The sequence below is a fragment of the Streptomyces sp. NPDC107559 genome, from assembly GCF_055657365.1.
This window is the reverse complement of record NZ_JBVKBD010000001.1, coordinates 1022946-1479748: the sequence shown is the minus strand read 5'-3', so window position 1 is coordinate 1479748 and position 456803 is coordinate 1022946. Positions and strand designations below refer to the sequence as shown.

Sequence of the window (456803 nt, the reverse complement as noted above, 5' to 3'; positions counted from 1 at the left end):
AGTCCAGCCGGGTGACGACGCTGGCCGCGCTGGACCCGGCGACGGTGGACATGATGACGGTCGTGACCGTGGGCAACACGGCGACCCGGCGGATCGCGGGGCGGATGGTGACCCCGCGCGGCTACCGCTGGCAACAGGACCCGGGGACGGGCCCGCAGGAGGACCTGCGGACCGTCCCGCACGCGCGGACACAGGAATCGACACAGGAATCGACGCAGGAATCGACGCAGGAAGACCCGCAGCGAGACCCGCAGGAGGATGCCCGGTGAATCGTGTCGTCCATCCCATCGAGCAGGAGTCTTTCCGGCGCCTGCGCGCCCGTCTGGACACCTCGCACTTCCCGCCGCTGTCGCGGGCGGTGGTGGAGCGGGTGATCCACTCCGCCGCCGACCTCGACTACGCCGACGATCTCGTCCTGGACGAGGGCGACCTGGCGAAGGCGCACACCGCGCTGCACGCCGGGGCGCCGGTGGTCGTGGACGTGGAGATGGTGGCCGCGGGGATCACCCGCCGCGAGACCGTCTGCCGGCTGCGGGACGCGCGGTCCGGGCCGGGGCTGACCCGGTCGGCGCACGCGGTCCGGCTGGCGTACGAGGAGGTCGGTCCCGGCGCCCTGTGGGTGATCGGCTGCGCGCCGACCGCCCTGGAGGAGCTGCTGACGCTGGACGCCTCCCCCGCGCTCGTCATCGGGCTCCCCGTCGGTTTCGTCGGGGCGGCCGAGTCGAAGGCCGCGCTGCGCGAGAGCGGGCTGCCCGCCGTGAGCAACGTGTCCGAGAAGGGTGGTTCCGCGGTGGCCGCGGCCGCCCTCAACGCCCTGCTGTACCACCGTGTTTCGCAATCCGAGGAGCAATCGTGACCACCCCGCCGCCCGCCCTGCTCATCGCCGGCCATGGCACCCGGGACGAGGCCGGAGCCGAGGCGTTCCGCGACTTCGTACGGGAGTTGGGGCGCCGCCACCCCGAACTGCCCGTCGCGGGCGGCTTCATCGAGCTGTCCTCGCCGCCGCTGGGCGAGGCGGTGACCGAACTGGTGGAACGGGGGGTGCGCCGGTTCGCCGCGGTGCCGCTGATGCTGGTGTCCGCCGGGCACGCCAAGGGCGACATCCCGGCGGCCCTGTCCCGGGAGAAGGAACGCCACCCCGGGATCTCGTACACCTACGGGCGTCCGCTGGGCCCGCATCCGTCGCTGCTGGACGTGCTGGAGCGGCGCCTGGACGAGGCGCTCGGCGAGGCGGGCCGCACGCCCGCGGACCGGGCCGAGGTGACCGTGCTGCTGGTCGGACGCGGCTCCACCGACCCGGACGCCAACGCCGAGGTGCACAAGGCGGCGCGGCTGCTGTGGGAGGGGCGCGGTTACGCGGGGGTGGAGACGGCGTTCGTGTCGCTGGCCGCGCCGGACGTGCCGAGCGGTCTCGACCGGTGCGTGCGGCTGGGCGCCCGCCGGATCGTGGTGCTGCCGTACTTCCTGTTCACCGGCATCCTGCCGGACCGGGTGCGGCAGCAGACCGCGGACTGGGCGGCCGCGCATCCGGAGACCGAGGTGCGCTCGGCGGACGTGATCGGGCCCGAGCCTGAGCTGCTGGACCTGGTGATGGAGCGGTACGCGGAGGCCGTCAAGGGCGATCTGCGGATGAACTGCGACTCGTGCGTGTACCGCATCGCGCTGCCGGGCTTCGAGGACAAGGTGGGGCTGCCGCAGCAGCCGCACTTCCACCCGGACGACGACGGACACCACGACGGTCACGGGGGCGGTCACCACCACGGGCACCACCAGCACGGGGGGCACACCCACTCCCATGCGCACTGACGACGTTCCCGGGGAGGGCCCCGATCTGCGGCACCACGGTGACGCCGAGGTGCGCGACGACGGTGCGGACCTGGTCGATCTGGCCGTCAACGTACGGTCGGACACGCCCCCGGCGTGGCTGCGGGAGCTGATCGCCGGGTCGCTGGACACGCTGGCCGCCTATCCGGACGGGCGGGCCGCGCGGGCGGCGGTGGCGGCACGGCACGGGCTGCCGGTGGACCGGGTGCTGCTGACGGCCGGCGCGGCGGAGGCGTTCGTCCTGCTGGCGCGGGCGCTGAAGGTGCGCCGGCCGGTGGTCGTGCATCCGCAGTTCACCGAGCCGGAGGCGGCGCTGCGGGACGCCGGGCACACCGTCGACCGGGTGCTGCTGCGCGCCGAGGACGGCTTCCGGCTGACCGGGCGGGCGGTGCCCGAGGACGCGGACCTGGTGGTGATCGGCAATCCGACGAACCCCACCTCGGTGCTGCATCCGGCCGACGCGATCACCGGGCTCGCTCGGCCCGGGCGGACGCTGGTGGTCGACGAGGCGTTCATGGACGCGGTGCCGGGTGAGCGGGAGGCCCTGGCCGGGCGGACGGACGTGCCGGGTCTGGTGGTGCTGCGCAGCCTCACCAAGACATGGGGGCTGGCCGGACTGCGGATCGGGTACGTGCTCGCCGCCCCGGAGACGGTCGCCGCCCTGGAGCGGGCGCAGCCGCTGTGGCCCGTCTCCACGCCCGCGCTCGCCGCGGCCGGGGCGTGCGTGAGCCCGCCGGCCCTGGCGGAGGCGGACCGGGCGGCCCGTCGGATCGCCGCCGACCGGGCTCGTCTGGTCGCGGGACTGGCCCGGTTCGCGGCGGCGGGGGTACGGGTCGTGGAACCGGCCGAGGGACCGTTCCTGCTGGTCCGGATGCCGGCGGCGGATGCCGTACGGCGGCGGTTGCGGACGCTGGGCTTCGCGGTGCGGCGCGGTGACACGTTCCCGGGGCTGGGCGAGGAGTGGATACGGCTCGCGGTACGGGACCGGGAAACGACGGATGCCTTCCTTGGGGCGCTGGAGCGGGCACTGACCCGCTGAGCCGGGAGCCGCTGCGACGGCGCGACCGACGCGGTACGTCACCCGACCCGGCGTGACACGGCCGACGCGGCACGGGGACCGACGCCACGCGTCGGCGCCGACGCCGTACGACACCCGACGCGGCGCGGGAGCCGACGCCACGCGCCGGCGCCGACGCCGTACGACACCCGACCCGGCGTGACGCGGCCGACGCCATGAGGCGGGGCCGACGTGGTGAGGCGGGCGTTTCGCACCCGCCCGGGGCGGGGCGGGGGATTCCTCCCGGCCCCTGCCCCTGCCCCTCACGTCCGCCCCGCCCCCTGCCCCTCCCGTCCCCAGAGGGGGCAGCTCCGGCCCCGTTCCCGAGGGGCCGCCGTTCCGGGGTGGTCGGCCCCGGAACCGGCCGCCGAGGTGGTCAGCCCCGGCGCCGGGACAGCGCCACCGCTCCCCCGCCCGCCACCAGGAGCGCGGCCGCGCCGCCCACCAGGTACGGGGTCACCGAACTCCCGCCGGTCTGCGCCAGGTCGGCCTGCGCGGGCGCACCCTTGGTCGTCACGTCGGAGGTGCCGGGGTCGGCGGGCGCCGAGGGCTTGGCCACCGCAGCGGCCTCGGGGGCCTCGCAGGTCGCCTGCGCGAGACTCAGGGTGCCCTTGACCTCGGCCACGTTCAGCTTCAACGGGTTGATGGACACGGTGAGTTCGAGCGCGGTGGCGGCCGCCGTACGGGAGGTGGTCTCGCGCTTCGACAGGTCCAGGCGCACCTCGCCGACGCCGGGCACCTTGACGTCCGTGGGCCCGCCCGCGGTCAGCGTGGTCCGCTTGCCGAGGACGGTGACCGCGCCCAGGACGTTCGCCGAGGCGACCGGCGCCTTCCCGGCCTCACAGGTCGCCTTCGAGGTGACGCCGTCGACCTCGATGACGGACAGCAGGGGCAGGCCGGGCACATGCAGCCGGGCATGTGCGAGCTCGGTGGAGCCCTCCGCCTTGTCGGCGGCGACGGTGGCCTTCGCCGTCGCCACCTCGGCGCTCAGCACGCTGAACGGCTTTCCGCCGTCGACGCCGTCGAGGCGGGCGCGGAGCGCGGTCCGCTGCGCGTTCGTCCGCTTCGGCGCCTCGACCTCGTTGAGCGAGACCGCGAGGGGGACACCGACGGACTCGTTCAGCAGGGCCACGTCGAGTCCGGTGCGCAGGACGGCGGCGCTCGCGCGGCCCTGACCGGTCGTCGCGTGGGCGGTGTCCGCCGCGACGAGGGCCGCGGGACCGGCGGCCAGGGACGTGGCCGCGGCGACGGCGGCGAGACGGCGTGCGGGCATGCGGAAGTGGTTGCCGTTCAAGGCGTGGGACCCCCAGAAGTGACGTGCTCGGGACCCGGCAAGGATTACGCACCAAGGGTGAACGGGCGGCCATCTTGGGGCACTTCACTCCATCGTGGGATTTCCGTGCACTCTTTCGAATCTTGCGGCACGGGTGTTCCAGCAGGTCACCCCCATGCCTCACGCCATGCGCGCACGGGTCGCCGGGCCGCGCGCACGAGCGGGCGTAACGACCCACCGGCCCGGCCGGTCACGCGTCGTCAACCGAGTGCGTCGTGAGGGGCGCGGGCCCGGGCGGGTCGACGCGGTGGCCGCGGAGGTGTTCAGCCGACGACATGCCCGTTCAGCACGACCCGCAGCGGAGCGGCCAGCACCCGTACGTCCGCCCGCGGGTCCCCCTCGTACACCACCAGGTCCGCCGGCGCCCCCTCCGTGAGGCCGGGGCGGCCCAGCCAGTCGCGCGCCCCCCAGGTGGTGGCCGAGAGCGCCTCGGCCGCGGGGATGCCGGCCGTCACCAGTTCCGCGACCTCCGCGGCCACCAGGCCGTGCGCGAGGCTGCCCCCGGCGTCGGTGCCGACGTACACCGGGACACCGGCGTCGTAGGCGGCGCGCACGGTGTCGTAGCGGCGCTCGTGCAGCCGCCGCATATGGGCCGACCAGCGCGGATACCTGCTCTCGCCGCCCGCGGCGAGTTGCGGGAAGGTCGCGATGTTGACGAGGGTCGGGACGATGGCCACGCCCCGCTCGGCGAACAGCGGGATCGTCTCCTCGGTCAGGCCGGTGGCGTGTTCGACGCAGTCGATACCGGCCTCGACGAGGTCCCGCAGGGAGTCCTCGGCGAAGCAGTGCGCGGTGACGCGGGCGCCCAGCCGGTGGGCCTGCTCGATCGCCGCCTGCACCGCCTCGCGCGGCCAGCAGGCCGACAGGTCGCCGAGGTCGCGGTCGATCCAGTCGCCGACCAGCTTGACCCAGCCGTCGCCGCGCCGGGCCTCCCGGTCGACGTACGCGACCAGTTCGTCCGGCTCGATCTCGTGCGCGTAGCCGCGGATGTAGCGCCGGGTGCGCGCGATGTGCCGGCCGGCCCGGACGATCTTCGGGAGGTCCTCGCGGTCGTCGACCCAGCGGGTGTCGGAGGGCGAGCCCGCGTCCCGGATCAGCAGGGTGCCCGCCTCGCGGTCGGTCAGCGCCTGCTTCTCCGCGACGTCCGCGTCGACCGGGCCGTGCGGGCCGAGGCCCACATGGCAGTGCGCGTCGACGAGGCCGGGCAGCGCCCAGCCCTCGACGGTCCGGATGTCGCGGGCGCCGGCGGGACGGTCGTAGGAGATCCGCCCGCCGACCACCCACAGCTCGTCCCGGACGTCCCCGTCGTCCGGGCCGACGAGTACCCGGCCCTTCACGTGCAGCACCGCGTGATCGCTCATGCCTGGCACCTTAGTGAGCCGCTAGGCGGATCCGCCCACCTGGTCCGAGGTCTCCTCCTCCACCTCGGCCATGGCGGGGTCGAGGAGGCGGGAGAGGAAGTGGCGGGTGCGTGCGTGGCGCGGTCTGCCGATGACGTCGGCCGGGCGGCCCTGCTCGACGATCACCCCGCCGTCCATGAAGACGACGCGGTCGGCGACCTCGCGCGCGAAGGTCATCTCGTGGGTGACGACCATCATCGTCATGCCCTCGTCGGCGAGCATGCGCATGACGGCGAGGACGTCCCCCACCAACTCCGGGTCGAGTGCCGAGGTCGGCTCGTCGAAGAGCATCACCTCGGGCCCCATCGCGAGGGCGCGGGCGATGGCGACGCGCTGCTGCTGGCCGCCGGAGAGGGCGGCCGGATAGGCGCCGGCCTTCTCCGCGAGGCCCACCCGGGCGAGGTTCTCGGCGGCGATCCGGGCCGCCTCCGCCTTGCCCCGGCCGAGCACCCGGCGCTGCGGCAGCGTGAGGTTCTCGGTCACCGACAGATGGGGGAAGAGGTTGAACTGCTGGAAGACCATGCCGATACGGCGGCGTACGGCGTCGATGTCGACGTCGGGGTGCGTGACCTCCGTACCGCCGACGAACACCTGGCCCTTGCTCGGCTCCTCCAGGAGGTTCACACAGCGCAGCAGGGTCGACTTGCCGGAGCCGGACGGGCCGATGACACAGACGACCTCGCCCTGGCCGATCTCCAGATCGATGCCCTTCAGCACCTCGTTGTCGCCGAAGGACTTGTGCAGGTCCTTCACCTGGATCTCGGGTGTGCTCACTTGGCGGCCTCCCCCGACTTCGCTTCGAGACGTCGTACCAGGAAACCGAGCGGGATCGTGACGAGCAGGTAGCACAGGCCCGCGACCAGGATCGGCGTGGAGTTGGCGGTCGTGCTGGCCAGGTCGCGGCCGTACTTGGACAGCTCCCGCTCCTCCAGGGTGACACCGAGGAACAGCACCAGCGAGGAGTCCTTGAAGAGGGTCACGAGTTCGTTGGTGAGCGGCGGGAGGATGATCCGGAACGCCTGCGGGACGATGATCGAGACCATGGCCCGGGCGTGCGAGAAGCCCAGCGAGCGGGCCGCCTCCATCTGCCCCCTGGGCACGGCCTGGATGCCCGCGCGGAACGTCTCGGCCATGTACGCGGCACCCACCAGGCCGAGCGCGAGGGCGACCTTGCCGTACGTCCCGCCCGGGATCTCCGTGCCCGGGAAGGCGAGCGGCACCGCGACGCCCACGAAGATGAAGATCAGCAGGGCGGGCAGACCGCGGAAGACCTCGACGTAGATTCCGGCGAACCAGCGGTAGGGGCCGACCGACGACAGCCGCATCAGGGCGATGACGATGCCCAGCACGAGACCGAGGACGAAGCCGAACGTCGTGTAGAGGACGGTGTTCTTCAGCGCCAGCGTGATGACGTCCGGGAACATCTGCTTGACCAGGTCCCACTGGAAGAACTGGTTCTGCAACCGGCCCCAGTCCGCCGTGGCCGCGAAGACGGCCACGACGGCCACGAAGACGACGTACTGCGCGCCGCGCGAGATCCGGCGCTTCTGGCTCCGGCTCAGTCCGGACCTGCGGGGCTGGAGGGGGGTGTCGGCACCACTCATGAGGCGGACGGGGAGGTGGCGGCCGCGTCGTACGGGCCGATCCACTTCTCGTAGAGCTTCTTGTACGTGCCGTCGGCCTTGGCGTCCGCGATGGCCTTGTTGATGGCGGCGAGGAGCTTGGTGTTGCCCTTCTTCACCGTGAAGCCGTACTGCTCACCGGTGTTGAGGTTGTCGACCACCTGGAAGGCGTCGGCGTTGGCCTTGTCCTTCAGCCAGCCCTGCACGACCGGGTAGTCGATGATGACGGCCTGCACCTGGCCGGTGCGCAGCCCGCTGAGGACCGCGTCGGAGGACTCGAAGGAGATCGGGTCGAAGCCCTGCTTCTTCGCGTAGTCCTCGCCGGTGGTCTGCGCCTGGGCGCCGAGCTTCTTGCCCTTCGCCTTGACGTCGGCGAGCGAGCTGATCCCGCTCTTCTTGTCGACCAGGACGGCCTGGGTGGCGTCGAAGTACGGGTCGGAGAAGTCGACGTTCTTCTTGCGCTCCTCGGTGATCGTCATGCCGGCGGCGGCGAGGTCGCACTGCTCGGAGTTGAGGAAGGCACCCGTCTTGAAGTTCTCGAAGGGCGTGTCGACGATGGCCTGCTTCACGCCGAGGTCATCGGCGACGAGGTCGATCAGCGACACGTCGAAGCCCTGCACCTTGCCGTCGATCTCGGACTGGAAGGGCGGGTACGGCAGATGGGTGCACGTGGTGAGCTGACCGGCCTTGACGAGTTCGACCCCGCCGGCCGCCGTCTTCGGGGCGCCGGAGCCGCTGTCGCCGGAGGAGCATCCGGCCACGAGGACCAGTCCGGCCGTCGCCGCGGTGGCGGCCAGGACGCGGGTCCGGCGTCCGAGAGGGGTGTTCACGGGGTGACCTCCTGAAGGGGTCCGTGGGGGGTATGGGGTGCTGTGAGCGAGCTATGGGTTCCGATTATAAGGAGATGTTTGAGCCTCTCAAACCAATCCGATGGCTACGCGACCGTACAGCCTAAGAAGTCACCGGTCGGCGAGGGGACGACGTCCGCCGGATACCCTCGTCAGCGTCGACCATCCGTGAGCGGTCGGCCACCCGTGAGTGACAGAGAGCGAAGAGAGCACCGCCGTGACCCACCCGTTCCTCGACCTGCCCCCGCTGAGCGCCGCGCGCTTCGCCTCGATCGAGGACCGGGTGGCCCGGCTCCTCGGCACCCGCCAGGACGTCGTGATCATGCAGGGCGAGGCGCTGCTGCCGCTGGAGGGCGCGATCCGCGGGACCGCCGGCCCCGGCACGACGGCGCTGAACGTGATCACCGGCCCGTACGGGCAGACCTTCGGCGACTGGCTGCGCGACTGCGGGGCGAAGGTGATCGACCTGGCCGTGCCCTTCCACACGGCCGTCACCGCCGGCCAGGTGCGGGCGGCCCTCGCCGAGCACCCGGAGATCGACTTCGTGTCGCTGGTGCACGCCGAGGCGGCGACCGGCAACACCAACCCGGTCGCGGAGATCGGCGAAGCGGTACGGGCCCACGGCGCCCTGTTCTACCTGGACGCCGTCGCCTCCGTCGGGGCCGAACCGGTGCTGCCGGACGCCTGGGGCGTCGACCTGTGCGTGATCGGCGCGCAGAAGGCGATGGGCGGTCCGGCCGGCGTGTCGGCGGTGTCGGTGAGCGAGCGGGCCTGGGCCCGGATGGCCGCCAACCCCCGGGCGCCGCGCCGGTCGTACCTGTCGCTGCTCGACTGGAAGCAGCGCTGGGTCGACGGCGGCCGCAAGGCGCTGCTGCACGCACCGGCACAGCTGGAGATGCTCGCGCTGGAGGCGTGCGTGGAGCGGATCGAGGCGGCGGGACTGGACACGGTGATGGCCCGGCACCGAAGCGCCGCGCTGGCCACCCGGGCGGGGGCGGTGGCGCTGGGCGGCGGCCTGGAGCCGTACGTGTACGAGGAGCGGGACGCGGCGCCGGTCGCCACGACGCTGCGGACGACCTCGGGCGTGGTGGCGTCGGAGCTGGTGGCGCGGGCGCTGGCGGCCGAACCCGCGCTGCCGCTGGCCGCGGGCGGGGGCGCGCTGGCGAGGGAGATGATCCGGGTCAACCACTACGGCGCCGACGCGACGGTGGAGGCCGTGCAGGCGAGCCTGGCGGCCCTGGGCGCCGCACTGGCCGGCCAGGGCCTGGACGTGGACCCGCAGGCGGCACGACAGGCCGTGGCGAACGCCTGGGGCCAGAGCCCGTCCGCCTGACAATTCCGAATTCGCGGCCATTTCGAAAATCCCCGGATCCGATCCCTGGATCCGGGGATTTCTACAATTCCGATCCAGAACAGCTCCCCGCATTCTCCTGCCCGCTGATCACGTACCTAAACGCAAAGATTTCGAGCGTATCCGAGCGGGTGTTCCGCGGGGATTCCGTGAAGGTCACACCCGTGTGACACGTTCCACAAGGCGACCGTTTTGCGGCTCTCCTGCCGCCTAAAAGCGCACATTCTGCACACCCTCCGCCTCCTGCGCGCACCCACGCGATAACACGGGACGGGCTCAGGCGTAAGCCCGTCCCGTCATGCATTTTTCAATTTCCATCGGTAAATTCAATTTGCATGACTGCCGCACAAGCAGACCTGCACATCGACCGCCCGTCGGTGTCGGACGGGGCCGCTCTCTGGCGTATCGCCAAGGACTCCGGGACACTCGACCTGAACTCCTCCTACAGCTATCTGCTGTGGTGCCGCGACTTCGCCGGGACGTCGGCGGTGGCCCGCGGACAGGACGGGCGGCCCGTCGGGTTCGTCACCGGGTACGTCCGGCCCGAGCGCCCGCACACCCTGCTCGTGTGGCAGGTGGCGGTCGACCGCGCCCACCGCGGCCGCGGCCTCGCCGCCGCACTGCTCGACGGGCTGACCGCCCGGATCGCCGCCGAGCACCCGCTCACCTGCGTCGAGACCACCATCACACCGGACAACACCGCCTCCGAGCGCCTGTTCACCTCGTACGCCGCCCGGCACGGAGCGGGTGTCACCCGTGAGGTGCTGTTCGCCGCGGGCCACTTCCCCGACGGCCCGCACGCACCCGAAGTCCTGTACCGCATCGGCCCGTTGACCCACCCGTCGCACTGACATCCGTCGCACCGACACCCGTCGTACCGACACCCGTCGCACTGACACCCGTCGCACCGAGGAGCGTTTCGCCGTGACCATCACCCAGCCCGACCTGAGCATCTTCGAGACCCTGGAGTCCGAGGTGCGCAGCTACTGCCGCGGCTGGCCGGTCGTCTTCGACCGCGCGCAGGGCAGCCAGATGTACGACGAGGACGGCCGCCGCTACCTCGACTTCTTCGCCGGCGCCGGATCACTCAACTACGGCCACAACAACCCCGTACTCAAACGGGCGTTGATCGACTATCTGCAGCGCGACGGTGTCACCCACGGGCTCGACATGTCGACCGTCGCCAAGCGGTCGTTCCTGCGGACCTTCCAGGACCTGGTGCTGCGCCCGCGCGACCTGCCGTACAAGGTCATGTTCCCGGGGCCGACCGGCACCAACGCCGTCGAGTCCGCGCTGAAGCTGGCGCGGAAGGTGAAGGGCCGCGAGGCGATCGTGTCGTTCACCAACGCCTTCCACGGGATGTCGCTCGGGTCGCTCGCCGTGACCGGCAACGCGTTCAAGCGGGCGGGCGCCGGCATACCGCTGGTGCACGGCACGCCCATGCCGTTCGACAACTACTTCGACGGCCGGGTGCCGGACTTCCTGTGGTTCGAGCGGCTGCTGGAGGACCAGGGCTCGGGTCTGAACAAGCCCGCCGCCGTGATCGTGGAGACCGTGCAGGGCGAGGGCGGCATCAACGTCGCCCGCCCGGAGTGGCTGCGCGCGCTCGCCGCGCTGTGCGAGCGCCAGGACATGCTGCTGATCGTCGACGACATCCAGATGGGGTGCGGCCGCACGGGGGCCTTCTTCTCCTTCGAGGAGGCCGGGATCACCCCCGACATCGTCACCGTCTCGAAGTCCATCAGCGGCTACGGGATGCCGATGTCGCTGTGCCTGTTCAGGCCCGAACTCGACGTGTGGGAGCCGGGCGAGCACAACGGCACCTTCCGCGGCAACAATCCGGCGTTCGTGACGGCGACGGCCGCGCTGGAGACGTACTGGGCCGACGGGGCCGCCATGGAGAAGCAGACCCGCACCCGCGGCGAACAGGTGGAGCAGGCACTCGTCTCGATCACCGAGGAGAACCTCGCCGACGTCCGCGAGTACCGGGGCCGGGGGCTCGTGTGGGGCCTGGAGTTCCACGACAGGGGCCGCGCCGAGCGGGTCGCCCGGCGGGCCTTCGAACTCGGGCTGCTCATCGAGACGTCCGGCCCGGAGAGCGAGGTGGTGAAACTGCTGCCCGCCCTCACCGTCACACCCGAGGAACTGGACGAGGGCCTGCGCGTCGTGGCCCGCGCCGTCCGGGAAACCGCCTGACAAGGGTCCGGGAAAACCGTCTGACAAGGAGGGACCACCACTCATGATCGTCCGTTCGTTCAAGGACATCGAAGGCACCGACCGGCACGTCAGGGCGAAGTCCGGCACCTGGGAGAGCAAGCGGATCGTCCTCGCCCGGGAACGGGTCGGCTTCTCGGTGCACGAGACCGTCCTGTACGCCGGGACCGAGACGTCGATGTGGTACGCCAACCACATCGAGGCCGTCGTCTGCACCAGGGGCGAGGCCGAGCTGACCGACCACGAGGCCGGCCGGACGTACACGATCACCCCCGGCACCATGTACCTCCTCGACGGCCACGAGCGGCACACGCTGCGCGTCAAGGAGGACTTCCACTGCATCTGCGTGTTCAACCCGCCCGTCACGGGCCGGGAGGACCACGACGAGAACGGCGTGTACCCGCTGCTCACCGAGCCCGAGGAGGTGTGACGCCCATGACCGTGATCACCGATCCGTACCCCAGCCGCGGCACCGGCGAGGTCGTCGTCCCGCGCCAGGACCCGGTCGTCTGGGGCGCCCCGGACACCCCGGGACCGGTCTCGACGGCCGACCTCCAGGCCTATGAACACGACGGCTTCCTCACCGTCGACCGGCTCATCGGCGACGACGAGGTGGCCGTCTGCCGGCAGGAGCTGGAGCGGCTGGTCGCCGATCCGGCCGTCCGCGCCGACCCGCGGTCCGTCAGGGAGCCGAAGTCCCAGGAGATCCGGTCCGTCTTCGAGGTCCACCGGATCAGCGAGGTCTTCGCGCGGCTCGTCCGCGACGAGCGCGTGGTCGGCCGGGCCCGGCAGATCCTCGGCTCGGACGTCTACGTCCACCAGTCCCGTATCAACGTCAAACCGGGGTTCGGGGCCGGCGGCTTCTACTGGCACTCCGACTTCGAGACCTGGCACGCCGAGGACGGTCTGCCGAACATGCGCACTGTGTCCGTCTCGATCGCGCTGACCGAGAACCACGACACCAACGGCGGCCTCATGATCATGCCGGGCTCGCACCGCACGTTCCTCGGCTGCGCGGGGGCCACCCCGCGGGACAACTACAAGAAGTCCCTCCAGATGCAGGACGCGGGCACGCCGTCGGACGAGGCGCTGACCGCGCTGGCGGACCGGCACGGCATCAGGCTGTTCACGGGCCGGGCCGGCTCGGCGACCTGGTTCGACTGCAACTGCATGCACGGGTCCGGCGACAACATCACGCCGTTCCCGCGCAGCAACGTCTTCATCGTGTTCAACAGCGTGGAGAACGCCGCGGTGGAGCCGTTCGCGGCTCCGGTACGACGGCCCGAGTACATCGGGGCCCGGGACTTCACGCCGGTCCGGTGAACCACCCCCTGCCGGGGGTCCGGGGGTCACCCCCCGGGCAACACGGCATCGGGGCCCGGGACTTCACACCGGTCCGGTGAACCACCCCCTGCCGGGGGCCCGGGGGTCGCCCCCGGGCAACACGGCATCGGGGCCCGGGACTTCACGCCGGTCCGGTGATCCCCCGCCCGGCACCGGCCAGGACGTCCAGCAGCCGGTCCACGTCCGCGACGGTGTTGTACAGGTGGAAGGAGGCGCGCAGGTTGCCCGCGCGGTCGGAGACCTCGATGCCCGCACGGCTCAACTCGGGCTGGAGACGGCCCAGTCCGGGCACGGACACGATGGCCGAGCCGGGAGAGGGCAGCGGTTCGCGGCCGAGGGACTCGAGACCCGCGCGGAAGCGGTCGGCGAGGGCGAGGTCGTGGGCGTGCACGGCGTCCACCCCGAGTTCCTCGACGAGGGCGAGCGAGTGGCGCAGTCCCGCGTAGCTGAACAGGGCCGGGCTGACGTCGAACCGGCGAGCGGAGTGGGCGAGTTCGGTGACCGGGCCGTAGCAGCTGTCCCAGGGCTCCTCCCCCGCGACCCAGCCGGCCAGCAGCGGGGTGAGTCCGCCGAAGTCCTCCGGCACGACGAGGAAGGCCGCCCCGTGCGGGCCGAGCAGCCACTTGAAGCAGATGGAGACGGTGTAGTCGAAGTCGTCGGCGGCCATCGGCAGCCAGCCGGCCGCCTGGGACCAGTCGACGCAGGTCCGTGCCCCGTGCGTCCGGGCCGCCTCGCGCACCGCGCTCAGGTCGGCGATCCGCCCGTCGGCGGACTGGGCGGCGCTGACCGCGACGAGCGCGGTGCCCGCACGGACGGACTCGGCGAGCCGCTCCAGCGGCACGGCGCGCACCTTGAGGTCGCCGCGGACATGGAAGGGGTTCACCACGGAGGCGAAGTCGTCCTCGGCGGTGAGCACCTCGGCACCGGCGGGCAGCGAGGCGGCGATCAACGCGGTGTGCGCGGCGACCGAGGGGCCGGCGGCCACCCGGGTGACCGGGACACCGGCCAACCGGGCGAACGCGGCCCGGGACTCCTCCACGTCCCCGTGCAGCGAGGTCAGCGGCCGCCCCTCGGCCCGGACGCGGGCCGCCTCGGACAGGGCGGCCACCGTGCGGGCCGGGAGCAGCCCGTTGCTCGCGGTGTTCAGGAAGGTGTTCTTCGGTTCGAACTCGGCACGGACGACGCTCTCGAAGTTCTTCATGGGACCACTCTGCGGTCCCATGAAGTCACCGTCCATTGCGCGTTCTTGGACGGTTCCGCAAACGAACGCTTATGGATGGGCCCGGAGCTGGGCTTTCGTCACTGCGGCAGCGCGCACCCGTCGGGGCCGCAGGCCTGTGCGCCGTCGGTTGCGGCGTCGCCGCCGACCGGCTTCAGCACCGGGCGCTCGCCCCACGCCTGGGTCAGCGCCTGGGTGAAGACCTCCGCGGGCTGGGCGCCGGAGACGCCGTAGGCGCGGTCCAGGACGAAGAACGGTACGCCGTTCGCACCGAGCTGGGCGGCCTCGCGCGCGTCGGCGCGGACCTCGTCGGCGTAGCGGTCCGGGTCCGCCAGCACCTCGCGGGCCGCGTCGCCGTCCAGTCCGGCCTCGACGGCGAGCTCGGCCAGCCGCTCGTCGCCCTCGGTGTACACGGAGCGCTCCTCGGCGAAGTTGGCCCGGTACAGGATCTGGAGCAGCTCGTCCTGGCGGCCCCGCTCCTTGGCGAAGTGCAGCAGCCGGTGCATGTCGAAGGTGCTGCCGTGGTCGCGGTCCCGGGTGCGGTACGCCAGTCCCTCTGCGGCGGCCTGGGTGCCGAGGTTGTCCTCCCCGGCCTGGGCCTGGGCCTGGCTCATGCCGTACTTCTTGGTGAGCATCGTGAGCACGTCCACGGTGTCGCCCTTGGCGCGCCCGGGGTCCAGCTCGAAGGAGCGGTGCACGACCTCGACCTGGTCACGGTGCGGGAAGGTCGCGAGCGCCTTCTCGAAACGGGCTTTTCCGACATAACACCACGGGCAGGCGATGTCGCTCCAGATCTCGACGCGCATGTCTTCGGCTCTCTCCAGGTCGCACGGGCGCGGAGACTCCCTCCGCCGGATGCGTGAACGTTCAAACAGCCCGCGCTATTCCCGCCCGCCCCGGATCGCCGGATTCCGGGCTCAGCTGCCGTCCCGCAGGTCGTCCGGCCAGGCGGGCCGGAACTCGATGTGGTCGTAGGTGACGACACAGCCCTCCCCTATCGGCGACTGCGACATGAAGCCGACCAGGGCGGCGCCCGTCTCCTTCTCCCCGCCGAGGGTGAACAGCCGGACGAAGGTCCAGCGCTTGCCGTCCCGGGAGGCGTGGAAGGCGAAGGCGCGGCCGGTCCTGCTCACCCGCAGCCAGACCGAACTGCCCTCCACCGTGAAGGAGTTGGCGTCGTCGGAGTGTCCCAGGGTGACCACCGTGCACACGGTGGGCACGTCCGGGGAGTACTCCAGGCAGAGCTTGGCCCAGGCCCGCTCGCCGACGTGGACGTAGAGCACCCCGGCGTCGAAGGCGGCGGCGAAGCCCACCGTGACCCGGGCGATCAGCTGGAAGTCGCCTTCGGGCGCCCCCAGCAGCCGGGGGGCGTCGGTGGCGGGATCGAGCGCCTCGCCGGTGGGCGACACGAACCGGTCCTGCCGGGGTCCGGCCCATCCGCTGAGCATTCCGTCCTCGTAGACCCAGTGCCCGTCGGGGCCGTAGGTGCGCAAGGGGAAAGGGAGTTCGGGGAGTTCGACGTCCATCGGCGGATTCTCTCAGGCGGTCCGGAGAAACCCGAGGGGGTTCCGGGTCCGGGTCGGCAGGCGGCCGGGCGGCCGGGGCCGGACGGGTCCGAGGGGGCGTGCGGTCACCGCGGCCCCCTGGGCCGCCGTCCGGCCGGCCGTGGAAGAGGACTCCGGTTACCGCTCCAGCCGGCCGTCGAAGCGGCGCGGCAGACCCAGCGGGTTGTCGTCCTTCAGCTCCGGGGGCAGCAGGGCCTCCGGCGCGTTCTGGTAGGCGACGGGCCGCAGCCAGCGCTCGATCGCCGTGCCGCCGACCGACGTCGACGTCGAGGTCGTCGCCGGGTACGGGCCCCCGTGGTGCTGGGCCGGTGCCACCGCGACCCCGGTCGGCCAGCCGTTGACCAGGACGCGGCCGGCGAGCGGGGTCAGCTCGGCGAGGATCTCCGCGCCGCGCCCCTCGCCCGCCGCCTCGGCCTCGGACAGCTGGACCGTCGCGGTCAGGTTGCCCGGCAGCCGCGACAGCACCGCGCGCACCTCGGCGTCGTCCTCGTAGCGGGCCACCACGGTGACCGGTCCGAAGCACTCCTCCAGCAGCAGGTCGTATTCGCTCCCGGCGGTCAGCCTGGTCGCCGGTACGGTCAGGAAGCCCGCGCTCACCGTGTGCTCGCCGCCCGCGCCGGGGGTCACCGGGGAGTCCACGTCCGCGAGCTCGGCCCGCTCGGCCACCCCGGCGATGAAGTTGTCGCGCATCCGGTGGTCGAGCAGGACCCCGGCCTCGGTGTCGCTGACGGCGTCCGTGAGGGACTTGACCAGTCCGTCGCCCGCGGCGCCCGCCGGCACCAGCACCAGCCCCGGCTTCACACAGAACTGTCCGACACCGAGCGTCATGGACCCGGCGAGCCCGGTACCGATGGCCTCGGCGCGCTCCACGGCCGCGGCCTCGGTCACCACGACCGGGTTCAGCGATCCGAGCTCGCCGTGGAACGGGATCGGCACCGGCCGCGCGGCCGCCGCGTCGAACAGCGCGCGCCCGCCCCGGACGGAGCCGGTGAAGCCCGCGGCGGACACCAGCGGGTGCCTGATGAGCTCGACACCGGCCTCGAAGCCGTGCACCAGGCCCAGCACACCGTCCGGGATGCCGTGCTCCGCGGCGGCCCTGCGGACCACCTTGGCGACCAGTTCGGACAGCGCCGGGTGGTCGGGGTGGGCCTTGACCACGACCGGGCAGCCCGCGCCCAGCGCGCTCGCGGTGTCGCCGCCCGCGACGGAGAAGGCGAAGGGGAAGTTGGACGCCGAGTAGACGGCGACGACACCCAGCGGCACCTTGTAGCGGCGCAGGTCCGGGATCGGCGGGGTAGCGGTGTCGTCGGGGTGGTTGATGACCACGTCGAGGAAGGCGCCCTCGTCGACGATGTCCGCGAAGGCCCGCAGCTGGAAGCAGGTGCGGGCGAGTTCCCCGGTCAGCCGGACCGGACCGAGCGCGCTCTCGGCGTCGGCGGCCTCGACGAGCTGGTCCCGGGCCGCCTCCAGGTGCGCGGCGGCCGCGCGCAGGAAGGCCGCGCGGACGGTGCGGTCGGCGAGCGCGCCACGCGCGTCGTGCGCGGCGCGGACGGCGGCATCCACCTCCTGGGCCGTGGCCGCCACCGCAACCTGTTCACGCTGCTTCCCGGTTCGGGGGTCGACACTCCAGACTGGTGCTGCTGCCACCGCGGGTCCCTCCACATCGAATGCCGCATGCAATGCCGCAGTACGTACGTCATCCACCAGGGCGTTCGATATACTGAACACCGTCTCTGATGATGAATATGCTGTCGGAGACTATTTCCCGTCGAACGAAGGGGTCAAGGGCGATGTCGGCAGGCGAGACGGGGGGCGGAGCGCAGGTCAAGTCCGCGGTACGGACGGTTGAACTGCTGGAATACTTCGCCGGACGGCCCGGTATGCACTCCCTCGCGTCGGTCCAGGAGGCCGTCGGCTACCCCAAGTCCAGCCTGTACATGCTGCTGCGCACGCTGGTGGAACTGGGCTGGGTGGAGACGGACGCGACGGGCACGCGGTACGGCATCGGGGTGCGCGCGCTGCTCGTCGGCACCTCCTACATCGACGGCGACGAGGTGGTCGCGGCGGCCCGGCCGACCCTGGACCGGCTCTCGGACGACACCACCGAGACCATCCACCTGGCCCGCCTCGACGGCACGAACGTCGTCTACCTCGCCACCCGGCAGTCCCAGCACTACCTGCGCCCCTTCACCCGGGTCGGCCGCCGGCTGCCCGCCCACTCCACCTCCCTGGGCAAGGCGCTGCTGAGCACGTACACGGACGAGCAGGTCCGCAAGCTGCTGCCCGAGTCGCTCCCGGCGCTGACGGAGCACACGATCACCGACCGTGAGAAGCTCATCGAGGAACTGCACCAGGTCCGGGAGCAGGGCTTCGCCGTGGACCGGGAGGAGAACACGCTGGGCCTGCGCTGTTTCGGCGTCGCCATCCCGTACCGCACCCCGGCCCGGGACGCGATCAGCTGCTCGGTGCCGGTGGCCCGGCTCACCCCGGCCCACGAGCAGCTCGTGAAGGACGCCCTGTTCGACGCCCGCGACCGGCTGACGCTCGCCACTCGGAGGCTCTGAAGACGATGGAAGTCGCCCTGCGCAAGGTGCACGACAGTGATCTGGCGGTCTTCTTCCGGCAGATGAACGACCCGGAGTCCCTGCGGATGGCCGCGTTCACGCCTCAGGACCCGGCCGACCGCGACGGCTTCGAGGCGAAGTGGCGGCGGATAAGGGACCGGGAGCTGGTCCGTACGGTGCTGGTCGACGGGGACGTCGTCGGAACCGCCTCGGTGTACGGGGAACCGGGCGAGCGCGAGGTGACGTACTGGGTGGACCGCGCCTACTGGGGGCGCGGGATCGCCACGGCCGCGCTGCGGCTCCTGCTCGCGGAGGTGAGCGAGCGCCCGCTGTACGCGCGGGCGGCGGCGGACAACGAGGGGTCGCTGCGGGTGCTGCGCAAGTGCGGCTTCCGCGAGAGCGCCCGGGCCACCGGTTTCGCCCACGCGCGCGGCGAGGAGATCGCCGAGATCGTGCTGACGCTGCGCGACTGAGGCGGCCGACGTCACGCCGTATGAACATACGATGAGAAAACCGGGCGGATGGGAACGATTTCCCTCCGCCCGTTCGTCTGTCCGGGCGCGATGAACAAGACGATCAGGCGCGCATCGGTCTTCGCGCTGCTCCTCGTGCTGGCCCTGCTGGTCAGGGCGACATGGGTGCAGTTCTACGAGGGCCGGGCACTCGCGGACGACAAGGACAACCGGCGCAACGCGATCACGACGTACGCGGATCCGCTCGGGAACATCGTCGTGGCCGGTGAGGCGATCACCGGCTCGGCACGGACGAAGGACGGAGATCTCCGCTACCGACGCACCTACACGGACGGCGAGCTGTACGCGGCGGTGACCGGCTACGCCTCGCAGAGCTACGCGCCGACCCAGCTGGAGGGCATCTACCAGGACCTCCTCAACGGCACGGACGACCGCCTGCGGACCGCCCTGGACACCGTCACCGACAAGCGCGCGGACCCGGGGAACGTGATCACGACGATCGACCCCGCCGTGCAGAAGGCGGCGTACCGGGCGCTCGGCGGCAACAAGGGCGCGGCCGTCGCGATCGACGCGAAGACCGGCAGGATCCTGGCGGTCGTCTCGACCCCGTCGTACGACCCCTCGTCGCTCACGGACGCCAACACCGCGGGGGCGGCCTGGAAGAAGCTCACCGCCGACGCCGACAAGCCGCTGACCAACCGGGCGCTGCGCCAGCCGCTGCCGCCGGGCTCGACCTTCAAGCTGGTGGTGGCGGCCGCCGCGCTGGAGAACGGGCTGTACACGTCGGTGGACGAGCGCACGGACAGTCCGGACCCGTACACCCTGCCGGGCACCAGCACGGTCCTGAGGAACGAGAACGCCTCGGCGCCGTGCGCGGACGCCACGATCCGGGTCGCGTTGCAGTACTCCTGCAACAACGTCTTCGCGCACATGGCCGTGCAGCTCGGGCAGGACAAGGTGCGGGCCATGGCGGAGAAGTTCGGCTTCGACGACGACAGCCAGGACGTCCCGGTCCGGGCCTACCCCAGCGTGTACCCGTCCGGCATGGACGAGGCGCAGACGGCCCTGTCGGGCATCGGTCAGTTCGACGTCACCGCGACACCGCTGCAGATGGCCATGGTGTCGGCGGCCATCGCCAACGACGGCAAGCTGGTCTCCCCGCACATGGTCGCGCAGATCACCGACGGCGGCGGCGACGTGCTGAAGAACTACGACGACGACGCGGCCGGCACCCAGGTCGTCAGCTCCGCCACCGCGAAGCAGTTGCGGTCGGCGATGCAGACGGTCGTGGAGGAGGGCACCGGCACCAACGCGCTCGTCGACGGGGTGACCGTGGGCGGCAAGACGGGCACGGCCCAGCACGGCGAGAACAACAGCAAGACGCCGTACGCCTGGTTCACCTCGTACGGCACGTCCGACAAGACCGGCGAGGAGGTCGCCGTGGCGGTCGTGGTCGAGCAGTCGGACGCGGCCCGCTCCGAGGTCAGCGGCAACGGGCTGGCCGCGCCGGTGGCCAGGGCGATGATGAAGGCGTCGCTCAATTAGCGGCCGGGCAGGGGGCGGTCCGGCCGGGCCGCCCCCGCCGGTCCTACTTGACCCCGAGGAGCTGCTCCACGGGATCGATCGCGAAGTACACCAGGAACAGCGCCGAGACGGCCCACAGCAGCCAGTTGACCTCCTTGGCCTTGCCGAGCACCGTCTTGATGACGACGTAGGCGAGGAAGCCGGCGCCGATGCCGTCGGTGATGGAGTACGTGAACGGCATCGCGACGATGGTCAGGAACGCCGGGATCGCGATCTCGAACTTGTCCCAGTCGATGTGCTTGACGTGGGTCATCATCAGGAACCCGACCGCGATCAGCGCGGGCGCCGCGGCCTGGAGCGGGACGATGGTCAGCAGCGGGGTGAGGAAGAGCGCGAGACCGAACAGGCCGCCGGTGACCAGGTTGGCGAAGCCGGTACGGGCGCCCTCGCCGACGCCGGCCGCGGACTCGATGTAGGCGGTGTTGGAGGAGGCGGAGCCCAGTCCGCCCGCGACGGCGGCGGCGCCGTCGATGAACAGCACCCGGCCGATGCCCGGGACCTGCCCCTGCTCGTCGAGCAGCCCGGCCTCGGCGCTGATGCCGACGATGGTGCCCATGGCGTCGAAGAAGTCCGACAGGACCAGGGTGAAGACCAGCAGGACCGCGGTGAGCGCACCGGCCTCGGCGAAGCCGCCGAACAGGCTGAAGTGACCGACGAGGCCGAAGTCCGGGCTGTCGACGATCTTGTCCGGCACCTTCGGGGTGGTGAGCCCCCAGCTCTTGATGTCGGCGACGGCGTCGATGACGATCGCGACGACGGTCATGGTCACGATGCTGATGAGGATGGCGCCCTTCACCTTGCGCGCGAGCAGCGCGATGGTGAGCAGCACACCGAGACAGAAGACCAGCACGGGCCAGCCGGTGAGCCGGCCGACGGCGCCCAGCTGCACGGGGACGGTGGTGTTCGCCGCGTCCGGGATGCGGCTGACGAACCCGGCGTCGACGAAGCCGATGAACGCGATGAACAGGCCGATGCCGACGCCGATCGCCTGCTTGAGCTGCTGCGGGATCGCGTTCATGATCGCTTCCCGGAGGCCGGTGAGCACCAGGACGCAGATCAGGAGGCCTTCGAGGACGACGAGGCCCATCGCGTCGTCCCAGCTCATCAGCGGGGCGATCTGGAAGGCGACGACGGCGTTGAGGCCGAGGCCCGCGGCGATGGCGAGCGGGAGGTTGCCGCCGATGCCCATGATGACGGTCATCACGCAGGCCACCAGCGCGGTGGCGGTGACCAGTTGGCCGGTGTCGAGCGTGTGCCCGAACTTGTCCTTGGCGCTGCCGAGGATGATCGGGTTCAGGACGAGGATGTAGGCCATGGTGAAGAACGTGGCGAAGCCGCCGCGTATCTCCCGGCCGATGGTGGAGCCTCTGGCGGATATCTTGAAGAACCCGTCGACCCCACCTGCCGCCGGTGGTACGGCACTTGGCCGGTTGTCGACCTTCTGCGCTTCGGACATGGCGATACTCCTCGTTGCCTGCGTGCTCGGTGCGCGGATGCTGGCTGGATTGTTCCCCTCTCCAAGCACTTTCAGGTTTTCTTCGTGTTACGGAATTCGGTTCGTGTAGTCGCACATCGTCCGAAGTCCCGTACAAGTAAGGCAATTGACCACTGTGCGACCCGGCAGACCCGACCCGAGCAATCGACCCGAACCCGGCGGTCGGAGCGTCCCGGTGACCGCGCCGGTCACTCCTCCGGTTGGCTGACCGGCGCCGTCCGGGCGTGGGGGTCGCGTGACCGCCGACGCCAAACTCTTCGCCGTCCCCCAGGTCATGGAACGCCTCCAACTCAGCCGCACCGCCGTCTACGACCTCCTCCGCACCCGCCACCTCCCCTCCCTCGCCCTCGGTCATCCACGCGGCGCGGGTTGCGGCGAGCCCGCGCCAACGGCGACGGCACCGTCTACCAGCGCAAAGACGGCCGACGGGAAGCCGCCGGATACATCCTCGCCGTCCAGGGCAGCCTCGCCGCCTACCTCGGCTACTGGCTCGACAACGTCGCCGTCCACCACCTCCGCGAGATCACCCACACCCGCTACACCGCCGTCGTGAACCAGTGCCTCGCCCCCGGCCTCGGCAAGAAGAAGCTCGCCAAGCTCACCGCCACTGGCCCTCCACACCGGTCTACGCAAAGGCGAACTCCTCGGCCTGGCCTGGGACGACCTCAGCCTTGACTCGGGCACCCCCACCCTTCAACGCACCCGCAGCCGAGGACTCACCACCCCGCCTACGAAGGCCATCAGCTCGGAGGGGCGCATCGCCCTGCCCGCCGCCTGCGTCACCTCACTGCGCGCCACTGCCAGCGGCAAGCCCAGGAGCGGGAGGCGGCCGGTGCGGCCTGGATCGACAACGGGCACATCTTCGCCCGCCCCGGCGGCCACACCATCGGACCCGCCGCCCTCACGCGGCAGTTCAACGGCATCCTCCACCGGGCCCGCCTCCGCCGCATCCGATTCCACGACCTACGGCACTCCACGCCGACATCAGTCGGACGCCTCCGCTATCCGCCACATGGCAGGCTCCGGGAGGCGCCGGTTCCCGGCTGCCGAGAGCACGACGATCCCGTCGGGGTCGGACAGCAGGTGCTCCAGCAGGTCCGGCGGGCACTGCGCGTTGCGGGCCACTCGTGAGCGCACATTCCGGGAGGTCTCGGCGGCCATGGCGGTCAGGACGCCGATCGGCGTGCCGGGGTTGCCGGCCACCGCGGCACGAACCGTCGCCTCCGGGTCGCCGGCCAGCGCCCGCAGCACCTCCTGTGGAGTTGCACGGTTCGCGGCCACGCAGACTCGTACAGCCGTTCGCGGCGACGGTGCGGCGACCTCCAGTGCCGAGATCGGGCACTTCTCGTTGCGCAGGGCCGCTGCCTCGACCTCGGGATCCCGGTGGGAGGCAAAACGGCCCACTGCGTCCGCCGGAGTCGAGGTGTTCGCGGCCAGCAGCCGCAGGCCTGTGAGCGAGACCGTGTCCTCCAGACATCTCGCCACCGGAAGGGGGAGGTCGCTCACTCCCGCGATGTCATCCGGCTGCGCCGCTGCCAGTTCTCTCAGCAGCGCGAGACGTTCGTCTGGCAACAGGTCCGTTCGCTCTGCGACGGCCAGCCGGACCTGCGGGTCGGGATCGGTCAGCAGCTTCTGGACGCCGTCACGTGGAAGTGCCGGGTTCAAAGCGAGTTGTGCGCGCACCGCGCGGCGGTCGTCGTCGACCGCGGTACGCAGGAGGTGGACCGGGAACGACGGGTTGGCAAGCACTCCAGGTGCCGCATCGGCCGGCCATTGCGGCCGGCCGGCCCCCTGGAAGACATCGGCAAGGAGCTGCGGCGGAAAGTTCGCATGCCGGAACGCCTCTGCGACGAGAAGCGTGTCCCCGGTGTCCGCGATGGCGACCAGCACCGACGGCGGGCAGTTGGGGTTGGCAAGGCTGGTGTGTTCCGCTCGGGCGCCACCCTGCACAAACAGCTCCGCCAGCCGCTCCTGGCCCAGTTCCGCACGGCCCGCCAGCTCGGCCAGGACGTCCTGATAGGGGGAACGCGCCAGCACAAGGAGCAGGGCTCGGGGCGTCGCGGGGTTCCCCGCCAGGCCGAGCTGGCGGAAGAACCCCGACGGAACGCTCATGCAACTCTCTCACTGCTGTATTCGACGTGGACCTTGCACAGGCCGCACGGCACCACCGTGACTACCACGAGAAGTTCGTCTCCGAGAACTCGTTCATGCCGTTCAACAACGGTTTGCAGTAGGCGTCACAGGGATCAAGCGGCACAATTCTTCCGTCCGCATGCACGGTCGCCGACTCGAATCGGGCACCGACGATCGACAATCCCTTCTCCATCGCCTGGTTCAGGCAGTCGATCTCTCCGCACCCACCGTGGTGGAATGTGCCGGCCGCGCTCGGATTGTCGAAAATCTCCGCGACCAGGTCCTCGTGCAAGCCCTCACGCCCGCGGTTGCTGCTGACTCCCTTGAGAATGGTTCCTTCTTCATCGTTCAGCCGCATGATGGTGGCCACCTTCGACTTGTCGCCCGGCCGCATCGTCTTGGCGACGCTCTTGGCGTGCGCCATCAGCTCCGGAGAGCAGTTGTGGACGAGGACCGGCGTGGCGCCTGCCAGCACATAGTACGTGTGCAGCATGCTGACGGTGAGGTTGTGCACCGTGGCGTCCAGCGCCGTCCAGCGCTTGACGGCCGTGATCTGGACCAGCGTGCCGGCGCTGGTGCGCAGCCACTCGCCCGACTTGAGGTCGGTCGCGTCGATCCAGTCGCCGAGCTCGGGGACCCAGAAGGGGTGCTTGTCGGTCGCGGTGACCTCGGCGGTCTTGGAGCCCTTCTTTCCGTCGACGTCGACGGTGACCTTGACCAGATGCTTGACGCCCTTGCCGAGGATCTCGGCGGTGACCGTCTCGGCCGTGGTCTCACCCGTCTCCGGGTCGGTCGCCAGGACCTTGTCGCCGGCCTTGACGTCCTTGATCGCCTTGGCCGTGCCGTCGGCCATCAGGACCTTGGTGTCGGGCGTGAAGCTGTTGGTCGTGCAGGACGGAGCCGACTCCGAATCGGATCCACCGCCCCCGCCCGACTCCTCCTTGCCCGAGCCGTCGCGTGAGCCGCCGGACTTCTCCTCCGCCTTGCCGCCGCCCGAAGAGCCCTTGTGCTGGGCCGCGGTGCGGGCTTCTACCTGGGGTGCATTGCCCCTGGCACCCTTCGAGCCCGTATGGGACTTCTTCTTCACCGCCTCGGCTGCGCGTTTGGCTGCTGCTCGGGCTTTTCGTTTGGCCTCCGCCGCCGCCGCTTCCGCCGCCTTCTTCGCCTTCATCAGCGCGACCTTGGCGGCCTTCGCCGCCTTCAGGCCGATCTCGGCCACGCGCTTGGCCGCCTTGAACGCCTTGACCGCGCTCATGGTGCCCTTGAAGGCGCGCCACATCTTCTTGCCCTTGGAGAAGACCGAGGTCCACGGGATGGCGTCCATCAGGAGGCTGCCGCAGGCCCACAGGTCGCCCTGGGTGAAGCAGCCGACGACGTCGTTCCAGCCGATGAACTCCTTGAACACGGCCCAGCCGGTCGCGAGGATCACGTCGCCGATGGAGCGGCCCAGGGTCTTCTGGTACTCGGCGATCTTCGCGTCCAGCGCCGCGATCGAGGCGTCGAAGCTGGAGGCGGAGGACGTCAGACCCGAGGGGTCCGAGTGCGTCACCGGGTTGTTGTTCGCGTACGAGTAGCCGTTGGCCTGGAGCGGGTCGCTGTCGTCCAGGACCGGGTCCGCCGAGATGAAGCGGCCCGTGCCCGGGTCGTACTCGCGGGCGCCCATATGGGTCAGGCCCGTCTCCACGTCGTCGTCGCCCGTGTGGAACCCGGTGTGCGTGCGCATGGGCATGCTCACCGCACGCTCCTCGCCCCACGGGTCCCTCTTCTGCACCCGGACCTGCATCCCGCCGTCCAGGCGGACCTCCGCCAGCGGGGTGCCGTTGAGGTCGGTCGCCTGGGCGAACAGGTGCTCGCTGACACCGGCCGTGTTGTTGGCGCCCTCGCGGAACCGGGTCACCGACGGGCCGCCGATGCCGGCGTACGTGCGCTCGACGTAACGGACCTTGCCGGCCGTGGTCAGCGAGACCTTGGTGTCGGGAAGGTTCAGGATCGCGCCGGCGCTCGTGCGCTCCAGCAGCCGGTTGCCCATCGCGTCGTAGACGTACGTCGTCTTGGACGCGGGCTTCCATATCTGGCCGGCGACGGTGGAGTTGCAGGTCGCCAGGGTGAGGTCGGTGCCGACCGTCGTCGCCGGGGCCGACAGGCACAGGTTCGTCGAGGTGCTCGTGACGTACTTGACCTGGCCGGTGCTCAGGGTCTGCCAGCGCTGCGCCGCCGCCGCGGCCTTGTCACAGGCCTGGATGACGACGGCCGAACCCGCGGTGGCGCTGCCCGGCTGGAGGCACTGCCCGCCCACGATGAGCTGGCCGATCGTCGCGTCCTCGACCGTGCCGTTGCTGTCGGTGTCGGTGGCCTTGAAACGGAACTGCTGCGACTTGTTGCCGTTGCAGACATAGATCTGGATGGCGGTACCGGCCGTGGCGATGCCGCCCGAGAGGTCCATGCAGAGGTCGCCGACGCCGATCCAGGCGCCGGAGCCGTCGGCGCCGAAGCCGGTGACGGACTCGGCCTTGCCGTCCCAGGTCCAGGTCATGGTCTGGGCCGTGTCGCCGCCGGTGGAGCGGGTCTCCATCGAGCCCGCGGCGTCGTAGGTCTGCGTCGAGCGGGTGGTGACCGCCGCGCCCGCCGCCGTCGTCGACTTCGTGGTGTACGAGGTCAGCGTGTGCGGCTGGTCGTTCTTCGCGGTGTCGCTGGTGCCGTAGGCGTAGTCGGTGACGACGTCGCCCTTGGTGTCGCGCACCCCGGAGGTGAAGGTCGGGTCGGCCTTGTAGGCCGTCTTCCTGGTGCGGTTGCCGAGGGCGTCGTAGTCGTACGACTGCCAGTAACCGTCGCCGTTGGAGGAGACGTTGACCTTGCCGTCGGTGTAGACCGGCTCTGCGGTGGTCTTGCCGGAGGCGGTGCAGGCGCCGCCGCCCGGCGTCGTCCACGCCTCCTTCAGCTGGCCGAGCACGTCGTACTTGAAGCACTGCTGGTCGGTCGCGGTGCCCATCTTGTCCGCGACGGACAGGACGTTGCCCGACGGGTCGTAGGCGTAGGAGCGCTTGCTGACCTCGCTGCCGGGGACGACGGTCGTGTCGGTGGCGCTCTCCCGGACGAGCCTGCTGGTCAGCAGCTCACCGGTGGACTCGTTGAAGGTGTTCTCCTGCCACAGCCGGTGGCCCTGCTCACCGGTGGTGGAGCGGAGCACCTGGCCGTAGGGGGAGTAGGAGGCCTCGGCGGCGTACCAGTTCTTGCCGGAGACCGAGATCGGCAGACCGGCCTTGTTGTAGCGGGTGACGACGTCCTCGGCGTCGAGGCCGCCGGCCGCAGGCGCCGAGTACGTCTCCAACTGGCCGTCGGCGTTGTACTTGTACGTGTACTTGTACTGGGTGGCGAAGCCGTCGGCGGTCAGGCCCGCGGTGGAACCCGGCGGCAGGGCCGTGGTCATGTCCGTGGGCTGGTAGTCGGAGGTGTAGCCGCCGATCGAGGTGGTGTACGCCTTGCCGTCGGTGTAGCGGGTCGCCGAGGCGAGCTGGCCCTTGCCGCCGGTCGCGCCGTCGTACGCGTACGTCTGCGCGAGGGTGGAGGTGGTGGAGCCCTTCGGGGTGACCTTGACCTGCTCGACGCGGTTCAGCCGCTCGTAGGTGTACGAGACGGTCTGGCCGCGGGCGTCGGTCGCCTTGTCGACACGGCCGTAGGCGTCGTAGTCGGTGTGGGCCGCCCCGGCGTCCGGGTCGGTCGTGTCGGTGACCCGGCCCAGCGCGTCGTACTTCCAGGTCCGCGTGTTGCCGACGTCGTCGGTGCTGGTGACCATGTCACCGCGCAGGTCGTAGTCGTACGTCGTGCTGATCGCGCCGGCCTCGGTCAGCGACGCGTCGCTGAAGGTGTCCTGCTGCGTCGTGCGGCCCAGCGCGTCGGTCCACACCCGGGAGGCGGGCGTGCCCTGGGGCTGGCGGATCACCGTGTAGTCGAGGCCGTACTCGTATCGGGTGCGGCGGTCGGTGGTGGGCACCGGCTTGCCGGCGTTGGTGAAGGTCTCACCCGTCTGCGGGTAGGAGCTGTGCACCGGCGTGACCGTGAGCACGCGGCCCAGGCCGTCGTACGTGTAGGAGGTCGCGTTGGGGACCAGCGACTCGGAGGCCGGGACGACCAGTTCGGTGTCCGGGTCGCCCTCCATGTAGTACGCGTTGCGGGTGTAGCGGACCTGGCCGGCGTTGTTGTGGAGCGTGTCGGTGATCAGCCGGCCGCCGTCGACCGCCGGGGTCTGGGTCTGTCGTTCGCGGCCGAGGCCGTCGTAGATGGTCGTGGACTTCTCGTAGCCCGCCTTGTCGCCGTCGACGCCTGCGGTCGGGTTGTCGGAGAGCGACTCCGCCACCACCGACACCGGCTTCTTCGGGTCGATGTTGTACGTGTACTTGACCGTCGGGTCGTCGGTGGCGGACTGGGTGGCGTCCCAGGCGGCGACGGCGCGGCCCAGCGGGTCGTACTCGTAGGACTCGACGCGGTTGTTGGCGTCGGTCGACCTGATGGTGACCCCGCGGCCGGGCTCCAGGACGGTGGTGTCCTTGAAGCCGGTCTCGGCCCCGTCGACGACCTTGCTGCCGGTGATCGTCTCGATCGTGTAGACCTGGCCGCTGTCCGGGAGGTACGCCGTCTTGTTGACCACGCCCGTGGGGTCGGTGACCTTCGTGACGCGGCCCGTGGAGTCGTACTCGGTGCGCGACTCGGGGTTGGTGGTCTCCCAGCCGGTGCCGGCGCCGGTCGGCGCCTCCGTCTTCGTCACCAGGCCCTTGGTGGGCGTGGCGGTGGAGGAGGTCGCGCCGTCGTAGTACATGCGCGAGCCGGTGACCAGCGTGGAACCGGTGGCGCTGGACAGGTCGGTGGAGCAGGTGCTGGTGCCGGTGGTGGTGACGGTCCGGGCGACCAGGCCGACCAGGTAGTTCGTGCCGGACGTGTTGTGCACGTACGAGGTGGCGGTGCACGACTCGTCGCCGGAGACGGCCGTGTCGCCGTAGTCCTTGACCTTCGTCGGCAGGCCGTACGTGGGGTCGTACTCGGTCTCGGAGGTCACCGTGCGCAGGTACGAGCCGTCCGGTCCCTTGACCGAGGCCTTGGAGATGGTCGACGTCCTGCCGAGCGTGACACGCTCGGAGATCACGTCCGGGCCGTCGGTGCGGTTGCGGGTGGCCAGTCGGACCGGGGCGTCGGGGACGTTGACCGTGCGGGCGGTCCAGCCGGTGGCGGTGTCGGCCGACGCGTCGGGATAGGTGAGGGACTCGGCGACCATGCCGGCGTACGCCTTGCGGTCGGTCGCCAGGGTCGCGCCGGTGATGTCGGTCGTCACGACCGAGCGCTTGACGTCGTCGGAGGACTTCTCCGGGGTCTCGTCGGCGACGACGTCGTCGTTCATGCCGCGGAAGTAGCGGGTGACGGACTTGGAGGCGACGGCGCCGTCGGTCGCGTCCGTGGTGCCGGTGGTCGTGGTGACGACCGGGTAGCCGCGGAAGTCGTCCCAGGTGCGCTTCTTGGGGCGGGAGAACTCCGACTGGCTCTTGGCCCACAGCGCGCCGTCGACGGCGTCGCCGTCGGTGGCGTAGTCGTACGTCGTCACGATGTCCTGCGCGTCGGCGAGACGCGGGAACTCGGTGACCTTGCCGATGACGTACTTATGGAACCAGGAGATCCGCTTGTCCTCCAGCTCACCGTCGGCGTGCCAGTACGCCGGGTAGCAGAGGGAGTGGTTCTCGTCGGTCTTCGGCCGGGCGGCACCGGAGAGGCACTTGCCCTCGGGTGCCTTGTAGTCGACGTGCGTGCGGCCGCCGTACTCGGAGACGACGTCCTGGATGCGCAGCCGCGCGAACAGCGGGTCGGTGTCGGAGGAGTCCTTCTTGACCCGGTTGGGCAGCGGGTTCTCGTTGTGGCCGAAGGAGACCGGGTTCAGAGGGCTGGTGGAGCCGTCCACGGCGTAGCCGGTGCGCTTGATGGACTCCAGCCAGAGCGCGGTGTACTCCCCGGTGAGGTTCCACGGGAAGGACTGCTTCAGGCCCCAGGAGTCGACCTTCGACAGCGAGGTCGTGCTCGCCGAGTCGCCTTCGAGGCCGCAGGCGTTGCGCTGGCCGGTCTCGTTGCCGTCGGCGTCCGAGGAGTACTCGGTCAGCGTCACGCCCTGCTCGCGCTGGGTGCAGGCGTCGACGGAGGCGAGGCGCTTGCGGGACCAGAAGGTCGGGGCGTACGTGGAGCACTTCTTGCCGGTCGCGCAGGCCAGGTCGGCGGGGGTGTCCAACCAGGGCCGGGTCCGGTCGGACTGCTTGGAGTCGAAGTTGCTGTTCGAGCACGCCACCTTCAGGGCGGAGTCGTCGAAGCAGCGCTCGGCGGCGTTGAACCTGACCCGGCCGAGCGGCTCGGCGGAGAAGAGGGTGGTGGCGCGCTGGCCGTAGTCGATGTGGGAGAGGTAGCCGCCGCGGTCGTACTCGACCGCCTTGGCCTCCTTCATGTCGCGCGCGTAGGCGTTCTTCTCCTTCTCCCACCACAGCGACATCGCGTTGCCGTTGGTGTCCACGACGTAGTCGAGCTGGAAGCGCCAGCCCTGGTCGCAGAAGGAGTCCTCGAACTTCGTGGCGTGGCAGGGGTCCTCGGAGTGGTTGCCGGCGACCGGCACGTTCAGCACCGACTTGGTCTCGGCCTTGCCGGAGGACCAGCCCGGGAGCCGGTTCAGACCGAAGAAGTACTGGGTGCCGTCGTCGGTGGTGACGCGCCAGAACTCGCCGTTGTCGTCACCGTTGTCGGAGCTGTAGGTGACGTCCGAGACCGGCACGCCCGTCGCGTCGGCGATGACCTTCTTGTAGTCGGCCTCGGTCAGCAGCTCGACGCGCATGTTCTCGCCGCGCGCGCCCTTCCACTCCTTGGTGGTGTCGTCGCGCACCAGCTCGGTGGTGGTGCCGTTCAGGGAGAGGACCGCGTTGGACGAGCCCCAGCACTGGTCGCCGGTGAAGTGCTTGGCGTTGTTGGCGTCGGCGGTGTCGGCGGCGCAGCCCACGAAGGTGCGGGTGATGGCGCCGGGGTTGTAGTCCCAGCCCTCGCCGACCCACGAGACCTGGTTGTTGGTGGACGACGTACGGCCGTCCGAGGTCTGCGAGTTGTAGCTGAGGGTGACGTTGGGCGTCGGGCCGGCCGGGACCTGCGGGGCGGCCATCGTGTAGGAGTAGCTGAAGGCGCCGGAGGAGCCGCCCGCGGTCCAGGAACCCGCCGAGACGATCGGGCTGGCGGCGAAGTCGCCGCCCGCGCCCGCACCGTAGGAGCTGCCCACGAGCAGGCCGCCGCCGGAGGAGCCGGCGATCTGCTGGACGGCGCCTGCCGCGCTCTCGTGCCAGACCGCGGAGTCGACGCGGCCGGCGTCCGTGCTCACCGCGGGGTTCGTGGTGGACTGCGCGGCGACCGAGTGCAGGTCGGCGGTGTCCAGGGTGACGTTGACCAGGGTCTCGGGGACGTCGACGGTGGTGTCGGTGTCGCCCACGACCTCGTCGGAGGCGCCGTCCTCGCCGGTGTCGGCCTCGGAGCCCGAGGAGTCTCCGGCGTCCACCGGCATGGAGACGGTGTGGCCGGTGCGCTCGACCTCGGTGGTCACCGGGACGCCGGTGGAGCACTCCTCCAGGTCGGGGGTGTCGGCGTAGCAGGCCGGCATCAGGGTGAAGGAGAGCCGGTCGAGCCACTGGGCGCTGTAGGTCTCGGCGAGCTTGGTGGCGTCGATGGAGACGACCGCGTCACCGGTGGCGGTGGCGGGGGCGTCGACGGCGAGCAGGAAGCCCTGGGCACCGTTCGCGACGGCGTCGGCCTCGGGCGCGGCGGCGACGCTCCACTGGCCTTCGAGGGCGTCGGCCTCGGCGGGGGTGGCACCGTCGGGTGCGCCGACGCCGATGGACATCGTGCCGTCGGTCGACTTCGCGACCTCGGTCGTCGCGCCCGCGGTCAGGTTGTCGACGGCCTGGGTGCCGGAGGCCTGGGGTACCTCGGCGACCGCGGCGGGCGCGTACGCCCGCTGGGGATCGGTCGCGGCGGAGCCGGAGAGCTCCTCGAGCTTGTCGGTCAGCGTCTCGTCGACCGGGACGGCGTCCGTCTCCTGGAGGTCCGCGAGCTCGACCGCCGTACGGGGGACGTCGGGACCGAACGCGACGGCGTCGGGCAGCAGGGTGACGTTGAGGGCGAGAACCAGCCCGGCGACGACGCCGACCCTTGCTCTGCGGCGGACCAGGCGTTCGCGCGGCGTTCTCGCCAGCGAACCCCTGCCGCACCAGGACAGCACCGTACGCACGGTCAAGTTGACTCTTCCCCCGTGATGAACCGTCACGACGCACACGCGTGACGGCACTTGGTGAACAACGACTAAAGATCGATCACGAAGATAAAGACGTTGTGAAGATCGTCGTCAAGACTCACCGATTCTCTGTTGGGTATGTCACTGGCCAAAGTCAGACAAAGAAGAGCAAAGATTCCCACCGGCGGCCTTTACCGGGTCGTTGCGCGACCGTATCCAACACAGTTGCGATCGAAGAGTGTTGATCTGACCGGGAGGAGCTGTTCATACTCCAACCGCCCGATCCGGCGCGTAGAGCGCTCGCCACGACCTGTCACCAGGCTTTGAGGGCACACCGGAAGAACCATGCCGCCGCGGCGTCCGCCGCAGCGCGGTCCAGCCTGTTGTGGAGAAGGGCCCTTGAGCGACCTCGACACCGCCGTGCAACCAAATCCCCCTGGTGGACGGCGCCTTCGGCGTGCCGTGGCCGCGGCCGCGGCACTGGCCGTGCTGGCCGCCGGTGGCGCGCTGCTCGCGCTGCGGGACGACGGCGACACCGTCTCCGACGCCGGGACCAAGCGGGCCGCGCGGCCGGTCGACGAGGACGAGGCCCAGTCACGCGCGCGCAGGGGCGGCAAGCGGGTCGAAGTCACGGCGCTGGCCGACGAGTTCTCGACCACATACGCAAATCCGGACGGAACCTTTACCTACTCGGTCTCCGTCGCGCCCGTGCGCACGAAGAACGCACAGGGTGAATGGGCGCCGATCGACACCGGCCTGCGCAAGGGCGACAAGGGCTGGCACACCGTCAACAGCCCCTATCCGGTTACCTTCTCGGCCGGAGGACGCGGTGGCGGCGGCGCCCGGAAGGCGTCGGTCCGACGGTCCGGTACTGCCGTCCGGTCGGCGGTGTTCCGCACCGGAGCCGGCGCCGCCGAACAGGTCGACGACGCGGCCGGGGCCTCGTGGACCCCGCTGCTGACGATGACCGCCGAGGGCCACGAGATCGGGTTCGAGTGGCCGGGCGAACTGCCCGAGCCGGTGGTCGAGGACAACCGCGCGCTGTACGAGGACGTCCGGCCCGGCGTGGACCTGATGCTGTCCGCCCGGGACACCGGCTTCACGCACGTCCTGGTCGTCCGTACACCCGAGGCCGCGGAGCGGCTCGCCGCCGACCCTCCGCGCTACCGGGTCACCTCCTCCAGCCTCTCCTTCGTCCTCGACCCCGGCACCGACGTGCTGACGGCCAAGGACGCTTCGGGCAACGAGATCGCCGTCTCCCCCACACCGTTCCTGTGGGACTCCGCCGGGACCCACGACACCGGGGCCGAGGCGACCGGCACCGAGGCCGAGGCCGCGACCGGCAGCAACGAGGACCCCGAGGTCGTCGAGAAGGCGCCCGCGCGCGAGAACCCGGACGACGTGCCGGCCGACGAGGTCCCGAACGAGAACCCGGACGACACCAAGGCAGGCGCCGACCCCGTCGCCTACGACGGCGCCCGGGCGTCCGCCTCCGGCACCCTCGCCCTGCCCGCCGCGAACGGCCCCGGCGAGGGCGCCCACGCCACCACGGCCGCCGCCGAGTTCGGCGACGGCGTGCTGACGATCACTCCGCCGGGCAGCTACCTCGCGGACACCGAGGGCCTGACCTACCCGCTCTTCCTCGACCCCTCCACCACCGGTATCCGCGCCAACTGGACCACGGTCTACAAGCGGTACCCGAGCTCCAGCTTCTACGACGGCGCGAACTACAACGAGGACACCAAGGAGGCCCGCGTCGGCTTCGAGCGGGAGACCTGGGGCACGGCCCGCTCGTTCTTCCGCATGAAGCTGAAGAAGGCCATCACGGGCGCGGACGTCTCCAGCGCCACCCTGAAGGTCCTGGAGACCCACTCCTGGTCGTGCAGCAAGCGCACGGTGCAGCTGTGGGGCACGGGCGACTTCACCTCCAAGACCACCTGGAACCGGCAGCCGTCCTGGAAGCGGAAGATCACGTCCAAGTCCTTCGCCTACGGCTGGAAGTCCAACAGCTCCTGCCCCGACGCGTACGTCAACTTCACCGTCACCTCGCTGCTCCAGGACGCTGCCGACGACGGCGCGACCAGCTTCAACCTGGGCCTGGTGGCCTCCACCTCATCCTCCGCGCCGACCGGTTCCGCCAGCAGCCTGGAGACGGACACCTACTCCTGGAAGAAGTTCAAGGCCGAGGGCGACGGCTCCCCGACGCTGGACGTCACGTACAACCGGAAGCCGAACACGCCGACGTCCGTCACCATGAGCCCCGGCTCCTGCGACACCTCCGACTCCCCGTACATCAAGGTCGGCAAGGCGGACACCATCACCATCAGCGGCAAGGCCACCGACCCGGACAGCGACCTGACCAAGCTGGAGTTCCAGCTCTGGCAGACCGGCAAGTCCGACACCACCACGAAGACCTTGACCAAGGCCGTGGACGACGGTGAGGTCGGCGGGATCTCGATCAAGTCGTACCTGACCACCGGGATCACCTACTCGTGGCGGGTACGGGCCTGGGACGCCAAGGTCAGCAGCGGCTGGGCGCCCACCGGGGGAGACGGCGTGTGCCGCTTCACCTACGACACCAACCTGCCCGACTCCCCCGGCGAGGTCGTCTCCACCGACTTCCCCGGCGACAACGACGGCGACAGCGTGCCCGACGTCTGGTCCGCCAAGCCGTTCGGCAACTCCGGCAACTTCACCTTCGCGGTCGGCTCGCCCTCCGAGACGGACATCGTGAAGTTCGTCTGGTCCTTCAACTCCACCAGCTACGCCGGTTACGCCTGCGCCGGCGGATCACAGGGCACCTCGGGCGGTCTCACCAAGTCCTGCACGACGACCCTCAAGACGGCCACCATCACCGGCATCCAGCCCCCGTCCGCCGGCCCCAACACCCTGTACGTCAAGTCCGTCGACGCGGCGGGCAACATATCCCCGAACCCGCGCAAGTACTTCTTCTACGTCCAGCCGCGCACGACCGCCGACGGCCCGGGCGACCTCACCGGCGACGGCACCGCCGACTTCGGCAATGTGACCGCCGCCGGGAACCTCTGGATCAACTCGATGTCGCAGAACGGCACCTGGTTGTCCGCCACCTTCGGCACCCACAACAAGGGCACCCTGATCAAGGACGGCGCCACCGCCCCGCACATCTGGGACGCCAAGAGCAACTACGCCCTGGTCACCCACAACGGGGACTTCCTCAACGGCGACGGCGTCAGCGACTGGGTGATCCGCACACCCGACGGCCGCCTGTTCGTCTACCCGGGCGACGGTTACGGCGCCATCGACGTCACCAAGCGTGTCGAGGTACGCCTCCCGGCGAACACGCCCGCCCCCTCCACCTTCTCGGAGATCAAGTCGGCGGGCGACATCACCGGGGACGGCCGGCCGGAGCTGTTCGTGGCCGGCGGTGCGCTCGGCAACGAGCTGTGGATCCTCAGCGGCTACAGCGGCGGCACGTTCAGCGCGGCGACCAAGATGACGTCCTCCGCCTGGGGCGCCACGGAGCGGGACTTCGTCGCCATCGCCGACTACAACGGCGACGGCGCGGCCGACATGACGTACCGCACCGCGGCCGGCAACGTCATCCTGCGCAAGGGCATCCTCGACAGCGACGGGGTGGGCACGGTCCTCGCCAGCCTGGGCTCGTCCGCCGCCAGCCTGGACGGCGACGACACCTACGTCTCCGGCACCTGGCTCTACGCCGAGCACCCCCTGGTCTACGGCAGCCCCGACGTCACCGGCGACGGCGTCCCCGACGTCTTCGCCACCAACGCCGCCGGCGACCTCCAGCTCTACCCCGGCACCGCCACCACCCTCGGCACCGCGTCCACCCTCCGCTCGACGAGCTGGGCCACGGTCCAGCGCCTGGGCTGACCCCGCATCGAAGGGGCCCCCTTCCCCGCCCTCACGGGCCGGGAAGGGGGCCCCTTCCGCCGTTCTCGGCGAGCATCGCCCGCTGCGGTGCTAGCTGACGAAGTACGTCGGGTTCGGCAGCTTGTACGTCCGGTCGGCGTAGCCGCCGTCCAGGTCGGAGTACTGGTCGCCGAAGTTGGCGACGATGTCGTACCCGAGGCTCTCGATGTGCTTGCGGGTACCGGACTTGTACTGCACGGTCGTGCAGTTCCAGGTGCCCGGGGTGGCGCAGGCGGCCAGGTAGGCCGGCGGGTTCGCCTTGTCCTTGAGGAACATGTGGCCGGCGTCGAGGTTCACATCGGCGCCGATCTTCTTCAGGTTCGCGACGGCGGCGGTGCGCTGCGCCTCGCTCAGACCCGAGTTGTAGAAGACCTCGACGCCCTTGGCGTGGGCGTAGCGCACGAGCTCCGCGCTGCCGAAGACGCCCGGACGGTCGGCCTTGTTGACGTAGTCCGCCCAAGTGGTGGCGTTGTACGTGTAGTTGTAGCGCTTCTCGTAGTCGAGGCTGAGCAGCAGCGTGTCGTCGATGTCGAAGACGACCGCGGGCTTCGTGCCCTTGTGGTGCGCCGCCTTGCGGGCGGCCCGGTCGATCTGCTTGCGCGCGGCGGCGTCGATCCGCGCGAGGTCCTTGGCGTACGGGCTGTCCGGGGACGCCTGGTACACACCGGCGCTGTCGGTCGTGATGCCGTAGTAGGTGTCGATGTCCTTCACCAGGAGCCCGATGTTGTACGGCTCACGGGTGGAGTTGGCGGTGGACTGGTCGGCCGTGGCGGCGCCGGCGCCGTACAGGCCGGCACCGGCGACGGCACACGCCGCGGCGAGCGCCGCGAGACGAAGTGGCTTATGCATGACACGAGTTCTACGCGCGTCACCCCGGTGGGCGCGAGACCCGTTGCCTGATCGATACCTCCCTCACAGGCAAAAAACGGGTCAAGCGCCCTGGAGTGGACGGCACTTCGTCAGTCCATGGTCGCGCCGATGGTGCTGCTGCCCGTGGTCAGGAACGTCGTCACGGGCAACGCACCGCCGGACTGGCGGGAGTTGTACGTGGTCGTGGCGTCCGTCGACTTGAAGGCGGGGGTGCTGATGCCGCTGTCCCAGTTGTTGCCGGCCGAGACCACCGAGGAGCCCTTGGAGACCGAGCCGCTGCCGTTGCTCACGGCCAGGTTCTTGCCGAGGCGGGCCGCGCTGGTGGCGAAGTAGTAGCCCCAGTTGCCGTTGGCGTAGGCGGTGGTGCGGTTGATGACGATGGCGCCGGTGTTGGAGTTCTCGGTGAAGCCGTTGCCCTTGTTGCCCCAGGCGGCCGAGTTGTTGACGACATGGGCGACCACCTCGCCGTCGCCGCCCAGCTTGTAGCCGTTGCCGTCGCCCGCGAAGGCCGAGTCGGACCAGCGGTTGACGCCGTTGCCGAAGGACCAGGTGTGCTCGACGGTGACGGGCGAGGAGAAGGACCAGAAGTCGATCCCGTCATCCGAGTTGTTGTAGAGGCGGGCGCCGGTGATGAGGTTGCCGGTGCCCGAGCCGAACTTCACGGCGACGCCGTCGGCGTTCTCACCGTGGGTGGCGGCGTCATAGTTGCCGTAGCTGTCCAGGTACTTGACGGTGTTGTTGACCGTGTCGTCGCCGGTGAGGGTGAACCCGGAGTCGCCGCCGTTGATGGTCTTGATGTCGGTCCAGTTGGTGCCGGTGCAGGACTGGCAGACGACCGCGCTGTCCGGGGAGTTCTGGAAGGTGATGTCGGAGACGTTCCAGTAGTCGGCGGTCAGCTTGAAGATCCAGTCCCCGTCCGGGAGCGAGGAACCGTCGATCTTGACGGTCTCCGAGCCGTACGCGGTCAGGGTGACCGGGGAGGAGGAGGTGCCGTTGACCGTGGACTGGAGAGTGGCCGTCGGGTAGTAGGTGCCGCCGCGGACCTGGATGACGGTGCCTGCGCCGGCGTTCTTGATGGCGCTGGTCAGGTCGGTCACGTTGCTGACGACCACGGTGGCGGCCTGGGCCTGGGTGGGGAGGACCGCGAGGCCCGATCCTAAGGCCAGGGCGGCGGTGAGGGTGAGAGCGGTACGACGGGACATGGCGTGCGGGTCCTTTCGTCATGCGGCTGTGTCGGGTGAGGGTGCTGGGGACGTCATGGGCGGTCAGGGGCGGCCGTGGGGCCGCCAGTCGCGCAGATAGGTCCGCGGGGTGTGCTCGGCGGCCTCCCGCGCCGTCAGTTGCGGCCGGTTCTCCGGGACCGTGATCACCGCGCCGGGGCCGGAGTCGGCGTACTCGCGAAAGCGCATGGTCTGCCACGGGTAGGCGTCGCGCATGTTCGTGTACGGGGCCACCGCGTCGATGCCGGGGCCCAGCCAGGTGTCCCGGACCACCAGCGAGGGCCAGGCGGTCGTCTCGTACGACGGCACCCAGGGCCGGGCGAGCTTGTAGGCCGCGTCCTCGGCGGCCGAGGTGACCCGGCAGCGGACGGCGAGGAATCCGTAGGGGTTGGCGCGGGCCGTGGCCGGGGCGAAGACCATGCCCTTCGGGGTGAAGGTCACGTCCCGTCGCAGGGTGTGGAACCGGCAGCGGTCGAAGACGGCGGTCGCCCGGCCGAAGACGAAGTCGACGTCGCCCTCGATGTGGCAGTGGCGGAAGTACTGGCGGTCGAAGGCGTCGAGGGCGGTCGTGTCCGCGAACAGGGTGTCCTGGTGGGCCAGCAGGCGGACGTTCTCGAAGGACGAGCGGTCCCCGGTGACGTAGGCCGCGACCGCCTGGGTGCCGGTGATCTCCGGGTGGTCGGCGCGCAGCCAGTCGTTGGCGAGGGTCAGGTCGCGGACGGTGAGCCCGGGGGCCGCCGAGGTGAAGGTGGCGGATCCGGCCGTGCCGTACGTGCCCGAACCGTCGGGCCGCTGGGTGCCGTTGGCGCGGTCGAGGACGATGACGGTGTCGCGTGGGTCGCCGGTGGCGCCGCGCAGGGTCAGCTCCGCCGCGTCGGCGGGGACGGTGACGGCCTCGCGGTAGGTCCCCGGGTGCACGACGATCGTCCGGCCGGGCCGGTCCACCCGGTCCACGGCCCGCTGCACCGAGTCGCCGGGGCGTACGTGCAGAACCCGGCCGTCGTGGGCCGCGGCCTGGCCGGCGGCCGTCGGGACGAAGGCGCCGGCCAGGCCGGTGAGGAGGGTGCGTCGGCGCATGTCCGTCAGCACTCCTTCCAGGGCGCCCAGTCGCCGAGATGGACCTCGCGGGTCGCCGACTCGGCCTCCTCGTCGCTGAGTTGGGGCCGGTTGTCCGGGACCGTGATCTCGGCGCCGGGACCGGTGTCGCGGTACTCGGCGAACCGCTGGTCCTGCCACGGGTACGTGGCCGACATATTGGCGTACGGCGCGACCGCGTCGATCCCGGCACCGAGGCGGGTGTCGCGGACGGTGAGCATGGGGCGGGCGGTGGGGTCGGAGCCGGGCACCCAGGGCCGGGCCAGCTTGTAGAAGGCGTCCGGGGCCGCACTGCTGACCCGGCTCCGGCTCACCAGATAGCCGCGCGGGTTGGCGACCGCGGTGGACGGCGCGAACACGAAGCCGTAGGGGGCGCCGGCCAGATCGGTACGGTCCAGGGTGCGGAAGTGGCAGTTCTCGTAGACGGCGGTCGCCCGGCCGAAGACGAAGTCGACGTCGCCCTCGACGTAGCAGTCGGCGTAGTACTGGCGGGCGAAGGCCGTCAGGGCGCGGGAGTCGGCGTACAGCGTGTCCTGGTGGCCGAGGAAGCGGCAGTGGTGGAAGGCCGAGCGGTCGCCCTGCACCTTGATCGCGACGGCCTGGGTGCCGGTGATGCCGGGGTGGTCGGCGCGCAGCCAGTCGTTGGCGAAGGTGATCCAGCGGGCGGTGAAGCCGTCGGCCTGCACGGTGGTGGTGGCGGACCCGGTGGTGCCGTAGGTGCCCGAGCCGTCGGGCCTGGGCGTGCCGGCCGCGTTGTCGTACACGATCACGACGTCCCGGGGGTCCCGCGAGGCGCCGATCCAGGTCGTCTCGGTGCGGGTGGCGTCGACGGCGACCGTCTCCCGGTAGGTGCCGGGTGCGATGACCAGGGTCCAGCCGCTGCCGGCCGCGGCGGTCACGGCGGCCTGGACGGTGGTGAAGTCGCCCCGCCCGCCCCGGTCGACGTACAGCGTGGCCGGGGTGGCGCGGTCGGCCGGTGAACCGTAGTGGCCGAAGGGGCGCGGGCGGGCCGCGGCCCGTGCGGGGGCCGGGGCGAGCCCGAGGGCGGCGCCCGCGCCGGCGCCCGCCAGGAGGAAACCCCGGCGGGAGAGAGAAAGGGGGAGGTGCGAGGGCATACGGCTGCTCCTTCGCGGTGCGGCTCGTGCGGGTCGGGTGGTGGGAGGGAGGAGTCGGGTGGTGGGAGGGAGGAGTCGGGTGGTGGGAGGGAGGAGTCGGGTGGTGGAAGGGGTGGGCGGGAGGTGCGGGACGGGGGTGGGGCGCCCCGGCCCGCACCTCGGGCGGGGACGTCAGCGCAGGCGGCCGGCGCCCGCGCCGCAGTCGACGATCCGGGGGACGGCCTTCGCCGGGTCGATCCCGGTGCGCAGCGTGGGCGTCCAGCCGGCGCCGGACTCCAGGGCCTCCGCCGGGATCTCCGCGTTGTGGACGGCGATCAGGTCGGTGAGCGTGCCGTTGACGTAGTTGTCGTCGGCGGTGAGCGGCGACACGGTCCATCTCTTCAGGACCTTCGCCGCGCTGATCCCGTCCGGCAGGGTGAACGCGTTGTGCTCGGCGACGAGTCGGGACTCCTTGCCGATGCCGAAGCTGTAGTTGTAGCCCGCGTCCGCCACGAAGTGGTTGTTGTACGAGTCGACCTGTCCGAAGCGGACCCGGGGCGCGCGCTCCACCAGTCCCGAGAACAGGTTGTGGTGGAAGGTGACCTTCAGATGCCCGCGGTCGCCGACCGCGGTGGACTCGCTGTCGCTGTTGCCGATCAGGATGGTCTTGTCGTGCTCGGTGAAGCGGTTCCAGGAGGCGGTGACGTAGTCCGCGCCCCGGACGACGTCCAGCTCGCCGTCGTGCTGCTGGTAGAGCATCCCGAAGTAGGTCGGGGCCGCGCTGTCGGGGTGGCTGCCGTCGGTGAAGGTGTTGTGGTCCAGCCAGACATGGGTGGAACCGTAGACGACGGCGGTGTCGTACTCGGAGTTCCAGTTGCCGGTGGTGCCGTCGGTGGGGTCCCACTGCGGGAAGCAGTCGATGGGGCTCTCGAAGGCGAGGTTGCGCACGATGACGTTGTCGACGCCCTTGATCTGGAGGCTGGCGCCCTTGAAGCCGGCGTTCTTCCCGATGCCGACGATGGTGGTGTTGGCCGGGATGTTCACCTTGATGGCGGTGTCCTGCGCGGCGGCGGAGGCCCGGCGCAGACCCTCGGGGCTGTCGTCGGGTTCGGCGCTCAGATCGGTGTCCAGGCCCCAGGTCTCCGGCGCGTACTTCGCGAGGTAGGCGTCGAAGTCGTAGCCGGGCGCGGCGAAGGCGTCACAGCCCTCGGCGACGGCGTCGATCGCCCCCTTCACTTTGATGATCTTCGGTGCGCTGCCTCCGTCGGCCAGGGCGGCCTTGAAGCCGGCCCAGGTGGTGACGGTGTGGACGTGCGCGGTGTCCGCGGCGGCGCCGCCGGTGGTGCCGGTGCCGTAGGAGCCCCAGCCGTCGTTCGCGGGGAGCACCTGGCGGGCGGTGTCGTGACGGTTGTCGTGGTTCTCCCGCGCGGCGGCGGTCCCGGTGACGGACAGCACCAGGGCCGTGCAGCCGGCGAGCGCCAGCATTCTTGTGACGCGTCCATGACATATCTGTGTACGCACTGTGCGGGTCTCCTCGGTTACACGGCCGGGGCGTCGGTCGCCTCGGGCCAGGTGATCCAGGACGTGGGGATGTCGTCGTGCAGCCGGACCACGTCACGCGGCGCGAGCACCCGCGTGCGCAGCAGCTCACGCGCGACGAGCCGGGCCACCGCGATCGCGCCCGGCGGATTGAAGTGCGTGTTGTCCTGCTCGGTGTCGGTCCAGTTGAAGTACGTCTTCGTCGCCTCCACCCCGAGCTCCTGCCACAGCGCCAGCGACAGGGCCTCGATGTCGAGCAGCGCCACGCACTCCTCGTCGGCGAGCGCGCGCATCGCCGCCGGATAGTCGCCGTGGGTCGGCACGGCGTTGCCGTCCGCGTCGAACCTGCGCCGCTCCACGGGGGTGGCCAGCACGGGCCGCGCGCCCCGGGCGCGGGCCCCGTCGACGTAGAGCCGCAGGTAGTCCTGGTACGTCGTCCACGGCTCGGTGTAGCGGGCGGGGTCGGTGGTCTTCTCGTCGTTGTGCGCGAACTGGATCAGCAGGATGTCGCCGGGCCGGATCGCGGCGAGGACGACGTCGAGCCGTCCCTCGTCCACGAAGCTCTTCGAACTGCGGCCGTTCACCGCGTGGTTGGCGACAAGCCGGTCGCGGCGGAGGAAGAAGGGAAGTGCCATGCCCCAACCGGTCTCGGGCGCGGCGTCGGCGTACTTCTGGGCGGCGGTGGAGTCGCCCGCGATGTAGAGCGTGCGGGGACGGCCCGCGGCGCGAGCGGTGCCGTTCGCCGCGAGGGCGAGCGGGACGGCGGCGACGGCCGCCGCGGTGACCTGTCTGCGGGTGAGAGACACTGCGGTGCCTTTCGAACAGGGGGCGAGGAGATCCGTCCGAGGTGGTGGGGAACCGCGCGGCCGGCCGTGACCGGCCGGGCGGACCCTCACCACCGGGAACCACCAGAGCGGTCAGTGGTTCTTCTTCCAGTCGGCCTGCGCCGCGTTCAGCTGCTCGGCGAGCGTGTCCAGGAATTGCTTCGCGGTCATCTTCCCGAGCAGCACCTTCTGGAAGTTCGGCTCGTTGTCCGCCTTGGAGATGGTGTTCCAGTCGGGCAGGTAGTACGGCATCTGCACGATCTTCGTGCTGGTTCCGTTCAGCGCCTCGGCGGCGAGCTTCGTCGGCTCGGCGTTCTGGATCCACGCGTCCTTCGCGGCGTCGGTGTTCGCCGGCACCTGCCCGGCCGACTCGTTGTACTTGGAGTTCTCCGCCGCCGAGAGGGCGAACTCGATGAACGTCCAGGCGGCCGCCTTGTTCTTGCTGGACTTGAACAGGCTCAGCCCGTCCACCGGGTTGGAGATCTGCACCCGGGTGCCGTCGTCCGCCGTCGGGTTCGGGATGCCCTTGAACTTGGCCGTGCCCAGAGCCTTCAGATGGTCCTGGTAGGAGCCCAGGTTGTGGCTCAGCATGCCGATCGTGCCGCTGTCCCACTGGGCGACCATCTTGGTGAAGTCGTTGTTGACGTCGGCGGACGGGGTGTCCTTCTTGTACAGCGCGACGTACTTCTCCAGGGCCGCCACGTTCTTCGGGTCGTTGACGGTGGTCCTGTCGCCGTCCCAGAACGAGGTGATGCCGGTCTGGCCGTACACCGCGTCCAGGGCGGGGGCGATGGATCCCTCGCCGCCGCGGATGGTGAACCCGAACTTGTTCTTGCCCTTGTCGGTCAGCTTGTCCGCGGCCGCGTAGAACTTGGACCACGTGGTCGGGGCGTCGAGCCCGGCGGCCGTGAACAGGTCCGTGCGGTACCACAGCGTGCCGTTGTTGGCGGAGGTCGGAACCTGGTACAGCGTGTCCCCGCCCCCGGCCGACTTGCTGACGTCGAGCAGGTTCTGGCTCAGCTTGCCGTTCAGCGGACTCTTCGCCAGACGGCTGTCCAGCGGTTCCAGCGCTCCCTGGACGGCGACCTCGGCGAGCACCGCGGTGCCCACGCCGCCGACGTCGGGCAGGCCGCCGCCCTGGATGGCGGTGTCGTACTTGGACTGGGCGCTCGCGGCGGGAATCCCGACGTAGTTGACCTTGATGTCCGGGTACTTCTTCTCGAAGTCGGCGATGATCTCCTTCCAGATGTCGGTGCGGACACCGCCGTTGTTGTCCCAGAAGGTGATCTCGCCCTTGCCCGAACCCTCGTTGCCCTTGTCGCCCGCCGCGCCGCTGCCGTCGTCACCGCAGGCGGTGGCGGTCAGCGCGAGCACGGAGCCCAGGGCGACGGCCAGGACGGCGCGCCTGCTTCTGCGGATGCTGCTCTTCATGTGATCGGCTCTCTTCTTCCGGATCCCGACGGAGATATGAAGTTGTGGGGGTCGACAGGTGGGGCAAGCGCTTGCTCGACAGGTGCGTCGTCGCGGCTCCCCACCGGCGTACGGACGGACATGTGGACGTGTGGACGGGGTTACAGCGGACCGATCCGGAACCGCGTGAACGTGGCCGCGCCGGCCTGGCCGTGCCCCTGCGGCGCGAGCGCGAACAGGCCCAGCAGCGCACCGCCCCAGCCCCAGGGGGTGGCGGCGAAGACGGGGCCGGACGGACGCGGACCGTCACCGATGTCGTGGAAGAACCGGCAGCGCGCGCCCGCGCCGATCTCTATCCGCAGCCTCGCCCGCCCGTCGGGCGCGAGCCACGGACGGCCGGCGTCACGCTCCCGCTCGGCGACGGGCTCGGCGAACCGGTGCACGAGGTGCACGTCCCGGTCCGCGTCCCGCTGGAGTCCGATCCAGCCGAACGCCTCCCCGAGGACCACGAGCCCGGCCCGCGCGCCCGGTTCCTCGCTGTGCAGCCTCAGCTCCACCTCGACGGCGACCGGCGTGCCCGGCAGCCGCTGGGTGAGGACGTTCGGCAGTTTCCGCAGGTCGAGCGGGGCGGGCGAGCGTACGCAGGTCAGCCGCAGCCCGTCACCGGAGTGCTGGGGGGCCCAGCCGGCCGCGGGAGGGTTGGCCGTCCACGACCACTGGCGGCCGAACCGTCCGCCCGGGAAGTCGTCGTCGGTGGCCGGTGCGGCGGGCGGCTGCGCCGGCAGGGCGGGCCGGCGGTGCTCGGTCACGGGAGCGCCGTGGTCGCCGAGCACCGGCCAGCCGTCGGCTCCCCAGCGCATCGGCTGGAGGTGGACCACCCGGCCGTACGCGCCGCGCTGCTGGAAGTGCAGGAACCAGTCCTCGCCGGCCTGGGTGCGCACCCAGCCACCCTGGTGCGGGCCGTTGACGTCGGTGTCCTTCTGTTCGAGGACGATCCGCTCCTCGTACGGCCCGAAGAAGTCGCGGGACCGGAAGGCACCCTGCCAGCCGGTCTCCACTCCCCCGGCGGGCGCCAGGATCCAGAACCAGCCGTCGTGCCGGTAGAGCTTGGGGCCTTCGAGGGTGAACCAGCCAGGGATCCGGTCGCCGTCGACGATCAGTTTGCCGTCGTCGAGGAGGGAGGTCCCGTCGGGGTGCATACGGTGGCCGGTCAGGCGGTTCTTGACGCCGGAACGGGACCTGGCCCAGGCGTGCACCAGATACGCCTCCCCGGTCTCCTCGTCCCACAGGGGACAGGGGTCGATGAGTCCCTTGCCCTCCTTGAGCAGGTGCGGGCGGGTCCAAGGGCCGCGTATCCCGGGCGCGTTGATCTGGAAGATGCCCTGGTCGGGATCGCCCCAGAAGATCCAGAAGCGGTCGTCGTGGTACCTGAGCGACGGCGCCCACACCCCGCAGTCGGGCCGCGGCGAGGCGAACTCCCGCTCCGGCTCCAGGCGTTCCAGGGCGTGCCCGACCAGGGTCCAGTTGACCAGGTCACGCGAGTGCAGCAGCGGCAGTCCGGGGGCGCGGCCGAAACTGGAGGCGGTGAGATAGAAGTCGTCGCCGACGCGGACCACGTCCGGATCGGACCAGTCGGCGTCCAGGACGGGGTTGCGGTAGGTCTCCTGCGTCACCGGCCGACCGCCTTCCGGACGAGCGCGCCGGCCGTCTCCCGGTCCAGGCGGCCGTCGGCGACCACGGTGACGATCCGGCGTACGGCGGTCCCGCCGGGCTCGATCGTCAGCCGCTCCGCGGCCGCCAGGGACGAACCGACGCCCGGGTACTCGGCGGCCCGGACGAACCAGGGGTCCCGGCGGGTGGCGTCGGTGGCGCCGGCGAAGACCAGCGTCCAGGTGGAGCCGGCCAGCGCGAGCCAGTCGGCGCGGGTGCCGTGGACGGCGTCCTCGCCCTCGGCGTCGGAGGTGAAGACGTCCGGCGCCCGGGACTCCTTGCGGGCCCGCCAGAAGTAGCCGCCGTAGGCCGCGCCGGGGCGGCCGTTGCTGGCGGGGCTGCCGATCGAGAGCGGTTTCGGGGTGACGTTGGTGAGGGCGAAGGTGAGGTCCAGCGCCCAGGCGGACTCGGTGAGTCCGGCCGCCGCGACCGTACGGCGCTCGCGCAGCAGTTCGGCTCCGGCCGCCATCCAGCGCAGTTCCTGCACGAATCCGTCGGGGTCGTGCTGCCGGAAGGCCAGGTGCCGCTGGGCGCCGTGGTTGTCGAGCTCGGTCGGCCCCCGGTCGCGGACGTAGGTGCGCCCGCCCCAGAAGTTGTGCCCCTCGACGTCGGGAACGGCGACACCGACGCCGAGGTGGTGGAGATGGTCGGCGGGGCCGAGCTCGGTGACCGCCGTACCGGCCAGAGTGGTGACGGGGTGCAGATACGGGCGCGGGGAGAGCCGGGCGGGCAGCTCGGGCCGGGTCACGTAACGGCCCACCGGGCGGCCGGCGACGCGCAGCACCGGTGAGTCGTTCGCCGTCGTCGCCGTCATCGCCGTCATCGGGCACTCACCTCATCCGTGCGCGGTGCGTCGGGGGCGTGCGGGTCCTTCGTGGGGCACGCCCAGGGGGCGTCCAGTTCGGAGTAGAGGGCGAGGGTGTCGGCGGCGGCCGCGACCAGTCCCTCGACGCCGGGGACCACCCGGCGGCCCTCGGCGGGGAGCCGCTGCCAGGCGGTGTCGGGCAGCGGGGCCGGATCGGGGGCCAGCCGGATCGCCTCGACGACCTTCATGAACGCGCCGGTCGCGGCCGGCGGCACGAGCAGCGCGGTCCCCTCGGTGAGGTGTCCGACCAGGTTCTCCAGCAGGTCCGTACGGCCGTACTCGTACTCCTGCGGGCCGTGGCCGGCCCGTTGCAGCAGCACCCGGTCCTGCTTGTACCAGAAGGTGATCCGGCCGCGGCTGCCGTGCACGACGACGTACGGTTCGTCGGGCTCGGCGGCGCACAGGGTCGCGGCGACGGTGACCGGGCGGCCCTGCGCGGTGGTGACGCGCACGCACGAGGTGTCGTCGGACTCGATGTCGTTGGCCCGCAGCAGTTCGGTCTCGATGCCGGTGACGTCCTCGGCGCGGTCGGCGCCGCCCAGGGCCAGCGCGGTGGCCACGGCGTGCGCCAGCGGATTGGTGAGGACGCCGTCGACCACGTCGGCGCCGTTCAGCCGCCGCCTGCCCGCCCAGGGCGCCCGCCGGTAGTAGGCCTCGGGACGCGACCAGGCACCGGCGCCGCCGATCCCGGCGACCGTACCGACGGCCCCCTGCGCGACCAGTTCACGGATCGCGGGCAGGGCGTGCGAGCCCAGCGACTGGAAGCCGATCTGGCAGCGGACGCCGGCCTTCGCGACCCCGTCGGCCATCCGGCGGAACTCGGCCTCGGACGGGGCGGGCGGCTTCTCCAGGAGCAGGTGCACCCCCCGTTCGGCGGCCGTCAGCGCGAGGTCGGTGTGGGTCGGGATCGGCGTGCAGATCACGGCGATCCGGGCGCCCGTGGAGTCGAGCAGCGCGCCGAGGTCGCCGGACTGCTCGGGCGCGCCCAGGCCGTCGGGTATCTCGTCCTCGGTCAGCGGCGTCAGCTCGCAGATCCCGGCCAGCCGGACGACTCCCCGGGCCTGGAGCCGGCGGATGTTGCCGAGGTGCCAGCGGCCGTGGCCGCGCGCACCGGCGAGGACGACGGGCACCGGTGCGCCCGCGGTGACGTGACGGCCGCTCATCCCTTCACCGCCCCCGCGCTGAAGCCGGTGATCAGCCACTTCTGGATGAAGGCGAACACGATCACCACCGGCACGGCCGCGATGATGCCGCCGGCCGCCAGGGCGCCCAGGTCGACGCTGTCCGCGCTCATCAGGGTGTTGAGGCCGACCGGGATGGTCTGCTTGCTCTGGTCGGACAGGAACATCAGGGCGAACAGGAAGTGGTTCCAGGCGTGCACGAAGGCGAAGGAGCCGACCGCGATCAACCCGGGCCGCAGCAGCGGCAGTACGACGATCCGGAAGGAGGTGAGCCGGGTGCAGCCGTCGACCCAGGCGGCCTCCTCCAGCGAGTAGGGCACGTTGCGGATGAAGCCGCTGATCAGGATCATCGACAGCGGCAGCTGGAAGACCGTCTCCGCGAGGATCACACTGCCCAGCGAGTTGATCATCCGGAGTTCGGCGAACACCTGGAACAGCGGGACCAGCAGCAGCGCGCCCGGGACGAACTGCGAGCACAGCAGGGCCAGCATGAAGATCCGCTTGATCCTGAAGTCGAAGCGGGCGAGCGCGTAGCCGCCGGCCAGCGCGACGACGGTGGTCAGGACCAGGGTCGCCACGCCGATGAGCACGCTGTTCTGGAAGTAGGTGCCGAAGCTGCGCTCCGTCCAGACCTTCTCGAAGTGGTCGAAGGTCATCGGCCAGGGCACCAGCGAGGTCGATCCGGCCGGGCGCAGCGCGAAGAGCAGGATCCAGTAGAACGGGATCAGGGTGAAGAGCAGATAGACCGAGAGCGGGAGGTATATCTGCCAGCGCGGGGCCTCGTCCCAGGCCCGGCGGTGCTTTGCGGGGCGCGGGGCCCGGGATGCCGGCCGCTCGGGGGCGGGGGCGGCCGCGGTGGCCTCCTTGGTGATCACTTGTCCTCGCCTCCGAACTTGCTCAGCCGCAGGTAGACGACCGAGCAGAAGAGCAGGATCACGAACGCGACCGTGGTCAGCGCGGACGCGTAGCCGAAGTTGTGGGCGTCGACGCTGGTGTTGGCGATGTAGAGCGGGAGCGTCGTGGTCTCGCCGGCCGGGCCGCCGCCGGTGAGGGTGTAGAGCAGGTCGACGTTGTTGAACTCCCAGACCGCGCGCAGCAGCGTGGACAGCACGATCGCGTCCTTCAGGTGCGGCAGCGTGATGTGCCAGAACTGCTTGAGCCGACTCGCTCCGTCGACCTCGGCGGCCTCGTACAGGTCCTTCGAGACGGACTGGAGGTCGGCGAGGATGAGGATCGCGAAGAAGGGGACACCGCGCCACAGGTCGGCGACGACCGCCGCCGGGAAGACCGTGGAGGTGTCCGACAGCCAGCTGGTGCCGTACTCCCCGATGCCCAGGTCGGCGAGGTAACGGGTGATGCCCGTCTGGGAGTTGTAGAGCAGCACCCAGATCGCCGAGGTCAGCACGCCGGAGACGGCCCACGGGGAGAAGACCAGCGCGCGGCCCAGCCCCCGGCCGACGAAGGTCTGGTTGACGATCAGCGCCAGCGCGAGCCCGCACAGCAGTTGCAGTCCGACCTCGACCACGACCCACTTGGCGCTGAAGGTCAGCGTGTCCCAGAACTGCGGGTCGTCGGTGAAGGCGTGGACGAAGTTGTCGAGGCCCGCGTAGCCGTTCCGCCAGGGCTTGGTGGGGTTGTAGTTCTGGAGGCTGTAGTAGAAGACGCTGACGACCGGGTAGGCGATGAAGCCCAGCATCAGCAGCGCCGCCGGGGCGATCAGCAGGTACGGGAGCCTGCGGGGCGTGGCGGAGGCACGGCGCCGCCGGGGTGGCGCGGGCGGTTCCGCCACGACTGCGGCTTGGGCCATGACTGTTCTCCGTTCGCTTGCGGTGGGTCAGATGCGGAGCACTGCGGGTGACAGGAAGCGCTTGCTCAACGGTCGTACGAAGGGCCTGGCGGGCCGCCATCACCCCGCGTACGGGTCGGGCACCTTGCCCGGCCGGGCCAGGAACTCGAAGTCGCAGCCGGTGTCGGCCTGGGTGATCTGCTCGTTGTAGAGCGCGCCGTAGCCGCGCTCGTATCGCACGGGCGGCGGCGTCCAGTCCGCCCTGCGCCGCTTCAGCTCCTCGTCGTCCACATGGAGGTGGAGCGTGCGCGCCTCGACGTCCAGGGTGATCGGGTCGCCGGTGCGGACCAGGGCGAGCGGGCCGCCGACGTACGACTCCGGTGCCACGTGCAGGACGCAGGCGCCGTAGCTCGTCCCGCTCATCCGGGCGTCGGAGATCCGCACCATGTCCCGTACCCCCTGTTTCAGCAGGTGGTCGGGGATCGGCAGCATCCCGTACTCCGGCATGCCGGGACCGCCCTTGGGGCCGGCGTTGCGCAGCACCAGGACGCTGTCGGCGGTGATGCCGAGCTCCGGGTCGTTGATGGTGCGCTGCATCGTCCTGTAGTCGTCGAAGACGACCGCTGGCCCGGTGTGCCGCAGCAGGTGCGGCTCGGCGGCGATGTGCTTGATGACGGCGCCGTCCGGGCAGAGGTTGCCGCGCAGCACCGCGACCCCGCCCTCGCTCGCCACCGGGTTGCCTCGCGGCCGGATGACGTCGTCGTTGTGCACCCGGGCGCCGGAGAGCTGCTCGCGCAGGGTGTCGTACGAGACCGTGGGCCGGTCCAGGTGCAGCAGGTCCGGGATGCGGGAGAGGAAGCCCGGCAGGCCCCCGGCGAAGTGGAAGTCCTCCATCAGGTACTTCCGGCCGCCGGGGCGGACGTCGGCGAGGACGGGGACCGTGCGGGCGATGCGGTCGAAGTCGTCGAGGGTGAGGGTGACTCCGGCCCGGCCCGCCATGGCGATCAGATGGATGACGGCGTTGGTGGAGCCGCCGAGTCCGAGGACGGTGGTGACCGCGTCCTCGAAGGCCTCGCGGGTGAGGATCGCCGAGAGGTTCCGGCCGGCGTGGATCTGTTCGACGATCCGCATGCCGGACGAGGCGGCCATCCGGTCGTGCCCCGAGTCGACGGCGGGAATGCTCGACGCACCCGGGACCGTCACGCCGAGCGCCTCCGCCGCCGCCGTCAGCGTGGACGCCGTCCCCATCGTCATGCAGTGCCCCGGCGAGCGCGCGAGCCCGTTCTCCAGTTCGAGCATCTCGCAGTCGCCGATGAGACCGGCCCGCTTGTCGTCCCAGTACTTCCACATGTCGGTGCCGGAACCGAGGACCTCGTTGCGCCAGTGGCCCGGCAGCATGGGTCCGGCGGGCACGAAGACGGTCGGCAGGTCGACCGAGGCCGCCCCCATCAGCAGGGCGGGCGTGGTCTTGTCGCAGCCGCCCATCAGCACGGCGCCGTCCACCGGGTACGACCGCAGCAGCTCCTCGGTCTCCATCGCGAGCAGGTTGCGGTAGAGCATCGGGGTCGGCTTCTGGAAGGTCTCGCTCAGCGTGGCGACCGGGAACTCCAGCGGGAAGCCGCCCGCCTGCCACACCCCCCGCTTCACCGCCTGGGCGCGCTCCCGCAGATGCACATGGCAGGGGTTGATGTCGGACCAGGTGTTGAGGATCGCGACGACCGGCTTGCCCAGGTGCTCCTCGGGGAGGTAGCCGAGCTGGCGGGTGCGGGCGCGATGACTGAAGGAGCGCAGTCCGTCGGTGCCGTACCACTGGTGGCTCCTGAGCTCCTCCGGACGCTTCACCGGGTGCTCGCCCCCGGGCCTCACAGGGACCACCCGGCCGCGATGGCGGCGACCTCGGCCCGGGCCGGCTCCGGCAGGACCCTGCTGGGCGGGCGGACCTCGCGGCGGCACAGGCCGAGCGAGGCGAGGGCCTCCTTGACGACCGTGACGTTGTCGGCGGAGCCGCCCGCCGCACGCAGTTCCTCGAAGCGGCGGATCTGCTCCCAGACCTTCATGGCTGCCGGGTAGTCGCCGGACCGAAGCGCCTCGATCATGTTCAGCGAGACCGAGGGGGCGACGTTCACCAGCCCGGAGGTGAAGCCGGTGGCTCCGGCCGAGAAGTACGAGGGGGCGTAGGGCTCGGCGAGACCGGCGACCCAGACGAACCGCTCCAGCCCGGCGTCACGGGCGAAGGCGGCGAAGCGGGCGGCGTCCGGGACGGCGTACTTGACGCCGATGACGTTCGGGCAGGCGTCGGCGAGCTCGGCCAGCCGGGCACCGGTCAGCTGCGCGTTGCGGATGTACGGGACCACGCCCAGCTCGGGCACGGCCTCGGCGACGGCACGGTGGTAGTCGACCCAGCCGCGCTGGGCGACGTAGGGGTGGACGGGCTGGTGCACCATCACCATCTGCGCGCCGAGTTCCCGGGCGTGCCGGGCGGAGGCGACGGCGGTGGGGATGTCGTGCCCGACCCCCACGAGGACCGTCGCCCGGCCCCCCGCCTCACTGACCGTCAGCTCCGTGACCAGCCGCCGCTCTTCGGGGGTGAGGGCGTAGAACTCGCCGGTGTTGCCGTTGGGGGTGAGGGTGGTGATCCCGCCGTCGACCAGACGGCGCAGCAGGGCCCGGTGGGCGGCCTGGTCGACGGAACCGTCCTCGGCGAACGGGGTCACCGGGATCGCCACCACGTCGGCCAGCGCCGTCCGCTGGCTCTCGAACGCCACGCCGCTCATGCCTGCCCTTCCTCTGCCACCGCTGCCCCAGTCCTTGCGTCCGGTTCCGTCGCCGCCTCCACCGCCGCCTCCGGGAACGCGCGCCGCACGAAGGAGGCGATGTGGGCGTGCAGGGCGCTCGCCGCACCCTGCGCGTCCCCCGCGAGCGCGAGCCGCAGGATCTCCCGGTGCTCACCGGCCTCCTGCTCCCAGGAGGGCGAGGCGGCCCAGGCGACGGCGGAGACCAGGGCGGCCTGGTCGCGGACCTCGTCGAGCATCCGGCCGAGCAGCGGGTTGCCGCACGGCAGGTAGAGCGCGCGATGGAACTCCCGGTTGGCCAGGGAGCGTTCGGCGGTGTCCGTGGCGCCGTCGGCCCGGGTCAGCGCGTCCCGCGCGGCGTCCAGGGAGGCGCCGCGCCGCACCGCGCGCTTCAGCGCCTCGGGCTCCAGGAGCAGCCGGACGTCGTAGACCTCGCGCGCCATGTCCGCGTCCACCATGCGCACCGTGACGCCCTTGTACTGGTTCATCACGACGAGGCCGGTGCCGGCCAGGGTCTTGAGCGCCTCGCGCACCGGGGTCTTGGACACCCCGAACTGCGCGGCGAGTTCGGTCTCGACCAGGGCCTGACCTGGCGTCAGCTGTCCGGTGAGGATGCGGTGTTTGATCCCCTCCAGCACGAACTGGGTGCGGGAGGGAATCGGCGTGGGCACAGCGGTCATGCGCGCCTCTCGGATCTCACGTATCGGATCCCGCGTATGGGATCTCATGTATCGCGTCTCATATATGACGTACGAAGTACAACGCGTTGAAGGTAGGAGGAGCCCTGTGTTTCGTCAATGCTTCCGGCAAAGGAAGTCGAGGTTGCCGGAACTCACCGTGGGCGTCTCAGAAGGTTCTTGTCTCGCCCTCGCGGGCGGCGGAGGTCCGGCCGCCGAAGACCGCGGCGGCGCGCGCCACGGCCGCCTCCCGGGTGAGCGTGGGTCCCACATGGGTGATCAGGAGTTCCCGCGCGCCCCTCGCGCACCGGGCCGCGTCCTCCGGCGTGAGGTGCACCTGACGTTCGCCTTCGCGATGACGGTCGATGTCGGCCTCGCAGAGGAAGAGGTCCGCGCGGCGGGCGAGTACGGTCAGCGCGTCGCAGGGGCCGCTGTCCCCGGAGTACGCGAGGACACTGCCCTGGCACTCGGCGCGCAACCCGTACGCCTCGGCGTCGTGGACCACCGCGCGCGTGGTGAGGCGCAGGTTCCAGTGCTGTGCGACATGACCGTCGTGCAGGGGCCTGAAGTCGAGGATGCCGCTCAGGAAACGGGTGTCCGGCTGTCCGAAGAAGCCGGCGAGCCGCCGGGCGCAGTCCCGCGGGGCGTACACGGGAATCGGGGCGGGCGGGATGAGCCCGCCGAAGGCGAACGCGTAGACGGCGGACAGCAGATCCGCGCTGTGATCCGCGTGCAGATGGGAGATCCAGATCGCCGTGAGCCGCGCCGGATCGGTGTGCCGCTGCAACTCTGCGAAGGTTCCCGGGCCGGCGTCGACCCAGACCTCGGCGCCGCCGCCGCGCAGCAGATGGCCGGAGCAGGGGTGGCCGGGCTGCGGGTGCGGGGAGGCGGTGCCGAGGACGGTGAGGCTCAGGGGCATGGACGGGAGGGTACGTTTCCGGGCGCCCGAACGCTCCCTTTTCCGCGGTCTGTCACGGCTGTCGGTTTTCGGGGTCCGCCACGGCCGCCGGTCTTCGGGGCCCGTCACGGCTACCGGTCCTCGGGGTCGGCCACGGCTACCGGTCCTCGGGGCCGGCCACGGCTACCGGTCCTCGGGGCCGGCCACGGCTGGCGGTCTTCGGGGCCGGCCACGGCTGGCGGTCTTCGGGGCCGGCCACGGCTACCGGTCCTCGGGGCCGGTCACGGCTTCCAGCCCGGGTCCCGGCCGCTGAGTCCCACCACCCGGTCGAGGAGCGGGGCGCCGTCCGGGACCCGGACGACCGGCCCGAAGGCGCCACCGGCACGCCGCGGGTCCTCGGCCACGGCGAGGAGGAAGTCGTACGACGCCCGGAGCGCGGCCGGGTCGGGCTCGTACTCCTGGCCGGTCGCCCGCGCCAGGTCCCAGCCGTGGACGACCAGTTCGTCGGCGACGACGGCGGCGGCGACCGCGGCGGGCAGGTCCACGCTGCCCGCGCGGGTCATGCCGGTCCAGGCGGCGGGGTCGCGCCAGGCCTCGGCGAGTGCGTCGAGCACCTCGGGCAGTCGCTCGCGCCAGTCGGGGCCGATGTCGGCGGCGGCCGGGTCCGGGGCGGTGTCGGTGGTGGCGCCGAAGTCCTTGCGCGCGGCGTCGCGGAAGGCGACGGACAGGCCGGACAGGTGCCCCAGCATGGCGCGTACGGCGCAGTCCGGGCACGGCGTGCCGTCCGCGAGCTGCTCGTCGCGCACGCCCGCCGCCAGGGCCGCCACGATCCGGGTCTGCGGTCCGAGGTCGAGGGCCGTGACGTCCGCGCCGGTGTCGGTGCCGGTGCCGGTGTCGGTCATGGTTGCTCCTTGGGAGAGTGATGTGCCTGAAGGGGTGGACCGGCGCCGCCTCCGGAACTCATCGCTCTCCCGGGTCCCGTGCCGTCCCTCTCCCAGCTCCCGTACCGTCCCCTCGGCTCAGCGCCCGGTGAGTGCCCGGCGCATCGCCGCCAGGTCCGCGTCCGACGCCAGCCCCGCGTGGTAGAGGCGCAGTTCGGTGGCGCCCAGCTCCCGCGCCCGTGCCGCGTCGGCCGCCAGGGTGTGCGGGCTGCCGCCCATCCCGGAGACCACGGTGAGGTTGGCCGCGACGACCGCCGCCCGCCGCCCCTGCCCGGCGAAGGGCGCGAGCAGGCCGGGGCCGCCCGTGCAGGGCACGACCACGCCGTCCGCGACGGCGAGGATGTGCGCGGGGTCGACGCCCGCGTTCGCGCCGCAGTGGTACGACACCGGGTCCGCGTGCAGCAGCACCTGGAAGCCGTCTGGCGCGGCCGCGCGGACGCCGGCGACCGCGGCCTCCTGGAGCGTGCGGGCGGTGGTGTCGCGCCACGCGCGCGTGGCGTCCGCGTACGTCTCACCGAGCAGCTTCACGACCCCCGCCCAGCCGCCGGCCTCCTCTCCCCGGCCCCGCCACAGCGGCTCCAGGGCGTCGCGCACGGAGGCCGCGAGCGCGTCCGGGTCCAGGTCCCGCTGCTCGTACCCGGCCCGGCAGGCAGGGCAGAAGCACAGGGCCATCAGGTACTGCCCGGCCCCCCCGAGGGCGACCCCGCCGGTCTTGTCGTGGGCGTGCAGATGGGGCAGCCCGTACCAGCCCAGGGACTCCAGCTCGGTGCCGCGCGCCCCCGGGCGTACCGCGGCCTCGGCCGCCAGGTCGACCAGGTACGCGCGCGTGGCGGGCTGCGCGATGCACGGCGCCCACGGGTAGCGATCGCCGTAGGCGTTGACGACCGAGGTGTCCGGGTGTTCGGCGCCCAGACGGGAGCTGTGGGCGAGGACCACCCAGGTGTGCACCTCCAGGCCGGCGTTCGCGAGCGCGTCGGCGGCCTCGCCCCAGGCGTCGCCGGGGGCCCAGTCCCCGGCCGGGCAGGGGCGCAGGGTGCGGTCCGCCCAGCGGTCGCCGAGGGGGTAGAGCACGGCCGCGTGCTCGGCGGTGACGACGCGGTGCCGGGGGTGGCGCGGGGTCAGGGCGCGGGTGGAGTGGTAGGCGGAGGCGAGGGTGACCTGCCGGACGCCGAGCCCGGCGACGCGCGCCGGCGCCGCGGGATCGCCGTTGACGTCCCAGGGGTAGAGGAACGCCGATGCGGTCACCGGTCCTCCTCCAGCAGCGCGTAGCCGCGTTCGATCACCTGGGCGAGCTGCTTGACGTGGTCCTCGGACGGCTCGTGCAGCGGCGGCCGCACCTCCCCCACGTCGAGCCCGCGCAGCCGTACACCGGCCTTGACCAGGGAGACGGCGTAGCCGCGGCCCTGGGCGCGCAGTTCGACGAAGGGGCGGTAGAAGCCGTCCAGGAGGCGGTTCGCCAGGGCGTCGTCGTCCGAGCGCAGCGCACGGTGGAAGGCGAGCGCGATCTCCGGGGCGAAGCAGAAGACGGCGGAGGAGTAGAGGGTGATGCCGAGGGCGCGGTAGGCGAGCTGGGTCTGCTCGGCGGTCGGCAGCCCGTTGAAGTACAGGAAGTCGCCGGGCGCCTCGGTCCGTACGGCGCTCACGATGCGCTGCATCAGGTCCAGGTCGCCGAGGCCGTCCTTGAGGCCGATGATCCCTTCCGTACGGGCCAGCGCGACCACGGTCTCCGGGGTGAACACGGCGTTGTCGCGCTGGTAGACGACGACGGGCAGGTCCGTGGCGGCGGCCAGCTCGCGGTAGTGCCGCAGCAGGCCCTCCTGTCCGGCGACCACCAGGTACGGCGGCATGGCCAGCAGTCCGTCCGCGCCGGCCTCCTGCGCGAGCCGCGCGTAGCGGACGGCCAGGGCGGTGCCGTACCCGGCGCCCGCGACCACCGGCACCCGCCCTTCGACCGCCGCCACGGCTGCCCGTACGCAGTCCGAGAACTCCTCGGGCGTCAGGGCGTGGAACTCGCCGGTGCCGCAGCAGGCGAAGACGGCGGCGGCACCGGCCTCGACCCCGCGGCGCACATGCGCGGCGTAGACGTCGAGGTCGACGGAGCCGTCGGGACCGTAGGGGGTGACGGGGAAGAACAGCGGCCCGCTGGGGACGCCGAGCCGGGCGGCGAGGGGGGCTGGTGTCACGGGCTCTCCCTGGGACAGGCGCTCACGTTTCCGAAGCGCGCTCACGTTTCTGATCCATGTCTACATTTCTGAACACTCGTACCCTAAGGAGCCTCATCAGGGCCGGTCAAGCACGCATCTCCGCAATACAGAAACGAATCCGGCAGGCTCTCGTCACACTTGACGGGATACGTCGACCATCCTTAGCGTGTCCACGAGTGTGAATGCAGTCCACACATGCGGCCACCTGTCCCAGGCGGCGGACCCAAGGAGACCCGAGGATGCCCGCTCCCCGCACCGTTCTGCTCACCGGCGCCGCCGGCGGGCTCGGCACCCTGATGCGCGAGCTGCTGCCGGCCCACGGCCACCCGCTCCGGCTGTTCGACCTGCTCCCCGTCGAGGGCGAGCCGGACGCGATCACCGCGGACCTCGCCGACCGGGAGGCCCTGCGGGAGGCCGTCCGGGGCGTCGACGCGATCATCCACCTCGCGGGCATCTCCCTGGAAGCCCCCTTCGAGAAGATCCTCAGGGCGAACGTCGAGGGGACCTACAACCTGTACGAGGCCGCCCGCGAGGAGGGCGTCGGACGCATCGTCTTCGCGTCCTCCAACCACGCCGTCGGCTTCACCCCCGCACCCCGCGGGGACGATCCGCTGATCCCGGTGGACACCCCGCGCCGCCCGGACACCTTCTACGGCCTGTCCAAGTCCTTCGGCGAGGACCTGGCCCAGCTCTACTGGGACAAGCACGGCCTGGAGACCGTCTCGGTACGCATCGGCTCCTGCTTCCCGGAGCCCACCAGCGTGCGCATGCTGTCGGTCTGGATGAGCCCCGCCGACGGCGCCCGCCTCTTCCACGCGGCCCTGACCGCCGAGCACGTCGGCCACACGGTGGTCTACGGCTCCTCCGCCAACACGCGCCTGTGGTGGGACCTGTCGAGCGCGCGGGCGCTCGGTTACGAGCCGCAGGACGACTCCGAGCCGTACGCCGAGAAACTGATCGCCGAGCAGGGCGAGCTGGACCCGGCGGACATCGCGCAGGCCTGCCTGGGCGGCCACTTCGTCAGCGATCCGCCGATCTGGCCGTACTGACCGGGAAACGCCCTACTCGATTGGCCTTCAGGTAAGGGAACGGTAAAGCGGGTCCGCTCGTTCACCCGGCATGACAGCTATGACGCCTGGCTCGAACATCCCCCTGTCCGCCGCCCGCGTGACGGTGGACGTGGCCGCTCCGGTGCGGCTCGACGTATCGGGCCTGCTGCTCACCGCCGACGGCAAGGTGCGCTCCGACGACGACTTCATCTTCTACAACCAGCCGAGCGGACCCGGCGTGACCTACCGCTCCGGCGGTGGCGCGGCCCCCGACGCGATCACGGTCGACACCTCCGCGGTGCCCCCGGGCATCGAGAAGATCGTCATCACCGCCAGTCCGGACGCCGCGGGCCAGACCTTCCAGGGCATCGAGCCCACGGCCACGATCCGCAACGCCGACGACAACAGCGTCCTGGCCACGTTCACGCCGCCGCAGCTCGGCACCGAGACGGCCCTGGTGGTCGTGGAGGTCTACCTGCGCAACGGCGCCTGGAAGGCACGCGCGGTCGGCCAGGGGTACGCGAACGGGCTGGCCGGCATCGCCACCGACTTCGGCGTGTCGGTCGAGGAGCCCGCCGCGGCCGCCCCGCCCGCCCAGCCGGTCACCCCGCCCGTGCCCGCGCAGCCGGCCGCCCCGCCGCCGCCCGCCGCGCAGCCCTGGGGCGCCCCGCCCGCCCCGCCCGCTCCCCCGGCGCCGCCCGCGGCCCCGCCCGGCACCGGGAAGATCAACCTCGACAAGGGCCGGGTCAGCCTCCAGAAGAACCAGACCGTCTCCCTGGTCAAGAACGGCCGCCCGCTGCTCTCCCAGGTCAAGATGGGCCTCGGCTGGGAACCGGCGTACCGCGGCAAGAACATCGACCTCGACGCCTCGGTCATCGCGTACGGCCCGCAGCGCAACCACATCGACAGCTGCTACTTCGGCAAGCTCTCCATCGTCAACGGCGCCATCAAGCACTCCGGCGACAACCTGACCGGCGAGGGCGGCGGTGACGACGAGGTGATCGTCGTCGACCTCGGCCGTCTGCCGCAGGAGGTCACCGGTCTGGTCTTCACGGTCAACTCGTTCTCCGGCCAGAAGTTCACCGAGGTCGCCAAGGCCTACTGCCGGCTGCTGGACGCCGCCACCGGCGAGGAACTCGTCCGCTTCGACCTCACCAACGCCGAGCCGCAGACGGGCGTGCTGATGGCGAAGCTGATCAAGCAGTTCTCCGGCGAGTGGGAGATGACCGCCATGGGCGACTTCGTCAAGGCACGCACGGTACGGAACATGGTCAAGCCGGCGGCCGAGGCCCTGTAGACGTTCCGGCCCCGCACGGGGCACGCACGGCGGCAAGGGGCTCGGCAGAGGTCGTACGAGCCCCTCCACCGCCCACCCTCCCGGCTACGCCCGCAAGCCCTCCGTCAGCAGGGCGACGTACCGGCGGATGGACTCCCCCTGCCCGTTGGCCAGTTCCGATGCCGTCGCCACGCCGTGGGCCAGCCGCAGCACGTCGATCGGCTCGACGTCCCGCCGCAGCGCCCCCGCCTCCTGCGCGGCCTCGACCAGCCGCGCCGCCGCGCCCTTCATGGAGGTGGCGCACGCGGTCACCGCGGCCACGCTGCCGTCCGTGACGGCCGAGCCCAGCAGGGCCTTCATGCCGCGCACCTGGATCGTGCCGACACACAGCTCGTTCAGCCACTCCACCAGCGCCTCGCCGGGGGGCAGCTCGTCGGCGAGTTCACCGGCCCGCACCGCCAGTGCCTCGATGCGGTCCACGTACGCGGCCTCCAGCAGCGCCTGCCGCGTCGGGAAGTGGCGGTAGAGCGTGCCGGAACCGACGCCGGCCCGCTTGGCGATGTCGTCCAGCGACGCGCGCTCCCCGTGCTCGGCGAAGGCCTCGGCCGCCACCTTCAGCAACCGCTCATAGTTGCGCCGAGCGTCCGCGCGCATGGGTTTGACCTGCGTCATCCCGTCACTCCTTGCAAACCGGGGACTCTCTCCGTATCTTGACGAGCACTAAACGGAGACAGTCCCCGCTTATCTCTGCGGGCAGTCCGTGCTGCCCGCATGGTCCATCACATCACCCGGGGACACCAGACAGGGAGTGCCCCATGTCCACCCCGTCCACCCCTCCCGCACCGTCCGCCCGCCCGGAAGCCGCCGAGGCGTCCGCCTTACCCGGGGGGACCGCCCGAGCAAGCACTGCCCTCCTCGTCATCGTCACCTCCTATCTCATGGTCGGTGTCGACTCCACCGTGGTGAACGTCGCCCTCCCCGACATCCAGCGGGACCTCGGCTTCTCCCCCACCGGCCTGTCCTGGGTGCTCAACGCCTACACCCTCGCCTTCGGCGGCCTGCTGCTGCTCGGCGGGCGGATCGGCGACATCGCGGGACGGCGCCGCACCCTCACCGTGGGCGTCCTGGTCTTCGCCGCCTCCTCGCTGCTGGGCGGTCTCGCCGGCGAGAGCCTCTGGCTGACCGCCGCGCGCACGCTCCAGGGCGTCGGCGCCGCACTGATCGCCCCCAGCACCCTGGCACTGATCACCACCAACTTCCCGGAGGGCCCGCGCCGGCACCACGCCCTGGGTGTCTACTCCTCCATGGCGGGCATCGGCGCCTCCGTGGGTCTGCTGCTCGGCGGCCTGCTCACCTCCTGGGCCTCCTGGCGCTGGGCCCTGGTGATCAACGTGCCGATCGGCATCGGCGTCGCCGTGGCCCTCCCCCGCTTCGTGACAGAGACCCCCCGGCACGCGGGCCGCTTCGACACGGCGGGCGCGCTGACCGGCACGGCCGGGATGTCCGGCCTCGTCTACGCGTTCATCCGGGTCTCCTCGGACGGCTGGAGCGACCCTCGGGCACAGCTCGGCTTCGGCGCGGCGGCGGCCCTGCTGGCCGGCTTCATCCTGATCGAGGCCCGCGCCCCGCAACCGGTCCTGCCGCTGCGGCTGTTCGCGAGCAGGAACCGCTCCGGCGGCTACGCGGGCGTGCTGCTGCTGCCCGCGGGCATGTTCGGCGCCTTCTACTTCCTCACCCTGATCAGCCAGCAGGTCCTCGGCTACAGCCCGCTGCGGGCGGGGTTCGCCTTTCTGCCGATGACCCTGGCGATGTTCACCACCGTGCGCTTCGTGCCCCGGCTGCTGGCCCGCTTCGGCGCCAAGCCGGTCCTGCTCACCGGCATGTCCCTGATCATCGTGGCGGCCGGATGGCTGTGGCGGCTGCACCCCGGTGACGGCTACGCGGCCGGGCTGCTGGGGCCGCTGCTGCTGATCGGCGTGGGCGTCGGCCTGAGTTTCATGCCGCTGAACGTGACGATCCTCGCGGGCGTCGCACCGCACGAGGCGGGCGCCGCCTCCGGGCTGCTCCAGACCTTCCAGTGGCTCGGCGGCACCCTCGGACTGTCCGTCCTGGTCACGGTGTTCGGCACGGCGACCCGGCACACGACCGGCTCGCCCGCCGCCGTCCTCACCGAGGGCGCGGCCGACGCGTTCGGCGCGGGCGCGCTGATCGCACTGACCGCGCTGCTGGTGTCGGCGTTCGTGATCACCGGCGCCCGCCACGAGCGCGGCGCCTAGAAGATCCTTCGGGCGGCGGCTTCCGGCCGGACCCGGCACACGCGGGAACGCGGCCCGTACCGGAGTACGGGCCGCGCCCACGGCTCGGCCCCGAAGGCTGCCGCCCCGAGGCCTCGGACCTCAGCCGGCCTGCGCCCACGGCCAGTCCGCGTCCCGCGCCTTCTCCAGCAGCGGAACCACCCGGAAGGCCGCGTCCGAGAGCCCCCCGAAGGTGTGCCGGTTGCCCTTCCCCGAGGGGCCGTGGCCCGCGCGGTAACCGGCGAGGTTCCACGTGTAGACCGGAACGTGCGCCGGCACCTGCTGGGTCGGGTCGCCGTAGTGGCTGTACGCGGCCTGCTCGTCCGTGACGATGAGGACCCGGTCGTGCTTCTTGTAGTGCGTGCGGACCGCCTCGGTCGTGTTGGTGCCGCCCAGGTCGCCGAACCGTCCGATGACCTTGAGCACGGACTCGCCCGCGCCGAACTCCACCCGCTTGCTGGTGGTGCCGAACTCGACGAGGTCCGCGTCCGCCGCCCGCAGCGCGAGCGCCGTGCCGAAGACCGCCGCCGCGTCGGCCCGGGTGAGCTCGGAACGCTCCGACAGCCGCGAGTAGAACATCGAGCCCGAACGGTCCACGAGGACCAGGGTCCGCCCGGGCAGCGCGGGCACGTTGGCCAGCGAGTGGCCGAGCGCCTGCTCCAGCGGGTACGCCCAGCGCAGCGACGGCGCGTGCTGGTGGGCCGCGAGGTAGCGGAAGGGGAACTGCCGCGAACGCGCGACCTCCGCCGGGTCACTGATCTTCGCGGCGACCCGGGCCGCCACCTCGTCACCGACACCGGCCTCGTCGAAGTTGCGCAGGTTGCGGACGAGCGCCATGACACCCATGGAGGGGATGACGGCCTCCCAGGCCGCCTTGTCCATCGGGCCCTGGAGCCAGCCGGCCAGCGCCTCCCAGGTCATCCCGGCCTCCGCCAGACGCTGCGCCCCCTGCGCTCCGGTCACGACCTTGCGCCGCTTGGCGGGCCGCAGCGCCATCAGGTCGCGGTGGGCGGCGAGCACGGGCAGCGACTTGGGGACGACGGCCGTGTCCGGGTTGTGGCGCCGGTCCAGCGCGTACCGGAACAGGTCGCCCTGCCACGGCTTGCCGGGGTCCGGTGCCGCGTGCACCAGGTTGAGGATGTCGCCGAAGCGGTATCCCTTGGACGCGGTGTCGTACTTCAGCAGCGACTTGCCGCTGTAGAGGCGTCGTACGGCGTCGGCGATCCCGCGCTTGACGGGCTTCGGGACGTTGCGGCCGTACTGCGAGGTCCAGTAGGCGAGCAGCTCGCCGGGCTCGTCCGGGCGCTGGAGCACACCGGCCACGACCTGCCGGTTCGAGGGACCGTCGGCCGCCCCGGCGTCCAGCCGCGCCTTCACGTACTCGGCGGCGCCCACGATCGCGGCGGTACGCATGTTGCCCTCCCCGCGCAACCAGCCGAGCAGGCCGGCCGTCCACTCGGGATCGGTGACGGCGAGTTCGTGCACCAGCCGGGCGAACCGGTCGTCGCGGTCGGCACCGGTCTCGTAGAAGGTCTGCTGGGAGACGAAGTTGGACAGCGCGAGCAGAAAGAGCTCGGAGCGCGCGTCGCGCTCCTGGCCGCGGCCGCCCTGATGGGTGCGCAGCACCCGGCCCGTGGATGTCACCCGCGAGGTGGGCTGCGCCTTCGCGGTACGGATGTTGAATCGCGCCATGGTGAATTCCCCCGAATTCCTGCCCGACTTTCCAGTCGGGTTCCGGAGGGAGGCACGGCAGAAGGAAGGTGTCCGAGGTCGAATTCGACGGCGGCGCTTATCAACTGGCGCGTCTTCCGTTTCCGCCACACCGACCCGAAGTCGATGACGGGATTCGAACCCGCACGAGGCATGCAACCCCACCAGTTCCCGAAGTATCCGCTGTCCGCGCACCGGGCACCCACCTTGAGCCGCGCCTCCCGAGATCAAGTCGGCTGCGGCATGGATTCTTTGAAAGAGAAGTAGCCGCAGCCCGCGCACCGGGAGGTGCATGAAGTTGTGGTGTCCAGAGATCGAAGCCGGCGGAACCGACGTAGGTGCTCTAACCCCTGAGCTACACCGGCCTGTTGTACCGATGGCGGGACTCGAACCCGCGGCCGCCCCATTATGAGTGGAAGTAGGTCCTGCCTTCGCACCTGGACATGCATCACTCTAGGAGGCGTACCGCGGGACGGGCGAGCGAATTAACTAGCCGCGCTTCTGCCGCTTCCAGGGCCCGGTGATGGCCAGCATGATGCCGGGGGTCTGGATGTTGGCGAAGAGCGTCCTGCCGTCGGGCGAGAAGGTGACGCCGGTGAACTCGCTGTATTCGGGCTTCTCCGCCGTGCCGATGTTCAGCTCGTTACGGGCGATGGGGTACGTACGGCCGCTGTCGGTCGCGCCGAACAGGTGCTGGACGCCCTCGCCGTCCTCGGCGATGACGAGACCGCCGTACGGGGAGACGGTGATGTTGTCGGGGCCGTCGAAGGCGCCGTCGACGGACGGGTCGGGGTTGACGCCGAGCAGGACCTTCAGGGTGAGGGTGCGCCGCTTGGGGTCGTAGAACCAGACCGCGCCGTCGTGCTGGACGGGGCTCTCGGTACGGGCGTAGGAGGAGACGATGTACGTGCCGCCGTCGCCCCACCACATGCCTTCGAGCTTGCGGGCGCGGGTGACCTCACCGGCGGCGAACTGCTTGCGCACCGAGACCGTCTTCGCGTCACGGTCGGGCACGTCGACCCAGTCGACGCCGTACACCGTGCCGATCTTGGTGGCGCGGGAGAGGTCGTCGACGAACCTGCCGCCGGAGTCGAAGCACTTGAAGGCCTGGAGGGTGCCCGCGTCGTCGCCGAGGCCGCGCAGCCGGCCGTGACCGTGGCAGTGGTCCTCGGGCGGGGTCCAGCGGTACAGCAGGCCGTTGGGGTTGGACGCGTCCTCGGTGAGGTAGAGGTGGCCGCGCTTGGGGTCGACGACGACGGCCTCGTGGGCGTAGCGGCCGAGCGCCTTGATGGGCTTGGGTGCGCGGTTGGCGCGGCGGTCGGCGGGGTCGACCTCGAAGACGTAGCCGTGGTCCTTGGTGAAACCGTTGGTCCCGGCGCGGTCCTCGGTCTCCTCGCAGGTCAGCCAGGTGCCCCAAGGGGTGTTGCCGCCGGCGCAGTTGGTGGCGGTGCCGGCGATGCCGACCCATTCGGCGACATGGCCGCCGGGGCGGATCTCGACGACCGTGCAGCCGCCGGCCGCCGCCGGGTCGTAGACCAGGCCCTCGGTGAGCGGCACCGGGTGCGGCCAGTTGGCGCGCGGGCCGGCCAGCTCGTGGTTGTTGACCAGCAGGGTCGTACCGCGGGGGCCGTCGAAGGTGGAGGTGCCGTCGTGGTTGGAGGGGGTGAACTCGCCGGACTCCAGCTTGGTGCGGCCGCTGTAGGTGATGACGCGGTACTTGAATCCGGCCGGCAGGGCCAGGAGTCCGTCCGGGTCGGGGATCAGCGGTCCGTAGCCGACGCCGTGGTGCCCGTGCGCCGACTCCTCCCCCACGCTCTCGGTGTCCGTGGACGCGAGGGCGTTCGGCGCGGTGGCCAGCGCGCCGACGCTGCCCGCCAGTGCGACCCCGGCACCGGTGATCGCGGATTTCCTGGCGAAGTCCCTGCGGGTGAGCGACATGGTGTCTCCTGTGACGGTGGATTGCCGTGGAGGGTGGCCGAGCGCGGTGTCGGCGAAACCGTCCCGCTTTCGCCTGAACGGGAGTTGAACACCGGTGGTCCGATGCGGACTCTGTTCCATGAATCCGTACGGACCTCCCCCACAGGAGGCAAAGAAACGCCGTGCGGCCGTCGCCGGCGCGGAAAGCTTCCGCGTCGGCACCGGACTGCCTCGGTCGGCACCGTTGCCGGGCGGCTTCACCCCTGCTGCGAGCGCGCCTTGAACGCCGCCTTCCGGGCTTCCTTGGCCACCTTCTTGTCCGGGTGCAGGCGCCCCATCGCGTCCAGCACGTCCGCCGTGGCCGGGTGGTCCACCCGCCAGGCGGCCGCGAAGAAACCGCTGTGCTGCTCCGCGAGTCCCTCCACGAGGGCCTGGAGCTCCTCGGAGTTGCCCTCGGCCGCCAGCTGTGCGGCGACCGTGTCGATGGTGAGCCAGAAGACCATGGCCTGGGACGGCACGGGCACGTCGGCGACCCCGTGCTCGCTCAGCCACACCCGGGCGAGCCCGCCGAGTTCGGCGTCGTCCAGCACGTCACGCAGCGCCGGTTCGGCCTCCGGGCCGACCAGGGACAGCGCCTGCTGGCAGCGCAGCCGCCGCAGGGGTGCGCCGTCGTCGGTGCCGCGCGCCGCCGCGAGCAACTCGTGCGCGGCGGCGAGAGGTTCGCGCTGCGCGAGCCAGGTCCGGGTCTCGGCGTGCGCCGCCGCCGGGGGGAAGGCGGCCGTGCCGTCGAGCAGCGCGTCCGCGCCCTTGTCGGACAGCTCCCCCACGGCCGGGGCCGCGAAGCCGGCGTCCAGCAGCCGCGCGCGCAGTCCGTAGCAGCCCAGAGGGGTGAGGCGGACCATGCCGTAGCGGGCGACGTCGGTGTCGTCGACCGAGGCCGAGGGCTGCGCGGCCGTGTCGTCGGCGTCCGTCATCAGCGCCTCGTCGACCGGCCGGTAGTCCACCAGCCCCACCGGCTCCAGCAGCCGGAACTGCTCGTCCAGCCGCATCATGGCGTCGGAGACCTGCTCCAGCATGTCGTTGGTGGGCTCGCGCGAGCCGTCGGGCACGATCATCGACGCGGCGAGCGCGGGAAGCGGTACGGGGCCGTCGCCGGGTCCGTCCTCGCTCACCGTGAGCAGGTAGAGATTGCCGAGGACGCCGTCGAGGAACTCGGCCTCCGCCTCGGCGTCCCAGTCCAGCCGGGAGAGGTCGACCTCGCCGCCCTCGTCCATCGCCTCGATCAGTTCGTCCAGGTCGGGGACGCTCGCGTCGGCCAGCACCGCCTCCAGCGCGGCCAGCCACACGTCGAGCACGTCGCGCGGCGAGCCGCCGAACAGCAGGCCCAGCTCCTCGCCCGCGGCCACGGTGCCGGCCTCCTCGTCCACGACCTCGACGAGTCCGGCGTCCACGGCGATCCGCCAGGCCTCGCTCGCCAGGGCGGCCGCGTCGTCACCGGTCAGGCCGAGGACCTCGGCGGCCGCTGGCAGCTGCTCCTCGACGAGTACGCCCCCGGCCTCGACCCGGGTCTCGGGACCGGCCCAGCGGGCGAGCCGCGCGGCCCGCGAGAGCAACGGCGTGGACAGGGCGTCCCGCGCCAGCTCCGCTTCGGGATGCAGCCGCACCGGCGGCAGGGAGGAGCTGGGGCTTGCTGACATGGGCTGGTTCTCCTAGGACGCCTTGGCGGCCGTACGCATCACGGCCGTGGCCGTACGCGTCTCGGTTCGACCACTCAGCCTAGACGGATTTCCACCCATGCCGCCCGGTTCATCTGCCCACCGGTGGCCGCACTTGGCCGAATTCCCGGCAACCGGCTTGGACGGGGAGGGCATTGACGCGCGTAGATACTATGCGGACATCCGCTCACCGCACCAAACACGGGGGCGCGCCCGGAACCCGTACGACCGCGTACGGGCTCCGGGCGCGACCCGGAGCCCCGGGCCGGTCCCGAGCCCCGGGCCGGTCCGGCCGTGGTCCGCGAGGGCTGCCGCTCAGGACCGGGCGAACACCCCGTCGAGCCAGCCCTGCCAGGCGGTCTCGTCCGCCTTGGGGTCGGCACCCGGCGTGAAGTCGTGGACGGAGATGCCGACCGGCGCGCCCCAGTGGTTGCGCCCGAAGAAACGGAACAGGGCGCCGTCCGTGCGCAGCCCCAGGAAGTACGGGTTGCGGTAGTCGACCACGGCGTCCAGCTCCCGCCCGGCCGGCCCCCGGACCGTCACCCGCGCACCCTGCGCCGTGTCGTCGGCGAGGCCGAGGGCCCGCCCCACGGCGTCGAACGCGTCGGCGGCCGTGGACGCGCCGGGCCCGTGGAGCGTCGCGAAGGCGACCGGGCGGCCCGCGAAGTGCGTCAGGTACTCGCGCAGGGTGTGCAGATAGAAGTCGGTGTGCTTGCTCGCGCCGTCGTACTGGTTGTCCCAGTCGTCGGTGAAGATCCCGCTGTGCACGTACCGCACCCAGGCCCGCCGGCCTCCGTCACGCGGCTCGATGGTGTGGTCGAGCTGGTTCAGGCTCTGGGTCGGGAAGCGGACGTCCTCGGTGCGCGAGGTGAGGCGGTGCGGCGGATCCCAGTTCGTGAGCGTGGACCCGAAGGGGCCGATGCCGCTCTCGCCGTCGAACTCCATCGGCCACAGCCAGCCGCCGGTGCCATGCGTGATGGCTTCCCACACCTCCTCCGGCGTGGCGTCGACCTCGAACTCGCGGACGATCTCGAATTCCTTGGACATGACTGGCTCCTGGCTCCTACTGGTCGAGTTCCGGTGGGGCGGCGGACGGCCGGGCGTCGGTCCCGGCGACGGACCGCGGGTCCTTGAGCGTGGGGTGGAGGGCCACCACGATCCGGTGATCACGGCCACCCTCGGCCTCCGGAGCGTCGTACTTGCGGATCAGGGCGCTGACCCCCGCCGTGAGCTCCTCGACGAACGCTGCCCGATCGGCGGCGGACGCGAAGCGCACCTCGCCGTCCAGCGCGTAGGTCGCCAGCCGTTTGCGCGCCCGCGCGGCGCCGGTGATCAGCGAGCCGACGTCGCGGACCAGCCGGGCGCCGAGGGCCAGCAGCCAGCGCGCGGAGAACTGGTCGCGGAAGCGGTCCGGATCCGGCTGCACGGCGGCGAGCGCGAGCGGCGAGATCACGTACGAGGCCGCCGTCGCGCGCATCAGCCGCTCGGTGACGTTGCCCTTGCGGCGTTCGTCGGCCAGCTCCACCAGGCCGTGCCGCTCCAGGGCCTTGAGGTGGTAGTTCACCTTCTGCCTGGGCAGCCCGACCTGGCCGGCCAGCATGGTGGCCGAGGCGGGGCCCGCGGCCAGTTCGGCGAGCAGCCTGGCTCTGATGGGATCCAGGGAGACGGCTGCGGCCTCGGAGTCCTCGATCACGGTGACGTCCAACATGCGTCCAGGCTCTCACCGAACAGTTTTTCTGTCCAGGAGGGTGGATTGTTCGGTGGAGTAGCGTCCCGCGGTCACCCGCCGCGCGAGTGCCGTTGCCGCGAGCGCTGGTGCCGTGACCCCACTGACGTCACCGAGATCACCGAGATCACCGAGATCACCGAGATCACCGAGATCACCGAGATCACCGAGATCACCGAGATCACCGAGATCACTTAAGCCACTGAAGTCGCTGAAGTCACTCGTGCCGTGCGCTCCGCTTTCGCGCGCTCTGCTTCCTTGCGCTCTGCTTCCTTGCGCTCTGCGCGCTCTGCTTTTGTGTGCCCTGTTGCCGTGCCCCCTGCTGTCGTCGGCGCCGTTCCCGCAGTCGTCGCGACACCGCGGCCGTGACGGTCGCGGCCCCCGCCGCGCCGGCGATCAGCACCGGCAGGGGGTGCCGCGGTCCGGCCCGCGCCGCGGTACCCGACGGCACCGGGAGCACATGCTCAGCCGAACGGCCCGCCCGGGTCCCCGTGTCCCGGAGACTGTGCCCCGCGCGCGCGACCGCGTCCCGCGCGCCGCGCCCGGCGCCCGCCACCGCACCGCGCACGCCCTGCCCGGCCTCGACGGCACCGCCGCGCAACTGGACGGTCAGCGCACCGGCCCGGTCCCCGAGGTCGGCGGCACGCGCCCCGGCCCGGCCCCCGACGTCCGCCCTCGCCACCGCCTCCCGCAGGAAGCGCCCGAACCGGCCCCCGGCCCGCCGTGTCCGGCGGCACGGCACGGCGACCCCGTCAGCCCAGGCGTCGACTCCGATTCCGGCTCCGGTCCCGGCCGGGCCTTGCGTCGTCCCGCGCCTCGTCCTGCGCGTAGTCATGGAGGCACCTCTCCCTGTCCTCCCCCGTCTCACTGGCCTCCCCGGCCCGGTCCCCTCGCTCCGGCCCCTTCCCGGGACCACTTCGCCTCGGGTACCCAGGACCGGCGTGACGGCTCGCCCCGGGATCCGGCCCGGTCGCCCCGGACCGGACCGCAGCGCCCCTGCGCCACCCGTGCCACCCGTGCCACCCGTGCCACCCGTGCCACCCCGCCCTACTCCCGTGCCGCTCCGCCGGCCCCTGGCTCGCCCAGCCGGGCCAGCTGGGTCTGGAACCAGTCCAGGCGGGCCTGCAACAGGGCCGCCTCGGCGACGAGTTCGGGCACACCGAGGTCCGCGCGCACCGCGGGTCCGGCGCCGTCGCGCACACCGGGACCGGCCGGGGCGCCGTGGCCCGCCGCAGATGCCGGGCCACCGGACCCCGAGCCGCCCCAGGGGCCGCCGCCGCCCGCCACGACCCGCAGTCCGTCCCCGGCCAGCCGGGCGAACGCCGCCAGCGACAAGGACGTACGGCCGCGCACACAGGCCGCGCAGGCGGGCGCCAGGGCCGACCAGCCTGGCCTGCCCCACCCCGCGTCGGCGAGCGCGGCCGCGGCCGTACCGCAGACGCACGGTCCGACCGTCGCCGCACGCACCCGCTGGCGGGCGTAGCGGAAGCCGCGCTCGAAGCGGATGTAGGCGCCCAGCACGGAGACCTCCAGCAGCACGGCCGCCCGGTGCTCGGCCGTGCACAGCAGCGCCTCCGCCGTCGTACGGTCGTGCACGCAGTGGAAGCCGCAGTCGCAGCGCCGGTGCGGCGCCCGGTGCCGCAGTCCGTAGGCGCAGGACGCGTCGGCCACGACCGCGTACGGCAGCGCGCCGCCGAGCGACACACCGGTGAACCCGGCCCGGGTGCCGTCCTGGGACAGCACCGGGTGGGCGATCTTGAATCCGGTCGGCGCCTCCGTCGGACGTTCCGCCGGAAGCCGCAGCCTCATCGGGCGGCCGGCACCTCTTCGGGCGCGGGCGCGGACACGGGGGTGGCGGAAGCGAGCACGGGGGCGGTGGCGGCGGCTTCCACGTCCACTGCCTCGCGGGGGAGTTCGAGTTCGTCCGGGCGGATCTGCGGCTGCTCCTGCGCGACACCGGTGGCGAGTGCCTTGCCGAGTTTCATGACGCCTCCCATGACAGGGTTCTGTGACCGTCATGGCCATAGTGGCCCATGAAGGCCCGAAGGGGACACAGTGCCTCGCCCGGCCGAGCCGGCCGCGCCCGCCGCCGGGCCCCCGGGTGCAACGGCGAGGTGACGGGACAAGGAGGTCGGCGCCGCTCGGCCCCCTCAATCTCTCAGTGATCCTTACCGATACCTCGCAGAAGAATTAAGTGGATCTACACGATCGCCCTGCCGAGACTGGTCCCATGACGCACACCGGTTCCTCCGCCCCGCCCTTCGGCCGCGCCCTCTGCGCCATGGTCACGCCGTTCACCGAGGCGGGCGCGCTCGACCTCGACGGTGCACAGCGGCTGGCCGGACACCTGATGGCGGAGGGCTGCGACGGGCTCGTCCTGTCCGGCACCACGGGCGAGTCGCCGACCACGACGGACGCCGAGAAGTCGGCGCTGATCAGAGCCGTCCGGGCGGCGGTGGGCGACCGGGTGCCGCTGCTCGCCGGTGTGGGCACCTCCGACACCCGGCACACCGTGGAACTCGCCCGGGCGGCGGAGGAGGCCGGCGCGGACGCGGTGCTGGTGGTCACCCCCTACTACAGCAGGCCCCCGCAGGACGCGGTCGAGGAACACTTCAGGGAGGTGGCGGACGCCGTCGGCCTGCCGGTCGTGCTGTACGACATCCCCGGCCGCACCGGCACCCGTATCGAGCCCGACACGATGATCCGTCTCGCCGAACACCCGCGGATCGTCGCGGTCAAGGACTGCTCGTACGACTTCCTCGGCACCCAGAAGGTGCTGTCCCGCACGGACCTGGCGTACTACGCGGGCTGCGACGAACACAACCTCGCCCTGTACGCGGTGGGAGCCGCCGGATACGTCAGCACGGTCGCGAACGTCGTCCCGCGCCACCTCCGTTCGGTACTGGACGCGTTCGACGCGGGCGACACCGGCGGGGCGGCCCGGCTCCAGCGACAGGCCGTCCCCCTCATCGAGTCGATGATGGCCTCGGGCCTGCCGGGCGCCGTCACCGCCAAGGGGCTCCTGGGCGCCCTCGGCCGGCCCGCCGGCCCGGTCCGCGCACCGCTGCGACCCGCGAGCCGCGCGGCGGTCGACGGCCTGCTGGCGGAGTACGGACGCCTCGTCGCCGACTGACCCGCGAAGGGCCGGGTCCTGGGGGGGTACGAGGTCCGGCCAGGACCGGCCCGGTGGTACGAGTCCGGTCAGGGCCGGTGGTACGAGTCCGGTCAGGGCCGGTCATCGGGTACGGGTTCGAGGTCCGCGCCCGCCGAAAACGTCCGCGCGCCCCTCGCCCCCGCTGTCGTACGGTGACCGGATGAGCCGCCCTCTGCTCTTCCTCGACGTCGACGGCCCGCTCAATCCGTACGCGGCGCAGGCGCAGCGGCGGCCCGCCGGTTACACGACGATCCGTGCCGCCGTACGGCCGGGCAGGCCACTGCGGGTCTGGCTGAACCCGGAGCACGGCGCGGCGCTGCTCGCCCTGCCGTTCGAACTGTGCTGGGCCACGACCTGGATGGACGAGGCGAACCGCTGGATCGCACCGGTCATCGGACTGCCCGCACTGCCGTACGTCGACTTCGGCGCCGGGCTGTTCGCGGAGCGGCCCGACGGGGTGCACTGGAAGACCGAGGCGATCGTGGCGTACGCCGAGGGCCGCCCCTTCGCCTGGGTGGACGACGAGCAGAGCCAGGCCGACGACGCGTACGTGACCGCCCACCATCCCGGCCCCGCCCTGCTGCACCACGTCGACCCGCGGATCGGGCTGCGGGCGGACGACTTCGCGGCGCTGGCCCGCTTCGCGGCCGGACTGCCGGAGTGACGAGAGCGCCCTCCCGCTCCCCGAGGGGGGCGGAAGGGCGCTCGCGCGGGTGCGGTGATCAGTCGTGACTGTGCGGACGGTCACCGGGAGCCGACGTTCAAGACCGCTGACGATGCGCGGTGCTCTTCGCAGACAGCCCACCAGCTCTCACCGCCCTTGTCCTTGACCCGCACACTCCATCGCGCCTTACGCGCGCAAGGAGAACCCCAAGTGCAGCGCTGCATGCGGGACTGGGTGCCGGCAGCATGCAGCTCCGGGCTCCAGTCGATCGGCCCCTCGACGAGTTCCACGACTCAAGTGAAGCGTGTCCTTCCGCCCACCGCAGTCGAACACCAGCTCTCGGCGGAGAGCAACGTGCCTGCCGCCGGTCTGACGAGGGCCTGCGTCTGCTGCGCCAAGCTGTCGAAGGGGGGCCTGACACACGCCGCCGCCGTACTCGGGGATCGCCTCGCCGCGATCGACGACGACGCCGAAGCGCTGAGCTGGTACCTGCATGCCGCGGAGCGAGGCCACTCGGGTTCGATGTTCGCCGCCGCCTGCTGGTACCGCGGTGGCTCGGGAACGGCGCCGGACCCGGTCCAGGTCGTGCGATGGTTCCTGACCATGCTCGACCACGGCAACGGAGACGGGATCCACGGATCCACCCAACTGGTGAAGCGCGGCATGACCGAAGAGCGGATCCGCACCGCCGGCGAACTGGCCGAGCGCTCCGCCGAAGCCGAAACGCTCATCACCATGGCCCGCGAGCGTGGTTGGTGAGCGTCAACCAAGGCCGCTGCTGAGGGCTCAGGCACCGTCGTTACGGTACGGCCGTCCCGGCTTGCTCTGGTCGTCCGAGGTCGCTCAACAGTGGCCGATGACGACCGACGACGACCACCAGGCGCACCAGCCCACCGCTGGGGCCGTGAAGATGAGGCGCCGGGTTACCGGCCGGCCGTTCGCCCGCATCCACGGGAGCTTGTTCTCCACGGGCGGGACGGCTTGATCTGCCCTGGTAGCGCCTCTGTCACTGGGTCGGGCAGAGGGACGTCACGGAGCTTGCCGCCCCCTCGGCGCCGAGGCCGGCCGTGGCACGTCACCCCTCGTCGACGGTCTGCAGCTCGACGGGCCGGTCGGCCACGTCCATCGTCTGCGGCGTGGCCAGCAGCTTGTTCAGCCCAAGGGTCAACTGCACGGCGAACGCGCTCAGTAGGACGGCCAGGGCTATTCGGACCAGGCTGTAGCCGGCGTCGACGTTCGCCGCGGTCTCGAAGTCGTCGGGCGTTTGGAGGTTGGAGCTGGTCACGATCGAGACGAAGATCGCGGCGAAAACCGACAGGAACCACGGGCAAGAAGAAGCGTCCCGACAGCCTGTCCCAGGCAAGTCATCCGCCTGTCCTGCGGGAACACACTGCGGTGCTCACGCACGAGCGCCCTCCCGGGCCGTCCTGGGGCCGTGGAAGGGCGCTCGATGGTGACCGGCGTCGACGGGTGCCGACAGCTCGGCAGCAGGTCGGAGCGGTGATCGGACAGGCGGCCGCAGCTCACGGCCGCCCTTGATCAGTTGTGGCTGTGCAGGACCTCGTTCAGGCCGCCCCATTCCGCGTTGTTCGGGCGGCCCTCGACCGTGCCGGTGACCGAGTTGCGGCGGAAGAGGATGTTGGAGGCGCCGGACAGCTCGCGGGCCTTGACGACCTCGCCGTCGGGCAGCGTGACGCGGGTGCCGGCGGTCAGGTACAGGCCCGCCTCGACCACGCAGTCGTCGCCGAGGGCGATGCCGACACCGGCCTCGGCGCCGACCAGGGAGCGCTCGCCGATGGCGACGCGCTGCTTGCCGCCGCCGGAGAGGGTGCCCATGGTGGAGGCGCCTCCACCGATGTCCGAGCCGTCGCCGACCACGACGCCCTGCGAGATACGGCCCTCGACCATGGAGGTGCCCAGGGTGCCGGCGTTGAAGTTGACGAAGCCCTCGTGCATCACGGTGGTGCCGGCCGCGAGGTGGGCACCGAGGCGGACGCGGTCGGCGTCGGCGATCCGGACGCCGGCCGGGGCCACGTAGTCGGTCATGCGCGGGAACTTGTCCACGCCGAAGACGCCGAGGTGCAGGCCGCGCGCGCGGGCGGCCAGACGTACGGTCTCCAGGGTGTCCACGGCGACCGGGCCGATCGAGGTCCAGGCGACGTTGGCGAGGAAGCCGAAGATGCCGTCCAGGTTCTGCTCGTTCGGCTTGACCAGCCGGTGCGAGAGCAGGTGCAGACGCAGGTAGACGTCGTGCGTGTCGAGCGGCTTGTCGTCGAGCGAGGAGATGACCGTACGGACCGCGACGATCTCCACACCGCGCACCTCGTCCTTGCCGAGGGCGGCGACGCCGTGCTCACCGAGCAACTCGCGGGTGCGCTCGTCGTCGAGCCGCTCGGTGCCGGCGGGGCCCGGTGCGGCGGACAGCTCGGGCGCGGGGAACCAGGTGTCGAGAACGGTGCCGTCGGCGGCGACGGTGGCGAGCCCGGCGGCCACGGCGCCGGTGGTGCGAGGAGCAGTCGTTTCGGTCATGAGGGAAACCTAACCGGCCGGGGGGCCGGGAGGCCAACCAGGCGGGGGCCATCTCAGGTGGCGGGCGACGACGCCCCGGACGGGGTGCGCCGGCCGCCGGTGACCCGGTCCCGCCAGGCTCTTCCCGCCCCCGACCCGGATCGCCGCGCCGGTGATCCGCGGCCGCCCTCGTCCGCTGGGCGCGAGCGCGTGTGACAGCCCCTCCACAGGCGCCCCACAACGTACGTATGACGCGCGTAGACGACACGCGTAGAACACGTTCCGTACATGGGGGCGTAACGCGGGGCCCCTAGAACTCTGCACGACCAGTCGCTCATGTCCGTCGCACCAACTCCGTTCACCCCACTGACAGTTGTAAGGACGCGCATGAACAGAACACTCGCTCTCGGCACCCGTACCCTGGCCGCCGGCCTGCTCGGTTCGGCGGCGCTCGTCGCCCTTCCGGCGAGCGCGCACGCGGCCACGTACACGATCTCCGCGATCCAGGGCTCGACCCGGATCTCCCCCTACAACGGCTCGACGGTCACCACGACCGGCATCGTCACCGCGATCCGCTCCACCGGCTCCTCGCGCGGCTTCTGGATCCAGAGCGCGAGCGGCGACGGCAACGCGGCCACCAGTGACGCGATCTTCGTCTACACGGGGTCCACCACGCCGAGCACCACGGTCGGCAACAGCGTCACGGTCACCGGCAAGGTCTCGGAGTACTACCCGGACTCGTCCTCCGGCAGCCAGTCGCTCACCGAGCTGGGCAGCGCCTCCTGGACCACCAACTCGACGGGGAACACGCTCCCTTCGGCCGTCACGATCAGCGACTCGACGGTCCCGGCGACCTACACGCGCACCAACGGCGGTGGCTCGATCAACTCCTTCACACTCGCCCCGACGACGTACGCCCTGGACTACTACGAGTCCCTGGAGGGCATGCGGGTCTCCGTCGGCTCCGCGCCGGTGGTCGGCCGGACCGACGAGTACAGCGAGCTGTGGGTCAACGTGAAGCCCGCACAGGTGACTTCGGCCCGCGGCGGCTCCCTGTACTCCTCCTACAGCAGCCAGAACTCCGGCCGGGTGCAGATCAGCACCCTGCTGTCGTCGGCGTTCCCGACCGCGACCGTGGGTGACACGCTGTCCGGCGCCACCGGCGTCCTCGACTACATCGCGTACGGCGGCTACACCCTCCAGGCCACCTCGCTCGGCACCCTCACCTCGGGCGGTGTCGCCAAGGAGACGACGACGGCCCAGTCGACGGGCCAGCTGTCGGTGGCGACGTACAACGTGGAGAACCTCGACCCGACCGACGCCGCCTCGAAGTTCACCGCGCTCGCCTCGGGCATCGTGAACAACCTCAAGTCGCCCGACATCGTGGCCCTGGAGGAGGTCCAGGACAACAACGGCGCGACGGACGACGGCACCGTCTCCGCGACCACGACCCTGTCCACCCTGATCTCGGCGATCAGGACGGCGGGCGGCCCGGCCTACTCGTACACCCAGATCAACCCGGCGAACGACACGGACGGCGGGGAGACCGGCGGCAACATCCGCCAGGTGTTCCTTTACAACTCCGCCCGGGTGGGCTTCACTTCGCGCGGCAGCGCCACGGCGACCACCGCCGAGACGGTGACGACGAGCGCCGGGGTCGCGCAGCTCACGTACAACCCGGGCCGGATCGCGCCCACCAACTCCGCCTGGTCGGCCAGCCGCAAGCCGCTGGCGGCGGAGTTCACCTTCGCCGGCGAGAAGTACTTCGTGATCGCCAACCACTTCGTGTCGAAGGGCGGCGACTACTCGCTGCACAGCCAGTACCAGGCGCCGGCCCGGTCCTCCGAGACCCAGCGGAACAGTCAGGGCTCGGTGGTGAACTCCTTCGTGGACTCGGTCCTCGCCGCCCAGTCGGACGCGAACGTGGTCGTGCTCGGCGACCTGAACGACTACCAGTTCTCCACCGCGGTCTCCAACCTGGAGGGCGGGGTGCTGACCGACCTGGTGGACACCCTGCCGGCCGCTCAGCAGTACACCTACGTCTACGACGGCAACTCGCAGGTGCTCGACCACACCCTGGTGAGCTCGTCGATCACGGCGCACGACTACGACATCGTGCACATCAACAGCGAGTTCCCGGACCAGACCAGCGACCACGACCCGCAGGTCGTGCGGATCACCCCCTGACCCCGAGGATCCGGTGGCGGCCCGGCGCCACCGGATCCGGCCGTCCCGGTGACCCGTCGTCGCCGTAACCCATGGAAACCGCTCACTGAAACTGGTGTCCGAACTCCCGTACCTCCACTACTCTTTCACCGCTTCAACCCCCCACCATCACCACGGTCAAAGCCGTCGCCCCGGGCGCCGGCGGAGGAACCACGCATGCCAGAAGACAAGTCCCCGCCCTCCCAGCGCCCCTGGGAGAACGGCTGGGCCCCGGACACCAGCCGGGCTCCGGGAACACGCCGCCTGTGGCTGGCCGGCGCTCTCGCGATATCCACCATCGTCGGCTGTGTCGTCGCGATCACCGTGACCCACGAGGAAACGGACGACGCGTCAGCCAGGACGAAGAGCGCCCTGCCGGGGAGCGAGGCGACGGTGCCGGGCCTGATCTCCTTCGCGACACCGTCCGCCTCCGGCTCCGGGACGCCCGGCGGGACGGGCACCCCGTCGACGACGGCCGGGTCCACGTCCGCGACATCCACGCCCACCGGTCCGGCGGCCGACGGCACGAGCCCCGCGGCCTCCGCGAAGCCGGCCGAGTCCGCCGGTTCCAGCGGTGGTTCGGCCGCCACGCCCGCGCCGTCGACGCCCTGGACGGCCGTCCGCTCGGTCAACTACCCCGACCGCTACTGGCAGATGAGCGGCAGCCTGGTGAAGCTCGATCAGGTCGGCTCGCCCTCGCCCCGCCAGGGCGCCGCCTTCAGGCGGGTCAACGGCCTTGCCGACGCGTCCTGTTACTCCTTCGCCACGGCCGACGGCGGCTATCTGCGCCACCGGGACTTCGTCCTGCGCGCCGAGCCCGACGACGGCTCGTCCCTCTTCCGCAAGGACGCCACCTTCTGCCCGCGCACGTCGTCCGTGGCGTCCGGCGCGGTGATGCTGGAGGCGGTCAACTACCCGGGCCGTTTCCTGCGCCACAAGAACTTCCAGCTACGGCTGGACCCGTACCAGAACAGCGACCTCTACCGCGCCGACGCGACGTTCCGGCTGGTGGCCGGCCTGAGCTGACAGCGGCGACGACAGCGGAGACGCCAGTGGCCCCCGGCCGGAAGGCCGGGGGCCACTGTGCGGGACCAGCGCGGGTCCGCCGCAGATCGGCGGGCGCGGCTCAGACGTTGAAGCCCAGCGCCCTGAGCTGCTCGCGACCGTCGTCGGTGATCTTGTCGGGGCCCCACGGCGGCATCCACACCCAGTTGATGCGCAGCTCGCTCACCAGGCCGTCCGTGGCGGACTTGGCCTGGTCCTCGATCACGTCCGTCAGCGGGCAGGCCGCCGAGGTCAGCGTCATGTCGATCGTCGCGATGTTCGCGTCGTCGATGTGGATGCCGTAGATCAGGCCCAGGTTGACGACGTCGATGCCCAGCTCGGGGTCTACGACGTCGTACAGCGCCTCACGGACTTCCTCTTCCGAGGCGGGCTTCATCTCAACGGTCTCGCTCATGCCGTCTTCCTTTCGGCGTCGGCCCCGCCCAGTACCTGGGCCGTCGCGTCCTTCCACGCCATCCAGCTCAGGAGGGCGCACTTGACCCGGGCCGGGTACTTGGAGACACCGGCGAACGCGACCGCGTCCTCCAGCACCTCCTCCATCACGTCGTCGGGCTCGATACGGCCCTTGGACTGCATCAGCTCCAGGAACGTCTCCTGGATCCGCTGCGCCTCGGCCAGCTCCTTGCCGACGAGGAGGTCGTTCAGCACGGACGCCGAGGCCTGGCTGATCGAGCAGCCCTGCCCCTCGTACGAGACGTCGCTGATCGTCGTGCCGTCGTACTTCACCCGCAGGGTGATCTCGTCACCGCACGTCGGGTTCACGTGGTGCACCTCGGCGTCGCCATCCCTCAGACCACGCCCGTGCGGGTGCTTGTAGTGGTCCAGGATGACTTCCTGGTACATCGAGTCCAGCTTCACGTTGTCAGCACGCCCCTCAGCCGAAGAAGTTCCGTACGTGCTCCAGACCGTCGACCAGAGCGTCGATCTCGGCCGGCGTGGAGTACAGATAGAACGACGCTCGCGTGGTCGCGGGAATTCCGTAGCGCAGGCAGACCGGGCGGGCGCAGTGGTGGCCGACCCGGACCGCGATGCCCTGCTCGTCGAGCACCTGGCCCACGTCGTGGGGGTGGATGTCGCCGAGCGTGAACGAGATCGCCGCGCCGCGGTCCTCGGCCGTCGTCGGGCCGATGATCTTCAGGTCGGGCACCTCGGACAGCCGGCGCACCGCGTACTCGGTGAGCGCGTGCTCGTGCGCGAGGATCTTGTCCATGCCGATGGCCGACAGGTAGTCGACCGCCGCGCCCAGGCCGACCGCCTGGGCGATCGGCGGGGTGCCCGCCTCGAACTTGTGGGGCGCCGGGGCGTACGTCGACGAGTGCATCGACACCGTCTCGATCATCTCGCCGCCGCCGAGGAAGGGGGGCAGGTCCTCCAGGAGCTCCTGGCGTCCCCACAGCACCCCGATGCCCGTCGGAGCGCACATCTTGTGGCCGGTGAAGGCCACGAAGTCGGCCTGGAGGGCCTGTACGTCCAGCGGCATGTGCGGTGCCGCCTGCGAGGCGTCGATGCAGACCAGCGCGCCGACCTCCTGCGCGCGGCGCACTATCGCCTCGACCGGGTTGACCGTGCCCAGGATGTTCGACACCAGCACGAAGGAGACGATCTTCGTCTTCTCGGTGATGATCTCGTCGATGTTGGACAGGTCGAGCCGGCCGTCGTCGGTCAGGCCGAACCACTTCAGCTTCGCGCCGGTGCGCTGCGCCAGCAGCTGCCACGGAACGATGTTGGAGTGGTGCTCCATCTCGGTGATGACGATCTCGGTCTCGTGGTCCACGCGGTAGGGCTCGTCGGCCCAGCCCAGCATGTTCGCCACGAGGTTGAGGGACTCGGAGGCGTTCTTGGTGAAGATCACCTCGTCGCGACTCGGCGCGTTGATGAACTCCGCCACCTTGTCGCGCGCGCCCTCGTACAGCGCCGTGGCCTCCTCGGCGAGCACATGCACACCGCGGTGGACGTTTGCGTTGTAGCGCTCGTAGTACTCGCTCAGGGCGTCCAGCACCTGGCGCGGCTTCTGCGAGGTAGCCGCGTTGTCCAGGTACACAAGCTTCTTGCCGTCGTGGATCAGTCGGTCCAGGACGGGGAAGTCCTTGCGGATCGCCTCGGTGTCGAGGAGGCCCGGCAACTGTGTCACGCGGATACGCCACCCTTCGTGTAGGCCTCGTAGCCCTCGTTCTCCAGCTTGTCGGCGAGCTCGGCGCCGCCGGACTCGACGATGCGGCCGCCGGAGAAGACGTGGACGAAGTCGGGCTTGATGTAGCGCAGGATGCGCGTGTAGTGGGTGATGAGCAGGGTGCCCACCTCGCCGGTCTCGCGGACGCGGTTGACGCCCTCGGAGACGATGCGCAGGGCGTCGACGTCCAGACCGGAGTCGGTCTCGTCGAGGATCGCCATCTTCGGCTTGAGCAGCTCCAGCTGGAGGATCTCGTGGCGCTTCTTCTCACCGCCGGAGAAGCCCTCGTTGACGTTGCGCTCGGCGAAGGAGGGGTCCATGGACAGTCGCTCCATGGTCTCCTTGACCTCCTTCACCCAGGTGCGCAGCTTGGGGGCCTCGCCGCGGATCGCGGTGGCGGAGGTGCGCAGGAAGTTGGAGACCGAGACGCCGGGGACCTCGACCGGGTACTGCATGGCCAGGAACAGGCCGGCGCGGGCGCGCTCGTCGACGGACATCTCCAGGACGTCCTCGCCGTCGAGGGTGACGGTGCCGCCGGTGACCGTGTACTTCGGGTGACCCGCCAGCGAGTAGGCGAGGGTCGACTTGCCGGAGCCGTTGGGGCCCATGATGGCGTGCGTCTCGCCCTGCTTCACGGTGAGGTCGACGCCCTTGAGGATCTCCTTCGTGGCGTTGTCGGCCTCGACGGTGACGTGCAGGTCTCGGATTTCAAGCGTTGCCATGGGTGCCTCAGGACTCCTGGGTGAGGGAGACGAGTACGTCGTCCCCTTCGATCTTTACGGGGTATACGGGGACGGGGCGCGTCGCGGGAAGGCCGGACGGCTTGCCGGTGCGCAGGTCGAAGGCGGAGCCGTGCAGCCAGCACTCGATCTGGCAGTCCTCCACCTCGCCCTCGGAGAGCGAGACGTTCGCGTGCGAGCAGACGTCGTGGATCGCGAACACCTCCCCCTCGGTCTTCACGACCGAGACCGGCGTGCCGTCGAGTTCCACCCGCTTCGGGGTGTCCTCCTCCAGCTCGCTCAGCCCACAGGCGCGCAGGAACGACGTCATCAGACCGACGCCTCCAGCTCCTCGTCGATCTTCACGAGGAGGCGCTCTTCGATGTCGTCGACGCCGATCTGCTGGACCAGTCCGGCGAAGAAGCCACGGACGACCAGACGGCGGGCCTCGTCGGCGGGGATGCCGCGGGCCATCAGGTAGAAGAGCTGCTCGTCGTCGAAGCGGCCGGTGGCGCTGGCGTGCCCGGCGCCGACGATCTCGCCGGTCTCGATCTCCAGGTTCGGCACGGAGTCGACGCGGGCGCCGTCGGTCAGAACCAGGTTGCGGTTCATCTCGTAGGTGTCCGTGCCCTCGGCCTTGGCCTCGATGAGGACGTCGCCGATCCACACCGCGTGCGCGCCCTCGCCCTGGAGCGCGCCCTTGTACATCACGTTGGACTTGCAGTGCGGGGTGTTGTGGTCGACCAGCAGGCGGTGCTCCTGGTGCTGGCCGGCGTCCGTGAAGTACAGGCCGAACAGCTCGGCCTCGCCGCCGGTGCCCGCGTAGGCGACTCGCGGGTGGAGGCGTACGAGGTCGCCGCCGAAGGTGACGACGAACGACTTGAAGGTGGCGTCGCGGCCGATCAGCGCGTTGTGCTGGCCGACGTGCACGGCCGTGTCGTCCCAGTCCTGGACGGAGACGACGGTCAGCTTGGCGCCGTCGCCCAGGACGAAGTCCACGTTGGCGGCGAGCACGGCGTCACCGGTGTGGTCGATGACGACGACGGCCTCGGCGAAGGCGCCGAGCTCGACGACCTGGTGGCCGTAGGCGACACCGCCCTCGCCGTGCACGGCGATCCGGATCGGCTCGGTGAGCACGGTCTCCTTGGGGACGGTGACGACCCCGGCCTTCTCGAACGCCGACCAGGCCTGCGCGGCGACCCGGTCCACCGGGGTGCCCGCCCGGCCGAGCCGGGCGTCGTCACGGCCGACGGTCTCGACGACGACGCCCTCGGGGGCCTGTACGTCCACCTTCACGCCGTCGCCGGTGGCGACCGCGGTGCCGTCGTGCAGCCCGCGCAGGCGCTCCAGCGGGGTGAACCGCCACTCCTCCTCGCGGCCGTGGGGGACGGGGAAGTCCGCCACGTCGAAGGACGGGGGCGCGCTCATGCGGGTGGCGACGGTCGACTCGGCGGCCACCGCGATCTGGCCCGCGGTGGTGGAGCCCACGGGGATGTTCTGAGCCTCAGCCATGGCTGTCGGTCTGCTCGCTTTCTTACGTGAGTGGCTTGACGAACGGCGGGCGGTGCTTAGCCGACCGCGCCTTCCATCTGGAGCTCGATCAGCCGGTTGAGTTCGAGGGCGTACTCCATGGGCAGCTCCTTGGCGATCGGCTCGACGAAGCCGCGCACGATCATCGCCATCGCCTCGAACTCGCTCAGACCGCGGCTCATCAGGTAGAAGAGCTGGTCCTCGGAGACCTTGGAGACGGTCGCCTCGTGGCCCATGGACACGTCGTCCTCGCGCACGTCCACGTAGGGGTACGTGTCGGAGCGGGAGATGGTGTCGACGAGCAGCGCGTCGCACAGCACGTTGGACTTCGAGCCGTGGGCGCCCTCGCCGATCTCGACCAGACCGCGGTAGGAGGTACGGCCGCCGCCGCGCGCCACCGACTTGGAGACGATGTTGGAGGAGGTGTTCGGCGCCATGTGGACCATCTTGGAGCCGGCGTCCTGGTGCTGGCCCTCGCCCGCGAAGGCGATGGACAGGGTCTCGCCCTTGGCGTGCTCGCCCATCAGGTAGACGGCCGGGTACTTCATCGTCACCTTGGAGCCGATGTTGCCGTCGATCCACTCCATGGTCGCGCCCTCGTACGCCACGGCGCGCTTGGTGACCAGGTTGTAGACGTTGTTCGACCAGTTCTGGATGGTCGTGTAGCGGCAGCGGGCGTTCTTCTTGACGATGATCTCGACGACCGCGCTGTGCAGCGAGTCCGACTTGTAGATCGGGGCCGTGCAGCCCTCGACGTAGTGCACGTAGGCACCCTCGTCGACGATGATCAGGGTCCGCTCGAACTGGCCCATGTTCTCCGTGTTGATACGGAAGTAGGCCTGGAGCGGGATCTCCACGTGGACGCCCGGCGGGACGTAGATGAAGGAGCCGCCCGACCACACGGCGGTGTTCAGCGAGGCGAACTTGTTGTCACCGACGGGGATGACGGTGCCGAAGTACTCCTTGAAGAGCTCCGGGTGCTCCTTGAGAGCGGTGTCGGTGTCCAGGAAGATGACGCCCTGCTCCTCCAGGTCCTCGCGGATCTGGTGGTAGACGACCTCGGACTCGTACTGGGCCGCGACACCGGCGACGAGGCGCTGCTTCTCCGCCTCCGGGATGCCGAGCTTGTCGTACGTGTTCTTGATGTCCTCGGGCAGGTCCTCCCAGGACTCCGCCTGCTTCTCGGTGGAGCGCACGAAGTACTTGATGTTGTCGAAGTCGATGCCCGACAGGTCCGATCCCCAGTTCGGCATCGGCTTCTTCTCGAAGAGGCGCAGACCCTTGAGGCGGAGCTTGGTCATCCACTCCGGCTCGCTCTTCTTCGCGGAGATGTCGCGGACGACGTCCTCGTTGATGCCACGCTTGGCAGAGGCGCCGGCCGTGTCGGAGTCGGCCCAGCCGTATTCGTACTTGCCCAGGCCCTCGAGTTCGGGGTGGGCAGTCTCCGTGGGGAGAGTCATGCGGGGTTCCTCCCGGCCGTGCTTGCAGATGCGTTGTGGCTGTGAACTTGCGTCTTGGAAATCTTGGGGATGAACGTCGTGCAGACGCCGTCGCCGTGCGCGATGGTCGCCAGCCGCTGGACGTGGGTGCCGAGCAGCTGGGAGAAGATCTCGGTCTCCACCTCGCACAGTTGCGGGAACTTCTCCGCGACGTGGGCCACCGGGCAGTGGTGCTGGCAGAGCTGCTCGCCCTTTTGCGGGAGGGGCGCACTGCGCGCCGTAGCAGCGTACCCGTCCCTGCTCAGGGCCCTGGCGAGGGCTTCGGTGCGCCCGTCGGGGCCGGCGGCCTCGATCGCCTGGCGGTACGCGGCGGCCTGCTCGGCGAACCTCGCGCGGGCGAAGGCCACGACCGCCTCGTCCCCGCCGAACCGCTCCTGGATCCAGCGCAGGGCGTCCGCGGCCAGCTTGTCGTAGGACTGGTCGAAGGCGTCGCGGCCGCAGTCGGTCAGGGCGAACACCTTGGCGGGACGCCCGCGGGTGCGCGCCCCGTACACCCGCTGCTCGCGCGGCTCCACCACGTCGTCGGCGGCCAGCGCGTCCAGGTGCCGGCGCACCGCCGCCTGGGTGAGCCCGAGCCGTCCGGCCAGCTCGGCGACGGTCGAGGGGCCGTGGTCCAGGATCGACCGCGCGACCCGGTTGCGCGTCGAACGCTCTCCGGTCGCGTGCTCTTCCTGCGGGGGCCCCGTAGGGGTCTCCCCTGCCTCGGGAGCCTCGCCGACGTATTTCACAACACCATTGTTGCGTAATTCGCCGGAGCCAGGCAAGCCGCCCCCTGCCCACCGCGCGGTGCCCTACATCACTTAGGCATACCTAAGCTGACCTGGGAAAACGATCTTTGATCGATCAGACGGCTGGCGCCGGAACCGCTCTTCCGCCAGACTCACCGGCCATGCCGACACCCCCTCCGACCGGCCCTCTCGTCACTCGCGACACGGTCGCCGACGAGGTCCGCGCGCTCGGCGTCCGCCCTGGTGAAACGCTCCTGCTGCACTCCTCCCTCAGCTCCCTCGGCTGGGTCTGCGGAGGTGCCGTCGCGGTCGTCCAGGGCCTTGTCGACGCGCTCGGTCCGCACGGCACCCTGGTGGTCCCCACCCAGTCCGGCGACCTCTCCGACCCCGCGCTGTGGAGCGGTCCCCCGGTGCCCCGGGAGTGGTGGGCGGCGATCCGGGCGTCCATGCCGGTGTACGACCCGCTGCTCACGCCCTCGCGCGGGGTCGGCGTGATCCCGGAGACCGTACGCACCTGGCCGGGCGCCGTCCGCAGCGCGCACCCGCACACCTCCTTCGCCGCGCTCGGCCCGCGCGCGGCCGCCGTCACGGCCGGCCACGCGCCCGACTGCCGCCTCGGCGAGCACAGCCCGCTGGCCCGGCTGGAGGCCCTCGGCGCCCGCGTTCTGCTGCTCGGCACCGGCTACCACACCTGCACCAGCTTCCATCTCGCCGAGTACCGCATCCCGTCCCCGCGGGTGCGGGTGGGACGGCCCGGCCCGGCCGGCTGGGAGGAGATGACCGAGGTGTCGATCACCTCGGACCGGTTCGACGAGCTGGGCCACGACTTCGAGCGCGACCGCCCGGTCGTACGGGGCCGGGTGGGTGCGGCCGACGCCCGGCTGTTCCCGGTGGCGGACGCCGTGGCCTACGCGCAGCGGTGGCTGGCCCTGCACCGGCCCCGCGAGGAGGAGGTTGCGGACCCGCCCGCCTGAGGCGTCCGGCGCGTACCTAGACTCTGGTCCCATGCGAAGTGAGCCTGTCGTCCAGGTCCGGTCCCTGGTGAAGCGGTACGGGACGAAAACCGCGGTGGACGGCCTCGACCTCACGGTCGAAGCGGGCGTCACCGCGGTGCTCGGCCCCAACGGTGCCGGCAAGACGACCACCGTCGAGACCTGCGAGGGCTACCTGAGGCCGGACTCCGGCACGGTGCGCGTCCTGGGCCTCGACCCCGTACGGCAGGCCGCCGAGCTGCGTCCCCGGATCGGGGTGATGCTCCAGTCCGGCGGCGTCTACTCGGGGGCGCGGGCCGACGAGATGCTCCGGCACGTGGCGAAGCTGCACGCGCACCCGCTGGACGTGGACGCGCTCGTCGAACGCCTCGGGCTCGGCAGCTGCGGCCGGACCACCTACCGCCGGCTCTCCGGGGGCCAGCAGCAGCGGCTCGCGCTGGCGATGGCCGTCGTCGGGCGCCCGGAGCTGGTGTTCCTGGACGAGCCGACCGCCGGCCTCGACCCCCAGGCCCGCCGGGCCACCTGGGACCTGGTCCGGGACCTGCGCTCCGACGGCGTCTGCGTGATCCTCACCACCCACCACATGGACGAGGCCGAGCAGCTCGCCGACGATGTCGCGATCATCGACGCGGGCAAGGTCATCGCCCACGGCTCCCCCGAGGAGCTGTGCCGCGGCGGAGCGGAGAACACCCTGCGCTTCTCGGGCCGGCCGGGCCTCGACGTGGCCTCGCTGCTGAAGGCGCTGCCCGCCGACTGCACGGCCGCGGAGCTGACCCCGGGCTCCTACCGGGTGGTCGGCAAGGTCGACCCCCAGCTGCTGGCCACCGTCACCTCCTGGTGCGCGCAGCACGGGGTCATGCCGGACCGGATCTCGGTGGAACGGCATACCCTCGAAGACGTTTTTCTCGAGCTCACGGGCAAGGAGCTGCGGTCATGACGACGACCGTCCCCGGTACGTACACCCCGAAGCCGGGTGCGTCCGGTCTCCCCCGCATGATCGCCGCGCAGGCCGTGCTGGAGACGAAGATGCTGCTGCGCAACGGTGAGCAGCTGCTGCTCACCGTCGTCATCCCGACGCTGCTGCTGGTGCTCTTCAGCTCCGTGGACATCGTGGACACCGGCGCGGGCAAGGCCGTCGACTTCCTCGCGCCCGGCATCCTCGCCCTCGCCGTGATGTCGACGGCGTTCACCGGCCAGGCCATCGCGACCGGCTTCGAGCGACGCTACGGGGTGCTCAAGCGCCTCGCGTCCTCGCCGCTGCCGCGCTGGGGCCTGATGACCGCGAAGACGGCCTCGGTGCTGGTCACCGAGATCCTCCAGGTGCTCCTGGTGACGGTGATCGCACTCGCGCTCGGCTGGTCGCCGCAGGGCAACCCGCTCACCGTCCTGCTGCTGCTGGTGCTGGGCACGGCCGCGTTCTCGGGGCTCGGCCTGCTGATGGCCGGCACCCTGAAGGCCGAGGCCACCCTGGCCGCGGCCAACCTGGTCTTCCTGCTGCTGCTGGTCGGCGGCGGGGTCATCGTCCCGCTGGAGAAGTTCCCGCCGGGCGTGCGGGAGGTGCTCGGGCTGCTGCCGATCTCGGCCCTGTCGGACGGCCTGCGCGAGGTGCTCCGGCACGGGGCCGGGCTGCCCTGGGCCGATCTGGGGATCCTGACCGTGTGGGGGGTCGTGGGGCTGGCGGCCGCCGGACGGTTCTTCCGCTGGGAGTAGCCGGACGGTTCTTCCGCCGGGAGTAGGCCGCGGGTCGCCCGTCCGGCACGGGTGACCGGGCCACGGCGCGGCCCTCGGCCCCACCGGGGCCCGGTCCCGGCCCGGCCCATGGCCGACCCTCGTGAAAGCGTGCACAAGCAGCCGCCTACGATGGACGCGTGCCGAACCTGACCCCCACCGACGCCGTAGCGGCCGCGCGCAACCCGCTCGCCTTCATCGCCGCACGCTGGACCCCGCAACCCCGCACGATCCGCCGGGCCGCCCTGGCCGCGCTCGTCATGTCGGTGGTGATCGTCGTCACCGGCGGCGCCGTGCGCCTCACCGGCTCCGGGCTCGGCTGCCCGACCTGGCCCAAGTGCACCGCGGACTCGCTCACCGCCACCAGCGCGATGGGCTTCCACGGCGCCATCGAGTTCGGCAACCGCATGCTGACGTACGTGCTGTGCGCGGCGGTCGGCTGGGCGATCGTCGCCGCCCGGTCCGAGAAGCCGTACCGGCGCAGCCTGACCCGGCTGGGCTGGGCCCAGTTCTGGGTCGTGATGGGCAACGCGGTCCTCGGCGGTGTGGTGGTCCTCGTCGGCCTCAACCCGTACACGGTGGCGGCCCACTTCCTGCTCTCCTCCGCCCTGATCACGGTCGCCACGGTGATGTGGCAGCGCACCCGGGAAGGCGACGCGGCACCCAAGCCGCTGGTCGGCAAGTCGGTGCAGCAGCTGGTGTGGTTCCTGGTCGCCGCCTCGGTGCTGCTGATCGCCGTGGGCACGGTGGTCACCGGTTCGGGTCCGCACGCGGGCGACTCCAGCGAGGTCGAGCGGATGCCGCTGGACTGGGAGACGGTCAGCAAGCTGCACGCCGTACTGGCCTGGATCGTGGTGACGCTGACGTTCGCCCTGTGGTTCGTCCTGAAGGCGGTGGACGCCCCCAAGGGTCCGCTGGACCGGACGCGGGACCTGTTCCTGGTGCTGCTCGCCCAGGGGGTCATCGGCTACGTCCAGTACTTCACGAACCTGCCCGAGGCGCTGGTCGCGCTGCACATGCTGGGTTCGGGCCTGGTGTGGATCGCCGTACTGCGCGTGCTGCTGTCGCTGCGCGAGCGTCCCGGTACGCCGGAGGCCGGTCTGCCGGACCCGACGGCCGGGGCGACGGTCGCCACGGCCGCGTAGGCCCCGCGCGACAAGGCCGCACGCGCGCGTGAGCCCCGGTCGGGTGGACCACGCGCGCGTGGCTCACCCCGCCAGGCCGTAGACCCGCCGGGCGTTGCCCGCCGCCACCATCCCGGCCACCCGCTGCGCGTCCGCCGCCGACCACGCCCCCTCGGTCACCCAGCCGCCGAGCACCCGGTCGAGGGCCTCGCGGAACAGCCGGGCCCCCACCACGTGCAGCTCCGGCAGCCCCTGGGCCCCGCTGGAGAAGAGGATCTTGCCGAAGGGGGCAAGCTCCAGGATCTCCGCGAGGACGGTCGCGGCGCGCGCCCCGGTGCGCACGAGCGCGGCGCCCGAGTCGGCGTACACATGCGGGAAGACACCGGCGAGGTGGGCGGCGTGCCGGTGGTACGGGTAGCCGTGCAGCAGGACCAGGTCCGTGCCCATGCCCGCGGTCGCCCGTACGAAGTCCGTGAGCAGCACCGGGTCCGTACGGTCGATGCGCGGCCCCGGCGGGCCGAGCCCGGCGTGCAGTTGCAGGGGCAGTCCGGAGGCGACCGCGATCCACAGTGCGTGGCGCAGCAGCACCGGGTCGGTCAGCTCCCCGCCCACCCGGCGTCGGGCCAGCCAGCGGCCGGCCGCGCCGCGCACCTCCCCCGGTCCTGGCGGTTCGGGGGCGAGGGCCAGGCCGTGCCGGACGCCCGCGACCGAGGTGAAGGCGACGGCCTGCGCGGCGGCGCCGTGCACCGCCTCGGCGAGGTTGGCGAGGAAGGCCTCCACGGTGCCCGAGGTGTCGGCGACCTGTTCGGCGAGGAGTTCCAGGCGCACGATCTCGTGCGCGTTCGCGTCCCCGGCGGAGGCCATCTCGGGCGGGCCGGTCAGGTCGCCGGGCAGCCCGGTGTCGACGAGGTACGTCGTGATGCCGCTGCCGCGCAGCAGCCGGCGGCCCGTCTCCGGTACGCCGAGTTCACGACGCCGGGCGAGATAGCGGGCGGGCGGGCAGTGCGGTTCCAGGCCGAGCAGCGGGGGACACCAGCGGCGTACCGCGAATCCGGTCTGGGTGTCGAAGAGGGTGGTGCCCGGCGCGGGCGGGCCCTCGGTACGGGCCAGCTGGGCCTCGAAGGTGCCGAGGCCCAGCTCCGTTCTCAGCACGCCGTGGCAGTACTGGTCCACGAGGGACGGCGTTTCGATCATCCGGGCTCCCCGTGACTGGACCGTGTCCCGGGGCCGCTTCTGCCGCGGCCCCCACGCTCCTAACGGGTGAAACCGGCCTCAGGTGTTGGTCCCGCACACCCCGTGCGAACGTCCGCCGCCCGCGGGCCCGTCCGACGGGTCAGCCGTTGCTCGGGCCGCCGATCTGGATGCCCGCCATGCGCGTCCATTCGTACGGTCCGGTCTTCACCTTCGCGGCGAACTCGCCGTCGAACGCCTCGTGCACCGTGATCCCGGACTTCTCCACGGCCTTCTCCGCGATCGCGCAGGAGGGCGCCACCAGGTCGCCCCAGCCGCCGTCCTCGCCGACGAGCACGATCCTCGCGCCGCGCTCCCCGATGTACGCCACCTGGCCCTCGGCGCCGCCGTGCTCCTTGGAGAAGGCGGTGATCCGCTTGGCGAGCTTGGCCGCGGTGCGCTCGGCCTTCGCGGCCTGCTTGGCGTCGGTGCCCTCGTCAACCTGCTTCGTTTCTGCCATGGCCAGGATGCTACCGACGGGTAGATCAAACGGCGACGGGCGGGGTGCGTGGCCTTGCCCACGCACCCCGCCCGTACGGGGAGCCTTCGGCGTGTCTAGTGGAGGAAGGGATCCACCGCGACCGCCACGAACAGGATCGACACGTAGGTGATCGACCAGTGGAACAGCCGCATCTCCTTGAGCTTGGCGCCCGTCACCTCGGCCTTGGCCCGGTTCTGGAGCCCGTGCGCCTCCCAGAGCCAGAACCCGCCGGCCAGCAGGGCGACCGCGGTGTAGAACCAGCCCGTGTAGCCCAGCGGGGTGAGCAGCAGCGACACGCCGACCATGACCCAGCTGTAGATGACGATCTGCCGCGCCACCACCTTGTTGGAGGCGACGACCGGGAGCATCGGCACGCCCACGCGCGCGTAGTCCTCCCTGACCTTCATGGACAGCGGCCAGTAGTGCGGCGGGGTCCAGAAGAACATGACGAGGAAGAGGATGACCGGCGCCCACGACAGGGAGTCGGTGACGGACGACCACCCGATGAGGACCGGGAGGCAGCCGGCGATGCCGCCCCACACGATGTTCTGCGAGGTGCGCCGCTTGAGGATCATCGTGTAGACGACCACGTAGAAGAGGAGCGCGCCGAGTGACAGCCAGGCCGACAGCCAGTTGACGGTCAGGCCGAACAGCAGGGTCGACACGACCGCGAGGGCGATGCCGAAGGCCAGGCACTCGGCGGGGCTGACCATGCCGGTGACCAGCGGACGCTGCGACGTGCGGTCCATCAGCGCGTCGATGTCCCGATCGATGTACATGTTGAGCGCGTTGGCGCCACCGGCGGAGAGGTACCCGCCGATGCAGGTCAGCAGCACCAGCTTCAGATCGGGTACACCCTGCTGCGCCAGGAACATCACCGGAACGGTGGTGATCAGCAGCAGCTCGATGATCCGGGGCTTGGTCAGCGCCACGAACGCCTTCAGACGGGCCCCGAACGGCCGCTGGCCCCGGCTGCTGCTCGTCCCGAGCTCCCCCACAGCCCTAATGGCGTGGGAGGTGCCCCCACCCGCTGGACGGGATTCGACGGCCGTCACGCACACCCCTGACAGAGACATCCCAGCAAGCCCCGGGATGAACTCCCCGTAAAGGCCCGCGCGTACCACGCCACTGTAGACGTTGCCCAGACCCGGACATTCGCGGGGGTGGGGTCGTGTTGATGCGCCGCTCCTACGTGCGCACACATGTCCGATTGAGCGCGCTCCGGACGAGCGGGAAGTACATCGATTGAGCGTGGTCCGGACGAGCGGGAAGTAGATCGATTGAGCAGTCGGATGAGCGGCTCCGTATTCACTTGCCGAATGCGATTCGGACCAGTCGGGAGGCGGATCCGCGGGAGTCCCGTCAGTCTGGAATGACTCGAAAAAATGCACGTTCTTACGGGGGTAGGCTCGACAACGGCCGGTGGGCGCCTCGTCCGCCGGCAGCCGGTGGGCACGTGCCCAGAGCACCGGTAATTCGACATGTGGAGAGGAGCCCTGACCCAGGGTGAGCACCAAGCCGACCACCACAGACCTCGAGTGGACCGAGTTGGACCAGCGGGCCGTCGACACCGCCCGAGTCCTGGCCGCCGATGCCGTACAGAAGGTCGGAAACGGCCATCCGGGTACGGCGATGAGCCTGGCGCCCGCTGCTTACACCCTCTTCCAGAAGGTGATGCGGCATGACCCCGCCGACCCCGACTGGGTCGGACGCGACCGCTTCGTGCTGTCCGCGGGCCACTCGTCCCTGACCCTCTACACGCAGCTCTACCTGGCCGGTTTCGGTCTGGAGCTGGATGATCTGAAGTCCTTCCGCACCTGGGGCTCGAAGACCCCCGGTCACCCCGAGTACGGGCACACCAAGGGTGTGGAGACGACGACCGGCCCGCTGGGCCAGGGTGTCGCCAACGCGGTGGGCATGGCGATGGCCGCCCGCTACGAGCGCGGTCTGTTCGACCCGGAGACCCCGCAGGGCGACTCCCCGTTCGACCACTTCGTCTACTGCATCGCCGGTGACGGCTGCCTCCAGGAGGGCATCTCCGCGGAGGCGTCCTCGCTCGCCGGCCACCAGAAGCTCGGCAACCTGGTCCTGCTGTGGGACGACAACCACATCTCGATCGAGGGCGACACGGAGACGGCCGTCTCCGAGGACACCGTCAAGCGCTACGAGGCCTACGGCTGGCACGTGCAGCGCGTGGCGCCGAAGCCGGACGGCGACCTGGACCCGCACGCCCTCTACGACGCGATCGAGGCGGCGAAGCAGGTCACCGACCGGCCGTCGTTCATCGCGATGCGCTCGATCATCGCCTGGCCGGCCCCGAACGCCCAGAACACCGAGGCCGCGCACGGCTCGGCGCTCGGCGCGGAGGAGGTCGCGGCCACCAAGCGCGTCCTGGGCTTCGACCCCGAGCAGTCCTTCGAGGTCTCCGAGGCGGTCATCGACCACACCCGTGGTGCGCTGGAGCGCGGCCGTCAGGCGCGGGCCGAGTGGGAGAAGTCCTTCCAGGAGTGGCGCAACGGCAACGCGGAGCGCGCGGCCGAGTTCGACCGCATCGCCGCGGGCGAGCTGCCCACCGGCTGGGAGGAGAAGATCCCGGTCTTCGAGCCCGGCAAGGGTGTCGCCACCCGGGCCGCCTCCGGCAAGATCCTCCAGGCGCTCGGCCCGGTGATCCCCGAGCTGTGGGGCGGCTCCGCCGACCTGGCCGGCTCGAACAACACCACCATCGACAAGGACAGCTCCTTCCTCCCGGCGGACAACCCGCTGCCGGAGGCCGACCCGTACGGCCGAACGATCCACTTCGGCATCCGCGAGCACTCCATGGCCGCGGAGATGAACGGCATCGCGCTGCACGGCAACACGCGCATCTACGGCGGCACCTTCCTGGTGTTCTCCGACTACATGCGCAACGCCGTACGCCTGTCGGCCCTGATGCACCTGCCGGTGACGTACGTGTGGACGCACGACTCCATCGGCCTCGGCGAGGACGGTCCCACCCACCAGCCGGTCGAGCACCTCGCCTCGCTGCGCGCCATCCCGGGCCTGAACGTGGTCCGCCCGGCCGACGCCAACGAGACCGCCGTCGCCTGGCGCGAGATCCTGCGCCGCTACACCAAGGTGTTCGGCAAGGGTGCCCCGCACGGACTGGCGCTGACCCGTCAGGGTGTGCCGACCTACGAGCCCGACGACAACTCGGCCAAGGGCGGCTACGTGTTGTTCGAGGCGGAAGGCGGCGAGCCGGAGGTCGTCCTGATCGCCACCGGTTCCGAGGTGCACATCGCCGTCGAGGCGCGCGAGCGGCTCCAGGCCGAGGGTGTGCCGACGCGAGTCGTGTCCATGCCTTGCGTGGAGTGGTTCGAGGAGCAGGACCAGGGGTACCGGGACAGCGTCCTGCCGCCGTCGGTCAAGGCGCGTGTCGCGGTGGAGGCCGGCATCGGTCTGACCTGGCACAAGTACGTCGGAGACGCCGGCCGAATCGTCTCCCTGGAGCACTTCGGGGCCTCCGCCGACGGCGCGGTCCTCTTCAACGAGTTCGGCTTCACCGCCGAGAACGTGGCCGCGAAGGCGCAGGAATCCCTCGCCGCCGCCCGGAACTGACGCCCGTACACGACACGTAGGAGATGCAATTTCCATGACAGACGCACTGAAGCGCCTCTCCGATGAGGGCGTCGCGATCTGGCTGGACGACCTGTCGCGCAAGCGGATCACGTCCGGCAACCTCGCCGAGCTGATCGACCAGCAGCACGTCGTCGGCGTCACCACCAACCCGTCGATCTTCCAGAAGGCGATCAGCAGCGGTGACGGTTACGAGCAGCAGCTCGCCGACCTCGCCGCCCGCAAGGTCACCGTCGAAGAGGCCATCCGCATGATCACGACGGCGGACGTCCGCGACGCCGCCGACATCCTGCGCCCGGTCTTCGACGCCACCGGGGGCCAGGACGGCCGGGTCTCCATCGAGGTCGACCCGCGCCTGGCGCACAACACCACGGCGACCATCGCCGAGGCCAAGCAGCTCGCCTGGCTCGTGGACCGCCCCAACACGCTCATCAAGATCCCGGCCACCAAGGCGGGTCTGCCTGCGATCACCGAGGTCATCGGCCTCGGTATCAGCGTCAACGTCACGCTGATCTTCTCGCTGGAGCGTTACCGCGCGGTCATGGACGCCTACCTCTCCGGCCTGGAGAAGGCCAAGGAGCGCGGCCTGGACCTGTCGAAGATCCAGTCGGTGGCGTCCTTCTTCGTCTCCCGCGTGGACACGGAGATCGACAAGCGGATCGACGCCCTGGGCACCGACGAGGCCAAGGCCGCCCGCGGCAAGGCGGGCGTCGCCAACGCCCGGCTCGCCTACCAGGCGTACGAGGAGGTCTTCTCCTCCGAGCGCTGGCTGGCCCTCGACAAGGCGCAGGCGCACAAGCAGCGTCCGCTGTGGGCCTCCACCGGTGTGAAGGACCCGGCGTACAAGGACACGCTGTACGTCGTCGACCTGGTGGCGCCGAACACGGTGAACACCATGCCGGAGGCCACCCTGGAGGCCACCGAGGACCACGGCGTGATCAGCGGCAACACGATCGTCGGCACGTACGAGCAGGCCCGCGCGGAACTCGACGCGGTCGAGAAGCTCGGCATCTCGTACGACGACGTGGTCCAGCTGCTGGAGGACGAGGGCGTCGACAAGTTCGAGACGTCCTGGAACGACCTGCTCAAGTCGACCGAGGCGGAGCTTCAGCGCCTCGCCCCCTCGGAGGGCTGAAACGTTGTCAAGCAGCAACCCGCTGCGTGACCCCGCCGACCGACGGCTCCCGCGTATCGCGGGGCCGTCGGGCCTGGTCATCTTCGGCGTCACCGGCGACCTGTCGCGCAAGAAGCTGATGCCCGCCGTCTACGACCTCGCCAACCGCGGACTGCTGCCGCCGGGCTTCTCGCTCGTCGGCTTCGCCCGCCGCGAGTGGCAGCACGAGGACTTCGCCGCCGAGGTCCACGACGCCGTCAAGGAGCACGCCCGTACGCCGTTCCGTGAGGAGGTCTGGCAGCAGCTCATCCAGGGGATGCGCTTCGTCCAGGGCACCTTCGACGACGACGACGCCTTCGAGCGGCTGCGCGGGACCATCGAGGAGCTCGACAAGGCACAGGGGACGGGCGGCAACTTCGCCTTCTACCTCTCCGTGCCGCCGCGTTCCTTCCCGGTGGTCATCCAGCAGCTCAAGAAGCACGGCCTCGCCGACCAGGCGCGCGGCTCGTGGCGGCGCGCGGTCATCGAGAAGCCCTTCGGCCACGACCTGAAGTCGGCCGAGGAGCTCAACAAGGTCGTGCACGAGGTCTTCGCCCCGGACCAGGTCTTCCGTATCGACCACTACCTGGGCAAGGAGACCGTCCAGAACATCCTGGCGCTGCGCTTCGCCAACACGATGTTCGAGCCGATCTGGAACCGGTCCTTCGTGGACCATGTGCAGATCACCATGGCCGAGGACATCGGCATCGGCGGCCGGGCCGGCTACTACGACGGCATCGGCGCCGCCCGTGACGTCATCCAGAACCACCTGCTCCAGCTGATGGCGCTGACCGCCATGGAGGAGCCCGCCTCCTTCGACGCGGACGCGCTGGCCGCGGAGAAGACCAAGGTGCTCGGCGCCGTACGGCTGCCGAAGGACCTCGGCAAGGACACCGTGCGCGGCCAGTACTCGGAAGGCTGGCAGGGCGGCGAGAAGGTCATCGGCTACCTCCAGGAAGACGGCATCGACGCGAAGTCGAAGACCGACACCTATGCCGCGATCAAGGTGGGCGTCGACAACCGCCGCTGGGCGGGCGTGCCGTTCTACCTGAGGGCGGGCAAGCGCCTGGGCCGCCGGGTCACGGAGATCGCGGTCGTCTTCCAGCGGGCCCCGCACTCCCCCTTCGACACGACGGCCACCGAGGAGCTGGGCCAGAACGCGATCGTCATCCGCGTCCAGCCCGACGAGGGCGTCACCGTCCGCTTCGGCTCCAAGGTGCCGGGCACGTCGATGGAGATCCGGGACGTGTCCATGGACTTCGCCTACGGCGAGTCGTTCACGGAGTCCAGCCCGGAGGCGTACGAGCGGCTCATCCTGGACGTGCTGCTCGGCGACTCCAACCTCTTCCCGCGCACCGAGGAGGTCGAGCTGTCCTGGAAGATCCTCGACCCGATCGAGGAGTACTGGGACGAGCACGGCAAGCCGGCCCAGTACCCGGCCGGCACCTGGGGTCCCGTCGAGGCGGACGAGATGCTGGAGCGAGACGGACGGAGCTGGCGCCGGCCATGAAGATAGACCTGACGGACACCACGGCTAGCAAGATCAACAAGGGGCTCGTCAAGGGCCGCCGCGCCATCGGCACCCCTGCCGTGGGCATGGTGCTCACCCTCGTCATCGTCACCGACGAGGAGAACGCCTACGACGCCCTGAAGGCGGCGAACGACGCCTCGCGCGAGCACCCCTCGCGCACCCTCGTGGTCATCAGGCGTGTCTCCCGCTCGCCCCGCGACCGCACGAAGTCCCGCCTCGACGCCGAGGTGCGGGTGGGTGCGGACGCGGGCACCGGCGAGACGGTCGTCCTGCGGCTGTACGGCGAGGTCGCCGACCACGCCCAGTCGGTGGTGCTGCCGCTGCTGCTGCCCGACGCCCCCGTGGTGGTCTGGTGGCCGGTCGACGCGCCCCTGGACCCGGCGAACGACCCGCTGGGCGCCCTCGCCCAGCGCCGGGTCACCGACACCTACGCCGCCGAGCAGCCGGTACGGGAGCTGTCCGCCCGCGCCGACACCTACGCGCCCGGCGACACGGACCTGTCGTGGACGCGCATCACGCCCTGGCGTTCGATGCTCGCCGCGGCCCTGGACCAGGTCGTCTGCGAGGTCAAGGGCGTCGAGGTGGAGGGCGAGGAGTTCAACCCGAGCTGCGAGCTGCTCGCCATGTGGCTCGCGGACCGGCTGGACGTCCCCGTCAGGCGCTCCCTGTCGTCCGGCCCCGGCCTGACGGCGGTCCGCCTGGACACCGACCACGGCTCGATCGCCCTCGACCGCGCGGACGGCACCGTCGCCACGCTGTCGATCGAGGGGCAGCCGGACCGTGCGGTGGCGCTCAAGCGGCGGGACACCGCCGAGCTGATCGCGGAGGAGCTGCGCCGGCTCGACCCGGACGACACCTACGCCTCGGCGCTGCGGTTCGGGGTGGACCGGCTGCACGCGCAGTCCGCGGCCCCGCGCGAGCAGGCACCGCAGGAGCACACGGCGGCGCCCGGCGAGCCCGCCGTGGCCACCAAGGACAGGCCTGCCGGGAAGGCTCCGGTCCCGGCCCCGCCCCCGGGGAAGAAGGCGGCGAAGTGAACACCCCGCAGCTGGTCGTGCACCACGACAAGGAACTGATGGCCCAGGCCGCCGCGGCCCGGCTCATCACGAAGATCGTGGACGCGCAGGCCTCCCGGGGTGCGGCGTCCGTGGTCCTGACGGGCGGCCGCAACGGCAACGGGCTGCTGGCCGCGCTGGCCGCCCAGCCGGCCCGGGACGCCATCGACTGGAGCCGCCTCGACCTGTGGTGGGGCGACGAGCGGTTCCTGCCCGAGGGCGACCCCGAGCGCAATGTCACGCAGGCCCGCGAGGCCCTGCTGGACTCCGTACCGCTGGACCCGAAGCGCGTGCACGCCATGCCCGCCTCGGACGGTCCGCACGGTGCGGACGCGGACGCCGCCGCGGAGGCCTACGCGCAGGAGCTGGCCCGTGCGGCCGGTCCCGAGAACCACGGCGCGGTGCCGACCTTCGACGTGCTGATGCTGGGCGTCGGCCCGGACACCCATGTGGCCTCGCTCTTCCCGGAGCTGCCCGCGGTCCGGGAGACCGAGCGCACGGTCGTCGGCGTCCACGGCGCGCCCAAGCCCCCGCCGACCCGCACCACCCTCACCCTCCCGGCGATCCGGGCGGCCCGTGAGGTGTGGCTGCTGGCGGCCGGCGAGGACAAGGCGAACGCCGCGGCGATCGCCCTGTCGGGCGCGGGCGAGATCCAGGCCCCGGCGGCCGGGGCGTACGGAAGGCAGCGCACCCTGTGGCTGCTGGACTCGGCGGCGGCCGCCCAGCTGCCGCGCTCGCTGTACCCGCCCGCGTCGCCCTGACGGCACAGCAGGCACTTCTCGGAACCCGTACGGTCAACGGCCGTACGGGTTCCGGCCGTTGCGGGGCTGCCGCGGGGGCGAGGGCGGGGGGTACGCGTTGCCCGGAGGGTAGGGGCTGCCCTGGCCGTACGGGTTCCCTGCCGGATACGGGCTTCCCGGAGGATACGGACTCCCTTGGCCGTAGGGGTTTCCCTGGCCGTAGGGGTTCCCTTGGCCGTACGGATTCCCCTGGGGCGGTACGTACGTCTGCCGCGGCGGCGGCAGCGTCGCGGGGTGTGCGCCGAGCCGGATGCCGTAGCGCCGCTTGAGACGGCCCAGCTCCAGCAGGGAGACGGCCGTGACCGTGACCGGGGCGCCCAGGATGAAGACCACGCCCAGTCGCAGACCGAGGCCGTGCAGATCGCCGGTGACGAGGTCCGGTACGGCCATCAGCCAGGTCGTCACCGTGGCCAGCAGCGGCGGCAGGGCGCGGTGCACCGCCGCGGTGCCGAAGAAGTTCGCCGTGATCCGCAGCGCGCCCGCGCCCACGAACCCGACCATCCACAGTGCCAGGAGGCCGATCGGGATGATCGCGAAACTGCCGCTCATCGCGCTCGCGCCCTGCAACAGCAGCACCGTCGCGACCACCGAGCCGACGAAGAGCAGCAGCAGCTTGAGCGCGTTCACCAGGAACGGGCGCAACTGGCGTACCGTGCCGCCGCGACGCCAGACGTAGAGCATCACACCGACCGTCACCGGCGTCACGAACAGCAGCACCGCGGCCGCGATCAGCGTGTTCTCCATCATCTCCGTGAGGGCCAGGCCGCCTTCGACGAAGGTGTAGACACCGATGGCCGCGACCGCGCCCGCGACCACCCGCACGCGCTTGAGCCGCTCCACGGTCGCATCCAGCGACTCCGGGATCCACGCGGGATGCAACAGCACCCGGGCGACCTTGTGGGGCTTCAGGAAGGAGCCGCCCCGCAGCCTTCCGCCCGTCCAACTCCCTCTGGCACCAGCCACCTTGCACTCCCCCGAGCCACGGCCGTGATGATCGCCGGGGAGTCTACGGGAAGCGGGCGGCCGCGCGCCGCCCGCTTCCCGCAGCGGTGGTCACTTCCGGTCGCGCAGCCCCCGGTACGCGGTGACGAGGGTCTGGGTGGAGGTGTCGAGGCCGGGGACCTCGGCGCCCTCGGTCAGGGCCGGTTCGATCCGCTTGGCGAGGACCTTGCCGAGCTCGACGCCCCACTGGTCGAAGGAGTCGATGTTCCACACCGCGCCCTGGACGAACACCTTGTGCTCGTAGAGGGCGACGAGCTGGCCGAGGACCGAGGGGGTCAGCTCGCGCGCCAGGATCGTGGTGGTGGGGTGGTTGCCGTGGAACGTCTTGTGCGCGACCAGTTCCTCGGGGACACCCTCCGCGCGGACCTCCTCCGGCGTCTTGCCGAAGGCCAGCGCCTGGGTCTGGGCGAAGAAGTTGGCCATCAACAGGTCGTGCTGGGCCTTGAGTTTGTCGCTCAGTTCACCGACCGGCTCGGCGAAGCCGATGAAGTCGGCCGGGATGAGCTTGGTGCCCTGGTGGATCAACTGGTAGTAGGCGTGCTGCCCGTTGGTGCCGGGGGTGCCCCAGACCACCGGCCCGGTCTGCCAGTCCACCGGGTTGCCCTCGCGGTCCACCGACTTGCCGTTGGACTCCATGTCCAGCTGCTGGAGGTAGGCGGTGAACTTGGAGAGGTAGTGCGAGTAGGGCAGCACCGCGTGCGACTGGGCGTCGTGGAAGTTGCCGTACCAGATGCCCAGCAGGCCCAGCAGCAGCGGGGCGTTGGCCTCGGCGGGGGCGGTGCGGAAGTGCTCGTCGACCAGGTGGAAGCCGTCGAGCATCTCGCGGAAGCGGTCCGGTCCGATGGCGATCATCAGGGAGAGACCGATCGCCGAGTCGTACGAGTAGCGGCCGCCGACCCAGTCCCAGAACTCGAACATGTTGGCCGTGTCGATGCCGAACTCGGTGACCTTCCCGGCGTTCGTGGACAGGGCCACGAAGTGCCTGGCGACCGCCTTCTCCTCGCCGCCCAGCCCCTTCAGCAGCCAGTCGCGGGCCGAGGTGGCGTTGGTGATGGTCTCGATCGTGGTGAACGTCTTCGACGCGACGATGAACAGCGTCTCCGCCGGGTCGAGGTCGCGCACGGCCTCGTGCAGGTCGGCGCCGTCCACGTTGGACACGAAACGGACGGTCAGCGCGCGGTCGGTGAAGGCGCGCAGCACCTCGTACGCCATCGCCGGGCCGAGGTCGGAGCCGCCGATGCCGATGTTCACGACGTTCTTGATGCGCCGGCCGGTGTGGCCGGTCCACTCGCCCGAGCGGATCCGGTCGGCGAAGGCGGCCATCCGGTCGAGGACGGCGTGCACACCGGGCACCACGTTCTCGCCGTCGACCTCGACCACCGCGTCCCGGGGAGCGCGCAGCGCGGTGTGCAGGACCGCCCGGTCCTCGGTGGTGTTGATCTTCTCGCCGCGGAACATCGCGTCCCGCAGCCCGAACACGTCGGTGGCGGCGGCCAGCTCGCGCAGCAGCCGCAGCGTCTCGTCGGTGACGAGGTGCTTGGAGTAGTCGATGTACAGGTCACCGACCTGGAGCGTGTAGCCGCTGCCCCGGCCGGGGTCACCGGCGAACAGATCCCGCAGACCGGTGTCGGCGAGCTCCTCGCGGTGCTTGGCCAGAGCGGTCCACTCGGGCGTCTGATTGAGCCTGGAACGGCCGTCTGCGTTCATATCCGACTTCAGCCTTCTTTCCTGCCTGTCCCGCTGCGTACCTTGCCCCGCTGCCGCATCCAACCTAATTGATCAGTTGAGCGGCGGCGCAACTACAGGTACGTCCGGCTGACGTGTTGGTGTCAGCACGGTGCGGGAACGGAAGAAGGCCAGGCGGAGAAGACATCGGGTCCGGCCGGACACCTTGCGATGTCCGACCGAACCCGGTCGTCAGATCTCGCCCCGCAGCTTGGCGAGCGCCTCGGCGAGGATCGCCTCGCCGTCCGCGTCGCTGCGCCGCTCCCGCACATACGCCAGATGCGTCTTGTAGGGCTCGGTGCGCGGCGGGTCCGGGGGGTTGTCCCGGTCCTGGCCGGCCGGGAAGCCGCAGCGCGGGCAGTCCCAGTTGTCGGGCACCTGTGCGTCACTGGCGAAGCTGGGCTGCGTCTCGTGCCCGTTGGAGCACCAGAAGGAGATGCGCAGCCGCGGCGCTGACTCGCCGCGTTCGGCCTCGCCCATCGGCCCCGCCCCGACCCGGCTTCCTCGGATCGCGTTGCCACTTGCCACGGTGTAACTCCCTGCGTGATGGTGCCGCGAAGCGAGTCGGCGTTTCGCCTCACTGCGAGCGCCTCAGTCTACGTAAGGCCCAACGCGCGTCCAGTGATTGGAGTTACCGCCCCCACACCCAGACGCAAGCCCCATGATAGGCCGCGCTCAGCGGCGCGTACCGAACATGGGGCGTTACGCACGAAACGCGCTCGCGCGCACTCCGTCGATCAGCTGTTGCCCTTCATCAGGATGCCGAGCACGATGATGCACGCGAACCACAGCACACCGATCACGATGGTGATGCGGTCGAGGTTGCGCTCGGCGACCGAGGAGCCGCCGACGGACGACTGCATGCCGCCACCGAACATGTCGGAGAGGCCGCCGCCCTTCCCCTTGTGCATCAGCACCAGAAGCATCATCAGCAGGCTGAAGACGATCAGGGCGATCGAGAACCCCAAAACCACGGCTGGACCAACTTCCTCGGAACTGGATTGACGACGGGGGCCGGACTCGTGAAGGAGTCCCGGCCCCCGCAAGGGTACGACGGATCGCCGCTAGCGCCTACTCACCGGCCGATCCACCGGCGACCCGGGGCGCCCGGTTCACCGGTCGTGGCCGGTTCACTGGTCGCGGAAGCGGACGATCTTGACGAACTCGTCCACGTCCAGCGAGGCACCGCCGACCAGGGCACCGTCGATGTCGGCCTGCGCCATGATCTCGGCGACGTTGCCCGACTTCACGGAGCCGCCGTACTGGATGCGGACCTTGTCGGCCAGTTCCTGCGAGTACAGCTCGGCGAGCTTGCCGCGGATGGCCGCGCAGACCTCCTGCGCGTCCTGCGCACCGCAGACCTTGCCGGTGCCGATGGCCCAGACCGGCTCGTAGGCGATCACGACGGACTCGGCCTGCTCGGCCGGGAGGTCCTTCAGACCGCCCTCGACCTGCGCGAGGGTGTGGGTGACGTGGTTGCCCGCCTCGCGGACGTCGAGCTCCTCGCCGACGCACAGGATGGGGGTCAGGCCGTGCTTGTAGGCGGCCTTGACCTTGGCGTTCACGATCTCGTCGGTCTCATGGTGGTACTGGCGGCGCTCGGAGTGACCGATGGCCACGTACGTGCACTTCAGCTTGGCCAGCATCGAGCCGGAGATCTCGCCGGTGTAGGCGCCGGAGTCGTGCGCCGAGAGGTCCTGGGCACCGTACTTGATCTTGAGCTTGTCGCCGTCGACCAGCGTCTGCACCGAGCGCAGGTCGGTGAACGGCGGCAGGACGGTGACCTCGACGGCGTCGTAGTCCTTGTCGGCGAGGGCGAAGGCGAGCTTCTGGACGTGGGCGATGGCCTCGAGGTGGTTGAGGTTCATCTTCCAGTTGCCCGCCATCAGCGGCGTGCGAGTGGTCATACGGGGTCAGTCCTCCAGTGCGGCGAGGCCGGGGAGCGTCTTGCCCTCGAGGTATTCGAGGGAGGCGCCACCACCGGTCGAGATGTGGCCGAATGCGTTCTCGTCGAAACCGAGGGTGCGCACCGCGGCGGCGGAGTCGCCGCCGCCGACGACGGTGAAGCCCTTGGAGTCGACCAGGGCCTGGGCGACCGCCTTGGTGCCCTCGGCGTAGTCGGGGTGTTCGAAGACGCCCATGGGACCGTTCCAGAACACGGTCTCGGCGTCGGCGAGCTTGGCTGCGTAGAGGGCGCCGGTCTGCGGACCGATGTCCAGGCCGAGCTGTCCCTCGGGCATCTTGTCCGCGTCGACGGCGGTGTGCTCGGTGGCGGCCTTGGCCTTCAGGTCCGGGAATCCCGGGGAGACCACGACGTCGACCGGGAGCACCAGCTCGACGCCCTGCTTCTCGGCGCGCTCCATGTACTCGGTGACGGCCGGGATCTGGTCCTCCTGGAGCAGCGAGGTGCCGACCTCGTAGCCCTTGGCCTTGAGGAAGGTGAAGGCCATGCCGCCGCCGATCAGGATGCGGTCGGCCTTGCCGAGCAGCTGGTCGATGACGGCGAGCTTGTCGGAGACCTTGGAGCCGCCGAGCGCGACGACGTAGGGGCGCGCGACGTCCTCGGTGAGCTTCTTCAGGACGCCGACCTCGGTGGCGATGAGGTAGCCGGCGTAGTGCGGCAGGCGGGCCGGCAGGTCGTACACGGAGGCGTGCTTGCGGTGCACGGCGCCGAAGCCGTCGCCGACGTAGACGTCGGCCAGGGCGGCGAGCCGGTCGGCGAACTCGCCGCGCTCGGCGTCGTCCTTGGCCGTCTCACCGGCGTTGAAGCGCAGGTTCTCGATGACCGCGACCTGGCCGGGCTGGAGGCCGTCCACGGCGTCGTGGGCGGCGGGGCCGACGGTGTCCTGCGCGAACGCGACCGGGGCGCCCAGGAGTTCGGCGAGCCGCTCGGCGGCGGGCAGCAGGGAGAAGGCGGGGTCCGGGGCGCCCTTGGGGCGGCCCAGGTGCGAGGCCACGATCACCTTGGCGCCCGCCTGCGCGAGGGCCTTGACGGTGGGCAGGACGGCGCGGATGCGGCCGTCGTCGGTGATCACGCCGTCGGCCAGCGGCACGTTGAGGTCGGCGCGGACGAAGACCCGCTTGCCGTCCACGCCGGAGGCGAGAAGTTCGTCGATCGTCTTCATGTAGGGGACTCCCGAGAGGGCTCGTGTTCGGAAGAGGGTTGATCTGCACGCGAGTCAGGGCTCGGACAGCGCGCCTGTGCGCTGCCCGAGCCCTGCACTCACATCGAAGTGTCTGATCCGGTGATCAGAGCTGGTCGCCGACGAAGACCGTCAGGTCGACGAGGCGGTTGGAGTAGCCCCACTCGTTGTCGTACCAGCCGAGGATCTTCACCGTGTTGCCCTCCTGGACCATGGTCAGGGAGGAGTCGAAGGTGCAGGAGGCCGGGTCGCTGACGATGTCCGAGGAGACGATCGGGTCCTCGGTGTACGCCAGGAAGCCCTTGAGGTCGCCGTCCTCGGAGGCCTTCTTGAACGCGGCGTTGACCTCGTCGCGGGTGACCTCGCGCTGGAGCGTCACGACCAGGTCGGTGGCCGAGCCGGTCGGGACCGGGACGCGCATGGCGATGCCGTCGAGCTTGCCCTTGAGCTGGGGCAGGACCAGGGCGGTGGCCTTGGCGGCACCCGTCGTGGTCGGGATGATGTTCTCGGCGGCGGCGCGGGCGCGGCGCAGGTCCGAGTGCGGGAAGTCCAGGATGCGCTGGTCGTTGGTGTACGCGTGAACCGTCGTCATCAGGCCCTTGACGATGCCGAAGTTCTCGTCGAGAACCTTGGCCATCGGCGCCACGCAGTTGGTGGTGCAGGAGGCGTTGGAGATGATGTTGTGGTTCGCCGGGTCGTACTGGTCCTGGTTGACGCCCATCACGATGGTGATGTCCTCGTCCTTGGCCGGAGCCGAGATGAGGACCTTCTTGGCGCCGCCGGCGATGTGCTTCTCGGCGTCGGCCTTCTTGGTGAAGATGCCCGTCGACTCGATGACGATGTCGACACCGAGCTCGCCCCACGGGATGTCGGCGGGGTTGCGCTCGGACAGGACCTTGATGGTGTGGCCGTCGACGGTGATCGTGTCGGCGGTGTGCGACACCTCGGCCTTCAGACGGCCGAGGATGGTGTCGTACTTGAGCAGGTGCGCGGTCGTCGCGGTGTCACCCAGGTCGTTGACAGCCACGATCTCGATGTCAGCACCCTGCTCCAGCAGCGCGCGGAAGTAGTTACGACCGATGCGGCCAAAGCCGTTGATGCCTACGCGGATCGTCACGAACCGATCTCCTCGTTGGTACGCCGGTTGCGACACCGGCGAGCTAAATGGGATGTCCCCGACCGCCTACGACCCTACCCCTCGCAGACCCCCGGAGTGACATTGAGACGCCCCATACACGGCGAGGCGGTCCGTACCCGCCAGTAGGGGTACGGACCGCCCGCTTCGATCATGCGATCGTCACCCGGTGTTATCCGCCGAGTGCCTTGAGCGCCTTGCCGATCAGGGCCGTTCGGTCGGCCGCCGCGGTGACGTGTTCCAGGCCGAAACCGAGCAGCACGGTGTCGTGGGTGGTGACCGCTCCATATGTGCGGAACAGCGCTCCGGTGCGCGCCCAGTCCTTGAGGACGGCGGGGCTGCCCGCGGGCGGCCCGCTGACCTGCCAGGCGCCCAGGGACGTCTCGAAGCCCTCGGTCTGGGTGGCGGTGCCGCCGACGACGAGCGCCAGGTCGTCGGCGAGGACGCCGTGTCCGCCGCTGCCCGGGTCGGTGACATAGGCGAGGGAGACCTCGACGGACCGGCCGGCGTACGCGCTCAGGTCGAAGTCGACCTGCTGCCAGCCGGCGGAGGCACCGGTGAAGGCGTTCCAGGAGCCGCTGGTGCCGGTGGCGGTGCAGCCGCTCGACGCCAGCGTCAGATAGTGCTTCAGCCAGGGGTGTTCACCGATGTAGAAGCCCGCGCCGCACTCCGCCGGGACCGCGGTGCCGGTGGCGCCGCCCGCCTCGGGCAGCGTCGTCCAGTCCTCGCCGCCCACCGTGTGCGCCTCGACGACGGCGTTGTCGTAGCCCGGTTCGGTGTCCCACAGCAGCCGGCCGTGCAGGGTGGGTTTGTCGGCGGCGCTGACGCCGGTGAGGTCGACGGTGCGGGTGAGGCGCTTGTAGGCGTCGTCGGTGTGCACCGCGGCCGCCATCCCCGAACCGCTGTACGGCCCGTAGGGGTTGACGGTGCCGGCGAACTGGCCCGCGCCCGCGCTCGCGAACTGCGGGTAGCCGGCCGTGGGCAGCTCGTCGGAGGTGACCCCGTAGGTACCGGCCCGGTCGAGCGGGTTGCCGGCCGCGGCGCCGAGCGCGCCCCCGGCGCCGGCCAGGGCCCCGGAGCCGGTGAAGCCGGTGGCTCCGGGCGTCGACGTACGCGAGTAGGCGCCCAGGTAGTACTGGCTGAAGTCGTTCGAGAGCGTGCCGTCGCCGAGGTCCACGCTGCCGCCGGCCTGCTCGCCCGCCTCGATCAGCCTGCCGCCCTCGTTGAGGTAGGCGCGCAGTTGGAGCTGGGTGGGGTTGCCCGGCCGTCCTGCGCCCGTGTAGTGGACGACCGTACGGAAGTGGTCCAGCACGCCGAGCGCGTCGGGGGCGCCCTGGGTGGCGACGTCCCAGACGACCGCCTTGCGGCCGTTGGCCTTCAGGGCGTCCACGTACGTCTGCGCCTGTACCGCGCTCGCGCCCTCCTCGGCGACGACGAGCGTGTCGGCCTTGGCCCGTTCGGCGACGGTGTACGTGAAGTGCTCGCCGGCGGTGGGTTTCCCGTTCCGGGACCTGCCGGTGAACCACACCTCGACCTTGTCGCCCGGTGCGGCGCCCCGGACCTTGGCGCGGTACTCGTCGAAGTAGAGGTTGTCGTCCCCGCCGTAGGTCTCGCCGCCCTTCCAGGGCCGGAGCGCCTGGTCGTGGGTACGGCCGCCGTTGACGCGGTACCTGAGCTCCTTGTCGCGGACCGACCTGCGGACGACGACGGAGACCTCCTGGTCGGCGCCGCGCGCGTACGACGTCGGGAACGCGGCCGGGGTGAAGTCTGCGGCGGTCAGGCCGACCGAGGACGAGGGCCGGTCGGGATGGGCCGCGGTCTCGGCGACGGAGAGCGCGAACGGCACGTTCTTGGTGAACTCCTGCTGGATCAGCTTCTCGTCGTCCGGGAAGTTGAAGACCGACTGGCAGTCGGAGGCGTTCCAGGTGTCGTTCGGGTCGAGGTTGGAGGCGGTCTGGCAGGTCGACATCTCGGGGGTGAACATCGCCATGCCGTTGACGTTGCCGGCGTGTCCGTCCGCCTCGCCGTTGGTGGTGTAGAGCTCCGAGGAGACCTGCGGGTGGTAGCCCGGGACCGCGGAGTTGTCGGGGGTGCCGGCCAGTGCCTTGTACAGGACGTCGTCCGGGGTCGGCGTGGCGACCTGCCAGCCGACGCCGTAGAGGAGCAACTCGGCGGCCGAGTGGTAGTTGATGCCGTACGTGAAGCCGATGCGCTTCTCGAACGCGTCCAGCGCCTTCGTCTCGGGCTCGGAGGCCGGGGCCGCGCCGCGGTAGGTCTCGCTGGTGGGGTTGGGGGACGAGCCCTCGTCGTCGTAGCCCCACTTGTAGGCGAAGTTGCGGTTGAGGTCGACGCCGTCGCCGGTGCTGATGACGCCGTCGCCGTTGACGTCCCGCAGGTTCTTGCGCCACAGGCGGGTGTCGCTGTTCCGGAAGGTGTAGTCGTAGCCGTCGGGGTTGGCCGACAGCACGAACCACAGCTCGGTGGAGTCGACGATCTTCCTGACCCGCTGGTCGGTCGTGTAGTTGTCCAGGTAGTAGTGCAGCAGCCGCCTGGTCATCTCCGGCGTGATCCACTCGCGTGCGTGCTGGTTGGACATGTACAGCACGGAGGGCTTGGAGCCGTCCCGGGACTTCTTGGCGCCCTTGGTCAGTTTGAGCGCGAGGATGTCCTGGCCGCCGACCGTCCTGCCGATGGAGACGACCTTGGTGAGGCCGGGGTTCTCCTGGCCGGTCCTGACGATCTCCTCCTTCAGGCCGCCGCTGGCGCTGTACGGGCGGAACACGTGCTCGGCGGCGGCCGCGACGCGGTTCTCCGCCCTGGCCGAGAGGGTGTGCTCGGTGAGGTCGACGCCCTGCCGCTCCAGCTTCCGCGCCTGGTCGTCGGTGAGGTAGACCTCGACGTCGGCCGTGCCCTGGTCGGGTGTCTGTCCGGCGAGTTCCTGGCCGTCCTGTCCGGCGGCCAGCAGCAGGGGTAACTGCTGCTTGGTGATCTCGGCGCGGTACACCTTGACCTCGTCCGGTCCGGACGTGGGCGCCGGGTGTCCGCTCTGTGCCTGGGCGATGGGTGCGATGCTCGCTCCGCCGATCAGGAGCGCGCCGACAGCGAGGATCGATCTCGCTCTGTGTCTCATGAACCCCCCTAGCAGTGGTCCGCCACGACGACGAACACCTGCCAGGCTCATGACACTTCATGATCCAGTCAAGAGTGCATCAAAGACGGACAAACGCCGGTGCCCGGACCCCTCGGGCAGGGGCACCGGCGTGTCGGCCGCGGCCGGATCAGCCGACCAGGTTGTCGGCCAGGTCCTCGGAGATGTTGGCCTCGGTGCCCGGGATGCCCAGATCGGAGGCCCGCTTGTCGGCCATCGCCAGCAGCCGGCGGATCCGGCCGGCGACCGCGTCCTTGGTCAGCGGCGGGTCGGCGAGCGCGCCCAGCTCCTCCAGGGAGGCCTGCTTGTGCTCCATGCGCAGCCGGCCCGCGGCCGCCAGGTGCTCGGGCACCTCGTCGGCGAGGATCTCCAGGGCACGCTGGACGCGGGCGCCCGCGGCGACGGCCGCACGGGCCGAGCGGCGCAGATTGGCGTCGTCGAAGTTGGCGAGGCGGTTCGCCGTGGCGCGCACCTCGCGGCGCATCCGGCGCTCCTCCCAGGCCAGCACGGACTCGTGCGCGCCGAGCCGGGTCAGCAGCGCGCCGATCGCGTCGCCGTCCCGGACGACGACCCGGTCCACCCCGCGGACCTCGCGGGCCTTCGCCGCGATGGACAGCCGCCGGGCGGCGCCGACCAGGGCGAGGGCGGCCTCCGGACCCGGGCAGGTCACCTCCAGGGACGACGAGCGGCCGGGTTCGGTCAGCGAGCCGTGCGCCAGGAACGCCCCGCGCCAGGCCGCCTCGGCGTCACAGGTGGCCCCGGAGACCACCTGCGGAGGCAGCCCGCGGATCGGGCGGCCGCGGCCGTCCACCAGGCCGGTCTGCCGGGCCAGCTGGTCGCCGCCCGCGACCACCCGCACCACGTAGCGCGAGCCGCGGCGCAGGCCGCCCGGCGCCATCACGATCAGCTCGGAAGTGTGGCCGAAGATCTCCAGGACGTCGCGCTTGAGCCGGCGCGCCGCCATCGCGGTGTCCAGCTCCGCCTCGATCACGATGCGCCCGCTCACCAGGTGAAGGCCGCCGGCGAACCGCAGGATGGCGGAGACCTCCGCCTTTCTGCAGCAGGTCCGGGTGACGGGGAGCCGGGAGATCTCATCCTTCACCGCTGCCGTCATCGCCATGGGCCGATCCTTCCATGCATCCGAAAAATACGGTCGTACGCGGCGGCGAGGAGCTCCGGGTCGTGCCGCGAAGTCCCATCGGCCCGGGCCACCGGCGCCAGCTCGACCGCGGCCCCGAACCGGTTGGCGGCTTCGGTCAGCGAGTCGCGGTCGGGCACGGCGGCCTCGTCGGCCAGCACCACGTCCAGGGCGAGTTTAGGGGCGTGTCGTCCCAAAACCTCCAAATGACGCTGCGGGGAGAACCCTTCGGTTTCTCCGGGCTGCGGTGCGAGGTTCAGGGAGAGTACCCGGCGCGCCTTGGTCTGCGTGAGCGCGTCCAGCAGTTCCGGCACCAGCAGGTGCGGGATGACCGAGGAGAACCAGGAGCCGGGGCCGAGCACCACCCAGTCCGCGTCCAGGACCGCGGCGACGGCCTCGGGCACGGCGGGCGGGTCGTTCGGCACGAGGTGCACGGACTGCACCTCGCCGGGTGTGAGGGCGACCGTCGCCTGGCCGCGCACGGTGTCCATGTCTTCGGGCCGGTCCGGGTCGTGGCCGCGGACCAGGGCCTGGAGTTCCAGCGGCACGGCGGACATGGGCAGCACCCGCCCGTGCGCGCCGAGCAGCTTGCCGACCAGGTCCAGGGCCTGCACATGGTCGCCGAGCTGCTCCCACAGGGCGACGATCAGCAGATTGCCGACCGCGTGCTCGTGCAGGTCGCCCTTGGACTCGAAGCGGTGCTGGATGACGCGGGCCCAGGTCTGGCCCCAGTCGTCGTCGCCGCACAGCGCGGCCAGCGCCTTGCGCAGGTCGCCGGGCGGCAGCACGCCGAGCTCGTCGCGCAGACGTCCGCTGGAGCCACCGTCGTCGGCCACGGTGACGACGGCGGTGAGGTCGCCGGTGATCCGGCGCAGCGCGGCGAGCGAGGCGGACAGGCCCATGCCGCCGCCGAGGGCGACGACCTTGGGCTGGGCGCCGCGACGGCGGGGCTTGCCGCCGCGGGCCTCGACCGGCCGGTTCACACGCCCGTCGGGTACCCCCCGGCGCAGTCGGCCCAGTCGCAGAGTTCGTGCCGTCATTCCCGTCCCATGTCCCGGTGTACGACCACCGTCTCCACACCCTCGGCCGCAAGGCGCGCGGCAAGTTTCTCCGACATCGCGACCGAACGGTGCTTCCCGCCCGTACAGCCGACCGCGATCGTCACATAGCGCTTGCCCTCACGGCGATAGCCCGCGGCAACCAGTTGGAGGAGCTCCGCGTAGCGGTCGAGGAACTCCTTCGCGCCGGGCTGGTTGAAGACGTACGCCGCCACCTCCTCGTTGACCCCGGTGAAGGGGCGCAGCTCGGGGACCCAGTGCGGGTTGGGCAGGAAGCGCATGTCCACGACCAGGTCGGCGTCGACCGGGAGACCGTACTTGAAGCCGAAGGACATGACGGTGGCCCGCAGCTCGGGCTCCTCCTCGCCGGCGAACTGGGCGTCCATCTTGGCGCGCAGCTCGTGCACGTTCAGGCTGGAGGTGTCGATCACCAGGTCGGCGTCGCCGCGCAGCTCGCGCAGCAGCTCGCGCTCGGCGGCGATGCCGTCGACGATCCGGCCGTCGCCCTGGAGCGGGTGCGGGCGGCGCACCGACTCGAAGCGGCGCACCAGGGCGTCGTCCGAGGACTCCAGGAAGACGACCCGGTGCGTGACGCCCCGGACGTCGAGGTCGGCGAGGGACTCGCGGAGGTTGTCGAAGAAGCGGCGTCCGCGCACGTCGACGACGACCGCGATCCGGGCCACGTTGCCCTGCGAGCGGGCGCCGAGCTCCACCATGGTGGGGATCAGGGCCGGCGGGAGGTTGTCGACGACGAACCAGCCGAGGTCCTCCAGACACTTGGCGGCCGTCGAGCGTCCGGCCCCCGACATGCCGGAGATGATCACCAGCTCGGGGATGACCGCGTCCGGGCTCCCGGTCGGTGTGCTGTCGGTACTCACCTGTGCTCCGTCTTCATGGCGTGCGTCGTGCGGCCCGTCCTGCCCGGGTGCGTCCTGCTGGGGTGCATCCTGCCTGGCCGCATCCTGCTGGGGTGCGTCCTGCTGGGGTGCATCCTGCCTGGCCGCATCCTGCTGGGGTGCGTCCTGCTGGGGTGCATCCTGCCTGGCGGAATTGTCGCTCGTCCTCGCGGGCGTGCGTTCTCGGTCCGCTGTGGGCTGCGTCTCGTGGTCGGTCATGGTTCCTGCCCCCGTCGTTCGTCGGAGACGCCCGCGGTCACGGGGTCCCCAGGAGCGTCCGCCGTCGTCTCGGGCGCCCCGGCTTCGTGGTCTTCTTCCATGATCTCTCCAGTGGCCGTGTTCACGGCGGGCGCGGCCGGAGCCGCCTGGGCGAGGGTCACGGCGATGGTCTCGGCCGTCTTGCGGCCTATGCCCTGAACCTCGCAGATCTCGTCGATGGTCGCGGAGCGCAGTTTCTTCACCGACCCGAAGTGCTTGATCAGTGCCTGCTTGCGGGTCTCGCCCAAACCCGGTACGTCGTCCAGGGGGCCGGCCCGGAAGCGCTTGGCACGCTTGGTGCGCTGATAGGTGATCGCGAAGCGGTGGGCCTCGTCACGTACACGCTGGAGCAGGTAGAGGCCCTCGCTGGTGCGGGGCAGGACGACCGGGTCGTCCTCCCCCGGCAGCCAGACCTCCTCCAGGCGCTTGGCCAGGCCGCAGACGGCGATGTCGTCGATGCCGAGCTCGTCCAGGGCCCGCTTGGCCGCCGCGACCTGCGGCTGACCGCCGTCGACGACGACGAGCTGGGGCGGGTAGGCGAAGCGCTTGGGCCGCCCGTCCTCCTCGGTGAGGGGGTGCGTCCCGTTCGTCCCGCCGCCGACGCCACCGCCGGCATCGCCGTCGCCGTCGCTCCCGCCGGCCTGTTCGTCGGCCGTGCCTTCGGCCCACTCCCCCGTCCGCTCCTTCTCCACGAGGTAGCGCCGGAACCGGCGGGTGATCACCTCGTGCATGGAGCGGACGTCGTCCTGGCCCTCGAAGCCCTTGATCTGGAAGCGGCGGTACTCGCCCTTGCGCTGCAACCCGTCCTCGAAGACGACCATCGACGCGACCACGTCGTCACCCTGGAGGTGGGAGACGTCGTAGCACTCGATCCTGAGGGGCGCGCTGTCCAGTTCGAGGGCGTCCGCGATCTCCTCCAGGGCGCGTGAGCGCGTGGTCAGGTCGGAGGCCCGCTTGGTCTTGTGCAGGACGAGCGCACCCTGGGCGTTGCGCTCGACCGTCTCCATCAGGGCCCGCTTGTCGCCGCGCTGCGGGATGCGCAGGGACACCTGGGAGCCACGGCGTCCGGTCAGCCACTCCTGCACGGGCTCCACCGGCTCGGGCAGGGCCGGTACGAGGACCTCCTTGGGGACGGCGTCCCCGCTCTCCTCGCCGTAGAGCTGCTGGAGCGCGTGCTCCACGAGAGCGCCGGTGGTGACCTCCTCCACCTTGTCGGTCACCCAGCCGCGCTGGCCGCGCACGCGCCCGCCGCGGACGTGGAAGATCTGGACCGCCGCCTCCAGCTCGTCCTCCGCGACCGCGATGAGGTCGGCGTCGGTCGCGTCCGCGAGCACGACCGCGTTCTTCTCCATGGCCTTTCTCAGGGCCTCGATGTCGTCGCGCAGGCGGGCGGCCCGCTCGTACTCCATCTCCTCGGCCGCCTCCGTCATCTGCCGTTCCAGACGGCGGAGGTAGGTGCCGGTACGGCCGGTCATGAAGTCGCAGAAGTCCTCGGCCAGTTCGCGGTGCTCCTCGGCGGAGACACGTCCCACACACGGCGCCGAACACTTGCCGATGTAGCCGAGCAGACAGGGGCGGCCGGTGCGGGAGGCGTTCTTGAAGACGCCCGCCGAGCAGGTGCGCACGGGGAAGACGCGCAGCAGCAGGTCGACGGTGTCGCGGATGGCCCACGCGTGCACATAGGGACCGAAGTAGCGCACGCCCTTCTTCTTGTGACCGCGCATCACCTGCACGCGCGGGAACTCCTCGTTCATCGTCACCGCGAGATACGGGTAGCTCTTGTCGTCGCGGTACTTGACGTTGAACCGGGGGTCGTACTCCTTGATCCAGGAGTACTCCAGCTGGAGCGCCTCGACCTCCGTGGACACGACGGTCCACTCCACGGACGCGGCGGTGGTCACCATCGTCCGGGTGCGCGGGTGCAGTCCCGCCAGGTCCTGGAAGTAGTTCGCCAGGCGCTGGCGCAGGCTCTTCGCCTTGCCGACGTAGATCACCCGGCGGTGCTCGTCGCGGAACCTGTACACCCCGGGAGAGTCCGGGATCTGTCCCGGCTTGGGGCGGTAGCTGGAGGGGTCGGCCATGTCTCACACCCTACTGGCGAGGGGCGACACTCCGGCGGGGCTGTGGACAACGTCGGCCGAGGTCCCGGTCGGGCGAGCGCCGCCACCCCGGTCACCCGGGGTGGCGTTGCGAGTACGCACAGTGCGAACACCGGGGACCGCACGGGCGCTGCGACCGGGCGCGCCTTACCCCCTCGCGCGCCCTCCGAGGGGCTCGTCACGGCCTGCTGCCGGGCGGCGACGGCACGGTGCGGACTCGGCCAGGAGTGCGCCGCGGTTGGGCATCAGGTGTTGTCGGGACTTGGTCAACACGCTTCAATGCGGGGGAACTCGGGGCCGTGCACGGCGGCGTACGGGCGTGACGACTCCCGACGCACGCCGGGCGGCCCCGGCTTCGCTCCCGCGAACGGTCTGACCAGCCGTTGTGACATTCACAGAAAGGCCCCTGCATGCCGCACGCCACACAGCACGCGGACGTCGCCGCCGACGTCGCCATCGCGGAACTGGACACGGCCCTGCGAGGCGGCCCCTTCCACGTCGCGCTGCGGGCCGCGATCGCGGCCCGCGGACTGCCGCTGCAACGTGTACAGCACCATCTCTCCCGCTACGGCGTGAAGGTCGGCGTCACCAGCCTGAGCTACTGGCAGCAGGGCGCCCGCCGCCCGCAGCGCCCCGAGTCGCTGCGGGCAGTCCGGGCCCTGGAGGAGATCCTGCAACTCCCGGACGAGTCCCTCATACGTCTGCTCGCCGAATCCGAGGACGGCACCCACGGCGACCGGCCCTCGTCCCGCTCCTACCGCTCCTTCGTCGCGGCTTCGGGAGTACTCGAACATCTGCTGGCCGAACTGGAGTGCCCCGTCGACAACGGACTGGACTCCCTGGGTCACCACGAACGGGTGCGGATCGGCGCGCGGGGCGAGCTCCTGGGGCGCGAGTCGCACCACATCGTGCGGGCCCACCGTGACGGCGTCGACCGCTTCGTGGCCGTCCACCACGGCGACCAGGGCTGCGCGCCGGAGCGGATGACGGTGCGGGCCCTGGAGAACTGCCGCACGGGACGCGTCCGCCGGCATCACGACACCGGGGTGCTCGTGGCCGAGCTGCTCTTCGACACCCGGCTGCGCTCCGGTGACACGTTCCTCTTCCGCTACGCCGTCGAGGACGGTACGGCCGGAGCCTCCCGCGAGTACCTGCGCGAGTTCGGCATGGCGGGCGGACAGTACGCCCTGGAGGTGTGCTTCGACGGGCACACGCTGCCGGTGCGCTGCCATCGGTTCACCCAGCATTCCGCGGCGGCCCCGCGCAGCGGCCGCCAGGGGCTGGCGCTCAGTCCGCAGCACCGCTCGGTGCATCTCGTCGAGCCGCGGGTGCGGGCGGGACTCGTGGGCATCGGATGGGACTGGGAGTGAGCGCGGGGGCCCGGCGCCTGCTGTGATCAGGCCGCGGGCCCCGCGACGATCCGGCCGTCCTTGACCTCGACCGTCAGTTCCGTCAGCGGCACGGTGGCCGGGGCGTGCACCACCTTGCCCGTCAGCGCGTCGAACCGGCTGCCGTGACAGGGGCAGACCAGGGTGGTCCCCTCCAGCTTGTTGATGGGGCACAGCGCGTGCGTGCAGATCGTGCTGTACGCCTTGAGGGTGCCGTCCTCACGCCGGCCGACCACCACGTTGTGGTCCCGGTACAGCTTGGCGCCGCCCGCGGCGATCTCGCTCTCCGTTCCGACCTGGACCGGTGCGGTCGGCACGGCGGGCGAGGTCTGCCCGGTCGCACAGGCGGCGAGGCCGAACCCGGCGACGGGCGCGGCGGCCGCCCCTCGCAGAAGGGTGCGGCGGCTCGGGACGGGACGGCCGGACATGAGGATCTCCACGGGTCGGGGGCGGTACCTTCCGACCCTAACGGAGGACATCGTTCCGGTCGGACGCGAGGACGGGGCACCGCGCGGGACGCTCGCACAGGCGTTTTGCGCCGGGGGCCGGATGGGATACGTTCCCGGCTGCGTCGGCCGGCCGGAGCAGCCCGCCCGGCCGCAGCAGCAAGCCCGGCCCCCACGGGCCGGACGGCCCTCACCGCCGCGGAAAGGACCCGGACTCGTGATCGTCGTCGCCGGTGAGGCACTGATCGACCTGGTACCGCAGGGGCCCGGCGCCCTGGCGGGCCTGACACCGGTGCCGGGCGGTGGTCCCTACAACACCGCCGTGGCCCTCGGCCGTCTCGGCTCCCCCACGGCCTTCTGCTCCCGTATCTCCTACGACGCCTTCGGCGAGGCGCTGCTCGACGGGCTGCGCCGGGCAGGGGTGGACGTGTCGGCCGTGCAGCGCGGCACGGAGCCGACCACACTGGCCGCCGCGACGCTCGACGCGAGCGGCTCGGCCGCCTACTCCTTCTATGTCGAAGGCACCGCCGACCGGCTGTTCACGGCGCCGGACCGGCTGCCCGAAGGGACCCGGGCGGTGTCCTTCGGGACCTGTTCCCTGGTCCTCGAACCCGGCGCGAGCGCCTACGCGGAACTGTTGCGCTCCGCGTCCGGGCAGGGCCTGTTCACCACCCTGGACCCGAACATCCGGCCGGGTCTGATTCCCGACGCGGACGCCTACCGGGCGCGGTTTCGGAGCTGGCTGCCGTCGGTCACGCTCCTCAAGCTGTCCGAGGACGACGCCCGTTGGCTCGGCGGCACCCCCGGCGAGTGGCTCGCGGCCGGTCCGTCGGCCGTCGTGGTCACGCGCGGCGCTGCCGGACTCACCGTCTTCACCCGGGACGGCGGGGAGTACTCCGTGCCGGGTGAGAAGGCCGACGTCGTGGACACCATCGGCGCCGGGGACACGGTGAACGCGGCACTGCTGCACGGCCTGTCCGTCCAGGACGCGCTCTCCCCCGGGGCGTCGGCCGCGCTGGGCGCCGACGGCTGGACCCGGCTGCTGCGGTTCGCGGCACGTGCGGCCGCGCTCACCTGTTCCCGCGCGGGCGCGCAGCCCCCGTACGCCCACGAACTCGGCGATCTCCAGCGGGCGGTGCCCGGGTCTTCGCGGCCGCCGGGCCACCGATGACGGCGTCATCGGTGGCCCGGCGGTACGGACGACGGGTCAGGCCTTGCGGGCCCGTGCCGTCTTCTTCGCCGGTACGGCCTTCTTCGTGGCGCCCGCGGCCTTCTTCGTCGCCGTGTTGTTGGCGGTCGTGGTCGTTCTGACCGTGGCCGTCTTCTTCGTGGCCGACCTGGCGGCGACCGTCTTGGCGGCCGTCTTGCGGCGCGAGGCCTGCGCCGGGACGGCGTCGCTGATCCGGTCGGGGGACAGGATCTCGCGCAGGAACTTGCCGGTGTGGCTGGCCGGAACCCCGGCGACCTGCTCGGGCGTGCCCTCCGCGATGACGAGGCCACCGCCGGCGCCGCCCTCGGGACCCATGTCGACGACCCAGTCCGCGGTCTTGATCACGTCGAGGTTGTGCTCGATGACGATGACCGTGTTGCCCTTGTCGACCAGGCCGGACAGGACCTTCAGCAGCTTGCTGATGTCCTCGAAGTGCAGACCGGTGGTCGGCTCGTCCAGGACGTAGACCGTGCGACCGGTGGAGCGCTTCTGCAGCTCGCTGGCGAGCTTGACGCGCTGCGCCTCTCCGCCGGACAGGGTGGTGGCGGACTGACCGAGCCGGACATAGCCGAGGCCGACGTCCTTGAGGGTCCTGAGGTGCCGGGAGATCGCCGGGACGGCCTCGAAGAAGTCCGTCGCCTCCTCGATCGGCATGTTCAGCACGTCGGCGATGGACTTGCCCTTGTAGTGGACGTCCAGGGTCTCCCGGTTGTAGCGGGCGCCGTGGCAGACCTCGCACGGGACGTACACGTCCGGGAGGAAGTTCATCTCGATCTTGATGGTGCCGTCGCCCGCGCAGTTCTCGCAGCGGCCGCCCTTGACGTTGAAGGAGAAGCGGCCGGGCAGATAGCCCCGGACCTTCGCCTCGGTCGTCTCCGCGAACAGCTTGCGCACATGGTCGAAGACACCGGTGTACGTCGCCGGGTTCGACCGCGGGGTGCGGCCGATGGGCGACTGGTCGACGTGCACGACCTTGTCGACGAGGTCGTCGCCGTCCACGCGCGTGTGCCGTCCGGGCACGTTCCGCGCGCCGTTCAGCTCACGGGCCAGGTGGGTGTAGAGGATGTCGTTGACCAGGGTCGACTTGCCGGACCCGGACACGCCGGTGACCGCGGTGAACACGCCCAGCGGGAAGGACACGTCGATGTCCTGGAGGTTGTTCTCCCGGGCGCCGTGCACCGTGAGCTGCCGGGACGGGTCGAGCGGGCGCCTGATGTCGGGGACCGGGATGGCCTTCTTCCCGGACAGGTACTGCCCGGTCTGCGACTCCGCGTTGGCGAGCAGGCCCTTCAGGTCGCCGCTGTGCACGACCTTGCCGCCGTGTTCGCCCGCGCCGGGGCCGATGTCGACGACCCAGTCGGCGACCTTGATGGTGTCCTCGTCGTGCTCGACGACGATGAGCGTGTTGCCCATGTCGCGCAGCCGGACCAGGGTCTCGATCAGCCGGTGGTTGTCGCGCTGGTGCAGGCCGATGGACGGCTCGTCGAGGACGTAGAGGACGCCGACGAGTCCGGAGCCGATCTGGGTGGCCAGACGGATGCGCTGGGCCTCGCCGCCGGAGAGGGTGCCGGCCGCGCGGTTGAGCGAGAGGTAGTCCAGGCCGACGTCGACCAGGAACCGCAGCCGCTCGTTGACCTCCTTGAGCACGCGCTCGGCGATCTTCTTGTCGCGGGCGTTCAGCTTCAGTTCGCCCAGGAAGTCGGCGCAGTCGCTGATGGACATCGCGGAGACCTCGGCGATCGACTTCTCCATGACCGTGACCGCGAGGACGATCGGCTTCAGGCGCGTGCCTTGGCAGGTGGGGCAGGGCACCTCGCGCATATAGCCTTCGAAGCGCTCACGGCTGGCGTCGCTCTCGGCCTCGCTGTGCCGGCGCTTGACGAACGGGACGGCGCCCTCGAAAGCGGTCGTGTAGACACGCTCGCGCCCGTAGCGGTTGCGGTAGCGGACCTCGATCTGGGTCTTGTGGCCGTACAGCAGGGCCTTCCTGGCACGCTGCGGCAGGCCCGCGAAGGGGATGTCCGTCCGGAAGCCGAGCGCCTCCGCCAGGGCACCGATCAGCCGGCCGAAGTAGTCCTTGGTGTGCCCGTGCGACCAAGGGTGGATGGCGCCCTCGTCGAGGGACTTGTCCTCGTCCGGGACGATCAGTTCCGGGTCGACCTCCATGCGCGTGCCGATGCCGGTGCACTCGGGGCAGGCGCCGAAGGGCGAGTTGAAGGAGAAGGAGCGGGGCTCCAGCTCCTCGAAGGACAGGTCGTCGTACGGGCAGTACAGGTGCTCCGAGTACATGCGCTCGCGCTCGGGATCGTCCGCGGCGAGGTCCACGAAGTCGAGCACGACCATGCCGCCGGACAGGCCGAGGGCGGTCTCCACCGAGTCGGTGAGGCGGCGTTTGGCGGACTCCTTCACCGTGAGGCGGTCGATGACCACCTCGATGGTGTGCTTCTCCTGCTTCTTCAGTGCGGGCGGGTCGGAGAGCTGGATCGTCTCGCCGTCCACGCGGGCGCGGCTGTACCCCTTGGTCTGGAGGTCGGCGAACAGGTCGACGAACTCGCCCTTGCGCTCACGCACCAGCGGCGACAGCACCTGGAAGCGGCTCCCCTCCGGCAGCTCCAGGACCTTGTCGACGATGGCCTGCGGCGACTGGCGCGAGATCGGCCGACCGCACTCGGGACAGTGCGGCTTGCCGATGCGGGCGAAGAGCAGCCGGAGGTAGTCGTAGACCTCGGTGATGGTGCCGACCGTCGAACGCGGGTTGCGCGAGGTCGACTTCTGGTCGATGGAGACCGCCGGGGAGAGGCCTTCGATGAAGTCGACGTCCGGCTTGTCCATCTGGCCGAGGAACTGGCGGGCGTACGAGGAGAGCGACTCCACGTAACGGCGCTGCCCCTCGGCGAAGATCGTGTCGAAGGCCAGCGAGGACTTGCCCGACCCGGACAGGCCCGTGAAGACGATGAGCGAGTCTCGTGGAAGGTCGAGCGAGACATTCTTCAGGTTGTGCTCGCGCGCGCCACGGACGATGAGACGGTCGGCCACGCCGGTCCGCACCTTTCTTGAGAGAAGAGACAGGGGCGAGCCCCTGTGCTTCTCAGACTAGGGGGAGCCACTGACAACGCCGGTCGGATTCCAGGACGCATAACAATCCCCGCCCCTCCAGCATGCCCGACGCCGCACCCGACCATATAGCACGTGCATTCGATTTGTGGGCCCGGTCTGCATCCTTCACCCGAAGGAGTGGCGGAGCTAGGGTCGACCTCATGATTGATCACGCACGTGACCTGGCGTCTGTACGTGACGCGACCGACCGGCTGCTCGCCGCAGTCTCCAAACTGGACAACGCCTCACTGGCCGAGGCGTCACGGCTGCCCGACTGGAGCCGTGGACACGTCCTCGCCCACCTCGCCCGCAACGCGGACGCCCTCGTGAACGTCCTCGAGGGACGCCCCATGTACCCCACCGCCGAGACCCGCGCCGCCGACATCGAGCGGGACGCACCCCGGCCGCTCGACACCCAGCTCGCCGACCTGCGCGAGAGCGCCGACCGCTTCCAGGGGACGGGCGCCGCGCCCGCGGACTGGTCGCGCACGGTGCAGCTGCGCAACGGGGTCAGCGACACCGCCGCCCGCGTGCCGTTCCGGCGCCTGGTCGAGGTCGAGCTGCACCACGTGGACCTCGGGATCGGCTACGAGGCGGAGGACCTGCCGGCGGAGTTCACGGAACGGGAGATCGAGTTCCTGATCGACCGGTTCGCCGGGCACGCCGACGTACCGTCCACCCGCCTCACCGACGGCACGCGCACCTGGGACACGGGCAGGTCGGCGGCCGAACCCGAGGTCACCGTAACCGGATCGCCCGCGGACCTGCTCTGCTGGCTCGCCGGCCGGCGCGACGGATCCGCACTGACGGTGACCGGAGCGGCGCTTCCGACGCTGCCTCCGCTGTAGCCATGAGCGGCCCCGGGCCGCTCTCCGGCTATAGGCTGACCGCCATGACGTACAGCGGACAGGTGACGGTCGGCGGCCCGGCGGACGTGCACGAGCTCAAGGACCTGATGATCACCAAGATCGCGGTCGGCCCGATGGACAACAACGCCTACCTGTTGCGCTGCCGGGCCACCGACGAGCAGTTGCTGATCGACGCGGCCAACGACGCGGACACCCTGCTCGGCATGATCGGTGACGACGGCATCGCGTCCGTCGTCACCACCCATCAGCACGGCGACCACTGGCAGGCGCTCGCCGCGGTCGTCGCGGGCACCGGCGCCCGCACCCACGCCGGACGGGCGGACGCCGAGGGCATCCCGGTGCCGACCGACGTCCTGGTCGACGACGGCGACACCATCCGGGTGGGCCGCGTGGAGCTCACCGCGCGCCATCTGGTCGGCCACACGCCGGGATCGATCGCCCTCGTCTACGACGACCCGCACGGACACCCGCACGTCTTCACCGGGGACTGCCTCTTCCCGGGCGGCGTGGGCAACACGCGCAAGGACCCGAAGGCGTTCGCCAGCCTCATCCACGACGTCGAGACGAAGATCTTCGGCGCCCTTCCGGACGAGACCTGGGTCTACCCGGGGCACGGCAACGACACCACGCTGGGTGCCGAGCGCCCGCACCTGCCGGAGTGGCACGCGCGGGGTTGGTGAACCTCCCCCGCCCGGCGGGCGCGTGGCACCGGACCACGCGCCCGGTGTGCACCACGCGCGCACACCGGCGCGCGCCGGACTACGCGCCGGCCTGCGCGGGTCCGGCCAACGCGGCCACCCGCTCCACTCCGAACACATACCCCTGCACCCCGCAGCCCGCGATGACGCCGTCGGCGCGCAGCGAGACGTACGAATGGTGCCGGAACGACTCACGCCGGTGGATGTTGGAGATGTGCACCTCCAGCACCGGCAGGCCGTCGCAGGTGTTGAGCGCGTCCAGGATCGCGACCGAGGTGTGCGAGTAGGCGCCCGGGTTGATCACGATCCCGCAGTGGTTCAGCCGCGCCTCGTGGATCCAGTCGATCAGCTCGCCCTCGTGGTTGGACTGGCGGAAGTCCACCGTGCCGCCGTGCGCGGCCGCCGCCTCGACGCACAGGGACTCGATGTCGGCGAGGGTGTCGGAACCGTAGATCTCCGGCTGACGCTGTCCCAGGAGATTCAGGTTGGGACCGTTGAGGATCATGATGGGGGCGTTGGCCAGGGTGCGGGGCACGGTTCCTCCGGTCCGTTCGGGCTGAGCGTCCACGAGGGGCGGTCCGCCGGGGAGCGCCGCTCGTACCCGGTCTATCACGGTGCCACCGGGCGCCCGCCGCACCCCCTCGCGCCCCCGTAACCGTTGGTCACTGTGGGTAGTTGACGCGTCATGCGCGATGCACACACCGTAAGGGCGCCCGGCATGCTGCGGCTCGCGACCGCCTCGCTCGCCGGGACAGCCATCGAGTTCTACGACTTCTTCGTCTACGGGACCGCCGCGGCGCTCGTCCTGGGCCCGCTGTTCTTCCCGACGTTCTCGCCGCTGGCCGGAACGCTGGCCGCCTTCGGCACGTTCGGGGTGGGCTTCGTGGCGCGTCCGCTCGGGTCCATGCTGTTCGGGCACGTCGGGGACCGGCACGGACGACGGCCGGTGCTCGTCGCGTCGCTGTTGCTGACCGGCCTCTCGACGGTCGCCGTCGGCTGTGTCCCGGCCTACGACCGGATCGGTGTGGCCGCCCCCGTGCTGCTGCTGGTCCTGCGCTTTCTCCAGGGGCTGGGACTCGGCGGGGAGTGGGGCGGTGCGGTGCTGCTGACCGCGGAACACGCGCCGGAGCACCGGCGCGGGCTGTGGTCGGGCTTCCCGCAGATCGGTCCGGCGGTGGGCTTCCTGCTGGCCAACGGCGTGATGCTGGCCCTTTCGGCGACGCTGTCCGATGCCCAGTTCACCCAGTGGGGATGGCGGGTGCCGTTCTGGGCGGCCGGTCTGCTGGCCGTGGCGGGGCTGTGGCTGCGCTCGTCGATCACCGAGAGCCCCCGCTTCCTGGAGCTCGGCGACAAGGCGCGGCTGCCCCTCGCCGAGGTCGCGCGCGACCACTGGCGGCTGGTGCTGCTCACCGCGGGCGCGCTCGCGGCCGGATACGCGATCTTCTACGCCGTGACGACCTGGTCCCTCGCCTTCGCCACGGAACGCCTCGGGGTCGACCGCACGGTCGTGCTGATGTGCATCATGGCCGCGGTGGTGGTGAAGGGCGCGCTGACACCGGTGGCGGCGGTCCTCGGTGACCGTTTCGGGCGGCGGCCCATGTGCCTGGCCGGGTGTGCGGGCTGCGCCCTGTGGATGTTCCCGATGGTCGCGCTCCTGTCCACCGGCGCGCCGCTGCTGATGTTCCTCGGCTTCCTGGGCGCGCTGATCGCGTTCATCACGATGTTCGCCGTGATCGCCGCCTATCTGCCGGAGCTGTACGACCCTCGGGTGCGCTGCACCGGCGCCGCGGTCGGCTACAACCTCGGCGGTGTGCTCGGGGGCGCGCTCACCCCGATCGTGGCGACGGCGCTCGCCGAACACGGCGGACGGGTCCCCTGGGGTGTCGGCGCCTATCTGACCGGTATCGCGCTGCTCAGCCTCGGCTGCTTCACCCTGCTGCCGGAGACCCGTCCGGTGCGCGTCCCGGTGGCGCAAGCCGTCCTGGACTGAACTCGTCCTGGACCGAACCCGTCTGGAGCGAACCCGTCCGGACCGACCGCCGCGGCCCCCGGCGAAGCCCTCACGGGTTGATCGCCAGCTCCAGGTAGGCGGCGAACAGCACCAGGTGGACGCCGCCCTGGAGCGGTGTGGCCCGGCCGGGGACCACGGTCAGCGAGCTGACCACCACGGTCAGGGCGAGCAGCACCATGTGGGTGGCGCTCAGACCGAGGACGAGCGGGCCGGCGAGCCAGAGCGACGCGAGGGCGACCGCGGGGATGGTCAGGCCGATACTGGCCATCGCCGATCCGAGGGCGAGGTTGAGGCTGGTCTGCACCCGGTCACGGCGGGCGGACCGCAGCGCGGCGATGGTCTCGGGAAGCAGCACGAGCAGCGCGATGATCACACCGACGACGGCCTGGTGCAGTCCGGCGGCCTCGACGCCCGACTCGATCGCCGGCGACACGCCCTTGGCCAGGCCCACGACTCCGATCAGGGCGAGTGCCAGCAGCAGCAGGCTGATCCGCGCGGTGCGGGCGGACGGCGCCACGGCGTGTTCGTCCACCGCGATCCCGCCGCCCTGCCGGGCGATCGGCAGGAAGTAGTCGCGGTGCCGTACGGTCTGGGTCGCCACGAACAGGCCGTACAGGATCAGCGAGGACAGTGCGGCGAAGGTGAGCTGCACGGAGGAGAACTCCGGGCCCGGCTTGCTCGTGGTGAACGTGGGCAGCACCAGGCTGAGGGTGGCCAGGGTCGCGACCGTCGCGAGGGCGGCGCCGGTGCCCTCGGGGTTGAAGATCGCCGTGCCGTGGCGCAGCGAGGCGACGAGAAGACTCAGGCCGACGATGCCGTTACAGGTGATCATCACCGCCGCGAAGACCGTGTCCCGGGCGAGGGTCGAGCTCTTGGCCCCGCCGTCCGCCATGAGGGTGACGATCAGGGCGACCTCGATGATCGTGACGGCGATGGCCAGCACCAGGGAGCCGAAGGGTTCGCCCACCCGGTGGGCGACCACCTCGGCGTGGTGCACGGCGGCCAGCACCGCTCCGGCCAGGACCAAGGTCACCACCGCGACCAGCACGCCGGGCAGGTTGCGTCCCCAGGTGAGGACCAGCAGGACGACCGCGGCCAAGGGCACGAGGAACGTCCACTGCGTGGCGAGCGACCTGAGCCGAGCGATCATGGAGCGATCGTCGCAGAGGCCTTCGCGCTTCGCATTCCGCGACTTCGTGAACATGCTCGCCTCCTTCGGCTCTCGGTTCTCGGTTCTCCGGCAGTCCCTCACCCGGGGGCGGCGCCGGGAGGGGTTACGGCGGTGCGCCGTCACCCCTCCCGGCGATGTGGTTCCTGCGGTCGGCGCGGTCAGACGCCGATGCTGTCCTGCGCGGCGCCCTCGCTGTCGCCACGTGCCGCCTCGGCCGCCGCCTGCTTCCGTGAGGCCCGCAGACTGGTGATCGTGGTGACGATCAGGACGGCGCAGATCACGCCGAGCGAGACGGGGATGCTGATCTCCGGGACGTGGACGCCTGACTCGTGCAGTGCGTGCAGCACCAGTTTGACGCCGATGAAGCCCAGGATGATCGACAGGCCGTAGGAGAGGTGGACCAGCTTCTTCAGCAGACCGCCGATGAGGAAGTACAGCTGCCTGAGGCCCATCAGCGCGAACGCGTTGGCCGTGAAGACGATGTACGGGTCCTGGGTCAGGCCGAAGATGGCCGGGATGGAGTCGAGCGCGAACAGCACGTCCGTGGTGCCGATCGCGAGCATCACGACCAGCATCGGGGTCATGACCCGCCCGCCGTTCTGCCGGATCCACAGCTTGGTGCCGTGGTAGCGGTCGGCCACCCCGAAGCGTCGCTCCGCGGCCTTGAGGAGCTTGTTCTCCTCGAACTCCTCCTCGTCCTTGTCGGCACGGGCCTCCTGGACGAGCTTCCAGGCGGTCCAGATCAGGAAGGCGCCGAAGAGGTAGAAGACCCAGGCGAAGCTGGCGAGGATCGCGGCGCCCGCAGCGATGAAGACGGCCCGCAGCACCAGGGCTATGAGGACGCCGACGAGGAGGACGCGCTGCTGGTACTGCGTCGGCACCGCGAACTTCGCCATGATCAGGACGAAGACGAAGAGGTTGTCGACGCTCAGCGACTTCTCGGTGATGAAGCCCGCGAAGAACTCTCCGGCGGGCTGACCGCCGGCGAAGAGCAGCAGGCCGAGACCGAAGAGTCCGGCCAGGACGATCCAGACGACCGTCCAGATGCCCGCTTCCTTGAGGGACACGTCGTGCGGTTTGCGGCCGATGAAGAAATCGACCGCGATCAGGGCGGCAAGACCCGCGATGGTCAGGACCCACAGGGTCAGGGAAACATCCATGGTGCCTCCGGCATTACGTAACGGCATGTAGTCAGCGTTCTTGTGCTGCCGGAGGTCTCTTCCACCCCGGGCCGCGGCGTCGATGACGCTCCAGCGGCCGCACGGGCCGACGCCCCGGGATCCGGTCGGATCCGTATTGACGGGTACGCCGCACAGACAGGGAGTACTCCCCTCCGTGGGAAGACAGTACCCCAATCACCAAGGAAAGGTAAAGTGATTAGTAAAGGGGAAGCCAAAGATGCTGCTCAGAGGGCTTTACGCGGGCTTGGTGAAAGCGCGCGGGGTTGTCAGCCCCGCCAGTTTCGACGGGCCTCGGCCACCTGCGCGAGCACCTGCCCGAGGACCTGGCTGCCGGGCGGTACCAGCGAGGGCTCGTACGTCCAGGCGTGCCCGACCCACGGGTCGGCGAGGTGGTCGTCCGGGACCGGGGTGAGCCTCAGCAGCGAGCGCCACAGCGGATCCAGCAACGGACCGTAACCGGAGGCGTCCTCGCGGTCGGCCACCATCATCAGATGGACGCCGAAGGCCGGCCCCTCGTCGGCGAGGTAGCGGAGCTGGGTCACCGCACGGTCGTCGAAACCGTGCGGGAAGTCGTTGACGACCAGCAGCTGCTGGGACGTGTCGAAGCCGGGCGGCAGCGAGTCGGCGGCACCGCCGCGCACCGCCATCTGGACCAGGTCGACCCGCTGGGTGAGCCGGCCCAGGACGTCCGCCACCCCCGCGGCGCCGACCGCCGGCGGCCCCGCCAGCACACCGGCCCGCACCAGCGGCGCGAGCGGCTGCGCCGCCGAACCGGCCGGGTCGATCACGTGCACGGTGAACTCGCCCGCCGGATGCACGGCCAGCAGCCGGGCCGCGTGCGCCACCGCCGTGGTCATCGCGAGGTGCCGCAGTTCGTGATCGTCGGCGAACGTTCCGTCGGACGATCCGGAATCTGCGCTGTCGATCCAGAATCCGCGCTCCAGTGGCAGCCTGACCAGCATCGGGATGCGCAGCTGCGGCGCCTCGGGCAGCTGGAGTTCCCCGATGCGAAGCGCCATGGGCATCTCCATCGGCACGCGATAGCCGTGCCAGACGGGACTGTCCCAGCCCGCGTACGCCGGCGGCAGCGCGGGCTCGACGACCTCGGCCTCGGCGGCGAGCTGGGCGAGGTCCCGGTCCAGGGCCTCGGTGGCCTGGTCCACGAGCCGGGCGTACTTGTCGTGGGCCGCGTCGCGTGCGGCGTCGCCCTGTCCGCCGATCCTGGCGCGCGGGTCGGACAGCACCTGGTCGAGCTCCTTCTCCCGGCGGGAGTCGGCGAAGTCGACCGCGCTGCGGTAGGCGGCAGCGGTGCGGGCGAGGTCCTCGAACATGCCCCACACCTGGTTGTAGAGCCGCTCCTCCATGGACCATCCGGTCGCGTCGCCCGCGACGGGCCGGGCGGGCTCCCCGGGCGGGGCCGGGGGCGCGGCCGGCGGGGGCGTGGGCGGCGGGGCGTTCCGCCGGCCTGGATGGGTGTAGTCGATCGGCCCGGTGGCGGCGGCCGGTGCGGCGGACGGGCCGCCCGGGGGCGTGACCGGCGCGCCGGGAGGGGTGAGTGCGGAGGGATCCGCGAGCCCGGAGGACGGCGTGACGGCAGGGTCGGCGGGCGTGGCGCCGCCCGGGTGCGCGTTCTGCTGCCCGGACTGTCCCGGGCCGACCGGCGCCTGCGGCCCGTACGGGTCCTGGAGTCCCTGCCGGGTAACGGGCTGGGGCGCCGCGGAGCCCGCGCTGCCCTGGGCCGGGGTCCCGCCGTGCTCCGGGCCGCGGACCGCGGGCTGCCGGAAGCGGTCGCCGTCCGCCGGTCTCGGCATGGGCGCCTGGACCGAGCGGGCCAGGCCACGGGAGACCGCCTCGTCGACACCGGCCGCGAGCTGCCGGGCCTCGGGCAGGCCCTGGTCGGTGAGGAGTTCGGCGAGACCGCCCGCGTAGCCCTGGCCGACGGCACGCACCTTCCAGGCGTCGGCTCTGCGGTAGAGCTCCAGGGCGACCACGGCCGATTCGGCGTCCAGTCCGGTGATGGTGTAGCTGGCGATCTCGGCGCCGTCCAGGCCCGTGACGGCGACGAACGGCGCCGCGACCAGGCCGAAGCGGGCGGGGCCGTCCGTGCCGACGGGCAGTGCGAGCAGCACGCTCACCCGGTGCACGGCTTCCGGCAGGGCGGCCAGGTCCACCGCGAGGCGGTGATCGGCGGCCGCCTGCCGGGAGACCTCGAGTCCGGGCAGGGCGGGAGAGCCCGGGTGGGCCACCCCTTCCACGCCCTGGATCCTGCCGTGCTCGTCGCCGAGCGTGGCGCCGGCCACGATCGGCGTGCCGGCGGAGACCCGGATCTCCAGACGGACCTGGGACAGCGGGTGGTTCTGTCCCCGTACCAGCTCGGCCGTCATCGCCCGCGTCTCCCTGCCCCGTGCCACCGTGTCGTCGTGTGCCGCTCGCCGCTCCGCCCGGCGCCGCGACAGGCAGACTTCGTCCCGTCGCGACGCCCGGCCCTAGAGAAGCGGAAGGATGACCGGCATCAGGTCCTGGAAGGTACGACCGTTGGCCGGAGCGCCGAGGGCCGTCATCGACCAGCCCGAACCGGCCCGGTGCACCTTGGCCATGATCTGGGCCGTGTAGGCGCCGCCGCCCGCCAGCGTGTAGCGGGCGAGCTCCTGGCCGTTGGTCTCGTCGACCAGACGGCAGAACGCGTTCTGCACTTCCTGGAAGGTCTGGCCCGTGAAGGAGTTCACGGTGAAGACGATCTGGTCGATGTGGACCGGGATGCGCTGGAGGTCGACGAGGATGGCCTCGTCGTCGCCGCCCTGGCCGACACCGCCGACGAGGTTGTCGCCGGTGTGGCGCACCGAGCCGTCGTCGCTGACGAGGTGACGGAAGAAGACCACGTCGACCGGCTGCTTGTCCGCGAACAGCACGGCGGAGGCGTCGAGGTCGATCTCACGGGTGCGCGAGCCGAACAGGCCGCGACGGGGAGCAGCCTGCCAGCCGAGACCCATGCGTACCGCGGTCAGGCTGCCCCCGTCGTTCTTCTGCAGACTGATGGCCTGACCCTTGGTCATGTTGACGGTCACGGCTTGATCCCCTCTCGAGCTGTCCCCGGTTGCCGCGGATTCCGCGGGTTGTCCAGAACCCTACGCAGAGCCACTGACAGTGCCGAACCCCGGTCCGTACTTTGTGTCGGTCTTGCAACACAGCACGCTGCGCCGGGGTCCGGTGTGGCTACAGGGTCAGGCCAGGCCCGCCTCCCGCATCTGACGCAGTTCCTTCTTCATCTCGGACACCTCGTCACGCAGCCGGGCGGCGATCTCGAACTGGAGGTCCGCAGCGGCGGCGCGCATCCGCTGCGTCAGTTCCTCGATCTGCTCGGCGAGTTCGGTCGCGGGGCGGTCGGTCGGCACCGTCTCCTTGGTCTTGGCCTTGGCGGACCGGCCGGCCTTCGCGCCGGCCGCCTTGCCGCCGAGGGAGGGCACCGGGGCCTTGGTGCCGTGGCCGTCCTTCTTCGCCTTGCGGTAGCCGGAGCCGAGCAGCTGCTCGGTGTCGACGTCCTCGCGGGCGATCTGCGCCACGATGTCGTTGATCTTCTTGCGCAGCGGCTGCGGGTCGATGCCGTTCGCCGTGTTGTACGCGACCTGCTTCTCGCGCCGGCGGTTGGTCTCGTCGATGGCCCGCTCCATCGCCGGAGTGATCTTGTCGGCGTACATGTGGACCTGGCCGGAGACGTTGCGCGCAGCACGGCCGATGGTCTGGATCAGGGAGGTGCCGGAGCGCAGGAAGCCCTCCTTGTCGGCATCGAGGATGGCCACCAGGGACACCTCGGGCAGGTCGAGCCCCTCACGCAGCAGGTTGATGCCGACGAGGACGTCGAACTCGCCGGCCCGCAGCTCGCGCAGGAGCTCGACGCGGCGCAGGGTGTCGACGTCGCTGTGCAGATAGCGCACCTGGATGCCGAGTTCCAGGAAGTAGTCGGTGAGGTCCTCGGCCATCTTCTTGGTGAGGGTGGTGACCAGGACGCGCTCGTCCTTCTCGACCCGGCTGCGGATCTCGTGGACCAGGTCGTCGATCTGCCCCTCGGTGGGCTTGACGACGACCTCCGGATCGATGAGGCCGGTGGGCCGGATGATCTGTTCGACGACCCCGTCCCCGCGCGAGAGCTCGTACTTGCCGGGAGTCGCCGACAGATACACCGTCTGACCGATGCGCTCCTGGAACTCCTCCCACTTCAGCGGACGGTTGTCCAGGGCGGAGGGCAGCCGGAAGCCGTGGTCGACGAGGGTGCGCTTGCGGGAGGCGTCGCCCTCGTACATGGCGCCGATCTGCGGCACGGTGACGTGCGACTCGTCGATGACGAGCAGGAAGTCGTCGGGGAAGTAGTCGAGCAGGGTGTTCGGCGGGGAGCCCGGCTCGCGGCCGTCGAAGTGCATCGAGTAGTTCTCGACACCGGAGCAGCTGCCGATCTGGCGGAGCATCTCGATGTCGTAGGTGGTCCGCATCCGCAGGCGCTGCGCCTCCAGGAGCTTGCCCTGCTTCTCCAGCTCGGTCAGCCGCTGCCCGAGCTCCTTCTCGATGTCGTTGACGGCCCGCTCCATGCGCTCGGGTCCGGCGACGTAGTGGGTGGCGGGGAAGACGTAGAGGTGCTGGTCGTCGCTGATGATCTCGCCGGTGACCGGGTGCAGGGTGGACAGCGCCTCGATCTCGTCGCCGAACATCTCGATGCGGACGGCGAGCTCCTCGTAGACCGGGAAGATCTCGATGGTGTCGCCGCGGACCCGGAAGGTGCCGCGGGTGAACGCCATGTCGTTGCGCGTGTACTGGATGTCCACGAAGCGGCGCAGCAGCTGGTCGCGGTCGATCTCGTCGCCGACCTTGAGCTGGACCATGCGGTCCACGTACTCCTGCGGGGTGCCGAGGCCGTAGATGCAGGAGACCGAGGCGACCACGATCACGTCGCGGCGGGTGAGCAGCGAGTTGGTCGAGGAGTGGCGCAGGCGCTCGACCTCCTCGTTGATCGAGGAGTCCTTCTCGATGTAGGTGTCCGACTGCGGAACGTAGGCCTCGGGCTGGTAGTAGTCGTAGTACGAGACGAAGTACTCGACCGCGTTGTTCGGGAGCAGCTCTCGGAACTCGTTCGCCAGCTGGGCGGCCAGGGTCTTGTTCGGGGCCATCACGAGCGTGGGGCGCTGGAGCTTCTCGATCATCCACGCCGTGGTGGCGGACTTGCCGGTGCCGGTCGCGCCCAGGAGGACGACGTCCTTCTCACCGCCCTCGATGCGCCGGGCCAGATCGGCGATGGCCGCCGGCTGGTCGCCGCTGGGCTGGTAGGGGCTGACGACCTCGAAGGGCGCCACCGTGCGTTCGATGTGGGAAACGGGCCGCATGGGTTCCACCGTACGGCCCCCCACTGACAACGGGGCCGGATCAGCGGCCCTGCGGGGTGCGGGAGCGGCGCTGCACCGCTTCCCGCCGAGGCCGGGGCGGCACACGGCGGCCCGCGTGCTCCACGACCGGATGGGCCGGGATGCCGGGCTTGGGCTCGGCCACGACCCGTTCGGGCCTGCCCATGATCATCAGCGGATCGAACACCACCACGACACCGGCGAGGCAGAGGAAGGCCAGCGGGCCGATGAGCATGGGGGCGAGCAGCGCCGCGGGCGAGTCGCCGGAGGCGGCGTGGGGCGTGGCGTGCAGGTGGACGCTGAGGCCGGCCATCCCCATGTAGTGCATCCCGCTGACGGCCAGGCCCATCACCAGGCTCGCGCCCACGCTCCAGCGCAGCCCCCGGACCTGGCCGGCCGCCCACAGGGCGGCGGTGGCGGCGGCCATGGCGATGGCGACGGAGGCGGCGACCGTCAGCGTGCTGTACCCCAGGACTCCGTTCAGGCGCATTCCGGCCATGCCCAGGTAGTGCATCGAGGCCACTCCCAGACCGGTGATGGTGCCCCCGGTGAACAGGGCCGCTCCCTTGGCACCCTTGTAGCCGACGATGAAGATCCCGACGCCTACCATGACGACGCCCACGGCGAGGCTGGCGTACATCGTCGGCCTGTCGTAGCGGATCGGCGTCTCGGAGACCGAGAAGCCCATCATCGCTATGAAATGCATGGTCCATATGCCGGAACCCATCGCCGCCGAGCCGAGGGCGAGCCAGCCCGGACGCCAGGACTGGGTCACGAGCAGGGCCCTGGTGGTGCAGCGGAGTCCGAGGGCACCACCGAGGCAGGCCATGACATAGGCCACCAGCGGTGTGACGAGACCGTAGCTGAATCCGTCGACCGTGCCTTGCATGCTCGGCTGCCCTCCGCCCGGTTTCGGTCCTGAATCGCCTTAATTATCCCCCTCCCTCAGGACCGTCCTTGCGGTCGAGGCCGAGGCAGAGAGTATGACTCTCACCGCATTGACCGAACGACTCTCCGGCAAAGAAACACACTATTGCCGCACATGTGCGGCAACCGTGAGCAGGCGTGACGGCGTCCGTTCAGCCTGCGGCCACCTCGCACACCCCTCGCCGCGGACGCTCTGCTGTCACAGTTGAACCGTCCGTAGTCGCCCGATGCGAGGAGTACGCATGTACGCGCGCGCACTTGCCGTCATGACCGCCGCGCTCCTGGCCGCTGTGACTCTTCTGACGCCCGCTTCCGACGCCCGGGCGCGTTCCGGCCGACGGCCCGTGGTCATCGCCCACCGGGGTGCCTCGTCCTACGCCCCCGAGAACACCCTGGCGGCCGTCGACCGGGCCGCCGGGCTGGGCGTCGACTGGGTGGAGAACGACGTCCAGCGCACCAAGGACGGCACGCTCGTGGTGATCCACGACGACAGCCTCCGGCGCACCACCGACGTCGAGCGGATCTTCCCCGGCCGCTCGCCCTGGAAGGTGAAGGACTTCACAGCCGCCGAGATCGCACGCCTCGACGCGGGCAGCTGGTTCGGCCGCGCCTACGCGGGCGTGCACGTGCCGACGCTGGAACAGTACATGCGCCGCGTCGAGCACAACCGTCAGAACCTGCTCCTGGAGATCAAGAACCCGGAACTGTACCCGGGTGTCGAGCAGCAGATCCTCAAGCTGCTCGGCAACGAGGGCTGGCTCGACCGGCAGCACCTCGCCCGCCGGCTGGTCGTCCAGAGCTTCAGCGCGGACAGCCTGCGCACGGTCCACGACCTGGAGCCCGCCGTCACCACCGGGTTCCTCGGCAGCCCTGCCGTGCGGGACCTGCGCGGCTACGCGGCCTTCACCGACCGGATCAACGCCTCGCACGGGTCCCTGTCCGCGGCGTACGTGTCCGCGGTGCACGCGCTCACGGGCCCGCACGGCAGGCGGATGGGGGTCGCCGCCTGGACCGTCGACGACGCGGAGACCGCCCGGAAGGTCGCCGGGTACGGGGTCGACGGCGTCATCACCGACAAGCCCGACCTCGTGCGCCAGGCCTTCTCCGGGTGCTGACCCCGCCGGCTGCCCGGGGCGCACTGTCCGGTGTCCGGTTCCGGGGCTGTTGTCAGTGGCGGCCCGTACGGTGGGGCGCATGGACAGCCTTGGGCAGTACGAGCAGCAGGTCGTGTGGACCGTCGTCGCCACCGACATCGGTCCGCTGCTTCTGGCCGCGACCGGCACGGGTCTGGTCAACGTCGTGTTCCACGCCACCGACGCGGTGCGCGACAAGTCGCTCGGCCGACTCGCGGAGCGGCTGGGAACCACGCCCGTCGAGGCGCCCGGTTCCCCGCTGCTGGCGGAGGCGATACGCCAGGTCGAGGCCTACTTCGCCGGTGAGCGGCGCGCCTTCGAGCTGCCACTGGACTGGTCGCTGAGCTCGGGCTTCAACCGGCAGGTGCTGCGGGAGCTGGCGTCCGGCGTCCCCTTCGGCGCGGTCGTCGGCTACGGCGATCTGGCGAGCCGGGTCGGTCAGCCGGGCGCGGCACAGGCGGTGGGCGTCGCGATGGGTTCCAATCCGCTGCCCGTGATCGTGCCCTGTCACCGGGTCGTCGAGAGCGACGGCGGCATCGGCGGGTTCGGGGGCGGTCTGGAGACGAAGCGGAAACTGCTCGCCCTGGAAGGTGTGCTGCCCGAGCCGCTGTTCTGAGGACCGCGGACAGGACACCCGCCTCGGGAGCGTTTCACGCCGTTCGGGGGCGCCGGCCCGCAGGCGCCCCCTGCGGTGACCGCGAGGGCGCAGGGGGCTGCCGGTGTCGTCCCCGACCGCCGCGAGGGTTTGACCGGACGCGCCGCCCGCCAGAGATGAGGGAGAACCGCGAGACAGGAGGCAGGCGCGTGGTGCTGGTGGTGTCCGATGAGGTACGGGAAGCGATAGCCGCGCGTCGGCCCGTGGTGGCCCTGGAGTCCACGATCATCGCGCACGGGCTGCCGCGCCCGCGCAACCTTCAGGTGGCGCTGGAGCTGGAGACCGTCGTACGGCAGGAGGGTGCCGTACCGGCGACGATCGCCGTCCTCGACGGGCGGCCGCATGTGGGCCTGGACAAGGAGCAGCTGGAGCGGGTCGCGAACGAGGACGGGATCCGCAAGCTCGGCCATCGCGACCTGCCGCTCGCGGTGGCCGCGGGGGCCAGTGGGGCGACGACCGTATCGGCGACCGCGATGTTGGCCGCGCTCGCGGGCGTCCGGGTGTTCGCGACGGGGGGACTCGGCGGGGTGCACCGCGAGTGGACCGTGACACAGGACGAGTCGGCGGATCTGGGGCTGCTGGCACGGACCCGGATCACGGTGGTGTGCGCGGGCGTGAAGTCCATCCTGGACGTGCCGGCGACCCTGCAACGGCTGGAGACGCTGGGCGTCGCGGTGGCCGGGTACGGCACGGACCGCTTCCCGGGTTTCTATCTGTCGGACTCGGGCCACCCGGTGGACTGGCGGCTCGACACCCCGGGGCAGGTGGCGGACGTCATGCGGGCGCAGGACGCCATCGGTGGGCCGGAGTCGGCGCTGATCGTCGCCCAGCCCGTCCCCGAGCGGGAGCAGCTGGATCCCGAGCTGCACGCGCGGGTGCTCGCCGAGGCGCTGAGCGCGTGCGAGGAGCAGGGCGTCAGCGGGCAGGCGGTCACTCCGTTCCTGCTCGACCACCTCGTGCGGCACACGGACGGCGCCTCGCTGAGCGCCAATCTGGCGGCCGTACGAGGGAACGTGAGACTGGCGGGCCGGATCGCGGCGGCGTGGGCCGGGGGATGACAACCGGACGGGACGGGGCGCTGCTGGTCGTCGGTGACGTGGTCACGGATGTCGTGGCCCGGCACCGGGGGCCGCTCGCCACCGGCACCGACACGGCCGCCTCGATCCGTACCCTGCCCGGCGGCGCGGGCGCCAACGTCGCGTGCTGGGCCGCCCACTGGGGCTGTCCCGAGGTGCGGATGCTCGGGCGGGTGGGCGCGGACTCGGCCGCCTGGCACGAGCGGGAGCTGACCTGTCACGGGGTGCGGCCGCGGCTGGTCGTGGACGCGCAGGCGCCGACCGGGACGGTGATCTGCCTGGTCGACACGGGAGAGGCGGCGGAGCGGACGTTCCTCACCGACAGCGGCGCGTGCCTGCGACTCGACCCGGGCGACTGGTCGGATGTGTTGCTCGACGGGGTCGCGTGGCTGCATCTGTCGGGCTATCTGCTGTTCTCGGAGCCGAGCCGGGCCATGGTGGCGGCGGCCCTGGACTCGGCACGCGCGTGTGGTGTGCCGGTGAGCCTGGATCCCGCGTCGGCCGGTTTTCTGGTCGGCCTGGGCGTCGAGCGGTTCCTGGAGCTCGTCGCGGGGGTGACGGTCCTGCTGCCGAGCCGGGACGAGGCGTGCCTGCTCACGGGGCTGCCCGCCACGGCGGACGCGGCGGCCAAGCTGAGCCGTCACGTCCCGCTGGTGGTCGCCAAGCAGGGCGCCGACGGCGCGCTGGTGGCCAGGTCCGGCACCGTGCGGGCCCGCGTCCCCGCGGTGCCGGCGACGCCCCGGGACACCACGGGAGCGGGCGATGCCTTCACGGGCGCGTTCCTCGCGGCACTGCTCGCCGGGGCCGAACCCGAGGAGGCCGCGGCGCAAGGGTGCCGGGCCGGGGCACAGGCGGTCGAACGGGTCGGCGGGAGACCACCCGGGTCGCGCTGAGACGGCGACCGCAGAACGTACGGCGACCGCAGAGCGCGCGGAGGCGCTGACGGGCCGTACGCACGGCCGGATGAAGGCCCACGGCGAAGGCTCGCGGCGGGCGTGGGTGTGGCCGGAGTCCTGCGGACGCAGGGACGCGTCCACCCCGTGTCGGGCTTCGCGGCCGCCCCGCCCGCCCCACCTCGGCCTCACGCCCGGCGGGCCCGGCCCGGCCTCGCGCCTGCCGGGCCCGGCGCCGCTACGGTTTGCGGCCCCAGGCCGAGATCATGGGGGCGGTGGCCAGGTCCATGCTGCCGGCGGCCAGGTTCGCCAGGTGCTGGTCGATGTCCTGGTCCGTGGCAAGGCCCGCCTCGACCAGGCGGCCGCGGATCTGCCGGACCGTCGCCGCCTCCAGGGCGGTGCAGGCGGGCGAGGTGACCGGGAAGTAGGCGTCGGCCTCGACCTGGTGCAGCCCGGCCTCGCGCAGCAGCCGAGGAAGCCTGCGCCCGTACGCGAGGTCGGCGCCGCGGTCGGCCAGGAGTGAGCGGAATCCGTGCCTCAGGCGGTTCGCGAGCTGCTGCTCCGGACCGTGCTCGTCGGGGCACAGAAGCGGTTGCAGCGCCGGGTCGGCGTCCTCGATCAGGAGCCGCCCGCCGGGGCGCAGGGCCTTGATCATCGACTGGAGCGCCCGCTCCCTGTCCGGGACATGGACGAGGACGAGCCGGGCGTGCACCAGGTCGAAGTCCGCCTCCGGCGGCTCCTGCGCGCCCACGTCGTGGACGCTCACCTCGACCGGGGGCCGGGCCACGGCGGCCAGCCGTGAGACGTCGATGTCGGTCGCGACGACCTTGCCGGTCGGCCCGACCTTCCTGGCCAGCCAGGACACCACGGAGGTACCGCCGGCACCGACTTCCCAGCAGCGCCAGCCGGGTCCGATCCCGAGCTTCTCCATGTGCCGGAACGTGGTGGGGTCGAAAAGGGCGGCGAAGGCGTCGAATCGCTCTGCCGCCTCGGACTGGCGATTGTCGAGGAGATACCGGTCGGTTCGCGTCATGCCCCGATCATCCCAGTCAGGCCGCTTGTCCCATGCGGACGACGCTCCCCGCGTCGTCGGAGCAGGCCGGTCCGTCCACAGGCGGGAACCAAGCGGAATCTCCTGTTTCCACAGGCTTTCCCGCCGCTTCCCCGCACCTGGCAGACTGGCACGCCAGGGCGCAGGAGTACGGCAGTTCGGCAGTACGGCGCGAGGAGATCCACGCGAGGAGATCCAGATGTCCATGGCAGGGAACCTGCGAAGGGTCACCGAACTCGGCAGGGTCGGTGGCCTCCGCAAGGTGGCACGGCTCACGCGTCGGCGCCCACGCGTCGACCTGAGTCACCCCGCGCGGTCCCCGCTCGGCTCTTCCGTGGTGAACTGCGTGACGTACCGGGACGGCGTCCGGACTCCGGGCGGGCGGGATCTGGTCGATGCCGTGGCGCGGGTGCGCAAGTACGGCGACGGTTTCGTCTGGCTGGGTCTCCACGAGCCCACGGACCAGGAGTTCGCGGGGATCGCCGAGCTGTTCGACCTGCACCCGCTGGCCGTCGAGGACGCGGTCGAGGCGCACCAGCGTCCGAAGGTCGAGCGATACGGCGAGACACTGTTCGCGGTGTTCAAGACGGTCTGCTACGTCGAGCACGAGGAACTCACCGCGACCAGCGAGGTGGTGAACACCGGCGAGATCATGGTGTTCGTCGGCCATGACTTCGTCATCTCGGTGCGGCACGGACGGCACGGCTCCCTGGGCCCGCTGCGCGAGGAGTTGGAGAGCGATCCGGTCCAGCTCGCCAAGGGACCGTCGGCAGTGCTGCACGCGATCGCGGACCATGTGGTCGACGACTATCTCCATGTCGCCGACTCCATGCAGTCGGACATCGACCAGGTCGAGACGGACGTGTTCTCGGCGGACGGCGGACGGGCCGACCCGGGCCGCATCTACCAGCTCAAGCGGGAACTCCTGGAGCTGAAGCGGGCGGTGGTCCCGCTCGCCCGGCCGCTGCTGGACCTCTCGGACCGGCCCATGCGGGTGGTCGACACCGAGATACAGGCCTACTTCCGCGATGTCTCCGACCATCTGCTGCGGGCCACGGAGCAGATCGCGTCCTTCGACGAACTGCTCAACTCCATTCTCCAGGCGCACCTCGCGCAGGTCACGGTCGCGCAGAACGAGGACATGCGCAAGATCACGGCATGGGCCGCGGTGATCGCCGTACCGACGATGGTCTGCGGGGTGTACGGGATGAACTTCGATCACATGCCGGAGCGGCACTGGCAGTTCGGCTACCCCTTGGTCCTCGGCGTGATCGCCGTCGCCTGTCTGGTGCTGCACCGCGGCTTCCGGCGCAACGGCTGGCTCTGAGGCACGGCTTCCGGCGCAACGGCTGGCTCTGAGGCACGGCTTCCGGCGCAACGGCCGGCTCTGAGGCACGGCTTCCGGCGCAACGGCCGGCTCCGAGGCACGGCTGCGGTCCGGTGGGCGGGTCAGCCGCCCCACGCCGGGTGCCGTGGATCGTCCGCGCGCACCAGGACGTCGGCCGTGCCGGCCGGGTCGGTCTCCCGCTCGTAGGTCTCGAAGGCGGGCAGCGTCCAGCGGTCGGCCTCGGGGGTGCGGCGGCGCAGGGCGGGCGGGGAGAGGAGGACGTGGACGCTCAGGTCGAACGGGAACCAGTGACGCAGCAGGAGGGGGCCGTGCAGCACCAGGAAGCCGCCGGGCGGGAGCCGGACGTAGGAACTGCGGGTGGCACGGTCGGAGACCGGGTCCCAGAGGTCGGGCAGGATGCGCCCGTCGCCGCCCGGTTCGAGGGGGCCGAACACCTCACGCCACAGGGCGCCGGTGTCGAACCATTCGTTGTAGTAGGCCTCCACGTCGTGGTGCCCGTGCTCCAGCCGGAGCGAGGCCGGGCGCAGGAAGCCTTCCGCCGCCACGACGGCCGAGGGACGGCCGCGCAGGCGCAGGGCTTCGGCGACCCGCTCGGCGAGATCTCCGGGGCGAGCCGCCGGGGCGCCGTCGAAGGCGATCCGGGGCCAGGGGCTGCCGTCGCCCGGCTTCAGGTCGAGCAGCCGCTCGGCGAGCAGGTCGCCGAGCCGTTCCCAGGTGATCGCTTCGAGTCGCACACCGCCATGATGCCGCCTCGCACCGGGGCACGACGGCCGCCGGTCCCACGCCCGGTCCCACGCCCGGACCCGCGCCCGGACCGGTGCACGCCGGTCGCGCGGTGCCGCGCGCCGCGGACGTGTGTGACGGCGGGCTCACCGGCGGGAAAGAACCCGATATGGCGCTCCTTGCAACTCCTCGTACCGGTGCCGGACTTCATGGTGGACTTGTCGTCGTCCAGCCTGTGCGGCGCAAGCAGTGCGCCGGGTGCCGTCGCGGGCCGCTGCCGATGCTCGTCCTCGAGGACGGCGCACCACGCTGCCTCGACTGCGCCGACCTCGGACATCTGGTGTTCCTGCCGCGCGGTGACACGGCACTGACCCGCAGATCGCGGGAGGAGAGCGCGCTGTCGGCGGTGGTCGTGCGGTTCAACCGGCGCCAGGCCAGGTACGAACGCCAGGGCATCCTGGTCGAGGAGTCCGCGCTGGCCCGCGCCGAACGTCGCTGCCTGGCGGACGCGGAGGCGCGCAGGCGGCGCCGGGCCCGGGACGCCCGACGGCGGGCGGCCGAGGACGTGCGGTTCACGGCCGTCTTCGCGGCGGAGATACGACGGTTGTTCCCCGCCATTCCCGAGGGCCGGGCGCAGGAGATCGCGGCGCACGCGTCGGCGCGCGGCAGTGGCCGGGTGGGGCGCAGCGCGGCCGGCCGGGCGCTCTCGGAGGGCGCGGTCGTCTCGGCGGTCGTGGCCTCCGTACGGCATCTGGACACCCCCTACGACGAGCTCCTGATGAGCGGTGTGCCCCGGCACCGGGCGCGGCGGCAGATCGCGGCGGACGTGGAGTCGGCGCTCGCGGGGTGGCGCGGTGCTGCGCCCGGCCCGGCCGGGTGAGGGAGCGCGGCCTGCCGTGCGGGCCCGGCAGGCACACAGGCTTCCGCTCCCCTCGACCGTGGCGGGTGCGCGCCGGCTGGTGGCCGCAGGCCGGTGGCCACCGGCCTGCGGCCATGAATTCACTTGTGATGGCGGAAGGCGCCGGGCAGGATCTCGGCTCGACGGGTGGGAGCTGACGCAGAAATGATCGACGGACCGTACTTGGTGCTGGCGGCGCTGGGTGTCCTCGGCACGGGACTGATGGCCGGTGTCTTCTACGCCTTCTCGGTTCTGGTCATGCGGGGACTGGCCGCGCTGCCGCCGGCCCAGGGGGTCGCCGCGATGAACGCGATCAACTCCTCGGCCCTGGCACCCGCGTTCATGGTCGTGTTCTTCGGTGTGGCCACGGTGTGCGCGGTGATCGCCGTGGTGACGTTCGTCCTGTGGCCGGACGACGGGACGGTCGAGCTGCTGCTGGGCAGCGCGCTGTACCTGGCCGGTTCGTTCGGGGTGACGGTGGTCGCGAACGTGCCGCGCAACGCCCAGCTGCTGAGGACGGCGCCGGACACCCCGGAGGCGGCCGCCTACTGGCCGGTGTATCTGCGTGAGTGGACGAGATGGAACCACGTACGCGTGGCCGCCTCGGCGCTGTCCGCGGTCGTGTACCTGCTGGCGCTCGTCTGAGCGTGCCGCGGCCCCGTCGGGACGCCCGCCCGGGGACGCGGTGGGCGCCTCCGCGAGCCCACGTCGGGACGCCCGTCCGGGCACCCGGAGATCCTTGCCGAGGCCGGCGGGAGAAAGCGCTGTAGGCCGCTCTGCGCGTGCGGCCCGGGAGACGTATCGTGGCCGGAAGAGCGCCGCCCGATGACGCACGGCCCGTCGCACGCGCGAGCAAGGAAGACGGCCATGGCCGATCCCAAGGGTTTCATGACGACGCCCCGCCAGGAGTGGGCCCGTCGGCCTGTCGAGGAGCGGGTCCGGGACTGGGCCGAGGTGTACGTCCCCGGGGCGCTGCTGCCCATCGTCAGCAAACAGGCCGACCGTTGCATGGACTGCGGCATACCGTTCTGCCACGACGCGTGCCCGCTGGGCAACCTGATCCCCGAGTGGAACGACCTGGTCTCCCGGGAGGACTGGCGGGCGGCGGCCGACCGGCTGCACGCCACCAACAACTTCCCCGAGTTCACCGGGCGGTTGTGCCCGGCACCGTGCGAGGCGGGGTGCGTACTCGCGATCAACCAGCCGGCCGTGACCATCAAGAACGTCGAGTGCGCGATCGCCGACCGGTCCTGGGAGGAGGGGTTCGTGCCGCCCAAGCCGCCGGACCGGCTGTCCGGACGGACGGTTGCCGTGATCGGTTCGGGCCCCACCGGACTCGCCGCCGCCCAGCAGCTGACGCGGGCCGGACACACCGTCGCCGTGTACGAGAAGGACGATCGGCTCGGCGGGTTGATGCGGTACGGCATCCCCGAGTTCAAGATGGAGAAGCACCATCTTGAGCGCCGGCTGAAGCAGATGCGGGCCGAGGGGACGAAGTTCCGTACGTCCACGGCGGTCGGCCGGGACGTGGGCGCGGCCGAACTGCGCACGCGCTACGACGCCGTGGTGGTCGCCACGGGCGCCACCGCGTGGCGTGAACTGAGCGTTCCGGGACGCGAGTTGGCAGGCATCCACCAGGCGATGGAGTATCTGCCGCTGGCCAACCGGGTGTGCGAGGGCGACCTGGAGACCTCGCCGATGTCCGCCGTGGGCAAGCACGTCGTGATCGTCGGCGGCGGTGACACCGGCGCGGACTGTCTGGGGACGGCGGTGCGCGAAGGGGCCGCGTCCGTCACCCAGCTCGACATCTACGCACAGCCGGACGCCGAGCGCGACGAGGACATCGACCCCTGGCCGACGTACCCGAAGGTCTACCGGCTGTCGGCCGCGCACGAGGAGGCGCGCGACCTGGAGACGGCGCCCGCGGCGCACGCGGACGCCCGGCTGTTCGCCGCGTCCACGCTCCACTTCATCGGCGACGCCGACGGGCAGGTGCGGTCGCTGCACCTGGTCGAGGTGGACGCGCTGCGCAGACCGGTGGCCGGCTCCGGACGTACGCTCCCCGCCGACTTCGTGCTGCTCGCCCTCGGCTTCTCGGGGCCCGACCGGCAGGACGGGCTCATCGACCAGCTCGGGCTGGGGCTCGAACCGCGCGGCACGATCACCCGGGACGGCGGCTTCGCGACGAACGTCCCCGGAGTGTTCGCCGCCGGGGACGCGGCGCGCGGGCAGTCGCTCATCGTGTGGGCGATCGCGGAGGGCCGGGCGGTGGCCGCGGCCGTCGACCACTATCTGACGGGGAGTTCCCGGCTTCCGGCTCCGATCGGGCCGTACGACCGGCCCATGGCCGTGTGAACGGACCGGGCCGTACTGCCGGCCCATGGCCGGGTGAACCGGACCGGGCCCTACGACCGGCCCATGGCCATGTGAACCGGACCGGGCCCTACGACCGGCCCATGGCCATGTGAACCGGACCGGGCCGTACTGCCGGGGCCGGTGCGCCTTGACGGACGGACGTTGCCTGCCGCGGCCCTAGCGTCGTTCGTCCGTGCCCGCCCGCTTCGCCGTCGACAGTGCCACTCGATTCCAGGTGTTGATCGCGAAGATCAGGGCCAGCAGGTGTGCCAGCTCCTGCTCCTCGAAGTGGGCCGCCGCCTCGGCGTAGACGTCGTCCGGGACACCAGTGTCGGCCACCAGGGTCACCGCCTCGGTCAGGGCGAGGGCCGCCTGCTCCTTCCCGGTGAAGAAGTGGCGGGCCTCGCGCCAGACGGCGACCATGTGCAGCCGGTCCTCGCTCTCGCCGGCCTTGCGGGCGTCGTTGGTGTGCATGTGCAGGCAGTACGCGCAGTGATTGAGGTGCGAGGCGCGGATCTGGACGAGTTCGACGAGAGCCGGGTCGAGGCCGTCGCGGGCCGCGGTGTCGAAGCCGATGAGGGCGCGGAAGACCTTCGGGGCGGCCTTGGCGAAGTTGAGGCGGCCCGCCTCGTCCGTGCGGGTGTCCGTGACCGTGACCGGGTGCGCCGTGCGGGTGTTCGCGTTCGTCGTCATCGTGTTCGTCGTCATGTGCTTCAACCTATGGCCTGGAAAGACCTCTTGTAGGGTGCAATTCCATGGTGGAATCATGGGTCAATTCGGCGGAGCGGATCGGCAGCGACCTGCATCTGGAGCTGTCGTCGGCCGGGTCCGGGTCCGGCGGGCGCCGGGCGGCGGTCGTCCGGGCGCTGCGCGAGGCCGTACGCGACGGCCGGCTGGCCCCCGGGACCCGGCTGCCGCCGTACCGCTCGCTCGCCGCCGACCTGGGTGTCGCCCGCAACACGGTGGCGGACGCGTACGCGGAGCTTGTCGCGGAGGGGTGGCTGACCGCCCGCCAGGGCTCCGGCACGCGCGTCGCCATGGGGGTGTCCGCCCCGCCCCCGCCGTCGAGGCACCGGGGCGGCTCCGCGCCGGCGCACGATGTCCCCCGGGTGCCCCGCACGGCACTCCCACGCGCGCGTGGCCCCCGGCACGACCTGCGGCAGGGCACCCCCGACGCGTCGTCCTTCCCGCGCGCGGCCTGGCTCACCTCCTACCGGCGGGCACTCCAGCAGGCGCCGAACGAGGTGTTCGGACCGGGCGACCCGGCCGGCCGGATCGAACTGCGCGAGGCCCTCGCCGAGTACCTGGCACGGGCCCGCGGGGTCCGCACGGATCCGGACCGGATCGTGATCTGCTCCGGCTTCGCGCACGCCCTGCGCCTGCTGTTCGGCCAGGGCGCGGGCGGGACCCTGCGCGGGCCGCTGGCCGTGGAGGCGTACGGGCTCGGCTTCCATCGGGAGCTGCTCGCCACGGCGGGCGTGCGGACCGTACCGCTGCCGGTGGACGAACACGGCGCTGTCGTCGGCGGGTTGGGCCGTGAACGGGGTGTGCTGCTCACGCCCGCGCACCAGTTCCCGACCGGTGTTCCGCTGCTCGCCGAGCGCCGGGCCGCGGTGATCGACTGGGCACGCGCGCGAGGCGGTGTGGTCGTCGAGGACGACTACGACGGGGAGTTCCGATACGACCGCAAGCCCGTCGGCGCCCTCCAGGGCCTCGACCCCGACCGGGTCGTCCTCGTCGGCTCGGTGAGCAAGAGCCTGTCGCCGGCCCTGCGGCTGGGGTGGATGGTCCTGCCGCGGCGGTACGTCGGTGACGTACTGGCCGCCAAGGGCGAGCGCGAGGCGTGGGCGAGCGTGCCGGACCAGCTGTGCCTGGCCGACTTCCTGGCCTCGGGGTCGTACGACCGTCATGTGCGGCGGACCCGGCAGCGTTACCGCCGCCGCCGTGACCGGCTCGTCGAGGCGCTGGCCGTGCGGGCCCCGCACATCGAGGTCACCGGGGTCGCGGCCGGTCTGCACGCGGTGCTCCGGCTGCCGGACGGCACCGAGCGGTCCACGGTCGAGGCAGCGGGGCGGCGGGGCGTCGCGCTGGACGGCCTCGCCGCGTTCCGGCACCCGGAGACGGACACGGCGGTGACGGGCACGGCGGTGCGGGACGGGCTGGTGGTGGGGTACGCGACACCCTCGGACCACGCGTACGGAGCGGCCGTCGAGGCGCTGTGCGGGGTGCTGCCCCCGCCGTGACCCCCGGGACCGGCCCGCCGACGGCCGCGGTGGCCCGGGGCCCGAAGGGGCAGAGAGCCCTGAGGAAGGGCCGTGCCGAATCCCCCGGGCTTCCCTCGCGGGCCCCTTGCGGGTCTCACCCCTTGCGGGCCACCGCTCCGTATCCGGGTATGACCCCGTCCTCCTGGCCCGGGACCGGTTCGCCCAGTTCGGGGTGCCACTCGGGCACCACCGCGATCCCGGGTTCGACGAGGTCCAGGCCGCGGAAGAACCGACCGAACTCCTCGCGGGAGCGCAGTGCGAGGGTGATGCCGGCCGCCCGGAGCTTCGCGATCGCCGCCGCCGACTCCTCAGGAGTGAAGTCGGCGGTCGCGTGGGTCATCATCAGGTAGCTGCCGGAGGGGAGTTCGGACAGCAGCCGGCCGACCAGTTCGTGCGCGCCGTCCTCGTCGGAGATGAAGTGCAGCAGCGCGATGAGGGAGAGCGCGATCGGCCGGTCGAAGTCAAGGATCTTCCGGGCCCCCTCGATTATGGCGGCCGGATCGCGCACGTCGGCCTGAAGATACTCGGTCAGGCCGTCCGGAGTGCTGCGCAGCAGGGCCGCCGCGTGGGCCAGCACGATCGGGTCGTTGTCGCAGTAGACGACGCGGGCGTCGGTCGCGACGCCCTGGGCGATCTGGTGCAGGTTCGGCTCGGTCGGGATGCCGGTGCCTATGTCCAGGAACTGACGCACGCCGCGCTCGGCCAGCCAGCGGGTGGCACGGTGCATGAACGCGCGGTTGACCCGGGCCATGACGGGGACGCGCGGGTCCAGGGCCAGCATCTGCCGGCCCATCTCCTCGTCGACCGGGTAGTTGTCCTTGCCGCCGAGATACCAGTCGTACATCCGCGCGGGATGCGGTCGGCTGGTGTCGATCCGGACAGCGCCGGTGGGGTGGTCCTGCCCGGTCATACAACACTCCGTAAGTGGGGGGCGCGAACGGTGATCACGGTAAATCGGGAACCAAGGTAAGGGAGTTGAGCCAGTCATCGGTTTAACGGGTCGAGCGGGAGAGCAATTCAAGCCAGCCGTCCAGGACAGGCCGTCCGGGACAGTCCGTTCAGGACAGGAGGAAGTCCGCCTCCCCCGCCTTCGCGCCCTCGATGAAGGCGGTCATCTCGTCGGACGTGTAGATCAGTGCGGGCCCGTCGGGGTCGGTGGACTGCCGGACGGCGATGCGGCCGTCCGCGAGCTTCATGGCTTCCAGGCAGTTGCCCCCGTTGCCGCCGCTCCAGGGCTTGTGCCAGCCTTCGCTGCCCAACTCCCGTGCGGGCATGCCGTTGTAGATCCGCTCGGTGCGGATCCGCGACTTGGTCTGGGACTTGATGCGGTCCATTCACAACTCCTTGCGGAGATCCCGGAGGATCTCCTTCGTGCGATGTGCAGTAGCGGCCTGCGCCGCCATGCGGTCCATGACCTCCAGGTGGGTCGCCACCTCGGAGCGCGCGTCCAGATAGACGGCGCCGGTCAGGTACTCGCTGTAGACCATGTCCGGAAGTTCGGGCATGGCGAATCGGAAGAGCACGAAGGGCCCGTACGTGCCGGGATGCGGACCGTTGGCGAACGGCGCGATCTGGAGCGTCACGTTGGGCAGCTTCATGGCGTCGAGCAGCTTGTCGATCTGGGCCCGCATCACCTCCGCGTCGCCGACCGGGCGGCGCAGCACGGTCTCGTCCATCACCACCCAGAGCCGGGGCGCGTCCTGCCGGGTGAGCAGCCCCTGCCGCTGCATGCGCAGCGCGACATGGCGCTCGATGTCGTCGGGACTGGTCTGGCCGATGGCGCCCGACTTCAGCACCCCGCGCGCGTAGCCCTCGGTCTGGAGCAGTCCGGGCACGAAGTGGGGCTCGTACTGGCGGATGAGACCGGCCGCCCCCTCCAGGCTGACGTGCATGGAGAACCAGCCGGGCAGGATGTCGTGGAAGCGCTGCCACCAGCCGGGCTGGTTGGCCTCCTCGGCGAGCCGGACGAACGCCTCGGCCTCCGCGTCCGAGATTCCATAGGCCTTCAGGAGCAGTTGGAGGTACGGGATCTTGAGCGTGACCTCGGCCATCTCCATGCGCCGGACCGTGGCGGGGGCGACACGGAGGATCTGGGCGGCCTCCTCGCGTTTGAGTCCGGCGCGCTCCCGCAGGTCCAACAGGCGCCTGCCGAGGACGACCTGACCCACGGTCGGCGCGGACCGCGGTTCACTCACGCTCCACCTCCACGAAAACTCCCGGCAGGACGGCTCGGTCGCACAGATCGCCGACAGCCCGGCCGGTCCGGTGACAAAGGAACGACAAAAGAATCCCCGACAGCCCTACGGCGCCACTCGAAGACCCACCCGAAGATCCGCACGGATCTCCGCTGATCCCAACTGGCGCCGCTCGACGTGCTGTTGCATGCAGTGTGCCACGGCCCTCCACCGCGTCACACAGCACTCTGCATTTTTCATAGTGACACTTGCCAAGTGTTCGCGGCGGGGCGATAGTGGCAAGCGTGATTCCGTCCGCGCCCTTAGGAACAGACGCCGCCGCAGGCCGCCCCCTCGGTCTCGGTGCCGATGGGGGTCCCCCCGATCGTGCCCGTTCCGAACCAGGGGAGGCAGTCGGCCCCGTCCGGCTCGGCGCCGAGCGCCGGTTCCGCTTCGAGCTGGCCGCGCACCCGGCTTCGCCCACTCAGGCGAGACGGCTGACGCGAGCCCGGCTGACCGGCTGGTCGGTGTGCGAGGACACCTGCGACACCGCGGTCCTCGTCGTCTCCGAGCTGGTCACCAACGCGATCGTGCACACGGCGAGCAGCCGTGTCGTCTGCGAGCTGCACGACGGCGACGACCTGGTGCGCATAGCGGTGCGCGACGAGGGCTGCGCGCCGGGTGATCCCCACCCGTCCCCGCAGCGGCCCGAGGAGGAGCACGGGCGAGGACTGCTGCTGATCGAGGCACTGTGCCACTCCTGGGGTGCCCAGGAGCAGGGGTCGGGGCTGCTGGTCTGGGCGGAGATCCCCCGCGGGACCGCCACGCCGCGCATCCCCGCGCAGCCGCACAACGACCTGGGCTGGGGCACCCGCCCGAAGCCCGGCCCGCCCGGCGGCCCGGGCGACGAGGACGAGCCGCGACAGGAGTGTCGCGACCACCCTCAGCACGGACCGCAGGACGCGCCGCAGTACGGACCGGCGGTCGTGGGGGCCCCGTCGCACGCCCGGCGCCCGGAGCGGGGCGACGCGTGAACGCGCTCTCCGGTCCCGGCCAACTGCTCGGCATGGACACGCTTATGCGACTACGGCGCGACCGGCAGACGCCGCCCGCCCGTCACCGTCTGGTCGTCCCCGACGACATGACCGTCCCGCTCGGCTGCGACGCGGTGGCGGCGCCCGCCGACCTCGGACCGCTGCTGCTCCCCCGCCTGCCGCGCGTGGGATGCGTGTACGCCGACGGGACGCGCTGGTGGTGGATCGTTCCGTCCGACTCGGACCACGCACTGGAGTGGCCCGCCGCCACGTACTACGCCGCGGGCGCGGTCGTTCCGGACGCCGCGCGTCTTCCTCATCTCATCCACAGACCGGACGGTACGGTTCCGTACACCCCGCCGATCCCGCTCTACCTGGCCCTGTGCCGGCTGACCGGGACCACACCCGCCTGGTCACGGCCGATCAGCGCCTGACACGCTGGTCGCGGCTGGTCAGTGCCCGACACGCAGGGCGCGGCCGGTCAGTGCCCGACACGCAGGTCGCGGCCGGTCAGCGCCCGACACGCAGGGCGTACGCCCGCGCACATCCGTGCCCCGGCCGTACGCCCTGCCCTGAAGCAGCACCTCCCGCGATAGTGGCCGTTCGTGTCCGGTGGTCCACGATCGGGGGAGGTCGACGGTGGCGAAGCGGCGTGACAGGGACGCACCCGAGGTGTCCGAGTCGGAACGTCTTCTGTTCGGCGGTGCCCTCCGCTACGACATGGGCTGGAACCAGCACTCGGACGCCTTCCTGGAACTGAGCTTCCGGGCCATGCTGACCCACCTGCCCGCGCTGCTCGCCTCCAGCCTCCGGCTGGCCCGGCAGGCCGACCGCGTCGCCGCGCGGACCGTGCTGGCCGCGGAGGCGGGCCGGGGCCTGGCGCAGGCGGTGGGCCTGTTCACGGTCAACAGCGTGCTGGGCCGGCTGATGGGGGGCGGCCCGATCGAGGACCGGCTGCGCGGTGCCGTCCCCGCACTCACCGTCATGGCCGCCGTCCTGCTGGTGGGCGCGCTGCTGCGGGCCGCGTCGACGTACGCCACCGGGCGGCTGGAGCCCAAGGTGGAGCGGGTGGCGACCGAGCTGTATCTGGAGCGGGCGGCGGCCGTGGAGCTGTCCGCGATCGAGGACCACGCCTTCCACAAGCTGCTGGACACCGCGCAGTACGGCGCCTCCTCCGCCCGCCGGATGATCATCTACGGCACGCGCGTGGTGAACGCGATGATCTCCCTCGTCGCGGCGGCCGGCGTACTGACCGTGCTGCACCCGGCCCTGCTCCCGCTGCTGGTGACGATGACCGTGCCGAGCGCCTGGAGCGCGCTGACCAACGCCCGCCGCCGTTACGAGTCCTTCCACATCTGGGTGCAGCACGCCCGCGCCGGGCATCTCATCAGCGGTCTGCTCACCGAGCCGGCGGCCGCGCCGGAGATCCGGCTGCACGGGGTCGGCCCGTTCCTGCTGCGCCACTTCCGGGCGATGTCGGAGTCCGCGGAGGCGGAGCAGGCCCGGCTGGCGCGGCTCGCGGCCCGCACCGGCCTGATCGCGGCGCTCTGGACCGGCCTGGCGACGGTGGCGACGTACGCGACGCTCGGCGCGCTGCTGGTCACCGGCACGATGGCGCTGTCCGTGGCGGGCACGGCCGTGATCGCGATCCGTACCGGCTCGTCGAGCCTGGACACCCTGGTCCTGGAGGTGAACTCGCTGCACGAGGAGGCCCTGTTCGTCGGCGACCTGGAGCGGCTCTACGTCGAGGCGGCCGAGCGGGCCATCCCGGCCGGGGGCGCGCCGCTGCCGGAGAACCCCCGGGAGATCCGGTTCGAGAACGTCACGTTCAGCTATCCCGGCGACGCCGGCCGTCCCGCCCTGGACGACATCAGTGTCGCCTTCCCGCTCGGCCGGATCGTCGCGCTCGTCGGCGAGAACGGCTCGGGCAAGACGACCCTGGTCAAGCTGCTCGCGGGCCTGTACAAGCCGGACCGGGGGCGGATCCTGTGGGACGACGTCGATGCGGCGACCGCGGACCGGCACCGGCTCGCCGAGCGCATCGCGATGGTCGCGCAGGACTTCAAGCGGTGGCCGTTCACCGCCCGGGTCAACGTCGCCGTCGGCCGCTCCTCGGCGCCGCTGACCGAGGAACGGCTGAGCACGTCGATCAGCGAGGCGGGCGCGGAGCAGGTGGTCGCCGACCTGCCCCGGGGGCTGGACACCCTGCTGGCCCGGAACTTCAGCGGCGGGCACGAGCTGTCCGGCGGACAGTGGCAGCGGCTCGGGATCGCGCGGGCCGCCTACCGGCGCGGGCGCATCCTGATCGTGGACGAGCCGACGGCGGCGCTGGACGCCCGGGCCGAGCTGGAGGTCTTCGAGAAGATCCGGGCGCTGGCCGGCACCGGGCAGACGGTCGTCCTCATCACCCACCGGCTGGCCTCCGTGCGCCACGCCGACCTGGTGCATGTCCTCGACCAGGGGCGGCTGGTGGAGTCCGGCACCCCCGACGAGCTGCTCGACAGCGGTGGCGTCTACGCCGAGCTGTACGCGCTCCAGGCCGGACAGTTCACGACGCCGGTGCCCGCCCCGAAGGCGGGCTGAGTCCTCTGCCCCGCGTCCCTGATCCTGTGTCCCTGATCCCGTGCCTCTGAGGCCGTGTCCGTGATCCCGTGTCCGTGATCCCGTGTCCGTGATCCCGTACCCCTTATTCCATGTCCCTGCCGCGGACGATCACCAGGAAGGTGTCCGTCGCGAGGTCCATGACGACCTCGGCGGGCAGGCCCTCCTGCCGTCGCGCGTGCGCGAACTCCTCCGCGGGCCACGAACCGCGCGGCCCACCCGCGGGAAAGCGTTCGAGCACTGTTCGCCCGTTCACCACCCTGCACCTCCAGGAAGCGTCGTCCTTGCAGGAGTCAACGCCTTCCGGAGGCCCTGCGGCTCCCTCAGTTGCGGGACTGAGACGTAGCTGACACCCGGTCACCGCGGAACGTGAGGGTGCCGTGACATCCCGGACTCATCGGCACCGTCCGGGTCACTCCCCGTACTCGTCGTGCCGGGTCAGTCCTCGTACTCGTCGTGGTAGCGCACGCGTTCGCTGCCCGGGGCCGCCCCGAGAGCCCACGCGCGCCCCGCAAGCTCCTCCCACTCCTCCTCCTGCCGCCCCAGCGCCGTGAGGTCCAGCAGACTGATGGTCGAGCCGAGGCCGTCGAGGCCGCGCCCGTGGACGGAGTAGGTGTGGAAGACCCGGTCGTGGTCCCGCAGGAAGCAGCTCAGACCGGGCCGCTCGACGAGTTCCCCGTCACGTTCCAGCGTCGCCTCGAAGTCGTGGTTGAAGTCGCCGAGGGACGAGGAGTACCAGGGCACCGTCCAGCCCATCCGCGCCTTGAACGGCAGCAGTGACGTGTACGGCGCCCGGGACACCACCGCGAACGTCGTCCCGCGTGCCCGCAGATGCGCGAGGTGCCCGATCTCGTCGAGGAACGCCGAGCAGCCGCGGCAGCCGGCGTCCCACCCGGGCGCGAACATGAAGTGGTGGAGCACGAGTTGCCGCCGCCCCTCGAAGAGGTCGAGCAGAGTGGCCTTGCCGTCGCCGCCCTCGAAGACGTACTCCTTGTCGATCTCGACCATGGGCAGGCGGCGCCGCTCGGCGTTGAGGGCGTCACGCGCGCGCGTCACGGCCTCTTCCCTGAGCAGCAGTTCCTCGCGTGCCGCACGCCACTGCGCGCGCGAGACGACCTCCGGAAGCGACATGACTCCTCCTGTGCGACGGTCCGTTCCCCTGGCTGACCGCCGAAAGGAGCGGAACTCATCGCCGCCCCGCAGAATTCTCACCCGGGTTCTCCCGGCGGGTCCGACTGCGCACGGCCATGCCCCCACGTCGACGTACGACGGTGTCGTGCCGCCGTGTGAGCCCAACCGCGCACCGGCGCGGGTGCGATGGTCCGGGCAGGTCCTAGCCGACCCGGACGGCCCCGGCGGGCAGGGGCAGTTGGAGCGCGCCGAGCCCGGCCCGCTCGCGCATCCTCGTCAGCTCCTCCAGCAAGTCGGTGAGCCGCTCGATGTGGCGGGGCGTGAGCCGTCCCGTGTCGTCGAGATGCACGGCGCAGGCGGTGGTGGTGTCGACCAGCCGTTCGAGCAGGGCCGCGACCTCGTCGGTGCCCTCGGTGTGCCGGGCGAGGGCGGGCAGTTCGGCGGCGGCGTGCGCGATGGCCGTACGGGCCTCGGCGAGCGTCCGATAGGCCTCGCGCCGCAGGGTCCAGCGGGCGGCACGGGCAGCGGACCCGAGGTCTGCGGACCCGAAGGCTGCCGGCCCGGAGGCGGTCGACCCGGAAGCGGCTCCGCCGGGAGCGGTTCCGTCGGGAGCGGTTCCGTCGGGAGCGGCGGGAACCGCGGCTGACAGCTGGGGCGACGGGAACCCGTCGGGCGTACGAGGTCCGCCGGACATACGAGGACCTGACGTACGAGGACCTGACGTACGAGGTTCGTCGGACGTAAGAGGACCGGACGTACGAGGTTCGTCGGGCGTGCGAAGGCCGCCCGACGTGCGGGGCTCGTCGAGGACGTGGGTGAGGTAGGCCTGCGCGGCGCTGCCCGCCGTGGCCAGTCGGGCGCGTACGCCCCCGCCCCGCTCCCCCGGCATCGGCAGATGTCCGACGATCAGCACGATCGCGCAGGCCAGCAGCGTCTCGGCGATCCGGCTCACGGACGCCTGCGGCTCCCCGCCGACCATGACCAGGGCGAGGACGAGGACGGTGACGACGGCGGTCTGCGCGGCGAAGTGGCGGGTGGAGACCGGCACCAGGGCACCGCAGACCGCGACGAGCACGACGAGTCCCCAGGTCCCGGGCAGGACCTCGGCGAGGACGGCGAAGACGAGGGCCCCGAGGACGGTTCCCGCGGCCCGGCACAGCACCCGGGACGCCAGCGGCCCGAGGTCGGGCTTGACTAGGAAGACGGCGGTGGCGGGCAGCCAGTACCAGTGCGCGTGCCGCCCGTACCAGTGGGCGTGGTGCAGCGCCTGGGCGACGGCCGCGCTCGCCCCGAAGCAGAGGGCGACCCGCAGCCCGTACTCGCGCCCGCCGCCGCCGAAGACGGTCCGGAGCAGATCTCCCGCGGTCCGCCTCCGGGTGTGCAGGTCGGCGCCCTCGCCCCGGTCGAAGGCGTCGGCGGCGTGCAGCAGGGCGTCGTCCAGGGCGCGCAGGGCGGGCAGTGAACGGCCGGGCGCGGGCAGCGGTCCGGTGGAGGTCCCCGTACGCACGGCGGCGGCGAGCCGCCGGAGCGCCTCGCCGGTCCTCCCGGACACCTCCTCCCCCGCCCAGGCGAGCGCGGTCGCGGCCTCGGCCAGGGGCAGCGCGGCGGCGTACTGCGTGTGCAGCCGCCGCTCGGCGGCGGAACCGCCGTGCCGCCGCAGCCGGGGCCCGGCGAGTGCGTCCTGGGCGTGGTCGAGGGCGGCGGTGAGTGCGGCGCGCCGGGCGGTCGCCCGGGCGCCACCGGCGGCGTCCAGCAGGTCGGCGACGGCCTCGTACACCCCGGCCACCGCCTCTCGTTCCCCGTCGAACCTGAAGTCACCGGTGAGGGCACCGGGTGTGGGCAGGGCGATCCGCAGCACGAGCAGCCACGCGGCCCCCGCCAGGAAGACGAGGGCACGCTGCCAGCCGCTCTCGGGCAGGGGCATCCCGGCGCCGATGGCGGCGGCGACGAGCAGCTGTGTGGCGGCGCCGGAGGCGACGGGCCCGATGGCGCTGACCCCGCCGGCGACCAGGGCCACCACGGTGAGCAGTGCCGTGAGGAGCACGGGCGCGGTGTGCTGTCCGGCGTACGTGCCGACGAGCAGTCCGGCCGCACCGGCGAGCGCGGGCACCCCCAGCCGCTTGACGGCGGCCCGGCGGCTGCCCGGCCGGTCGTTGAACCCGGTGAGCATGGCGGCGATGGCGGCGACGACACCGAGGGAGGTACGTCCGGCGAGTACGGCGGCGAGCAGCAGGGGGCCGGCGGCCAGCGCGCCTCGGGTGACCGCGCTCCAGGGGACGGGGCCGCGCTGGGTGCGCAGGGTGTGGGCGAGCCAGGGCGGCAGAGCGGGTGCGGCGGGGCGGGGCACGGAACTCCTTCGTCGGGCGCAGGCGGGGTGTGCCTTCGGACGACGTCGGCCGGGCGGTGGGCAGCGGACTGCTGGGTATGGCTGCACTCTCCACCGTAGAACATGTTTATGGAGACAGCGGAACACTCATATTTCCATGGCGTTACAGGTGCTCCGCCATGGATACGACGGCAGCTCGCGAAAATACGGATGCGGGCGTCGGAGCGGGCGTGGATGATCGGGAGGTTGTCCGGAGATCGCGGCCATCGCCGCCGGTCCCGGTGAGGGAAGGGGACCACCCGTGAGTTCTGATCGTGCCGTCGTGCTTCGCCGGGCCGCCGGTTCCGACGCCGGACCGGCGGCCGAGGTCTGGCTGCGCTCGTTCGCCGCCGCGCTGCCCTCGGTCGTCAGACCGCGCTCCGACGACGACGTGCGCGACCACTTCCGCGACGTGGTGGTGCCGTTGCGGGAGACCTGGGTCGCGGAGACGGCCGGTGCGGTCGTCGGGGTGATGGTCCTCGACGGCGAACTGCTCTCCCAGCTCTATCTCGCCCCCGACTGGCGCGGCCGGGGCCTCGGCGACCGGTTCGTCGTACTGGCCAAGGAGCGCAGCCCGCAGGGCCTGACGCTGTGGACCTTCCAGGTCAACGAACCGGCCCACCGCTTCTACGAGCGGCATGGCTTCGTGGCCGTCGAGCGCACGGACGGCAGCGGGAACGAGGAGCGGGAGCCGGACGTGCGGTACGTGTGGCGGCCGTAGCGCATCTGCCGCAACTACCGCGCGTTTCGCGCCTGTCGGGCCTGTCACGCGCTCCCGAGTCCCGCCGCGTCCGCGGCCGTGCGCAGCACCTCGCGGAGCATGGCGGGCGTGAGCCGGCCGGTGAAGGTGTTGCGCTGGCTGACGTGGAAGCAGCCGAAGAGCTCCAGCCCGTCGAGGGACACCCGGGCGCCGTGCCCGAAGGCCGGCCGCGGCCGCGGGACCGTCCAACCCGCCGCGGCGAGCGCGGGCAGCGCCGCCTGCCAGCCGAAGGCGCCGAGCACCACCACGGCGCGCAGGGTCGGCCGCAGCAGGGCGAGCTCCTGGACGAGCCACGGCCGGCAGGTGTCGCGTTCCGCTGGCGTGGGCTTGTTGGCGGGCGGGGCGCAGTGGACCGGTGCGGTGACGCGGACGCCGTACAGCTCCAGTCCGTCGCCGAGGTCGACGGAGGTCGGCTGCGAGGCGAGGCCGACGTCGTACAGCGCCTGGTACAGCACGTCCCCGGAGCGGTCGCCGGTGAACATCCGGCCGGTGCGGTTGCCGCCGTGGGCGGCGGGCGCCAGGCCGACGATCAGCAGCGACGCGTCGGCGGGACCGAAGCCCGGCACCGGACGTCCCCAGTAGGTACGGTCGGCGAAGGCGGCCCGTCTGGTACGGGCGACCTCCTCGCGCCATGCCACGAGCCGGGGACACGCCGTGCACCCGGTGATCCGGGCGTCCAGAGCGGCCAGGCTGTCCATGCAGCCACCGTAGACCCGCACCCACCCCGGCCACGTGGCGGCGGGTGCGCTGAGGCCGGGAAAAACCCCGCGGAAGGGACCGGTCCCGGAGGCTAGAGTCGGGACCATGGCTGTTGAGGACTCGGACCGGACGACGGACGCGCAGACGGACCCGCAGGGTACGGCGTCGCGGAGCCACACGGACGGGGTGAGCGGCACGCCCACCACCGGCGGCGGACATATGACGGACGGCTCGGTCGGCACGGACGGCGCAGAGGGCGCGGACGGGGCGCACGACACGGGCGCGCCGGATCCGAAGGTCGCCGCCGCGATCGCCGCCGCCGAGGCGGCCGGCCCCGCGAGCGGCCAGTCCGTACGCATCGACAGTTGGATCTGGTCCGTACGGCTGGTCAAGACCCGCTCCCAGGGCGCCACCGCGTGCCGGGGCGGGCACGTACGGGTGAACGGCGAACGGGTGAAGCCCGCGCACTCGATCCGCGTGGGCGACGAGGTGCGGGTACGGCAGGAGAACTGGGAGCGGGTCGTCGTCGTGAAGCGGCTGATCCGCAAGCGTGTCGGCGCGCCCGTGGCCGTCCAGTGCTACGTCGACAACAGCCCGCCGCCCCCGCCCCGCGATTACTTCGCCCCGGCGGGCGTCCGCGACCCGGGCACCGGGCGCCCCACCAAGCGGGACCGCCGCGAGACCGAACGGCTGCGCGCCCTGAACGGGCTGCGTGGCCCGGGCGGCCGTCCCGAAGGACGGTGACCACGGGCCCAAGGACGGTGACCGCGGGCCACGGACGTCACGCTCGGCGCCGCCGTACCGCTCGCAGCAGCTCGGCGTTGTGCCCACGCCTGGCCCAGGCGATCAGCGCGAGCGGCACGAGCAGTATCAGCGGTGTCGCCGCGTTCTGTCCGTCGAAGACGGTGACCTGGACGACGAACGCCCCGATCATCAGCGCGCCCAGCGCGACCGCGGCCACCGACTGGAGCACCGGGACCAACAGGGCCACCGCTCCGGCCAGTTCCAGCGCACCGATGGTGTACATGCCGGCGCTGCCCCAGCCGATGCGGTCGAATGATTCGACGGCCGACGAGTGCGCGATCAGCTTCGGCAGGGCGCTCGCGAACGCGTAGAAGAGGGCGAGCAGCACCTGGAGCCCGCGCAGAACGATCCGACCGGTACGAGCGGTCCGAGTGGCCTGAGCGGTACGAGCGGTCCGGGGCTGTCGGCCGCCGGCGGTGACAGAGGCGGCGGAGGCGGCGGTCTCGGCGGTCTCGGCGGTCTCGGACATGGGGTCTCCTGTGTGAGCGGGTCCGTGGTGCTTTCACAGAGGTAGACCGGGGTGCGCAGAGGAACTCATCGCCGTCCGTCAGTGATTACGGTGCCGCGGCGCCCGGTGCCGCCCGTGCAGCCCGCCGCCCGGACCGGTTGGAGAACGCCCGCACCGGAGAGTACGTTGCAGACAGGAGCAGGTGATCCTGATGCGTACGGGCAGTGAGCCGACGACAGCGCGCAGTGCACTGCGGCTGCGCTTGTGGCTGAGCGTGTGGGGGCTGGTCTGGACGGTCTTCGGGACCGTGGCCTTCCTGCTGGTCGGCCGGCCCGGCTGGGCCGCCGCCTGCGGGGCGCTGTGGCTGGTCGTCACCGTCGACCTGTCGATGATCCTCAAGCACATCAGGCAGGGCCCGCACTACCAGCCGGGCCCCGAGGTCCCGCCGTACCGTCCGCCCGAGCGCCGGCGTCCCTGACCGGTGCCGGCGGCGGGCTCAGGAGCCGAACGGCCGGCTCAGGAGTCGAACAACCGCTCAGGAGTCGAAGCGGGCCGCCTTCAGGTACTGCGGCTTCGGGTCCAACGCGGCGGCCAGCCGGAAGTGGCGCTTGGCCTGGTCGTGCCGTCCCTGCCGCTCGTAGGTGCGGGCGAGCGCGAAGTGCGCGAACGCGTTGTCCGGCTCGCGCTCCAGGACGATGGTGAACTCCAGCTCGGCGGGCCGCAGTTGCGCCGCGGCGAAGAAGGCCCGTGCGCGCAGCAGCCGGGCGGCGGTGTTCTCCGGGTGCGCCGCGATGACGCCGTCGAGCAGCTTCACCGCGCCTCGCGGGTCCCGTGCCGCGAGCAGCTGCTCGGCGGCGCGGAAGTCGATGACATGCGTCTCCGGAGTACGTCCGGTCGAACCGCTGGTTTCGGGCACGCGAAATTCCTTCCCTTGCCGGGATGATTCAACGCCCGGACCGCGCACCCCTATTCCTGGCCCTGTTCCAGGGGGTGATGCCCGAGGTCATTCCCGGGGTCCGCGATCCGTCTCCCGGTCCGTCTCCCGGTCTGTCCCACGGTCCGTCTCCCGGTCTGTCCCACGGTCCGTCTCCCGCGACGACCGCGCCCGGTGCACGAGATCCGCCCACACCTCGCGCACCCGCTGCTCCAGCCGGGCGAGCGGCACGTCGTTGTCGATGACGATGTCGGCGATCTCCAGGCGCTTGTCCCGGCTCGCCTGGGCGGCCATCCGCGCGCGGGCGTCCGCCTCGGTCATGCCGCGCAGGCGTACGAGCCGGTCGAGCTGGGTCTCGGGGGCGGCGTCGACGACGATCACGAGGTCGTAGAGCGGCGCGAGGCCGTTCTCGGCGAGCAGCGGGACGTCGTGGACGACGACGGAGTCCGCAACCGCGGCGCTCTCCAGCTCGCGGGAGCGGGCGCCGACGAGCGGGTGGACGATCGAGTTCAGGACGGCGAGCTTCTCCGGGTCGGCGAAGACGAGGGAGCCCAGCCGTGGCCGGTCGAGGCTGCCGTCCTCGGCGAGCACCTCCGCGCCGAAGGCGTCCACGACGGCCACGAGTCCGGGGGTTCCCGGGGCGACGACCTCCCGCGCGATCCGGTCCGCGTCGATCAGCACGGCTCCGCAGGCCACGAGCAGCCGCGACACCTCGCTCTTGCCGGCTCCGATACCACCGGTCAGGCCCACGGACAGCACGACCGCGCCTCCCCCTCACCATGCCCCGCCACCACGGGACGTACCGACCTGTTCCGACGGCCACCGTCCGGACCCGCCGGGTCACCCCCCCCCCGGGGGTGGCGCCGCGGGCGCGGACGAGCGGCACGCTGCCGTGCGGCAGCGTATCGGATCAGTTCTCGCCCTCCCGCTCCGCGAGGAACTTCTCGAACTCCCGGCCGATCTCGTCCGCCGACGGGATGTCGACGGGCTCGGCGAGCATGTTGCCCCGGCTCTCGGCGCCCGCGGCCGCGTCGTACTGGTGCTCCAGACCCTGGACCAGGGAGGTGAGTTCCTCGTCGCCCTCCTGGATCTGCCGCTCTATCTCGGTCTGCGTCCGGTGCGCGTCGGTGCGCAGGGCGTGCGCGATGCCGGGCAGGACCAGGCCGGTGGCGGCGGTGACGGACTCCAGGACGGTCAGTGCCGCGTCCGGGTACGGGGAGCGTGCGATGTAGTGGGGCACATGGGCGGCGACACCCAGCACGTCGTGGCCGCCCTCGATGAGCCGGTACTCCACGAGCGCCTCGGCGCTGCCGGGGACCTGTGCCTCGTCGAACGGGCTGCGATGGCCCGGGACGAGGTCCGTGCGGTTGCCGTGCGGGGTGAGGCCCACGGGGCGGGTGTGCGGGACGCCCATGGGGATGCCGTGGAAGTTCACGGACAGCCGGACGCCGAGCCGCTCCACGATCTGCTGCACGGCCGCGGCGAACCGCTCCCACTCGACGTCCGGCTCGGGGCCGGACAGCAGCAGGAAGGGCGCCCCGGTGGCGTCCTGGACCAGCCGCACGTCGATGGCGGGCTCGTCGTAGTCCGTCCACTGGTCGCGCTGGAAGGTCAGCAGCGGGCGGCGGGCCCGGTAGTCCACGAGCCGGTCGTGGTCGAAGCGGGCCACGACCTGGTGGGGCAGCGAGTCGAGGATCCGGTCGACGATCTGCTCGCCGGTCTCGCCCGCGTCGATGTATCCGTCGAAGTGGTAGAGCATGACAAGTCCGGCCGACTCCTGGGCCAGCGCCATGTCGACGACGCCCAGCCCCTTCGGCTCCCATGCGTACAAACCCTGCGGATCAAGCACTTGGACCGCTCCTCCTCGTGTTCCTACTGCACAACGTCGTCGACGACGCGCGCATTCCCGGACCACGACCTTGATCAGGCGGAACTTACGGTCCTTCAGACGGCGTCGCCCGCAGGGCCGGTCGGAACGCGCGTACCGGAACACACAAGCACCGAGGGCCCGCACCCGGGTGGGTGCGGGCCCTCGGCAGAGAGCTAGCTACTGCTCAGCGATCAGCTCTGGCCGCCGGCCAGCTTCTCGCGCAGCGCGGCAAGCGCCTCGTCCGAGGCCAGCGCGCCGGACGTGTCGGCACCCTCGGAGGAGTACGAACCGCCACCGGACGCGGCCGGAGCCGCAGCCTCGCCGCCCTCGGCGGCAGCGGCCTCGTCGGCCTCGCGGGACTTGATGACCTGAGCCTGGTGCTGCTCGAAGCGCTGCTGCGCCTCGGCGTACTGGTGCTCCCAGGCCTCGCGCTGGGTCTCGTAGCCCTCGAGCCAGTCGTTGGTCTCGGGGTCGAAGCCCTCGGGGTAGATGTAGTTGCCCTGGTCGTCGTACGACGCGGCCATGCCGTACAGGGTCGGGTCGAACTCGACCGAGGCCGGGTCGGCACCGAAGGACTCGTTGGCCTGCTTCAGCGAGAGGCTGATGCGACGACGCTCGAGGTCGATGTCGATGACCTTGACGAAGATCTCGTCGTTGACCTGGACGACCTGCTCCGGGATCTCCACGTGGCGCTCGGCCAGCTCGGAGATGTGGACCAGACCCTCGATGCCCTCGTCCACGCGGACGAACGCACCGAACGGAACCAGCTTCGTGACCTTACCCGGGACGACCTGGCCGATCTGGTGGGTACGGGCGAACTGCTGCCACGGGTCCTCCTGCGTCGCCTTCAGCGACAGGGAGACACGCTCGCGGTCCATGTCGACGTCGAGGACCTCGACGGTGACTTCCTGGCCGACCTCGACAACCTCGGACGGGTGGTCGATGTGCTTCCAGGACAGCTCGGAGACGTGAACCAGACCGTCGACGCCACCCAGGTCCACGAAGGCACCGAAGTTGACGATCGAGGACACGACGCCGGAGCGGACCTGACCCTTCTGGAGGGTCGTGAGGAACGTCTGGCGGACCTCGGACTGGGTCTGCTCCAGCCAGGCACGGCGGGACAGGACCACGTTGTTGCGGTTCTTGTCCAGCTCGATGATCTTGGCCTCGAGCTCCTTGCCCACGTAGGGCTGGAGGTCGCGGACGCGGCGCATCTCGACGAGGGAGGCCGGCAGGAAGCCACGGAGGCCGATGTCGAGGATGAGACCACCCTTGACGACCTCGATGACGGTGCCGGTGACGATGCCGTCCTCTTCCTTGATCTTCTCGATGGTGCCCCAGGCACGCTCGTACTGGGCGCGCTTCTTCGAGAGGATCAGGCGGCCTTCCTTGTCCTCCTTCTGGAGAACAAGGGCCTCGATCTCGTCGCCGACCTTGACGACCTCGTTCGGGTCGACATCGTGCTTGATCGAGAGCTCGCGGCTCGGGATGACACCTTCGGTCTTGTAACCGATGTCGAGCAGGACCTCGTCCCGGTCGACCTTCACGATGACGCCGTCGACGATGTCGCCGTCGTTGAAGTACTTGATCGTCTCGTCGATCGCGGCGAGGAAGGCTTCCTCGTTACCGATGTCGTTGACCGCAACCTGCGGGGTGGTGGCGGTGGTCTCGGTGCTGCTCGTCATGTGGGAAAGGGCTCCGGTTACGGACAGAAAGTCGTAGGTACTGCTACGCCGGGAGCCCGTGATCGCTCTGATGAAGCCGGACAGCCAAGGAAGCGCCACACCGAGAGAACTCTGGCGGCGCCTCGAAAACCGAGGGGACATACAACAGATGCGAGCGCAGCCTGCTAGGTCTGAGGAGCGCAGGCTCGCAGCGCAACTTGTAGCATACGGGGGCAGCCGGGCAGGGTCAATGCGCGAAGGCGCACACCCGGGGCGGATCGCCCCAAATCCGGCACAAAAACTCGTCCCAGCAGGCCACACAGGCCGGGAGACCCCTTCCGTGACACGCCCGGCGTGTGGCAGGAAGTGGCCGCAGACTAATACGAGGGAGCCGATCATCCAAGAGCCCGAGACCTTCGAACCGGAAGCCACCCGCCGCGCCTCGGACGTCGCGGAGAGCGCGAGGGCCAACCGGGGCTGGTGGGACCGCAACGCCGACGAGTACCAGGTCGAGCACGGGACCTTCCTCGGGGACGACCGCTTCGTGTGGGGCCCCGAGGGCCTGGACGAGGTGGAGGCCGAGCTGCTCGGCCCGCCGGAGGCGCTCAAGGGCAAGGACGTCCTGGAGATCGGCGCCGGCGCGGCCCAGTGCGCGCGCTGGCTGGCCGCCCAGGGCGCGCGCCCGGTCGCGCTGGACCTCTCCCACCGCCAGCTCCAGCACGCGCTGCGGATCGGCGGATCGTTTCCCCTCGTCTGTGCCGACGCGGCCGCGCTGCCCTTCGCGGACGCCTCCTTCGACCTGGCGTGCTCGGCGTACGGCGCGCTGCCGTTCGTGGCCGACCCGGTCCTGGTGCTGCGCGAGGTGCGCCGGGTGCTGCGGCCCGGCGGCCGGTTCGTCTTCTCGGTGACGCACCCGATCCGCTGGGCGTTCCCGGACGAGCCGGGTCCCGAGGGCCTCTCGGTGGCCGCCTCCTACTTCGACCGCACGCCGTACGTGGAGCAGGACGAGGAGGGCCGGGCCGTGTACGTGGAGCACCACCGGACCGTCGGCGACCGTGTGCGCGACGTGGTGGCGGCCGGTTTCCGCCTGGTCGACCTGGTGGAGCCGGAGTGGCCGGCCTGGAACACCGCCGAGTGGGGCGGCTGGTCGCCGCTGCGCGGGAACCTGATCCCGGGGACGGCGATCTTCGTGTGCGTACGTGACTGAACACATGTGCGTACGGGACTGAACATACGAGGCTGAACGAGTGATCCGTTACGACGCCCTGGACGCCCTGCCCGTCCGCGCGGCACTGCCCGCCCTGGACGAGGCCCTGGAGGCGCACGGCACGGCCGTCCTCGTGGCGCCGCCCGGCACCGGCAAGACGACGCTCGTCCCGCTCGCCCTGGCCGGTCTGACCGGCGCGGGTCCCGCGCGGCGGGTGGTGGTCGCCGAGCCGCGACGGATCGCGGCGCGGGCGGCGGCCCGGCGGATGGCCTGGCTGCTGGGCGAGAAGGTCGGCGAGAGCGTCGGCTACACCGTGCGCGGCGAGCGGGTGGTCGGGCGCCACGCACGCGTGGAGGTCGTCACGACCGGTGTACTGCTCCAGCGCCTCCAGCGTGACCAGGAGCTGGCGGGCGTCGACGTGGTGGTGATCGACGAGTGCCACGAGCGGCATCTGGACGCGGACACGGTGGCGGCGTTCCTGTGGGACGTCCGCTCGGCGCTGCGCCCCGAGCTGCGCCTGGTGGCCGCGTCGGCGACGACCGACGCGGACGGCTGGGCGCGGCTGCTGGGCGGAGCGCCGGTGGTCGAGGCGCGCGGGGCCGCGTACGACGTCGAGGTGGTGTGGGCGCCGCCGGCCCGGCCGCTGCGGCCGCCGCACGGGATGCGGGTCGACCCGGCGCTGCCGGCGCACGTGGCGTCGGTGGTGCGCAGGGCGCTGGCCGAGCGCTCCGGTGACGTGCTCTGCTTCCTTCCGGGCGTGGGCGAGATCGCGCGGGTCGCCGGACAGCTCGGGGCGCTCGGCGACGTAGATATGCTCCAGGTGCACGGGCGGGCTCCGGCGGCCGTGCAGGACGCGGTGCTGGCGCCGGGCGCGAGGCGCCGGGTGGTCCTCGCGACGTCCGTGGCGGAGTCGTCGCTGACGGTGCCCGGGGTGCGGGTGGTGGTCGACTCGGGGCTGGCGCGCGAGCCGCGCGTCGACCACGCGCGCGGGCTGAGCGCGCTGGCGACCGTACGGGCGTCGCAGGCGGCGGGCCGGCAGCGGGCGGGGCGGGCCGGGCGCGAGGCGCCGGGCGCGGTGTACCGGTGCTGGACGGAAGCGGAGGACATCCGGCTGCCGCGCTTCCCGGCACCGGAGATCAAGGTGGCCGACCTGACCGCGTTCGCCCTCCAGGCCGCCTGCTGGGGAGATCCGCAGGCGTCGGGGCTGGCGCTGCTGGATCCGCCGCCGGGCGGGGCGATGGCGGCGGCGCGGTCCGTGCTGACGGCGATCGGCGCGGTCGACGCGGCCGGCCGGGCCACCCCGCGCGGGGTCCGCATGGCACGGCTGGGGCTGCACCCCCGGCTGGGGCGGGCGCTGCTGGACGCGGCGGCGGCGGTCGGCGCGGAGCGGGCGGCCGAGGTGGTGGCCCTGCTCGCCGAGGAGCCGCCGCGGGAGTACGGGGACGACCTGGCGGCGGCCCTGCGGGCGGCCCGGCGCGGGGGTGACGCGTACGCGGCCCGCTGGCGGACGGAGACACGACGCCTGCGGTCCGCCGTGGCGGGGGCGGCGGATCCCGGTACCGGGGACACGGGACTCGGCGCGGGATCCGCGGGCGCCACGACCGAGTCCGCGGGTGCCGGCTCGGGTGCCGTCGGTGCCGTGCCCCCGGATCCCGCCGCCGGCTCGGCGGATCCCGTGGCGGGATCCCCGGATCCAGCCGCGTGGTCCGCGAGTGCCGCGGCCGGTGCCGTGGGTGCCGCGGCCGGTGCCACGGGTACTGCGGCCGGTGCCACGGGTACTGCGGCCGGTGTCTCAGGCGCTATGGCCGGCGCCCCGGGTGCCGCAGCCGGTGCCACGGGTGCCGCAGCCGGTGCCACGGGTGCCGCAGCCGGCGCCACGGGTGCCGCAGCCGGCGCCACGGGTGCCGCAGCCGGCGCCACAGGCACTTCGGCCGGTGCCCCAGGCGCCGTGGCCGGTGCCGCTGGCGCCGTGGCCGGTGCCACTGGCGCCGTGGCCCGTGCCGCTGGCGCCGTGGCCGGTGCCGGGTCGGGGCTCGGGGAGGATCGGCTGGTGGGGCTGGTTGCCGCGCTTGCCTTTCCCGAGCGTGTCGCCCGGGCGCACGGCGACTCCTACCTGATGGCCTCGGGGACCCGCGCGGAGCTCCGCGAGGGCTCGGGGTTGCGCGGGACGCCCTGGCTCGCGGTCGCGGTAGCGGACCGGCCGCTCGGCCGGGGGCACGCGCGGGTGCAGCTCGCGGCCGTGGTGGACGAGGACGTGGCCCGGTCCGCGGCCGCGCCGCTGCTCTCCCACGGCCAGGAGGTGCACTGGGCGGACGGCGACGTGGTCGCCCGGCGGGTCGAGCGGCTGGGTGCCGTGGAGCTCACGGTGCGCCCGCCGGCCGCCCCGGACCCCGGACTCGTACGGAACGCGCTGGTCGAGGGGTTGCGGCAGGAAGGGTTCGGGCTGCTGCGGTGGACGCAGGACGCGGAGTCGCTGCGCCGGCGGCTCGCCTTTCTGCGGCTGCACCTCGGTGACCCGTGGCCGGACGTCGGCGACGAGGCGCTGCACGCGCGCGTGGACGACTGGCTGGAGCCGGAGCTCGGCCGGGCGCGCCGGCGCGCGGACCTGGCGCGGATCGACGCCCGGGAGGCGCTCGCCCGGCTGCTCCCGTGGGCGTCCGGGGACGCCGCCCGTCTCGACGAACTGGCCCCCGAGCGGATCACCGTGCCCAGCGGTTCCCAGGTCCGGATCGACTACGGGGATCCGCAGCAGCCCGTGCTCGCGGTGAAGCTGCAGGAGATGTTCGGCCTCCAGCGGTCGCCGGCCGTCGCGGGGGTGCCGCTGCTCGTGCATCTGCTCTCCCCGGCGGGCCGGCCCGCCGCCGTCACCGCCGACCTCGCCTCCTTCTGGAAGGACGGCTACAAGGACGTACGGGCCGAGCTGCGCGGCCGCTATCCGAAGCATCCCTGGCCGGAGGACCCCGCCACCGCGGAGCCGACCCGGCACACCAACGCCCGGCTCAGGCGGTGACCGGTTCGGGGTCCGCGGCGGGCGCCGGTGCCGGACCGCCGGGGCGCCGGCCGCGTGCCTCCAGCCAGAGGGAGAGGGCCAGCAGCAGCGCGGCCAGGGCCAGGAAGCCCCAGGGCAGGTAGGAGGTCAGCAGCAGGACCAGGGTGCGGTTGGACTTGACCAGGGCGACCGTGTGTTCGATGTAGTCCTCGCGCATCTTCACGTGTCCCGCGAACGCGGTGACCTTCGCGCGGCCGCCGAGCAGGGTGCCGCCGCGCAGTTCCTCCTGGTGGATCTCCTCGCCGTAGACGGGGGCGCCGGTGACGGGTTCGACCCAGAACCTGCGGACCGTGGTGTACCAGCGGGTGGTGCCGGTCCCGGCGACGGACTCGGGCGTGACGCCCTCGACGGGCATGACCTTGGGGAACGCGACCTTGGTCCAGGGGACGGTCTGCTCGAAGTAGTAGACCTTCAGGCCGCGGAAGTCCCGGGTGCCCCGGTAGTGGATGGGCGCCGAGGTGCGGGTCTGCGCGTCGAAGTACTCGTAGTCCCGCTTCTCCGTCAGGAAGGGCCACTTGAACTCGATGCCCTGCCGTCGCACCGGATCGCCGTCGACGGCCTCGCCGGTGGCGTGGACGGGTTCCTGGGTGTGGGCGTCGAAGATGTAGCGCTCGGACACCTTGGATACCATCTTGCCGTCGGGGCCCTGGACATAGGAGAGGCCGTCCCAGACCACGACGTCCCGGCCGGCGGTCTTCTCGATCCGGTCCGACTCCGCCACGTTGCCCTTGAGGGTCTGCACGATGGTGACCTTGGAGACCTTGCGGGCCTGCATGGTGCCGTAGTCGAGGAGGGTGGCGTCCTTCGCCTCCAGGACCATGTCCTGGTACTGGTTCGCGGGGATCTTGGCCAGGCGCGGGAAGGCGTACCAGCGCAGCAACGGGGACAGCGCCGCGAAGAACACGGCGAGGGCGAGCAGGACCAGGCCGGCCTTGCGGCGCATCTCGGCCTCCCTCCCGGGTGGAATCGGCTTTCGGCGGACGGCTGTCAGCGGACGGTCACGGGTGTGCGGGGACCGTCGTCAGCAGCGGTTCGGGGGACGTGCGGCCGGTCGGTGAGCCCAGCGCGGTGAGGGTGAGGACCAGGGCGAACGCGAGGGCGAGACCGGTCGCGGCGGCGATCAGGGCACGCATACGGAGCCTCCCGACGGACTGGAACTGATACCTCGTCAGATCGGGCACCGTAGCAACGGCCGGGCGAGATGAGAACACGCAGGGCGCACACGACGAAGGCGCCCCGCCGCCGAAGCGGAGGGGCGCCCTGTCTCGCGCGGGCCGGAAGACCAACCGGCGGTGCCGGCCGGGCCGGTCAGGCCGAGGGAGTCGCGGAAGCGGACGCGGAGGCGGTCGCCGAGGCGGACTCGGTGGGGCTGGGGGTCGGGTCGGGCGTCGCGGCCGCCGTGACCGTCAGTTCGACGGTCAGCGTCGCCCCGCCGGTGGTGGTGATGCGCAGCAGGTAGGTGCCGGCGGTGTCGTCCGCGTACAGCTTGGGCAGCTTCAGCAGGCCGTTCGCGTCGGTCTCCAGGCCCGTCAGGGTGCGTACGGCGTTGCCGTTCGCGTCCTTGAAGTAGGGGCCCTTGTCGTTCTCGGTCGTGTCACCCGCCGCCGCGACGAGCATGGCGGTGGCCGCGACCTTGTCCGCGACGGCGCCGCCGTAGGTGGCCTTCACCTCGACCTGGTCGGCGAACTCCCCGCCCGCGGTGCAGCTCGGCGCGGCGTCGCCGGTGCGGGTGAGCGTGTCGGCGGCGCGGGCGCTGACGGTGGCCGCGTGGTCGACGGCGGAGAGCGTGCGGCCCACGACGAGGGCTCGGACGGTGAAGCTGCCGGTCTTCTCGCCCGCCTGGAGCACGGGCGCCACCGCGACGCCCGTGGTGTCGGTGACGACGGTCGCGACGCTCTCGCCGCCGGTGAAGGTGGCGTCGGTGTCGCCGACGAGGGTGAAGCGGATCCGTACCTTGCCGACGCCCTTGCCCGCCTTGGTCTCGGCGCGCGTGCTGATCTTCCCGTCGAACGCCTGGCCCGCCGTCGCGGTGAGCTTCGCCGTGCCGACGTCCTTGAGGTGGTCCACCGTGTCGGTCGGCGTCGGGGCCGGAGTGCTCGGCGTCGACGGCTTCGGCTTCTCGGGGGCCGGCGCGGACGGATTGGGCGTCGAAGGCGCGGACGGTGAGGTGGTGGGGCCCGACGAGTGCTGGCCGTCGCTGCGGTGGGCGGGCAGGCTGCCGGTGCCGTCCGGGATCTCGTGGGTGCCCTTGCGGTAGTACTCCAGCCACGACAGGACCGTGTTCAGGTAGTCCTGCGAGTAGTTGTAGCTGAGGATCGCGCGGTGGAGGTCGGCCTGGGTGGACAGGTCCCAGCCGTTGCGGCACAGGTAGTGGCCCGCGGCGAGGGCGGCGTCGTAGACGTTGTTGGGGTCCTTGGCGCCGTCGCCGTTGCCGTCGCGGCCCGCCCACGCCCAGGTGGACGGGATGAACTGCATGGGGCCCACGGCCCGGTCGACGGTGGTGTCGCCGTCGTAGGCACCGTGGTCGGTGTCCTGGATGAGCGCGAAGCCGTTGCCGTCCAGCTTCGGGCCCAGGATGGGGCTGAGGGTGGTGCCGTTGGCGTCGACGTTGCCGCCGCGGGCCTGGCCCGACTCGACCTTGCCGATGGCGGCGAGGAGTTCCCAGGGCAGGTTGCAGCCGGCCTTGGAGCCGGCCAGCTCGGCCGCGGCCTTCTTGTAGGCGTCCAGGACGGTGGCGGGTATGCCCGCCTCGACCGGTCCCGTCGCGACGGGGCCCGCGCTCGCGCCCGGCGTCGGGGCCGGGGTCGCGGGGTCCGGGCTGTTCAGCGGCGGCAGGTCGGTGTAGTAGGGCGAGTTGCCGGTGGCGGCGCCGTCGCCGACGGTCGCCTCGGGCGTGGCCTGCGCGTCGGCGGCCGTCTGCCTGCCCTGGGTGTCGACCGTCACTCCCGGCGCCTGAGAGGCGGAGAGTGCCGCGACCGCGGCCGCCGCCACGGTGGTGGCGAGGGCCCCCTTGCGAAGACGCTTGCCGAATTGCGCCGCCATCGAGTGAACCCCTCCCGTGGGCGCCGTGTGCGCCCGACCGACTTCCGTCTGCATGTCCCGCTCTGGTGTGACGGCCCTGCCGCCCCGGGGGTTGCCCTCCCGGGTGTGTGACCCAGGCGACCCTACGACAACTTGCTTTCCACGGGCACCCGTTCGCGCCCGATATTCACCAGTTGGCCAAGTCCGGTTATCCGAGACGATCGTCACGCATACTGGACGGCAAACGATCATCGGGTCGGCCGTTCGGCCAACGTCCTGCACAGGAGGCCGAGTTGCCGTTCACCCTGAGCCACGCGGCGGCCGTATTGCCCGGATTGCGCACCGACGGCTCCGGCCGGGGGCCGCTGGTGCCCGCGGTCCTCGTGGCCGGTTCCTTCGCGCCCGACATGACCTATTACGCGGCAGGTGCCGTCCCGGGGGCGATGGAGTTCGGCGAGGTCACGCACTCCTTCCCGGGCGTCTTCACGGTCGACGTGCCCGTCGCCTGGGCGCTGGTGGGCCTGTGGTCGCTGGTGCGGGAGCCGCTGGTGGCGCTGCTGCCGCGGACCCGGCAGGGGCGGTGGGCGGCGCTGCTGCACTGCGGGGCGCCGCGGGCGCGCGCGGGGGCGGTCACGGCGGCGCGGTGGTACCTGTCGGCGGTGCTCGGCGCGCTGACGCATGTCGTGTGGGACGCGTTCACGCACCACGACCGCTGGGGTACGCGACTGTTCCCGGTGCTGGGCCGGGAGGCGGCGGGCCGGCCGGTGTACTGGTACGCGCAGTACGGCAGCTCGGCCGTGGCCGCGGTGGTGATCGCCGCGTTCGTGCTGATCGCACTGCGCCGCACGCCCACCCGCCCGGTTGCGGCCCGTCCGGTTGCGGCCCGCCCGGTTGCGGCCCGCCCGGTTGCGGCCCGCCCGGTTGCGGCCCGCCCGGTTGCGGCCCGCCCGGTTGCGGCCCGCTCGGCCGCGGCCCGTCCGACGGCGGCCGGTCCGGCAGCGGCCCGCCCGGCCGAGGGGCCGACGGGTGCCGCCGACGAGAGGGCGGAGGGCGGATTCTCGGGTGTGCCGGTTCTCTCGGCGCGGGACCGCTGGTGGGCGGCCTCGTTGCTCGGCGGCTGCGTGCTGGCCGGGGCGGTGCAGCGGGTGTCGCGGGGGTGGGTGTCCTGGGACACGACACTCAGCCTGTTGGAGCTGATCCCGACGCTGTGTTTCGGCGTGGGCGCGGGACTCGTGCCGGGACTGCTGCTGTACGCCGTCGGCGTCCGCGTGTGGCGTCCGGCACCCGGGGCCGCCGCCGGGCGCCCGGAGGACGTGGAAGGCGTGGAGGGCGTAGAGGACGTGGAGGGTGTGGAGGCCGTGGAGGGCGTCAGCGTCGGCCGGGGCCGTCCTTAGGGCTCCCTTGGGGCTCCGGACACAAGTGGCGCCCGACGGGCCTCACTCCTGTCCGGAGCTCTCAGGCGGACGGAGCCCGACGGGCGCCGCGACGAACACGGTGACGGTCCTCGTGGCGCGGGGCCTCCGGGGAAGCCGGGCCAGGAGCAGGTACAGGTAGGCCCGGCCGGTGTCGGCCCACAGGCGCCAGGCGGGCGTCTCACGGAGGTCCGCGGCGTACGGTCCCCCGCGGGTGAACCGGCGCCGGAGCCCGGCCGCCGTCCGGCGTGCGGCCATGGCCGCCGTGGCGGGGACACGGACGGCCCCCGCCCCGGCCGCGAAGGCCGGGACCACCGGGAGCCCGGCACCGGTAACAGCCCTGCCCTTGCCGTCGGACCGCGCCGGCGACTGTCCCTGGGGACGGGCCCGGTCGGGTCCCGTCCGGCGGTGGAGCATGCGTATACCCATGCCCGCATCCTTACGGTCACGGCCCCCCGCGGGCGTTCTCGCGGGGGCCACGCGGGTGACGGACTGCTGCGGAAGAAGGTCCACCGCCCACCCGCACCCCGCCCCCGTGCCCCGCACACCGTCCGGCGGCGCGGGCCACCGGACGGGCGGCCGCGCCCGCGGGCGGACCGCCGGGTCCGGGCGGCGCGCTCAGTGCGCGGCCGACTCCCAGTCGGGCCCCACACCCACCGACACGTCCAGCGGGGCGCGCAGCGCGACCGCGCCCGCCATCTCACGGCGGACGATCTCCTCGGTCGCCACCCGCTCACCGGGGGCGATCTCCAGGACGATTTCGTCGTGGACCTGGAGCAGCATCCGGGACGTGAGGTCCGCCTCCCGCAGCGCCCGGTCCACGTTCAGCATGGCGATCTTGACGATGTCCGCCGCCGTGCCCTGGATCGGGGCGTTGAGGGCCATGCGCTCCGCCGTCTCGCGGCGCTGCCGGTTGTCGCTGTTCAGGTCGGGCAGATGACGGCGGCGGCCGAAGAGGGTCTCGGTGTAGCCCGTCGACCGTGCCTCGTCCACGACCCGGCGCAGATAGTCCCGTACGCCGCCGAAGCGCTCGAAGTAGGTGTCCATGAGCGCGCGGGCCTCGCCCGCCTCGATGTTCAGCTGCTGGGAGAGACCGAAGGCCGACAGGCCGTACGCCAGGCCGTACGACATCGCCTTGATCTTGCGGCGCATCTCCGCGTCCACGGCGGAGCGCTCGACGGAGAAGACCTGCGAGGCGACCGTGGTGTGCAGGTCCTCGCCCGAGGTGAACGCCTCGATCAGGCCCTCGTCCTCGGACAGGTGGGCCATCACCCGCAGTTCGATCTGGCTGTAGTCCGCCGTCATCAGCGACTCGAAGCCCTCGCCGACGACGAAGCCGCGCCGGATCGCCCGGCCCTCGTCGGTGCGCACCGGGATGTTCTGGAGGTTCGGGTCCGTGGACGACAGCCGTCCGGTCGCCGCCACCGTCTGGTTGAAGGTGGTGTGGATACGGCCGTCGCCCGCGATCGTCTTGATCAGGCCCTCGACGGTGACGCGCAGCTTCGCCTGCTCGCGATGGCGGAGCATGATGACCGGCAGTTCGTTGTCGGTCTGGCCGGCCAGCCAGGCGAGCGCGTCCGCGTCGGTGGTGTAGCCCGTCTTCGTCTTCTTGGTCTTGGGCAGGGCCAGCTCGCCGAAGAGGACCTCCTGGAGCTGCTTGGGCGAGCCCAGGTTGAACTCGTGTCCGGCAGCGGCGTGCGCCTCCTTCACGGCCTGCTGCACCGCGCCCGCGAACATCTGCTCCATGGCCTCCAGGTGGGCCCGGTCCGCCGCGATGCCGTGCCGCTCCATCCGCGCGAGCAGCGCCGAGGTGGGCAGTTCCATGTCCCGCAGCAGGTCCGCGGCGCCGGCCTCCGCCAGCCGGCTCTCGAACGCCTCCCCCAGGTCGAGGATCGCGCGGGCCTGCACCATCAGGGCCTCGGCCTCGGCTCCGTCGTCCGCCCCGAAGGCCAGCTGGCCGTCGGCCGCGGCGGCCGGGGCCAGCTCCCGCCCGAGGTACTCCAGGGACAGCGCGTCCAGGTCGAAGGAGCGCCGGCCGGGCTTGACCAGGTAGGCGGCCAGCGCGGTGTCCATGCGCACCCCGGCGACGCTCCAGCCGTGCTCGGCGAGGACCCGCATGGCGCGCTTGGCGTTGTGCAGGACCTTCGGCGCGTCCGCGTCGGACAGCCAGGCCGCGAAGGCGTTCTCGTCGGCCTCGTCCAGCTCGGACGGGTCGAACCAGGCGGCCGCACCGCCGCCCGCGGCGAGCGCGACCTCGGAGACCGAGCCGCTGCCCAGCGCCCAGGCGTCGACCATGGCGACACCGAGGACCTCACCGGCATGCCCGGCCAGCCAGCCGGTCAGCTCGCCGGTGCCGAGCACCGTGCCGTCCAGCTCCACGCCCTCCGCGACCACCGCGGTCGGTTCGGCCTCGTCCGCGCCCGGGTCGACGGCGAGCAGCCGCTCGCGCAGCGAGGGGTTACGGATCTCCAGGGTGTCCAGGATCATCGCCATGGTCTTGCGGTCGTACGGCGCGCGCTCCAGGTCGGCGACCGTCTTCGGCAGCTCGACGTCGCGCACCATCTCGGTCAGCCGGCGGTTGAGCTTCACCGCCTCCAGGTGGTCGCGCAGGTTCTGCCCGGCCTTGCCCTTGACCTCGTCGACGCGCTCGACCAGGTCCGCGAACGAGCCGAACTGGTTGATCCACTTCGCGGCCGTCTTCTCGCCGACGCCGGGGATGCCCGGCAGGTTGTCGGACGGGTCGCCGCGCAGGGCCGCGAAGTCGGGGTACTGCGCGGGCGTCAGTCCGTACTTCTCGAACACCTTCTCCGGGGTGAACCGGGTCAGCTCGGAGACACCCTTCGTCGGGTACAGCACCGTCGTGTGCTCGGAGACCAGCTGGAAGGAGTCGCGGTCACCGGTGACGATCAGCACCTCGAAGCCGGCGGCCTCGGCCTGCGTGGCGAGCGTGGCGATGATGTCGTCGGCCTCGAAGCCGTCGACCGCGAACCGGGAGACGTGCATCGAGTCGAGCAGCTCGCCGATCAGCTCGACCTGGCCCTTGAACTCGTCCGGGGTCTTGGAACGGTTCGCCTTGTACTCCGTGAACTCCTCGGAGCGCCAGGTCTTGCGGGAGACGTCGAAGGCCACCGCGAAGTGCGTGGGCGACTCGTCGCGCAGCGTGTTCGCCAGCATCGACGCGAAGCCGTAGATCGCGTTCGTCGGCTGGCCCGTCGCGGTCGTGAAGTTCTCCGCGGGCAGCGCGAAGAACGCGCGGTAGGCCAGCGAGTGCCCGTCCATGAGCATCAGGCGCGGGCGGCTCTCGCCGGAGGTTTCGTCGGTCGTCTTCGCTGCTGAATCTGCCACGTCCCCGATCCTGCCACGCCGCACCGACAGTCGGCTCCGCCCTGCGCACTCACGCCCCCGCGCCCGGTCGTCCCCCGCCTGTCCGTCGGCCGTCCCCCGCCTGTCCGTCGGCCCGTCCCCCGGCCGTCCCGCCGCCGCCCCGCAGGCGGCGGCAGGGCACCCGGGCGCGGGTGGCACGGGGCGCGGGTGGCGCGGGCCGCGCACCGCAGGCGCACCCGCCGTCGCGCAAGCATTGCTCCCATTTCCCCGCACGACCGGCTTCGAGCGCTGTCGGTGCCGCGTGCGAGGATCGAGGATGTCGAAGGTCCCGGGCCCGTGGCAGGGCAGCCGACGGCACGACCCGGGAGACGCAGCACACACCGAAGAAGGAGAGCTCGCGATGGCAACGAAGCCGCCGAAGGCCGATCCGGTCCAGGACGCGCCGCGCGTCGCCGAGCCGAAGCACGCGGCCGCCGGACTGCCGGCCGTCGGGCACTCCCTGCGCATCGCCCAGCAGCAGATGGGCGTCAAGCGCACCGCGCTGACCCTGCTGCGCGTCAACCAGAAGGACGGCTTCGACTGTCCCGGCTGCGCCTGGCCCGAGCCGGAGCACCGGCACGCGGCGGAATTCTGCGAGAACGGCGCGAAGGCGGTCGCCGAGGAAGCCACCCTGCGCCGGGTCACCCCCGAGTTCTTCGCCGCCCACTCCGTCCAGGACCTCGGCGCACGCAGCGGCTACTGGCTCGGCCAGCAGGGGCGCCTCACCCACCCCATGTACCTCCCCGAGGGCGCCGACCACTACGAGCCGGTCACCTGGGAGCGCGCCTTCGACATCGTCGCCGACGAGATCGCCGCCCTCGGCTCGCCCGACGAGGCCCTCTTCTACACCTCGGGCCGCACCAGCAACGAGGCCGCGTTCCTCTACCAGCTCTTCGCCCGCGAACTGGGCACCAACAACCTGCCCGACTGCTCGAACATGTGCCACGAGTCGTCGGGCTCGGCCCTGACCGAGACGATCGGCATCGGCAAGGGCAGCGTCCTGCTGGACGACCTCTACCAGGCCGACCTGATCATCGTCGCCGGCCAGAACCCCGGCACCAACCACCCGCGGATGCTGTCCGCGCTGGAGAAGGCCAAGGCGAACGGCGCGCGGATCATCAGCGTCAACCCGCTGCCCGAAGCGGGGCTGGAGCGCTTCAAGAACCCGCAGACCCCGCAGGGCATGCTCAAGGGCGCCGCCCTCAACGACCTCTTCCTCCAGATCCGCATCGGCGGCGACCAGGCCCTCTTCCGCCTCCTCAACCGGCTCGTCCTGGAGACCGAGGGCGCCGTCGACCAGGCGTTCGTCGACGAGCACACCCACGGCTTCGAGGAGTTCGCCGCGGCCGCCCGTGCCGCCGACTGGGACGAGACCCTCACCGCGACCGGCCTCACCCGCGAGGAGATCGACGAAGCCCTGCGCATGGTGCTCGCCTCGAAGCGCACCATCGTCTGCTGGGCCATGGGCCTCACCCAGCACAAGCACTCCGTCCCGACCATCCGCGAGGTCGTCAACTTCCTGCTGCTGCGCGGCAACATCGGCCGCCCCGGCGCGGGCGTGTGCCCGGTGCGCGGCCACTCCAACGTGCAGGGCGACCGCACCATGGGCATCTTCGAGCGGCCCGCCCCCGCCTTCCTGGACGCGCTGGAGAAGGAGTTCGGCTTCGCCCCGCCGCGCGAGCACGGCTACGACGTCGTCCAGGCCATCCGCGCGCTGCGCGACGGCGAGGCGAAGGTCTTCTTCGCCATGGGCGGCAACTTCGTCTCCGCCTCGCCCGACACCGACGTCACCGAGGCGGCCATGCGGCGCGCCCGGCTGACCGTGCACGTCTCGACGAAGCTGAACCGCTCGCACGTCGTCACCGGCGCACGCGCCCTGATCCTGCCGACGCTGGGCCGCACCGAGCGCGACCTCCAGGCCGGCGGCGAGCAGTTCGTGACGGTCGAGGACTCCATGGGCATGGTGCACGCCTCCCGCGGCCGGCTGGCGCCCGCCAGCACCCACCTGCTGTCCGAGCCGGCCATCGTGTGCCGGCTGGCACGCCGGGTGCTGGGCACCGACAGCAAGGTCCCGTGGGAGGACTTCGAGAAGGACTACGCGACCGTCCGCGACCGCATCGCGCGCGTGATACCCGGCTTCGAGGACTTCAACGCGCGCGTGGCCCGCCCCGAGGGCTTCACCCTGCCGCACGCACCGCGCGACGAGCGCCGCTTCCCGACGGCCACCGGAAAGGCCAACTTCACCGCCGCGCCGGTCGAGTTCCCCGCCCTGCCCGAGGGCCGGCTGCTGCTCCAGACCCTGCGCTCACACGACCAGTACAACACCACGATCTACGGTCTCGACGACCGCTACCGGGGCATCACCAACGGCCGCCGGGTGGTGCTGGTCAACACCGAGGACGCGCGCACGCTGGGCGTCGCCGAAGGCTCGTACGTCGACCTGGTGAGCGAGTGGAAGGACGGCGTGGAGCGCCGGGCGCCCGGCTTCCGGGTGGTGCTCTATCCGACGGCGCGCGGCTGCGCGGCCGCCTACTACCCGGAGACGAACGTCCTGGTCCCGCTGGACGCCACCGCCGACACCAGCAACACCCCGGCCAGCAAGTCCGTCGTGGTGCGTCTGGAACAATCGGCGACCGACTGAGCGTTTGCTCAGTCGGCAGCACCGTACGGAACACCGAACGGGACACCGGGAGGAACACCGGACGGACCGCCGTACCGATCCCGACGAACGGAGCCGGCCCCATGGGCGAGCAGCAGCAAGTGAAGTTCCCGCAGGAGGTCATCGACGAGTACGCCGCGCTCGGTGTCGATCTGCCCGCCCTGTTCTCCGCCGGTCACCTCGGCACCCGGATGGGCGTGCAGATCCTCGAGGCGTCCGCGGACCGCGTCGTCGGCACCATGCCGGTCGAGGGCAACACCCAGCCCTACGGCCTGCTGCACGGCGGCGCCTCGGCCGTCCTCGCGGAGACGCTCGGCTCGGTCGGCTCCATGCTGCACGGCGGCAGCACCAAGATCGCCGTCGGCGTCGACCTCAACTGCACCCACCACCGCGGGGCCCGCTCCGGCCTGGTGACCGGGGTCGCCACACCGGTGCACCGCGGGCGCTCCACGGCGACGTACGAGATCGTGATCAGCGACGAGGAGGGCCGGCGCGTGTGCACGGCCCGGCTGACCTGTTTGCTGCGGGACGTGAACCCGGGCGACGCGGCCCCGGTGCAGACGGCGGGCTGACCCCGCACCGGCACCGACCCCACGGCGTGGCCCCGCGGCGCAGCTCTCGCGCCACGGGGCCACGCCCGACACCACGGGCCGCCACCCCCGCGATGCGGGGCCACCGCGATGCGGGGCCACCGCCTCCGCGGCCCAAGGACATCGCCTCCGCGATACGAGGCCTTCGCCTCCCCGGCGCGAGGCCGTTGCCCCTGGGCGCCGGGCGCCCTAGCGTCGGGGCATGGCAACGGGAGGGCCTCGACGCGACACGACCGCACGCCTGCCGCGCCGCCGACCGAGCCGCCACCCCACCCTGACCCCCGTGTTCGCCCTCGCCGCCGGACTCGCGCTCCTGACAGGCGTGGCGGCGACCGGCTGTGACAGCGGCCCTCCCGGCCCCACCCGCGCACACGGCGCCTCGGGCCCGCCCTCCGCCTCCGGCGCGTCCGGTGGCACCGCCGGGCGCGTCTCCCCGGCGCCCTCGTCCACCGCGCCCGAGGAACTGTGCACCCGTCTCGTCACCCACTGGGCCCGCCGAGCCCTGGACACCCCTACCTACGGTGACTATCAGTCGATGGGGCTGTCCAACGGCCAGTACGAGATCCTGCGCTCCGTCGTGGACGCCGCGCGGGCCGAGAAGAAGCGTCAAGGCGAGTCCGCGGCAATCGAGTTGATCGAACGTCGGACACGCAGCGCCTGCGCCGACCGGTACCGCTCCGGCGAACCGGACAAGGACCCCTGGCGGTGAGCGGCTGCGGTCCCGACGAGCCCGCAGCGGGCACCCCCCGCACGGCAGGAGGGATTCCCCGAACTCCCCCGGCCGGCACCGGCGGCCGGTGCCTTCCGAGCCACCCGCGCCGGCTGAGCCCCCGTCAGGGCCGCCACCGCGCCGCGCGCGCCGCCCCGGCGGCCGCCGGCCCGCCCGGCCCCAGCGGCCGCCCTCATGCGCCCCTGCCCACACAGCGTCAACACTCGTACCCGTACAGCGTCAACGCCCGTACCCCGCAAGGCTGTTCCTCGCACCGCCGTTCCCCGCCCGGACCGCGTTCGCGGCGCCCGTCCCGTCCAGCGCGCCACACCGCCCGGCGCACCGCCGCAGGGCCCGGGCCGGGAGGTGCTGCCGCAGGTCGAGTCCCGGCCGTCGGCCGTCGCGGCCCGGCCGGGCCGGCCCTCCGCAGGACTCGCAACGGCGCCAGGCCAACAGACACTTTTCCGGACAAAAACCGGTTCAGCTCGCAAGATCGCCATCACCATGCATGTCACAGAATGCGGAAATGCGCCAAGAAACGCCGGTCCATCTTTCCCCGACGTAACTCTACGTAATGCGCGCGCAATACGGGTTCCACGTTTAGCGCGGGCCCGGCGCTATACGCGCGACCCCTCGAAAGCCCTGCAAGTCGCCTGCGGCAACGATTTACGTCATCACCAAAACGCCCGAAGCACCTGGCTACTTCAAGGGCCATCCTGCAGGTTCTCACTATGCGGACAGGGCGAATCGGCCTGAATTCCACTGTTCCCCCCGCTCGGCACCGCTCTGCATTACCCCGTGTCATAACAAGAGCGTCACAGCCTTCGTCAGACCCTCCTCGACATTCCCTCCGCGCGCTTAGAGTCACGGCCAGTCACCGCGGCCGGAAACTCACTCCGGCCAGCGCTCGACTCGGCCGCTTCCAGGGGGGAGGGCCGCCCAGGGAAAGGACAAGAACGTGCGTCAACGTTCGCTCATCGCCATCACCGCCGCGCTGTCCGCGGGAGCACTCACCCTCACCGCCTGCGGTTCGCGTGACAGCGGCGACAAGAGCTCCGACAGCGGCGGCACCGTCGTCACCATCGGCGTGGACGCCCCGCTCACCGGCGACCTGTCCGCGCTGGGCCTCGGCATCAAGAACTCCGTCGACCTCGCCGCCAAGACGGCCAACAAGAAGAAGTACGTCGACGGCGTCACCTTCAAGATCGTCGCCAAGGACGACCAGGCGCAGCCCTCGTCCGGCCAGCAGAACGCCGCCGCCCTGGTCGCCGACAAGAGCGTCGTCGGCGTGGTCGGCCCGCTGAACTCCTCCGTGGCCGAGGCCATGCAGAAGGTCTTCGACGACGCCAAGCTCGTCGAGGTCTCCCCGGCCAACACCAACCCCGCGCTCACCCAGGGCACCAACTGGGCGACCAGCAAGGCCCGCACCTACAAGTCGTACTTCCGCACCGCGACCACGGACGCCATCCAGGGCCCGTTCGCCGCCCAGTACGTCTTCAACACCGCGAAGAAGAAGAACGTCTTCGTCATCGACGACAAGAAGACCTACGGCGCCGGCCTCGCCGGTACCTTCACCGACGAGTTCAAGAAGCTCGGCGGCAAGGTCGTCGGCACCCAGCACATCAACCCCGACACCAAGGACTTCTCCGCGGTCGCCACCCAGGTCAAGAACTCCGGCGCCGACGTCGTCTACTACGGCGGCGAGTACCCGCAGGCCGGCCCGCTCAGCAAGCAGATCAAGTCCGCCGGCGCCAAGATCCCGCTGGTCGGCGGCGACGGCATCTACGCCGACGACTTCCTCAAGCTCGGCGGCGCCTCCGCCACCGGCGACCTCGCCACCTCCGTCGGCGCCCCGGTCGAGACCCTCGACTCCGCCAAGGAGTTCGTCGCCAACTACAAGGCCGGCGGCTACAAGGAGGAGTACGGCGCCTACGGCGGCTACTCCTACGACTCCGCCTGGGCGATCATCGAGGCCGTCAAGAAGGTCGTCGACGACAACGGCGGCAAGCTGCCCGACGACGCCCGCGCGAAGATCACCGCCGCCACCCAGAACGTCTCGTTCGACGGTGTGACCGGCAAGGTCTCCTTCGACGAGTTCGGCGACGCCACCAACAAGCAGCTCACCGTCTACGCCGTCGAGAACGGCGCGTGGAAGGCCGTCAACTCCGGTACCTACACCGGCTGACCCACCTCGCACTCCTGAGCCGCGCGGGGCGCTGTTCCACTGGCGCCCCGCGCGGACTCACATCCGGCCCCACCCGTCGAAACATCCGAACCGTCTCGGAGGACATGCGGTGAACGAACTGCCGCAGCAGCTGGTCAACGGCCTGCTACTGGGATCCATGTACGGCCTGGTCGCCATCGGCTACACAATGGTCTATGGCATTGTCCAGCTCATCAACTTCGCCCACGGCGAGATCTTCATGACCGGAGCGTTCGGCGCTCTCACGGTCTACCTGTACATACTGCCCGACGGCACATCCATGATGATCGCCCTGCCACTGATGCTGGTCGGCGCCGTCCTGGTCTCCGTCACCATCGCCGTCGGCGCGGAACGGTTCGCCTACCGCCCCCTCCGCAACGCACCACGCCTCGCCCCGCTCATCACCGCCATCGGCCTCTCGCTCGCCCTGCAGCAGGCCGTCTGGGCCTGGTACCCCGACGCCAAGTCGGCCATCGTCTTCCCCCAGATCGACGGCGGCCCCTTCAAGATCGGCAACGTCACCATCCAGACCGGTGACATCTTCCTGCTGATCGCGGCCCCCATCAGCATGGCCATCCTCGGCTACTTCGTGATGAAGACCCGCACCGGACGCGGCATGCAGGCCACCGCCCAGGACCCCGACACCGCGAAGCTGATGGGCGTCAACACCGACCGCATCATCGTGATCGCCTTCGCCCTCGGCGCCACCTTCGCCGCCGTCGGAGCCGTCGCCTACGGCCTCAAGTACGGCCAGATCGACTTCAAGATGGGCTTCCTGCTCGGCCTGAAGGCGTTCACCGCAGCCGTCCTCGGCGGCATCGGCAACATCTACGGAGCCATGATCGGCGGCCTCGTCCTCGGCGTCGCCGAGACCCTCGCCACCGCGTACATCGCCGACATCCCCGGCATGGACAAGTTCGGCAGCAACGCCTGGGCCGACGTCTGGGCCTTCGTACTCCTCATCCTCGTGCTGCTGTTCCGGCCCCAGGGCCTGCTCGGCGAGCGCGTCGCCGACAGGGCGTGACACCGATGACCACACAGACCACCGCACCCGAGACCAGCACCCCGGCCACCACGCCGTCCGGCCTCATCGGCATCCCGCCGCAGATCGGCCGCGCGCTGGCGACCGGCGGCGGCATCCTCACCGTCATCTCCACGTTCCTCGCCTGGACCTGGACCTCCGCCTTCCCCGGCGACCTCACCGTCTACGGCTACCCCGGCGGCCTCCAGGTCCTCGTCCTCATCGGCGGCGCCCTCACCACCCTCTTCGCCCTCGCCTCCTACGGCATCAAGGGCCTGCGCTGGCTCGTCCCCGCCGGCGCCGACGGCGCCCTCAAGTACGCCGCCCTCGCCACCTTCGCCACCGCCTGGTACACGGTCATCGCGATCAGCACCAACCTCGGCGGCGTCGTCAACCTCGAACCCGGCGGCTACCTCGTCGCCCTCGGCAGCCTCGCCGCCTTCCTCGGCGCCCTGGCCCTGCCCTTCGAGCACCCCGAGGCCGACCCGATCGACCCCGACGACACCTCCTGGGAGCACGTCAAGCACCAGGCCTCCCACCGGTGGACCACGGTCAAGGCCGCCTTCGCCGGCGGCAAGCCCCGCCCCGTCGGCACGCTCCCCTCGTACGTCGAGATCCTGATCATCGTCGCCGTCCTCGCCCTCGCCCTCGTCGTCTTCACCTACGGCATCGGCACCGAGTACGACGAACTGTTCATCGGCTTCCTGATCACCGCCGGCTTCGGCTTCGCCGCCCTCCACAAGTCCGGCCTGATCGCCCAGGCGTCGCAGATCACCGCCCGCCACCAGAACATCACCGTCTGCGGCGCCTTCATCGCCGCCGCCGCGTTCCCCTTCACCCAGACCGACGACCAGTACGCGACCCTCGGCGTCTACATCCTCATCTTCGCCACCGTCGCCCTCGGCCTGAACATCGTCGTCGGCCTCGCCGGCCTCCTCGACCTCGGTTACGTCGCCTTCCTCGGCGTCGGCGCCTACGCCGCGGCCATGGTCTCCGGCTCCCCCAGCTCGCCGTTCCACGTGCACTTCCCGTTCTGGGCCGCCGCCCTCGTCGGCGCCGGAGCCTCGCTCGTCTTCGGCGTCCTCATCGGCGCCCCGACCCTGCGACTGCGCGGCGACTACCTCGCCATCGTGACCCTCGGCTTCGGAGAGATCTTCCGGATCACCGCCAACAACCTCGACGGCACCTCCGGCCCCGACGTCACCAACGGCTCCAACGGCATCTCGTCCATCCCGAACCTCGACATCCTCGGGTTCGACTTCGGCGCCGTCCACGACATCGCCGGCTTCCCCATCGGACGCTTCGCCAACTACTTCTTCCTGATGCTGATCATCACCGCCGTCGTCGTGCTCGTCTTCCGACGCAGCGGCAACTCCCGCATCGGCCGCGCCTGGGTCGCCATCCGCGAGGACGAGACCGCAGCCCTCGCCATGGGCATCAACGGCTTCCGCGTCAAGCTCATCGCGTTCGCCGTTGGCGCCTCCCTCGCCGGCCTCGCCGGCACCGTCCAGGCCCACGTCACCTACACCGTGACCCCCGAGCAGTACCTGTTCGCCGGCCCCATCCCGCCCAACTCCGCCTTCCTGCTCGCCGCGGTCGTCCTCGGCGGCATGGGCACCATCGGCGGCCCCCTCATCGGTGCCTCGCTGCTCTTCCTCATCCCCAACAAGCTCCAGTTCCTCGGCGACTACCAGCTCTTCGCCTTCGGCATCGCACTCATCCTGCTGATGCGCTTCCGTCCTGAGGGCCTCATCCCCAACCGACGCCGCCAGCTCGAGTTCCACGAAGACGCGGAAGCGCCCACCGTCCTCACCAAGGCAGGGGCCTGACCACCATGACCACCGACACCACCACCCAGGACACCACCCCCGGCGCCCCCGCCACCGGAGAGCCCGTCCTCGACGCCCGCGGCGTCACCATGCGCTTCGGCGGCCTCACCGCCGTGCGCAACGTCGACCTCACCGTCAACAGCGGCGAGATCGTCGGCCTCATCGGCCCCAACGGCGCCGGCAAGACCACCTTCTTCAACTGCCTCACCGGCCTCTACATCCCCACCGAGGGCGAGGTCCGCTACAAGGGCACGGTCCTGCCGCCCAAGTCCTTCAAGGTCACCGCCGCCGGCGTGGCACGCACCTTCCAGAACATCCGTCTCTTCGCCAACATGACGGTCCTGGAGAACGTGCTGGTCGGCCGCCACACCCGCACGAAGGAAGGTTTCTGGTCGGCCGTCCTGCGCCTGCCCGGATTCCACAAGGCCGAAGCCGCCTCCCGCGCCCGCGCCATGGAACTCCTGGAGTTCGTCGGCCTCGCCGACAAGGCCGAGCACCTGGCCCGCAACCTCCCCTACGGCGAGCAGCGCAAGCTGGAGATCGCCCGCGCCCTCGCCAGCGACCCGGGCCTGCTCCTGCTCGACGAGCCCACCGCCGGCATGAACCCGCAGGAGACCCGCGCCACCGAGGAACTGGTCTTCGCGATCCGCGACATGGGCATCGCCATCCTCGTCATCGAGCACGACATGCGCTTCATCTTCAACCTCTGCGACCGCGTCGCCGTCCTCGTCCAGGGCGAGAAGCTCGTCGAGGGCGACAGCGCGACCGTGCAGGGCGACGAGCGCGTCGTCGCCGCCTACCTCGGAGAGCCCTTCGAGGGCGCCCCCGGCGCGGACGAGGCCGCCGAGGTCGCAGCGGCCGAGGCCGAGGCGGAGACCCCCGCGGTCGAGACCCCCGAGGTCACGGCGGACGACACCGAGGCCGAGACCACCGCGGCCGAGGACGAGGACGCCGAAGCCACCGACGCACCCGCCGACACCACGACGGACGCAGAGGACGCAGAAACCGCCGCGGACGCCGACACCCAGGCGGACACCGCGCCCGGCAAGGAGAACGACCGATGACCGCACTGCTCGAAGTCGAGGACCTCCGGGTCGCCTACGGCAAGATCGAAGCCGTCAAGGGCATCTCGTTCAAGGTCGAGGCCGGCGAGGTCGTCACCCTCATCGGCACCAACGGCGCCGGCAAGACGACCACCCTGCGCACCCTCTCCGGCCTGCTCAAGCCGGTCGGCGGCCAGATCAAGTTCAACGGCAAGTCGCTGAAGAAGATCCCCGCCCACCAGGTCGTCTCGCTGGGACTCGCCCACTCCCCCGAGGGGCGGCACATCTTCCCGCGCATGACCATCGAGGACAACCTGCGCCTCGGCGCGTTCCTGCGCAGCGACAAGCCCGGCATCGAGAAGGACATCCAGCGCGCCTACGACCTCTTCCCCATCCTGGGCGAACGTCGCAAGCAGGCCGCAGGCACCCTCTCCGGCGGTGAGCAGCAGATGCTGGCCATGGGCCGCGCGCTCATGTCCCAGCCCAAGCTGCTGATGCTCGACGAGCCCTCCATGGGTCTCTCGCCGATCATGATGCAGAAGATCATGGCGACCATCGCGGAGCTGAAGTCCCAGGGCATGACCATCCTGCTCATCGAGCAGAACGCCCAGGCGGCCCTCTCGCTCGCCGACCACGGCCACGTCATGGAGGTCGGCAACATCGTCCTCTCCGGCACCGGCCGCGACCTGCTGCACGACGAGTCGGTCCGCAAGGCGTACCTGGGCGAGGACTGAGCCCCGGTCCACCCCGCACGACGAGGCCCGCGCTCCCTGGTCCCAGGGAGCGCGGGCCTCGTCGTACATCCGGCGGTGGAACTCAGCCCTTCGCGGCCTTCTTCTCCTCGGCGTCCGCGATGACGGCCTCGGCGACCTGCTGCATCGACATCCGCCGGTCCATCGACGTCTTCTGGATCCAGCGGAACGCGGCCGGCTCGTTCAGCCCGTACTCGGTCTGGAGCACCGACTTCGCCCGGTCCACCAGCTTGCGCGTCTCCAGCCGCTGGGAGAGGTCGGCGACCTCCCGCTCCAGCTCCTTCAGCTCCGTGAAACGCGACACGGCCATCTCGATCGCCGGCACGACATCGCTCTTGCTGAACGGCTTCACCAGATACGCCATCGCACCGGCGTCCCGGGCCCGCTCCACGAGGTCGCGCTGCGAGAAGGCGGTCAGCATCAGCACGGGCGCGATGCGCTCCTCGGCGATCTTCTCCGCGGCGGAGATACCGTCCAGCTTGGGCATCTTCACATCGAGAATGACCAGGTCCGGCTGGTGCTCGCGGGCGAGCTCGACGGCCCGCTCGCCGTCACCCGCCTCACCGACGACGGAGTAGCCCTCCTCCTCCAGCATCTCTTTGAGGTCGAGCCGGATCAGGGCCTCGTCCTCGGCGATGACGACACGGGTCGTCAGCGGAGGCACGTGCGACTGTTCGCCGTCGGGCGCGTCTACGGGCTGGGGCGACTCGGGGGCGGTCACGGGGGCTCCTTGTTCAGGGCAAATGCTGCTCCCAAGAGCCTACCTAGCTACGGTAAGGTAGGGGCACGGCGGGTGACCGCTGACCTTTGTTTTACAGGAAGCCCCGGTAGTCCAGCGGAAGAGACACGGTGCTCAAACCACCGACAGCGTGGGTTCGAATCCCACCCGGGGCACTTTTCCTTCGTTTCCAAGGTTCACCTAGAAAGCGGATGTTCACCTTCTCGTGAACATCCGCTTTTTGCTGCGTGGCGCCATCGCCCTCCACGCAAAGTGGCCGCATGTACGACATCAGCACCCGGGAGCGAACACTTGCCCTGGTGGCTCAGGGGCGCAGTCTGAACTCCGTCAGCAAGGAGACCGGGATCTCCCGGGCCGCGATCCGCTCGTGGCATACGCGTTTGGAGCCGCGGCGCGCCGGCCACGAGTGCCCTCGATGTCAGGGGCTGCCAGGTGTGCCTCGGAACCCGGCAGCGTACGCCTATCTCCTCGGCTTCTATCTCGGCGATGGATGTATCAGCGCAGGCCGAAGAGGCGTGTACACCCTGCGGATCGTCTGTGACAACGCATGGCCCGGAATCATCGATGCCTGTGAAGCGGCGATGCGTGAGGTCCACCCGCAGAACAGCGTGTGCCGGGCCAAGAAGCAGGGGTGTGTTGCCGTCACCAGTTTCAGCAAGCACTGGCCTTGCCTGTTCCCCCAGCACGGCCCCGGCAAGAAGCATGAGCGGCGCATCGTCCTCGAAGCCTGGCAGCAGGAGATCGTCGACGCCCGCCCCTGGGAGTTCATCCGCGGGCTCATCCACTCCGACGGCTGCCGCATCACCAACTGGACCACCCGCATGGTCGCCGGGGAGCGTAGGCGCTACGAATACCCGCGCTACTTCTTCACCAACGTCTCCGACGACATCCGGCAGCTCTACACCCACACCCTCGACAGGCTGGGCATCGAGTGGACGCACTGCACACGGGGCGGAAACCCCTACAACATCTCCGTAGCCCGCAAAGCCTCCGTAGCCCTCATGGACGCCCACGTGGGTCCGAAGTACTGAGCCGCGCTGCCTACTTGGGGCTGTCGTCCTCGCCCACGCGGTGGACCCTTACCAGGTTCGTCGAGCCGGAGACGCCGGGCGGGGAGCCTGCGGTGATGACCACGATGTCGCCCTTCTGGCAGCGGCCGTAGCGCAGCAGGAGTTCGTCGACCTGGGCGACCATCGCGTCCGTGGAGTCGACGCGGGGGCCGAGGAAGGTCTCGACGCCCCAGGTGAGGTTCAGCTGGGAGCGGGTGGCGGGTTCCGGGGTGAAGGCGAGGAGGGGGATCGGGGAGCGGTAGCGGGAGAGGCGGCGGACGGTGTCGCCGGACTGGGTGAAGGCGACCAGGAACCTCGCGCCGAGGAAGTCGCCGATCTCGGCGGCCGCGCGGGCGACCGCGCCGCCCTGGGTGCGGGGTTTGTTGCTGTCGGTCAGCGGCGGGAGGCCCTTGGCGAGGATGTCCTCCTCGGCGGCTTCGACGATCTTCGCCATGGTGCGGACGGTCTCGATGGGGTATTTGCCGACGCTCGTCTCGCCGGAGAGCATCACGGCGTCCGTGCCGTCGATGACGGCGTTGGCGACGTCGCTGGCTTCCGCGCGGGTGGGTCGGGAGTTCTCGATCATGGAGTCGAGCATCTGGGTGGCGACGATGACCGGTTTGGCGTTGCGCTTGGCGAGTTTGATGGCGCGCTTCTGGACGATCGGGACCTGTTCCAGGGGCATTTCCACGCCGAGGTCGCCGCGGGCGACCATGATGCCGTCGAAGGCGGCGACGATGTCGTCGATGTTGTCGACGGCCTGGGGCTTTTCCACCTTGGCGATGACGGGGAGGCGGCGGCCTTCCTCGTCCATGATGCGGTGGACGTCCAGGATGTCCTTGCCGCTGCGGACGAAGGAGAGGGCGACGACGTCGAAGCCGTTGTGCAGGGCCCAGCGCAGGTCGGCCTCGTCCTTCTTGGAGAGGGCGGGGACGGAGACGGCGACGCCGGGGAGGTTGAGGCCCTTGTGGTCGGAGACGAGGCCGCCTTCGATGACGGTGGTGTGGACGCGGGGGCCGTCGACGGAGGTGACTTCGAGGCATACCTTGCCGTCGTCGACGAGGATGCGTTCGCCGGTGGTGACGTCGTCGGCGAGGCCCTGGTAGGTGGTTCCGCAGCTGTTGCGGTCTCCTTGGGCGCCGTCCTCGACGGTGATGGTGAAGGTGTCGCCGCGTTCAAGGAGTACGGGGCCTTCGGTGAACCGGCCGAGGCGGATCTTCGGGCCCTGAAGGTCGGCGAGGAGGCCGACGCTGCGTCCGGTCTCGTCGGAGGCCCTGCGTACGCGCTGGTATCGCTCCTCGTGTTCGGCGTGTCCGCCGTGGCTGAGGTTGAAGCGGGCGACGTCCATTCCTGCGTCGACCAGGGCTTTGATCTGGTCGTACGAGTCGGTGGCGGGCCCGAGGGTGCAGACGATTTTTGCTCGGCGCATGGTTCGACCCTAGGGCTTACCGGTCGGTAGGGGATTTGGTGCTGCATGTCTACTCAACAACGCTTGCGTGAAAGGTTCTTGACGACTGTTGAATGGGCGGCGGTGTGCTCCGATGAGCATGTGATCGGCTCAGAGCCGGGGTGGCCGGATGGTGAAACGGGCGTTGAGGGAGGCGTGCAGGCGCTGGCGCTGGGGTTCGAGGTCGAGGGGTGCGGCGGTGGTCTCCTCGGTGGCGCCGGCGTAGGACATGGAGCGCATGCGGCCGGGGTGCTGGGGGTGGGTCGGCGGGGTGTTCTCGGCGCCGATGTCGGCGAGTTCGACGAGGGCGTGGAGTGTGGTGCCGAGGGCTTCGGCGTACTCGCGGGCGCGTTGGACGGCTTCGCGTACGGCTTTCTGGCGTACGTCGCGGTGGGCGGGTGAGTCGGGGCGCAGGGTCCACCAGGGGCCGTCGACGCTGGTGAGGTCGTGGTCGGCCAGGCGGCTGACGAGTTCGCCGAGGGCGGTGAAGTCGGTGAGTTCGGCGGTGGTGCGGACGGCGCCGTGGTAGGTGCGGACGCGTTCGCCGCGGCCGTGTCTGGTGAGTTCGGGGGTGATGGAGAAGGCGCCGGTCTCCAGGCGTTCGACGGCGTTGCCGTAGGTCTTGACGAGGTCGAGGACGGCTGTGTTGCGGCGGGTGAGGTCGTCGAGTGCGGTGCGTCGGTCCTTGCCGCGTGCGCCGACGGTGACGGTGATGCGGGCGATCTCGGGGTCGACTTCGAGGTGGGCTTCGCCGCGGACGGCGATGCGTGGGGCGTCGGGTGTGCCGTAGGGGACGGCGGGTGGTGGGGTGTCCGGGTCGGTGGGGGTGGTGGGGTCCTGGGGGTTGGTCATACGCCCAACTCTGTCACCGGTTGGCCGATTTCGGGGTCGGAAGTCATGGCTCAGGTCACCGGATCGCAACCTGTTGGACCTGTTGCGGTCCGGCATGGAGGGACCAGAATCTACGCGCGTCAGAATCTACGCGCGTTGTTGTCCGTTCTTGGAGGAGAACCAGACATGCCGTTGGACCGTCGGAAGTTTCTGAAGAAGTCCGCCGTGACCGGGGCGGGGGTGGCGATCGGGGGCGCGGCGGCGGCTCCGGCGGCGCAGGCCGCGGAGTCGGCGTCGGCGAAGAAGCCGGCCGGGAAGCCGGTCAAGCAGCCGAAGCGGTACGCGTTGACCGTGATGGGCACGACCGATCTGCACGGGCACGTGTTCAACTGGGACTACTTCAAGGACGGGGAGTACTCCGACGCCAAGGGCAACTCGATGGGCCTGGCGCGCATCTCGACCCTGGTGAACCAGATCCGCAAGGAGCGCGGGCACTGCAACACGCTGCTGCTGGACGCGGGTGACACCATCCAGGGCACGCCGCTGACGTACTACTACGCGAAGGTCGACCCGATCACCGCCAAGGGCGGTCCGGTGCACCCGATGGCGCAGGCGATGAACGCGATCGGGTACGACGCGGCGGCGCTGGGCAACCACGAGTTCAACTACGGCATCGAGACGCTGCGGAAGTTCGAGAGCCAGCTGCACTTCCCGCTGCTCGGTGCGAACGCGGTGGACGCGAAGACGCTGAAGCCGGCGTTCCCGCCCTACTTCATCAAGGAGTTCCACGTTCCGGGTGCTCGGCCGGTGAAGGTGGCGGTGCTGGGTCTGACGAACCCGGGTATCGCGATCTGGGACAAGGCGTATGTGCAGGGGAAGTTGGCGTTCCCCGGTCTTGAGGAGCAGGCGGCGAAGTGGGTGCCGAAGCTGAAGTCGATGGGTGCGGACGTGGTGGTCGTCTCGGCGCACTCGGGTGCTTCGGGTACGTCGTCGTACGGTGACCAGCTGCCGTACGTGGAGAACGCGGCCGCCAATGTGGCCAGGCAGGTGCCGGGTATCGACGCGATCCTGGTCGGGCACGCGCATCTGGAGATCCCGGAGCTGAAGGTCGTCAACGAGGCGACGGGCCGTACGGTCGTGCTGTCGGAGCCGCTGTGCTTCGCCGAGCGGCTGACGCTGTTCGACATCGAGCTGGTGTTCGCGAAGGGCCGGTGGGAGGTCGAGTCGGTGGCGGCGTCGCTGCTGAACTCGAGCACGGTCGCGGACGATCCGAAGATCACGAAGCTGCTGGCCGACGAGCACGCGAAGGTGGTCACGTACGTCAACCAGGTGGTCGGCACGGCGACCGAGACGCTGACGACGGTGGACGCACGGTACAAGGACGCCCCGATCATCGATCTGATCACCAAGGTCCAGGAGGACGTGGTGAAGGCGGCGCTGGCGGGTACGTCGTACGCGTCGCTGCCGGTGATAGCGCAGGCGTCGCCGTTCTCGCGGACGTCGGAGATCCCGGCCGGGGATGTGACGATCCGGGGTCTGTCGAGCCTGTACGTGTACGACAACACGCTGGTCGCGAAGTTGCTGACGGGTGCGCAGGTGCGGGCGTACCTGGAGTACTCGGCGGAGTACTTCGTGCAGACGGCGGTGGGTGCGGTGGTCGACACGGAGACGCTGACGAACGCGAACGGCCGGCCGGACTACAACTACGACTATGTGTCGGGTCTGGTGTACGACATCGACATCGCGCAGCCCGCGGGTTCGCGGATCAAGAACCTGACGTACAACGGTGCGGCGCTGGACGACGCGCAGCAGTTCGTGCTGGCGGTGAACAACTACCGTGCCAATGGCGGCGGTGCGTTCCCGTACGTGGCGTCGGCGCCGGAGCTGTGGTCGGAGTCGACGGAGATCCGGACGCGGATCGCGGAGTGGGTGACGGCGAAGGGTGTGCTGGACCCGAAGGACTTCGCGTCGGTGGACTGGAAGCTGACCCGTGAGGGCACGCCGGTCTTCTGACCGTAGGGGTTTCCTGCGCCGGGGGTGTCCCGGTGTTGCGGGGTGGTCGTAGGCCGACGGCGGCGTTCTTTCCGGGCGCCGCCGTCGTCGTGTTTCCGGCCGGTTCGGCTGTGGTGGGGTCAGCGGTGTTCGGCGAGGTGGGTGAGGGTTTCGGACCTGCGGGCCTGGGGGATCCGGGGGTGTGGTTCGAGTCCGAAGGTGGTGAAGGCGGTGCGGGCCGGGAGGGGGTAGGTCTCTTTTCCGGTGAGGGAGTTGAGGATGGCGGCGCTGCGCCAGGCGGCGAGGCCGAGGTCGGGGGTGCCGACGCCGTGGGTGTGCAGTGCGGCGTTCTGGATGTAGGCGTGGCCGGTGACGGCCGGGTCGAGGACGAGGCGGAAGTGTTCGTCGACGCGGGGCCGTTCGCGGTTGTCGCGGCGCAGGTAGGGGTCGAGTCCGGCGAGGATGGGTTCCAGGGGGCGTTGGCGGTGGCCGGTGGCGAGGACGACGGCGTCGGTGGTGAGGCAGGTGCGGTTGCCCTGCTGGATGTGTTCCAGGTGGAGTTCGATCCTGGTGATGCCGACGCCGACGCGGCCGGCGGTGCGGACGTGGACGCCGGGGGTGAGGACGGCCTGGGGCCAGCCGCCGTGCAGGGTGCGGCGGTAGAGCTCGTCGTGGATGGCGGCGATGGTGTCGGTGTCGATGCCCTTGTGGAGCTGCCACTGGCTGGTGACGAGCCGGTCGCGGGTGGTCTCGTCGAGGCTGTGGAAGTAGCGGGTGTAGTCGGGGGTGAAGTGCTCCAGGCCGAGTTTGGAGTACTCCATGGGGGCGAACGCCTCGGTGCGGCCGATCCAGTGGATGCGGTCGCGGCCGGGTGCGCGGTGGCGTAGCTGGTCGAGGAAGATCTCGGCGCCCGACTGTCCGGAGCCGACGACGGTGATGTGGTCGGCGGCGAGGAGGCTCGCTCGGTGGGCGAGGTAGTCGGCGGCGTGGACGACGGGTACGCCGGGGGCGTCGGCGAGGGGTCTGAGCGGTTCGGGTACGTGGGGTTCGGTGCCGATGCCGAGGACGATGTTGCGGGCGTGGGTGCGGCCGGGGGCCGCGGCGGTGCCGTCGTGGCCGAGTCGGGTGAACTCGATTTCGAAGAGGTCGCGTCCGGGGTTCCAGCGGACGCTGTCAACCTGGTGGCGGAAGTGCAGGCCGGGGAGGTGGTCGGCGACCCAGCGGCAGTAGGCGTCGAATTCGGCGCGCTGGATGTGGAAGCGCTCGGCGAAGTAGAAGGGGAAGAGGCGCTCGCGGGCCTTGAGGTAGTTGAGGAAGGTCCAGGGGCTGGTGGGGTCGGCGAGGGTCACGAGGTCGGCGAGGAAGGGGACCTGGATGGTGGCGCCGTCGATGAGGAGGCCGGGGTGCCAGTCGAAGGCTGGGCGTTGTTCGTAGAAGACGGCGTCGAGTTCGGGGAGGGGGTGGGCGAGGGCGGCGAGGGAGAGGTTGAGGGGGCCGATGCCGATGCCGACGAGGTCGCGGGGTGCTGCGGGCTCGTGGTGTGGGGGGTGGGTCATCTGGGGGTGGTTCCTTCCACGAGGTCGATGAGTGCGGTGAGGTCGTCGGGCCGGGTGTGGGGGTTGAGGAGGGTGGCTTTGAGCCAGAGGCGGCCGTCGAGGTGAGCGCGGCCGAGGACGGCGCGGCCCTGGTGGAGCAGTTGTCGGCGGATGTCGGCGACGGTGGTGTCGGTGGCGTCGGTGGGGCGGAAGAGGACGGTGCTGATGGTGGGGCGGTCGTAGAGCTCGAAGCGGGGGTGGGCGTCGAGGAGTTCGGCGAGTTCGGCGGCGTGGGCGCAGACCTGGTCGACGAGGGCTCCCAGGCCGGTTCTGCCGAGGGTCCCGAGGGTGACGGCGATCTTGAGGATGTCGGGTCGGCGGGTGGTGCGGAGGGAGCGTCCGAGGAGGTCGGGGAGGCCTGCGTCGGTGTCGTCGTCGGCGTTGAGGTAGTCGGCGCGTTGGTGCAGTGCGGTGAGGTCGTGGGGGTCGTGTACGGCGAGGAGGCCGGCGGCGACGGGTTGCCAGCCGAGTTTGTGCAGGTCGAGGGTGACGGTGTGGGCGGCGTTGAGGCCTGCGAGGGCGGTGCGGTGGCGGTCGCTGAACAGGAGGCCGCCGCCGTAGGCGGCGTCGATGTGGAGCCGGGCGCCGTGGGCGGTGCACAGGCCGGCGATCTCGGGCAGTGGGTCGATGAGGCCGGCGTCGGTGGTTCCGGCGGTGGCGGCGACGACGAGGGGGCCGTGGAGTTCGGTGAGGGCCTCGTCGAGGGCGGCCGGGTCGAGGGTGCCTGCGGGGGCGGGGACGACGACGGGGTCGGGCAGTCCGAGCAGCCAGGCGGCGCGGGGCAGGGAGTGGTGGGCGTTGGCTCCGTGGACCAGCCGCAGGCCGGCGCCGTGGGTCTCCCGGGCGAGGAGCAGGGCGAGTTGGTTGGCTTCGGTGCCGCCGGTGGTGACGAGGGCGTCGGTGAGTCCGGTGAGGCGGGCGAGTGCGCGGGTGACCCGGGCTTCGAGTTCTGAGGCCGCGGGTGCCTGGTCCCAGGAGTCGAGGGAGGGGTTGAGGACGCTGACGGCGAGGTCGGCGGCGGTGGCGACGGCGAGCGGTGGGCAGTGCAGATGGGCGGCGCACAGGGGGTCCGCGGGGTCGGCGGCGCCCTCGGCGAGGGCGTGTACGAGGGTGCGCAGGGCGTCGGGGTCGCCGTCGTCGGGCAGGACGTCCCCGACGGCGTCGGTGAGGCGGGCGGCGACCGCCGGTGGTCCGCCGGCGGGCAGCGGGCCGCCGCGGGCCCGGCCGCCGTCGCGCAGGGCGTCCAGGACGGTGTCGAGCAGCGGCCGCAGGGCTTGGTGTCCGTCGGGTCCTGAGGCGAGCGGCGGCGTGCTCATGATGCTCCTCCGGGGCGCGGGGCAGGGGAGCATCGGCTTGTGCGCGGATGCTGCGGCGCGTCCGAAGAACCCAACGATCGGAACCCGTGCGGGGGTACTCCCGGGCGGGGAAATCGTGTCGGGACGCAGGCGGGGGCGCAGGGCCGGGGCGGGCGTGCCGGGAGGTGGAGCGGGCGGGCCCCGCCGTGTAGGTGGTGGGCCCGCCCGGGTGGTGTGCCGGAGGTGTGCCGGTGTTGCGCTGCCGGTGGGTTGGTGGTGTTACGCCTGCCGGACCCGCAGGGCTCGGGCGAGGTCGTCGAGCTGGTCGACGAGTTTGCGGCGCAGGGCCGGGGTGGGGTCGGCGTCGCGCAGGCACTCCTCGCCCAGGTGGAGGGTGTCGGCGTCGACGGCGACGGCGGGGAACGCCCAGCGGCCCGCGGCCTCGGCGATGGCGGGGCCGCGGCGGGCGGCGACGGCGACGGCGTCCTGGTAGTAGCGCGGGACGTACTCCCGTACGAGGTCGGCCTGTTCGGGCTGCCAGAAGCCCTGGGCGGTGGCGGTGAACAGGTAGTTCGACAGGTCGGTCGTGTCGTCGGTGGCGAACATGGCGTCCCAGGCGGCGCGTTTGGCCTCGGGGTCGGGCAGGGCGGCGCGGCAGCGGGCGGCGCCTTCCTGGCCGGTGGCGCTGGGGTCCTGGACGAGTTCGGCGTCGATGGCGGTGCCGTCGATCGCGCCGAGGACGGCGAGCCGGGCGAGGATGCGCCAGCGCAGTTCGGGGTCGAGTTCGGGGCCGCCGGGGACGGTTCCGTCGGCGAGCCAGGCGCTGATGGTGTCCGGGTGGGCGGCGGCGTCGATGAGGTGGCGTACGGCGACCAGGCGCAGGCCGGGGTTGTCGCCGTCCTCGGTGCGGCGGACGAGGTCGCGGCAGAGGCTTCTGAGGCTGGCGAGGGCGGCGGGGCGCTCCTCGGGCGTGAGGTAGCGGTCGGCGATCTGGCCGGCGGCGAAGGCGAGGACGCCCTGGACGAGGGCGAGGTCGTTCTCGCGCGGGAGGTGGGTGTGGGCGGTCTCCAGGTAGGCGGAGGGCGGGAGTTCGCCGTCGCGTACGCAGTCGCGCAGGGCGTTCCAGACGACCGCGCGGGTGAGCGGGTCGGGCAGGCCGGACAGGCCGGCGCGGACGGTCTCGAAGGACTCGGGGTCGAAGCGGATCTTGGCGTAGGTGAGGTCGCCGTCGTTGAGGAGCAGCAGTGCGGGGCGTTTGCCGATGGGCTGGGAGGTGGTCTGCGGGATGTCGAGGTCGAGGCGTCCGCGCAGCGTGAGGCAGCCCTGGTCGTCGCCGTGGTCGCGGTCGTAGAGGCCGACGGAGATGCGGTGGGGGCGGCTGCCGGTGTTCCGGACGGTCAGGGTGCGGGTGCCGTCGGCGTCGGCGGTGACGGCCGGGGTGAGGGTGTCGACTCCGGTGGTGCGCAGCCAGGCGTCGGCCCAGGCGTGGACGTCGCGGTCGGTGTGGGCGGCGAGGGAGTCGATGAAGTCGGCGAGGGTGGCGTTGGCGAAGCGGTGGCGGGCGAAGTGCGTGTTGATGCCGGCCAGGAAGTCCTTCTCGCCGAGCCAGGCGACGAGTTGGCGCAGTGCGGAGGCGCCCTTGGCGTAGGAGATGCCGTCGAAGTTGAGGAGTGCGGAGGCGGTGTCCTCGACGGCTTCGGGGGCGACGGGGTGGGTGGAGGGGCGCTGGTCGGCCTCGTAGCCCCAGGGCTTGCGGGCGACGCCGAATTCGGTCCAGGTGCCGGTGAAGCGGGTGGCTTCGGCGAGGGTCTGGTAGCCCATGTACTCGGCGAAGGACTCGTTCAGCCAGATGTCGTCCCACCACCGGAGGGTGACGAGGTCGCCGAACCACATGTGGGCCATCTCGTGGGCGATGACCATGGCGCGGGTCTGTCGTTCGGTGTCGGTGACGGCGGAGCGGTAGACGAAGTCGTCGCGGAAGGTGACCAGGCCGGGGTTCTCCATGGCGCCGGCGTTGAACTCGGGGACGAAGGCCTGGTCGTAGGAGTCGAAGGGGTAGGGCTCCTCGAACTTCTCGTGGTAGCGGTCGTAGCACTGCTTGGTGATGTCGAGGAGTTCCTCGGCGTCCGCGTCGAGATGGGGGGCGAGGGAGCGGCGGCAGTGGAGGCCGAAGGGCAGGCCGCGGTGCTCGGTGCGTACGGAGTGCCAGGGGCCTGCGGCGACGGCGACGAGGTAGGTGGAGACGAGGGGGGTGGGGGCGGCCTGCCAGCGGCCTTCGCCGAGGTGTTCGGTGACGCTGTTGGCGAGGACGCTCCAGCCTTCGGGGGCCTGGACGGTCAGGTCGAAGACGGCCTTGAGGTCGGGCTGGTCGAAGGCGGCGAAGACGCGCTGCACGTCGTCCATGAACAGCTGGGTGTAGAGGTAGGTCTCGCCGTCGGTGGGGTCGGTGAAGCGGTGCATGCCCTCGCCGGTGCGGGAGTAGCGCATGCGGGCGTCGACGCGCAGTTCGTGCTCGCCGGCGGTGAGGTTCTTCAGGGGCAGCCGGTTGCCGTCGAGACCGGCCGGGTCGAGGGGCTGTCCGTCGAGGGTGGCGGAGCGCAGTTCGGCGGGCTTGAGCTCGACGAAGGTGTCCGCCTCCGAGCGGGCGGTGAACCTGATGACGGTCACGGACCCGAAGGTGTCGTCGCCGGTGGTCAGATCGAGTTCGATCGTGTAGCGGTGGACGTCGAGGAGCCGGGCACGGGTCTGCGCTTCGTCGCGCGTCAGTACGGACATGAACGACATGCTGCCTGATGGCGTCGGAATGGCACAGTGGCGGTTCGGTACGTTCCTTATGTCCCCTCGCGCGCCGGAGCCGCCCATGGTGTGTCGCGTTGCGGTGGAACGCGGGCGTCCAGGTGGGTCGGTCCGGTCCGTGGCAGGTGGTCCGGGGGATCGGTGCGGTCCTTGAGGAGGGTGCGCAGGTCGCGGATCTCCCGCTCCAGGGTCAGCTCGCGCAGGCGGGCGTCGTAGAGGTAGCGGATCTTGGTGCGCAGGGCCCAGGGGTCGACGGGTTTGGCGACCAGGTCGGCGACGCCGAGCGCGAAGGCGGCGGCGGTGAGTTCGGGGTCGGGGCCGAAACCGGTGAGCAGGACGACGGGAATGTGCTGGGTCTGTTCGACGCGACGCATGTAGCGCACGACGTCCAGGCCCTCGACGCCGGACATGCGCACATCGAGCAGGAGCAGTCCGACCCGGCCGCGCAGTATCTGTTTCAGTGCCGCGTCGCCGCTGGTGGCGCGGCTGATCCGGTGGCCGAGCGGGGCGAGGGTGTTCTCCAGGGCGTAGAGGGTGTCCTCGTGGTCGTCGACGATGAGGATCGCGTCATCCGACGGCATGGCCCGACGTCCCTCCCGCGGTGGGACCACCAACTGGCGTCCGGGGTGCTGACGCGCTGTGCCCGCCGGTTGACGAGCGGTGCACAGCGCAGCATGCCTCGGACGGGTGCCCGTGTCACCTCCCGGCGGCGCGGACCGGCGTCAATCGGCCGTCGTGGGGGTGCCGTTCGTGGGGGTGCCGTTGACGGTGGTGCCGTTGACGGTGGCGTTGGCGGCGGTGCCGTTGACGGTGGCGTCCGCGATGCGTTCGTGGTGGCGGATGACCTCGGCGACGATGAAGTTGAGGAACTTCTCGGCGAAGGCGGGGTCGAGTTTGGCGTTCTCGGCGAGGGTGCGCAGCCGGGCGATCTGCCGGGCCTCGCGGTCCGGGTCGGCGGGGGGCAGCTGGTGTGCGGCCTTGAGGTGGCCCACCTGCTGGGTGCACTTGAAGCGTTCGGCGAGCATGTGGACGACGGCGGCGTCGATGTTGTCGATGCTGTTGCGCAGCCGGTCGAGTTCCTCGCGGACGGCGGGGTCGATGCCGCCGTCGCCGGTGGGGCTGGTGGTCATGGGCATTCACCCTACGCGGCGCCGCCGGCGGGCGGCCTACGGCCTCCTCCGGTACGGACGGACGGGGCGGGGCGAGTGGCGGGGTCCGGGACGGGCGGCGGCGGGGCCGCGGATGCCGGGAGCCGGCAAGCGGTGAGGGGTATTCCGCGCGTGGGCTCGTAGAGTGGAAGCGGGATCAGGCGTCTTGGGGGTGCGGGCGTGGCCAACGGCGGACCGGTCGAGCACGGCTACCCGCATCTGGAGACGGTGCGGGCCGCCGTCACCGCGCTGTACCGGCGGCTGTCGTACGACACGATCCAGACGTTCGCGACGAGTGTGGCGCCGGTCGACGTGGCGTTCTGCGACACCGACGATCTTCATCTGGGTACCCAGCGCGTGGCTCGTGAGCTGGTGCGCCACTATCGGCTGCCGGATGCCCGGATGATCGTCGGCTTCCGGGAGATGGAACACGCGGCGCACATCGAGCTGGCCGCGGGTCCGGAGTACTTCGTGGAGCTGAACGACCGGTTCCGTACCCATCGCAGGGACATCGGCGCGGCCCTGGCCCACGAGATCATGCACGTGTATCTGCACCGGCTGGATCTGTCCTTCCGCGGCACCCGGGACAACGAGATCCTCACGGACACGGCGACGACGTACCTGGGCGCGGGCTGGCTGCTGCTGGACGCGTTCCGGGAGGACGCGGTGACCTCGCAGAAGCTGGGTTATCTCACGCCGGAGGAGTTCGGGTACGTGCTGGCCAAGCGTGCGCTGCTGTTCGGCGAGGACCCGTCGACGTGGTTCACCAGCGCGCAGGCGTACGAGGCGTACACGCGGGGCATGGCGCAGGCGCGCCGGGACGAGCAGCAGCCGCCGCTGACGGCGGCGGGCTGGGCGGGCCGGCGGCGTTACGCCCGGGACCGCCGGCACGCCCAGGACAGGGGGCCGGCCGCCGGGTCCGGCACCGCCTACGCGTTCACTCCGGACGGCCGAGGTCCGCTTCGGGTGTCGTTCCCGTGCCCGACCTGCCATCAGCGGATCAGGGTGCCGGTGCGGGGGCGGGTGCGGGCGCGGTGCGCGCTGTGCCGGACGGTGCTGGAGTGCGACACGTAGGCCTCACGTCAGGTAGGCCTCACGTCAGGTAGGCCTCACGTCGTACCCGGGCCGGACGGTGGATGTCACCGGCTTCCGTACACCGTGCCCGGCGGCTGTGCCTCCTTGATCAGCCGTCGTACGGCCTCCCCCGCCTCCTGCGGCCGCCACCGCTGCTCGCCGACCGCCGTGGGGCCGGTCCGCCAGCCCTCCATGAGAGTGATCCGGCCTCCTTCGGCCTCGAAGACCCGCCCGGTGACACCGGCGCTGGCGGCCGAGCCCAGCCAGACGACCAGCGGTGAGACGTTCCCGGGGGCCATCGCGTCGAAGCCCGCTTCCGGTGCGGCCATGGCCTGCGCGAAGGTGTCCTCGGTCATTCTCGTCCGGGCCGCGGGCGCGATCGCGTTGACCTGGACGCCGTAGCGGCTCAGTTCGGCCGCCGCGACCAGCGTCAGGGCGAGGATGCCGGCCTTCGCCGCGCTGTAGTTGCCCTGTCCGACCGATCCCAGCAGCCCGGCACCGCTGCCGGTGTTGACGATCCGGGCCTCGGGGGTGCGCCCGGCCCGGGTCTCCTGACGCCAGTGCGCGGCCGCGTGCCGCAGCGGCAGGAAGTGTCCCTTGAGATGGACGCGGACGACCGCGTCCCAGTCGTCCTCGTCGAGGTTGACCAGCATCCGGTCCCGCAGGAACCCCGCGTTGTTGACGAGGGTGTCGAGCCGGCCGTACGTCTCCAGCGCGACCCGGACCAGTGACGCCGCGCCCTCGGTCGTGGCGATGTCGCCGGCGTGCGCGACGGCGTGTCCGCCGGCCGCCCGGATCTCGTCCACGACGCCGGCCGCGGGGCTGCCGGAGCCCGGTGCGCCGTCCAGGCCGACCCCCAGGTCGTTGACGACGACCCGGGCTCCTTCGGCGGCGAAGGCGAGCGCGTGCGCCCGCCCGAGGCCTCGTCCGGCACCGGTGACGACGACGACCCGTCCCGCGCAGATTCCGCTCATCCCGTTCCCTTTCCTCGGTTGTCCCGGTCGGCTGTGGCGGCGTCCAGGAAGGCGGGCCGCTCCCCGCCCCCGTGCACGAGCAGACTCGCCCCGCTGATGTAGGCGGCGGCGTCGGAGGCGAGGAAGACGGCGGCCGCGCCGATGTCGTCGGGCACGGCCAGCCGTCCGAGCGGGACGGTGCGCGCGACCGCCTCGACGCCTTCCTCCCCGCCGTAGTGGAGGTGGGACAGCTCGGTGCGGACCATGCCGACGACGAGTGTGTTGACGCGCACGTGCGGCGCCCATTCCACCGCCATGGAGCGGGCCAGGTGCTCCAGTCCCGCCTTGGCCGCCCCGTAGGCCGCCGTGCCCGGCGAGGGGCGGCTGCCGCTGACGCTGCCGACCATCACGACGGCGCCCCGGGCCCGTCTGAGGTGGTCGTACGCGGCGAGCGACGCGGTCAGCGGGGCGAGGAGGTTCAGTTCGACGACCCGCGCGTGCCGCTCGGCGTCCGCGTCGGCCAGCAGCCGGTACGGGGCCCCGCCCGCGTTGTTGACGAGGACGTCGAGCCGGGGCAGCGCGTCGAAGAAGGCCCGTACGGCGGGCGGGTCGCGCAGGTCCAGCGGGACGAACTCCACGCCTGCCGCGGGCTCTTCGGGCGGCGGTCTGCGGGCGCAGGCCACCACCCGTGCCCCGGCCGCCGCGAACGCCCGGACGATGCCCGCGCCCACGCCACGGGTGCCGCCGGTCACCACCACCGTGCGGCCGCTCAGGTGCGAAGAGTGCGGAGAGTGCGAGGGGTGCGCAGGGTGCGAGTTGTCCACAGGGCCTCCCGCCGCGATCCGTCGGCTGCTAGCTTCGAAGCCTCACACCTAACAAATGTTTGGTGGAATAGCGGCTGGGTGGAAAGGTAGCTGATGCGCCGATGGGTGTCTCCACCTCGTCCCCGGAAAAGGGGATTTCCGTGGTCACGGTCGACTTCCCGCCGGTGAACGCCATCCCGGTGGCCGGCTGGTTCGCGCTGGCCGACGCGGTGCGCGCGGCCGGTCACGACCCGCAGGTCCGGTGCGTGGTGCTGGGCGCGCGGGGGCGCGGCTTCAACGCGGGCGTGGACATCAAGGAGATACAGGCCCAGGGGCGCCCCGCGCTCGTCGGCGCCAACCGCGGCTGTTTCGAGGCCTTCGCCGCGGTGTACGAGTGCGAGGTCCCGGTGGTGGCGGCGGTGCAGGGCTTCTGTCTGGGCGGCGGCATAGGCCTGGCGGGGAACGCGGACGTGATCGTGGCCGGTGACGACGCCGTCTTCGGACTGCCCGAACTGGACCGGGGGGCCCTCGGCGCGGCCACGCACCTGTCCCGGCTGGTCCCCCCGCACCTGATGCGCGCGCTGTACTACACCTCGCGCACGGCGACCGCGGCCGAGCTGCACGCGCACGGCTCGGTGTGGCGGGTGGTGCCGAGCGAGGAGCTGGGCGCCGCGGCCCTGGAGCTGGCCCGGGAGATCGCCGCCAAGGACGGTGATCTGCTGCGGCTGGCCAAGGCCGCCATCAACGGCATCGATCCGGTCGACGTGCGCCGCAGCTACCGCTTCGAGCAGGGCTTCACGTTCGAGGCGGACGTCAGCGGGGTGGCCGACCGGATCCGGGACACCTTCGGGAGGGAGGGGACGTCAGGTGGGTGACAAGACGATGACCGCCGACGAGGCGGTCTCCGCACTGGCGAGCGGCATGACCGTCGGCATCGGCGGCTGGGGCTCCCGGCGCAAGCCGATGGCCCTGGTGAGAGCGGTGCTCCGGGCCGGCATCGGCGATCTGACGGTGGTCTCGTACGGCGGCCCGGACGTCGGCATGCTCGCCGCCGCCGGACGGATCCGGAAGCTGGTCGCCGCGTTCACCACCCTGGACTCGGTCCCGCTCGAACCGCACTACCGCGCGGCCCGTGAACGGGGGGCCTTCGAGCTGGTGGAGGTCGACGAGGCGATGTTCATGTGGGGGCTGCGCGCGGCCGCGAACCGGCTGCCGTTCCTGCCGGTCAGGGCGGGTATCGGTTCGGACGTGATGCGGGTCAACCCGGGTCTGCGGACCGTGGTCTCGCCCTACGAGGACGGGGAGACGTTCGTGGCGATGCCCGCCCTGCGGCTGGACGCGGCGCTGGTCCACGTCAACCGTGCGGACCGGCGGGGCAACGGCACGTACCTGGGCCCGGACCCGTACTTCGACGACCTGTTCTGCGCGGCGGCGGACCGGGCCTATGTCTCGTGCGAGCGGATCGTGGACACCGCGGAGCTGACGAAGGGGGCCGACGCCGGTCCGCAGTCGCTGCTGATCAAGCGGCACACGGTGACGGGCGTGGTCGAGGCGCCGAACGGCGCGCACTTCACGTCCTGCGCTCCCGACTACGGCCGGGACGAGGCCTTTCAGCGGCTGTACGCGGTCGCGCCCTGGCCGGAGTTCGCGGAGCGGTTCCTGGGCGGGGACGAGCACGCCTACCGATCTGCCGTGCGGGCCTGGCAGCGGGAACAGGAACGCGGGCAGGAGCACGGGCAGGGCGAGGAGGGGACGCCGTGAGCGCCCCGGGCGGCCCCGCGGCCGCCGCCGCGCCCAGCCGTGCCGAGTACTGCGTGATCGCCTGCGCCGAGGCCTGGCGGGACGCGGGCGAGGTGCTGGCGAGCCCGATGGGCGGGGTGATCCCGTCCGTGGGCGCCCGGCTCGCCCGGCTCACCTTCGCGCCGGATCTGCTGCTGACCGACGGCGAGGCGCTCCTCGTGGACGCCGACGGCACGGTCGAGGGCTGGCTGCCCTACCGTCAGCACCTGGAGCTGGTCGGCGGCGGGCGACGGCACGTGATGATGGGCGCGAGCCAGATCGACCGGTTCGGCAACCAGAACATCGCGTGCATCGGCGACTGGGCCGCACCCCGGCGGCAGCTGCTCGGGGTCCGGGGCGCCCCGGTCAACACGTTGAACAACCCGACGAGTTACTGGATCCCGAAGCACTCGCGGCGGGTCTTCGTGGAGCGGGTCGACATGGTGTGCGGGGTGGGGTACGACCGTGCGGCCCTGCACCCCGGCACGGCACGCTTCCACCGGATCCCGCGGGTCGTCTCCGATCTCGGCGTCTTCGACTTCGCCACGCCCGATCACGCCATGCGGCTGGCGTCGCTGCATCCCGGGGTGAGTGTCGGGCAGGTGCGGGAGGCGACCGGGTTCGCGCTCGTCGTCCCGCCGGAGGTGCCCCGGACACGTGAGCCCACCGCCGGGGAACTGCGGCTGATCCGGGAGGTGATCGACCCGGCGGACGCCCGCGCCCGGGAGGTCCCGGACCGGGCGGGGGTGTGATGGAGACGGCGTTCACCCGGCTGGTCGGGGTCCGGCACCCGGTGATGCAGACGGGGATGGGGTGGGTGGCGGGTCCGCGGCTGGTGTCGGCGGCGGCGAACGCGGGCGCGCTGGGTGTCCTGGCCTCCGCGACGATGACCCTCGACCAGCTGCGGGCGGCGATACGCGAGGTCGCCTCGCGTACGGACGCGCCGTTCGGGGTGAACCTGCGCGCGGACGCGGCCGACGCGGGCGACCGGGTGCGGATGATCGTCGAGGAGGGGGTGCGGGTCGCGTCGTTCGCCCTGGCGCCGTCCCGTGAGCTGATCGCCGAGCTGAAGGAGGCGGGCGTGGTGGTCATCCCCTCGGTGGGCGCGCGCCGGCATGCCGAGAAGGTGGCGGCGTGGGGCGCGGACGCGGTCGTGGTGCAGGGCGGGGAGGGCGGCGGTCACACCGGGGAGGTGGCGACGACGGTGCTGCTGCCGCAGGTCGTCGACGCGGTGGACCTGCCGGTGGTGGCGGCGGGCGGGTTCTTCGACGGGCGGGGCCTGGTCGCGGCGCTGGCGTACGGGGCGGCGGGGGTCGCCATGGGCACCCGGTTCCTGCTGACCTCGGACTCGACGGTGCCGGACGCGGTGAAGGCGCGGTATCTGGCGGCGAACGTGCGGGACGTGACGGTGACGCGCGCGGTGGACGGGCTGCCGCACCGCATGCTGCGCACGGAGCTGGTCGGGGCGCTGGAGGACGCCGGCCGGGCGCGGGCGCTGTTCCAGGCCCTGCGCAGGGCGGCGGCGTTCCGGAGGCTGTCCGGGCTGACCTGGCGGCGGATGGTCCGCGACGGTCTCGCGTTCAGACAGGGGCATGATCTGGCCTGGAGTCAGGTCCTGCTCGCGGCGAACACGCCGATGCTGCTGCGGGCGGCGATGGTGGACGGCCGGACCGACCTGGGGGTGATGGCGTCCGGGCAGGTCGCCGGGGTGATCGACGACCTGCCGTCGTGCGCGGAGCTGGTGGCACGGATCATGAAGGAGGCGGAGGAGGTGCGGGAGCGGCTGACCGGCACCCGCTGACCGGCCCGGCCGCGGTGCGCGGACCGGCCCGGCCCCCCTCGACGACCCGCACGGCCCGGGAGTCCGGCGGCTCAGAGCGTCTCGGCGACTCGCGCGAACCCGGCGCCCGGGTGTCCGGGTGGCTCAGAGCCTCTCGATGATCGTCACGTTGGCCTGGCCCCCGCCCTCGCACATGGTCTGGAGGCCGTAGCGGGCGCCGGTGCGCTCCAGTTCGTGCAGCAGGGTGGTCATCAGTTTGGCGCCGGTGGCGCCCAGCGGGTGTCCCAGGGCTATCGCGCCGCCGTTGACGTTGACCTTCGCCGGGTCGGCGCCGGTCTCCTTCAGCCAGGCCAGGACGACCGGGGCGAAGGCCTCGTTGATCTCGACGAGGTCGATGTCGTGGATGGACAGCCCGGTCTTCTTCAGGGCGTGGGCGGTGGCCGGGATGGGCGCGGTCAGCATACGGATCGGGTCCTCGCCGCGCACGGAGAGATGGTGCACCCGCGCCCGGGGCCGCAGTCCGTGTTCGCGCACCGCCCGCTCCGAGGCCAGCAGCAGGGCCGCGGCGCCGTCGGAGACCTGGGAGGAGCAGGCCGCGGTGACGGTGCCGCCGTCGATCACCGGCTTCAGCGCGGCCATCTTCTCCGCCGAGGTGTCCCGGCGCGGTCCCTCGTCGACGGCGACGTGACCGTGGGGCGCGATCTCCCGCTCGAAGCGGCCCTCGTCGACGGCCCGCAGCGCGCGCCGGTGGGAGCGCAGCGCGAACTCCTCCTGTTCCTCCCGGCCGATCCCCCACTTCGCGGCGATCATCTCGGCGCCGGCGAACTGGTTCACGGGCCTCTCGCCGTACCGGGCCCGCCAGCCCTCGCTGCCGGCGAAGGGGCCCTGGGTGAAGCCGAGCGGTTCGGCGGCCTGCCGGGTGGCGAAGGCGATGGGGATCTGGGACATGTTCTGCACGCCGCCGGCCACCACCAGGTCCTGGGTGCCGGAGAGCACGGCCTGGGCCGCGAAGTGCACGGCCTGCTGCGAGGAACCGCACTGCCGGTCGACGGTCACGCCGGGCACCTCCTGGGGCAGTCCGGCCGCCAGCCAGGCGGTGCGGGCGATGTCCCCGGCCTGCGGGCCCACCGCGTCCAGGCAGCCGAAGACGACGTCCTCGACGGCGGCCGGGTCGAGCGCGGCGCGGGCGACGAGCGCCTTCAGCACATGGGCGCCCAGATCGGCCGGGTGCACGCCGCTGAGCCCTCCCCCGCGCCGTCCGACGGGTGTACGGACCGCTTCGACGATGTAGGCCTCGGCCATGGCGACTCCCCAGTGGTTCGCGTTGAGTGACGACGGATCACTTGCTGGGCTGCGTGCTGGGTCAGGGTGCGGTGGCGCTGCGCCGTGCTCGGTGTCCGGCTTCCGGCTTCCGGCTTCCGGCTTCCGGCTTCCGGCTTCCGGCTTCCGGCTTCCGGCTTCCGGCTATGCCCGTACGGCGATCCCGTCGAGCACCATCGACAGGTACTGCCGGGCGATCTCCTCCGGGCTGTGCTGTCCGCCCGGCCGGTACCAGGACGCGGCGACCCAGACCGTGTCGCGGACGAACCGGTAGGTGAGCCGGACGTCGAGGTCGGCGCGGAACGCCCGGTCGGCGACCCCGCGCTCCAGCGTGGACAACCACGCCTTCTCGAACCTGCGCTGTGACTCGGCGAGGAACGCGAACCGTTCCTGCGCCACGAGCTGGCGGGACTCCTTCTGGTAGATCGCGACGGCGGCGCGGTGCCGGTCGATCTCCCGGAACGACTCGGTGACCAGGGCCTCCAGGGTCTCGCGGGGACCCAGTCCGGCGGCCAGGACCGCGTCGTAGCCGCCCCAGAGTTCGTCGAGGAAGGTACGCAGGATCTCCTCGAGCATCGACTCCTTGGAGTCGAAGTGGTAGTAGAGGCTGCCCGCGAGCATGCCCGCGTGGTCGGCGATCTTGCGCACGGTGGTGGCGTTGTAGCCCTGTTCGGCGAAGACCTCGGCGGCGGTGTTGAGGAGTTCGCCGCGGCGGGCGGGCGCTGCGGTCACCTGGGGCTTCTTCTTGGTCGGCACGGGTCCATTGTGATCGCTGCTCCTAGGGGTGCTGACTGCTGACGGAGACGACCTCTCCGGTGAGGTACGAGGAGTAGCCGGACGCCAGGAACACGATCACGTTGGCCACTTCCCAGGGCTCGGCGTACCGGCCGAAGGCCTCGCGTGCGGTGAGCTGCGCGAGCAGTTCGGGCGTCGTCACCCTGGACAGGTGCGGGTGCATGGCGAGACTCGGTGCGACGGCGTTGACCCTGACCCCGTACTCCGCCGCCTCGACGGCCGCGCACCGGGTGAGGGCCATGACGCCGGCCTTCGCGGCGGCGTAGTGCGCCTGTCCGGCCTGGGCGCGCCAGCCGACGACGGAGGCGTTGTTGACGATCACCCCGCCGCGGCCGCTGTCCCGCATCGCGCGCAGGGCGGCCCGGGTGCAGCGGAACGTGCCGTTCAGTGTGACGTCCAGGACGCGCGACCACTGGGTGTCGGTCATGTCGACGAGGGTGGAGGTGCCACCGAGCCCCGCGTTGTTGACGACGATGTCCAGGCGTCCGTGCCGGGCCGCGGCGGTGTCGAACAGGGTGCGCACCTGGGCCTCGTCGGTGACGTCGCAGGGCAGCGCGGTGACCGCCCGGGGGCCGAACTCCGCGGCGAGCGCGGCTTCGTGCTCCTTGAGCCGCCGGGCGTGGGCGTCGCTGATGACGACGTGTGCGCCCTCTTCCAGGAAGCGGCGCGCGGTCGCGCCGCCGATGCCGGTGCCCGCGGCCGCGGTGATGACGGCGCTGCGTCCGCGCAGCAGTCCGTGTCCGGGTTCATATGCCGGCCGCTCGACTTCCGGCCGCTCGACTTCCGGACGAGCGGTTGCCGGACGATCGGCTGCCGGACCCTCGACGTCTGTCATGGGCTCACGCTAACCTACCAAACACTTGTTAGGGAAGAATGACGGGAGGGACGGCGACCGTGGACCTCACCCACGCTCCGGCCGACGAGGCCTTCCGCGCCGAGGTCCGCGCCTGGCTCGGCGCGCATGTGCCGCGCACCCCGCTGCCGTCCCTGGAGACCGCGGAGGGCTTCGCGGCGCATCGCGCCTGGGAGGCCGAACTGGCCGCGGACCGCTGGTCGGTGGTCGACTGGCCGGCCCGGTACGGCGGCCGGGACGCGGGGCTGATCAGGTGGCTGGTGTTCGAGGAGGAGTACTACGCGGCGGGCGCGCCCGGCCGCGTCGGCCAGAACGGCATCGGCCTGCTCGCCCCGACCCTCTTCGAGCACGGCACCGAGGAGCAGCGCGCCCGGGTGCTGCCGCCGATGGCCCGCGGCGAGGTGGTCTGGGCGCAGGCGTGGTCGGAGCCGGAGGCGGGCTCGGACCTGGCGTCGCTGCGCTCGAAGGCCGTGCGCACGGACGGCGGCTGGCTGTTGAGCGGACAGAAGACATGGTCGTCGCGGGCCGCGTTCGCGGACCGGGCGTTCGGCCTGTTCCGCAGCGAGCCCGGCCTGCCGAGACCCCATCAGGGCCTGACGTGCCTGATGTTCGATCTGCGCGCGCCCGGCGTCACGGTGCGCCCCGTCGGGCGGCTGGACGGCAGACCGGCGTTCGCGGAGGTGTTCCTGGACGAGGTGTTCGTCCCGGACGAGGACGTCGTCGGGGAGGCGGGGCAGGGCTGGCGGGTCGCGATGTCGACGGCCGCCGACGAGCGCGGTCTCACCCTGCGCTCCCCGGGCCGTTTCCTCGCCTCCGCCGACCGGCTGCTGCGGCTGTGGCGGGAGCGGGGCTGCCCGGCGCACGCGCGGGACCGGGTCGCGGACGCGCTGATCGGCGCCCGCGCCCACCAGTTGTACACCTATGCGGCCGCGGCCCGTTTCCTGGACGGCGGCCGGATCGGCCCGGAGGCCAGTGTGAACAAGGTCTTCTGGTCGGAGTACGACATCGCGCTGCACGAGACGGCCCTGGATCTGCTGGGCCCCGACGGCGAGGCGGCGGACTCCGACTGGTGCGAGCGCTATGTCTTCGCCCTCGCGGGCCCGATCTACGCGGGCACCAACGAGATCCAGCGCGACATCGTCGCCGAGCGGCTGCTCGGCCTGCCGAAGGGACGCCGCTGATGCGTTTCCTCCTCGACGCCGGACAGCGGGAGTTCGCGCGCTCGCTCGACGCGATGCTGACGTCCGCCGGTCCGCCCGCGGTGGCCCGGGCCTGGGGGCGGGGCGAGAGCGCCGACGGCCGGGCGCTGTGGTCCCGGATCGCGCAGGCGGGGGTGTTCGCGCTCGCGGTGCCCGAGGAGTACGCGGGGCTGGGACCGCACCCGGTCGAACTCGCGCTCGCCTTCGTGGAGTTGGGCAGGCACGCGACGCCGGGCCCGCTGGTGGAGACGGTCGCGGCCGCGGTGCTGCTGGGCGGGTCGGCGCAGCCTGGCCCGGCGAAGCGCTTCCTGCCGTCGCTGGCCGACGGCACCCTGACGGCGACACTGTCGGCCGGACCGGACGGCTGCGCGCTGGACGGCGACACGGCGGACCTTCTCCTCGCGCTCACGCCCGGGGGTCTGCTGCTGGCCCCCGGCCACGGTCCGGTGCGCCCGTCCCTGGACCCGGTCCGCCGGCTCACTCCCCTGCTGCCGGGCGGGGAACTGCTCGACCCGCAGCCGCCGTGGGCGCAGGCCCTGCTGTGGGCCCGGCTGGCCACCTCGGCGCAGGCCCTCGGCGTCGGCCTGGCGCTGCTGGACCGGACGGTGGCCCATGTGGGGCGGCGGATCCAGTTCGGGGTGCCGGTGGGTTCGTTCCAGGCGGTCAAGCACCGGCTGGCCGACGCCAGGATCGCCCTGGAGTTCGCCCGCCCCCTGGTCCTGGGCGCGGCGCTGACGATGGACCCGGCGGACGTGGCCGCGGCGAAGGTGAGCGCCTGCGAGGCGGCGTACGCCACGGCCCGTACGGCGTTGCAGTTGCACGGCGCGATCGGCTACACGGCGGAGTTCGACCTGTCCCTGTGGCTGGCCAAGGCCCGCGTCCTGCTGGCCGCCTGGGGCAGTCCGGACGAGTGCCGGGACGTGGTGCTCAGTGGTGGTGGCCGCCCTCGGTGAGTTCCCGGTGCTCCTCCGGGGTGGGCTTCGGTATGTGTGTCCCGGGCCCGAACATCGCGCGGGCCAGCCGTTCGCGTACCCGCTGGGAGACGGTGACCGGCCGGCGCACCCCGCCCGCGTCGACGCGTGGGCCGATCTCGTACGGCGGGTTCTGCTCGTGCTGGGTGAGGGTGAACAGGCGTCCCTGCGGCAGCGGTTCGTGGACCTCGACGTACTCGCCGTGCGGCAGCCGCTTGATGGTGCCGGTCTCCCTGCCGTGCAGCACGCTGTCCCGGTCGCGGCGCTGGAGCCCCAGGCAGATCCGCTTGGTGACGATGAAGGTGAGCACGGGCAGGACGAAGACGCCGATCCGCACGAACCAGGTGATCGCGTTGATGGACAGGTGCAGATGGGTGGCGACGATGTCGTTGCCGCCGCCGATCAGCAGCACGCCGTACAGGCTGAGCCAGGCCGCGCCGAGGCCGGTGCGCACGGGCATGTTGCGCGGCCGGTCCAGGATGTGGTGCTCGCGCCGGTCGCCGGTGATCCAGGCTTCCACGAAGGGGTAGACGCCGAGGGCCAGCAGGATCAGCGGGAAGAGCGAGAACGGGATGAGGACGCCCGGTACCAGGGTGTGTCCCCAGGCGTTGATCTCCCAGCCCGGCATCACCCGGATCAGCCCCTCGGAGAAGCCGAGGTACCAGTCGGGCTGGGCGCCGGTGGTGACCAGGTCGGGCCGGTAGGGGCCGAAGGCCCAGACGGGGTTGATGCTGGCGATGCCGCCCATGACGGCCAGCACGCCGAAGGTGAGGAAGAAGAAGCCGCCCGCCTTGGCCATGTAGACCGGCAGGAAGGGCATCCCGACGACCGACTTCTGGTCGCGGCCGGGGCCCGGGTACTGGGTGTGCTTGTGGTAGAAGACCAGGATCAGGTGGGCCACCACCAGGCCGAGCATGATCCCGGGCAGCAGCAGGACGTGGACCGGGAACAGCCGGGAGATGATGTCGTGCCCCGGGAACTCGCCGCCGAAGAGGAAGAACGAGATGTACGTCCCCACGACCGGGATGGACAGGATCGCGCCGTCGGCGAAGCGGATGCCGGTGCCGGAGAGCAGGTCGTCGGGGAGCGAGTAGCCGGTCAGGCCGGTGAGGATGCCGAGCATCAGCAGGGTCCAGCCGAAGAGCCAGTTGACCTCGCGCGGTTTGCGGAAGGCGCCGGTGAAGAACACCCGCATCATGTGCACGAGCATGCCGGTGACGAAGACCAGCGCCGCCCAGTGGTGGATCTGCCGGATCAGCAGCCCGCCGCGCACCTCGAAGCTGATGTCGAGGGTGGACGCGTAGGCCTTGGTCATCAGGACGCCGTTGAGCGGGGCGTACGGGCCGTGGTAGGCGACCTCGGCTCCGCTCGGTTCGAAGAACAGGGTGAGATAGACCCCGGTGAGGATCAGGATGAGAAAGCTGTAGAGGCAGACCTCGCCGAGCATGAAGGACCAGTGGTCCGGGAACACCTTGCGCATGTTGGCCTTGGCCAACGCGTAGAGGCCGAGCCGTCCGTCGGCCCAGTCGGCGAGCTTCTCTCCCTTGCCGGGATCGCCCCGGCGGGCCGAACTCGCCTGCCCCGTCGCTTCGTTCACCGATCGTGCGCCGTCCATGTGCGGCCTCCCCCTCGGATCAACCTCAGGGTGGCACGCCGGTGCGCCCAAGCCAACCCGCGGGCCGCCGCGGCCGGTTGGCCTCGGTGTGAGACCGCCCACGGCCGTGGGCCCGTACGAGCGGCCGGCCCGAAGGTCAGCGGACGATCCCCGCCGCCCGGGCCGCCACGAGCCACTTCGGGAAGTCGCCCAGCAGTCGGTCGTAGAGCTCCGCGTCCGGGACCTTGCGGGGGTCGGTGCCCGCGTGGAAGAAGCCGGCGTTGTCGACCACCCGCTTGTCCGGCACGGCGAGTTCGTCGAGCCTGCGCAGATAGTCGAACTGGCCGCTGTGCGGGTCGCCGAAGCCGACGAACTGCCAGAACAGCGGCAGTCTCGCCGCCTTGCACAGATAGCGTTCGGCGGCGAGCTTGTTGATCGGACCGCCGTCGGTCTGGAAGACCACCAGGGCGGGGGCGGTTGAGCCGCTGTCGAGGTAGTGGTCGATCACGGCGTCCATCGCCAGGTGGTAACTGGTCCTGCCCATGTGGCCGAGTCCGGCCACGATCCGCTCGACGCGCCCCTGGTGGTCGTCGAGCGCGATGTCGGTGACGGCGTCGATGTCCGTGGAGAAGAAGACCACCGGGACGCGGCCGTCGTCGTCGAGGTGCGCGGACAGTCCGAGCACCCGGTCGGCGAGCGCCTGCACGCTGCCGTCCTTGTAGTAGGGCTTCATGGAGCCGGAGTAGTCGACGACGAGGTAGACCGCGGCCCGCAGTCCGCCCAGCCCGTGCCGGTCGAGGGACGTCCCGGCCCGCTTGTACAGGTCCACCAGTGCGGGAGCGCTCTGTTGCACCTTGCTGAGACTGATCGCCGACATACGGACTCCCCCTCCGCTCCAACCGCTTCGTGCGAGGTTACGGCACCGTCGCCCCGCCTCCGTTTCGCCCCACGACCGTTCGATAGTTTGTTCCCGCCGTCCCCACCGGCTCACTGCCCTTCCCACCCTTTTTCCGAGGAGCCGACTGTGGAGTCCGAGTCCACCGTCACCACCTGCTACCGCCATCCCAAGGTGGAGTCCCACGTCCGCTGCACCCGCTGCGACCGCTACATCTGTCCGGACTGCATGCGGGAGGCCGCCGTCGGCCATCAGTGCGTGGAGTGCGTACGGGAGGGCGCGCGTTCGGTGCGTCAGGCCCGCACCGCCTTCGGCGGCCGGATCACGGCCGTGCCGCTGGTGACGTACGTCCTGATCGGGCTCAACGTCCTCGCCTACCTGGGCGAGTTGATACGCCCCGAGATCGTGGACCGCTTCGGGATGCTGGGCGCGGGGCTGGTGGACGCGGACGGCGGGCACTACCTGTGGCAGTACCCGTACTCCGCGGACTACACCGCGGAGGGGCTCGCGGGCGGGGAGTGGTACCGGCTGCTGACCGGTGCCTTCCTCCACATGCGGCTCACCGACGGCTCGTTCGGCATCCTGCACATCGTGATGAACATGGCGTGCCTGTGGAGCCTGGGCCGGATGGTGGAGGGCCAGCTGGGCCGCGTCCGCTATCTCGCCCTGTACCTGCTGTCGGCGCTCGGCGGGTCGGTCCTGGTGCTGCTGATCGCGCCGGGCGACCTCACCGTCGGCGCGTCCGGCGCGATCTTCGGGCTGGGCGCCGCCTACTACGTCATGGCCCGCCGCATGGGCGCCGACATGGAGCCCGTCAACCGGCTCATGATCGGCCTGGTGCTCTGGATGGCCCTCTCCGCCGGACAGACCTCCTGGCAGGGGCACCTCGGCGGCCTGCTGACGGGCGCGGTGGTGACCCTGGCCTACGCGTACGCGCCCCGCGACGGGCGGCGCGCGCTGGTGCAGGCGGGAGTGTGTGTGGCCCTGCTGGTCCTGCTGGCGGTGTGCGCCGCGGCGAAGGTCGCGCAGTTCACCGCGATCTGAGCGCGGACATGCGACGGCGCCTGCCCAGTTCCGGTCGGGGAGGCGGGCAGGCGCCGTCTGTGTTCCGTACGCCTTTGTACGGGACGTCTTTTACGGGACCCGTCGGATCCGTCAGACCATGAGCGAGCGGTCCGTCGGACGGATCGGGGCCGGCAGATCGCTGGCGCCCGTCAGGAAGCGGTCGACGCCCCTGGCCGCCGAGCGGCCCTCGGCGATCGCCCACACGATGAGGGACTGACCGCGGCCGGCGTCACCGGCGACGAACACTCCCGGCACGTTGGTCTGGAAGTCGGCGTCGCGGGCGACGTTGCCGCGCTCGTCGAGCTCCAGGGCGAACTGCTCCACCAGGCCGTTCTCCCGGTCGGTGCCGGTGAAGCCCATCGCCAGCGTCACCAGCTGGGCGGGGATCTTGCGCTCCGTGCCCGGCTTGGCGGTCAGCTTGCCGTCGACGAACTCCACCTCGGTCAGGTGCAGCCACTGGACGTTGCCGTCCTCGTCGCCCTCGAAGTGGGTGGTCGAGACGGAGTAGACGCGCTCGCCGCCCTCCTCGTGCGCGGAGGTGACCTTGTACAGCATGGGGAAGGTCGGCCAGGGCTGGGCCAGCGGGTGCCGCTCGTCGTTCGGGCGGGGCATGATCTCCAGCTGCGTGACGGAGGCCGCGCCCTGGCGGTGGGCGGTGCCCACGCAGTCGGCGCCGGTGTCGCCACCGCCGATGACCACGACGTGCTTGCCCTCGGCCGAGATCGGCGGCGCCACGAAGTCGCCTTCCTGGACCTTGTTGGCCAGGGGCAGGTACTCCATCGCCTGGTGGACACCATTGAGGTCACGGCCCGGGACCGGCAGGTCGCGGGCGGTGGTGGCGCCGGCGGCGATGACGACCGCGTCGTACCGCTTCTTCAGGTCGGTCGCCTTGAGGTCGACGCCGATCTCGACACCGGTACGGAAGCGAGTGCCCTCCGCGCGCATCTGCTCGATACGGCGGTTGATGTGCCGCTTCTCCATCTTGAACTCGGGGATGCCGTAGCGCAGCAGGCCGCCGACGCGGTCGGCGCGCTCGTACACGGCGACGGTGTGGCCGGCCCGGGTGAGCTGCTGGGCGGCGGCCAGGCCCGCCGGGCCCGAGCCGATGACCGCGACGGTCTTGCCGGACAGGCGCTCCGGGGCCCGCGCGGCGACGTCGCCGGTCTCCCACGCCTTGTCGATGATCGAGACCTCGACGTTCTTGATGGTGACGGCCGGCTGGTTGATGCCGAGCACACACGCCGACTCGCAGGGAGCGGGGCACAGGCGGCCCGTGAACTCCGGGAAGTTGTTGGTGGCGTGCAGGCGCTCGGAGGCGGCGGCCCAGTCCTCGCGGTAGGCGTAGTCGTTCCACTCGGGGATCAGGTTCCCCAGCGGGCAGCCGTTGTGACAGAACGGGATGCCGCAGTCCATGCAGCGGCCGGCCTGCTTGCTGATGATCGGCAGCAGGGAGCCGGGGACGTAGACCTCGTTCCAGTCCTTCAGGCGCACCTCGACGGGACGGGACTTGGCGACCTCGCGGCCGTGGTTGAGAAAGCCCTTCGGATCAGCCATTGATCGCCGCCTCCATCATCTTCTCGGTGATCTCGGTCTCGGACAGACCGTCTCGCTCGGCGGCGTCCTTGGCGGCGAGCACTGCCTTGTAGGCGCTGGGGATGATCTTGCTGAAGCGGTTCACCGCGGTGTCCCACTCGGCGAGCAGCTTCTCGGCGACCGTGGAGCCGGTCTCCTCCTGGTGGCGGCGCACCACGTCGTGCAGCCACTGCCGGTCGGTGTCGTCGAGTGCCTCGACGGCGCCGACGCTGGCGACGTTGACGTTGTCGCGGTCGAGGTCGATCACGTACGCGATGCCGCCGGACATGCCGGCCGCGAAGTTCCGGCCCGTCTCGCCGAGGACCACCGCGCGGCCGCCGGTCATGTACTCGCAGCCGTGGTCGCCCACGCCCTCGGAGACCACCAGCGCGCCGGAGTTGCGGACGCAGAACCGCTCGCCCGTACGACCGCGCAGGAACAGTTCGCCGCCGGTGGCGCCGTAGGCGATGGTGTTGCCCGCGATCGTGGAGTACTCGGCGAGGTGGTCGGCGCCCCGGTCCGGGCGGACGATCACGCGGCCGCCGGACAGGCCCTTGCCGACGTAGTCGTTGGCGTCGCCCTCCAGGCGCAGCGTGACGCCGCGCGGCAGGAAGGCGCCGAAGGACTGGCCGGCCGAGCCGGTGAAGGTGATGTCGACGGTGTCGTCGGGCAGGCCCGCGCCGCCGAACTTCTTCGTCACCTCGTGGCCGAGCATGGTGCCGACCGTGCGGTTGATGTTGCGGATGGCGACCTGGGCGCGCACCGGCTGCGCCTCGGTCGCGGAGTCCGCGGCGAGCGCGTCGGCGGCGAGCTTGATCAGCTCGTTGTCGAGCGCCTTCTCCAGGCCGTGGTCCTGCTCGACGACCTGGTGCAGGGCCGCGCCCTCGGGCAGTTCGGGCACGTAGAAGAGCGGGGCCAGGTCCAGGCCCTGGGCCTTCCAGTGGTCGACGGCACGGGTGACGTCGAGCGCCTCGGCGTGGCCGACGGCCTCCTCGATCGAGCGGAAGCCGAGCTCGGCGAGGATCTCGCGGACCTCCTCGGCGATGAACTTGAAGAAGTTCACGACGTACTCGGCCTTGCCGGCGAACCGCTCGCGCAGCTGCGGGTTCTGGGTGGCGATGCCGACCGGGCAGGTGTCCAGGTGGCAGACGCGCATCATGACGCAGCCGGAGACGACGAGCGGCGCGGTCGCGAAACCGAACTCCTCGGCGCCCAGCAGCGCGGCGATGACGACGTCGCGGCCGGTCTTGAGCTGGCCGTCGGTCTGCACGACGATCCGGTCGCGCAGGCCGTTGAGCAGCAGGGTCTGCTGGGTCTCGGCGAGGCCGAGCTCCCAGGGGCCGCCCGCGTGCTTGAGCGAGGTCAGCGGGGAGGCACCGGTGCCGCCGTCGTGACCGGAGATGAGGACCACGTCCGCGTGCGCCTTGGACACACCGGCCGCGACCGTGCCGACGCCGACCTCGGAGACCAGCTTCACGTGGATGCGGGCCTTCGGGTTGGCGTTCTTGAGGTCGTGGATCAGCTGAGCCAGGTCCTCGATGGAGTAGATGTCGTGGTGCGGCGGCGGGGAGATCAGACCGACACCGGGGGTGCTGTGCCGGGTCTTGGCCACCCACGGGTAGACCTTGTGGCCGGGCAGCTGGCCGCCCTCGCCGGGCTTGGCGCCCTGGGCCATCTTGATCTGGATGTCGTCGGCGTTGACGAGGTACTCGGAGGTGACGCCGAAGCGGCCGGAGGCGACCTGCTTGATCGACGAGCGGCGCGCCGGGTCGTACAGACGGTCCGGGTCCTCGCCGCCCTCACCGGTGTTGGACTTGCCGCCCAGCTGGTTCATGGCGATGGCGAGGGTCTCGTGCGCCTCCTTGGAGATGGAGCCGTACGACATGGCGCCGGTGGAGAAGCGCTTGACGATCTCGCTGACCGGCTCGACCTCGTCGACGGAGATCGACGGGCGGTCGGAGCCGAAGCCGAACAGGCCGCGCAGCGTCATCAGCCGCTCGGACTGCTCGTTCACGCGGTCCGTGTACTTCTTGAAGATGTCGTAGCGGGCGGTGCGCGTGGAGTGCTGGAGGCGGAAGACCGTCTCCGGGTCGAACAGGTGCGGTTCGCCCTCGCGGCGCCACTGGTACTCGCCGCCGATCTCCAGGGCGCGGTGGGCGGGCGCGATGCCGCTGGCCGGGTACGCCTTGGCGTGGCGGGCGGCGACCTCCTTGGCGACGACGTCGATGCCGACGCCGCCGATCTTGGTGGCGGTGCCGTTGAAGTACTTCTCGACGAAGGCGGTGTCGAGGCCGACGGCCTCGAAGACCTGGGCGCCGCGGTAGGAGGCGACGGTGGAGATGCCCATCTTGGACATGACCTTCAGGACGCCCTTGCCGAGCGCGTAGATCAGGTTGCGGATGGCCTGCTCGGGCTCGATGTCCGACAGGAAGGTGCCCGCGCGGACGAGGTCCTCGACGGACTCCATCGCCAGGTAGGGGTTGACGGCCGCGGCGCCGAAGCCGATGAGCAGGGCGACGTGGTGGACCTCGCGGACGTCGCCGGCCTCGACCAGCAGGCCCACGTGGGTGCGCTGCTTGGTGCGGATGAGGTGGTGGTGGACGGCCGCGGTGAGCAGCAGCGAGGGGATCGGCGCGTGCTCGGCGTCGGAGTGACGGTCCGACAGGACGATCAGCCGGGCGCCGTTGCCGATGGCCGCGTCGGCCTCGGCGCAGATCTCGGCGATGCGCGCGGCGAGGGCGTCGCCGCCGCCGTGCACCCGGTACAGACCGGACAGGGTCGCGGCCTTGAAGCCGGGCATGTCGCCGTCGGCGTTGACGTGGATGAGCTTGGCCAGCTCGTCGTTGTCGATGACCGGGAAGGGCAGCACGACGGTGCGGCAGGACGCGGCGGTCGGGTCGAGCAGGTTGCCCTGCGGGCCCAGCGACGAGCGCAGGGAGGTGACCAGTTCCTCGCGGATCGCGTCCAGCGGCGGGTTGGTGACCTGCGCGAACAGCTGCGTGAAGTAGTCGAAGAGCAGCCGCGGGCGCTCGCTGAGCGCGGCGATCGGCGAGTCGGTGCCCATCGAACCGATCGGCTCGGCGCCGGACTTGGCCATCGGGGCGAGGATGACGCGCAGCTCCTCCTCGGTGTAACCGAAGGTCTGCTGGCGGCGGGTGACCGAGGCGTGGGTGTGGACGATGTGCTCGCGCTCGGGCAGGTCGGACAGCTCGATCTCGCCGGCCTCCAGCCACTCCGCGTACGGGTTCTCGGCGGCGAGCTGGGCCTTGATCTCGTCATCCTCGATGATGCGGTGCTCGGCGGTGTCGACGAGGAACATCTTGCCGGGCTGGAGGCGGCCCTTGCGGACCACGCGGGAGGGCTCGATGTCGAGCACGCCGACCTCGGAGCCGAGGACGACGAGGCCGTCGTCGGTCACCCAGTAGCGGCCGGGGCGCAGACCGTTGCGGTCGAGCACGGCGCCGACCTGGGTGCCGTCGGTGAAGGTGACACAGGCCGGGCCGTCCCAGGGCTCCATCATCGTGGAGTGGAACTGGTAGAAGGCGCGCCGGGCCGGGTCCATGGAGTCGTGGTTCTCCCACGCCTCCGGGATCATCATCAGCACGGAGTGCGGCAGCGAGCGGCCGCCGAGGTGGAGCAGTTCGAGCACCTCGTCGAAGGACGCCGAGTCGGAGGCGTCGGGCGTGCAGACGGGGAAGATCCGCTCCAGCTTGCCCTTGTCCTCGAAGAGCTCGGAGGCCAGCTGGGACTCGCGGGCGACCATCCAGTTGCGGTTGCCCTTGACGGTGTTGATCTCACCGTTGTGCGCGACGAAGCGGTACGGGTGCGCCAGCGGCCACGAGGGGAAGGTGTTCGTGGAGAAGCGCGAGTGGACGAGCGCGATCGCGGAGGCGAAGCGGCGGTCGGACAGGTCCGGGAAGAAGGGCTCCAGTTGACCGGTGGTCAGCATGCCCTTGTAGACGATCGTGCGGGCGGAGAGGGAGGGGAAGTAGACCCCCGCCTCGCGCTCGGCGCGCTTGCGCAGCACGAAGGCCGTGCGGTCGAGCTCGATGCCCCTGCGGTGGTCTCCGCCGGAGACGAAGATCTGCCGGAAGGCGGGCATCGTCGAACGGGCGGTGGCACCCAGCAGCGCGGGGGCGACGGGGACCTCGCGCCAGCCGAGGACCGTCAGGCCCTCCTCGGCGGCGATCGCCTCGATGCGCGCGACGACCTCCTCGGTGCCGTCCTCGGGCAGGAAGGCGATGCCGACGGCGTATCCGCCGGCCTCGGGGAGTTCAAAGCCGGCCACCTCGCGGAAGAAGGCGTCCGGGACCTGCGAGAGGATGCCCGCGCCGTCGCCGGAGTCGGGCTCGGAGCCGGTGGCGCCTCGGTGTTCGAGGTTGCGCAGCACCGTGAGGGCCTGCTCGACCAGCGCATGGCTCGCCTCCCCGGTGAGGGTGGCCACGAAGCCGACGCCACAGGCGTCCTTTTCGTTGCGGGGGTCGTACATACCCTGCGCAGCAGGGCGAGCATCCATGAAGGACCAGTTCTGGCCATTCGTGGAATGCTGGGACGGCTGGCGCGGCGTACGCATCGGCTCTCCCGTCGTCGTCAAGTGGCATGTGAGGGTGCCGAGGGACGACGTTGGCCCTCTGCTGAGTGTGTGCAAAATTTCGTGCAGGTTACATGATGGAGCGATTCCCGGGAACCGGATACTCCGTTCCAACATGCGGACGCCACGGTGTCGCGGCGGGGTACGCGCACGGTGGCGAGAAGTATGTGGTGACCGAGCAGAACAGTTCGGTGTCCGTCGGCCCAAAAGGGGGTGGAGGGAGCGTGTTCGCCCACTCCACCGGCACGCCGCGAGCCTCGTTGCCCCAGCGCTTACGGCTCATGCCCAGTGGTTAAGCATTCGAAACCAGCGAGTAACGGTTACTTATGCGGCCCATCGCATAAGTTCCATGCGCACTATCCTACGGCCGTTCCGAACAAACTGCCGAGGGCGTACGTCACACCGGCCGCCGCGCCGCCCAGCGCGAGCTGCCGCAGACCGCTGTACCACCAGGACCGGGCCGTCACCCTGGCCACCACGGCGCCGCAGCCGAAGAGCCCGAACAGGGCGAGCAGCAGCGCCGGCCACAGCACGGTGGCGCCGAGCAGGTACGGCAGGACCGGCAGCAGCGCACCCAGCGCGAAGGAGCCGAAGCTCGACACGGCGGCGACCAGCGGCGAGGGCAGATCGCCCGGATCGACGCCCAGTTCCTCGCGGGCGTGTATCTCCAGTGCCTGCTCGGGGTCGCGCGAGAGCTGCCGCGCCACCTCCCGGGCCAGCCCGGGCTCGACGCCCCGCGCCTCGTACAGTGCCGCGAGCTCGGCCTCCTCGTCCTGCGGGTGCTTTCTCAGCTCCCGCCGCTCCACGTCCAGTTCGGCCTCGACGAGTTCACGCTGCGAGGCGACGGAGGTGTACTCGCCCGCCGCCATGGAGAAGGCACCGGCGGCGAGGCCCGCGAGCCCGGTCAGCACGATGGTGTGCCGACCCACGGCCCCGCCCGCGACACCCGTCATCAGCGCCAGGTTCGAGACCAGGCCGTCCATCGCGCCGAACACGGCGGGGCGCAGCCAGCCACCGTTCACATCGCGGTGCGTGTGATTGTCGCGGTGCGCCTCGTGCAGCGTCGCCTCGGTGTCGATGATCGCCATGAAGGTCCCCCAGAAAGCTTAGGCAAAGCTAACTTTAGATTGAATCCACTTTTCGACAACACCGACACTACGCCGTGAAATTCCCCGCCACCAGCAAGGGAAGGCTGCGCTAACCTGCGGTTTTACCGCCGTACGCTCATCCGTGTTGACCTCTGCACAGATGTCGACCGGGTGATGCTGCGTTCTCCGAGGCTCTGCCGGGCCCCTCCGGTGGGACACATCCGCAAAGGGTTCCGCGCCCTGGTCGGAGCCCCCGGAGGAGAGGCCGCGCATGCCATCCACCGCCTGCATCCCCCCGGTCCCGGCGCCCGGAGACGCCGCCGAACTCCGTGACCGGGCCCGCGGCGCACTGCTGGGCCTGGCCGTCGGCGACGCGCTCGGCGCACCGGCCGAGAACATGAGACCGTCCGAGATCCGTGCCCGCTGGGGCCGCATCAAGGGCTACGTCGCCGAGAGACCCGCCGGTACCGACGACACCGAGTACGCGATCTTCTCCGGACTGCTGCTGGCCCGGCACGGCTGCGCGCTCACCCCGGCCCATGTGGAGGCCGCCTGGCACGAGTGGATCGCGGACCGGGCGGAGGGTCCCTTCCGGGGCGCCGGGTTCAGCGAACGCGGCACGCTGGAGAACCTGCGCCGCGGTCTCGCCGCCCCCATCTCCGCCCAGCACCGCCACGCCTGGAGCGACGGCCTCGCCATGCGCGCGGCCCCCTTCGGGGTGTTCGCCGCGGGCCGCCCCGCCGAGGCGGCCCGACTGGTGGCGATCGACGGCTCGGTCAGCCACGAGGGCGAGGGCATCTACGGCGGCCAGGCGGTGGCCGCCGGGGTCGCCGCGGCCATGGCGGGCGCCCGGCCGACCACGGTCGTCGCCGCCGCCCTCGCGGTCGTCCCCGACGACTCCTGGACGGCCCGCTCCCTGCGCCGCGCGGTCACCGTGGCCCACCGCGGCGAACGCGCGGTCCGCTCCGCCGTCGTCATCGGCGGCTACCCCTGGACCGACCTGGCCCCCGAGGCGGTCGCCCTCGCCTTCGGCGCGTACGCGGCGGCCGACGGCGACTTCCGGGACGCGGTGCTGACCGCGGTCAACATGGGGCGCGACGCCGACACCACGGCCGCGGTGGCGGGCGCGCTGGCGGGCGCGACCCAGGGGGAGGGCGCCATCCCGGCGGAATGGGCGGCCGCGATCGGCCCGGCCCGCGGAAGCTGCCTGCCGTCCATGGCCGGCCACCACGTCCTCGACGTGGCGGAACTGCTGACCCCGGACGAGAGCGGCAAGTGGGACACGGCCGGCCCGGCCCCCGCACACCACGGCGCGCCCGCCCGCACGCCGGAACCCGCGGGACGCCCGGAGCCCGCGGGACGGCCGGGGCTCGGGGCGGGGCCCGGCGGGAACGCCGCGAGCCGGAACATGCCCACACGCGAACCGGAGCCCACCGGACGGCCGGAGCCCGCACGACGCCCGGAACCCGCACCGCGAGCGAAACCCGCAGGACGGCCGGGCCCCGGACCCGAGCCGGAACCCGCACGGCGGACGGCCCCCGCACCGCACCCCGCCCCCGCAGGGCGGTCCGGGTCCGGGTGGAGGCCGGAGCCCGTACGGACGCCCGAGCCCGTACGGCGGCCGGAGCGGGTGCGGCCGCGGTTGCGGCGGACGTCCGAACCCGGGCGGCCGCTGCCCGCCGCCGCGCCGGGCGCCCCCGCGCCGTCCGGCACCTGTACCTCCGCCGCGAGCGCCGACACCCCGCAGGTGCGCTCATGACGCCGCCGGGCCCCTGGGACGACGGCACCGACGCGGGAGCCGCCGCGCACACCGCCGGCGTGGGCACCGCGCCGGCCGCGGGCTGCCTCACCCCCGCCCCGGCCCCCGCCTGCGCACCCCTTCCGGACCCCCGTCCCCGCCGCATCGAGGGCCTGCTGCTCGGCCTCGCCGCCGGGGACGCGGCCGGCTGGCCCGCCGCCCGGCACCGCGCGGCCCGGATGCCGGAGTGGACCCGCCGGCTCACCCGCGAGCTGGACACCTTCGCGGAGCAGAACGCGACCACCACGCTCCCCGTCCCCATCGCCCTCAACCAGCCCCCGGAGCCGCTGCGCCTGGGCCCCTCCGACGACGCCGAGTGGGCGGCGTTCGCGGCCGAGGCCGTACTGCGGGCCGGTGACGACAGCGTGCTCGGCGACCTCGGCCGGGAGCGCCGCACCCGGGCCGCCATCGACCTGACCTGGAACGCCGTGGCCAGCGAGGTCGCGGCGGCGGCCGACCGGGCCCCGGAGATCGAGTCGGCGGTCCTCCCCCTGCGCGCCCGCATCTCCGTACGGGCCGGACTCGGCAACCTCGCCGCCGGGCTGCGCCCGCCCGCCACCGGCCACGACAATCCGCACTACTTCGACGACGCGGCCTGTGTACGGGCCTGTGTGCTCGCCGTCGCCCATCCCGGCGACGCCCGGCTCGCCGCCGAACTGGCCGAGTTCGACGCCCGCTACACCCAGGACGGCGACGGCGTGCACGGCGCCCGCGCGATGGCGGCGGCCCTCTCCCTGGCCCTCACCGGCGCGGGGGTGGAGACCTGCGTGGCCGCGGCGCTGGCCGAGCTGCCCGAGGAGACGGAGATCGGCCGCAACGCCCGGCACGCGCTCCGGCTCGCCCGCGAGGCCGACAGCGCCTTCGCCGTCGTGCCCCTCCTCGAACACCAGATCGTCGATCACGTCTACAGCTACGGCATCGCCGCCGCGGAGACGGTCCCGGTCGCCCTGGCCCTGGCCGTCGCGGCGCACGGCCGGATCGCGGAGGCCGTCCCCGCCGCGGCCTGCCTGTCCCGGGTCGCGGACTCGGCCCCGGCCCTGGTCGGCGCCCTGACCGGCGCCCTCGGCGGCGGCGCCGCGATCCCCGCGTCCTGGCGCGCCACCTGCCGCACCCTCTCCGGCTGCGCACTGCCCCGGCTCACCGACACGGACCTGGTGGAACTCGCCGAACTCCTGGAAGCCACACAACCGGCCGCACCAGGAGGATGATTCGGGGCATGACGCCCAAAGGAGAAGAAAGTCACGCGGCGCCCCTCGACGAGCGGATCACCGCGGCCCTGGTCGGGGCGGCCGTCGGCGACGCCCTCGGCGGCCCCGTCGAGGGCTACTCCCCCGACCAGATCCTCGAACGCCACGGCGGCCGCGTGCACGGTGTCGTCGGCCCCTGGAACGGCGACGCATGGCGCACCGCCCGCCCCATCGCCCCGTACCACAAGGGCGACGGACACGTCACCGACGACACCTTGATGACCCATGCGCTGGTCCGGGTCTACGCCACGGTCCGCGACCACCTGGACGCGTACGCGATCACGGACCGCCTGGTGCCGGACCTGATGACCGAGCCCCGGTGGATCCCGGAGCTGGAGGCGGAGGCCCTGCCCCTGCAACGGGTGTTCCTGGCGGAGAAGTGGCTGGTGGCCCGCCTCCACTACGGCCATGTCGACCCGCGCGAGGCGGGCGTCGGCAACATCGTCAACTGCGGCGCGGCGATGTACATGGCCCCGGTCGGCCTGGTCAACGCGGCCAACCCGGCGGCCGCGTACCAGGAGGCGCTGGACATCGCCGGCGCGCACCAGTCGTCGTACGGCCGGGAGGCGGCGGGTGTCTTCGCGGCGGCCGTCGCGGCGGCGGCCTCCCCCGGCGCGACACCCGACTCGGTCGTGGCCGCCTGTCTGTCCCTGGCGAAGGACGGCACGCGCGCGGCGATCGAGGCGGTCTGCGAGACGGCCGCCCGGTACACGGAGTTCGAGTCGGCGCTCGGCCCGCTGCGCGAGGCGGTGGCCCCGTTCGACACCGTGGGCCCCGACTACCGCGCCCCCTCACTGGCCGCCCGCCGCCCGTCCCGACTGCACGCGATCGAGGAACTCCCCGTCGCCCTGGGCATGGTGGTGCTGTCGGCCGGCGACTACCGGACGGCGGTGCTCGGTTCGGTGAACTACGGACGCGACTGCGACTCGATCGCGACGATGGCCGGCGCACTGGCGGGCGCGCTGGGCTCACCGGTGCCGGAGGACTGGGCGAAGACGGTCGCGGAGGCCAGCCGGCTGGACCTGTGGGAGCCGGGCCGTACGCTCACCGGGGTGACCCGGGAGATCTTCGAGCGGGACGTCCGCCGGCGCCGTGCCCACGAGGCGGCCTTCTGCCAGATCGGGGGCCCGAGGTGCTCCGGCTGACCTGGGTCCAACCGGAGGACCTGGTGGGACACGAGCTCCGGCAGGCGGCCCAGGACGGACGGGAGGCCTCGGCGATCGCGGCCCGGTGGCGGGCCGCGGGCGGCCGGGCCGCGCCGCTGCGGGCGGGGGCGTCACCGGATCCCGCCTCGCGCTGGCTGCGCCAGCTCGCGGAGGACCTGCTGGACGAACTCGCCGACCTGCCCGGAAGGTTGGCGGACGAGGAACCGACGGACCTGACAGCCATCAGGGCGCGCTGCCCCGACTGGCCCGCGCCGCCCCCGCCCGGCCGCCGCCCGGCCCTGGACGGCCCGCTCCGGCTGGAGGCCGCCTGGCTGGGCCGGGCCGCCGGCTGCCTGCTGGGCAAGCCCGTCGAGAAACTCCCCCTGACCGTCATCCGCACCCTCGCCCGGTCCGCCGGCAACTGGCCGCTGACCGGCTGGTTCACGGCCAGGGGCGTTCCTGGGGAACTGCTGCGCGCCCACCCCTGGAACCGCCGCTCGGCCCCCACCTCGCTCGCCGAGAACATCGACGGCATGCCCGAGGACGACGATCTCAACTACCCGTTGCTCAACCTCCTGCTGCTGCAACGCCACGGCAGGTCTTTCACCACCGTCGACGTGGCCACCGTCTGGCTGGACGAACTTCCCGCGGGCCGCACCTTCACGGCCGAGCGCCTGGCCTACCGCAACCTCCTGGCCGGGCTCACCCCGCCGCACACCGCCCGGCACCGCAATCCCTTCCGCGAATGGATCGGCGCCCTGATCCGCGCCGATGTCCACGGCTGGACCAACCCCGGCGACCCCGGGGCCGCCGCCGAGCAGGCCCACCGCGACGCCACCCTCACCCACACCGCGAACGGCGTCTACGCGGCGATGTTCACGGCGGCCGTCATCGCGGCCGCCTGCGGCGACGCGGCAGTCGGTGCCGGTCCGAGCCCGGGCGACATCCACGCCTGCCTGCGTACCGGCCTGAGGGTGGTCCCGCCCCGCTCCCGGCTGGCCCTCGCCGTCACCCACGCCATCGAACTGGCCCGGGAACAGCCGGACTTCGACACGGTCGTCGACGAACTCCACGCCCGTTACTCGGCCACCCACCACTGGGTCCACGCGATCCCCAACACCGCGCTCGTCGCCGCCGCCCTCACCCACGCGGACGGCGACTTCACCGGCTCCATCTGCCGTGCCGTCTCGGGCGGTTGGGACACCGACTCCAACGGGGCGACCGCCGGCAGCATCGCCGGCCTCCTCGCCGGCACACCCGCCGCGCTGCCCGACCGCTGGACCACCCCCCTGAAGAACCGCCTCTCCACCTCCGTCGGCGACTTCGACGGCACCGGCTTCGACACCCTGGCCCACCTCACCCTCGTGGAGGCATCTCGCCCATGACCCGAATCGTCGTGCTCGGCAGCACGAACATGGACCTCGTCGCCTATGTCGAGAAGGCCCCGCAGCGCGGGGAGACCGTGACGGGACGGGAGTTCCGTACGATCCCCGGCGGCAAGGGCGCCAACCAGGCGATCGCCGCCGCCCGCGCCGGGGCCGGCGTGGCGATGATCGGCGCGGTCGGCAACGACTCCTTCGGCACCCTGCTGCGCTCCACCCTGGAGGACTCCGGCGTCGGCACCGGTCTGCTGCGCACCGCCGAGGGCCCCTCCGGCACCGCGCACATCGTCGTGGACGACGAGGGCGGCAACGCGATCGTCGTGGTGCCCGGCGCGAACGGCACCGTGGACCACCTCACCCCCGCCGACGACCACCTCCTCGCCTCCGCCGACGCCCTGCTGCTCCAGCTGGAGATCCCGCTGCGGGCGGTGGTCGCGGGAGCACGTGCCGCCCGCGCCCACGGCGTCCGTACGGTCCTCACGCCGGCCCCCGCCCAGCCGCTCCCGCCCGACCTGCTCGCCGCGGTCGACCTGCTGGTCCCCAACGAACACGAGGCCGCCGCCCTCACCGGCCGCACCGACCCGCGCGAGGCGGCGCTCGCCCTGCTCGACCAGGTGCCGGAGGTGGTCGTCACCCTGGGCGCGGCGGGCAGCCTGTACGCGGCCCGGGGCGCCGAACCCCTGACCGTCCCGGCGCCCCGGGTGACCGCCGTGGACTCCACCGGAGCGGGCGACACCTTCGTCGGCGCGCTGGCGGTGGCCCTCGGTGAGGGCCGGCCCGTGCGGGAGGCCCTGGCCTGGGCCGCAGCGGCGGCCGCGCTGTCCGTGCAGCGGGAAGGGGCGTCGGCGTCGATGCCGTACCGCTCCGAGATCGAGGCACGGTACACCGCATGACCGACGCCACGGCCCCCGGCGGCCCGCACACCGACTCCCCGGCCACCGGCACCTCGCGTCCGGACGTGCCGCGCACCGACCCCCCGCTGACCGGCCTGCGCGTCCTCGACCTCGCGACCCTCTTCGCCGGCCCGCTGGCGGCCACCATGCTCGGCGACTTCGGCGCCGAGGTCGTCAAGGTCGAGCACCCGACCAGGCCCGACCCGTCCCGGGGGCACGGCCCGTCGAAGGACGGCGTGGGGCTGTGGTGGAAGCTGCTCGCCCGCAACAAGCGCACGATCACCCTCGACCTGTCGAAGCCCGGCGGCCGCACGACCCTGCTCCGGCTCGCCGCCACGGCCGACGTGATCATCGAGAACTTCCGCCCCGGAACGCTGGAGAAGTGGGATCTGGGCTGGGAGGAGCTGTCCGCGGCCAACCCCCGGCTGGTCCTCACCCGGGTCACCGGCTTCGGCCAGTTCGGTCCGTACGCGCACCGGCCCGGCTTCGGCACCCTCGCCGAGGCGATGAGCGGCTTCGCCGCGATCACCGGCGAACCGGACGCGCCCCCGACCCTGCCCCCGTTCGGCCTGGCCGACTCCATCGCCGGCCTGGCCACCGCGTACGCCGTGATGACGGCGCTGGCCGCCCGCGACCGTACGGGCCGGGGGCAGGTCGTCGACATGGCGATCATCGAGCCGATCCTGACCGTCCTCGGCCCGCAGCCTCTCTGGTACGACCAGCTCGGCCACGTGCAGCCGCGCACCGGCAACCGCTCCCAGAACAACGCCCCGCGCGGCACCTACCGCACGGCCGACGGCGGCTGGGTCGCCGTCTCCACCTCCGCCCAGTCGGTCGCCGAACGGCTGATGCACCTGGTCGGCCGCCCCGAACTGATCGACGAGCCCTGGTTCGCCACCGGCGCCGACCGAGCCCGGCACACCGACGTCCTCGACGCGGCGGTCGGCTCCTGGATCGCCGAGCGCTCCCGGGACGAGGTGCTGCTGGCCTTCGACAAGGCGGAGGCGGCGGTCGCCCCCGTCCAGGACGTGCGCGAGGTGATGACCGACCCCCAGTACGCGGCCCTCGGCACCATCACCACCGTCGACGACCCCGAGCTGGGCCCGCTGCGCATGCAGAACGTCCTCTTCCGGCTCTCCGCGACCCCCGGCGCGATCCGCTGGGCGGGCCGGCCGCACGGCGCGGACACCGACGCGGTGCTGACCGAGCTGGGCCTGACCCCGGCCCGGCTGGCCGACCTGCGGGCGGAGGGCGCTGTATGACGAAGACGCCACTGACCTGGTTGTACGTCCCCGGTGACCGCCCCGAGGTGGTCGCCAAGGCGCTCGTCTGCGGCGCCGACGTCGTGGTGGTCGACCTGGAGGACGCGGTCGCCCCGGACCGCAAGGAGTACGCCCGCGCGGCCACCGCCGAGCTGCTCTCACAGCCGCAGCCGGTCCCCGTCCACGTCCGGGTCAACGCCCTGGACGGGCCGCTGGTCGCGGCCGACCTGCACGCCGTCGCCGCCCTGCCGGGGGTGTCCGGTCTGCGCCTGCCGAAGGTGACCTCGCCGGAGCAGATCACCGGCATCGCGCGGCGCACGGCCCGCGCCGGCACCGGTCCCCCGCCGCTGCACGCCCTGCTGGAGACGGCCCTGGGCATCGAGCACGCCCACGCCATCGCCCGTGCCCACCCGGCGCTGCGGGGCATCTCGCTGGGCGAGTCGGATCTGCGGGCCGATCTGGGCGTGCCCGGTGACACGGGCCTCGACTGGTCACGCTGCCGGGTGGTCGTCGCCGCGCGGGCGGCGGGCCTGCCGCCTCCGGCTCAATCGGTGCACCCGGACATCCGGGACCTGGACGGCCTGGCCGCGACCTGTGCCCACGGCCGGGCGCTCGGCTTCCTGGGGCGCGCCGCCATCCACCCCCGCCAGCTCCCGGTCATCGAACGCGCCTACCTGCCCACCGCCGAGGAGATCGAACAGGCGGAGGCGGTGGTGAAGGCGGCGGCCCGGGAGCAGGGCGCCCAGGCGCTGCCGGACGGGAGGTTCGTCGACACGGCGGTGGTGGCGACGGCCCAGCGGACGCTGTCGCTGGCCCTGCGCCGCTGAGCCCCGGCGCGCCGCGGGAACGAGCGGAACACGACAGGGCGCCCCGGGCCGTGCGGCCCGGGGCGCCCTGTCGTCGTACGGTCCGGCGTCAGCTCTTCTTGCCCGCCGACTCGGTCCGGTCCTTCGCCTCGGCGTCCGGGGCGTCCTGCGCCTCCGCGTCGGCCTCGGCCGCCGTGGCGTCCTCGGGCCGGTCGGCCGGCGTGTCCTCGACCTCGGGCTCCGCCTCGGCGTCCGCCTTGTCCCCGGCGTCGCCGTCCACCTCGTCCTCGGCCTTGTCCTCGGCCTTGTCCTCGGTCCCGGCCTTGTCCTCGGTCTGCGCCTCGGTCCCGCCGTCGGTCTCGGCTCCTGCACCGGGCTCGACCTCGGTCTCCCGGCCGGGCCGCTTCTTCGCCGACACCACGATGTAGACCACCGCGAGCAGGAAGACGACGAGCGCGGTCCAGTCGTTCAGGCGGAGCCCCAGGATGTGGTGGGCGTCGTCGACCCGCATGTACTCGATCCAGCCGCGGCCCACGCAGTACGCCGCGACGTAGAGCGCGAACGCCCGGCCGTGCCCGAGCGTGAAGCGGCGGTCGGCCCAGATGACCAGCAGGGCGACGCCGATGCACCACAGCGACTCGTACAGGAAGGTCGGGTGGTAGGTGCCCGGGACCCGGCCGTCCGTCGAGGAGGTGATCTTCAGCGCCCACGGCAGGTCGGTGGGCCGCCCGTAGAGCTCCTGGTTGAACCAGTTGCCCCAGCGTCCGATCGCCTGGGCGAGAGCGATGCCGGGGGCGATGGCGTCGGCGTAGGCGGGCAGCGGGATGCCGCGGCGGCGGCAGCCGATCCACGCGCCCACCGCACCGAGCGCGATGGCGCCCCAGATGCCGAGGCCGCCCTCCCAGACCTTGAAGGCGTCCACCCAGTCACGGCCCTCGCTGAAGTACAGCTCGTAGTCCGTGATCACGTGGTAGAGCCGGCCGCCGACCAGGCCGAAGGGCACGGCCCAGACCGCGATGTCGGCCACCGTGCCGGCCCGCCCGCCGCGGGCGATCCAGCGTTTGTTGCCGAGCCAGACGGCTACGAAGACGCCGATGATGATGCAGAACGCGTAGCCGCGCAGCGGAATGGGGCCGAGGTGCAGCACCCCGCGCGACGGGCTGGGAATGTAGGCAAGTTCCATGGCAAGGTCGACGCTACCGTGCCGGACCGGGCCCACGGCAGGCAGCCCGGCTACGGCTCCATAACAGGCTGGCGGGGAACACTCACCCCTTGGCCGCCTCCTGCACCATCTCCTTCAGCTTCTGCGGGGTCATCGTCCGGTCCTGGTAGATGTTCTTGCCGTCGAGCAGCACGGTCGGGGTGCCGCCGAACTTTCCGGCCTGGAAGGCCTCGTTGGACTTCACGACCCAGCTGTCGTGCGTGCCCTGCTCGACGCACTTGCGGAACTCCGGGGTGTCGAGACCGTCGACCTTGCCGGCGAGCTCGATGAGCTTGGCGTTGTCCGCGTAGGCGTCCTGGGTCTCCTCCGGCTGGTTCTCGTAGAGCACGTCGTGGTACGCGGTGAACTTGCCGGCGTCCTGCGCGCAGGCCGCCGCGTTGGCGGCCTTGCGGGAGCCGCTGCCGCCCATGTTGCCGTCGATGAGGGTGGCCAGGTGGTACTCCACCTTCAGCTGCCCGGCGTCCGTCAGCTCGTGGATGGTCGGGCGGTACGCCGCCTCGAAGGCCTTGCAGGCCGGGCAGCGGAAGTCCTCCCAGACGGTGAGCGTCGACTTCGCGCCCTCCTGACCGACCGGGATGGCGAGGCTGTCCTTGCCCTGCGCACCCGAGGGCGCGGCGACCGGGCCCGAGCTGCCGCCGGTGTCCTTGCCCGCGTTCGCGGCGACGATGCCGATCACCGCCGCCAGCCCCAGGACGCAGACGACGCTCGCGCCCACGATCAGCGTGCGCCGACGCCTCTCCGCGGCCTTCTGCTTCTCACGTTCGACCGCCAGCCGCTCGCGTGCGGCGCGCTTTCCGTCATGGTGGTTCTTCTCGCTCACACACGCAGGAACGAACCGGGGAGGCGCAGCGCGCCTCCCCGGCCCCAGGTCCACCCGTTCGAGTGACTCGTACGGAATGCCCCTTACGTCATACCTGCCGGCGGCGTCACACCTGTCGGCGTACGCCCTTCGCGAGGTCGCCCGCGAGCGCGCGGACCGCCTCGATGCCGGCCGCCTCGTCCGGGGCGTCCAGCATCCGCTTGACGAAGGCCGAGCCGACGATCACCCCGTCGGCGAAGCCGGCCACCTCGGCGGCCTGCTCGGCGTTCGACACGCCGAGGCCGACACAGACCGGCAGGCCGGTGCCGGTGGCCCGGGTGCGCCGGACCAGGTCCTCGGCCTGCGCGCCCACCGAGGCGCGGGTGCCGGTGACCCCCATCAGCGAGGCGGCGTAGACGAAACCGCTGCCCGCCGCGGCGATCTCGGCGAGCCGCTCGTCCTTGCTGCTGGGCGCCACCACGAAGACCGTCGCGAGGTCGTGCTTCGCGGCGTGTTCCCGCCACAGCGCGGACTCCTGCACCGGCAGGTCGGGCAGGATCGCCCCGGCCCCGCCGGCCTCGGCGAGCTCGGCGGTGAAGCGCTCGACGCCGTAGCGGTCGATCGGGTTCCAGTACGTCATGACGAGGACGGGCTTGCCGGTCGCTTCGTGCGCCTCGCGCACCGTGCGCATCACGTCGGCGATCCTGACGCCGCCGCGCAGGGCGATGTCGTCGGCGGTCTGGATGACGGGACCGTCGAGGACCGGGTCGCTGTGCGGCAGGCCCACCTCGACGACGTCGGCGCCGCCGTCGAAGGCGGCCTTGATCGCCTCGATGCCGCCGTCCACGGTCGGGAACCCGGCCGGGAGGTAGGCGATGAGGGCGGAGCGGCCCTCGGCCCTGGCGGCGGCGAGGGTGTCGGTCAGCAGGCGGCCCCGGCCGCCCGTCGGTGCGGTCCCGCTCACTTGGCGTCCCCCTCGATCTCGGCGGCGTCCGTGTCGGCGTCCGCGGCCACGCTGGCGTCGGTGTCGTACAGGCCGAAGTAGCGCGCGGCGGTGTCCATGTCCTTGTCGCCGCGGCCCGACAGGTTGATCACGATCAGTCCGTCGGGGCCGAGCTCACGGCCGACCTCCAGGGCACCGGCGAGGGCGTGGGCGCTCTCGATGGCCGGGATGACGCCCTCGGTGCGCGACAGCAGGCGCAGGGCCTGCATGGCCGCGTCGTCGGTGACCGCTCGGTACTCGGCGCGCCCGCTGTCCTTGAGGTAGGAGTGCTCGGGGCCGATGCCGGGGTAGTCCAGGCCGGCCGAGATCGAGTACGGCTCGGTGATCTGGCCCTCGTCGTCCTGGAGGACGTAGGAGCGCGAGCCGTGCAGGATGCCGGGCTCGCCCGCGGTCAGGGTGGCCGCGTGCTCGCCGGTCTCCACGCCGTGCCCGGCGGGCTCGCAGCCGATCAGCCGGACACCGGTGTCCGGGATGAAGGCGTGGAAGAGGCCGATGGCGTTGGAGCCGCCGCCGACGCAGGCGACGGCCGCGTCGGGCAGCCGGCCCGCGCGCTCCAGGATCTGGCGCCGGGCCTCGACGCCGATGACCCGGTGGAAGTCGCGGACCATGGCGGGGAAGGGGTGCGGCCCGGCGACGGTGCCGAACAGGTAGTGGGTGCGGTCGACGTTGGCGACCCAGTCCCGGAAGGCCTCGTTGATGGCGTCCTTCAGGGTCCGGCTGCCGGACTTCACGGCGACGACCTCGGCACCGAGCATGCGCATCCGGGCCACGTTGAGCGCCTGGCGCTGGGTGTCGATCTCGCCCATGTAGACGGTGCACTCGAGGCCGAACAGGGCGCAGGCCGTCGCCGTCGCGACGCCGTGCTGGCCGGCGCCGGTCTCGGCGATGACCCGGGTCTTGCCCATGCGCTTGGTGAGCAGGGCCTGGCCGAGCACGTTGTTGATCTTGTGGGAGCCGGTGTGGTTCAGGTCCTCGCGCTTGAGGAACACCCGGGCCCCGCCGGCGTGCTCGGCGAACCGGGGCACCTCGGTGAGGGCGCTGGGCCGACCGGTGTAGTTGACCAGCAGGTCGTCGAGCTCACGGGCGAACTCGGGGTCGGACTTCGCCTTGTCGTACTCGACGGCGACCTCGTCCACGGCGGCGACGAGCGCCTCCGGGATGAACTTGCCGCCGAACGCGCCGAAGTAGCCCTCGGCGCTGGGCACCTGACCGGTGGGGTCAGGGAAGAAGAAATCGCTGGGCATGCGAAAACCTCACGGTGAGTGTGCGGAAAAAGACACCATTCGCCGTGGGGGCGGAGATATGTCCGATGGCTGCGAGCCGTCACTGGTTGCTCGCGCCCGCGCGGCGGTAGCCGCACATTCAGTACTGCCCCGCACCCCTGAAGGGGCGCTGCCATCGCATGCCGTTCACTTGACCCGGTTCGTCCCCGATGACGTAACGGACCCTGCGGCCGTGGACCCGGCGCGCGGGGGCGCGGCAGCCCCGCGGGCGGCAGCCACGCGCGAGGCGTGCGTACCGGTCCGCGGCCGTGGCGGGCGTCGTCGGAGTCATCGGGGTCAACCCTAGCGGGGTGTCAGTCGCGCCCGTGCCGCAGCGCCGGGTGCTCGCCCGCCGCCACCAGGTCGGACACCGCGGCCTTCGGGTCGCGGCCGGTGACCAGGGACTCGCCGACCAGGACCGCGTCGGCGCCGGCGTTGGCGTAGGCGATGAGGTCGTGCGGCCCGCGGACGCCGGACTCGGCGATCTTGACGATGTGGGCCGGGATCTCGGGGGCGACCCGCTCGAACGTCGAGCGGTCGACCTCCAGGGTCTTCAGGTTGCGCGCGTTGACGCCGATGATCTTGGCGCCCGCGTCCACCGCGCGCTCGACCTCGTCCTCGTCGTGCACCTCGACCAGCGGCGTGAGCCCGATGGACTCGGCGCGCTCGATGAGGGACTCCAGGGCGGGCTGCTCCAGCGCCGCGACGATCAGCAGGGCGAGGTCGGCGCCGTACGCGCGCGCCTCCCACAGCTGGTAGGCGGTGACGATGAAGTCCTTGCGCAGCACGGGGATGTCCACGCGGGCGCGGACCGCTTCGAGGTCCGCCAGCGAGCCGCCGAAGCGGCGCTGTTCGGTCAGCACGGAGATGACGGCGGCGCCGCCGGCCTCGTAGTCGGCGGCCAGGCCAGCCGGATCGGCGATCGCGGCCAGCGCGCCCTTGGACGGGCTGGAGCGCTTGACCTCGCAGATCACCTTGACGCCCTCGCCGCGCAGCGCGGCCACCCCGTCCTTGGCGGCACGAGCCTTGGCCGCGCGCTCCTTGAGCTCGTCGAGGCTGACGCGCGCCTGCCGTTCCGCGAGGTCGGCACGGACTCCGTCGATGATCTCGTCGAGCACACTCACGCGAGCGGCCCCCTTCCAGACGGTTGACTCTTCAAAGCGATAGGGCCTGCGCCCCGGGGCTGCCGCTCGGGCACTGCCGGTGGGCGCGATTCACGGCCACTGCGATGGTATCCGGAGGAAGGCGTAGGCCTCGCATCCGGTTGACACCGGTCCCACTACCTGGACGTCCGTCCCCCGGTCAAGGATGCAGCCAGCCGCCGAACGGCAGGTTCCGGACGACGCTGAAGACCAGCAGCGACACGCCCAGTGTCCACAGGTGGACCGGCCCGAGGTCGATCCGCAGCGGCCGTCCGCGCACCGCACGCACCACCCAGACGGTCCACAGTACGGCGAACCCCAGATAGCCGAGCACGGCCGCCGCGTTGTCCTGGAGGGCCGTCACGAGGTCGCCGTGGACGAAGGCGTGCGCGCTGCGCAGACCGCCGCAGCCGGGGCAGTAGATGCCGGTCAGGCGCAGCAGCGGACAGACGGGATAGTGGCCCGGCTCGTTGGGGTCCACGGCGCCGACGTAGGCGAAGGCCCCCGCGACGGCCGCGAGCAGTGCGGCGGGCACGGCCAGCCGCCCCGCGACGGTCCCCGCGGGCATGCCCCGGGTCCCCTGGCTGTCGGCGTTCACGCCTCGCATTCTGCCCCGTGCGGCCCGTGCACGCGCGTCAGGGGGCGGACCGCGCGCTCATGGCACGGGTCCGCCCCCTGCGGGGTACGTGGTGACGCGGGTGTTCAGCCCTCGACGCCGGCCGGCTCGCGGCCCGGGGCGGACTGGACGACGAGGGGGGCCTGCTTCGGCTGGCCCAGACCCGCGGCGCTCATCGCCGCGCCGACGACACCACCGAGGGCGACGATCACCATGCCGCCCCAGAAGCCCAGGGGCTGCGCCATCACCATGAACGCGCCCGCGACGCAGAAACCGATGAAGGCGATGATGACACCGGTCCAGGCGGCCGGGGTGTGACCGTGGCTGCTGCCCGCCATGACTTGCTCCTCGTTGCTGTGTACGTGTGTACGTGTCTGAGCCGGACGCTCACCGTCCATTGTCCCGTACGCGGACGCGGCCCGTGATCGGGGGTGCTCCCCGCGCGCGTACGGCACGCCGCGCGGACGGTGCGCCGGATCGCGGCCGGTGGCGGCGGTGCTACGCGGGGTCGGCGCCCGTCGGGTCCTCTCCCCGGTCCAGGGCCTTCCAGATGTCCTCCGGCCGGTCGGGGTCGACGGCCGGCGCCGCGCGGCGCGCCCTGGGCTTGCCGTTGCGCTCGTAGCGTCCGGACATCACCGGCCACAGCGGGCCGTAGCGCAGGGCCAGCAGCCCGGCCAGCAGGATCAGGGCGCCGCCCACGGCGGCCACGTACGGCCACCCGGTGTGGGTGAAGGCGGCCACGACGGCCGAGGTGTCGCCGGAGGCCTGCGCGGCCCTCTCGTCGAGCGCGGAGGCGTCGGAGGCGCCGAGCAGTGCCGCGGCGACGATCCCGGCACCGGAGAGCGCGAGCAGCCCGGAGACCAGCCGGCGGCCGGTCCGGCGGACCGCGAAGACGGCGACCAGCGCGGCGAGACCCACTATGGCCAGGGCCGCGGGGACGCCGGTGACGTCGCTGCCCTTGACGGTCAGGGGGAAGTCGCCGCCGGCGACCGTCGCGGTGCCCTGCGACCAGCGCTGGCGGGTGGCCAGCAGGGCCACGGCGGCGCCCAGCGCCCCGCTCAGCAGGGCGACGGCGAGGCTCCGGCGGCCGGACCGGACCGGGGCGGCTTGGGAACGAGGGTGAGGAACAGCAGTCACGTGTCCCACTATCGCCTGAACCCCGGGCGAACCGGCACCCGGGGCGACGTGAGACGCGCCCTACTTGCCGAGCCGGTTCGCCGTGTGCACCGCGCGCAGCACCGCCGCCGCCTTGTTGCGGCACTCGGTGTCCTCGGCCACCGGGTCGGAGTCGGCGACGATGCCGGCCCCGGCCTGGACGTAGGCGGTGCCGTCGCGCAGCAGGGCCGTACGGATGGCGATGGCGGTGTCGGAGTCGCCGGCGAAGTCGAGATAGCCGACGCAGCCGCCGTACAGCCCGCGCCGGGACGGTTCGAGTTCGTCGATGATCTGCATCGCGCGCGGCTTCGGCGCGCCGGACAGGGTGCCCGCCGGGAAGCAGGCGGTCAGGACGTCGAAGGCGGTGCGGCCCGCCGCGACCCGCCCGGTGACCGTCGAGACGATGTGCATCACGTGCGAGTACCGCTCGACGGACATGAAGTCGACCACCTCGACCGAGCCCGGCTCGCAGACCCGTCCGAGGTCGTTGCGCCCGAGGTCGACCAGCATGAGGTGCTCGGCGCGCTCCTTGGGGTCGGCGAGCAGTTCGTCGGCGAGGGCCTGGTCCTCCTGCGGGGTCGCCCCGCGGTGCCGGGTGCCGGCGATGGGGTGGACCATGGCCCGCCCGTCCTCGACCTTGACCAGCGCCTCCGGGGACGAGCCGACGACGTCGAAGCCCTCGAAGCGGAACAGGTACATGTACGGGGAGGGGTTGGTGGCCCGCAGCACCCGGTAGACGTCCAGCGCGCTTGCCGTGCACGGCGTCTCGAAGCGCTGCGAGGGGACGACCTGGAACGCCTCGCCGGCCCTGATGCGCTCCTTGACGTCCTCGACGGCCCGCTGGAAGTCCGGGCCGCCCCACAGGGCGCTGTACTCGGGGAGCTCGGACGGCGGGAGCACGGCGGGCGGCTGGGCGACCGCGCGGGAGAGGTCCGCCTCCATGGCGTCCAGCCGGGCCACGGCGTCGGCGTAGGCGTCGTCGACGCCGGTGTCGAGGTCGTTGTGGTTGATCGCGTTGGCGATCAGCAGGACGGAGCCCTCCCAGTGGTCCATGACGGCCAGGTCGCTGGTGAGGAGCATGGTCAGCTCGGGCAGCCGGAGGTCGTCGCGCTCGCCGGGGCCGATCTTCTCCAGCCGGCGCACGATGTCGTAGCCGAGATAGCCGACCATGCCGCCGGTGAAGGGCGGCAGGTCGTCCTGGCCGGGGGTGTGCAGGGCCTCGATGGTGGCGCGCAGCGCGGCGAGCGGGTCGCCGTCGACGGGGACGCCGACGGGCGGGGCGCCGAGCCAGTGGGCCTGGCCGTCACGCGTGGTGAGCGTGGCGGAGCTGCGGACCCCGACGAAGGAGTAGCGGGACCAGGACCGTCCGTTCTCCGCGGACTCCAGCAGGAAGGTGCCGGGGCGCTCGTCGGCGAGCTTGCGGTACAGCGCCACCGGGGTGTCGCCGTCGGCGAGGAGTTTGCGGGTGACCGGAATGACGCGGCGGTCGGTGGCCAGCTTGCGGAACGTCTCGAGGTCCATGGCGGCTGACCTTACTGACCGTCGGCGGGTACGCCGGAATCCGCGGCGTCCTTGAGCAGTACGTCCTCGTCGAAGCAGGTGCGCGCCCCGGTGTGGCAGGCGGCGCCGACCTGGTCGACCTTGACCAGCAGCGTGTCGCCGTCGCAGTCGAGGGCGACGGAGCGGACCCACTGGAGGTGACCGGAGGTGTCGCCCTTGACCCAGTACTCCCGGCGGCTGCGGGACCAGTACGTGCAGCGGCCGGTGGTCAGGGTGCGGTGCAGCGCCTCGTCGTCCATCCAGCCGAGCATGAGCACCTCGCCGGTGTCGTACTGCTGGGCGATGGCGGGCACGAGACCGTCGGCGCTGCGCTTGAGGCGGGCGGCGATCTCGGGGTTCAGGCTGCTGGGCGGGGGCGTGCTGGTCATGGCTGCCATTGTGCCGCGCGATCCGGGCGTTCCGGGCGCGGTGTCCACTGGGCGGACCCGGCGCGCGGTCGTAGGCTGAACGGCATGTCGACCTTCGCCAAGCGTGAACGGCTCCTTCTCGCCGACCTCTTGGAGGTCACCGGTCCACAGGCCCCCACGTTGTGCGAGGGCTGGCAGACCCGTGACCTCGCCGCGCACGTGGTGGTGCGGGAGCGCCGCCCCGACGCCGCCGGGGGCATCCTGGTCAAGCAGCTCGCGCCCCGCCTGGAGAAGGTGATGGAGGAGTTCGCGGCCAAGCCGTACGAGGAGCTGATCCAGCTGATCCGCACCGGGCCGCCGCGCTTCTCGCCGTTCCAGCTCAAGCAGGTCGACGAGGCGTCGAACACGGTGGAGTTCTACGTCCACACGGAGGACGTCCGCCGGGCGCAGCCGGACTGGGCACCGCGCGAGCTGGACTCGGTGTTCCAGGACTCGCTGTGGTCCCGGCTGGAGCGGTCGGCCCGGCTGGTGGGCCGCCGGGCACCGACCGGTCTGGTGCTGCGCCGCCCGGACGGCCGCACGGTGGTGGCGCACAAGGGCACGCCGGTCGTGACGGTGACCGGCGAACCGTCGGAACTGCTGCTGTTCGTGTACGGGCGGCAGAACGTGGCCTCGGTGGAACTGGAGGGCGAGAAGGCCGCCATCACCCAGCTGCACGAGTCCAGGGCGCTGGGCCTCTGACCCGGACCGGGCTTCCGGGCCGGGCTTCCGGGGCGGGCTTCCGGGCCGGGCTTCCGGGGCGGGCTTCCGGGCCGGGCTTCCGGGGCGGGCTTCCGGGCCGGGCTTCCGGACCGGGTCCGGGTCCGGAAGCTCGGTGAGCCGCCCCGCACACCTGGCCCGGTCCCGAACCCGAACCCCGACCCGGGACCGGGACCGGTTGCTGCCGGGGCTCACTGCTTGCGCGAGTCCAGGTACTCCTGTTCCGCGGGCAGGGTGCGGGCGTCCTCGGCCAGCACGGTGCCGCCGGTGGCCTTGGCGTCCGGCTTGGTCACGTAGACGGCCGTGCCCGCCGGGCGCGAGGCGTCGGAGAAGTCCTCCGGGGTGCCCAGGCCGTTGTCCACCGACTTCTGCGCGCGGTGGGCCTTCACCAGCCCCTCCCGGCTGAGGTCCTTGGCCGCGCAGGCGGCCTTGAGGTCCAGGCCCATCAGCTCGGCCGCGTTGTAGCCCGAAAGGGTGCCCGCGTCGACCAGCTCGCCCGGGTACTTCTTCTGGTACGACGCGACCATCTTGGTGACGGCCGGCAGGTCGGAGCTGACCGGCGGGGCGGCCGTGACGATGTGCAGCATGGCGAGCAGCGCGGGCGCGGCGGGCGTCTTGAGGAGCTGCGGGGCGAAGCCGGGGGCGCTGGTGACGACCGGGACCTTCAGCCCGCTCGCGGCGGCGACACCCACCAGTGAGGCGGTCTGGCCGGGTCCCGCGCTGATCAGGATCGCCTTGACCCCGGCCTTGCGCAACGCGGTGACCTGCGCCGAGAGGTCGGTGTCGGTGGCCTTGATCTTCTGCCCGACGATCGTGAGGCCCGCCTTCCCCGCCGCCCAGGTGGAGCCCTCCAGGGCGTTGGCGCCGTAGTCGCCCTCGAAGTAGACGTGCCCGATCCGGTCGCCCTTCTTCACCCCCTGGGTGCGGGTGAGGAAGTCGACGGCGCGCACCATGTCGAGGTCGTAGGTGGTGCCGAGCACCTGGACGGCGTCCTTGCCGAGCAGGGAGGCGGCCCAGGCCTGCGGGAAGGTCAGCAGGCGGTCGCGTTCGATGTCGTCGAGCAGGGCGGCGACCACGGGCGAGCCGATGACCTGGGGCAGCGCCAGGACGTTCGGCGAGATCTCGGTGTAGGCGGCGACGGCCTTCTGGACGTCGTAGCCGTGGTCCCGTACGACGATCTTGATCTTGCGTCCGCAGATCCCGCCGCTCGCGTTGGTCTCGTCCGCCCACATCTGCTGGGCCTGGACGATGCTCTTGCCGAGGGTGGCGTAGGGGCCGCTCAGGTCGGTGAGCGCGCCGAGCGTGATCGTGTCGGCGGTGACCCCGGGGCCGGTCTTCACCCCGTCCGCGGCGGCCTCCCCGTCCGAGGTTCCGGCCTTGGTGCTGCATCCGACGCCGGCCAGCAGCAGGACGGCGAGGGTCGTGGCGAGGGCTGTGCGTCCCGTGGTGTTCACGAGGTGCGCTCCTTGGGTCGTTGATCCGGTGCGGACGCGGCCGCGGCCGCGGTTGAGGAGGCCGGGGAGCCGGCGGAGGGGTCGGCGGCGGACGGGGTGGCGGGCGGCTCGGCCGTGGGCGGGGTGCGGCGCCGCCGGACAAGGGCCGCGGCGCGCCGGGCCAGGCCGCTCAGTCCGTCGGGGGCGAAGAGCAGGACGAGGACGACGGCGGCGCCGTACAGATAGCGGGCGGCCTCGGTGGGGCCCACCGCGTGGCCGGGCGCGCCGGGCGCCGCGACCAGGGGCAGCTGGTCGGCGTAGCGGGCCATGAGCAGGGGCAGCGCGGTGACGAAGACGGCTCCCGCGGCGGCGCCCGCCACCGAGCCGAGTCCGCCGATGACGATCATCGCGAGGTAGTCGATGGACAGGGTGAGGCCGAAGTAGTCGGGCACGATCCGGCGGAAGACGAGCGCGAGCAGGACCCCGGCCAGGCCCGCGTACATGGAGGAGACCACGAAGGCGGCCGAGCGGCGGCGGGCCACCGGGACGCCCATCACGGCCGCGGCGGTCTCGCTGTCGCGCAGCGCGGTCAGCGCCTGGCCGGGGCGGCCGTCGAGCAGGTTGCGGGCGGCGAACCAGCCGGCGCCGAGCAGGGCCAGCGCGAGGTACCACAGACGCTCCTCGGCGCCGAACGGCACGCCCAGCACGGTCAGTTGCGGGTCGGTCCCGGTGAAGGTGAAGCCGCCCAGGGACATCGGCGGCACGGAGCGTCCGTTGAAGCCGCCGGTGAGGGAGTCGGCGTTGAGCATCACGTGCCGGCCGAGGAAGACGAGGGCGAGGGTCGCCACGCCCAGGTAGACACCGCGCACCCGGCCGGCCACCGGGCTGAACAGCCCGCCCGCCGCCCCGCTCAGGCAGACCGCCAGCACCAGGGCGAGCGGCGGCGGCAGACCCGGTCCGGGCTCCCCGGCCAGCCAGACATAGCCGTAGGCGCCGACCGCGAGAAAGAAGGCATGGCCCAGGGAGAGCTGGCCCGCGGTGCCGGTGAGCAGGGTGAGTCCGACGGCGCCGAGCGCGGCGGCCATCGAGAACAGCCCGACCTGGAGCCAGAACGCGCCCAGGTAGAAGGGCAGGGCGCACAGGACGAGCACGGCGCCCGCCGCGGCGAGGCGCCTAGACACGGGCCGCCTCCTTGGTGCCGAAGAGACCGGCGGGCCGCACGAGGAGCACCAGCACCATCACGGCGTACGGCACCACGTCGCCGAACCCGGCGCCGAGCGCGGAGAGTTCGGACTGGTAGCCGGCCGCCAGCGCCTCGGTGACGCCGATCAGCAGGCTTCCGGCGAGCGCGCCGGGCGGCGAGGCCATCCCGCCGAGGATCGCGGCGGGGAACGCCTTCAGCGCGATCTGTCCGGTCGTACGCTCCAGGCCGGGCGCCGGGAACGCGGCCAGGAACACGGCGGCGAGCGCGGCGAGCGCGCCGGCCAGGCACCAGGCGAGGGTGCGGATCCGGGCGAGCCGGATGCCCATCAGGGCGGCGGCCTCCTGGTCCTCGGCGGCGGCGCGCAGCGACAGGCCCCAGGGGGTGAACCGGAACACGGCGAAGACCGCGGCGATGACCACCGTCGACACCAGGATCGAGGCGATCCGGCTGTCGGCGACGGTCGCCTGGCCGAGCCGGGTCACGGCGGAGCCCCAGGGGTCGCCGAGGGTGAGCAGGTCCCCGCCGATGCGGCGGGTGAGGTCGGTCATCAGCAGGATGTCGACGCCGATGGTGACGATGGTCAGCACATGCGCGGCGGCCGGGTCGACGCGGCGCAGCAGCAGTACGTCGATCAGCCCGGCGGCCGCCGCGGTGGCGAGCACCGCAAGGGCGAGGGCGCCCGCGAAGCCGAGCCGGTCGTGCAGCACCGCGGTGAGATAGCCGCCGAGCAGCAGCAGCGAGCCGTGGGCGAAGTTCATCACCGCAGAGGCCTTGAAGATGATGACGAAGCCGAGGGCGACCAGGGCGTAGACCGAGCCGAGGGCGAGTCCGTTCAGCACGGTGTCCAGGGCGGTGCTCATGCGATGTGCTCCCGGGAGGTGGTCGGGGTGCCGAGGTAGGCGCGGCGCACCTCGGGGTCCTGGCGGACCCGGTCCGGGGTGCCCGCGGCGATACGGCGGCCGAAGTCGAGGACCGTGACGTCGTCGGCCAGCCGCATGACGAGGCCCATGTCGTGCTCCACCAGCAGTACGGACAGGCCCAGTTCGGCGCGGACGGTGCGCAGCACCTCGACGGTGCGGGCGCGTTCGCCGGAGTTCATGCCGGCCACCGGTTCGTCCAGCAGCAGCACCCGTGGTTCCAGGCACAGGGCGCGGGCGAGTTCGACCCGTTTGCGGTCGCCGTAGGGCAGCAGGGCGACCGGGGTGTCGAACAGCGGTCCGAGGCCGGTGAGTTCGGCGATCTCCCGGGCCCGCGCGCGGTGCTCGCGCTGCTCGCGCACGGTGCCCGGCAGCCGCAGTGCGGTGGCGGTGAACCCCGCGCGGCCCAGGGCCTGGCGGCCGAGCATCAGATTGTCGCCGACCGTGCCGGCCGTGGTGACGATGTTCTGGAAGGTGCGGGCGATGCCGAGCAGGGCGATCCGGTGCGGGGGCAGCCGGGTGAGTTCCCGCTCACCGAGGCGGACCCCGCCCCGGGTGGGCCGGCACAGTCCGGAGACGACGTTGAAGCAGGTCGACTTGCCCGCTCCGTTGGGCCCGATCAGCGCGTGCACGCTGCCGGGCGCCACGGTGAACCCGACCGAGTCCAGCGCGGTGAGCCCGGCGAACCTGACCGTGACGTCCTCGACGTGCAGGGGCGGGGGCAAGGGCGGGCCGCTCATGGGGCACCCTGCCCTTCGGCGGCGGACGCGGGAGCGGGAGCGGAGGAACGCTCGGGTTCGGGAGGCGGGGCGGCACTCCCGGCAGCCGGGGCCGGTGCGGAGGCCGACGCCCGGACCGACGCGGAGTCCGGTGCCGGGGTCGGCGCAGGGGTCGCCTCCTCGCCCAGGTAGAGGCGGCGTACCGCGTCGGTCCCGGCCAGTTCGGCCGCCGGGCCGGACAGCCGTACCTCGCCGACCTCCAGGACGTACGCCCGGTCGCACAGCGCCAGCGCCATCGCCGCGTTCTGCTCCACGAGCAGCACCGAGGTGCCCTGGCCGTTGATCTCCCGGATCACCTCGGCGATGCGCTCGACCATCAGCGGGGCCAGTCCGAGAGAGGGTTCGTCCAGGAGCAGCAGCCTGGGCGCGGCCATCAGCGCCCGCCCGATGGCGAGCATCTGCTGCTCGCCGCCGGACAGCAGTCCGGCGCGCTGCCTGCGCCGCTCCGCGAGCCGGGGGAAGAGCCCGAAGACCCGTTCCCTGGCGGCCCGGACGACCGCCGGGGCGCGGCGGCCCAGCCCGAGTCCGCCGGCGCGCAGGTTCTCGTCCACCGTGAGTCCGGCGAACACCCGCCGCCCTTCGGGGACTTGTACGACCCCGGCGCGCACCGCAGCCACCGGGTTCTGCCCGTCCAGCCGCAGGCCGCCGTAGTGGGCACTGCCCGCGGTGATCGCCCCGCGGTGCAGGCGCAGGGTGCCGGACAGGGAGCGCAACAAGGTGCTCTTGCCCGCGCCGTTGGCGCCGAGCAGGGCGACGGCACCGCCTGCGGGCACCTCCAGGCTGACACCTCGCAACGCGGTCAGAGCACGCCCGTAGGCCACGTCGAGATCACGCACGCGCAGCACCGACGGCCCGTCGGAGCGCGGGTCGCCGGAGCGCGGGTCGCCGGGGGACGGTCCGCCCGGCGGGGACACGTCCTGCCGGGTACCGTCCGATGACAGAGAGGGCATCACAACTCCTCGGCTCCGCACGACGCGGACCTACGGGGGAAGTGGCCCTACGAGAGCACGCGCACCGGACGGCGTACAGCGCGCGGCGGCGGCTCAGGACCCGCTCCCAGCGTCGGCGGCGACGGGTTGTGCCGCTGCCCAGCGGGCCGCTCCGGACGGGGTGTCCGGCCCGGAGCGGACGCCGTCCGGGCCGCCGCCCCCTACCCGCCGGGCCGTCGACTCCCCGAGGAGGTAAGGGCGGTCAGTCTCCGAGGAGTCGTCGGGCGGTCAGGGCGAGCGAGGTGTCGACGACGTCCGCGGGCCGGGTGAGCGAGCGGCCGGTGAGCTGTTCGAAACGGCGCAGCCGGTTGAGGACCGTGTTGCGGTGGCAGTACAGCCGGGTCGCCGCGCGCTGCGCGGAGCCGTCGCTGTCGAGCCAGACGCACACCGTGTCCAGCAGCAGGTCCCGGTCGCCCGGGTCGAGGCTCAGCAGCGGGCCCAGGACCCGGTGGACCAGCGCCGCGCCCAGAGCGGGCGCGGACACCAGCAGGGCGGCCGGCAGATGCTCGTCGAGCAGGACCGTGCCGCCGCTCTCCGGGCAGGCCCGCAGCGCGGTCTCGGAGAGCCGGCGCGCGTCCCCGACCGCCGCGAGGCCCTCCACGGCACGGCTGATGCCGACCCGGGCCCCGACGGGCGCGGTCACCCGGTCGACCAGGTCGGCCGGCTCGCTCTCGCCGAGGTGCACGATGGCGTGTTCCGCGTCCGCCCCGGCGTGCCAGTGCGCCCGCATCCCGGGCGGCACCGACAGCAGCGGGGTGCCGGTGTGGGCGGCCGGGTGCGCGGCGGCCACGCTCACCACCGCGTACCTGCCGTGCTCGGGCAGCTCCAGCGCGGCGGCGACGTCCGGCAGATCGGCGATGCGGGTGGTGCCGTCGAGGAGGGCGGTGGTCATCAGCCGCAGCCGGTTCTCCCGGCGCCAGACGAGCTGCCGCTCCACCTGCCGGTAGGCGTCGGCGACCAGCGTGCAGTGCTCGTCGACGAAGTTCCACACGTCGGCGGCCACGTGCACGAGCAGGCGTACGTCGTCGGGGTCGCGCCGCGCGGCCTCCTCGACGAGACCGCGCCACACCAGGGCACCACCGAGCCGGAAGGCGTGCAGCAGCGCGTCCAACGGCAGCCCCTGCTCGGCCCGTTCGGCGCCGATCCGCCACGAACAGCGCCGGGCGGCGTCCCGGGACTCCCTGGGGCGCAGCAGGGAGCCGACGTTGTGGCGCAGGGAGCGGTGGGCCTCCTGCCAGATGCCCGAGGGGTCGGCTTCGAGGGCCGCCCGGTAGGCGGGCTCCTGTTCCCGGAGCACGGTGAGCAGCCGGTCGGTGAGCTCGGGAAGGTCGTCCATCAGGACGGCGGCCGCGCGGTGCAGCACGGCTATGGCGTCCGCGTCGACGCTGGAACGCAGGGGCGGAGAGGGGGGCGGCAGCTCGGGCACCGCCCGGACACGGGCTCGTACGGCGTTCGGCATCGCAGTCCTCCACCGGGTCGGTTCGCACCGGTGCACGGCACGGCGTTCGTCCTCCGCCGGCGGCTCCGGAGCAGTCCTTGGTCCCGCAGGATGACATACCGTCCGGTCGGTCCCCAGGGTGTCGGAGCAAATTCCCCGCCGCCCCGGGAATCCGCGCCTCCGACCGCGGGCAGCAGGTGGCGGGCGGCACACGGCTCCACCGGCGACCGCCGGCCCCGCGCCCGCGCCGCCGGACCGCCCGCCCCGCCGGACCGCCCGCCCTGCCGGATCTCCTGTCCTGGCGGATCACTCACCGTGCCGGGGCGACCGCTCTCCCGGGGCGACCGCTCTCCCGGGGCGACCGCTCTCCCGGGGCGACGGGTCTACCGAGGCGACCGCCGTGGCGGGTCGCTCGCGCCGGGGGTCACTCGCGCGGCGGGAACCCGTGCCGCGCCGGGGCGGGTTCCCCGGGGCGGTCGCCGGACGCGTCCTCCCGGTCGACGAACCTCGCCAGCTCGATCCGCGAGCGCACCCCGAGGAGCGCGAACACATTGCGCAGATGGTGGTCGACCGTGCGCGGACTCACCGACAGCCGCATCGCCACCTCACGGTTGGTGGCCCCCTCCGCGACGAACCGGGCGATCCGCAGCTGCTGCGGTGTCAGCCGGACCAGCGGTCCCCGGGGTTCGGCGGCCGGGGCGTCACCGGTGGCGCGCAGTTCGGCCCGTGCCTGCCGGGCCCACGCACCGGCCCCGCAGCGTTCGAACGCGACCAGGGCGTCGCGCAGCCGCCCCCGTGCCTCGCCCGGCCGCCGCCTGCGCCGCAGCCAGTTGCCGAACAGCAGCTGGGTACGGGCGCGTTCGAAGTCGCCGCCCACCAGGTCGTGGCGGGCCAGCGCCTGCGCGTAGTGGACCTCCGCCGGGTGGGGGCCGGTGCGGTCGTCGCCGGGGGGCGGGGTGCCGTCGCGGGCCGCGGGTTCGCCCCTGCCCTCGACGGTCTCCAGCAGGGCGCGGCAGCGGGCGAGCAGCGCCGGGGCGGCGGCGTCGATGCCCTGCTCCGCCCAGCGGGCGAACTCCTCGACGACCGCGGGCGCGGCCTCCGGTGCGCCGGCCAGCACGGCGGCCTCGACGTAACAGGGCACGGCGAGCATCCGTACCGCGAAGTGGCCGCCGCAGGGGCCCGGCCGCACCAGGGGCCCGAGCCGGGCCGCCGCCTCGGGGGCCCGGCCCCGGCTCAGGTCGGTACGGGCCAGGGCCCACTGGGCGAGCGACGCGGCCAGGGCGAGGCCGTGCGCGTCGGCGACGGCCGAGCAGGCGGCGGCGTGCTCGGCCACGGTCTCGGCGTCGCCCGCCAGGGAGGCGACCAGGGCCAGGACGGCGTGCTGATGGGCGGCGATGTTGCGCTGCCCGGTGCGCAGGGCGGCGCGCAGTCCCTCCTCGGCATGCACCCGGGCCCGCAGGTGCCGCCCGGCCCGCAGCTCGCCGTAGGCCAGCCGCTCCAGCATCAGCGGGACCAGGGTGGCGTGGCCGCGCGAGCGCGCGACCGCCAGCGCCCGCGCGTGCACCCGGCACGCGGCCGCTAGGTCGCCCACGACCAGCGCCGCGGCACCGGCGCACACCAGCAGCTCGGGCTCCCCCGCGCGCTCGCCCCGCTCCACGAGCCGCCGCAGCGCCTGCCTGCCCCGCGCGGTCCGCCCGCTCAGCAGGTCCGTCATCCCTGCGCGGTACTCCGCCGCGAAGGTCTGGGCCGGCCCCACGGTCGGCCGTACGGCCGGAAGGGTCCCGGCGGGGGCGGCGGCGGGCAGGGCTCCCGGAAGATCCTCGGAGCGGACGCCGGGGACGGCGTCGGGAAGAACTCGGGGAAGGGCCCCGGGAAGGGCCTGGGGAGGAACGCCGGGCAAAACCCCGGATTGGGCTGGCAGAACCCCGGATTGGGCTGGCATAGCCCCGGAAAGGGCGGGCAGAGCCCCGGTCGGGGTCAAGGCGCGCACCGGTTGCGGCACGGACACCTCGCGGGGGGCGGACAGGCCGGATCCGCCGGTGATCCGCAGATACGACTCCGCGTCGCCCGCGGACCAGGCCGCCTCCATCCCGGCGAGCAGCGCCAGGTCGGTGCGCCGCGCGTCGTAGGGAGCCATCAGCTCCGCCGCCAGCCGCAGCGCCTCGCAGGCGTCGGCCACGGGCCCGTCCTGGAGTTCGAGCAGCCCGCGGACGAGTTCCGCCCGGCCGCGCACCGCGTCGTGCGCCGGCCACGGCCGGGCCGCGGCCAGCAGTTCACGGGCCCGCGCGGGACGACCGGCCAGCCGGGCGTGGTCGGCGGCGGCGGCGAGCCGCGCGACCCTGGCTCCGTCGTGCTCCGTGAGGACGGCCGCGCGCTCCAGGGCCACGGACCGTTCGGCATGGGTCCGGCTCGGGTCGTCCTCCGCGACGGCCGCCAGTTCGGCGGCGAGCCGGGGGTCGGGGCCCGGCGCGGCCAGGGCCCGGTGCACCAGGCGCGGCAGCCGTCGGCGTTCACCGGCCAGGGCCAGCGCCAGCAGCGTATGGGCCTGCCGGCGCCGGGCGGGTGACACCTCGTCGTGGACCGCACGGCGCAGCGGTTCGCCGGAGAACACCACACGTTCCCCGGCGACGCGCAGCACACCGGCGTCCTCGGCCTCGGCCAGTTCCGCGCGCCCGGCCCCGGCGGCACCGGCCGCGCGCAGGACGAGGAGGAGGTCCGCTCCGTGCCCGTACGGGTCCTGCTCCTGCGCGGCCGCGGCCAGCAGCAGGAGCAGCCGGGTCCCGGACGACAGGTCGCCGGGGCCCGCACCGCAGACCCGCACCAGGACGTCGGGGGCGACCAGCGGTGTCGGCAGCGGCAGTTCGCCTCCGAGCTGCCGTGGGCCGAGCCCGGCCAGGACGTCGGTCAGCAGCCGCGGGTTGCCGACCGTCCCGCGGACCAGTTCGCGGCGTACGGCGGGGTCGAGGGGGCGGGCGGCGAGGTCGTCCGCGAGCGCGCCGGCCGCGGCCGGGCCGAGCGGGCCGAGGCGGACCAGGGGCAGGCCGGCGAGTTCGCCGTCCGGGCGGCCGCGGGCCGCCGCGGACAGCAGCAGGCCGATGGGACGTGCGGTGTCCAGCCGCCGGGCGACGAACCCGAGGGCCGCGCGGGACGGCCCGTCCCACAGATGTACGTCGTCCACGCACACCAGCAGAGGCCGTCCCGAGGTCCGTTCGCCCAGCAGTTCCAGCAGCGCGGCCGGCTCCAGCCCGGCCCCGAGCACCCGCAGTGCCCGCAGCGGGGGGTCCGCGGCCGCGGAGCTGAGCAGGGCGTGCAGGCCGCCGTACGGGATGCGGCTCTCGGCCCGGGTCGCCCTCGCGTGCCACACGGTGCCCTCGTCGAAGGTGCGGCGGACCTGTGCGAGCAGTGCGGTGCGTCCGAGTCCCGGGGTCCCGGTGAGGACGAGGGCGCCGCCGCGGCCGGCGCGCAGCCGGGCCGACAGCGCTTCTACGGCTTCCAGTTCCGCGCTCCGGCCGTGGAGCCTGGGCGGGCGGAGCGGACGTGGGGGGATCGTCTGTCCGGTCACGGCCGTCACGTTACGACCGCTCGACCGGCGGCGGAACCAGGTGCCCGAGCCCCTCGGCGAGGCCCTCAAGAGCCCTGCGACCTCGGAAAACAGGCCTGCCGGACCCCGTTGCACGCTGGGCGCGCTCCTACTGGACGCGAGCCATCCTTGTGCGCCCGCACACCCGCACGCCCGGGTTTCAGAGCGGCAGCCGGGCGCGGCGCAGCGGGCCGCTGCACAGGACCACCACACCGCCGAGGCCGCAGACCGCGGCGCTGGTGACGAAGACGGGGCCGGTGCCCCACCAGCCGATGGCGGCCGCGCTCAGCGGCATGCTGAGCGGGGCGAAGCCGAGGCTGACGACGCCCGCGACGGAGCTGACGCGGCCCAGGTAGGCGGGTTCGGCCTGGGTCTGGAGCAGGGCGCCGCACAACGCGCCGCTGAGTCCGGTGAGCAGGCCGACGAGGACGGCCACGCCGATGGCCGCGGTCAGGTCGGGTACGAAGGCGAGCGCGCCGATCGCGGCCGAACCGGTGATGATCGCGCCCGCCGCGACCCGCGCCGCGTGCGGCAGCCGCCCGCGTACGGCCAGCAGCAGCGCGGCGATTCCCGCACCGGCCCCGAATCCGGAGAGCACCCCGCCCATGCCGGCGGCGCCCCAGCCGCGCTGGTCGGCCAGCAGGGTCAGTCCGACGTTGAGCGGTCCGACGAAGCCGAGGTCACCGAGGGCGATGGCGATCAGGAGCGGCGCGAGGACCCGGTGCCCGCGGATGTAGCGCAGGCCTTCGCGCAGATCCCGCCACGGACTGCCCGCGGCGGCCTCCGCCACGACACCGGGAGCCCCGGACGTCTCGGACGCCCCGGATACGTCGGACGCCCCGGACGCGTCGGCCGTGCCCGCCACCGACGCCTCCGGTGCCTCGGTCACCGTCGGCACCGTCCGCACCGGTGTCGCCGCGGCAGGCGCCGCGAGGTTCCGGGTCCGTACGGACAGCAGCAGCGGGACCGACAGCGCTATCAGCAGTCCGGCCAGGCCGAACGCGCCGGCGGCCCCGCCCAGGGCCACCCCCAGACCGCCGAGCGGCCCGCCCACCACACCGGCGAAGCGGATGGCGAGACCGCGCAGGCCCTGGACCCGGGCGAGCTGGTCCGGACCGGTCAGCCGGGCGGGCAGCGCCCCCACCGCGGGCATGAAGACGGCGTCCACGATGCCGAAGACCACGGCGAGCACGACCAGCGGCCACAGCCCGGGGCCGGAGACGAGGAGCAGCGCGGCGACCGCGAGCACCACCGCGCAGCGCACGGCGTCGCTCCCGATGACGACCCGGCGCGGCCCGAACCGGTCGGCGACCACGCCCCCGCCCAGCATCAGCAGGGCCCGCGGCACCGCGCTGACGGCCATCACCAGACCGGCCTGCGAGGGCGATCCGGCCTGGACGGCGGCCCAGGACAGCGCGAGGTAGTAGACGTTGTCCCCGACCATCGACGCGGTGTAGGCGCCGAGCCAGCGCAGCACGTTGCCGTCGCGATGGGCCGGCCGCGAGGTGGCGTCGGCCGGGGCGGTGAGCGTGGCGGTCACGGGAGGTCGTCCTCTCGGATACATCTACGTCGGGTACGTCGGGCACGTCGGACACGTCGGGCACGTCCGGACGCGAAGGAGAAGCTGTGCACCGTATTCTGCGCAGCTTCTCTTTTCTCTCGGACATGGCGGGAGCCCCGGTCACCGGGGTGACCGGGGCTCGCGGCGGCTGTCCGCGCGGACGCGGTGTCACCGCACCGGGCGGCCCGCCTCACGCAGGGTCTGCTTGACCTCGGCGATGCGCAGATCGCCGAAGTGGAAGACGGAGGCGGCCAGTACGGCGTCCGCGCCCGCCTCCACGGCCGGCGGGAAGTCGCCGAGGCGGCCCGCGCCGCCGGAGGCGATCACCGGGACCGTCACATGCCTGCGGACGGCGGCGATCATCTCCAGGTCGTAGCCGTCCTTGGTGCCGTCCGCGTCCATCGAGTTCAGCAGGATCTCGCCGGCGCCGAGCTCGGCGGCCCGGTGCGCCCACTCGACCGCGTCGATGCCGGTGCCCTTGCGGCCGCCGTGCGTGGTCACCTCGAAGCTTCCGGACGGCGTCCGCCGGGCGTCGACCGACAGCACCAGGACCTGTCGGCCGAAGCGCTCGGCGATCTCCCGGATCAGGTCGGGCCGGGCGATGGCGGCCGTGTTCACGCCCACCTTGTCGGCGCCCGCCCGCAGCAGCTTGTCCACGTCCTCCGCGGCGCGCACCCCGCCGCCGACGGTCAGCGGGATGAACACCTGCTCGGCGGTGCGGCGCACCACGTCGTACGTGGTCTCCCGGTTGCCCGAGGAGGCGGTGATGTCCAGGAACGTCAGCTCGTCGGCGCCCTCGGCGTCGTACACCTTCGCCATCTCGACCGGGTCGCCCGCGTCGCGCAGGTTCTGGAAGTTGACGCCCTTGACGACCCGTCCGTTGTCCACGTCCAGGCAGGGGATGACTCGGACCGCCAGGGTCATGAATCCACGGCTCCTCTGAATGCTTCTATTTCCACTTCGACCAGGATGCGCGGGTCGACGAAGCCCTCCACGACCAGCAGGGTCGAGACCGGGCGCACCGAGTCGAAGAGTTCCTTGTGGGCGCGTCCCACGGCTTCCACGTCCCGCACATGGCTCAGGTACATCCGCGTGCGGATCACCGCGTCGATACCGAGTCCGAACTCGCCGATCGCCTCGACCGCGCTGGTGAAGGCGACCTTGGCCTGCTCGTACGGGTCGCCCTCCCCGTACAGCACGCGGCCTTTGAAGGACGTCGTGCCCGCCACCAGTACGCGGTCGCCCGCCGCGACGGCGCGCGCGAAGCCGAGGGACTCCTCCCAGGGGCTTCCGCTCTGCGCCCGTCGCACGGCCTCGGACGTCATGACACGGTGTCCTGAATCACGATGTGGCCTCCAGGGCCTCTTCCAGGGTGAACGCCTTGGCGTACAGGGCCTTGCCGACGATGGCGCCCTCGACTCCGAGGGGTACCAGCTCGGCGATGGCCCGCAGGTCGTCCAGGGACGACACGCCGCCGGACGCCACGACCGGGCGATCCGTGGCGGCGCAGACGTTGCGCAGCAGTTCCAGGTTGGGTCCCTGGAGGGTGCCGTCCTTGGCGATGTCGGTGACGACGTACCGCGCGCAGCCCTCCTTGTCGAGACGGGCCAGCGTCTCGTACAGGTCGCCGCCGTCGCGGGTCCAGCCGCGGCCGCGCAGGGTGGTGCCGCGGACGTCGAGGCCCACCGCGATCTTGTGGCCGTGCCGGGCGATGACCTCGGCGACCCACTCGGGGGTCTCCAGCGCGGCCGTGCCCAGGTTGACGCGGGTGCAGCCGGTGGCGAGCGCGGCGGCGAGGGTGTCGTCGTCGCGGATGCCGCCGGACAGCTCCACCTTGATGTCCATGGCGCGGGCGACCTCGGCGATCAGGGCGCGGTTGTCGCCGGTGCCGAACGCGGCGTCCAGGTCGACCAGGTGCAGCCACTCGGCACCCGACCGCTGCCAGGCGAGGGCGGCCTCCAGAGGAGAGCCGTACGAGGTCTCCGTCCCGGACTCGCCGTGCACCAGGCGGACGGCCTGGCCGTCACGGACGTCGACGGCGGGGAGGAGTTCGAGCTTCGAGGCCATCAGAGGGTTCCGATCCAGTTGTTCAGCAGCTGGGCTCCGGCGTCGCCGGACTTCTCGGGGTGGAACTGCGTCGCCCACAGGGCCCCGTTCTCCACCGCGGCCACGAACGGCTTGCCGTGCGTCGACCAGGTCACCTTGGGCGCGTTCATGGTCGGGTTGTGCGTCTCCAGGGACCAGTCGTGGACCGCGTAGGAGTGCACGAAGTAGAAGCGCGCGTCGGCGTCCAGGCCGGCGAACAGCTCGGAGCCGGCCGGCGCGTCGACGGTGTTCCAGCCCATGTGGGGGACGATCTCGGCCTGGAGCGGTTCGACCGAGCCGGGCCACTCGTCGAGGCCCTCGGTCTCCACCCCGTGCTCGATGCCGCGGGCGAACAGGATCTGCATGCCGACGCAGATGCCCATCACCGGGCGGCCGCCGGACAGCCGGCGGTCGATGATCCAGTCGCCGCGGGCGGCGCGCAGGCCGTTCATGCAGGCGGCGAAGGCGCCGACGCCCGGCACCAGCAGGCCGTCGGCGTTCATGGCGGTGTCGAAGTCACGCGTGATCTCGACCTCGGCACCGGTGCGCGCGAGGGCGCGTTCGGCGGAACGCACGTTCCCGAAGCCGTAGTCGAAGACGACGACCTTCTTGGGAGTGCTCAATTCCACACCTCCAGCCGTACGACACCGGCCACCAGGCACATGGCGGCGGCGATGGACAGCAGCACGATGAGGCTCTTGGGCATCTCCTGCTTCACGAAGGAGTAGATACCGCCGACGAGGAAGAGCCCGACGACGATCAGGATGGCGGACAGACCGGTCATGGGTTACAGCGCGCCCTTCGTGGAGGGAAGAATGCCGGCGGCGCGCGGGTCGCGCTCGCTCGCGTAGCGAAGCGCCCGCGCGAGCGCCTTGAACTGGCACTCGACGATGTGGTGGGCGTTGCGTCCGTACGGCACGTGCACGTGCAGCGCGATCTGCGCCTGGGCCACGAAGGACTCCAGGATGTGCCGGGTCATCGTGGTGTCGTACGCGCCGATCATCGGCGCCATGTTCTCGGGCTCGGTGTGCACGAGGTAGGGGCGGCCGGAGAGGTCGACGGTGACCTGGGCGAGGGACTCGTCCAGCGGGACCGTGCAGTTGCCGAAGCGGTAGATGCCCACCTTGTCGCCGAGCGCCTGCTTGAAGGCGGCGCCGAGCGCGAGGGCGGTGTCCTCGATGGTGTGGTGCGAGTCGATGTGCAGGTCGCCCTCGGTCTTCACGGTCAGGTCGAACAGACCGTGCCGGCCGAGCTGGTCGAGCATGTGGTCGTAGAAGCCGACACCGGTGGAGATGTCCGTCCTGCCGGTGCCGTCGAGGTCGATCTCGACCAGGACACCCGTCTCCTTGGTCGTCCGCTCCACGCGTCCCACGCGGTTCATGCTCTCTGCTCCTTCTTCAGTTCACGGACCGCGTCGAGGAACGCGTCGTTCTCCTGCGGGGTGCCTGCGGTGACCCGCAGCCATCCCGGTACGCCGTTGTCGCGCACCAGGACCCCCTGGTCGAGGATCTTGCGCCAGACGTCGTGGGCGTCCTCGAACCGCCCGAACTGCACGAAGTTCGCGTCCGACTCGGTGACCTCGTAGCCGATCGCCCGAAGCTCGCGGACCAGCCGGTCCCGCTCCTCCTTCAGCCGCTCGACGTACTTCAGCAGGGTGCCGGTGTGCTCCAGGGCCGCCAGCGCGGTCGCCTGGGTGACGGCCGACAGGTGGTACGGCAGCCGGACCAGCTGCACGGCGTCGACCACCGCCGGGTGCGCGGCGAGATAGCCCAGGCGCAGCCCCGCCGCGCCGAAGGCCTTCGACATGGTGCGCGAGACGACGAGGTGCGGCCGTCCTTCGAGCAGCGGCAGCAGCGAGGCGCCGTGGCTGAACTCGACGTACGCCTCGTCCACGACCACGATCGACGGCCTGGCCGCCTGGGCGGCGTCGTACAGCGCGAGGACCGTCTCGGGCGGGACCGCGTTGCCGGTGGGGTTGTTGGGGGTCGTGATGAACACGACGTCCGGCCGGTTCTCGGCGATCGCCCGCTCGGCGGCGGCGAGGTCGATCGTGAAGTCGGCGCTTCGCGGGCCGGAGATCCAGCCGGTGCCGGTGCCGCGCGCGATCAGCGCGTGCATCGAGTACGACGGCTCGAAGCCGATGGCCGTACGGCCCGGTCCGCCGAAGGCCTGGAGCAGCTGCTGGATGACCTCGTTGGAGCCGTTGGCGGCCCAGACGTTCGCGAGGCCGACCGGGTGGCCGGCGGTCTCCGTCAGGTACGCGGCGAGCCTGGTGCGCAGCTCGACGGCGTCCCGGTCCGGGTAGCGGTTGAGGTCCCGGGCGGCCGCGCGCACCCGCTCGGTGATCCGCTCGACCAGCACCTCGGGCAGCGGGTAGGGGTTCTCGTTGGTGTTCAGCCGTACGGGCACGTCGAGCTGGGGCGCGCCGTAGGGGGACTGACCGCGCAGCTCGTCGCGGACGGGCAGATCGTCGATTCCGAACGTCACTTGCCGGGCACCTTCCAGCCGAACCTCGCCTTGACCGCCGCGCCGTGCGCGGGCAGGTCCTCCGCCTCCGCCAGCGTGACCACGTGATGCGCGACCTCGGCCAGCGCGTCCTTCGTGTAGTCGACGATGTGGATGCCGCGCAGGAACGACTGCACGGACAGACCCGAGGAGTGGCAGGCGCAGCCGCCGGTCGGCAGCACGTGGTTGGAGCCGGCCGCGTAGTCGCCCAGCGACACCGGCGCCCAGGGGCCGACGAAGACCGCGCCGGCGTTGCGCACCCGGTCGGCGACGGCGGCGGCGTCGGCCGTCTGGATCTCCAGGTGCTCGGCGCCGTAGGCGTCGACCACCCGCAGGCCCTCCTCGACGCCGTCGACGAGCACGATCGCCGACTGCCTGCCCTTGAGTGCGGGCAGGATCCGGTCGTCGATGTGCTTGGTGGCCTCGACCTGCGGCTGGAGCTCCCGCTCCACCGCGTCCGCCAGTTCGACCGAGTCGGTGACGAGGACGGCGGCCGCGAGCGGGTCGTGCTCGGCCTGACTGATCAGGTCGGCGGCGACGTGCGCCGGGTCGGCCGTGGCGTCCGCGAGGATCGCGATCTCGGTCGGTCCGGCCTCGGCGTCGATGCCGATCTTCCCGGTGAAGAAGCGCTTGGCGGCGGCGACCCAGATGTTGCCGGGTCCGGTGACCATGTTGGCGGGCGGGCAGGACTCGGTGCCGTACGCGAACATCGCGACGGCGGTGGCGCCGCCCGCCGCGTAGACCTCGTCGACGCCGAGCAGGGCGCAGGCGGCGAGGATCGTGGGGTGCGGCAGCCCGCCGAACTCGGCCTGGGCCGGCGAGGCGAGCGCGACCGACGGGACACCGGCCTCCTGCGCGGGCACCACGTTCATGATCACGGAGGAGGGGTAGATGGACCGGCCGCCGGGCGCGTACAGCCCGACCCGGTCGACCGGCACCCACTTCTCGGTCACCGAGCCGCCGGGCACCACCTGGGTCGTGTGCGTCGTACGGCGCTGGGCGCGGTGCACGAGCCGGGCGCGCCGGACGGACTCCTCCAGGGCCGCGCGCACGGCCGGGTCGAGCTGCTCCAGCGCGTCGGCCAGCGCCCGGGCCGGGACGCGTACGGACTCCAGGCGTACGCCGTCGAACTTCTCGGCGAAGTCGATCAGTGCCGCGTCGCCCCGATGATGCACGGCCTCGCAGATCGGACGCACCTTCTCCAGGGCGGCCGAGACGTCGAAGTCGGCTCGGGGCAGCAGGTCGCGCAGGGCGAGGCCCTCGGGGAGGGCGTCGCCGCGCAGATCGATTCGGGAGATCACGGACTCAATTCTCGCAGACCCGGATCGGACGCCGTCCGCGCGTATCAATGGCTGATACAGAGCGGCGGCCCGGGCAGGTGGCGCATTCCGCCCGAACCCGGAAGATCCCCTTCACGTCTTGCGTTCGGCGCGTCACTCAGCGGGCATCAACGCCTGTGCGGCGAAGCGACCCGCGAGTAGCCGGGGAGGGAGTGAAGAACCGTGACCGAGGGGACCCAGACCCGCACCGGGGATCTGCCGGACGATCTGACCGCCGCCGAGGCCGGCATGTGGCAGTCGTTCCGCAACGGCACCGTGTACGACCTCAGCAGCGGGGAGGCGGCCGTCGACGACCCGCACGGGGGGCACCCCTGGGGACCCGAGCGGACCGTACGGGCCCGGATACTGGCCTGGCTGCTGCTGGACGGGCCGCCCGCGCTGGCCGGGCGGGTGGCGTCGCTGAAACTGGCCGGGGTGCAGATCAGCGGGGTGCTGGATCTCGCCGGCGGCACGGTGGTGCCGTACATGGAGCTGAAGAACTGCCGCTTCGAGCGGGAGGTGCTGCTGCCGGAGGCCCGCTTCACGACCGCCCGCCTGGTGAACTGCGCGGTGCCGCGGCTGGAGGCGGCCCGGGTGCACACCGAGGGCGACCTGCATCTGCCGCGCTGCCGCTTCCACCAGGGGGTCCGGCTCACCGACGCGCACATCGGCACGGACCTGCTGCTCAACGAGGCCGTCGTCGACCGCGACCGCAGCGGCCGCTCGATAGCCGCCGACGGCATGTCGGTGGGGCAGGACCTGCAGGCCGAGCTCCTGGAGTCGCACGGCGAGCTGAGCCTGCGCGCCGCGACGGTGGGCGTGTCGCTGAGTCTGCGCGGCGCGCAGCTGGCCAACCCGTACACCCGGTTCGCCCTGAACGCGCCCCAGCTGACCGTCGGGCGCACGCTGTACCTGACCCCGGCGGGCGTGGGCGCCCAGGTGCCGAACGGCGCGACCCCGCCGCAAGGCACGCGGGTGCAGCGGTTCGAGTGCCGGGGCGGGCTGCGGCTGGACGACGGGCGGTTCGGGGACGCGATCGACCTGGAGCGGGCCCGGTTCCTGCTCACCGACGACCAGGCGCTGTCGCTGCTGCGGGTGCAGACCCCCGAGCTGCGTTTCCTCGGGGAGCGGCCGCAGCGCGGCACGGTCGTGCTGTCCGGGGCGCGGATCGTCAACCTCGTCGACCGGGCGGCCAGCTGGCCGGGCCCCGGCCGGCTGCACATGGGCGGCTTCTCGTACGAGAACCTCGTGCCGCACGGCCCGTTCCCGCTGACCGAGCGCCTGGGGTGGGTGGCCGCGGCGACCGCCGAGTACAACCCGGAGCCGTACGAGCGGCTCGCGGCCGTGCTGCGCGAGAGCGGCGAGGACGAGGACGCCCGGGAGGTGCTCCTCGCCAAGCAGCGCCACCGCCGGGAGACCCTGCCGCCGGCCGCCAAGCTCTGGGGGTACGCGCAGGACTGGACGGTCGCCTACGGCTATCGGCCGGGACGGGCAGCGGTATGGATGGCGGTGCTGTGGGCGGCCGGGACGCTCGCCTTCGCCCGCGCCGGGCGCCCGCCGGTCAACGGCGACGGGCATCCGGAGTGGGATCCGGCCCTGTTCGCCCTGGACCTGCTGCTGCCGGTCATCGACCTGGGCCAGGCCGACCAGTGGCAGCTCAGCGGCGGCCGGCAGTGGCTGGCGGCGGCGATGATCCTGCTCGGCTGGGTCCTGGCGACGACGGTGGCGACGGGGGCCACCCGGATGCTCCGGCGCAGCTGACGCCCGGGAGCCGCGCGGACGGGCTCCCGGGGGCCTCGCCACGACGTCCGCGCCCGGCCGAGGCGGGCGGGTGCCCGCACACCCCCACCCGACGGACCGTCCGCGACCGGCCGGACGACGTATGGACGGCGTACGACGTATGGCGTAGGAACGGCGTACGGGCAGGCACACGGCCGCCGCGCGACGGACCGTCCACGGGCGGCCGCGCGACGGCCGGGCGGGCCGCGAGGCGCGCGGGAGGGGCTGCGAAGCGCGCGAGAGGGGCTGCGGGGCCGAGCTGCGAGGCGGGGCCCGCGCGGCCCCCCGTACGGCCCCCCGGGCCGTGCGGGGGCGTGGCCCGGCAGCCGGGCCACCGACCCTTACCCCCGGTACGCTCACAGCCGGTCCACAGATGCTTGATCACTACGTTTTACCCGTCCTTGACCATCGGTCGTACAACTTTCCAATTCTTCCGTGGAGCCTCTGGCGCGGCCACGACCTGCGGCTTTTCAATGGGCGGCACCATGGCTCTGCTGCCCCCCTTCATCCGGGCGTCGCGGATGAGAACCGCTGCCCCCCGCCCGGTCGCCGGACCTCCCGACGACGAGGTGCTCCTCGACGCGCCCGACGAACGCGTGGCCCCGGCACTGGTCGCGGCCGCCCGGGGCGAGTACGGGCCGGCCGCCGGGCTCCTCGCCGCCACCCGCCGCCATGCCGACTGGGAGAGCCGCGACCGGTACGTGATACGCCTCGCGTCCTTCGCCCACTGCCGCGACGAATGGTTCGAGAACTGGCGCGCCGCCGCCCCGGGCGACCCGGACGTGCTGCTGGTCGGCGCCCAGCTCGCGGTGCGCCGCGTCTGGGACTCCCCGGCCCGCACGGAGCTGCTGCGGTCCGCCAGCCCGCTGATCACGGCCGCCGCGCGCAGCGACGACCGCGACCCGGTGCCGTGGCGGCTGGCGCTGGACCACGCGCGCGGTTCGCGCGCCGGACACCGCTACTTCGGGGAGCTGTGGGAGGCGGCGGTCCGCCGCTCACCGCACCACCACGGCTGTCATGTGGCGGCCCTGAAGTACCTCGCGGGCGCCTGGCACGGCTCGCACCGCGAGTGCTTCGACTTCGCCGAGCGGGCCGCCCAGGACGCGCCGTCCGACTCGCTCGTCCAGGCGCTGCCGCTGCGCGCGGCCTTCACCTACCTCACCGACGGCTGCGGCCCCGCGGTGCCGCGCGAGCGGCTGGACGCCGCGGCCGACCGGGCGCTCGCGCTGTCCGCCCGGCACCCGGCGGCCGACCCCTGGCCCGCGGAGATCCGCAACCTCGCGGTCTACGTCCTGGTGCGTCTCGGCCGCCAGGCGGACGCCCGGGAACAGCTGCGGCTGACCGGCCCTTACGTCACCTCCTTCCCCTGGGACCGGGTCTCCGACGACCCACTGGGACGGTTCCTGGAAGTGCGCGAGAACGCCCTGCGGACGCCCTGGGCGGAGCCCGGCCGGCGTCCACGGAACGGGCGCGGCGACCGCGACCGCTCCGTCGGCCATTAGGCTTCTGCGCCGTGACCACCGTCCGGCTTCCGCTCTTCCCCCTGAACTCGGTGCTCTTCCCGGGTCTCGTCCTGCCGCTCAGCATCTTCGAGGAGCGCTATCGCGCCATGATGCGCGAGCTGCTGAAGACCCCCGAGGACGAACCGCGCCGGTTCGCCGTCGTGACCATCCGCGACGGCCATGAAGTGGCGCCCAGCGCGCCGGGCATGCCGGACCCGACCGCCGTGCCCGAGCGCGGGCCGGCCGCGGGCTTCGGCGCGGACCCGGCGAAGGCGTTCCACGGCATCGGCTGCATCGCCGACGCGGCGACGATCCGGGAGCGGGCGGACGGCACCTTCGAGGTGCTGGCGACCGGCACCACCCGGGTGCGCCTGGTGTCCGTGGACGCGTCCGGGCCGTTCCTGACGGCCGAGCTGGAGGAGCTCCCGGAGGAGCCGGGCGACGAGGCCGGGGCACTGGCCGAGGGTGTGCTGCGGGCGTTCAAGCAGTACCAGAAGCGGCTGGCGGGCGCCCGGGAGCGGTCCCTGACGACGGGTGCGGACCTGCCCGACGAACCGTCCGTGGTGTCCTACCTGGTGGCGGCCGCGATCATGCTCGACACGCCCACCAAGCAGCGGCTGCTCCAGGCCCCCGACACCGCGTCCCGGCTGCGGGACGAGCTGAAGCTGCTGCGCTCCGAGACGGCCATCATCCGCAATCTGCCGTCGCTGCCCGCGTCGGAGCTGACACGCACCCCGACCAGCCTGAACTGACGTACGAACGCACCCCGAGGAGCCGGCCGGCATGGCGAAGAAGGCGAAGAAGCAGCAGCCGGGCGGCACGCCCGCGACCGTGGCGCTGACCGCGGCCGGCGTGGACTACACGGTCCACGCCTACGAGCACGACCCCGCCCACCCGTCCTACGGCGAGGAGGCGGCCGAGGCCATGGGGGTCTCCCCCGAGCGCGTCTTCAAGACGCTGGTGGCGGACGTGGACGGCGCGCTGACGGTGGCCGTGGTCCCCGTGGCGGGCCAGCTCGACCTGAAGGCCCTGGCGTCGGCGGTCGGCGGCAAGCGGGCGGTCATGGCGGACCCGGCCCTGGCGGAGCGCACCACGGGGTACGTCCGCGGCGGCATCTCCCCGCTCGGCCAGCGCAAGAAGCTCCGTACCGTCCTGGACGACTCGGCCACCGGCCACTCCACCATCTGCGTCTCCGCGGGCCGCCGCGGCCTGGAGGTGGAACTCTCCCCCGCCGACCTCGCCGGCCTCACGGCCGCGACCCTGGCGCCCATCGGCCGCGCCTGACCCCTCGACGGCGGCGGCTTCCTCGGTTAAGTACGAGGGACATGTCGAAGCGAACACGCAAGCGCAAGTGGCGCGTCAGGAAGGGCCACTCGAACCACGGCAGGCGCCCGGCATAGGCCCCGCGAGGGCATGGAGCCCACGGGGCACGAAGCCCGCGGGGGCCTCGAGGCCGACGGCGTGCGTCCGGGGCGGCAGGCCCCGGTGACGGCAGGCGACGGCGGGGCGTCGGCCCCGCCCACGACAAAGGGCGACGGGAGCGGGGAAACCCTGCCGCACCCGCCGCCCGCACCGCGGTCTACTTCTTCGGCTCCCCGTACGGCGACGGCGGCTGCTGGTGCGGATACGCGTACGGGTCGGGGTCCCGCGGCCCGAACAGGCCCATCAGCCCCATGTGCACCACCAGAGCCGCCAGGGGCCAGGCCAGCAGCGCGCCCTTCGCCCCCAGCTTCAGCGGCGCGGAGAACGTCACGCCCTTGCCCACGGCTTTGGCGTGCGCGAGCACGTCCGAGGTGGGTCCCAGCCACACCCCGACCCGCCACGCCAGCAGGGCCCCGAGCAGCCCGCCCACACCGAGCGCCACGACCAGCGGCACCCCGCCGCGCCGGCGCCACAGGAACACGCCGAGCGCGCTCACGGCCCCGAAGGCCAGCGCCAGCAGCGTGAACGTTCCGTCCACGCCGATCGCCTGCTCGCCCTCGGTGTCCTTGAGGTAGACGGCCCAGCGGCCTTCGCCCACGTCGCCGACCAGCGGCACGTGCGGCGCCAGCCACCACCACACCAGCCCCAGCAGCACACCGGTCACCGCGACCGCCAGGGTGACGACGACGGCCTCGATCACCTCGGCCCGCATACCGGGACCGTCCTGTCCGTACAGGTCGTCCTGCGGCGCGGGAGCCGGCCCGCCGTACCCGCCGGGCGACGGCGGCCACGCGTCGTGCGGGGGCTGTTCGTGCGGCGGCGGAGGCGGAGTCAGTGGTGCGGTCACCCTGACATCGTGCCAGGCCCGTCGGCGCGGCGCGTCACCGGACCGCGGCCCGGCGGTACGCCCGGGTCGCCACGGCCAGCGAGACGACGCCGACCAGTGCGCACACGGCCAGGTCACCGAGTACGAGGGCCCAGTCGGGGTGCGCCGAGAAGGTCCGCGCACAAGCCTCCACGCCGTAGGTCGACGGCAGCAGGTCCCGGGCGAACCGGACGGCCTCGGGCATCCGCTCGGGCGGCAGCACACCGAGCAGCAGCGCCGCCGACATGCCGAGCTGCCCGAGCACGGTGGCCAGCTCCGGCCGCGGCGCCAGCAGTCCGAGCGCGGCACCGAGCCCGGCGAGCGCGGCACCGGCGAGCGGGATCACCGCGGCGAGGATCCAGAGGTTGCCCATGGGCAGCCCGAACAGCACGCAGCCGAACACGGCGGTGACCACGGTCCCCGGCACGGTGAACGACGCATACGCGCCGGCCGCGCCGAGCACGACCGCGGCCGGGGGCACCGGGAGGGTCGCGTAGTGGTCGAGGCCGCCGCTGGAGCGCAGCTGCCCGAAGTACTGGGCGAGCAGGTTCAGCGCCACGAAGGCGACGACGAGGACCGACGAGCCGGCCACCACGGACTCCGCCTCGCTGCCGCCGTCGACGACGCCCCGCATCATGATCAGGATGCCGACGGACTGGAAGGTCGCCACGAACAGCAGCGGGATCCTGGCCACCCGGGCCCGGGACAGCTGGGCCCGGTACACGGCCGCCAGCGCCGGCCACAGCCGCGCACGCGGCCCGAGTTCGGCGGCCTGCGGCGCCGCCTCCTGCACGGCCAGGACGCCACCCGGCAGAACCTCGGCGGGTACGACACTCACGTCGCGCTGCTCCCCTTCACTCTGGTTCACTGCGGTGCTCGCCCCGTTCGGTACGGATGAGGCCGTGGGAGTGCTCACGCCCTCACCAGCCCCTGCCGCGCGGCGCCGCCCAGCGCCAGGTACACGTCCTCCAGGCTGGGCGTGGCGAGGGTGAAGTCGTCCAGGGCGGCGAAGGCGGCCCCGCCGGTGACGGTGGCGACGACCGCGCGCGCCTCCTCGGGCGCCAGCCGCAGCGTCCAGCGGCGTCCGGACTCCGCGACCCGGTCGCGCAGCGCGGCCACCTCGGGCACCTCCAGCGGCGGGCGTTCCCGCCACACCAGCTCGACCCGCACCTCGCCCGCGACCTGCTCCTTGAGCCCGGCCGGGCTGTCGCAGGCGATCACCCGTCCCCTGTCGAGGACGGCGACCCGGTCGAGGACGGTCTCGGCCTCGATGACGTTGTGGGTGACCAGCAGGACGGTGGTGCCGCGCTCGGCCCGCCGCCGGTCGACGGCGCCCCACACGGCCCGCCGGGCCACCGGGTCCATGCCGGTGGTCGGCTCGTCGAGCACGAGCAGCGGCCGCTCCCCGACGAGCGCGGTGGCGAAGCAGGCGAGCCGCCGCTGGCCGCCGGACAGCTTCTTCAGCGGCCGGCCGGCGATCGGCGCGAGCCCGAGTTCGTCGAGCACGGCGTCGCGCTCGGCCCGCGCCCGGTGCGCGTCGAGGCCGCGCAGCCGTCCGGTGGTCTCGGCGGCGAGCGAGACGGTGAGCTCGTCGAGGGCGGTGGACTCCTGGCCGAGGTAGGCGAGCAGCCGTGCGGCACGCTCCGGGTGGCGCACGATGTCGTGGCCGAGGATCTCGACGGTGCCGCTGTCGGGTCGCATCAGCCCCGTGAGCTGTCGTACGAGCGAGGTCTTCCCGGCGCCGTTGGGGCCGAGCAGGCCGAAGATCTCACCGCGCCGCACCTCCAGGCGCACGTCGTCGGTGGCCCGCACCGCGGGTGTGCCGGGAGTGCCGCGTCTGCCCCGCAGCGCCGGATACGTCTTGGTCAGCCCGCGCACGGCGCACACGACCCCACCACTGTCTGGAAGGTCCGGTGTCGCGCGCGTACTCACAAGGGACGAGACTACGGGGTCCGGGACGCCGACCGGCGCTCGGGGCGGGTTCGCCGCCCCCGTTCACTCCCCGGCCGGGGCGTGCTCCGCGCCCGTGCGGACGTCGATCTCCCGCCAGAAACCCGCCCGGATGGCGTACCGGTCGTGCTCGTCGATCTGGTCGTCCTTGTGGGCCAGCAGTCCGAAGCGGGCCGCGTAGCGCAGCAGCTCGCCGTCGATGCGGTGCGGGATCCGCGGGTACATCCCGGACAGCTTCTGCCGGTGGCCGCCCTGGTCGCCGAGGCGCTCCATCCACCGGCGGGCGAAGACCTGGCCGACCTCGTAGGGGTCCCCGCCGACGGTGGTGATGTCCTCCTCGCGGTCGGCCCAGCGCTGCTCGGCCGTGGTCAGCTGGGCGAGCGTCGGCATCGAGGCGACCTCGGGGGGTTCGGCGGCGGTGCCGCCGGGGCGGTCGACCCAGCCCTTGTCGGAGGACCAGCGCAGGGTGGCGGTCGTGGGGTGCTGGACGGGGTGCGCACCGGGGGCGCGCAGGGCGGCCAGGTCCTTGGGGGTGGGGACGCCCTTGGGCGCGGACGCCGGTTCCTGGGTGCCGTTCTGGGCGGCGGCCGCGTGCTCCGGGGCCTCGGCGGACGGCTCGGACGCCGCCGTCAGGCCCGAGTCGGGCAGCGGCGCGGACAGGATCGCGGCGATCTCGGGCCGCGGCACGGGCTGCGGTGCGCAGACTCCGCCGAGGTCCTTGGCGCGGACGGCCTTGGTGATCCAGGTGCGGTCCAGGACGCGGCGCTCGTCGGCCTCGGCGACCAGGTCCTCGGACTGGTTGTAGTCGCCGTCGGCGGCCTGCACGGCCCACAGGTGGACGGCGACGCCGTGCTCCTTGGCGGCCATCATGCCCGGCAGCAGGTCGCCGTCGCCGGTGACGAGGACGATGTCGGAGCAGGCGCGATTGCGGGCCAGCTCGGTCAGTTCGGCGTGCATCGCGGCGTCCACGCCCTTCTGGGCCCAGCGGCCGTCGCTGCGGGTCAGCGCGCCCAGCCGGACCGTGACCCGGGGCATCACCCGCAGTCTGCGGTGCTCGGGCTGGGGGACGCGGTCGGGGGCACCGTCGAACCAGTAGATGCGCAGCAGCTGCCGTTCCGTGTCGGACTCGGCACGCTCGCGCAGCCCCTGGATGAGGGCGGCGTGATCGACGGTGATACGGGATCGCGAGGGTTCCCCGGCGAGCAGACTGGCCGCGGCCCCCAGGAGATAACCGGCGTCCACCAGGACGATGCAGCGATCCACGCGACTCACCCTCTTCCCGGGAGGTTTGTTTCAGGCTTCCTTCGAGTCTGCCCGACCACGCGGAGGTTAACGGCTCGAACTCGATCTTCGGCGTGGCGTTTCGGGACATCACGGCCCGGTGTGGCTCTCCGACAACCCGCGTCACACACGGTAATTATCCAAAATGCGCTTGATGTCAGCTTATGTGAATCTGGTCCCGGCCCTGGCCCCTAGATCCCCCTCAGGAGGCAGAGCACCATGGCCAAGAACAAGAACCGTGAGCGAAAGCAGCCGCAGTCCGAGCGCAGTCAGCAGGCCGCGCACCAGTCGTCGATGGAGTCGCAGGCCGAACAAAGGGCCTCGCAGCAGATCACCCCCGGCGACATGGCACGCAAGGGCAAGCAGAAGCGATTCGGCCACAACTGACATCTTCATAAAGGGCTGTTGAGCCCATCGGGCCGCCAAGGCCCGGACACGACACCGAGGGGCGCATCCGTACACGGATGCGCCCCTCGCGCGTCAAAGGCGGGAAAGCCGGACGCGGGAAGCCGGACGTCCGCTCAGCCGGCCAGACAGGCCGGGCCGAGCAGCACCTTCAGATCGCCGAACAGGGCCGGGTCCGGCTTCACCCGGTGCCGGTCGAGGCGCAGCACCGTGGTCCTGGTCGGTCCCTGGAGCTTGATGCGGACCTCGCTGTCGCCCTTGTGGTGACTGAGGATCTCACCGAGCCTGCTGACCATCGGCGGGGTGACCCGGGTGGCCGGGATGGTGAGGATCACCGGCGCGTTGGTGCCCGCGTTGGACAGGTCGGGGACCTGGAGCTCCATCGCGACCAGCCGCGGGACGTCCTCGCGCTTGTCGAGCCGGCCCTTGACGAACACCACGGCGTCCTCGACGAGTTGGGTCGACACCAGCTGGTAGGTGGCCGGGAAGAACATGCACTCGATGGAGCCCGCGAGGTCCTCCACGGTGGCGATGGCCCAGGCGTTGCCCTGCTTGGTCATCTTGCGCTGGAGGCCCGAGATGATGCCGCCGATGGTGACGACCGCGCCGTCCGCGTGCTCGCCGCCGGTGAGCTGGGCGATGCCCGCGTCGGCCTTGTCGGACAGCACGTGCTCCAGACCGAACAGCGGGTGGTCGGAGACGTACAGGCCGAGCATCTCCCGCTCCTGGGCGAGCAGATACGTCTTGTCCCACTCGTCGGTGGTGAACTCGACGTCCAGCCCGAAGCCCGGTTCGCTGGTGTCGTCCTCGCCCATCCCGCCGAACAGGTCGAACTGGCCCTCGGCCTCCTTGCGCTTGACCGCGACCACGTTGTCGATCATCGGCTCGTACTGCGCGGTGAGGCCCTTGCGGGTGTGCCCCATGGTGTCGAAGGCGCCCGCCTTGATCAGCGACTCCGTGGTGCGCTTGTTGCACGCGACCGCCTCGACCTTGTCGAGGTAGTCGGGGAAGGAGGCGTACTTGCCCTTGGCCTTGCGGCTGCGGATGATCGACTCGACCACGTTGGTGCCGACGTTGCGCACGGCCTCCAGGCCGAACAGGATCACGTCGTCGCCCTGGGCGGCGAAGTTGTGCACCGACTCGTTGACATTCGGCGGGAGCACCTTGATGCCCATGCGCCGGCACTCGTTGAGGTAGACGGCCGACTTGTCCTTGTCGTCCTTGACCGAGGTCAGCAGCCCGGCCATGTACTCGGCGGGGTGGTTGGCCTTGAGGTAGGCGGTCCAGTACGACACCAGTCCGTACGCGGCCGAGTGCGCCTTGTTGAACGCGTAGCCGGCGAACGGGACCAGCACGTCCCACAGGGCCTGGATGGCCTCGTCGCTGTAGCCGTTCCGCTGGGCGCCGGCCTGGAAGATGGTGAAGTTCTTCGCCAGTTCCTCGGGCTTCTTCTTGCCCATCACACGGCGCAGGATGTCGGCCTCGCCGAGCGAGTACCCGGCGATGATCTGGGCGGCCTTCTGCACCTGCTCCTGGTAGACGATCAGGCCGTAGGTGACCGCGAGGACCTCTTCGAGGGGCTCCTCCAGCTCCTTGTGGATCGGGGTGATCTCCTGGAGCTTGTTCTTGCGCAGCGCGTAGTTGGTGTGCGAGTCCATGCCCATCGGGCCGGGACGGTAGAGCGCGGAGACGGCGGAGATGTCCTCGAAGTTGTCGGGCTTCATCAGACGCAGCAGCGAGCGCATGGGGCCGCCGTCGAACTGGAAGACGCCGAGGGTCTCGCCGCGCTGGAGCAGTTCGAAGGTCTTCGGGTCGTCGAGCGGCAGGGCCAGCAGGTCGAGGTCGATGCCCTTGTTGGACTTCACCATCTTGACGGCGTCGTCCATGATCGTCAGGTTGCGCAGGCCGAGGAAGTCCATCTTCAGCAGGCCGAGCGACTCGCACTGCGGGTAGTCCCACTGGGTGATGGTCACGCCGTCGGTGTGCCGCACCCAGATCGGGGCGTGGTCGACGATCGGCTCGCTGGACATGATCACGCCGGCCGCGTGCACGCCCATCTGCCGGACCAGGCCCTCGACGCCCTTGGCGGTGTCGATGACCTTCTTGACGTCCGGCTCGTTCTCGTACATCCCGCGGATCTCGCCCGCCTCGCTGTAGCGCGGGTGCGAGGGGTCGGTGATGCCGTTGAGGTCGATGCCCTTGCCGAGGACGTCGGCGGGCATCGCCTTGGTGAGGCGGTCGCCCATCGCGTACGGGTAGCCCAGCACGCGCGCGGAGTCCTTGATCGCGTTCTTGGCCTTGATCTTGCCGTAGGTGCCGATCATGGCGACCTTGTCGGAGCCGTACTTCTCCGTCACGTACCGGATCACCTCGACGCGCCGACGCTCGTCGAAGTCGATGTCGACGTCGGGCATCGAGATGCGCTCGGGGTTGAGGAACCGCTCGAAGATCAGACCGTGCGGGATCGGGTCGAGGTCGGTGATGCCCATGGCGTACGCGACGATCGAACCGGCCGCGGAACCACGGCCGGGGCCGACCGCGATGCCCTGCTTCTTGGCCCACATGATGAAGTCGGCGACCACCAGGAAGTAGCCCGGGAAGCCCATCGAGATGATGGTGTCCATCTCGTACTCGACCTGCTTCATCCGGTCGTCCGGGATGCCGCCGGGGAAGCGGCGCTCCATGCCGCGCATGGTCTCCGCCTGGAACCAGGTGACCTCGGTGTAGCCCTCGGGGATGTCGAACTTCGGCATGAGGTTCTTCGCCTCGAACATGCCGGAGGTGTCGATCTGCTCGGCGACCAGGAGGGTGTTGCGGCAGCCCTCCTGCCAGGCGTCCGAGGAGTCGATGGCGTACATCTCGTCCGTGGACTTCAGGTAGTAGCCGGTGCCGTCGAACTTGAAGCGGTCGGGGTCGGAGAGGTTCTTGCCGGTCTGGATGCACAGCAGCGCGTCGTGGGCGGTCGCCTCGTGCGCGTAGGTGTAGTGCGAGTCGTTGGTGACCAGCGGCGGGATGCCGAGCTTCTTGCCGATCTCCAGGAGGCCGTCGCGGACCCGGTGCTCGATCTCGATGCCGTGGTCCATCAGCTCCAGGAAGTAGCGGTCCTTGCCGAAGATGTCCTGGTAGTCGGCGGCCGCCTTCAGCGCCTCGTCGAACTGGCCCAGGCGCAGCCGGGTCTGGAGCTCGCCGGAGGGGCAGCCGGTGGAGGCGATGAGCCCCTCGGACCACTGGGCGATGGTCTCCTTGTCCATCCGGGGCCACTTCTGGAGCCAGCCCTCGGCGTAGGCGTCCGAGGAGAGGCGGAAGAGGTTGTGCAGACCGGTGGCGTTCGCCGCCCAGATCGTCTTGTGCGTGTAACCGCCCGAACCGGAGACGTCGTCGCGCTTCTGGTGCGGCTGGCCCCACTGGATCTTGCGCTTGTTGCGCCGCGACTCGGGCGCGACGTACGCCTCGATGCCGATGATCGGGGTGACCCCGGCCTTCTTCGCGCTGTGGAAGAAGTCGTACGCCCCGTGGAGGTTGCCGTGGTCGGACATGGCGATGTGCGTCATGCCCATCTCGTTGCACGCGTCGAACATGTCCTTGAGCCGCGCGGCACCGTCCAGCAGCGAGTACTGGGTGTGGACGTGCAGGTGCGTGAACGGCGGCTTTGACACGGCTGCGGCCTCCAGGGCGAACAAAGAGGGACGGGGGTCCGACAGGCTGCGGACAGTCTGGGGGACAGCGTCGAAGTCTATGCCTCGACACTGACACCCGGCGGGCTGCCGCGCGTACCTTCAGGCGGAGGAACACGGGCACTCCCGTGTTCCCTCGCGCGTTGGGCAGGGCGGACGGTCCGCGCCCGCGTGCGATGAGATTCGTCCCACACGTCAGGCATCACCTGCACCAGGAGGCACCCAGCGATGTCGGTCCCGCAGCTCAGCGCCGAGCAACGCGGTGAGGAAATCCTCGCCGTCTTCGACACCGCCTTCGGCCGGCTCCTGGCCGCCGACCCGGCCGCGTTCCGCGTGAAGTTCCGGAAGATGGCGGCCTCGGCCTTCGCGTTCTACCGCGGCACGGCGAGCCTCTTCTACCACGACCTCGCCGCCGAACGGCGCGGCGGCCCGTACCTGGACGAGCGCACCTCGCGCGTCTGGATCCACGGCGACCTGCACGCGGAGAACTTCGGCACGTACATGGACGCCAACGGCCGGCTGATCTTCAACGTCAACGACTTCGACGAGGCCTACGTCGGCCCGTTCACCTGGGACATCAAGCGGTTCGCCGCCTCCGTGGCGCTCATCGGGTACGCCAAGGCGCTCAGCGACGACCAGATCACCGAACTGGTGGAGGTGTACGCGGGCGCGTACCGCGAGCGGATCCACGCCCTGGCGACCGGCGCCAAGCGCGACGAGGTGCCGCCGTTCACCCTGGACACCGCCCAGGGCCCGCTGCTGGACGCGCTGCGCGACGCCCGCTCGCTGACCCGCTTCGAGCTGCTGGACTCGATGACCGAGATCCGTGACTTCGAGCGCCGCTTCGCGCCGGGCGGCGGCTCCATCGAGCTGGACGCCGCCACCCGCTACAAGGTGCTCGCGGCCTTCGACGGCTATCTGGAGACCCTGCCGGAGTCGTCCCTGGCCCGCCCCGACTCCTACCGCGTCAAGGACGTCGTCGGCCGCCGCGGCATCGGCATCGGCTCGGCCGGCCTGCCGTCGTACAACATCCTTCTGGAGGGCAACAGCGACGCCCTGGAGAACGATGTCGTGATCTACATCAAGCAGGCCCAGACCCCGGCCGTCTCCCGCCACATCACGGACTCCTCGATCCGCGACTACTTCCAGCACGAGGGCCACCGCACGGTGATCTCCCAGCGCGCCCTCCAGGCGCACGCCGACCCGTGGCTGGGCTGGACCGAGCTGGACGGCGCGGGCCAGCTGGTCGCCGAGGTCTCGCCGTACGCGGTCGACCTGGACTGGAGCGACATCGACGACCCCGAGGAGATCGCCGCGGTCGTGGCCGACCTCGGCCGGGCGACCGCCACCATGCACGGCGCGGCGGACGACCAGTCCGGCGAGTCCCTGGTGCCCTTCTCCACGGAGCGGGCCATCGACGCGGCGATCGCGGCCGACGAGGACGGCTTCGCCGGTCTGCTGGTCGACTTCGCGCACGACTACGGCGCCCGCGCACGCCGCGACCACCAGATCTTCGTGGACCTCTTCCGCAACGGGCGGATCCCGGGTCTGTGACCGTGCTGCCGCTCACAGGGGACCTTTAGGGGTCCCTTACCGCGGCGCATGACACACTCTCCTCCGCCATGGACATATCCGGGACCCACCTCAGAACCGCGCGCGCGGCGCTGTTCACGGCAGTCGTCGTGACGCTCGGCACCGCGTCGCACGTGCTGCTGTCGCGGGTCCCGCTGCCGGTGAACACGGTGGCCGCGGTCGCGGTCGCCGTGTTCGCCGTGGCGTACGCGCTGGCGGGCCGCGAGCGGGGCTTCGGGCGGATCGCCGGCCTGCTGATCCCGCTGGAGCTGGCCGCCGACACCGTCTTCACCACCGGCCAGCACGTCTGCTACGGCCGCGCGGGCGGCCCGGTCGCCGGGCCGCTGCGCTCGGTCGGCCTCGACGTGCTGTGCGGCGGCTCCGGCCTCGGCACCCCGCTGGCGGGCGTGACCGGCGCGGACACCGACCGGATGGCGGCGCTGCTCGCCCACGCCGACCCGGCCACGGCCTGGCTGCTGCTCGGCGCGCACATCGGCGTCGGCCTGCTCGCGACCGCCTGGCTGTGCCGCGGCGAACGGGCCCTGGAACAGCTGCTGCGGGCCGTGGCCGCGACCACGTTCCGGCCGCTGCTGCTGGCCTCCGCCGCGGTGACCGTGCGGCGCGCCCCGGCCCTCGGCCGCCCGCCGCGCCCGGTCCGCCGTACGGCCGCCGTGCGCGGCCTGCTCCTCGCGCACTCCCTGGGACGGCGTGGACCGCCGCGCTCGGCCGCTCTCGCCTGAGCACAACCCCGTCCCCCACACGTATCCCGCGTACGACACGTGCGCGTTCCACCTGGAGATCAGCATGAGCAAGCGCAACAGCCAGTCTGCGAAGACGGCGGCCCGGGAGCGACTGCGCCTGGAGCGAGAGCGCCAGGCCAAGAAGGCGAAGATCAAGCGGCAGGTCATCGTGGCCTGCACCGTCGTCGGCGTGCTGGCCGCGGCGGGCGGCATAGGCTACGCCGTCGTCCAGGCCAACAAGCCCGGCCACTGGGAGGCCGTGCTGGACGAGAAGGTCGTCGCACCGGCCAACACCACGGGCACCGACGGCACGACCGTGGTCCTCGGCGACAGCAAGGCGACGAAGACGCTGAAGCTGTACGAGGACCCGCGCTGCCCGGTCTGCGCCCAGTTCGAGCAGACCGTCGGCTCGACGGTCAAGAAGGACTACGACGACGGCAAGTTCAAGATCGAGTACATCGGCGGCACCTTCCTCGACGGTGACACCGACGGCGACGGCAAGGTGAAGATCGGCTCCCGCGGCGAGGGTTCGAAGAACGCGATGAGCGCCCTGGGCGCCGCGCTGAACGTGAGCCCCGAGGCGTTCCTGGAGTACAAGACCGCGCTCTACTCGGCGAAGTACCACCCCGACGAGTCCGACGACAAGTTCAAGAGCGACGACTACCTGATCAAGGTGGCGGACACGGTCTCCGCGCTGAAGGGCAACACCACGTTCCGGAACGCCGTCAAGAACGGCACGTACGACGCGTGGGCGATGGCCATGTCGCAGACCTTCAACACCAACAAGGACGGCGTCAACGGCACGCCGAGCCTGGTCATGAACGGCAAGAAGCTGACGGGTTCGGACGGCCAGAACGCCCCCATGACGGTGGCCGAGTTCAACACGGCGATCGACGCGGCCCTCAAGGCCTGATCCGGCCTGATCCACCGCGCGGACCCGGTCCCCCTCGGGGGGCCGCTCCCCGGGGCGGCCTGCACGAGGTCTCCACGCGGTCTCCACGGACCCACCCCCTCGGGTGCCGTCCGACCGGGTCCGATCCGACCGGCACGCGAAGAGCGGGCGAACTTTTGCGAGTTCGCCCGCTCTCGCCCGTACCGATCAGTAACCTGATCGTCCGTGACCAGTCGATACAGAGCCCCCGAGGGCGTCAACTCTCTTACGCCCCGCCGCCGCACGGTCGTCAAGGCCGCGGCTGCCGCCGCGGCCCTGGCCGCCCCGCTCGCCGCCGCGCTGCCCGCACGCGCCGCCGCCGAGACCCCCGCCTTCCTGCACGGCGTCGCCTCCGGCGACCCGCTGCCCGACGGCGTCCTGCTGTGGACGCGCGTGACGCCGACCGCCGAGGCGATACCCGGTTCCGGGCTGGGCCCGGACACCGAGGTCGCCTGGACCGTGGCCAAGGACAAGGCGCTGACGAACGTCGTCGCCAAGGGCTCCCTGACCGCGACCGCCGCCTCCGACCACACCGTCAAGGCCGACATCCGCGGTCTGGAACCCGCCACCGACTACTGGTTCCGGTTCTCGGCCGGCGGCACCGACTCCCCCGTGGCCCGCACCCGCACCGCCCCGGCCGCCGACGCCGCGGTCCCGGGCCTGCGCTTCGGCGTGGTCTCCTGCGCCAACTGGGAGGCGGGCTACTTCTCCCCGTACCGCCACCTCGCGGCCCGCGGCGACCTCGACGCCTGGCTGCACCTGGGCGACTACATCTACGAGTACGGCACCGGCGAGTACGGCACGCGCGGGACCGTCGTACGGCAGACCTCGCCCACCCACGAGATCCTCACCCTCGCCGACTACCGCACCCGGCACGGCAAGTACAAGACCGACCCCGACCTCCAGGCCCTGCACCACAAGGCGCCGGTCGTCGCGATCTGGGACGACCACGAGTTCGCCAACGACGCCTGGTCGGGCGGCGCCGAGAACCACACCGAGGGTGCCGAGGGCACCTGGGCGGCACGTCAGGCGGCCGCCCGGCAGGCCTACTTCGAGTGGATGCCGGTCCGCCCGGCGCTGGCGGGCACGACCTACCGTCGGCTGCGCTTCGGCAAGCTCGCCGACCTCTCCCTGCTCGACCTGCGGTCCTTCCGCTCCCAGCAGGCGTCCACGGCCAGCGGTTCGGTCGACGACCCGGACCGTACGATCACCGGGCGCGCCCAGCTCGACTGGCTGAAGGCGGGCCTGAAGGCGTCCGACACCGCCTGGCGGCTGGTCGGCAACTCGGTGATGATCTCGCCCTTCGCGGTCGGCTCGCTCTCCGCGGACCTGTTCAAGCCGCTGGCCAAGCTGCTGGGCCTGCCGCAGGACGGCATCGGGCTCAACACCGACCAGTGGGACGGCTACACCGACGACCGCCGCGAACTGCTCGCCCATCTGCGGACGAACGCGATCCGCAACACGGTCTTCCTCACCGGCGACATCCACATGGCGTGGGCCAACGACGTGCCGGTGGACGCCGGCACCTACCCGCTGTCCGCCTCCGCCGCCACGGAGTTCGTCGTCACCTCGGTGACCTCCGACAACCTCGACGACATCGTGAAGGTCCCCGAGGGCACCGTCTCCGCGATCGCCGCGCCGGTCATCCGCGCCGCCAACCGGCACGTCCACTGGGTCGACACCGACCGGCACGGCTACGGCGTCCTGGACATCACCGCCGACCGCGCGCAGATGGACTACTACGTCGTGTCCGACCGCGCGAACGTCAACGCGACGTCGTCCTGGACTCGTTCGTACCGCACCCGCACCGGCACCCAGAAGGTCGAGCGGACGTACGACCCCGTCTAGAGCCCCGACGGGCCTAGAGCGTCGTGAGGAAGCCGAGTGCCACCTGCCAGGTGGCCTCGGCGGCCTCCTCGTCGTAGTCCGGCAGGCCGGGATCGGTGTAGAGGTGACCCGCCCCGGCGTACCGGTACACCTCGACGTCGGCGCCGGCCCGGCGCATCCCGAGGTACCAGGCGCTCAGCCAGTCGTCCGTCTCGAACGGGTCCGGCTCGGCCACGTGCAACTGCACGGGCAGCCCGTCCACGTGCGCGTTGGGCGCGATGTCCGACGTGCCGTGCAGGAGCAGCAGCCCGCGCGCCTTCTCGTCGCCGAGGGCCAGCGTCTGCGCGACGGACGCGCCGAGCGACAAGCCCGCGTACACGAGCCCGCGCTCGGAGTAGGGCGCGGCGGCCAGGACGGCCCGCTTGAGCAGCTCGTCCTTGCCGAGCTCCGCGGTGAAGGCCATGCTCTCCTCGGCCGTGTCGAAGGTACGTCCGTCGAAGAGATCCGGCGTCCACACCTCGTGCCCGGCCGCGCGCAGCCGGTCCGCCGCCGCACGCACCGCGGGGCGCGGCCCGTAGGTCGAGTGAAAGAGCATGATGTTCATGGGGCCATGGTGCCAGCCGGGACCACCGGGACCCGCGACCCGTACCCGGGAAGACCGGGAACACACATGTTCATGCTCCGCCCGGCCCGGTTAGGTTCGAAGGCATGGAGAACGTACTCCGCCCGCTGATCGTGATCGGTGGCTCGGTCCTTCTCACCCTGGCCCTGGGCTGGGCCACGGACCGGCTGCTGCGCAAGGCCGACGAACGGCACGGCGAGACCCCGCTGTGGGGTCTGCTGCGCCGCGGCCGCGTCGCCTACCAACTCGTGCTCTGCGCGGCCCTGCTGAGAGGGTCGTACGACGCGGCGAAGCTGCTGGAGGAGCACCGCGTCGGGATCGGCCGGACGCTGACCCTGGTGCTCATCGGGTCCACGGCCTGGCTGGTCATCCGGATCGCGGCCGCGATCGTCGAGACCTCGTACAGCCGCTACGCCCGCGCCCAGAGCGATCCCGCCCGGGTGCGCCGGGTCCGCACCCAGGTCGAGCTGATCATGCGCGTGGTGGCGGCGGTCGTCGGCGTGGTCGCCGCCGCCTCGATGCTGCTGACCTTCCCGGCGATGCGCGCGGCCGGCGCCTCCCTGCTGGCCTCGGCCGGCATCCTCGGCATCGTCGCCGGTGTGGCCGCCCAGTCCACCCTCAGCAACCTGTTCGCCGGACTCCAGATCGCCTTCGGCGACATGGTGCGCATCGGCGACACGGTGGTGGTGGACGGCGAGTGGGGCACGGTCGAGGAGATCACGCTCACCTTTCTGACCGTACGGACCTGGGACGAGCGCCGGATCACCATGCCGGTGTCGTACTTCACGTCCAAGCCGTTCGAGAACTGGTCGCGCGGCACCCCGCAGATGACCGGCATCGTCTACTGGCACCTCGACCACACGGCGCCGGTCGAGGCGATGCGCGAGCGGCTGCGCGACATCCTGCGGGAGTGCCCGGCCTGGGACGGCCGCGACTACGGCGTCGCGGTCACCGACGCGACCCCGAACACCCTCCAGGTGCGCGCCCTGGTCACGGCCAAGGACGCGAGCGACATCTGGACGGTACGGGTCACGGTCCGCGAGCAGATGATCCGCTGGTTGTGCGCGGAGCATCCGTACGCGCTGCCGCGGGTCAACACGGCGGACGCGATGCTGCCGCCGAGCCGCCGTCCCCCGGACGGGGAGTCCGCCGCGGGGGAGCCCCACGACGGCGCCCCACACACCGACGGCTCCCGCACCGGGGATCCCCGCGACCGCCCGTCCCGCGACGGGGCGTCCCGCGACGGTACGTCCCGCGGCAGGGCGCTGCGGCACACCCCCGAGCCGCCCCGACCGGGCCACGGCTGACACCGGACGGCCCGGCTAGGCCGGGAGGACGCCTGACGTACACCCCACCGCGGGCCGTCCACCGGCCCCCCGGTGCCGCGGGGCGCCCAGCGGACGCCTGCCGGCGCCTCCGCAAGGGTTGCCCCGCGGACAACCCACCGCTCCGACCGCGCGGGCGCTCACCAGGCGCCCGTCGGTCCCGCCGCAGGGGTGCCCGGCGGAGGCCCGTCGGCGCCGCCGCAGGGGTGCCCACCAGGCGCCCGTCGGGGCTGCGGCGAGGGTGGCCGTCGGCGGCGTGGGCGTGGGCATGCTCACCGGAGGCTGCGTACGTCCAGGTGTCGCAGTACCCGGTCCACCACCTCCGGGTCCGCGCCCGGCTCGCTGCGCGCCGCCAGCACCTCGTGCCGCGCGGCACTCAGCATCTCGTTCTGGATCCGCCGCACCCGCTTGAGCCGGCGCGCCCGTTGCAGGTGCGCCTCGCGCCGTTCCTCCTCGCCCAGGTCCGGGCTGATCCGCACCCCGATGTCGAACGCCCGCCGCAGCATCTGCTCGGACAGTTCCTCCGGCAGCTCCTCGACCTCCTCGATCTCCCGCAGCCGCCGCTTCGCCGCCTTCGCCGCGCGGACCGCCAGATCCCGTTCGAACTCCTTCTCCCGGTCCGTGTCGGCCCGCACCCCGAGCCGTCTCACCAGCCACGGCAGTGTCAGCCCCTGGAGCACCAGCGTCGCCATGATCACTCCGAACGCGATGAACACGATCTCGTCCCGGTCGGGGAACGGCGACCCGTCCTCGGTGCGCAGCGGCACGGCCAGCGCCAGCGCGACCGAGGCCACCCCGCGCATCCCCGCCCACCACATGACGACCGTCTCCCGCCAGCTCATCGGGATCTCCTCGTCGTAGTCCCGCTTGGCGTGCAGCCGCTTGGTCAGCCAGGTGGCGGGCAGCAGCCACACCAGTCGCACCAGCACCACCACGACCACGACGGCCGCCGCCCAGCCGAGCAGCTCGCCCCACCGCCCGACCGCCGTACGGATCGCGTTGTGCAGTTCGAGGCCGATGAGCCCGAAGGCGACACCGGTGACCAGGGTGTCGACGATGTCCCAGAACGTGTGCCCGGCGAGCCGGGCCAGCACGTCGTCGGGGTCGGCCGCGTACTCGGAGATGAAGAGCGCGGTGGTGAGCACGGCCAGCACCCCGGACCCGTGCAGCTCCTCCGCGAGCACGTACGAGGCGTACGGCACCAGCAGCGTCAGCCCGATCTGGAGGGTCGGGTCCTCCAGCAGGTCCATCAGCCGGTTGGCGCCCCAGCCGAGCGCGAGCCCCACGGCGACCGCGACGACCGCGGACAGCACCAGGTCGAGCCCGGCCTGCCAGGGCGAGAAGGTCCCGCTGACGACGGCGGCGATCGCCACGTGGTAGAGCACGATGGCCGTGACGTCGTTGAACAGGCCCTCGCCCTCCAGGATCGACACCAGCCGGCGCGGCAGCCCCAGCTGTCCCGCGACCGCGGTCGCGGCCACCGGGTCGGGCGGGGCGATCAGCGCGCCCAGCGCCACGGCGGCGGCGACCGGCAGCCCGGGGACGATCGAGTGGGCGACGGCCGCGACACACACGGTGGTGACGAACACCAGCGCCACGGCCAGCAGGAAGATCGGCCGCTTGTTGGCCGCGAACTGCCGCCACGAGGTCCGCCGCACCGCCGCGTACAGCAGCGGCGGCAGCAGCGCGGGCAGGATCAGATCTGGCTGGATATTGACATTCGGGACGAACGGCAGCACCGCGAGGACCATGCCGACGAGCGTCATCAGCACCGGGGCCGGCAGCCCGAACCGGTCCCCGACGGGAACGCTCACCACGGCCCCGAGCAGCAGCACGAACAGCAGGGCCAACTGATCCACGGTCAGCGCTCCGGGAGTCGACGTTCACACAGCAGACCCTCAGCCTGCCATGCGACCCCTCCCACCGGCCCGTTCACCGCTTCCGGCCAGGGCCGGTCGTCCGGCATGTCGTCCGGACGCCGGTCCGATCCGGACGGCAGGGCCTACAGGGCGCGCCGCATCGCCCGGTGCGGGATGCCGGCGTCGGGGAACTCCGGGCCGTACGCCTCGTACCCGAGCCGCTCGTAGAACCCCAGCGCGTGCGTCTGCGCGTGCAGGTCCACCGCCGCCAGGCCGCGTGCGCGTGCGGCCTCCTCGATGCCCCGCACCAGCGCGGCCCCGACACCCAGCCCGCGCGCCGCCTGGGCGACGGCGAGCCGCCCCAGCGACCCCACCGACGGGTCACCGCCGGTCTTCGCCGCGGCCTCCTCGCCGTACAGCAGCCGTCCGGTGCCGAGCGCCACGCCGTCCGCCCGGATCGCCAGCACATGCACCGCCACGGCGTCGTAGGCGTCGTACTCGATGTCCTCGGGCACGCCCTGCTCGCGGACGAAGACCTCCTTGCGCACCGTGAAGCAGGCCTCGCGGTCGGCGGCGTCCTCGGCCACCCGCACGTCGTAGGAGACGACCGACAGACTCACGCGTAGGTCTCCTCGCGCACCTGGTCCAGAGCGAGCTGGAGGTCCTCGGGGTAGTCGCAGCCGAACTCGACCCACTGCCCGTCCCCGGGGTGCTCGAAGCCCAGCCGCACGGCGTGCAGCCACTGGCGGGTCAGCCGCAGCCGCTTGGCGAGCGTCGGGTCGGCGCCGTAGGTCAGGTCGCCCACGCACGGATGACGGTGGGCGGACATGTGGACGCGGATCTGGTGGGTGCGCCCGGTCTCCAGCTTCACGTCGAGCAGGGAGGCCGCGCGGAACGCCTCGATGAGGTCGTAGTGGGTGACGGAGGGCTTGCCCTCGGCCGTGACGGCCCACTTGTAGTCGTGGTTCGGGTGACGGCCGATGGGCGCGTCGATGGTGCCGCTGGTCGGGTCCGGGTGGCCCTGGACCAGCGTGTGGTAGCGCTTGTCGACCGTGCGCTCCTTGAACTGGCGCTTGAGCGACGTGTACGCGTACTCCGACTTGGCGACCACCATCAGGCCGGACGTGCCGACGTCGAGGCGGTGCACGATGCCCTGGCGCTCGGCGGCGCCGGAGGTCGAGATGCGGTACCCGGCGGCCGCCAGCCCGCCGATGACCGTCGGCCCCGTCCAGCCGGGGCTCGGGTGCGCGGCGACACCGACCGGCTTGACGATCACGACCACGTCGTCGTCGTCGTGCACGATCTCCATGCCCTCGACCGGCTCGGCGACGATCTGCACCGGCGCGGGCGCCTGCGGCATCTCGACCTCCAGCCAGGCCCCGCCGTGCACGCGCTCGGACTTTCCGACCACCGAGCCGTCGACCGAGACCTTCCCCGCCGCCGCGAGCTCCGCGGCCTTGGTACGGGAGAAGCCGAACATGCGGGAGATGGCGGCGTCGACACGCTCGCCCTCCAGGCCGTCGGGCACGGGCAGGGTACGGATATCGGGAATCGTGCTCACCCGTCGAGTATGCAGGACGGGTGCGACAGTCCCGAACGCGTGCTCAGTCCTTGTGCACGGTCCCGTCCGGATCGAGACCGCGGAAGGACAGCAGCACGATCAGGATGCCGCCGCACACGATCGCCGAGTCCGCGAGGTTGAAGACGGCGAAGTGCTTGGGCGCGATGAAGTCGACGACCGCGCCCTCGAAGACGCCCGGCGAACGGAAGATCCGGTCGGTGAGGTTGCCGAGCGCGCCGCCGAGCAGCAGACCGAGGGCGATCGCCCACGGCAGGCTGTACAGCTTGCGGGCGAGCCGGGCGATCACCACGATCACCGCCGCCGCGATCACCGTGAAGATCACGGTGAAGGCCTCGCCGAACCCGAAGGCGGCACCCGCGTTGCGGACGGCCTCGAACTTCAGCCAGTCACCGATGATCTCGATCGGAGCGTGGTGTTCGAGCTTGGCCACCACGAGCAGCTTGCTGACCAGGTCGAGGAGGTAGGCGAACGCGGCCACCCCGAACAGCACGGCGATACGCCGCTTGCCCCGGGGCCGCTCGCCGGAGGCCTGTGCCGCCTCCGGCCCGGCCGTCTCCGGCCCTGCCGTCTCCTCGGTGCCGGACCCGCCGGCCGGGGCCGTGGCCCCCTCGGGACCCGGGTTCCCGCCCGACGCCGCGCGCTCGCCGGACTCGTCCCGCCCGGCCCGCGCCGCGTCCGGAATGTCCGGCGTACCGATGATCCGCTCCGCCTCTGCCACGTGAGTCCCTCAACCTAGGTGCCTGACTGAGCACGAGGGTACGGCACACCCCGTAGGAGCACTGTGCGCAGGAGGCGTACGGCAGGTCACCCGACGCCGGTCAGGACCGGCGCTCCTGCTTCTGCTTGCACTCCACGCACAGGGTGGCCCGCGGAAAGGCCTGCATACGGGCCTTTCCGATGGGATTGCCGCAGGTCTCGCACAGGCCGTACGTGCCCGTGTCCAGCCGTTGCAGGGCACGCTCGGTCTGCACCAGCATCTCGCGCGCGTTGGCGGCCAGCGCCATCTCGTGCTCCCGCGTGATGTTCTTGGTGCCGGTGTCCGCCTGGTCGTCGCCCGCGCCGTCCCCGGAGTCCCGCATCAGGCCCACCAGCGACTCCTCGGACGAGTGGATCTCGGCCCGCAGCCGCTCGGCCTCGGAGAGCAGCTCGGAACGGGCCGCCTCGACCTCCTCCGGCGTCCAGGGGTCCTCGCCGGGGCGTACGGCGAGCTCGCCGGGCTCCGCCGCGGAGAACCGCGCCTTGGGGACGGCGGTCGTCGCCGCAGTGGCCGTGCCAGGAGTCTTCTTCGCAACCACTGTCGTGGCTCCCGTCTGCTCCGCGGCCTGCGCCGCGCCCACGTTCTTGGCCGTCCTCTTCCCGGCCGCGCCCTTCGCGGCGGCCGCGGTCCTGCGGGTCGCGCTGTTCACGGCCGCCGCCGTCCTGCCCTCCGTGCCGTTCGCGGCCTTGCGGGCCGTGCCGTCGGCGGCCGCCGCCGTCTTGCGGGCCGTGTCGTTCGCGGCCGCCGCCGTCTTGCGGGCCGTGTTGTTGGCGGCGGCCGTGGTCCTGCGGGCGGCCGCCCCCTGGGCGGTGGCCCGGCTCCTGGCGGCTCTCGCCTCCTCGGCCGCGTCCCCGACGGCCACGGCGTCCGGGGTTCTCTTCCCGGTACCGGCCTTCTTCGAGCCCGCCTTGCCCGTTGCCGCCTTCCCTGTTGCCGCCTTCCCTGTTGTCGCCTTCTTCGAGCCCGCCTTCCCGGCGTCCGCCTTCCCGCTTCCCGTCCGCTCGGCGCCCGCCTTCTTCGGCGAAGCCGTCCTCGACGACGCCTTCGCGACCGACACCGTCGGCTTCCCGGCCGCCTTCTCCTTCGCCCGGACGCTCTTCTTCCCGCCCACGTCCGTGGCCGCGCCGGAGGCCGCCGCGCTCGTGGACCTGCGGGACGACGGCTGCTGTACGGCGGTCTTCTTCGCCACCATGGTCGCGGCCCCTTCACATATTGTGATCTTGCTCGCGAATCGTGCTGGGACGATAAATCGACCCGAGTCCCGCGGCAACGGGGCACGCCGCCCGATTCGCCCGCCTCGCGAGTGCCGCGCGGCCGACATGCAAGCGTTGTGCCCAGCTCCCCGCCGGGTAATCCGCCGAGCTCCCGGTCCGGGAATCCGAACACGCACACCTCGCTATTCGGGTCATCCCGGACAGTGACCGACCCGGTGCCCGGGGCTCCGGAAAACCGGTCGGCCGCCGTCCGCGTCGCGCCGTACACTGGGCGCAGCGAAAAGCACGGATGGGGACGAGTAGCGGCGTACGCAGCCCAGAGCGACCCGGGGACGGTGGAAGCCCGGGGGCGAGCGCGACGCGAAGATCACCCCGGAGCCGCCGGAAGAAAGCCGCAGCACACCCGCAGCGGTCGGTAGAACCGGTTCGCGACCCCAATGAGGGGGCTCACCGGCGCACAGGGCGCTCCGGAGGGCCAAGGAGGGTGGTACCGCGGGAGCGCGCCGCACACGGCGTAGACAGCCAAGAAGGCTCTCGTCCCTCCGACGGAAGGCAGCACGTCCGCCGGAGGAAGTTCGATGACGTCGTACCGCCAGGTGCCCGCCCAGGTAGACCTGCCCGCCCTCGAGCACGCGGTGCTCGATTTCTGGCGCGAGCAGAAGATCTTCGCCAAGAGCCTGGACCAGTCCGAGGGCCGCCCCGAATGGGTGTTCTACGAGGGCCCGCCCACCGCCAACGGCATGCCGGGCGCCCACCACATCGAGGCGCGCGTCTTCAAGGACGTCTTCCCGCGCTTTCGCACCATGCGCGGCTACCACGTGGCCCGCAAGGCCGGCTGGGACTGCCACGGTCTGCCGGTGGAGCTGGCGGTCGAGAAGGAGCTCGGCTTCAGCGGCAAGCAGGACATCGAGGCGTTCGGCATCGCCGAGTTCAACGCCCGCTGCCGCGAGTCCGTCACCCGCCACACCGACGCCTTCGCCGAGCTCACGACCCGCATGGGCTACTGGGTCGACCTGGACGACGCCTACCGGACCATGGACCCGGAGTACGTCGAGTCGGTCTGGTGGTCGCTGAAGGAGATCTTCGACAAGGGCCTGCTGGTCCAGGACCACCGCGTCGCCCCCTGGTGCCCGCGCTGCGGCACGGGCCTCTCCGACCACGAGCTGGCCCAGGGCTACGAGACGGTCGTCGACCCGTCCGTGTACGTCCGTTTCCCGCTCACCTCCGGTCCGCTGGCCGGCGAGGCCGCGCTCCTCGTCTGGACGACGACCCCCTGGACGCTGGTCTCCAACACCGCCGTCGCCGCGCACCCCGAGGTGACGTACGTCGTCGCGACGAACGGCGAGGAGAAGCTGGTCGTCGCCGAGCCGCTCGTCGCCAAGGCGCTCGGCGAGGGCTGGGAGACCACCGGACAGACCTTCACCGGCGCCGAGATGGAGCGCTGGACCTATCAACGTCCGTTCGAGCTGGTCGAGTTCCCGAGCGCCGAGGGAATCGATGGGCACAGCCCGGCCGACGCCCACTTCGTGGTCAACGCCGAGTACGTCACCACCGAGGACGGCACGGGTCTGGTCCACCAGTCCCCCGCCTTCGGCGAGGACGACCTCAAGGTCTGCCGCTCCTACGGCCTGCCGGTCGTCAACCCGGTCCGCCCGGACGGCACCTTCGAGGAGAACGTCCCGCTGGTGGGCGGCGTCTTCTTCAAGAAGGCGGACGAACGGCTCACCGAGGACCTCCAGCAGCGCGGCCTCCTCTTCAGGCACGTCCCGTACGAGCACAGCTACCCGCACTGCTGGCGCTGCCACACCGCGCTGCTGTACTACGCGCAGCCGTCCTGGTACATCCGCACCACGGTGATCAAGGACCGTCTCCTCCAGGAGAACGAGAAGACCAACTGGTTCCCGGACACGGTCAAGCACGGCCGCTTCGGCGACTGGCTGAACAACAACATCGACTGGGCGCTGTCCCGCAGCCGGTACTGGGGCACCCCGCTGCCGATCTGGCGCTGCGAGGACGACCACCTCACCGTGATCGGCTCGCGCGCGGAGCTCACCGAGCTGACCGGCACCGACCAGTCGCAGCTCGACCCGCACCGCCCGTTCATCGACGAGGTCACCTTCGCCTGCTCGCAGTGCGCGAAGACGGCCACGCGCGTGCCGGAGGTCATCGACGCCTGGTACGACTCGGGTTCGATGCCGTTCGCGCAGTGGGGCTACCCGTACAAGAACAAGGAACTGTTCGAGTCCCGCTACCCGGCCCAGTTCATCAGCGAGGCCATCGACCAGACCCGCGGCTGGTTCTACACGCTGATGGCGGTCGGCACGCTGGTCTTCGACAAGTCCTCGTACGAGAACGTCGTCTGCCTCGGCCACATCCTCGCCGAGGACGGCCGCAAGATGTCCAAGCACCTCGGCAACATCCTGCAGCCGATCCCGCTGATGGACCAGCACGGCGCCGACGCGGTCCGCTGGTTCATGGCGGCCGGCGGCTCCCCGTGGGCGGCCCGCCGGGTGGGCCACGGCACCATCCAGGAGGTCGTGCGCAAGACGCTCCTGACGTACTGGAACACGGTCGCCTTCCAGGCCCTGTACGCCCGTACGACCGGCTGGGCGCCGAGCGCGGCCGACCCGGCCCCGGCCGACCGTCCCGTGCTCGACCGCTGGCTGCTGTCCGAACTCCACGCGCTCACCGACCAGGTGACGCAGGCTCTGGAGGCCTACGACACCCAGCGCGCCGGCAAGCTCCTGTCCGCGTTCGTCGACGACCTGTCCAACTGGTACGTACGCCGCTCCCGCCGCCGCTTCTGGCAGGGCGACAAGGCGGCGCTGCGCACCCTGCACGAGGTCGTCGAGACGGTCACCAGGCTGATGGCCCCGCTGACCCCGTTCATCACCGAGCGGGTCTGGCAGGACCTGGTGGTGCCGGTGACCCCGGGCGCCCCGGAGTCGGTGCACCTGACGTCCTGGCCGGAGGCGGACCTGTCCGCGATCGACCCGGAGCTGTCGCGCCAGATGGTCCTGGTACGGCGTCTGGTGGAGCTGGGCCGCGCCACGCGCGCGGAGTCGGGCGTCAAGACCCGTCAGCCGCTGTCGCGCGCCCTGGTGGCCGCGTCGGGCTTCGACTCCCTCGACCGTGAACTGCACGCGCAGATCACGGAGGAGCTGAACGTGACCGCGCTCGCGTCTCTCTCCGAGGTCGGCGGCTCCCTGGTCGACACCACGGCCAAGGCCAACTTCCGCGCGCTGGGCAAGCGTTTCGGCAAGCGGGTGCAGGACGTGGCCAAGGCCGTCGCCTCCGCCGACGCGGCCGCGCTGTCCCTGGCGCTGCGCGAGGGCACGGCATCGGTGGAGGTCGACGGCGAGACGGTCACCCTGGCCCCGGACGAGGTGATCATCACGGAAACCCCGCGCGAGGGCTGGTCGGTGGCCTCCGACGCGGGTGCCACGGTCGCGCTGGACCTGGAGATCACCGAGGAACTGCGGCAGGCGGGCCTGGCCCGTGACGCGATCCGGCTGATCCAGGAGGCCCGCAAGAACAGCGGCCTCGACGTGGCCGACCGGATCGCGCTGCGCTGGACCTCCACGGACCCGGCGGTGATCGCGGCGCTCGGCGAGCACGCGGCCCTGATCGCAGACGAGGTCCTGGCCACGGACTTCGCCCAGGGTGAGGCGGACGACACCTACGGTGAGACGTTCACGGACGAGGGACTGTCCCTGACGTTCCGCCTGCGCAAGGCGTAAGCCACCACGACGAGGGCCCGGTCTCCCCCGCGGGAGGCCGGGCCCTCGTCCGTGCCGTACCTCACCCCCGGCGCACACTCGCAACCCCTCTCGCCCCCGCGTCCTCGCCCCCTCACGCCGGTCGCACGCGCCGCGCAGCACCCCCTGGGCTCACACACCGCACCCGCCCCCTCACGCCCCACGCGATCCCGTCGGCGCCCCACGGCCACCGCCTCTCGGTACGCCGTTCCGACCGCCCGCGCAGCCACCTCCTGGGCGAACGCCCCCGTACGCCCCCCTCGTGCCCCACGCGAGCCCGACGACGCCGCGTTCGACGGACCGGGAGGCCGGGAGCGTTCCGGCCGTCGTCGCGGCGGCCGGAACTGCTCCCGGCCTTCCGCGTCGCTCACCGTGCGCGCCCGGCCGCCCACCGTCGTCAACCCGCGTAAAAAGGGCGAGGCCCCGGATGGGAATCCGGGGCCTCGCCCTTGAAACGCTGCCGACGCCTAAGGCGTGCGGACGGCCGTCAGTTGTCGTCCTCGTCGATCAGGAACCCGCGCATCGGCGAGGGCGCCTGACCCATCGGGGACGGACCCTGCGGTCGCACCGGAGCCATGGGCTGGGTCATGGCCGGCGTCATCTGCTGCTGGCTGCCGTAGGACGGCGGAGCCTGCGACGGCCCACCACCCATGCCCGGACCGGTGCCGTACGACGGGGCGCTCGCGCCTGCCGGTGCCATGGAGGGCGCCGGGGACGGCGGGAGGGACGCGGCCGCCGGGGTACGCGGCGGAGCCAGCGAGTCGTCGGCCTGGGTCTCCAACTGGCGCAGCTGCGACTCCAGGTAGGACTTCAGACGCGTACGGTACTCGCGCTCGAAGCCGCGCAGGTCCTCGACCTTGCGCTCCAGCGTGGCGCGGGCGGACTCCAGGGAGCCCATCGCGACGCGGTGCTTCTCCTGCGCGTCCCGCTCCAGGGCGTCGGCCTTGGCACGGGCGTCACGCTCAAGTCCCTCGGCGCGGCTGCGGGCCTCGCCGACGATCTTGTTGGCCTCGGAGCGGGCCTCCGCGATCGCCTGGTCGGCGGTCTGCTGGGCCAGCGAGAGGACACGGGCGGCACTGTCGCCGCCGGGACCCTGACCGGGGCCGCCCATCGGACCACCCATGGGGCCGCCCATCGGGCCACCCATGGGGCCGCCCATCGGGCCGCCCATCGGGCCGCCCATCTGCTGCATGGGGGGCTGGCCGCCCATCGGACCCTGACCCATCGGACCCTGACCCATCGGGCCGGGACCCATCGGACCCTGACCCATCGGACCCTGACCCATGGGGCCGGGACCCATCGGACCCTGACCCATCGGGCCGGGACCCATCGGACCCTGACCCATCGGGCCGGGGCCCTGCGGACCGCCCTGACCGCCACCGGGGCCGGCGGGCAGCTGCGGTGCACCGCTGGGCAGCTGGGGCGGACCACCCATGGGGCCACCCATCTGCTGCTGCGGCGGGCCCGATATGCCGGCGGGGACAGGACCACCAGGACCGCGCATACCCTGCTGGGGCATACCCTGCGGAGGCATACCCTGCTGGGGCATGCCTCCCTGGGGCCCGTCCTGCTCCGGAGGCTTGCGCATGTTCTGCTGGTTCTGGGCAGCAGCGCGCGTCGCCGCGGCCAGCTTGGCGCGCAGGTCCTCGTTCTCGCGGAGCAGTCGGGTCAGTTCGGCTTCGACCTCGTCGAGGAAGGCATCGACCTCGTCCTCGTCATAGCCTTCTCGGAGGCGGACGGTCGTGAACTGCTTGTTCCGCACGTCCTCGGGGGTCAACGGCATCTCTTCACCTCAACGTAGTCATCGGCAGTCGGCAAGACCGTATCGTCCACTGTCACCTCGCGAGACTCCCCACGACGCTGATCAAGATGTAGACGATGATCATCAGTACGAAGAAGGACAGGTCGAGCGCCACGCCCCCGAGACGCAACGGCGGAATGAACCGCCGCAGAAGCTTCAACGGTGGATCAGTGACAGTGTAAGTGGCCTCCAGAACGACCACCATCGCCTTGCCGGGTTGCCACGAGCGGGCGAACTGGAAGACGTAGTCCATGACCAGCCGGAAGATCAGGACGATGAGGAAAAGCAGCAGCGCGTAGTACACCACCTGCGCGAACACGCTCATGACTGGTGCTTCCCTCTCCCCTGTTCCGTACTTCGTTCCGGTCCCACGTCTCAGCTCTGGTTGAAGAACCCGCCCTCTGCGATGCGGGCCTTGTCCTCCGCCGTGACATCGACGTTAGCAGGCGACAACAGGAACACCTTCTGCGTCACCCGCTCGATGCTGCCGTGGAGACCAAACACCAGACCGGCCGCAAAGTCGACAAGTCGCTTCGCGTCCGTGTCATCCATCTCCGTGAGATTCATGATCACCGGTGTGCCCTCACGGAAGTGTTCCCCGATGGTACGGGCCTCGTTGTAGGTCCGGGGGTGGAGCGTGGTGATCCGGTACGGCTCTCGTTCCGACACGACCTTGGGCATGATCACCGGGACGTTCTTCTCCAGACTCTGACGTTCTTGTGTGATGGATGCCACGGGTGCGATCCGCGCCGGGCGCCCGGATTCCGCGGCGAGCGAAGCGGCGTGCGGCATCGGGTCACGCGGAGCGGAGGGCTGCACCACTCGTGCCGGTTCGTCCCTTTGTGACTGATGTACTCCGTGCAGCGGGTGCGACGGCTCGTGCCGCCGGTGATCCCGCTCGGGCTCCGGGTCCAGTTCGGGTTCGAAGTCGTCGTCGGGGTCGAAGCCCCGGCCGTCGTACCCATCGTCCTCCACGAGGCCGAGGTAGACCGCCATCTTGCGCATCGCGCCGGCCATGCTCTGAGTCCTCCGCTCTGTGGTGGATCCGCTGACGACTGCCAAGTCCCGCGATCCACGTGGCCTTTATGCCCGCCTTTCGGCGGAAATGACCATATTTTCTGCTGTGGTCCGACTTCCTGGCGACGTTACCCGAGCCCGGCGCGGACTCCGAGTACCGCGGTGCCGACGCGCACATGTGTCGCCCCAGCCGCCACGGCCTCCTCGAGGTCCGCACTCATCCCTGCCGAGACCATGTTCGCAGCCGGATGAGCTCGGCGCAGGTCGGTCGACAAATCCATCAACCGCTCGAACGCGGCTCGTTGACGCCCCGCGTACTCCCCGGAGAGCGGGGCGACCGTCATGAGCCCGTCGAGGCGCAGTCCGGGCGCCCGGGCGACGAGATCGGCCAACTCTTCGATTCCGGCGGGAGCCACGCCGCCGCGCTCCCCCCGCTCGCGTTCCCCCGCGTCGAGCGCGACCTGGAGGAGGCAGCCCAGTTCGCGCCCGGCGCGCTCGGCCTCCTTCGACAGGGCCGTCACGAGCCGGGAACGGTCCACGGATTGCACGACATCCGCATAACCGACCACCGATCGCACCTTGTTGGTCTGCAATTGACCGACGAAATGCCAACTAAGGGGCAGATCGGAACATTCGGCGGCTTTGGGTGCCGCGTCCTGGTCCCGGTTCTCGGCCACGTGCCGCACCCCGAGTCCGGACAGCAGCCGCACATCGCTCGCGGGATAGGTCTTGGTGACCACGATCAGGGTCACCTCTTCGCGCTTGCGGCCCGCGGCCGCGCACGCGGCGGCGATGCGCCGCTCCACCTTCGCCAGGTTTGCGGCGAGTTCGTCTTTACGGTCCGTCATGCCCCATCAGTCCAGCCAGACATAGCCGGCGAGCCGCCCGGTGGTGCGGTCCCGGCGGTACGAGAAGTGGTCGCCGGACTCGAGCGTGCACACCGGTGACTGCGCCCGGTCGTGCACCCCGAGCCTTTCGAGCTGCGCGTGCACGCCGGCGGTCACATCGACCGCGGGTGTGCCCCAGCTCGTCTCCGAGTGCGCCGCCGGTTCGACGGCGGCGACCTCGGCGCGCATGTCCTCCGGCACTTCGTAGCACCGGCCGCAGACGGCGGGTCCGGTGCGGGCGACGATCCGGGCGGGGTCGGCGCCGAGCGACTTCATCGCGTCGACGGCGGCGGGCACGACCCCGGCGACCATGCCGGGACGCCCCGCGTGGGCGGCGGCGACCACCCCGGCCACCGGGTCGGCCAGCAGGACCGGGACGCAGTCGGCGGTGAGCACCGCGAGGGCGAGCCCCCGGGTGGCGGTCACCAGGGCGTCGACCGACGGGACGGGTCCGTCGCCCCAGGGCCTGTCGACCACGGCGACATCGTTGCCGTGCACCTGGTTCATCCAGACCACCCGGGCCGGATCCAGCCCGAGCTCCCGCGCCGCCGACCCGCGGTTGGCGCGGACGGCGTCGGGGTCGTCACCGACCGCGCCGCCGAGGTTGAGCTCCTCGTACGGAACGGCGCTCACCCCGCCCCACCTGTCGGTGAAGGCGAAGTGCGCGCCGTTCGCAGTGCCCGTTACGGAGCGCTGTCCTATCACTTCAGAAAGTCCGGCACGTCGAGCTCCTCGGCCGCGCTGTCCGAGTAGCTCCGCGACGACGGCAGCGGCGGGGCCACCGGGATCTCCTTCACGGGCTCCGGGGCGGGCTCCGGCTCCTCCTTCGGCGTGACGCTGCCGAGGGAGCCGAAGGACGGGCGGCTCTCGGGCTGGCGGACGGGAGCGGGCTCCTCGCGCCGGGCGGGGGCCGAGGACGTGCCGAGGACGTTGTCCCGGCGCGCGGGCGGCTGCCCGCCGTCGAAGCCGGCCGCGATCACGGTGACCCGCACCTCGTCGCCCAGGGCGTCGTCGATGACCGCACCGAAGATGATGTTGGCCTCGGGGTGGGCCGCCTCGCTGACCAGCTGGGCCGCCTCGTTGATCTCGAACAGGCCGAGGTCGGAACCGCCGGAGATCGACAGCAGGACGCCCCGGGCGCCGTCGATGGAGGCTTCCAGCAGCGGCGAGGAGATCGCCATCTCGGCCGCCGCCACCGCGCGGTCGTCGCCGCGGGCCGAGCCGATGCCCATGAGGGCCGAACCGGCCTCGGACATGACCGACTTGACGTCGGCGAAGTCGAGGTTGATCAGACCGGGGGTGGTGATGAGGTCCGTGATGCCCTGGACACCGGAGAGCAGGACCTGGTCCGCCGACTTGAAGGCGTCGAGGACCGAGACCTGGCGGTCCGAGATGGACAGCAGCCGGTCGTTCGGGATGACGATGAGGGTGTCGACCTCTTCGCGCAGTTCCGCGATGCCGTCCTCGGCCTGGTTGGCGCGGCGCCGGCCCTCGAAGGTGAAGGGGCGGGTGACCACGCCGATGGTGAGGGCGCCCAGCGAGCGGGCGATGTTGGCCACGACGGGCGCGCCGCCGGTGCCGGTGCCACCGCCCTCTCCGGCGGTCACGAAGACCATGTCGGCCCCCTTGAGGACCTCCTCGATCTCCTCGCGGTGGTCCTCGGCGGCCTTGCGGCCGACTGCCGGGTTGGCTCCGGCTCCGAGGCCGCGGGTGAGTTCCCGGCCGACGTCGAGCTTGACGTCGGCGTCGCTCATCAACAGCGCCTGCGCGTCGGTGTTGATGGCGATGAACTCGACGCCCTTGAGACCGACCTCGATCATCCGGTTGATGGCATTGACACCACCGCCGCCGACACCGATGACTTTGATGACTGCGAGGTAGTTCTGCGGTGCTGCCACGTCGAAGGCCTCTCGCCTCGAGTTACGTGTCGCCGCCTCGCCGTGTCGCGATCCGACGACTGATGCCGAATGGGGACGGTCCGTAGCGCCGACCCGAACCCTAACGTTGAAGTTTAGGGTTACCAGTGTGTCTGTTCCCTGGAGTCTTCTGAACAGGACACTAAGTCGACAAGTGGCGCGCGTTCAACGAACACGCCGAACCTCCCGTTTTTCTTTTCACCCTATGTGATCAGGCGTAGCGCTGCCCAACCAGGGTGCTGGCCTGCGCCGATGTGCGTCAATTCACCTCTGAGGCGGGGGCGGTGGGAACGCTGACATCGAAGTGCCGCGCCCCGGGGGCCGCTTTCATCAGTGCAGTGAGAGTACGGGCCTTCGTGCCGCCGTGTTCACCGCTGCCCCAGGCGACCGACCGTCCGGCGGTCAACTCCAGTGAGATGTCGTCGTAGGAACGCACCTTGACGGTCCGGGTCTCGTGCGCGACGGCGGCCGGAAGGTCCCCCGCGACCCGCACGGCCTCGCGCACGAGCCGGTCCTCGCCGAAGCGCCGCAGACTCGCGACCGCCGAACCCGGCCGGGAAACCGACAAATCAAGCATCGGAACGCCTTTCGGCGCCTCGGAAACCGTGGCGAAACGGACGCCCTCGTCGTCCACTTCGACATAGGAAGTGCCCTTTCGGACCAGAAGGACCGGAGAGCGCTCGATCACCTTCAGCCCGATTCCATGGGGCCAGGAACGGACCGCGTCAACCGAGTCAATTCGGGGCAATTTCCGGCGAAGTCGCGCCTCGATTGCATCGGTATCGACCGAAATCAGCGGCGCCCCGACCGGAACGTCCGCGGCCTCGCGCACCTGTTCCGGTGTCAGCACGGTGGTGCCCGAGACCGAGACACGACCCACCCGCAGCCACTGCGAGCCGTACAACACCCAGACGCAGCCCGCCCCGAGGAGCACGGAACCGAGCAGCATGAAGATGATCACACGAAGCCGGCGCCGCCCGAACCTCCGGACGAGGGGCGGGCCGGACGACTCCTGCTGACGTTCACCGCGCTCGGCGGTGGTGGGTCCGGCCACGCTCCCTGCCCTTTCGTCGTCCGCGCCTAACGGCGTGCGGCGATCGCCTCGTAGACCAGGCCGACGAGCAGTTCGTCGGCGTTCCGGCGGCCGAACTCGCTGGCGACGGTGGACATCTCGTACAGCCGGTGCGGGTCGGCGAGCACGGGCAGCACGTGCTCGCGCACCCACTCCGGGGTGAGTTCCGCGTCGTCGACGAGGAGACCGCCGCCCGCCTTGACCACCGGCTGGGCGTTCAGCCGCTGTTCGCCGTTGCCGATGGGCAGCGGGACGTAGGCGGCCGGGAGCCCGACGGCGGAGAGTTCGGCGACGGTCATCGCGCCCGCGCGGCAGAGCATCATGTCGGCCGCGGCGTAGGCGAGATCCATCCGGTCCACGTACGGTACCGGCACATAGGGTGGCATCCCGGGCATCTGCTGCACCTGCGGCAGTTCGTTCTTCGGGCCGACCGCGTGCAGGATCTGGATGCCCGCCTGCTGGAGCCACGGCGCGACCTGCTGGACCACCTCGTTGAGGCGGCGGGCGCCCTGCGAGCCGCCGGAGACGAGCAGCGTCGGCAGATGGGGGTCGAGCCCGAACGCCGCGCGGGCCTGGGGACGTACGGCGGCCCGGTCGAGGGTGGCGATGGAGCGGCGCAGCGGGATGCCGATGTAGTGGGCGTCGCGCAGCTTGCTGTCCGGGGTGGAGACGGCGACCCTGGCCGCGTACCGCGAGCCGATCTTGTTGGCCAGGCCGGGGCGCGCGTTGGCCTCGTGGATCACGATCGGCACACCGAGGCGCTTGGCGGCCAGATAGCCGGGCAGGGCGACGTAGCCGCCGAAGCCGACGACGCAGTCGGCCTTGGTGCGCTCCAGGATCTGCTCGGCCGCCTTGATCGTCCCGCGCAGCCGGCCCGGGACGGTGATCAGCTCGGGGGTCGGCTTGCGCGGCAGCGGCACCGCGGGGATCAGCGCGAGGTCATAGCCCCTCTCCGGGACGAGCCGGGTCTCCAGGCCACGCTCCGTGCCCAGCGCCGTGATCCCCACGGTGGGGTCCTGCCTGCGCAGGGCGTCCGCGAGGGCGAGCGCGGGCTCGATGTGGCCGGCGGTCCCCCCACCAGCGAGTACGACATGCACCGAAATTCACCGCTCTCCGGACGTACGCGCCGCCGAGGCACGCCGTCGCATCGTGTTCCATCTCCGAGGCCCCCGGTCGGGCGCAGAGCCTCCAGCCCGCTTTCTACCAAAGCGGGGCTGCCGCATCGCAAGCGCCGCCCGCGCAGCGGGCTCGTCACGCGCGAAGGCGATCAGCAACCCGACGGCGAACATGGTCGGCAGCAGGGCGGAACCTCCGTAGGAGAACAGCGGGAGAGGAACCCCGGCGATCGGCAGCAGGCCGAGCACCGCACCGATGTTGATCACCGCCTGTGCGACGATCCAGGTGGTCACGCCTCCCGCGGCATACCTGACGAAGGGATCCTCCGTGCGTCCGGCCACGCGGATACCCGCATAGCCTAGAGCCGCGAACAGGGCGAGCACCGACAGCGTCCCCGCCAGGCCCAGTTCCTCACCGGTGACGGCGAAGATGAAGTCTGTGTGCGCTTCGGGCAGTTGTCCCCATTTCTCCACACTTGCACCCAGTCCGGATCCGAAGATCCCGCCGGAGGCGAGGGCGTAGATGCCGTGCACGGCCTGCCAGCAGTCGACGGGGCCGCTCTGCGGCTCGGTGGCGCCGATGCAGGAGAGCCGGGCCATCCGGTTCGGGCTCGTCTTGATGAGGATCACGCCGATCGTGGCCGCGATCGACAGCACGCCCACGAACAGCCGGGTCGGTGCGCCCGCCAGCCACAGCAGTCCGAACAGGATCGCCGTCAGGATGATCGCGGTGCCCATGTCGCCGCCGAGCATGATCAGCCCGAGCAGCAGGAAGGCCACCGGCACGAGCGGCACGAGCATGTGCTTCCACTGCGCCAGCAGCTTCTTGTCGTGTTTGCGCGCAATGAGGTCCGCGCCCCACAGCACCAGCGCGAGCTTGCCGAACTCGCTGGGCTGGATCTGGAAGGAGCCGCCGAGGGAGAGCCAGTTCTGGTTGCCGTTGACCGCGACTCCTATCCCCGGCACCTGCACCAACGCCATCAGGAAGACGGCTCCGGCGAGGATCGGGTAGGCCAGCGCGCGGTGCAGTTTCACCGGCATCCGGGAGGCGAGCAGCAGCAGTCCGGCGCCGATGGAGGCGGCCAGGAACTGTTTGCGAAAGAAGAACGAGCCGGGCAGCGCCATCTGCAGCGCCGTGATCTGGGAGGCCGAGTAGACCATCACGAGACCCAGCACGGTGATCAGCAGGCTGCCGCCGAGGATCAGGTAGTACGCGGTCAGCGGGCGGTCCCAGGCCTTGCGGGCGCGCCGGTGGAGCACGCGCAGCGGGTTGTCGCGCGGGCCTCTGGGGGCAGGCGGCAGCCGTACGGCCCGCTGCGCGGGCGGACGCCCGGTACGGCTACCGGGCATCCGTGGCTCCGCTGTACGTCGGCCTCGACGGTCGCACGCGTCCCTCCCAGGGTCGCCCGGCGGCAGGCCGGGTCAGGCACCGAGTTCGCGAACCGCCTCCGCGAACGCGTCACCGCGCTTGTTGTAGTTGGCGAACATGTCCATCGAGGCGCAGGCCGGGGCCAGCAGCACCGTGTCGCCGGCGGTGGCGAGCCGCCGGGCTTCCCGGACGGCCGCGAGCATCGCCCCAGTGTCGGTCCGGTCGAGGTCGACGACGGGTACTTCCGGGGCGTGTCGCGCCAGGGCTTCCCCGATCAGGGCGCGGTCCGCGCCGATGAGCACGACGCCGCGAAGGTGCTTCGCCGACTTCGCGACGAGTTCGTCGAAGGTCGCGCCCTTCGCCAGTCCGCCCGCGATCCACACGATCGACTCGTAGGCCGCCAAGGAGGCTTCCGCGGCATGGGTGTTGGTCGCCTTGGAGTCGTCGATGTAGGCGACGCCGTCCACGTCCGCCACGTGCGCGATGCGGTGGGCGTCCGGGGTGAAGGCCCGCAGGCCGTCCCGTACGGCCTTGGCCGGCACCCCGAAGGCGCGCGCGAGGGCCGCCGCGGCAAGGGCGTTGGCGATGTTGTGCGGGGCGGGCGGGTTCACGTCCGCCACCTCCGCCAGCTCCTGGGCGTTCTTCTGCCGGTTCTCGACGAAGGCGCGGTCGACCAGGATGCCTTCCACCACGCCGAGTTGGGAGGGACCCGGGGTGCCGAGCGTGAAGCCGACGGCCCGGCAGCCCTCCTCGACGTCCGCCGCGCGCACCAGGTTCTCGGTGGCCCGGTCGGCCACGTTGTAGACGCAGGCGATCCGATTGCCCTCGTAGACGCGGCCCTTGTCGGCGGCGTACGCCTCCATGGAGCCGTGCCAGTCGAGGTGGTCGGGGGCGAGGTTGAGGACGGCGGCCGAGTGGGCGCGCAGCGAGGGCGCCCAGTGCAGCTGGTAGCTCGACAGTTCGACCGCGAGGACGTCGTACTGCTCCTCGCCGAGGACCGCGTCGAGCAGGGAGACGCCGATGTTGCCGACCGCCGCCGTGCGCAGGCCCGCCGCCTTCAGGATGGAGGCGAGCATCTGGACGGTGGTGGTCTTGCCGTTGGTGCCGGTGACGGCCAGCCAGGGCGCGGCGTCCGGGCCCCGCAGCCGCCACGCCAGTTCGACGTCGCCCCAGACGGGGACGTCGGCCTGCGCGGCGGCGGCGAACAGCGGCTTGTCCGGCCTCCAGCCGGGCGCGGTGACGACGAGCTCGGTGCCTTCGGGCAGGGTGTCCCCGTCACCGAGGCGCACGGTGATGCCGAGCGCCTCCAGTTCCGCCGCCTGGGCGCGGGCGCGTTCGTCGTCGCCGTCGTTGACGACGGTGACCCGCGCGCCGAGCCCGTGCAGCACCTTGGCCGCCGGGACGCCGGAGACGCCCAGTCCGGCGACGGTGACGTTCTTCCCCTGCCAGTCGGTCACTTGTCCGCTGCCCATCCCGCGTAGAAGAGGCCCAGTCCGACGATCACACAGATGCCCTGGATGATCCAGAAACGGACCACCACAAGTACCTCGGACCAGCCCTTGAGTTCGAAGTGATGCTGGAGTGGCGCCATCCGGAAGACGCGCTTGCCGGTGAGCCGGAAGGAGCCGACCTGGATGACGACCGACATGGTGATGAGGACGAACAGGCCGCCGAGGATGGCGATCAGCAGCTCGGTGCGGGAGCAGATCGCGAGTCCCGCGAGCACACCGCCGAGCGCCAGCGAACCGGTGTCACCCATGAAGATCTTGGCGGGCGACGTGTTCCACCACAGGAAGCCCAGGCAGGAACCCATCAGCGCGGAGGCGATGACCGCGAGGTCCAGCGGGTCGCGCACCTCGTAGCAGGCGTTCGGGTTCGTCAGCGTCATCGAGTTGGCGCAGGACTCCTGGAACTGCCAGACGCCGATGAACGTGTAGGCGCCGAAGACCAGGACGGAGGCGCCGGTGGCCAGGCCGTCCAGACCGTCGGTCAGGTTCACGCCGTTGGACATCGCCAGGATCATGAACAGCGCCCAGACGACGAACAGCACCGGGCCGATCGTCCAGCCGAAGTCCGTGATGAACGACAGCTTGGTGGAGGCCGGGGTCTGGTTGCGGCCGTCCGCGAACTGGAGCGAGAGCACCGCGAAGGCGATACCGACGATCAGCTGGCCGGCCATCTTCGCCTTGGCCCGCAGACCGAGCGAGCGCCGCTTGACGATCTTGATGTAGTCGTCGAGGAAGCCCACCAGGCCCATGCCCGCCATCAGACCCAGCACCAACAGGCCCGAGTAGGTGGGCGCGTAGCCGGTGATGACCTTGGACAGGAAGTAGGCGGCGATCGTCGCGAAGATGAAGGCGATACCGCCCATCGTCGGCGTACCGCGCTTGCTCGCGTGCTCCCGCGGGCCGTCGTCGCGGATGTACTGCCCGTAGCCCTTGCGGGCGAGGAGCTTGATCAGCAGCGGGGTGCCGATCAGGGTCAGGAAGAGGCCAATGACTCCTGAGAACAGGATCTGCTTCATCATCGGGCGACAACCTCACCCTCGGCACCGCTCTCGAGCAGCGCCTGCGCCACGCTCTCCAGACCGACCGAACGGGACGCCTTCACGAGCACGACGTCGCCCGGGCGCAACTCGCTGCGCAACAGGTCGACCGCCGCCTGTGCGTCGGACACGTGCACCGACTCCTCACCCCACGAACCCTCGTTATATGCGCCCAGTTGCAGCCAGGCGGCTTCCCTGCCCCCGACCGCGACGAGCTTGCCGACATTGAGCCGGACGGCAAGCCGTCCGACCGCGTCGTGCTCGGCGAGAGCCTCGTCCCCGAGCTCGGCCATCTTGCCGAGCACCGCCCACGTACGACCCCCTTGTGCCTGAGCGGCCTTGCCCATCGCCGCGAGCGCGCGCAAGGCGGCTCGCATGGACTCGGGGTTCGCGTTGTAGGCGTCGTTGACGACCGTCACGCCGTCCGGGCGCTCGGTGACCTCCATGCGCCAACGGGAGAGGGAGCCCGCCTCGGAGAGCGCGGTGGCGATCTCTTCCACGGACATGCCCAGCTCATGGGCGACGGCGGCCGCGGCGAGCGCGTTCGACACGTGATGCTCACCGTACAGGCGCATGGTCACATCACTGCACCCGGAGGGTGTGTGAAGGCTGAAGGCGGGCTGTCCGCTGTCCGTGAGTCGCACGTTCTCGGCGCGAACGTCCGCTTCGTCGGACTCTCCGAAATAGACCACCTTCGCCTTCGTACGGGAGGCCATGGCCCGCACCAAGGGGTCGTCGGCGTTGAGGACCGCGACGCCGCCGTCCTGCGCCGGCGGCAGTGCCTCCACGAGTTCGCCCTTCGCCTGGGCGATCTGCTCGCGGCCGCCGAACTCCCCGATGTGGGCGCTGCCGACGTTCAGCACGAGGCCGATCCGCGGGGGCGTCAGGTCCGTCAGGTAGCGGATGTGGCCGATGCCGCGGGCGCCCATCTCCAGCACCAGGAACCTGGTGTCCTCGGTGGCGCTGAGCGCGGTCAGCGGCAGCCCGATCTCGTTGTTGAGCGAGCCGGGCGTCCACACCGTGGGGGCGTGCCGCTGGAGCACCTGCGCGATCAGGTCCTTGGTACTGGTCTTGCCCGCCGAGCCGGTGAGGGCGACGAGGGTGGCACCGAGCTCGCGCACGACATGCCGTGCGAGGGCGCCGATGGCCGCCTGGACGTCCTCGACCACGACGGCGGGGACGCCGACGGGCCGGGACGCCAGCACGGCGGCGGCGCCGGCCTCGACGACCGCCTGTGCGAAGTCGTGGCCGTCCACCCGTTCGCCGACGAAGGCGACGAACAGGCTGCCGGGCACCACCTCTCGGGAGTCCCGGACGACCGGTCCGGTCACCTGGACGGACGGATCCGGTATGTCGTACGTCTGCCCGCCGACGACTGCTGCGATCTCGGCGAGGGAGAGGGCGATCACAAGTTCATCCCTGGGTCTGCTGGATAGCTTCGCGAAGCACCTGGCGGTCGTCGAAGGGACGGACCACTCCGGCGATGTCCTGGCCCTGCTCATGGCCCTTGCCCGCGACCAGCAGGGTGTCCCCGGGCCGGGCCCGGGAGACGGCGGCGGCGATCGCGGCGGCCCGGTCCTCGAACAGGAGCACCTCGCCCCGCTCGTGCGCGGGTACGGAGGCCGCGCCCTCGAGCATGCTCGCCAGGATCGCCAGGGGATCCTCGGAGCGGGGGTTGTCCGAGGTCAGTACGGCCGTGTCGGCGAGCCGGGCGGCCGCGGCGCCCATCGGCCGCCGCTTGGTGGTGTCCCGGTCGCCGCCGCAGCCGAGCACGATGTGCAGCCGGCCCTTGGTGACCTTGCGCAGTGCGCGCAGCACCGATTCGACGGCGTCGGTCTTGTGGGCGTAGTCGACGACCGCGAGGTACGGCTGTCCGGCGTCCACCCGCTCCAGGCGACCCGGCACCCCGGGTACCGCCGCGACACCGTCGGCCGCGGTCTGCGGGTCGAGCCCCGCCACGGCGAGGGCGACGATCGCGGCCAGGGCGTTGGCGACGTTGAAGGGGCCCGGCAGCGGGGACCGGGCGGCGATCTGCTGCCCCTCGGGGCCGGTCACGGTGAACGTCGAGTCCATGGGCCCGACGTGGACGTCCTCCGCGCGCCAGTCCGCGTCCGGGTCGCCCTCGGCGGAGAAGGTGACGACCGGGACGGTCGCCTCCCGCGCCAGCCTGCGGCCGTAGGCGTCGTCGAAGTTGACCACACCCAGCCTGCTGCGCCGCGGGGTGAACAGCTGCGCCTTGGCCTGGAAGTAGTCCTCCATGTCGGAGTGGAACTCCATGTGCTCCGGGCTGAGGTTGTTGAAGACGGCGATGTCGAAGACACAGCCGTCGACGCGGCCGAGCACCAGGGCGTGGCTGGACACCTCCATGGCGACCGCCTCGACGCCGCGTTCGCGCATGACCGCGAACAGGGCCTGGAGGTCGGTGGCCTCGGGGGTGGTGCGCTCGGACTTGATGCGCTCGTCGCCGATGCGCATCTCGACGGTGCCGATCAGCCCGGTGGCTCGGTCCGCCTTCAGACCGCCTTCGACCAGGTAGGCCGTGGTGGTCTTGCCGGAGGTTCCGGTGATGCCGATCTGGAGCAGCTCCCGGCCGGGGCGGCCGTAGATCGTGGCGGCCAGCTCGCCCATCCGACCCCGCGGGTCGTCGACGACCAGCACCGGCAGGCCGGTGGCGGCGGCCCGTTCGGCGCCGGCGGGATCGGTCAGGACGGCGGCCGCGCCGAGACCGGCCGCCTGGACGACGAAGTCCGCGCCGTGGGCGCGGGCGCCGGGCAGGGCGGCGTAGAGGTCGCCGGGGCGGACGGCGCGCGAGTCATGGGTGATGCCCGTGACCTCGGCGGCGTCCTTCGGAGTGGTGGCGCCCAGCTGATCGGCGAGCTCCGCGAGGGGTGTTGCGGAGACCTGGACCGGCCGGGGCGGGCCCGGATATGTCACGGGAACGCCCTTCTGGGTGGTTTGGGACTGATCAGCGTGTGGCACGGCGGTGAGCGTACCGGGCGCACCCGCTTGCGAGCGAAGCGAGGGGCCTGGCGCTCCCTGGTTCCCCGGCTGGGGAGTGATCATGGTCACGGGCTGGTTTCCTGGCTGGTTCGGTGCTGGGCGGTACGGGTTCCGGGCCGGTCAGGGTGCCGGCCGGGTCAGGGTGTGAATTCGACGGGGAGGCTGGCGGCCTTCGCCCCGGTGGGCGGGACCTGAAGGGTCTTCAGGGCGAACTCCATCACCTGCTTGTAGATCGGGCCGCAGATCTGACCGCCGAAGTAGAGGCCCTCGGTGGCGTTCTGGATCGCGCAGTAGACGGTGACGCGCGGCTTGTCCGCGGGTGCGAATCCGGCGAACGACGACGTGTATCCCTTGTACTTGCCGGTGGCCGGATCCACGCGGTTGGCCGTACCGGTCTTGCCCGCGACACGGTAGCCCGGGATACGCGCCTTGGTGCCGGTGCCCTGCTCGTCGTCCACGACCGACTCCAGCATCTGGGCGAGGCTCCTGGCGGTCCTGGCACTGATGACCCGGGTCTTCTTCGGCTGGGCGGCGGGGACGAAGCGGCCGTCCGCCCCCTTCGTGCCGCGCACCAGCGTGGGCGCGACGCGCACGCCGCCGTTGGCGATCGTCGAGTAGACCGAGGCCGCCTGCATGGCGTTGATGGACACGCCCTGGCCGAAAGGAATCGTGTACTGCTGCGATGTCGACCAGTCGTCCGGCGCGGCGAGGATGCCCTTGGTCTCGCCGGGGAAGTCGAGTCCGGTGTAGCCGCCGATGCCGAACTTGCGCAGATAGGAGTAGAGGACCCGGTTGGCCTCGGGCTGCGTCTTGCCGAGCTGGCCGGTGGCGAGGATGGTGCCGATGTTGCTGGACTTGGCCAGCACGCCGTTGAGCGTGAGGTACCAGGTCTTGTGGTCGATGTCGTCCTTGAAGAGCCGGTCGCCGCGGTGCAGCCGGTTGGGCACCGTGACATGGGTCAGCGGGGTGGCCGCGTTCTCCTCCAGCACGGCGGCCATCGACATGACCTTGGCGGTGGAACCGGGCTCGTAGGCGTCCTGGACGGCCGCGTTGCCGAGGGCCGCGGGGTCGGCCTCGGTCAGGTCGTTGGGGTCGAAGCCGGGCGAGTCGGCCATGGCGAGGATCTCGCCGGTCCGGGTGTCCTGGACGATCACATAGCCGCGGTCCGCCTTGGACTTCTTCACCTGCTCGGTGATGGCGTTCTGCGCGGCCCACTGGATGTCGCGGTCGATGGTGAGCTCGATGTCGCTGCCGGACACGGCGGGCGTCTCGGTGGAGCCCGCGGTCGGCACCTGGCGGCCGCCGGACTGGGCGTAGCGGATCTTGCCGTCCTTGCCGGTCAGCGTCTTGTTCAGCTGCTGCTCGACACCGCCGCCGCCCTTGCCGTCGGCGTTGACCCAGCCCAGTATCCCGGCGGCGAGGTCACCGTTGGGGTACACCCGCCTGGTGGTGGGGTCGGCGAAGACCCCGGCCAGCACGTTGACCGTGGTGCGGTCCGTCTGCGCCTTCTTGGCGAGCGCCGCCTTCAGGTCCTTGATCTGTGTCCAGACCTGCGGGGTCTGCCGGGCGGCGAGCCTGACGTACTGGAGCTTCTTGTCCTTGGGCCTGAGCTTCTTGACGAGATCGGCCTGTTCCAGGCCGAGGATCGGGGCGAGCAGCGCCGCCGCCTGCTCCGGCGCGTCGCCGATCTTCAGTTGTTTCCGGGTGAACATCGTGGGGTCGGCGGTGATGTCGTACGCGTCCACGCTGGCGGCAAGGGCCACGCCGTTGCGGTCGGTGATCCCGCCGCGCTCGGCGGCCAGGGTGTGCACGACGTAGCGGTTCTGCTCGGCCTTGGCGGCGTACGCGTCGGCGTCGACGGCCTGCACCTGGAGCAGTCGTACGACGAACGCGATCAGCACCAGGGTCAGCGCGAGGCTGACCATGCGCAGCCGGGGCCGGGGGCTGCCCAGCCGCAGCACCTGCGGCTGGGCGGGCCGGGCCGCGGCGGGCCGGCGGGCCGGCCGGGCCCCGGGGCCGGGCTGCCGCCGGGCCGCGGCCGGCCTCCCTGGCCGGGCCGGGCCGGGCACGCGGCGGCGTGGCGGTTCCCTGTCGGACACTTCCGTCACCTGCCGGGGGGTGTGGTCGGGGCGGGAGTCGAGCTCGGGGCGAGGGCCGCGCCCGGGCCGGCCGACGCGCCGGAGGCCGTGGCCGTCACCGGGGCGGACGAGGCGGCGGACGCGGTGGCCGTCGCCGGGGCGGGCGAGGAGACGGACGCGGAGGCGGCCGCCTCCGGGGGGCGCAGCACGAGGGGGATCTGGGCGGAGGACTGCCGGGGCGCGGCCGAGGGGACGCCCTTCACGGTGCCGTCCCGGTTCAGGAAGGCCGGGTCGCCGCCGGGGACCATGCCGAGTTCGCGGGCGCGGCGCTGGAGGGCGTCGGGGGCGGAGTAGGAGTCCACGTCCCGCTGGAGCGCCTGTTCCTCGTCGGTGAGGTTCTTGGTGTCGGTCTTGAGGTCGTCCAGCCTGAACGAGCCTTCGCTGAGCGCCGAGTTCAGCACGAGGAGACCGATGAGGCCGCCGCCGAGCAGCAGGACGACAAGGAGGACGAACGGGGTCCGGGCCGCCCGGGCCCGGCCCGCGGGAAACAGCCGCGCGAGCCGGGCGGCCCGCCCCTTCAGCACGGGTTTCCCGCTCACGCGCCCTTTGCCGGGCGGGATCGCGGACCCGGGTCCGCGGCCGGGCCGGCCGGGCCGCCTCTGCACCGGCGTCACTCGACGTCCTCCCGGATGCGCTCGGCCCCGCGCAGGCGGGCCGGGGCGGCCCGCCGGTTCTCGGCGACCTCCGCCTCGGTGGGCAGTTCGGCGCCGCGCGTCAGCAGCTTGAGCCGGGGCTGGTAGCGCTCGGGCACGACCGGCAGCCCGGGCGGCGCGGTGGTCGCGGCACCGGCCGCGAACACCTGCTTCACCAGGCGGTCCTCCAACGAGTGGTACGACAGGACGGCGATCCGGCCGCCCACGTCGAGCGACTTCACGGCCGCGGGGATCGCCCGTTCCAGGACGGACAGTTCGCCGTTGACCTCGATCCGCAGGGCCTGGAAGGTGCGCTTGGCCGGGTTGCCGCCGGTGCGCTTGGCGGCCTGCGGCAGTGCGTCCCGGATCAGCTCCACCAGCCGTGCGCTGTTGCTGAACGGCTCCTTCTCGCGCTCGCGCACGACTGCGCTCACGATCCGCTTGGCCTGCTTCTCCTCGCCGTAGGCCCGCAGGATCCGGACGAGTTCACCGGCCGGGTAGGTGTTGAGGACCTCGGCGGCGCTCATGCCGGTCGTCTGGTCCATCCGCATGTCGAGCGGGGCGTCCTGGGCGTAGGCGAAGCCGCGGTCGGCCTCGTCGAGTTGCATGGAGGAGACGCCGAGGTCGAACAGGACGCCCTGGACGCGCGGGATGCCGAGCCGGTCGAGGACGTCGGGGAGTTCGTCGTAGACCGCGTGCACGAGGGTGGCGCGTTCGCCGAAGGAGGCGAGCCGCTCGCCGGACAGGCGCAGGGCCTCCTTGTCGCGGTCGAGGGCGACGAGCCGGGCCTCGGGGAACTGCGTCAGCAGGGCCTCGCTGTGTCCGCCGAGGCCGAGGGTGCAGTCGACGACCACCGCTCCCGGGCGCCCGAGCGCGGGGGCCAACAGGTCCAGGCACCGCTGGAGCATCACCGGGACGTGTCGACTCTGACTCAAGGGGCCCTCTCAGGTCCGGCGCGGCCCACGCACCGCCGGGTCCCCACCCTCACCCCAGCCGGGAGCGGGAGGAGGCCGAGCCGTACGTACGCACCGCGCACGCGGGGAGATCTCCGGACAGCGCGCCGGGGTCTTCGGGGGTATCCAGTGCAGCAGGGAGGGTCTCGCCTCCCGCTTCGCGTCACTTTAGTCCACCGGGTGTCCCGGTCAATCAACCGGCCTGCGCGTCGCGTGCCGGTGTGAGTACGAAGCGGCAAACCGGGGAAAATCACCCCGGCGGAGGCACAGGCGCCACCTGTGTGGGTTAGCTCACAAGAGGACACAATGGATCTCTTTTCCCCCTCTCACACCGCGACGGGACCGGCTGTGACCAGTACGGTCATAACCATGACGCCTTCTGCATCGGTTCCCACCGGCTCCGGGCCGGCCATATCCGGCGGTACCGTGACCGACCGCCTGGTCGAGGCGAACGGGCAGTACGCCGCCGCGTTCGCCGACCCCGGCATGGACGCCCGCCCCGTCCTGCGTGTCGCCGTCGTGGCCTGCATGGACGCCCGTCTCGACCTGCACGCGGCGCTCGGCCTGAACCTGGGCGACTGCCACACCATCCGCAACGCCGGCGGCGTGGTCACCGACGACGTGATCCGCTCCCTCACCATCAGCCAGCGCGCGCTGGGCACCCGCAGCGTCGTGCTCATCCACCACACCGGCTGTGGTCTGGAGACCCTCACCGAGGAGTTCCGCCACGACCTGGAGATGGAGGTCGGCCAGCGCCCCGCCTGGGCGGTGGAGGCGTTCCGGGACGTCGAGCAGGACGTGCGCCAGTCCATGCAGCGCGTGCGCACCTCGCCGTTCCTGCTGCACACCGACGACGTGCGCGGCTTCGTCTTCGACGTGAAGACCGGCCTGCTGCGTGAGACGGACCCGGCCTAGCCCCGTATCAAACCCCGTAAGCCCCGACATATCGCGGCCAGTTGTCCACAGGCGAGTGACACGAAACGGTAACGGCAGCAAGAATGCAGGGGTGATGTCGCGCGGAACACTTCCGCGCGGTGTCCGTTTTCGGGGTGGGCCGGTCCGCGTCACGATGCGTCGGCCCGGAAAGTACGGGCCGAGGAGGGCCGGGTGACGACCTATGACGATCGAGCGAGCCTCACTGATCTGACCGCCACTGTGGAGCGTGTCCGCAGTTCGGTGGAAGGGGTGATCGAGGGCAAGCCCGAGGTCGTACGGCTTACGCTGACCGTGCTGCTCGCCGAGGGGCATCTTCTGATCGAGGATGTCCCAGGCGTCGGCAAGACGATGCTGGCGAAGGCTCTGGCGCGGTCCGTGGACTGTTCGGTGCGACGTATCCAGTTCACTCCCGACCTGCTGCCGTCGGACATCACCGGCGTGTCCATCTGGGACCAGCAGCAGCGGGACTTCGAGTTCAAGCCGGGGGCGATCTTCGCGCAGATCGTGATCGGCGACGAGATCAACCGCGCCTCGCCCAAGACCCAGTCCGCGCTGCTGGAGTCGATGGAGGAGCGCCAGGTCACCATCGACGGGCAGACGTACGAACTGCCCAGCCCCTTCATGGTGGTGGCCACGCAGAACCCGGTCGAGATGGAGGGCACCTACCCGCTGCCCGAGGCCCAGCGCGACCGCTTCATGGCCCGCGTCTCCATGGGATACCCCAGCGCGGAGGCCGAGTTGCAGATGCTCGACGTGCACGGCGGGGCGAGCCCGCTGGAGGACCTCCAGCCGGTGGCGCACGCGCACGACATCGTGAAGCTGGTGGAGGCCGTCCGGGGCGTCCATGTCGCCGAGGCGGTCCGCCGGTACGCGGTGGAGCTGGTATCGGCCACACGCACCCACCCCGATCTCAGACTCGGGGCCTCCCCGCGCGCGACGCTGCATCTGCTGCGCGCGGCGAAGGCGTCCGCGGCCCTCGCCGGCCGGGACTACGCCCTGCCGGACGACGTGCAGGCGCTCGCCGTCCCGGTCCTGGCCCACCGGCTGCTGCCCACCGCGCAGGCCCAGATCAACCGGCGTACGTCGGAACAGGTCGTCGAAGAGATCCTCCAGCGCACCCCGGTGCCCGCCGCACCCCAGCAGCAGAGCGGCTACGGCCCGGCGCACGGCGCCCCGGCCTACCCGCAGCGGCCGCCGCGGAGGCTGTGATGGCCTCCGGGGGGACGGGCCACGCGGACGCCGACCGGAAACAGCAGGGAGGCGTCCGCGCGGCCCTGGCGGGGCTGACCACCCGCGGCCGATCGTTCCTGGCCGCCGGGGTCGCCGCCGCCGTCTGCGCCTATGTCCTGGGGCAGGCCGACCTGCTGCGGGTCGGCCTGCTCCTCGCGGTGCTGCCGCTGGTCTGCACGGCCGTGCTGCACCGCACCCGCTACCGGGTGGCCGGCAGCCGCCGGCTCGCCCCCGCGCGGGTGCCCGCGAGCAGCGAGGCCCGGGTCCATCTGCGGATGGACAACGTCTCCAGGCTGCCCACCGGCCTGCTCATGCTCCAGGACCGGGTGCCGTACGTGCTCGGCCCGCGTCCCCGCTTCGTGCTGGACCGGGTGGAGGCGGGCGGCCGCCGCGAGGTGTCCTACCGGGTCCGCTCCGACCTGCGCGGCCGTTATCCGCTGGGCCCCCTGCAACTGCGGCTGGCCGACCCGTTCGGGATGTGCGAGCTCACCCGGTCCTTCTCGGCGCACGACACCCTGACCGTCACCCCGCGCGTGACACCGCTGCCGCCGGTCCGGCTGACCGGCGAGGCGAAGGGGTACGGCGACGGACGCCAGCGGTCGCTGGCACTGGCCGGCGACGACGACGTGATCCCGCGCGGCTACCGCCACGGGGACGACCTGCGCCGCGTGCACTGGCGCTCCACCGCGCGCTACGGCGAGCTGATGGTGCGTCGCGAGGAACAGCCGCAGCGCGCCCGCTGCACGGTGCTCCTCGACACCCGGGGTCTCGCCTTCCGCGGCGCCGGTCCCGACTCGGCCTTCGAGTGGGCCGTCGCGGGCGCCGCGTCCGTCCTGGTCCACATGCTGGAGCGGGGTTTCTCCGTGCGGCTGGTCACGGACGACGGCAGGGCGGTGCCGGGCGAGGGCGCGGACGGCTTCGCGGGCGCCGGCCAGGAGTCGGCGGAGGCGGCCGGGCTGATGATGGACACGCTCGCGGTGATCGACCACTCGGACGGCACGGACCTGTCCCGGGCGTACGACCTGCTGCGCGGCGGGAACGAGGGCCTGCTGGTGGCGTTCTTCGGCGACCTCGACGAGGAGCAGGCGGCGGTGGCCGCCAAGATGCGCCGGCGCAGCAACGGCGCGCTCGCCTTCCTGGTGGACGGCGACACCTGGGGACCCGGGACACCGGACGGGACCGGCCCGGCGGACGGGCGGCAGGAGCGGCTGCGGACCCTGCGCGAGGCGGGCTGGACCGCCCTGAGCGTGCCGCGGGGCGCCCTGCTGGAGGACCTGTGGCGTCAGGCGGACCGGGATCGCGCCCAGCTCGCCGCCACGGGCGCGACGGGCGCGACGGCCGGTGGGGAGAGCGGGTCATGAGCGGGCGGGCACGACTGACACTCTGGGCGTGGGCGGCCACACTGCTCGCGGCGAGCGCCCTGCTGCCCCTGGTCGACTCGGTCGGCTGGATGCTGGAGGCCGCCGTCCTGCTGGCGATCCAGTCGGGCGTGGGCGCGGCCACCCGCCGGGTACCGCTGCCCCGGACGCTGACCGTGCTGGCCCAGGTCCTGGTCACACTGGTGCTGCTGACCCTGCTCTTCGCCCGGCAGCAGTCCCTGGGCGGACTGCTGCCCGGCCCGGACACCTTCCGCACCTTCGGCGAGCTGTTCCGGACGGGCATCGAGGACGTGGGACAGTACGCGATCCCGGCCCCGCTGTCCGACGGCATCCGGCTGATGCTCGTCGGCGGTGTGCTGGTGATCGGGCTGCTGGTGGACACCGTCGCGGTGACCTTCCGCAGCGCGGCCCCGGCCGGTCTGCCGCTGCTGGCGCTGTACTCGGTGGCCGCGGGCATCTCCGACGGCAGCGCCGACTGGTTCTTCTTCCTGCTCGCGGCGGCCGGCTATCTGGTGCTGCTGCTGACCGAGAGCCGGGAGCGTCTCTCCCAGTGGGGCCGGGTCTTCGGCGGGACACCGCGCACCCCGGGCGGCGATTCCGGCCCCTCGGCCCCGGTGCGCACCGGCCGGCGGATCGGCGCCGTCTCGCTCGGCATCGCCCTGGCGGTACCGCTGCTGCCGCTGCCCGCGATACAGGGCGGCCTGCTGGACAGCGCCAGGACCGGGGTGGGCACGGGCACCGGGGACGGCGGCACGGTCTCGGCGGTGAACCCGCTGGTGTCGCTGAAGGACAGCCTGAACGTGCAAGAGGACCACACGGTGCTGGTGCTGCGCACCAACAGCCAGACCCTCTCCGACATGTATCTGCGGATCGTGTCCCTGGACGAGTTCGACGGCACCACCTGGAAGCCCTCGAAACGGCACATCGTCACCGTGCCGGACGAGCTGCCCACGCCGGTCGGGCTGGGCGCCGATGTCAGACGGGCGGAGATCACGACCCGGATCTCGGCCGCCGACTGGTACGCCCAGGACTGGCTGCCGATGCCGTACCCGCCGAGCGCCGTGAGCGTCAAGGGCAACTGGCGCTACGAGCCCGAGGGCATGACGCTCGTCGGCGACCACGGCCAGACCACCCGCGGCGCGACCTACGAGGTGAAGAGCCTGGAGGTGCTGCCGACGGCCGAGCAGCTCGCCGCGGCACCACTGGCGCCCGAAGGGCTGCGCGACGAGTACACGAAGGTGCCGGACTCGCTGCCGGCGGTGGTGGCGCGCACCGCCCGCACGGTCACCGACGGCGCGGTGACCGACTACGCGAAGGCGGTCAAGCTCCAGGACTACTTCGCCGTCGAGGGCGGCTTCCAGTACAACACCGAGGTCAAGGTCGGCACCGGCCCCAACGCGATAGCCCGCTTCCTGGAGGAGAAGGAGGGCTTCTGCGTCCACTTCTCCTTCGCGATGGCCGCGATGGCCCGCACGCTGGGGATTCCGGCCCGGGTCGCGGTGGGCTTCGCGCCGGGCTCCCTCCAGTCGGACGGCTCGGTGTCGGTGGGGCTGAAGGACGCGCACGCCTGGCCCGAGCTGTACTTCCAGGGTGTGGGCTGGACCCGCTTCGAGCCGACGCCCACCCGGGGCACGACGCCTCCGTACACCCAGCCGGAGTCGTCCGGGAGCAGTGCTCCCGACGAGCCGCAGGCGAGCCGTTCGGCGGGCTCGGTGGCCTCCGACGCACCCGTGGTGGGCACGAGCTGCTCGGCGCAGGACAAGAAGCTGGAGGGCTGCGCGGGAGCGCTGCCCGCGGACTCGGCGCGGCAGGACGGCGACGGCGGTCACTGGTACGACACCGTGGGCTGGATCCTGCTGGGCCTGGCCGCGGTGGCCCTGCCGCTGTTGCCGATGCTGTGGCGGCTCAGACGCCGGTCGGTGCGGCTGGGCTCGGCCCGTCACGCCCCGTCCGCGGTGGGCGCGGCCCTGCCCGGCGGCCGTCAGCGCGCCGGTGCGCTGTACACGGACGAGCTGGACATGACGGCGGCGGCGCCGGACGGGACGGTGTTCCGGCAGGCCGACGCGATCGTCACCGGGCAGGTCCTGGCCGCCTGGCGCGAGCTCACCGACACGGCCTGGGACTACGGCATCGTGCCGGACGACGCGCTCACCCCGCGCAGGGCGGCCGCCCGGATCGTGCGGCTGGCGCATCTCGAGGAGCCAGCGGCCGGGTCGGTGCACCGGGTGGCGTCGGCCGTGGAGCAGGTTCTCTACGCACCGCAGCCGCGGGCCGAGCCCGGTCTGGCCGGGGACGTGCGCGTTCTGCGGACGGCCCTGCGGTCGCGGGCGAGCCGGACCGCCCGGCTGCGGGCGCTTCTCGCGCCCCGGTCCGCCGTGCGCGTGGTCTGGGACCTCGGCAACCGCTGGGCGGAGCTGCGGGCGGACTGGGCCGTGCGGTGGACGGACGCGGTGCAGCGGCGCCGGCCCTCCGAGGAGCAGAGCGGCTGACCGGACGGGCCGGCCGCACGACGGCCGGCCCGCACCGGGCCTCCCCCGGCTTCTTCGGGCCTCCCCGAGCCTCTCCGGGCCGCGGGTCGGAACGGCGGCCCGGGACCACACGACGGGAACGGCGGCCCGGGACGACCACGCGGGCGGGAACGGCGGCCCGGGGGCTACGCGGGCGGGAGCATGACCGAGGGGGTGACCACCGTACGGTGGTCACCCCCTCGGTGATACTCGGGGAGCTGTCGGAACCTCAGTGGCCCTGCTCGTCACGGCGCCGCTGCCAGCGCTGTTCGATGCGGTCCATCATGGACCGCTTGGCTCGTGTCTGACGGCGCGGCTGCTGCCCGGCCCCGGCAGGCTGTTCGCCTGGCTTGGGTGCCTTGCGCCAGCCGGTCACGGCGAGCACCGCGCACCCCAGCATGACGAGGAAGCCCACCACGCTGAGCCACACCTGCTTGGCGACCATTCCGGCCATGAGGAGCGCAATACCTACGAGGAAGCCCGCGACCGCCTGGTAGACCCGCCGCCGGGTGTACGTACGCAGCCCGCTTCCCTCAAGCGCCGACGCGAACTTGGGATCTTCGGCGTACAGCGCTCGCTCCATCTGCTCGAGCATGCGCTGCTCGTGCTCCGAGAGCGGCACGGAGTCCTCCTCATCGTGCAGTCGCCGGGGCGACCCGGGGGGTCCCTTCAGGATAGGCAGGGAATCGCCCCCGTGAAACCCGCCCCTCTACACCAATTGGCCAACCAGAATCCGGCATGAACGTTCGGGCTCGCTGAGGCTTCCATTCCCCGGCGGCCGCCCCGTCATGCCGGGTGGTCTGCCTCGATCATACGGCGGACAGCGCCCGAACGGGGGGCCTGTGGCGTACTCCATCTGCGGCCAAGCCCCTGATCAGCGGCGCACCGCTCAGGCCTCGGCGGCCTCGTGCGTCTCACCGAGCACATGGAGCTGGGTGGCCACGGAGTGGAAGGCCGGCAGTTCGGCCGCGGCCTCCTCCAGCTTCAGCAGTGCCTCCAGGGCTCCGGGCTCGGTGTCGACGAGCACACCGGGGACGAGGTCGGCGAAGATCCGCACGCCGTGCACGGCGCCGACCCTGAGACCGGCGCCCTCGACCAGCCCGGTGAGCTGCTCGGCGGTGAAGCGGTGCGGCACGGGGTCGCCCGCTCCCCAGCGGCCGTCCGGGTCGCCCAGAGCCTGGCGGGCCTCCGTGAAGTGACCGGCGAGGGCCCGCGCGAGCACGGCGCCGCCGAGCCCGGCCGCGAGGAGGCTGAGGACACCCTCGGTCCGCAGCGCGGCGACCACGTTGCGCACGCCCTCAGCGGGGTCCTCCACGTACTCCAGGACGCCGTGGCAGAGCACGGCGTCGTACCCGCCGCGCTCGACCACGTCGAACAGTCCGTGCACGTCGCCCTGGACGCCCTGCACCCGGTCGGCGACCCCGGCCTCGGCCGCGCGGCGCTCCAGCGCGAACAGCGCGTTGGGGCTGGGGTCGACGACGGTGACCCGGTGGCCGAGCCGGGCGACCGGAACGGCGAAGTTGCCGCTGCCGCCTCCGCTGTCGAGGACGTCCAGCGACTCACGCCCGGTGGCCTTGACCCTGCGGTCGAGGGCGTCCTGGAGAACCTCCCAGACCACGGCGGTACGGAGGGAGGCACGGGGGCGCATCGGGTCCGGCACGGCAGTCGACTCCTCGGCACGGCACCGCCTCTGGTACGGCGGAGCGAACGGGGGTGCCGTCCCGGCCCGGTGCGCGGGCGGCGGGACGGCTTCAGGCGTTGTCCACCCTATTGCCTCGGACCCCTCCCCCGGTCATCGGACCGCATGCCGGCCGGGCCCCGCACGGGCTCCCGACGGCAGCGCGCCGCGCGGGAGGTCCGAGGCCCGGCCCACCAGTCCGGAGCGGCCGGTACGGCGCCGGTCATCCCGCGTCCTGGCGTGCCTGCGGAAGCACCGGCTGGAGCACCAGCAGCCGTTCGACGATGCGGACGAACATCGCCACGTCGCGTATCAGGTCGTCGGCGTCCCGGCGGCCGGCGGCCCCCTGGATGCCCGCCTCGGCCCGGGCGCGCCGCCGGGCCCCGGCGGCGAACAGCGCGCTCCACTCGGTGAGTTCGGGCGCGATCTCGGGGAGCACTTCCCAGGCGCTGCGGATCCTGGCCCGGCGCCGGGGGTTGGACTCCGGGCGGCCGCGCGCGGCGAGCACGGCGGCGGCGGTGCGCAGGGCGGCGAGGTGGGCCGTCGCATAGCGCTCGTTCGGTGTTTCCAGGACGGCGGCCTCGTCGAGTCCGGCACGGGCCTGGGCGAGCAGGTCGAGGGCGGCGGGCGGGGCCGTGGTCCGGCGCAGCACGGGGTGCACGTCGCTCGCCGGTCCGGTCAGTGAGGGGGCAGGGCCGGTGGCGCGGCGCCGGTGGGCGGCTGCTGCGTTCGAGCTGGCCATGACGAACCTCCTGTCGTCTGGTGACGGCACTGTGGCCGTATGTGCCCATCGTGCGGTATGCCACTGACAATCCGTTCCGACCTGGGCTTTTGCTTCGAGCGAAGGTTCGGGTTAGTTTTTGCACTGACCAGTCAGTTCAAAAAAATTGGGGATGGACGGGATGGGCATGGGGGGAGCCGGGGACGGCGCCGCCGTCACGGCCCGGGACTTCGGGCTCGAGGGCCCCCGCGGCTGGGCGTTCCGCGGGGTCTCGGTCGAGGCGGAGCCGGGCGCACTGATCGCGATCGAGGGACCGTCCGGGTCGGGCCGCACCAGCCTGCTGCTCGCGCTCACCGGGCGGATGAAGGCAACGCGGGGCACGGCGACCGTGGGCGGGGCACGGCTGCCGAAGCAGTCGGCGGGGGTGCGCCGGCTCGCGGCGCTGGCGAACGTGCCGGGTGTCACCGACCTGGACCCCGCCCTGACCGTCGGCGAACATCTGCACGAACGGGCGCTGCTCCAGCGGCGGTTCGGGGACTCCTTGCGCGGGCTGCTGCGCCCCCGGGCGGAGCGGTCGGCCGAGGAGCGGCTGCGCGTCGACACCGCGCTGGCCGCCGCGGGCCTGGACCCGGCGACCCTGCCCAAGGGCTCGCGTACCGCCGTACGCGACCTGGAGCGGCTGGAGGCGCTGCGTCTGTCCGTCGCGCTGGCGCTGATCGGACGGCCCCGCCTGCTGGGCGTCGACGACACCGACCTCAAGCTCTCCGTGGCCGAACGGGCAGACGTGTGGGGACTGTTGAGGTCCCTCGCCGACGCCGGGACCACGGTCGTCGCGGTGTGCAGCGAGGCCCCCGAGGGCACGACGGCCGTCTCCGCCCGGCCGGCCTCCACCGCGGCGCCCGGCCCCGACGCGCGGACCGGCCCCGGGACCGACACCGACACGGATCCCGACACCGACACCGACACGGATCCCGACGCGGATCCCGAAACCGACCCCGAAACCGACCCGGAGTCCGAGGCGGAAACCGACCCGGAATCCAGCCCCGGAACCGACCCCCAAGCGAAGAAGGAGGCGGCCGATGCGCTCGCCGAGACTGGCCGCTCTTGAGCTCCGCCGCTTCCGCCGGGGCAAGCTCCCCTGCGCCGCCCTGGTCGCGCTTCTGCTGCTGCCGCTGCTGTACGGCGCGCTCTACCTGTGCTCGTTCTGGGACCCGTACAGCCGGCTCGACCGCGTCCCCGTGGCCCTGGTGAACGAGGACGAGGGAACCCGGGTCGGCGGAAAGCGGATCGACACGGGCCACGACCTCACCGAGGGGCTGCGCGACAGCAGGACGTTCGAGTGGCACGAGGTGAGCGCCGCCGAGGCACGCGCGGGCGTGGAGGACGGCACGTACTACCTGTCGCTGACCATGCCCGCCGACCTCAGCCGTCGTATCGCCTCCAGTTCGGGCGACTCCCCCGAGACGGGCGCGCTCCAGGTGCGCACGAACGACGCGAACAACTACATCGTCGGGCAGATCTCGCGGACGGTGTTCGCCGAGGTGCGCACGGCGGCGTCGACGAAGGCGTCGCGGTCCTTCCTGGACCGGATCTTCGTCTCGTTCTCCGACATCCACGGGCAGACGGTGAAGGCGGCCGACGGCGCCGACCGGCTCAAGCACGGCATCGGCAAGGCCGAGCAGGGCTCGAAGGACCTCGCCGACGGGCTGGCGGACGCCCGCACCGGCAGCACCGAGCTGGCCCGGGGCCTGAAGAAGCTCGACTCGGGCGCGGGCGACCTGGCGGACGGCTCGCGGCAGGTCGCCGAGGGCACCCAGGCGCTGGCCGACCGGGTCGACGGCATCGCGGGCACGGTGGGCCCGTTCGTCGCGGACAACGAGAAGACCATCGGGGACACCGCCCGGCTGGTCGCCGACTCGGCGGGCGCGATCCGCCGCAACCTCGGCGTCCTGGTCAAGACGGCTCCGGCCGCCGCCGACGGCGCCCACGCGGCCTCGGACACCCTGCACGACGTCTACGAGCGGCGCTGCGCGGCCCCGGTGCTGCCCGACGCCGCCTGCGCCGATCTGAAGAAGGCCCAGGAGGCCGCCGCCGACGTGGCGTCGATCGCCGACGACCTCAACACCCTGATCGCCGACCAGAACAGCGACCTGAAGAAGCTCGACGCGCAGCTCGCCCTGCTCCAGAAGCAGGCCCGGGCGCTCGCCGACCGCGCGCCGCATCTCTCCGAGGACCTCGACGACGCCGTCTCCAAGATCGACAAGCTGAACACCGGCGCCGCCCGGGTCGCCGCCGGGGCGAAGCGGCTGTACACCGGACTCGGCACCGCCCGGACCGGCGCGAGCGACCTCGACGCGGGTGTCGGCCGGCTCGGCTCGGGCGCCGACGACCTGAGCGGCGGCATGTACAAGCTCGTCGACGGCTCCGGCACCCTGGCCGGCGGCCTGCACGACGGCGCCGCGCGGATCCCCGACTACGACGAGCAGGACCGCGACCGGCGCACCGGGGTCATGGCCGACCCGGTCAAGCTGGCCTCGCAGAACCTGCACAAGGCGCCCAACTACGGCACCGGGTTCGCCCCGTACTTCATCCCGCTGTCCCTGTGGGTCGGCGCGATGGTGGCGTACATGCTGATCCCGCCGATGAACCGGCGCGCGCTCGCCGCGGGCGCCCCGGCCTGGCGGATCGCGCTGGCCGGCTGGCTGCCCGTGGTCGCGGTCGGCGTGCTCCAGACGACGGCCCTGATGGCCGTGCTGCACTGGGCGATCGGGCTGGAGATGACCCGGGCGGCCGGGACCGTCGGCTTCCTGTTCCTGGTGTCGGCGTGCTTCGCGGCGCTCGTGCAGTGGCTCAACGCGCGCTTCGGCGCGGCGGGCCGGATCCTCGTCCTGGCCCTGCTGATGCTCCAGCTGACGTCCGCGGGCGGCACGTACCCCGTACAGACCAGTCCCCGCTTCTTCGACGCGATCCACCCCTTCCTGCCGATGAGTTACGTCGTCGCGGCCCTGAGGCGGCTCATCACCGGCGGCGGTCTGGGCCCGGTGTGGCAGGCGTGCGCCGTGCTCGCCGCGTTCACCGCGGGTGCCCTCGCGCTGACCGCGCTGTCGGCGCGCCGCCGCCAGGTGTGGACGCTCGACCGGCTGCACCCGGAGCTGACCCTGTGATCCCCCGGGGACCGGTCCGGGCCCCGGTTGCTGTGAGAATCGACGCCATGGAAAGCAGCAGCGCCACGTCGGGCGGCAGCACGCGCCGCGAGGCCACCCGGCAGAAGCTCTACGAGGCCGCCGTCACGCTCATCGCCGAGCAGGGCTTCTCCGCCACCACGGTGGACGAGATCGCCGAGCGTGCCGGGGTCGCCAAGGGCACGGTCTACTACAACTTCGCGAGCAAGTCGGTCCTCTTCGAGGAGTTGCTGCGGCACGGCGTGGGACTGCTGGCCGCGTCCCTGCGGGACGCGGCCGTGCGCACCGAGCGCGAGGGCGGCACGAAGGTCGACGCCCTGGACGCGATGATCCGCGCCGGGCTCGTCTTCATCGACCGCTACCCGGCCTTCACCCAGCTGTACGTGGCCGAGCTGTGGCGGACCAACCGGGCCTGGCAGTCGACGCTCATGGTGGTCCGGCAGCAGGCGGTGGCCGTCGTCGAGGGCGTGCTGCGCGAGGGCATCGAGGGCGGCGAGTTCAGCGACGAGATCGACGTGCAGCTGACCGCGGCCGCGCTGGTCGGCATGGTGCTGGTCGCTGCCCTGGACTGGAAGGCGTTCCAGCCGGAGCGGTCGCTGGACGACGTGCACGCGGCACTGTCCCGGCTGCTCCAGGGCCGGGTCAGCGGCGGCCGCTGACGCCCGTCCGGCACCGCCCCCGCCGCACGCGGCCTGGGTGCCGCCCCCGCCGCACGCCGCACACGAAAGTGCCGGTCCGTCCCGGCCGCGTCCCCCCGCGGCCGTTCCGGACCGGCACTTCGCCGTACCCCCGTGTTTCCCGTGTCCCCGTGCTCGCCCGTCGGTTCCCCGTTCGGTCGTTCCCCCGGGATCCCCCGTGTCTCGCTCCCGCCGACCGGGTCGGCGGAAGGAGCGGTCGAGGGCCGGACCGTTCCGCCGCCCCGTGTCGGCGGTGCCGGACCCTGGCCCCTTCCCGTGCCTCCACTCTCTCGTTCCCGCAGGTCGCGCCCCATCCGCGCGCGTACTCATCTCGCCCGCTAGGTACAGGTACTCAGTCCTGCGCACCTGCGCCCATGACGTGCCGTCCCCGCATGGCTACGATCGCGGACGTGTCCGTACTCCCTCTGGTGTTCACCAGCGGCTGGGCCAGTGGCATCAACGCCTACGCGCTGGTGCTCCTGCTCGGCGTCTTCGGCGCGACCGGGGTGAGCGACGAGATCCCCGCGGCCCTCCAGCGGCCCGAGGTGCTCGCCGTGGCGGGCGCGCTGTTCCTGTGCGAGGCGGTCGCCGACAAGATCCCGTACGTGGACACCGCCTGGGACTCGGTGCACACGCTGGTCCGGCCGGTCGTCGGCGCCTGGGTCGGCGCGCTGCTCGCCGGGCACAGCGGTTCGCTCTCCGACGTGGTCGGGGGGCTGGTCGGCGGTTCGACGGCGCTGGCCGGCCACACCGTCAAGGCCGGGACGCGGATGGCGGTGAACACCTCGCCCGAGCCGTTCAGCAACCTGATCGTGAGCATGGCCGAGGATCTCGGGGTCGCCGGGATCGTCACGTTCGCGATGTTCCACCCGCTGCCCGCGGCGATCGTCGCGGGTGCGCTGCTGCTGGCGGGACTGGTCGTGCTGTTCCTCCTGGTCTCGCGGATCCGGCGGTTCCTGCGCCGCCGGGCCCAGCGGCGCGAGGAACGCCGGCTCGGTCGCGAGGAGCTCGGGCCGGTCGCGCGCCCGGGACGGCCGCCGGACTGACCGGCCGCCGGACCGACCGGCCGCGGACCGGACTGTCGGTGGCGGTCGATAAAGTCGCAGGCATGGCACGGATTGCGGTGATCGGCGCCGGGATGGGCGCGATGGCGGCCGCTGCCCGGCTGGCCGTCGCGGGCCACCGGGTGGCGGTGTACGAGCGGACGCGGACGTACGGCGGTGCGGTGCGCCGCTTCGAGCGGGACGGGTTCGGCTTCGACACCGGTCCCGGCCTGCTGCCGGTGCCCGCGGTCTACCGGGACCTGTTCGTCAAGACCGGCAGAGCGCCGCTGGAGGAGTGCGTCGAGCTGGTCCAGGTCGACCCGTCCGCGCGGCACGTCTTCGCGGACGGCTCGGAGGTCTCGCTGCCCAACGCCTCCCGCGCCGGCGTCGTCTCCGCCCTGGACCTGGCCCTCGGGGCGGGTGCCGGGCAGCGCTGGGGCGACTTCCTGGTGCGGGCCCGCGAGGCCTGGGACCGCACCCGCCGGCCGCTGCTGGAGGAGCCCCTGTGGGCCGACTGGGCGGTGCTGGCCGAGCGTGAGCCCTACCCGGCGGTCCCGCACAAGCGGCTGCTGCGCACCCGGCAGGCCGGCACGCTCGCCGAGATCGGCGCGTGGGAACTGCGCGACCCCCGGCTCATCGCGCTCCTGGAGAGCCACGCCCTCGGCTACGGCCTGGACCCGCGGGACACCCCGGCGAGCGCGGCCGTGCTGCCGTACATGGAGCACGCCTTCGGCACCTGGTACGTCCGCGGTGGCATGCGCGAGCTGGCGCGCGCGGTGTACGAGCGGTGTCTGGAACGCCGGGTCGAGTTCGTGTTCGAGGCCGAGGTCCGCCGGATCCTGGACAAGGACGGGCGGGCCGCGGGGGTGGAGCTGGCCGACGGGTCGGTGGCGGAGGCGGACCACGTGGTGGCGGGGGTGGCGCCCGAGCGGTTGAGCGCCATGACCGGGCACGAGCTGTACGGGCCCGAGGACCTGCGGCCCGCGGCCGGGTCCGGTCCCGGTCGGTTCACGGTGTTCCTGGCGCTGCGCGGGCGCCCCGGGGCCGATGCCGTACACCGGACGGTGGTGCACGCCCCCGACCGCACGGCCGAGCTGGACCGCCTGCACCGCGCCACGGACGAGCCGGCGCGGCCCACCGTGACGGTGCTGCGGCCGGACGACCCCGCCCTGCGCCCCGACGGGGAGCACGAGTCCGTGGTGCTGTCGGCCATGTCGCCGCCCGGTGCGCAGGGTGCCGAGGAGTGGTTCGCGGACCTGCTCGTCGAGGCCGCCGAGCAGGCCGTGCCCGGGCTGCGCGAGCGACTGCTGTGGCGCGAGGTGCGCGCCCCGGGCGCCGGGGACGAGGGGACGGGGTCAGGGTTCGGCGCGCTCGGCGCCCCCGCGCTGGCCGCCGGTGCCGGCCGCTTCCTGCGGGCGTCCAACGTCACCGCGCTGCCGGGGCTGTACCGGGTGGGCGGCCGGTCGCATCCCGGCGGGGGGCTCCCGCACGCCGGGATGTCGGGCGCGCTGGTCGCCGGACTGATCGTGGAGGGGCCGGACTTCCGGGGCTCGCAGTGAGGGCCGTGGCCCCGGGGGCCGGCCGGCCCCCGGGCCGTCAGAAACGGTACTGCTCGTCGTAACCGTTGCCGTTGCCCTGCTGCTGGCCGTTGCCCTGCTGCTGGCCGTCGCCCTGGTACGGGTACTGCTGCTGCTCCTGCGGGAGTTCGCCGCCGTACTGGCCGTCGGTGCTGCGCTGCTGCGGCACCCACACCCCGCCGGCCGGGGTCTCGCCGCCGTAGCCGCCGGCGTACTGGTCCTGGCCGTAGTGCTGCTGGCCGTACTGGACGCCGTAGCCGGAGGTGTCGTACGAGGTGCCGCCGTCGTAGGTCTGGGTGCCGATGTACGGGTCGGAGTAGGCCGCGTACTGCTGCTGGCCGGTGGTGTCGTAGCCGTACTGCTGGTAGCCGGAGTAGCCGTCGTAGGAGTACGACTGGTCGGCGCCCTGGGCGGCCGTGGCGTACTGGTCCTGGGGCTGGCCGCCCGCGGCGTAGGAGTTGTTGTTGTAGACGCCGTAGGAGCCGGTGTCGTCGGGCATCGGCTGCGGCTCGTACACCGCTGTGGTCTCGGCGGCCGCGGGCCCGCCGGAGCGGTCCCCGGTGAACACGTCGTCGCGCTCGTAGCCGTCGTCCTGGAGGTAGGCCGCCTTCTCCGGCTCGTACGCCTCCCGGTCGTCGGCGCGGTCACCGTCGTCGTAGCCGTCCTCGGGGCCCTCCGGGCCGGCGACGTCCAGGTCCGGGTCCTGCTCCCCCCGGCCGCGGCGGCGCGCGAAGCCCGCGACGGCGCCGATGCCGTCGTCGTCCTCGTCCTCGTCCGGACGCTTGACCGCCCAGCCGGCCGCGAAGCCGCGCCGGAACGACAGGGTGACGTAGGTCTGGCCGACCGCGAAGGCGGCGGCGCCCAGTCCGATCACGATCACGGACGGGATGAGCACACCCAGCACGACGCCGAGGAAGCCGCCGAAGGCGAGCAGCCGCCAGCGCAGCCGCGCCTTGTACTGCAACAGCACCTCGCCGAGCAGCCACAGTGCGACGATGCCGAACGCGATGTAGAGGACCGTCCAGCCCATGTACGCCCCTCTCCCAGTGGCCGCTACGCAGTGTGTCGTATCTGGGTACGGCCGGTCTAGGCCTGCGGTGGGTGGTGCAGACCCAGATTCTCGTAGATTTCCAGCGTAGCCGTGGAGTTGTTGAGCGTGATGAAGTGCAGTCCGGGCACTCCCTCGGCCTGAAGCCGCGCGCAGAACTCCGTGGCGTATTCGATGCCAATGGAGCGTACAGCGGCCGGATCCTCTTTCGCTGTGAGGATCCGCTCTTTCAGGGTTTCCGGGATCGCGGCGTTGCTCAATTGTGGCAGTCGTTCCAGCATCTTGACGCTGGTGACCGGCATGACCTCGGGGATCACCGGGGTCGCGCAGCCGGCCGCCTCCACCCGGTCGCGCAGCCGCAGGTACGACTCCGGTTCGAAGAACATCTGCGTGATGGCGTAGTCGGCGCCGGCCCGGCACTTGTCGACGAAGTGCGCGACGTCGGACTCCCAGTCGGCGGAGCGCGGGTGCATCTCCGGGAAGGCGGCCACGCCCACGCAGAAGTCGCCGGACTCCTTGATGAGCTGGACGAGTTCGGCGGCGTAGGTCAGTCCCTGCGGATGCGGCACCCAGTCGGCCATGGGGTCGCCGGGCGGGTCGCCGCGCACCGCGAGCATGTTGCGGATCCCGGCGTCGGCGTACTGGCCGATGATGTTGCGCAGCTCCGCGACGGAGTGGTCGACCGCGGTGAGGTGGGCGACCGGGGTGAGGGTGGTGTCCGAGGCGATCTGCTCGGTCGCCCGCACGGTGCCGGAGCGGGTGGAACCGCCCGCGCCGTACGTCACGGAGACGAAGTCCGGGGCGACCGCCTCGACCCGGCGCAGCGCGTTCCACAGGTTGCGCTCGCCCTTCTCCGTCTTCGGGGCCCAGAACTCGAAGGAGTGGACCGTCTTGCCGGTGGCGAGCATGTCGCGCACGGTACGCGCGCGGTCGGTCCGGGTGGACGCGGTTCCAAGGGCCATACCCGCAGGTTAGCCAGGGGGCGGCGGACACCCAACCGAATGCGGGAAATTTGCCCGAATTGTCGACTTGTTGTCCACCCCTTGGACAGGGCGCCGTCCGGCGGCGCCCGGGACGTCACGCCTTGCGCAGCCGCTCGGCGAACTCCGCCGCCGCCGCGCCCGGGTCGTCCGCCCCGGTGATCGCCCGTACCACGACGACCCGGCGGGCGCCCGCGTCGAGCACCTCGTCGAGGTTGCCGAGGTCGATGCCGCCGATCGCGAACCAGGGACGGCCGGTGCCGAGGGCGGCGGTGTGGCGCACCAGGCCGAGGCCGGGCGCGTGGCGTCCGGGCTTGGTGGGCGTCGGCCAGCAGGGGCCGGTGCAGAAGTAGTCAACGCCGTCCTGGCCGGCGGCGGCCTCCGCCTCGGCCGCGGAGTGCGTGGAGCGGCCCACGAGGACGTCGTCGCCGAGGATCGCGCGGGCGGCGGGGACCGGGAGGTCGCCCTGGCCGAGGTGGAGCACCCGGGCCCCGGCGGCGTGGGCGACGTCCGCGCGGTCGTTGACCGCGAGCAGCTTGCCGTGCCGGGCGCAGGCGTCGGCGAGGACCGCCAGATGGTCCAGCTCCTCGGCCGCCTCCATGCCCTTGTCGCGCAGCTGCACGATGTCGACCCCGCCGGCCAGGACCGCGTCCAGGAACTCCGGGAGGTCGCCCTGCTCCTTCCGGGCGTCCGTGCAGAGGTAGAGGCGGGCGTCGGCGAGCGCGGCGCGTGCGGTGGCGGCGGTGTCGGGCATGCGTGGGTCCCCCCGGAGCCCCTGGCGGGGCGGTGTGCGATGGCGTACGGCCGCGGTGCACCACTGCCGTGGGCCGCGGCCGTACGTCGGACGGTTGTTCGGATCAGCAGGTCAGACGGCGAGCGCCTGGGCGCGGCGCTTCACCTCCGTGCCGCGATTCTCGCTCAGGGCCTGAGCGGGGGTGCCGGGCAGGCTCGGGTCGGGAGTGAACAGCCACTCCAGCATCTCCTCGTCGGAGAAGCCGTCGTCCCGCAGCAGTGTCAGGGTCCCGGTCAGGCCCTTGACGACCTTGTCCTCGTCGATGAAGGCGGCGGGGACGTGCAGCGCCCGGTTCTCGCCCCGGCGTACGGCGATGAGCTGGCCCTCCTTGACCAGCTGCCGCACCCGGGTCACCTCGACGTCGAGCATCTCGGCGATGTCGGGAAGGGTGAGCCAGGCGGGGACGAGAGCATCAATCTTTGCGTCAATCTCGGTCACGCCTTCAAGACTGCCATCCCGGACCGGCCGTGCACAGCCGGGCTGCCCCCGGCGGGCTACGCCGTCGCCGCCTTCAGCGGTCGCGCGGGGTCCTCCAGCAGCACGGGGTCCATCGTCGCCCCGGCCTCGATCAGCCGCCGGCCCTGGGCCAGGTCCCGGGGGCGCCCCACGGCGAGCAGCGCGACGAGGCGGTTCCCGCGCAGCCAGCACACGGTCCACGCGGGACCGGCGGGGTCGCCGCGCCACACGGTCGTGTCGGCGCCGGCGTGGTGGCCCGCGTACTGCACGAAGCGCCCGAACTGCTCGGACCAGAAGTAGGGCACCGGGTCGTAGCGCACGGGGGGTTCGCCGGTGGCGTCGCCGACGATGTTCGCCGCGACCGTGCGCGGCCCCTGGAGGGCGTTGTCCCAGTGGTGGACCAGCAGGCGCTCGCCGTACCTGCCCGAGGGGAAGGAGGCGCAGTCGCCGACCGCGTAGACGTCGGGGACGGAGGTGCGCAGGCAGGCGTCGGCCAGGACCTCGCGGTGCGGGCCGAGGGCGATGCCGGAGCCGGCCAGCAGATCCGTGGTGGGGCGGGCCCCGATCCCGACCACGACCGCGCCCGCGGGCAGCCGGGTACCGTCGTCGAGCACCACCTCGCCGGGCTCGATGTGCGCCACGCGCGCGTGGGTGCGCAGCTCGGCGCCGCTGTCGGCGTACCAGGCGGTCATCGGGGCGGCCACCTCGGCGGGCAGCGCGCCGGACAGCGGACGGTCCGCCGCCTCGACGACCGTCACCGCGCAGCCCGCCTCCCGGGCGGCCGTCGCGAACTCCGCGCCGATCCAGCCCGCGCCGACGACCACGATGTCGTGCTGCCGGGCCAGTACCGGCCGCAGCCGCGCGGTGTCGTCGAGGGTGCGCAGCAGGTGCACGCCGGGCACGCCCTCCGTGCCGGGCAGCCGGAGCGGTTCGGCGCCGGTGGCGAGGACGAGGACGTCGTAGGGCACCGCGGCCCGGCCCGTACCGGAGCCGGCGGTGTCCACCTCCCGGTCGTCCGGGCGGACGCCCAACACCTCGCAGCCCAGGCGCAGTTCGATGCCGAGCGCCTCGAACTCGACGTCGAAGGCGGAGCCCTCGGCCTTGCCGAGCAGCACGGCCTTGGACAGCGGAGGCCGGTCGTAGGGCTGGTGGGGCTCGGCGCCGAGCACGGTCACCGCGCCGGTGAAGCCCAGCTCCCGCAGGGCGACCGCGGTCTGCACCCCGGCCATGCCCGCGCCGACGACGACCACGCGCCGCTGTCCCGAGGTCACTCGTTGCTGCGTCTGCTCGCTCACTCGATCACCATAGACAACCGGTCGTCCGCCGCTCGGAGGGCGGCTCCGTCACCGGCGCTCCGGCTGCTCGACCACGCTGGTCCCGCTGCCCGGCCGCGACTCCCACTCCCAGGTCTCCTCCAGCCGCACCCGGCCGTCGGGGAGTTCGACGACCGTCGACACACAGTGCCCGCTCGACGTGGTGCCGTCCTGCACCAGCTGGACGTACCGGAAGTCGAGCCGGTCACCCGTACGAGTACCCACCAGCCGCCCGCGCACGACGTCCCCGCCCGCGTACTCGGCCCAGATCGCGCCGTCCTCCTCGTGGTACGTGAACCGGGTGCGGGTGCCGACCTGGCCCGCGGCCTGGTCGGCCACCGGGGCGAGGACGAGACCGTCGAGCGAACGGGCCATGGGCGAAGGCTCCCTTACTGAGACTTACGGCGTCGGGCTAGGGTGGTCAACGTAAAGCACTCGCGGGAGCCCGGACGCACCGGGCTGAGAGGGAGGCTGGCGGCCTCCGACCGTACGAACCTGATCCGGGTCATGCCGGCGAAGGGAGGGGCTGGACGCCCATGTCGCCTACGCGTACGTCAGACGTCCTCGTCGTGGGGGGCGGGATCATCGGACTCGTGACGGCGTGGCGGGCCGCGCAGCGCGGGTTCGCCACGGCCGTGGTGGATCCCGAGCCCGGCGGCGGTGCCGCGCAGGTGGCGGCCGGGATGCTGGCCGCCGTCACGGAACTGCACTACGGCGAGCAGACCCTGCTCGGCCTGAACCTCGCCTCCGCCCGCCGCTGGCCGGACTTCGCGGCGGAGCTCACCGACCGCACCGGCCACGACCTCGGTTACCGCCGCTGCGGCACGCTCGCCGTGGCGCTGGACGCCGACGACCGGGCCGAGCTGCGCGAACTGCACGTCTTCCAGCGGCAGTCGGGACTGGAGTCCGAGTGGCTGTCCGGACGGGAGTGCCGGCGGCTGGAGCCGATGCTCGCGCCGAGTGTGCGCGGCGGGCTGCGGGTCGACGGCGACCACCAGGTCGATCCACGACGCCTGGCGGCCGCCCTGGTGGCCGCCTGCGAGCGGTCGGGGGTGGTGTTCCACCGGGAGTGGGCCGAACGGCTGGAGGTCACCCGGGAGCGGGCGGCGGGGATCGTCACCCGCGAGGGCACGGCACTGGCCGCGGGGCAGGTGGTGCTCGCGGCCGGCAGCCTCAGCGGGCGGCTCGCGGGGCTCCCGCCGGACGTACGACCGCCGGTGCGGCCCGTGAAGGGGCAGGTGCTCCGGCTGGCCGTGCCGCCCCGTTACGCGCCCTTCCTGAGCCGGACCGTACGGGCCGTGGTGCGCGGGGGCCATGTCTACCTGGTGCCGCGGGAGAACGGCGAGCTGGTCGTCGGCGCGACGAGCGAGGAGCTGGGCTGGGACACCACGGTGACCGCGGGCGGCGTGTACGAGCTGCTGCGCGACGCGCACGAGCTGGTGCCGGGCCTGACCGAGCTGCCGCTCACCGAGACCCGGGCCGGGCTGCGCCCCGCCTCCCCGGACAACGCACCGCTGCTCGGCCCGGCCGGACTGGACGGTCTGCTGCTGGCCACCGGGCACCACCGCAACGGTGTGCTGCTCACCCCGGTCACCGGTGACGTGCTCGCGCACACGCTGGCCACCGGATCGCTGCCGGACGAGGCACGTCCCTTCACCCCCCGGCGGTTCGCCGCCGCCGCACTCACGGAGCAGCCCGTATGAGCACCCCGGCCACTCCCGCCCCCGCCGTCACCGTCTCCGTCAACGGGGAGCCCCGGCTGATCGCGGCCGGCACGGCCCTCGACGTCCTGGTGCGCACGCTCACCGAGGCGCCGTCCGGCGTGGCCGCCGCGGTCAACGAGACCGTCGTCCCGCGTGGGCAGTGGCCGGTCACGGCCCTGTCCGAGGGCGACCGGGTCGAGGTCCTCACCGCCGTCCAGGGAGGCTGACCCATGGCCGACGATCCCTTCGTCCTCGGCGGTACGTCGTACTCGTCCCGGCTGATCATGGGTACGGGCGGTGCGCCCAGCCTCGACGTGCTGGAACGCGCGCTGGTCGCCTCCGGCACCGAGCTGACCACGGTCGCGATGCGGCGGGTGGACGCCTCGGTGCACGGATCCGTGCTGTCGGTGCTGGAGCGGCTCGGGATCCGGGTGCTGCCGAACACGGCCGGTTGCTTCACCGCGGGCGAGGCCGTGCTGACCGCGCGGCTGGCCCGGGAGGCGCTCGGCACCGACCTGGTCAAGCTGGAGGTCGTCGCCGACGAGCGGACCCTGCTGCCGGACCCGGTCGAGCTGCTGGACGCGGCGGAGACGCTGGTGGACGACGGGTTCACGGTGCTGCCGTACACGAACGACGATCCGGTGCTGGCGCGCAAACTCCAGGACGTGGGGTGCGCCGCGGTCATGCCGCTCGGGTCGCCGATCGGGTCGGGGCTCGGGATCCGCAACCCGCACAACTTCCAGCTGATCGTCGAGCAGGCGCAGGTGCCGGTGATCCTCGACGCGGGCGCCGGTACGGCGTCGGACGTGGCGCTGGCGATGGAGCTGGGGTGCGCCGGGGTGATGCTCGCCTCGGCGGTGACCCGGGCGCAGGAGCCGGTGCGGATGGCCGCCGCCATGCGGTACGGGGTGGAGGCGGGGCGGCTGGCCCGGCTGGCCGGCCGGATCCCCCGACGGCACTTCGCCCAGGCGTCGTCACCGACATCCGGACTGGCCGCACTCGACCCCGAGCGTCCTGCCTTCTGACGCCACAACGAGCGGGACGCCCGCAACCCGCCCGGGACACCGCGCGGGGCGGGGGTTGGCCCCCGCCCGCTGTTCTGCGCCGGTCCCCCGGGCCCGGCGGGCCGGTCCACGGGAGGGGTCGGCGGGCCGGTCCACGGGAGGGGTCGGCGGCTGCGGTCACCGGATGGTGATCGTGACCGTCGATCCCTTGGGCGCCTTGTCGCCGGCCTTCACCGACTGCTTCTTGACCGTGTCGCCGAACAGACCGAGCAGGCCCCGGTCCTCCTCGACCTGGAATCCGGCGGCCTCCAGCCGGCTCCTGGCGTCGTCGACACCGGCGCCGACCACGTCCGGGACCGCGACCATCTCCGGGCCCTTGGACAGCGTCAGCGTCACCGTGTCGCCCTCGGCCGCCTGGCCGTCGGCGGCCGGGCTCTGCGCCGCGACCTGCCCGGCGTCGTACTCCGAGTTGACCCGGGTGGTGGCGATCTCCGCCTTCAGGCCCGCCTCCGTCAGTGCGGCCCTGGCGTCCGCCAGGTCCTGACCGGTCACGTCCGGCACGTCCACCGGGCTGCCCTTGCTGACCGTGAGGGCGACCGCCGCACCGGAGTGCCGGGTCGCACCCGGCTGCGGGTCGGTGGCGATCACGAAGCCCCGGGGCACGTCGTCGCTGAACGCGCGGGTGACCAGGCCCGGCTCCAGCCCGCTGTCCTTCAGCACCGCCCGCGCCTTGTCCAGCCGGTATCCCGCGAGGTCCGGCACCTTCACCGTCTCCGGGCCCTTGGACAGCGTGATCGTGACGGCGTCGTGGTCGCGGATGCGCGCCCCCGGCGCGGGATCCGTGCCGATGACCGTGCCGCGCTCGACGGTGTCGCTGTAGGCCTCCTTGACCGTGCCGACCTTCAGCCCGGCCGCCTCCAGCCGGTTCCTGGCCTGCGCCTCGGTCTTCGCCAGCAGCGGCGGGACCTTGGTGAACTGGCCGGAGTTGATGTACCAGACGCCGGTGCCGACACCGAACACCACCAGCACGGCCGCGACGACCAGGGCGAGCCGCCGGGCCCCGGAGGCCTCCCGGCGCGGCGGGAGCGGCGGCGGGCTCTGGAGCCTGCTGGTGCGCTGGAAGCCCGCCCCGGGCTCGTCGTCCTCGTTGACGGGCAGCGGCCGCGGCACGGTCAGTGACCGCGGGATGACGCTCGTACGGTCCTCGGCGTTGTCGTGCGACGGCGCCACCGCCTGCGGCGGCAGCGCGTCGAGCTGGTCGTCGCTCAGCGCCTCCCGGGTCCGGCGCAGCTCGGCCAGCATGTCCACGGCGTCGTGGGGCCGGACGTCCGGGGTGCGCGCGGTGGCCGTCGCGACCAGCTCGTCCAGCGGGTACGGCAGCCCCGGCACGACGGCCGAGGGCGGCGGCACGTCCTCGTGGAGGTGCTTGTAGAGCACCACGGCGGGGGAGTCCCCCTCGTGCGGCCGGTCGCCGGTCAGCATCTCGTACAGGACGACACCGCACGCGTACACGTCGACACGTGGATCGGCGGTGCCGTTCTCTATCTGCTCGGGCGCGAGGTACGAGACGGTGCCCAGCACCGTCCCCGTGGTGTTGGTGACCGTGTCCACGGACCGCACCAGCCCGAAGTCGGCGACCTTGACCCGCCCGTCGTCCCCTATGAGGACGTTCTCGGGCTTCATGTCCCGGTGCACGAACCCGGCCCGGTGGGCGGCGCCCAGCGCGGCCAGCACCGGCTCCAGGATGTCCAGGGCGGCCCGCGGTTGCAGCGCCCCGCGCTCGCGCAGCACGTCACGCAGGGTGCAGCCGGCCACGTACTCCATGGCGAGGTACACGTACGACCCGTCGGTGCCCTGGTCGAAGACCTGGACGACGTTGGGGTGCGCGAGCCGTGCGACGGACTTCGCCTCCCGGATGAACCGTTCGACGAAGGAGCCGTCCACCGCGAGCGTCGGGTGCATCACCTTGAGCGCGAGGACGCGGTCCAGGCGGGTGTCCACGGCCCGGTAGACCGTGGCCATCCCGCCGACGGCGATCCGCGCGTCGACGCGGTACCGGCCGTCGAGCACCTGGCCGACGAGGGGGTCCTGAAGGGTCGTATCCACGAGCCGAGTCTACGAGCCGTCGCGCGCGGACCTCCTGCGGAAGCCCGGTATCGGGTGGTACTGAAGCTGACCTGTGACGCTTCGCGGAAGGGGTGCGGCCGGTGCCGGGGCACAGCCGGCGCCATGACACCCTGAACAGGTGAGACACGAGCAGTCCGGCCCCTCCCGCAACCCCGTCGGCGGTCACGTCCCCGTGGCCGGCGGCCTGAACTCGGTGGGGCTGGCGTACGCCCGCGACCTGGGGGCGGAGGCCGTGCAGGTCTTCGTCGCCAACCCGCGCGGCTGGGCCACCCCGTCCGGCAGCCCGCGGCAGGACGAGGAGTTCCGCGCGGCCTGCGCGGCCGGGTCGATCCCCGCGTACGTGCACGCCCCGTACCTGATCAACTTCGGCTCGCACACCGAGGCGACCGTGGAGCGGTCCGTGGAGTCCCTGCGGCACTCGCTGCGGCGCGGGCGGGAGATCGGCGCGCTCGGCGTGGTCGTGCACACCGGGAGCGCGACCGGCGGGCGGGAGCGGTCCGTGGCCCTGCGGCAGGTACGGGAACACCTCCTGCCGCTGCTGGAGGAGCTCACCCACGACGACGACCCGTACCTGCTGCTGGAGTCGACCGCGGGCCAGGGCTCCTCGCTCTGCTCCCGGACCTGGGACTTCGGGCCGTACTTCGAGGCGCTGGACGCCCATCCGAAGCTGGGCGTGTGCCTGGACACCTGCCACATCTTCGCGGCCGGTCACGACCTGACCGGCCCGGACGGGATGCACCGCACCCTGGACCTGCTGGTGGACACCGTCGGCGAGGGCCGGCTGAGGCTGATCCACGCCAACGACTCCAAGGACGTGGCCGGTGCCCACAAGGACCGGCACGAGAACATCGGCGCCGGTCACATAGGCGAGGAGCCGTTCCGGGCGCTGATGAACCACCCCGCGACGGCGGGGGTGCCGCTGATCATCGAGACGCCGGGCGGCAAGGAAGGGCACGCGGCCGACGTGGAGCGGCTGAAGAAACTCCGCGACTGCTGACCCGGGGCTCGGAACTCGGGGCTCGGAGCTCTCAGAGCTCGGGGCCGTCCCCGGGCTTCTCCTGGTACGAGTAGCGCTGCTCCTGCCAGGGGTCGCCGATGTTGTGGTAGCCGCGCTCCTCCCAGAAGCCGCGGCGGTCGGCGGTCATGTACTCCACACCGCGGACCCACTTGGGGCCCTTCCAGGCGTACAGGTGCGGGACGACCAGGCGGAGCGGGAAGCCGTGTTCCGCCGTGAGCAGCTCGCCGTCCTTGTGGGTGGCGAAGATGGTGCGCTCGGCGGCGAAGTCCGCCAGCCGCAGGTTGGAGCTGAAGCCGTACTCCGCCCACACCATCACATGGGTGACAGCCGGCGCGGGCGGGGCGAGGTCCAGGATGGCGCGCGCGGGGACTCCGCCCCACTCGGCGCCGAGCATGCTGAACTTCGTCACGCAGTGCAGATCGGCCACGACGGTGGTGTACGGCAGGGCCGTCAGCTCCTCGTGGTTCCAGCAGCTCTTGTCACCGTCGGCGGTGGCCCCGAAGACCCTGAACTCCCAGCGCTCGGGTCGGAACTTGGGTACCGGTCCGTAGTGCGTGACGGGCCAGCCGCGCTGGATCCGCTGTCCCGGCGGAAGCTCGGAACGTGCCGCTTCGCCTGATTCGCACTCCACCGGATGACCCATGCCTCCATCCTGACAGACCCCGGACAGTGCCCATGACCAAGGGAATAAAGCCTCCCAAAACGTACTAAGCATGCACTTACTTACTAAGTACGCACTTACTGGACGATCTTCTACGGCGGTGCAATCATGCGGCCGCAACCACAGCAGTTCCCCCACGTGGAAGGAGCCTGACGCGATGCAGGGCGACCCCGAGGTCATCGAGTTCCTGAACGAGCAGCTCACCGGCGAGCTCACCGCGATCAACCAGTACTTCCTGCACGCGAAGATGCAGGACAACTTCGGCTGGACGAAGCTCGCGAAGTACACGCGGCACGAGTCGTTCGACGAGATGAAGCACGCCGAGGTGCTCACCGACCGGATCCTGTTCCTCGACGGGCTGCCGAACTACCAGCGCCTGTTCCACGTGCGGGTGGGCCAGACCGTCAAGGAGATGTTCGAGGCCGACCGGCAGATCGAGGTGGAGGCGATCGATCGGCTCAAGCGCGGCATCAAGGTGATGCGCGAGAAGGGCGACATCACGTCGGCCAACATCTTCGAGTCGATCCTGGAGGACGAGGAGCACCACATCGACTACCTCGACACCCAGCTGGAGCTGGTGGAGAAGCTCGGTGAGGCGCTCTACCTCGCGCAGCTCATCGAGCAGCCGGAGAGCTAGGGCCGCGGCACCGGGGCCCGTCCGGCTCCAGGCGGCCTCGTCCAGGCCTGCTCTAGGCGGCCTCGTCCAGGGCGGACAGGACCGGCTTGCCCTGCTCGGCCATCTCGCGGCGCGGGCACGCCCCACGGCCGAGGATCGCCTGGATCCGCCGTACGCACGAACCGCAGTCGGTGCCCGCCTTGCAGGCCGAGGCGATCTGGCGCGGGGTGCACGCGCCGTCCGCCGCGTGCTTCTTGACCTGCGCCTCGGTCACCCCGAAGCAGCTGCACACGTACACGCGGATTCACCTCCCGACGGGATCGCTCAGTCTTGCCGTCCCGATGATCGGTGAGGCTTACCTAACCTTACCCGGCGCACAGAACCCGCAAAAGTGCGAGAGGGCGCGGATCGCATGTGATCCGCGCCCCACTGCACATAATCGTTCCGGTTACTGGTCCCGGTACATCTCCGCGACCAGGAACGCCAGGTCCAGAGACTGGCTGCGGTTCAGGCGCGGGTCGCAGGCCGTCTCGTAGCGCTGGTGCAGGTCGTCGACGAAGATCTCGTCGCCGCCGCCCACGCACTCGGTGACGTCGTCGCCGGTGAGCTCCACGTGGATGCCGCCCGGGTGCGTGCCCAGGCCCTTGTGGACCTCGAAGAAGCCCTTGACCTCGTCGAGCACGTCGTCGAAGCGGCGGGTCTTGTGGCCGGAGGCCGCCTCGAAGGTGTTGCCGTGCATCGGGTCGGTCACCCAGGCCACGGTGGCACCGGAGGCGGTGACCTTCTCGACCAGCTCGGGCAGCTTGTCGCGGACCTTGTCCGCGCCCATCCGCACGACGAAGGTGAGACGGCCCGGCTCACGGTCGGGGTCCAGGCGATCGATGTACTGCAGCGCCTCCTCGGCCGTGGTCGTCGGGCCGAGCTTGATGCCGATCGGGTTGCGGATCTTCGAGGCGAACTCGACGTGCGCGTGGTCCAGCTGCCGGGTGCGCTCGCCGATCCACACCATGTGCGCCGAGACGTCGTACAGCTGTCCGGTGCGCGAGTCGACCCGGGTCAGGGCGGACTCGTAGTCGAGCAGCAGCGCCTCGTGCGAGGAGTAGAACTCGACGGTCTTGAACTCCTCCGGGTCGGTGCCGCAGGCCCGCATGAAGTTCAGCGCGTTGTCGATCTCGCGCGCCAGCTGCTCGTAGCGCTGGCCGGACGGGGACGACTTCACGAAGTCCTGGTTCCAGGCGTGCACCTGGCGCAGGTCGGCGTAGCCACCGGTGGAGAAGGCGCGCACCAAGTTGAGCGTGGAGGCGGAGGCGTTGTACATGCGCTTCAGCCGCGCGGGGTCCGGGATCCGGGCCTCTTCGGTGAAGTCGAAGCCGTTGACGGAGTCGCCCCGGTAGGTGGGCAGGGTCACACCGTCACGGGTCTCGGTGCCCTTGGAGCGCGGCTTGGAGTACTGGCCGGCGATCCGGCCCACCTTGACCACGGGCACGGACGCGGCGTACGTGAGGACGGCGCCCATCTGGAGGAGGGTCTTGAGCTTGGCCCTGATGTGCTCGGCGGACACCGCGTCGAAGGACTCGGCGCAGTCACCGCCCTGGAGCAGAAACGCGTCCCCTCGGGCGACGGCGGCCATCCGGGCGCGCAACTGGTCACACTCGCCGGCGAACACCAGGGGCGGATACGACTCGAGCTCGGCGATCACATCGCGCAGAGCCTCGGCATCCGGGTACTCGGGCTGCTGCGCCGCGGGCAGGTCTCGCCAAGTCGCCTGAGCGGCGACACTTCGGGAATCAGCGTTCACGGTCACGCTCTCAACACTACGGGGTCGCAGCGGGTCCTTTTCGCCCGGCTCGACAGGTGAGACGACCTCTCACTCATGTGAGACACCCCGGCCCCCGGCATGGGGTAGGGTGCGTCGCATGTACGCGCTTTCGACCCAGAACTGGTGGTGGACCGCTCATCCGGCGGCCCACTGACTGCGCGTACGCACGACTTCGCGAAGGCCGCCCGAGGGGCGGCCTTCGGTGTTTTCCGAGGCACGGGCCGTTCCTCCCCACGAGAAGGACACGGACCCATGCAGTTGCTCGACCTGCTCGACGACCCCCGCCCGTTCGCCCTGCTGCGCCGCCGCGCCCCCGGCCACGACGACTCGGTCGTGGAGGTGCTCCTCGGCCCGGTCCGCGCCTACGACCGGCTCGCCGACCTGCCCGGCGAGGGTCTCGCGCTCGTCCCGTTCCGCCAGATCCGCGAACGCGGGTTCGACGTGCGCGACGACGGGACACCGCTGGTGTTCCTCACCCCCGAGGAGACGTGCACCGTCCCGCTCGCCGACGCCCTGGACCAGCTGCCGGGACACGAGGTGCGGGTGGAGGGCGGCGGCTTCGACGTCGGCGACGAGGAGTACGCCGGGATCGTCGGCCGGGTGCTGCGCGACGAGATCGGGCGGGGCGAGGGCGCGAACTTCGTGATCCGACGCACCTACACGGGCGAGATCCCCGGCTTCGGGCGCGCCGACGCGCTGGCGCTGTTCCGCCGGCTGCTGGCGGGCGAGCGGGGCGCGTACTGGACCTTCGTCGTGCACACCGGGGAGCGCACCCTGGTGGGCGCCAGTCCCGAGGTGCACGTGCGGATGTCCGGCGGCACGGTCGTCATGAACCCGATCAGCGGGACGTACCGCTATCCCGACGCGGGGCCGACGCCGGAGCACCTGCTCGGCTTCCTGGCCGACGGCAAGGAGATCGAGGAGCTGTCGATGGTCGTCGACGAGGAGCTCAAGATGATGTGCACCGTCGGCGACATGGGCGGGGTCGTCGTCGGCCCGCGGCTGAAGGAGATGGCCCACCTCGCGCACACCGAGTACGAACTGCGCGGCCGGTCCTCGCTGGATGTGCGGGAGGTGCTGAAGCAGACCATGTTCGCGGCCACCGTCACCGGCTCGCCCGTGCAGAACGCCTGCCGGGTCATCGAGCGGTACGAGCCCGTCGGGCCGGACGGTGCCGGGCGCGGCTACTACGCGGGCGCGCTGGCGCTGCTCGGCCGGGACGCGGGCGGGGCCCAGACCCTCGACTCCCCCATCCTCATTCGCACCGCCGACATCGACGCGGCCGGCCGGCTGCGGGTTCCGGTGGGCGCCACGCTGGTGCGCGGGTCGGATCCGGCGGGCGAGGTCGCGGAGACGCACGCCAAGGCGGCGGGGGTGCTGGCGGCGCTCGGGGTGCGCCCGCCGCGGCCCGGTGCGCGGCGGGCGCTGCCCCGGCTGGCGGACGACCCGCGGGTGCGGGCCGCGCTGGACGGGCGGCGGGCGTCCCTGGCGCCGTTCTGGCTGCGGATGCAGGAGCGGACCGCGCAGCTCGCCGGGCACGCCCTGGTGGTCGACGCGGAGGACACCTTCACCGCGATGCTCGCGCACGTGCTGCGCTCCGGCGGGCTGGACGTGACCGTGCGGCGCCATGACGAGCCGGGGCTGCGGGAGGCGGTCCTCGCGCACGAGGGGCCGGTCGTCCTCGGTCCCGGCCCCGGCGATCCCTCGGACCTCGCCGATCCCAGGATGCGGCTGCTGCGCGAGCTGACCGCCCGGGTGCTCGGGGAGCACCGGCACGGCGTCCTCGGGGTCTGTCTCGGGCACGAGCTGATCGCGGCCGAGCTGGGGCTGCCGATCGTCCGCAAGGAGGTGCCGTACCAGGGGGCGCAGACGGAGATCGACCTGTTCGGGCGGACCGAGACCGTCGGCTTCTACAACAGCTTCGTGGCGCGCTGCGACGAGAGCGCGCTCGCGGAGCTGGCCGGGCGCGGCATCGAGGTCGGCCTCGGTGCGGGCGGGGAGGTGCACGCGCTGCGCGGACCGGGCGGCGCGCACGGCAACGCGTTCGCCGGGGTCCAGTTCCATCCGGAGTCGGTGCTGACGCTGAACGGCGCCGCCGTCGTGCGGGAGCTGGTCGGTCAGCTGCGTGGCACCAGTACGTTCGCGGAGCGCAGGCCGGCCGTGTAGTCGAGGACGTTCTGCACGGTGGCCTCGACGATCTGGCCCACGGCGTCCACGGTGTAGTACGCCTGGTGGGAGGTGACCAGGACGTTCGGGAAGGTGACCAGGCGGGCCAGGGTGTCGTCCCCGACGGCCTCCAGGGACTTGTCGAGGAAGAACAGTCCAGCCTCCGCCTCGTAGACGTCGAGGCCGACGCCGGTGAAGCGGCCCTCGCGCAGTTCGGCGACGAGGGCCGCGGTGTCGACCAGACCGCCGCGGCTGGAGTTGACCAGGATCACGTCGTCCTTCATCAGCTTCAGGGCGGCGGCGTCGATGAGGTCCTGGGTCCCCGGCAGCAGCGGTACGTGCAGGCTGACCAGGTCGGACTCGGCGAGGAGCCGGTCCTTGGACACATAGGTCATGCCGAGCTCCAGGCAGGCCGGGTTCTCGGCGACGTCCCAGCCGAGCAGCCGCATGCCGAAGCCGTGGGCGATCCTGGCGAACGCCTCGCCGATCTTGCCGGTGCCGACGATCCCCGCGGTACGGCCGTGCATGTCACGGCCCATGAGACCGTCGAGACGGAAGTCGAAGTCCCGGGTCCGGATGGCCGCGCGGACCACCCGGCGGTTGACCGCCATGGCGAGGGTCCAGGCGAACTCGGCCACCGAATAGGGCGAGTACGACGACACCCGGGCGACCCGCAGACCGAGCCGTTCGGCGACCTGGAGGTCGATGTTGTTGAAACCGGTGGAGCGCTGGGCGACCATCCGGGTCCCGCCGGCCGCGAGGATCTCCAGCACCCCGGGGCCGAGGTCGCAGTTGACGCTGGTGCAGACGATCTCGTGGCCCACCGCGATGGGGGCGGTGTCCTCGTTGAGGAAGACGTCCAGGCAGCGGATGTCGTGGTGAGCGGCGAACGCCTTCTCCAGCAGGGGCTTCTCGTCCGCCTGGACACCGAAGCCGAGAATCTCCACGACCGCTCCCGTCCCGTCCCCGATCCGCTGGGCCATGGGCCGATCCTACGGCCCACGACCCGGTCCGGCCGGTGGCGCCGGTTCAGCCGAAGAAGACCCCGACCTCCTCGTACAGCTTCGGGTCCACCGTCTTGAGCTTGGCGGTGGCCTCCGCGATCGGGACGCGGACGATGTCCGTGCCGCGCAGGGCGACCATCTTGCCGAAGTCGCCCTCGTGGACGGCGTCGATGGCGTGCAGTCCGAAGCGGGTGGCCAGCCAGCGGTCGAAGGCGCTGGGGGTGCCGCCGCGCTGGATGTGCCCCAGCACGGTGGTGCGGGCCTCCTTGCCGGTGCGCTTCTCGATCTCCTTGGCCAGCCACTCGCCGACGCCGGACAGCCGGACGTGCCCGAAGGAGTCCAGCGACTCGTCCTTGAGGACCATCTCGCCGTCCTTGGGCATGGCGCCTTCCGCGACGACGACGATCGGCGCGTACGACGCCTTGAAGCGGGAGGTGATCCAGGCGCACACCTGGTCGACGTCGAAGCGCTGCTCGGGGATGAGGATGACGTTGGCGCCGCCGGCCAGGCCCGAGTGGACGGCGATCCAGCCCGCGTGGCGGCCCATCACCTCGCAGACGAGGACGCGCATGTGCGACTCGGCGGTGGTGTGCAGCCGGTCGATCGCCTCGGTCGCGATGCCCACGGCGGTGTCGAAGCCGAAGGTGTAGTCGGTGGCGGAGAGGTCGTTGTCGATGGTCTTCGGCACGCCGACGCAGGGCACGCCGTACTCGTCGGACAGCCGGGCGGCGACGCCGAGGGTGTCCTCGCCGCCGATCGCGATCAGGGCTCCGACCTCGTGCTTGGCGAGGTTGTCCTTGATCCGGCGGATGCCGTCGTCCACCTTCAGGGGGTTGGTCCGCGACGAGCCGAGGATGGTGCCGCCCCGGGGCAGGATGCCGCGCACCGCGGGGATGTCGAGACGGACCGTGTCCCCTTCGAGCGGCCCTCGCCAGCCGTCCTTGAAGCCGACGAAGGCATAGCCGTACTCCTGCACGCCCTTGCGGACGATGCCCCGGATGACGGCGTTGAGTCCGGGGCAGTCGCCGCCTCCGGTCAGTACTCCGACCCGCATGGAAATGTCCCTTCGCCACGGTTGCCTGGTCAGGGTCACGGTAATAGTGACCCAGGTCACTTAGGCATGGTCGGGAAGGGCAATTCCGGTGAATTGTGAGGCCGACGGTTTACGTACCGGGTCTGCTCATCGGGTTGTCCTGCGACAACGGGCGGCGGCCGGCGGGGCCCGCCGGCTCACTCGTCGTCGAGTCCGCGCTCTATCGCGTACCGGACCAGTTCCACCCGGTTGTGCAGTTGGAGTTTGCCCAGGGTGTTCTGGACGTGGTTCTGCACCGTGCGGTGGGAGATGACCAGGCGCTCGGCGATCTGCTTGTAGCTCAGGCCCTTGGCGACCAGCCGCAGCACCTCGGTCTCGCGGTCGGTGAGCCGGGGCGTGTCCGCCGCGCCCGCCTCGGCCGCGGGCGCGGGCTCGGCGGCCAGGCGGCGGTACTCGCCGAGGACCAGACCGGCGAGGCCCGGGGTGAAGACCGGGTCGCCCACGGCCGTCCGGCGCACGGCGTCCAGCAGTTCCTGTGTCGACGCCGACTTCAGCAGGTAGCCGGTCGCGCCGGACTTCACCGCCTCCAGCACGTCGGCGTGCTCGCCGCTCGCCGACAGCACCAGCACGCGCAGCGCCGGGTCGGCGGCGACGACCTCCTTGCACACCTGGACGCCGGGCTTGACCGGCAGGTTCAGGTCGAGGACCAGCACGTCGGGTCCGGCCGCCTTCGCCCGGCGTACCGCCTGCTCGCCGTCGCCGGCCGTGGCGACCACGTCGAAGCCCGACTCGGCCAGATCCCGGGCGACCGCGTCGCGCCACATGGGGTGGTCGTCGACGACCATCACCCTGATCGGTTCCCGCTGCTCACTCATCGCCGCCGCTCCGCCTTCCCCCATGTCCGTCCCCGTCCCGGTTCCCGGTCTTCCTCGCCGCGCCCTGCCCCACGGGCCGCACGGCTTCCTTCGGCACCGTCAGCTCGACCTCCGTGCCCTGCCCCGGGATCGAGCACAGCTCGGCGCTGCCCCCCAGGTCGCGCAGCCGGCCCCGAATCGACAGGGCCACACCGAGCCGCCCCTCGCCCTCGGCCTGCGCGAGCCGTCCCTCGGGGATGCCGGGCCCGTCGTCGCGCACGGTCACGACGACCGAGTCCGGCTCGTCCTCGACCAGGATCCAGGCCCGGGCGTCCGGCCCGGCGTGCCTGCGTACGTTGTCCAGGGCCGCCCCGACGGCCGCGGCCAGCTCCCGCGCGGCGGCCGGTGCCAGCAGCACCGGGGCGCCGGGCTCGGCCAGGCTGACCCGGGCGGCGGCGTAGGGCAGGAGCAGCGTGCGCAGATCCACCGGACCGTCGTCCTCCGGCTCGTCGACGGCGATGACGAACGCTCCGTCGGCGGCGTCCCGCGACTCCCGGGACACCGGCACCAGTCCGCCGGAGACCAGGGTGCGCAGCGCCACCTCCTGCTCGCCCGCCATCCGGCCGAGCTCGGCCGCCTCGCCGCCGAGGACCGCGCCGCGCCGCTGGACCATCGCCAGCACCTGGAGCACGCCGTCGTGGATGTCCCGGGCGAGCCGCTCCCGCTCCCGGGTCGCCGCCTCGATCTCCAGGGCACGGGCGAGGGTCCGCTCCGAGGCGCGGGCGACCTCGACGACGTAGCCGATGGCGATGGAGGCGACCCAGACCAGGATCACGTTGTGGACGGTGTCGCGGGTCGGGGCGCCGCGCTCCACGAGGTTCGCGGCGGCCACCAGGCTGGAGGCGACCGCCGCCCAGCGCCAGCCGCCCTTGACGGCGAAGGCCAGCACGGACCCCGCGGTCCATATCGACGGCAGGGTCGGACCCCCGTCGAGGATGCGCTGGTGGGAGTCGGCGACCGGGGTGAGGAGGATGCCGGTCAGCGCGACGGTGAGGTCCACGGCGAGGAACCTCTTCGTGCAGCTCGCCGCGTTCGCCACCTTCGGCAGGGTGGCCAGGGTCCACCCTGCCAGGACGACGAAGTAGCAGATCGCCACCCAGGGACGGGCGAAGCCGTCGTAGGCGGTGGCGAACAGGCCGACCGCGTACAGCATGGTCAGCACCCGGTAGCCGGTGAGCGCCCGCCACAGCGGCAGCTCCACGGACATGCTCATGACTCTGACGCGCCTGGCCAATCCCCCACGCCCCCGCCTCGCCCCTGACCGTCGTGTCCCGGGCGCTCTACGTCTGTGACTTGTCCTTCTCGCCCTGTTCCCTGGCCGCCTGCGCGAGCGCGGCCCTCGACGCCTTCTCCGCTTCCTTCTCCGCCTTCGCCGCGTCCGCGATCTGCCGCTTGGCCGCGGTGGCGTAGATGTCCACGTACTCCTGGCCGGACAGCCGCATGATCTCGTACATGACCTCGTCGGTCACCGCGCGGAGCACGAAACGGTCGTGGTCCATGCCGTGATAGCGGCTGAAGTCCAGCGGCCTGCCGATCCGGATGCCGGGCCGCACCATCTTCGGCATGACCTGCCCCGGCGGCTGCACCTTCTCCGTGTCGATCATGGCGACCGGGATCACGGGCGCTCCGGTGGCGAGCGCCACGCGCGCGAGGCCGCCGGGCTTGCCCCGGTAGAGACGGCCGTCGGGCGAACGCGTGCCCTCCGGGTAGATGCCGAACAGCTCACCGCTCTTCAGCACCTCTATACCGCTCTTGATCGCGGCCTCGCCCGCGCCGCGCGCGCCGGAGCGGTCCACCGGGAGCTGGCCGACGCCCTTGAAGAAGGCGGCCGTCAGCCGTCCCTTCACCCCCGGCGTGGTGAAGTACTCGGCCTTCGCGATGAAGGTGACCTTGCGGTCGAGGACTGCGGGCAGGAAGAACGAGTCCGAGAAGGACAGGTGATTGCTCGCAAGGATCGCCGGGCCCTCGGCCGGTACGTTCTCCAGGCCTTCCACCCAGGGCCTGAAGATCATCTTCAGCGGCCCGCCGATGGAAAGCTTCATCGCGCCGTACAACAACCGAGTGCCTCCTGTATGTGTCGCTCAGACCTTAACCCGGAGTGCCGTCAATGAGCCCGACGGCCCTGGTCGGTGTCAGTGCGGTCGCGTACGGTGAACCACACCCGGAAGTGTTCTCACCCCTGATATGAACAGGAGACCGAAGGTGCCGGTCCTTCCTGGAGCCGAGCCGTACCGCCATGAGGGCGGGGAGGTAGGTGTCCTCCTCTGCCATGGTTTCACCGGTTCCCCGCAGTCCCTGCGCCCCTGGGCCCAGTTCCTCGCCCACCGGTCGCTGACCGTGTCGCTGCCGCTGCTGCCGGGGCACGGCACCCGCTGGGAGGACCTCTGGATCACCGGCTGGCAGGACTGGTACGCGGAGGTCGACCGGGAGCTGCGCGCCCTGCGCGAGCGCTGTGCCCGGGTGTTCGTGGCCGGGCTGTCCATGGGCGGCGCGCTGGCCCTGCGGCTCGCCGCCCGGCACGGGGACGCGGTCGACGGCGTCATCGTCGTCAACCCGGCGAACAAGGTCCACGGGCTGTCCGCGTACACCCTCCCGATCGCCCGCCACCTCGTGCGTACGACCCGGGGCATCGCGAGCGACATCGCGAAGGAGGGCGTGGTGGAGGTCGGCTACGACCGGGTGCCGCTGGACGCGGCGCACTCCCTGCGGAACTTCCTCCGGCTCGTCGACGGCGAACTGCCGCAGGTCACCCAGCCGCTGCTGCTTCTGCGCAGCCCGCAGGACCATGTCGTGCCGCCGGCCGACTCCGCCCGCGTCCTGAGTCGTGTGTCGTCGACGGACGTAACGGAGGTCATGCTGGAACAGAGCTACCACGTGGCGACGTTGGACCACGATGCGGACCGTGTCTTCGAGGAGAGCTACGCCTTCATCGGCCGGCTCGCACCCAGTGTCGGCAAGGAAGGGACGGCCGCAGGTGGCTGAGCACGACTCGGAGCGCGAGGACCGCGAGGAGCGGGAGAACCGCGGGGCGCACGACGCCCGCGGACGGCGCGACGACCACGGGGAACGTGACGGTCGCCGGGAGAACGACGGTCACCGGGAGCACGAGTCGCAGGACGCCGGGGTGTCCTTCGACGAGAACGCCGCATGGGCGGCGATCGTCGCGGGCTACGGCGAGGAGCCGCCGGACCCGCCGGGCGCGAAGCCGTTCAAGACGGTCGAGGACCTGGCGCTGCTGGAGGCGGAGCCGAACGACGACAAGCCGGAGGAGAAGCAGCCGGCCAGACCGCTGGGCAGCTCGGTCTCCTTCGCACCCGGCCTCGGGCCGCGCGACTACACCGCGCCCGAGTCGTCCGAGGACGACTTCGACGAGGACGACGAGGGCCACTTCGTGCCGCCCGAGCCGCCGCCGCTGCCCGACGCGGACACCACCGCCCGGTTCGCGTGGCTGGGGGTGGTCGGCGGCCCGATACTGCTCCTGGTCGCGGTCGTGCTCGGCTGGGACATGACCTGGTGGCTGACGACGCTCGGCGTCGGCGGCTTCCTGGGCGGCTTCGCCACGCTCGTGGTGCGGATGAGGACGGACGACGAGGACGACGGCGACCCGGGCCGGGGCGCGGTGGTCTGAACCCGGACCACGGGACTACGACGCGGGAACCCTGAGGGCGGCCAGCACCGGAAGGTGGTCAGTGGCCGCCCTCAGGTCGCTCTCGGTGACTCCGGGCTGCCCGAGCGGCACCCCGCACCCCAGCACCTCCACGCCCTCGGTGGCGAACAGCGCGTCGATGCGCTGGTGGGGGTCGGTGGAGGTGGAGGTGTACTCGCCGCCCCAGGGCGCGGTGGCCCGGCAGTCCTGGAGTCCCTCGGCGAGCCGCCGGAAGGTGCGGCCGGTGGGGTGTTCGTTGAGGTCGCCGCCGACGACGGCGTGGTCCACACCCAGCGCGGCGAGCCGGTCGAGGAGCATTCCGCCCTGCGCCTGACGCTCCTCGCCCTGGAGGCTGAGGTGGCAGCTGAGCACGCCGATCCGGGCCGAGCCGAACCGGACCACGGCGGTCGCGAAGCCGCGCCGGTGCAGTCCGGGGGTCAGCGGGAGCAGCACGTCCTCGGTGCGTTCGACGGTGGCGCGCAGCGAGGTGAGGAGCGCGGGTCCCGCGGCCGTGGCGCCGCCGGAGAGGATCACCTGTCCGGACGCGGCGGCCAGCCGGGCCAGTTTCTTGCGCCAGCGGAAGAAGCGGGGTGCCTCCTGGATCAGGACCAGGTCCGGGGCGCAGGCGCCGATCACCCGGGCGAGCGCCGCGGTGTCGTCGCGCATCGAGCGGATGTTGTAGGAGAGGACACGGATGACGGCCGAACCGTCGGGCTCGGTGCGGGAGGCCGGAAGCAGCGGGAGCGACGTCGCCATGCACGCAAGATACGCCGTGGCCGGGCCCGGCGAACGCCGTTGCCGACGGTTCCCGGTCACCCGCTCCGCACCGGCCGTCACCGCTCCGACACGCACCGGCCGTCACCGGTCCGACACGCACCGGCCGCCGCGGGCACCGCACCGCCCCGGCCGACCGGGACACGCCGACGCCCCGCGTCCCGGTCGGGGGCGTGGGGCGTCAGCGTGTCGCGGGCGGGACCGTCACATGATCGGGTCGGGCTCCCGGGCCAGGTCGGCCGCGCCGACCAGGCCGGCCTTGTTACCGAGCTGGGCCGCGATCACGTCGGCGACCGGACGCCAGTTGCCGCCGACCAGCCAGCGCTTGTACGACTTGCGGATCGGGTCGAGGACCAGCTCGCCCTCGTCCGAGAGGCCGCCGCCGACGATGAACGCCGAGGGGTCGAAGAGCGAGGCCAGGTCGGCGAGGCCGGCACCGGCCCAGCGGGCCAGCTCGCGGTAGGAGTCGACGGCGACCGGGTCGCCCTGCCGGGCGGCCATGGAGATGTGCTTGCCCTCGATGCCGTCGGGGGTGCCGTCGCCCAGGGCGAGCAGCACCTCGGCGTGCTCGGGGGTGGCGTTGGCGCGCTGCTTGGCGTACCTGACCAGGGCGCGGCCGGAGGCGTACTGCTCCCAGCAGCCCTGCGAGCCGCAGCCGCACAGCAGACCGTCCGGCACCATCCGGATGTGGCCGAACTCCGCAGCCACGCCGAAGTGGCCGCGGCGCAGCTTGTTGCCGATGATGATGCCGCCGCCCAGGCCGGTGCCGAGGGTGATGCAGATGACGTTGCGGTGGCCCTTGCCCGCGCCGAACTTGTACTCGCCCCAGGCTGCCGCGTTCGCGTCGTTCTCGACCACCACGGGGAGGCCCACGCGGGCCTCGACCTCGTCCTTCAGCGGTTCCTGACGCCAGTCGATGTTGGGCGCGAAGTACACGGTGGAGCGCTGCCGGTTGACGTAACCGGCCGCTCCGATACCCACGCCCACGATGTCGTGCCCGGCGCGCGCACCCTCCACGGCCGAGGCGATGGCGTCCACGATGGCCTCGGACGTGCTGGGGGTCGGCACCTTGAAGGTCGAGAGGATGTTGCCTTCCTCGTCGACCACGCCGGCCGCAATCTTCGTGCCGCCGATGTCGACGCCGATGGTGAGTCCCATGAATCCCTCAGTTCCGGTCGAGCCCCGCTACGGCCAACCGTACCCGAGGGGACCGTCAGTCCAAGTCGATGCGCTCACCCGGACCGCCGTCGTCACCCCGGTCGCGGCGGCCGCCGTCGTCCTCGGGCCCGCCGCCGAGGTCGTCGGCGCGGGCCGTCCAGCGGCTCTCCTGGCCCTGGACGGCGGAGCGGTAGGCGGCGAGCAGTTCCTCCCCGGCCGCGGCAAGATGATCGAAAACGTCCGGATTGCGCTCCAGGACGGGTTCCACGGCGGCCTTCGCCTGCTGCACGACCTGACGCACCACCTGCTGCGCCGCCGGTCCCGCGACGGCCCCGAGCAGCGGCGACCGCACGGTGGACAGCCGGTCGGCGACGGCGTCGACGAGCTTGCGCAGCTCCTCGGCGGCGGATCCCGGGGGCCGGCCGTAGTCGGTGCGGCGGCGGGACCGCTCGGCTTCGAGGTCCTCGGCACAGGCCTTGGCCCAGGCGTCGTCGTCGGTCGCCCGGGTTCCCGGGTTCTCGGCTTCGCTCATGACGGACTCCTGACTACGGTTCGCCTCTACGACGTTACCCGAACGGCGGTACGTCGCTCACCTGGCCCGCGGCCACAGATCGGGGTCGGGGGCGAACCGGACGCGCAGTTCGCCGTCGCGCAGGGCCGCGCCGTCGACGGTGCAGCGGCGCAGCGCCGAGGGCAGCGCGACGATCCGGCGGAACTGCCCGGCGGTGACGACGAGTTCGTCGCCGCGCCGGACGAGGTCGAGGGCCTCGCGTATCGCGCCGGGCAGCGGGATGTGCCAGACCAGCACCCCGTCCTCGGCGAGCCGGTCGGCCACCGGCCACTCCACCGGGGCAAGTGCCGTATTGACGTCCGGCGCGGTGAGGCCGTCGAGGTCGTCGGCGCCCTGGGGGTCACGGCCCAGATGGGTGACAGGGTGGACGGTGTACGACTCCTGCCAGTCGGCGAGCGCCTTGCCCTGCTGCGCGGCCAGGCCTGCCAGCCAGGGGTCCGCGACGGTGTCGGGCAGGACCCGGTTGGCGACGAGGCACTCGACGCGCAGGCCGCGCAGGGCGAGGCCGAGTCCGGCGGTGCGCACGGCGTCCGCGCCGGCCGGTCCCGGCTCGGCGACCAGGCGTACGGCGGTGTCCCGGTCGGCGAGGACCGCCTCCACCGCGGCGAGTTCCAGGTCCCACCGGGCGGTGGTCTCGTAGAGCGCGTCCGTGGGCATCGGGACACCGGCGAGCCGGCCCAGGACCGGGCGCAGGGCGCGGGCGGCCTGCCGCTCCGGCGGGAGCAGCCGGCGCAGGTAGCGGCGCAGCTCCTCGGGCAGGGCGAGCAGGGCGAGGGCCTGCGGGACGGGGGGCAGGTCGACCACGAGCAGGTCGTGCGCGTCGGAGAGCGCGGCGTCACGCAGCGCGCGCAGCAGGCTGAGCTCCTCGGCGCCGGGCAGCGGGGTGAGTTCCTCGGGTTCCAGCCGGGAGGCGCCGAGGAGGTCCAGGAGGGAGGAGGCGCGGTCCTGGAAGGAGACGAGGTCCTCGTGGAAGCGGGTGACCGCGTCGGGGCGCCAGGCGGTGAGGCCGGGGGCGACCCGCGTCGGGGCCGCGCCGGTCGCCGTGCCCAGGACCGCACCGAGGGTGTCGGTGCGGTCGGCACCCACCAGCAGGGTCCGGGTGCCGGCGCGCGCCGCGCGCAGGGCGGTGGCGGCGGCGACGGTCGTCCGACCGCTGCCGCCCGGACCCGTGATCAGGATGGTGCGCATGGGGGTGAACGCTACCGCCGCGCGCCGCCCGTCCGTCCCCCGCTACTTCTCACCCGACTCCACGCGCTTCTTCAGTCCCGCCAGCGCCCGGTCGATGATGACCTTCTCCGCCTTGCGCTTGATCATGCCGAGCATCGGGATCTTGACGTCGACGGTGAGCAGGTAGGTCACCTCGGTCGCGCCGTCGCCGGCCGGCTTCAGGACGTAGGAGCCGTCGAGGGAGCGCAGCATCTGCGACTTGACCAGGGTCCAGGAGACCTCGTGGGCGCCGGTCCAGGTGTACGCCAGGGTCTGGTCGTCCTTGATCGCTCCGGCGTCCATGACGAGTCGGACCTGCTCGGCGCGGCCCTGGTCGTCGGTCTTGAGGACCTCCGCCTCCTTCACCTCGCCGGTCCAGTCCGGGTAGCGGGCGAAGTCGGCGATCACCCCCATCACGTCGGCCGGTGCCGCCTCGATCGTGATGCTCGAACTGGTGTGTTCCGCCATCGCCGTGGCTCCTCCAGATGCGGGCCGGTAAGGGCGTCGTGCCGCGCCCTGCTGCGCAAGTGTGTGCAGCGTGAAGGCTACCGCGCACGGGTCGGGGCGCCGTCACCCCCACCTGCGACCGCTCACCACTCCAGTGCCCAGGGCCGTCCGGACCCGGCGAAGTGCCCGACGTTCACGCACTCCGTCGCCCCGATCCGCATCCGCCGTACCAGCGGCTGGTGGACGTGTCCGAACAGCGCGTACCGGGGGCGCGTGCGCCGGATCGCGGCCAGCAGGGCGCGGCTGCCGCGCTCGAAGCGGCGCGCGACCGTGTCGTAGACCAGCTCGGGCACCTCCGGCGGGATGTGGGTGCACAGCACGTCGACCTCGCCCACGGCCTCGATCTTCGCGGCGTACTCCTCGTCGCTGATCTCGTACGGGGTCCGCATCGGGGTGCGCAGTCCGCCGCCCACGAAGCCGAAGACCCGGCCGCCGATCTCCACCCGCTCGCCGTCGAGGACCGTGGTGCCCGGTCCGGCGTACTCCCCCCACAGGGGCGGCATGTCGACATTGCCGTAGGTCGCGTACGTCGGGGTGGGGAACGCGGCGAACAGTTCGGCGTACTGCTTGCGCACGGCCGCCTCGATCACGGACGCCCGGTCGGCGCCGACGCCCGCCCAGAGCCGGGCCCCCAGCTCGCGCGCCTCCGTGAAGCGCCGGGCGGTGCGCAGCTCGACCAGACGGTCGGCGTTCTCGACGCCGAACAGGTCGGGGAAGATCCCGCGCGAGTGGTCGGCGTAGTCCAGGAACAGCACCAGGTCGCCGAGGCAGATCAGCGCGTCGGCGCCGTCGCCGGCCCTGGCCAGGTCGCGGGCGTTGCCATGTACGTCGCTGACCACATGGACACGGGTCCTGCGGCTGCCGACTGGTGTGGGTGCCATGTCGATCAAGAGTAGGCGTGTGGGGCATACGTGAACAGTGGCGGCCGGACCTGCCCTTACTGGCTCGTCAGTTCATGCGTGGACTACTGTGCGTCAAGGAACACCAATCTGTGTGACGCAGCGAACATCTCGCCGGACCCCCCTGTCGAAGACGGCATACCGGCGGGTAACGTCCGGGCAGTCCAGTCGTACTCAGAAATTCAACCAGCGGGTCGCGAGCTCGCGGGAGAACCTCCTGGGTACTGCCCGAGCCGTGGACCGCACCGTCGCATCGCACAACGTCGTGGCGCCGGCGCCCTATGAGGAGCAGCAGTCTTGCGCGAGTTCAGCCTTCCGGCTTTGTACGAGGTCCCTGCGGACGGCAATCTCACCGACATCGTCCGGCGAAACGCCGCGCAGCACCCTGACGTCGCCGTCATCGCCCGCAAGGTGGACGGTGCCTGGCAGGACGTGACGGCCACCGCCTTCCAGGCCGAGGTGCGCGCCGCGGCCAAGGGCCTGATCGCCTCCGGCGTCCGGCCGGGCGACCGGGTCGCCCTGATGTCCCGCACCCGCTACGAGTGGACGCTGCTGGACTTCGCGATCTGGAGCGCGGGCGCGGTCACCGTGCCGGTGTACGAGACCAGCTCGCCGGAGCAGGTGCAGTGGATCCTCTCCGACTCGGGCGCCACCGCCTGCGTGGTGGAGCTCCCCGGCCACGCCGAGGCGGTCGAGTCGGTGCGGGCGACGCTGCCCGCGCTGCAGCACGTCTGGCAGATCGAGGACGGCGGCATCGCCGAGCTGGCGCGGGCCGGGCAGGACGTCCCGGACGCGGCCGTCGAGGAGCGCAGCTCGATCGCCGGCGCCGACGACCCCGCGACCATCGTCTACACCTCCGGCACCACGGGCCGGCCCAAGGGCTGTGTGCTGACCCACCGCAGCTTCTTCGCCGAGTGCGGGAACATCGTGGAGCGGCTGCGCCCGCTGTTCCGCACGGGCGAGTGCTCGGTGCTGCTCTTCCTGCCGCTGGCGCACGTCTTCGGCCGGCTCGTGCAGATCGCCCCGATGATGGCGCCGATCAAGCTGGGCTGCGTCCCGGACATCAAGAACCTCACCGACGAGCTGGCCGCCTTCCGCCCGACGCTGATCCTCGGCGTCCCGCGGGTCTTCGAGAAGGTCTACAACTCGGCGCGCGCCAAGGCCCAGGCGGACGGCAAGGGCAAGATCTTCGACAAGGCCGCGGACACCGCCATCGCCTACAGCAGGGCGCAGGACACCCCGTCGGGCCCGTCGCTCGGCCTGCGGATCAAGCACAAGACGTTCGACAAGCTCGTCTACAGCAAGCTGCGCGCGGTCCTCGGCGGCCGCGGCGAGTACGCGATCTCCGGTGGCGCCCCGCTGGGCGAGCGCCTCGGCCACTTCTTCCGCGGCATCGGCTTCACGGTCCTGGAGGGCTACGGCCTGACCGAGTCCTGTGCCGCCACCGCGTTCAACCCCTGGGACCGGCAGAAGATCGGCACGGTCGGCCAGCCGCTGCCCGGTTCGGTGGTGCGCATCGCCGACGACGGCGAGGTGCTGCTGCACGGCGAGCACCTGTTCAAGGGCTACTGGAACAACGAGGCCGCGACCGCGGAGGCGCTGGCCGACGGCTGGTTCCACACCGGCGACGTCGGCACCCTCGACGAGGACGGCTACCTCAGGATCACCGGCCGCAAGAAGGAGATCATCGTCACCGCGGGCGGCAAGAACGTCGCCCCGGCCGTCATAGAGGACCGCATCCGCGCGCACGCGCTGGTCGCGGAATGCATGGTGGTGGGCGACGGGCGGCCGTTCGTGGGCGCGCTGGTCACCATCGACGAGGAGTTCCTGGGCCGTTGGGCCGCCGAGCACGGCAAGCCCGCGGGTGCCACCGCGGCGTCGCTGCGCGAGGACCCGGATCTGATCGCGGCGGTCCAGGACGCGGTCGACGACGGCAACGCCGCGGTGTCGAAGGCGGAATCGGTGCGGAAGTTCCGCATTCTGTCCTCCCAGTTCTCGGAGGAGTCGGGCCACCTGACGCCGTCGCTGAAGCTCAAGCGCAACGTGGTGGCGAAGGACTACGCGGACGAGATCGAGGCCATCTACGCGAAGCAGTGAGGCCCTTGGCTCACATGTCCTCGGCGAGGACCCGTTCCATCGTCCGCTCGGCGAGCGCGGTGATGGTCACGAACGGGTTCACGCCGATGTTCCCCGGCACCAGTGAGCCGTCGGTGACGTACAGCTTCGAATACCCCTTCACCCGGCCGTAGTCGTCGGTCGCCCTGCCCAGCACGCAGCCGCCGAGCGGGTGGTAGCAGAAGTCGTCCGCGAACACCTTGCCGCTCGACCCGAACAGGTCGTACCGGTAGATCGTCGCGTTGGCCGCATTGATCCGGTCGAACAGCTTCTTGGCCATGGCGACCGAGACCGCGCTCTGGGCCGCGGTCCAGCCGAGCTTCACCGCGCCGCTCGCCGAGTCGTAGGTGAAGGACGCCCGTTGCGGGTTCTTGGTGATCGCCAGGTACAGGCTCACCCAGGTCTCGAACCCGATGGGCAGCGGGGCGATCTCCGCGAAGACCGGGTTGTCGGTGTTGGCCCAGTCGTCGATGCCCATCACCGGCATGGTCGACTGATTGGCGCCGGTGGTGTCCCAGATGTGGTTGGCGCGCCCGAGCATGGTGTTGCCGTTGGTGCTCCACCCGGCCCCCACACTGGAGTTGAGCGCGGGCAGCGCGCCGGTGTCCCTGGCCCGCACGAGCAGTTCGCTGGTCCCGAGACTGCCGCCGCCCAGGAACAGGTAGGTACAGCTGTACTGCTTGCTCTCGACCACGGCGCCGGTCGTGTCGATCCGGTCCACGCTCAGCACGTACGACCCGTCGCCCGCCCGCGTGATCGCCCTGACCTTCTCCATGGTGTGGATGGTGACGTTGCCGGTGCCGAGGGCGGCGGCCAGATAGGTCTTGTCGAGGCTCTTCTTGCCGTGGTTGTTGCCGTAGATGACCTCCTGCGCGAGCGCGGACTTCACGGCGGTGCCCGCGGCCTCCTGCTGCATGTACCCGAAGTCGTAGACGTTGGGCACGAAGGTGGTCCTGAGCCCGGTGTTGGCGGCGGCCTTCCTGGACGTCCGGGTGAACCGGTACCACTCGGTCGACTCGAACCAGGCGGGGTCGACGGTGTTGACGCCGAGCATGGCGCGGGCGCGCGGGTAGTAGGTGCCGTACATCGCGCTCGCGTCCACGGTCGGGAACTGCTCGGCGAAGTACGACTGGAGGGGCGTGACCGCCATCCCCCCGTTCACCAGGGAACCGCCGCCCACGCCGCGCCCGACGTACACGGACATGTTGTCGTAGTGCACCCGGTCCAGGACGCCGGGATAGGCGGTGATGTCCTTGTTGACGACGTCCAGCCAGAGGAAGGTGGCGAGCGGTGCCTCGGTCCGGGTCTTGAACCACATGGACCGCTTGTCCGGGGCGGCGGTGGAGCAGAAGACCTTGCCGTCGGAGCCGGCCGTGTTCCACAGCCGGCCCATCTCGATCACGACGGTCCGTACCCCGGCCTGCCCGAGCCGGAGCGCGGCCACGGCCCCGCCGTACCCGGAACCGACCACGATGGCGGGCGCGTTGTCGACGGCGGCGGCCTCCTCGGCGGCCTGCGCCGACCGGAGCCCGATCCGGGTGAGACCGGCCGCGGCGGCGGTCTGGAGGGCTATCACGCCCAGGATATGACGTCTCGTCAGCTGACGTTGCATCAGTTTTGCTGTCATGGACGCAGCATCGGCGGATTATCGCCCTCCGCCTAGTGCTCCCACCGCAGGGCGCGACGCCAGCTTCTCCGCAGCGGCGCCCGCAGGTTCTCCGCCGCGCCACCCCCGGCTTCTCCCGGCTACAGCAGCGCGCGCAGTTTCTCCGCCAGCAGGTCCCAGCGCCACTTCTCCTCGACCCACTGCCGGCCCCGCTCCCCCATCCGGCGGCGCAGCTCCGCGTCCCCGAGGAGGGCGACGATCCGTCGGGCGGCCTCCTCGGCGACGCCGCCGCGCACCACCCAGCCGGTCTCGCCGTCGAGCACGGCGTCGGGTGCCCCGCCGGAGTCGCCGGCCACGACGGGCAGCCCGGTCGCGGACGCCTCCAGGTAGACGATCCCCAGTCCCTCGACGTCGAGCCCGCCCCGGCGGGTGCGGCACGGCATCGCGAAGACGTCCCCCGCACCGAAGTGGGCGGGCAGTTCGCCCCAGGGCACGGCCCCCGTGAAACGCACGGAGCCGGCCACCCCGGTCTCCTGGGCGAGCCTGCGCAGGTCCTTCTCGTACGGGCCGCCGCCGACGACCAGCAGCACCGCGTCCGGCTCGGCGGCCAGGATCCGCGGCATGGCCAGGATCAGCGTGTCCTGTCCCTTGCGCGGCACCAGCCGGGACACGCACACCACGACCGGGCGGTCGGTGAGCCCCAGCCGGGCCCGTACCGCGTCGCCGCCCGAGCCGGGGTGGAAGGTCTTCTCGTCGACACCCGGCGGCAGCTGGACCATCCGCCCGGCCGCGCCCGGGGTGAGCGCGGGTGCGATCCGGGAGCGGGTGTACTCACCGAGGTAGGTGACGGTGTCCGTGGACTCCCCGATGCGGCGCAGCAGTTGCCGCGCGGCGGGCAGCTGGGCCCAGCCGGCCTCGTGACCGTGGGTGGTGGCCACCAGCCGCTCGGCCCCGGCCCTGCGCAGCGCCGGGGCCATCAGCCCGAGCGGCGCGGCCGCGCCGAACCACACCGAGGTGCAGCCGTGCTCGCGCAGCAGCCCGACCGCCCGCCGGGTCGCCCCGGGCGTCGGCAGCAGCATCGTCGTACGGTCCCGTACGACCGTGAAGGGCTGCTCGGCGTCGAAGGCGGCCGTCGCCTCGGCGCCCTCCCGGCCGTGCTTCCAGGTGGAGGCGTAGACGACCAGCCGTTCGGGGTCGAGCCGCAGCGCCATGTTGTGCAGGAACGCCTGGATGCCACCGGGGCGGGGCGGGAAGTCGTTCGTCACGATGAGGGTCTTGTCCATCGCCGCCGACCTTACCCAACGGGTCCGGACGGCCGGCCGCGGCCGTGCTTCATGGCTCTCGCACAGCGCGGCGGGTCATCATGTGGCCGTCATCACGACGGGTCGTCATGCGGCCGTCACCACGGCGGGTCATCATGTGGTCGTCACCAGGGCGGACGGACGGAAGCAGGAGCACAGGTGGAGGCTGCGGGCGCGGGTCGGTCCCCGGTGTGGCTGCCGGTCGCCTGGGCGGCGACCAGGTTGCCGCTGCTGCTGTTCGTGCTCAAGGTGTTCGTCCTCCCGGGCCCGGACGTCACCAGCGACGTGTCCGTGATCTACCAGGGCTGGTACGAGGTGCTGCGGCACGGCACGTTCCCGCTCTCCGACGTCACCTGGCAGTACCCGCCCGCCGCCGCGCTGGCGGTCCTCTCCCCCGCGCTGCTGCCGTTCCTGCCCTATCCGACCGCCTTCTTCGTCCTCGCCGTCCTGGCCGACCTGCTGGTCCTGCTGCTGCTCCGGTACGCCGGCCCGCGCGCCGGCCGCTCGCCGCTCGGCGCCTGGGCCTGGGTGGCGGGCGCGGCACTGCTCGGGCCGACGCTCTACGCCCGTTACGACGTGATGGTGACCGCCGTGGCGGTGGCCTCGCTGCTCGCGGGCACCCGGCACCCCCGGCTGATGGGCGCGCTGGCGGGCTTCGGGGCGCTGGTCAAGGTGTGGCCGGCGCTGCTGCTGGTGGGTGCCGTACGGCGGCGGGCGTGGGTGGCGGCGGCGGTGACGGCGGCCGTGGTGTCCCTGGTGGCCGCCCTGGCCATGCCCGGCGCGTTCGCGTTCCTGGCCTTCCAGCGCAACCGCGGGACCGAGGTGGAGTCGCTGGGCTCGCTGGTCTTCCATGTGGCCCGGCACTTCGGCTGGAGCGGCCAGGTGCTGCTGAACTACGGCTCGGTGGAATTCCTGGGCCCGTACGTGGACGTCGTCAGCACCGCGGCGCTGGGCCTGACCGGGGCGGCCTTCGGCTGGCTGCTGCTGTGGCGCCTGATGGCCACCCGCTTCCGGCCGCACACGCTCCCCGACGCGGCGCTGGTGGCGGTGCTGCTGTTCGTCGTCACGAGCCGGGTGATCAGCCCGCAGTACCTGGTGTGGCTGGTCGGGGTCGCGGCGGTCTGCCTGTGCCACCGCGACACCCGGATGCGGCCGGCGGCCGCCCTGGTCCTGGCGGCGACGCCCGTCACGGTGCTGGAGTTCCCCCTCGGGTTCGACCATGTCGTGTCGAGCGATCCGACGGGCCTCACCCTGCTGTTCGTGCGCAACGGGCTGCTGGTGGCCGCGGCGGTCGTCGGGGCCGTGCGGCTGTGGCGCTCGACGGTGCCCCGCGGGCGCGGGACGTCCTTCCCCGCTCAGGCGACCCGCACCGACGGGACCCCGGTCTCCTCCTGACGGCGGGCCGTGCGGGCGGCCGTCAGGGCCACCGCCGCGCACTGCACGGTCATGGACAGCGCCAGCGCCAGGCAGATGCCGGGCAGTCCGAGGCCGGACAGGGCCAGGGCGAGCGGCAGTTGGACCGCCGTGCCGAGCAGGGTCACCCGCAGCAGGGCCGGTGCTCCCCCGCTGCCCTCGAAGACCCCGCCGAGCGCGATGAAGCAGCCCATCAGCAGCAGGTAGGGCCCGATGCAGCGCAGGAACAGCACACCGGCACGGGCGACCTCGGGCCCGGCGCCGAAGGCGGCCATGATCCAGGGGGCGGCCAGACCCAGCAGGACGGCCGCGGCCAGGGCCACCGTCCCGGAGACCAGCACGGCCTGCCGGCCGATGGCCCGCCGGGCGTCCCGGCCCGCGCCGCGGGTGTGCGCGGTGTGGATCGAGGCGGCCTGGCGTACCGCGTAGAAGGCCATGGTCGCGACGTACATGACCTTGTAGGCGATCGCGTACGCGGCCACGGCCGTCACGCCGAGCCGGGCCACGATCGCGACCAGCACCAGCGCCCCGCCCTGGCGCACGGTGAAGTCCGCCGACATCGGCAGTCCGGTGGCCAGGGTCCGGCGCAGCGCGGCGGAGGCCGGCTCGGCGGGAGGCACCCGTGCCGCGCTCCGCAGCAGCGCGTTGCGACGCAGCGCCCGCAGTCCCGCCGCGAGGGCGGCACCCCGGCACAGCACGGTGGAGGCGGCGGCGCCCCGGACGCCGTAGAGGTGGATGAGCAGCGGGTCGCAGAGCAGGATCAGACCGTTGGCCAGCAGGGCGAGCCGCATCGGGGTCCTGGTGTCGCCGGTGCCCTTGAGGATGCCGTCGACGAGGTTCTGGGCGAAGAAGACGGCCATGCCCGGCAGCGAGATGGCGAAGTAGGCGACGGCGAGCGGTGCCGCGGTGCTGTCGGCGCTGCCCAGGACCAGCCGGGCCAGCGGATCGCGGAACAGGAAACAGCAGGTCAGAACGGTGGGCGTGACCAGTGCGCACAGGGCCCAGCCGCCGCGTACCGCGGCCCGCAGCGCGGCCGGGTCGCGCGCTCCCCTGGCGTGCGCGACCAGCACGGTGGTGCCGGAGCCGAAGACCAGGGCCACGCCGAGGAGCACGTTCTCGGTGTTGGTGGCCACGGCGACGGCGGCCACGGCCGGGCCGCCGAGCCGGGAGACCCAGAGGGTGTTGATGATCCCGGCGGCGACGGAGGCCAGCAGCGAGAGGTAGACGGGACGGGCGAGCCGGACGAGCTGTTCACGGTGTTCGCGGTGTTCGTTCACGACGTGGTTCCCCCTGATGTCGAGTGATGTCGAGCCGGCTGTCGGCACCTCTTGCCCGGTACCTCTTGTCGAGTTATCTCGTTTCGAGTTACCTCGTTTCGAGGTAACTCGATAAGAGGTACCATGGCGGTCCGGGGTCCGCAAGACGGGACCCCTCGGGACGGGACGCGCACGACGAGACCGGAGAAGGGACCGCACCTGATGCTGGAGCTGTCGATCCTCGGGTTCCTGGCCGAGGAGCCCCTGCACGGCTATGAACTGAAGGAGCGCATCACCGCCCTCAGCGGCCACGTCCGCCCGGTCAGCGACGGCGCGCTCTACCCCGCGATCACCCGCCTGGTGACCGCGGGCAAGCTCGACCAGCACACGGCCGAGGGCGCGGGCGCGGCCCCGCGCCGGATGCTGTCGCTCACCGAGCACGGCCGCGAGGACCTGCTGGAACGGCTGCGGCACCCCCGGCAGGCGGAGATCACCGACCAGGTGCGCTTCAACACGGTCCTGGCGTTCCTGCGGCATCTGCCCGATCCCGCGGAACAGGCCGCGGTGCTGCGCCGACGGCTGGAGTTCCTGAACACGCCCGCGAGCTTCTTCTACCGCGACGGGCAGCCGGTGCGGGCGGAGCAGGCGGACGACCTTTTCCGGCAGGGCATGCTGCGGGTGGCTCGGGCCACGGGCGAGGCGGAGCGCGGGTGGCTCGCCGAGGCCGTCGCCCACCTCGACGGGCTCAGCCCAGGCGGGTGCGCAGAGCCTCCCGCCACAGCGCGGTGAACTGCTGCGGGGTCGTCCCGAGCACCTTCGCCAGCGCGTCCTCGACCGCTCCCGCCCGCTGCCGGTGCGCGCCCACGGCCCGGTAGAACGCGCCGAGCCGGGCCTCGCCCCAGCGGTCGGCGATCATCCGGCAGGCCAGCCAGCCGCCCTCGTACGCCCGCGCCAGCGCGTCCGCGTCCCCGGTGAAGCCGAAGTCCTTGTCCGTGGGCAGCGCCGCCGGGACCCGCCCGTCGGCCACCGCGCGGGCCAGCTCCGGTGCGATCTGCGCCGCGGTGCGCCCGGTGCCGCGGTAGCCGACCCAGTCGGCGTATCCCTCGGACAGCCACAGCGGGGTGGCGGCGCCGGTGTGGGCGCGGGTGGCGACATGGGTGGTCTCGTGCGTGAGCACGACCTGCCGGCCGAGCGAGCCCAGCATCCCGTACGCCTCGGGATTGACGATGATCCGGTCCGCGGGCGCCCGGCCCGACCCGCCGGTCTCGCCCGTGGTGACCGCCGCGATCCCACGGTAGGACGAGGCGGGCGAGGCGAGCAGCCCGGCCATGCCCTCCAGCGACTTCGGCACGAGCACCACGACGTGCCCGCTCCAGTCGGCGCCCCACGCCCGCGACGCGGCCGGCACCGCACGGTCGGCGAGGGCGGCGAAGGAGCGCAGCGTGCCCTCGGACTGCCCGGCGCCCAGCACCAGGCCGTGGGCACCGCGCACCACGCGCACCACGCCCTGGTCCCACAGCTGTTGTGCGGTGCGCTGCGCGGGCCGGTCCGAGGTCACCCGCCACCGTCCGCGGGCGTCGCGGGCCAGCCCGAGGACGCGGGAGGCGGTGACCGGCGCCGTGTCGTACCCGCTGACGCGATAGCCGAGCCGGGCGTCCACGACGGCCGTGTTCCCGCTGCGGTGCACGGCGGTGACCCGGTAGGACCAGGCCGCCAGCGGCACCGCCCGCACGGCGGCGAATCCGGCCCGGGTCCCGGTGGCGCGGTAGGCGGGCTCGTCGTGGTGCAGGACCGCGGCCGCCCGTGCGTCGAGCAGCCGCTGCGCGTCGGCGCGCACGTCGTCGGCCGCGGGGCGCCCGCCGCACCCCGTCAGGGAGACGAGCAGCAGACACAGCCCCGCGGCCGCGGATCTCATCGCCCGCCTTCGACCAGCCATTCCACCGATCGTACGGGGCCGCGGAGGCGTCAGACCCGGGTGACCGACGAGATCGGCATCATGCCCACGGGGTCGTAGCGCACCGGGGCCCCCGGGTAGGGGGCGTGGATCACCTGGCCGTTGCCCACGTACATCCCGACGTGGCTGGCGTCGGACCGGTAGACGACCAGGTCCCCGGGCCGGGCCTGGGAGAGCGGGATCCGCTGCCCGGCGAACCGCTGGGCCTGCGAGGTGCGCGGCAGCTGCACCCCCGCCCGCGCGTACGCCCACTGCATCAGGCCCGAGCAGTCGAAGCCGCCGGGGCCGTTGGCGCCCCAGACATAGGGGCGGCCCAGCGCCGAGCGGGCGGCGGCGACGGCGAACGCCGCGCGGCCGGTGGCCGCCTCGGCCGGGCCGAACCCGGCCAGGTCCGCCCGGTCGGAGCGGGAGGCCCGGCCGAAGGCCAGACGCTCCTCGAGGGGCAGGGAGTTGAGCAGCCGCCGCGCCTGCGCGAGCTTCCTCTCGACGGTCCGCTTGTGCGTCGCCACCGCCCGGCGGCTCCGCTCCAGCTCACCCAGCTTCGCGGTCGCGTCCGCGCGCTCCTGGGAGAGCTCGCGCAGGGCCGAACGCAGTTCGGTCAGCTCGCCGGCCTGACGGGTGGTGATGCGGTCCAGGGCGGAGGCCCGGTCGAGGTAGTCGTCGGGGTCGTCGGAGAGCAGCAGGGCCAGGGACGGATCGAGACCGCCGGAACGGTACTGCGCCCCGGCCAGCGAACCGATCGTGCGGCGCAGGGAGTTGACCCGGTCCTGCTGCCGGGCGATCCGGTCCTGGGCGTGCCCCACCTGGGTGCGCAGGAGGTCGGCGCGCTCGTCGGCCCGGTCGAAGGCCTCGGTGGCCCGCTCGGCCTCCTCGTAGAGGCGGTCCACCTCGGCCCGGGTGCCGTCGCGCGGTGCGGCCGTCGCCGGTACGGCGCCGATGGCCGCCGTGGCGGCCGTGGCGGCCGACAGGACACTGAGGGCTGCGCAGGCACCCCGGTCGAACCCGGACGGTGCAAGGCGGCGATGGGACCCCACGGGAAACCGCACTCCTTCCGCTGGCGGACGAGGACCGCTCCCCGACCCGGGGGCGGACGTGCCACGGCGGTGTGGGGAAACGCGCCAGACAGTAGCCCCGTCGCGGGGCGGCGGCCAAAGCCGTCGGCGGGCACACAAAGCGACGCCCCGCCGCTGACGCAGGTCACCGGCGGGGCGTGGGTTCACTTGGCGGTGTCGCAATTCGCCCGATCGGGCGGTCCCGATCAGTGCTGCGCCGACCGCTCCCGAAGGGGCTCGGGGCTCCGGGTCAGATACGGACGCCGAACTGGAACGGCATGTTGCCGATCGACTCGTAGCGCACGACCGTGCCGGTGCGGGGGGCGTGCAGCACCTGGCCGTTGCCCGCGTACAGGCCGACGTGGTGCTGGTCGCCGTAGAAGATGACGAGGTCGCCGACCTGGAGGGCGCTCTGCGAGTAGATGCGCGTACCGGCGTTGGCCTGGGCCTGCGAGGTGCGCGGGATGGAGACGCCGGCCTGGGCGTAGGCCCAGGAGGTCAGGCCCGAGCAGTCGAAGGAGGACGGGCCGGTGGCACCGTAGACGTAGGGCGAGCCGATCCTGCTCTGCGCGGCGGAGAACGCGGCGGCGGCCCGGCCGGAGGCGCTGGTCTCGTTGCCCAGGTCCACCCGGCTGCTGGCGGAGCGGCTGGCGCGCGCGTCGGCCTCGGCGAGGGCGGCCTTCTCCTTGGCCGTCAGCGTGTTGAGGAGCTTCTGCGCCTCGGCCAGCTTGGCCTGGACTTCCTTCTTCTTCTTGCCCAGCTCCGTACGGGTGGAGGCCAGGTCCTTGAGCTTGTCGGAGGCCTCGGCGCGCTCCTGGGCGAGCTCGCGCTGCTTCTCCTGGATCTTCTTCAGCGCCTCGACCTGCTGGCCGCTCAACTGGTCGAGCGTGGAGGCCTTGTCGAGGTAGTCGTCCGGGTCGGCCGACAGGAAGAGCTGGAGGGAGGAGTCTATGGACCCGGTGCGGTACTGGGCCGCGGCCGCCAGGCCCATGCTGTCGCGCAGCTCGTTCAGGTCGGCCTGACCGCGCGCGACGTTGTCCTGGATGGTGGAGATCTCCTTCTGGAGCTTCTCCTGCTTCTCCTTGGCCCCGTTGTACTTCTCGGTGGCCTGCTCCGCCTCGTCGTAGAGCTTGTCGACCTTGGACTTGACCTCGTCCTTGGTGGGCTTCTCGCTCGGCGCGGCGTTGGCGCCCTGGGCGCTCAGCACCACGGCGGCGGCGGCTGCGGTGGTCAGCACGGTCACGCGTGCACGACTCGGCTGCTTCGGTCGACGGTGGGACGCCACGGAGACGAGCTCCTTCTTCCGGGTGAGAAGACGTACGGAGATTCGAAACCTGACCTTAGTGATGTTCCTGTGATCAGTTCAAATCCTCCGGCGAAAAATCCCGGTTACGCACCGCATTCTTTGCCCGCAACTCACGTGCAGTGATGCTCGATTGACGCTACGTTGCGTGACGACTCCGTCAATTCGGGCATTGGTTCCGGAACTTGACGTTCAGGACAGCCGCTTGAGGAGGACCGCCGAAGCCACCGGCCGCGCGCCCGCCCGGGCCACCCCGTCGGCCACCTCACGGTCGGTCGAGGCGACGATGACCGGCCGGCCCGGGGGCTCGGCCCGCACCAGCTGACGGATCAGCTCGTCGGCGGTGACACCGGGCTTGGAGAACAGCACCCGCACCCCGCGCGGCGGCGCCAGCAGCACCGGCGCGACCAGCTCGGCGCCGTCGAAGACACAGGTGACCTCGGCGCCGGTCTGCGCGGCGAGCTGCGAGAGCTGCCCGAGCAGCCGCAGCCGCTGCTTCTCCAGCGGCATCTGGGGATAGCCGGTCTTGGTGACGTTGTAGCCGTCGACGACCAGATGCGCCTGGGGCAGCGCGAGCAGCTGGTCGAGGATCGCCGGATCGTGCTCGGACAGCGCCCGGTTGGCGATGTCCTTCGGGGTCATCCGGCCGGGCTCGACCGCGTCCACGGTCTCCGCGGGCCGCACCGACACCGGCGGCAGCGCCAGCTCCCGGCGCAGCCCCTGGGCCGCGTCGAGCACGGTGTCCAGCAGCAGCCGCACCCGCATGTCCTCGACGCTGCGCCCCTCGCGGGCCGCCTTGCGGGTGGCCTCCAGCGCCGCCTCCGCCTCGCCGAGGCGCGCCTTCAGCCGCCGGGACTCGCTCTCGGCGGCCGACACCTGCGCCTGCGCCTCGGCCCGCGCGGCCTCGGTCTCGCCGTGCACCTTGCGCAGCGCCGCCTCGCCGCGCTTGACGTCACTGAGGGCCGAACGCAGCTTGCGGTGCAGCGACTCGGCCTCCCGCCTCGAGGCGTCCAGCTCGGCCCGCAGCCGCTCGGTCTCGGTCCGGCCGTGCTCACGGGCCCGGTCGAGCTCCTCGCGCAGCCGTTCCAGCTCGGCCCGGCTCTCCTCGTCGGCCCGCTCGGCGTCCGCGCGCAGCGCCTCCTCGCCGGCCGCGGCCACCAGCTTCACCCAGCCCGCCGGCCGCAGCACATAGGCCGCGGCCGCCACGTCCAGGGGGTCCGCGGCCGGGGGCGGCGAACCGGAGTCGAGGGCGCCGGAGAGTTCGGGCTGCGCCTCTCTGAACTTCTCGGCGATGCGCTGACGGAAGAGCGAGTCCGACTCCAGTGCCGCCGCCATGGCGTTACCGGCGAACTTGGCCCGGCGATTCGGGGCGAATCGGGCGTACTGCCGCAACTGGGCGGGCAGTTCGGTCAGCACCAGCCCGCCGAAGCCGTCCGAGACGATCTGCACGACCCGGCGCCGCACCCCGTCGGGCAGCGGACGGTCGAGCACCTCGGCGGCGCCGTCGCCCGGCCCCCCGCCTGCGGTCTCCACCATCCGTCACACCCCAATATCCGTGCGGGGCCGCTCCGTCAGGAGCCGGCGCCCGGCCTGTCCACGAGTTCCACCTGGTCGACGGCGTTGCACCAGCGGCAGCGCACCGACTCGATGGTCTCACTGACCACCTCGCGCTCCTCCACGCTCGGCTGTCCCGCGAGGTCGAGGTGGACGTACTCCACCACCTTCGACGAGCGGGTCACGTCGAAACGCGTCAGGTTGCCGCAGAGGGTGCAGCGCCACCGTGTCGAGGCGGTCGGCAGGGGAACCGTCATCAGGGCTGCTCGCCTTCCTTCTGTCCATTGTCCGTGATGCACCGGGCTCTCCCCGGAACATGTGGCTCGTAACCCTACGGCCTGGCGGGTACTCGCCGCCCACCCATCCACGGCGGCGAGGCGGTCTGTGCCGATGCGTCCCCGTACGTCATGCTCTGTGTTCATGATCAGCGACTGGAACGCAACCACGGGCAGCGCGATCCGGAGGCCGTCGGCGCCCGTGACGTACGGGCTGATCGCCCTGTGCTGTCTCGTCTTCCTGATCGGGCCGGCCTCCGGCTTCAATCCCGGGTACGGCACCGGCGCCGCGCTGTCGGCCGCCCAGCGGGCCTACTTCCGCCACTGGGGAGTGGTCCCGGCCGAGTTGTTCCGGGACGCCGCCGGGCAGGCCCTGACACCCGCCAGCGCCCTGTTCGTCCACGGCAGCTGGGTCCACCTCCTCGGCAACATGCTCTTCCTCCACGTCTTCGGGGCGATGACCGAGGAACGGATGGGCCGCGTGGAGTTCACCCTCTTCTACGTCGGCTGCGGCTACCTGGCACTGCTCGGCTACGCGGCCGCCAACGCAGGCTCCGAGCAGTCCCTGGTCGGAGCCTCCGGGGCTATCTCCGCGGTCCTCGGCGCGTTCCTGTACCTGTTCCCCAGGGCCCGGGTGACCAGCCTCCTGCCGTTCCTGTTCTTCCTGCCGCTGCGCTTCCCGGCATGGGTCGTGCTGCCCTTCTGGGCGGCCGTGCAGTGGGTGGCGGCGGGCCGCGCCACCCAGGGCCCGGGCGTGGCCTATCTGGCCCACCTGCTGGGCTTCGGCGCGGGCTTCGGGTACGCGTGGCTGCGGTTCGGCCGCAGCCGCGGCCCGGCCCGGCGGATCAGGCCCGCCACGGGCGACGGCGGCTGACCGGCACGGCGGGCCGTCACGGCCTTGGTGGGTTCGGGATCACGTCATAGAGTGAGGGCCCCGGCCGAGAGAGAGAACCAACCGTGATCACCGCGATCGTCCTTATCAAGACCAGCGTGGACCGGATCCCCGAGATCGCGGAATCGATCGCCGCGCTGGACTCCGTCAGCGAGGTCTTCTCCGTCACCGGCACCTACGACCTGATCGCGATGGTGCGGGTGGCCCGGCACGAGGACCTGGCGGAGGTCATCCCGGGCCGGATCAGCAAGATCCCCGGCGTCGAGGGCACGGACACGCACGTCGCGTTCCGCACCTACTCCCAGCACGACCTGGAGGCGGCGTTCGCGATCGGCCTCGACAACTGACTCCCTCCCCGCGGACCGGCGGCGGCTGAGCGCTCGGTTCCGCGCGCCCTCGAGCGCGCCTGCGGGCAGGCGGCCTCGATGGCGCGGGGAACCGAGCGACCGGCCAGGACGGTGCCGCGCACGGACCCGGTCAGACCGCGGGCACGCAGCGGCCGTCCTCGGTCCGGTAGCGCCACTTCGCGCCGTCCCTGACCAGTTCCCGCACCGCGGTCACGAAGCGCTCCACATGCTCGTCCGGCGTTCCCGCGCCGAAGCTCACCCGGATGGCGTTGAGGGACTTCTCGCCCGGCGCGGCCTCGGGCGCGCCGCACTCGCCCTGGCTGCCCGGGTCGCTGCCGAGCAGGGTGCGCACCAGCGGGTGGGCGCAGAAGAGGCCGTCGCGCACGCCGATGCCGTACTCGGCGGAGAGGGCGGCCGCGAAGTGGGAGCTGTTCCAGCCCTCCACCACGAAGGAGATCACCCCGACCCGCGGGGCGTCGTCGCCGAAGAGGGACAGGACCCGCACCTCGGGCACCTCGGCGAGGCCCGCCCGGACGGTGTCGATCAGGTGCCGCTCGCGGGCGACGAGCGCGTCGAAGCCCGCCTCGGTGAGGGCCCTGCACGCGGAGGCGATGGAGTAGGCGCCGATCACGTTCGGCGAGCCGGCCTCGTGGCGGGCGGCGCTGTCGTGCCACTCCACGTCCACTCCCCCGTCCGCACGCCGGGTCACCCGTCGGCTCGCGCCGCCGCCGGCGAGGTACGGATCGGCCTCACGCAGCCAGTCCGCGCGGCCGGCCAGGACGCCGGAGCCGAACGGTGCGTACAGCTTGTGGCCGGAGAGGGCGACCCAGTCGACGTCCAGGTCGCGGACCGACACCGGGTGGTGCGGGGCCAGCTGGGCGGCGTCCAGGACGATCCGGGCGCCGTGCGCGTGGGCCACCGCCGCCAGCTCGCGCACCGGCCACAGCTCGCCCGTGACGTTCGAGGCGCCGGTGACGCAGACCAGCGCCGGGCCATAGGGGCCTCCCCTGCTCGAGCGCAGCCGAGAGCTTGGGGAAGGGTCGCGGTCGGCCAGGGCGCGCTCCAGGCTCTGCACGGCCTGGTGCGGGGTGCGCGGGGCGTCGAGGTAGGTGACCCGGGCGTCCTTCCAGGGCAGCAGCGAGGCATGGTGCTCGGTCTCGAACACGAAGACCTCGCAGCCGGCCGGGAGCGCGGCCGCCAGCAGGTTGAGGGAGTCGGTGGTGGACCGGGTGAAGACCACCTGGTCGCCGGCGCGGCAGTCGAGGAACTCCGCGACCGTGCGGCGGGCGTTCTCGAAGAGGTCCGTGGACAGCTGCGAGAGGTAGCCCGCGCCGCGGTGGACGCTGCCGTAGTACGGGGCGTACGCCGCCACGTCGTCCCAGACGCGCTGGAGGGCGGGGGCGCTGGCCGCGTAGTCGAGCGCGGCATAGGTGACTTCGCCGCCCGTGACGAGCGGAACGGTGACATCACGCCCCAGAACGGCCAGCGGGGCACAAATGGTCTGGGCGGAGGCAGCGGTGGAGACGGACATGGGGAACTCCCGTGAGCGGCAAGGCGGAATCACCACGCGAGCACACGGGCTCGAGCGCGGAGAGAGGAAAAAGGGGTGTGCGGAGGCGGGGCTCGGCGCCCTAGCGCATTCGCTTGCTCACGGGAGGCTCCCTCGATGACCAGGACCCCTGGTGCTGGGCTCGTTCACGAGCCGTCGAGGGGTCCGCGCTTGCCGTAGACCTCGCTGCCTACGACCTGGTCCTCACCCGGGGCACCCCGCCACGGACGGAGGGTTGCCGGACAGTCGGCCGGGGCCTCATGACTGTCACTCATGACCTGTTCGTCATCCTGCCACACGGTCCGCGAAGCGCAAGGCGCGGTCCGCATCCTGGACCGCGCCCCACCCTGCCTCGCCGACCCCGCCCCGCCCTGCCTCGCCGGCCGGGGCCGCGTCGCCTCGCCCGGCCGCGCCGCACGCGGCCGGGGAGGGCGGATCAGGCGTTGCTGACGGCCACCCAGCGCTCCAGCGTCCGCCGGGCCGCGCCGGAGTCGATCGACTCCGCCGCCCGGTCCATGCCGGCCCGCAGCTGCTCGGCCAGGCTCCCGGAGCCGGGCCGCAGCGCCACCAGCGCCGCCGCGGAGTTCAGCAGCACGGCGTCCCGCACCGGGCCGCTCTCGCCGTTCAGCAGCCGTCGGGCCACATCGGCGTTGTACGAGGCGTCGGCGCCGCGCAGCGCCTCCACCGGCACCGGTTCGATGCCGACGTCCCGCGGGTCGAAGGCCTCCTCGGTCACCCTGCCGTCGCGCACGACCCACACCCGGGAGGTGGCGGTCGTGGTCAGCTCGTCCAGGCCGTCGTCGCCGCGGAACACCAGCGAGGAGTTGCCGCGCTCGGCGAAGACACCCGCGATGATCGGTGCCACCCGGGGATCGGCGACGCCGACCGCCTGGGCGCGCACCTTCGCCGGGTTGGTCAGCGGACCCAGGAAGTTGAACACCGTCCGGATGCCCAACTGGCCACGGGCGGCCGCCACATGGCGCAGTGCCGGGTGGAACTTCACCGCGAAGCAGAAGGTGATCCCGGCCTCCTCGGCGACCTCCGCCACCCGCTGCGGGGTCAGTGCGAGGTTGACCCCGAGCTTCTCCAGGACGTCCGAGGCGCCCGACGCCGACGAGGCGGCGCGGTTGCCGTGCTTGACGACCTTGGCACCGGTGCCCGCGATGACGATCGAGGACATCGTGGAGATGTTCACCGTCTTCGCGCCGTCGCCGCCGGTGCCCACGATGTCGACGGTGTCGCCCGGCACCTGGATCACGTTGGCGTGCGCGTACATCGCCTCGACCAGACCCGTGATCTCCTGGACGGTCTCGCCCTTGGCCCGCAGTGCCACCGCGAACCCGGCGATCTGCGCGTCGGTGGCCTCGCCGCGCATGATCCGGTCCATCGCCCAGGCGGTGCTCTCGGCGCTCTGGTCGCGGCCCTCCAGCAGACCGTTCAGTACCGCGGGCCAGGAACGGCCCGCCGCGGTGTCGCCTCCAGCGGGGGTCACAGCGCTCATCAGCCGCTCCTGGTTCGTAGACACGTACAGACTCCACTACAGCCTATCCAGCGCCGGACACGGCGAAGGACCCCGTCCGAAGACCGGACGGGGTCCTTGTGTGCGCGTGGCGAGCGCAGCGATCAGTGGTGGCCGTGGCCGCTCGTGATCTCCTTGTACTCGTCGGCAGTCGGCTTCTCGATCTGGCCGTCCTCGTCGAAGTAGGCCTTGCTGATCTTGGCGCGCAGCTTCTGCGAGCCCTTCAGCTTGCGCTCGACGCCGTTCTCGTCGACCGTCGGGCCGAGGTCGAGCGGCTGGTACTGCTCGTGCGCGGTGAGGGTGTGCAGCTGCTCCTGGCTGAGCGGCTCGTGGATCTCGACGAACTCACCGTGCGGCAGGCGCTTGATGGTGCCGGTCTCGCGACCGTGCAGCACCTTGTCCCGGTCCCGGCGCTGCAGGCCGAGGCAGATCCGCTTGGTGACGATGTACGCGATGACCGGTCCGACGAAGAAGAAGATCCGGACGAACCAGGTGATCGAGTTGATCGACAGGTGGAAGTGGGTGGCCCACAGGTCGTTGCCACCGCCGACCAGCGTGATCATGTACATCGTGACCCAGGCGCTGCCCAGGGCCGTACGGGTCGGGGCGTTGCGCGGGCGGTCCAGGATGTGGTGCTCGCGCTTGTCGCCGGTGATCCACGCCTCGATGAAGGGGTAGAGCGCCAGCGCGGCGAGCACGACACCGAACAGGACCAGCGGGATGAACACGCCCAGGACCAGCGTGTGGCCCCAGATGTTGATCTCCCAGCCCGGCATGTAGCGGATCAGACCCTCGGCGAAGCCCATGTACCAGTCGGGCTGGGCGCCGGTCGACACCTGGTCCGGACGGTAGGGGCCGATGGCCCAGATCGGGTTGATCTGTGCGATCGCCGCGATGGCCGCGATGACACCGAAGACCAGGAAGAAGAAGCCTCCGGCCTTGGCCATGTAGACCGGCAGCAGCGGCATGCCGACGACGTTCTTGTTGCTCTTGCCGGGGCCCGCGAACTGCGTGTGCTTGTGGTAGAAGACCAGGATCAGGTGGCCCACGACCAGGCCGAGCATGATGCCCGGCAGCAGCAGGATGTGGATCGAGTAGAACCGCGCCACGAAGTCGTGGCCCGGGAACTCCCCGCCGAAGAGGAAGAACGAGATGTACGTGCCGACGATCGGCATGGACAGGATCGCGCCCTCGGTGAAGCGGACACCGGTGCCGGAGAGCAGGTCGTCCGGGAGCGAGTAACCGGTGAAGCCGGTGAACATGCCCAGGACGAACAGCAGGAAGCCGAACAGCCAGTTGATCTCACGCGGCTTGCGGAACGCGCCGGTGAAGAACACGCGCATCATGTGCACGAACATGCCGGCGAGGAAGATCAGCGCCGCCCAGTGGTGGATCTGCCGGATGAGCAGACCACCGCGCACCTCGAAGGAGATGTGCAGGGTCGAGTTGAACGCCTCGGACATCAGCTGTCCCTGGAGCGGGACGTAGCTGCCGTGGTACACCACCTCGTTCATCGAGGGGTGGAAGAACAGCGTCAGATACACACCCGTGAGGATGATGATCAGGAAGCTGTAGAGGCAGACCTCACCCAGCATGAACGACCAGTGGTCGGGGAAGATCTTGCGCATGTTGGCCTTGGCCAGGGAGTAGATCCCCAGCCGGCCGTCGGCCCAGTCGGCGATCCGCTCGCCGGCCGGCGCCTTCCCGCGGGAGCGGGACTCGGTGGTGGTCGTAGTGCTCATCCGCGCTCCCAGAAGGCAGGGCCGACGGGCTCTGCGAAGTCGCCGAGCGCCTCGAGGTAGCCCTCGGGGTTCACGCCGATGCGCAGCTGCGGCAGGGCGTGACCGGCGGGACCGAAGATCACCCGGGCGCCGTCGGACAGGTCGAAGGTGGACTGGTGGCAGGGGCAGAGCACGTGGTGCGTCTGCTGCTCGTACAGGGAGATCGGGCAACCGACGTGGGTGCAGATCTTCGAGTACGCGACGATGCCGTCGTGCGACCACTCGAGCTCTTGCTTGTCCTTGATGTCGTCGGGCTGGAGCCGGACGATCATCACGGCCGCCTTGGCGATCTCGTTCTGGAACTCCTCGTCCGTCTCCTCCAGGCCCTCGGGCTTGACGAAGGTGAGCGAACCGACGGCCACGTCCGAAGCGCGCAGCGGCTGGTTCGTGTTCATGTTGACGAGGAGCTTGCCCTTGGACCACGCCGTGTGGCGCATCTTGTCCTCGGGCAGCGGACCGAGGTCGCGCAGGAGCACCACACCGGAGAGCGGGAACAGCGCCAGCGCACCGAACATCGTGTTGCGGATCAGCTTGCGGCGGCCGAGCGCGGACTCCGTGGCGCCTTCCTTGAAGTCCGCGAAGACCTTCGCGCGGACATCGGGGGACGCCTGGATCGCGTGGCGCTCGTCGGCGACCTCCACGTCGGACATCAGGGTGCGGGCCCAGTGGACCGCGCCCGCGCCGATGCAGAACAGCGCCGTGCCGAGGGTCAGGCCCAGCGCGAAGTTCATCGCGCTGATGTGACCGATCGGGAACACGAAGATCGACTTGTCCTGCGGGATCGTCACGTACGACGCGATGAAGCCGACGGTGGCCAGCATCGACAGCGTGAACAGGAAGGCGACCGTACGCTCGGACCGCTTGGCGGCCCGCTCGTCGATGTCCTGGATCCGGTGCTCGTGGGGCGGCAGCCCCGGGTCGGCGAACGGGTTCTGCTCGTCCGCGACGTCCACGGCGCCGTGCGCGTGGGCCTGCTCAGCGGGCAGGTTCTCTTCTGGAATGTCTTGGCTACTCATGACTTCTTGGCCTTTGCGGTCCGAGCGGCGACCCAGACGGCGACCGCGACCAGGGCGCCGAGACCGAAGATCCACGCGAACAGACCCTCGCTGACCGGCCCGAGGCCGCCCAGTTCGAGACCGCCGGGGTTCACCGTCTCATCGCTGTTGACCGCGTTCAGGTACGCGATGATGTCCTTCTTGTTCTGCTCCGACAGGGTCGTGTCGGGGAACGAAGGCATGTTCTGCGGGCCGGTCTGCATGGCCTCGTAGATGTGCCTCGGGTCCACACCCTCCAGGTCCGGCGCGAACTTGCCCTCCGTGAGGGCACCGCCCTTGCCGGTGAAGTTGTGGCACTGCGCGCAGTTGGTGCGGAAGAGCTCGCCGCCCTTGGCGATGTCCGCGCCCTCGGGGCCGTACTGGGCCGAGGTGGGGACGTTCGGGCCGGCGCCCAGCGACGCGATGTAGGTCGCGAGCTGGTCGATCTGGGCCTGGCTGTAGATGTTCTTCTTCTTCACCACCTGCGGACCCTGGGAGGTCGCCGCAGGCATACGGCCGGTGCCGACCTGGAAGTCGACGGCCGCGGCGCCGACGCCGACCAGGCTCGGACCGTCGGAGGTGCCCTGACCGCCGGTGCCGTGGCAGCTAGCGCAGCCTACGGCGTAGAGCTTCTTGCCCTCGTCGATGGCGAGGGACTGGGAGGTGTCATCGGCCTGCGCCTTGCTCGCGGGCGCGAACGCGGCGTACAGCCCCCCAGTGGCCGCCAGCGCGAGGAGTAGGACGACGACCGCCGCCAGCGGATGGCGTCGTCGTGCGGAGAGCTTTTTCACGGATTACCCCGGTGTCAGGATCTTCTGCGTCGATGCTTCTGGAAGGTGCGCGGGATCGGGCCCGGCTACTTGATCATGTAGATCGTGGCGAAGAGGCCGATCCAGACGACATCGACGAAGTGCCAGTAGTAGGACACGACGATGGCCGCGGTCGCCTGCTCATGAGTGAACCTCTTGGCCGCGTACGTCCTGCCGAGGACGAACAGGAAAGCGATCAGGCCGCCCGTCACGTGCATGCCGTGGAAGCCGGTGGTCAGGTAGAACACCGAGCCGTACGGGTCGGAGGAGAGCGAGAGCCCGTCCTTCTTCACCAGCTCGGTGTACTCGTAGATCTGACCGCCGATGAAGATCGCACCCATGATGAAGGTGACGATGAACCAGCCCCGGAGCTTCTTCACGTCACCACGCTCGGCGGCGAAGACGCCGAGCTGGCAGGTGAGGGAGGAGAGCACCAGGATCGTGGTGTTCGTCGCCGAGAACGGGAAGTTCAGGGCGGACGCCATTTCCTTCCAGTGGTCGGGACCCGTCACCGATCGCAGGGTGAAGTACATCGCGAAGAGGGCCGCGAAGAACATCAGCTCGGAACTCAACCAGATGATGGTTCCTACGCTGACGAGGTTCGGCCGGTTGACCGACGGGTGCGCGTGCCCGGTTTCTACTGTCGTTGCTGTCGCCACGACCGACATTATGTCGGTCCCTTATCCCGCCCTCACTCCGGGGGGTGCCGTTCGGAGTGTTCCCAGCGTGTGTAGTGCCCGTATGGCCCATCGAAGCGGTGTTCCAACAGGTGTTGACAGCCTGTTCAAGGGAGTAGCATCCGCCGCACCGGTTCTGTCCGTACGACGCTGACGTCTCGGAGGAAACATGCAGCCGACCGCCACGGTGCTGGTCTACAGCGACGATTCCAACACCCGCGAACAGGTGCGGCTCGCGGCCGGACGCCGGCCCGCTCCGGACGTGCCCCTGGTCGAGTTCGTGGAGTGCGCCACCCCGGCCGCGGTGCTGACCGAGATGGACCGGGGCGGCATCGACGTCTGCGTGTTCGACGGTGAGGCCGTGCCGATGGGCGGCATGGGCCTGTGCCGGCAGATCAAGGACGAGGTGTTCGAGTGCCCGCCGGTGCTGCTGCTCATCGGGCGGCCGCAGGACGCCTGGCTGGCCACCTGGAGCCGCGCCGACGCCGCTGTGACGCTCCCGGTGGATCCGGTGGAGTTCGCGGGGTCGCTGGCCGCTCTGCTGCGCCGCAAGAGGCTGCTGAGCGCGTAGCCGGACGGGGCGCGGGGTTCCCCACGGGGCGAGATCCGGTCGGCCGGTGACGGCCGGTCCCTGACGGCCCCTCACGCCCCCTCGGCCGGGTGATGGTGCCGGTCCCGGTGCCCCCGGCGGGGTCACACCGGCGTCGGGCGCAGCCTTGCCGTGTCCTCGGGCCGGGGGCCCTCCGGGGCGCCGTCCTGCACCGCGCTGCCGCTGCGCCACTTGTCCCAGGTGACGTTCCAGTCGCCGAAGCCGTTGCCGAACGGCTCCATCTGGTGGCCGTTGGAGTTGACGACCTGGACGACGTCACCCTCGTGGACGGTGTTGAAGAACCACTCCGCGTTGGCGGTGCTCATCCCGACGCAGCCGTGGCTGACGTTCTCGGAGCCCTGGGAGCCCACCGACCAGGGGGCGGCGTGCACGTACTCGCCGCTCCAGGTGATCCGCGAGGCGTAGTAGACGGGCAGGTCGTAGGAGTCCGAGGTGCCCTCCTCGATGCCGATCGTGGTGCCGCGCATGCGGACTTGGCGCTGCTTCTCCAGGATGACCTTGATGCCGTTGCGGGTCTCGAAGCCGGGCCTGCCGGTGGTGATGGGGATCTGGTTGATCGGCCGGTCGTTCTTGTAGACCGTCAGCGAGTGCGCCGCCGCGTCCGTGACGGCGACGATGCGGTCGCCCGTGGTGAGTTTCAGGGGTGCCGCCCTGCCGCCCCACAGCCGGTCGCTGATCCGCATCCCCGCCAGGTTGCTGTGCACCTGGACGGTGGCGTGGGCGGGCCAGTAGTCCTTGGGCCGGTAGTGCAGTTCCTTGTCGTTCACCCAGAACCAGGAACCGTCCACTTGGGGCGTGGAATCCACCTTCAGGGCCCGCTCGACGACGGCCCGTTGACCCTTGTCCTTGACGGGCACGCTGAGCTGCGCGACGACCGGCTGGCCGACGCCGTACAGGCCCGACTTGGGGGTGAAGAGGACGTCCACGTTCTGCCGGGCCTTCCCCGCGGGCCGGCCGGTGTGGAAGGTGAGGACCTTGCGGCCGGGCGCCCCGTCGTCGTCCTCGGTGCTCACCCGCACCGTGTAGCGGGTGTCGGCGGCGAGCGGCGCGGTGCTGTGCCAGCGGCTGCCGTCCGCGGACAGTTCGCCCGCCACGTAGCGGCCCGACGTGTCGACGGCCGTGACGTCCGTCAGGCGCCCGTCGGAGTCCTCGGCGGTGACCTCGAGGGGTTTGTCCGGGTCGGCCTTCTCCCCGGTCTCCGTCGGGGCGTTGAAGGCGACCTCCGGGTCCGCGTCGTAGGGCCGGGCGGAGAGCGGGTCTCCGTCCGCGCCGCAGGCGGTGACGCCCGCGCAGAGGGCGATCACCAGCAGCGCGCAGCCGACGGTGGTGCGAGGGCGGGCTGAAAGGGTCATGGCATCACGCTAGGAAGCTTCGTCGGCACCGGCGCGCTGAGTAACCCTTAAGAGGGACCCGGCTTCCGGCAAACACAGGAGCCCGGATCCTCCTGACGGAGGGATCCGGGCTCCCGGTCGGTGCAGTGGCTGACCTGGGGTCAGCGCGTGTCACTGGGTGCGGTTCTCACCGCGGTAGTACTCGAAGACCCAGCCCCACAGACCCAGCAGGATCAGGGGAGCGGAGAAGTAGAGCAGCCACCAGCCGATGGCGACACCCAGGAAGGCCAGGGCGCCACCGACGGCCAGGGACAGCGGCTGCCAGCTGTGCGGGCTGAAGAAGCCCAGCTCGCCGGCGTCGTCCGCGACGTCCGCCTCCTTGTTGTCCTGCGCGCCCGCGTCGACCCGCCGGGCGGTGAAGCCCAGGTAGAAGCCGATCATGATGCACAGGCCGAAGGCCAGGAAGAGCGCCGTGGTACCGGCCGGCTCCTTCGACCACACGCCATAGACGATCGCGATGGCGAGGACGAAGACGCTCAGCCACATGAACATCTTGCCCTGGATCTTCACTTGCCGGCCTCCTTGCCGTCCGTGATGGCGCCGGCGCCATGGCCTGCGTGCTCCAGCTCCAGAGCGGTGATCTCAGGGTGGTGCAGGTCGAACGCCGGGGATTCGCTGCGGATCCGCGGCAGGGTGAGGAAGTTGTGCCGCGGCGGCGGGCAGGACGTCGCCCATTCGAGCGAACGGCCGTAGCCCCACGGGTCGTCGACGCCGACCGGCTTGCCGTACTTGGCGGTCTTCCACACGTTGTAGAAGAACGGAAGGATCGACAGACCGAGGACGAACGAGCTGATCGTCGAGATCGTGTTCAGGGCGGTGAAGCCGTCGGCCGCCAGGTAGTCGGCGTAACGACGGGGCATGCCCTCGGCACCCAGCCAGTGCTGGACCAGGAAGGTGCCGTGGAAGCCGACGAACAGCGTCCAGAAGGTGATCTTGCCGAGGCGCTCGTCGAGCATCTTGCCGGTGAACTTCGGCCACCAGAAGTGGAAGCCGGCGAACATCGCGAAGACGACCGTGCCGAACACGACGTAGTGGAAGTGCGCCACCACGAAGTACGAGTCCGAGACGTGGAAGTCCATCGGCGGCGAGGCCAGGATGACACCGGTCAGACCACCGAAGGTGAAGGTGATCAGGAAGCCGACCGCCCACAGCATCGGGGTCTCGAAGCTCAGCGACCCCTTCCACATCGTGCCGATCCAGTTGAAGAACTTCACGCCGGTCGGAACGGCGATGAGGAACGTCATGAAGGAGAAGAACGGCAGCAGCACTCCGCCGGTGACGTACATGTGGTGGGCCCACACCGTCACGGACAGGCCGGCGATCGAGATGGTCGCGGCGATCAGGCCCATGTAGCCGAACATCGGCTTGCGGGAGAAGACCGGGATGATCTCACTGATGATGCCGAAGAACGGCAGGGCGATGATGTACACCTCTGGATGGCCGAAGAACCAGAAGAGGTGTTGCCACAGCAAGGCTCCGCCGTTGGACGCGTCGAAGACGTGGGCGCCGAATTTACGGTCTGCCTCCAGCGCGAACAGGGCCGCGGCCAGCACCGGGAAGGCCAGCAGGACCAGGACGGCGGTCAGCAGCACGTTCCACACGAAGATCGGCATGCGGAACATCGTCATACCGGGTGCGCGCATGCAGATGATCGTGGTGATGAAGTTGACCGCGCCGAGGATGGTGCCGAAGCCGGAGAAGGCCAGACCCATGATCCACATGTCGGCGCCGATACCCGGGCTGCGGACCGCGTCCGACAGCGGGGAGTAGGCGAACCAGCCGAAGTCGGCCGCACCCTGCGGGGTGAGGAAGCCGCCCACCGCGATGAGCGAGCCGAACAGGTAGAGCCAGTAGGCGAACATGTTCAGCCGCGGGAACGCGACGTCGGGGGCACCGATCTGGAGCGGCATGATCCAGTTCGTGAAGCCGGCGAACAGCGGCGTCGCGAACATCAGCAGCATGATCGTGCCGTGCATCGTGAACGCCTGGTTGAACTGCTCGTTCGACATGATCTGCAGACCGGGCCGGGCCAGCTCCGCACGCATGAGCAGCGCCATGACGCCACCGATGCAGAAGAACGCGAAGGACGTGGCCAGGTAGAGCGTGCCGATCGTCTTGTGGTCAGTGGTGGTGAGCCACTTGATGACCACGTTTCCGGGCTGCTTGCGCCGTACGGGCAGTTCGTCCTCGTAGTACGAGGCTCCGGCCGCCGCGGCGCCCTGAGGTTCGTTGACGATGCTCACAGGTTGTTCGTCTCCCGGTTCTTCTCGTGGCTCGTCTGCGCGATGCCGGCGGGAACGTAACCGGTCTGCCCCTTCTTGGCGAGGTCCTTGAGGTGCTGCTGGTAACGCTCGGGGGAGACGACCTTCACGTTGAACAGCATCCGGGAGTGGTCGACGCCGCAGAGCTCGGCACACTTGCCCATGAAGGTGCCCTCTTGGTTGGGCGTCACCTGGAAGGAGTTCGTGTGACCGGGGATGACGTCCATCTTCATCAGGAACGGCACCACCCAGAAGGAGTGGATGACGTCACGCGACGTGAGGACGAAGCGGACGGTCTCGCCCTTGGGCAGCCACAGCGTGGGACCGGGGTTGCCCGTCTGCGGGTTGCGCGTACCGGGCGTGCCGACGTCGTAGACGCCGCCGGCGTTCGCCGGGAAGTCCGCCTTGAACCGGTCCGGGATGGCGGCCAGGTTCTTGTCGGTCTTCGCGTCACCGGTGGAACCGTCGACGCTCTCGATGTAGTTGAAGCCCCAGCTCCACTGGAAGCCGACGACGTTCACGGTGACGTCGGGCTTCTTGTCGAGGCTGAGGAGCTTCGACTCGTCACGGGCGGTGAAGTAGAACAGCACCGAGACGATGATGATCGGGACCACTGTGTACAGCGCCTCGATCGGCATGTTGTACCGGGTCTGCGGAGGGACCTCGACCTTGGTCCGGCTGCGCCGGTGGAACACGGTCGCCCACAGGATCAGGCCCCAGACCAGCACGCCGGTGGCGAGCGCGGCCGCCCACGAGCCCTGCCAGAGGGAGAGGATCCGCGGAGCCTCGTCTGTGACCGGGGTGGGCATACCAAGGCGGGGGAAGTCTTCCCAGTTGTACGAGCAACCAGTGGCTGTCGCCAGGACCAGGCCCGCAGTCATTGCCTGCAGCAGCTTCCGCCGCATCGGGCGCCGCGGCGAGCGGTCGGAGCCGTTGGGACTCACGTAGCGCCTTCCCGAGAGTCTCGCCCGCGCTGTTCGGCTGCGGCCTTCTCGCTGGTCGGTCGCCGCCCTGCGTCGGGCAGGGGTTTGGATGTTTATGCGGACCAAACCCTACTGGACGCGTTTTGGGGTCGCGCGGGGAGGGTGGCCAACGCGCCGCCGGTCCCCCCGAAGGGGGTGGGTTGTCCTGCTGCGGCTGTTTTCTGACGGGAGTTCGGGGCATTGCGCAGGTCGGGTGGCCCCGAGCGGGACGGCCACCGGCGTGACCCGCCCGCGGGGGCGGTTCGGCGTGCGCCATCGAGGCGCTTAGCGTTGAGGTGTGTCCTACTTCGACGCCGCATCGGCCGCTCCCCTGCATCCCGTTGCCCGCCAGGCCCTGGCGGCCTCCCTCGACGAGGGGTGGGCCGATCCCGCGCGGCTGTACCGGGAGGGCCGGCGGGCGCGGCTGTTGCTGGACGCGGCGCGGGAGGCGGCGGCCGACGCCGTCGGCTGCCGGCCGGACGAGCTGACGTTCACCTCCTCCGGCACCCGGGCGGTGCACGCGGGGATCGCGGGGGTGCTGACGGGCCGACGCCGCGTGGGAAACCACCTGATCGTGTCGGAGGTCGAACACTCTTCGGTACTCCATTCGGCCGAGGCGCACGAGGCCGCGGGCGGTTCGGTGACCCGGGTGCCGGTGCTGCGGACCGGCGAGGCGACGGCCGGGTCGTACGGCGAGGCCCTGCGGCCGGACACCGCGCTGGCCTGTCTCCAGTCGGCCAATCACGAGGTGGGTACCGAGCAGCCGGTGGCCGCGGTGGCCGAGCTGTGCCGGGAGGCGGGGGTCCCGCTGCTGGTGGACGGCGCGCAGTCGCTCGGCTGGGGCCGGGTGCCGGGCAACTGGTCGGTGCTGACGGGCAGTGCGCACAAATGGGGCGGCCCGTCCGGGGTCGGGCTGCTGGTGGTCCGCAAGGGGGTGCGGTTCGCCTCCCAAGGCCCGGTCGACGAGCGCGAGTCGGGGCGGGCGGCCGGCTTCGGGAACATCCCGGCGATCGTGGCGGCGGCGGCCTCGCTGCGGGCGGTGCGCGCCGAGGCGGAGCAGGAGGCGGTACGGCTGCGGGAGCTGACGGACCGGATCCGCACGCGGGTGCCGTCGCTCGTCCCGGACGTGGAGGTGGTCGGCGATCCGGCGCGGCGGCTGCCCGGGATCGTCACGTTCTCGTGTCTCTATGTCGACGGGGAGACCCTGCTGCACGCGCTGGACCGGGAGGGCTTCTCCGTGTCGTCCGGATCGTCCTGCACGAGCAGCACGCTGACGCCGAGCCATGTGCTCAGGGCGATGGGGGTGCTGAGCGAGGGCAACGTCCGGGTGTCGCTGCCGTACGGCACGCCGGCCGAGGAGGTCGAGCGGTTCCTGTCGGTGCTGCCGGGCACGGTGGCGGCGGTGCGCGAGAAGCTCGGCGCACCCGCCGCACCCGCCGCACCCGCCGCACCGGCGGTCGTGGACGCGGCCGCGCCGGAGGGCGACGCGCTGGTGGTCGACGCGCTGGGGAGGCGGTGCCCGATCCCCGTGATCGAGCTGGCGAAGGTCTTCGGCGAGGTGCCGGTGGGCGGCACGGTCCGGGTGCTCTCCGACGACGAGGCGGCCCGGCTCGACATCCCGGCGTGGTGCGAGATGCGGGGGCAGGAGTACGTCGGCGAGGAGCCGGCGGAGCACGGCTCGGCGTACGTGGTCCGCCGGGTGTCCTGACCGCGGCAGGCCCCGGGATCGGATCCCGGGGCCCGCCGCGGAAGAGGGGCCGGTCAGCGGCCGTGCCGGGTCAGGACAGGTGCTCCCGGACCTCGGCGGCGGCCTCGTCGCCGTAGGCCTTGGTGAAGCGCTCCATGAAGTGGCCGCGGCGCAGCTGGTACTCCTGGGTGCCGACCGTCTCGATGACCAGCGTGGCGAGCATGCAGCCGACCTGGGCGGCGCGCTCCAGGCCGACGCCCCAGGCCAGGCCGGAGAGGAAGCCGGCCCGGAAGGCGTCGCCGACGCCGGTGGGGTCGGCCTTGCGCTCCTCGTCGGGGCAGCCGACCTCGATCGGGTCCTGGCCCACCCGCTCGACGCGCACACCGCGCGAGCCGAGGGTGGTGACGCGGTGGCCGACCCTGGCGAGGATCTCCTCGTCGCTCCAGCCGGTCTTGGACTCGATGAGCCCCTTCTCGTACTCGTTGGAGAAGAGGTACGTGGCGCCCTCCAGCAGGGTCCGGATCTCGTCGCCGTTCATCCGGGCGATCTGCTGGGAGAAGTCGGCGGCGAACGCGATGGACCGGGTGCGGCACTCCTCGGTGTGCCGGAGCATCGCCTCCGGGTCGTCGGCGCCGATCAGGACCAGGTCGAGACCGCCCACGCGGTCGGCGACGGTCTTCAGCTCGATGAGGCGGGCCTCGCTCATCGCGCCGGTGTAGAAGGAGCCGATCTGGTTGTGGTCGGCGTCGGTGGTGCACACGAAGCGGGCGGTGTGCAGCGTCTCGGAGATGCGCACCGAGTCGGTGTCGACGCCGTGCCGGTCGAGCCAGGCCCGGTAGTCGTCGAAGTCCGAGCCGGCGGCGCCGACCAGGATCGGGTCCGTGCCGAGCTGTCCCATGCCGAAGGCGATGTTCGCGCCGACGCCGCCACGGCGTACGTCGAGGTTGTCGACCAGGAAGGAGAGCGAGACCGTGTGCAACTGGTCCGCGACGAGCTGGTCGGCGAAGCGGCCGGGGAAGGTCATGAGGTGGTCGGTGGCGATGGAGCCGGTGACTGCGATGCGCACGGCGTGGACTCTCCTGGGGGGAGGGGCATTGACAGTTCACGCTACCCGGTCGACGGGCTCACCTTGAAGCGTACGAAACTACCCGATAGTAGATCTTTCTTCGCGGCCCGAGTCGTGCATACGGTGCCGCTATGACGAACCTCAAGCGCTGTGCCCCTGCCCCGGCGGACCTGGAGGGCGGCCTCGCGTCGCTGCGCGGTGACTGTGCCCGGATGGTGCCGCACTGGGCGGCCCCCGACCGGTTCACCCCTCTCCCGGTGTCCCCGTCGCTCATCCACGGCGTGACCGTGCCGTCGGCGTCGGCGCGGCTGCTGGACGCGATGTCGGACTACGGGGACTGAGCGGCGCCCGGATTCCGCGTCGGCGCGTTCCAGGGAACCGTGCGCTCCCCCGCTGCGTCCCATCGGCGTCCCCCGTAGAGGGGATGCGGGGTACGACCCCTCCGCCGCCCATCTTGACAGGGCCGGGTCAGGGTCGGCCATGAGGACAGCAGCCGAAGGAGCGATGCGGTGAACACCGAGCGACCCGACAACGACGACGCCGCACGCGAGCCGGGCGCCGCCGAGACCGCCGGTGACGAGAAAGAGGTCCGGGCCTCGGCCGGGGCAGATGCCCAGGCCTCGGCCGAGACCCAGGCTGATCCCGGGGCCGAGACCGGGACGGATGCCGGGGCCGACGCCGAGGGTGATGTCGACCCCGAAGCCCGGGTGGGAGCCGGTGCCGACGCGGACGACGCCGAGCCCGGTGCCGAGGACCGTGCCGACGCCGCGGCCGAGGCGGCCCCTGCCGAGGCCGGCAAGGACGGGGTGGCCCCTGTCGGGGACGGACCTGCGGAGGCCGGCCCGGTCGAAGCCGACTCAGTCGAAGCCGACTCAGTCGAGGCCGACTCAGTCAAGGCCGACCCCGTCGAGGCCGGCTCAGGCGAGGCCGACTCAGTCGAGGTCTCCTCCGCCAAGGACAGCCCCGCCGGCGGCAGCCCCTCCGACACCGCCTCCGGCGAGGACGCTTCCGACGAGGTGGCCGTCGGGAGTGTGGCCGAGCGGGTCTCCGAGGCGGTCCGCGCCCCCGAGGTCCGGTCCGAGAGCGAGGACGGCGACGGGAGCCACGAGGACCGTCCGGTCTCCCGGCGGCGCTCGCCCGCGGTCGTCGCCTCGGTCGCGGCCGCCGTGCTGCTCGTCGGGGGCGGGGGCGCGTATCTCGCCGCGAGCGCGTCCGGCGGCCGTACGGGTTCCGGCACGTCCGCGGGCGACGGCACCCCCGACCCGCTGGCCCTCGACGGCTACTCCGCCCCCGGGACGTCGGGCACCGGGGGGACGGCCAACGGCATCGCGCCGGGTGAGCCCAATCCGTACGGCGTGACGTACCGGGCCGCCGGGACGCTGCCCGACGGCCCCGGTTCGGCGCCGGTGTACTGGGCCACGGGCCAGGTCGCCCGGGACGAGGTGGCCCGCCTGGCAAAGGCGCTCGGGATCGACGGGACACCAGTGGCGCAGGGCACGGTCTGGCAGGTCGGCACGGGCAAGGACGGCGCGGGCCCGGTCCTGCGGGTGGACAGGGCGGCGCCCGGCACCTGGACCTTCAGCCGTTACGCGCCGGGCACCGACAACTGCCGGAAGCGGACCCTGTGCATACAGGACCCCGCGGTCCCGGCCACCGACCCGGTGAGCGAGGCGGCGGCGAGGAAGGCGGCCGCGCCGGTGCTGAAGGCGCTGGGCCAGGACGACGCCAAGGTGGACGCGAGCCAGGTCATGGGCGCCCAGCGGACGGTGAACGCCGATCCGGTGGTCGGCGGGCTGCCCACCTACGGCCTGACCACCGGGCTGACCGTCGGCGCGCAGGGCGAGCTGGTCGGCGGCACCGGGCAGCTGACGAAGCCGCTGAAGGGGGACGTGTACCCCGCGGTGAGCGCGCGGGAGGCGCTGGACCTGCTGAACAAGGCCCCCGGGACGGACCACCGGATGGGCATCGGCGGCTGCGCGAGTCCCGTACCGCTGAAGGACCGGCTGGAGCAGCCGTGCGGGTCGTCGACGGCCTCGGACGCCGGCGGGCGCACCACGGTCACGGTCGAGGACGCGGTGTTCGGGCTGGCGGTGCACCGGGTGGACGAGCGGCTGGCGCTGGTCCCGTCCTGGCTGTTCGCGGCCCGTGGGTCGGGCGCGCAGGACGCCTTCACGGTGACCTATCCGGCGGTGGAGCCGGACTACCTGACCCCGTCCGTGTCGGCCGGCCCGACCACGGCGGCACCGGCCTCGCGCGACGTGCAGGTGCAGGACTACACGGTCGAGGACGGCAGCCTCGCGGTGCGCTACACCGGCGGGGTGTGCGCCGACTACAAGGCGACGGCGGTGGAGAGCGCGGACCGGGTGACCGTGACGGTGACCGAGAAGCCGTGGCCGAACAAGATCTGCATCAAGATCGCCAAGATCTTCCAGCAGACCGTACGGCTGGACGAGCCGCTGGGCGACCGGAAGGTCGTCGGGTCGGACGGCAGGGAGATCCCGTACGAGAAGGCGGGGGCGCGGCTGCCGGGGGCCTCGGCGCAGCCGCAGTAGGACACGGCGACGGCGAAAGGCGGCGGCCCCGTCGGAGGGGGCCGCCGCCTTCTCGTGTCGTCCGGGTCCGCCCGAGGGCGTCCCGGGCGGCTCAGCTGAAGGAGTCGCCGCAGGCGCAGGAGCCGGTCGCGTTCGGGTTGTCGATCGTGAAGCCCTGCTTCTCGATCGTGTCCACGAAGTCGATCGAGGCGCCGCCGAGGTACGGGGCGCTCATGCGGTCGGTGACGACCTTGACGCCGTCGAAGTCCTTGACGACGTCGCCGTCGAGCGAACGCTCGTCGAAGAAGAGCTGGTAGCGCAGGCCGGAGCAGCCTCCGGGCTGAACGGCGACACGCAGGGCCAGGTCGTCGCGGCCTTCCTGGTCGAGCAGGGCCTTGACCTTGGACGCGGCGGCGTCGCTAAGGATGATGCCGTCGGTGACGGTGCTGGTCTCGTCCGATACGGACATCTACATCTCTCCCGGGTTGTACGGAGACTGCTTGCCGACGGTTGCAACCGGCGGGGCCGCGGATTCATTCCGGGCCGGGCGCGTGTCTTTTCGGTTCCGCTGGTTCCTTCGACCCTCGGATCCCTCTTCATGCTCGCACATGACACAGGGAGCGGAAAACGGCGCATCGGGATTCATGTCACACCGACACTATGGCCGTCGTCAAAGTGACGTGAAGCAGTTATGATAGATAGCGTCATTTAGACGAAAACTAGCGTCGGCCCGATGCACGGACCGACGAGCCGCAGAACAGAAAGGGTGCGTGTCGTGACCACCGCCCAGACCCCGGAGCTCGACGTACAGCCGACGCCCCTCGCCCTCCTGCTCCTCGGCCGCGAGGCCGACCCGAAGAGCGAGCGCGGCGTCGAGTGCCCGGGCGACCTCCCCTCGCCGTCCGACCCGGACCTGGTCGAGCGCGCCCGCGCGGCCAAGGAGAAGCTCGGCGACAAGGTCTTCGTGCTCGGGCACCACTACCAGCGCGACGAGGTCATCCAGTTCGCGGACGTCACGGGCGACTCCTTCAAGCTGGCCCGGGACGCGGCCGCGCGCCCGGAGGCCGAGTACATCGTGTTCTGCGGTGTGCACTTCATGGCGGAGTCCGCGGACATCCTGACCGGCGATGACCAGAAGGTCGTCCTCCCGGACCTCGCCGCCGGCTGCTCGATGGCCGACATGGCCACGGCCGAGCAGGTCGCGGAGTGCTGGGACGTGCTGACCGAGGCCGGCATAGCCGAGCAGGTCGTGCCCGTCTCGTACATGAACTCGTCCGCCGACATCAAGGCGTTCACGGGCAAGCACGGGGGCACCATCTGCACCTCGTCCAACGCGAAGAAGGCGCTGGACTGGGCGTTCGAGCAGGGCGAGAAGGTCCTCTTCCTGCCCGACCAGCACCTCGGCCGCAACACCGCGGTGCGGGACATGGGCATGTCCCTCGACGACTGCGTGGTCTACAACCCGCACAAGCCGAACGGCGGCCTGACCGCCGAGCAGCTGCGCGACGCGAAGATGATCCTGTGGCGCGGCCACTGCTCGGTCCACGGCCGTTTCTCGCTGGACTCGGTCAACGACGTGCGCGAGCGCATCCCGGGCGTGAACGTCCTGGTGCACCCCGAGTGCAAGCACGAGGTCGTGGCCGCGGCGGACTACGTCGGCTCGACGGAGTACATCATCAAGGCCCTGGAGGCCGCCCCGGCCGGCTCCAAGTGGGCCATCGGCACGGAGCTGAACCTGGTCCGCCGGCTGGCGAATCGTTTCGCGCCCGAGGGCAAGGAGATCGTCTTCCTCGACAAGACGGTCTGCTTCTGCTCGACCATGAACCGCATCGACCTGCCCCACCTGGTGTGGACGCTGGAGTCGCTGGCCGAGGGCAACCTCGTCAACCGCATCGAGGTCGACAAGGAGACCGAGGCGTTCGCGAAGCTGGCGCTGGAGCGGATGCTGGCGCTGCCGTAACCGGCCCGCCCATGGACCCGGCTCACCCCGACTGCGGCTCCCGGTCGGGGTGGGCCGGGTCCAGCGCGAAGACGGTCCCGTCGGGGCTGAGCACCACCAGGGAACCGCCGTCGGGATACACCTGCGCCGGGTGGAAACTCGTCCGGACGACCTGCTCGGCCCGGGCCGGGGACTCCCACAGCAGGCGGCCCGTCGCCGTGTCGAGCGCGGCCGCCCGCCCGGAGGCGCTGGCCGCGAAGACGGTGCGGCCGCGCTCGTCGGAGACGGGCGTGCCGGGCTGCTGGAGCGTGGTCGTGGTCTCCCACAGCTTCTCGCCCGTCCCGGGTTCGTGCGCGGTGACCCGGCCGTTGGAGGAGGCGAAGCAGAGCACGCCGCCCACCAGCGCGGCCTCGCCGCGCGGGCTGCCCGGCAGGCTCCTGCGCCGCACGGTCCCGGTCTTCGGGTCGATCAGCAGGACCCCGGTGTACGTCGAGTCCTCGGCCCCCGACTCGTCCTGTCCGCCGCCGGACTCCAGGAAGACCAGATCGCCGCCGATGCCGCCGGCGTACGCGAGCTCGCCGTCCGGCACGCTCACCTTCCGGGTCGTACCGTCGGCCGGGTCCATGGCGTAGAACACGGCGCGCGGCGACGAGCCCGGGTCGGAACAGTCGGCGTACGGGCGGCCGCCGATCTCGTGGAAACCGCAGTAATAGGACGGCCCGGCGGGCAGGTCCGTGCTCCAGCGCGCGGTGCCCTGCCGCGGATCGCGGGCCGTCACGCGCCTGCCGTCCGGTACCAGCAGCAGATCGCCGACGAGGGCGGGCTGGACGGTGTCGTCGTCCATCGGCCGCGACCAGAGCAGTGCGCCGGTGCCGGAGTCGAGGGCCATGACCTCGGCCGCCCGGTCGGCGCCCGTGCTGCTCACGACCGACTGCCGGACCAGCAGCACACCGTCGTACTCCCCGAGGACCGTGCTGTCGTAGTTCTCCCGTGCCACCCCCGGGGGCACGGAGTCCGCACGCCAGGCGAGCCGACCCGTCGCCCCGTCGATCCGGACGGGGAAGACACCGGAGCCCCCGCAGTACAGGGCGTCCTCGCCCATCGCGCAGGACAGGGTCTTACCGGCGAAGCCCTCCTCCTCGTTCATCGGCCGGGTCACGCCGGAGAGCGCGGCCCCGTAGACCGAGGTCCGCCACGGCTTCCAGCCGGCGGGCAGCGCCGCCCAACGCGATGCTGCGGGCGAGGTGCTGGCGGCGTCGTCCGACGGGGTGCTCCCCTGCGACGCCGTGCTCCCGTCCCGCCCCTGGAACGGGTCGAGCAGGACGTAGCCGGTGACCGCCAGGGCCAGGACACCCGCCGTTCCCGCCAGGACCGGCCACCGGCGCAGCCGGGAGCGACGGCCCGGACGGGGTGCGGCGGCCGGGGCGGTCTCGTCGCGCGGCGGGCCGGCGGGCGGCAGACGCAGGGTCACCGTCTCCCGGTCGTCGGCTGCCGGCTCGGGCAGCGCCTCGGCGAACTCCCGTCCCAGTTCCTCCAGTCCGGGCCGGTCGCCGGCCTTCTTGGCCAGGCAGCGGATCAGCAGCGAGCGCAGCGGCTCCGCGACCGCGTCCACCGAGGGCTCCTCGTGCATGACGCGGTACGCCGTCATGTAGGGGCTGTCGGCGTCGAAGGGGCCGCTGCCGGTCGCGGCGAACACCAGCAGCGCGCCGAGGGAGAAGACGTCCGAGGCGGGCCCGACCGAGCGGGCGTCCTCGAACTGCTCCGGCGACATGAACGGCGGGGTGCCGATCACATGACCGGTCTCGGTGAGGGTCTGGTTCCCGGCCGCGCGGGAGATGCCGAAGTCGATGACCCGCGGGCCGTCCTCGGCCATCAGGACGTTGCCGGGCTTGAGGTCGCGGTGGACGACCCCGGCCCGGTGGATGTCCCGCAGGGCCTCCACCAGCCCCAGCGCCAGCAGGCGCAGCCGCGCCCCCTTCAGCGGGCCGGTGTCGTGGATCAGGGTGGAGAGCGCACGGCCGGGCACGTACTGCGTGGCCATCCAGGGCCGGGACGCCTGCGCGTCGGCGCCCACGACCGGGGCGGTGAAGGCGCCGCTCACCCTGCGGACGGCCTCGATCTCCTGACGGAAGCGGGCCCGGAAGACGTCGTCCTGGGCGTACTGGGCGTGCACCACCTTGAGCGCGACCTCGCGGCCCGACCGGGAGCGGCCCAGATAGACGACGCCCATGCCCCCGGACCCGAGGCGGTCGACGATCCGGTATCCGCCGAGCGTCCTCGGATCGTCCTTGTGCAGCGGCAACGCCCCGATTCCCTTCCCCCGCAGAGCAGTTCGAGTTCACAGGATATGAAACCCGTACGGGGGAAGGGACATCGGAGCGGTGTGCGGTCAGACTCCGGCGGGTTCCAGGGTCTTCTCGGGCTCAGCAGCCTGCCGCTTCGCCGCACGCTTCTTCGCCCGGCGCTCCTTGCGCAGCTCCAGCATCGCGTAGAGCGTCGGGACCAGCAGCAGCGTCAGCAGCGTGGACGTGATCAGGCCGCCGATCACCACGACCGCCAGCGGCTGGGCGATGAAACCGCCCTCGCCGGTGACACCCAGCGCCATCGGCAGCAGCGCGAAGATCGTCGCCAGGGCGGTCATCAGGATCGGCCGCAGTCGGTGCCGGCCGCCCTCGACGACCGCCTCGACCACGCCGAGGCCCTGACCGCGGTACTGGTTGATCAGGTCGATCAGCACGATCGCGTTCGTCACCACGATGCCGATCAGCATCAGCATGCCGATCATCGCGGGAACACCCATCGGGGTGCCGGTGACCAGCAGCAGACCGATCGCGCCGGTCGCCGCGAAGGGGATGGAGACCAGCAGGATCAGCGGCTGGACCAGCGAGCGGAACGTCGCCACCAGCAGCATGAAGACGATCGCGATGGCCGCCAGCATCGCCAGGGCGAGGTTCTTGAACGCGTCGTCCTGGTCCTGCGAGACACCGCCGATCTCCGCCGTCGCGCCCGCCGGGAGCTTCAGGGAGTTCAGCTTCGCGGTGAGGTCGGCGCTCACCGCGCCGGTGTTGTCGCCGGTCGGCCGCGCGGTGACGGTCGCCGCCCGGCGGCCGTCGATGCGGGTCATCGACACCGGGCCGTCGGCCAGCTCCACCGTGGCGATGTCGCCCAGCTTCACCGCGCCCAGCCGCAGGTCGCGCAGCTGCGCCAGCGTCCGGGCCGGCTCGGCGGACTTGATGACGACGTCGCGCTCGGTGTCGTCGACGATCGCCTTCGCGGCCGTCGTTCCGCGCACCGCCTGGGCGACCGCCAGACCCAGCGTCTGGTCGTCGAAGCCCGCGGCGGCGGCCTTGTCGTTCGCCTTGACCGAGATGCGCGGCACGCTCTGGGACAGGTCGCTGGTGACGTCCGTGACGTTGTCGAGGCCGGCCACCGCGTCGCGGACCTCGCCCGCCGCCTTGCGCAGCACGTCCGCGTCGGCCGCCTTGACGACCACGCTGAGGTCCTGGCTGCCGAAGCCGTCACCGGCGGCGACCGTGGTCGTACCGGCGCCCTTCAGCCCGGCCAGGCCCTTCTCGATGCGGCTGCGCACATCGTCGGCCGACGCCGAGTCCTCCAGCATGACCTGGTACGACGCCTGGTTGGTGTCGGTGCCGCCGCCGAAGGCCGCCATGAAGCCGGACGAGCCGATGGTGACCTGGTAGTCCTTGACGCCCTTCACCCCGGCGAGCAGCTTCTCGACCTGCTGCGCCTGCACGTCGGTGGCCGCCAGGCTCGTGCCCGGCGCCAGCTTCTGCTTGACGGTGAGGACTTCCTGCTCGCCCTGGTCGAAGAAGTTGGTCTTCAGCAGCGGCGCCATCGCGAAGGTCCCGATCAGGACCACCACGGCGATGGCGACGCTGGTCAGCCGGCGACGGGTCGCGAAGCGCAGGACCGGCACGTAGAAGCGCTGGAGGCGGCTGGCCGCCTCCTTCTCCTCGGCCTGGCGGCGGGCCTCCGCGGCGTCGGCCGGGGTGCCCTTGGGGGCGCGCAGGAACCAGTACGACAGCACCGGGACGACCGTCAGGGAGACCAGCAGGGAGGCCAGCAGGGCCGCGGTCACCGTGATGCTGAACGAGCCGAACAGCGCGCCCACCATGCCGCCGACCAGGCCGATCGGCAGGAACACCGCGACCGTGGTCAGGGTGGAGGAGGTGACCGCGCCGGCCACCTCGCGGACCGCGCCGAGGATCGCGGCCTGGCGCTCCTCGCCGTAGCCGAGGTGGCGCTTGATGTTCTCCAGGACGACGATCGAGTCGTCCACGACCCGGCCGATCGCGATGGTCAGCGCGCCCAGCGTCAGCATGTTCAGGGAGAGGTCGCGCGTCCACAGCACGATCAGCGCCAGGACCACGGACAGCGGGATGGAGACCGCCGTCACCAGCGTCGAGCGGACCGACGCGAGGAAGACCAGGATCACCAGGACCGCGAAGAGCAGGCCGAGGCCGCCCTCGGTGGTCAGGCCCTCGATGGCCTTGGACACGGCGGGGCCCTGGTCGCTGACGACCGTGATCGTCGTGCCGGAGCCGAGGTCCTTGCGCAGGTCCGGCAGCTTGTCCTCGACGGCCTTGGAGATCGCGACCGCGCTGCCGTCGTGGTCCATGGTGACCATCACGGCGAGGCTCGGCTTGCCGTTCGTGCGGGTGATGGAGTCGGCCGGGGCCTCCTGCTGGCGCACCTCGGCCACGTCACCGAGGCGCACCGGCTTGCCGCCGGGCCGCCCGGTCACCCTCAGGTCCTGGATCTGGGCCACCGAGGTGTAGCCGCCGCCGACCCGGACGGTACGGCTCTTGCCGTCCTCGTCGAAGGAGCCGGCCGGCATGGTCGCGCCGCCCGCCTGGAGGGCCTGCGAGAGGCCGGCCGTGGTCAGGCCCGCCTTCCTCAGCTTCGCGTCGTCGGGGGTGACGGTGATCTGGAGGTCGCGTACGCCGTTGACCATGACCCGGCCGACGCCGTCCACGTTCTTCAGGACCGGCACCACCGAGCGGTCGATCCGGTCGGCCAGCGCCTGCTGGTCCATCCCCGAGGTGACGGCGAGGACGACGGTCGGCATGTCGTCCGTCGAACCGGCGATGACCTGCGGGTCCACGGCGTCGGGCAGCTGGGCGCGGGCCCGGTTGACGGCGAGCTGGACGTCGGCGACGAGCTGCTTGGTGTCGCTGCCGTAGTCGAAGGACGCCATGATCACGGCGTTGCCCTCGCTGGCCTTCGAGGTGACGCCGGTGATGCCGTCGACCCCGTCGAGGGAGTTCTCGATCGGCTCGACGACCTGCTTCTCGACGACGTCCGGGGACGCGCCCTGGTACGGCGCGAGCACCGACACCATGGGCAGTTCGATGGTGGGCAGGAGCTGCTGCTTGAGCTGCGGGATCGCGATCGCGCCGAACGCGATCGCGATGATGGACATCAGGCCTATCAGGGCCCTTTGCGCGAGGCTGAACCTGGACAGCCAGGACATGGATCGGGGTCTCTCTTCTGGGAGCGGCAGAAGTCACGGAGCGTACACACGGACAGGTGAGCGCCCACAACTACACCCTGGTCCACCGCCGGACCCCGATCCGTAGGCTCCAGGCCGATTTCCTCGCCGGACGTATACTCCCGGCGCAGTACGGCCGGGGTGGGGTCACTCCACCCTCGGGCGTACCAGGCCCGACTCGTAGGCGATCACCACGAGCTGGGCCCGGTCGCGGGCGCCCAGCTTGGACATGGACCGGTTGACGTGCGTCTTCACCGTCAGCGGGCTGACCTCCAGACGCTCGGCGATCTCGTCGTTGGAGTGGCCGCCCGCGACCTGGACGAGCACCTCGCGCTCACGCACGGTCAGGGTGGCCAGCCGCTCGGTGCGGGCCGGGTCCGCGGCGCCCTCGGAGGCGTCGCCCTGGGCGAGGAAGCGGGCGATCAGCCCCTTGGTGGCGGCCGGGGACAGCAGCGCCTCCCCCGCGGCGGCGATCCGGATGGCGGCGAGCAGCTCCTCCGGTTCGCTGCCCTTGCCGAGGAAGCCCGAGGCGCCCGCGCGCAGCGACTGGACGACGTAGTCGTCGACCTCGAAGGTGGTGAGAATCACCACGCGGACCCGGGCCAGGGCCGGGTCCGCGCTGATCAGCCGGGTGGCGGTGAGGCCGTCGGTGCCGGGCATGCGGATGTCCATGAGGACGACGTCGGCGCGTTCCTGTCCGGCCAGCCGGACCGCCTCGGCGCCGTCGGCCGCCTCCCCCACCACCTCCATGTCGGGCTCGGAGTCGACGAGGACGCGGAAGGCACTGCGCAGCAGCGCCTGGTCGTCGGCGAGCAGGACGCGGATGGTCATACGGGCTCCCCCCGCTCCCCCGCGGCGACGGTGCGGGTCTTGACCGGCAGGATCGCATGGACGCGGAAGCCGCCCCCGTAGCGGGGACCGGTGGTGAGGGTGCCGCGCAGCGCGGTGACGCGTTCGCGCATGCCGAGCAGTCCGTGGCCGCCGCCGGCCTGCGGGACGGCGTCCTGGGCCGGGCGGCCGTCGTCGAGGACGGTGACCTCGATATGGGGTCCCACGCGTACGACGCTGACCTCGGCCTTCGCGGCGGAGCCCGCGTGCTTCTGCACGTTGGTGAGGGCCTCCTGGATGACGCGGTAGGCGGCGAGGTCGACGGCGGCGGGCAGGGCGGTGTCCTGGTCGGCGCGGGCCACCTCGACCTGGAGACCGGCGCTGCGGAAGGTCCCGGCGAGCTCGTCCAGGCGGTCGAGACCGGGGGCCGGCTCGGTGGGGGCCTCGGGGTCGCCGGACTGGCGCAGCAGCCCGACGGTGGCCCGCAGTTCGTTGAGCGCCGAGCGGCTGGCCTCGCGGACGTGGGCGAGGGCTTCCTTGGCCTGGTCGGGGCGCTTGTCCATGACGTGGGCGGCGACTCCGGCCTGCACGTTGACCAGGGCGATGTGGTGGGCGACGACGTCGTGCAGGTCGCGGGCGATGCGCAGGCGCTCCTCGGCGACCCGGCGGCGGGCCTCCTCCTCGCGGGTGCGTTCGGCGCGGTCGGCGCGGTCGCGAATGGCCTGCACGACGGCGCGGCGGCTGCGCACGGCGTCCCCGGCGGTGGCGCCGATACCGGTCCAGGCGAGGATCGCCAGGTTCTCCTGGGCGTACCAGGGCAGCGGGCCGGCCAACATGGACGCGCCGGTCAGCACGGTCATGGTGAGCAGTCCCACCCGCCAGGTGGTGGAGCGGTCGGTGGTGGCGGCGACGGTGAAGAGCGCGATCACGGCACACATCGCGACCGGGGCGCGCGGGTCGCCGGTGACGCTCTCGACGAGGGCGAGGCCGCCGGTGACCGCGAGGACGGCCATCGGGGCGCTGCGGCGGAAGACCAGCGCCATCGCGCCCAGGGCGATCAGCAGCAGGCTGAAGGGGTCCGGCGCGCGCAGGACCCAGCTGACGTCGCGCTCCTGGTGCGCCTGCACGAAGGAACCGGCCACCATGCACACCAGCGCCCCCGCCGCGAGCGTCGCGTCCAGCGCCAGGGGATGGGCCTGGAGGCGGCATCGGGCGCGTTCGAGGGTGCTCACGGTCGGAACGGTTCCAGGGGGTTCACGGTGGAAACAGTACGGGCAGTCGCCGGTGCCGGAACAGGTCCGGTTCTGGGCGCGTGGAGGGCGCGGCACGGCGCACGGCGCCGCGTCGGGGCGCACACCATGAGCCCTCCCGTGGACGTCGCGGGTGAGGGCGTACGGACACGCGTCGCGGCGCGGGCGGCACGGCGCCCCGGGCGGCGGCCGGCGGCCGGGCCCGGGGTCGGCGGGCGGGTCAGCCCGGGATCAGGCCCTCGTCGCTGAGCAGATCCCGGACCTCCTCCAGGGTCGCGTCCGCGGCGGGGAGGATGAGCTGCGAAGGCTCCAGGGCGTCGTCCGGGAGCGGTTCGCCCAGGTCGCGGACCTTGTCGAGGAGCGCCTGGAGCGTGCGGCGGAAGCCGGGGCCGTCGCCCTTCTCCACCTCGGCCAGAAGCTCGTCGTCGAGCTTGTCGAGCTCGGCGAGGTGGCCGTCGGCCAGCCTCACCTGCCCCTCCCCCATGATCCGTACGATCATGTCGCCCTCCTCGGCGTGGGCCTCGGTCACGGTCCGGTGATCACTGCTTGTCGAAGCGCGGGGTGTCCTGCGGCTGCTCGGACTGCGACCGGCCGGTGCCGCCCTCGATGGCCTGCTGGCCCGAGGAGCTGCCCCCGGCCAGTTCCGCCTTCATGCGCTGGAGCTCCAGCTCCACGTCCGTACCGCCGGAGATCCGGTCCAGCTCGGCCTGGAGGTCGTCCTTGGCCGTGCCGGTGGGGTCGTCGAGCACACCCGAGGCGAGGAGTTCGTCGAGGGCGCCGGCGCGGGCCTGGAGCTGGGCCGTCTTGTCCTCGGCGCGCTGGATGGCCAGGCCGACGTCGCCCATCTCCTCCGAGATGCCGGTGAAGGCCTCGCCGATCCGGGTCTGGGCCTGGGCCGCCGTGTAGGTCGCCTTGATCGTCTCCTTCTTGGTGCGGAAGGCGTCGACCTTGGCCTGGAGCCGCTGCGCGGCCAGCGTGAGCTTCTCCTCCTCGCCCTGGAGCGTCGCGTGCTGCGTCTCCAGGTCCGTCACCTGCTGCTGGAGCGCGGCGCGACGGGAGAGCGCCTCGCGGGCCAGGTCCTCACGGCCCAGCGCGAGCGCCTTGCGGCCCTGGTCCTCCAGCTTGGAGGACTGCTGCTGGAGCTGGTTGAGCTGGAGTTCCAGGCGCTTGCGCGAGGTCGCCACGTCGGCGACGCCCCGGCGCACCTTCTGGAGCAGCTCCAGCTGCTTCTGGTACGAGTAGTCGAGGGTCTCGCGCGGGTCCTCGGCCCGGTCAAGGGCCTTGTTCGCCTTCGCGCGGAAGATCATCCCCATACGCTTCATGACACCGCTCATGGGCTTCGCGCGCCCCCTTCTGACGGACTCCGGCTCCAGCCACTGCAACAGAACCCACAGTACGGGCCCTGCATCCATTACCGCACTGTTCGGGGACGGATGCGCTCATCCCCAAGGACGACTGCCGGCCCACCCGCTCCGGCGTGAGGAGTAGGTGTTCCCCGGGGATCGCCCCCGGTGGCACCCCGGGTGTTCGCCCGGTGAACCGTCCGCGACCTGCTCCCTGCCTCCGTACAGACGCCCGGTGTTGCCGGATCGTTCCCGGCCGGGCTGGGGTCCATGCCGCCGCACCCCGTACCCTTGGGTTTTGTGTTCCGTAGCCGTGCCAAGGAAGAGAAGGCCCCCGCCGACAAGGCGCCGGTGACCGACTCCAAGCAGACCCGCCACCCGCAGGCCCCCAAGGGCCGGCCCACGCCCAAGCGCAGTGAGGCCCAGTCCCAGCGCCGCAGCGTCGCCAACACGTCGCTGTCGCGCAAGGACGCAGCCAAGCGTCAGCGCGAGGAGCGGCGTCAGGCCATGGACCGCCAGCGCCAGGCGCTGGCCAGTGGGGACGAGCGGTACCTACCGGTCCGTGACAAGGGCCCGGTCCGTAAGTACGCCCGCGACTTCGTCGACTCGCGCTTCAACATCGCCGAGTTCTTCCTGCCGATGGCCGTGGTCATCCTCGTGCTGAGCGTGGTGCGGGTGCCGTCGGTGCAGAGCATCGCGCTGCTGCTGTGGATGGTCGTGATCGTGCTGATCGTGCTGGACTCGGCCGTGTCCGGCTTCCGGCTCCGCAAGCAGCTCACCGAGCGCTTCCCCGACCAGCGGCGCAAGGGCGCGGTCGCCTACGGGCTGATGCGCTCGCTCCAGATGCGCCGGCTCCGGCTGCCCAAGCCGCAGGTCAAGCGCGGAGAGCGGCCCTGAGTACGACGTCGTTCACCGGGGGCGCGGCCGATGCCTGGCTGAGCAGGCTGGGCGGGTTGCGGAATGTCGTACGACAGGAGCTGGTGGCTCGCCAGCTCGACGAGCAGATAGCCGGGCGGTTCGCCGTCGGGCAGCGGCTTCGGGTGCTCGACGTCGGGATGGGCCAGGGCACGCAGGCGCTGCGGCTGGCCCGGGCCGGTCACCAGGTGACCGGGCTCGAACGGGACGCGACGATGGCCGCGACGGCGCGGGAGGCGCTGGCGTCGGAGCCGGAGGGGATCCGCGACCGGATGCGGATCGTCGAGGGCGACGGCCGGGACACCGGGGTGCACTTCCTGCCGGGCAGTTTCGATCTCGTGCTGTGCCACGGCGTCCTCATGTACGTCGAGGAGCCCGACCCGCTGGTGGCCGGGCTCGCGCGGATGCTCGCGCCCGGCGGCCTGCTGTCGCTGCTGGTGCGCAACGCGGACGCGCTGGCGATGCGGCCGGGGCTGTCCGGGGACTGGGCCCGGACGCTGGAGGCCTTCGACACTACGGTCTACCGCAACCGGCTCGGTCTCGACGTGCGCGCGGACCGGCTCGCCACCCTGACCGCCACACTGGCCGGCATCGGAGCCCCGCTGCACACCTGGTACGGGGTGCGGGTCTTCACGGACACCGCGGTGGACGGCGCGCAGCCGCCCGACGACATCGACACCCTGCTGGCGGCCGAGGAGCGGGCCGGACGCACGGACCCCTACCGGGCGACGGCGGCACTGCTGCATCTGTGCGGCGTGCGCGGCTGACTCCCCGCTCCCGTGAACCGGCCGGGCGAGCGGACGACGGTGACGTTCGCTCGCGCCTGTACCGGCCTGCCGGTACAGGGGACGAACGCCGGACGCGCGGTGCGGGGCGAGGGCCGGGGCGACGGCCCTCGCCCGGGGTTCAGGACTCCTCGGCGTGCAGGCTCATCGGCCCGTAGATCTCGGTGGAGTCCTCGAACAGCCGCACCTGGTCGGCGCCGCCTGCGAGCAGGTCCTTCCAGACCTCTCCGATCCAGGACTCGGCGTCCCCCTGCGTCGTGAACTCCTCGGGCTGCACCGCGGGCTGGACCTCCGTCCCGTCGGCCTTCTCGAATCGCCACAGCCATGTCGCCATGTACGCCTCCCAGATGTGAGCACATGCGGAGCAGAAGCCGGATCACCGTCCGGCCCCTGCTCGCAGCCTATGTGCTCGGCCGGGTCGGCCGTGAGCAGGCTGCGGAGGAAGATCGGCCGGCGCGGCCGTGCGAACCGGACCGGTTCCGCGGGCCGGCCGGGCGGTTGCGGCCGCGGTACGGCCGGGCGGGCCGGCGTCCGGGCCCGCCCACGGGGCGGGACACGGGCTCCGGGAAGGTCTTGATCACGCGGGACCGGCCGGGACAGGCGAAAATCGTCGGTGTGGATCTGACTCTGCTCGGCACCGGTGCCCCCGCGGGCCTCCCCCGCCCCGACTGTCCCTGCGCGGCCTGCGCGTGTGCGCTGGCCGCGGACGCGCGGGCGGCCACCTCACTGCTCGTGGACGGCACACTGCTGCTGGACCTGACGCCCGGCGCCGCCTTCGCGGCGGCGCGGGCCGGGCGCTCGCTGGCCGGCGTACGTCAGGTGCTGCTGTCGCATCCGCACGACGGTCCTGCGCTGGAGGTGCCGGCCGGGCTGCCGCAGCCCGGCCGGGTGCCGGACGGACGGGAGTTGGCGCTGCTGACGGGACATCGGGTGCGGGCGGTGGCGATGGACGCGCCGGGCACGGGGTACGCGGTGACCGGACCGGACGGCCAGCGGCTGCTGTATCTGCCGCCGGGGTGCGCGCCGGCCGGGCTGGCGGAGGGCAACGACGCGGCGGCGCCGTACGACATGGTGCTCGCCGATGTCGTGGGGCGGCCGGACGCGCTCGCGAAGCTGCGGGCGGTGGGGGCGGCGGGGCCGACGACGGACGTCGTCGCCGTCCACCTCGATCACGACGTGCCGCCGGGACCCGAGCTGCGGCGGCGGCTAGCAGCGGCCGGGGCGCGGACGGTGCCGGACGGCACGACGCTGACGGTGGGGGTGTACGAGGACGTGCCCGACGTACCCCGGCGGACGCTGGTGCTCGGCGGTGCCCGCTCGGGAAAGTCGGTGGAGGCCGAACGCCGGCTGGAGTCGTTCCCCGACGTGCTCTACGTCGCCACGGGGGGTACGCGCCGCGGCGACCAGGAGTGGGCCGGGCGGGTCGCGGCGCACCGGGAGCGGCGCCCGGGGTCGTGGCGGACGGCGGAGACGTGCGACCTGGTGCCGCTGCTGGCGGAGGACGGGCCGCCGCTGCTGATCGACTGCCTGTCGCTGTGGCTCACCGACGCGATGGACTCCGTCGGCGCGTGGGACGACGCGGTGTGGGCGGACGGGGGCGAGAAGGCGCTGCGCAAGCGGGTGCGGGAACTGACCGCGGCGGTGCGCGCCACCCGGCGGACCGTCGTCGCCGTGTCGAACGAGGTGGGGTCGGGGATCGTGCCGGCCACCGCCTCGGGGCGGCGCTACCGGGACGAACTCGGCCGGCTCAACGCCGCGTTCGCCGGGGAGTGCGAGCAGGTGCTGCTGGTGGTGGCGGGGCAGGTGCTGACGCTGCGCGGCTGACGTCCGCACCGGCCGTGGGGAGCGGGTCCGGCCGACCGCGGAGGTCAGTCGCGGCGGGCGATGACCCGGTAGGTGTTGGAGAAGCGGGTGCGGCGCAGCAGCGGGGCCAGGAGGTGGTCCAGCGTCGCGGCCGCCGCGACGAACGGTGTGCTCGCCCCGAGCAGTGCGGTGCGCAGCCGCCGCCGCAGCACGCCGGGCGGGACCGGCCGCCAGGGGGCGTCCGGCGCGGGCAGGACGTGGGTGACGGCCAGGGACAGGGCGCCGGCCAGGTCGTACGGGACATGGCCGGCCCGGCGGTCGACGGTGACGATCGTGCAGCCCAGGGACTCCAGTTCCGCGCAAAGGTTGGGCAGCGGGATCAGCTGGAGGTGGCGGGGCTGGCCGTACGGTAGCCACCACTTGCCGAGCAGCGTCGCGAACGCGCTGCGCGGGTCGCGCAGTTCGAGCAGCAGATGGCCGCCGGGCCGGAGCACCGCGAGGGCGGCGTGGAGTTCCGCGCGGGGGTCGGTCGTGTGTTCCAGGTGGCGGAGCATGCTCACCACGTCGTAGCGGGCGCGCAGCCGGGCCGCGATCTCCGACGAGGTCAGCCGGCCCACGTGGGCCTCCTCGACCCGCCCGGCCGCACGGGCGCGGGCCACCCGGGGGGTGGGGTCGAGACCGTCGAAGGAGGTGTAGGCGAACACCTGCTTGGCGGTCTCCGGGAAATGGGCGTGTCCCGTGCCCACGTCCAGCCAGCTCTCCGGCTCGGGGAACGGCAGCATCGCGCGGGCGGTGGCGTGCAGCCGTCCGCGGCGGGCCCGCGCGCCGAGGGCGCCCGTCGTGCGGACGGCGACCTCGTCGGGATGCGTCTCGTGCAGGTCCCGCTGGTAGAAGCCGATGCCCTCGGCGGTCAGGCGGGGGTTCTGGAAGGCGTGCGCGCAGTCCCGGCACTCGTCGACGACGAAGCTGCCCGGCTTGCCCTGGACCAGGTCGGGGGCGCGCAGCCGGGTGCGCAGCCGGGCCGAGCCGCACCAGGGGCAGTCCGCGCGGCGCGGTTCGTGGAAGCGGTCGGTGCCCTGGGCGAGTTCGGCGGCGTAGCGGGCGCGGCGCCGTTCGGCGTGGGGAGCGGTGGGGACGGCGGGGGGCGGGACGGGCTGCGAGGACATGAGCGGCTCCCGGTGGGGCGAGAGGGCGACGGCCGGGCAGGGTCGAGGTCCGACCATTTCGACGCAAAGTGGAACGTATGGGATCCAGATCTTGGGCGCAACGACGTCGTGTGCGCGGGGTGGCGATGTGGCGCCGTCACGTTCGACCGGTGCCGGTACTGTTCGGCGAATGAGCTCGCTTAATCTCGACGACTTCACCGATCTGATCGAGCGCCCCGACGGCGGGGTGCGCCGCGACGCCGAGGCGCGCCGGGAGCGTCAGATCGTGCCGCCCGGATCGCTGGGGCGCCTCGACGACCTGGGTGAGTGGTTGGCCGCGGCACAGTCGGCGGTGCCGGTGCGGCCGGTCGAACGGCCCCGCGTGATCCTCTTCGCCGGGGACCACGGCATCGCCGGGCGCGGTGTCTCGGCCCGGCCCGCGGGCAGCGCCGTGGAGCTGGTGCGGGCGGTGCTGGAGGGCGGCCGGCCCGTCTCCGTGCTGGCCCGGCGGCTGGGCGTACCGGTGCGGGTCGTGGACATGGCGCTGGACTGCGAGCCGGACGAGCTGCCCGCGGACGTCGTACGGCATCGGGTGCGGCGCGGCAGCGGTTCCATCGACGTCGAGGACGCGCTGACGCTCCAGGAGGCGGAGGCCGCGTTCCTCGCCGGGGTCGCGGTGGCCGACGAGGAGGCCGACTCCGGTACGGATCTGGTGGTGCTCGGCGATGTGAGCGTGGGCGGGACCACGGCGGCGGGGGTGCTGGTCGCCGCGCTGTGCGGGACCGACGCGTCCGTGGTGACCGGGCGGGGCGGGCTCGCGATCGACGACCTGGCGTGGATGCGCAAGTGCGCGGCGATCCGGGACGCGCTGCGCCGGGCCCGGCCGGTGCTCGGGGACCAGTTGCGGCTGCTGGCGACGGTGGGCGGCGCCGACCTCGCGGCGATGACCGGTTTCCTGCTCCAGAGCGCGGTGCGCAAGATGCCGGTGGTCCTGGACGGGGTCGTGGCGGCGGCGTGCGCGCTGGTCGGCCAGCGGATCGCGTTCCGGGCGCCGGACTGGTGGCTGGCCGGGCACGGCAGCGGCGAGCCGGGGCAGGCCAAGGCGCTGGACCGGATGGCCCTGGAGCCGCTGCTGGAGCAGGGGCTGACCGTCGGCGAGGGAGCGGGCGCGCTGCTGGCCCTGCCCCTGGTGCAGGCCGCGGCGGCCCTGGCGGCGGAGCTCCCGGAGCGGCCGGAGGCCGAGAAGGCCGAGGAGCCTGCCACCGGGCAGGACGAGCAGGGCGAGCAGGCGCACGGGCTGGAGAAGTCGGAAGAGCCCGGGACGGCGGAGGCGCCCGAGGGCGTCTGACCGCACCCGGCCGGGGCCGGCTCGCGAGCGGCGGGGCGGCCGGCCGGGCGTCGGACAGGGCGGTGACGAAAGAGCGGTTCGCGGGATACTCCCCCATATGATCAACCTTCATGGGAGATGTCCGTATCGCGCCTGTCCGGGACCGCCGTAGCACCGGAGCCTCGCGGCGGGCCGCGAGCCTCGCCGTCTGGTATCTGCGGGCGATCGCCTTCGTCAACTTCCTCAGCGCGGTGTGGGTCTCCCTGGGGCAGGACGTGCGCCGGCACAACCAGGAGAACCTCTTCACGCCGTACCTGCTGACGGCCGGGTTCGCGTCGGGTGTGTTCACCGCGTTCCTGGCCGTCACCATGCGCCGCCGCAAGCGGGCCGCGTGGATCCTGAACCTCGGGCTGAGCGGTCCGTTCCTGGTGCTGTTCGCCCTCGCGATGGCGTTCCCGGACATCCGGCAGTACGCGCAGAACTGGATCTCGCTCGGCCTCACCGCGGTCTTCGTGGGCGCCCTGCTCGTCGGGCGGCGCGAGTTCTACGCCAAGGGCGACCGTGCCAACCCCCGGCTCGCGGCGGTGGTCGCGACCGGCGGACTGCTGCTGTCCTCGCTGCTGGCCGCGCTGCTGGTGACGGTCACCAACCAGGCCGCCGACCCGGGCCTCTCGACGTTCGCCGAGCGCTGGCGGTACGGGACGCTGCGGCTGGTCTCGGTGGCGGCCGACGAGTCCCGCTACCCGGGCATCTCGACGCCCAACTGGGCCGACGTAGCCGTCAACGTCCTGAGCACGGCGCTGGTGCTGGCCGTGTTCTACGCCGCCTTCCGCTCCCGGCGCGCCGTCGACCCGCTCACCGAGGACGACGAGAAGCGACTGCGCGCCCTGCTCGGCCAGCAGGGCGAGCGGGACTCCCTGGGGTACTTCGCGCTGCGCCGGGAGAAGAGCGTCGTCTGGTCGCCGACCGGCAAGGCGGCGGTCGCCTACCGGGTCGTCGGCGGGGTGTCCTTGGCCTCCGGGGATCCGATCGGCGACCCGGAGGCATGGCCGGGGGCGATCGAGCCGTGGCTCGCCGAGGCCCGTGCGCACGGGTGGATCCCGGCCGTGATGGGGGCGGGCGAGGAGGCCGGCACGGTGTACGCGCGGCACGGTCTGGACGCGCTCGAACTCGGCGACGAGGCGATCGTGGAGGTCGCCGAGTTCACCCTGGAGGGGCGGGCCATGCGGACCGTGCGGCAGGCCTGCAACCGGGTGCGCCGGGCGGGCTGCACGGTCCGGATCCGGCGGCACGAGGACATCTCCGCGCAGGAGATGGCGGAACTCGTCGCACGGGCCGACGACTGGCGCGACGGGGCGACCGAGCGCGGGTTCAGCATGGCGCTGGGACGGCTCGCCGACCCGGAGGACGGGCGCTGCGTGATGCTCGAATGCCTGGACGAGGAGGGGCGGTTGCGGGCGTTGCTGTCCTTCGTGCCGTGGGGACCGCACGGGCTGTCGCTCGATCTGATGCGGCGTGACCGCGGCTCCGACAACGGGCTGATGGAGTTCATGGTCATCGAACTGCTGCGGCGGGCGCACGAGATCGAGATCACTCAGGTGTCGCTCAACTTCGCGATGTTCCGTTCGGTCTTCGAACGTGGTGCGCGTCTCGGTGCCGGACCGGTGCTGCGGCTGTGGCGTTCGCTGCTCAGCTTCTTCTCGCGCTGGTGGCAGATCGAGTCGCTGTACCGGGCCAACGCCAAGTACCGGCCCATCTGGGAACCACGGTTCCTGCTCTTCGAGAAGAGCGCGGACCTGCTGCGCATCGGTGTCGCGGCGGCACGGGCGGAGGGGTTCCTGGAGGCGCCGGGGCTGCCCAAGTGGCTGCACCGCAGGCACCTGGACACGCACAGATGAGACCACGGGGATGAGGAACGCCGGATGAACAGGATCGCCCGCTGGGCCCGCGCCGAATGGGGTCTGCTGTACGTCACGGTGCGCGAGCCGCTGCTGAAGCGGCGCTGGCGGGCGGTCCCGATGACGCTGGGGGCGGTGTGCCTGACGGCGGTGATACAGGTCGTGCAGAACCAGTCGTGGGGCTACGGGTTCGTGCAGGACATCGGTGCCGTGCGCGCCGAGGACCCACTGGGGCCGGCCCTGCTGCGTACGCCCCTGTCGCTGTTCGTGCCGGCGCTGGACCTGCCGGTGTGGGGCGCGCTCGCCCAGATCCTGATCGTGTTCGGGATCGCCGAGATCTGTCTGGGCCGGTGGCGGACCCTGCTCGTGGCGTACACCGCCACGCTGGCCGGGACGCTGTACGCCCGGCTGGGCATCGCGCTCGGCCCCGGCCGTCCGCTGGGGCTGCCCGTCTCGGACGCCCAGGTCGTGGACACCGGGCCGTCGGCGGCCGTGGTGGGGCTGGCGATCTGCCTCGGCTGGCGCTACGGCGCGTACGCGACCGCGGGCGCGGTGGCCCTGGCGATGGCCGCCGAGGTGCTGCTGAAGGAGAACCTGGCCGGCAAGGAGCATCTGGCGGCGCTCGCGGCGACGGCGGCCCTGTGCGGTGCCACGGCGCTGCGGCACCGGCTGCCGGGCCGGGCAGCGGCGAAGCGGTTCGGCACCCGGGTGGACCTGTCGTCCGACCCGCCCTGACGCCGTCCGGGCGCAACGGTCCGGCAGGCCCTACCGGTGGTCTGGGCCCGGCAGCCGGGCCGGTGCCGGGTCGGGCTTGCCGCCGATCCAGTCCTCCAGGGCGCGGCGGGGTCCGGCCCACCGGCGGTCGTGGCGGTAGGCCCGCAGCCGGGACCGGGCGCGGGCACGCGGGCGGTGGCGGTAGCAGCGCCTGGCCCACAGGGATCCGGGGCGGGCCAGCCGGATCGCGCCGACCAGGGCGACGACGGGCACGATCACCCCGAAGACCGCGGTCCGCGCCTTGCCCTTGCTCAGCGCGACCAGGGAGAAGAGGAAGTTGACGGCGACGGTCGCGATGACGGTGCCGCGGTCCGCGATCTCGTCCTGGGAGAGGTCGTTGACGCCGAACGGGGCGAAGCCGGACAGCAGCAGCCCGACGAGGGCGGCGGTGAGCACCACGGCCTCCACGCTCTTGCGGCCCTCCTCGCTCCAGTAGACGTCGTCGAGGTGCAGGATCAGCGCGAACTCGTCCAGGACCAGGCCCGCGCCGATCCCGAAGACGACCGCGGACAGACCCGCGGGGAAGCCCTCACGGCCGCTGGCGACCGCCCCGAAGCCGCCGGCGACGGTGAGTACGACACCCGGGACCACGTGGTGGATGTGCAGGCCGCCGGCCCTGACGTTGCCGAAGGGGCCCCGGCCCGCCCGGATCATGCGGGTGACGACCCGGGTGACCGCGAAGGCGACGACGAAGGACATCAGGGCGAGCAGCAGGGGGAGTTTGCCCGGCTCGACGATGTTCCGGTACAACCAATGTCCCATATGCGCACTTTATCCAGGCCGGCCGCGGGTGCCGTCCCGCCCGCCGGGTAATCTGCGCCGATGCCCCAGACCCCCGCCTGGCCGGACGGCCTCCGCTTCGCCTTCGGCACCCTGACCGTGTTCCCGGTGCGGGTGACCCGGTGGGACCGACAGGCCGCGCGCGCCGGAATGCTGTGCGCTCCGCTGGCCGGACTGACGGTCGGCGCCGGTGCCGCCGCGCTCGGCGCGCTCCTGCTGTTCCTGGGGGCCGGCCCGTCGCTCGCCGCCGTCGCCACCGTCGCCGTACCGGCCGCGCTCACCCGTGGGCTGCACCTCGACGGACTGGCCGACACCGCCGACGGGCTGGGCAGCAACAAGCCCGCCGAGGACGCGTTGCGGATCATGAAGCAGTCCGACATCGGCCCGTTCGGGGTGATCACGCTCGTGCTCGGACTGCTCGCCCAGACGGCCGCGCTCGCCCAGCTCTACGGCGCCTCCTGGATCCGCGGGGCACTCGCCGCCGTCGTCTCGGCGACCGTCGCCCGGCTGGCCCTGACCCTGGCCGCCCGCGGCGGGGTGCCGGCCGCCCGGCCCGAGGGCCTCGGAGCCGCGGTCGCCGGGGTGGTCCCGGCGCGGGCGGCGGCGGGGGCGGCGGGCGTCACGGTGCTCGCCGCCGCTGCCGCCGGCGCGCTCCTGGGGACGTACGACGCCGTCCGCACGGCCCTGTCGGTGCTCGCCGCCCTCGCCGTCGCCGAACTCCTGCTGCGCCACTGCACCCGCCGCTTCGGCGGGATCACCGGCGACGTGTTCGGCGCCCTGGCCGAGACGGCCGCGACGGCCGCGCTCGTACTGCTGTCCCTCGGCCGCTAGTTCGCGGTCCGGCCTCCCGGCCGGACCGCGGCCAGTCTGTTGCGCCTCACACGGACGGATGATCATGATCGGGGGACGTTCGTGCCGAAACTGCGCCGCGCCATGGCCTGGTTCATCGATTTCGCGCTGGTGCTCGCGGGGGCCTCGGCGCTCGCGGTGCTCACCTTCCACCGGGTCTCCGCACTCGTCACCGACGTGCCCGAACTCGCCACCCGCGGCGGCCTCGACCTGCTGGCCTCGCGCGGCGACGCCCTCGGCGCCGGGGAGCACTTCGGGCTGTCCCTGTGGAACAAGGCGGTGCTGTACGTCGAGGAGGCCTTCGGCCTGCTGGTCGTCGCCACCTTCCTCTACCAGTGGACCTGCCTCGCCCTGGCCGGACGCACCCTCGGCAAGGGCCTGCTCGGCCTGAAGGTCGACCGCACCGCCCCGCGCCGGGCCGCGCTGCGGGCCGCGGTGACCACCGCCGCGGACGTCGCGGTGTACGCCGTCGCCTGCGTGCTGCTCGTCGAGGGCCGCTTCCTGCTGTCGCTGACGGTGTGGGCGGTGGCGGTCGCCGTCTTCTTCCTCAACGCCCTGCCGGTCCTGCTGCCCGGCCGCCGCTCCCTCGCCGACCGGGTGGCCGGCACGGCCGTGACCGGCTTCGGGCTTCGCCGCGGCGGCGCCGTGCCCGCGCCCGCTCCCGGGGCGACACCGGCTTCTCAGTGCCTGTCCGGCGGATCCTGCCGCAGACGCGGGGTCCGGCACCCACACCTCGGCTGATACGGCATCGCTGCATTCCTGCGACTCGATCCGCCGGACAGGCCCTGGCGAACTCGGCGCCGCTGCAAGGGAGTCGGCGCGAAGGCGGCTCGCGGGCCGCGTCCCGGACGGCGCCGTGGGCCGGGCCGCCGACGGCGACGCCTGCGGCAGCCCGTCCGTGGTGAGGTCCGTGCGACGCGACTCCGTTCGCGACCCGCCGGGTGTAGCCCGGGGCGGGGAGTGCGAGGATCGGGAAGTGACGACGACGCCACCGACGGGTGAACGCCCGCAGGAATGAGCGAAAGCCCTTACGCGCGTAGGCTCCTCCCAGACGTCCGCACCGGTCCGCCGCACCGGTGAGGGCCCTGGTGGAGACCGCTCCCGCCGGCCGCGCCAGGTCGGCACACGGGCCAGGTCGACCCACACCGTTCGGCCACAGACACTTCTCACCGGAAGCGAGATTCCACCACCGTGACTGCTCTCACTCTCAGCACCGCCGCGGCGCCCGGTCTCCGGGCCGACGCCATCGTGATCGGTGTCGCCAAAGGCTCGAAGGGTCCGGTCGTCGCACCGGGCGCCGAGGCCGTGGACCAGGCTTACGACGGCAGGCTCGCCGGCGTCCTCGAGACCCTCGGCGCCTCCGGTGCCGAGGGCGAGGTGACGAAGCTGCCCGCACCGACGGGCTTCAAGGCCCCCCTGGTGGTGGCGGTCGGCCTGGGCGCCGAGCCCGAGAAGGACGCCGCCTACGACGCCGAGGCGCTGCGCAGGGCCGCCGGCGTGGCCGCCCGCACCCTGACCGGGGTCAAGAAGGCCGCCTTCGCGCTGCCCCTCACCGACGCCGCCACCCTGGGCGCGATCGCCGAGGGCGTGCTGCTCGGCGCGTACGCCTTCACCGCCTACAAGGACAACGGCAAGGACGCCAAGGCCCAGGCCGGCAAGGCCCCGCTGGCCGAGGCCGCGCTGCTCGGCGGCAAGCCCCGCGACAAGGAGCACAAGGCCGCCGTCGAGCGCGCCACGGCCGTCACCGAGGAGCTCAACCGCGCCCGCGACCTGATCAACATGCCGCCGAACGACCTGGACCCGGCGGCCTTCGCCGCCATCGCCCAGGCCGCGGCCAAGGAGCACGGCCTCAAGGTGCAGGTGCTCGACGAGAAGGCCCTGGAGAAGGGCGGCTACGGCGGCATCCTCGGCGTCGGCAGGGGCTCCGCCTCCGGCCCGCGCCTGGTCAAGCTCTCGTACACCTCCTCGAAGGCGGACAAGCACCTCGCCTTCGTCGGCAAGGGCATCACCTACGACTCGGGCGGCATCTCGCTCAAGCCCGCCGGTCACAACGAGACGATGAAGTGCGACATGAGCGGTGCCGCCGCCGTGTTCGCCGCGGTCGTCGCGGCCGCCCGACTGGGCCTGGAGGTCAACGTCACCGGCTGGCTGGCGCTGGCCGAGAACATGCCGTCGGGCTCCGCCACCCGTCCGGGTGATGTGCTGCGCATGTACAGCGGCAAGACCGTCGAGGTCCTCAACACCGACGCCGAGGGCCGCCTGGTCCTCGCCGACGCGCTGTGGGCGGCCTCCCAGGAGAAGCCCGACGCCGTCGTGGACGTGGCGACCCTGACCGGCGCGATGGTGCTGGCGCTGGGCAGCCGCACCTTCGGCATCATGGCGAACGACGACTCGTTCCGCAGCGCGCTGCACGAGGCCGCCGAGGAGGTCGGCGAGCCGGCCTGGCCGATGCCGCTGCCGGAGCACCTGCGCAAGGGCATGGACTCCCCCACCGCCGACATCGCCAACATGGGCGAGCGGATGGGCGGCGGCCTGGTCGCGGGCCTGTTCCTGCGCGAGTTCGTCGGCGAGGGCATCACCTGGGCGCACCTCGACATCGCGGGACCGGCCTTCAACGAGGGCGGGCCGTTCGGTTACACCCCCAAGGGCGGCACCGGCAGCGCGGTGCGCACCCTGGTGCGTCTCGCCGAGCTCACGGCGGCCGGCGACCTCGGCTGAGGACCGCGGTCCGCTCCGGCAGGGGGACTGTGCGTCTGATCACTCGGTCCGCACCGCCGTACCCCCGGTACGGCGGTGCGGACCGGGTCCGGCCGGTCACTGACCCGCGGTCCGGCCGCTGATCGGAGCGCTCCCCTGCCGCCGCGCGGGAGCGCTCCCCCCGCCGCCACGGCCGGACGTGGGACGCCTCACACTCAGGCCCCGCGTCTCGTCCACCCCCGACAAGTGCGAAGATGGGGCTCGGCAGGACAGGGCCCCACCGAAGGGCCGAAAACAAAGAGCGGCCGGACACCAGCCGCCGACCGGTCACTGCAGACCGGCGTGGCGCACATGCATGGAGGACGTGACGTGGCGAACGACGCCAGCACCGTTTTCGACCTAGTGATCCTCGGCGGTGGCAGCGGTGGTTACGCCGCGGCCCTGCGCGGGGCGCAGCTGGGTCTGGACGTCGCCCTGATCGAGAAGGACAAGGTCGGCGGTACCTGCCTGCACCGGGGTTGCATCCCCACCAAGGCCCTGCTGCACGCGGGCGAGATCGCCGACCAGGCCCGCGAGAGCGCGCAGTTCGGCGTCAAGGCCACCTTCGAGGGCATCGACGTACCGGCCGTCCACAAGTACAAGGACGGCGTGATCTCGGGCCTGTACAAGGGCCTCCAGGGTCTCATCGCGTCCCGCAAGGTGACGTACATCGAGGGTGAGGGCCGGCTGTCCTCCCCCACCTCCGTCGACGTGAACGGCCGGCGCATCCAGGGCCGCCACGTCCTGCTGGCGACCGGCTCCGTGCCGAAGTCGCTGCCGGGCCTGGAGATCGACGGCAACCGCGTCATCTCCTCGGACCACGCCCTCGTCCTGGACCGCGTGCCGCAGTCCGCGATCATCCTGGGCGGCGGCGTCATCGGCGTCGAGTTCGCCTCGGCGTGGAAGTCCTTCGGTGCCGACGTGACCGTCATCGAGGGTCTCAAGCACCTCGTCCCGGTCGAGGACGAGAACTCCTCCAAGCTTCTCGAGCGCGCGTTCCGCAAGCGCGGCATCAAGTTCAACCTGGGCACCTTCTTCTCGAAGGCCGAGTACACCCAGAACGGTGTCAAGGTCACCCTCGCCGACGGCAAGGAGTTCGAGGCCGAGGTCCTCCTCGTCGCCGTCGGCCGCGGCCCGGTCTCGGCCGGCCTCGGCTACGAGGAGCAGGGCATCGCGATGGACCGCGGCTACGTCCTGGTCGACGAGTACATGCGTACGAACGTCCCCACCGTCTCCGCCGTCGGCGACCTGGTCCCGACGCTCCAGCTCGCGCACGTCGGCTTCGCCGAGGGCATGCTGGTCGCCGAGCGCCTGGCCGGCCAGAAGGTCGTCCCGATCGACTACGACGGTGTCCCCCGGGTGACCTACTGCCACCCCGAGGTCGCCTCCGTCGGCATCACCGAGGCCAAGGCCAAGGAGCTCTACGGCGCGGACAAGGTCGTCGCGCTCAAGTACAGCCTGGCCGGCAACGGCAAGAGCAAGATCCTGAACACCTCCGGCGAGATCAAGCTCGTCCAGGTCAAGGACGGTGCCGTGGTCGGCGTCCACATGGTCGGCGACCGCATGGGCGAGCAGGTCGGCGAGGCCCAGCTGATCTACAACTGGGAGGCGCTGCCCGCCGAGGTGGCCCAGCTGATCCACGCCCACCCCACGCAGAACGAGGCGCTCGGCGAGGCCCACCTGGCGCTGGCCGGCAAGCCCCTGCACGCGCACGACTGACCCTCGGCAGACGACGCCGCACACAGACTTCCGCAATTCGTTAGGAGCAACCGAAACCATGGCGGTTTCCGTAACCCTTCCGGCGCTCGGCGAGAGCGTCACCGAGGGCACCGTCACCCGCTGGCTGAAGGCCGAGGGTGAGCGCGTCGAGGCCGACGAGCCGTTGCTCGAGGTCTCGACCGACAAGGTCGACACCGAGATCCCCTCCCCCGTCTCCGGTGTGCTGTCCTCCATCAAGGTCGCCGAGGACGAGACCGTCGAGGTCGGCGCCGAGCTCGCCGTCATCGACGACGGCAGTGGCGCACCCGCCGCCGCCCCGGCTCCGGCCGCCGAGCCGGCTCCGGCTCCGGTCGCCGCCCCGGCCCCCGTGGCCGAGGCCCCCGCTCCGGCCGCCGCTCCGGCTCCGGCCGCCGCCCCGGCCGGTGGCGCCTCGGGCACGGACGTGGTCCTGCCCGCGCTCGGCGAGTCCGTCACCGAGGGCACCGTCACCCGCTGGCTGAAGCAGGTCGGCGAGGAGGTCTCGGAGGACGAGCCCCTGCTCGAGGTCTCCACCGACAAGGTCGACACCGAGATCCCGGCGCCCGTCTCCGGCGTGCTGCTCGAGATCGTGGTCGGCGAGGACGAGACCGCCGAGGTCGGCGCCAAGCTCGCCGTCATCGGTGCCCGGGGTGCCGCTCCGGCCGCCGCCCCGGCTCCGGCCGCCCCGGCTCCGGCCCCGGTCGCCGCTGCTCCGGCCCCGGTCGCCGCTGCTCCGGCCCCGGTGGCCGCTCCGGCCCCCGCCGCCCCGGTGGCTCCGGCCGCTCCGGCGCCCGCGCCGGCTCCGGTCGCCGCTCCGGCTCCGGTCGCCGCCCCCGCTCCGGTCGCCGCCCCGGCCCCGGTCGCCGCTCCGGTCGCGCCCGCGCCGGCCGCCACCGCCGGTGACGACGGCGCCTACGTGACCCCGCTGGTGCGCAAGCTCGCCGCCGAGAACGGTGTCGAGCTGTCCGCCGTCAAGGGCACCGGCGTCGGCGGCCGTATCCGCAAGCAGGACGTCCTCGCCGCCGCCGAGGCCGCGAAGGCCGCCGCCGCGGCTCCGGCTCCGGCCGCCGCCGCCCCGGCCGCCAAGAAGGCCCCGGCGCTCGAGGTCTCCCCGCTGCGCGGCCAGACGGTCAAGATGACCCGCATCCGCAAGGTCATCGGCGACAACATGGTCAAGGCGCTGCACGAGCAGGCGCAGCTGTCCTCGGTCGTCGAGGTCGACATCACCCGTCTGATGAAGCTGCGCGCGCAGGCGAAGGACTCCTTCGCCGCCCGTGAGGGCGTCAAGCTCTCCCCGATGCCGTTCTTCGTCAAGGCCGCCGCCCAGGCGCTGAAGGCCCACCCGGTCATCAACGCCCGGATCAACGAGGCCGAGGGCACGATCACCTACTTCGACTCCGAGAACATCGGTATCGCGGTGGACTCGGAGAAGGGCCTGATGACCCCGGTCATCAAGGGTGCGGGCGACCTGAACATCGCCGGCATCTCGAAGGCCACCGCCGACCTGGCGGGCAAGGTCCGCGCCAACAAGATCACCCCGGACGAGCTGTCCGGCGCGACCTTCACCATCTCCAACACCGGCTCGCGCGGCGCGCTGTTCGACACGATCATCGTGCCGCCGAACCAGGTCGCGATCCTGGGCATCGGTGCCACGGTCAAGCGCCCGGCCGTCATCGAGACGGAGGAGGGCACGGTCATCGGCGTCCGCGACATGACGTACCTGACCCTGTCCTACGACCACCGCCTGGTGGACGGTGCCGACGCCGCGCGTTACCTGACCGCGGTCAAGGCGATCCTGGAGGCCGGCGAGTTCGAGATCGAGCTCGGCCTGTAGTCCTTCCGGAGCAGTCCTCGCACAGCGCTCCCACGGTGCCCCCGGCCGGAAACCTCCGGCCGGGGGCACCGGCGTGTTTCCGGCGGGTCAACGCCCGTGGACAGCGTGTAAGCCTCGTCTCACCTGCGCGAAAGCGCCCCCATGCGCCCCTGCGGGACGCGCCCGCGGCCTTATTGTCTAATGGTCAAACGCCCCCGGGGGCCTGTGGGCCTCTCCCTAAGGAGCTCTCATGACCGCGCCCGTCGTCCACTCGCTGCGCGAACAGATCCGCGAGCACATCGTGGAGGGGATCGTCAGCGGGCGCTGGCAGCCGGGCGAGCGGATCGTGGAGCGACGGATCGCCACCGAGCTGGAGGTCAGCCAGACACCGGTGCGCGAGGCGCTGCGCGAACTGGAGTCGCTGCGGCTGATCGAGTCGGCCCCCAACAAGGGCGTACGGGTACGCAATCTGACCGCGGCCGACCTGGAGGAGAGCTATCCCGTCCGGGCCGGTCTGGAGGCCATCGCGGCGGAGCTGGCGGCGGACCGGCTGGCGGCGGACTGCTCGGCCCTGGAACCGCATGTCGCGGCGCTGTACGAGGCCGACCGCAAGGCGGACGGCACGGCCCAGGTGCGGCACACGGTGGGCTTCCACCGGGAACTGGTGCGGGCGGCCGGGAACTCGGTGCTGCTGCACACCTGGGAGGGACTCGGCATCGAGGTGTTCACGGCGCTGTCGATCCGCTGGCTGGGTACGGTGCAGCAGTCGTACGCCGAGGAGCACGAGGAGCTGGTGCAGGCGTTCCTGCGCCGCGACCCGCGCATCGCGGAGCTGGTGAAGGCCCATGTCCTGGGATGCGCTCCGCGCGCCTGACACAGCCGAGCACGAACGCGCTCACCTGCGGGAATCCCCGCGGAATCAGCGAAAAAAGTCGGCACCGCGTGCCTGCCCCGAGGGCACGCCGTGCCGACTTTCTCGTCATCAAGAGATTTTGCCCTCGACTCTTTGATCGATCATCGATCAGGGGGTTAGAGTCACCGACGGGCTTCCACCAGAGAGCCCCATGCCCTGTCCTGCCAAAGACCAAGGGCACCCCCCGAAAGACCTCACAGGGAACCCCCTTCGACTGAGGAAGGCGGCGAAATGACCGACCCCAACGCCATCCAGCCGAGCGCGCTCGACCAGCTCCCGGACCGTGATCCGGAGGAGACCGCCGAATGGCAGGCCTCCCTGGACGCGGTCGCCGAGGCGGCCGGGCCGCACCGTGCGGCGTACCTGATGCGCCGCACGCTGGAGCGTGCCGAGGGCAACGGCATCGCGCTGCCCAAGCTCCTGGAGACGGACTACGTCAACACCATCCCGACCGCCGCCGAGCCGTCCGTGCCCGGTGACCCGGAGATGGAGGCCCGCGTCACCGCGTGGAACCGCTGGAACGCGGCCGCCATGGTGACCCGCGGCAGCAAGTACGGCGTCGGCGGCCACATCGCCACCTTCGCCTCCGCGGCCTGGCTGTACGAGACCGGCTTCAACCACTTCTTCCAGGGCAAGGAGGCCGACGGTTCGGGCGACCAGCTCTACATCCAGGGCCACGCCGCCCCCGGCATCTACGCCCGCGCCTTCCTCGACGGCCGGCTGAACGAGCACCACCTCGACAACTTCCGCCAGGAGGCGGGCGGCAACGGTCTGCCCTCCTACCCGCACCCGCGGCGGCTGCCCTGGCTGTGGGAGTTCCCGACGGTGTCGATGGGCCTCGGCCCGCTCTCCGCGATCTACCAGGCGCGCTTCAACCGCTACCTGACCAACCGCGGCATCAAGGACGTCTCCGCGTCCCACGTCTGGGCCTTCCTCGGCGACGGCGAGATGGACGAGCCCGAGTCGACGGCGGCGCTCGCACTCGCCTCCCGCGAGGGTCTGGACAACCTGACCTTCGTCATCAACTGCAACCTCCAGCGCCTCGACGGGCCGGTCCGCGCCAACTTCAAGATCGTGCAGGAGCTGGAGGCCCAGTTCCGCGGCGCGGGCTGGAACGTCATCAAGTCGCTCTGGGGCACCGCCTGGGACGAGCTGTTCCAGCTCGACACCACCGGCGCCCTCGTACGCCGGCTGCGCGAGGTGCCCGATGCCCAGGTGCAGACGTACCAGACGCGGGGCGCCGCCTACATCCGCGAGGACTTCTTCGGCAAGGACCCGGCGCTCGTCGAGATGGCGAAGCTGCTGAGCGACGACAAGATCCTCGACTGCTTCCACCTCTCCCGCGGCGGCCACGAGTCCCGCAAGGTCTTCGCGGCCTACAAGGCGGCGCTGGAGTTCAAGGGCGCGCCGACCGTCATCCTGGCCCAGACCGTCAAGGGCCACACCCTCGGCGAGGGCTTCGCGTCGAAGAACGCCAACCACCAGATGAAGAAGCTGACGGTGGACGAGTTCAAGACGATGCGCGATCTGCTCGAACTCCCCATCCCCGACAGCAAGTTCGCCGACGGCGTGGTCCCCTACGGCCACCCGGGCGCGGACGCCCCCGAGGTGCGCTACCTCCAGGAGCGCCGCGCGGCGCTCGGCGGCCCGGCCCCGGCCCGCCGCACGCACGCGCTCGCCCCGCTGCCGGCCCCCGCCGAGAAGGCGTTCGCCTCCTTCGACAAGGGCTCCGGCTCCCAGAACATCGCCACCACCATGGCCTTCGTCCGCCTGATCAAGGACCTGGTCCGCGACAAGGAGACCGGGAAGCGCTGGGTGCCGATCGTCCCCGACGAGGCGCGCACCTTCGGTATGGAGTCGCTCTTCCCGTCGCTGGGCATCTACTCGCCCAAGGGCCAGACGTACGAGCCGGTCGACCGCGACCAGCTGATGTACTACAAGGAGGCCAAGAACGGTCAGATCCTCAACGAGGGGATCACCGAGGCCGGTTCGATGGCCGACTTCATCGCCGCGTCCACCGCGTACTCCACGCACGGCGAAGCGATGATCCCGTTCTACATCTTCTACTCGATGTTCGGCTGGCAGCGCACCGCCGACCAGATGTGGCAGCTCGCCGACCAGCTCGGCCGCGGCTTCCTGGTCGGCGCCACGGCCGGCCGCACCACGCTGACCGGTGAGGGCCTCCAGCACGCGGACGGCCACTCCCCCGTCATCGCCGCGACCAACCCGGCGGCCCTGACGTACGACCCGGCCTTCGCCTACGAGGTCGCGACGATCGTCAAGGACGGTCTGCGCCGCATGTACGGCGAGGCCGCCCCGGGCGAGGACCCGAACGTCTTCTACTACCTCACCGTCTACAACGAGCCGATGCCGCAGCCGGCCAAGCCGTCCGGCCTCGGCATCGACGAGGGCATCGTCAAGGGCCTGTACCGCTTCAACACGGCGGAGTCGGCGGGCCTGAACGTGGCCGGGGCCAACCCCCCGCGCATCCAGCTGCTGGGCTCCGGCACGGCGATCCACTGGGCCCTGACGGCGCAGCGGCTGCTCGCCGAGGAGTGGGGCGTGGCCGCGGACGTCTGGTCCGCCACGTCCTGGACCGAGCTGCGCCGCGACGCGCTGGAGGCCGACGCGGCCCTGCTGCGCGGCGAGGAGCGCGTCCCGTACGTCCGTCAGGCGCTGCACGGCGCCGAGGGCCCGGTGCTCGCGGTCTCCGACTACATGCGCCAGGTCCCCGACCAGATCGCGCAGTGGGTCGAGCAGGACTGGTCGTCGCTGGGCGCCGACGGCTTCGGCCTGTCGGACACCCGCGAGGCGGCCCGCCGTCACTTCGGCGTCGACGCCCAGTCGGTCGTCGTCGCGGCGCTGGCGCAGCTCGCCCGGCGCGGTGAGGTCAAGGCGACCGCGGTGAAGGAAGCACGGGACCGGTACGGCCTGTAACACTGGAACCGGTGGAGGGGCACGGCGACCGACCGCCGTGCCCCTCCACTGTCATGTGCCCCCGGACGCGCCCCCTCGCTGTCGGTGGGGCCCGGCATGATGACGGCATGCGCGCTGCCCGGCTGATCAAGATGGTCCTGCTGCTCCAGTCCCGGAGCTCCATGACCGCCGCCGAGCTGGCCGGGGAGCTGGAGGTCTCGGAGCGGACCGTCACCCGGGACGCGCAGGCCCTCTCCGAGGCGGGCGTCCCGGTGTACGCGGAGCGTGGGCGGGCCGGCGGATACCGGCTGGTCGGCGGATACCGTACGCGGCTGACCGGGCTGGCCCGCGGCGAGGCCGAGGCGCTGTTCCTGAGCGGGGTGCCGGGGGCGCTGCGGGAGATGGGGCTGGAGGACGAGGCCTCGGCCGCCCGGCTGAAGGTGTCGGCGGCGCTGCTGCCCTCGCTGCGGGACGCCTCGCGTTCGGCGGCGCAGCGCTTCCACCTCGATGCCCCCAACTGGTTCGCCGAGCCCGCCACGCCCGAGCTTCTCCCGGCCGTGGCGGACGCCGTGTGGGACGACCGGCGGATCACGGCCCGCTACCGGCGCACGGAGCCCGACGGGCGGGCAGAGCGCGACGGGCGGGCAGAGCCCGACGCCGGACCGGGGGCCGAGCCGGAGACCGGACGAGAGACCGAGCCGGAGACCGGACGAGAGGCCGGGCGGGAGGTCGAGCGGGAGCTGGAGCCGTACGGTCTCGTGCTCAAGGCGGGCGTCTGGTACCCGTGCGCGCGGGTGGCGGACGGCGGCGCCCTGCGGGTCTACCGGATCGACCGGTTCACGGCGGTGGACGCCGGCGAGGAGCGCTTCACCCGCGACGAGGCGTTCGACCTGCCCGCCTTCTGGCAGGAGCGGGCCGAGCAGTTCGCACGCTCCCTGCTGCGGACCGAGGTCGTGGTGCGGCTGTCCGGCGAAGGCATACGCAGGCTGCCGTACGCCGTCGGTCCGCGCTCCGCCCGGCAGGCGCTGGCGGCCGCGGGCACCCCGGATCAGAACGGCTGGGTGACGACGACCCTGCCGGTGGAGTCCGAGGAGGTCGCCCACGGGCAGCTGACCGGGCTGGGGCCCGAGGTCGAGGTGCTGGCGCCCGCGGGACTGCGGGAGCGGTTCGCACGGGACGCGGCACGGTTCGCCGGGCTGTACCGCTCATAACGATCCGCCGCACTCCACGTGCGTCGCCCTCCGCCAGGCAGGATGCTGGAGCGGTGATGGACGAGACGGAGTTCTGGGAACTCGTGGACGCCGCCCGCGAGGCCGCCGACGGCGACCCCGAGGAGCAGGCCGACGTGCTGACGGACCGACTGCTGCGGCTGGACCCGGACTCGGTGCTCGACTTCGCACGCCACTTCGAGTCCCGCTACAACCGCGCCTACACCTGGGACCTGTGGGGGGCCGCCTGGGTGCTGCTCGACGGGGCCAGTGACGACGCGTTCGACTTCTTCCGGTGCTGGCTGATCGGCCAGGGCCGGGACGTCTTCGAGGGCGCGCTGCACGGCCCGGACTCCCTGGCCGACCTGCTGGGCGAGTTCGACGAGGAGATCGACGGCGACGGCGAGGAGCTCGGCTTCGCGGCCGACGAGGCCTACGAGCAGCTCACCGGCACCGTCGCCCCGGACCTGGGCATCCCGGCCCCGCCCGCGGAGCCCGAGGGCGCGCCGATCGACTTCGAGAGCGAGCGGGCACTGGCGGAGCGCTACCCCAGACTGTGGGACCGCTTCCGGGGCTAGTTCGTTCCGGGGCTGGTTCGTTCCGCGGCACTGATGCCGCAAAATCGTCCGGCGCGCCCGCGCCGGGTTCACGCGGACGCGCGCCGGCGGCCCGGGTCCGACGGGAGATACGCCTGCGGCTGCTCGGCCTTCACCGCGTGGTGCAGCGGCGCCCTGTTGGCCTGGTCGAGGGCGGACGCGGTCACCGCGGCCGGACCCAGGACGACGGTCGCGACCGCGCAGAGCACCGCCCACGGGCTGCGGACGGTGCCCGGGCGGCCGGCGTCCCGCTCCGTGCTGTGCGTGCGGCGGTCGGTCGTACGCCTGCTGCTCATGAGTTCCCCGCCTCCGGTCGGCTGCTGTCGCCACCGACCGTAGGCCGCCGTCATCTGAGGAGCCTGCGCCCCGTCTGTGGCGTCGCTGTGGGTGTCCGGCCCTGGAGCCGCGCCGCCGCCTCCCGGATGGCCGGGAGCTTGGCGATGAGGGCCGCGCCGGGGCAGCTGGTCATGAAGCCGTCCTGGTGGGCAGCCAGGGAGGGCAGCATGGCGGCTTGGCCGGCCGGGTAGCGGCTGAGGCTGTTGCTGGACACGAGGCGCACCCGGATGCGCGGGTCGATGTCGGCCAGGCCGAGTTTCCAGGCGGCCAGCGCGGCGATCGAGTCGGTCATCGCCTTGGGCACGGCCACTCCCTCCGTGAAGGTGCCCAGGGCGGCGATGCCGGCGGTGCGGTGGTTGAAGCCCTGGGTGTGGGCGCCGGTGACGGCGCGGTCGACACCGCCCGCGCGGCCCTCGTAGATGGTGCCGCAGCGGTCGACGACGAAGTTGTAGCCGATGTCGTCCCAGCTGCGGGCGCCGGTCTGGCCCGAGTACAGGTAGCGGATGATGCGGGGCGCGTCGGCGCACTTGTAGCCGTTGGGCGAGTCGGTGTGGTGGATGAAGACGGCGACGACCTTGTCGTCGTAGCGCGGCGGCGGCTGCGGGTGCGAGGCGGTGGAGTCCAGCCAGCCCGAGCGCGGCACGATGCGCGGTTTCGGCGCGGTGTGCAGGGCGCGCGGGCTCTGGCTGAGGGTCGGGTGCTCGGGCCGGGCGGCGAGGGAGGCCGTCGCGGCGCCGTCGCCGCCGCCCGCGTACAGCGCCAGCGCGACGAGGGCGGTGAACCCGGGCAGACAGGCCAGCAGCACGAGCACGGGGTTCGGCACTCGCGAAAGACGCCGTTCTCGGTTCCTGCGCACTCTTCGAAAGCCGGGTCTGAAGACACACATGGTCCCACTGTCGCGGTGGACGACATCGTCCGCGAAGTGTGTTGTGCCAGCCGGTGGAACCATCGTCCCGGTCCGCGACGTTTCTGTGGGTACACGCGTGCATGGCGGCTCCGGCCGGCCGGCCGTGCGCGGCTGATCACCGGGACCGTCCCGCGCGTACTAGGAGACGCCCCTTGAGGGGTCCGAGAGAAAGGCGGCTCCGTGGACCTGCTCGACTTCGTGCTGTTCCTGGTGATCCTGGCCTACGCCGGATCCGGCTACCGGCGCGGGCTGGTGGCCGGCTGCGTCTCCCTCGCCGGGTTCGTGGGCGGTGCGGTGACCGGCGTGTGGATCCTGCCGTGGGTGATGCGCCTGGTGACACCGGGGACGACGGCGGCGACGGTCACCGCGGTGCTGACGGTGCTGGTGCCCGCGGCGGTGGGGCACGAGCTGGCCGGGCGGCTGGCGCTGAAGCTGAGACGGGAGCTGGACCGGGGGCCGCTGCGGGTGCTGGACGGGATCGGCGGGACCGCGGCGAACACGGTCGCCGTGCTGATCGTGGCGTGGGTGGCCGCGAGCGTCCTGGGCGCGTCCTCGTCCCCGCTGGTGACGACGGCGATCCGTGACTCGGCGCTGCTCGGCGGCGTGCAGCGGGTGATGCCGGACACCACTCCGGCCTGGTTCTCGAACGCCACGTCCGCGCTGACCCAGGCGGGCTTCCCGCAGGTCTTCAACCCGTTCGAGAACGAGTCGACCGCCCAGGTGGCCGAACCCTCCGGCGACAACGTCACCCCGCGCGCGACCCGCGCGGCCGAGCTGAGCACGGTGAAGATCGAGGGCTCCTCCGGCGACCAGGGCCGCGAGGGCAGCGGCTTCGTGTTCGCGGCGGAGCGTGTGATGACCAACGCGCACGTGGTGGCCGGCATCGACCACCCGGGCGTGCGCGTCGGCGGCGTCGGGCAGTCGTACCGGGCCCGGGTGGTGCTGTTCGACCCGGACAAGGACGTGGCGGTGCTGTACGTGCCGGGTCTGCGCGCCCCCGTGCTGAGCCTCGACGACGAGGCCGGGCGCGGCGAGGCTGCGGTGGTCGCGGGCTATCCGCAGGACGGCGACCTGAACCTCCAGGCGGCGACGGTCGCGAACCGGGTGGAGGCGACCGGCCGGAACATCTACAACGACTCCACCGTCACCCGGGAGATCTACTCGATCCGCTCGACCGTACGGCCGGGCAACTCCGGCGGCCCGCTGCTGACCACCGACGGGCGGGTGTTCGGCGTCGTCTTCGCGCGCTCCACCTCGGACCACGAGACCGGCTATGTGCTGACGGCGGCCGAGGTCTCCTCCGACGCGAAGCGCGCGGCGCGCTCGACGGCAGCCGTGGACACCGGCGAGCTGATCACGTCCTGACCGCCACGGCGCGCCCGCCCGTCACGGCCCGGGCGTCATGACGGGCGCGCCGATCACGTCCCGGGCGTCACAGCGGGCGCGCCGGTCACGGCCCGGGCGTCATGACGGGCGCGCCCGTCACGGCCCGGGTGTCACAGCGGGCGGCCCATCAGTACGTCGTCGACGTACTCCCCGTCCAGGAAGAACTCCCCGGGCTGCACGCCCTCCACGGCGAAGCCCTCGGAGGCGTACAGCGCACGGGCCGCCGTGTTGTGCCCGAGGACGCGCAGGCTGATCCGCCGGGCGCCCTGGCGGCGGGCCTCCGCCACGGCGGCGCGCAGCAGCGCGCGTCCGACGCCCCGGCCGCGGGCCTCCTCGGCGACGGCGAGGCCGCGGATCTGGCGGACGTGCGCGTTCGAGGCGAGCGAGGTGGCCAGGCCCAGGCGGATGTAGCCGACGACCCGGCCGTCCAGTTCGGCGACCAGGTGGTGCCGGGGCCCGGTGCGCTCGGTGAAGAACGGCTCGTAGGGCTGCCGCGGCGGCGGGCCGACCGCGTGCAGGTAAGACCAGACCGCGCGGTCGAGACGGCCGAGTGCCTCCTCGTCGTCGAACGTGGCCAGGCGTACGTCGAACAGGGCGGGGCGTATCTCGGGCACCGGCATGGGAGGCAGCCTACGACGGTGGGCGGGAGCGCCCGCACGATGTCCGCGGCGGACACCCGGCCGGGAACGGCGGGCCGCCTCCCGGGCTTTCGGCGGCTGGACCGGTGAGGATGGTCTGCATGGAACGCAAGCGAATCGCAGTGGCCGGTGCCTCCGGCCTGATCGGCGGCGCCCTGGTGCGGTCCCTGACCGCGGACGGGCACGAGGTGGTGCGGCTGGTGCGCCGTGCGGCCCGGGGCGGACACGAGGTCTGCTGGGACCCCGGAGGGCGGTACGTGGACGCGGCCGGGCTCGACGGCTGCGACGCCGTGGTCAATCTGGCGGGCGCCGGGGTCGGCGACCGGCGCTGGACGGCGGCGCGCCGCAAGGAGATCCACGACAGCCGGGTGCTGGGCACGGCGGCGCTGGCGGAGGCGGTGGCCGCGCTGGACCGGCCGCCGCGGGTGTTCGTCAACGGCAGCGCGATCGGCTTCTACGGGGAGACCGGGGACCGGATCGTCGACGAGGACGCGCCGGCCGGGCACGGCTTCCTGGCCGAGCTGTGCGTGGCGTGGGAGGCCGCCGCGGCGCCCGCGCGGGAGGCGGGCGTACGGACGGTGTTCCCGCGGACCGGGCTGGTGGTGGCGCGCGGGGGCGGGGCCTGGCAGCGGATGTTCCCGCTGTTCGGGGCGGGGCTCGGGGGACGGATGGGCGACGGGCGGCAGTACTGGTCGTACATCTCGCTGCACGACGAGGTGGCCGCGATCCGGCATCTCCTCGCGCGCGAGGACCTGTCGGGGCCGTTCAACCTGACCGCCCCGCAGCCGCTGACGAACCGTGAGATCACCGAGGCGATGGGGCGCGTGCTGAACCGGCCGACGTTCTTCACGGTGCCGCAGGCGGTGCTGCGGACAGCCCTCGGGGAGCTGGCCGGAGAGGTGCTGAGCAGCCAACGGGTGGTGCCCGAGCGGCTGTTGCAGTCGGGGTTCGCCTTTGCGTTTCCGGGCATCGAGGACACGATCAGGGCGGCCTGACACCGGCGACGACCGTATGCGACCGCTGTGCGACCGTGCCCTGTTCATGCGCGACTGTCGCTGACCGATCAACGCCCTAATCTCGACCCGAACTCGGGCATCCCGGACGCCCGTTGGGGGCATGACGTCTCCACCGGCCGCGCAACCTCGAGGAGGGGCACGTGCTTGAGCCCGCGTACCAGGCAGACGTCGTCGTCGTGGGAGCCGGCATCGCCGGCCTCACGGCGGCACATCGGCTGACCAGCGCAGGAATCACGACCGCAGTCCTGGAGGCCGCCCCCTGTCCGGGCGGCCGCATGTCGACCGAGAAGGTCGACGGCTTCCGGCTGGACCGGATCGGACAGCTGCTGAACACGGCGTATCCCGAACTGAGCCGCACTCCGGGGCTCGACGGACTCGTCCTGCGCTCCTTCGCCCCTGGCGTCCTGCTGCACAGCGACGGCCGTCGGCGCCGGGCGGGCGCACCGGCGGGCGGAGGGAGCGCAAGGGGCGCACTCCATGCAGTGCGCGCCCTCGCAAGCGCCCCCAGGCCGCCCGCCACCCTGCCCAGGCCCCTGCCCCGGCCCCGCGGCGGCTCCCCGCGGGCCGCCTCCGTGCCCCGGGCCCGCGCGGGCGCCCCGCTGGGGACCGCCGTCGACCAGGCCCGGCTCGGCGCCGCGCTCACCCGGATCGCGCACACGCCCCTCGAACGGCTGCTGTCGCGCCCCGAGGCCCCGGCGGGCCTCGCCCTCGCCGCCCGCGGTGTGCCCGCCCGGACGGTCGACGGCTTCCTGCGCCCGCTGCTCGCCGCCCTGCTGTGCGACCCGGACCTGACGTCCTCCAGCAGGTGCGCGGACCTGGCGCTGCGCGCCTTCGCCTCGGGCCGGCTGTGCCTGCCCGAGGGGGGCGCGGAGGCCCTGCCCGAACTGCTCGCGCGGACCCTGCCGCCGGGCACCCTGCACACCGGGGTGCGGGTCACCTCGGTCGCCACCAACGCGGTGACCACCGCGGAGCACGGCGTGTTCCGCTGCCGTGCCGTCCTGGTGGCCACCGACGCGCGCAGCGCCGCCGAACTGCTGCCCGGGCTGCGGGTACCGGAGTTCCACCCGGTGACGGTCGTCCACCACGCCACCGACGAGCCGCCGGAGACCGGTGCGTCGCTGCTGCTGGACGCCGACCGCGGCGGTCCCGTCGCGCACACCGCGGTGGTCAGCCAGGTCGACCCCAGCCGTGCCCCCGCGGGCCGGGCGCTGGTGTCGTCCACGGTGCTGGGCCCCCCGCCGGCCGACCTCGACACCGCCGTACGCATCCATCTGGCACGGCTGTACGGCACCTCCACCGCGCGCTGGGAGACCCTCGCCGTGCACCACGCCCCGGACGCGGTGCCCGCCATGCGCCCCCCGCACGACCTGCGCCGGGCGGTACGGCTGCTGGCGGGTCTGTACGTGTGCGGCGACCACCGCGACACCAGCACCGTGCAGGGAGCGCTGCACTCGGGCCGACGGGCCTCGGCGGCGATCCTGGCGGACCTGGGCGCGGCGGGGCCGATGCACACGGCGGAGCCGATGCGCACGGCGGCCTGAACCGGCCGACCGCCGCCCGCTCGCCAGACCACCGCCCGTTCACCCGACCGGCCGCCCGCTCACCCGACCGCCGCCCGCTCACCCGACCGCCGCCCGTTCACCCGACCGGCCGCCGCCCGCGCAGCCCGGGGGGCGGCGGCCGGCCCGTCCCGGTACCCGCCCCGCTCACCCGAGGGCGGCGGCCACCTTGTCGCGGTACCCGCGCACCGGCGCCGCGTCCTTGTAGGGCTCCAGCCGGCGCTCGAAGTCCCGTACGTACTCCGTGGCCCGCACCGAACGCATCTCCGCCGCCTGCCCGGCCGCCTCGGCGCCCAGCTGGCAGGCCTGGTCGAGTTCGCCGAGGCCGAGCCGGGCGGTGGCGAGCACGATCCGGCAGAACACCCGGCTGCGGGCGAAGGAGGGGGCGCGCAGTTGCAGGGAGCGTTCGGCGTGCTGGGCGGCGGCCCGGAACTGCTGGAGGTCCCGGTGGCAGTGCCCGAACTCGTCGGCGAGCTGCGCCTCGTCGAAGAACCGCGCCCAGTAGGGCACCTCGTCCCCGAGCCGGGCCGCCTCCAGGGCCCGCTCGGCCCGCACCAGGGAGGCGGTGCAGGCGCGCACCTCGCCCAGCACGCCGTGCGCGCGGGCCTCGACCGCGTGCAGCAGCGCCTGGAGGACCGGCGGGGCGCTGGTGCCCACGCCCTGCTGGGCGACCCGCGCGAGCTGCACCGCCTCGCGTCCGTGCGCCAGGTAGACGGCCTGGCGACTCATGGTGACCAGGACGTACGAGCCGTACGCCCGGTCCCCGGCCGCCTGGGCCAGCCGCAGCGCCTGCACGAAGTAGCGCTGGGCGAGTCCGTGCGCGGCGATGTCGTACGAGGTCCAGCCGGCCAGCCGGGTCAGGTCGGCGGCCGCGGCGAACAGGCGGCGGCCGGTCTGCTCGCCGTAGACGCCCCGCAGCATCGGCTCGCACTCGTGTTCCAGATAGCGCACCAGGGCCTGGCGGGCGTGGCCGCCGCCGTAGGCGTCGTCGAGGGTGCGGAACAGCTCGCCCACCGAGCGCAGCGCGGCGATGTCGCCGCCGCTGACCCGCTGACCTGGGCCGCGCTCGCTCTGGCCGCGCCGCCGGGCGGGGGTTGCCTGCTGCTCGGGCGACGGCGACGGCCTCGGCACGGCGGCCCGCAGCTGGGCCGGCGCCTGCCCCGGCAGCTGGGCCAGGGTCTGGGCCGGCAGCCGGACGGGCGGTTCGCCGCGCGCGACCCGTTCGTCGGCCCGGCCGATCAGCCAGTCCCGGCTGGGCACGACGAGCCCCGCCGGGGTGAACGCGATCTTGCGCAGCTCGGCGTGGCTGCCGGAGTCCTTGCGCCACAGCCCGCTGACGATGTCGACGGCCTCCTCGGGCGTGCCCGCGAACTCCAGGCCCGCGTACACCGGGGCGCAGGCGTCCAGGCCGAGTTCCTGGGCGGAGAGCCGGCGCCCCAGCCGGCGGGTGAACACCTCCGCGATCAGGGCGGGGGTGGTGCCCCGGGGCTGCTGTCCGCGCAGCCAGCGGGTCACGGATGTCTTGTCGTATCTCAGGTCGAGCCCGTGCTCGAGACCGAGCTGGTCCACGCGACGGGCGAGACCTGCGTTGGAGAACCCCGCTTCTGCGATGAGCGCGGCGAGCTGGCGGTTGGGAGTGCGCTGCGCGGGTCGGTCCGTCATCTGCGGTGCGGTCTCCTGCCTTCGGGCCTCGCTGGGCCCAGCGTTGCCCGGATTGCCTGTGAGCAGCCCAAATGGGCTCGTGAACGGCGCGAATGTAGCTGAGCGTAAGCAGTCGATCGCACATCTCGACGTTCATTCATCCGATCGTGTGAGGATTGGCCGTGCGGCTGACGGGTTTCGGCCGGACGTACAGTGGCGTAGGCACGTTTCGTGCCTTACGACCTTCTAGGGAGGCGCTTGCCGTGAGTGAGTTGCGGTTCGTCCGTATGGGGTTCGGCGCGGACGCCGTCGAGTACCAGGGGGCGTGGGACGAGCAGCGCCGGGTGCACGCGGCACGCTTCGCCGACGAGATCCCCGACACCGTGCTGCTCCTGGAGCACCCGCCGGTCTACACGGCCGGACGGCGCACGGCGGACAACGAGCGCCCCCTCGACGGCACCCCGGTGGTCGACGTGGACCGCGGCGGCAAGATCACCTGGCACGGTCCGGGCCAGCTGGTCGGCTACCCCATCCAGAAGCTGCCGCGCCCGGTCGACGTCGTCGCCCATCTGCGCCGCCTCGAGGACGCGATGATCCGCGTCTGCGCCGAGTTCGGCGTCGAGACCAGCCGGGTCGAGGGCCGGGCGGGCGTGTGGGTGCTGGGCGACCCGGTCGAGCAGCGGCCGACGCTCGGCGGCCTCTCCCTGGACTTCGACCCGCGCCTGACCGACGACGAGTTCGACCCCCGCCTCAACGGCCCCGAGTACGCGCCCTCGAACGCCGGCCAGCGCCGCGAGGACCGCAAGATCTGCGCCATGGGCATCCGGGTCGCCAAGGGCGTCACCATGCACGGCTTCGCCCTCAACGTGAATCCGGACACATCCAGCTTCGACAAAATCATCCCGTGCGGCATCCGCGACGCCGGGGTGACCTCGCTCGCCCACGAACTGGGCCGTGCCCTCACAATCGAGGAGGTACTGCCGGTGGCCGAACGCCATCTGGCCGACGTCCTGGGCAACGCGGACCTCAGGCCGCGCGAGATCGAGAAGGCGACCGCCTGACCGGGAATGCGGCCGGAGGCCGCAGGGTTGGCCTCACGGGCGAACAGAGCCCGGCAAACACGAGGCGTACGCTGGTGTACGCCGAAGATTCGAAGACTACTCAAAGCAATCAGCAGGGAGCCGATGTGTCCGCAGTCGCACCCGACGGACGCAAGATGCTGCGCCTGGAGGTCCGGAACGCCCAGACCCCCATCGAGCGCAAGCCCGAGTGGATCAAGACCCGGGCGAAAATGGGTCCCGAGTACACGAAGATGCAGAACCTCGTGAAGAGCGAGGGTCTCCACACGGTCTGCCAGGAAGCCGGCTGCCCGAACATCTACGAGTGCTGGGAGGACCGCGAGGCGACCTTCCTCATCGGCGGCGACCAGTGCACCCGGCGCTGCGACTTCTGCCAGATCGACACCGGCAAGCCCGAGGCGCTCGACCGTGACGAGCCGCGCCGCGTGGGCGAGTCCGTGGTCACCATGGACCTGAACTACGCCACCATCACCGGCGTCGCCCGCGACGACCTGGAGGACGGCGGCGCCTGGCTGTACGCCGAGACGGTCCGCCAGATCCACGCGCAGACCGCCGGACGCGAGGCCGGCCGCACCAAGGTCGAACTGCTCGCCCCCGACTTCAACGCGGTCCCCGAGCAGCTGGCGGAGGTCTTCTCCGCCCGCCCCGAGGTCTTCGCGCACAACGTCGAGACGGTCCCGCGCATCTTCAAGCGGATCCGCCCCGGCTTCCGCTACGAGCGCTCCCTGAAGGTGATCACCGCCGCGCGCGACTACGGCCTGGTCACCAAGTCCAACCTGATCCTCGGCATGGGCGAGACCCGCGAGGAGGTCAGCGAGGCGCTGCGGCAGCTGCACGAGGCCGGCTGCGAGCTGATCACCATCACGCAGTACCTGCGCCCCTCCGTGCGCCACCACCCGGTGGAGCGCTGGGTGAAGCCGCACGAGTTCGTCGAGCTGAAGGACGAGGCCGAGCAGATCGGCTTCTCCGGTGTGATGTCGGGCCCGCTGGTCCGGTCCTCGTACCGGGCGGGCCGGCTGTACCAGATGGCCGTCGAGAAGCGCGGCGCGTACATCGCCACACAAGCCGTCTGACGGAGCGTCAGCGATCGTGCCCCGAATGGGCGCGAGACATGCGTGTGAACTCACGCACAAGTTACTACTGGCCAGTAACGGCCGATTCGACGCGGTCCCGACCGTCCTCGCAGATGAGGGCGCCGTCGGGGCCGCGTCGGCCGTCCGGAGCCCCGCATCAAGGTTTCACGACCGTTTGACCGGTCGGTCATGCCCTGGTAACACCAATCAGTGACGCTGGTGTCACACCACGTAGACCCATGACGAACCCGCAGTAGCCCGAACCCGGATCCCGGTGACCTACCGAGGGGACTTTCCACGATGCAGGCCGCGCCCGTACACGCCACAGCGATTCCGTCCTTCACCGACGCCCTGCGCGCGGTGGAGTCGTTGCTCATGAGCGGTGGTCAGCGCACCGCCCGCCGCAACGCCTGGACCTCCGTGCTGGAGGACCGCCGCCGCGCCAAGGACCGGTCCGAGACCGAGCGCGTCCTCGAGGAGACCCTGTCCGCGCGTTCCTGACGTCCCCGAACGCCCCCTTCCGCCCGCTCTGCGGGCACTGCCGTCGTCGTCGCCCCGAGCGGCACGTAGACTTCGTGGCATGGCGAGGAAGGACAACGCGGCGGACGCCGCGAACCCCGGGCGACTGAAGCAGATCGCTCTGACGTACAAGATGACCCGCAAGGCCGACAAGAAGATCGGTCTTGTACTCGCGGCTGTCGGCATCATCACCTTCGGTGTCTTTCTCGCGATCGGTTTTCTGATCGGTCACCCCATCTATCTCGGCATCCTGGGCCTTCTGCTCGCCATCCTCGCGACGGCGATCGTGTTCGGGCGCCGGGCCGAGCGGGCCGCTTTCGGCCAGATGGAGGGCCAGCCGGGCGCGGCGGCGGCCGTGCTGGACAACATCGGCCGGGGCTGGACCACCACCCCCGCGGTGGCGATGAACCGCAGCCAGGACGTGGTGCACCGGGCGGTCGGCAAGGCCGGCATCGTGCTGGTCGCCGAGGGCAACCCGAACCGGGTGAAGTCCCTGCTGGCCGCCGAGAAGAAGAAGATGAACCGCGTGGTCGCCGACGTACCGGTGCACGACGTGATCATCGGCACCGGCGAGGGCCAGATCCCGCTGAAGAAGCTGCGCACGACCATGCTCAAGCTGCCGCGCGTGCTGACCGGCCCGCAGGTCACCGCGACCACCGACCGGCTGCGCGCGCTGGGCGACCTGATGAGCAACATGCCGCTGCCCAAGGGCCCGATGCCGAAGGGCATGCGCCTGCCGAGGGGCGGCGCGAACGGCCGCTGAGCCACCGCGTACGGATCCCCGTACGACGACCTCCGACGAAGAAGACGAAGAAGGGGCGCCCGGATCACTCCGGGCGCCCCTTCTTGTTCTTGCCGTTCCGGGAAGTCCTAGATGCGCACCTCGACCGTGCGGGCCAGCCGGTCGTGCAGCCCCCGGCCGTCGCGGTCCCAGATCAGGGCCGGTACGGCGACGCACAGCAGGGCGGTGCGCAGCAGGGCGCGCAGCGGGTTGACCGTGCGGGTCTCCAGCGTGATCACCCGCAGCCCGAAGAGGCGCTTGCCGGGGGTGGAGCCGACCGTGCCGACCGTCAGTACGCCCAGGACGAAGAAGACGAGCAGCGTCCAGTTGCCGGTGGTACGGGGGTCATAGCCGTCCGTGACCAGGCTGTATGCGATCAAGAAGCACAGGCCCCAGTCCACCGCGATGGCCCCGAGCCGCCGTCCGGGGCGGGCGATCGAGCCGGGCCCCTCCTCCGGCAGGCCGAGTTGCTCGCCCCGGTATCCGAAGTCGCCGCCCGCTTCTTCCATGGCCGCCCGCGGCCCGGAGAGCCACGATCCGATTGCTTGCCTGTTGTCCACCCGCCCACGGTACTGCGCCCACATATGACCGGGGGACGCCGGGGTGTCCAGGGGCTACGGTGGAACCGGACCCGGTTAACTTCTGCGAAACAAACGGGTCACGCCGGAGAAATCACGCATCCCTAGTGTCGAGGCCACCGTGTGCCACCGCACTGGCCGCACGAACGAACTACCACCCCGGCAGGACGGTCGGGAGTAGGAGGAGCTGGATGTTCCAGAACGCCGACGAGGCCAAGAAGTTCATCGCGGACGAGGACGTCAAGTTCGTCGACGTCCGTTTCTGCGACCTGCCGGGTGTCATGCAGCACTTCTCGCTGCCCGTCGAGGCGTTCGACCCGGACGAGGAGCTCGCCTTCGACGGCTCGTCGATCCGTGGCTTCCAGGCCATCCACGAGTCCGACATGGCGCTGCGCGCGGACCTGTCGACGGCTCGTGTCGACCCCTTCCGCCGGGACAAGACCCTCAACATCAACTTCTTCATCCACGACCCGATCACGGGCGAGCAGTACTCCCGCGACCCGCGCAACGTGGCGAAGAAGGCCGAGGCCTACCTCGCGTCGACCGGTATCGCGGACACCGCGTACTTCGGTCCCGAGGCCGAGTTCTACGTTTTCGACAGCGTGCGGTTCAAGACCTCGGAGAACGAGTCCTTCTACCACATCGACTCCGAGGCCGGCGCCTGGAACACCGGCGCGCTGGAGGACAACCGCGGCTACAAGGTCCGCTACAAGGGCGGCTACTTCCCGACCCCGCCGGTCGACCACTTCGCCGACCTGCGCGCCGAGATCTCCCTGGAGCTGGCGGCCTCCGGCCTCCAGGTCGAGCGCCAGCACCACGAGGTGGGCACCGCCGGCCAGGCCGAGATCAACTACAAGTTCAACACGCTGCTCGCCGCGGCCGACGACCTCCAGCTCTTCAAGTACATCGTGAAGAACGTCGCCTGGCGCAACGGCAAGACCGCGACCTTCATGCCGAAGCCGATCTTCGGTGACAACGGCTCCGGCATGCACGTCCACCAGTCGCTGTGGAGCGGCGGCTCCCCGCTGTTCTACGACGAGGCCGGTTACGCGGGCCTGTCGGACATGGCCCGCTACTACATCGGCGGCATCCTCAAGCACGCGCCGTCGCTGCTGGCCTTCACCAACCCGACGGTGAACTCGTACCACCGTCTGGTCCCGGGCTTCGAGGCGCCGATCAACCTGGTGTACTCGCAGCGCAACCGCTCCGCGGCCATGCGCATCCCGATCACGGGCTCCAACCCGAAGGCCAAGCGCGTCGAGTTCCGCGCGCCCGACTCCTCCGGCAACCCGTACCTGGCGTTCTCCGCGCTGCTGCTCGCGGGCCTCGACGGCATCAAGAACAAGATCGAGCCGGCCGAGCCGATCGACAAGGACCTGTACGAGCTGGCCCCCGAGGAGCACGCGGGCGTGGCGCAGGTCCCGACCTCGCTCCCGGCCGTCCTCGACTCGCTGGAGCGCGACCACGAGTTCCTGCTCGCGGGCGACGTCTTCACGTCCGACCTGATCGAGACGTGGATCGACTTCAAGCGCACGAACGAGATCGCCCCGCTCCAGCTGCGCCCGCACCCGCACGAGTTCGAGCTGTACTTCGACGTGTGATATCGCCCCAGGTCAGAGCGGGTTTCCGCTCTCCTGGGCCGTGTGTGGGCCGTCGGCCGTGCTCTTCCTCCTTTGGAGGGGACACGGCCGACGGCCTTTTTCGGGCCCTGCACCGCGAACGGCTGTCGAGGGCTCACGCCGGGCCGCCGCCCAGGCCGGCGCATCGGCTTCGCCGGAACCGGGGTCGCACCCTGTACGCCGAACGCGGCGTCGATGGCCCGGCGGGCACGGGTCTTGGCTGTTCGGCACCGGGTCACCCCGGACGGCCCCCTCCGGGCGGCGGGACATCGTGCTCCGGCGGAGCGTGACAGGGGGCGGGCCGCGGCGGGCGGGCCGCGGCGACGGCCGGGAGCGGCATGGAACAGCGGGCGGGACAGCGGCTCGGGCCCCGGCGAACGGATGGCGTCCCGGCGACCAGGCCGACCAGGGCCGACCGGTTACGGGCGGCGGGCCGGTACGCGCCGGCCGCGGTGGCCGGCGTGTTCGTCCTCGTCCAACTTATGCTGGTGATCCCGGGGACCGGTCTCGACTGGGACGAGATCGTGTACGTCAGCCAGGTCGAACCGGGCACCCCCACCGCGTACTTCTCCGCGCCCCGGGCCCGCGGCATCAGCTGGCTCGCCGCCCCGGCCACCGTCCTCGCCGACTCCGCGGTCCACCCCGCCGTCCTCCGGATCTACCTCGCCCTTCTCTCCGGGCTCGGCCTGCTGGTCGCCCTGCGCGCATGGCGGCGCCTCCTCCCGGCGACCGTCCTCGGCTGCGCCGGTCTCCTCTTCACCAGTCTCTGGATCACCCTCTACTACGGCCCCCGCGCGATGCCCAACCTGTGGTGCGCGCTGGGTGCCCTCGCCGCGACGGGCTGGTTCCTGCGTGCGACGGGACCGGACCGCGCCACCTGCGCCGGCCGCCGGGCCCTGCTCCTCACCGGTGCCGCCGTGGCGTTCGTCACCGCGATGCGCCCCGGCGACGGCGCCTGGCTGACGCTGCCCCTCACCGCCGCCGCGATCTTGGTACGGCCGTGGCGCCGGGCCCTGCCGGTCCTGGTGCCGCCGGTCGCCTTCGTCGCGGGGGCGGCCCCCTGGCTGACAGAGGCGTACATCTCGTACGGCGGACCGCTCGCCCGCCTGGAGCGCGCCGGGGAGATCCAGGGCGACATGGGTCTGCGCCTCGCCGTCGACGACCAACTGCGCAGCCTCACCGGGCGCACCCTCTGCCGCCCCTGCGAAGTGCCGTGGAGCCACCCCTGGACGGCCACGTGGTGGCTCGCACTGCCGGTGCTCACCGCCATCGGGGTACGGTGCGCCCGCCGCGCCGGGCGAGGACCCGCCGCCCTTCTCGCGGTCGCCGTCGCCGGCTGCCTCTCCGTGACGTACCTGTTCACCATCGACTACGCCGCCCCCAGATTTCTACTGCCCGCGTACGCGCTGCTCGCCCTCCCGGTCGCCGAGGGCGTCGTCGCGGGAGCCAGGGCGGTCACCGGAGCCGGGACGGCCGGTCCGGCACAGCACGGCCGACGGTGGTGGCGGGCCGCGGCGGGCGTGGCGCTCGCGGCGGCCGCCCTCGGGCATCTCGCCGTCCAGTACGCCGTCCTCGCCCAGACCGGGGAGCGCAGCCGCCGCCAGCACCGGGAACTGACCGCGGCCGCCGCCGATCTGCGCCGCCACGGAGTGCGCCCGCCCTGTGTGATCACCGGCGGTGACTACGTCCCCGTCGCCCACTACACCGGCTGCTCCTCGCGCCAGCCCGGCGGCCACGACGCGAGCATCACCAACGGCCAACTGCTCGCCCTGGGGCGGACGATGCCGCTGGTCGTCCTCAGCACACCCGGCCGACCCCGGCCCGCTGCCGCCCGAGGCCTCACCTCGGTCACGCTCCCCGGCGGCCGGGTGGCCTGGCTTCCCGCGCCGGAGCGTGAACCGGCGGCCGAGGAACACGGCCGCCCACCCTCACCCGCCGAGCGGTGACGAGCACGCCGGCGCCCGCCAGGACCACGTCCGGTCCGCCCAGCCCATGCGACGCCCCCGCCACTCGGTCGTCCGTCCCAGGACGCCCTAGCCGGCAGCAGCGCCCCCGGAACCGCACAGATTGCGAATAGGGGACGGTCGGGCATCGGGCCGCGCCTCTCGGCTTCGACGTGTGACCGGTCCCGGCCGGGGTCCGGTCGGTGGGTGATCTGTCCGGTGGCGCCCCGTCTCCCGTTCGTGCGGGAGGTGGGGCGCCGTCGTCCGTTCGGCCTTGCGTACAACCTTTCGGGTCCCGCAGGCTTCCTAAAGGGAGGGGAGATCCTCCCCGGCGTTTTTCGGAGGCAGGAAGAGGCAACGGGGATGTCCGAGCACAACGACTTCGAGCACGAGTTCGATCACCGGTGGGTGAACGCGGCCGAGCACAAGGAGCCCTCGGCGCGGGCCCGGATGCTCGCCGCGCGCTGGAAGGACAACCCTCCGGAGCCGGTCCCGTTCCGCGCGGACCCCGGACCGGCCGGACCCCGGCGCTCGTCGTGGAGGTCCACCGTCATGGTGTTCGGCTGCGTGCTGGCCGTGATCCTGCTGCTGGGTTACGCGAGCCTGCGCTCCCCCTGATCCCGGTCCGGTCTTTGCGGCTTCTGGAGCAGTCCGCAACCGCCTCTTGGGCGGGGCCAGGTGCACACTGAAGTCAGGTACGAGTGCCTGACTGCGGGGTGAGGCAGATGCAGAGCCGATTCCGGAGCGACCGGCGCCTGACCGTACGGATGACGGTCACGCTGTTCCTGCTCGGACTGCTGTACGTGGCGTTCGCCGCCGCGCTGATCGTGTTGCTGAAGTCGTGGGTCCTGGTCGTCGTCATCGCCGCAGGCGCGCTCGCCGCCCAGTACTGGTTCTCCGACCGGATCGCGATGTACGCGATGCACGGCCGGGTCGTGGAGCGGGAGGAGTATCCCGAGCTGCACGCCGTGGTCGACCGGCTGTGCGCGATGGCGGACATGCCCAAGCCGGTGGTCGCGGTCTCCCGGCTGGAGATGCCGAACGCGTTCGCGACCGGCCGCAACGCCGACCACGCGGTGATCTGCGTGACCACCGGTCTGCTGCGGCGGCTGGAGCCCGCGGAGCTGGAGGGCGTCCTGGCGCACGAGCTGTCGCACGTGGCGCACAAGGACGTCGCCGTGATCACCGTGGCGTCCTTCCTCGGCGTGATCGCGGGCCTGATCGTGCGGTTCGCCTTCTACTCGGAGCTGTTCGGCGGGCGGGGCCGCAAGGACCAGAACACCCTGGTCGTGTTCGGTGTCGTGATGGGGGTGTCGGCGGCGGTGTACGCGCTGAGCTTCCTGCTGATCAGGGCCCTGTCCCGGTACCGGGAGCTGGCCGCCGACCGGTCCGCCGCGCTGCTGACCGGGCGGCCCTCGGCGCTGGCCTCAGCGCTGACGAAGGTCACCGGCGACATCGCCCGGATCCCGACCGAGGACCTGCGTACGGCCCAGGCGTTCAACGCGTTCTACTTCACCCCCGCGCTGGGCGCCGGGCCCGCTCTGACCAAGCTGTTCTCCACCCACCCGAGCCTGGAGCAGCGGCTCGAACAGCTGGGGCGGATCTCCGCCGAGCTGGGCGAGGCCGCGGTGCCCGGGAAGACGGGCTGAACATGGGGCTGCTGGACATCCTGCTCGGCCGCACGAAGGCGGTCGCCCCCGATCTCGACCGGCTGTTCGCGCTGCCGTCGGCGGCGGTGACCCTGGAGGCGGCGGCCGGGTACACGCCGACCGGGCAGGGGGCGGTGTGCTTCGCCACGGTCGAGGGCGCGGCCTTCGAGCAGACGCACCGCGAGGTGCAGGCCCTGCTGGACGCGGACACCGACCGCACCGGCCCCCCGGTCCGGCTGACGCAGGACGGCTACGGCTACTCCTGGCTGGTCTCCGCCCGCGCCCCCGGTGAACTGCCCCTCCTGGTCAACGACCTGCACGCGGTGAACACGTCGATGGAGGCCAACGGCTTCGGGCCGCAGCTGCTGTGCTCGCTGGTGAGCTTCGAGAAGCGCGGCCAGGACCCGGAACGCGCACTGGCCCTGGTGTACCTGTACAAGCGCGGCACGTTCTATCCGCTGTGCACGCTGCCCGGCTCGCACCGGCGCGACAACGCGCTGGAGCTCCAGGTGGCCGCCCTGCTGGAGAACGACCTGCGGGTGGAGAAGGACAAGTCCCGGTGGTTCCCGCTCTGGGACGCACCGGGCCTGTGAAGGGGCGCCCCCCGGCCGGTGACGGCCGGGGGGCGCTGGACGTGTGTCCGTCTCAGGGCCGGTCTCAGGTGCCCCGGTCCTGGCGGCGAGCCTCGAAGGGACGCTCACGACGGTAGCGGCGCTCCCACTTGGCCTGCTGGTCACGGCGGGCCCGGTACGCCTTGTAGGTGGCGGGCGGCGCCGGTGCCGCGGGAGTGCCGGTGCCCGGGGCGGACGCCGAGGTCGAGCTCCGTCCGTACCGCAGGTACAGCAGGAGCAGCGCGGCGGCGGCCAGCCACCAGACGTGGTCTGTGAACCCGAGGACCACCAGGGCGACGGCTCCGGCCATGACGATGCTGTTCATGTTGGGCCCCCTCTCCGGGTCCGTGCCCGTACCCCGTGCGGGGAACGAGCGGTGGGTGTCGGCCGATCGACGATGACGCACTCAGCGTATCGATCCGCTCACACGGAGTGCATCTCCTTTTCCCCGCCCTGGAGTTCGCGGCCGACGGGGGCGGCCGCGCCGCAGCCGAAGGCGGCGGAACCCGCACCCCGGACGGGTGCGCCGTGCGTGAATGAGCGCATGAGCGAGATCGTCTCCACCACACACGACACCGTCTCCACCACACACGACATCGACTCCTTCACCCACGACACGGACGGCGAACGGCTGAGCGGGGTGTACGGCGGGGCCAAAGAAGGTGGCCCGGACCGAGCCACCGTCGTCCTGCTGCACGGGGCCGGTTCCGGCAGCAAGGAGCGGCTCGTGCCGCTCCTCGCGGAGTTCGCCTCCCGCGGGTGCCGCGCCCTCGCCTTCGACTTCTCCGGACACGGCGACAGCACGGGCACTATGGCGGAGCTGAGCCTGCGCCGGCGCTTCGAGCAGGCCGTGGCCGTGATCGACGCCTACGCCCCGGGGGACGCCCCGCTGGTGCCGGTCGGGTTCAGCATGAGCGGGCAGACGGTGGCCGACCTCGCCGCGCACTACGGGGACCGGGTGGCGGCGCTGGGGCTGTGCGCCCCGGCGGTGTACGCGGCAAAGGCGTGGGAGGTGCCGTTCGGGGACGGCACCGGCCGCTTCAGCGAGATCATCCGTACGCCCGGCAGCTGGCGCGACTCCCCCGCGCTCGACGTGCTGCGCGCGTTCCCGGGCCGGGCGGTGCTCGCGGTCCCGGGCGAGGACGCGGTCATCCCGCCGGCGGTGACGCGGGCCGTGCAGGACGCGCTGGCGGCCCGCGCCCGCTTCACCCGCCTCGACCTGCCCGGCGCGGACCACCGGCTGGGCCTTCGGCTGCGGGACCACGCGCCGGACCGCCGTGCCCTGGTGGACGCCGTGCTGTCCGGGGCCGCCTGACCGGGCCCCGGTCAGCGCTCCGGTGCGGCCCGCACCACGCCGGCCGCCACGGCGGCGACCAGGCCGGCGTGATCGGCGGCGGTCCGGTCGGCGTAACCCGTCGCGAAGTCGGCGACCGACCGGTCGAAGGTGTCGGCGGAGCCGAGGTAGGAAGCGATGGCGATGCGGTCGCCGGAGCGGGCGTGGGCGCGGGCCAGGGCGGTGCCGCACAGCCGGGCGTACCGGCGCAGGGCGGCCGGGCTCGCGCCGACGACGTTCGCCGTGCTCTTCGTGTCGCGCAGCTGACGCCAGTAGAAGGCGCGGCCCTGCGGCCCGGTCGTCCAGCCCAGGAAGATGTCCCCCGCGGCCTGGAGCAGCCGCTGTCCCGCGACGACCCGGTGGCCGTGGTGAACGTAGGGCCCGCTGGGCAGATGCCGTTCCAGTACGGATTCCCTGGCCTCCTTGATCTGGAGGAACAGCGGGTCGTCGTCGTCCGTTCCGGCGAGCAGTACGAGGAAGCAGCGGGTGCCGACGCTGCCGACGCCGACGGCCTTGCGTGCCGCGTCGACGAAGCGGTAGCGGTCCAGGAGCAGCCGGCGTCCCTCCGAGAGGGTGGAGCGGTAGTCGCTGAAGATCTTGCGGAGCGCGGCCGCGTCGGAGGGGCCGACGGACTCCAGGAAGGGCGGGTCCTGGATGATGCGCCGTCGGCCGTCGACGACCTCGGTCAGTCTGCCGAGGGCGTGGAGGCTGGTGCGGCGGCGGGCGCGGGTGAGGCTGGACTCCAGACGGCGGCGCCTGCCGTCCCGGACCAGGGGCAGCAGCAGGTCGGCCGGAATCCGCTCGTACCAGGCGGCGAGTTCACCGAGCCGGGCCAGTCGTCGCATGGCGGTGTGGTAGCCGGCCGCGGCCGCGATGGCGGCCTGGCGGACCTTCGGTTCGGGGTGCCCGTTCTCCCGGGCGGCGACGGCCACGGAGGCGGCGAGCCGTTTGACGTCCCATTCGAAGGGGCCGGGGAACGTCTCGTCGAAGTCGCCGAGATCGAACAGCAGGGTGCGTTCCGGGGAGGCGTACAGGCCGAAGTTGAGCAGGTGGGCGTCGCCGCACAGCTGGACGGTCAGACCGGTGTGCGGCTGGGCGGCGAGGTCGCCGGCCATGACCGCGGCCGCCCCGCGCAGGAAGTCGAGCGGGGAGGTGGTCATCCGCCCGTACCGGACCGGCAGCAGCTCCGGCAGCCGGTCGCGGCCCTGCCGTTCCAGTACGGCGACGGGGTCGGGCCGTTCGACCGAGGGCAGCCACAGGCCGTGCGCGGAGCGCGCCACGTACTTGCGGGCGTCCTTGCCGCGCTGGGCGCGGTCGGCCGGGCTGGTCACGGCCCGGCCTCCTGCCGTGCCGCCCGCGGAGCGGGTGTGGTGCCCGGGATCGCCGCCCGCGTCCGCCGTGGTCTGCCGTACTGCCTCATCGCACCTCCCAGCCGGACCGCACCCCCGTGAGGGCAGTCAAGGCGCCGGGCGCGCGGGCCGCACGCCCGGCGACGCGATCGTGTGAGGGGCCGGTCCGGGCCCGGTTGTCAGTGGCGTCGGCGAGGATGTCCGCAGGGACGGCGGTGCACGCACGGGCGGAGGTCGGCATGGGCGGCGGACGGCGGTACATCGACGGTGCGGAGCGACGGGCGCGGCTGGCGCTGCGCCACCGGCTGGCGGGCGCGGCGCGCGCGACGGCCCCCGAGGACGTGGCCCGCTCCCTGGTCGCCCTGCACGGCAGCGACCCGGCGACGGTGTATCTGGCGGTGGGGGCGCGGCTGACGGATCCGGCGGCCACGGTCGACGCGACCGACCGGGCCCTGTACGAGGACCGTGCCCTGGTGCGGATGCACGGGATGCGGCACACGGTGTTCGTCTTCCCCGCCGCGCTGACCGCGGTCGTGCACGCCTCGACCGGTCTCGACGTGGCCGCCCGGGAGCGGGCGTCGCTGCTGAAGGACATGGCGAAGGCGGGCGCGCCGGACGCGGCCTGGCTGCGGGAGGTCGAGGAGTCGGCGCTGGCCGCACTGGCCCGGCGCGGGCAGGCGACGGCCGCCGAACTCGCCCGGGAGGAACCCCGGTTGCGGGAGAAGTTCGTGTACGCGGCCGGGAAGAGCTACGAGGGTGTCCACACCGTCTCGACCCGGCTGCTGAGGGTGCTGGGGGTGGAGGGGAAGGTGGTCCGGGGGCGTCCGCTGGGTTCGTGGACGTCCAGCCAGTTCCGCTGGGCCCCGGCCCCCGAGCATCCCGAGCTGGACGCCGCCGAGGCCCGGGCGGACCTGTTGCTGCGCTGGCTGACGGTCTGCGGGCCGGCCACCGAGGCGGACCTGAAGTGGTGGACGGGGTGGCGGGTCACGGACGTCCGGCGGGCGCTGGCCTCGATCGGGGCGCGGGAGGTGGAGCTGGACGAGGGCACGGGGTACGTCACCGAAGGCGACGACGGTCCCGTGGCCGGGCCCGGTGAGCCGTGGGCGGCGCTGCTGCCCGCGCTCGACCCGACGGCCATGGGCTGGCAGCAGCGGGACTGGTACCTGCCGCCCGAGCTGCGTCCGCCGCTGTTCGACTACAGCGGGAACATCGGGCCGACGGTGTGGTGGAACGGGCAGGTGGTGGGGGGCTGGGCACAGCGCCCGGACGGGGAGATCGTCTGGCGGGTCCCGCCTGCCGGGGGCGGGGTGGGCCGGGAGGCCGAGGCGATGATCGCGGCGGAGGCGGAGCGGCTGCAGGGGTGGGTGGGGGCGACCCGGGTGACCCCCCGCTTCCGGACACCGATGGAACGCGAGCTGGCGGGGTAGGCCCGGGGGCCGGGGCCCGAGGTCAGGGTGTGGCCCGGCGGGCCCGGGTGGGCGAGAGCCGGGGGCCGGGCGGCGGCCGGGCGGCGGCCGGGCGGCGGCCGGGAACGGCAGCCCCCGACGCCGGGCGGGAACCGCGGGCCGCTCGCGGACGGCGCCGGACAGGAAAGGGGCTGCTCGCGGACGACGCCGGGCGGGAACCGCGGACCGTTCACGGACGGCGCCGGACAGGAAAGGGGCCGTTCACGGACGGCGCCGGGCGCGGTCGTGGGGACCGGCCCGGCGCCCTCGTTCACCTCGAGTAACGCATCAGCGCCCGCACCATGTGGCACGTGGTGTCCGACGGAGGGTGGACGCCGATCTGTTCGGCCGCGCTCCGTATCGTCTCGTCGGAGGCCTGGTTCGGGACGTAGACGCCGGAGTCGAGCAGGGCGATGGCGAGGCGCATCGCCTTGAGCCGGCGGTTGTGCGTGACGTACCACGCGCGCGGACGTCCGGCCGGCAACGGCCGCTTCAGGACCGGTTCGTAGGGCAGGTCGAGCAGGACGGGACGCTTCGCGGTGGACTGGGTGGGCAACGGCTTCAGTGCGGCAGCGGGCACAGGCATCCTCCTGTCGCGATCAGGGTGTCCCCTCCGGAGTTCGGCCACCCCGGCGACACCCTCGAACACTGCTTCTATTCTACCGCCCGGCACTGACAAACGCCCCTGGCCACAAGGGTTTTCGGGGCCTCCGGGGCCCTTGTGGGAGACGAGTTCTCCCGTACCGTGGGGGCCATGGAAATCTGGATCAATCCGGCCTGCTCCAAGTGCCGCAGCGCCCTCACCCTGCTCGACGCCGAGGGCGCCGAGTACACCGTCCGCCGCTACCTCGACGACGTGCCGACCGAGGACGAGATCAGGGCCGTACTGGACCGCCTCGGCCTCGAACCGTGGGACATCACGCGCACCGAGGAGGCCGCCGCCAAGGAGCTCGGCCTCAAGGAGTGGGCACGCGACTCCGATACGCGCGAGCAGTGGATCGCGGCGCTCGCCGGGCATCCGAAGCTCATCCAGCGCCCGATCATCACCGCGGACGACGGCACGGCGGTCGTGGCCCGTACCGAGGACGCCGTACGGGAGGCGCTGTCCCGGACCAAGGAGTGAGGCGGCCCCCGGCCCGCGATGCGCCTCGATGCGCCTCGGTGCCCGAACTGGCGTGTGACGCAGGCCACTTGAATCACCCCGGTAACCGTTGAGTAACGCCGTTCGGTATCTCGTACATAGCGACGTAGCACCCCCTACCCCTCAGGAGGCGCGGATGTCGCGCAGGAGAACACTCGGCCCGAAGAAGTCGATCGCGCTGCTCGTCGGTGCCGCGGCCGTGGCGGGAGGCGGCGCCTTCGTCATGGCGAACACCTCGAACGCCGCGCAGTCGCCCAAGGCCCTGTCCGCCGGGGACTCGACGGTCTGCCTGGGGCTCGCCACCGCCATCGGCAACAACCAGGCGTTCATCGCCGGCCAGCGGGCCAACCCGGACGCGCAGTCCGCGGCCCGGATCGCCAACCGCGAGGCGGTCATCGCTCAGATCCAGGTGCAGCAGAAGGCGTCCGGATGCACGGTTGGGGAGTCGGCTCAGGGCTCCCAGCCTGCTCAGACCGCCCCTGCGCAGACCGCCCCCGCGGGCAACGCGGGCGCCGCCGGGAACACGGGTAACGCCGGGAACACGGGTAACGCCGGTAACGCCGGTAACGCCGGTAACGCCGGCGGTGGTGCCGCCGCCGGCCAGCAGGTCTGCAACGGCTCCACGGTCACCCTCTCGGGCGAGGGCGGCGCTCCGGCGGCGTCCAGCAACCAGTTCCCCTCGGGCACGAAGCTGAAGGTCACCAACCTGGACAACAACAAGTCCACGACGGTGACGGTCACCTCGGTCTCCGGCAGCTGTGTCCTGCTCAACAACGCCGCTTTCGAGCAGGTCCGTGAGCCCGGCAAGTTCCTGATCCGCCGGGCCGTGATCCAGAAGGTGGGGTGAAGCCGGACGCGGGAGGGAACCCCTGAGGCGGCGCCCCATGTGAGGGGGCACGGCGTGCCGCAGCGGGTGGCGGGAGAAACCTGACAGGATCCCCGTCCCGACGCTGCGGCAGCGCGCCGGCCCGGTTCGCCGCCTCGTACGTGTCACCGGTCCTGCTGCTCCCCGCCAGGAGCAGCAGGACCGGGCGCGTCCGGGCCCCGCCGCGCGTCCGGCGCGGGGCGCAGGCCGGTCACCGGCCTCGTGGACGGGAAGGCCGGCGACCGTGTGGGAGTGACGGTCGGCGGCCGTACGGAAGTGACCGCAGACGGCCGTGCGGGAATGAGCGCAGGCGGCCGATCCGGAACGACGGCAGGGGCCGCACGGGAGTGACGGCAGGCGGCCGGGACGCCGCGGTCCGGGTCACACCCATCGCATACGAGACCGGGCCCCGGCCCGGCTCCAGCGCGTTCCGGGGGCGCGAACCGCGAACCGCACACCCGGGGCCTCCCACCGAGTGAATCGCGCCACATCATGGCCAGGTAACACGGGGTTCACAATCGAGCAATGATCGGGAAATCGGCCGTTGGCAGTCTGCCGGGCATCAGGTGCGGCGCCCCAGTGCCGCAGCACCCGCAGCACCCGCAGCACCCGCAAGTGCGCCTAAGACCCACCCCGAAGGATGTGGCCCGTGAGCTTCAAGGCTGAGTACATCTGGATCGACGGCACCCAGCCGACGGCCAAGCTCCGTTCCAAGACGAAGATCCTGGCCGACGACGCCAAGGGCGCCGAGCTGCCGATCTGGGGCTTCGACGGGTCCTCCACCAGCCAGGCCAAGGGCCACGCCTCCGACCGCGTACTCAAGCCGGTCTTCACCTGCCCCGACCCGATCCGCGGCGGCGACGACGTCCTCGTGCTGTGCGAGGTCCTCGACATCGACATGACGCCGCACGAGTCGAACACGCGTGCCGCGCTGGCCGAGGTGGCCGAGAAGTTCGCCGCCCAGCAGCCGATCTTCGGTATCGAGCAGGAGTACACCTTCTTCGACGGCCCGCGTCCGCTGGGCTTCCCCGAGGGCGGCTTCCCGGCCCCCCAGGGCGGCTACTACTGCGGTGTCGGCGCGGACGAAATCTTCGGCCGTGACATCGTCGAGGCGCACCTGGAGAACTGCCTCAAGGCGGGCCTGGGCATCTCCGGCATCAACGCCGAGGTCATGCCCGGCCAGTGGGAGTTCCAGGTCGGCCCGCTGTCCCCGCTGGAGGTCTCCGACCAGCTGTGGGTGGCCCGCTGGCTGCTCTACCGCACCGCCGAGGACTTCGGCATCTCCGCGACCCTCGACCCCAAGCCGGTCAAGGGCGACTGGAACGGCGCCGGTGCGCACACCAACTTCTCCACGAAGGCGATGCGCGAGGGCTACGACGCGATCATCACCGCGTGCGAGTCGCTCGGCGAGGGCTCCAAGCCGCTCGACCACGTCAAGAACTACGGCGCCGGCATCGACGACCGCCTGACCGGTCTGCACGAGACCGCCCCGTGGAACGAGTACTCGTACGGTGTCTCCGACCGTGGCGCCTCGGTCCGCATCCCGTGGCAGGTCGAGAAGGACGGCAAGGGCTACATCGAGGACCGCCGCCCGAACGCCAACGTCGACCCGTACACGGTGACGCGTCTGATCGTCGACACCTGCTGCTCCGCGCTGGAGAAGGCCGGCCAGGTCTGATCCCCCCGCCTTCACCGAAGGGGCGCCCGACATCATGTCGGGCGCCCCTTCGGCATGTTGGGCGTCCGGGCGGTGAGAGAGACCTCCTGCCGCGCCGGTGCGTCTGCTTCAATGGTCCTATGGCCAGCCCCCAGAAGCACTCCGCGACAGGTCGCCATGACCTCGAGCCCTTCTGGCCTTCCCGTCAGCACCACGACTTCGACCGGGTGTGTTGTCGCGCGACGAACGCGCGGGCCCTCTAAAGCCGTACACCTGCGGTCTTCGGCCGGCGCGCACGACGTACGTCCTCGACGAACTCCTCGCGCGAAAGAGCTGACCTTTCATGGCGACCACGCATTCTCTGCCCACCTCCCCCCTCACCTCCTCCCCCGGTCCCGCACGGCACCGGCTGCGGGCCGTCGACCGGGACGAGGTCGTCGACATGACGGACCTCCTGCCGCCGGGCGCCACCTGGCTGCCCGCCCCGCAGCACACCCTGCCCGCCCTGCCGGGCCGGCCCGCGATGGTCGGCTACCTGGTCCTGGTCCCGGCCGACCGGGAGCCGCCGTTCCTGCCCGTGGCACTGCCCGACGGACCCCAGGCCGCCGAGCCGGCCGCCCCGGCCCCGGGCGAGCCACTGGTGCGCATCGACACCGCACAGCGCATCGCGCAGGTGAGCGGGCGTGAACTCGACCTCACCTACCTGGAGTTCGAACTCCTCGCCCATCTGGTCGCGCACCCCAACCGGGTGCACACCCGGGACCATCTGGTCAGCACGGTGTGGGGCTACGGCCATGTGGGCGACGGCCGTACCGTCGACGTCCACATCGCCCGGCTGCGCCGCAAGCTGGGCGCCGAGCACCGCAGGTCGATCCAGACCGTCCGCCGCGTCGGCTACAAGTACTCCCCGCCGATCGCGCGCTGAGCTTCGCCCGGAGCGGACCGGGGACCGGGAGGCGACGGTGTTCGACCGGGAGGCGACGATGTTGGACCGGGGGCGGCAGCCGGCCGTCCCCGGCCTCTCTGATCCGGGTAACTACCTGCGTTGATGGGAGAGTTGGGGCGGGATTGCGTCACGGTTCTCTCATGAATTTCTGAGATGTTTGAACACCCCTGGGACCGTCTCCGTATGGATGGGAGCCGCTTCACTCCTGTCGGGCGCCTCGATGCTGCCCCGCAAGGAAGTCAGAGGAGTTCCATGGGACGCAATACACGTAAACGCCGTTCGTCGATGGCCACGAAGGCCATAGCCGCATCGGCGGCCCTAGCGCTCGGTGGGGGCGGGCTGATCTGGGCGAACTTCTACGCTTCGGCGCATGAGTCGAACAACAAGGGGTGGAACCAGACCAAGGCCGCCGCGGCCTCGCAGGCCGCGACCATCTCCTGCCCGGACGTCGGCCAGAAGCTGACCAACGTGCCGGCGCAGGCCCGCAACGATGTGAGCGGCGAACTCAGCAATCTCGACCGCCAGATCACCGAGGCCTACCAGCGTCTGGCCACCACCCGGGACGCCCAGGCGCGGGATGCCAGCTTCGTCCAGAACAGCATCCTCCAGCCCCTCCAGGACCGGCGGAAGAACATCTTCGACCGCATCCGGCTGGAGATCACCCGGGTCGGCGGGACCGCGCCGGCCGACCTGGACACCCTGATCAACTGCACCGCCACCCCGGCCAGCCAGACCAACGCGGGCGGTGGCCAGGCCAACAACGGCGGGCAGGCGAACAACGGCGGCCAGGCCAACAACGGCCAGACCGCCAACCCCAGCCAGAGCGCCCCCGCTAACAACGGCGGCCAGGCCAACAACGGCGGTCAGGCCGGCAACGGCGGTCAGACGGGCAACGGCGGTCAGGCCGGCAACGGTCCGAACGCGGCCGACTTCGTGGACATCACGAAGGTCCAGGCGAACGTCCCCGCGAAGCCCCGCCGGACGGGCCAGGCCTCGACCGGTACGTTCACCACGCGGTGCGGTGTCAACGCCAACGGCAGCCACAACACCGACAACGTGATCGTGGCGCCCGGCGTGACCAACGGCGCGCACCACCTGCACGACTACGTCGGCAACCAGACGAACGACGCCTTCGCCAACAACGACACGTTCGCGAAGGGCGAGTCCACCTGCCAGAACCAGCAGGACAAGTCGTTGTACTACTGGCCCGTGCTGCGTCTGCAGAACGGCACGCAGGACTTCGACCAGAACAACGACGGCGGCGGCAAGGAAGGCAACGTCGGCAAGGTCCTGGTCGCCAGGCAGGCCCAGATCAAGTTCGTCGGCAGCCCGACCAGCAAGGTCGTCGCGATGCCGCAGTTCCTGCGGATCATCACCGGTGACGCCAAGACCACCACCAACGGTCTGGCGAACGCCAACGCGCACTGGAGCTGCACCGGCTTCGAGAACAAGGTGCAGCTGACGACGCAGTACCCGATCTGCCCCAGGGGCAGCAGCGTGGTCCGCACCTTCGCGTTCCAGAGCTGCTGGGACGGCCAGAACATCGACAGCGCCAACCACCGTACGCACGTCGCCTTCGCCGACGCCAACGGCAACTGCGCCAACGGCTTCAAGGCGATCCCCCAGCTGACGATGCGCCTGGTGTACGACGTTCCGGCCCCGGTCCTCCAGAACGGCCAGGTCAAGAACCCCTACGCCGTGGACGGCTTCCCGGAGCAGCTCCACAAGCCCTCCACCGACCACGACGACTTCATCAACGTGATGTCGGCGGCCCAGAACACCAAGCTCGCCAACTGCATCAACCGCGGTCAGCGCTGCCAGTAACGCTACGGCGCTAGCGCGGCATAAAGAACCGGCGGTGGGATCTCCCACCGCCGGTTCTTCGTGCGTCCCGCCGGTTCTTCGTGCGTCCGGGGGACCCGGGGCGTGGTCAGTGACCGGTGTGCGCCCCGTGGTCGACGCCCTGCTCGATGTCCCCGCCGAGGGTGTCGCGCAGTGCCGCGACCGTGCTGTTCTCGCCCACGGCCACCCACTTGCGGCCGACCAGGTAGTGACCGCCGTAGTCCTTGGCGGAGTTGATCCACTCGCGCTGCCCGCGGTCGGTGGCGAAGGTGGCCAGGATGAACTTGCCGGCGGCGACCTTGCACACCGCCTGGCGGATCTCGTCGGCGTCGGTCTGCATGTCGGGCGTGCACTTCACCTCGGCGGCCAGGTGCTCCAGGCTGCCGGTCGCCGTCGCCGGCACCGCCGCCTTCGTGTCCGTGTCCGTGGCGGTGCTGCAGCCCGCGAGCACCAGCGCCGCCACGGCGGCGGCCGCCGCGAGCATGGGTCGGGTCACCTTCATCTGTCCTCCCTGCAAGAGCCTCGTCCTGGATACGGCTGCGGCGCGCGGCGCGCTCAAACGAGGTCCAGGATGCCCGAAACCGGCCACCACTCCTCGCGCGTACGTGCGAAGGTGGGCGGATGAACCACGACTGGAACGACCGGGTGAGCGCGGCATGGGCCCGCTTCGACGACTACGCCGAGCAGGACGCGGCCGACTTCCGGGCCCTGATCGACGCGCTCGTCGCCGAACTGCCCGAGGGCAGCCCGCTGGGCCCGTTCGAACGGGCCTGCGCCTGGGACTCCACGGGACACTCGGACCGGGCCGTCCCCCTGTACCGGGAGGCGCTGGCGCTCGGCCTCGACGGCTACCGGGGCCGCCGGGCCCGCATCCAGCTGGCGAGCTCCCTGCGCAACATCGGCCGGGCCGAGGAGGGCGTCGCACTGCTCACCCCCGAACTGGAAGGCCCGTCGGACGAGTTGGATGACGCCGTACGCGCGTGTCTGGCGCTGTGCCTGTCCAGCCTCGGCCGGGACCGCGAGGGCCTCTCCCTCGTCCTGGGCGCCCTGGCCCCGCATCTGCCGCGCTACCAGCGGTCGATGGGCAACTACGCACGGGCACTGGTCGAACCGCGGGCCTGACGCACGGGCCGCGCGACGCACGGCAGGCACCGCGCGCACGGCAGACACGGCGAGCACGGCGGGCACTGCGGGCACGGCAGGCACGGCGCGCACGGCGCGCACGGCCGGCACGACGGGCGCGGCGGCCACGGCGGGCCGCCGAAGCGGTGACCAACCATCGATTCGCTCGTTCTGCTGAACGTGCAGTCACAGCATGTCGCCCCGCGCCCCCCATCGTCCGCCACCGACGTCGACGTCGAGCAGGCCGAGGCCGCGCTCGTCGAGCACTATCCGCGACTCGTCCGGCTCGCCTATCTGGTGCTGCCGCCCGGCCTGGGCCGCGGCCGGCGGGTCCTGACCGCGCACGCCCTCGTCCAGCGTGCGCTGCCCGGCAGGCGCGCGTCCGGGCCCGCCGTCCCGGCCCAGTCGAAGGGCCGGGACGGCGACCCGGGTTACGCCTTCGTCCGCCGCCAGGTCGTGCGTACGGCGCTGAAGGCGGGACTACCGCTGCGCCGCGCGGCCTGGCCCAGGCGCTCCCAGCTGCCGCCGCTGCTGCCCCAGGTGTGGGGACTGCGCCTGTTCCCGCGGTCGGGCGGCGCCGAGGAGCTCGCCCTGGACCAGCGGCTGGCGGCGCTGTCCGGACCGGCCCGCGCCGCCCATGTGCTGCGCGGTCTGGAGCGGCTCCAGGACGGCGCCGTGCTCAGGGTGCTGAGGTCGGCGGGGGTGGCCGACCCGGACGCCGCGCTGCGCGAGGCCGACACCGTCCCCGCGCAGTACGCGCTGTTCGAGTCGCCCGCGTTCGACCCCTGCGCGCTCCAGGCCCGGCCGACCGATCTGATGCGCCGCCGCCGGCACTCCCGGGCCGTGCTGGCCGCGGCCGCCGCGCTCGCGGTGTGCGGCGCGCTGGTGGCCCTGCCGGGCGGCGGCTGGGGCCCCGACGGTGCCGCCGCCCCGCCGTACGCGCGCAATCCCGCGGCCGAGGCGGCCCTGGACCCCGGCAGGCTGCTCCGGGTCGCGCCGGCCGCGTGGAAGTCGTCCAGCCGCACCGACTTCTCCGTGTGGCCCGCCCGTGGCGCCCTGGCCGGCGACAGCGCTCTGCTGCGCCGCGCCCTCGCCGTCTGGGCGCGGCCCGGCGAGAACGTCCGGGTCTCCGGTACCCCCGGCACCCTCACGGGCGGCCCGGCCGGACCGCCCCAGCTGCTGTACGCGGGCCCGGTCGACAACGCGCGCGTGGTGATCCTGTACGACGGTCTGCGCATCGCCCGTTACGCCGAACCGAAGGACGGCACGCAGGGCGCCGCCCTCGACTTCGCGCGGGTCGACGGCGCGACGGCCGTCGAGGCGGGCGCGGTGGTCCTCGGCCGGTCCGACGGCAACGTGCGTTATCTGACCGCGCCGTGGGTGACGAAGGCGGCCGAGCGGGACCTGACGAAGCCCTCGGCCGGCGCGATGGACCTCGGCCTGACCGGCGGGATCACCGCGCCGCTGGCCAGCCCGGCCGCCCAGACCGACAGCTGCACCTCGTGGAACGTGCTCCAGCTGACCGGCGTCGAGGGCACCAGCCTGCTGACGGACCTCGGCGAACTGGTGCCGGCCCGGCTGACCACCGGGAAGCCGACCGCGCCGCACGAGGCGACCGGGGCGAAGTCGCTGAGCGCCTGGGCGCCGTTCGCGTGCTCGCTGGCCGACGCCCGGGCGTCGGGCGTGCGGTCGGTGAACGCCTGGCAGTACGCCGAGCAGTCGCTGCCGGACGCGAGCGGCACGGCCGCCTGGGTGTGCACCAGGGCCGAGACCTGGCGGGGCGACGGGCCCCGGGTGCTGGCCCAGTTCCACACCCCGGGCGGGACGTACGGCGCGATCGCGGCGCGGGCACAGGACGTGCCGGCGTGCGGCGCCCGCGATCCGCACGTGCTGGCGGGCGTGCTGTGGAAGTCGCAGACCGGCTCCTGGTACCTGCTGGCCGCGGGCAGCCGGGACACCGCGTCGATCCGTACGACGGGCGGGGTCCACGCGAGCACCCGGGGCAGCCTGCTGGCGGCGCGCACGACGGACGGCGCGCAGGCCGGACTGGAGGGAACCCTGAAGGACGGAAGGCCGGTCAGCGGGCTGAGGTGAGGAGGAGGCCCTCGCCCACGCCGACACGGGCGGGAAGTGGGCGACCGGTGTGGGAATGGTGAACATCCGCGGCAGGACCGGTCCGTTCGGGTCCGGTCGCTGTCGGTAAAGTGTCCGTATGACTACCGGGGTTCGCCGCAGAATGGGAGTCGACGAGCGACGGCAGCAGCTGATCGGTGTCGCCCTCGACCTGTTCAGCCGCCGCTCGCCCGACGAGGTCTCGATCGACGAGATAGCGGCGGCCGCAGGCATCTCGCGGCCGCTGGTCTACCACTACTTTCCCGGCAAACTCAGCCTCTACGAAGCGGCGTTGAAGCGTGCCGCGGAGGACCTGTCGGCCCGGTTCGCCGAACCGCACGAGGGTCCGCTCGGGGCGCGGCTGCTGCGGGTGATGCGCCGGTACTTCGACTTCGTGGACGAGCACGGGCCGGGCTTCTCGGCCCTGATGCGCGGCGGCCCGGCGGTCCCCGCGGGCGAGTCCCGTCCGATGAGCCATGTCTCGGCCACCAACGCCCTCATCGACTCCGTACGGCAGGCCGCGTACGAGCAGATCCTGGCGCATCTGGGGGTCACGGACCCGCCCGCGCGGCTGGAGCTGGTGATCCGCTCCTGGATCTCGCTCGCCGAGTCGACCGCGCTGATCTGGCTGGACGGCCGGCGCATCCCGCGGGCGGAGCTGGAGATCCAGCTGGTGCACGACTTCGCGGCGCTCACCGCCGTGAGCGCCGCGTTCGACGACGGGATGCGCAGGCTGCTGCGGCCGATGCTGGAGAACGAGCCGGCCGACGGCCCGTTCAGCGACCTGGCGACCCGGCTGATCGCCCTGGCCGCCGAACCCGAGCGCGAGCCCGAACCCGGCCCGGGGGCCTGAGCCCCCGGTGCCGGATCAGCTGTCCTCGAACTTGCGGTAGGACGGGTCGAGGTCGCGCACCTCGGCGGAGGCGTGCAGGGCCAGGCCCGCGGCGGGCTTCACGTACTGACGCAGCAGTTCGAGCGCGGTCTCGGTGAGCCGGGCCTTGGTCTCCTCGGTGCGGCCGGCCAGCAGGGCGATGTGGACGTGCACGACGGCATGCCCCTCGGCCTCCGGGCCGACCACGTCGTCCGCGGTCCGGCGGAAGCGCGTCTTGCAGGCCGGCGGCTTCGCGGCGGCGATCTCGACGGTGGCGGTGTGCAGGGCCCGTGCGAATCCGGGCCGGTCGAAGTCGTCCGCGAGCCGGTCCGAGTAGTCGACGGTGATCTGCGGCATGGAGCACTCCTGTTCTGGGGCGACTGTTCCGGGCGGCTGTTCCGGGGCGCCGGAACGACCCTAACCGCACGCCCCGCCCGCCTCCAGCCGCTGCCCCTGACAGCGCGAGGGGCGGGCCCGTGACGGACCCGCCCCTCTCTTGGAGCCGTTGGAGCTCCGGACAGCCGTCAGGCGGTCCGGGAGAACACCGCGACCGTGCGCCCGGGCACGGCGAAGGTGCCGGAATCCCGGTCGTAGGCCGCGGCCTTGACCGTGACGTCCGCGCCCGACGCCTGCGCCGGGTGCAGGCGGTAGCCCGTCCCGGCGAGCGCGTCGACGGTCTGCCGCTGGGCGGTCGGGGTCGCGTTGAACACGACGACCAGGTCACCCAGCTTCATGGTGATCACACCGGGCGTCTCGCTCTTCCCGGACAGCGGGAAGGACAGGTCCGCCTGCACCCGCGCGGTGCTGCCGAGGGAGAACGCCGGCTCGGTGGTACGGATCCGCAGCAGGTCCCGGTACGCGGCCGAGGCTCCGGTGATCTGCGGGCAGCCCACGCTGACGGAGCTCAACAGCGGCTTGGCGTAGGGCCACTTGGAGGCGTTGTCGGCCGCCGGCGGCAGCCCGCGCCCGAAGCCGTTGCCGTCGGCGCAGTTCCAGTGGATGGCGTTGAACCAGTCGCCGCTGTCGAAGGAGTTGCGGTCCAGCGACTTGGAGCGCAGCAGGTCCGAGCCCGCCTGGGACAGGGACGGCCCCTGGGAGAGGGCGGCCGTGGCCATGGCGAGGACCTGCATCCGGGCCCGGTCGGACGCCGAGGTGCCCTGGGGCAGCTTGTAGGTCAGGGCGTCGAACAGCGACTCGTTGTCGTGGGCGTCCGTGTAGGCGAGGGCGTCGCCGGGGGCGTCCGCGTAGCCGGCGGGCGCGCCGTTGTAGTCGACCTCGGCGCCGGTGACGTCGTGGCCGTCGGTGTCGGTGAAGCGGTACTTGGCGAGGTTGCCGGTCAGGCCGACCTTGATCAGGTCCTGGTAGTGCAGGAGGCGGGCCTTCTGCTCGGCCTCGGTCCCGTTGGCGGTGGAGGAGTTCGGGTCGGTGTAGAGACCGGACGCGAAGCCCTGGATGCCGGGGTCGGAGTCGAACGGACCGCCGCCGCGCACCGCGTCGCGGGCCCGGTCGGAGAAGGTCGCGATGCCGGTGCCGGCCATGTTCTGCTGGGTGGCCTGCACGAACCGGGCGTCGTTGGCGACCTCGCCGAAGTTCCAGCCCTCGCCGTAGAGGATGATCTTCTTGCCGTCGACGCCGTCCTTCGCGAGGGTCAGCGCGTCCAGCGCCTTGCGCACGGCGAGGATGTTGGCCTTGGGGTGGTGGCCCATCAGGTCGAAGCGGAAGCCGTCGACCTTGTACTCCTTGGCCCAGGTGACGATGGAGTCGACGACCAGCTTGCCCATCATGGCGTTCTCGGGCGCGGTGTTGGAGCAGCAGGTGCTGTTGGCCACCGAGCCGTCGGCCAGGAGCCGCTGGTAGTAGCCGGGCACGACCTGGTCGAGCACGGAGGTGTCGGCCTGGCCGCTGGCCGCGGTGTGGTTGTAGACGACGTCCATCACGACCCGCAGGCCGTCGTCGTTGATCGCCTTGACCATGCTGCGGAACTGGACCGTGCGGGCGGTGCCGTCCGGGTCGGTGGCGTACGAGCCCTCGGGGACCGTGTAGTGGTACGGGTCGTAGCCCCAGTTGTAGGCGTCCTTCGCGGCGGTCTTCGCCACGCACTCCTGCTGCTGCTCGGAGTCGGCCGGGTAGGCGGCGAGGTCGCAGTCGGGGGTGGCCTGGTCGGCCTTCTTCTCGGGGATGGTGGCGATGTCGAAGGCGGGCAGCAGATGCACGTACGAGGTGCCGGCCTGCGCCAGCTCGCGCAGGTGCTTCGAGCCGTCGCTGTTCTTGTCGGTGAAGGCCAGGTAGGTGCCCTGGTCCTTGGCCGGGACGGTCGCATCGGCGACGGAGAAGTCCCGGATGTGCAGCTCCTGGATCTGCGCGTCCTTCAGCGGTACGGCCTTGGGCTTGGCCAGGGTCGACCAGCCGCCGGGGGCGAGGGCCTTGTCGTTCAGGTCGACGACCAGGCTGCGCTCGGAGTTCGCGCTCAGCGCGACCGAGTACGGGTCGGTGACCTTGTTCGTCACGATCTTGCGGACGCTGGGGGCCCAGACCTTCACCACGTACCGGTAGGGCTTGCCCTTCCAGGATGCGGGGCCGGTGACGGACCAGACGCCGGTCGCCGCGTCGCGGCGCATGGGCACCGTCGCGCCGGCCAGCTCCAGGGAGACGTTCTGTGCCGTGGGCGCCCAGACGGACAGGGTCGGCTTCCCGTCACGGAAGACCGGGCCCAGGTTCGCCCTGGTCGCGTCGTACAGGTCGTCGAGCACGCCCGCGATCTGCACGCCGGTCGCGGACAGCACCGCGCCGTTGGCGGCCAGCTGGGAGGCCACGAGCTGGCCGCTCAGCGCCTCGCGCACCCGGGCGCGGTCGCGCGGGTCGACGGTCCAGGCGGTGTAGTCCTTCAGGTGCGGGAACTTCGCCTTCTGGGCGTCGGTGAGGGTGGTCTTCGTCAGTCGCAGCCAGCGCTCGTCGTCGCTGGTGAGGGCGCCGTCCTTGACGGTGATCGAGCCGTCGTGGGAGTAGCGCAGCTGGGTGGAGGCGGCCGCGTCGGAGCCGTTCCAGGCGAGGGTGTCCCGGTCGATCCAGACCGCCTTGGAGGTGGTCGGGTCGAGGGCGGCCGCGGAGCCTGCGGGCTGCGGCAGCAGGTACTTCTCCTGGCCGTTCAACAGCCACACCTCGTAGCCGTCGGCCTTGAGGTCCAGGGACTGGTCGGCGGGCAGGTCCTTGTTGTCGCCGTTGTGGATGATGTAGCTGAGGCTGGTGGCACCGTCGGTGAGCGGTACCTCGAAGACCGCGCCATAGGCGTCAGTCTTCACCGGCTTCAGGGGGCTCGGCCAGTCGGTGGGGTTCGCGGCGCCCGTCCAGACGTGCAGGCCCCAGCCGTCGTAGTCGCCGTCGGCGCGGTGGTAGTGGATGACCGCCTTGGTCCTGTCCTGCGCCGGGGCGGCGGGGTTCGCGGTCAGTACGTCCGGCTTCCCCTGCTCGATCCAGACCTCGCCCGTCCTGGTGACGTCGATGCTCCGGTCGGACGCGACGTCCTTGTTGCCGTCCTTGTCGATGACCAGGAAGCCGACGTTCGAGGCGCCGGGCTTGAGCTTGACGTAGGCGAAGGCGCCGTAGGCGTCGCGGCCGGTGAAGGGGTGGCTGGCCGGCCAGTCGGTGGCCTCGCCGTCGGCGAGGTCGCCCCAGGCGTACAGGCCCCAGTCCGTGTAGTCGCCGTCCGTGCGCTTGTAGTGGACCACCGCGTAGTCGCGGGAGGACGCGGTGGGGATCTCCGGGGCGGGCGCGGTGCCCGTGCTGGAGCTCGCGGTGGCGCTCGCGGTCCGCCCGGCGGAGTCGATCACGACCGCCTTGTAGCGCAGCGCGGTGCCGGCCGGTACGTCCTTGCCGATGGTCTGGGTGACCTTGTACGGGGCGTGGTCGGCGGAGCCGAGCGTGACCCACTTGCCGTTGCCGGTCTGGGCGGCGAAGACGACCCGGTTCAGCTGACCGCCGTCGACGTCGGCGGCGAGCTCGACGGTCCCGGTGGCGCCGGCGTCCGGGGCCTTGAGGGTGATCGTCGGCTTGGTGGCCGGCTTGGCGAGGTGTCCGGCCGCCTTGAGGACGACGGCGGATCCGGCGGGGACGGTGACGGTGACCTTGCGGTCGGCGTCCGAGGCGACGACGGCGCCGGTGCCGTACACGCCCCGGTAGGCCATGCGGGCCGAGCCGGTGGCGAACGTGGCGCTCTGCGCCGTGCCGGCGTTGTTGAAGGCGACGACGTACTCGGCGCCGGTCTTCGCGTCGGTGCGGGTGAAGGCGTAGACGCCGGGGCCGTCGGCCGCGTACCGCTGGGTCTGGACGCCGTCGGTGAGCGCCGGGTTGTCCTTGCGCAGCTTCGAGAGAGCGCTGATCTCCTTGTAGAGCGGCGCGCTCGTGTCGTAGGCGTCGCTCGCGTGGGTGCGGGCGGTGCCGATCTCGTCGTCGTCGAGGTAGTCGGCGACCTTGGAGGCGAACATCGTCTGGCGGGCGTCCTTGTCGCCGCCGGAGCCGGTGAAGCCCTGCTCGTCGCCGTAGTAGACGACGGGGTTGCCGCGGCTGAGGAACATCAGCTCGTTGGCGAGCTCGTCCTTCTTGAGCAGTTCGGCGTCGGTGGCCTTCGGGTTGTCCTGGTTCAGGAAGTACCCGATGCGGCCCATGTCGTGGTTGCCGAGGAAGGTGACCTGCTCGTAGGCGTTGGCCTTGTCGGTCGTGTACTTGTAGTCGTCGCCGAAGACGGCGGCCAGCTTCTGCGCACTGCCGCCCTGGGAGGCGTACTGGCGGGCCGCGTCCTGGAAGGGGAAGTCGAGGGTGGCGTCGAGCCGGCCCTGGGTGACGTAGGGCGAGGTGATCGAGGTGTCAGCGGAGTAGACCTCGCCGAACATGAAGAAGTTCTTACGGCCGTGCGCGGCGGCGTACGCGTCCATCGCGGTCGCCCACTGCGTCCAGAACTCCATGTCCACGTGCTTGACGGTGTCGATGCGGAAGCCGTCGACGCCGAAGTCGCGCACCCAGCGCTGGTAGATCTTCTCCATCCCGCTGACGACCTCGGGACGCTCGGTCCACAGGTCGTCCAGGCCGGAGAAGTCGCCGTAGGTGGTGTTCTCGCCGGCGTAGGTCGAGTCGCCCCGGTTGTGGTACATCGTCGGGTCGTTGAGCCAGGACGGGACCTTGGCGTTCTTGTTCGCGGCGGCGACGGTCGGCGTGCGTGGGAAGGAACCGGTGCCGACGGCCGGGAACTTGCGTCCGCCGGCCGCGTAGTCGGCGTCGTCGAAGGGCTGTCCGTCCTTCGTCAGGTAGGGGAAGGCGCCCTTGGACAGGTAGTCGTAGGACTTCTCCTGGTAGTCGACGACGTCGGCGGTGTGGTTGGTGATGACGTCGAAGAAGACCTTCATGCCCTTGGCGTGCGCCTTGGCGATGAGGGCGGCGAGGTCCTTGTTGGTCCCGAAGTGCGGGTCGACCTGGGTGAAGTCGGTGATCCAGTAGCCGTGGTAGCCGGCCGAGGCGTCGGCGCCGGTCCCCTGCACGGGCCGGTTCTTGAAAATGGGGGCCATCCAGATGGCCGTGGTGCCCAGGTTCTTGATGTAGTCGAGCCGGTCGGTCAGGCCCTTGAGGTCACCGCCCTGGTAGAAGCCCTTGTCGGTGGGGTCGTATCCGGTGCTCAGGCGTGAACCGGTCAGTCCGCCCTTGTCGTTGGAGCGGTCCCCGTTGGCGAACCGGTCCGGCATGACGAAGTAGAACTGCTCCCGGGTGTCGTCGTGCCGGGCGGGCTCGGCGGCGAGCCTGGCGTCCGAGGGGGGTGCGGGCGGGGCGGCCGCGTGCGCGGCCAGGGGCTGCACCAGCGCTGCGGCGAGGGTCACGGCGGCGACAGCCGCGACCCGTCTGGCTCTGCGGATTCGGCGCGTCCCGGGCGCCGGCCAACTCGGTATCACAGGCGTGAACTCCTTGCGATTACGGCTCTTTTGGGTCCGACCCCAACACCGCGGCTCGGCTTCGATGCCGGGCGCCCGCGCGACCGTATCGCTAACGAAAGGTTTACAGCAAGAGGCTTGAAACCGATGGCAAGAACTTTCAACCACTCCGCCCGGTTCCCGTTGCGTGACGCGTCGAACGGGTGAAGAGTGGTTGGTGTGGCGGCTCTTGCGCCCGACATCGGCGCGGAACCGACCCCTGGGGCCGCCCTCGCGGAGTTCCGTCCGCACCGGACAAAGCAGTGTGACGCACAGCCCGTCTGGATCCACGATGGCCAGAACCACACGGCGACACGTCTTCCGCATGGCCAGCGCATCTTCCTTGGCCGCAGCGCTCGCGCTGCCCGCGGCTCCCGTGACCGCCCTTCCGACACCCCCGGTCCGCAGCGAGGCCGGGGCGGACGTGCACCGTCAGCCGACCCCTCCTCCCCCGCCGACGCCGAGCGCTCCGCCGACCCCGCCTCCTTCGTCGGCACCGAGTACTCCGCCCTCGGCGACAACACCTTCTCCTTCCACGACGGGCGGGACCACGAGTCCGAGCGGTACGCCGCGACCGAGCGAGACGTCGGGCAGCGCTGAACCGCCCGGTCCCAGCGAAAGCGGTACATCGGCGTCCGGGGCCGTGACGCAACAGAAGGAAGCCGTCGACGAAGTGACGGGAGACCTGGATCGGCAGAAGGAGAAGGCTCCGGAGGATCTGGTCCCGAGCGTGGAGCAACTGACCGCCACCCTGCAGACGGTGAAGGACCCGGGCACCTCCCCACAGGAGCGTGACAGCGTCATCAGGACCGCACGGGAGCTGAGTTCCACACTGGACGTGATCGGCGATCCCAAGACACCTCCCGCGCTACGGAGACAGCTGACCGGCCTCGTGAAGCGGGTGACCACCACCCTGGACGCGTCGACCCACGCGGGAACATCGCCCGAGCAGCGGCACGCGTACACCTTCGTCGCGGAGAAGTCGGCACCCGTCCTGCACATGATCGGCGACCGCGGGACGCCACACGGGCTGCAACAACTGCTGATCGTGGCGACGGACAAGACGAACTCCACCGTGCAGGCCGGCAGCCAGGGCGCGACGCCGCTCGCGATGGCGATGGCCGTTTCCTTGGGCATCATCAGCGACCCGAACACGCATGACAAGGACCGGAAGGAGCTCGCGGCGACCACGAGCGAGGCCGGTTCCTCCGAGGGGAACGGGGATGACTCGAACAAGCGGATCGACGAGATGAAGAAGAAGCAGGAGGAGGCGGTCTTCGCTCAGGACCTGCCGGACGTGCCCCTCCCGAAGGCGGCCGACGTCTGCACCGATGCCGTCTTCGATTACGTCCCGGACGACACCCTGAACAGCGATCTGGCGAGCGTGCTACCCGAGGACTGGGAAACCGAAGGCGTCAACGACTTCTGGAAGTCGGACGAGGCGGGGAACGAGTCTCTGGATGTAAACGTCCAGCTGGAAAATGAGGTGGTCACCAAGGCTCTGCTGAAAATCAGACGCCTCATCCCCAAGCTCGCCGATTCCCTACCGGCAAGCCAGCTCTTCAACCTCGGCACTCCAGGGCTCCATTGCCTGCGGGCCGCCCTGCAGCTCGACCAGAAATTCGAGGTCGAATCAGGTTCGTGGGCCAAGATGGCCAAAGACAAGGCTAAGGAGAAGGAATAGACCTCAGCAGCTCCGCCATGGAAACCTCCGAAGAGGCGTAAACCGTGGAAACGCCGAATCTGTCAATTTCCCTGTCCTGTTCGGCCGGATCACGCGCACCCGTTCCACCTGTGAAATCATAGGACGAAGAAATGGAGTATCGGGGGCGACCGATCGGCGACCACTCCGCTGTCACATAGGCCGGCCTGCGCGTCACATCGACCAGGTTGTTGTTGTGGCGGACCCGGCCGTGATATCTGAGCACTTCCTTGCACACCGACGGATGACAGTAGTAAGGGCTCCCCTTGGCCCATGACGGGTGCGGCACTTGGAAATGCTCCAGGTCGATCCGCCCTCGGTCCTGCCTCATGTATGTGATCTGCAGGTCGACGTGAAGCAGGTCGTACCGGGCGTCCCTGGGAATCTCGAACACGTGCTTGCGAGTGTCCTCCCGCCCACTCCCGAGGAGGATGCCGGGCTCATAGAAGCGCCCGCTGCTGATTTTCGTGTATTCGAGTCGATCGACGTGCTGTTCCGAATCCTCCTCGCGACCCTTGTCGACGCTCTCCTTCCATTGCTTCTTGACCGACTCGCCCTGCTCGGAATACTTGGCGGTTCTGCCGTACACCGTGAAGTCATTGATGATGATGTACACGGAGACCTCCCCGGTGTTCTTGACGGAGAGTTCCAGCGGGACCTGGATGAAGGGGCGCTCGCGGTCCGCACGCGCTGTTCCGAAATCCGCCCTCAGCGCGAAACGCATGGGGGCCACTGCTGGTTTGTACATGGTCGAGTACGCCAGGCTGAGAGTCGTCAGGAGGGCCGATACGAATACGCCGGCCGCGAATCTCCTGGGTTGCGGGACTCCCCGCCACGATTTCTCCCGGAGCAGCAGGAAGAGCGCCCACAGCGACCAGCACCAGAGCGGCATGAACGCCAGCATGTAGGGCGTGTACTCCCGCTCTTCGAGCCACATCAGGAGGAGAAGGCTGTCGGTGGCGAACGATATGAGCACACCCAGCAGGACGATCGCACCGGAGAATCTGGACTGCCGTCTTCCCCAGTAGTCGAGTACCGAGATCGCTGCCGCGACCTGCGCCAGACCGGACAGGACGAACAGGGCCCCGGTTATTCGTTGCGCGAAAGTCAGGGCGCCGGCGGCGTCCGGCAGTCCGACCAGTCCGCTGAGGACCGCGGATGCGAGCAGTCCGAGCATCATCAGGACGCTCGTCGTGCGCCTTCGCCAGGCCCGGGCGGGCCAGGTACGGCTGTCCCCGCCGCGCCAGCACACGGACGCCGGATCCTCCACGTCCACGTCCGGGTGACCGAGGCGATCCAGCATCTTTCGCAGCTCACGCAGCGACCAGCTGGTGCCTGCGGTCTCCCCGTCGACGGTGACCCGGCGCAGACCACGACCGTCCGGTGCCTCGACGACGACCCACGGACGGATGCTCATGAAGCCAGCCTCGAACCGGTGCCGCAACCGCGCACACGGAATTGCTCCGGTTGGCCCCTGCCCACGGCATCCCGCACTGCCTCTCTCCCCGAGGTCGCCGGGGAGAGAGGCAGCCGCCTCGGGCTCGGCCGAGCGCGGGCGGGACGAGGCGGGCCCGGGCGTCGGTATGGTCAGCAGCCCGACTTGCCCGCGTAGATCGCCAGAGCCGTGTTGGACCCCAGCGTCGCCGTGAACTGCCCGCTGGAGTTCACCGCCACCGTCGTGTTGTTCTGCACGTTGCAGTACGTGCCCGCCGCCAGCGACGTCTGGTAGGTCCGGGTGAGGGACGAGGTCTCGTGGTTGATGGCCACGAAGCCCTTGGTGCCGCGGCCGAAGGCGATCGCGTCGTTTCCGTCGTCCCACCAGTTGGAGACGGCCTGCCCCCGGGTCGCGTTGCGGAAGGCGACCATCGACTTGATCTCGGGCCAGGCGTGCTGGCACTTCCAGCCGTCCTGCCAGCAGGCGTTGACCGTGCCGCCGTTGGGCGGGCCGGCGTCCACGTCCGACCACTCGTAACCGGAGTTGATGTCCGGGGCGCCGTAGGGGTAGGCGAGCATGAAGACGTTGGCGAGGGTGTAGTTCGCGCCGTCCTTGTAGTTGAGCGTCGAGCCGTTGCGCTCGGTGTCGTGGTTGTCGACGAAGACCCCGGCCACCGAGCTGCTCATGTAGCCCCAACCCTCGCCGTAGTTCTTCAGGTAGGCCAGGTTCTCGTTGTTGAAGACCCGCTTGAGGTCGTAGGCGTAGCGGAACTCCTGGACGTCGCCGTTGCCGGTGTACTCGGTGGGCTGGACCGCCTCGCCCGAGCCGTAGATGACCTCCTGCTTCCAGTACACCGAGGGGTTGGTCAGCCGGGACTTGATGTTGGCGAGGTCGGCGGTGTCGATGTGCTTGGCCGCGTCGATGCGGAAGCCGTCCACGCCCAGGGTGAGCAGGTCGTTCAGATAGCCCGCGATGGTCTTGCGGACGTACTCCTCACCGGTGTCGAGGTCGGCCAGACCCACCAGTTCGCAGTGCTGCACGTTCCAGCGGTCGCTGTAGTTGCTGACCTGGGAGGTGCAGTCGTCGAAGTCGTAGGAGGAGTACAGGCCGGGGTAGTTGTACTTCGTGTACGACGAGCCGCCGGTGCCGGTGCTGCCGGTGCCCGCCGACATGTGGTTCACGACGCTGTCGACGACCACCTTCACCCCTGCCGCGTGGCAGGTGTTGACCATGTTCTGGAACGCGGTGCGGTCGCCGAGCCGGCCGGCGATCCTGTACGACACCGGCTGGTACGAGGTCCACCACTGCGAGCCCTGTATGTGCTCGGCGGGCGGCGAGACCTGGACGTACCCGTAGCCCGCGGGGCCGAGGGTGTTGGTGCACTCCTTGGCGACCGAGGCGAACTTCCACTCGAAGAGGACGGCGGTGACGTCCTTGGTGCCGGGCGGGGAGGCGTGCGCCATGGTCGGGGTCATGACAAGGGTGGTGGCTGCGAGGGCCAGCGCCCCCGAGAGGATTCTGCGTGCCATGTGGGGTTCCTTCGTCACTGAAGGTTCTTGCTGAAAAGTTTCCGCAAACTTGCGGTGACGAAGATGTTAAAGGCCCGCTGCCTGAAAAGGCAGCGGGCCGTGTGAAGTTGATGCAAGAAGTTTCGGTGCGGCCGTCAGGCCGTGGCGAACCAGACGGTCGTGTCGGTCGGCACCTTCGTCTCGCCGCCGGCTTCGGTCACCTCGTCGCTGGCCAGCAGGACACGTCCGTACGCCGGGACGTTCACCGACTCGCCCGTGGTGTTGGTGACGCACACGAACTTCCCGCGCCGGAAGGCGAGAGCGCCCTCGGGGGCACGCAGCCATTCCACCGTGTCGCCCTCACCCAGGTCGGCCCGGCCGCGCCGGACGGCGAGCGCGCTGCGGTACAGCTCCAGGGTGGAGCCGGGCACGCCCTGCTGCGCCTCGACGCTCAGCTCGCCCCAGGAGTCGGGCTGCGGCAGCCAGCTGCCGCCGCTGCCGAAGCCGTACGAGGAGCCCTCGCGGGTCCACGGGATCGGCACCCGGCAGCCGTCGCGGAAGCCGTCCTGGCCCGCGCCGCGGAAGTACGCCGGGTCCTGGCGCACCTCGTCCGGCAGGTCCACGACGTCCGGCAGGCCGAGCTCCTCGCCCTGGTAGAGGTAGGCGGAGCCGGGCAGTGCCAGCATCAGCATCGTGGCCGCGCGGGCCCGGCGCAGACCGAGCTCGCGGTCGCCGGCCGTGCGGATCTGGGTGCCGAGGCCGGGCGGGTTGGCGAACCGGGTGGCGTGCCGGGTGACGTCGTGGTTGGACAGCACCCAGGTGGCGGGGGCGCCGACCGGGCGCATGGCCTCCAGGGTGCGGTCGACGACCTTGCGCAGCTCGGTCGCGTCCCACTCGGTGCCCAGGTACTGGAAGTTGAAGGCCTGGTGCAGCTCGTCGGGGCGGACGTAGTTCGCGGTGCGCTCGACGGTCGGGGTCCACGCCTCGGCGACGAGGATGCGCTCGCCCGCGTACTCGTCGACGACCGTGCGCCACTGCCGGTAGATGGCGTGCACGCCGTCCTGGTCGAAGAACGGCATGACATCGTTGCCCAGCAGCTTGAGCTGATCGTGGGAGCCGAGGTCGGGCAGACCCGGCGCCTTGACCAGGCCGTGGGCGACGTCGATGCGGAACCCGTCGACGCCCATGTCCAGCCAGAAGCGCAGGATCGAGCGGAACTCGTCGCCCACCGCCGGGTGGTCCCAGTTGAAGTCGGGCTGCTCGGAGGCGAACAGGTGCAGGTACCACTCGCCGTCCGCGACCCGGGTCCAGGCCGGTCCGCCGAAGATGGACTCCCAGTCGTTGGGCGGCAGTTCGCCGTTCTCACCCTTGCCGGGGCGGAAGTGGTAGCGCTCGCGCAGCGGGGAGCCGGGGCCCTCCTCCAGCGCGCGCTTGAACCACTCGTGCTGGTCGGAGGAGTGGTTGGGGACCAGGTCGACGATGATCCTTAGCCCGAGCGCACGGGCGTCGCGGATCAGCGCGTCGGCGTCCAGGAGGTTGCCGAACATGGGGTCCACCGCGCGGTAGTCGGCGACGTCGTAGCCGGCGTCGGCCTGCGGCGAGGCGTAGAAGGGGCTGAGCCAGACGGCGTCGACACCGAGGTCGCGCAGGTACGGAAGTCTGGCGCGTACGCCCTCCAGGTCCCCCATGCCGTCGCCGTTGCTGTCGGCGAAGCTGCGCGGATAGACCTGGTAGATGACCGCGTCCCGCCACCAGTCGCGGCTCTGGGCGACGGTGGCGACGGCGGTGCTTTCGGCCGGGTCGGCGGAGTGCTGGCTCATGGCGTCCTTGATGCGATCGGAGTCCCCCGCTCAAGCGGAGCCGAGTGCGGGGGAGGTTCGGGTCGACGGGTCGGTGCTGGTGGGGGGTGACGAGGCGGCCGCGGTGCCTGCGGGGTCGGATGGGGCACCGCGGCCGCCACCCGCGCGGTCAGGCGCGCGGGAGCCGAGGGGGCGTCGAGGGCGTCAGCCCTTCGTGCCGCCCGCGGTGAGGCCGGTCACCAGGTTCTTCTGCACGAGGTAGAAGAACGCGGCGGCCGGTATCGCGATCAGCACGGCGGTCGCGGCCATCAGGTTGCGCTGGGCGTCGTGCTCGCTGACGAAGGACTGGAGGCCGACGGCGAGGGTGTACTTGTCGTCGCTCAGCATGAACGTCGAG

392 protein-coding genes, 2 tRNA genes, 3 pseudogenes and 2 riboswitches (2 of these 399 cut by a window edge) are annotated in these 456803 nt (G+C 71.8%); of the genes and pseudogenes, 160 read left to right on the top strand and 237 right to left on the bottom strand.

Annotation, left to right across the window (positions count from 1 at the left end; all coding sequences use genetic code 11):
• The 4 genes in view from cobJ to cobC are tightly spaced (each overlapping or abutting the next) and all read left to right on the top strand, a layout consistent with a single transcriptional unit that may run on beyond the window.
• On the top strand, window positions 1-269 hold the 3' end of the coding sequence (gene cobJ, locus ACZ7OY_RS06340; RefSeq protein WP_471910271.1) for a precorrin-3B C(17)-methyltransferase. It extends 1543 nt beyond the left edge of the window; 269 of the gene's 1812 nt are visible here — the last part of the coding sequence; its start codon lies off the left edge, out of view; its stop codon occupies window positions 267-269.
• A complete protein-coding gene (locus ACZ7OY_RS06335) occupies window positions 266-856 on the top strand; it encodes a precorrin-8X methylmutase (protein WP_471910270.1) in 591 nt (196 codons plus the stop codon). Before cobJ ends, ACZ7OY_RS06335 begins: the two co-directional genes overlap by 4 nt.
• Entirely contained in the window at window positions 853-1806 is a 954-nt protein-coding gene (locus tag ACZ7OY_RS06330; protein ID WP_471910269.1) for a sirohydrochlorin chelatase, read from the top strand. The genes ACZ7OY_RS06335 and ACZ7OY_RS06330 overlap by 4 nt, the downstream gene beginning before the upstream one ends.
• Window positions 1796-2863 carry an Rv2231c family pyridoxal phosphate-dependent protein CobC gene (gene cobC, locus ACZ7OY_RS06325; protein ID WP_471910268.1) on the top strand — a complete coding sequence of 356 codons (1068 nt, stop codon included), beginning with the start codon at window positions 1796-1798 and terminating at the stop codon, window positions 2861-2863. The genes ACZ7OY_RS06330 and cobC overlap by 11 nt, the downstream gene beginning before the upstream one ends.
• 394 nt (window positions 2864-3257) lie before the next feature.
• Here the strand turns inward: cobC and ACZ7OY_RS06320 are convergent, their stop codons facing one another.
• The 5 genes from ACZ7OY_RS06320 to ACZ7OY_RS06300 all read right to left on the bottom strand — a co-directional run bounded on the left by ACZ7OY_RS06320 (window position 3258) and on the right by ACZ7OY_RS06300 (window position 8066).
• Entirely contained in the window at window positions 3258-4175 is a 918-nt protein-coding gene (locus ACZ7OY_RS06320) for an SCO1860 family LAETG-anchored protein (protein ID WP_471910267.1), read from the bottom strand.
• A 302-nt stretch (window positions 4176-4477) separates the two neighbouring features.
• Complete coding sequence (locus ACZ7OY_RS06315; RefSeq protein ID WP_471910266.1) at window positions 4478-5575, bottom strand: amidohydrolase family protein; 1098 nt, start codon at window positions 5573-5575, stop codon at window positions 4478-4480.
• Window positions 5576-5596: 21 nt separating this feature from the next.
• Window positions 5597-6388: an amino acid ABC transporter ATP-binding protein gene (locus ACZ7OY_RS06310; RefSeq protein WP_471910265.1), complete on the bottom strand. Its 792-nt coding sequence runs from the start codon at window positions 6386-6388 to the stop codon at window positions 5597-5599.
• Window positions 6385-7218 (bottom strand): amino acid ABC transporter permease, encoded by an 834-nt coding sequence (locus ACZ7OY_RS06305; protein WP_471910264.1) that lies wholly within the window; start codon window positions 7216-7218, stop codon window positions 6385-6387. Before ACZ7OY_RS06305 ends, ACZ7OY_RS06310 begins: the two co-directional genes overlap by 4 nt.
• Window positions 7215-8066: a transporter substrate-binding domain-containing protein gene (locus ACZ7OY_RS06300; protein ID WP_471910263.1), complete on the bottom strand. Its 852-nt coding sequence runs from the start codon at window positions 8064-8066 to the stop codon at window positions 7215-7217. Before ACZ7OY_RS06300 ends, ACZ7OY_RS06305 begins: the two co-directional genes overlap by 4 nt.
• Window positions 8067-8301: 235 nt before the next feature.
• Between ACZ7OY_RS06300 and ACZ7OY_RS06295 the strand changes: the two genes are divergently transcribed.
• The 5 genes from ACZ7OY_RS06295 to thpD all read left to right on the top strand — a co-directional run bounded on the left by ACZ7OY_RS06295 (window position 8302) and on the right by thpD (window position 12972).
• On the top strand, window positions 8302-9417 hold the full coding sequence (locus ACZ7OY_RS06295) for a pyridoxal-phosphate-dependent aminotransferase family protein (RefSeq protein ID WP_471910262.1): 1116 nt from the start codon (window positions 8302-8304) through the stop codon (window positions 9415-9417).
• A 353-nt stretch (window positions 9418-9770) separates the two neighbouring features.
• Complete coding sequence (gene ectA, locus ACZ7OY_RS06290; protein ID WP_351606612.1) at window positions 9771-10286, top strand: diaminobutyrate acetyltransferase; 516 nt, start codon at window positions 9771-9773, stop codon at window positions 10284-10286.
• 73 nt (window positions 10287-10359) lie between these two features.
• Window positions 10360-11631, top strand: a complete 1272-nt coding sequence (gene ectB / locus ACZ7OY_RS06285) for a diaminobutyrate--2-oxoglutarate transaminase (RefSeq protein ID WP_471910261.1) — start codon at window positions 10360-10362, stop codon at window positions 11629-11631.
• A 43-nt stretch (window positions 11632-11674) separates the two neighbouring features.
• Entirely contained in the window at window positions 11675-12079 is a 405-nt protein-coding gene (locus ACZ7OY_RS06280) for an ectoine synthase (protein WP_351606603.1), read from the top strand.
• Between the two features lie 5 nt (window positions 12080-12084).
• Window positions 12085-12972 (top strand): ectoine hydroxylase, encoded by an 888-nt coding sequence (thpD, locus tag ACZ7OY_RS06275; protein ID WP_471910260.1) that lies wholly within the window; start codon window positions 12085-12087, stop codon window positions 12970-12972.
• Between the two features lie 142 nt (window positions 12973-13114).
• Here thpD and ACZ7OY_RS06270 read toward each other — a convergent pair whose 3' ends face one another.
• The 4 genes from ACZ7OY_RS06270 to ACZ7OY_RS06255 form a co-directional block, all read right to left on the bottom strand.
• Complete coding sequence (locus ACZ7OY_RS06270; protein WP_471910259.1) at window positions 13115-14194, bottom strand: aminotransferase class V-fold PLP-dependent enzyme; 1080 nt, start codon at window positions 14192-14194, stop codon at window positions 13115-13117.
• A gap of 98 nt (window positions 14195-14292) precedes the next feature.
• Window positions 14293-15018 carry a DsbA family oxidoreductase gene (locus ACZ7OY_RS06265; protein ID WP_471910258.1) on the bottom strand — a complete coding sequence of 242 codons (726 nt, stop codon included), beginning with the start codon at window positions 15016-15018 and terminating at the stop codon, window positions 14293-14295.
• Between the two features lie 111 nt (window positions 15019-15129).
• Entirely contained in the window at window positions 15130-15738 is a 609-nt protein-coding gene (locus ACZ7OY_RS06260) for a DUF1349 domain-containing protein (RefSeq protein WP_351606593.1), read from the bottom strand.
• Between the two features lie 156 nt (window positions 15739-15894).
• The gene (locus tag ACZ7OY_RS06255) at window positions 15895-17424 is read right to left on the bottom strand and encodes an aldehyde dehydrogenase (NADP(+)) (RefSeq protein ID WP_471910257.1); all 1530 of its coding nucleotides are present in this window, start codon (window positions 17422-17424) and stop codon (window positions 15895-15897) included.
• A gap of 143 nt (window positions 17425-17567) precedes the next feature.
• On the opposite strand from ACZ7OY_RS06255, the gene ACZ7OY_RS06250 reads away from it, so the two are divergent.
• The 3 genes from ACZ7OY_RS06250 (at window position 17568) to ACZ7OY_RS06240 (ending at window position 20359) form a co-directional block, all read left to right on the top strand.
• Complete coding sequence (locus ACZ7OY_RS06250) at window positions 17568-18341, top strand: IclR family transcriptional regulator (RefSeq protein WP_152892745.1); 774 nt, start codon at window positions 17568-17570, stop codon at window positions 18339-18341.
• 5 nt (window positions 18342-18346) lie between these two features.
• Entirely contained in the window at window positions 18347-18814 is a 468-nt protein-coding gene (locus tag ACZ7OY_RS06245; RefSeq protein WP_471910256.1) for a GNAT family N-acetyltransferase, read from the top strand.
• Between the two features lie 90 nt (window positions 18815-18904).
• On the top strand, window positions 18905-20359 hold the full coding sequence (locus ACZ7OY_RS06240) for a peptidoglycan D,D-transpeptidase FtsI family protein (RefSeq protein WP_471910385.1): 1455 nt from the start codon (window positions 18905-18907) through the stop codon (window positions 20357-20359).
• A gap of 43 nt (window positions 20360-20402) precedes the next feature.
• On the opposite strand, the gene ACZ7OY_RS06235 is transcribed toward ACZ7OY_RS06240, so the two are convergent.
• On the bottom strand, window positions 20403-21854 hold the full coding sequence (locus ACZ7OY_RS06235; RefSeq protein WP_471910255.1) for an NCS2 family permease: 1452 nt from the start codon (window positions 21852-21854) through the stop codon (window positions 20403-20405).
• A 408-nt stretch (window positions 21855-22262) separates the two neighbouring features.
• On the opposite strand from ACZ7OY_RS06235, the pseudogene ACZ7OY_RS06230 reads away from it, so the two are divergent.
• Window positions 22263-22877: pseudogene (locus ACZ7OY_RS06230) on the top strand (tyrosine-type recombinase/integrase); the annotation flags it as partial.
• Here the strand turns inward: ACZ7OY_RS06230 and ACZ7OY_RS06225 are convergent.
• Window positions 22878-24005 (bottom strand): hypothetical protein, encoded by a 1128-nt coding sequence (locus tag ACZ7OY_RS06225; protein ID WP_471910254.1) that lies wholly within the window; start codon window positions 24003-24005, stop codon window positions 22878-22880. It lies immediately after the preceding pseudogene.
• A gap of 61 nt (window positions 24006-24066) precedes the next feature.
• Window positions 24067-32313 carry a ricin-type beta-trefoil lectin domain protein gene (locus ACZ7OY_RS06220; RefSeq protein WP_471910384.1) on the bottom strand — a complete coding sequence of 2749 codons (8247 nt, stop codon included), beginning with the start codon at window positions 32311-32313 and terminating at the stop codon, window positions 24067-24069.
• Between the two features lie 402 nt (window positions 32314-32715).
• Between ACZ7OY_RS06220 and ACZ7OY_RS06215 the strand changes: the two genes are divergently transcribed.
• Entirely contained in the window at window positions 32716-36189 is a 3474-nt protein-coding gene (locus ACZ7OY_RS06215) for an FG-GAP-like repeat-containing protein (RefSeq protein WP_471910253.1), read from the top strand.
• 90 nt (window positions 36190-36279) lie between these two features.
• On the opposite strand, the gene ACZ7OY_RS06210 is transcribed toward ACZ7OY_RS06215, so the two are convergent.
• The 19 genes from ACZ7OY_RS06210 to ACZ7OY_RS06120 all read right to left on the bottom strand — a co-directional run bounded on the left by ACZ7OY_RS06210 (window position 36280) and on the right by ACZ7OY_RS06120 (window position 57313).
• The gene (locus ACZ7OY_RS06210; RefSeq protein ID WP_471910252.1) at window positions 36280-37077 is read right to left on the bottom strand and encodes an HAD family acid phosphatase; all 798 of its coding nucleotides are present in this window, start codon (window positions 37075-37077) and stop codon (window positions 36280-36282) included.
• A 110-nt stretch (window positions 37078-37187) separates the two neighbouring features.
• Window positions 37188-38300 carry a right-handed parallel beta-helix repeat-containing protein gene (locus ACZ7OY_RS06205; RefSeq protein ID WP_471910251.1) on the bottom strand — a complete coding sequence of 371 codons (1113 nt, stop codon included), beginning with the start codon at window positions 38298-38300 and terminating at the stop codon, window positions 37188-37190.
• Window positions 38301-38363: 63 nt separating this feature from the next.
• Window positions 38364-39395 carry a pectinesterase family protein gene (locus ACZ7OY_RS06200; RefSeq protein ID WP_471910250.1) on the bottom strand — a complete coding sequence of 344 codons (1032 nt, stop codon included), beginning with the start codon at window positions 39393-39395 and terminating at the stop codon, window positions 38364-38366.
• 5 nt (window positions 39396-39400) lie between these two features.
• The gene (locus ACZ7OY_RS06195) at window positions 39401-40528 is read right to left on the bottom strand and encodes a pectinesterase family protein (RefSeq protein ID WP_471910249.1); all 1128 of its coding nucleotides are present in this window, start codon (window positions 40526-40528) and stop codon (window positions 39401-39403) included.
• A 171-nt stretch (window positions 40529-40699) separates the two neighbouring features.
• Entirely contained in the window at window positions 40700-42028 is a 1329-nt protein-coding gene (locus tag ACZ7OY_RS06190) for a pectate lyase family protein (protein WP_471910248.1), read from the bottom strand.
• A 17-nt stretch (window positions 42029-42045) separates the two neighbouring features.
• Complete coding sequence (locus tag ACZ7OY_RS06185) at window positions 42046-42852, bottom strand: rhamnogalacturonan acetylesterase (RefSeq protein WP_471910247.1); 807 nt, start codon at window positions 42850-42852, stop codon at window positions 42046-42048.
• A gap of 111 nt (window positions 42853-42963) precedes the next feature.
• The gene (locus ACZ7OY_RS06180; protein ID WP_471910246.1) at window positions 42964-44301 is read right to left on the bottom strand and encodes an ABC transporter substrate-binding protein; all 1338 of its coding nucleotides are present in this window, start codon (window positions 44299-44301) and stop codon (window positions 42964-42966) included.
• Window positions 44302-44441: 140 nt separating this feature from the next.
• Window positions 44442-45953: a glycoside hydrolase family 43 protein gene (locus tag ACZ7OY_RS06175; protein WP_471910245.1), complete on the bottom strand. Its 1512-nt coding sequence runs from the start codon at window positions 45951-45953 to the stop codon at window positions 44442-44444.
• Window positions 45950-46804 carry a DUF6807 domain-containing protein gene (locus ACZ7OY_RS06170; RefSeq protein ID WP_471910383.1) on the bottom strand — a complete coding sequence of 285 codons (855 nt, stop codon included), beginning with the start codon at window positions 46802-46804 and terminating at the stop codon, window positions 45950-45952. The genes ACZ7OY_RS06175 and ACZ7OY_RS06170 overlap by 4 nt, the downstream gene beginning before the upstream one ends.
• A 5-nt stretch (window positions 46805-46809) precedes the next feature.
• Entirely contained in the window at window positions 46810-48018 is a 1209-nt protein-coding gene (locus tag ACZ7OY_RS06165; protein WP_471910244.1) for a Gfo/Idh/MocA family protein, read from the bottom strand.
• Entirely contained in the window at window positions 48015-48911 is an 897-nt protein-coding gene (locus ACZ7OY_RS06160; RefSeq protein WP_471910243.1) for a carbohydrate ABC transporter permease, read from the bottom strand. Before ACZ7OY_RS06160 ends, ACZ7OY_RS06165 begins: the two co-directional genes overlap by 4 nt.
• Window positions 48908-49843, bottom strand: a complete 936-nt coding sequence (locus ACZ7OY_RS06155; protein ID WP_384724836.1) for a carbohydrate ABC transporter permease — start codon at window positions 49841-49843, stop codon at window positions 48908-48910. The genes ACZ7OY_RS06160 and ACZ7OY_RS06155 overlap by 4 nt, the downstream gene beginning before the upstream one ends.
• Before the next feature lie 99 nt (window positions 49844-49942).
• A complete protein-coding gene (araD, locus tag ACZ7OY_RS06150; protein WP_471910242.1) occupies window positions 49943-51664 on the bottom strand; it encodes an L-arabinonate dehydratase in 1722 nt (573 codons plus the stop codon).
• 20 nt (window positions 51665-51684) lie between these two features.
• Window positions 51685-52596, bottom strand: coding sequence for a dihydrodipicolinate synthase family protein (locus tag ACZ7OY_RS06145; protein WP_471910241.1), 912 nt, complete (start codon window positions 52594-52596; stop codon window positions 51685-51687).
• On the bottom strand, window positions 52593-53294 hold the full coding sequence (locus ACZ7OY_RS06140; RefSeq protein WP_471910240.1) for a GntR family transcriptional regulator: 702 nt from the start codon (window positions 53292-53294) through the stop codon (window positions 52593-52595). The genes ACZ7OY_RS06145 and ACZ7OY_RS06140 overlap by 4 nt, the downstream gene beginning before the upstream one ends.
• A gap of 166 nt (window positions 53295-53460) precedes the next feature.
• Entirely contained in the window at window positions 53461-54210 is a 750-nt protein-coding gene (locus ACZ7OY_RS06135; RefSeq protein ID WP_471910239.1) for an MBL fold metallo-hydrolase, read from the bottom strand.
• A gap of 260 nt (window positions 54211-54470) precedes the next feature.
• Window positions 54471-55091, bottom strand: coding sequence for a TIGR03086 family metal-binding protein (locus ACZ7OY_RS06130; RefSeq protein ID WP_471910238.1), 621 nt, complete (start codon window positions 55089-55091; stop codon window positions 54471-54473).
• Window positions 55092-55208: 117 nt separating this feature from the next.
• Entirely contained in the window at window positions 55209-56375 is a 1167-nt protein-coding gene (locus ACZ7OY_RS06125) for a hypothetical protein (RefSeq protein ID WP_471910237.1), read from the bottom strand.
• Window positions 56372-57313 (bottom strand): 5-dehydro-4-deoxyglucarate dehydratase, encoded by a 942-nt coding sequence (locus ACZ7OY_RS06120; protein ID WP_471910236.1) that lies wholly within the window; start codon window positions 57311-57313, stop codon window positions 56372-56374. The genes ACZ7OY_RS06125 and ACZ7OY_RS06120 overlap by 4 nt, the downstream gene beginning before the upstream one ends.
• Before the next feature lie 260 nt (window positions 57314-57573).
• On the opposite strand from ACZ7OY_RS06120, the gene ACZ7OY_RS06115 reads away from it, so the two are divergent.
• The gene (locus ACZ7OY_RS06115; protein WP_471910235.1) at window positions 57574-58383 is read left to right on the top strand and encodes an NAD-dependent epimerase/dehydratase family protein; all 810 of its coding nucleotides are present in this window, start codon (window positions 57574-57576) and stop codon (window positions 58381-58383) included.
• A 79-nt stretch (window positions 58384-58462) separates the two neighbouring features.
• Window positions 58463-59680, top strand: a complete 1218-nt coding sequence (locus ACZ7OY_RS06110; protein WP_471910234.1) for a TerD family protein — start codon at window positions 58463-58465, stop codon at window positions 59678-59680.
• 84 nt (window positions 59681-59764) lie between these two features.
• Here the strand turns inward: ACZ7OY_RS06110 and ACZ7OY_RS06105 are convergent, their stop codons facing one another.
• Window positions 59765-60331: a TetR/AcrR family transcriptional regulator gene (locus ACZ7OY_RS06105; protein WP_351617069.1), complete on the bottom strand. Its 567-nt coding sequence runs from the start codon at window positions 60329-60331 to the stop codon at window positions 59765-59767.
• 143 nt (window positions 60332-60474) lie between these two features.
• Here ACZ7OY_RS06105 and ACZ7OY_RS06100 point away from each other — a divergent pair, with 143 nt between their 5' ends.
• Window positions 60475-61935 (top strand): MFS transporter, encoded by a 1461-nt coding sequence (locus ACZ7OY_RS06100; RefSeq protein WP_471910233.1) that lies wholly within the window; start codon window positions 60475-60477, stop codon window positions 61933-61935.
• A gap of 120 nt (window positions 61936-62055) precedes the next feature.
• Here ACZ7OY_RS06100 and ACZ7OY_RS06095 read toward each other — a convergent pair whose 3' ends face one another.
• The 6 genes from ACZ7OY_RS06095 to ACZ7OY_RS06070 all read right to left on the bottom strand — a co-directional run bounded on the left by ACZ7OY_RS06095 (window position 62056) and on the right by ACZ7OY_RS06070 (window position 69003).
• Complete coding sequence (locus ACZ7OY_RS06095) at window positions 62056-63645, bottom strand: TROVE domain-containing protein (RefSeq protein WP_471910232.1); 1590 nt, start codon at window positions 63643-63645, stop codon at window positions 62056-62058.
• A 392-nt stretch (window positions 63646-64037) separates the two neighbouring features.
• A tRNA-Met gene (locus ACZ7OY_RS06090) sits at window positions 64038-64107 on the bottom strand.
• 45 nt (window positions 64108-64152) lie between these two features.
• Window positions 64153-65601, bottom strand: a complete 1449-nt coding sequence (locus ACZ7OY_RS06085) for an alkaline phosphatase PhoX (RefSeq protein ID WP_471910231.1) — start codon at window positions 65599-65601, stop codon at window positions 64153-64155.
• A 236-nt stretch (window positions 65602-65837) separates the two neighbouring features.
• A complete protein-coding gene (locus ACZ7OY_RS06080; protein ID WP_471910230.1) occupies window positions 65838-67277 on the bottom strand; it encodes a hypothetical protein in 1440 nt (479 codons plus the stop codon).
• A 333-nt stretch (window positions 67278-67610) separates the two neighbouring features.
• The gene (locus tag ACZ7OY_RS06075; protein ID WP_471910229.1) at window positions 67611-68342 is read right to left on the bottom strand and encodes an SRPBCC family protein; all 732 of its coding nucleotides are present in this window, start codon (window positions 68340-68342) and stop codon (window positions 67611-67613) included.
• A gap of 16 nt (window positions 68343-68358) precedes the next feature.
• Complete coding sequence (locus tag ACZ7OY_RS06070; RefSeq protein ID WP_471910228.1) at window positions 68359-69003, bottom strand: ArsR/SmtB family transcription factor; 645 nt, start codon at window positions 69001-69003, stop codon at window positions 68359-68361.
• Window positions 69004-69048: 45 nt separating this feature from the next.
• Here ACZ7OY_RS06070 and ACZ7OY_RS06065 point away from each other — a divergent pair, with 45 nt between their 5' ends.
• Complete coding sequence (locus ACZ7OY_RS06065; protein WP_471910227.1) at window positions 69049-69219, top strand: hypothetical protein; 171 nt, start codon at window positions 69049-69051, stop codon at window positions 69217-69219.
• A gap of 19 nt (window positions 69220-69238) precedes the next feature.
• Here the strand turns inward: ACZ7OY_RS06065 and ACZ7OY_RS06060 are convergent, their stop codons facing one another.
• The 3 genes from ACZ7OY_RS06060 to ACZ7OY_RS06050 form a co-directional block, all read right to left on the bottom strand.
• On the bottom strand, window positions 69239-69856 hold the full coding sequence (locus tag ACZ7OY_RS06060; protein ID WP_471910226.1) for a DUF3618 domain-containing protein: 618 nt from the start codon (window positions 69854-69856) through the stop codon (window positions 69239-69241).
• Window positions 69857-70068: 212 nt separating this feature from the next.
• Window positions 70069-70830 carry a hypothetical protein gene (locus ACZ7OY_RS06055; protein ID WP_471910225.1) on the bottom strand — a complete coding sequence of 254 codons (762 nt, stop codon included), beginning with the start codon at window positions 70828-70830 and terminating at the stop codon, window positions 70069-70071.
• Window positions 70827-71006, bottom strand: a complete 180-nt coding sequence (locus ACZ7OY_RS06050) for a hypothetical protein (RefSeq protein ID WP_471910224.1) — start codon at window positions 71004-71006, stop codon at window positions 70827-70829. The genes ACZ7OY_RS06055 and ACZ7OY_RS06050 overlap by 4 nt, the downstream gene beginning before the upstream one ends.
• 245 nt (window positions 71007-71251) lie before the next feature.
• Between ACZ7OY_RS06050 and dapA the strand changes: the two genes are divergently transcribed.
• The 3 genes from dapA to ACZ7OY_RS06035 all read left to right on the top strand — a co-directional run bounded on the left by dapA (window position 71252) and on the right by ACZ7OY_RS06035 (window position 73598).
• Complete coding sequence (dapA, locus tag ACZ7OY_RS06045; RefSeq protein WP_471910223.1) at window positions 71252-72154, top strand: 4-hydroxy-tetrahydrodipicolinate synthase; 903 nt, start codon at window positions 71252-71254, stop codon at window positions 72152-72154.
• A gap of 181 nt (window positions 72155-72335) precedes the next feature.
• On the top strand, window positions 72336-72839 hold the full coding sequence (locus ACZ7OY_RS06040) for an HAD domain-containing protein (protein WP_471910222.1): 504 nt from the start codon (window positions 72336-72338) through the stop codon (window positions 72837-72839).
• A 297-nt stretch (window positions 72840-73136) separates the two neighbouring features.
• On the top strand, window positions 73137-73598 hold the full coding sequence (locus ACZ7OY_RS06035; RefSeq protein ID WP_471910221.1) for an SEL1-like repeat protein: 462 nt from the start codon (window positions 73137-73139) through the stop codon (window positions 73596-73598).
• 129 nt (window positions 73599-73727) lie between these two features.
• Here the strand turns inward: ACZ7OY_RS06035 and ACZ7OY_RS06030 are convergent.
• The 3 genes and pseudogenes from ACZ7OY_RS06030 to dapD form a co-directional block, all read right to left on the bottom strand.
• Window positions 73728-73885 (bottom strand): annotated as a pseudogene (locus tag ACZ7OY_RS06030) (site-specific integrase); the annotation flags it as partial.
• A gap of 29 nt (window positions 73886-73914) precedes the next feature.
• Window positions 73915-74124, bottom strand: a complete 210-nt coding sequence (locus ACZ7OY_RS06025) for a hypothetical protein (RefSeq protein ID WP_471910220.1) — start codon at window positions 74122-74124, stop codon at window positions 73915-73917.
• A gap of 254 nt (window positions 74125-74378) precedes the next feature.
• On the bottom strand, window positions 74379-75368 hold the full coding sequence (dapD, locus tag ACZ7OY_RS06020; protein WP_471910219.1) for a 2,3,4,5-tetrahydropyridine-2,6-dicarboxylate N-succinyltransferase: 990 nt from the start codon (window positions 75366-75368) through the stop codon (window positions 74379-74381).
• 366 nt (window positions 75369-75734) lie between these two features.
• Between dapD and ACZ7OY_RS06015 the strand changes: the two genes are divergently transcribed.
• Window positions 75735-77534, top strand: a complete 1800-nt coding sequence (locus ACZ7OY_RS06015; protein WP_471910218.1) for an endonuclease/exonuclease/phosphatase family protein — start codon at window positions 75735-75737, stop codon at window positions 77532-77534.
• 195 nt (window positions 77535-77729) lie between these two features.
• Entirely contained in the window at window positions 77730-78578 is an 849-nt protein-coding gene (locus ACZ7OY_RS06010; protein ID WP_471910217.1) for an AbfB domain-containing protein, read from the top strand.
• A gap of 100 nt (window positions 78579-78678) precedes the next feature.
• Here the strand turns inward: ACZ7OY_RS06010 and ACZ7OY_RS06005 are convergent, their stop codons facing one another.
• The 8 genes from ACZ7OY_RS06005 to ACZ7OY_RS05970 are packed head-to-tail and all read right to left on the bottom strand — an operon-like array spanning window position 78679 to window position 85263.
• Window positions 78679-79011, bottom strand: coding sequence for a metal-sulfur cluster assembly factor (locus tag ACZ7OY_RS06005; RefSeq protein ID WP_351613095.1), 333 nt, complete (start codon window positions 79009-79011; stop codon window positions 78679-78681).
• Window positions 79008-79475, bottom strand: a complete 468-nt coding sequence (sufU, locus tag ACZ7OY_RS06000) for a Fe-S cluster assembly sulfur transfer protein SufU (protein ID WP_162469293.1) — start codon at window positions 79473-79475, stop codon at window positions 79008-79010. Before sufU ends, ACZ7OY_RS06005 begins: the two co-directional genes overlap by 4 nt.
• A gap of 16 nt (window positions 79476-79491) precedes the next feature.
• Window positions 79492-80748 carry a cysteine desulfurase gene (locus tag ACZ7OY_RS05995; RefSeq protein ID WP_450665747.1) on the bottom strand — a complete coding sequence of 419 codons (1257 nt, stop codon included), beginning with the start codon at window positions 80746-80748 and terminating at the stop codon, window positions 79492-79494.
• Window positions 80745-81509, bottom strand: a complete 765-nt coding sequence (sufC, locus tag ACZ7OY_RS05990; protein WP_152892993.1) for a Fe-S cluster assembly ATPase SufC — start codon at window positions 81507-81509, stop codon at window positions 80745-80747. Before sufC ends, ACZ7OY_RS05995 begins: the two co-directional genes overlap by 4 nt.
• Window positions 81510-81516: 7 nt before the next feature.
• Entirely contained in the window at window positions 81517-81837 is a 321-nt protein-coding gene (locus ACZ7OY_RS05985; protein ID WP_392622062.1) for a non-heme iron oxygenase ferredoxin subunit, read from the bottom strand.
• Entirely contained in the window at window positions 81837-83018 is a 1182-nt protein-coding gene (gene sufD / locus ACZ7OY_RS05980) for a Fe-S cluster assembly protein SufD (RefSeq protein WP_351613082.1), read from the bottom strand. The genes ACZ7OY_RS05985 and sufD overlap by 1 nt, the downstream gene beginning before the upstream one ends.
• A 56-nt stretch (window positions 83019-83074) precedes the next feature.
• Window positions 83075-84496, bottom strand: a complete 1422-nt coding sequence (gene sufB, locus ACZ7OY_RS05975) for a Fe-S cluster assembly protein SufB (RefSeq protein ID WP_152892996.1) — start codon at window positions 84494-84496, stop codon at window positions 83075-83077.
• Window positions 84493-85263, bottom strand: a complete 771-nt coding sequence (locus tag ACZ7OY_RS05970) for a helix-turn-helix transcriptional regulator (protein WP_351613076.1) — start codon at window positions 85261-85263, stop codon at window positions 84493-84495. The genes sufB and ACZ7OY_RS05970 overlap by 4 nt, the downstream gene beginning before the upstream one ends.
• Window positions 85264-85424: 161 nt before the next feature.
• Here ACZ7OY_RS05970 and ACZ7OY_RS05965 point away from each other — a divergent pair, with 161 nt between their 5' ends.
• The 4 genes from ACZ7OY_RS05965 (at window position 85425) to ACZ7OY_RS05950 (ending at window position 89128) form a co-directional block, all read left to right on the top strand.
• Window positions 85425-86237: an AAC(3) family N-acetyltransferase gene (locus tag ACZ7OY_RS05965; protein ID WP_471910216.1), complete on the top strand. Its 813-nt coding sequence runs from the start codon at window positions 85425-85427 to the stop codon at window positions 86235-86237.
• Between the two features lie 31 nt (window positions 86238-86268).
• A complete protein-coding gene (locus tag ACZ7OY_RS05960; RefSeq protein ID WP_471910215.1) occupies window positions 86269-87192 on the top strand; it encodes an ABC transporter ATP-binding protein in 924 nt (307 codons plus the stop codon).
• Window positions 87189-87965, top strand: a complete 777-nt coding sequence (locus ACZ7OY_RS05955) for an ABC transporter permease (protein WP_471910214.1) — start codon at window positions 87189-87191, stop codon at window positions 87963-87965. The genes ACZ7OY_RS05960 and ACZ7OY_RS05955 overlap by 4 nt, the downstream gene beginning before the upstream one ends.
• Before the next feature lie 158 nt (window positions 87966-88123).
• A complete protein-coding gene (locus ACZ7OY_RS05950) occupies window positions 88124-89128 on the top strand; it encodes a COX15/CtaA family protein (protein ID WP_384728162.1) in 1005 nt (334 codons plus the stop codon).
• Between the two features lie 63 nt (window positions 89129-89191).
• Here ACZ7OY_RS05950 and ACZ7OY_RS05945 read toward each other — a convergent pair whose 3' ends face one another.
• The 3 genes from ACZ7OY_RS05945 to ACZ7OY_RS05935 form a co-directional block, all read right to left on the bottom strand.
• Entirely contained in the window at window positions 89192-90301 is a 1110-nt protein-coding gene (locus ACZ7OY_RS05945) for an amidohydrolase family protein (RefSeq protein ID WP_471910213.1), read from the bottom strand.
• Between the two features lie 139 nt (window positions 90302-90440).
• Window positions 90441-90797 (bottom strand): hypothetical protein, encoded by a 357-nt coding sequence (locus ACZ7OY_RS05940; protein WP_471910212.1) that lies wholly within the window; start codon window positions 90795-90797, stop codon window positions 90441-90443.
• 95 nt (window positions 90798-90892) lie between these two features.
• Window positions 90893-91879, bottom strand: a complete 987-nt coding sequence (locus ACZ7OY_RS05935; RefSeq protein ID WP_471910382.1) for a heme o synthase — start codon at window positions 91877-91879, stop codon at window positions 90893-90895.
• A gap of 445 nt (window positions 91880-92324) precedes the next feature.
• Between ACZ7OY_RS05935 and tkt the strand changes: the two genes are divergently transcribed.
• The 5 genes from tkt to pgl are packed head-to-tail and all read left to right on the top strand — an operon-like array spanning window position 92325 to window position 98930.
• Window positions 92325-94412, top strand: a complete 2088-nt coding sequence (gene tkt, locus ACZ7OY_RS05930; RefSeq protein ID WP_471910211.1) for a transketolase — start codon at window positions 92325-92327, stop codon at window positions 94410-94412.
• Window positions 94413-94446: 34 nt separating this feature from the next.
• On the top strand, window positions 94447-95565 hold the full coding sequence (gene tal / locus ACZ7OY_RS05925) for a transaldolase (protein WP_471910210.1): 1119 nt from the start codon (window positions 94447-94449) through the stop codon (window positions 95563-95565).
• A gap of 4 nt (window positions 95566-95569) precedes the next feature.
• Window positions 95570-97093: a glucose-6-phosphate dehydrogenase gene (zwf, locus tag ACZ7OY_RS05920; RefSeq protein ID WP_471910209.1), complete on the top strand. Its 1524-nt coding sequence runs from the start codon at window positions 95570-95572 to the stop codon at window positions 97091-97093.
• Window positions 97090-98151: a glucose-6-phosphate dehydrogenase assembly protein OpcA gene (gene opcA / locus ACZ7OY_RS05915; protein WP_471910208.1), complete on the top strand. Its 1062-nt coding sequence runs from the start codon at window positions 97090-97092 to the stop codon at window positions 98149-98151. Before zwf ends, opcA begins: the two co-directional genes overlap by 4 nt.
• The gene (pgl, locus tag ACZ7OY_RS05910) at window positions 98148-98930 is read left to right on the top strand and encodes a 6-phosphogluconolactonase (RefSeq protein WP_471910207.1); all 783 of its coding nucleotides are present in this window, start codon (window positions 98148-98150) and stop codon (window positions 98928-98930) included. Before opcA ends, pgl begins: the two co-directional genes overlap by 4 nt.
• A gap of 33 nt (window positions 98931-98963) precedes the next feature.
• On the opposite strand, the gene ACZ7OY_RS05905 is transcribed toward pgl, so the two are convergent.
• From ACZ7OY_RS05905 to uvrC, 12 genes are all read right to left on the bottom strand, one after another.
• Window positions 98964-99932: a hypothetical protein gene (locus ACZ7OY_RS05905; RefSeq protein ID WP_471910206.1), complete on the bottom strand. Its 969-nt coding sequence runs from the start codon at window positions 99930-99932 to the stop codon at window positions 98964-98966.
• A 90-nt stretch (window positions 99933-100022) separates the two neighbouring features.
• Window positions 100023-101678, bottom strand: coding sequence for a glucose-6-phosphate isomerase (gene pgi, locus ACZ7OY_RS05900; RefSeq protein WP_471910205.1), 1656 nt, complete (start codon window positions 101676-101678; stop codon window positions 100023-100025).
• A gap of 210 nt (window positions 101679-101888) precedes the next feature.
• A complete protein-coding gene (locus tag ACZ7OY_RS05895; protein ID WP_037668570.1) occupies window positions 101889-102176 on the bottom strand; it encodes an RNA polymerase-binding protein RbpA in 288 nt (95 codons plus the stop codon).
• 257 nt (window positions 102177-102433) lie between these two features.
• Window positions 102434-102664, bottom strand: coding sequence for a preprotein translocase subunit SecG (gene secG, locus ACZ7OY_RS05890; protein WP_471910381.1), 231 nt, complete (start codon window positions 102662-102664; stop codon window positions 102434-102436).
• A gap of 162 nt (window positions 102665-102826) precedes the next feature.
• A complete protein-coding gene (gene tpiA / locus ACZ7OY_RS05885; RefSeq protein WP_471910204.1) occupies window positions 102827-103603 on the bottom strand; it encodes a triose-phosphate isomerase in 777 nt (258 codons plus the stop codon).
• A gap of 6 nt (window positions 103604-103609) precedes the next feature.
• On the bottom strand, window positions 103610-104821 hold the full coding sequence (locus ACZ7OY_RS05880; RefSeq protein WP_471910203.1) for a phosphoglycerate kinase: 1212 nt from the start codon (window positions 104819-104821) through the stop codon (window positions 103610-103612).
• A 124-nt stretch (window positions 104822-104945) separates the two neighbouring features.
• Window positions 104946-105956, bottom strand: a complete 1011-nt coding sequence (gene gap, locus ACZ7OY_RS05875) for a type I glyceraldehyde-3-phosphate dehydrogenase (protein WP_471910202.1) — start codon at window positions 105954-105956, stop codon at window positions 104946-104948.
• 190 nt (window positions 105957-106146) lie between these two features.
• Window positions 106147-109104 (bottom strand): M14 family metallopeptidase, encoded by a 2958-nt coding sequence (locus ACZ7OY_RS05870; protein ID WP_471910201.1) that lies wholly within the window; start codon window positions 109102-109104, stop codon window positions 106147-106149.
• A 148-nt stretch (window positions 109105-109252) separates the two neighbouring features.
• Entirely contained in the window at window positions 109253-110242 is a 990-nt protein-coding gene (whiA, locus tag ACZ7OY_RS05865; protein ID WP_152889933.1) for a DNA-binding protein WhiA, read from the bottom strand.
• Window positions 110233-111300 carry a gluconeogenesis factor YvcK family protein gene (locus ACZ7OY_RS05860; RefSeq protein ID WP_351612638.1) on the bottom strand — a complete coding sequence of 356 codons (1068 nt, stop codon included), beginning with the start codon at window positions 111298-111300 and terminating at the stop codon, window positions 110233-110235. The genes whiA and ACZ7OY_RS05860 overlap by 10 nt, the downstream gene beginning before the upstream one ends.
• Entirely contained in the window at window positions 111297-112433 is a 1137-nt protein-coding gene (gene rapZ / locus ACZ7OY_RS05855; protein WP_471910200.1) for an RNase adapter RapZ, read from the bottom strand. The genes ACZ7OY_RS05860 and rapZ overlap by 4 nt, the downstream gene beginning before the upstream one ends.
• Window positions 112430-114553: an excinuclease ABC subunit UvrC gene (gene uvrC / locus ACZ7OY_RS05850; RefSeq protein ID WP_471910199.1), complete on the bottom strand. Its 2124-nt coding sequence runs from the start codon at window positions 114551-114553 to the stop codon at window positions 112430-112432. Before uvrC ends, rapZ begins: the two co-directional genes overlap by 4 nt.
• Before the next feature lie 428 nt (window positions 114554-114981).
• Between uvrC and ACZ7OY_RS05845 the strand changes: the two genes are divergently transcribed.
• The gene (locus tag ACZ7OY_RS05845) at window positions 114982-115941 is read left to right on the top strand and encodes a hypothetical protein (RefSeq protein ID WP_471910198.1); all 960 of its coding nucleotides are present in this window, start codon (window positions 114982-114984) and stop codon (window positions 115939-115941) included.
• 26 nt (window positions 115942-115967) lie between these two features.
• On the opposite strand, the gene ACZ7OY_RS05840 is transcribed toward ACZ7OY_RS05845, so the two are convergent.
• A complete protein-coding gene (locus tag ACZ7OY_RS05840) occupies window positions 115968-116387 on the bottom strand; it encodes a Rieske (2Fe-2S) protein (RefSeq protein ID WP_471910197.1) in 420 nt (139 codons plus the stop codon).
• A 235-nt stretch (window positions 116388-116622) separates the two neighbouring features.
• On the opposite strand from ACZ7OY_RS05840, the gene ACZ7OY_RS05835 reads away from it, so the two are divergent.
• Window positions 116623-117576 (top strand): carbohydrate kinase family protein, encoded by a 954-nt coding sequence (locus tag ACZ7OY_RS05835; RefSeq protein WP_471910196.1) that lies wholly within the window; start codon window positions 116623-116625, stop codon window positions 117574-117576.
• 36 nt (window positions 117577-117612) lie between these two features.
• On the opposite strand, the gene uvrA is transcribed toward ACZ7OY_RS05835, so the two are convergent.
• Window positions 117613-120651, bottom strand: coding sequence for an excinuclease ABC subunit UvrA (gene uvrA / locus ACZ7OY_RS05830; RefSeq protein ID WP_471910195.1), 3039 nt, complete (start codon window positions 120649-120651; stop codon window positions 117613-117615).
• 221 nt (window positions 120652-120872) lie between these two features.
• On the opposite strand from uvrA, the gene ACZ7OY_RS05825 reads away from it, so the two are divergent.
• Both ACZ7OY_RS05825 and ACZ7OY_RS05820 read left to right on the top strand, forming a co-directional pair.
• Window positions 120873-121559, top strand: a complete 687-nt coding sequence (locus ACZ7OY_RS05825) for a maleylpyruvate isomerase family mycothiol-dependent enzyme (protein WP_471910194.1) — start codon at window positions 120873-120875, stop codon at window positions 121557-121559.
• 44 nt (window positions 121560-121603) lie between these two features.
• Entirely contained in the window at window positions 121604-122260 is a 657-nt protein-coding gene (locus ACZ7OY_RS05820) for an MBL fold metallo-hydrolase (RefSeq protein WP_471910193.1), read from the top strand.
• Window positions 122261-122339: 79 nt separating this feature from the next.
• On the opposite strand, the gene aroQ is transcribed toward ACZ7OY_RS05820, so the two are convergent.
• A complete protein-coding gene (gene aroQ / locus ACZ7OY_RS05815; RefSeq protein ID WP_351605632.1) occupies window positions 122340-122813 on the bottom strand; it encodes a type II 3-dehydroquinate dehydratase in 474 nt (157 codons plus the stop codon).
• A gap of 150 nt (window positions 122814-122963) precedes the next feature.
• On the opposite strand from aroQ, the gene ACZ7OY_RS05810 reads away from it, so the two are divergent.
• Entirely contained in the window at window positions 122964-124268 is a 1305-nt protein-coding gene (locus ACZ7OY_RS05810) for an MFS transporter (RefSeq protein WP_471910192.1), read from the top strand.
• Window positions 124269-124338: 70 nt separating this feature from the next.
• Here ACZ7OY_RS05810 and ACZ7OY_RS05805 read toward each other — a convergent pair whose 3' ends face one another.
• The 6 genes from ACZ7OY_RS05805 to ACZ7OY_RS05780 form a co-directional block, all read right to left on the bottom strand.
• Window positions 124339-125439, bottom strand: a complete 1101-nt coding sequence (locus ACZ7OY_RS05805) for a calcium:cation antiporter (protein WP_471910191.1) — start codon at window positions 125437-125439, stop codon at window positions 124339-124341.
• Between the two features lie 179 nt (window positions 125440-125618).
• Window positions 125619-126620, bottom strand: coding sequence for a TerC family protein (locus ACZ7OY_RS05800; RefSeq protein WP_471910190.1), 1002 nt, complete (start codon window positions 126618-126620; stop codon window positions 125619-125621).
• A gap of 287 nt (window positions 126621-126907) precedes the next feature.
• Window positions 126908-129025: a TerD family protein gene (locus ACZ7OY_RS05795; RefSeq protein WP_471910189.1), complete on the bottom strand. Its 2118-nt coding sequence runs from the start codon at window positions 129023-129025 to the stop codon at window positions 126908-126910.
• A 102-nt stretch (window positions 129026-129127) separates the two neighbouring features.
• Window positions 129128-129706 (bottom strand): TerD family protein, encoded by a 579-nt coding sequence (locus ACZ7OY_RS05790; protein ID WP_351605645.1) that lies wholly within the window; start codon window positions 129704-129706, stop codon window positions 129128-129130.
• Between the two features lie 156 nt (window positions 129707-129862).
• On the bottom strand, window positions 129863-132010 hold the full coding sequence (uvrB, locus tag ACZ7OY_RS05785) for an excinuclease ABC subunit UvrB (protein WP_471910188.1): 2148 nt from the start codon (window positions 132008-132010) through the stop codon (window positions 129863-129865).
• Between the two features lie 40 nt (window positions 132011-132050).
• Window positions 132051-132917, bottom strand: a complete 867-nt coding sequence (locus ACZ7OY_RS05780; RefSeq protein WP_471910187.1) for an MHYT domain-containing protein — start codon at window positions 132915-132917, stop codon at window positions 132051-132053.
• Between the two features lie 280 nt (window positions 132918-133197).
• On the opposite strand from ACZ7OY_RS05780, the gene ACZ7OY_RS05775 reads away from it, so the two are divergent.
• From ACZ7OY_RS05775 to ACZ7OY_RS05760, 4 genes are all read left to right on the top strand, one after another.
• Window positions 133198-134070 (top strand): glycerophosphodiester phosphodiesterase, encoded by an 873-nt coding sequence (locus ACZ7OY_RS05775; RefSeq protein ID WP_471910186.1) that lies wholly within the window; start codon window positions 133198-133200, stop codon window positions 134068-134070.
• 79 nt (window positions 134071-134149) lie between these two features.
• Window positions 134150-134704, top strand: coding sequence for a methylated-DNA--[protein]-cysteine S-methyltransferase (locus ACZ7OY_RS05770; RefSeq protein ID WP_471910185.1), 555 nt, complete (start codon window positions 134150-134152; stop codon window positions 134702-134704).
• Window positions 134705-134892: 188 nt separating this feature from the next.
• Window positions 134893-135801 carry a pseudouridine-5'-phosphate glycosidase gene (locus ACZ7OY_RS05765; RefSeq protein ID WP_471910184.1) on the top strand — a complete coding sequence of 303 codons (909 nt, stop codon included), beginning with the start codon at window positions 134893-134895 and terminating at the stop codon, window positions 135799-135801.
• Window positions 135798-136712, top strand: coding sequence for a carbohydrate kinase family protein (locus ACZ7OY_RS05760; RefSeq protein ID WP_471910183.1), 915 nt, complete (start codon window positions 135798-135800; stop codon window positions 136710-136712). Before ACZ7OY_RS05765 ends, ACZ7OY_RS05760 begins: the two co-directional genes overlap by 4 nt.
• A 238-nt stretch (window positions 136713-136950) precedes the next feature.
• On the opposite strand, the gene ACZ7OY_RS05755 is transcribed toward ACZ7OY_RS05760, so the two are convergent.
• A complete protein-coding gene (locus ACZ7OY_RS05755; RefSeq protein WP_471910182.1) occupies window positions 136951-137745 on the bottom strand; it encodes a methyltransferase domain-containing protein in 795 nt (264 codons plus the stop codon).
• A 217-nt stretch (window positions 137746-137962) separates the two neighbouring features.
• On the opposite strand from ACZ7OY_RS05755, the gene ACZ7OY_RS05750 reads away from it, so the two are divergent.
• Window positions 137963-139090 (top strand): magnesium and cobalt transport protein CorA, encoded by a 1128-nt coding sequence (locus ACZ7OY_RS05750; protein ID WP_471910181.1) that lies wholly within the window; start codon window positions 137963-137965, stop codon window positions 139088-139090.
• Window positions 139091-139212: 122 nt separating this feature from the next.
• Here ACZ7OY_RS05750 and ACZ7OY_RS05745 read toward each other — a convergent pair whose 3' ends face one another.
• Window positions 139213-139845 carry a nucleoside/nucleotide kinase family protein gene (locus ACZ7OY_RS05745; protein ID WP_471910180.1) on the bottom strand — a complete coding sequence of 211 codons (633 nt, stop codon included), beginning with the start codon at window positions 139843-139845 and terminating at the stop codon, window positions 139213-139215.
• Window positions 139846-140003: 158 nt separating this feature from the next.
• On the opposite strand from ACZ7OY_RS05745, the gene ACZ7OY_RS05740 reads away from it, so the two are divergent.
• From ACZ7OY_RS05740 to ACZ7OY_RS05730, 3 genes are all read left to right on the top strand, one after another.
• Entirely contained in the window at window positions 140004-140714 is a 711-nt protein-coding gene (locus ACZ7OY_RS05740; RefSeq protein ID WP_471910179.1) for a DUF2293 domain-containing protein, read from the top strand.
• A gap of 183 nt (window positions 140715-140897) precedes the next feature.
• Window positions 140898-141377: an anthrone oxygenase family protein gene (locus tag ACZ7OY_RS05735; RefSeq protein WP_471910178.1), complete on the top strand. Its 480-nt coding sequence runs from the start codon at window positions 140898-140900 to the stop codon at window positions 141375-141377.
• Window positions 141378-141599: 222 nt separating this feature from the next.
• Window positions 141600-143087, top strand: a complete 1488-nt coding sequence (locus ACZ7OY_RS05730) for a glutamate synthase subunit beta (protein WP_471910177.1) — start codon at window positions 141600-141602, stop codon at window positions 143085-143087.
• Between the two features lie 177 nt (window positions 143088-143264).
• Here ACZ7OY_RS05730 and ACZ7OY_RS05725 read toward each other — a convergent pair whose 3' ends face one another.
• Window positions 143265-143795 (bottom strand): carboxymuconolactone decarboxylase family protein, encoded by a 531-nt coding sequence (locus ACZ7OY_RS05725; RefSeq protein ID WP_471910176.1) that lies wholly within the window; start codon window positions 143793-143795, stop codon window positions 143265-143267.
• Window positions 143796-143842: 47 nt separating this feature from the next.
• Here ACZ7OY_RS05725 and pdxR point away from each other — a divergent pair, with 47 nt between their 5' ends.
• Window positions 143843-145330 carry a MocR-like pyridoxine biosynthesis transcription factor PdxR gene (pdxR, locus tag ACZ7OY_RS05720; RefSeq protein WP_471910175.1) on the top strand — a complete coding sequence of 496 codons (1488 nt, stop codon included), beginning with the start codon at window positions 143843-143845 and terminating at the stop codon, window positions 145328-145330.
• Window positions 145331-145445: 115 nt separating this feature from the next.
• Here pdxR and ACZ7OY_RS05715 read toward each other — a convergent pair whose 3' ends face one another.
• From ACZ7OY_RS05715 to ACZ7OY_RS05705, 3 genes are all read right to left on the bottom strand, one after another.
• A complete protein-coding gene (locus tag ACZ7OY_RS05715) occupies window positions 145446-146261 on the bottom strand; it encodes an SAM-dependent methyltransferase (protein WP_471910174.1) in 816 nt (271 codons plus the stop codon).
• A 148-nt stretch (window positions 146262-146409) separates the two neighbouring features.
• Window positions 146410-146685, bottom strand: a complete 276-nt coding sequence (locus ACZ7OY_RS05710) for a DUF397 domain-containing protein (RefSeq protein ID WP_392619229.1) — start codon at window positions 146683-146685, stop codon at window positions 146410-146412.
• A complete protein-coding gene (locus ACZ7OY_RS05705; protein ID WP_471910173.1) occupies window positions 146686-147546 on the bottom strand; it encodes a helix-turn-helix domain-containing protein in 861 nt (286 codons plus the stop codon).
• 275 nt (window positions 147547-147821) lie between these two features.
• On the opposite strand from ACZ7OY_RS05705, the gene ACZ7OY_RS05700 reads away from it, so the two are divergent.
• The 3 genes from ACZ7OY_RS05700 (at window position 147822) to ACZ7OY_RS05690 (ending at window position 151142) form a co-directional block, all read left to right on the top strand.
• A complete protein-coding gene (locus tag ACZ7OY_RS05700; RefSeq protein WP_471910172.1) occupies window positions 147822-148559 on the top strand; it encodes an ATP-binding protein in 738 nt (245 codons plus the stop codon).
• A 32-nt stretch (window positions 148560-148591) separates the two neighbouring features.
• Window positions 148592-148993, top strand: coding sequence for a hypothetical protein (locus tag ACZ7OY_RS05695; protein ID WP_471910380.1), 402 nt, complete (start codon window positions 148592-148594; stop codon window positions 148991-148993).
• 286 nt (window positions 148994-149279) lie between these two features.
• Window positions 149280-151142: an ABC transporter ATP-binding protein gene (locus tag ACZ7OY_RS05690; RefSeq protein ID WP_471910379.1), complete on the top strand. Its 1863-nt coding sequence runs from the start codon at window positions 149280-149282 to the stop codon at window positions 151140-151142.
• 103 nt (window positions 151143-151245) lie between these two features.
• On the opposite strand, the gene ACZ7OY_RS05685 is transcribed toward ACZ7OY_RS05690, so the two are convergent.
• The 3 genes from ACZ7OY_RS05685 to ACZ7OY_RS05675 all read right to left on the bottom strand — a co-directional run bounded on the left by ACZ7OY_RS05685 (window position 151246) and on the right by ACZ7OY_RS05675 (window position 154638).
• Window positions 151246-151416 (bottom strand): hypothetical protein, encoded by a 171-nt coding sequence (locus ACZ7OY_RS05685; RefSeq protein ID WP_351605701.1) that lies wholly within the window; start codon window positions 151414-151416, stop codon window positions 151246-151248.
• Between the two features lie 182 nt (window positions 151417-151598).
• Entirely contained in the window at window positions 151599-152291 is a 693-nt protein-coding gene (locus ACZ7OY_RS05680) for a DUF899 domain-containing protein (protein ID WP_471910171.1), read from the bottom strand.
• Window positions 152292-152493: 202 nt separating this feature from the next.
• The gene (locus tag ACZ7OY_RS05675) at window positions 152494-154638 is read right to left on the bottom strand and encodes an FUSC family protein (protein ID WP_471910170.1); all 2145 of its coding nucleotides are present in this window, start codon (window positions 154636-154638) and stop codon (window positions 152494-152496) included.
• Window positions 154639-154918: 280 nt separating this feature from the next.
• Between ACZ7OY_RS05675 and ACZ7OY_RS05670 the strand changes: the two genes are divergently transcribed.
• Entirely contained in the window at window positions 154919-155377 is a 459-nt protein-coding gene (locus ACZ7OY_RS05670; RefSeq protein WP_385525732.1) for a GNAT family N-acetyltransferase, read from the top strand.
• A gap of 44 nt (window positions 155378-155421) precedes the next feature.
• On the opposite strand, the gene ACZ7OY_RS05665 is transcribed toward ACZ7OY_RS05670, so the two are convergent.
• Window positions 155422-156114 (bottom strand): uracil-DNA glycosylase, encoded by a 693-nt coding sequence (locus tag ACZ7OY_RS05665; protein WP_471910169.1) that lies wholly within the window; start codon window positions 156112-156114, stop codon window positions 155422-155424.
• A gap of 220 nt (window positions 156115-156334) precedes the next feature.
• Here ACZ7OY_RS05665 and ACZ7OY_RS05660 point away from each other — a divergent pair, with 220 nt between their 5' ends.
• Complete coding sequence (locus ACZ7OY_RS05660) at window positions 156335-156859, top strand: RNA-binding S4 domain-containing protein (protein ID WP_471910378.1); 525 nt, start codon at window positions 156335-156337, stop codon at window positions 156857-156859.
• A gap of 37 nt (window positions 156860-156896) precedes the next feature.
• On the opposite strand, the gene ACZ7OY_RS05655 is transcribed toward ACZ7OY_RS05660, so the two are convergent.
• Complete coding sequence (locus tag ACZ7OY_RS05655) at window positions 156897-157388, bottom strand: DoxX family protein (protein ID WP_471910168.1); 492 nt, start codon at window positions 157386-157388, stop codon at window positions 156897-156899.
• Between the two features lie 190 nt (window positions 157389-157578).
• On the opposite strand from ACZ7OY_RS05655, the gene ACZ7OY_RS05650 reads away from it, so the two are divergent.
• Window positions 157579-157845: a DUF6343 family protein gene (locus tag ACZ7OY_RS05650; protein WP_471910167.1), complete on the top strand. Its 267-nt coding sequence runs from the start codon at window positions 157579-157581 to the stop codon at window positions 157843-157845.
• A 57-nt stretch (window positions 157846-157902) separates the two neighbouring features.
• On the opposite strand, the gene ACZ7OY_RS05645 is transcribed toward ACZ7OY_RS05650, so the two are convergent.
• The 4 genes from ACZ7OY_RS05645 to rpsA form a co-directional block, all read right to left on the bottom strand.
• Window positions 157903-158283 carry a tetratricopeptide repeat protein gene (locus ACZ7OY_RS05645; RefSeq protein WP_162469890.1) on the bottom strand — a complete coding sequence of 127 codons (381 nt, stop codon included), beginning with the start codon at window positions 158281-158283 and terminating at the stop codon, window positions 157903-157905.
• An 87-nt stretch (window positions 158284-158370) separates the two neighbouring features.
• The gene (gene coaE / locus ACZ7OY_RS05640; protein ID WP_471910166.1) at window positions 158371-159060 is read right to left on the bottom strand and encodes a dephospho-CoA kinase; all 690 of its coding nucleotides are present in this window, start codon (window positions 159058-159060) and stop codon (window positions 158371-158373) included.
• A 151-nt stretch (window positions 159061-159211) separates the two neighbouring features.
• Window positions 159212-160150 (bottom strand): PAC2 family protein, encoded by a 939-nt coding sequence (locus ACZ7OY_RS05635; protein WP_351618574.1) that lies wholly within the window; start codon window positions 160148-160150, stop codon window positions 159212-159214.
• 212 nt (window positions 160151-160362) lie between these two features.
• On the bottom strand, window positions 160363-161856 hold the full coding sequence (gene rpsA, locus ACZ7OY_RS05630) for a 30S ribosomal protein S1 (protein WP_152895055.1): 1494 nt from the start codon (window positions 161854-161856) through the stop codon (window positions 160363-160365).
• A gap of 319 nt (window positions 161857-162175) precedes the next feature.
• Here rpsA and ACZ7OY_RS05625 point away from each other — a divergent pair, with 319 nt between their 5' ends.
• On the top strand, window positions 162176-163042 hold the full coding sequence (locus ACZ7OY_RS05625; protein ID WP_471910165.1) for a class I SAM-dependent methyltransferase: 867 nt from the start codon (window positions 162176-162178) through the stop codon (window positions 163040-163042).
• A gap of 40 nt (window positions 163043-163082) precedes the next feature.
• A complete protein-coding gene (locus tag ACZ7OY_RS05620; protein WP_471910164.1) occupies window positions 163083-166052 on the top strand; it encodes an ATP-dependent RNA helicase in 2970 nt (989 codons plus the stop codon).
• Here the strand turns inward: ACZ7OY_RS05620 and pgfA are convergent.
• The 3 genes from pgfA to ACZ7OY_RS05605 form a co-directional block, all read right to left on the bottom strand.
• Window positions 166042-167034, bottom strand: a complete 993-nt coding sequence (pgfA, locus tag ACZ7OY_RS05615) for a cell envelope lipid trafficking protein PgfA (RefSeq protein ID WP_471910163.1) — start codon at window positions 167032-167034, stop codon at window positions 166042-166044. The two genes, ACZ7OY_RS05620 and pgfA, sit on opposite strands and share 11 nt — an antisense overlap.
• A 55-nt stretch (window positions 167035-167089) precedes the next feature.
• Window positions 167090-167224, bottom strand: coding sequence for an SPW_0924 family protein (locus tag ACZ7OY_RS05610; RefSeq protein ID WP_351617647.1), 135 nt, complete (start codon window positions 167222-167224; stop codon window positions 167090-167092).
• A gap of 175 nt (window positions 167225-167399) precedes the next feature.
• A complete protein-coding gene (locus ACZ7OY_RS05605; protein ID WP_471910162.1) occupies window positions 167400-169133 on the bottom strand; it encodes a lytic transglycosylase domain-containing protein in 1734 nt (577 codons plus the stop codon).
• A 272-nt stretch (window positions 169134-169405) separates the two neighbouring features.
• Between ACZ7OY_RS05605 and ACZ7OY_RS05600 the strand changes: the two genes are divergently transcribed.
• Window positions 169406-170506: a DUF4184 family protein gene (locus ACZ7OY_RS05600; protein ID WP_471910161.1), complete on the top strand. Its 1101-nt coding sequence runs from the start codon at window positions 169406-169408 to the stop codon at window positions 170504-170506.
• A 42-nt stretch (window positions 170507-170548) separates the two neighbouring features.
• Here the strand turns inward: ACZ7OY_RS05600 and ACZ7OY_RS05595 are convergent, their stop codons facing one another.
• Window positions 170549-170953 (bottom strand): hypothetical protein, encoded by a 405-nt coding sequence (locus tag ACZ7OY_RS05595; protein WP_471910160.1) that lies wholly within the window; start codon window positions 170951-170953, stop codon window positions 170549-170551.
• A gap of 189 nt (window positions 170954-171142) precedes the next feature.
• Window positions 171143-173869 carry a DNA polymerase I gene (gene polA / locus ACZ7OY_RS05590; RefSeq protein ID WP_471910159.1) on the bottom strand — a complete coding sequence of 909 codons (2727 nt, stop codon included), beginning with the start codon at window positions 173867-173869 and terminating at the stop codon, window positions 171143-171145.
• Window positions 173870-174248: 379 nt separating this feature from the next.
• Here polA and ACZ7OY_RS05585 point away from each other — a divergent pair, with 379 nt between their 5' ends.
• From ACZ7OY_RS05585 to ACZ7OY_RS05550, 8 genes are all read left to right on the top strand, one after another.
• Window positions 174249-176528, top strand: coding sequence for an FdhF/YdeP family oxidoreductase (locus ACZ7OY_RS05585; RefSeq protein WP_471910158.1), 2280 nt, complete (start codon window positions 174249-174251; stop codon window positions 176526-176528).
• 101 nt (window positions 176529-176629) lie between these two features.
• Window positions 176630-177118, top strand: coding sequence for a hotdog fold thioesterase (locus ACZ7OY_RS05580; protein WP_351617632.1), 489 nt, complete (start codon window positions 176630-176632; stop codon window positions 177116-177118).
• A 220-nt stretch (window positions 177119-177338) separates the two neighbouring features.
• A complete protein-coding gene (locus tag ACZ7OY_RS05575) occupies window positions 177339-177845 on the top strand; it encodes a hypothetical protein (protein WP_471910157.1) in 507 nt (168 codons plus the stop codon).
• Between the two features lie 958 nt (window positions 177846-178803).
• Complete coding sequence (locus tag ACZ7OY_RS05570; RefSeq protein WP_471910156.1) at window positions 178804-180030, top strand: branched-chain amino acid ABC transporter substrate-binding protein; 1227 nt, start codon at window positions 178804-178806, stop codon at window positions 180028-180030.
• Between the two features lie 109 nt (window positions 180031-180139).
• The gene (locus tag ACZ7OY_RS05565) at window positions 180140-181072 is read left to right on the top strand and encodes a branched-chain amino acid ABC transporter permease (protein ID WP_351603041.1); all 933 of its coding nucleotides are present in this window, start codon (window positions 180140-180142) and stop codon (window positions 181070-181072) included.
• 5 nt (window positions 181073-181077) lie between these two features.
• Window positions 181078-182898: a branched-chain amino acid ABC transporter permease gene (locus ACZ7OY_RS05560; RefSeq protein ID WP_471910155.1), complete on the top strand. Its 1821-nt coding sequence runs from the start codon at window positions 181078-181080 to the stop codon at window positions 182896-182898.
• A gap of 5 nt (window positions 182899-182903) precedes the next feature.
• Entirely contained in the window at window positions 182904-183962 is a 1059-nt protein-coding gene (locus tag ACZ7OY_RS05555; protein WP_471910154.1) for an ABC transporter ATP-binding protein, read from the top strand.
• Complete coding sequence (locus tag ACZ7OY_RS05550; protein WP_351603047.1) at window positions 183959-184675, top strand: ABC transporter ATP-binding protein; 717 nt, start codon at window positions 183959-183961, stop codon at window positions 184673-184675. Before ACZ7OY_RS05555 ends, ACZ7OY_RS05550 begins: the two co-directional genes overlap by 4 nt.
• 82 nt (window positions 184676-184757) lie before the next feature.
• Here the strand turns inward: ACZ7OY_RS05550 and ACZ7OY_RS05545 are convergent, their stop codons facing one another.
• Window positions 184758-185414: an ANTAR domain-containing response regulator gene (locus ACZ7OY_RS05545; protein ID WP_469385264.1), complete on the bottom strand. Its 657-nt coding sequence runs from the start codon at window positions 185412-185414 to the stop codon at window positions 184758-184760.
• A 100-nt stretch (window positions 185415-185514) separates the two neighbouring features.
• Here ACZ7OY_RS05545 and ACZ7OY_RS05540 point away from each other — a divergent pair.
• Both ACZ7OY_RS05540 and ACZ7OY_RS05535 read left to right on the top strand, forming a co-directional pair.
• Window positions 185515-185587, top strand: a tRNA-Leu gene (locus ACZ7OY_RS05540).
• Between the two features lie 105 nt (window positions 185588-185692).
• On the top strand, window positions 185693-186463 hold the full coding sequence (locus ACZ7OY_RS05535; RefSeq protein WP_471910153.1) for a transcriptional regulator: 771 nt from the start codon (window positions 185693-185695) through the stop codon (window positions 186461-186463).
• Window positions 186464-186473: 10 nt separating this feature from the next.
• On the opposite strand, the gene pyk is transcribed toward ACZ7OY_RS05535, so the two are convergent.
• Window positions 186474-187910, bottom strand: coding sequence for a pyruvate kinase (gene pyk, locus ACZ7OY_RS05530; protein WP_471910152.1), 1437 nt, complete (start codon window positions 187908-187910; stop codon window positions 186474-186476).
• Window positions 187911-188039: 129 nt separating this feature from the next.
• Entirely contained in the window at window positions 188040-188780 is a 741-nt protein-coding gene (locus ACZ7OY_RS05525) for an SIMPL domain-containing protein (protein WP_471910151.1), read from the bottom strand.
• Window positions 188781-188945: 165 nt separating this feature from the next.
• On the opposite strand from ACZ7OY_RS05525, the gene ACZ7OY_RS05520 reads away from it, so the two are divergent.
• On the top strand, window positions 188946-190772 hold the full coding sequence (locus ACZ7OY_RS05520) for a bifunctional metallophosphatase/5'-nucleotidase (RefSeq protein ID WP_471910150.1): 1827 nt from the start codon (window positions 188946-188948) through the stop codon (window positions 190770-190772).
• A 119-nt stretch (window positions 190773-190891) separates the two neighbouring features.
• Here the strand turns inward: ACZ7OY_RS05520 and ACZ7OY_RS05515 are convergent, their stop codons facing one another.
• The 5 genes from ACZ7OY_RS05515 to ACZ7OY_RS05495 all read right to left on the bottom strand — a co-directional run bounded on the left by ACZ7OY_RS05515 (window position 190892) and on the right by ACZ7OY_RS05495 (window position 197567).
• Window positions 190892-192307, bottom strand: coding sequence for a lysine N(6)-hydroxylase/L-ornithine N(5)-oxygenase family protein (locus ACZ7OY_RS05515; protein ID WP_471910149.1), 1416 nt, complete (start codon window positions 192305-192307; stop codon window positions 190892-190894).
• Window positions 192304-193662: a pyridoxal phosphate-dependent decarboxylase family protein gene (locus ACZ7OY_RS05510; RefSeq protein WP_471910148.1), complete on the bottom strand. Its 1359-nt coding sequence runs from the start codon at window positions 193660-193662 to the stop codon at window positions 192304-192306. The genes ACZ7OY_RS05515 and ACZ7OY_RS05510 overlap by 4 nt, the downstream gene beginning before the upstream one ends.
• A 258-nt stretch (window positions 193663-193920) precedes the next feature.
• Window positions 193921-196416, bottom strand: coding sequence for an aminopeptidase N (gene pepN / locus ACZ7OY_RS05505; RefSeq protein ID WP_471910147.1), 2496 nt, complete (start codon window positions 196414-196416; stop codon window positions 193921-193923).
• Between the two features lie 56 nt (window positions 196417-196472).
• A complete protein-coding gene (locus ACZ7OY_RS05500) occupies window positions 196473-197018 on the bottom strand; it encodes a response regulator (RefSeq protein WP_471910146.1) in 546 nt (181 codons plus the stop codon).
• A gap of 141 nt (window positions 197019-197159) precedes the next feature.
• A complete protein-coding gene (locus ACZ7OY_RS05495; protein ID WP_471910145.1) occupies window positions 197160-197567 on the bottom strand; it encodes a chorismate mutase in 408 nt (135 codons plus the stop codon).
• Window positions 197568-197765: 198 nt separating this feature from the next.
• Here ACZ7OY_RS05495 and ACZ7OY_RS05490 point away from each other — a divergent pair, with 198 nt between their 5' ends.
• Window positions 197766-198659, top strand: coding sequence for a hypothetical protein (locus tag ACZ7OY_RS05490; RefSeq protein WP_471910144.1), 894 nt, complete (start codon window positions 197766-197768; stop codon window positions 198657-198659).
• A 65-nt stretch (window positions 198660-198724) separates the two neighbouring features.
• Here the strand turns inward: ACZ7OY_RS05490 and ACZ7OY_RS05485 are convergent, their stop codons facing one another.
• Window positions 198725-199633, bottom strand: a complete 909-nt coding sequence (locus ACZ7OY_RS05485) for an SDR family oxidoreductase (protein WP_471910143.1) — start codon at window positions 199631-199633, stop codon at window positions 198725-198727.
• Window positions 199630-200436, bottom strand: coding sequence for an SDR family oxidoreductase (locus ACZ7OY_RS05480; protein WP_471910142.1), 807 nt, complete (start codon window positions 200434-200436; stop codon window positions 199630-199632). Before ACZ7OY_RS05480 ends, ACZ7OY_RS05485 begins: the two co-directional genes overlap by 4 nt.
• 101 nt (window positions 200437-200537) lie before the next feature.
• Between ACZ7OY_RS05480 and ACZ7OY_RS05475 the strand changes: the two genes are divergently transcribed.
• From ACZ7OY_RS05475 to ACZ7OY_RS05460, 4 genes are read left to right on the top strand one after another with little or no spacing between them, the layout of a single operon-like run.
• Complete coding sequence (locus ACZ7OY_RS05475) at window positions 200538-201290, top strand: enoyl-CoA hydratase family protein (protein WP_471910141.1); 753 nt, start codon at window positions 200538-200540, stop codon at window positions 201288-201290.
• Complete coding sequence (locus tag ACZ7OY_RS05470) at window positions 201283-202176, top strand: CoA transferase subunit A (protein WP_471910140.1); 894 nt, start codon at window positions 201283-201285, stop codon at window positions 202174-202176. Before ACZ7OY_RS05475 ends, ACZ7OY_RS05470 begins: the two co-directional genes overlap by 8 nt.
• The gene (locus ACZ7OY_RS05465; RefSeq protein WP_471910139.1) at window positions 202173-202946 is read left to right on the top strand and encodes a CoA-transferase subunit beta; all 774 of its coding nucleotides are present in this window, start codon (window positions 202173-202175) and stop codon (window positions 202944-202946) included. Before ACZ7OY_RS05470 ends, ACZ7OY_RS05465 begins: the two co-directional genes overlap by 4 nt.
• The gene (locus ACZ7OY_RS05460; protein WP_471910138.1) at window positions 202946-203995 is read left to right on the top strand and encodes an NAD(P)H-dependent flavin oxidoreductase; all 1050 of its coding nucleotides are present in this window, start codon (window positions 202946-202948) and stop codon (window positions 203993-203995) included. Before ACZ7OY_RS05465 ends, ACZ7OY_RS05460 begins: the two co-directional genes overlap by 1 nt.
• A 123-nt stretch (window positions 203996-204118) precedes the next feature.
• On the opposite strand, the gene ACZ7OY_RS05455 is transcribed toward ACZ7OY_RS05460, so the two are convergent.
• From ACZ7OY_RS05455 to ACZ7OY_RS05445, 3 genes are all read right to left on the bottom strand, one after another.
• Window positions 204119-205276 carry an acetyl-CoA C-acetyltransferase gene (locus ACZ7OY_RS05455; RefSeq protein WP_471910137.1) on the bottom strand — a complete coding sequence of 386 codons (1158 nt, stop codon included), beginning with the start codon at window positions 205274-205276 and terminating at the stop codon, window positions 204119-204121.
• A gap of 162 nt (window positions 205277-205438) precedes the next feature.
• Window positions 205439-206050, bottom strand: a complete 612-nt coding sequence (locus ACZ7OY_RS05450) for a TetR/AcrR family transcriptional regulator (RefSeq protein WP_351603087.1) — start codon at window positions 206048-206050, stop codon at window positions 205439-205441.
• Between the two features lie 22 nt (window positions 206051-206072).
• Window positions 206073-206924 carry an SDR family oxidoreductase gene (locus tag ACZ7OY_RS05445; protein ID WP_471910136.1) on the bottom strand — a complete coding sequence of 284 codons (852 nt, stop codon included), beginning with the start codon at window positions 206922-206924 and terminating at the stop codon, window positions 206073-206075.
• A gap of 59 nt (window positions 206925-206983) precedes the next feature.
• On the opposite strand from ACZ7OY_RS05445, the gene ACZ7OY_RS05440 reads away from it, so the two are divergent.
• Both ACZ7OY_RS05440 and ACZ7OY_RS05435 read left to right on the top strand, forming a co-directional pair.
• Complete coding sequence (locus ACZ7OY_RS05440; RefSeq protein ID WP_471910377.1) at window positions 206984-208123, top strand: acyl-CoA dehydrogenase family protein; 1140 nt, start codon at window positions 206984-206986, stop codon at window positions 208121-208123.
• Window positions 208123-209094 (top strand): acyl-CoA dehydrogenase family protein, encoded by a 972-nt coding sequence (locus ACZ7OY_RS05435; RefSeq protein WP_471910135.1) that lies wholly within the window; start codon window positions 208123-208125, stop codon window positions 209092-209094. Before ACZ7OY_RS05440 ends, ACZ7OY_RS05435 begins: the two co-directional genes overlap by 1 nt.
• Here ACZ7OY_RS05435 and qcrB (ACZ7OY_RS05430) read toward each other — a convergent pair.
• Window positions 209069-210727 carry a cytochrome bc1 complex cytochrome b subunit gene (qcrB, locus tag ACZ7OY_RS05430; protein WP_471910134.1) on the bottom strand — a complete coding sequence of 553 codons (1659 nt, stop codon included), beginning with the start codon at window positions 210725-210727 and terminating at the stop codon, window positions 209069-209071. The two genes, ACZ7OY_RS05435 and qcrB (ACZ7OY_RS05430), sit on opposite strands and share 26 nt — an antisense overlap.
• 136 nt (window positions 210728-210863) lie before the next feature.
• Window positions 210864-211583, bottom strand: a complete 720-nt coding sequence (locus ACZ7OY_RS05425; protein WP_471910133.1) for a vWA domain-containing protein — start codon at window positions 211581-211583, stop codon at window positions 210864-210866.
• A 147-nt stretch (window positions 211584-211730) separates the two neighbouring features.
• On the opposite strand from ACZ7OY_RS05425, the gene ACZ7OY_RS05420 reads away from it, so the two are divergent.
• Complete coding sequence (locus tag ACZ7OY_RS05420) at window positions 211731-212645, top strand: rhomboid family intramembrane serine protease (RefSeq protein WP_471910132.1); 915 nt, start codon at window positions 211731-211733, stop codon at window positions 212643-212645.
• A 111-nt stretch (window positions 212646-212756) separates the two neighbouring features.
• On the opposite strand, the gene ACZ7OY_RS05415 is transcribed toward ACZ7OY_RS05420, so the two are convergent.
• The 3 genes from ACZ7OY_RS05415 to ACZ7OY_RS05405 all read right to left on the bottom strand — a co-directional run bounded on the left by ACZ7OY_RS05415 (window position 212757) and on the right by ACZ7OY_RS05405 (window position 219917).
• On the bottom strand, window positions 212757-214220 hold the full coding sequence (locus tag ACZ7OY_RS05415; protein ID WP_471910131.1) for a glutamate synthase subunit beta: 1464 nt from the start codon (window positions 214218-214220) through the stop codon (window positions 212757-212759).
• Window positions 214213-218727, bottom strand: a complete 4515-nt coding sequence (gene gltB, locus ACZ7OY_RS05410) for a glutamate synthase large subunit (RefSeq protein ID WP_471910376.1) — start codon at window positions 218725-218727, stop codon at window positions 214213-214215. Before gltB ends, ACZ7OY_RS05415 begins: the two co-directional genes overlap by 8 nt.
• Before the next feature lie 458 nt (window positions 218728-219185).
• Window positions 219186-219917 carry a VIT1/CCC1 transporter family protein gene (locus ACZ7OY_RS05405; RefSeq protein WP_471910130.1) on the bottom strand — a complete coding sequence of 244 codons (732 nt, stop codon included), beginning with the start codon at window positions 219915-219917 and terminating at the stop codon, window positions 219186-219188.
• A gap of 271 nt (window positions 219918-220188) precedes the next feature.
• Here ACZ7OY_RS05405 and ACZ7OY_RS05400 point away from each other — a divergent pair.
• The 7 genes and pseudogenes from ACZ7OY_RS05400 to ACZ7OY_RS05370 form a co-directional block, all read left to right on the top strand.
• Window positions 220189-221196, top strand: a pseudogene (locus ACZ7OY_RS05400) (ADP-ribosylglycohydrolase family protein); the annotation flags it as partial.
• A 476-nt stretch (window positions 221197-221672) separates the two neighbouring features.
• Complete coding sequence (locus tag ACZ7OY_RS05395; protein WP_471910129.1) at window positions 221673-222923, top strand: ADP-ribosylglycohydrolase family protein; 1251 nt, start codon at window positions 221673-221675, stop codon at window positions 222921-222923.
• An 8-nt stretch (window positions 222924-222931) separates the two neighbouring features.
• The gene (locus ACZ7OY_RS05390; protein WP_471910128.1) at window positions 222932-224107 is read left to right on the top strand and encodes an ADP-ribosylglycohydrolase family protein; all 1176 of its coding nucleotides are present in this window, start codon (window positions 222932-222934) and stop codon (window positions 224105-224107) included.
• Entirely contained in the window at window positions 224095-225492 is a 1398-nt protein-coding gene (locus tag ACZ7OY_RS05385) for an ADP-ribosylglycohydrolase family protein (protein ID WP_471910127.1), read from the top strand. Before ACZ7OY_RS05390 ends, ACZ7OY_RS05385 begins: the two co-directional genes overlap by 13 nt.
• A complete protein-coding gene (gene rbsK / locus ACZ7OY_RS05380; RefSeq protein ID WP_471910126.1) occupies window positions 225489-226382 on the top strand; it encodes a ribokinase in 894 nt (297 codons plus the stop codon). The genes ACZ7OY_RS05385 and rbsK overlap by 4 nt, the downstream gene beginning before the upstream one ends.
• The gene (locus tag ACZ7OY_RS05375; protein WP_471910125.1) at window positions 226379-227644 is read left to right on the top strand and encodes a CaiB/BaiF CoA transferase family protein; all 1266 of its coding nucleotides are present in this window, start codon (window positions 226379-226381) and stop codon (window positions 227642-227644) included. Before rbsK ends, ACZ7OY_RS05375 begins: the two co-directional genes overlap by 4 nt.
• The gene (locus ACZ7OY_RS05370; RefSeq protein ID WP_471910124.1) at window positions 227641-228471 is read left to right on the top strand and encodes an HpcH/HpaI aldolase/citrate lyase family protein; all 831 of its coding nucleotides are present in this window, start codon (window positions 227641-227643) and stop codon (window positions 228469-228471) included. The genes ACZ7OY_RS05375 and ACZ7OY_RS05370 overlap by 4 nt, the downstream gene beginning before the upstream one ends.
• An 88-nt stretch (window positions 228472-228559) precedes the next feature.
• On the opposite strand, the gene lgt is transcribed toward ACZ7OY_RS05370, so the two are convergent.
• The 11 genes from lgt to hisI all read right to left on the bottom strand — a co-directional run bounded on the left by lgt (window position 228560) and on the right by hisI (window position 237577).
• The gene (lgt, locus tag ACZ7OY_RS05365; RefSeq protein ID WP_471910123.1) at window positions 228560-229633 is read right to left on the bottom strand and encodes a prolipoprotein diacylglyceryl transferase; all 1074 of its coding nucleotides are present in this window, start codon (window positions 229631-229633) and stop codon (window positions 228560-228562) included.
• Between the two features lie 82 nt (window positions 229634-229715).
• Entirely contained in the window at window positions 229716-230492 is a 777-nt protein-coding gene (locus tag ACZ7OY_RS05360) for a DsbA family protein (protein WP_471910122.1), read from the bottom strand.
• Between the two features lie 106 nt (window positions 230493-230598).
• Entirely contained in the window at window positions 230599-231435 is an 837-nt protein-coding gene (gene trpA, locus ACZ7OY_RS05355; protein ID WP_471910121.1) for a tryptophan synthase subunit alpha, read from the bottom strand.
• Window positions 231432-232718, bottom strand: coding sequence for a tryptophan synthase subunit beta (gene trpB / locus ACZ7OY_RS05350; protein ID WP_471910120.1), 1287 nt, complete (start codon window positions 232716-232718; stop codon window positions 231432-231434). Before trpB ends, trpA begins: the two co-directional genes overlap by 4 nt.
• 118 nt (window positions 232719-232836) lie before the next feature.
• A complete protein-coding gene (trpM, locus tag ACZ7OY_RS05345) occupies window positions 232837-233028 on the bottom strand; it encodes a tryptophan biosynthesis modulator TrpM (RefSeq protein WP_471910119.1) in 192 nt (63 codons plus the stop codon).
• A 22-nt stretch (window positions 233029-233050) separates the two neighbouring features.
• A complete protein-coding gene (gene trpC, locus ACZ7OY_RS05340; protein ID WP_351611615.1) occupies window positions 233051-233860 on the bottom strand; it encodes an indole-3-glycerol phosphate synthase TrpC in 810 nt (269 codons plus the stop codon).
• A gap of 178 nt (window positions 233861-234038) precedes the next feature.
• Window positions 234039-234485 (bottom strand): DUF2752 domain-containing protein, encoded by a 447-nt coding sequence (locus tag ACZ7OY_RS05335; protein WP_351611612.1) that lies wholly within the window; start codon window positions 234483-234485, stop codon window positions 234039-234041.
• 95 nt (window positions 234486-234580) lie between these two features.
• The gene (locus tag ACZ7OY_RS05330) at window positions 234581-234832 is read right to left on the bottom strand and encodes an HGxxPAAW family protein (protein WP_471910118.1); all 252 of its coding nucleotides are present in this window, start codon (window positions 234830-234832) and stop codon (window positions 234581-234583) included.
• Window positions 234833-234992: 160 nt separating this feature from the next.
• The gene (locus ACZ7OY_RS05325; protein WP_471910117.1) at window positions 234993-235640 is read right to left on the bottom strand and encodes a TIGR02234 family membrane protein; all 648 of its coding nucleotides are present in this window, start codon (window positions 235638-235640) and stop codon (window positions 234993-234995) included.
• Window positions 235641-235691: 51 nt separating this feature from the next.
• Window positions 235692-237170, bottom strand: a complete 1479-nt coding sequence (locus tag ACZ7OY_RS05320) for an anthranilate synthase component I (protein WP_471910116.1) — start codon at window positions 237168-237170, stop codon at window positions 235692-235694.
• Window positions 237171-237181: 11 nt separating this feature from the next.
• A complete protein-coding gene (gene hisI, locus ACZ7OY_RS05315) occupies window positions 237182-237577 on the bottom strand; it encodes a phosphoribosyl-AMP cyclohydrolase (protein ID WP_471910115.1) in 396 nt (131 codons plus the stop codon).
• Window positions 237578-237661: 84 nt separating this feature from the next.
• On the opposite strand from hisI, the gene ACZ7OY_RS05310 reads away from it, so the two are divergent.
• Window positions 237662-238297, top strand: a complete 636-nt coding sequence (locus tag ACZ7OY_RS05310) for a TIGR03085 family metal-binding protein (RefSeq protein WP_471910114.1) — start codon at window positions 237662-237664, stop codon at window positions 238295-238297.
• A 209-nt stretch (window positions 238298-238506) separates the two neighbouring features.
• On the opposite strand, the gene ACZ7OY_RS05305 is transcribed toward ACZ7OY_RS05310, so the two are convergent.
• From ACZ7OY_RS05305 to hisD, 16 genes are all read right to left on the bottom strand, one after another.
• Complete coding sequence (locus ACZ7OY_RS05305) at window positions 238507-239769, bottom strand: ABC transporter substrate-binding protein (RefSeq protein ID WP_351611596.1); 1263 nt, start codon at window positions 239767-239769, stop codon at window positions 238507-238509.
• A complete protein-coding gene (locus ACZ7OY_RS05300; RefSeq protein WP_471910113.1) occupies window positions 239766-240929 on the bottom strand; it encodes a branched-chain amino acid ABC transporter permease in 1164 nt (387 codons plus the stop codon). The genes ACZ7OY_RS05305 and ACZ7OY_RS05300 overlap by 4 nt, the downstream gene beginning before the upstream one ends.
• On the bottom strand, window positions 240922-241812 hold the full coding sequence (locus tag ACZ7OY_RS05295) for a branched-chain amino acid ABC transporter permease (RefSeq protein WP_471910112.1): 891 nt from the start codon (window positions 241810-241812) through the stop codon (window positions 240922-240924). The genes ACZ7OY_RS05300 and ACZ7OY_RS05295 overlap by 8 nt, the downstream gene beginning before the upstream one ends.
• On the bottom strand, window positions 241809-242609 hold the full coding sequence (locus ACZ7OY_RS05290; RefSeq protein WP_471910111.1) for an ABC transporter ATP-binding protein: 801 nt from the start codon (window positions 242607-242609) through the stop codon (window positions 241809-241811). Before ACZ7OY_RS05290 ends, ACZ7OY_RS05295 begins: the two co-directional genes overlap by 4 nt.
• Entirely contained in the window at window positions 242606-243598 is a 993-nt protein-coding gene (locus tag ACZ7OY_RS05285; RefSeq protein WP_471910110.1) for an ABC transporter ATP-binding protein, read from the bottom strand. Before ACZ7OY_RS05285 ends, ACZ7OY_RS05290 begins: the two co-directional genes overlap by 4 nt.
• Window positions 243599-243839: 241 nt before the next feature.
• Window positions 243840-245096: a PucR family transcriptional regulator gene (locus tag ACZ7OY_RS05280; RefSeq protein WP_471910109.1), complete on the bottom strand. Its 1257-nt coding sequence runs from the start codon at window positions 245094-245096 to the stop codon at window positions 243840-243842.
• A 403-nt stretch (window positions 245097-245499) separates the two neighbouring features.
• Window positions 245500-248637: a helix-turn-helix transcriptional regulator gene (locus tag ACZ7OY_RS05275; protein ID WP_471910108.1), complete on the bottom strand. Its 3138-nt coding sequence runs from the start codon at window positions 248635-248637 to the stop codon at window positions 245500-245502.
• Between the two features lie 178 nt (window positions 248638-248815).
• Entirely contained in the window at window positions 248816-250195 is a 1380-nt protein-coding gene (locus ACZ7OY_RS05270; RefSeq protein ID WP_471910107.1) for an MFS transporter, read from the bottom strand.
• 189 nt (window positions 250196-250384) lie between these two features.
• Entirely contained in the window at window positions 250385-251140 is a 756-nt protein-coding gene (hisF, locus tag ACZ7OY_RS05265; RefSeq protein WP_351609714.1) for an imidazole glycerol phosphate synthase subunit HisF, read from the bottom strand.
• Window positions 251137-251541 carry a RidA family protein gene (locus tag ACZ7OY_RS05260; protein ID WP_351609711.1) on the bottom strand — a complete coding sequence of 135 codons (405 nt, stop codon included), beginning with the start codon at window positions 251539-251541 and terminating at the stop codon, window positions 251137-251139. The genes hisF and ACZ7OY_RS05260 overlap by 4 nt, the downstream gene beginning before the upstream one ends.
• 16 nt (window positions 251542-251557) lie before the next feature.
• A complete protein-coding gene (gene priA, locus ACZ7OY_RS05255) occupies window positions 251558-252283 on the bottom strand; it encodes a bifunctional 1-(5-phosphoribosyl)-5-((5-phosphoribosylamino)methylideneamino)imidazole-4-carboxamide isomerase/phosphoribosylanthranilate isomerase PriA (RefSeq protein ID WP_471910106.1) in 726 nt (241 codons plus the stop codon).
• Window positions 252283-252930 carry an imidazole glycerol phosphate synthase subunit HisH gene (gene hisH, locus ACZ7OY_RS05250; RefSeq protein ID WP_471910105.1) on the bottom strand — a complete coding sequence of 216 codons (648 nt, stop codon included), beginning with the start codon at window positions 252928-252930 and terminating at the stop codon, window positions 252283-252285. The genes priA and hisH overlap by 1 nt, the downstream gene beginning before the upstream one ends.
• Window positions 252921-253085 carry a hypothetical protein gene (locus ACZ7OY_RS05245; RefSeq protein WP_351609703.1) on the bottom strand — a complete coding sequence of 55 codons (165 nt, stop codon included), beginning with the start codon at window positions 253083-253085 and terminating at the stop codon, window positions 252921-252923. Before ACZ7OY_RS05245 ends, hisH begins: the two co-directional genes overlap by 10 nt.
• Before the next feature lie 3 nt (window positions 253086-253088).
• Window positions 253089-253682 (bottom strand): imidazoleglycerol-phosphate dehydratase HisB, encoded by a 594-nt coding sequence (hisB, locus tag ACZ7OY_RS05240; RefSeq protein ID WP_152893722.1) that lies wholly within the window; start codon window positions 253680-253682, stop codon window positions 253089-253091.
• Window positions 253679-254788, bottom strand: a complete 1110-nt coding sequence (locus ACZ7OY_RS05235) for a histidinol-phosphate transaminase (protein WP_471910104.1) — start codon at window positions 254786-254788, stop codon at window positions 253679-253681. Before ACZ7OY_RS05235 ends, hisB begins: the two co-directional genes overlap by 4 nt.
• Window positions 254785-256107: a histidinol dehydrogenase gene (gene hisD, locus ACZ7OY_RS05230; RefSeq protein ID WP_471910103.1), complete on the bottom strand. Its 1323-nt coding sequence runs from the start codon at window positions 256105-256107 to the stop codon at window positions 254785-254787. The genes ACZ7OY_RS05235 and hisD overlap by 4 nt, the downstream gene beginning before the upstream one ends.
• Window positions 256108-256308: 201 nt before the next feature.
• On the opposite strand from hisD, the gene ACZ7OY_RS05225 reads away from it, so the two are divergent.
• The 4 genes from ACZ7OY_RS05225 to ybaK all read left to right on the top strand — a co-directional run bounded on the left by ACZ7OY_RS05225 (window position 256309) and on the right by ybaK (window position 260690).
• On the top strand, window positions 256309-257886 hold the full coding sequence (locus tag ACZ7OY_RS05225; RefSeq protein ID WP_471910102.1) for an oxidoreductase: 1578 nt from the start codon (window positions 256309-256311) through the stop codon (window positions 257884-257886).
• A 491-nt stretch (window positions 257887-258377) separates the two neighbouring features.
• Entirely contained in the window at window positions 258378-259406 is a 1029-nt protein-coding gene (locus ACZ7OY_RS05220) for a hypothetical protein (RefSeq protein WP_471910101.1), read from the top strand.
• Window positions 259407-259417: 11 nt separating this feature from the next.
• On the top strand, window positions 259418-260158 hold the full coding sequence (locus ACZ7OY_RS05215) for an LON peptidase substrate-binding domain-containing protein (RefSeq protein ID WP_385528603.1): 741 nt from the start codon (window positions 259418-259420) through the stop codon (window positions 260156-260158).
• A gap of 31 nt (window positions 260159-260189) precedes the next feature.
• Entirely contained in the window at window positions 260190-260690 is a 501-nt protein-coding gene (ybaK, locus tag ACZ7OY_RS05210; RefSeq protein ID WP_471910100.1) for a Cys-tRNA(Pro) deacylase, read from the top strand.
• Between the two features lie 295 nt (window positions 260691-260985).
• Here the strand turns inward: ybaK and ACZ7OY_RS05205 are convergent, their stop codons facing one another.
• The 4 genes from ACZ7OY_RS05205 to ACZ7OY_RS05190 form a co-directional block, all read right to left on the bottom strand.
• Window positions 260986-261675, bottom strand: a complete 690-nt coding sequence (locus tag ACZ7OY_RS05205; protein ID WP_471910099.1) for an AAA family ATPase — start codon at window positions 261673-261675, stop codon at window positions 260986-260988.
• Between the two features lie 34 nt (window positions 261676-261709).
• Window positions 261710-262531: an ABC transporter permease gene (locus ACZ7OY_RS05200; RefSeq protein WP_384727417.1), complete on the bottom strand. Its 822-nt coding sequence runs from the start codon at window positions 262529-262531 to the stop codon at window positions 261710-261712.
• Window positions 262532-262605: 74 nt separating this feature from the next.
• Window positions 262606-263580, bottom strand: coding sequence for an ABC transporter ATP-binding protein (locus tag ACZ7OY_RS05195; RefSeq protein WP_471910098.1), 975 nt, complete (start codon window positions 263578-263580; stop codon window positions 262606-262608).
• A 108-nt stretch (window positions 263581-263688) separates the two neighbouring features.
• Window positions 263689-264906 (bottom strand): NYN domain-containing protein, encoded by a 1218-nt coding sequence (locus ACZ7OY_RS05190; RefSeq protein ID WP_471910097.1) that lies wholly within the window; start codon window positions 264904-264906, stop codon window positions 263689-263691.
• A 237-nt stretch (window positions 264907-265143) separates the two neighbouring features.
• Here ACZ7OY_RS05190 and ACZ7OY_RS05185 point away from each other — a divergent pair, with 237 nt between their 5' ends.
• On the top strand, window positions 265144-265311 hold the full coding sequence (locus ACZ7OY_RS05185; RefSeq protein WP_351609668.1) for a hypothetical protein: 168 nt from the start codon (window positions 265144-265146) through the stop codon (window positions 265309-265311).
• Between the two features lie 134 nt (window positions 265312-265445).
• Here the strand turns inward: ACZ7OY_RS05185 and dnaE are convergent, their stop codons facing one another.
• Complete coding sequence (dnaE, locus tag ACZ7OY_RS05180; protein ID WP_471910096.1) at window positions 265446-268985, bottom strand: DNA polymerase III subunit alpha; 3540 nt, start codon at window positions 268983-268985, stop codon at window positions 265446-265448.
• A 246-nt stretch (window positions 268986-269231) separates the two neighbouring features.
• Here dnaE and ACZ7OY_RS05175 point away from each other — a divergent pair, with 246 nt between their 5' ends.
• From ACZ7OY_RS05175 to ACZ7OY_RS05160, 4 genes are all read left to right on the top strand, one after another.
• Window positions 269232-270557 carry a DUF2252 domain-containing protein gene (locus ACZ7OY_RS05175; RefSeq protein WP_351609664.1) on the top strand — a complete coding sequence of 442 codons (1326 nt, stop codon included), beginning with the start codon at window positions 269232-269234 and terminating at the stop codon, window positions 270555-270557.
• Window positions 270558-270625: 68 nt separating this feature from the next.
• Window positions 270626-271315: a hypothetical protein gene (locus ACZ7OY_RS05170; RefSeq protein ID WP_471910095.1), complete on the top strand. Its 690-nt coding sequence runs from the start codon at window positions 270626-270628 to the stop codon at window positions 271313-271315.
• A gap of 64 nt (window positions 271316-271379) precedes the next feature.
• Window positions 271380-272228 (top strand): thioredoxin domain-containing protein, encoded by an 849-nt coding sequence (locus ACZ7OY_RS05165; protein ID WP_471910094.1) that lies wholly within the window; start codon window positions 271380-271382, stop codon window positions 272226-272228.
• Window positions 272229-272432: 204 nt separating this feature from the next.
• The gene (locus ACZ7OY_RS05160) at window positions 272433-274094 is read left to right on the top strand and encodes an alkaline phosphatase D family protein (protein ID WP_471910093.1); all 1662 of its coding nucleotides are present in this window, start codon (window positions 272433-272435) and stop codon (window positions 274092-274094) included.
• 13 nt (window positions 274095-274107) lie between these two features.
• Here the strand turns inward: ACZ7OY_RS05160 and ACZ7OY_RS05155 are convergent, their stop codons facing one another.
• Window positions 274108-274677, bottom strand: a complete 570-nt coding sequence (locus ACZ7OY_RS05155; protein WP_471910092.1) for a dienelactone hydrolase family protein — start codon at window positions 274675-274677, stop codon at window positions 274108-274110.
• Window positions 274678-274781: 104 nt separating this feature from the next.
• On the opposite strand from ACZ7OY_RS05155, the gene ACZ7OY_RS05150 reads away from it, so the two are divergent.
• Complete coding sequence (locus tag ACZ7OY_RS05150; protein ID WP_471910091.1) at window positions 274782-276002, top strand: mechanosensitive ion channel family protein; 1221 nt, start codon at window positions 274782-274784, stop codon at window positions 276000-276002.
• A 290-nt stretch (window positions 276003-276292) separates the two neighbouring features.
• Here ACZ7OY_RS05150 and ACZ7OY_RS05145 read toward each other — a convergent pair whose 3' ends face one another.
• From ACZ7OY_RS05145 to ACZ7OY_RS05125, 5 genes are all read right to left on the bottom strand, one after another.
• Window positions 276293-277879 carry a Na+/H+ antiporter gene (locus ACZ7OY_RS05145; RefSeq protein ID WP_471910090.1) on the bottom strand — a complete coding sequence of 529 codons (1587 nt, stop codon included), beginning with the start codon at window positions 277877-277879 and terminating at the stop codon, window positions 276293-276295.
• Window positions 277880-278022: 143 nt separating this feature from the next.
• Window positions 278023-278499: a GNAT family N-acetyltransferase gene (locus tag ACZ7OY_RS05140; RefSeq protein ID WP_471910089.1), complete on the bottom strand. Its 477-nt coding sequence runs from the start codon at window positions 278497-278499 to the stop codon at window positions 278023-278025.
• The gene (locus ACZ7OY_RS05135; protein WP_351621969.1) at window positions 278496-279440 is read right to left on the bottom strand and encodes an RluA family pseudouridine synthase; all 945 of its coding nucleotides are present in this window, start codon (window positions 279438-279440) and stop codon (window positions 278496-278498) included. The genes ACZ7OY_RS05140 and ACZ7OY_RS05135 overlap by 4 nt, the downstream gene beginning before the upstream one ends.
• A gap of 43 nt (window positions 279441-279483) precedes the next feature.
• Entirely contained in the window at window positions 279484-280179 is a 696-nt protein-coding gene (gene lspA / locus ACZ7OY_RS05130; protein WP_471910088.1) for a signal peptidase II, read from the bottom strand.
• A 100-nt stretch (window positions 280180-280279) separates the two neighbouring features.
• Window positions 280280-281410: a TraR/DksA family transcriptional regulator gene (locus ACZ7OY_RS05125; RefSeq protein WP_471910087.1), complete on the bottom strand. Its 1131-nt coding sequence runs from the start codon at window positions 281408-281410 to the stop codon at window positions 280280-280282.
• Window positions 281411-282010: 600 nt separating this feature from the next.
• On the opposite strand from ACZ7OY_RS05125, the gene ileS reads away from it, so the two are divergent.
• Window positions 282011-285172: an isoleucine--tRNA ligase gene (gene ileS / locus ACZ7OY_RS05120; protein WP_471910086.1), complete on the top strand. Its 3162-nt coding sequence runs from the start codon at window positions 282011-282013 to the stop codon at window positions 285170-285172.
• 505 nt (window positions 285173-285677) lie between these two features.
• On the opposite strand, the gene ACZ7OY_RS05115 is transcribed toward ileS, so the two are convergent.
• From ACZ7OY_RS05115 to rsmH, 16 genes are all read right to left on the bottom strand, one after another.
• Window positions 285678-286973: a DivIVA domain-containing protein gene (locus tag ACZ7OY_RS05115; protein WP_471910085.1), complete on the bottom strand. Its 1296-nt coding sequence runs from the start codon at window positions 286971-286973 to the stop codon at window positions 285678-285680.
• Window positions 286974-287025: 52 nt separating this feature from the next.
• Window positions 287026-287316, bottom strand: coding sequence for a YggT family protein (locus tag ACZ7OY_RS05110; RefSeq protein WP_351616792.1), 291 nt, complete (start codon window positions 287314-287316; stop codon window positions 287026-287028).
• Between the two features lie 50 nt (window positions 287317-287366).
• Window positions 287367-288008, bottom strand: a complete 642-nt coding sequence (locus ACZ7OY_RS05105) for a cell division protein SepF (RefSeq protein WP_351616795.1) — start codon at window positions 288006-288008, stop codon at window positions 287367-287369.
• A gap of 128 nt (window positions 288009-288136) precedes the next feature.
• Window positions 288137-288856 (bottom strand): YggS family pyridoxal phosphate-dependent enzyme, encoded by a 720-nt coding sequence (locus tag ACZ7OY_RS05100; RefSeq protein WP_471910084.1) that lies wholly within the window; start codon window positions 288854-288856, stop codon window positions 288137-288139.
• 6 nt (window positions 288857-288862) lie between these two features.
• Window positions 288863-289600, bottom strand: coding sequence for a peptidoglycan editing factor PgeF (gene pgeF / locus ACZ7OY_RS05095; protein WP_471910083.1), 738 nt, complete (start codon window positions 289598-289600; stop codon window positions 288863-288865).
• The gene (ftsZ, locus tag ACZ7OY_RS05090) at window positions 289597-290793 is read right to left on the bottom strand and encodes a cell division protein FtsZ (protein ID WP_471910082.1); all 1197 of its coding nucleotides are present in this window, start codon (window positions 290791-290793) and stop codon (window positions 289597-289599) included. The genes pgeF and ftsZ overlap by 4 nt, the downstream gene beginning before the upstream one ends.
• A 277-nt stretch (window positions 290794-291070) precedes the next feature.
• Window positions 291071-291865, bottom strand: coding sequence for a cell division protein FtsQ/DivIB (locus tag ACZ7OY_RS05085; RefSeq protein WP_471910081.1), 795 nt, complete (start codon window positions 291863-291865; stop codon window positions 291071-291073).
• Between the two features lie 26 nt (window positions 291866-291891).
• Window positions 291892-292980 carry an undecaprenyldiphospho-muramoylpentapeptide beta-N-acetylglucosaminyltransferase gene (gene murG, locus ACZ7OY_RS05080; protein WP_471910080.1) on the bottom strand — a complete coding sequence of 363 codons (1089 nt, stop codon included), beginning with the start codon at window positions 292978-292980 and terminating at the stop codon, window positions 291892-291894.
• 6 nt (window positions 292981-292986) lie between these two features.
• Window positions 292987-294348 (bottom strand): putative lipid II flippase FtsW, encoded by a 1362-nt coding sequence (gene ftsW, locus ACZ7OY_RS05075; RefSeq protein ID WP_471910079.1) that lies wholly within the window; start codon window positions 294346-294348, stop codon window positions 292987-292989.
• A 72-nt stretch (window positions 294349-294420) separates the two neighbouring features.
• Window positions 294421-295839, bottom strand: a complete 1419-nt coding sequence (gene murD, locus ACZ7OY_RS05070; protein ID WP_471910078.1) for a UDP-N-acetylmuramoyl-L-alanine--D-glutamate ligase — start codon at window positions 295837-295839, stop codon at window positions 294421-294423.
• The gene (mraY, locus tag ACZ7OY_RS05065; RefSeq protein WP_202919825.1) at window positions 295821-296891 is read right to left on the bottom strand and encodes a phospho-N-acetylmuramoyl-pentapeptide-transferase; all 1071 of its coding nucleotides are present in this window, start codon (window positions 296889-296891) and stop codon (window positions 295821-295823) included. The genes murD and mraY overlap by 19 nt, the downstream gene beginning before the upstream one ends.
• Window positions 296891-298321, bottom strand: a complete 1431-nt coding sequence (locus ACZ7OY_RS05060) for a UDP-N-acetylmuramoyl-tripeptide--D-alanyl-D-alanine ligase (RefSeq protein ID WP_471910077.1) — start codon at window positions 298319-298321, stop codon at window positions 296891-296893. The genes mraY and ACZ7OY_RS05060 overlap by 1 nt, the downstream gene beginning before the upstream one ends.
• 4 nt (window positions 298322-298325) lie before the next feature.
• Entirely contained in the window at window positions 298326-299981 is a 1656-nt protein-coding gene (locus ACZ7OY_RS05055; RefSeq protein ID WP_471910076.1) for a UDP-N-acetylmuramoyl-L-alanyl-D-glutamate--2,6-diaminopimelate ligase, read from the bottom strand.
• A 68-nt stretch (window positions 299982-300049) separates the two neighbouring features.
• Window positions 300050-302011, bottom strand: a complete 1962-nt coding sequence (locus ACZ7OY_RS05050; RefSeq protein ID WP_471910075.1) for a peptidoglycan D,D-transpeptidase FtsI family protein — start codon at window positions 302009-302011, stop codon at window positions 300050-300052.
• A gap of 5 nt (window positions 302012-302016) precedes the next feature.
• A complete protein-coding gene (gene ftsL / locus ACZ7OY_RS05045) occupies window positions 302017-302589 on the bottom strand; it encodes a cell division protein FtsL (protein WP_471910074.1) in 573 nt (190 codons plus the stop codon).
• 71 nt (window positions 302590-302660) lie between these two features.
• Window positions 302661-303617, bottom strand: a complete 957-nt coding sequence (gene rsmH, locus ACZ7OY_RS05040; protein ID WP_471910073.1) for a 16S rRNA (cytosine(1402)-N(4))-methyltransferase RsmH — start codon at window positions 303615-303617, stop codon at window positions 302661-302663.
• Window positions 303618-304004: 387 nt separating this feature from the next.
• On the opposite strand from rsmH, the gene ACZ7OY_RS05035 reads away from it, so the two are divergent.
• The 4 genes from ACZ7OY_RS05035 to ACZ7OY_RS05020 all read left to right on the top strand — a co-directional run bounded on the left by ACZ7OY_RS05035 (window position 304005) and on the right by ACZ7OY_RS05020 (window position 309669).
• The gene (locus ACZ7OY_RS05035; protein WP_351620756.1) at window positions 304005-304550 is read left to right on the top strand and encodes a beta-class carbonic anhydrase; all 546 of its coding nucleotides are present in this window, start codon (window positions 304005-304007) and stop codon (window positions 304548-304550) included.
• A gap of 192 nt (window positions 304551-304742) precedes the next feature.
• Window positions 304743-305780 carry an AAA family ATPase gene (locus tag ACZ7OY_RS05030; protein WP_471910072.1) on the top strand — a complete coding sequence of 346 codons (1038 nt, stop codon included), beginning with the start codon at window positions 304743-304745 and terminating at the stop codon, window positions 305778-305780.
• Complete coding sequence (locus tag ACZ7OY_RS05025; RefSeq protein WP_471910071.1) at window positions 305780-307162, top strand: DUF58 domain-containing protein; 1383 nt, start codon at window positions 305780-305782, stop codon at window positions 307160-307162. The genes ACZ7OY_RS05030 and ACZ7OY_RS05025 overlap by 1 nt, the downstream gene beginning before the upstream one ends.
• Window positions 307159-309669: a transglutaminase TgpA family protein gene (locus tag ACZ7OY_RS05020; RefSeq protein ID WP_471910070.1), complete on the top strand. Its 2511-nt coding sequence runs from the start codon at window positions 307159-307161 to the stop codon at window positions 309667-309669. Before ACZ7OY_RS05025 ends, ACZ7OY_RS05020 begins: the two co-directional genes overlap by 4 nt.
• A gap of 247 nt (window positions 309670-309916) precedes the next feature.
• Here ACZ7OY_RS05020 and ACZ7OY_RS05015 read toward each other — a convergent pair whose 3' ends face one another.
• The 3 genes from ACZ7OY_RS05015 to ACZ7OY_RS05005 form a co-directional block, all read right to left on the bottom strand.
• Window positions 309917-310309, bottom strand: coding sequence for a DUF3040 domain-containing protein (locus tag ACZ7OY_RS05015; protein ID WP_351600102.1), 393 nt, complete (start codon window positions 310307-310309; stop codon window positions 309917-309919).
• Window positions 310310-310576: 267 nt separating this feature from the next.
• Complete coding sequence (locus ACZ7OY_RS05010) at window positions 310577-311347, bottom strand: methyltransferase (RefSeq protein WP_471910069.1); 771 nt, start codon at window positions 311345-311347, stop codon at window positions 310577-310579.
• Window positions 311348-311588: 241 nt separating this feature from the next.
• Entirely contained in the window at window positions 311589-312107 is a 519-nt protein-coding gene (locus ACZ7OY_RS05005; RefSeq protein ID WP_471910068.1) for an SAV_6107 family HEPN domain-containing protein, read from the bottom strand.
• Between the two features lie 166 nt (window positions 312108-312273).
• On the opposite strand from ACZ7OY_RS05005, the gene ACZ7OY_RS05000 reads away from it, so the two are divergent.
• The 5 genes from ACZ7OY_RS05000 to ACZ7OY_RS04980 all read left to right on the top strand — a co-directional run bounded on the left by ACZ7OY_RS05000 (window position 312274) and on the right by ACZ7OY_RS04980 (window position 318547).
• A complete protein-coding gene (locus ACZ7OY_RS05000) occupies window positions 312274-313194 on the top strand; it encodes an ATP-binding cassette domain-containing protein (protein ID WP_471910067.1) in 921 nt (306 codons plus the stop codon).
• Window positions 313166-315250 (top strand): YhgE/Pip family protein, encoded by a 2085-nt coding sequence (locus tag ACZ7OY_RS04995; protein WP_471910066.1) that lies wholly within the window; start codon window positions 313166-313168, stop codon window positions 315248-315250. Before ACZ7OY_RS05000 ends, ACZ7OY_RS04995 begins: the two co-directional genes overlap by 29 nt.
• 47 nt (window positions 315251-315297) lie before the next feature.
• Entirely contained in the window at window positions 315298-315927 is a 630-nt protein-coding gene (locus tag ACZ7OY_RS04990) for a TetR/AcrR family transcriptional regulator (protein WP_471910065.1), read from the top strand.
• Window positions 315928-316355: 428 nt separating this feature from the next.
• Window positions 316356-316991 (top strand): DUF4126 domain-containing protein, encoded by a 636-nt coding sequence (locus tag ACZ7OY_RS04985; protein ID WP_471910064.1) that lies wholly within the window; start codon window positions 316356-316358, stop codon window positions 316989-316991.
• Between the two features lie 62 nt (window positions 316992-317053).
• The gene (locus ACZ7OY_RS04980) at window positions 317054-318547 is read left to right on the top strand and encodes a phytoene desaturase family protein (RefSeq protein ID WP_471910063.1); all 1494 of its coding nucleotides are present in this window, start codon (window positions 317054-317056) and stop codon (window positions 318545-318547) included.
• 37 nt (window positions 318548-318584) lie between these two features.
• Here the strand turns inward: ACZ7OY_RS04980 and ACZ7OY_RS04975 are convergent, their stop codons facing one another.
• From ACZ7OY_RS04975 to ACZ7OY_RS04950, 6 genes are all read right to left on the bottom strand, one after another.
• Window positions 318585-319595 carry an SCO2102 family sporulation regulator gene (locus ACZ7OY_RS04975; protein WP_471910062.1) on the bottom strand — a complete coding sequence of 337 codons (1011 nt, stop codon included), beginning with the start codon at window positions 319593-319595 and terminating at the stop codon, window positions 318585-318587.
• 56 nt (window positions 319596-319651) lie between these two features.
• Entirely contained in the window at window positions 319652-320575 is a 924-nt protein-coding gene (gene metF / locus ACZ7OY_RS04970) for a methylenetetrahydrofolate reductase [NAD(P)H] (RefSeq protein WP_471910061.1), read from the bottom strand.
• 115 nt (window positions 320576-320690) lie between these two features.
• Entirely contained in the window at window positions 320691-321347 is a 657-nt protein-coding gene (gene thiE / locus ACZ7OY_RS04965; protein ID WP_471910060.1) for a thiamine phosphate synthase, read from the bottom strand.
• 111 nt (window positions 321348-321458) lie between these two features.
• The gene (locus ACZ7OY_RS04960) at window positions 321459-321824 is read right to left on the bottom strand and encodes an Rv2175c family DNA-binding protein (protein ID WP_005478255.1); all 366 of its coding nucleotides are present in this window, start codon (window positions 321822-321824) and stop codon (window positions 321459-321461) included.
• 56 nt (window positions 321825-321880) lie between these two features.
• Entirely contained in the window at window positions 321881-323137 is a 1257-nt protein-coding gene (locus ACZ7OY_RS04955; RefSeq protein ID WP_471910059.1) for an NAD(P)/FAD-dependent oxidoreductase, read from the bottom strand.
• A 48-nt stretch (window positions 323138-323185) separates the two neighbouring features.
• A complete protein-coding gene (locus ACZ7OY_RS04950) occupies window positions 323186-323530 on the bottom strand; it encodes an avidin-fold protein (RefSeq protein WP_471910058.1) in 345 nt (114 codons plus the stop codon).
• A 52-nt stretch (window positions 323531-323582) separates the two neighbouring features.
• Window positions 323583-323694: riboswitch (TPP riboswitch) on the top strand.
• Here ACZ7OY_RS04950 and thiO point away from each other — a divergent pair.
• The 3 genes from thiO (at window position 323692) to ACZ7OY_RS04935 (ending at window position 325883) form a co-directional block, all read left to right on the top strand.
• Complete coding sequence (thiO, locus tag ACZ7OY_RS04945) at window positions 323692-324858, top strand: glycine oxidase ThiO (RefSeq protein ID WP_471910057.1); 1167 nt, start codon at window positions 323692-323694, stop codon at window positions 324856-324858. Its footprint overlaps the riboswitch before it by 3 nt.
• Entirely contained in the window at window positions 324855-325085 is a 231-nt protein-coding gene (thiS, locus tag ACZ7OY_RS04940) for a sulfur carrier protein ThiS (RefSeq protein WP_471910056.1), read from the top strand. The genes thiO and thiS overlap by 4 nt, the downstream gene beginning before the upstream one ends.
• Window positions 325086-325088: 3 nt before the next feature.
• Entirely contained in the window at window positions 325089-325883 is a 795-nt protein-coding gene (locus ACZ7OY_RS04935; RefSeq protein WP_471910055.1) for a thiazole synthase, read from the top strand.
• 156 nt (window positions 325884-326039) lie between these two features.
• Here ACZ7OY_RS04935 and pknB read toward each other — a convergent pair whose 3' ends face one another.
• Window positions 326040-327968, bottom strand: coding sequence for a Stk1 family PASTA domain-containing Ser/Thr kinase (gene pknB, locus ACZ7OY_RS04930; RefSeq protein ID WP_471910054.1), 1929 nt, complete (start codon window positions 327966-327968; stop codon window positions 326040-326042).
• A gap of 139 nt (window positions 327969-328107) precedes the next feature.
• On the opposite strand from pknB, the gene ACZ7OY_RS04925 reads away from it, so the two are divergent.
• The gene (locus ACZ7OY_RS04925; protein WP_471910053.1) at window positions 328108-328986 is read left to right on the top strand and encodes a deoxyribonuclease IV; all 879 of its coding nucleotides are present in this window, start codon (window positions 328108-328110) and stop codon (window positions 328984-328986) included.
• Window positions 328987-329017: 31 nt separating this feature from the next.
• On the opposite strand, the gene ACZ7OY_RS04920 is transcribed toward ACZ7OY_RS04925, so the two are convergent.
• Window positions 329018-329650, bottom strand: coding sequence for a sulfite oxidase-like oxidoreductase (locus tag ACZ7OY_RS04920; protein WP_471910052.1), 633 nt, complete (start codon window positions 329648-329650; stop codon window positions 329018-329020).
• Between the two features lie 175 nt (window positions 329651-329825).
• Between ACZ7OY_RS04920 and bfr the strand changes: the two genes are divergently transcribed.
• Window positions 329826-330305, top strand: a complete 480-nt coding sequence (gene bfr, locus ACZ7OY_RS04915; RefSeq protein WP_471910051.1) for a bacterioferritin — start codon at window positions 329826-329828, stop codon at window positions 330303-330305.
• A gap of 52 nt (window positions 330306-330357) precedes the next feature.
• Here the strand turns inward: bfr and ACZ7OY_RS04910 are convergent, their stop codons facing one another.
• Together ACZ7OY_RS04910 and ACZ7OY_RS04905 are read right to left on the bottom strand one after the other, a co-directional pair.
• Entirely contained in the window at window positions 330358-330582 is a 225-nt protein-coding gene (locus ACZ7OY_RS04910; RefSeq protein ID WP_471910050.1) for a (2Fe-2S)-binding protein, read from the bottom strand.
• A gap of 150 nt (window positions 330583-330732) precedes the next feature.
• A complete protein-coding gene (locus ACZ7OY_RS04905) occupies window positions 330733-332088 on the bottom strand; it encodes a class II 3-deoxy-7-phosphoheptulonate synthase (protein WP_471910049.1) in 1356 nt (451 codons plus the stop codon).
• A 112-nt stretch (window positions 332089-332200) separates the two neighbouring features.
• Between ACZ7OY_RS04905 and ACZ7OY_RS04900 the strand changes: the two genes are divergently transcribed.
• On the top strand, window positions 332201-332257 hold the full coding sequence (locus tag ACZ7OY_RS04900) for a trp operon leader peptide (protein WP_152890175.1): 57 nt from the start codon (window positions 332201-332203) through the stop codon (window positions 332255-332257).
• A 98-nt stretch (window positions 332258-332355) separates the two neighbouring features.
• On the top strand, window positions 332356-334269 hold the full coding sequence (locus tag ACZ7OY_RS04895) for an anthranilate synthase family protein (protein WP_471910048.1): 1914 nt from the start codon (window positions 332356-332358) through the stop codon (window positions 334267-334269).
• Here the strand turns inward: ACZ7OY_RS04895 and ACZ7OY_RS04890 are convergent.
• The 5 genes from ACZ7OY_RS04890 to ACZ7OY_RS04870 all read right to left on the bottom strand — a co-directional run bounded on the left by ACZ7OY_RS04890 (window position 334221) and on the right by ACZ7OY_RS04870 (window position 339262).
• On the bottom strand, window positions 334221-335216 hold the full coding sequence (locus ACZ7OY_RS04890) for a 2-hydroxyacid dehydrogenase (protein ID WP_471910375.1): 996 nt from the start codon (window positions 335214-335216) through the stop codon (window positions 334221-334223). The two genes, ACZ7OY_RS04895 and ACZ7OY_RS04890, sit on opposite strands and share 49 nt — an antisense overlap.
• A gap of 82 nt (window positions 335217-335298) precedes the next feature.
• Window positions 335299-336327 (bottom strand): 6-phosphofructokinase, encoded by a 1029-nt coding sequence (locus ACZ7OY_RS04885; RefSeq protein ID WP_471910047.1) that lies wholly within the window; start codon window positions 336325-336327, stop codon window positions 335299-335301.
• Window positions 336328-336503: 176 nt separating this feature from the next.
• Window positions 336504-337181: a response regulator gene (locus ACZ7OY_RS04880; protein ID WP_471910046.1), complete on the bottom strand. Its 678-nt coding sequence runs from the start codon at window positions 337179-337181 to the stop codon at window positions 336504-336506.
• Entirely contained in the window at window positions 337174-338454 is a 1281-nt protein-coding gene (macS, locus tag ACZ7OY_RS04875) for a MacS family sensor histidine kinase (RefSeq protein WP_471910045.1), read from the bottom strand. Before macS ends, ACZ7OY_RS04880 begins: the two co-directional genes overlap by 8 nt.
• 46 nt (window positions 338455-338500) lie before the next feature.
• Window positions 338501-339262, bottom strand: a complete 762-nt coding sequence (locus tag ACZ7OY_RS04870; RefSeq protein WP_471910044.1) for a lysophospholipid acyltransferase family protein — start codon at window positions 339260-339262, stop codon at window positions 338501-338503.
• A 160-nt stretch (window positions 339263-339422) separates the two neighbouring features.
• Between ACZ7OY_RS04870 and ACZ7OY_RS04865 the strand changes: the two genes are divergently transcribed.
• Together ACZ7OY_RS04865 and ACZ7OY_RS04860 are read left to right on the top strand one after the other, a co-directional pair.
• Entirely contained in the window at window positions 339423-340202 is a 780-nt protein-coding gene (locus ACZ7OY_RS04865; RefSeq protein ID WP_351600050.1) for an alpha/beta hydrolase, read from the top strand.
• Window positions 340195-340848: a hypothetical protein gene (locus ACZ7OY_RS04860; protein WP_471910043.1), complete on the top strand. Its 654-nt coding sequence runs from the start codon at window positions 340195-340197 to the stop codon at window positions 340846-340848. The genes ACZ7OY_RS04865 and ACZ7OY_RS04860 overlap by 8 nt, the downstream gene beginning before the upstream one ends.
• Before the next feature lie 15 nt (window positions 340849-340863).
• Here ACZ7OY_RS04860 and ACZ7OY_RS04855 read toward each other — a convergent pair whose 3' ends face one another.
• The 6 genes from ACZ7OY_RS04855 to ACZ7OY_RS04830 form a co-directional block, all read right to left on the bottom strand.
• A complete protein-coding gene (locus tag ACZ7OY_RS04855) occupies window positions 340864-341622 on the bottom strand; it encodes an endonuclease/exonuclease/phosphatase family protein (RefSeq protein ID WP_471910042.1) in 759 nt (252 codons plus the stop codon).
• A 222-nt stretch (window positions 341623-341844) separates the two neighbouring features.
• On the bottom strand, window positions 341845-342798 hold the full coding sequence (locus ACZ7OY_RS04850; protein WP_471910041.1) for an ROK family glucokinase: 954 nt from the start codon (window positions 342796-342798) through the stop codon (window positions 341845-341847).
• A gap of 55 nt (window positions 342799-342853) precedes the next feature.
• Window positions 342854-343330 (bottom strand): DUF5304 domain-containing protein, encoded by a 477-nt coding sequence (locus ACZ7OY_RS04845; protein WP_471910040.1) that lies wholly within the window; start codon window positions 343328-343330, stop codon window positions 342854-342856.
• 57 nt (window positions 343331-343387) lie between these two features.
• A complete protein-coding gene (locus ACZ7OY_RS04840; protein ID WP_471910039.1) occupies window positions 343388-344557 on the bottom strand; it encodes an ArsA family ATPase in 1170 nt (389 codons plus the stop codon).
• A gap of 42 nt (window positions 344558-344599) precedes the next feature.
• Window positions 344600-345043, bottom strand: coding sequence for an SRPBCC family protein (locus tag ACZ7OY_RS04835; RefSeq protein ID WP_351600040.1), 444 nt, complete (start codon window positions 345041-345043; stop codon window positions 344600-344602).
• Between the two features lie 122 nt (window positions 345044-345165).
• Window positions 345166-345963, bottom strand: a complete 798-nt coding sequence (locus ACZ7OY_RS04830) for a metallophosphoesterase family protein (protein WP_471910038.1) — start codon at window positions 345961-345963, stop codon at window positions 345166-345168.
• Between the two features lie 315 nt (window positions 345964-346278).
• Between ACZ7OY_RS04830 and ACZ7OY_RS04825 the strand changes: the two genes are divergently transcribed.
• Window positions 346279-348078, top strand: coding sequence for an AMP-dependent synthetase/ligase (locus tag ACZ7OY_RS04825; RefSeq protein WP_471910037.1), 1800 nt, complete (start codon window positions 346279-346281; stop codon window positions 348076-348078).
• Between the two features lie 10 nt (window positions 348079-348088).
• On the opposite strand, the gene ACZ7OY_RS04820 is transcribed toward ACZ7OY_RS04825, so the two are convergent.
• Window positions 348089-349723 carry a GMC oxidoreductase gene (locus ACZ7OY_RS04820; protein ID WP_471910036.1) on the bottom strand — a complete coding sequence of 545 codons (1635 nt, stop codon included), beginning with the start codon at window positions 349721-349723 and terminating at the stop codon, window positions 348089-348091.
• Between the two features lie 119 nt (window positions 349724-349842).
• Window positions 349843-350985: a glycosyltransferase family 4 protein gene (locus ACZ7OY_RS04815; RefSeq protein ID WP_471910035.1), complete on the bottom strand. Its 1143-nt coding sequence runs from the start codon at window positions 350983-350985 to the stop codon at window positions 349843-349845.
• Between the two features lie 177 nt (window positions 350986-351162).
• Between ACZ7OY_RS04815 and ACZ7OY_RS04810 the strand changes: the two genes are divergently transcribed.
• On the top strand, window positions 351163-352398 hold the full coding sequence (locus tag ACZ7OY_RS04810; RefSeq protein WP_471910034.1) for a glycosyltransferase 87 family protein: 1236 nt from the start codon (window positions 351163-351165) through the stop codon (window positions 352396-352398).
• On the opposite strand, the gene ACZ7OY_RS04805 is transcribed toward ACZ7OY_RS04810, so the two are convergent.
• A complete protein-coding gene (locus tag ACZ7OY_RS04805; protein WP_471910033.1) occupies window positions 352359-353693 on the bottom strand; it encodes an MATE family efflux transporter in 1335 nt (444 codons plus the stop codon). The genes ACZ7OY_RS04810 and ACZ7OY_RS04805 overlap by 40 nt on opposite strands.
• 201 nt (window positions 353694-353894) lie before the next feature.
• On the opposite strand from ACZ7OY_RS04805, the gene ACZ7OY_RS04800 reads away from it, so the two are divergent.
• Entirely contained in the window at window positions 353895-354461 is a 567-nt protein-coding gene (locus ACZ7OY_RS04800; RefSeq protein WP_471910032.1) for a PadR family transcriptional regulator, read from the top strand.
• Here ACZ7OY_RS04800 and ACZ7OY_RS04795 read toward each other — a convergent pair.
• The 5 genes from ACZ7OY_RS04795 to ACZ7OY_RS04775 form a co-directional block, all read right to left on the bottom strand.
• A complete protein-coding gene (locus ACZ7OY_RS04795) occupies window positions 354418-355608 on the bottom strand; it encodes a hypothetical protein (RefSeq protein WP_471910031.1) in 1191 nt (396 codons plus the stop codon). The two genes, ACZ7OY_RS04800 and ACZ7OY_RS04795, sit on opposite strands and share 44 nt — an antisense overlap.
• Window positions 355609-355637: 29 nt before the next feature.
• Window positions 355638-356660 carry a C40 family peptidase gene (locus tag ACZ7OY_RS04790; protein ID WP_471910030.1) on the bottom strand — a complete coding sequence of 341 codons (1023 nt, stop codon included), beginning with the start codon at window positions 356658-356660 and terminating at the stop codon, window positions 355638-355640.
• A gap of 268 nt (window positions 356661-356928) precedes the next feature.
• A complete protein-coding gene (locus ACZ7OY_RS04785; protein WP_471910029.1) occupies window positions 356929-357963 on the bottom strand; it encodes a C40 family peptidase in 1035 nt (344 codons plus the stop codon).
• 210 nt (window positions 357964-358173) lie between these two features.
• On the bottom strand, window positions 358174-359517 hold the full coding sequence (locus ACZ7OY_RS04780; RefSeq protein WP_471910028.1) for an NYN domain-containing protein: 1344 nt from the start codon (window positions 359515-359517) through the stop codon (window positions 358174-358176).
• 35 nt (window positions 359518-359552) lie between these two features.
• The gene (locus ACZ7OY_RS04775; protein WP_351600017.1) at window positions 359553-359792 is read right to left on the bottom strand and encodes a hypothetical protein; all 240 of its coding nucleotides are present in this window, start codon (window positions 359790-359792) and stop codon (window positions 359553-359555) included.
• A 163-nt stretch (window positions 359793-359955) separates the two neighbouring features.
• Here ACZ7OY_RS04775 and ACZ7OY_RS04770 point away from each other — a divergent pair, with 163 nt between their 5' ends.
• Both ACZ7OY_RS04770 and ACZ7OY_RS04765 read left to right on the top strand, forming a co-directional pair.
• Entirely contained in the window at window positions 359956-360684 is a 729-nt protein-coding gene (locus ACZ7OY_RS04770; protein ID WP_471910027.1) for a rhomboid family intramembrane serine protease, read from the top strand.
• A gap of 83 nt (window positions 360685-360767) precedes the next feature.
• Window positions 360768-361049 (top strand): Lrp/AsnC family transcriptional regulator, encoded by a 282-nt coding sequence (locus tag ACZ7OY_RS04765; RefSeq protein WP_471910026.1) that lies wholly within the window; start codon window positions 360768-360770, stop codon window positions 361047-361049.
• Between the two features lie 130 nt (window positions 361050-361179).
• Here the strand turns inward: ACZ7OY_RS04765 and ACZ7OY_RS04760 are convergent, their stop codons facing one another.
• The 6 genes from ACZ7OY_RS04760 to ctaE all read right to left on the bottom strand — a co-directional run bounded on the left by ACZ7OY_RS04760 (window position 361180) and on the right by ctaE (window position 368409).
• Window positions 361180-362580, bottom strand: a complete 1401-nt coding sequence (locus ACZ7OY_RS04760; RefSeq protein WP_471910025.1) for an aminotransferase class V-fold PLP-dependent enzyme — start codon at window positions 362578-362580, stop codon at window positions 361180-361182.
• A 180-nt stretch (window positions 362581-362760) separates the two neighbouring features.
• Window positions 362761-362877, bottom strand: a riboswitch (SAM riboswitch).
• 157 nt (window positions 362878-363034) lie between these two features.
• Window positions 363035-364099: an anthranilate phosphoribosyltransferase gene (gene trpD, locus ACZ7OY_RS04755; protein ID WP_471910024.1), complete on the bottom strand. Its 1065-nt coding sequence runs from the start codon at window positions 364097-364099 to the stop codon at window positions 363035-363037.
• 122 nt (window positions 364100-364221) lie between these two features.
• Window positions 364222-365859, bottom strand: coding sequence for a cytochrome bc1 complex cytochrome b subunit (qcrB, locus tag ACZ7OY_RS04750; RefSeq protein ID WP_471910023.1), 1638 nt, complete (start codon window positions 365857-365859; stop codon window positions 364222-364224).
• Window positions 365856-366914 (bottom strand): cytochrome bc1 complex Rieske iron-sulfur subunit, encoded by a 1059-nt coding sequence (gene qcrA, locus ACZ7OY_RS04745; RefSeq protein ID WP_471910022.1) that lies wholly within the window; start codon window positions 366912-366914, stop codon window positions 365856-365858. Before qcrA ends, qcrB (ACZ7OY_RS04750) begins: the two co-directional genes overlap by 4 nt.
• Complete coding sequence (gene qcrC, locus ACZ7OY_RS04740) at window positions 366911-367723, bottom strand: cytochrome bc1 complex diheme cytochrome c subunit (protein ID WP_471910021.1); 813 nt, start codon at window positions 367721-367723, stop codon at window positions 366911-366913. Before qcrC ends, qcrA begins: the two co-directional genes overlap by 4 nt.
• A 65-nt stretch (window positions 367724-367788) precedes the next feature.
• A complete protein-coding gene (ctaE, locus tag ACZ7OY_RS04735; protein ID WP_351600001.1) occupies window positions 367789-368409 on the bottom strand; it encodes an aa3-type cytochrome oxidase subunit III in 621 nt (206 codons plus the stop codon).
• Window positions 368410-368587: 178 nt separating this feature from the next.
• Between ctaE and ACZ7OY_RS04730 the strand changes: the two genes are divergently transcribed.
• Window positions 368588-368989, top strand: coding sequence for a response regulator (locus ACZ7OY_RS04730; protein WP_471910020.1), 402 nt, complete (start codon window positions 368588-368590; stop codon window positions 368987-368989).
• A gap of 122 nt (window positions 368990-369111) precedes the next feature.
• Here ACZ7OY_RS04730 and ACZ7OY_RS04725 read toward each other — a convergent pair whose 3' ends face one another.
• From ACZ7OY_RS04725 to ctaC, 4 genes are all read right to left on the bottom strand, one after another.
• A complete protein-coding gene (locus tag ACZ7OY_RS04725) occupies window positions 369112-370380 on the bottom strand; it encodes a L,D-transpeptidase (protein ID WP_471910019.1) in 1269 nt (422 codons plus the stop codon).
• A 150-nt stretch (window positions 370381-370530) separates the two neighbouring features.
• On the bottom strand, window positions 370531-370929 hold the full coding sequence (locus ACZ7OY_RS04720; RefSeq protein ID WP_471910018.1) for a cytochrome c oxidase subunit 4: 399 nt from the start codon (window positions 370927-370929) through the stop codon (window positions 370531-370533).
• Complete coding sequence (ctaD, locus tag ACZ7OY_RS04715) at window positions 370926-372662, bottom strand: aa3-type cytochrome oxidase subunit I (protein WP_471910017.1); 1737 nt, start codon at window positions 372660-372662, stop codon at window positions 370926-370928. Before ctaD ends, ACZ7OY_RS04720 begins: the two co-directional genes overlap by 4 nt.
• The gene (gene ctaC / locus ACZ7OY_RS04710; RefSeq protein ID WP_471910016.1) at window positions 372659-373624 is read right to left on the bottom strand and encodes an aa3-type cytochrome oxidase subunit II; all 966 of its coding nucleotides are present in this window, start codon (window positions 373622-373624) and stop codon (window positions 372659-372661) included. Before ctaC ends, ctaD begins: the two co-directional genes overlap by 4 nt.
• A 316-nt stretch (window positions 373625-373940) precedes the next feature.
• On the opposite strand from ctaC, the gene ACZ7OY_RS04705 reads away from it, so the two are divergent.
• Window positions 373941-375350 carry an aminotransferase class V-fold PLP-dependent enzyme gene (locus tag ACZ7OY_RS04705; protein WP_471910015.1) on the top strand — a complete coding sequence of 470 codons (1410 nt, stop codon included), beginning with the start codon at window positions 373941-373943 and terminating at the stop codon, window positions 375348-375350.
• 70 nt (window positions 375351-375420) lie between these two features.
• On the opposite strand, the gene ACZ7OY_RS04700 is transcribed toward ACZ7OY_RS04705, so the two are convergent.
• On the bottom strand, window positions 375421-376395 hold the full coding sequence (locus ACZ7OY_RS04700; protein WP_351599987.1) for a carbohydrate kinase family protein: 975 nt from the start codon (window positions 376393-376395) through the stop codon (window positions 375421-375423).
• Window positions 376396-376526: 131 nt separating this feature from the next.
• Here ACZ7OY_RS04700 and ACZ7OY_RS04695 point away from each other — a divergent pair, with 131 nt between their 5' ends.
• Both ACZ7OY_RS04695 and ACZ7OY_RS04690 read left to right on the top strand, forming a co-directional pair.
• Entirely contained in the window at window positions 376527-376736 is a 210-nt protein-coding gene (locus tag ACZ7OY_RS04695) for a hypothetical protein (protein WP_384732284.1), read from the top strand.
• 168 nt (window positions 376737-376904) lie between these two features.
• Window positions 376905-378947 carry a hypothetical protein gene (locus ACZ7OY_RS04690; protein WP_471910014.1) on the top strand — a complete coding sequence of 681 codons (2043 nt, stop codon included), beginning with the start codon at window positions 376905-376907 and terminating at the stop codon, window positions 378945-378947.
• A 91-nt stretch (window positions 378948-379038) separates the two neighbouring features.
• Here ACZ7OY_RS04690 and ACZ7OY_RS04685 read toward each other — a convergent pair whose 3' ends face one another.
• Window positions 379039-379395, bottom strand: a complete 357-nt coding sequence (locus ACZ7OY_RS04685; protein ID WP_471910013.1) for a HesB/IscA family protein — start codon at window positions 379393-379395, stop codon at window positions 379039-379041.
• A gap of 306 nt (window positions 379396-379701) precedes the next feature.
• Here ACZ7OY_RS04685 and nadA point away from each other — a divergent pair, with 306 nt between their 5' ends.
• On the top strand, window positions 379702-380886 hold the full coding sequence (gene nadA / locus ACZ7OY_RS04680) for a quinolinate synthase NadA (protein ID WP_471910012.1): 1185 nt from the start codon (window positions 379702-379704) through the stop codon (window positions 380884-380886).
• A 22-nt stretch (window positions 380887-380908) separates the two neighbouring features.
• Here nadA and ACZ7OY_RS04675 read toward each other — a convergent pair whose 3' ends face one another.
• From ACZ7OY_RS04675 to ACZ7OY_RS04650, 6 genes are all read right to left on the bottom strand, one after another.
• Window positions 380909-383167 (bottom strand): protein kinase domain-containing protein, encoded by a 2259-nt coding sequence (locus ACZ7OY_RS04675; RefSeq protein ID WP_471910011.1) that lies wholly within the window; start codon window positions 383165-383167, stop codon window positions 380909-380911.
• 87 nt (window positions 383168-383254) lie between these two features.
• Window positions 383255-386359, bottom strand: a complete 3105-nt coding sequence (locus ACZ7OY_RS04670) for an efflux RND transporter permease subunit (protein ID WP_471910010.1) — start codon at window positions 386357-386359, stop codon at window positions 383255-383257.
• Window positions 386360-386524: 165 nt separating this feature from the next.
• The gene (locus ACZ7OY_RS04665; protein ID WP_351599973.1) at window positions 386525-387208 is read right to left on the bottom strand and encodes a response regulator transcription factor; all 684 of its coding nucleotides are present in this window, start codon (window positions 387206-387208) and stop codon (window positions 386525-386527) included.
• Window positions 387205-388437 (bottom strand): sensor histidine kinase, encoded by a 1233-nt coding sequence (locus ACZ7OY_RS04660; protein ID WP_471910009.1) that lies wholly within the window; start codon window positions 388435-388437, stop codon window positions 387205-387207. Before ACZ7OY_RS04660 ends, ACZ7OY_RS04665 begins: the two co-directional genes overlap by 4 nt.
• A 238-nt stretch (window positions 388438-388675) precedes the next feature.
• Window positions 388676-388954: a PspA-associated protein PspAA gene (gene pspAA / locus ACZ7OY_RS04655; protein ID WP_471910374.1), complete on the bottom strand. Its 279-nt coding sequence runs from the start codon at window positions 388952-388954 to the stop codon at window positions 388676-388678.
• A gap of 40 nt (window positions 388955-388994) precedes the next feature.
• Window positions 388995-389789: a PspA/IM30 family protein gene (locus ACZ7OY_RS04650; protein WP_471910008.1), complete on the bottom strand. Its 795-nt coding sequence runs from the start codon at window positions 389787-389789 to the stop codon at window positions 388995-388997.
• Window positions 389790-390068: 279 nt separating this feature from the next.
• On the opposite strand from ACZ7OY_RS04650, the gene ACZ7OY_RS04645 reads away from it, so the two are divergent.
• Complete coding sequence (locus ACZ7OY_RS04645) at window positions 390069-390695, top strand: DUF3043 domain-containing protein (RefSeq protein ID WP_471910007.1); 627 nt, start codon at window positions 390069-390071, stop codon at window positions 390693-390695.
• 83 nt (window positions 390696-390778) lie between these two features.
• The gene (locus ACZ7OY_RS04640; protein ID WP_471910006.1) at window positions 390779-391480 is read left to right on the top strand and encodes a class I SAM-dependent methyltransferase; all 702 of its coding nucleotides are present in this window, start codon (window positions 390779-390781) and stop codon (window positions 391478-391480) included.
• Between the two features lie 139 nt (window positions 391481-391619).
• On the opposite strand, the gene ACZ7OY_RS04635 is transcribed toward ACZ7OY_RS04640, so the two are convergent.
• Window positions 391620-391832: a hypothetical protein gene (locus ACZ7OY_RS04635; RefSeq protein ID WP_152886531.1), complete on the bottom strand. Its 213-nt coding sequence runs from the start codon at window positions 391830-391832 to the stop codon at window positions 391620-391622.
• A gap of 281 nt (window positions 391833-392113) precedes the next feature.
• Between ACZ7OY_RS04635 and ACZ7OY_RS04630 the strand changes: the two genes are divergently transcribed.
• Window positions 392114-393322 (top strand): bifunctional adenosylcobinamide kinase/adenosylcobinamide-phosphate guanylyltransferase, encoded by a 1209-nt coding sequence (locus tag ACZ7OY_RS04630; protein ID WP_471910005.1) that lies wholly within the window; start codon window positions 392114-392116, stop codon window positions 393320-393322.
• A 44-nt stretch (window positions 393323-393366) separates the two neighbouring features.
• Here the strand turns inward: ACZ7OY_RS04630 and ACZ7OY_RS04625 are convergent, their stop codons facing one another.
• Complete coding sequence (locus ACZ7OY_RS04625; protein ID WP_471910004.1) at window positions 393367-394467, bottom strand: class I SAM-dependent methyltransferase; 1101 nt, start codon at window positions 394465-394467, stop codon at window positions 393367-393369.
• A 169-nt stretch (window positions 394468-394636) separates the two neighbouring features.
• Between ACZ7OY_RS04625 and cobT the strand changes: the two genes are divergently transcribed.
• From cobT to ACZ7OY_RS04610, 3 genes are all read left to right on the top strand, one after another.
• Window positions 394637-395794, top strand: a complete 1158-nt coding sequence (cobT, locus tag ACZ7OY_RS04620; RefSeq protein ID WP_471910003.1) for a nicotinate-nucleotide--dimethylbenzimidazole phosphoribosyltransferase — start codon at window positions 394637-394639, stop codon at window positions 395792-395794.
• A gap of 110 nt (window positions 395795-395904) precedes the next feature.
• Window positions 395905-397671: a phosphatidylglycerol lysyltransferase domain-containing protein gene (locus ACZ7OY_RS04615; RefSeq protein WP_471910002.1), complete on the top strand. Its 1767-nt coding sequence runs from the start codon at window positions 395905-395907 to the stop codon at window positions 397669-397671.
• Between the two features lie 24 nt (window positions 397672-397695).
• Window positions 397696-398406 carry a hypothetical protein gene (locus tag ACZ7OY_RS04610; protein ID WP_471910001.1) on the top strand — a complete coding sequence of 237 codons (711 nt, stop codon included), beginning with the start codon at window positions 397696-397698 and terminating at the stop codon, window positions 398404-398406.
• A 30-nt stretch (window positions 398407-398436) separates the two neighbouring features.
• Here the strand turns inward: ACZ7OY_RS04610 and ACZ7OY_RS04605 are convergent, their stop codons facing one another.
• Window positions 398437-399207 carry a hypothetical protein gene (locus ACZ7OY_RS04605; RefSeq protein ID WP_471910000.1) on the bottom strand — a complete coding sequence of 257 codons (771 nt, stop codon included), beginning with the start codon at window positions 399205-399207 and terminating at the stop codon, window positions 398437-398439.
• A gap of 60 nt (window positions 399208-399267) precedes the next feature.
• Here ACZ7OY_RS04605 and ACZ7OY_RS04600 point away from each other — a divergent pair, with 60 nt between their 5' ends.
• From ACZ7OY_RS04600 to ACZ7OY_RS04560, 9 genes are all read left to right on the top strand, one after another.
• The gene (locus ACZ7OY_RS04600) at window positions 399268-400056 is read left to right on the top strand and encodes an adenosylcobinamide-GDP ribazoletransferase (protein WP_471909999.1); all 789 of its coding nucleotides are present in this window, start codon (window positions 399268-399270) and stop codon (window positions 400054-400056) included.
• Between the two features lie 81 nt (window positions 400057-400137).
• On the top strand, window positions 400138-400815 hold the full coding sequence (locus tag ACZ7OY_RS04595; protein WP_471909998.1) for an RDD family protein: 678 nt from the start codon (window positions 400138-400140) through the stop codon (window positions 400813-400815).
• A gap of 450 nt (window positions 400816-401265) precedes the next feature.
• Window positions 401266-402792 carry a leucyl aminopeptidase gene (locus tag ACZ7OY_RS04590; RefSeq protein WP_471909997.1) on the top strand — a complete coding sequence of 509 codons (1527 nt, stop codon included), beginning with the start codon at window positions 401266-401268 and terminating at the stop codon, window positions 402790-402792.
• Window positions 402793-403140: 348 nt separating this feature from the next.
• A complete protein-coding gene (lpdA, locus tag ACZ7OY_RS04585) occupies window positions 403141-404529 on the top strand; it encodes a dihydrolipoyl dehydrogenase (RefSeq protein WP_471909996.1) in 1389 nt (462 codons plus the stop codon).
• 58 nt (window positions 404530-404587) lie between these two features.
• On the top strand, window positions 404588-406381 hold the full coding sequence (sucB, locus tag ACZ7OY_RS04580) for a 2-oxoglutarate dehydrogenase, E2 component, dihydrolipoamide succinyltransferase (RefSeq protein WP_471909995.1): 1794 nt from the start codon (window positions 404588-404590) through the stop codon (window positions 406379-406381).
• A 229-nt stretch (window positions 406382-406610) separates the two neighbouring features.
• Window positions 406611-407234: a GntR family transcriptional regulator gene (locus ACZ7OY_RS04575; protein WP_152889328.1), complete on the top strand. Its 624-nt coding sequence runs from the start codon at window positions 406611-406613 to the stop codon at window positions 407232-407234.
• Between the two features lie 270 nt (window positions 407235-407504).
• Window positions 407505-410210, top strand: coding sequence for a pyruvate dehydrogenase (acetyl-transferring), homodimeric type (gene aceE, locus ACZ7OY_RS04570; protein WP_471909994.1), 2706 nt, complete (start codon window positions 407505-407507; stop codon window positions 410208-410210).
• A gap of 107 nt (window positions 410211-410317) precedes the next feature.
• On the top strand, window positions 410318-411400 hold the full coding sequence (locus ACZ7OY_RS04565) for a helix-turn-helix transcriptional regulator (RefSeq protein ID WP_471909993.1): 1083 nt from the start codon (window positions 410318-410320) through the stop codon (window positions 411398-411400).
• Between the two features lie 56 nt (window positions 411401-411456).
• Window positions 411457-411975: a DUF4240 domain-containing protein gene (locus ACZ7OY_RS04560; RefSeq protein WP_351605057.1), complete on the top strand. Its 519-nt coding sequence runs from the start codon at window positions 411457-411459 to the stop codon at window positions 411973-411975.
• A 68-nt stretch (window positions 411976-412043) separates the two neighbouring features.
• Here ACZ7OY_RS04560 and ACZ7OY_RS04555 read toward each other — a convergent pair whose 3' ends face one another.
• Window positions 412044-412289: a hypothetical protein gene (locus ACZ7OY_RS04555; RefSeq protein ID WP_471909992.1), complete on the bottom strand. Its 246-nt coding sequence runs from the start codon at window positions 412287-412289 to the stop codon at window positions 412044-412046.
• 50 nt (window positions 412290-412339) lie between these two features.
• On the bottom strand, window positions 412340-413152 hold the full coding sequence (locus ACZ7OY_RS04550; protein WP_471909991.1) for a peptidoglycan recognition protein family protein: 813 nt from the start codon (window positions 413150-413152) through the stop codon (window positions 412340-412342).
• 264 nt (window positions 413153-413416) lie between these two features.
• Here ACZ7OY_RS04550 and ACZ7OY_RS04545 point away from each other — a divergent pair, with 264 nt between their 5' ends.
• Window positions 413417-414601 carry a MarP family serine protease gene (locus tag ACZ7OY_RS04545; protein ID WP_471909990.1) on the top strand — a complete coding sequence of 395 codons (1185 nt, stop codon included), beginning with the start codon at window positions 413417-413419 and terminating at the stop codon, window positions 414599-414601.
• 131 nt (window positions 414602-414732) lie between these two features.
• Here ACZ7OY_RS04545 and ACZ7OY_RS04540 read toward each other — a convergent pair whose 3' ends face one another.
• Complete coding sequence (locus tag ACZ7OY_RS04540) at window positions 414733-415242, bottom strand: GNAT family N-acetyltransferase (protein ID WP_471909989.1); 510 nt, start codon at window positions 415240-415242, stop codon at window positions 414733-414735.
• A gap of 119 nt (window positions 415243-415361) precedes the next feature.
• Between ACZ7OY_RS04540 and ACZ7OY_RS04535 the strand changes: the two genes are divergently transcribed.
• A complete protein-coding gene (locus ACZ7OY_RS04535; RefSeq protein WP_471909988.1) occupies window positions 415362-416255 on the top strand; it encodes a TIGR01777 family oxidoreductase in 894 nt (297 codons plus the stop codon).
• A gap of 161 nt (window positions 416256-416416) precedes the next feature.
• On the top strand, window positions 416417-417817 hold the full coding sequence (locus tag ACZ7OY_RS04530; protein ID WP_471909987.1) for an NAD(P)/FAD-dependent oxidoreductase: 1401 nt from the start codon (window positions 416417-416419) through the stop codon (window positions 417815-417817).
• A gap of 165 nt (window positions 417818-417982) precedes the next feature.
• On the opposite strand, the gene ACZ7OY_RS04525 is transcribed toward ACZ7OY_RS04530, so the two are convergent.
• Window positions 417983-419497: a regulator gene (locus ACZ7OY_RS04525; RefSeq protein WP_471909986.1), complete on the bottom strand. Its 1515-nt coding sequence runs from the start codon at window positions 419495-419497 to the stop codon at window positions 417983-417985.
• Between the two features lie 242 nt (window positions 419498-419739).
• Between ACZ7OY_RS04525 and lipB the strand changes: the two genes are divergently transcribed.
• The 4 genes from lipB (at window position 419740) to ACZ7OY_RS04505 (ending at window position 422910) form a co-directional block, all read left to right on the top strand.
• Entirely contained in the window at window positions 419740-420537 is a 798-nt protein-coding gene (gene lipB, locus ACZ7OY_RS04520) for a lipoyl(octanoyl) transferase LipB (protein WP_471909985.1), read from the top strand.
• 125 nt (window positions 420538-420662) lie between these two features.
• Window positions 420663-421628: a lipoyl synthase gene (gene lipA / locus ACZ7OY_RS04515; RefSeq protein ID WP_162468769.1), complete on the top strand. Its 966-nt coding sequence runs from the start codon at window positions 420663-420665 to the stop codon at window positions 421626-421628.
• A gap of 300 nt (window positions 421629-421928) precedes the next feature.
• Complete coding sequence (locus tag ACZ7OY_RS04510) at window positions 421929-422129, top strand: SCO2195 family GlnR-regulated protein (RefSeq protein ID WP_351605087.1); 201 nt, start codon at window positions 421929-421931, stop codon at window positions 422127-422129.
• 79 nt (window positions 422130-422208) lie between these two features.
• Complete coding sequence (locus ACZ7OY_RS04505) at window positions 422209-422910, top strand: DUF4191 domain-containing protein (RefSeq protein ID WP_351605090.1); 702 nt, start codon at window positions 422209-422211, stop codon at window positions 422908-422910.
• 107 nt (window positions 422911-423017) lie between these two features.
• On the opposite strand, the gene ACZ7OY_RS04500 is transcribed toward ACZ7OY_RS04505, so the two are convergent.
• On the bottom strand, window positions 423018-423488 hold the full coding sequence (locus ACZ7OY_RS04500; RefSeq protein WP_375980287.1) for an RDD family protein: 471 nt from the start codon (window positions 423486-423488) through the stop codon (window positions 423018-423020).
• A gap of 209 nt (window positions 423489-423697) precedes the next feature.
• Between ACZ7OY_RS04500 and glnA the strand changes: the two genes are divergently transcribed.
• The 5 genes from glnA (at window position 423698) to pspAB (ending at window position 429310) form a co-directional block, all read left to right on the top strand.
• Window positions 423698-425107 carry a type I glutamate--ammonia ligase gene (gene glnA, locus ACZ7OY_RS04495; RefSeq protein WP_152889348.1) on the top strand — a complete coding sequence of 470 codons (1410 nt, stop codon included), beginning with the start codon at window positions 423698-423700 and terminating at the stop codon, window positions 425105-425107.
• 500 nt (window positions 425108-425607) lie between these two features.
• Window positions 425608-427071 carry a hypothetical protein gene (locus ACZ7OY_RS04490; protein ID WP_471909984.1) on the top strand — a complete coding sequence of 488 codons (1464 nt, stop codon included), beginning with the start codon at window positions 425608-425610 and terminating at the stop codon, window positions 427069-427071.
• 360 nt (window positions 427072-427431) lie between these two features.
• Entirely contained in the window at window positions 427432-427686 is a 255-nt protein-coding gene (locus ACZ7OY_RS04485; protein ID WP_471909983.1) for an SCO2583/SCO2584 N-terminal domain-containing protein, read from the top strand.
• 107 nt (window positions 427687-427793) lie between these two features.
• Window positions 427794-428717 carry a zinc metalloprotease HtpX gene (gene htpX / locus ACZ7OY_RS04480; protein ID WP_471909982.1) on the top strand — a complete coding sequence of 308 codons (924 nt, stop codon included), beginning with the start codon at window positions 427794-427796 and terminating at the stop codon, window positions 428715-428717.
• A gap of 2 nt (window positions 428718-428719) precedes the next feature.
• On the top strand, window positions 428720-429310 hold the full coding sequence (gene pspAB, locus ACZ7OY_RS04475; RefSeq protein ID WP_471909981.1) for a PspA-associated protein PspAB: 591 nt from the start codon (window positions 428720-428722) through the stop codon (window positions 429308-429310).
• 64 nt (window positions 429311-429374) lie between these two features.
• Here pspAB and ACZ7OY_RS04470 read toward each other — a convergent pair whose 3' ends face one another.
• Together ACZ7OY_RS04470 and ACZ7OY_RS04465 are read right to left on the bottom strand one after the other, a co-directional pair.
• Complete coding sequence (locus ACZ7OY_RS04470; protein ID WP_471909980.1) at window positions 429375-429653, bottom strand: hypothetical protein; 279 nt, start codon at window positions 429651-429653, stop codon at window positions 429375-429377.
• Between the two features lie 98 nt (window positions 429654-429751).
• On the bottom strand, window positions 429752-429874 hold the full coding sequence (locus ACZ7OY_RS04465) for a hypothetical protein (protein WP_471909979.1): 123 nt from the start codon (window positions 429872-429874) through the stop codon (window positions 429752-429754).
• Here ACZ7OY_RS04465 and ACZ7OY_RS04460 point away from each other — a divergent pair.
• Complete coding sequence (locus tag ACZ7OY_RS04460; protein ID WP_471909978.1) at window positions 429873-430643, top strand: alpha/beta hydrolase; 771 nt, start codon at window positions 429873-429875, stop codon at window positions 430641-430643. The genes ACZ7OY_RS04465 and ACZ7OY_RS04460 overlap by 2 nt on opposite strands.
• An 11-nt stretch (window positions 430644-430654) precedes the next feature.
• On the opposite strand, the gene ACZ7OY_RS04455 is transcribed toward ACZ7OY_RS04460, so the two are convergent.
• On the bottom strand, window positions 430655-431992 hold the full coding sequence (locus ACZ7OY_RS04455; protein ID WP_471909977.1) for a DUF2252 domain-containing protein: 1338 nt from the start codon (window positions 431990-431992) through the stop codon (window positions 430655-430657).
• A gap of 257 nt (window positions 431993-432249) precedes the next feature.
• On the opposite strand from ACZ7OY_RS04455, the gene ACZ7OY_RS04450 reads away from it, so the two are divergent.
• Window positions 432250-433437: a winged helix DNA-binding domain-containing protein gene (locus tag ACZ7OY_RS04450; protein ID WP_471910373.1), complete on the top strand. Its 1188-nt coding sequence runs from the start codon at window positions 432250-432252 to the stop codon at window positions 433435-433437.
• A gap of 289 nt (window positions 433438-433726) precedes the next feature.
• Here ACZ7OY_RS04450 and ACZ7OY_RS04445 read toward each other — a convergent pair whose 3' ends face one another.
• Window positions 433727-434035, bottom strand: a complete 309-nt coding sequence (locus tag ACZ7OY_RS04445) for a hypothetical protein (protein ID WP_471909976.1) — start codon at window positions 434033-434035, stop codon at window positions 433727-433729.
• Between the two features lie 174 nt (window positions 434036-434209).
• On the opposite strand from ACZ7OY_RS04445, the gene ACZ7OY_RS04440 reads away from it, so the two are divergent.
• The 5 genes from ACZ7OY_RS04440 (at window position 434210) to ACZ7OY_RS04420 (ending at window position 439888) form a co-directional block, all read left to right on the top strand.
• Window positions 434210-434578 (top strand): arsenate reductase family protein, encoded by a 369-nt coding sequence (locus ACZ7OY_RS04440; protein ID WP_471909975.1) that lies wholly within the window; start codon window positions 434210-434212, stop codon window positions 434576-434578.
• Between the two features lie 154 nt (window positions 434579-434732).
• On the top strand, window positions 434733-435443 hold the full coding sequence (locus ACZ7OY_RS04435) for a hypothetical protein (protein WP_471909974.1): 711 nt from the start codon (window positions 434733-434735) through the stop codon (window positions 435441-435443).
• 667 nt (window positions 435444-436110) lie between these two features.
• Window positions 436111-437139, top strand: a complete 1029-nt coding sequence (gene glnII, locus ACZ7OY_RS04430) for a glutamine synthetase (RefSeq protein WP_351605133.1) — start codon at window positions 436111-436113, stop codon at window positions 437137-437139.
• Between the two features lie 322 nt (window positions 437140-437461).
• Window positions 437462-438043, top strand: a complete 582-nt coding sequence (locus ACZ7OY_RS04425) for a winged helix-turn-helix domain-containing protein (RefSeq protein ID WP_471909973.1) — start codon at window positions 437462-437464, stop codon at window positions 438041-438043.
• Window positions 438044-438316: 273 nt separating this feature from the next.
• Window positions 438317-439888 carry a DUF1996 domain-containing protein gene (locus ACZ7OY_RS04420; protein WP_471909972.1) on the top strand — a complete coding sequence of 524 codons (1572 nt, stop codon included), beginning with the start codon at window positions 438317-438319 and terminating at the stop codon, window positions 439886-439888.
• Window positions 439889-439994: 106 nt separating this feature from the next.
• Here the strand turns inward: ACZ7OY_RS04420 and ACZ7OY_RS04415 are convergent, their stop codons facing one another.
• Window positions 439995-440408, bottom strand: coding sequence for a hypothetical protein (locus tag ACZ7OY_RS04415; protein WP_471909971.1), 414 nt, complete (start codon window positions 440406-440408; stop codon window positions 439995-439997).
• A gap of 119 nt (window positions 440409-440527) precedes the next feature.
• Between ACZ7OY_RS04415 and ACZ7OY_RS04410 the strand changes: the two genes are divergently transcribed.
• From ACZ7OY_RS04410 to ACZ7OY_RS04400, 3 genes are all read left to right on the top strand, one after another.
• Window positions 440528-441028 carry a tetratricopeptide repeat protein gene (locus ACZ7OY_RS04410; protein ID WP_471909970.1) on the top strand — a complete coding sequence of 167 codons (501 nt, stop codon included), beginning with the start codon at window positions 440528-440530 and terminating at the stop codon, window positions 441026-441028.
• A gap of 180 nt (window positions 441029-441208) precedes the next feature.
• Complete coding sequence (locus ACZ7OY_RS04405) at window positions 441209-443122, top strand: hypothetical protein (protein ID WP_471909969.1); 1914 nt, start codon at window positions 441209-441211, stop codon at window positions 443120-443122.
• A gap of 118 nt (window positions 443123-443240) precedes the next feature.
• On the top strand, window positions 443241-443993 hold the full coding sequence (locus tag ACZ7OY_RS04400) for a TetR/AcrR family transcriptional regulator (protein ID WP_471909968.1): 753 nt from the start codon (window positions 443241-443243) through the stop codon (window positions 443991-443993).
• Between the two features lie 15 nt (window positions 443994-444008).
• Here ACZ7OY_RS04400 and ACZ7OY_RS04395 read toward each other — a convergent pair whose 3' ends face one another.
• Both ACZ7OY_RS04395 and pulA read right to left on the bottom strand, forming a co-directional pair.
• Window positions 444009-444368: a 5-carboxymethyl-2-hydroxymuconate Delta-isomerase gene (locus ACZ7OY_RS04395; RefSeq protein ID WP_471909967.1), complete on the bottom strand. Its 360-nt coding sequence runs from the start codon at window positions 444366-444368 to the stop codon at window positions 444009-444011.
• Between the two features lie 167 nt (window positions 444369-444535).
• Window positions 444536-449944, bottom strand: a complete 5409-nt coding sequence (gene pulA / locus ACZ7OY_RS04390) for a pullulanase-type alpha-1,6-glucosidase (protein ID WP_471909966.1) — start codon at window positions 449942-449944, stop codon at window positions 444536-444538.
• 198 nt (window positions 449945-450142) lie between these two features.
• Here pulA and ACZ7OY_RS04385 point away from each other — a divergent pair, with 198 nt between their 5' ends.
• Both ACZ7OY_RS04385 and ACZ7OY_RS04380 read left to right on the top strand, forming a co-directional pair.
• Window positions 450143-450562: a hypothetical protein gene (locus ACZ7OY_RS04385; RefSeq protein WP_471909965.1), complete on the top strand. Its 420-nt coding sequence runs from the start codon at window positions 450143-450145 to the stop codon at window positions 450560-450562.
• A gap of 43 nt (window positions 450563-450605) precedes the next feature.
• On the top strand, window positions 450606-451646 hold the full coding sequence (locus ACZ7OY_RS04380; protein WP_471909964.1) for a hypothetical protein: 1041 nt from the start codon (window positions 450606-450608) through the stop codon (window positions 451644-451646).
• On the opposite strand, the gene ACZ7OY_RS04375 is transcribed toward ACZ7OY_RS04380, so the two are convergent.
• The 4 genes from ACZ7OY_RS04375 to ACZ7OY_RS04360 all read right to left on the bottom strand — a co-directional run.
• Window positions 451630-453081, bottom strand: a complete 1452-nt coding sequence (locus ACZ7OY_RS04375; protein ID WP_471909963.1) for a hypothetical protein — start codon at window positions 453079-453081, stop codon at window positions 451630-451632. The two genes, ACZ7OY_RS04380 and ACZ7OY_RS04375, sit on opposite strands and share 17 nt — an antisense overlap.
• A 170-nt stretch (window positions 453082-453251) precedes the next feature.
• Window positions 453252-454628 (bottom strand): alpha-amylase, encoded by a 1377-nt coding sequence (locus tag ACZ7OY_RS04370; RefSeq protein ID WP_471909962.1) that lies wholly within the window; start codon window positions 454626-454628, stop codon window positions 453252-453254.
• A 134-nt stretch (window positions 454629-454762) separates the two neighbouring features.
• Entirely contained in the window at window positions 454763-456427 is a 1665-nt protein-coding gene (locus tag ACZ7OY_RS04365) for a glycoside hydrolase family 13 protein (RefSeq protein WP_471909961.1), read from the bottom strand.
• Between the two features lie 183 nt (window positions 456428-456610).
• On the bottom strand, window positions 456611-456803 hold the final stretch of the coding sequence (locus ACZ7OY_RS04360; protein WP_471909960.1) for a sugar ABC transporter permease. The gene runs 719 nt beyond the window's last position; the window shows 193 of its 912 coding nt (coding positions 720-912); its start codon lies off the right edge, out of view — the gene reads right to left on this strand; the stop codon is at window positions 456611-456613.

Excerpts from the sequence above, each read along its gene's own strand:
- cobC (WP_471910268.1), top strand. The coding sequence starts at position 1,796 with ATGCGCACTGACGACGTTCCCGGGGAGGGCCCCGATCTGCGGCACCAC.
- ACZ7OY_RS06315 (WP_471910266.1), bottom strand. The coding sequence starts at position 5,575 with ATGAGCGATCACGCGGTGCTGCACGTGAAGGGCCGGGTACTCGTCGGC.
- ACZ7OY_RS06305 (WP_471910264.1), bottom strand. The coding sequence starts at position 7,218 with ATGAGTGGTGCCGACACCCCCCTCCAGCCCCGCAGGTCCGGACTGAGC.
- ectA (WP_351606612.1), top strand. The coding sequence starts at position 9,771 with ATGACTGCCGCACAAGCAGACCTGCACATCGACCGCCCGTCGGTGTCG.
- ACZ7OY_RS06280 (WP_351606603.1), top strand. The coding sequence starts at position 11,675 with ATGATCGTCCGTTCGTTCAAGGACATCGAAGGCACCGACCGGCACGTC.
- thpD (WP_471910260.1), top strand. The coding sequence starts at position 12,085 with ATGACCGTGATCACCGATCCGTACCCCAGCCGCGGCACCGGCGAGGTC.
- ACZ7OY_RS06270 (WP_471910259.1), bottom strand. The coding sequence starts at position 14,194 with ATGAAGAACTTCGAGAGCGTCGTCCGTGCCGAGTTCGAACCGAAGAAC.
- ACZ7OY_RS06265 (WP_471910258.1), bottom strand. The coding sequence starts at position 15,018 with ATGCGCGTCGAGATCTGGAGCGACATCGCCTGCCCGTGGTGTTATGTC.
- ACZ7OY_RS06260 (WP_351606593.1), bottom strand. The coding sequence starts at position 15,738 with ATGGACGTCGAACTCCCCGAACTCCCTTTCCCCTTGCGCACCTACGGC.
- ACZ7OY_RS06250 (WP_152892745.1), top strand. The coding sequence starts at position 17,568 with ATGTCGGCAGGCGAGACGGGGGGCGGAGCGCAGGTCAAGTCCGCGGTA.
- ACZ7OY_RS06245 (WP_471910256.1), top strand. The coding sequence starts at position 18,347 with ATGGAAGTCGCCCTGCGCAAGGTGCACGACAGTGATCTGGCGGTCTTC.
- ACZ7OY_RS06240 (WP_471910385.1), top strand. The coding sequence starts at position 18,905 with ATGAACAAGACGATCAGGCGCGCATCGGTCTTCGCGCTGCTCCTCGTG.
- ACZ7OY_RS06235 (WP_471910255.1), bottom strand. The coding sequence starts at position 21,854 with ATGTCCGAAGCGCAGAAGGTCGACAACCGGCCAAGTGCCGTACCACCG.
- ACZ7OY_RS06225 (WP_471910254.1), bottom strand. The coding sequence starts at position 24,005 with ATGAGCGTTCCGTCGGGGTTCTTCCGCCAGCTCGGCCTGGCGGGGAAC.
- ACZ7OY_RS06210 (WP_471910252.1), bottom strand. The coding sequence starts at position 37,077 with ATGCATAAGCCACTTCGTCTCGCGGCGCTCGCCGCGGCGTGTGCCGTC.
- ACZ7OY_RS06205 (WP_471910251.1), bottom strand. The coding sequence starts at position 38,300 with ATGTCCCGTCGTACCGCTCTCACCCTCACCGCCGCCCTGGCCTTAGGA.
- ACZ7OY_RS06200 (WP_471910250.1), bottom strand. The coding sequence starts at position 39,395 with ATGCGCCGACGCACCCTCCTCACCGGCCTGGCCGGCGCCTTCGTCCCG.
- ACZ7OY_RS06195 (WP_471910249.1), bottom strand. The coding sequence starts at position 40,528 with ATGCCCTCGCACCTCCCCCTTTCTCTCTCCCGCCGGGGTTTCCTCCTG.
- ACZ7OY_RS06180 (WP_471910246.1), bottom strand. The coding sequence starts at position 44,301 with ATGAAGAGCAGCATCCGCAGAAGCAGGCGCGCCGTCCTGGCCGTCGCC.
- ACZ7OY_RS06170 (WP_471910383.1), bottom strand. The coding sequence starts at position 46,804 with ATGACGGCGACGACGGCGAACGACTCACCGGTGCTGCGCGTCGCCGGC.
- ACZ7OY_RS06165 (WP_471910244.1), bottom strand. The coding sequence starts at position 48,018 with ATGAGCGGCCGTCACGTCACCGCGGGCGCACCGGTGCCCGTCGTCCTC.
- ACZ7OY_RS06155 (WP_384724836.1), bottom strand. The coding sequence starts at position 49,843 with ATGGCCCAAGCCGCAGTCGTGGCGGAACCGCCCGCGCCACCCCGGCGG.
- ACZ7OY_RS06145 (WP_471910241.1), bottom strand. The coding sequence starts at position 52,596 with ATGAGCGGCGTGGCGTTCGAGAGCCAGCGGACGGCGCTGGCCGACGTG.
- ACZ7OY_RS06140 (WP_471910240.1), bottom strand. The coding sequence starts at position 53,294 with ATGACCGCTGTGCCCACGCCGATTCCCTCCCGCACCCAGTTCGTGCTG.
- ACZ7OY_RS06135 (WP_471910239.1), bottom strand. The coding sequence starts at position 54,210 with ATGCCCCTGAGCCTCACCGTCCTCGGCACCGCCTCCCCGCACCCGCAG.
- ACZ7OY_RS06130 (WP_471910238.1), bottom strand. The coding sequence starts at position 55,091 with ATGACCGACACCGGCACCGGCACCGACACCGGCGCGGACGTCACGGCC.
- ACZ7OY_RS06115 (WP_471910235.1), top strand. The coding sequence starts at position 57,574 with ATGCCCGCTCCCCGCACCGTTCTGCTCACCGGCGCCGCCGGCGGGCTC.
- ACZ7OY_RS06110 (WP_471910234.1), top strand. The coding sequence starts at position 58,463 with ATGACGCCTGGCTCGAACATCCCCCTGTCCGCCGCCCGCGTGACGGTG.
- ACZ7OY_RS06105 (WP_351617069.1), bottom strand. The coding sequence starts at position 60,331 with ATGACGCAGGTCAAACCCATGCGCGCGGACGCTCGGCGCAACTATGAG.
- ACZ7OY_RS06100 (WP_471910233.1), top strand. The coding sequence starts at position 60,475 with ATGTCCACCCCGTCCACCCCTCCCGCACCGTCCGCCCGCCCGGAAGCC.
- ACZ7OY_RS06095 (WP_471910232.1), bottom strand. The coding sequence starts at position 63,645 with ATGGCGCGATTCAACATCCGTACCGCGAAGGCGCAGCCCACCTCGCGG.
- ACZ7OY_RS06085 (WP_471910231.1), bottom strand. The coding sequence starts at position 65,601 with ATGTCGCTCACCCGCAGGGACTTCGCCAGGAAATCCGCGATCACCGGT.
- ACZ7OY_RS06080 (WP_471910230.1), bottom strand. The coding sequence starts at position 67,277 with ATGTCAGCAAGCCCCAGCTCCTCCCTGCCGCCGGTGCGGCTGCATCCC.
- ACZ7OY_RS06075 (WP_471910229.1), bottom strand. The coding sequence starts at position 68,342 with ATGTCCAAGGAATTCGAGATCGTCCGCGAGTTCGAGGTCGACGCCACG.
- ACZ7OY_RS06070 (WP_471910228.1), bottom strand. The coding sequence starts at position 69,003 with ATGTTGGACGTCACCGTGATCGAGGACTCCGAGGCCGCAGCCGTCTCC.
- ACZ7OY_RS06060 (WP_471910226.1), bottom strand. The coding sequence starts at position 69,856 with ATGACTACGCGCAGGACGAGGCGCGGGACGACGCAAGGCCCGGCCGGG.
- ACZ7OY_RS06055 (WP_471910225.1), bottom strand. The coding sequence starts at position 70,830 with ATGAGGCTGCGGCTTCCGGCGGAACGTCCGACGGAGGCGCCGACCGGA.
- ACZ7OY_RS06050 (WP_471910224.1), bottom strand. The coding sequence starts at position 71,006 with ATGAAACTCGGCAAGGCACTCGCCACCGGTGTCGCGCAGGAGCAGCCG.
- dapA (WP_471910223.1), top strand. The coding sequence starts at position 71,252 with ATGACGCACACCGGTTCCTCCGCCCCGCCCTTCGGCCGCGCCCTCTGC.
- ACZ7OY_RS06040 (WP_471910222.1), top strand. The coding sequence starts at position 72,336 with ATGAGCCGCCCTCTGCTCTTCCTCGACGTCGACGGCCCGCTCAATCCG.
- dapD (WP_471910219.1), bottom strand. The coding sequence starts at position 75,368 with ATGACCGAAACGACTGCTCCTCGCACCACCGGCGCCGTGGCCGCCGGG.
- ACZ7OY_RS06015 (WP_471910218.1), top strand. The coding sequence starts at position 75,735 with ATGAACAGAACACTCGCTCTCGGCACCCGTACCCTGGCCGCCGGCCTG.
- ACZ7OY_RS06010 (WP_471910217.1), top strand. The coding sequence starts at position 77,730 with ATGCCAGAAGACAAGTCCCCGCCCTCCCAGCGCCCCTGGGAGAACGGC.
- ACZ7OY_RS06005 (WP_351613095.1), bottom strand. The coding sequence starts at position 79,011 with ATGAGCGAGACCGTTGAGATGAAGCCCGCCTCGGAAGAGGAAGTCCGT.
- sufC (WP_152892993.1), bottom strand. The coding sequence starts at position 81,509 with ATGGCAACGCTTGAAATCCGAGACCTGCACGTCACCGTCGAGGCCGAC.
- ACZ7OY_RS05985 (WP_392622062.1), bottom strand. The coding sequence starts at position 81,837 with ATGACGTCGTTCCTGCGCGCCTGTGGGCTGAGCGAGCTGGAGGAGGAC.
- sufD (WP_351613082.1), bottom strand. The coding sequence starts at position 83,018 with ATGGCTGAGGCTCAGAACATCCCCGTGGGCTCCACCACCGCGGGCCAG.
- sufB (WP_152892996.1), bottom strand. The coding sequence starts at position 84,496 with ATGACTCTCCCCACGGAGACTGCCCACCCCGAACTCGAGGGCCTGGGC.
- ACZ7OY_RS05965 (WP_471910216.1), top strand. The coding sequence starts at position 85,425 with ATGCCGACACCCCCTCCGACCGGCCCTCTCGTCACTCGCGACACGGTC.
- ACZ7OY_RS05960 (WP_471910215.1), top strand. The coding sequence starts at position 86,269 with ATGCGAAGTGAGCCTGTCGTCCAGGTCCGGTCCCTGGTGAAGCGGTAC.
- ACZ7OY_RS05955 (WP_471910214.1), top strand. The coding sequence starts at position 87,189 with ATGACGACGACCGTCCCCGGTACGTACACCCCGAAGCCGGGTGCGTCC.
- ACZ7OY_RS05945 (WP_471910213.1), bottom strand. The coding sequence starts at position 90,301 with ATGATCGAAACGCCGTCCCTCGTGGACCAGTACTGCCACGGCGTGCTG.
- ACZ7OY_RS05940 (WP_471910212.1), bottom strand. The coding sequence starts at position 90,797 with ATGGCAGAAACGAAGCAGGTTGACGAGGGCACCGACGCCAAGCAGGCC.
- tal (WP_471910210.1), top strand. The coding sequence starts at position 94,447 with ATGACAGACGCACTGAAGCGCCTCTCCGATGAGGGCGTCGCGATCTGG.
- opcA (WP_471910208.1), top strand. The coding sequence starts at position 97,090 with ATGAAGATAGACCTGACGGACACCACGGCTAGCAAGATCAACAAGGGG.
- pgi (WP_471910205.1), bottom strand. The coding sequence starts at position 101,678 with ATGAACGCAGACGGCCGTTCCAGGCTCAATCAGACGCCCGAGTGGACC.
- ACZ7OY_RS05895 (WP_037668570.1), bottom strand. The coding sequence starts at position 102,176 with ATGGGCGAGGCCGAACGCGGCGAGTCAGCGCCGCGGCTGCGCATCTCC.
- tpiA (WP_471910204.1), bottom strand. The coding sequence starts at position 103,603 with ATGACCACTCGCACGCCGCTGATGGCGGGCAACTGGAAGATGAACCTC.
- ACZ7OY_RS05880 (WP_471910203.1), bottom strand. The coding sequence starts at position 104,821 with ATGAAGACGATCGACGAACTTCTCGCCTCCGGCGTGGACGGCAAGCGG.
- ACZ7OY_RS05870 (WP_471910201.1), bottom strand. The coding sequence starts at position 109,104 with ATGAGACACAGAGCGAGATCGATCCTCGCTGTCGGCGCGCTCCTGATC.
- whiA (WP_152889933.1), bottom strand. The coding sequence starts at position 110,242 with ATGGCGATGACGGCAGCGGTGAAGGATGAGATCTCCCGGCTCCCCGTC.
- ACZ7OY_RS05860 (WP_351612638.1), bottom strand. The coding sequence starts at position 111,300 with ATGACGGCACGAACTCTGCGACTGGGCCGACTGCGCCGGGGGGTACCC.
- rapZ (WP_471910200.1), bottom strand. The coding sequence starts at position 112,433 with ATGACCGACCACGAGACGCAGCCCACAGCGGACCGAGAACGCACGCCC.
- uvrC (WP_471910199.1), bottom strand. The coding sequence starts at position 114,553 with ATGGCCGACCCCTCCAGCTACCGCCCCAAGCCGGGACAGATCCCGGAC.
- ACZ7OY_RS05845 (WP_471910198.1), top strand. The coding sequence starts at position 114,982 with ATGCCGCACGCCACACAGCACGCGGACGTCGCCGCCGACGTCGCCATC.
- ACZ7OY_RS05840 (WP_471910197.1), bottom strand. The coding sequence starts at position 116,387 with ATGTCCGGCCGTCCCGTCCCGAGCCGCCGCACCCTTCTGCGAGGGGCG.
- ACZ7OY_RS05825 (WP_471910194.1), top strand. The coding sequence starts at position 120,873 with ATGATTGATCACGCACGTGACCTGGCGTCTGTACGTGACGCGACCGAC.
- ACZ7OY_RS05820 (WP_471910193.1), top strand. The coding sequence starts at position 121,604 with ATGACGTACAGCGGACAGGTGACGGTCGGCGGCCCGGCGGACGTGCAC.
- ACZ7OY_RS05810 (WP_471910192.1), top strand. The coding sequence starts at position 122,964 with ATGCGCGATGCACACACCGTAAGGGCGCCCGGCATGCTGCGGCTCGCG.
- ACZ7OY_RS05805 (WP_471910191.1), bottom strand. The coding sequence starts at position 125,439 with ATGATCGCTCGGCTCAGGTCGCTCGCCACGCAGTGGACGTTCCTCGTG.
- ACZ7OY_RS05800 (WP_471910190.1), bottom strand. The coding sequence starts at position 126,620 with ATGGATGTTTCCCTGACCCTGTGGGTCCTGACCATCGCGGGTCTTGCC.
- ACZ7OY_RS05795 (WP_471910189.1), bottom strand. The coding sequence starts at position 129,025 with ATGACGGCCGAGCTGGTACGGGGACAGAACCACCCGCTGTCCCAGGTC.
- uvrB (WP_471910188.1), bottom strand. The coding sequence starts at position 132,010 with ATGCGGCCCGTTTCCCACATCGAACGCACGGTGGCGCCCTTCGAGGTC.
- ACZ7OY_RS05780 (WP_471910187.1), bottom strand. The coding sequence starts at position 132,917 with ATGCAAGGCACGGTCGACGGATTCAGCTACGGTCTCGTCACACCGCTG.
- ACZ7OY_RS05775 (WP_471910186.1), top strand. The coding sequence starts at position 133,198 with ATGTACGCGCGCGCACTTGCCGTCATGACCGCCGCGCTCCTGGCCGCT.
- ACZ7OY_RS05770 (WP_471910185.1), top strand. The coding sequence starts at position 134,150 with ATGGACAGCCTTGGGCAGTACGAGCAGCAGGTCGTGTGGACCGTCGTC.
- ACZ7OY_RS05760 (WP_471910183.1), top strand. The coding sequence starts at position 135,798 with ATGACAACCGGACGGGACGGGGCGCTGCTGGTCGTCGGTGACGTGGTC.
- ACZ7OY_RS05755 (WP_471910182.1), bottom strand. The coding sequence starts at position 137,745 with ATGACGCGAACCGACCGGTATCTCCTCGACAATCGCCAGTCCGAGGCG.
- ACZ7OY_RS05750 (WP_471910181.1), top strand. The coding sequence starts at position 137,963 with ATGTCCATGGCAGGGAACCTGCGAAGGGTCACCGAACTCGGCAGGGTC.
- ACZ7OY_RS05740 (WP_471910179.1), top strand. The coding sequence starts at position 140,004 with ATGGCGCTCCTTGCAACTCCTCGTACCGGTGCCGGACTTCATGGTGGA.
- ACZ7OY_RS05735 (WP_471910178.1), top strand. The coding sequence starts at position 140,898 with ATGATCGACGGACCGTACTTGGTGCTGGCGGCGCTGGGTGTCCTCGGC.
- ACZ7OY_RS05730 (WP_471910177.1), top strand. The coding sequence starts at position 141,600 with ATGGCCGATCCCAAGGGTTTCATGACGACGCCCCGCCAGGAGTGGGCC.
- ACZ7OY_RS05725 (WP_471910176.1), bottom strand. The coding sequence starts at position 143,795 with ATGACGACGAACACGATGACGACGAACGCGAACACCCGCACGGCGCAC.
- pdxR (WP_471910175.1), top strand. The coding sequence starts at position 143,843 with ATGGTGGAATCATGGGTCAATTCGGCGGAGCGGATCGGCAGCGACCTG.
- ACZ7OY_RS05715 (WP_471910174.1), bottom strand. The coding sequence starts at position 146,261 with ATGACCGGGCAGGACCACCCCACCGGCGCTGTCCGGATCGACACCAGC.
- ACZ7OY_RS05710 (WP_392619229.1), bottom strand. The coding sequence starts at position 146,685 with ATGGACCGCATCAAGTCCCAGACCAAGTCGCGGATCCGCACCGAGCGG.
- ACZ7OY_RS05695 (WP_471910380.1), top strand. The coding sequence starts at position 148,592 with ATGGACACGCTTATGCGACTACGGCGCGACCGGCAGACGCCGCCCGCC.
- ACZ7OY_RS05690 (WP_471910379.1), top strand. The coding sequence starts at position 149,280 with ATGGGCTGGAACCAGCACTCGGACGCCTTCCTGGAACTGAGCTTCCGG.
- ACZ7OY_RS05680 (WP_471910171.1), bottom strand. The coding sequence starts at position 152,291 with ATGTCGCTTCCGGAGGTCGTCTCGCGCGCGCAGTGGCGTGCGGCACGC.
- ACZ7OY_RS05665 (WP_471910169.1), bottom strand. The coding sequence starts at position 156,114 with ATGGACAGCCTGGCCGCTCTGGACGCCCGGATCACCGGGTGCACGGCG.
- ACZ7OY_RS05660 (WP_471910378.1), top strand. The coding sequence starts at position 156,335 with ATGACGGACGGCTCGGTCGGCACGGACGGCGCAGAGGGCGCGGACGGG.
- ACZ7OY_RS05655 (WP_471910168.1), bottom strand. The coding sequence starts at position 157,388 with ATGTCCGAGACCGCCGAGACCGCCGAGACCGCCGCCTCCGCCGCCTCT.
- ACZ7OY_RS05650 (WP_471910167.1), top strand. The coding sequence starts at position 157,579 with ATGCGTACGGGCAGTGAGCCGACGACAGCGCGCAGTGCACTGCGGCTG.
- rpsA (WP_152895055.1), bottom strand. The coding sequence starts at position 161,856 with ATGACGAGCAGCACCGAGACCACCGCCACCACCCCGCAGGTTGCGGTC.
- pgfA (WP_471910163.1), bottom strand. The coding sequence starts at position 167,034 with ATGCGCCGCAAGGCCGGCCTGGTCCTGCTCGCCCTCGCCGTGTTCTTC.
- ACZ7OY_RS05610 (WP_351617647.1), bottom strand. The coding sequence starts at position 167,224 with ATGCGTGCCCTGATCGCCGCCGCGACCGGTCTCGCCCTCGCGTTCGCC.
- ACZ7OY_RS05605 (WP_471910162.1), bottom strand. The coding sequence starts at position 169,133 with ATGGCGGCGCAATTCGGCAAGCGTCTTCGCAAGGGGGCCCTCGCCACC.
- ACZ7OY_RS05595 (WP_471910160.1), bottom strand. The coding sequence starts at position 170,953 with ATGGGTATACGCATGCTCCACCGCCGGACGGGACCCGACCGGGCCCGT.
- ACZ7OY_RS05585 (WP_471910158.1), top strand. The coding sequence starts at position 174,249 with ATGGCAACGAAGCCGCCGAAGGCCGATCCGGTCCAGGACGCGCCGCGC.
- ACZ7OY_RS05580 (WP_351617632.1), top strand. The coding sequence starts at position 176,630 with ATGGGCGAGCAGCAGCAAGTGAAGTTCCCGCAGGAGGTCATCGACGAG.
- ACZ7OY_RS05575 (WP_471910157.1), top strand. The coding sequence starts at position 177,339 with ATGGCAACGGGAGGGCCTCGACGCGACACGACCGCACGCCTGCCGCGC.
- ACZ7OY_RS05560 (WP_471910155.1), top strand. The coding sequence starts at position 181,078 with ATGACCACACAGACCACCGCACCCGAGACCAGCACCCCGGCCACCACG.
- ACZ7OY_RS05555 (WP_471910154.1), top strand. The coding sequence starts at position 182,904 with ATGACCACCGACACCACCACCCAGGACACCACCCCCGGCGCCCCCGCC.
- ACZ7OY_RS05550 (WP_351603047.1), top strand. The coding sequence starts at position 183,959 with ATGACCGCACTGCTCGAAGTCGAGGACCTCCGGGTCGCCTACGGCAAG.
- ACZ7OY_RS05535 (WP_471910153.1), top strand. The coding sequence starts at position 185,693 with ATGTACGACATCAGCACCCGGGAGCGAACACTTGCCCTGGTGGCTCAG.
- pyk (WP_471910152.1), bottom strand. The coding sequence starts at position 187,910 with ATGCGCCGAGCAAAAATCGTCTGCACCCTCGGGCCCGCCACCGACTCG.
- ACZ7OY_RS05525 (WP_471910151.1), bottom strand. The coding sequence starts at position 188,780 with ATGACCAACCCCCAGGACCCCACCACCCCCACCGACCCGGACACCCCA.
- ACZ7OY_RS05520 (WP_471910150.1), top strand. The coding sequence starts at position 188,946 with ATGCCGTTGGACCGTCGGAAGTTTCTGAAGAAGTCCGCCGTGACCGGG.
- ACZ7OY_RS05515 (WP_471910149.1), bottom strand. The coding sequence starts at position 192,307 with ATGACCCACCCCCCACACCACGAGCCCGCAGCACCCCGCGACCTCGTC.
- ACZ7OY_RS05510 (WP_471910148.1), bottom strand. The coding sequence starts at position 193,662 with ATGAGCACGCCGCCGCTCGCCTCAGGACCCGACGGACACCAAGCCCTG.
- pepN (WP_471910147.1), bottom strand. The coding sequence starts at position 196,416 with ATGTCCGTACTGACGCGCGACGAAGCGCAGACCCGTGCCCGGCTCCTC.
- ACZ7OY_RS05500 (WP_471910146.1), bottom strand. The coding sequence starts at position 197,018 with ATGCCGTCGGATGACGCGATCCTCATCGTCGACGACCACGAGGACACC.
- ACZ7OY_RS05495 (WP_471910145.1), bottom strand. The coding sequence starts at position 197,567 with ATGACCACCAGCCCCACCGGCGACGGCGGCATCGACCCCGCCGTCCGC.
- ACZ7OY_RS05485 (WP_471910143.1), bottom strand. The coding sequence starts at position 199,633 with ATGAGCGGAATCTGCGCGGGACGGGTCGTCGTCGTCACCGGTGCCGGA.
- ACZ7OY_RS05475 (WP_471910141.1), top strand. The coding sequence starts at position 200,538 with ATGGGTGTCTCCACCTCGTCCCCGGAAAAGGGGATTTCCGTGGTCACG.
- ACZ7OY_RS05460 (WP_471910138.1), top strand. The coding sequence starts at position 202,946 with ATGGAGACGGCGTTCACCCGGCTGGTCGGGGTCCGGCACCCGGTGATG.
- ACZ7OY_RS05455 (WP_471910137.1), bottom strand. The coding sequence starts at position 205,276 with ATGGCCGAGGCCTACATCGTCGAAGCGGTCCGTACACCCGTCGGACGG.
- ACZ7OY_RS05445 (WP_471910136.1), bottom strand. The coding sequence starts at position 206,924 with ATGACAGACGTCGAGGGTCCGGCAGCCGATCGTCCGGCAACCGCTCGT.
- ACZ7OY_RS05435 (WP_471910135.1), top strand. The coding sequence starts at position 208,123 with ATGCGTTTCCTCCTCGACGCCGGACAGCGGGAGTTCGCGCGCTCGCTC.
- qcrB (WP_471910134.1), bottom strand. The coding sequence starts at position 210,727 with ATGGACGGCGCACGATCGGTGAACGAAGCGACGGGGCAGGCGAGTTCG.
- ACZ7OY_RS05425 (WP_471910133.1), bottom strand. The coding sequence starts at position 211,583 with ATGTCGGCGATCAGTCTCAGCAAGGTGCAACAGAGCGCTCCCGCACTG.
- ACZ7OY_RS05415 (WP_471910131.1), bottom strand. The coding sequence starts at position 214,220 with ATGGCTGATCCGAAGGGCTTTCTCAACCACGGCCGCGAGGTCGCCAAG.
- gltB (WP_471910376.1), bottom strand. The coding sequence starts at position 218,727 with ATGTACGACCCCCGCAACGAAAAGGACGCCTGTGGCGTCGGCTTCGTG.
- ACZ7OY_RS05405 (WP_471910130.1), bottom strand. The coding sequence starts at position 219,917 with ATGGCGATCATCGACACCGAGGCGACGCTGCACGAGGCGCACCGCGAC.
- ACZ7OY_RS05395 (WP_471910129.1), top strand. The coding sequence starts at position 221,673 with ATGACGCCGCCGGGCCCCTGGGACGACGGCACCGACGCGGGAGCCGCC.
- ACZ7OY_RS05390 (WP_471910128.1), top strand. The coding sequence starts at position 222,932 with ATGACGCCCAAAGGAGAAGAAAGTCACGCGGCGCCCCTCGACGAGCGG.
- rbsK (WP_471910126.1), top strand. The coding sequence starts at position 225,489 with ATGACCCGAATCGTCGTGCTCGGCAGCACGAACATGGACCTCGTCGCC.
- ACZ7OY_RS05375 (WP_471910125.1), top strand. The coding sequence starts at position 226,379 with ATGACCGACGCCACGGCCCCCGGCGGCCCGCACACCGACTCCCCGGCC.
- ACZ7OY_RS05370 (WP_471910124.1), top strand. The coding sequence starts at position 227,641 with ATGACGAAGACGCCACTGACCTGGTTGTACGTCCCCGGTGACCGCCCC.
- lgt (WP_471910123.1), bottom strand. The coding sequence starts at position 229,633 with ATGGAACTTGCCTACATTCCCAGCCCGTCGCGCGGGGTGCTGCACCTC.
- trpB (WP_471910120.1), bottom strand. The coding sequence starts at position 232,718 with ATGCCCAGCGATTTCTTCTTCCCTGACCCCACCGGTCAGGTGCCCAGC.
- trpM (WP_471910119.1), bottom strand. The coding sequence starts at position 233,028 with ATGACTCCGACGACGCCCGCCACGGCCGCGGACCGGTACGCACGCCTC.
- ACZ7OY_RS05335 (WP_351611612.1), bottom strand. The coding sequence starts at position 234,485 with ATGCGAGGCGTGAACGCCGACAGCCAGGGGACCCGGGGCATGCCCGCG.
- ACZ7OY_RS05330 (WP_471910118.1), bottom strand. The coding sequence starts at position 234,832 with ATGGCGGGCAGCAGCCACGGTCACACCCCGGCCGCCTGGACCGGTGTC.
- ACZ7OY_RS05320 (WP_471910116.1), bottom strand. The coding sequence starts at position 237,170 with ATGGACCTCGAGACGTTCCGCAAGCTGGCCACCGACCGCCGCGTCATT.
- hisI (WP_471910115.1), bottom strand. The coding sequence starts at position 237,577 with ATGACCAGCACGCCCCCGCCCAGCAGCCTGAACCCCGAGATCGCCGCC.
- ACZ7OY_RS05310 (WP_471910114.1), top strand. The coding sequence starts at position 237,662 with ATGTCGACCTTCGCCAAGCGTGAACGGCTCCTTCTCGCCGACCTCTTG.
- ACZ7OY_RS05295 (WP_471910112.1), bottom strand. The coding sequence starts at position 241,812 with ATGAGCACCGCCCTGGACACCGTGCTGAACGGACTCGCCCTCGGCTCG.
- ACZ7OY_RS05290 (WP_471910111.1), bottom strand. The coding sequence starts at position 242,609 with ATGAGCGGCCCGCCCTTGCCCCCGCCCCTGCACGTCGAGGACGTCACG.
- ACZ7OY_RS05285 (WP_471910110.1), bottom strand. The coding sequence starts at position 243,598 with ATGCCCTCTCTGTCATCGGACGGTACCCGGCAGGACGTGTCCCCGCCG.
- ACZ7OY_RS05280 (WP_471910109.1), bottom strand. The coding sequence starts at position 245,096 with ATGCCGAACGCCGTACGAGCCCGTGTCCGGGCGGTGCCCGAGCTGCCG.
- hisF (WP_351609714.1), bottom strand. The coding sequence starts at position 251,140 with ATGACCCTGGCGGTCCGAGTCATCCCCTGCCTGGACGTGGACAACGGA.
- ACZ7OY_RS05260 (WP_351609711.1), bottom strand. The coding sequence starts at position 251,541 with ATGACGTCCGAGGCCGTGCGACGGGCGCAGAGCGGAAGCCCCTGGGAG.
- priA (WP_471910106.1), bottom strand. The coding sequence starts at position 252,283 with ATGGCCTCGAAGCTCGAACTCCTCCCCGCCGTCGACGTCCGTGACGGC.
- ACZ7OY_RS05245 (WP_351609703.1), bottom strand. The coding sequence starts at position 253,085 with ATGACCGGTCTGTCCGCCATCCTGATCGTCGTCGGGCTCTTCCTCGTC.
- hisB (WP_152893722.1), bottom strand. The coding sequence starts at position 253,682 with ATGAACCGCGTGGGACGCGTGGAGCGGACGACCAAGGAGACGGGTGTC.
- ACZ7OY_RS05220 (WP_471910101.1), top strand. The coding sequence starts at position 258,378 with ATGGGCGGCACCATGGCTCTGCTGCCCCCCTTCATCCGGGCGTCGCGG.
- ybaK (WP_471910100.1), top strand. The coding sequence starts at position 260,190 with ATGGCGAAGAAGGCGAAGAAGCAGCAGCCGGGCGGCACGCCCGCGACC.
- ACZ7OY_RS05185 (WP_351609668.1), top strand. The coding sequence starts at position 265,144 with ATGGCCAAGAACAAGAACCGTGAGCGAAAGCAGCCGCAGTCCGAGCGC.
- ACZ7OY_RS05175 (WP_351609664.1), top strand. The coding sequence starts at position 269,232 with ATGTCGGTCCCGCAGCTCAGCGCCGAGCAACGCGGTGAGGAAATCCTC.
- ACZ7OY_RS05170 (WP_471910095.1), top strand. The coding sequence starts at position 270,626 with ATGGACATATCCGGGACCCACCTCAGAACCGCGCGCGCGGCGCTGTTC.
- ACZ7OY_RS05165 (WP_471910094.1), top strand. The coding sequence starts at position 271,380 with ATGAGCAAGCGCAACAGCCAGTCTGCGAAGACGGCGGCCCGGGAGCGA.
- ACZ7OY_RS05155 (WP_471910092.1), bottom strand. The coding sequence starts at position 274,677 with ATGAACATCATGCTCTTTCACTCGACCTACGGGCCGCGCCCCGCGGTG.
- ACZ7OY_RS05150 (WP_471910091.1), top strand. The coding sequence starts at position 274,782 with ATGGAGAACGTACTCCGCCCGCTGATCGTGATCGGTGGCTCGGTCCTT.
- ACZ7OY_RS05125 (WP_471910087.1), bottom strand. The coding sequence starts at position 281,410 with ATGGTGGCGAAGAAGACCGCCGTACAGCAGCCGTCGTCCCGCAGGTCC.
- ileS (WP_471910086.1), top strand. The coding sequence starts at position 282,011 with ATGACGTCGTACCGCCAGGTGCCCGCCCAGGTAGACCTGCCCGCCCTC.
- ACZ7OY_RS05115 (WP_471910085.1), bottom strand. The coding sequence starts at position 286,973 with ATGCCGTTGACCCCCGAGGACGTGCGGAACAAGCAGTTCACGACCGTC.
- ACZ7OY_RS05110 (WP_351616792.1), bottom strand. The coding sequence starts at position 287,316 with ATGAGCGTGTTCGCGCAGGTGGTGTACTACGCGCTGCTGCTTTTCCTC.
- ACZ7OY_RS05105 (WP_351616795.1), bottom strand. The coding sequence starts at position 288,008 with ATGGCCGGCGCGATGCGCAAGATGGCGGTCTACCTCGGCCTCGTGGAG.
- ACZ7OY_RS05100 (WP_471910084.1), bottom strand. The coding sequence starts at position 288,856 with ATGACGGACCGTAAAGACGAACTCGCCGCAAACCTGGCGAAGGTGGAG.
- ftsW (WP_471910079.1), bottom strand. The coding sequence starts at position 294,348 with ATGCCCGGTAGCCGTACCGGGCGTCCGCCCGCGCAGCGGGCCGTACGG.
- murD (WP_471910078.1), bottom strand. The coding sequence starts at position 295,839 with ATGGGCAGCGGACAAGTGACCGACTGGCAGGGGAAGAACGTCACCGTC.
- mraY (WP_202919825.1), bottom strand. The coding sequence starts at position 296,891 with ATGAAGCAGATCCTGTTCTCAGGAGTCATTGGCCTCTTCCTGACCCTG.
- ACZ7OY_RS05035 (WP_351620756.1), top strand. The coding sequence starts at position 304,005 with ATGACGCCTTCTGCATCGGTTCCCACCGGCTCCGGGCCGGCCATATCC.
- ACZ7OY_RS05025 (WP_471910071.1), top strand. The coding sequence starts at position 305,780 with ATGGCCTCCGGGGGGACGGGCCACGCGGACGCCGACCGGAAACAGCAG.
- ACZ7OY_RS05020 (WP_471910070.1), top strand. The coding sequence starts at position 307,159 with ATGAGCGGGCGGGCACGACTGACACTCTGGGCGTGGGCGGCCACACTG.
- ACZ7OY_RS05005 (WP_471910068.1), bottom strand. The coding sequence starts at position 312,107 with ATGGCCAGCTCGAACGCAGCAGCCGCCCACCGGCGCCGCGCCACCGGC.
- ACZ7OY_RS05000 (WP_471910067.1), top strand. The coding sequence starts at position 312,274 with ATGGGGGGAGCCGGGGACGGCGCCGCCGTCACGGCCCGGGACTTCGGG.
- ACZ7OY_RS04995 (WP_471910066.1), top strand. The coding sequence starts at position 313,166 with ATGCGCTCGCCGAGACTGGCCGCTCTTGAGCTCCGCCGCTTCCGCCGG.
- ACZ7OY_RS04990 (WP_471910065.1), top strand. The coding sequence starts at position 315,298 with ATGGAAAGCAGCAGCGCCACGTCGGGCGGCAGCACGCGCCGCGAGGCC.
- ACZ7OY_RS04980 (WP_471910063.1), top strand. The coding sequence starts at position 317,054 with ATGGCACGGATTGCGGTGATCGGCGCCGGGATGGGCGCGATGGCGGCC.
- ACZ7OY_RS04975 (WP_471910062.1), bottom strand. The coding sequence starts at position 319,595 with ATGGGCTGGACGGTCCTCTACATCGCGTTCGGCATCGTCGCACTGTGG.
- metF (WP_471910061.1), bottom strand. The coding sequence starts at position 320,575 with ATGGCCCTTGGAACCGCGTCCACCCGGACCGACCGCGCGCGTACCGTG.
- thiE (WP_471910060.1), bottom strand. The coding sequence starts at position 321,347 with ATGCCCGACACCGCCGCCACCGCACGCGCCGCGCTCGCCGACGCCCGC.
- ACZ7OY_RS04950 (WP_471910058.1), bottom strand. The coding sequence starts at position 323,530 with ATGGCCCGTTCGCTCGACGGTCTCGTCCTCGCCCCGGTGGCCGACCAG.
- thiO (WP_471910057.1), top strand. The coding sequence starts at position 323,692 with ATGTCGCCTACGCGTACGTCAGACGTCCTCGTCGTGGGGGGCGGGATC.
- thiS (WP_471910056.1), top strand. The coding sequence starts at position 324,855 with ATGAGCACCCCGGCCACTCCCGCCCCCGCCGTCACCGTCTCCGTCAAC.
- ACZ7OY_RS04935 (WP_471910055.1), top strand. The coding sequence starts at position 325,089 with ATGGCCGACGATCCCTTCGTCCTCGGCGGTACGTCGTACTCGTCCCGG.
- ACZ7OY_RS04920 (WP_471910052.1), bottom strand. The coding sequence starts at position 329,650 with ATGGGTCATCCGGTGGAGTGCGAATCAGGCGAAGCGGCACGTTCCGAG.
- bfr (WP_471910051.1), top strand. The coding sequence starts at position 329,826 with ATGCAGGGCGACCCCGAGGTCATCGAGTTCCTGAACGAGCAGCTCACC.
- ACZ7OY_RS04895 (WP_471910048.1), top strand. The coding sequence starts at position 332,356 with ATGCAGTTGCTCGACCTGCTCGACGACCCCCGCCCGTTCGCCCTGCTG.
- ACZ7OY_RS04885 (WP_471910047.1), bottom strand. The coding sequence starts at position 336,327 with ATGCGGGTCGGAGTACTGACCGGAGGCGGCGACTGCCCCGGACTCAAC.
- ACZ7OY_RS04880 (WP_471910046.1), bottom strand. The coding sequence starts at position 337,181 with ATGAGTGAGCAGCGGGAACCGATCAGGGTGATGGTCGTCGACGACCAC.
- ACZ7OY_RS04870 (WP_471910044.1), bottom strand. The coding sequence starts at position 339,262 with ATGAAGCTTTCCATCGGCGGGCCGCTGAAGATGATCTTCAGGCCCTGG.
- ACZ7OY_RS04855 (WP_471910042.1), bottom strand. The coding sequence starts at position 341,622 with ATGGCGACGTCGCTCCCGCTGCTTCCGGCCTCCCGCACCGAGCCCGAC.
- ACZ7OY_RS04850 (WP_471910041.1), bottom strand. The coding sequence starts at position 342,798 with ATGGGACTCACCATCGGCGTCGACATCGGCGGCACGAAGATTGCGGCC.
- ACZ7OY_RS04845 (WP_471910040.1), bottom strand. The coding sequence starts at position 343,330 with ATGAGCGAAGCCGAGAACCCGGGAACCCGGGCGACCGACGACGACGCC.
- ACZ7OY_RS04840 (WP_471910039.1), bottom strand. The coding sequence starts at position 344,557 with ATGCGCACCATCCTGATCACGGGTCCGGGCGGCAGCGGTCGGACGACC.
- ACZ7OY_RS04835 (WP_351600040.1), bottom strand. The coding sequence starts at position 345,043 with ATGGCGGAACACACCAGTTCGAGCATCACGATCGAGGCGGCACCGGCC.
- ACZ7OY_RS04830 (WP_471910038.1), bottom strand. The coding sequence starts at position 345,963 with ATGGCACCCACACCAGTCGGCAGCCGCAGGACCCGTGTCCATGTGGTC.
- ACZ7OY_RS04820 (WP_471910036.1), bottom strand. The coding sequence starts at position 349,723 with ATGACAGCAAAACTGATGCAACGTCAGCTGACGAGACGTCATATCCTG.
- ACZ7OY_RS04815 (WP_471910035.1), bottom strand. The coding sequence starts at position 350,985 with ATGGACAAGACCCTCATCGTGACGAACGACTTCCCGCCCCGCCCCGGT.
- ACZ7OY_RS04800 (WP_471910032.1), top strand. The coding sequence starts at position 353,895 with ATGCTGGAGCTGTCGATCCTCGGGTTCCTGGCCGAGGAGCCCCTGCAC.
- ACZ7OY_RS04795 (WP_471910031.1), bottom strand. The coding sequence starts at position 355,608 with ATGGCTGGTCGAAGGCGGGCGATGAGATCCGCGGCCGCGGGGCTGTGT.
- ACZ7OY_RS04780 (WP_471910028.1), bottom strand. The coding sequence starts at position 359,517 with ATGGTGGAGACCGCAGGCGGGGGGCCGGGCGACGGCGCCGCCGAGGTG.
- ACZ7OY_RS04775 (WP_351600017.1), bottom strand. The coding sequence starts at position 359,792 with ATGACGGTTCCCCTGCCGACCGCCTCGACACGGTGGCGCTGCACCCTC.
- ACZ7OY_RS04770 (WP_471910027.1), top strand. The coding sequence starts at position 359,956 with ATGATCAGCGACTGGAACGCAACCACGGGCAGCGCGATCCGGAGGCCG.
- ACZ7OY_RS04760 (WP_471910025.1), bottom strand. The coding sequence starts at position 362,580 with ATGTCCGTCTCCACCGCTGCCTCCGCCCAGACCATTTGTGCCCCGCTG.
- trpD (WP_471910024.1), bottom strand. The coding sequence starts at position 364,099 with ATGAGCGCTGTGACCCCCGCTGGAGGCGACACCGCGGCGGGCCGTTCC.
- qcrB (WP_471910023.1), bottom strand. The coding sequence starts at position 365,859 with ATGAGCACTACGACCACCACCGAGTCCCGCTCCCGCGGGAAGGCGCCG.
- qcrA (WP_471910022.1), bottom strand. The coding sequence starts at position 366,914 with ATGAGTAGCCAAGACATTCCAGAAGAGAACCTGCCCGCTGAGCAGGCC.
- ctaE (WP_351600001.1), bottom strand. The coding sequence starts at position 368,409 with ATGTCGGTCGTGGCGACAGCAACGACAGTAGAAACCGGGCACGCGCAC.
- ACZ7OY_RS04730 (WP_471910020.1), top strand. The coding sequence starts at position 368,588 with ATGCAGCCGACCGCCACGGTGCTGGTCTACAGCGACGATTCCAACACC.
- ACZ7OY_RS04725 (WP_471910019.1), bottom strand. The coding sequence starts at position 370,380 with ATGACCCTTTCAGCCCGCCCTCGCACCACCGTCGGCTGCGCGCTGCTG.
- ACZ7OY_RS04695 (WP_384732284.1), top strand. The coding sequence starts at position 376,527 with ATGACGAACCTCAAGCGCTGTGCCCCTGCCCCGGCGGACCTGGAGGGC.
- ACZ7OY_RS04685 (WP_471910013.1), bottom strand. The coding sequence starts at position 379,395 with ATGTCCGTATCGGACGAGACCAGCACCGTCACCGACGGCATCATCCTT.
- ACZ7OY_RS04670 (WP_471910010.1), bottom strand. The coding sequence starts at position 386,359 with ATGTCCTGGCTGTCCAGGTTCAGCCTCGCGCAAAGGGCCCTGATAGGC.
- ACZ7OY_RS04665 (WP_351599973.1), bottom strand. The coding sequence starts at position 387,208 with ATGACCATCCGCGTCCTGCTCGCCGACGACCAGGCGCTGCTGCGCAGT.
- pspAA (WP_471910374.1), bottom strand. The coding sequence starts at position 388,954 with ATGATCGTACGGATCATGGGGGAGGGGCAGGTGAGGCTGGCCGACGGC.
- ACZ7OY_RS04650 (WP_471910008.1), bottom strand. The coding sequence starts at position 389,789 with ATGAGCGGTGTCATGAAGCGTATGGGGATGATCTTCCGCGCGAAGGCG.
- ACZ7OY_RS04645 (WP_471910007.1), top strand. The coding sequence starts at position 390,069 with ATGCCGCCGCACCCCGTACCCTTGGGTTTTGTGTTCCGTAGCCGTGCC.
- ACZ7OY_RS04635 (WP_152886531.1), bottom strand. The coding sequence starts at position 391,832 with ATGGCGACATGGCTGTGGCGATTCGAGAAGGCCGACGGGACGGAGGTC.
- ACZ7OY_RS04625 (WP_471910004.1), bottom strand. The coding sequence starts at position 394,467 with ATGTCCTCGCAGCCCGTCCCGCCCCCCGCCGTCCCCACCGCTCCCCAC.
- cobT (WP_471910003.1), top strand. The coding sequence starts at position 394,637 with ATGAGCTCGCTTAATCTCGACGACTTCACCGATCTGATCGAGCGCCCC.
- ACZ7OY_RS04615 (WP_471910002.1), top strand. The coding sequence starts at position 395,905 with ATGGGAGATGTCCGTATCGCGCCTGTCCGGGACCGCCGTAGCACCGGA.
- ACZ7OY_RS04610 (WP_471910001.1), top strand. The coding sequence starts at position 397,696 with ATGAACAGGATCGCCCGCTGGGCCCGCGCCGAATGGGGTCTGCTGTAC.
- ACZ7OY_RS04605 (WP_471910000.1), bottom strand. The coding sequence starts at position 399,207 with ATGGGACATTGGTTGTACCGGAACATCGTCGAGCCGGGCAAACTCCCC.
- ACZ7OY_RS04600 (WP_471909999.1), top strand. The coding sequence starts at position 399,268 with ATGCCCCAGACCCCCGCCTGGCCGGACGGCCTCCGCTTCGCCTTCGGC.
- sucB (WP_471909995.1), top strand. The coding sequence starts at position 404,588 with ATGGCGGTTTCCGTAACCCTTCCGGCGCTCGGCGAGAGCGTCACCGAG.
- ACZ7OY_RS04575 (WP_152889328.1), top strand. The coding sequence starts at position 406,611 with ATGACCGCGCCCGTCGTCCACTCGCTGCGCGAACAGATCCGCGAGCAC.
- aceE (WP_471909994.1), top strand. The coding sequence starts at position 407,505 with ATGACCGACCCCAACGCCATCCAGCCGAGCGCGCTCGACCAGCTCCCG.
- ACZ7OY_RS04565 (WP_471909993.1), top strand. The coding sequence starts at position 410,318 with ATGCGCGCTGCCCGGCTGATCAAGATGGTCCTGCTGCTCCAGTCCCGG.
- ACZ7OY_RS04560 (WP_351605057.1), top strand. The coding sequence starts at position 411,457 with ATGGACGAGACGGAGTTCTGGGAACTCGTGGACGCCGCCCGCGAGGCC.
- ACZ7OY_RS04555 (WP_471909992.1), bottom strand. The coding sequence starts at position 412,289 with ATGAGCAGCAGGCGTACGACCGACCGCCGCACGCACAGCACGGAGCGG.
- ACZ7OY_RS04540 (WP_471909989.1), bottom strand. The coding sequence starts at position 415,242 with ATGCCGGTGCCCGAGATACGCCCCGCCCTGTTCGACGTACGCCTGGCC.
- ACZ7OY_RS04535 (WP_471909988.1), top strand. The coding sequence starts at position 415,362 with ATGGAACGCAAGCGAATCGCAGTGGCCGGTGCCTCCGGCCTGATCGGC.
- ACZ7OY_RS04525 (WP_471909986.1), bottom strand. The coding sequence starts at position 419,497 with ATGACGGACCGACCCGCGCAGCGCACTCCCAACCGCCAGCTCGCCGCG.
- ACZ7OY_RS04510 (WP_351605087.1), top strand. The coding sequence starts at position 421,929 with ATGCAGGCCGCGCCCGTACACGCCACAGCGATTCCGTCCTTCACCGAC.
- ACZ7OY_RS04505 (WP_351605090.1), top strand. The coding sequence starts at position 422,209 with ATGGCGAGGAAGGACAACGCGGCGGACGCCGCGAACCCCGGGCGACTG.
- glnA (WP_152889348.1), top strand. The coding sequence starts at position 423,698 with ATGTTCCAGAACGCCGACGAGGCCAAGAAGTTCATCGCGGACGAGGAC.
- ACZ7OY_RS04490 (WP_471909984.1), top strand. The coding sequence starts at position 425,608 with ATGCTGGTGATCCCGGGGACCGGTCTCGACTGGGACGAGATCGTGTAC.
- ACZ7OY_RS04485 (WP_471909983.1), top strand. The coding sequence starts at position 427,432 with ATGTCCGAGCACAACGACTTCGAGCACGAGTTCGATCACCGGTGGGTG.
- htpX (WP_471909982.1), top strand. The coding sequence starts at position 427,794 with ATGCAGAGCCGATTCCGGAGCGACCGGCGCCTGACCGTACGGATGACG.
- pspAB (WP_471909981.1), top strand. The coding sequence starts at position 428,720 with ATGGGGCTGCTGGACATCCTGCTCGGCCGCACGAAGGCGGTCGCCCCC.
- ACZ7OY_RS04470 (WP_471909980.1), bottom strand. The coding sequence starts at position 429,653 with ATGAACAGCATCGTCATGGCCGGAGCCGTCGCCCTGGTGGTCCTCGGG.
- ACZ7OY_RS04460 (WP_471909978.1), top strand. The coding sequence starts at position 429,873 with ATGAGCGAGATCGTCTCCACCACACACGACACCGTCTCCACCACACAC.
- ACZ7OY_RS04465 (WP_471909979.1), bottom strand. The coding sequence starts at position 429,874 with ATGCGCTCATTCACGCACGGCGCACCCGTCCGGGGTGCGGGTTCCGCC.
- ACZ7OY_RS04450 (WP_471910373.1), top strand. The coding sequence starts at position 432,250 with ATGGGCGGCGGACGGCGGTACATCGACGGTGCGGAGCGACGGGCGCGG.
- ACZ7OY_RS04440 (WP_471909975.1), top strand. The coding sequence starts at position 434,210 with ATGGAAATCTGGATCAATCCGGCCTGCTCCAAGTGCCGCAGCGCCCTC.
- ACZ7OY_RS04435 (WP_471909974.1), top strand. The coding sequence starts at position 434,733 with ATGTCGCGCAGGAGAACACTCGGCCCGAAGAAGTCGATCGCGCTGCTC.
- ACZ7OY_RS04425 (WP_471909973.1), top strand. The coding sequence starts at position 437,462 with ATGGCGACCACGCATTCTCTGCCCACCTCCCCCCTCACCTCCTCCCCC.
- ACZ7OY_RS04420 (WP_471909972.1), top strand. The coding sequence starts at position 438,317 with ATGGGACGCAATACACGTAAACGCCGTTCGTCGATGGCCACGAAGGCC.
- ACZ7OY_RS04415 (WP_471909971.1), bottom strand. The coding sequence starts at position 440,408 with ATGAAGGTGACCCGACCCATGCTCGCGGCGGCCGCCGCCGTGGCGGCG.
- ACZ7OY_RS04410 (WP_471909970.1), top strand. The coding sequence starts at position 440,528 with ATGAACCACGACTGGAACGACCGGGTGAGCGCGGCATGGGCCCGCTTC.
- ACZ7OY_RS04400 (WP_471909968.1), top strand. The coding sequence starts at position 443,241 with ATGACTACCGGGGTTCGCCGCAGAATGGGAGTCGACGAGCGACGGCAG.
- ACZ7OY_RS04395 (WP_471909967.1), bottom strand. The coding sequence starts at position 444,368 with ATGCCGCAGATCACCGTCGACTACTCGGACCGGCTCGCGGACGACTTC.
- ACZ7OY_RS04375 (WP_471909963.1), bottom strand. The coding sequence starts at position 453,081 with ATGAGCATCCGTCCGTGGGTCGTCGTCGAGGCACCGGACGGTCGTGGT.
- ACZ7OY_RS04370 (WP_471909962.1), bottom strand. The coding sequence starts at position 454,628 with ATGGCACGCAGAATCCTCTCGGGGGCGCTGGCCCTCGCAGCCACCACC.
- ACZ7OY_RS04365 (WP_471909961.1), bottom strand. The coding sequence starts at position 456,427 with ATGAGCCAGCACTCCGCCGACCCGGCCGAAAGCACCGCCGTCGCCACC.